442 protein-coding genes, 5 tRNA genes and 3 riboswitches (2 of these 450 only partly in view) are annotated in these 455684 nt (G+C 62.5%); of the genes, 226 read left to right on the top strand and 221 right to left on the bottom strand.

The features are described 5' to 3' along the window. Nucleotides 1-268: the beginning of a TetR/AcrR family transcriptional regulator gene (locus DBV08_RS13700; RefSeq protein WP_003940110.1), read on the bottom strand. It extends 290 nt beyond the left edge of the window; the window shows 268 of its 558 coding nt (coding positions 1-268); its start codon is at nt 266-268; its stop codon lies beyond the left edge, outside the window. 51 nt (nt 269-319) lie between these two features. On the opposite strand from DBV08_RS13700, the gene DBV08_RS13695 reads away from it, so the two are divergent. The 8 genes from DBV08_RS13695 to DBV08_RS13660 all read left to right on the top strand — a co-directional run bounded on the left by DBV08_RS13695 (nt 320) and on the right by DBV08_RS13660 (nt 8055). After that, entirely contained in the window at nt 320-1279 is a 960-nt protein-coding gene (locus tag DBV08_RS13695) for a DMT family transporter (RefSeq protein ID WP_124567754.1), read from the top strand. Next, a complete protein-coding gene (locus DBV08_RS13690) occupies nt 1276-2871 on the top strand; it encodes an amidohydrolase (protein ID WP_124567753.1) in 1596 nt (531 codons plus the stop codon). Before DBV08_RS13695 ends, DBV08_RS13690 begins: the two co-directional genes overlap by 4 nt. Nucleotides 2872-3387: 516 nt before the next feature. After that, nucleotides 3388-3924 carry an alternate-type signal peptide domain-containing protein gene (locus DBV08_RS13685; RefSeq protein WP_095968586.1) on the top strand — a complete coding sequence of 179 codons (537 nt, stop codon included), beginning with the start codon at nt 3388-3390 and terminating at the stop codon, nt 3922-3924. 3 nt (nt 3925-3927) lie between these two features. Further along, a complete protein-coding gene (locus DBV08_RS13680) occupies nt 3928-4482 on the top strand; it encodes a hypothetical protein (protein WP_124567752.1) in 555 nt (184 codons plus the stop codon). Then, a complete protein-coding gene (locus DBV08_RS13675; protein WP_095968588.1) occupies nt 4479-5114 on the top strand; it encodes a signal peptidase I in 636 nt (211 codons plus the stop codon). The genes DBV08_RS13680 and DBV08_RS13675 overlap by 4 nt, the downstream gene beginning before the upstream one ends. Then, on the top strand, nt 5107-5703 hold the full coding sequence (locus tag DBV08_RS13670; RefSeq protein WP_095968589.1) for a SipW-dependent-type signal peptide-containing protein: 597 nt from the start codon (nt 5107-5109) through the stop codon (nt 5701-5703). The genes DBV08_RS13675 and DBV08_RS13670 overlap by 8 nt, the downstream gene beginning before the upstream one ends. A gap of 7 nt (nt 5704-5710) precedes the next feature. Then, nucleotides 5711-7396, top strand: a complete 1686-nt coding sequence (locus DBV08_RS13665; RefSeq protein WP_124567751.1) for a signal peptidase I — start codon at nt 5711-5713, stop codon at nt 7394-7396. 41 nt (nt 7397-7437) lie between these two features. Continuing rightward, complete coding sequence (locus DBV08_RS13660; RefSeq protein ID WP_185564602.1) at nt 7438-8055, top strand: alternate-type signal peptide domain-containing protein; 618 nt, start codon at nt 7438-7440, stop codon at nt 8053-8055. Nucleotides 8056-8154: 99 nt separating this feature from the next. Here the strand turns inward: DBV08_RS13660 and DBV08_RS13655 are convergent, their stop codons facing one another. Next, entirely contained in the window at nt 8155-8877 is a 723-nt protein-coding gene (locus tag DBV08_RS13655) for a hypothetical protein (RefSeq protein WP_124567749.1), read from the bottom strand. A 358-nt stretch (nt 8878-9235) separates the two neighbouring features. On the opposite strand from DBV08_RS13655, the gene DBV08_RS13650 reads away from it, so the two are divergent. Further along, the gene (locus DBV08_RS13650) at nt 9236-10519 is read left to right on the top strand and encodes a hypothetical protein (RefSeq protein WP_124567748.1); all 1284 of its coding nucleotides are present in this window, start codon (nt 9236-9238) and stop codon (nt 10517-10519) included. Further along, entirely contained in the window at nt 10519-11904 is a 1386-nt protein-coding gene (locus DBV08_RS13645) for a lipase family protein (protein ID WP_397487326.1), read from the top strand. Before DBV08_RS13650 ends, DBV08_RS13645 begins: the two co-directional genes overlap by 1 nt. Before the next feature lie 5 nt (nt 11905-11909). Here DBV08_RS13645 and DBV08_RS13640 read toward each other — a convergent pair whose 3' ends face one another. Both DBV08_RS13640 and DBV08_RS13635 read right to left on the bottom strand, forming a co-directional pair. After that, nucleotides 11910-12278: a limonene-1,2-epoxide hydrolase family protein gene (locus tag DBV08_RS13640; protein WP_124567746.1), complete on the bottom strand. Its 369-nt coding sequence runs from the start codon at nt 12276-12278 to the stop codon at nt 11910-11912. Next, entirely contained in the window at nt 12275-13516 is a 1242-nt protein-coding gene (locus tag DBV08_RS13635; protein WP_124567745.1) for a cytochrome P450, read from the bottom strand. The genes DBV08_RS13640 and DBV08_RS13635 overlap by 4 nt, the downstream gene beginning before the upstream one ends. A 185-nt stretch (nt 13517-13701) precedes the next feature. Between DBV08_RS13635 and DBV08_RS13630 the strand changes: the two genes are divergently transcribed. Next, a complete protein-coding gene (locus tag DBV08_RS13630) occupies nt 13702-14256 on the top strand; it encodes a TetR/AcrR family transcriptional regulator (RefSeq protein ID WP_095968594.1) in 555 nt (184 codons plus the stop codon). A gap of 10 nt (nt 14257-14266) precedes the next feature. Here the strand turns inward: DBV08_RS13630 and DBV08_RS13625 are convergent, their stop codons facing one another. Beyond that, complete coding sequence (locus DBV08_RS13625) at nt 14267-15220, bottom strand: TauD/TfdA family dioxygenase (RefSeq protein WP_124567744.1); 954 nt, start codon at nt 15218-15220, stop codon at nt 14267-14269. Nucleotides 15221-15405: 185 nt separating this feature from the next. On the opposite strand from DBV08_RS13625, the gene DBV08_RS13620 reads away from it, so the two are divergent. Then, on the top strand, nt 15406-16851 hold the full coding sequence (locus DBV08_RS13620; protein WP_124567743.1) for an aldehyde dehydrogenase: 1446 nt from the start codon (nt 15406-15408) through the stop codon (nt 16849-16851). A gap of 90 nt (nt 16852-16941) precedes the next feature. Here DBV08_RS13620 and DBV08_RS13615 read toward each other — a convergent pair whose 3' ends face one another. Beyond that, entirely contained in the window at nt 16942-18099 is a 1158-nt protein-coding gene (locus tag DBV08_RS13615) for an acyl-CoA dehydrogenase family protein (protein WP_095968597.1), read from the bottom strand. Between the two features lie 202 nt (nt 18100-18301). Here DBV08_RS13615 and DBV08_RS13610 point away from each other — a divergent pair, with 202 nt between their 5' ends. From DBV08_RS13610 to DBV08_RS13590, 5 genes are all read left to right on the top strand, one after another. After that, complete coding sequence (locus DBV08_RS13610; protein ID WP_124567742.1) at nt 18302-19450, top strand: TetR/AcrR family transcriptional regulator; 1149 nt, start codon at nt 18302-18304, stop codon at nt 19448-19450. Between the two features lie 109 nt (nt 19451-19559). Next, nucleotides 19560-20687 carry an acyl-CoA dehydrogenase family protein gene (locus DBV08_RS13605; RefSeq protein ID WP_124567741.1) on the top strand — a complete coding sequence of 376 codons (1128 nt, stop codon included), beginning with the start codon at nt 19560-19562 and terminating at the stop codon, nt 20685-20687. Then, complete coding sequence (locus DBV08_RS13600) at nt 20684-21754, top strand: acyl-CoA dehydrogenase (protein ID WP_124567740.1); 1071 nt, start codon at nt 20684-20686, stop codon at nt 21752-21754. Before DBV08_RS13605 ends, DBV08_RS13600 begins: the two co-directional genes overlap by 4 nt. Continuing rightward, complete coding sequence (locus DBV08_RS13595; protein WP_124567739.1) at nt 21751-22518, top strand: enoyl-CoA hydratase/isomerase family protein; 768 nt, start codon at nt 21751-21753, stop codon at nt 22516-22518. Before DBV08_RS13600 ends, DBV08_RS13595 begins: the two co-directional genes overlap by 4 nt. Before the next feature lie 28 nt (nt 22519-22546). Then, nucleotides 22547-23194, top strand: a complete 648-nt coding sequence (locus tag DBV08_RS13590; RefSeq protein WP_124567738.1) for a GntR family transcriptional regulator — start codon at nt 22547-22549, stop codon at nt 23192-23194. An 83-nt stretch (nt 23195-23277) separates the two neighbouring features. Here the strand turns inward: DBV08_RS13590 and DBV08_RS13585 are convergent, their stop codons facing one another. The 11 genes from DBV08_RS13585 to DBV08_RS13535 form a co-directional block, all read right to left on the bottom strand. After that, nucleotides 23278-24978: a class I adenylate-forming enzyme family protein gene (locus DBV08_RS13585; protein WP_124567737.1), complete on the bottom strand. Its 1701-nt coding sequence runs from the start codon at nt 24976-24978 to the stop codon at nt 23278-23280. Between the two features lies 1 nt (nt 24979). Continuing rightward, complete coding sequence (locus tag DBV08_RS13580; RefSeq protein ID WP_095968603.1) at nt 24980-26146, bottom strand: thiolase family protein; 1167 nt, start codon at nt 26144-26146, stop codon at nt 24980-24982. 49 nt (nt 26147-26195) lie between these two features. Then, complete coding sequence (locus tag DBV08_RS13575; protein WP_124567736.1) at nt 26196-27353, bottom strand: acyl-CoA dehydrogenase family protein; 1158 nt, start codon at nt 27351-27353, stop codon at nt 26196-26198. Nucleotides 27354-27377: 24 nt separating this feature from the next. Next, nucleotides 27378-27758 carry a MaoC/PaaZ C-terminal domain-containing protein gene (locus tag DBV08_RS13570; protein ID WP_095968605.1) on the bottom strand — a complete coding sequence of 127 codons (381 nt, stop codon included), beginning with the start codon at nt 27756-27758 and terminating at the stop codon, nt 27378-27380. Nucleotide 27759: 1 nt separating this feature from the next. Further along, the gene (locus DBV08_RS13565) at nt 27760-28947 is read right to left on the bottom strand and encodes a lipid-transfer protein (RefSeq protein WP_124567735.1); all 1188 of its coding nucleotides are present in this window, start codon (nt 28945-28947) and stop codon (nt 27760-27762) included. A gap of 30 nt (nt 28948-28977) precedes the next feature. Then, nucleotides 28978-29781, bottom strand: a complete 804-nt coding sequence (locus DBV08_RS13560; RefSeq protein ID WP_095968607.1) for an SDR family NAD(P)-dependent oxidoreductase — start codon at nt 29779-29781, stop codon at nt 28978-28980. A 19-nt stretch (nt 29782-29800) separates the two neighbouring features. After that, complete coding sequence (locus tag DBV08_RS13555; RefSeq protein WP_260395566.1) at nt 29801-30928, bottom strand: CaiB/BaiF CoA-transferase family protein; 1128 nt, start codon at nt 30926-30928, stop codon at nt 29801-29803. 30 nt (nt 30929-30958) lie between these two features. Beyond that, entirely contained in the window at nt 30959-31762 is an 804-nt protein-coding gene (locus DBV08_RS13550; RefSeq protein WP_124567733.1) for an SDR family NAD(P)-dependent oxidoreductase, read from the bottom strand. Between the two features lie 37 nt (nt 31763-31799). Beyond that, the gene (locus DBV08_RS13545; RefSeq protein ID WP_124567732.1) at nt 31800-32252 is read right to left on the bottom strand and encodes a MaoC family dehydratase N-terminal domain-containing protein; all 453 of its coding nucleotides are present in this window, start codon (nt 32250-32252) and stop codon (nt 31800-31802) included. 164 nt (nt 32253-32416) lie between these two features. After that, nucleotides 32417-33949, bottom strand: coding sequence for a long-chain fatty acid--CoA ligase (locus tag DBV08_RS13540; RefSeq protein ID WP_124567731.1), 1533 nt, complete (start codon nt 33947-33949; stop codon nt 32417-32419). A 37-nt stretch (nt 33950-33986) separates the two neighbouring features. After that, entirely contained in the window at nt 33987-35153 is a 1167-nt protein-coding gene (locus DBV08_RS13535) for a thiolase family protein (RefSeq protein WP_124567730.1), read from the bottom strand. A gap of 296 nt (nt 35154-35449) precedes the next feature. Between DBV08_RS13535 and DBV08_RS13530 the strand changes: the two genes are divergently transcribed. From DBV08_RS13530 to DBV08_RS13510, 6 genes are all read left to right on the top strand, one after another. After that, on the top strand, nt 35450-36811 hold the full coding sequence (locus DBV08_RS13530; RefSeq protein WP_397487370.1) for an MFS transporter: 1362 nt from the start codon (nt 35450-35452) through the stop codon (nt 36809-36811). 10 nt (nt 36812-36821) lie between these two features. Then, nucleotides 36822-37703, top strand: coding sequence for an acyl-CoA thioesterase II (locus DBV08_RS13525; RefSeq protein ID WP_095968614.1), 882 nt, complete (start codon nt 36822-36824; stop codon nt 37701-37703). Between the two features lie 42 nt (nt 37704-37745). After that, a complete protein-coding gene (locus DBV08_RS32855) occupies nt 37746-38843 on the top strand; it encodes a class I adenylate-forming enzyme family protein (protein ID WP_260395565.1) in 1098 nt (365 codons plus the stop codon). Beyond that, nucleotides 38840-39439: a class I adenylate-forming enzyme family protein gene (locus DBV08_RS32850; protein ID WP_260395564.1), complete on the top strand. Its 600-nt coding sequence runs from the start codon at nt 38840-38842 to the stop codon at nt 39437-39439. Before DBV08_RS32855 ends, DBV08_RS32850 begins: the two co-directional genes overlap by 4 nt. A gap of 66 nt (nt 39440-39505) precedes the next feature. Then, nucleotides 39506-40552 carry a phosphatidylinositol-specific phospholipase C domain-containing protein gene (locus DBV08_RS13515; RefSeq protein WP_260395562.1) on the top strand — a complete coding sequence of 349 codons (1047 nt, stop codon included), beginning with the start codon at nt 39506-39508 and terminating at the stop codon, nt 40550-40552. Between the two features lie 59 nt (nt 40553-40611). Continuing rightward, entirely contained in the window at nt 40612-41388 is a 777-nt protein-coding gene (locus tag DBV08_RS13510; RefSeq protein WP_124567727.1) for a trans-aconitate 2-methyltransferase, read from the top strand. Here DBV08_RS13510 and DBV08_RS13505 read toward each other — a convergent pair whose 3' ends face one another. From DBV08_RS13505 to DBV08_RS13485, 5 genes are all read right to left on the bottom strand, one after another. After that, on the bottom strand, nt 41389-42384 hold the full coding sequence (locus DBV08_RS13505; RefSeq protein ID WP_095968617.1) for a glycine betaine ABC transporter substrate-binding protein: 996 nt from the start codon (nt 42382-42384) through the stop codon (nt 41389-41391). Next, nucleotides 42381-43160, bottom strand: a complete 780-nt coding sequence (locus DBV08_RS13500) for an ABC transporter permease (protein WP_095968866.1) — start codon at nt 43158-43160, stop codon at nt 42381-42383. Before DBV08_RS13500 ends, DBV08_RS13505 begins: the two co-directional genes overlap by 4 nt. 35 nt (nt 43161-43195) lie before the next feature. Beyond that, on the bottom strand, nt 43196-44416 hold the full coding sequence (locus DBV08_RS13495) for an ATP-binding cassette domain-containing protein (RefSeq protein ID WP_095968618.1): 1221 nt from the start codon (nt 44414-44416) through the stop codon (nt 43196-43198). Continuing rightward, nucleotides 44413-45060: an ABC transporter permease gene (locus DBV08_RS13490; protein ID WP_124567726.1), complete on the bottom strand. Its 648-nt coding sequence runs from the start codon at nt 45058-45060 to the stop codon at nt 44413-44415. The genes DBV08_RS13495 and DBV08_RS13490 overlap by 4 nt, the downstream gene beginning before the upstream one ends. A gap of 299 nt (nt 45061-45359) precedes the next feature. Then, nucleotides 45360-45980, bottom strand: coding sequence for a malonic semialdehyde reductase (locus tag DBV08_RS13485; protein ID WP_124567725.1), 621 nt, complete (start codon nt 45978-45980; stop codon nt 45360-45362). Nucleotides 45981-46089: 109 nt separating this feature from the next. On the opposite strand from DBV08_RS13485, the gene DBV08_RS13480 reads away from it, so the two are divergent. Then, a complete protein-coding gene (locus DBV08_RS13480) occupies nt 46090-46443 on the top strand; it encodes a helix-turn-helix domain-containing protein (RefSeq protein WP_095968621.1) in 354 nt (117 codons plus the stop codon). Nucleotide 46444: 1 nt separating this feature from the next. Here DBV08_RS13480 and DBV08_RS13475 read toward each other — a convergent pair whose 3' ends face one another. Next, complete coding sequence (locus DBV08_RS13475; protein ID WP_124567724.1) at nt 46445-46861, bottom strand: PPOX class F420-dependent oxidoreductase; 417 nt, start codon at nt 46859-46861, stop codon at nt 46445-46447. 262 nt (nt 46862-47123) lie between these two features. On the opposite strand from DBV08_RS13475, the gene DBV08_RS13470 reads away from it, so the two are divergent. Further along, nucleotides 47124-47978, top strand: a complete 855-nt coding sequence (locus tag DBV08_RS13470; protein ID WP_124567723.1) for an alpha/beta hydrolase — start codon at nt 47124-47126, stop codon at nt 47976-47978. Between the two features lie 183 nt (nt 47979-48161). After that, a complete protein-coding gene (locus DBV08_RS13465; protein WP_019745155.1) occupies nt 48162-48365 on the top strand; it encodes a PspC domain-containing protein in 204 nt (67 codons plus the stop codon). 9 nt (nt 48366-48374) lie between these two features. On the opposite strand, the gene DBV08_RS13460 is transcribed toward DBV08_RS13465, so the two are convergent. Further along, nucleotides 48375-49034, bottom strand: a complete 660-nt coding sequence (locus DBV08_RS13460; protein ID WP_095968624.1) for a TetR/AcrR family transcriptional regulator — start codon at nt 49032-49034, stop codon at nt 48375-48377. A gap of 99 nt (nt 49035-49133) precedes the next feature. Here DBV08_RS13460 and DBV08_RS13455 point away from each other — a divergent pair, with 99 nt between their 5' ends. Then, nucleotides 49134-50630 (top strand): MFS transporter, encoded by a 1497-nt coding sequence (locus DBV08_RS13455; protein WP_003940566.1) that lies wholly within the window; start codon nt 49134-49136, stop codon nt 50628-50630. A gap of 48 nt (nt 50631-50678) precedes the next feature. Here DBV08_RS13455 and DBV08_RS13450 read toward each other — a convergent pair whose 3' ends face one another. Next, nucleotides 50679-51386, bottom strand: a complete 708-nt coding sequence (locus tag DBV08_RS13450; protein ID WP_095968625.1) for a TetR/AcrR family transcriptional regulator — start codon at nt 51384-51386, stop codon at nt 50679-50681. 141 nt (nt 51387-51527) lie between these two features. On the opposite strand from DBV08_RS13450, the gene DBV08_RS13445 reads away from it, so the two are divergent. Together DBV08_RS13445 and DBV08_RS13440 are read left to right on the top strand one after the other, a co-directional pair. Next, nucleotides 51528-51965 (top strand): GtrA family protein, encoded by a 438-nt coding sequence (locus tag DBV08_RS13445; protein ID WP_020908979.1) that lies wholly within the window; start codon nt 51528-51530, stop codon nt 51963-51965. Between the two features lie 49 nt (nt 51966-52014). Continuing rightward, nucleotides 52015-52785 carry an ABC transporter permease gene (locus tag DBV08_RS13440; RefSeq protein ID WP_095968626.1) on the top strand — a complete coding sequence of 257 codons (771 nt, stop codon included), beginning with the start codon at nt 52015-52017 and terminating at the stop codon, nt 52783-52785. On the opposite strand, the gene DBV08_RS13435 is transcribed toward DBV08_RS13440, so the two are convergent. Beyond that, nucleotides 52763-53434, bottom strand: a complete 672-nt coding sequence (locus tag DBV08_RS13435) for an NAD(P)H-binding protein (protein ID WP_124567722.1) — start codon at nt 53432-53434, stop codon at nt 52763-52765. The two genes, DBV08_RS13440 and DBV08_RS13435, sit on opposite strands and share 23 nt — an antisense overlap. Before the next feature lie 171 nt (nt 53435-53605). On the opposite strand from DBV08_RS13435, the gene DBV08_RS13430 reads away from it, so the two are divergent. Then, nucleotides 53606-53857: a hypothetical protein gene (locus DBV08_RS13430; RefSeq protein ID WP_124567721.1), complete on the top strand. Its 252-nt coding sequence runs from the start codon at nt 53606-53608 to the stop codon at nt 53855-53857. On the opposite strand, the gene DBV08_RS13425 is transcribed toward DBV08_RS13430, so the two are convergent. Then, complete coding sequence (locus DBV08_RS13425; protein ID WP_124567720.1) at nt 53790-55271, bottom strand: NAD(P)/FAD-dependent oxidoreductase; 1482 nt, start codon at nt 55269-55271, stop codon at nt 53790-53792. The genes DBV08_RS13430 and DBV08_RS13425 overlap by 68 nt on opposite strands. 73 nt (nt 55272-55344) lie before the next feature. Beyond that, complete coding sequence (locus DBV08_RS13420; protein WP_124567719.1) at nt 55345-55803, bottom strand: DUF5990 family protein; 459 nt, start codon at nt 55801-55803, stop codon at nt 55345-55347. Nucleotides 55804-55844: 41 nt separating this feature from the next. Between DBV08_RS13420 and DBV08_RS13415 the strand changes: the two genes are divergently transcribed. Then, nucleotides 55845-56996: a lipase family protein gene (locus DBV08_RS13415; protein ID WP_260395561.1), complete on the top strand. Its 1152-nt coding sequence runs from the start codon at nt 55845-55847 to the stop codon at nt 56994-56996. A gap of 33 nt (nt 56997-57029) precedes the next feature. On the opposite strand, the gene DBV08_RS13410 is transcribed toward DBV08_RS13415, so the two are convergent. The 5 genes from DBV08_RS13410 to DBV08_RS13390 all read right to left on the bottom strand — a co-directional run bounded on the left by DBV08_RS13410 (nt 57030) and on the right by DBV08_RS13390 (nt 60107). Next, nucleotides 57030-57362 carry a CD225/dispanin family protein gene (locus DBV08_RS13410; RefSeq protein WP_095968630.1) on the bottom strand — a complete coding sequence of 111 codons (333 nt, stop codon included), beginning with the start codon at nt 57360-57362 and terminating at the stop codon, nt 57030-57032. 72 nt (nt 57363-57434) lie between these two features. Then, the gene (locus DBV08_RS13405) at nt 57435-57962 is read right to left on the bottom strand and encodes a hemerythrin domain-containing protein (protein WP_095968631.1); all 528 of its coding nucleotides are present in this window, start codon (nt 57960-57962) and stop codon (nt 57435-57437) included. After that, the gene (gene msuE / locus DBV08_RS13400) at nt 57959-58525 is read right to left on the bottom strand and encodes an FMN reductase (RefSeq protein ID WP_124567717.1); all 567 of its coding nucleotides are present in this window, start codon (nt 58523-58525) and stop codon (nt 57959-57961) included. The genes DBV08_RS13405 and msuE overlap by 4 nt, the downstream gene beginning before the upstream one ends. Nucleotides 58526-58533: 8 nt before the next feature. After that, on the bottom strand, nt 58534-59592 hold the full coding sequence (locus DBV08_RS13395) for an LLM class flavin-dependent oxidoreductase (RefSeq protein ID WP_095968633.1): 1059 nt from the start codon (nt 59590-59592) through the stop codon (nt 58534-58536). An 11-nt stretch (nt 59593-59603) separates the two neighbouring features. Beyond that, nucleotides 59604-60107 (bottom strand): MarR family winged helix-turn-helix transcriptional regulator, encoded by a 504-nt coding sequence (locus tag DBV08_RS13390; RefSeq protein WP_124567716.1) that lies wholly within the window; start codon nt 60105-60107, stop codon nt 59604-59606. Nucleotides 60108-60263: 156 nt separating this feature from the next. Between DBV08_RS13390 and DBV08_RS13385 the strand changes: the two genes are divergently transcribed. Next, nucleotides 60264-61559 carry an HNH endonuclease signature motif containing protein gene (locus DBV08_RS13385; RefSeq protein ID WP_124567715.1) on the top strand — a complete coding sequence of 432 codons (1296 nt, stop codon included), beginning with the start codon at nt 60264-60266 and terminating at the stop codon, nt 61557-61559. 87 nt (nt 61560-61646) lie between these two features. Here the strand turns inward: DBV08_RS13385 and DBV08_RS13380 are convergent, their stop codons facing one another. Then, entirely contained in the window at nt 61647-62624 is a 978-nt protein-coding gene (locus tag DBV08_RS13380) for a GGDEF domain-containing protein (protein WP_095968635.1), read from the bottom strand. Between the two features lie 172 nt (nt 62625-62796). Between DBV08_RS13380 and DBV08_RS13375 the strand changes: the two genes are divergently transcribed. Beyond that, the gene (locus DBV08_RS13375) at nt 62797-64065 is read left to right on the top strand and encodes a VWA domain-containing protein (protein ID WP_124567714.1); all 1269 of its coding nucleotides are present in this window, start codon (nt 62797-62799) and stop codon (nt 64063-64065) included. 1 nt (nt 64066) lies between these two features. On the opposite strand, the gene DBV08_RS13370 is transcribed toward DBV08_RS13375, so the two are convergent. From DBV08_RS13370 to DBV08_RS13355, 4 genes are all read right to left on the bottom strand, one after another. Further along, nucleotides 64067-65158 (bottom strand): alpha/beta fold hydrolase, encoded by a 1092-nt coding sequence (locus tag DBV08_RS13370; protein WP_095968637.1) that lies wholly within the window; start codon nt 65156-65158, stop codon nt 64067-64069. A gap of 213 nt (nt 65159-65371) precedes the next feature. After that, nucleotides 65372-65998 (bottom strand): superoxide dismutase, encoded by a 627-nt coding sequence (locus DBV08_RS13365; protein WP_095968638.1) that lies wholly within the window; start codon nt 65996-65998, stop codon nt 65372-65374. Then, nucleotides 65991-66563 (bottom strand): flavin reductase family protein, encoded by a 573-nt coding sequence (locus DBV08_RS13360; protein WP_095968639.1) that lies wholly within the window; start codon nt 66561-66563, stop codon nt 65991-65993. The genes DBV08_RS13365 and DBV08_RS13360 overlap by 8 nt, the downstream gene beginning before the upstream one ends. Before the next feature lie 104 nt (nt 66564-66667). Continuing rightward, nucleotides 66668-67513, bottom strand: coding sequence for an LLM class F420-dependent oxidoreductase (locus tag DBV08_RS13355; RefSeq protein WP_124567713.1), 846 nt, complete (start codon nt 67511-67513; stop codon nt 66668-66670). 231 nt (nt 67514-67744) lie between these two features. On the opposite strand from DBV08_RS13355, the gene DBV08_RS13350 reads away from it, so the two are divergent. From DBV08_RS13350 to DBV08_RS13330, 5 genes are all read left to right on the top strand, one after another. Further along, nucleotides 67745-68365, top strand: coding sequence for a hypothetical protein (locus tag DBV08_RS13350; RefSeq protein WP_260395560.1), 621 nt, complete (start codon nt 67745-67747; stop codon nt 68363-68365). 91 nt (nt 68366-68456) lie between these two features. Then, a complete protein-coding gene (locus DBV08_RS13345; protein ID WP_124567712.1) occupies nt 68457-69314 on the top strand; it encodes an ABC transporter permease in 858 nt (285 codons plus the stop codon). After that, a complete protein-coding gene (locus tag DBV08_RS13340) occupies nt 69311-70411 on the top strand; it encodes an aliphatic sulfonate ABC transporter substrate-binding protein (protein ID WP_124567711.1) in 1101 nt (366 codons plus the stop codon). Before DBV08_RS13345 ends, DBV08_RS13340 begins: the two co-directional genes overlap by 4 nt. Next, the gene (locus DBV08_RS13335) at nt 70395-71222 is read left to right on the top strand and encodes an ABC transporter ATP-binding protein (RefSeq protein WP_124567710.1); all 828 of its coding nucleotides are present in this window, start codon (nt 70395-70397) and stop codon (nt 71220-71222) included. Before DBV08_RS13340 ends, DBV08_RS13335 begins: the two co-directional genes overlap by 17 nt. A gap of 81 nt (nt 71223-71303) precedes the next feature. Further along, on the top strand, nt 71304-71531 hold the full coding sequence (locus tag DBV08_RS13330) for a hypothetical protein (protein WP_021345436.1): 228 nt from the start codon (nt 71304-71306) through the stop codon (nt 71529-71531). A 23-nt stretch (nt 71532-71554) separates the two neighbouring features. Here DBV08_RS13330 and DBV08_RS13325 read toward each other — a convergent pair whose 3' ends face one another. The 6 genes from DBV08_RS13325 to DBV08_RS13300 form a co-directional block, all read right to left on the bottom strand. Beyond that, nucleotides 71555-71743, bottom strand: a complete 189-nt coding sequence (locus DBV08_RS13325; RefSeq protein ID WP_003940277.1) for a helix-turn-helix transcriptional regulator — start codon at nt 71741-71743, stop codon at nt 71555-71557. Further along, complete coding sequence (locus DBV08_RS13320) at nt 71743-72153, bottom strand: hypothetical protein (protein WP_095968644.1); 411 nt, start codon at nt 72151-72153, stop codon at nt 71743-71745. Before DBV08_RS13320 ends, DBV08_RS13325 begins: the two co-directional genes overlap by 1 nt. Nucleotides 72154-72243: 90 nt before the next feature. Beyond that, entirely contained in the window at nt 72244-72762 is a 519-nt protein-coding gene (locus DBV08_RS13315) for a GNAT family N-acetyltransferase (RefSeq protein ID WP_124567834.1), read from the bottom strand. Between the two features lie 19 nt (nt 72763-72781). After that, the gene (locus DBV08_RS13310) at nt 72782-73660 is read right to left on the bottom strand and encodes an SDR family oxidoreductase (RefSeq protein WP_095968646.1); all 879 of its coding nucleotides are present in this window, start codon (nt 73658-73660) and stop codon (nt 72782-72784) included. Beyond that, nucleotides 73657-75189: an NAD(P)/FAD-dependent oxidoreductase gene (locus DBV08_RS13305; protein WP_124567709.1), complete on the bottom strand. Its 1533-nt coding sequence runs from the start codon at nt 75187-75189 to the stop codon at nt 73657-73659. Before DBV08_RS13305 ends, DBV08_RS13310 begins: the two co-directional genes overlap by 4 nt. A 13-nt stretch (nt 75190-75202) precedes the next feature. Next, nucleotides 75203-76207 (bottom strand): patatin-like phospholipase family protein, encoded by a 1005-nt coding sequence (locus tag DBV08_RS13300; RefSeq protein ID WP_124567708.1) that lies wholly within the window; start codon nt 76205-76207, stop codon nt 75203-75205. A gap of 130 nt (nt 76208-76337) precedes the next feature. Between DBV08_RS13300 and DBV08_RS13295 the strand changes: the two genes are divergently transcribed. Further along, nucleotides 76338-76928 carry a TetR/AcrR family transcriptional regulator gene (locus DBV08_RS13295; protein WP_124567707.1) on the top strand — a complete coding sequence of 197 codons (591 nt, stop codon included), beginning with the start codon at nt 76338-76340 and terminating at the stop codon, nt 76926-76928. On the opposite strand, the gene DBV08_RS13290 is transcribed toward DBV08_RS13295, so the two are convergent. Then, a complete protein-coding gene (locus tag DBV08_RS13290) occupies nt 76864-77988 on the bottom strand; it encodes an alpha/beta hydrolase (protein ID WP_260395558.1) in 1125 nt (374 codons plus the stop codon). The genes DBV08_RS13295 and DBV08_RS13290 overlap by 65 nt on opposite strands. 19 nt (nt 77989-78007) lie before the next feature. On the opposite strand from DBV08_RS13290, the gene DBV08_RS13285 reads away from it, so the two are divergent. From DBV08_RS13285 to DBV08_RS13275, 3 genes are read left to right on the top strand one after another with little or no spacing between them, the layout of a single operon-like run. Continuing rightward, nucleotides 78008-78772: an MBL fold metallo-hydrolase gene (locus DBV08_RS13285; protein WP_124567706.1), complete on the top strand. Its 765-nt coding sequence runs from the start codon at nt 78008-78010 to the stop codon at nt 78770-78772. After that, entirely contained in the window at nt 78769-79422 is a 654-nt protein-coding gene (locus DBV08_RS13280; protein ID WP_124567705.1) for an alpha/beta fold hydrolase, read from the top strand. Before DBV08_RS13285 ends, DBV08_RS13280 begins: the two co-directional genes overlap by 4 nt. A 43-nt stretch (nt 79423-79465) precedes the next feature. After that, on the top strand, nt 79466-80017 hold the full coding sequence (locus DBV08_RS13275; RefSeq protein ID WP_124567704.1) for an SRPBCC family protein: 552 nt from the start codon (nt 79466-79468) through the stop codon (nt 80015-80017). A gap of 39 nt (nt 80018-80056) precedes the next feature. On the opposite strand, the gene DBV08_RS13270 is transcribed toward DBV08_RS13275, so the two are convergent. Next, the gene (locus DBV08_RS13270) at nt 80057-81121 is read right to left on the bottom strand and encodes a LacI family DNA-binding transcriptional regulator (protein WP_095968653.1); all 1065 of its coding nucleotides are present in this window, start codon (nt 81119-81121) and stop codon (nt 80057-80059) included. Between the two features lie 125 nt (nt 81122-81246). Here DBV08_RS13270 and DBV08_RS13265 point away from each other — a divergent pair, with 125 nt between their 5' ends. Together DBV08_RS13265 and DBV08_RS13260 are read left to right on the top strand one after the other, a co-directional pair. Further along, on the top strand, nt 81247-82419 hold the full coding sequence (locus DBV08_RS13265; protein ID WP_124567703.1) for an acyl-CoA dehydrogenase family protein: 1173 nt from the start codon (nt 81247-81249) through the stop codon (nt 82417-82419). Then, entirely contained in the window at nt 82416-83564 is a 1149-nt protein-coding gene (locus tag DBV08_RS13260; protein WP_124567702.1) for a CaiB/BaiF CoA-transferase family protein, read from the top strand. Before DBV08_RS13265 ends, DBV08_RS13260 begins: the two co-directional genes overlap by 4 nt. A gap of 54 nt (nt 83565-83618) precedes the next feature. Here the strand turns inward: DBV08_RS13260 and DBV08_RS13255 are convergent, their stop codons facing one another. Next, a complete protein-coding gene (locus DBV08_RS13255) occupies nt 83619-84620 on the bottom strand; it encodes an NADP-dependent oxidoreductase (RefSeq protein WP_095968655.1) in 1002 nt (333 codons plus the stop codon). Nucleotides 84621-84731: 111 nt separating this feature from the next. Here DBV08_RS13255 and DBV08_RS13250 point away from each other — a divergent pair, with 111 nt between their 5' ends. Both DBV08_RS13250 and DBV08_RS13245 read left to right on the top strand, forming a co-directional pair. Next, nucleotides 84732-85655, top strand: coding sequence for an alpha/beta fold hydrolase (locus DBV08_RS13250; RefSeq protein ID WP_124567701.1), 924 nt, complete (start codon nt 84732-84734; stop codon nt 85653-85655). Then, a complete protein-coding gene (locus DBV08_RS13245) occupies nt 85652-86083 on the top strand; it encodes a nuclear transport factor 2 family protein (RefSeq protein WP_095968657.1) in 432 nt (143 codons plus the stop codon). The genes DBV08_RS13250 and DBV08_RS13245 overlap by 4 nt, the downstream gene beginning before the upstream one ends. A gap of 31 nt (nt 86084-86114) precedes the next feature. Here the strand turns inward: DBV08_RS13245 and DBV08_RS13240 are convergent, their stop codons facing one another. After that, complete coding sequence (locus DBV08_RS13240; protein ID WP_124567700.1) at nt 86115-86888, bottom strand: SDR family oxidoreductase; 774 nt, start codon at nt 86886-86888, stop codon at nt 86115-86117. Between the two features lie 247 nt (nt 86889-87135). Here DBV08_RS13240 and DBV08_RS13235 point away from each other — a divergent pair, with 247 nt between their 5' ends. Then, nucleotides 87136-88047 carry a hypothetical protein gene (locus DBV08_RS13235; protein ID WP_124567699.1) on the top strand — a complete coding sequence of 304 codons (912 nt, stop codon included), beginning with the start codon at nt 87136-87138 and terminating at the stop codon, nt 88045-88047. On the opposite strand, the gene DBV08_RS13230 is transcribed toward DBV08_RS13235, so the two are convergent. Then, a complete protein-coding gene (locus tag DBV08_RS13230) occupies nt 88035-88646 on the bottom strand; it encodes a phosphoribosylanthranilate isomerase (RefSeq protein WP_124567698.1) in 612 nt (203 codons plus the stop codon). The genes DBV08_RS13235 and DBV08_RS13230 overlap by 13 nt on opposite strands. 69 nt (nt 88647-88715) lie before the next feature. On the opposite strand from DBV08_RS13230, the gene DBV08_RS13225 reads away from it, so the two are divergent. The 3 genes from DBV08_RS13225 (at nt 88716) to DBV08_RS13215 (ending at nt 92122) form a co-directional block, all read left to right on the top strand. Beyond that, nucleotides 88716-90017: an esterase family protein gene (locus DBV08_RS13225; protein WP_124567697.1), complete on the top strand. Its 1302-nt coding sequence runs from the start codon at nt 88716-88718 to the stop codon at nt 90015-90017. A gap of 91 nt (nt 90018-90108) precedes the next feature. Next, nucleotides 90109-91338, top strand: a complete 1230-nt coding sequence (locus tag DBV08_RS13220) for an acyl-CoA dehydrogenase family protein (protein WP_007733810.1) — start codon at nt 90109-90111, stop codon at nt 91336-91338. Between the two features lie 187 nt (nt 91339-91525). Then, complete coding sequence (locus DBV08_RS13215; RefSeq protein ID WP_124567832.1) at nt 91526-92122, top strand: CatB-related O-acetyltransferase; 597 nt, start codon at nt 91526-91528, stop codon at nt 92120-92122. Between the two features lie 12 nt (nt 92123-92134). Here the strand turns inward: DBV08_RS13215 and DBV08_RS13210 are convergent, their stop codons facing one another. Then, on the bottom strand, nt 92135-92740 hold the full coding sequence (locus tag DBV08_RS13210; RefSeq protein ID WP_124567696.1) for a hypothetical protein: 606 nt from the start codon (nt 92738-92740) through the stop codon (nt 92135-92137). Nucleotides 92741-92807: 67 nt separating this feature from the next. On the opposite strand from DBV08_RS13210, the gene DBV08_RS13205 reads away from it, so the two are divergent. Both DBV08_RS13205 and DBV08_RS13200 read left to right on the top strand, forming a co-directional pair. After that, nucleotides 92808-93161: a VOC family protein gene (locus DBV08_RS13205; protein ID WP_095968663.1), complete on the top strand. Its 354-nt coding sequence runs from the start codon at nt 92808-92810 to the stop codon at nt 93159-93161. Between the two features lie 64 nt (nt 93162-93225). Then, nucleotides 93226-94557 carry a M18 family aminopeptidase gene (locus tag DBV08_RS13200; RefSeq protein WP_124567831.1) on the top strand — a complete coding sequence of 444 codons (1332 nt, stop codon included), beginning with the start codon at nt 93226-93228 and terminating at the stop codon, nt 94555-94557. A 10-nt stretch (nt 94558-94567) separates the two neighbouring features. On the opposite strand, the gene DBV08_RS13195 is transcribed toward DBV08_RS13200, so the two are convergent. Next, nucleotides 94568-95545, bottom strand: a complete 978-nt coding sequence (locus DBV08_RS13195) for a Dyp-type peroxidase (RefSeq protein WP_124567695.1) — start codon at nt 95543-95545, stop codon at nt 94568-94570. 250 nt (nt 95546-95795) lie between these two features. Between DBV08_RS13195 and purL the strand changes: the two genes are divergently transcribed. From purL to purM, 9 genes are all read left to right on the top strand, one after another. Continuing rightward, nucleotides 95796-98084 (top strand): phosphoribosylformylglycinamidine synthase subunit PurL, encoded by a 2289-nt coding sequence (gene purL, locus DBV08_RS13190; protein WP_124567694.1) that lies wholly within the window; start codon nt 95796-95798, stop codon nt 98082-98084. A gap of 3 nt (nt 98085-98087) precedes the next feature. Continuing rightward, a complete protein-coding gene (locus DBV08_RS13185) occupies nt 98088-99872 on the top strand; it encodes an alpha/beta-hydrolase family protein (protein ID WP_124567693.1) in 1785 nt (594 codons plus the stop codon). Further along, on the top strand, nt 99869-100525 hold the full coding sequence (locus DBV08_RS13180) for a CPBP family intramembrane glutamic endopeptidase (RefSeq protein WP_124567692.1): 657 nt from the start codon (nt 99869-99871) through the stop codon (nt 100523-100525). The genes DBV08_RS13185 and DBV08_RS13180 overlap by 4 nt, the downstream gene beginning before the upstream one ends. After that, entirely contained in the window at nt 100525-100917 is a 393-nt protein-coding gene (locus tag DBV08_RS13175) for a sterol carrier family protein (RefSeq protein WP_124567691.1), read from the top strand. The genes DBV08_RS13180 and DBV08_RS13175 overlap by 1 nt, the downstream gene beginning before the upstream one ends. Nucleotides 100918-101041: 124 nt before the next feature. Next, the gene (gene purF / locus DBV08_RS13170) at nt 101042-102619 is read left to right on the top strand and encodes an amidophosphoribosyltransferase (protein ID WP_003940541.1); all 1578 of its coding nucleotides are present in this window, start codon (nt 101042-101044) and stop codon (nt 102617-102619) included. Nucleotides 102620-102772: 153 nt separating this feature from the next. After that, entirely contained in the window at nt 102773-103381 is a 609-nt protein-coding gene (locus DBV08_RS13165) for an AIM24 family protein (RefSeq protein WP_003940441.1), read from the top strand. Nucleotides 103382-103384: 3 nt separating this feature from the next. Then, nucleotides 103385-104062 carry an AIM24 family protein gene (locus DBV08_RS13160; RefSeq protein WP_003939918.1) on the top strand — a complete coding sequence of 226 codons (678 nt, stop codon included), beginning with the start codon at nt 103385-103387 and terminating at the stop codon, nt 104060-104062. A 13-nt stretch (nt 104063-104075) separates the two neighbouring features. Further along, the gene (locus DBV08_RS13155; protein WP_003939813.1) at nt 104076-104822 is read left to right on the top strand and encodes an AIM24 family protein; all 747 of its coding nucleotides are present in this window, start codon (nt 104076-104078) and stop codon (nt 104820-104822) included. Nucleotides 104823-105029: 207 nt separating this feature from the next. Further along, complete coding sequence (gene purM, locus DBV08_RS13150; RefSeq protein WP_003940225.1) at nt 105030-106109, top strand: phosphoribosylformylglycinamidine cyclo-ligase; 1080 nt, start codon at nt 105030-105032, stop codon at nt 106107-106109. A 175-nt stretch (nt 106110-106284) separates the two neighbouring features. Here the strand turns inward: purM and DBV08_RS13145 are convergent, their stop codons facing one another. From DBV08_RS13145 to DBV08_RS13130, 4 genes are all read right to left on the bottom strand, one after another. Next, nucleotides 106285-106488, bottom strand: coding sequence for a DUF3073 domain-containing protein (locus tag DBV08_RS13145; RefSeq protein ID WP_003940337.1), 204 nt, complete (start codon nt 106486-106488; stop codon nt 106285-106287). 202 nt (nt 106489-106690) lie between these two features. After that, nucleotides 106691-107644, bottom strand: coding sequence for an asparaginase (locus DBV08_RS13140; protein ID WP_095968669.1), 954 nt, complete (start codon nt 107642-107644; stop codon nt 106691-106693). Then, a complete protein-coding gene (locus DBV08_RS13135; RefSeq protein WP_095968670.1) occupies nt 107641-108309 on the bottom strand; it encodes an MOSC domain-containing protein in 669 nt (222 codons plus the stop codon). The genes DBV08_RS13140 and DBV08_RS13135 overlap by 4 nt, the downstream gene beginning before the upstream one ends. Continuing rightward, the gene (locus tag DBV08_RS13130) at nt 108306-109427 is read right to left on the bottom strand and encodes a folate-binding protein YgfZ (protein ID WP_124567690.1); all 1122 of its coding nucleotides are present in this window, start codon (nt 109425-109427) and stop codon (nt 108306-108308) included. The genes DBV08_RS13135 and DBV08_RS13130 overlap by 4 nt, the downstream gene beginning before the upstream one ends. 79 nt (nt 109428-109506) lie before the next feature. Here DBV08_RS13130 and DBV08_RS13125 point away from each other — a divergent pair, with 79 nt between their 5' ends. The 5 genes from DBV08_RS13125 (at nt 109507) to cydC (ending at nt 116502) form a co-directional block, all read left to right on the top strand. Continuing rightward, nucleotides 109507-110370 (top strand): aminodeoxychorismate lyase, encoded by an 864-nt coding sequence (locus DBV08_RS13125; RefSeq protein ID WP_124567689.1) that lies wholly within the window; start codon nt 109507-109509, stop codon nt 110368-110370. A gap of 154 nt (nt 110371-110524) precedes the next feature. Then, complete coding sequence (locus DBV08_RS13120; RefSeq protein ID WP_042451401.1) at nt 110525-112024, top strand: cytochrome ubiquinol oxidase subunit I; 1500 nt, start codon at nt 110525-110527, stop codon at nt 112022-112024. 9 nt (nt 112025-112033) lie between these two features. Next, a complete protein-coding gene (cydB, locus tag DBV08_RS13115) occupies nt 112034-113077 on the top strand; it encodes a cytochrome d ubiquinol oxidase subunit II (protein ID WP_003939727.1) in 1044 nt (347 codons plus the stop codon). Between the two features lie 58 nt (nt 113078-113135). Next, nucleotides 113136-114824 (top strand): thiol reductant ABC exporter subunit CydD, encoded by a 1689-nt coding sequence (cydD, locus tag DBV08_RS13110; protein ID WP_124567688.1) that lies wholly within the window; start codon nt 113136-113138, stop codon nt 114822-114824. Beyond that, the gene (gene cydC, locus DBV08_RS13105) at nt 114814-116502 is read left to right on the top strand and encodes a thiol reductant ABC exporter subunit CydC (protein WP_124567687.1); all 1689 of its coding nucleotides are present in this window, start codon (nt 114814-114816) and stop codon (nt 116500-116502) included. Before cydD ends, cydC begins: the two co-directional genes overlap by 11 nt. Before the next feature lie 233 nt (nt 116503-116735). On the opposite strand, the gene DBV08_RS13100 is transcribed toward cydC, so the two are convergent. The 8 genes from DBV08_RS13100 to DBV08_RS13070 form a co-directional block, all read right to left on the bottom strand. After that, nucleotides 116736-117767, bottom strand: coding sequence for a type IV toxin-antitoxin system AbiEi family antitoxin domain-containing protein (locus tag DBV08_RS13100; RefSeq protein WP_124567686.1), 1032 nt, complete (start codon nt 117765-117767; stop codon nt 116736-116738). Between the two features lie 144 nt (nt 117768-117911). Then, the gene (locus DBV08_RS13095) at nt 117912-118550 is read right to left on the bottom strand and encodes an FABP family protein (RefSeq protein ID WP_185564620.1); all 639 of its coding nucleotides are present in this window, start codon (nt 118548-118550) and stop codon (nt 117912-117914) included. Nucleotides 118551-118808: 258 nt separating this feature from the next. Continuing rightward, nucleotides 118809-119114, bottom strand: coding sequence for a DUF1416 domain-containing protein (locus tag DBV08_RS13090; RefSeq protein WP_095968677.1), 306 nt, complete (start codon nt 119112-119114; stop codon nt 118809-118811). 2 nt (nt 119115-119116) lie between these two features. Next, nucleotides 119117-119950 carry a sulfurtransferase gene (locus DBV08_RS13085; RefSeq protein ID WP_003939859.1) on the bottom strand — a complete coding sequence of 278 codons (834 nt, stop codon included), beginning with the start codon at nt 119948-119950 and terminating at the stop codon, nt 119117-119119. A 74-nt stretch (nt 119951-120024) separates the two neighbouring features. Beyond that, entirely contained in the window at nt 120025-120495 is a 471-nt protein-coding gene (locus DBV08_RS13080; RefSeq protein ID WP_124567684.1) for a DUF4395 domain-containing protein, read from the bottom strand. A gap of 131 nt (nt 120496-120626) precedes the next feature. Then, nucleotides 120627-120713 carry a putative leader peptide gene (locus tag DBV08_RS33265; protein WP_350318872.1) on the bottom strand — a complete coding sequence of 29 codons (87 nt, stop codon included), beginning with the start codon at nt 120711-120713 and terminating at the stop codon, nt 120627-120629. Between the two features lie 10 nt (nt 120714-120723). After that, on the bottom strand, nt 120724-121200 hold the full coding sequence (locus tag DBV08_RS13075) for a thioredoxin family protein (protein WP_124567683.1): 477 nt from the start codon (nt 121198-121200) through the stop codon (nt 120724-120726). Then, on the bottom strand, nt 121197-121976 hold the full coding sequence (locus DBV08_RS13070; RefSeq protein WP_095968679.1) for an LmeA family phospholipid-binding protein: 780 nt from the start codon (nt 121974-121976) through the stop codon (nt 121197-121199). Before DBV08_RS13070 ends, DBV08_RS13075 begins: the two co-directional genes overlap by 4 nt. A 141-nt stretch (nt 121977-122117) precedes the next feature. On the opposite strand from DBV08_RS13070, the gene DBV08_RS13065 reads away from it, so the two are divergent. From DBV08_RS13065 to DBV08_RS13005, 13 genes are all read left to right on the top strand, one after another. Beyond that, entirely contained in the window at nt 122118-122870 is a 753-nt protein-coding gene (locus DBV08_RS13065) for a response regulator transcription factor (protein ID WP_003939728.1), read from the top strand. A gap of 1 nt (nt 122871) precedes the next feature. Beyond that, nucleotides 122872-123771, top strand: a complete 900-nt coding sequence (mshD, locus tag DBV08_RS13060) for a mycothiol synthase (protein ID WP_124567682.1) — start codon at nt 122872-122874, stop codon at nt 123769-123771. A 193-nt stretch (nt 123772-123964) separates the two neighbouring features. Then, nucleotides 123965-125083 (top strand): phosphate ABC transporter substrate-binding protein PstS, encoded by a 1119-nt coding sequence (gene pstS / locus DBV08_RS13055; RefSeq protein ID WP_095968875.1) that lies wholly within the window; start codon nt 123965-123967, stop codon nt 125081-125083. A 62-nt stretch (nt 125084-125145) separates the two neighbouring features. Then, entirely contained in the window at nt 125146-126237 is a 1092-nt protein-coding gene (gene pstC / locus DBV08_RS13050) for a phosphate ABC transporter permease subunit PstC (RefSeq protein WP_007733846.1), read from the top strand. 3 nt (nt 126238-126240) lie between these two features. Next, nucleotides 126241-127149: a phosphate ABC transporter permease PstA gene (gene pstA / locus DBV08_RS13045; RefSeq protein ID WP_124567681.1), complete on the top strand. Its 909-nt coding sequence runs from the start codon at nt 126241-126243 to the stop codon at nt 127147-127149. Between the two features lie 58 nt (nt 127150-127207). Further along, nucleotides 127208-127984 (top strand): phosphate ABC transporter ATP-binding protein PstB, encoded by a 777-nt coding sequence (gene pstB / locus DBV08_RS13040; RefSeq protein WP_003939968.1) that lies wholly within the window; start codon nt 127208-127210, stop codon nt 127982-127984. A 280-nt stretch (nt 127985-128264) separates the two neighbouring features. Then, nucleotides 128265-128567: an urease subunit gamma gene (gene ureA / locus DBV08_RS13035; RefSeq protein WP_003939800.1), complete on the top strand. Its 303-nt coding sequence runs from the start codon at nt 128265-128267 to the stop codon at nt 128565-128567. Continuing rightward, nucleotides 128564-129034, top strand: coding sequence for an urease subunit beta (ureB, locus tag DBV08_RS33140; protein WP_095968681.1), 471 nt, complete (start codon nt 128564-128566; stop codon nt 129032-129034). The genes ureA and ureB overlap by 4 nt, the downstream gene beginning before the upstream one ends. After that, nucleotides 129031-130740: an urease subunit alpha gene (locus DBV08_RS13025; RefSeq protein WP_030535249.1), complete on the top strand. Its 1710-nt coding sequence runs from the start codon at nt 129031-129033 to the stop codon at nt 130738-130740. The genes ureB and DBV08_RS13025 overlap by 4 nt, the downstream gene beginning before the upstream one ends. A 4-nt stretch (nt 130741-130744) precedes the next feature. Next, the gene (locus tag DBV08_RS13020; protein WP_124567680.1) at nt 130745-131434 is read left to right on the top strand and encodes an urease accessory protein UreF; all 690 of its coding nucleotides are present in this window, start codon (nt 130745-130747) and stop codon (nt 131432-131434) included. Next, nucleotides 131427-132170 carry an urease accessory protein UreG gene (gene ureG / locus DBV08_RS13015; RefSeq protein WP_095968683.1) on the top strand — a complete coding sequence of 248 codons (744 nt, stop codon included), beginning with the start codon at nt 131427-131429 and terminating at the stop codon, nt 132168-132170. The genes DBV08_RS13020 and ureG overlap by 8 nt, the downstream gene beginning before the upstream one ends. Continuing rightward, nucleotides 132170-132907, top strand: coding sequence for an urease accessory protein UreD (locus DBV08_RS13010; RefSeq protein WP_235170194.1), 738 nt, complete (start codon nt 132170-132172; stop codon nt 132905-132907). Before ureG ends, DBV08_RS13010 begins: the two co-directional genes overlap by 1 nt. A gap of 90 nt (nt 132908-132997) precedes the next feature. Then, nucleotides 132998-133744: an SDR family oxidoreductase gene (locus DBV08_RS13005; RefSeq protein ID WP_124567679.1), complete on the top strand. Its 747-nt coding sequence runs from the start codon at nt 132998-133000 to the stop codon at nt 133742-133744. 58 nt (nt 133745-133802) lie between these two features. On the opposite strand, the gene phoU is transcribed toward DBV08_RS13005, so the two are convergent. From phoU to DBV08_RS12980, 5 genes are all read right to left on the bottom strand, one after another. Then, on the bottom strand, nt 133803-134498 hold the full coding sequence (phoU, locus tag DBV08_RS13000) for a phosphate signaling complex protein PhoU (RefSeq protein ID WP_003940130.1): 696 nt from the start codon (nt 134496-134498) through the stop codon (nt 133803-133805). 72 nt (nt 134499-134570) lie between these two features. After that, entirely contained in the window at nt 134571-136634 is a 2064-nt protein-coding gene (locus DBV08_RS12995) for an LCP family protein (RefSeq protein ID WP_234036866.1), read from the bottom strand. Between the two features lie 150 nt (nt 136635-136784). Further along, nucleotides 136785-137927 carry a tRNA dihydrouridine synthase DusB gene (dusB, locus tag DBV08_RS12990; RefSeq protein ID WP_095968686.1) on the bottom strand — a complete coding sequence of 381 codons (1143 nt, stop codon included), beginning with the start codon at nt 137925-137927 and terminating at the stop codon, nt 136785-136787. A gap of 81 nt (nt 137928-138008) precedes the next feature. Then, the gene (locus DBV08_RS12985) at nt 138009-138968 is read right to left on the bottom strand and encodes an acyl-ACP desaturase (protein ID WP_003940492.1); all 960 of its coding nucleotides are present in this window, start codon (nt 138966-138968) and stop codon (nt 138009-138011) included. 128 nt (nt 138969-139096) lie between these two features. After that, nucleotides 139097-139975: a LysR family transcriptional regulator gene (locus DBV08_RS12980; protein WP_124567678.1), complete on the bottom strand. Its 879-nt coding sequence runs from the start codon at nt 139973-139975 to the stop codon at nt 139097-139099. A gap of 114 nt (nt 139976-140089) precedes the next feature. Between DBV08_RS12980 and DBV08_RS12975 the strand changes: the two genes are divergently transcribed. After that, nucleotides 140090-141307, top strand: a complete 1218-nt coding sequence (locus DBV08_RS12975) for an MFS transporter (RefSeq protein ID WP_124567677.1) — start codon at nt 140090-140092, stop codon at nt 141305-141307. An 82-nt stretch (nt 141308-141389) separates the two neighbouring features. Here DBV08_RS12975 and DBV08_RS12970 read toward each other — a convergent pair whose 3' ends face one another. Next, nucleotides 141390-141983 carry a DUF937 domain-containing protein gene (locus DBV08_RS12970; RefSeq protein ID WP_095968689.1) on the bottom strand — a complete coding sequence of 198 codons (594 nt, stop codon included), beginning with the start codon at nt 141981-141983 and terminating at the stop codon, nt 141390-141392. Between the two features lie 99 nt (nt 141984-142082). Continuing rightward, nucleotides 142083-142529, bottom strand: a complete 447-nt coding sequence (locus DBV08_RS12965) for a hypothetical protein (protein WP_124567676.1) — start codon at nt 142527-142529, stop codon at nt 142083-142085. A 99-nt stretch (nt 142530-142628) separates the two neighbouring features. Between DBV08_RS12965 and DBV08_RS12960 the strand changes: the two genes are divergently transcribed. After that, a complete protein-coding gene (locus DBV08_RS12960; RefSeq protein ID WP_124567675.1) occupies nt 142629-143006 on the top strand; it encodes an MmcQ/YjbR family DNA-binding protein in 378 nt (125 codons plus the stop codon). 45 nt (nt 143007-143051) lie between these two features. After that, complete coding sequence (locus DBV08_RS12955; RefSeq protein ID WP_003940111.1) at nt 143052-143636, top strand: hypothetical protein; 585 nt, start codon at nt 143052-143054, stop codon at nt 143634-143636. 1 nt (nt 143637) lies between these two features. Here DBV08_RS12955 and DBV08_RS12950 read toward each other — a convergent pair whose 3' ends face one another. The 3 genes from DBV08_RS12950 to DBV08_RS12940 all read right to left on the bottom strand — a co-directional run bounded on the left by DBV08_RS12950 (nt 143638) and on the right by DBV08_RS12940 (nt 146513). Beyond that, nucleotides 143638-144837: a low temperature requirement protein A gene (locus DBV08_RS12950; RefSeq protein ID WP_124567674.1), complete on the bottom strand. Its 1200-nt coding sequence runs from the start codon at nt 144835-144837 to the stop codon at nt 143638-143640. 84 nt (nt 144838-144921) lie between these two features. Further along, nucleotides 144922-146010 (bottom strand): NAD(P)-dependent alcohol dehydrogenase, encoded by a 1089-nt coding sequence (locus tag DBV08_RS12945; RefSeq protein WP_185564618.1) that lies wholly within the window; start codon nt 146008-146010, stop codon nt 144922-144924. Between the two features lie 29 nt (nt 146011-146039). Beyond that, complete coding sequence (locus DBV08_RS12940) at nt 146040-146513, bottom strand: DUF4334 domain-containing protein (protein WP_124567672.1); 474 nt, start codon at nt 146511-146513, stop codon at nt 146040-146042. Between the two features lie 121 nt (nt 146514-146634). Between DBV08_RS12940 and DBV08_RS12935 the strand changes: the two genes are divergently transcribed. Next, entirely contained in the window at nt 146635-147177 is a 543-nt protein-coding gene (locus tag DBV08_RS12935) for a TetR/AcrR family transcriptional regulator (RefSeq protein ID WP_095968694.1), read from the top strand. A 94-nt stretch (nt 147178-147271) separates the two neighbouring features. Here the strand turns inward: DBV08_RS12935 and DBV08_RS12930 are convergent, their stop codons facing one another. Both DBV08_RS12930 and DBV08_RS12925 read right to left on the bottom strand, forming a co-directional pair. Then, the gene (locus DBV08_RS12930) at nt 147272-148468 is read right to left on the bottom strand and encodes a PrsW family intramembrane metalloprotease (RefSeq protein ID WP_124567671.1); all 1197 of its coding nucleotides are present in this window, start codon (nt 148466-148468) and stop codon (nt 147272-147274) included. Next, a complete protein-coding gene (locus DBV08_RS12925) occupies nt 148468-149139 on the bottom strand; it encodes a hypothetical protein (RefSeq protein ID WP_124567670.1) in 672 nt (223 codons plus the stop codon). Before DBV08_RS12925 ends, DBV08_RS12930 begins: the two co-directional genes overlap by 1 nt. Before the next feature lie 446 nt (nt 149140-149585). Between DBV08_RS12925 and DBV08_RS12920 the strand changes: the two genes are divergently transcribed. Together DBV08_RS12920 and DBV08_RS12915 are read left to right on the top strand one after the other, a co-directional pair. Beyond that, nucleotides 149586-149840 carry a hypothetical protein gene (locus DBV08_RS12920; RefSeq protein ID WP_124567669.1) on the top strand — a complete coding sequence of 85 codons (255 nt, stop codon included), beginning with the start codon at nt 149586-149588 and terminating at the stop codon, nt 149838-149840. Nucleotides 149841-149902: 62 nt separating this feature from the next. Further along, on the top strand, nt 149903-150754 hold the full coding sequence (locus DBV08_RS12915) for an alpha/beta fold hydrolase (protein WP_124567668.1): 852 nt from the start codon (nt 149903-149905) through the stop codon (nt 150752-150754). A 104-nt stretch (nt 150755-150858) separates the two neighbouring features. On the opposite strand, the gene DBV08_RS12910 is transcribed toward DBV08_RS12915, so the two are convergent. The 3 genes from DBV08_RS12910 to DBV08_RS12900 form a co-directional block, all read right to left on the bottom strand. Beyond that, nucleotides 150859-150931: transfer RNA gene (locus DBV08_RS12910), tRNA-Lys, on the bottom strand. Between the two features lie 12 nt (nt 150932-150943). Continuing rightward, nucleotides 150944-152335, bottom strand: coding sequence for an MFS transporter (locus tag DBV08_RS12905; RefSeq protein WP_124567667.1), 1392 nt, complete (start codon nt 152333-152335; stop codon nt 150944-150946). Next, nucleotides 152332-152829, bottom strand: coding sequence for a MarR family winged helix-turn-helix transcriptional regulator (locus DBV08_RS12900; RefSeq protein ID WP_124567666.1), 498 nt, complete (start codon nt 152827-152829; stop codon nt 152332-152334). The genes DBV08_RS12905 and DBV08_RS12900 overlap by 4 nt, the downstream gene beginning before the upstream one ends. A gap of 404 nt (nt 152830-153233) precedes the next feature. On the opposite strand from DBV08_RS12900, the gene DBV08_RS12895 reads away from it, so the two are divergent. The 10 genes from DBV08_RS12895 (at nt 153234) to DBV08_RS12850 (ending at nt 162867) form a co-directional block, all read left to right on the top strand. After that, the gene (locus DBV08_RS12895; RefSeq protein WP_124567665.1) at nt 153234-153887 is read left to right on the top strand and encodes a TetR family transcriptional regulator; all 654 of its coding nucleotides are present in this window, start codon (nt 153234-153236) and stop codon (nt 153885-153887) included. A gap of 112 nt (nt 153888-153999) precedes the next feature. Beyond that, nucleotides 154000-154072: transfer RNA gene (locus tag DBV08_RS12890), tRNA-Glu, on the top strand. A 135-nt stretch (nt 154073-154207) separates the two neighbouring features. Continuing rightward, nucleotides 154208-154281: transfer RNA gene (locus DBV08_RS12885), tRNA-Asp, on the top strand. 70 nt (nt 154282-154351) lie between these two features. After that, a tRNA-Phe gene (locus DBV08_RS12880) sits at nt 154352-154425 on the top strand. 278 nt (nt 154426-154703) lie between these two features. Next, entirely contained in the window at nt 154704-156299 is a 1596-nt protein-coding gene (locus DBV08_RS12875; protein WP_234036865.1) for an ABC transporter substrate-binding protein, read from the top strand. 184 nt (nt 156300-156483) lie between these two features. Next, nucleotides 156484-156579, top strand: a riboswitch (SAM riboswitch). Between the two features lie 4 nt (nt 156580-156583). After that, nucleotides 156584-157663 carry an LLM class flavin-dependent oxidoreductase gene (locus DBV08_RS12870; protein ID WP_124567663.1) on the top strand — a complete coding sequence of 360 codons (1080 nt, stop codon included), beginning with the start codon at nt 156584-156586 and terminating at the stop codon, nt 157661-157663. A 29-nt stretch (nt 157664-157692) separates the two neighbouring features. Next, nucleotides 157693-159087, top strand: coding sequence for an NtaA/DmoA family FMN-dependent monooxygenase (locus DBV08_RS12865; RefSeq protein WP_124567662.1), 1395 nt, complete (start codon nt 157693-157695; stop codon nt 159085-159087). 69 nt (nt 159088-159156) lie between these two features. Beyond that, entirely contained in the window at nt 159157-160518 is a 1362-nt protein-coding gene (locus tag DBV08_RS12860) for an MFS transporter (RefSeq protein ID WP_124567661.1), read from the top strand. Between the two features lie 101 nt (nt 160519-160619). Next, nucleotides 160620-162119 (top strand): putative lipid II flippase FtsW, encoded by a 1500-nt coding sequence (gene ftsW, locus DBV08_RS12855; protein WP_260395554.1) that lies wholly within the window; start codon nt 160620-160622, stop codon nt 162117-162119. Nucleotides 162120-162234: 115 nt separating this feature from the next. Further along, entirely contained in the window at nt 162235-162867 is a 633-nt protein-coding gene (locus DBV08_RS12850) for a TetR family transcriptional regulator (protein WP_007733896.1), read from the top strand. Between the two features lie 3 nt (nt 162868-162870). Here the strand turns inward: DBV08_RS12850 and DBV08_RS12845 are convergent, their stop codons facing one another. Beyond that, nucleotides 162871-163629: an SDR family NAD(P)-dependent oxidoreductase gene (locus DBV08_RS12845; protein WP_124567660.1), complete on the bottom strand. Its 759-nt coding sequence runs from the start codon at nt 163627-163629 to the stop codon at nt 162871-162873. Nucleotides 163630-163760: 131 nt separating this feature from the next. Between DBV08_RS12845 and DBV08_RS12840 the strand changes: the two genes are divergently transcribed. Then, nucleotides 163761-164501 (top strand): VIT family protein, encoded by a 741-nt coding sequence (locus DBV08_RS12840; RefSeq protein ID WP_124567659.1) that lies wholly within the window; start codon nt 163761-163763, stop codon nt 164499-164501. Nucleotides 164502-164554: 53 nt separating this feature from the next. On the opposite strand, the gene DBV08_RS12835 is transcribed toward DBV08_RS12840, so the two are convergent. The 3 genes from DBV08_RS12835 to DBV08_RS12825 all read right to left on the bottom strand — a co-directional run bounded on the left by DBV08_RS12835 (nt 164555) and on the right by DBV08_RS12825 (nt 168077). After that, the gene (locus DBV08_RS12835; RefSeq protein ID WP_124567658.1) at nt 164555-165445 is read right to left on the bottom strand and encodes a universal stress protein; all 891 of its coding nucleotides are present in this window, start codon (nt 165443-165445) and stop codon (nt 164555-164557) included. A 49-nt stretch (nt 165446-165494) separates the two neighbouring features. After that, nucleotides 165495-167030, bottom strand: a complete 1536-nt coding sequence (locus tag DBV08_RS12830) for a CYTH and CHAD domain-containing protein (protein WP_095968709.1) — start codon at nt 167028-167030, stop codon at nt 165495-165497. A 75-nt stretch (nt 167031-167105) separates the two neighbouring features. Further along, nucleotides 167106-168077: a pseudouridine synthase gene (locus DBV08_RS12825; RefSeq protein WP_397487277.1), complete on the bottom strand. Its 972-nt coding sequence runs from the start codon at nt 168075-168077 to the stop codon at nt 167106-167108. A 92-nt stretch (nt 168078-168169) separates the two neighbouring features. On the opposite strand from DBV08_RS12825, the gene DBV08_RS12820 reads away from it, so the two are divergent. The 4 genes from DBV08_RS12820 to puuE all read left to right on the top strand — a co-directional run bounded on the left by DBV08_RS12820 (nt 168170) and on the right by puuE (nt 173439). Then, entirely contained in the window at nt 168170-170197 is a 2028-nt protein-coding gene (locus DBV08_RS12820; protein WP_124567656.1) for a CocE/NonD family hydrolase, read from the top strand. Between the two features lie 62 nt (nt 170198-170259). Next, entirely contained in the window at nt 170260-171504 is a 1245-nt protein-coding gene (locus DBV08_RS12815; RefSeq protein WP_124567655.1) for a DUF6986 family protein, read from the top strand. Between the two features lie 3 nt (nt 171505-171507). After that, nucleotides 171508-172494, top strand: a complete 987-nt coding sequence (alc, locus tag DBV08_RS12810) for an allantoicase (protein WP_124567654.1) — start codon at nt 171508-171510, stop codon at nt 172492-172494. Between the two features lie 15 nt (nt 172495-172509). Continuing rightward, entirely contained in the window at nt 172510-173439 is a 930-nt protein-coding gene (gene puuE / locus DBV08_RS12805) for an allantoinase PuuE (RefSeq protein ID WP_124567653.1), read from the top strand. A gap of 7 nt (nt 173440-173446) precedes the next feature. On the opposite strand, the gene DBV08_RS12800 is transcribed toward puuE, so the two are convergent. Both DBV08_RS12800 and DBV08_RS12795 read right to left on the bottom strand, forming a co-directional pair. Then, complete coding sequence (locus tag DBV08_RS12800) at nt 173447-174199, bottom strand: class I SAM-dependent methyltransferase (RefSeq protein ID WP_124567828.1); 753 nt, start codon at nt 174197-174199, stop codon at nt 173447-173449. 82 nt (nt 174200-174281) lie between these two features. After that, complete coding sequence (locus DBV08_RS12795) at nt 174282-175532, bottom strand: MCE family protein (protein ID WP_206028805.1); 1251 nt, start codon at nt 175530-175532, stop codon at nt 174282-174284. Between the two features lie 338 nt (nt 175533-175870). On the opposite strand from DBV08_RS12795, the gene DBV08_RS12790 reads away from it, so the two are divergent. Continuing rightward, nucleotides 175871-176182, top strand: coding sequence for a helix-turn-helix transcriptional regulator (locus DBV08_RS12790; RefSeq protein WP_124567652.1), 312 nt, complete (start codon nt 175871-175873; stop codon nt 176180-176182). A gap of 97 nt (nt 176183-176279) precedes the next feature. Beyond that, nucleotides 176280-177455 (top strand): MFS transporter, encoded by a 1176-nt coding sequence (locus DBV08_RS12785; protein WP_095968716.1) that lies wholly within the window; start codon nt 176280-176282, stop codon nt 177453-177455. Here the strand turns inward: DBV08_RS12785 and DBV08_RS12780 are convergent. The 3 genes from DBV08_RS12780 to DBV08_RS12770 form a co-directional block, all read right to left on the bottom strand. Beyond that, nucleotides 177422-178150, bottom strand: coding sequence for an aspartate/glutamate racemase family protein (locus tag DBV08_RS12780; protein ID WP_095968717.1), 729 nt, complete (start codon nt 178148-178150; stop codon nt 177422-177424). The genes DBV08_RS12785 and DBV08_RS12780 overlap by 34 nt on opposite strands. A 5-nt stretch (nt 178151-178155) precedes the next feature. After that, nucleotides 178156-179730 carry an NCS1 family nucleobase:cation symporter-1 gene (locus DBV08_RS12775; RefSeq protein WP_124567651.1) on the bottom strand — a complete coding sequence of 525 codons (1575 nt, stop codon included), beginning with the start codon at nt 179728-179730 and terminating at the stop codon, nt 178156-178158. A 107-nt stretch (nt 179731-179837) separates the two neighbouring features. Then, nucleotides 179838-180563, bottom strand: a complete 726-nt coding sequence (locus DBV08_RS12770; RefSeq protein WP_095968719.1) for a GntR family transcriptional regulator — start codon at nt 180561-180563, stop codon at nt 179838-179840. Nucleotides 180564-180760: 197 nt separating this feature from the next. Between DBV08_RS12770 and DBV08_RS12765 the strand changes: the two genes are divergently transcribed. Both DBV08_RS12765 and DBV08_RS12760 read left to right on the top strand, forming a co-directional pair. Continuing rightward, the gene (locus DBV08_RS12765; protein ID WP_124567650.1) at nt 180761-183094 is read left to right on the top strand and encodes a LuxR C-terminal-related transcriptional regulator; all 2334 of its coding nucleotides are present in this window, start codon (nt 180761-180763) and stop codon (nt 183092-183094) included. 86 nt (nt 183095-183180) lie between these two features. Continuing rightward, nucleotides 183181-185541: a LuxR C-terminal-related transcriptional regulator gene (locus tag DBV08_RS12760; protein ID WP_124567649.1), complete on the top strand. Its 2361-nt coding sequence runs from the start codon at nt 183181-183183 to the stop codon at nt 185539-185541. On the opposite strand, the gene DBV08_RS12755 is transcribed toward DBV08_RS12760, so the two are convergent. Together DBV08_RS12755 and DBV08_RS12750 are read right to left on the bottom strand one after the other, a co-directional pair. Then, the gene (locus DBV08_RS12755; RefSeq protein WP_095968722.1) at nt 185516-185752 is read right to left on the bottom strand and encodes a hypothetical protein; all 237 of its coding nucleotides are present in this window, start codon (nt 185750-185752) and stop codon (nt 185516-185518) included. The two genes, DBV08_RS12760 and DBV08_RS12755, sit on opposite strands and share 26 nt — an antisense overlap. Nucleotides 185753-185942: 190 nt before the next feature. Continuing rightward, entirely contained in the window at nt 185943-186419 is a 477-nt protein-coding gene (locus DBV08_RS12750) for a C40 family peptidase (protein WP_397487365.1), read from the bottom strand. A 68-nt stretch (nt 186420-186487) separates the two neighbouring features. On the opposite strand from DBV08_RS12750, the gene DBV08_RS33260 reads away from it, so the two are divergent. The 4 genes from DBV08_RS33260 (at nt 186488) to DBV08_RS12730 (ending at nt 189400) form a co-directional block, all read left to right on the top strand. After that, nucleotides 186488-187129, top strand: a complete 642-nt coding sequence (locus DBV08_RS33260) for an alpha/beta fold hydrolase (RefSeq protein ID WP_397487271.1) — start codon at nt 186488-186490, stop codon at nt 187127-187129. After that, nucleotides 187102-187407: a DUF6412 domain-containing protein gene (locus DBV08_RS12740; protein ID WP_260395552.1), complete on the top strand. Its 306-nt coding sequence runs from the start codon at nt 187102-187104 to the stop codon at nt 187405-187407. The genes DBV08_RS33260 and DBV08_RS12740 overlap by 28 nt, the downstream gene beginning before the upstream one ends. Nucleotides 187408-187519: 112 nt before the next feature. Continuing rightward, the gene (yidC, locus tag DBV08_RS12735) at nt 187520-188473 is read left to right on the top strand and encodes a membrane protein insertase YidC (protein ID WP_124567647.1); all 954 of its coding nucleotides are present in this window, start codon (nt 187520-187522) and stop codon (nt 188471-188473) included. Nucleotides 188474-188524: 51 nt separating this feature from the next. Continuing rightward, on the top strand, nt 188525-189400 hold the full coding sequence (locus DBV08_RS12730) for an oxidoreductase (RefSeq protein ID WP_095968726.1): 876 nt from the start codon (nt 188525-188527) through the stop codon (nt 189398-189400). Nucleotides 189401-189476: 76 nt separating this feature from the next. On the opposite strand, the gene DBV08_RS12725 is transcribed toward DBV08_RS12730, so the two are convergent. The 6 genes from DBV08_RS12725 to DBV08_RS12700 all read right to left on the bottom strand — a co-directional run bounded on the left by DBV08_RS12725 (nt 189477) and on the right by DBV08_RS12700 (nt 195715). Then, a complete protein-coding gene (locus DBV08_RS12725) occupies nt 189477-190484 on the bottom strand; it encodes an NADP-dependent oxidoreductase (RefSeq protein WP_095968727.1) in 1008 nt (335 codons plus the stop codon). Beyond that, entirely contained in the window at nt 190481-190909 is a 429-nt protein-coding gene (locus DBV08_RS12720) for an organic hydroperoxide resistance protein (protein ID WP_003939720.1), read from the bottom strand. Before DBV08_RS12720 ends, DBV08_RS12725 begins: the two co-directional genes overlap by 4 nt. Further along, a complete protein-coding gene (locus DBV08_RS12715) occupies nt 190906-191367 on the bottom strand; it encodes a MarR family winged helix-turn-helix transcriptional regulator (RefSeq protein ID WP_095968728.1) in 462 nt (153 codons plus the stop codon). The genes DBV08_RS12720 and DBV08_RS12715 overlap by 4 nt, the downstream gene beginning before the upstream one ends. A gap of 70 nt (nt 191368-191437) precedes the next feature. After that, nucleotides 191438-192820 carry a condensation domain-containing protein gene (locus tag DBV08_RS12710; protein ID WP_124567646.1) on the bottom strand — a complete coding sequence of 461 codons (1383 nt, stop codon included), beginning with the start codon at nt 192818-192820 and terminating at the stop codon, nt 191438-191440. Beyond that, a complete protein-coding gene (locus tag DBV08_RS12705; protein WP_124567645.1) occupies nt 192820-194286 on the bottom strand; it encodes a condensation domain-containing protein in 1467 nt (488 codons plus the stop codon). Before DBV08_RS12705 ends, DBV08_RS12710 begins: the two co-directional genes overlap by 1 nt. Then, nucleotides 194219-195715, bottom strand: coding sequence for a condensation domain-containing protein (locus tag DBV08_RS12700; RefSeq protein WP_124567644.1), 1497 nt, complete (start codon nt 195713-195715; stop codon nt 194219-194221). The genes DBV08_RS12705 and DBV08_RS12700 overlap by 68 nt, the downstream gene beginning before the upstream one ends. Nucleotides 195716-196185: 470 nt before the next feature. Here DBV08_RS12700 and sthA point away from each other — a divergent pair, with 470 nt between their 5' ends. The 3 genes from sthA to DBV08_RS12685 all read left to right on the top strand — a co-directional run bounded on the left by sthA (nt 196186) and on the right by DBV08_RS12685 (nt 199608). Continuing rightward, nucleotides 196186-197598 carry a Si-specific NAD(P)(+) transhydrogenase gene (gene sthA, locus DBV08_RS12695; protein ID WP_007733953.1) on the top strand — a complete coding sequence of 471 codons (1413 nt, stop codon included), beginning with the start codon at nt 196186-196188 and terminating at the stop codon, nt 197596-197598. Between the two features lie 151 nt (nt 197599-197749). Beyond that, a complete protein-coding gene (locus tag DBV08_RS12690; RefSeq protein WP_124567643.1) occupies nt 197750-198652 on the top strand; it encodes a hypothetical protein in 903 nt (300 codons plus the stop codon). A 92-nt stretch (nt 198653-198744) separates the two neighbouring features. Further along, nucleotides 198745-199608 carry a bifunctional 2-polyprenyl-6-hydroxyphenol methylase/3-demethylubiquinol 3-O-methyltransferase UbiG gene (locus tag DBV08_RS12685; RefSeq protein ID WP_260395551.1) on the top strand — a complete coding sequence of 288 codons (864 nt, stop codon included), beginning with the start codon at nt 198745-198747 and terminating at the stop codon, nt 199606-199608. A 528-nt stretch (nt 199609-200136) separates the two neighbouring features. On the opposite strand, the gene DBV08_RS12680 is transcribed toward DBV08_RS12685, so the two are convergent. Then, a complete protein-coding gene (locus DBV08_RS12680; RefSeq protein WP_124567642.1) occupies nt 200137-200361 on the bottom strand; it encodes a hypothetical protein in 225 nt (74 codons plus the stop codon). A 50-nt stretch (nt 200362-200411) separates the two neighbouring features. Further along, nucleotides 200412-201413: a helix-turn-helix domain-containing protein gene (locus DBV08_RS12675; protein WP_206028917.1), complete on the bottom strand. Its 1002-nt coding sequence runs from the start codon at nt 201411-201413 to the stop codon at nt 200412-200414. Between the two features lie 364 nt (nt 201414-201777). On the opposite strand from DBV08_RS12675, the gene DBV08_RS12670 reads away from it, so the two are divergent. Further along, nucleotides 201778-204297 carry a LuxR C-terminal-related transcriptional regulator gene (locus tag DBV08_RS12670; RefSeq protein WP_124567640.1) on the top strand — a complete coding sequence of 840 codons (2520 nt, stop codon included), beginning with the start codon at nt 201778-201780 and terminating at the stop codon, nt 204295-204297. Nucleotides 204298-204303: 6 nt separating this feature from the next. On the opposite strand, the gene DBV08_RS12665 is transcribed toward DBV08_RS12670, so the two are convergent. Further along, nucleotides 204304-205059 carry a MerR family transcriptional regulator gene (locus DBV08_RS12665; RefSeq protein WP_124567639.1) on the bottom strand — a complete coding sequence of 252 codons (756 nt, stop codon included), beginning with the start codon at nt 205057-205059 and terminating at the stop codon, nt 204304-204306. Between the two features lie 321 nt (nt 205060-205380). On the opposite strand from DBV08_RS12665, the gene DBV08_RS12660 reads away from it, so the two are divergent. Beyond that, on the top strand, nt 205381-208836 hold the full coding sequence (locus DBV08_RS12660; protein WP_124567638.1) for an indolepyruvate ferredoxin oxidoreductase family protein: 3456 nt from the start codon (nt 205381-205383) through the stop codon (nt 208834-208836). Nucleotides 208837-208928: 92 nt separating this feature from the next. Here DBV08_RS12660 and DBV08_RS12655 read toward each other — a convergent pair whose 3' ends face one another. The 3 genes from DBV08_RS12655 to DBV08_RS12645 form a co-directional block, all read right to left on the bottom strand. After that, nucleotides 208929-209579, bottom strand: a complete 651-nt coding sequence (locus DBV08_RS12655; RefSeq protein WP_124567637.1) for an LppP/LprE family lipoprotein — start codon at nt 209577-209579, stop codon at nt 208929-208931. Nucleotides 209580-209676: 97 nt separating this feature from the next. Then, nucleotides 209677-211371, bottom strand: coding sequence for an amidohydrolase (locus DBV08_RS12650; protein WP_124567636.1), 1695 nt, complete (start codon nt 211369-211371; stop codon nt 209677-209679). A gap of 16 nt (nt 211372-211387) precedes the next feature. After that, a complete protein-coding gene (locus tag DBV08_RS12645) occupies nt 211388-212638 on the bottom strand; it encodes an MFS transporter (protein ID WP_124567635.1) in 1251 nt (416 codons plus the stop codon). 216 nt (nt 212639-212854) lie between these two features. Here DBV08_RS12645 and DBV08_RS12640 point away from each other — a divergent pair, with 216 nt between their 5' ends. Beyond that, a complete protein-coding gene (locus tag DBV08_RS12640; RefSeq protein ID WP_124567634.1) occupies nt 212855-213484 on the top strand; it encodes a TMEM175 family protein in 630 nt (209 codons plus the stop codon). Here the strand turns inward: DBV08_RS12640 and DBV08_RS12635 are convergent. Continuing rightward, nucleotides 213481-214059, bottom strand: a complete 579-nt coding sequence (locus DBV08_RS12635) for an ABATE domain-containing protein (protein ID WP_095968751.1) — start codon at nt 214057-214059, stop codon at nt 213481-213483. The two genes, DBV08_RS12640 and DBV08_RS12635, sit on opposite strands and share 4 nt — an antisense overlap. Nucleotides 214060-214167: 108 nt before the next feature. Between DBV08_RS12635 and DBV08_RS12630 the strand changes: the two genes are divergently transcribed. From DBV08_RS12630 to DBV08_RS12615, 4 genes are all read left to right on the top strand, one after another. Beyond that, nucleotides 214168-215070, top strand: coding sequence for an NAD(P)-dependent oxidoreductase (locus DBV08_RS12630; RefSeq protein ID WP_095968752.1), 903 nt, complete (start codon nt 214168-214170; stop codon nt 215068-215070). Nucleotides 215071-215334: 264 nt separating this feature from the next. Next, nucleotides 215335-216243, top strand: coding sequence for an MFS transporter (locus tag DBV08_RS12625; RefSeq protein ID WP_260395550.1), 909 nt, complete (start codon nt 215335-215337; stop codon nt 216241-216243). Between the two features lie 12 nt (nt 216244-216255). Further along, a complete protein-coding gene (locus DBV08_RS12620; protein WP_095968754.1) occupies nt 216256-216771 on the top strand; it encodes a hypothetical protein in 516 nt (171 codons plus the stop codon). Nucleotides 216772-216885: 114 nt separating this feature from the next. Then, nucleotides 216886-219309: an ATP-dependent Clp protease ATP-binding subunit gene (locus tag DBV08_RS12615; RefSeq protein WP_124567633.1), complete on the top strand. Its 2424-nt coding sequence runs from the start codon at nt 216886-216888 to the stop codon at nt 219307-219309. Here the strand turns inward: DBV08_RS12615 and DBV08_RS12610 are convergent. From DBV08_RS12610 to DBV08_RS12590, 5 genes are all read right to left on the bottom strand, one after another. Next, complete coding sequence (locus DBV08_RS12610; protein ID WP_260395549.1) at nt 219306-221207, bottom strand: FAD/NAD(P)-binding domain-containing protein; 1902 nt, start codon at nt 221205-221207, stop codon at nt 219306-219308. The two genes, DBV08_RS12615 and DBV08_RS12610, sit on opposite strands and share 4 nt — an antisense overlap. Nucleotides 221208-221383: 176 nt before the next feature. Next, nucleotides 221384-222574 carry a fumarylacetoacetase gene (gene fahA / locus DBV08_RS12605; RefSeq protein WP_124567632.1) on the bottom strand — a complete coding sequence of 397 codons (1191 nt, stop codon included), beginning with the start codon at nt 222572-222574 and terminating at the stop codon, nt 221384-221386. After that, a complete protein-coding gene (locus tag DBV08_RS12600; protein ID WP_124567631.1) occupies nt 222571-223440 on the bottom strand; it encodes a hypothetical protein in 870 nt (289 codons plus the stop codon). The genes fahA and DBV08_RS12600 overlap by 4 nt, the downstream gene beginning before the upstream one ends. Then, nucleotides 223437-224636 (bottom strand): homogentisate 1,2-dioxygenase, encoded by a 1200-nt coding sequence (locus DBV08_RS12595; protein ID WP_124567630.1) that lies wholly within the window; start codon nt 224634-224636, stop codon nt 223437-223439. The genes DBV08_RS12600 and DBV08_RS12595 overlap by 4 nt, the downstream gene beginning before the upstream one ends. Nucleotides 224637-224745: 109 nt before the next feature. After that, nucleotides 224746-225297, bottom strand: coding sequence for a MarR family winged helix-turn-helix transcriptional regulator (locus DBV08_RS12590; protein ID WP_124567629.1), 552 nt, complete (start codon nt 225295-225297; stop codon nt 224746-224748). A 341-nt stretch (nt 225298-225638) separates the two neighbouring features. On the opposite strand from DBV08_RS12590, the gene DBV08_RS12585 reads away from it, so the two are divergent. Beyond that, complete coding sequence (locus DBV08_RS12585; RefSeq protein ID WP_124567628.1) at nt 225639-227237, top strand: ABC transporter substrate-binding protein; 1599 nt, start codon at nt 225639-225641, stop codon at nt 227235-227237. 60 nt (nt 227238-227297) lie between these two features. Here the strand turns inward: DBV08_RS12585 and DBV08_RS12580 are convergent, their stop codons facing one another. After that, the gene (locus tag DBV08_RS12580) at nt 227298-227984 is read right to left on the bottom strand and encodes a phosphatase PAP2 family protein (protein WP_166809291.1); all 687 of its coding nucleotides are present in this window, start codon (nt 227982-227984) and stop codon (nt 227298-227300) included. A 330-nt stretch (nt 227985-228314) separates the two neighbouring features. Next, nucleotides 228315-230429, bottom strand: a complete 2115-nt coding sequence (locus DBV08_RS12575; protein ID WP_185564599.1) for an ABC transporter permease — start codon at nt 230427-230429, stop codon at nt 228315-228317. Between the two features lie 236 nt (nt 230430-230665). On the opposite strand from DBV08_RS12575, the gene DBV08_RS12570 reads away from it, so the two are divergent. Then, nucleotides 230666-231322, top strand: coding sequence for a TetR/AcrR family transcriptional regulator (locus DBV08_RS12570; RefSeq protein ID WP_095968762.1), 657 nt, complete (start codon nt 230666-230668; stop codon nt 231320-231322). A gap of 37 nt (nt 231323-231359) precedes the next feature. On the opposite strand, the gene DBV08_RS12565 is transcribed toward DBV08_RS12570, so the two are convergent. The 9 genes from DBV08_RS12565 to DBV08_RS12525 all read right to left on the bottom strand — a co-directional run bounded on the left by DBV08_RS12565 (nt 231360) and on the right by DBV08_RS12525 (nt 241469). Further along, the gene (locus DBV08_RS12565) at nt 231360-232427 is read right to left on the bottom strand and encodes a quercetin 2,3-dioxygenase (protein ID WP_124567626.1); all 1068 of its coding nucleotides are present in this window, start codon (nt 232425-232427) and stop codon (nt 231360-231362) included. Continuing rightward, entirely contained in the window at nt 232424-233368 is a 945-nt protein-coding gene (locus DBV08_RS12560; protein ID WP_124567625.1) for an alpha/beta hydrolase, read from the bottom strand. Before DBV08_RS12560 ends, DBV08_RS12565 begins: the two co-directional genes overlap by 4 nt. Before the next feature lie 218 nt (nt 233369-233586). Then, a complete protein-coding gene (gene metE, locus DBV08_RS12555) occupies nt 233587-235851 on the bottom strand; it encodes a 5-methyltetrahydropteroyltriglutamate--homocysteine S-methyltransferase (RefSeq protein WP_124567624.1) in 2265 nt (754 codons plus the stop codon). 158 nt (nt 235852-236009) lie between these two features. Continuing rightward, nucleotides 236010-236211, bottom strand: a riboswitch (cobalamin riboswitch). A gap of 105 nt (nt 236212-236316) precedes the next feature. Beyond that, nucleotides 236317-236754 (bottom strand): helix-turn-helix domain-containing protein, encoded by a 438-nt coding sequence (locus DBV08_RS12550; protein ID WP_124567623.1) that lies wholly within the window; start codon nt 236752-236754, stop codon nt 236317-236319. 220 nt (nt 236755-236974) lie between these two features. After that, nucleotides 236975-237604 carry a response regulator transcription factor gene (locus DBV08_RS12545; RefSeq protein WP_095968766.1) on the bottom strand — a complete coding sequence of 210 codons (630 nt, stop codon included), beginning with the start codon at nt 237602-237604 and terminating at the stop codon, nt 236975-236977. Then, nucleotides 237601-238725: a sensor histidine kinase gene (locus tag DBV08_RS12540; RefSeq protein ID WP_124567622.1), complete on the bottom strand. Its 1125-nt coding sequence runs from the start codon at nt 238723-238725 to the stop codon at nt 237601-237603. The genes DBV08_RS12545 and DBV08_RS12540 overlap by 4 nt, the downstream gene beginning before the upstream one ends. Further along, the gene (locus tag DBV08_RS12535) at nt 238726-239520 is read right to left on the bottom strand and encodes an ABC transporter permease (protein WP_124567621.1); all 795 of its coding nucleotides are present in this window, start codon (nt 239518-239520) and stop codon (nt 238726-238728) included. Beyond that, nucleotides 239520-240476, bottom strand: a complete 957-nt coding sequence (locus DBV08_RS12530) for an ABC transporter ATP-binding protein (protein WP_124567620.1) — start codon at nt 240474-240476, stop codon at nt 239520-239522. Before DBV08_RS12530 ends, DBV08_RS12535 begins: the two co-directional genes overlap by 1 nt. Before the next feature lie 45 nt (nt 240477-240521). Next, complete coding sequence (locus DBV08_RS12525) at nt 240522-241469, bottom strand: DMT family transporter (protein ID WP_124567619.1); 948 nt, start codon at nt 241467-241469, stop codon at nt 240522-240524. Between the two features lie 67 nt (nt 241470-241536). Between DBV08_RS12525 and DBV08_RS12520 the strand changes: the two genes are divergently transcribed. Together DBV08_RS12520 and DBV08_RS12515 are read left to right on the top strand one after the other, a co-directional pair. Then, on the top strand, nt 241537-242082 hold the full coding sequence (locus tag DBV08_RS12520; protein ID WP_095968771.1) for a CGNR zinc finger domain-containing protein: 546 nt from the start codon (nt 241537-241539) through the stop codon (nt 242080-242082). A 113-nt stretch (nt 242083-242195) separates the two neighbouring features. Beyond that, nucleotides 242196-243494: an NtaA/DmoA family FMN-dependent monooxygenase gene (locus tag DBV08_RS12515; protein ID WP_124567618.1), complete on the top strand. Its 1299-nt coding sequence runs from the start codon at nt 242196-242198 to the stop codon at nt 243492-243494. Here the strand turns inward: DBV08_RS12515 and DBV08_RS12510 are convergent. Together DBV08_RS12510 and pruA are read right to left on the bottom strand one after the other, a co-directional pair. Then, nucleotides 243491-244456 carry a proline dehydrogenase family protein gene (locus tag DBV08_RS12510; RefSeq protein ID WP_124567617.1) on the bottom strand — a complete coding sequence of 322 codons (966 nt, stop codon included), beginning with the start codon at nt 244454-244456 and terminating at the stop codon, nt 243491-243493. The two genes, DBV08_RS12515 and DBV08_RS12510, sit on opposite strands and share 4 nt — an antisense overlap. Next, nucleotides 244456-246117: an L-glutamate gamma-semialdehyde dehydrogenase gene (pruA, locus tag DBV08_RS12505; protein ID WP_124567616.1), complete on the bottom strand. Its 1662-nt coding sequence runs from the start codon at nt 246115-246117 to the stop codon at nt 244456-244458. The genes DBV08_RS12510 and pruA overlap by 1 nt, the downstream gene beginning before the upstream one ends. A 195-nt stretch (nt 246118-246312) precedes the next feature. Here pruA and DBV08_RS12500 point away from each other — a divergent pair, with 195 nt between their 5' ends. The 3 genes from DBV08_RS12500 to DBV08_RS12490 are packed head-to-tail and all read left to right on the top strand — an operon-like array spanning nt 246313 to nt 249397. Next, nucleotides 246313-247983 (top strand): CdaR family transcriptional regulator, encoded by a 1671-nt coding sequence (locus tag DBV08_RS12500; RefSeq protein ID WP_124567615.1) that lies wholly within the window; start codon nt 246313-246315, stop codon nt 247981-247983. Further along, nucleotides 247980-248297: a nuclear transport factor 2 family protein gene (locus DBV08_RS12495; RefSeq protein ID WP_124567614.1), complete on the top strand. Its 318-nt coding sequence runs from the start codon at nt 247980-247982 to the stop codon at nt 248295-248297. Before DBV08_RS12500 ends, DBV08_RS12495 begins: the two co-directional genes overlap by 4 nt. Next, on the top strand, nt 248297-249397 hold the full coding sequence (locus DBV08_RS12490; protein ID WP_124567613.1) for a DNA alkylation repair protein: 1101 nt from the start codon (nt 248297-248299) through the stop codon (nt 249395-249397). Before DBV08_RS12495 ends, DBV08_RS12490 begins: the two co-directional genes overlap by 1 nt. 47 nt (nt 249398-249444) lie before the next feature. On the opposite strand, the gene DBV08_RS12485 is transcribed toward DBV08_RS12490, so the two are convergent. Beyond that, entirely contained in the window at nt 249445-250458 is a 1014-nt protein-coding gene (locus DBV08_RS12485; RefSeq protein ID WP_260395547.1) for an ABC transporter substrate-binding protein, read from the bottom strand. 373 nt (nt 250459-250831) lie between these two features. On the opposite strand from DBV08_RS12485, the gene DBV08_RS12480 reads away from it, so the two are divergent. Then, nucleotides 250832-251920: a 3-deoxy-7-phosphoheptulonate synthase gene (locus DBV08_RS12480; RefSeq protein ID WP_003940571.1), complete on the top strand. Its 1089-nt coding sequence runs from the start codon at nt 250832-250834 to the stop codon at nt 251918-251920. Nucleotides 251921-251974: 54 nt separating this feature from the next. On the opposite strand, the gene DBV08_RS12475 is transcribed toward DBV08_RS12480, so the two are convergent. From DBV08_RS12475 to DBV08_RS12440, 8 genes are all read right to left on the bottom strand, one after another. Next, nucleotides 251975-252778 (bottom strand): sugar phosphate isomerase/epimerase, encoded by an 804-nt coding sequence (locus DBV08_RS12475; protein WP_124567611.1) that lies wholly within the window; start codon nt 252776-252778, stop codon nt 251975-251977. Then, nucleotides 252775-254502: an FAD-dependent oxidoreductase gene (locus DBV08_RS12470; protein WP_124567610.1), complete on the bottom strand. Its 1728-nt coding sequence runs from the start codon at nt 254500-254502 to the stop codon at nt 252775-252777. The genes DBV08_RS12475 and DBV08_RS12470 overlap by 4 nt, the downstream gene beginning before the upstream one ends. Continuing rightward, nucleotides 254499-255593, bottom strand: a complete 1095-nt coding sequence (locus DBV08_RS12465) for a Gfo/Idh/MocA family protein (RefSeq protein ID WP_124567609.1) — start codon at nt 255591-255593, stop codon at nt 254499-254501. Before DBV08_RS12465 ends, DBV08_RS12470 begins: the two co-directional genes overlap by 4 nt. Beyond that, nucleotides 255593-256417, bottom strand: a complete 825-nt coding sequence (locus DBV08_RS12460; protein ID WP_124567608.1) for an aldo/keto reductase — start codon at nt 256415-256417, stop codon at nt 255593-255595. Before DBV08_RS12460 ends, DBV08_RS12465 begins: the two co-directional genes overlap by 1 nt. Next, nucleotides 256414-258366: an FAD-dependent oxidoreductase gene (locus DBV08_RS12455; RefSeq protein WP_185564597.1), complete on the bottom strand. Its 1953-nt coding sequence runs from the start codon at nt 258364-258366 to the stop codon at nt 256414-256416. The genes DBV08_RS12460 and DBV08_RS12455 overlap by 4 nt, the downstream gene beginning before the upstream one ends. A gap of 44 nt (nt 258367-258410) precedes the next feature. Beyond that, on the bottom strand, nt 258411-259292 hold the full coding sequence (locus tag DBV08_RS12450; protein ID WP_124567606.1) for a shikimate dehydrogenase: 882 nt from the start codon (nt 259290-259292) through the stop codon (nt 258411-258413). Between the two features lie 63 nt (nt 259293-259355). Beyond that, the gene (locus DBV08_RS12445; RefSeq protein WP_124567605.1) at nt 259356-260732 is read right to left on the bottom strand and encodes an MFS transporter; all 1377 of its coding nucleotides are present in this window, start codon (nt 260730-260732) and stop codon (nt 259356-259358) included. A 139-nt stretch (nt 260733-260871) separates the two neighbouring features. Then, nucleotides 260872-261789: a LysR family transcriptional regulator gene (locus DBV08_RS12440; protein ID WP_054831264.1), complete on the bottom strand. Its 918-nt coding sequence runs from the start codon at nt 261787-261789 to the stop codon at nt 260872-260874. A 134-nt stretch (nt 261790-261923) separates the two neighbouring features. On the opposite strand from DBV08_RS12440, the gene DBV08_RS12435 reads away from it, so the two are divergent. Then, complete coding sequence (locus DBV08_RS12435) at nt 261924-262616, top strand: SDR family NAD(P)-dependent oxidoreductase (RefSeq protein ID WP_124567604.1); 693 nt, start codon at nt 261924-261926, stop codon at nt 262614-262616. A gap of 22 nt (nt 262617-262638) precedes the next feature. Here DBV08_RS12435 and DBV08_RS12430 read toward each other — a convergent pair whose 3' ends face one another. Next, nucleotides 262639-263412, bottom strand: coding sequence for a hypothetical protein (locus DBV08_RS12430; protein ID WP_124567603.1), 774 nt, complete (start codon nt 263410-263412; stop codon nt 262639-262641). 105 nt (nt 263413-263517) lie between these two features. On the opposite strand from DBV08_RS12430, the gene DBV08_RS12425 reads away from it, so the two are divergent. Together DBV08_RS12425 and DBV08_RS12420 are read left to right on the top strand one after the other, a co-directional pair. After that, on the top strand, nt 263518-264345 hold the full coding sequence (locus DBV08_RS12425; RefSeq protein ID WP_124567602.1) for a crotonase/enoyl-CoA hydratase family protein: 828 nt from the start codon (nt 263518-263520) through the stop codon (nt 264343-264345). Continuing rightward, the gene (locus tag DBV08_RS12420) at nt 264342-265880 is read left to right on the top strand and encodes an AMP-binding protein (RefSeq protein ID WP_124567601.1); all 1539 of its coding nucleotides are present in this window, start codon (nt 264342-264344) and stop codon (nt 265878-265880) included. The genes DBV08_RS12425 and DBV08_RS12420 overlap by 4 nt, the downstream gene beginning before the upstream one ends. Here the strand turns inward: DBV08_RS12420 and DBV08_RS12415 are convergent. Beyond that, nucleotides 265873-266505 carry an alpha-ketoglutarate-dependent dioxygenase AlkB gene (locus DBV08_RS12415; RefSeq protein WP_095968790.1) on the bottom strand — a complete coding sequence of 211 codons (633 nt, stop codon included), beginning with the start codon at nt 266503-266505 and terminating at the stop codon, nt 265873-265875. The genes DBV08_RS12420 and DBV08_RS12415 overlap by 8 nt on opposite strands. Nucleotides 266506-266652: 147 nt before the next feature. Here DBV08_RS12415 and DBV08_RS12410 point away from each other — a divergent pair, with 147 nt between their 5' ends. Then, a complete protein-coding gene (locus tag DBV08_RS12410; protein WP_095968791.1) occupies nt 266653-267069 on the top strand; it encodes a hypothetical protein in 417 nt (138 codons plus the stop codon). A gap of 69 nt (nt 267070-267138) precedes the next feature. On the opposite strand, the gene DBV08_RS12405 is transcribed toward DBV08_RS12410, so the two are convergent. Next, nucleotides 267139-267366, bottom strand: a complete 228-nt coding sequence (locus DBV08_RS12405; protein WP_240951823.1) for a hypothetical protein — start codon at nt 267364-267366, stop codon at nt 267139-267141. A 247-nt stretch (nt 267367-267613) separates the two neighbouring features. Between DBV08_RS12405 and DBV08_RS12400 the strand changes: the two genes are divergently transcribed. Further along, nucleotides 267614-268405, top strand: coding sequence for a MerR family transcriptional regulator (locus DBV08_RS12400; protein ID WP_124567600.1), 792 nt, complete (start codon nt 267614-267616; stop codon nt 268403-268405). A 383-nt stretch (nt 268406-268788) separates the two neighbouring features. Here DBV08_RS12400 and DBV08_RS32570 read toward each other — a convergent pair whose 3' ends face one another. Then, nucleotides 268789-269691 carry a DedA family protein gene (locus DBV08_RS32570; RefSeq protein WP_221621596.1) on the bottom strand — a complete coding sequence of 301 codons (903 nt, stop codon included), beginning with the start codon at nt 269689-269691 and terminating at the stop codon, nt 268789-268791. Continuing rightward, a complete protein-coding gene (locus DBV08_RS12385; RefSeq protein WP_260395546.1) occupies nt 269688-270395 on the bottom strand; it encodes a class I SAM-dependent methyltransferase in 708 nt (235 codons plus the stop codon). The genes DBV08_RS32570 and DBV08_RS12385 overlap by 4 nt, the downstream gene beginning before the upstream one ends. Nucleotides 270396-270527: 132 nt before the next feature. Here DBV08_RS12385 and DBV08_RS12380 point away from each other — a divergent pair, with 132 nt between their 5' ends. Next, nucleotides 270528-271664 (top strand): sensor histidine kinase, encoded by a 1137-nt coding sequence (locus tag DBV08_RS12380; RefSeq protein ID WP_124567598.1) that lies wholly within the window; start codon nt 270528-270530, stop codon nt 271662-271664. Beyond that, the gene (locus DBV08_RS12375; RefSeq protein ID WP_029536917.1) at nt 271661-272305 is read left to right on the top strand and encodes a response regulator transcription factor; all 645 of its coding nucleotides are present in this window, start codon (nt 271661-271663) and stop codon (nt 272303-272305) included. The genes DBV08_RS12380 and DBV08_RS12375 overlap by 4 nt, the downstream gene beginning before the upstream one ends. Before the next feature lie 37 nt (nt 272306-272342). Here the strand turns inward: DBV08_RS12375 and DBV08_RS12370 are convergent, their stop codons facing one another. Then, nucleotides 272343-272528, bottom strand: coding sequence for a hypothetical protein (locus tag DBV08_RS12370; protein WP_240951824.1), 186 nt, complete (start codon nt 272526-272528; stop codon nt 272343-272345). A gap of 207 nt (nt 272529-272735) precedes the next feature. Between DBV08_RS12370 and DBV08_RS12365 the strand changes: the two genes are divergently transcribed. Beyond that, nucleotides 272736-273068, top strand: coding sequence for a hypothetical protein (locus DBV08_RS12365; RefSeq protein ID WP_260395545.1), 333 nt, complete (start codon nt 272736-272738; stop codon nt 273066-273068). Between the two features lie 23 nt (nt 273069-273091). On the opposite strand, the gene DBV08_RS12360 is transcribed toward DBV08_RS12365, so the two are convergent. The 3 genes from DBV08_RS12360 to DBV08_RS12350 all read right to left on the bottom strand — a co-directional run bounded on the left by DBV08_RS12360 (nt 273092) and on the right by DBV08_RS12350 (nt 275437). After that, nucleotides 273092-274237: a HoxN/HupN/NixA family nickel/cobalt transporter gene (locus tag DBV08_RS12360; RefSeq protein ID WP_124567596.1), complete on the bottom strand. Its 1146-nt coding sequence runs from the start codon at nt 274235-274237 to the stop codon at nt 273092-273094. A 140-nt stretch (nt 274238-274377) separates the two neighbouring features. Further along, a complete protein-coding gene (locus DBV08_RS12355; protein WP_095968798.1) occupies nt 274378-274707 on the bottom strand; it encodes a branched-chain amino acid transporter permease in 330 nt (109 codons plus the stop codon). Further along, nucleotides 274700-275437: an AzlC family ABC transporter permease gene (locus tag DBV08_RS12350; protein WP_095968799.1), complete on the bottom strand. Its 738-nt coding sequence runs from the start codon at nt 275435-275437 to the stop codon at nt 274700-274702. Before DBV08_RS12350 ends, DBV08_RS12355 begins: the two co-directional genes overlap by 8 nt. 79 nt (nt 275438-275516) lie before the next feature. Between DBV08_RS12350 and DBV08_RS12345 the strand changes: the two genes are divergently transcribed. Further along, a complete protein-coding gene (locus tag DBV08_RS12345; RefSeq protein WP_020970517.1) occupies nt 275517-275957 on the top strand; it encodes an Lrp/AsnC family transcriptional regulator in 441 nt (146 codons plus the stop codon). A gap of 57 nt (nt 275958-276014) precedes the next feature. Then, entirely contained in the window at nt 276015-276440 is a 426-nt protein-coding gene (locus DBV08_RS12340; protein WP_095968800.1) for a VOC family protein, read from the top strand. Here the strand turns inward: DBV08_RS12340 and DBV08_RS12335 are convergent. Continuing rightward, on the bottom strand, nt 276437-277447 hold the full coding sequence (locus tag DBV08_RS12335) for an AraC family transcriptional regulator (protein ID WP_095968801.1): 1011 nt from the start codon (nt 277445-277447) through the stop codon (nt 276437-276439). The genes DBV08_RS12340 and DBV08_RS12335 overlap by 4 nt on opposite strands. Next, nucleotides 277444-278634 (bottom strand): pyridoxal phosphate-dependent aminotransferase, encoded by a 1191-nt coding sequence (locus DBV08_RS12330; RefSeq protein ID WP_046379083.1) that lies wholly within the window; start codon nt 278632-278634, stop codon nt 277444-277446. Before DBV08_RS12330 ends, DBV08_RS12335 begins: the two co-directional genes overlap by 4 nt. Before the next feature lie 135 nt (nt 278635-278769). On the opposite strand from DBV08_RS12330, the gene DBV08_RS12325 reads away from it, so the two are divergent. The 5 genes from DBV08_RS12325 (at nt 278770) to DBV08_RS12305 (ending at nt 282641) form a co-directional block, all read left to right on the top strand. Further along, nucleotides 278770-279348 (top strand): carboxymuconolactone decarboxylase family protein, encoded by a 579-nt coding sequence (locus DBV08_RS12325; protein WP_124567595.1) that lies wholly within the window; start codon nt 278770-278772, stop codon nt 279346-279348. A gap of 125 nt (nt 279349-279473) precedes the next feature. Further along, the gene (locus DBV08_RS12320) at nt 279474-279869 is read left to right on the top strand and encodes a molybdopterin-binding protein (protein ID WP_003940157.1); all 396 of its coding nucleotides are present in this window, start codon (nt 279474-279476) and stop codon (nt 279867-279869) included. A gap of 74 nt (nt 279870-279943) precedes the next feature. After that, nucleotides 279944-280753, top strand: a complete 810-nt coding sequence (gene modA, locus DBV08_RS12315) for a molybdate ABC transporter substrate-binding protein (RefSeq protein WP_124567594.1) — start codon at nt 279944-279946, stop codon at nt 280751-280753. Further along, nucleotides 280750-281559, top strand: coding sequence for an ABC transporter permease (locus DBV08_RS12310; RefSeq protein ID WP_095968803.1), 810 nt, complete (start codon nt 280750-280752; stop codon nt 281557-281559). Before modA ends, DBV08_RS12310 begins: the two co-directional genes overlap by 4 nt. Further along, entirely contained in the window at nt 281556-282641 is a 1086-nt protein-coding gene (locus DBV08_RS12305; RefSeq protein ID WP_124567593.1) for an ATP-binding cassette domain-containing protein, read from the top strand. Before DBV08_RS12310 ends, DBV08_RS12305 begins: the two co-directional genes overlap by 4 nt. Here the strand turns inward: DBV08_RS12305 and fadD11 are convergent. Genes fadD11 through DBV08_RS12270 form a run of 7 tightly spaced genes read right to left on the bottom strand, consistent with a single transcriptional unit; the run spans nt 282617 to nt 290886 of the window. Beyond that, nucleotides 282617-284419 carry a fatty acid--CoA ligase FadD11 gene (gene fadD11, locus DBV08_RS12300; protein WP_124567592.1) on the bottom strand — a complete coding sequence of 601 codons (1803 nt, stop codon included), beginning with the start codon at nt 284417-284419 and terminating at the stop codon, nt 282617-282619. The two genes, DBV08_RS12305 and fadD11, sit on opposite strands and share 25 nt — an antisense overlap. Beyond that, nucleotides 284416-285378, bottom strand: coding sequence for an SDR family oxidoreductase (locus tag DBV08_RS12295; protein ID WP_124567591.1), 963 nt, complete (start codon nt 285376-285378; stop codon nt 284416-284418). Before DBV08_RS12295 ends, fadD11 begins: the two co-directional genes overlap by 4 nt. 4 nt (nt 285379-285382) lie before the next feature. Next, nucleotides 285383-286816: an aldehyde dehydrogenase family protein gene (locus DBV08_RS12290; protein WP_124567590.1), complete on the bottom strand. Its 1434-nt coding sequence runs from the start codon at nt 286814-286816 to the stop codon at nt 285383-285385. Beyond that, nucleotides 286813-287313, bottom strand: a complete 501-nt coding sequence (locus DBV08_RS12285; protein WP_124567589.1) for an SRPBCC family protein — start codon at nt 287311-287313, stop codon at nt 286813-286815. The genes DBV08_RS12290 and DBV08_RS12285 overlap by 4 nt, the downstream gene beginning before the upstream one ends. Continuing rightward, the gene (locus tag DBV08_RS12280) at nt 287310-288401 is read right to left on the bottom strand and encodes a PDR/VanB family oxidoreductase (protein WP_124567588.1); all 1092 of its coding nucleotides are present in this window, start codon (nt 288399-288401) and stop codon (nt 287310-287312) included. The genes DBV08_RS12285 and DBV08_RS12280 overlap by 4 nt, the downstream gene beginning before the upstream one ends. Further along, the gene (locus tag DBV08_RS12275) at nt 288398-289330 is read right to left on the bottom strand and encodes a metal-dependent hydrolase (protein WP_124567587.1); all 933 of its coding nucleotides are present in this window, start codon (nt 289328-289330) and stop codon (nt 288398-288400) included. Before DBV08_RS12275 ends, DBV08_RS12280 begins: the two co-directional genes overlap by 4 nt. Beyond that, nucleotides 289330-290886 carry an NAD(P)/FAD-dependent oxidoreductase gene (locus DBV08_RS12270; RefSeq protein ID WP_124567586.1) on the bottom strand — a complete coding sequence of 519 codons (1557 nt, stop codon included), beginning with the start codon at nt 290884-290886 and terminating at the stop codon, nt 289330-289332. The genes DBV08_RS12275 and DBV08_RS12270 overlap by 1 nt, the downstream gene beginning before the upstream one ends. Nucleotides 290887-291069: 183 nt before the next feature. On the opposite strand from DBV08_RS12270, the gene DBV08_RS12265 reads away from it, so the two are divergent. Continuing rightward, on the top strand, nt 291070-291726 hold the full coding sequence (locus DBV08_RS12265) for a TetR/AcrR family transcriptional regulator (protein ID WP_124567585.1): 657 nt from the start codon (nt 291070-291072) through the stop codon (nt 291724-291726). Between the two features lie 5 nt (nt 291727-291731). Beyond that, nucleotides 291732-292349: a TetR/AcrR family transcriptional regulator gene (locus DBV08_RS12260; RefSeq protein WP_234036857.1), complete on the top strand. Its 618-nt coding sequence runs from the start codon at nt 291732-291734 to the stop codon at nt 292347-292349. Nucleotides 292350-292353: 4 nt separating this feature from the next. Here the strand turns inward: DBV08_RS12260 and DBV08_RS12255 are convergent, their stop codons facing one another. Beyond that, entirely contained in the window at nt 292354-293481 is a 1128-nt protein-coding gene (locus tag DBV08_RS12255; RefSeq protein ID WP_234036943.1) for an acyl-CoA dehydrogenase family protein, read from the bottom strand. A gap of 248 nt (nt 293482-293729) precedes the next feature. Here DBV08_RS12255 and DBV08_RS12250 point away from each other — a divergent pair, with 248 nt between their 5' ends. Next, complete coding sequence (locus tag DBV08_RS12250) at nt 293730-295451, top strand: FUSC family protein (RefSeq protein WP_124567584.1); 1722 nt, start codon at nt 293730-293732, stop codon at nt 295449-295451. On the opposite strand, the gene DBV08_RS12245 is transcribed toward DBV08_RS12250, so the two are convergent. Then, nucleotides 295427-296389: a sigma-70 family RNA polymerase sigma factor gene (locus DBV08_RS12245; RefSeq protein ID WP_124567583.1), complete on the bottom strand. Its 963-nt coding sequence runs from the start codon at nt 296387-296389 to the stop codon at nt 295427-295429. The genes DBV08_RS12250 and DBV08_RS12245 overlap by 25 nt on opposite strands. Before the next feature lie 277 nt (nt 296390-296666). On the opposite strand from DBV08_RS12245, the gene DBV08_RS12240 reads away from it, so the two are divergent. Genes DBV08_RS12240 through DBV08_RS12215 form a run of 6 tightly spaced genes read left to right on the top strand, consistent with a single transcriptional unit; the run spans nt 296667 to nt 303036 of the window. Then, nucleotides 296667-297746, top strand: a complete 1080-nt coding sequence (locus tag DBV08_RS12240) for an ABC transporter substrate-binding protein (protein ID WP_095968817.1) — start codon at nt 296667-296669, stop codon at nt 297744-297746. Then, a complete protein-coding gene (locus DBV08_RS12235; RefSeq protein ID WP_003940477.1) occupies nt 297743-298564 on the top strand; it encodes an ABC transporter ATP-binding protein in 822 nt (273 codons plus the stop codon). The genes DBV08_RS12240 and DBV08_RS12235 overlap by 4 nt, the downstream gene beginning before the upstream one ends. Beyond that, nucleotides 298557-299429 (top strand): ABC transporter permease, encoded by an 873-nt coding sequence (locus DBV08_RS12230; RefSeq protein WP_095968818.1) that lies wholly within the window; start codon nt 298557-298559, stop codon nt 299427-299429. Before DBV08_RS12235 ends, DBV08_RS12230 begins: the two co-directional genes overlap by 8 nt. A 31-nt stretch (nt 299430-299460) precedes the next feature. After that, nucleotides 299461-300807 carry an LLM class flavin-dependent oxidoreductase gene (locus DBV08_RS12225; protein ID WP_124567582.1) on the top strand — a complete coding sequence of 449 codons (1347 nt, stop codon included), beginning with the start codon at nt 299461-299463 and terminating at the stop codon, nt 300805-300807. Then, a complete protein-coding gene (locus tag DBV08_RS12220; protein ID WP_124567581.1) occupies nt 300804-302036 on the top strand; it encodes an MFS transporter in 1233 nt (410 codons plus the stop codon). The genes DBV08_RS12225 and DBV08_RS12220 overlap by 4 nt, the downstream gene beginning before the upstream one ends. A 13-nt stretch (nt 302037-302049) precedes the next feature. Further along, a complete protein-coding gene (locus DBV08_RS12215) occupies nt 302050-303036 on the top strand; it encodes an LLM class F420-dependent oxidoreductase (protein ID WP_095968821.1) in 987 nt (328 codons plus the stop codon). 9 nt (nt 303037-303045) lie between these two features. Here the strand turns inward: DBV08_RS12215 and DBV08_RS12210 are convergent, their stop codons facing one another. The 5 genes from DBV08_RS12210 to DBV08_RS12190 all read right to left on the bottom strand — a co-directional run bounded on the left by DBV08_RS12210 (nt 303046) and on the right by DBV08_RS12190 (nt 310069). After that, nucleotides 303046-303708: a DUF3239 domain-containing protein gene (locus tag DBV08_RS12210; RefSeq protein WP_124567580.1), complete on the bottom strand. Its 663-nt coding sequence runs from the start codon at nt 303706-303708 to the stop codon at nt 303046-303048. A gap of 74 nt (nt 303709-303782) precedes the next feature. Beyond that, entirely contained in the window at nt 303783-305861 is a 2079-nt protein-coding gene (locus DBV08_RS12205) for a peptidase (RefSeq protein WP_124567579.1), read from the bottom strand. Nucleotides 305862-305963: 102 nt separating this feature from the next. After that, nucleotides 305964-307622, bottom strand: a complete 1659-nt coding sequence (locus DBV08_RS12200) for a DNA repair helicase XPB (protein ID WP_003940219.1) — start codon at nt 307620-307622, stop codon at nt 305964-305966. A gap of 180 nt (nt 307623-307802) precedes the next feature. Further along, entirely contained in the window at nt 307803-308879 is a 1077-nt protein-coding gene (locus DBV08_RS12195; RefSeq protein WP_124567578.1) for an alcohol dehydrogenase catalytic domain-containing protein, read from the bottom strand. Beyond that, the gene (locus tag DBV08_RS12190; RefSeq protein WP_124567577.1) at nt 308876-310069 is read right to left on the bottom strand and encodes an LLM class flavin-dependent oxidoreductase; all 1194 of its coding nucleotides are present in this window, start codon (nt 310067-310069) and stop codon (nt 308876-308878) included. Before DBV08_RS12190 ends, DBV08_RS12195 begins: the two co-directional genes overlap by 4 nt. A gap of 268 nt (nt 310070-310337) precedes the next feature. Between DBV08_RS12190 and DBV08_RS12185 the strand changes: the two genes are divergently transcribed. Next, entirely contained in the window at nt 310338-310988 is a 651-nt protein-coding gene (locus DBV08_RS12185) for a TetR/AcrR family transcriptional regulator (RefSeq protein ID WP_124567576.1), read from the top strand. Between the two features lie 425 nt (nt 310989-311413). Here the strand turns inward: DBV08_RS12185 and DBV08_RS32840 are convergent, their stop codons facing one another. Both DBV08_RS32840 and DBV08_RS12175 read right to left on the bottom strand, forming a co-directional pair. After that, nucleotides 311414-311539: a hypothetical protein gene (locus tag DBV08_RS32840; protein ID WP_007733507.1), complete on the bottom strand. Its 126-nt coding sequence runs from the start codon at nt 311537-311539 to the stop codon at nt 311414-311416. Nucleotides 311540-311626: 87 nt separating this feature from the next. Beyond that, nucleotides 311627-313951 (bottom strand): helicase-associated domain-containing protein, encoded by a 2325-nt coding sequence (locus DBV08_RS12175; RefSeq protein WP_124567575.1) that lies wholly within the window; start codon nt 313949-313951, stop codon nt 311627-311629. A gap of 60 nt (nt 313952-314011) precedes the next feature. On the opposite strand from DBV08_RS12175, the gene DBV08_RS12170 reads away from it, so the two are divergent. Next, nucleotides 314012-314200 carry a hypothetical protein gene (locus DBV08_RS12170; RefSeq protein ID WP_019744939.1) on the top strand — a complete coding sequence of 63 codons (189 nt, stop codon included), beginning with the start codon at nt 314012-314014 and terminating at the stop codon, nt 314198-314200. Nucleotides 314201-314283: 83 nt separating this feature from the next. On the opposite strand, the gene DBV08_RS12165 is transcribed toward DBV08_RS12170, so the two are convergent. Continuing rightward, entirely contained in the window at nt 314284-314847 is a 564-nt protein-coding gene (locus tag DBV08_RS12165; RefSeq protein ID WP_095968827.1) for a transglycosylase family protein, read from the bottom strand. A gap of 8 nt (nt 314848-314855) precedes the next feature. Then, a riboswitch (cyclic di-AMP (ydaO/yuaA leader) is annotated at nt 314856-315076 on the bottom strand. 381 nt (nt 315077-315457) lie between these two features. On the opposite strand from DBV08_RS12165, the gene DBV08_RS12160 reads away from it, so the two are divergent. Beyond that, the gene (locus DBV08_RS12160) at nt 315458-316855 is read left to right on the top strand and encodes a YncE family protein (protein WP_124567574.1); all 1398 of its coding nucleotides are present in this window, start codon (nt 315458-315460) and stop codon (nt 316853-316855) included. Between the two features lie 123 nt (nt 316856-316978). Here DBV08_RS12160 and DBV08_RS12155 read toward each other — a convergent pair whose 3' ends face one another. Together DBV08_RS12155 and DBV08_RS12150 are read right to left on the bottom strand one after the other, a co-directional pair. Next, a complete protein-coding gene (locus tag DBV08_RS12155) occupies nt 316979-317368 on the bottom strand; it encodes a YccF domain-containing protein (RefSeq protein ID WP_003939919.1) in 390 nt (129 codons plus the stop codon). 33 nt (nt 317369-317401) lie between these two features. Further along, on the bottom strand, nt 317402-317629 hold the full coding sequence (locus tag DBV08_RS12150) for a hypothetical protein (RefSeq protein WP_095968829.1): 228 nt from the start codon (nt 317627-317629) through the stop codon (nt 317402-317404). A gap of 215 nt (nt 317630-317844) precedes the next feature. Between DBV08_RS12150 and DBV08_RS12145 the strand changes: the two genes are divergently transcribed. After that, nucleotides 317845-318258, top strand: a complete 414-nt coding sequence (locus DBV08_RS12145) for a cold-shock protein (RefSeq protein ID WP_166809487.1) — start codon at nt 317845-317847, stop codon at nt 318256-318258. Between the two features lie 87 nt (nt 318259-318345). On the opposite strand, the gene DBV08_RS12140 is transcribed toward DBV08_RS12145, so the two are convergent. The 3 genes from DBV08_RS12140 to DBV08_RS12130 all read right to left on the bottom strand — a co-directional run bounded on the left by DBV08_RS12140 (nt 318346) and on the right by DBV08_RS12130 (nt 321434). Next, entirely contained in the window at nt 318346-318813 is a 468-nt protein-coding gene (locus DBV08_RS12140; protein ID WP_234036855.1) for a DUF2771 domain-containing protein, read from the bottom strand. A gap of 26 nt (nt 318814-318839) precedes the next feature. Continuing rightward, nucleotides 318840-320534: an MFS transporter gene (locus DBV08_RS12135; RefSeq protein ID WP_253252766.1), complete on the bottom strand. Its 1695-nt coding sequence runs from the start codon at nt 320532-320534 to the stop codon at nt 318840-318842. Between the two features lie 69 nt (nt 320535-320603). Beyond that, nucleotides 320604-321434, bottom strand: coding sequence for a glutaminyl-peptide cyclotransferase (locus DBV08_RS12130; protein ID WP_185564595.1), 831 nt, complete (start codon nt 321432-321434; stop codon nt 320604-320606). A 38-nt stretch (nt 321435-321472) separates the two neighbouring features. Between DBV08_RS12130 and DBV08_RS12125 the strand changes: the two genes are divergently transcribed. From DBV08_RS12125 to DBV08_RS12115, 3 genes are all read left to right on the top strand, one after another. Continuing rightward, complete coding sequence (locus DBV08_RS12125) at nt 321473-322294, top strand: DUF3027 domain-containing protein (RefSeq protein ID WP_095968833.1); 822 nt, start codon at nt 321473-321475, stop codon at nt 322292-322294. A gap of 68 nt (nt 322295-322362) precedes the next feature. Continuing rightward, on the top strand, nt 322363-325035 hold the full coding sequence (locus DBV08_RS12120) for a sacsin N-terminal ATP-binding-like domain-containing protein (protein WP_124567573.1): 2673 nt from the start codon (nt 322363-322365) through the stop codon (nt 325033-325035). Between the two features lie 6 nt (nt 325036-325041). Continuing rightward, a complete protein-coding gene (locus tag DBV08_RS12115; RefSeq protein WP_095968835.1) occupies nt 325042-325593 on the top strand; it encodes a phosphatase PAP2 family protein in 552 nt (183 codons plus the stop codon). On the opposite strand, the gene DBV08_RS12110 is transcribed toward DBV08_RS12115, so the two are convergent. Together DBV08_RS12110 and DBV08_RS12105 are read right to left on the bottom strand one after the other, a co-directional pair. After that, nucleotides 325583-326644 carry an iron-siderophore ABC transporter substrate-binding protein gene (locus DBV08_RS12110; protein WP_260395543.1) on the bottom strand — a complete coding sequence of 354 codons (1062 nt, stop codon included), beginning with the start codon at nt 326642-326644 and terminating at the stop codon, nt 325583-325585. The genes DBV08_RS12115 and DBV08_RS12110 overlap by 11 nt on opposite strands. A gap of 91 nt (nt 326645-326735) precedes the next feature. Continuing rightward, nucleotides 326736-326993, bottom strand: a complete 258-nt coding sequence (locus DBV08_RS12105) for a DUF2530 domain-containing protein (protein ID WP_124567572.1) — start codon at nt 326991-326993, stop codon at nt 326736-326738. 102 nt (nt 326994-327095) lie between these two features. On the opposite strand from DBV08_RS12105, the gene DBV08_RS12100 reads away from it, so the two are divergent. The 3 genes from DBV08_RS12100 (at nt 327096) to DBV08_RS12090 (ending at nt 330462) form a co-directional block, all read left to right on the top strand. Beyond that, the gene (locus DBV08_RS12100; RefSeq protein ID WP_095968837.1) at nt 327096-328550 is read left to right on the top strand and encodes an NCS2 family permease; all 1455 of its coding nucleotides are present in this window, start codon (nt 327096-327098) and stop codon (nt 328548-328550) included. A gap of 65 nt (nt 328551-328615) precedes the next feature. Further along, entirely contained in the window at nt 328616-329047 is a 432-nt protein-coding gene (locus tag DBV08_RS12095) for a MarR family winged helix-turn-helix transcriptional regulator (RefSeq protein WP_003939901.1), read from the top strand. A 107-nt stretch (nt 329048-329154) separates the two neighbouring features. Next, on the top strand, nt 329155-330462 hold the full coding sequence (locus DBV08_RS12090; RefSeq protein ID WP_095968888.1) for an MFS transporter: 1308 nt from the start codon (nt 329155-329157) through the stop codon (nt 330460-330462). Here DBV08_RS12090 and DBV08_RS12085 read toward each other — a convergent pair. Next, entirely contained in the window at nt 330446-330994 is a 549-nt protein-coding gene (locus DBV08_RS12085; RefSeq protein WP_124567571.1) for a hypothetical protein, read from the bottom strand. The genes DBV08_RS12090 and DBV08_RS12085 overlap by 17 nt on opposite strands. Nucleotides 330995-331064: 70 nt before the next feature. Between DBV08_RS12085 and DBV08_RS12080 the strand changes: the two genes are divergently transcribed. The 3 genes from DBV08_RS12080 to DBV08_RS12070 are packed head-to-tail and all read left to right on the top strand — an operon-like array spanning nt 331065 to nt 332768. Next, a complete protein-coding gene (locus DBV08_RS12080) occupies nt 331065-331655 on the top strand; it encodes a TetR/AcrR family transcriptional regulator (protein WP_253252768.1) in 591 nt (196 codons plus the stop codon). Nucleotides 331656-331704: 49 nt separating this feature from the next. Then, nucleotides 331705-332511, top strand: a complete 807-nt coding sequence (locus tag DBV08_RS12075) for an RNA methyltransferase (RefSeq protein WP_003939731.1) — start codon at nt 331705-331707, stop codon at nt 332509-332511. Next, nucleotides 332508-332768 (top strand): DUF2537 domain-containing protein, encoded by a 261-nt coding sequence (locus DBV08_RS12070; RefSeq protein ID WP_095968839.1) that lies wholly within the window; start codon nt 332508-332510, stop codon nt 332766-332768. The genes DBV08_RS12075 and DBV08_RS12070 overlap by 4 nt, the downstream gene beginning before the upstream one ends. Nucleotides 332769-332788: 20 nt before the next feature. Here the strand turns inward: DBV08_RS12070 and DBV08_RS12065 are convergent, their stop codons facing one another. The 4 genes from DBV08_RS12065 to DBV08_RS12050 form a co-directional block, all read right to left on the bottom strand. Continuing rightward, nucleotides 332789-333574 (bottom strand): DUF6928 family protein, encoded by a 786-nt coding sequence (locus DBV08_RS12065; protein WP_124567570.1) that lies wholly within the window; start codon nt 333572-333574, stop codon nt 332789-332791. A 52-nt stretch (nt 333575-333626) separates the two neighbouring features. Continuing rightward, nucleotides 333627-334532, bottom strand: coding sequence for a septation protein SepH (gene sepH / locus DBV08_RS12060; protein ID WP_124567569.1), 906 nt, complete (start codon nt 334530-334532; stop codon nt 333627-333629). 197 nt (nt 334533-334729) lie between these two features. Then, the gene (gene serC, locus DBV08_RS12055; RefSeq protein WP_007733484.1) at nt 334730-335851 is read right to left on the bottom strand and encodes a phosphoserine transaminase; all 1122 of its coding nucleotides are present in this window, start codon (nt 335849-335851) and stop codon (nt 334730-334732) included. A 63-nt stretch (nt 335852-335914) separates the two neighbouring features. Beyond that, nucleotides 335915-337042: a citrate synthase 2 gene (locus DBV08_RS12050; protein WP_003940025.1), complete on the bottom strand. Its 1128-nt coding sequence runs from the start codon at nt 337040-337042 to the stop codon at nt 335915-335917. A gap of 244 nt (nt 337043-337286) precedes the next feature. Here DBV08_RS12050 and pdxH point away from each other — a divergent pair, with 244 nt between their 5' ends. The 5 genes from pdxH to DBV08_RS12025 all read left to right on the top strand — a co-directional run bounded on the left by pdxH (nt 337287) and on the right by DBV08_RS12025 (nt 342318). After that, nucleotides 337287-338000: a pyridoxamine 5'-phosphate oxidase gene (gene pdxH / locus DBV08_RS12045; protein ID WP_095971282.1), complete on the top strand. Its 714-nt coding sequence runs from the start codon at nt 337287-337289 to the stop codon at nt 337998-338000. Further along, entirely contained in the window at nt 337997-339262 is a 1266-nt protein-coding gene (locus DBV08_RS12040; protein WP_095971281.1) for an MFS transporter, read from the top strand. The genes pdxH and DBV08_RS12040 overlap by 4 nt, the downstream gene beginning before the upstream one ends. Nucleotides 339263-339303: 41 nt before the next feature. Beyond that, nucleotides 339304-340251 carry an aldose 1-epimerase family protein gene (locus DBV08_RS12035; protein WP_124567568.1) on the top strand — a complete coding sequence of 316 codons (948 nt, stop codon included), beginning with the start codon at nt 339304-339306 and terminating at the stop codon, nt 340249-340251. Nucleotides 340252-340619: 368 nt separating this feature from the next. Continuing rightward, nucleotides 340620-341918, top strand: coding sequence for a citrate synthase (locus DBV08_RS12030; protein ID WP_020908786.1), 1299 nt, complete (start codon nt 340620-340622; stop codon nt 341916-341918). A gap of 37 nt (nt 341919-341955) precedes the next feature. Continuing rightward, on the top strand, nt 341956-342318 hold the full coding sequence (locus DBV08_RS12025; RefSeq protein WP_003940440.1) for an FKBP-type peptidyl-prolyl cis-trans isomerase: 363 nt from the start codon (nt 341956-341958) through the stop codon (nt 342316-342318). A 91-nt stretch (nt 342319-342409) separates the two neighbouring features. Here the strand turns inward: DBV08_RS12025 and DBV08_RS12020 are convergent, their stop codons facing one another. Next, nucleotides 342410-343171, bottom strand: coding sequence for an ABC transporter permease (locus DBV08_RS12020; protein ID WP_095971278.1), 762 nt, complete (start codon nt 343169-343171; stop codon nt 342410-342412). After that, nucleotides 343168-344121 (bottom strand): ATP-binding cassette domain-containing protein, encoded by a 954-nt coding sequence (locus DBV08_RS12015; protein WP_095971277.1) that lies wholly within the window; start codon nt 344119-344121, stop codon nt 343168-343170. Before DBV08_RS12015 ends, DBV08_RS12020 begins: the two co-directional genes overlap by 4 nt. Before the next feature lie 93 nt (nt 344122-344214). Here DBV08_RS12015 and DBV08_RS12010 point away from each other — a divergent pair, with 93 nt between their 5' ends. Beyond that, nucleotides 344215-345018 carry a TetR/AcrR family transcriptional regulator gene (locus DBV08_RS12010; protein ID WP_124567567.1) on the top strand — a complete coding sequence of 268 codons (804 nt, stop codon included), beginning with the start codon at nt 344215-344217 and terminating at the stop codon, nt 345016-345018. Here DBV08_RS12010 and DBV08_RS12005 read toward each other — a convergent pair. Then, entirely contained in the window at nt 344953-345936 is a 984-nt protein-coding gene (locus DBV08_RS12005; protein ID WP_095971275.1) for a sugar-binding transcriptional regulator, read from the bottom strand. The genes DBV08_RS12010 and DBV08_RS12005 overlap by 66 nt on opposite strands. A gap of 239 nt (nt 345937-346175) precedes the next feature. On the opposite strand from DBV08_RS12005, the gene DBV08_RS12000 reads away from it, so the two are divergent. From DBV08_RS12000 to DBV08_RS11990, 3 genes are all read left to right on the top strand, one after another. Further along, a complete protein-coding gene (locus DBV08_RS12000) occupies nt 346176-347003 on the top strand; it encodes an MIP/aquaporin family protein (RefSeq protein ID WP_124567820.1) in 828 nt (275 codons plus the stop codon). A 65-nt stretch (nt 347004-347068) separates the two neighbouring features. After that, nucleotides 347069-348577, top strand: a complete 1509-nt coding sequence (gene glpK, locus DBV08_RS11995; RefSeq protein ID WP_124567566.1) for a glycerol kinase GlpK — start codon at nt 347069-347071, stop codon at nt 348575-348577. A 48-nt stretch (nt 348578-348625) separates the two neighbouring features. Further along, nucleotides 348626-350341 (top strand): glycerol-3-phosphate dehydrogenase/oxidase, encoded by a 1716-nt coding sequence (locus tag DBV08_RS11990; protein ID WP_124567565.1) that lies wholly within the window; start codon nt 348626-348628, stop codon nt 350339-350341. A 64-nt stretch (nt 350342-350405) separates the two neighbouring features. Here DBV08_RS11990 and DBV08_RS11985 read toward each other — a convergent pair whose 3' ends face one another. The 4 genes from DBV08_RS11985 to DBV08_RS11970 are packed head-to-tail and all read right to left on the bottom strand — an operon-like array spanning nt 350406 to nt 353579. Continuing rightward, nucleotides 350406-351683 (bottom strand): HAMP domain-containing sensor histidine kinase, encoded by a 1278-nt coding sequence (locus DBV08_RS11985; protein ID WP_124567564.1) that lies wholly within the window; start codon nt 351681-351683, stop codon nt 350406-350408. After that, entirely contained in the window at nt 351680-352357 is a 678-nt protein-coding gene (locus tag DBV08_RS11980) for a response regulator transcription factor (RefSeq protein WP_095971270.1), read from the bottom strand. Before DBV08_RS11980 ends, DBV08_RS11985 begins: the two co-directional genes overlap by 4 nt. Before the next feature lie 12 nt (nt 352358-352369). Next, nucleotides 352370-352930, bottom strand: coding sequence for a hypothetical protein (locus DBV08_RS11975; RefSeq protein WP_124567563.1), 561 nt, complete (start codon nt 352928-352930; stop codon nt 352370-352372). Then, the gene (locus DBV08_RS11970) at nt 352923-353579 is read right to left on the bottom strand and encodes a hypothetical protein (protein WP_260395540.1); all 657 of its coding nucleotides are present in this window, start codon (nt 353577-353579) and stop codon (nt 352923-352925) included. The genes DBV08_RS11975 and DBV08_RS11970 overlap by 8 nt, the downstream gene beginning before the upstream one ends. A 253-nt stretch (nt 353580-353832) precedes the next feature. Between DBV08_RS11970 and DBV08_RS11965 the strand changes: the two genes are divergently transcribed. From DBV08_RS11965 to DBV08_RS11935, 7 genes are all read left to right on the top strand, one after another. Further along, complete coding sequence (locus DBV08_RS11965; protein ID WP_124567561.1) at nt 353833-354396, top strand: hypothetical protein; 564 nt, start codon at nt 353833-353835, stop codon at nt 354394-354396. Between the two features lie 63 nt (nt 354397-354459). Next, nucleotides 354460-354921: an RNA polymerase subunit sigma gene (locus DBV08_RS11960; protein ID WP_124567560.1), complete on the top strand. Its 462-nt coding sequence runs from the start codon at nt 354460-354462 to the stop codon at nt 354919-354921. A 235-nt stretch (nt 354922-355156) separates the two neighbouring features. Continuing rightward, nucleotides 355157-356080, top strand: coding sequence for a thiamine pyrophosphate-dependent dehydrogenase E1 component subunit alpha (locus DBV08_RS11955; RefSeq protein WP_124567819.1), 924 nt, complete (start codon nt 355157-355159; stop codon nt 356078-356080). Nucleotides 356081-356090: 10 nt separating this feature from the next. Beyond that, nucleotides 356091-357140 carry an alpha-ketoacid dehydrogenase subunit beta gene (locus DBV08_RS11950; RefSeq protein ID WP_070385568.1) on the top strand — a complete coding sequence of 350 codons (1050 nt, stop codon included), beginning with the start codon at nt 356091-356093 and terminating at the stop codon, nt 357138-357140. A gap of 2 nt (nt 357141-357142) precedes the next feature. Continuing rightward, on the top strand, nt 357143-358660 hold the full coding sequence (locus DBV08_RS11945; protein ID WP_124567559.1) for a 2-oxo acid dehydrogenase subunit E2: 1518 nt from the start codon (nt 357143-357145) through the stop codon (nt 358658-358660). A 6-nt stretch (nt 358661-358666) separates the two neighbouring features. Continuing rightward, nucleotides 358667-360064: a dihydrolipoyl dehydrogenase gene (gene lpdA, locus DBV08_RS11940; RefSeq protein ID WP_124567558.1), complete on the top strand. Its 1398-nt coding sequence runs from the start codon at nt 358667-358669 to the stop codon at nt 360062-360064. Between the two features lie 105 nt (nt 360065-360169). Further along, nucleotides 360170-361408, top strand: a complete 1239-nt coding sequence (locus DBV08_RS11935; protein ID WP_124567557.1) for a helix-turn-helix domain-containing protein — start codon at nt 360170-360172, stop codon at nt 361406-361408. Nucleotides 361409-361418: 10 nt separating this feature from the next. On the opposite strand, the gene DBV08_RS11930 is transcribed toward DBV08_RS11935, so the two are convergent. After that, nucleotides 361419-362630 carry a low temperature requirement protein A gene (locus DBV08_RS11930; protein ID WP_124567556.1) on the bottom strand — a complete coding sequence of 404 codons (1212 nt, stop codon included), beginning with the start codon at nt 362628-362630 and terminating at the stop codon, nt 361419-361421. Between the two features lie 85 nt (nt 362631-362715). On the opposite strand from DBV08_RS11930, the gene DBV08_RS11925 reads away from it, so the two are divergent. The 4 genes from DBV08_RS11925 (at nt 362716) to DBV08_RS11910 (ending at nt 365352) form a co-directional block, all read left to right on the top strand. Further along, nucleotides 362716-363525 carry a helix-turn-helix transcriptional regulator gene (locus DBV08_RS11925; protein ID WP_095971261.1) on the top strand — a complete coding sequence of 270 codons (810 nt, stop codon included), beginning with the start codon at nt 362716-362718 and terminating at the stop codon, nt 363523-363525. A 94-nt stretch (nt 363526-363619) separates the two neighbouring features. Further along, the gene (locus DBV08_RS11920; protein ID WP_124567555.1) at nt 363620-364786 is read left to right on the top strand and encodes an LLM class flavin-dependent oxidoreductase; all 1167 of its coding nucleotides are present in this window, start codon (nt 363620-363622) and stop codon (nt 364784-364786) included. 4 nt (nt 364787-364790) lie between these two features. Then, nucleotides 364791-364940, top strand: coding sequence for a hypothetical protein (locus DBV08_RS32295; RefSeq protein ID WP_185564593.1), 150 nt, complete (start codon nt 364791-364793; stop codon nt 364938-364940). Nucleotides 364941-365061: 121 nt separating this feature from the next. After that, a complete protein-coding gene (locus DBV08_RS11910) occupies nt 365062-365352 on the top strand; it encodes a hypothetical protein (RefSeq protein WP_124567554.1) in 291 nt (96 codons plus the stop codon). 10 nt (nt 365353-365362) lie between these two features. Here DBV08_RS11910 and DBV08_RS11905 read toward each other — a convergent pair whose 3' ends face one another. Continuing rightward, nucleotides 365363-367780 carry a lysylphosphatidylglycerol synthase transmembrane domain-containing protein gene (locus tag DBV08_RS11905; RefSeq protein ID WP_095971259.1) on the bottom strand — a complete coding sequence of 806 codons (2418 nt, stop codon included), beginning with the start codon at nt 367778-367780 and terminating at the stop codon, nt 365363-365365. Between the two features lie 210 nt (nt 367781-367990). On the opposite strand from DBV08_RS11905, the gene ppk2 reads away from it, so the two are divergent. Continuing rightward, nucleotides 367991-368956 carry a polyphosphate kinase 2 gene (ppk2, locus tag DBV08_RS11900; RefSeq protein WP_095971258.1) on the top strand — a complete coding sequence of 322 codons (966 nt, stop codon included), beginning with the start codon at nt 367991-367993 and terminating at the stop codon, nt 368954-368956. 13 nt (nt 368957-368969) lie between these two features. On the opposite strand, the gene mgrA is transcribed toward ppk2, so the two are convergent. Then, on the bottom strand, nt 368970-370001 hold the full coding sequence (gene mgrA / locus DBV08_RS11895; RefSeq protein ID WP_124567553.1) for an L-glyceraldehyde 3-phosphate reductase: 1032 nt from the start codon (nt 369999-370001) through the stop codon (nt 368970-368972). A 325-nt stretch (nt 370002-370326) separates the two neighbouring features. Between mgrA and DBV08_RS11890 the strand changes: the two genes are divergently transcribed. Further along, the gene (locus tag DBV08_RS11890) at nt 370327-372603 is read left to right on the top strand and encodes a bifunctional SulP family inorganic anion transporter/carbonic anhydrase (RefSeq protein ID WP_124567552.1); all 2277 of its coding nucleotides are present in this window, start codon (nt 370327-370329) and stop codon (nt 372601-372603) included. 5 nt (nt 372604-372608) lie between these two features. Here the strand turns inward: DBV08_RS11890 and DBV08_RS11885 are convergent, their stop codons facing one another. From DBV08_RS11885 to DBV08_RS11875, 3 genes are read right to left on the bottom strand one after another with little or no spacing between them, the layout of a single operon-like run. Next, the gene (locus DBV08_RS11885) at nt 372609-373952 is read right to left on the bottom strand and encodes a sensor histidine kinase KdpD (protein WP_124567551.1); all 1344 of its coding nucleotides are present in this window, start codon (nt 373950-373952) and stop codon (nt 372609-372611) included. Beyond that, the gene (locus DBV08_RS11880) at nt 373949-374653 is read right to left on the bottom strand and encodes a response regulator transcription factor (RefSeq protein ID WP_095971255.1); all 705 of its coding nucleotides are present in this window, start codon (nt 374651-374653) and stop codon (nt 373949-373951) included. Before DBV08_RS11880 ends, DBV08_RS11885 begins: the two co-directional genes overlap by 4 nt. A 40-nt stretch (nt 374654-374693) precedes the next feature. Then, nucleotides 374694-375269 carry a TetR/AcrR family transcriptional regulator gene (locus tag DBV08_RS11875; RefSeq protein WP_124567550.1) on the bottom strand — a complete coding sequence of 192 codons (576 nt, stop codon included), beginning with the start codon at nt 375267-375269 and terminating at the stop codon, nt 374694-374696. A gap of 89 nt (nt 375270-375358) precedes the next feature. On the opposite strand from DBV08_RS11875, the gene DBV08_RS11870 reads away from it, so the two are divergent. Next, nucleotides 375359-376348 carry an ABC transporter permease gene (locus DBV08_RS11870; protein ID WP_124567549.1) on the top strand — a complete coding sequence of 330 codons (990 nt, stop codon included), beginning with the start codon at nt 375359-375361 and terminating at the stop codon, nt 376346-376348. On the opposite strand, the gene DBV08_RS11865 is transcribed toward DBV08_RS11870, so the two are convergent. Next, on the bottom strand, nt 376345-376722 hold the full coding sequence (locus DBV08_RS11865) for a DUF952 domain-containing protein (RefSeq protein WP_124567548.1): 378 nt from the start codon (nt 376720-376722) through the stop codon (nt 376345-376347). The genes DBV08_RS11870 and DBV08_RS11865 overlap by 4 nt on opposite strands. 76 nt (nt 376723-376798) lie before the next feature. On the opposite strand from DBV08_RS11865, the gene DBV08_RS11860 reads away from it, so the two are divergent. Together DBV08_RS11860 and DBV08_RS11855 are read left to right on the top strand one after the other, a co-directional pair. Continuing rightward, nucleotides 376799-377386: a TetR/AcrR family transcriptional regulator gene (locus tag DBV08_RS11860; RefSeq protein ID WP_124567547.1), complete on the top strand. Its 588-nt coding sequence runs from the start codon at nt 376799-376801 to the stop codon at nt 377384-377386. Between the two features lie 10 nt (nt 377387-377396). Continuing rightward, the gene (locus DBV08_RS11855) at nt 377397-378743 is read left to right on the top strand and encodes a deoxyribodipyrimidine photo-lyase (protein WP_124567546.1); all 1347 of its coding nucleotides are present in this window, start codon (nt 377397-377399) and stop codon (nt 378741-378743) included. Nucleotides 378744-378747: 4 nt separating this feature from the next. Here the strand turns inward: DBV08_RS11855 and DBV08_RS11850 are convergent, their stop codons facing one another. From DBV08_RS11850 to DBV08_RS11840, 3 genes are all read right to left on the bottom strand, one after another. Then, the gene (locus DBV08_RS11850) at nt 378748-379116 is read right to left on the bottom strand and encodes a VOC family protein (RefSeq protein WP_124567545.1); all 369 of its coding nucleotides are present in this window, start codon (nt 379114-379116) and stop codon (nt 378748-378750) included. A gap of 163 nt (nt 379117-379279) precedes the next feature. Then, a complete protein-coding gene (locus DBV08_RS11845) occupies nt 379280-379726 on the bottom strand; it encodes a hypothetical protein (RefSeq protein ID WP_124567544.1) in 447 nt (148 codons plus the stop codon). Nucleotides 379727-379859: 133 nt separating this feature from the next. Then, nucleotides 379860-381098: an MFS transporter gene (locus DBV08_RS11840; protein WP_124567543.1), complete on the bottom strand. Its 1239-nt coding sequence runs from the start codon at nt 381096-381098 to the stop codon at nt 379860-379862. A 114-nt stretch (nt 381099-381212) separates the two neighbouring features. Between DBV08_RS11840 and DBV08_RS11835 the strand changes: the two genes are divergently transcribed. After that, complete coding sequence (locus tag DBV08_RS11835; protein ID WP_095971248.1) at nt 381213-381803, top strand: TetR/AcrR family transcriptional regulator; 591 nt, start codon at nt 381213-381215, stop codon at nt 381801-381803. Between the two features lie 158 nt (nt 381804-381961). On the opposite strand, the gene DBV08_RS11830 is transcribed toward DBV08_RS11835, so the two are convergent. Continuing rightward, nucleotides 381962-382555 (bottom strand): TetR/AcrR family transcriptional regulator, encoded by a 594-nt coding sequence (locus DBV08_RS11830; protein ID WP_095971247.1) that lies wholly within the window; start codon nt 382553-382555, stop codon nt 381962-381964. An 87-nt stretch (nt 382556-382642) separates the two neighbouring features. Here DBV08_RS11830 and DBV08_RS11825 point away from each other — a divergent pair, with 87 nt between their 5' ends. Continuing rightward, nucleotides 382643-383029, top strand: coding sequence for a DUF1304 domain-containing protein (locus DBV08_RS11825; protein ID WP_124567542.1), 387 nt, complete (start codon nt 382643-382645; stop codon nt 383027-383029). A gap of 9 nt (nt 383030-383038) precedes the next feature. Here DBV08_RS11825 and DBV08_RS11820 read toward each other — a convergent pair whose 3' ends face one another. From DBV08_RS11820 to DBV08_RS11810, 3 genes are all read right to left on the bottom strand, one after another. After that, the gene (locus DBV08_RS11820) at nt 383039-383548 is read right to left on the bottom strand and encodes a hypothetical protein (protein ID WP_234036847.1); all 510 of its coding nucleotides are present in this window, start codon (nt 383546-383548) and stop codon (nt 383039-383041) included. A 291-nt stretch (nt 383549-383839) separates the two neighbouring features. Then, nucleotides 383840-384685: a mycofactocin-coupled SDR family oxidoreductase gene (locus DBV08_RS11815; protein WP_020970454.1), complete on the bottom strand. Its 846-nt coding sequence runs from the start codon at nt 384683-384685 to the stop codon at nt 383840-383842. Nucleotides 384686-384778: 93 nt separating this feature from the next. Next, nucleotides 384779-386695, bottom strand: coding sequence for a propionyl-CoA synthetase (locus DBV08_RS11810; RefSeq protein WP_124567540.1), 1917 nt, complete (start codon nt 386693-386695; stop codon nt 384779-384781). Between the two features lie 170 nt (nt 386696-386865). Between DBV08_RS11810 and DBV08_RS11805 the strand changes: the two genes are divergently transcribed. Next, nucleotides 386866-388149: an MFS transporter gene (locus tag DBV08_RS11805; RefSeq protein WP_260395538.1), complete on the top strand. Its 1284-nt coding sequence runs from the start codon at nt 386866-386868 to the stop codon at nt 388147-388149. A 5-nt stretch (nt 388150-388154) separates the two neighbouring features. Here the strand turns inward: DBV08_RS11805 and DBV08_RS11800 are convergent, their stop codons facing one another. The 6 genes from DBV08_RS11800 to DBV08_RS11775 form a co-directional block, all read right to left on the bottom strand. Further along, nucleotides 388155-389192: a hypothetical protein gene (locus DBV08_RS11800; protein WP_124567538.1), complete on the bottom strand. Its 1038-nt coding sequence runs from the start codon at nt 389190-389192 to the stop codon at nt 388155-388157. Beyond that, nucleotides 389189-390676, bottom strand: coding sequence for a carboxyl transferase domain-containing protein (locus DBV08_RS11795; RefSeq protein ID WP_124567537.1), 1488 nt, complete (start codon nt 390674-390676; stop codon nt 389189-389191). The genes DBV08_RS11800 and DBV08_RS11795 overlap by 4 nt, the downstream gene beginning before the upstream one ends. Before the next feature lie 93 nt (nt 390677-390769). Continuing rightward, on the bottom strand, nt 390770-391963 hold the full coding sequence (locus DBV08_RS11790; RefSeq protein ID WP_095971239.1) for an ABC transporter permease: 1194 nt from the start codon (nt 391961-391963) through the stop codon (nt 390770-390772). After that, a complete protein-coding gene (locus DBV08_RS11785) occupies nt 391960-392856 on the bottom strand; it encodes an ABC transporter ATP-binding protein (RefSeq protein WP_019744869.1) in 897 nt (298 codons plus the stop codon). Before DBV08_RS11785 ends, DBV08_RS11790 begins: the two co-directional genes overlap by 4 nt. A 43-nt stretch (nt 392857-392899) precedes the next feature. Beyond that, nucleotides 392900-393445 (bottom strand): hypothetical protein, encoded by a 546-nt coding sequence (locus DBV08_RS11780; protein WP_095971238.1) that lies wholly within the window; start codon nt 393443-393445, stop codon nt 392900-392902. Next, nucleotides 393438-393761, bottom strand: a complete 324-nt coding sequence (locus DBV08_RS11775; RefSeq protein ID WP_124567536.1) for a helix-turn-helix transcriptional regulator — start codon at nt 393759-393761, stop codon at nt 393438-393440. The genes DBV08_RS11780 and DBV08_RS11775 overlap by 8 nt, the downstream gene beginning before the upstream one ends. A 106-nt stretch (nt 393762-393867) precedes the next feature. On the opposite strand from DBV08_RS11775, the gene DBV08_RS11770 reads away from it, so the two are divergent. The 3 genes from DBV08_RS11770 to DBV08_RS11760 all read left to right on the top strand — a co-directional run bounded on the left by DBV08_RS11770 (nt 393868) and on the right by DBV08_RS11760 (nt 395352). Continuing rightward, nucleotides 393868-394287, top strand: coding sequence for a hypothetical protein (locus DBV08_RS11770; RefSeq protein ID WP_124567535.1), 420 nt, complete (start codon nt 393868-393870; stop codon nt 394285-394287). Nucleotides 394288-394362: 75 nt separating this feature from the next. Continuing rightward, complete coding sequence (locus DBV08_RS11765) at nt 394363-394776, top strand: VOC family protein (RefSeq protein WP_095971235.1); 414 nt, start codon at nt 394363-394365, stop codon at nt 394774-394776. Continuing rightward, nucleotides 394777-395352 (top strand): TetR/AcrR family transcriptional regulator, encoded by a 576-nt coding sequence (locus DBV08_RS11760; protein ID WP_124567534.1) that lies wholly within the window; start codon nt 394777-394779, stop codon nt 395350-395352. Nucleotides 395353-395364: 12 nt separating this feature from the next. On the opposite strand, the gene DBV08_RS11755 is transcribed toward DBV08_RS11760, so the two are convergent. The 3 genes from DBV08_RS11755 to DBV08_RS11745 form a co-directional block, all read right to left on the bottom strand. Continuing rightward, nucleotides 395365-396204: an aldo/keto reductase gene (locus tag DBV08_RS11755; protein WP_020908738.1), complete on the bottom strand. Its 840-nt coding sequence runs from the start codon at nt 396202-396204 to the stop codon at nt 395365-395367. Between the two features lie 143 nt (nt 396205-396347). Then, complete coding sequence (locus tag DBV08_RS11750; protein ID WP_095971232.1) at nt 396348-397979, bottom strand: ABC-F family ATP-binding cassette domain-containing protein; 1632 nt, start codon at nt 397977-397979, stop codon at nt 396348-396350. Nucleotides 397980-398068: 89 nt separating this feature from the next. Next, a complete protein-coding gene (locus DBV08_RS11745; protein WP_124567533.1) occupies nt 398069-398665 on the bottom strand; it encodes a class I SAM-dependent methyltransferase in 597 nt (198 codons plus the stop codon). 130 nt (nt 398666-398795) lie between these two features. On the opposite strand from DBV08_RS11745, the gene DBV08_RS11740 reads away from it, so the two are divergent. Then, nucleotides 398796-399644, top strand: a complete 849-nt coding sequence (locus tag DBV08_RS11740) for an aldo/keto reductase (protein ID WP_095971230.1) — start codon at nt 398796-398798, stop codon at nt 399642-399644. Between the two features lie 64 nt (nt 399645-399708). On the opposite strand, the gene DBV08_RS11735 is transcribed toward DBV08_RS11740, so the two are convergent. After that, nucleotides 399709-400860 carry an NADH:flavin oxidoreductase gene (locus DBV08_RS11735; protein ID WP_124567532.1) on the bottom strand — a complete coding sequence of 384 codons (1152 nt, stop codon included), beginning with the start codon at nt 400858-400860 and terminating at the stop codon, nt 399709-399711. Between the two features lie 202 nt (nt 400861-401062). On the opposite strand from DBV08_RS11735, the gene ctaD reads away from it, so the two are divergent. The 3 genes from ctaD to DBV08_RS11720 are packed head-to-tail and all read left to right on the top strand — an operon-like array spanning nt 401063 to nt 403811. After that, nucleotides 401063-402817: a cytochrome c oxidase subunit I gene (gene ctaD / locus DBV08_RS11730; protein ID WP_095971300.1), complete on the top strand. Its 1755-nt coding sequence runs from the start codon at nt 401063-401065 to the stop codon at nt 402815-402817. Nucleotides 402818-402862: 45 nt separating this feature from the next. Continuing rightward, complete coding sequence (locus tag DBV08_RS11725) at nt 402863-403336, top strand: MarR family winged helix-turn-helix transcriptional regulator (RefSeq protein WP_019744857.1); 474 nt, start codon at nt 402863-402865, stop codon at nt 403334-403336. A 55-nt stretch (nt 403337-403391) separates the two neighbouring features. Continuing rightward, nucleotides 403392-403811, top strand: coding sequence for a DUF5313 family protein (locus DBV08_RS11720; RefSeq protein ID WP_042451127.1), 420 nt, complete (start codon nt 403392-403394; stop codon nt 403809-403811). Nucleotides 403812-403820: 9 nt separating this feature from the next. On the opposite strand, the gene DBV08_RS11715 is transcribed toward DBV08_RS11720, so the two are convergent. After that, a complete protein-coding gene (locus DBV08_RS11715; protein ID WP_124567531.1) occupies nt 403821-404849 on the bottom strand; it encodes an NAD(P)/FAD-dependent oxidoreductase in 1029 nt (342 codons plus the stop codon). A gap of 71 nt (nt 404850-404920) precedes the next feature. Here DBV08_RS11715 and DBV08_RS11710 point away from each other — a divergent pair, with 71 nt between their 5' ends. Continuing rightward, the gene (locus DBV08_RS11710) at nt 404921-405508 is read left to right on the top strand and encodes a helix-turn-helix domain-containing protein (RefSeq protein ID WP_124567530.1); all 588 of its coding nucleotides are present in this window, start codon (nt 404921-404923) and stop codon (nt 405506-405508) included. Nucleotides 405509-405564: 56 nt separating this feature from the next. Next, complete coding sequence (locus DBV08_RS11705; protein WP_124567529.1) at nt 405565-406023, top strand: GNAT family N-acetyltransferase; 459 nt, start codon at nt 405565-405567, stop codon at nt 406021-406023. Between the two features lie 12 nt (nt 406024-406035). Here the strand turns inward: DBV08_RS11705 and DBV08_RS11700 are convergent, their stop codons facing one another. From DBV08_RS11700 to DBV08_RS11675, 6 genes are read right to left on the bottom strand one after another with little or no spacing between them, the layout of a single operon-like run. Next, complete coding sequence (locus DBV08_RS11700) at nt 406036-406572, bottom strand: AAA family ATPase (RefSeq protein ID WP_124567528.1); 537 nt, start codon at nt 406570-406572, stop codon at nt 406036-406038. A gap of 53 nt (nt 406573-406625) precedes the next feature. Next, nucleotides 406626-407420, bottom strand: coding sequence for an MHYT domain-containing protein (locus tag DBV08_RS11695; RefSeq protein WP_095971225.1), 795 nt, complete (start codon nt 407418-407420; stop codon nt 406626-406628). Between the two features lie 40 nt (nt 407421-407460). Further along, nucleotides 407461-408048, bottom strand: coding sequence for an ATP/GTP-binding protein (locus DBV08_RS11690; RefSeq protein ID WP_003940118.1), 588 nt, complete (start codon nt 408046-408048; stop codon nt 407461-407463). Further along, nucleotides 408029-408403, bottom strand: coding sequence for a DUF742 domain-containing protein (locus tag DBV08_RS11685; protein WP_003939996.1), 375 nt, complete (start codon nt 408401-408403; stop codon nt 408029-408031). The genes DBV08_RS11690 and DBV08_RS11685 overlap by 20 nt, the downstream gene beginning before the upstream one ends. Nucleotides 408404-408408: 5 nt before the next feature. Continuing rightward, nucleotides 408409-408825 (bottom strand): roadblock/LC7 domain-containing protein, encoded by a 417-nt coding sequence (locus DBV08_RS11680; RefSeq protein ID WP_003940329.1) that lies wholly within the window; start codon nt 408823-408825, stop codon nt 408409-408411. Beyond that, nucleotides 408822-411665, bottom strand: a complete 2844-nt coding sequence (locus tag DBV08_RS11675) for an ATP-binding protein (RefSeq protein WP_240951825.1) — start codon at nt 411663-411665, stop codon at nt 408822-408824. The genes DBV08_RS11680 and DBV08_RS11675 overlap by 4 nt, the downstream gene beginning before the upstream one ends. A gap of 350 nt (nt 411666-412015) precedes the next feature. Here DBV08_RS11675 and DBV08_RS11670 point away from each other — a divergent pair, with 350 nt between their 5' ends. Then, nucleotides 412016-412558 carry a hypothetical protein gene (locus DBV08_RS11670; RefSeq protein ID WP_206028815.1) on the top strand — a complete coding sequence of 181 codons (543 nt, stop codon included), beginning with the start codon at nt 412016-412018 and terminating at the stop codon, nt 412556-412558. Nucleotides 412559-412562: 4 nt separating this feature from the next. Here DBV08_RS11670 and DBV08_RS11665 read toward each other — a convergent pair whose 3' ends face one another. Continuing rightward, complete coding sequence (locus DBV08_RS11665) at nt 412563-414005, bottom strand: phospholipase D-like domain-containing protein (protein WP_095971222.1); 1443 nt, start codon at nt 414003-414005, stop codon at nt 412563-412565. Next, nucleotides 414002-415105, bottom strand: a complete 1104-nt coding sequence (locus tag DBV08_RS11660) for an NAD(P)-binding domain-containing protein (RefSeq protein ID WP_124567526.1) — start codon at nt 415103-415105, stop codon at nt 414002-414004. The genes DBV08_RS11665 and DBV08_RS11660 overlap by 4 nt, the downstream gene beginning before the upstream one ends. Before the next feature lie 112 nt (nt 415106-415217). Between DBV08_RS11660 and DBV08_RS11655 the strand changes: the two genes are divergently transcribed. Together DBV08_RS11655 and DBV08_RS11650 are read left to right on the top strand one after the other, a co-directional pair. After that, the gene (locus DBV08_RS11655; protein ID WP_003940192.1) at nt 415218-415949 is read left to right on the top strand and encodes an enoyl-CoA hydratase; all 732 of its coding nucleotides are present in this window, start codon (nt 415218-415220) and stop codon (nt 415947-415949) included. 62 nt (nt 415950-416011) lie between these two features. Next, a complete protein-coding gene (locus tag DBV08_RS11650; RefSeq protein WP_124567525.1) occupies nt 416012-417127 on the top strand; it encodes an MBL fold metallo-hydrolase in 1116 nt (371 codons plus the stop codon). A gap of 36 nt (nt 417128-417163) precedes the next feature. Here the strand turns inward: DBV08_RS11650 and DBV08_RS11645 are convergent, their stop codons facing one another. Continuing rightward, entirely contained in the window at nt 417164-417751 is a 588-nt protein-coding gene (locus DBV08_RS11645; RefSeq protein WP_124567524.1) for a hypothetical protein, read from the bottom strand. 137 nt (nt 417752-417888) lie between these two features. Between DBV08_RS11645 and DBV08_RS11640 the strand changes: the two genes are divergently transcribed. After that, on the top strand, nt 417889-420393 hold the full coding sequence (locus tag DBV08_RS11640) for a cation-translocating P-type ATPase (RefSeq protein WP_124567523.1): 2505 nt from the start codon (nt 417889-417891) through the stop codon (nt 420391-420393). 6 nt (nt 420394-420399) lie between these two features. Here DBV08_RS11640 and DBV08_RS11635 read toward each other — a convergent pair whose 3' ends face one another. Then, nucleotides 420400-421533 carry a diguanylate cyclase gene (locus DBV08_RS11635; protein ID WP_240951826.1) on the bottom strand — a complete coding sequence of 378 codons (1134 nt, stop codon included), beginning with the start codon at nt 421531-421533 and terminating at the stop codon, nt 420400-420402. 190 nt (nt 421534-421723) lie between these two features. On the opposite strand from DBV08_RS11635, the gene DBV08_RS11630 reads away from it, so the two are divergent. The 12 genes from DBV08_RS11630 to DBV08_RS11575 all read left to right on the top strand — a co-directional run bounded on the left by DBV08_RS11630 (nt 421724) and on the right by DBV08_RS11575 (nt 433929). Beyond that, nucleotides 421724-421915: an antitoxin gene (locus DBV08_RS11630; protein WP_003940164.1), complete on the top strand. Its 192-nt coding sequence runs from the start codon at nt 421724-421726 to the stop codon at nt 421913-421915. A gap of 106 nt (nt 421916-422021) precedes the next feature. Next, complete coding sequence (locus DBV08_RS11625) at nt 422022-423668, top strand: Na+/H+ antiporter (RefSeq protein ID WP_124567522.1); 1647 nt, start codon at nt 422022-422024, stop codon at nt 423666-423668. A gap of 15 nt (nt 423669-423683) precedes the next feature. Continuing rightward, nucleotides 423684-424901 (top strand): lipase family protein, encoded by a 1218-nt coding sequence (locus DBV08_RS11620; RefSeq protein WP_124567521.1) that lies wholly within the window; start codon nt 423684-423686, stop codon nt 424899-424901. A 4-nt stretch (nt 424902-424905) separates the two neighbouring features. Then, nucleotides 424906-425292, top strand: a complete 387-nt coding sequence (locus DBV08_RS11615) for an MmcQ/YjbR family DNA-binding protein (RefSeq protein WP_124567520.1) — start codon at nt 424906-424908, stop codon at nt 425290-425292. Beyond that, on the top strand, nt 425289-426506 hold the full coding sequence (locus DBV08_RS11610; protein WP_095971215.1) for a sensor histidine kinase: 1218 nt from the start codon (nt 425289-425291) through the stop codon (nt 426504-426506). The genes DBV08_RS11615 and DBV08_RS11610 overlap by 4 nt, the downstream gene beginning before the upstream one ends. 51 nt (nt 426507-426557) lie before the next feature. Continuing rightward, nucleotides 426558-427349: a LytTR family DNA-binding domain-containing protein gene (locus DBV08_RS11605; RefSeq protein ID WP_124567519.1), complete on the top strand. Its 792-nt coding sequence runs from the start codon at nt 426558-426560 to the stop codon at nt 427347-427349. After that, the gene (locus DBV08_RS11600) at nt 427346-427717 is read left to right on the top strand and encodes a hypothetical protein (protein WP_124567518.1); all 372 of its coding nucleotides are present in this window, start codon (nt 427346-427348) and stop codon (nt 427715-427717) included. Before DBV08_RS11605 ends, DBV08_RS11600 begins: the two co-directional genes overlap by 4 nt. A gap of 10 nt (nt 427718-427727) precedes the next feature. Continuing rightward, nucleotides 427728-429479 (top strand): cation acetate symporter, encoded by a 1752-nt coding sequence (locus tag DBV08_RS11595; protein WP_124567517.1) that lies wholly within the window; start codon nt 427728-427730, stop codon nt 429477-429479. 172 nt (nt 429480-429651) lie between these two features. After that, complete coding sequence (locus DBV08_RS11590; protein WP_003939976.1) at nt 429652-430014, top strand: DUF485 domain-containing protein; 363 nt, start codon at nt 429652-429654, stop codon at nt 430012-430014. Further along, nucleotides 430011-431648: a cation acetate symporter gene (locus tag DBV08_RS11585; protein WP_007727752.1), complete on the top strand. Its 1638-nt coding sequence runs from the start codon at nt 430011-430013 to the stop codon at nt 431646-431648. The genes DBV08_RS11590 and DBV08_RS11585 overlap by 4 nt, the downstream gene beginning before the upstream one ends. A 73-nt stretch (nt 431649-431721) precedes the next feature. Continuing rightward, nucleotides 431722-432153, top strand: a complete 432-nt coding sequence (locus DBV08_RS11580) for an SRPBCC family protein (protein ID WP_003939735.1) — start codon at nt 431722-431724, stop codon at nt 432151-432153. Nucleotides 432154-432273: 120 nt separating this feature from the next. Beyond that, nucleotides 432274-433929, top strand: coding sequence for a substrate-binding domain-containing protein (locus tag DBV08_RS11575; RefSeq protein ID WP_124567516.1), 1656 nt, complete (start codon nt 432274-432276; stop codon nt 433927-433929). A gap of 1 nt (nt 433930) precedes the next feature. Here DBV08_RS11575 and DBV08_RS11570 read toward each other — a convergent pair whose 3' ends face one another. After that, nucleotides 433931-434836, bottom strand: a complete 906-nt coding sequence (locus DBV08_RS11570) for a transporter substrate-binding domain-containing protein (protein ID WP_124567515.1) — start codon at nt 434834-434836, stop codon at nt 433931-433933. Between the two features lie 116 nt (nt 434837-434952). Then, the gene (locus tag DBV08_RS11565; protein WP_260395536.1) at nt 434953-435174 is read right to left on the bottom strand and encodes a WhiB family transcriptional regulator; all 222 of its coding nucleotides are present in this window, start codon (nt 435172-435174) and stop codon (nt 434953-434955) included. Nucleotides 435175-435289: 115 nt separating this feature from the next. Here DBV08_RS11565 and DBV08_RS11560 point away from each other — a divergent pair, with 115 nt between their 5' ends. After that, nucleotides 435290-437569, top strand: a complete 2280-nt coding sequence (locus DBV08_RS11560) for an ATP-dependent DNA ligase (protein WP_124567514.1) — start codon at nt 435290-435292, stop codon at nt 437567-437569. Here DBV08_RS11560 and DBV08_RS11555 read toward each other — a convergent pair. After that, complete coding sequence (locus DBV08_RS11555) at nt 437472-439010, bottom strand: MFS transporter (RefSeq protein ID WP_260395535.1); 1539 nt, start codon at nt 439008-439010, stop codon at nt 437472-437474. The two genes, DBV08_RS11560 and DBV08_RS11555, sit on opposite strands and share 98 nt — an antisense overlap. 80 nt (nt 439011-439090) lie before the next feature. On the opposite strand from DBV08_RS11555, the gene DBV08_RS11550 reads away from it, so the two are divergent. Next, a complete protein-coding gene (locus tag DBV08_RS11550) occupies nt 439091-439738 on the top strand; it encodes a TetR/AcrR family transcriptional regulator (protein ID WP_095971207.1) in 648 nt (215 codons plus the stop codon). Here the strand turns inward: DBV08_RS11550 and DBV08_RS11545 are convergent. Next, the gene (locus DBV08_RS11545) at nt 439698-440465 is read right to left on the bottom strand and encodes a MerR family transcriptional regulator (protein ID WP_260395534.1); all 768 of its coding nucleotides are present in this window, start codon (nt 440463-440465) and stop codon (nt 439698-439700) included. The two genes, DBV08_RS11550 and DBV08_RS11545, sit on opposite strands and share 41 nt — an antisense overlap. Before the next feature lie 107 nt (nt 440466-440572). Between DBV08_RS11545 and DBV08_RS11540 the strand changes: the two genes are divergently transcribed. Continuing rightward, nucleotides 440573-441796: an erythromycin esterase family protein gene (locus DBV08_RS11540; protein ID WP_124567512.1), complete on the top strand. Its 1224-nt coding sequence runs from the start codon at nt 440573-440575 to the stop codon at nt 441794-441796. Between the two features lie 5 nt (nt 441797-441801). On the opposite strand, the gene DBV08_RS11535 is transcribed toward DBV08_RS11540, so the two are convergent. After that, the gene (locus DBV08_RS11535; protein ID WP_124567511.1) at nt 441802-442926 is read right to left on the bottom strand and encodes a serine hydrolase; all 1125 of its coding nucleotides are present in this window, start codon (nt 442924-442926) and stop codon (nt 441802-441804) included. A 250-nt stretch (nt 442927-443176) separates the two neighbouring features. On the opposite strand from DBV08_RS11535, the gene DBV08_RS11530 reads away from it, so the two are divergent. The 4 genes from DBV08_RS11530 (at nt 443177) to DBV08_RS11515 (ending at nt 447065) form a co-directional block, all read left to right on the top strand. Continuing rightward, a complete protein-coding gene (locus tag DBV08_RS11530) occupies nt 443177-443710 on the top strand; it encodes an NlpC/P60 family protein (RefSeq protein WP_124567510.1) in 534 nt (177 codons plus the stop codon). 65 nt (nt 443711-443775) lie between these two features. Next, nucleotides 443776-444462 (top strand): response regulator transcription factor, encoded by a 687-nt coding sequence (locus tag DBV08_RS11525; RefSeq protein ID WP_095971204.1) that lies wholly within the window; start codon nt 443776-443778, stop codon nt 444460-444462. Then, nucleotides 444459-445454, top strand: a complete 996-nt coding sequence (locus DBV08_RS11520; protein ID WP_124567509.1) for a HAMP domain-containing sensor histidine kinase — start codon at nt 444459-444461, stop codon at nt 445452-445454. The genes DBV08_RS11525 and DBV08_RS11520 overlap by 4 nt, the downstream gene beginning before the upstream one ends. A gap of 108 nt (nt 445455-445562) precedes the next feature. Then, entirely contained in the window at nt 445563-447065 is a 1503-nt protein-coding gene (locus tag DBV08_RS11515) for a DUF4173 domain-containing protein (protein WP_311714786.1), read from the top strand. A 73-nt stretch (nt 447066-447138) separates the two neighbouring features. Here DBV08_RS11515 and DBV08_RS11510 read toward each other — a convergent pair whose 3' ends face one another. After that, entirely contained in the window at nt 447139-449475 is a 2337-nt protein-coding gene (locus DBV08_RS11510) for an arylsulfatase (RefSeq protein ID WP_124567508.1), read from the bottom strand. A gap of 206 nt (nt 449476-449681) precedes the next feature. Here DBV08_RS11510 and DBV08_RS11505 point away from each other — a divergent pair, with 206 nt between their 5' ends. Beyond that, nucleotides 449682-450350, top strand: a complete 669-nt coding sequence (locus DBV08_RS11505; RefSeq protein ID WP_124567507.1) for a TetR family transcriptional regulator — start codon at nt 449682-449684, stop codon at nt 450348-450350. Nucleotides 450351-450382: 32 nt separating this feature from the next. Then, nucleotides 450383-451300, top strand: coding sequence for a TauD/TfdA family dioxygenase (locus tag DBV08_RS11500; protein ID WP_124567506.1), 918 nt, complete (start codon nt 450383-450385; stop codon nt 451298-451300). A 1-nt stretch (nt 451301) separates the two neighbouring features. On the opposite strand, the gene DBV08_RS11495 is transcribed toward DBV08_RS11500, so the two are convergent. After that, the gene (locus tag DBV08_RS11495) at nt 451302-452264 is read right to left on the bottom strand and encodes a formylglycine-generating enzyme family protein (RefSeq protein WP_124567505.1); all 963 of its coding nucleotides are present in this window, start codon (nt 452262-452264) and stop codon (nt 451302-451304) included. 50 nt (nt 452265-452314) lie between these two features. After that, nucleotides 452315-452390: transfer RNA gene (locus tag DBV08_RS11490), tRNA-Arg, on the bottom strand. 245 nt (nt 452391-452635) lie between these two features. Between DBV08_RS11490 and DBV08_RS11485 the strand changes: the two genes are divergently transcribed. Continuing rightward, nucleotides 452636-454015, top strand: a complete 1380-nt coding sequence (locus DBV08_RS11485) for an LLM class flavin-dependent oxidoreductase (RefSeq protein WP_124567504.1) — start codon at nt 452636-452638, stop codon at nt 454013-454015. A 9-nt stretch (nt 454016-454024) separates the two neighbouring features. Here the strand turns inward: DBV08_RS11485 and DBV08_RS11480 are convergent, their stop codons facing one another. Together DBV08_RS11480 and DBV08_RS11475 are read right to left on the bottom strand one after the other, a co-directional pair. Further along, a complete protein-coding gene (locus tag DBV08_RS11480) occupies nt 454025-455023 on the bottom strand; it encodes a helix-turn-helix domain-containing protein (RefSeq protein WP_124567503.1) in 999 nt (332 codons plus the stop codon). A gap of 81 nt (nt 455024-455104) precedes the next feature. Then, on the bottom strand, nt 455105-455684 hold the 3' portion of the coding sequence (locus tag DBV08_RS11475) for an acyl-CoA thioesterase II (protein WP_124567502.1). 287 nt of this gene lie beyond the right edge of the window; only the last 580 of its 867 coding nucleotides appear in the window; the start codon falls outside the window, past its right edge — the gene reads right to left on this strand; its stop codon occupies nt 455105-455107.

Here is a 455684-nt window from a genome sequence, read left to right as displayed (position 1 = left end):
CACGCCATGCGTCGGCGAGCGCCATGACGGCGTCGTCGCGCGAGAGACCGACCGCGGCGGCGCGCAGTTGTTCGGCGAGAAGGTTGCGTGCGAGGAGGCTGAGTTGATGGTGGACGTCGTCGACCCCGTCGACGTGTTTGTACAGGGCTGACTGCCGGACGTCGAGGGTCTCGGCGAGTTGACTCAGTACCAGAGCGTCGGCGCCTTTGCTGTCGACCAGGTCGGCTGCGGCAGCGATCACGCGTTCACGGGTCACCGGAGTTCTCATGCACGCATCTTCCCCGTATGACAGTCTCCGTGTGGGTGATACATTATCACCATGAGTGATGAGGTATCGCCGCGCGAGCTGTCCGGCGGTCAACTACGCCGTCGTGACCTGCGCGTAGTCGTCGCCGGAGCATGCATCCTCGGGTTGACCTCGGTGCTCTACGAACTCTCGGGAGTGTCTCCGTCGACGGGTGCATTCTTTCGGTGTCTCTATGCGCTCATCCCTCTCGGCGTGCTCGTGCTCGTCCAGCGCCGCCGGTCACCACGACCGTCGACGGCAACGCCCTGGATCGTGAAGTCTCTACTCGCCGGCGCTTTCCTCGGAATCGATCTGGTGCTCTGGCACGAGTCGATTCATTCGATCGGGGCCGGTCTTTCGACTGTGATACTGAACCTGCAGGTGCTGTTCGTCGCAATCCTCGGCTATGTTGTTCTGCGCCAACGGATCGGCCGAGAACTGGTCGCCAGCCTTCCGTTGCTCTTTGTCGGAGTTGCTCTGGTAGCCGGGACGAGCACGACGCTCACGGGATCGAATCCCGCTGTCGGAGTGTCGTTTGCCGTGATTGCCGCAGGTGCCTACGCGGTCTACATCTTCCTGATGGGTCTGGCTACTCGGGCGGCGGGTAGAACGGCTCTGCCGATGTTCGTCTCGACGGGAGCTACTGCCCTCACCGCAGGTGCATACGGCCTCGTGAGTGGAACCTTGGATCTGACGCCTTCGCTCGCAGCTCAAGGCTGGCTTGTGCTGCTCGCGTTGGTGTCTCAGGTGATCGGGTGGCTGCTGGTGGCCAGTGCCAGTCAGCGTCTGCCTGCCAGTGCAGTCGCCGCCAGCCTTGTGTTGCAATCTGCGTCGGCGATGGTGTTCGGCGCGGTGCTGCTCGCGCAGACCCCAACTCTCGTCCAACTCGCGGGTGCCGGAATGATTTTGGCCGGAGTGGTTGTGGCGACGCGGATGCCCGCGAAGAAGTCCTCGACGACTGTTGTCGGAAAACGAATGGAGACAAGCGTATGACTACGGCGGCTGACCACATCTACATCAACGGCGACTTCAGGCCCATGGACGGAGCGGTCGGCGAAAACCCGACCGCTGTGGCGGTCAAGGACGGCCGATTCGTTGCCCTCGGAACTGATGCCGAGATCTCGGCGCTGACCGATTCGGGCACTTCCGTTGTCGATCTCGCCGGCGCGGTGGTTGTGCCGGGGTTCATCGAGACTCATCTACATCCGATGATGTGGGGTTTGATGCTCAGTGGGGTCGACGCAACGACAAGTGCGTGCCCGACCGTCGAGAAGTTGATCACGGCGTTGGCTGCGCGGGCCGCGATCACACCAGTCGGTGAGCCGATCGAAGCGTGGGGCTTCGACGACAGCCTCGTGGCGGAAGATCGAGGTCTGACCGCGGCTGATCTGGACAAGGCTTCCACCGAGCATCCGATTCTGGTGCGGCACTTGTCTGCTCATGGGATCTACGTCAACTCGGTTGCACTGGAGAAGGCCGGGATCGATTCCGCAACGGTCGATCCGGAGGGCGGTGTCATCGTTCGCGACAGTGACGGTGTACCCACTGGTGAACTGTGCGAGGTTCCGGCAATGTCTCTGGTGCACGGCCTTGTTCCGGAGATGAACCCGGATGCGTCCAAGATCGCGATGCTGCGGGCCCAGGAAGTCATGGCGTCGGTGGGCGTGACGAGCTTCCACGACATGTATGTCACGGCCGAGATGTACGAGGCGTACCGGCAACTCGATGCCGATGGTGATCTGCGTCTGCGTGCGCGTCTCTATCTCGGTCACGGAGTGCACGATCAGTTGGGCGAACTCGCCGATCCGACGACCCGAGTCCAGGTGGGTGGCGTCAAACTCATTTCGGATGGGTCGATTCAGTTGCACACCGCTGCGCTGACCGAGCCGTACCACGATCTGGATGGATGCCACTGCGGCGGAATGGCAATCCCGGCAGGCGCACTCGGGGCGCTCGTCGAGGAGCATCACGCTGCCGGGCGACAGGTTGCGATTCATACCAATGGTGATCAGGCCATCGATTTCGCACTGGACGCAATTGCCGCGGCGCGGGCAGCACACCCGGGCGTCGAGGTCTCACATCGACTCGAGCACGTTCAGACGTTGCGGGAGGATCAGATCGCGCGGATGGTCGAACTCGGGGTGGTGGCGTCGATCTTCGTGAACCACGTCTACTACTGGGGAGACCGGCACCGTGATCGGTTCCTCGGACCGGGTCGCGGCGAGCGGATCAGCCCCGTGGCTTCGGTCGTGGCGGCCGGGCTTGCCTACGCGCTGCATTGCGACTGTCCTGTCACTCCCGTGAACCCGCTCTTCACGATGAACACCGCCGTACACCGTGTGACGAGAGAAGGTCATGTTCTGGGTGCAGATCAACGGGTGTCCACGTCCGACGCGCTGGCCGGCTACACAAGTGCTGCTGCTCGTCTCGCCGGTGAGTCATCGGACAAAGGTCGGATAGCGGTGGGACTTTTGGCGGATTTCGTTGTGCTCGACGGAGATCCGTTGCGCAGCGCTGCCGGGGAGTTGAATGAATTGTCGGTCCTGCGCACGGTTGTCGGCGGTGAGACCGTCTTCGAGGTGTAGGGCCTTCGCCTTAGTTGTTGCTCGATTGTCGCTGCTTTTGAAGCGGGGGCAATCGAGCGATTCCCAAAACAGACCAAAAATTTTGTAGAACCTGTTTCAGTTGATTCCCGGGCCGCGAGGACCGTCCGGGCGAAGGTTACTTCAGCAAACGGGTTGCAACAAAGCGCAGCGATTTTCCAATGGTCCAGGTGAGAGGCGATTCTGTAGTCAAGTTCAGGTTTCAACAATCTTCTGGACATTCGACCAGCTTTTCGCCAAAAATTCCTGATACGTGTGGTAAAAATCTAAACGACGCAAGCGGACGTCGACAGCACGAGAGAGGAATGGCCCGTTCGTGAGAACGGCTCGCAATCTTTCCGCAACACGCTCTCGCTCTGCACTTACCGCTACGACCCCTCACTGACCACGGATGAACGAAACCCTCTGCCCGTACCAGGGCGCACGTGACTGGATCCGACCAGCTTTCTCACCCTGCAAGCTCCCCGCCACGGGGACCAGACGAAATGAGTGTTCTCCATGAACAAGGCAACCAAGGGCGCAGTCGCGGCCGGTGCAGCAGCACTTCTCCTCGCCGGTGGCGCGGGAACCATGGCGGCGTGGAATGCAAACGCACCGATGATTGGCGGCACGATCAACTCAGGTCATTTGACGCTGACAGCGACGGGAACTCCTACCTGGTCAGTGAATGGCACGGCCCTCGCGCCAGGCGCAATCGACACCTACAAGGTCGTTCCGGGTGACAAGGTCGTGTACTCGGGCAAGGTCACCATTGGCGCTGTGGGTAACAACCTGAGTGCGACGTTGAAAGCCGACCTGTCCTCAATTGGAGGTACCACCAGCCTGCCGACCGAGATGGAGCCTGTCGTGACCGCCAACGTCGGTGCCACGACTCTCCCGACCAACGGAACGGGTGTTGCGATCACCTCCGCAAACGATGGTGATCTCGTCGATGTGAATGTCTCGTTCGACTTCACCAAGGCCTCTGCCACCAACAGTTCGCAGGATGGCTCGATCAGCTTGGCGAACTTCAACGTCACTCTCGATCAGGCCTAAGGCTTGCGTAAGCACTACCGTTGGTGGGCAACTGCCGCCGCGCTGGTCATCGGACTGATCTTCGTATCGGTGCAGCAGACCAGCGCGCGGTGGACGGCCGCTGAAACACTGTCCGGTGGCACGATCCAGTCCGGGATCCTCGACCTGACGGTGGGCAGTGCCGGTAGCGGCCAGAGCAGTTACGACTTCACTGCTCTGGGCGCTACCGGTATGTTCCCCAACGCATATGCACAGGCTCCGTTAACAGTTCACAACTCCGGTAGCGTTCCACTCATTTATCGGATCCAGAACGTCACGCAGTCTTCCGCTGATGTTCCGCTCTCACTCGCGGTGACGCCGGTGACTTCCGAAGCTGGCTGCCCTGCCCAAGGTGCAGCTTCCGGCACCGCGATCTACGACGGGCCCATGGTCGGTGCTCAGGTACCGACAGCTCCAGGATGGCGCACGGTCGCTGCCGGCGGTACCGATATCTTGTGCCTGCGTGGCACTGTCGGTCCTGACGTTGCTTCTGGTGTCTCCACGAGTGTGCACTTCTCATTCGAAGCGGAGTCGGTATGACGCACGCAGTGAAGGGTTCTGATCAGAGAACCGGCGCGTGGTGGTGGATCCGCAATATCGTCTCGTGGGCTCTGCTGCTGGGTGTTCTGGCGATTCTGGTGTCGACGGTCGTTGTTCCACGTTTGACGGGGTCGACGCCCTTCACTGTGTTGACCGGTTCGATGCAGCCCACCTATCCACCCGGCACCCTTATCGTGGTGAAACCGCAGGACGCTGCCCAATTGCAGGCAGGTGATGCGATCACCTACCAAATCGAGTCGGGGAAGCCCGATGTGGTTACGCACCGAATCACGATGGTGCGACTCAACTCCGCCGGTGATCTCACCTTCGTCACACAAGGCGATGCAAATCCGATAGCGGATCATAATCCCGTTGTACCGGAGCAGATTCGCGGCAAGGTGTGGTACAGCGTGCCGTATATCGGATACGTGTACAACGCCATCACAGGGCAGATGCGCTCGGTGATGCTGACGGTTGTCGTCGGCGGATTGTCGATCTATGCCGTGTTCATGTTCGTCGGATCGGTCCGTGACCGTACCCGGCGGCGATCTGCGTCTGCAGACCCCCAACCTTCCGAACCGAGTGCGTCGGCGCCTCGAGTTGAGCAGCAAGAAAGGCACAGCCATGTCTAAGCACGAGGAGCAGCAGGCGCCCGCCTCGCTCGGTACACGTCTGGTCCGGGGCGCAACCAGCGGTCGCGCACGCGCGATCATGTCCGTGGGAATTGTCCTGGGCCTCGGCGCCGTAGGCACTCTTGCTGCGTGGACTGACAACGCGACTGCGAATTCTGGCATTTTCAGCACCGGTTCGATCGAGATGAAGCTCAACGGTGATCCAGGAGATCCAACCGCCTATGGCTTCACGACTCTGACGAAGACGGGCATGATGCCAGGGGAAAGCGTCACGGCGACCCTCCCTGTGCAGAATACCGGTGCTGCGCAGTTCAAATACACCCTGGCAGCCACGGCAACTGGCGAGGCTGCACTTGCTCCGTTCATGAAGGTGACTGTTCTCGATCAGAGTTGCACGGCCGCCATTGCCGGGCCGTTGGGATTGTCGACCACGGCCTCGACCCCGATTATCACAGCGGGACGCCAACTGGCGGCAACGACCGGTTCAGAGACCCTGTGCTTCAAAGTGACACTCGATCCAGGAGTGACAACTGCGCTGCAGAGCAAGTCGCTCAATGTCTCCTTCCAGTTCGCGGCGACGACGGCCTGAGGTGACCATGTCTGATCACACAACCCCCCGCGGTTCGAGGTCGGCTCGTGCCGGTCGTGAATTGGCACTGACCGTAGGTGCGGTGGCAGGACTGATCTGTGTTGTGGCAGCTGCGGCCTCAATGCTGTTCGGCATCAAGCCGCTCGTGTTTCGGTCGGGTTCGATGTCTCCCGAAATCACCACTGGCTCACTGGCATTGGCCCGTACAGTGCCCGCCACCGATCTCGCAGTGGGCGACGTCGTAAGCGTCGTCAACGGCCAGGGAACGCGCATCACGCACCGCGTGTACGAACTTGACCAGCAGGCCGGCAACTCTGTCACAACGACTCTCAAGGGTGACGCAAATGCGAAGCCTGACGTGGAACCCTACTTCATCACCGAAGCCGACCGTATCTTCTTCAGCGTCGGGGGACTGGGATACGCAGTTGCCTGGCTCTCCAGTCCACTCGCGATCTTCCTCGGTGGTGCGCTGGTCGGCGGACTGGTGATCATTGCCTTCCGGCCCAACTCTCGCCGCAAGGATTCGGATGACGGTCCGAGCGGAGGAATTGGCAGCGTGGACAGCGAGGACGCTGAAACAATGGAGTATCCGATGGTTTCTTCGAGTAGCGGGTCAGGCGGACATCGCTCGGCGTTCTCATTCCGAAAGTTTGCGGTTCTCGGTGTTTCGGTGTTGGCGCTGATCGGTGCCACTCAGGTGAACGGCACGTCGGCAGCTTTCACGGATACGTCTGTAGCGAAGAGTGGATCGCTGGCAGTGAGTTCCAACGTCTTGCCAGCGATTGGATCGATCAATTGCACGACCAATGGTGGCACCACAATCGGAAACTCAGACGTTACGTGGCCCCATATCGGATACCCATTCCGGTATATGCCTCGTTACTACAATGGGAATACGTCACTGAACAAAGTTTGGCCACGTGATCCAGGCGAGAATGCAACACCTGGAACTAATGTAGCCATCAATATGGTCTGGAACGACGGTGGATCAGCAACGAGCTACACCTACACGCTCCGTATTTACACCGTCAATCGGCTGACCGGACAAGAGTCAACTGACTGGCGTGGATACAGGCTGAAGCGCACGCTGGCGAATCTCTCGCTCGTTTGTGTGGGCGAGGACAGCAGTATCAGTCCGTCTTCGTTTGCTGTGGATGAGCCGGAGTCGGTACCACTCGCACGTGGAGTGGTACCGACAACCACCACTGCTGTTGATTCGCCGGTCTCCACGGCTCCTGCGACCACCACGACTCCGTCGGTGTCGGCCTCGACCGCTGACCCGACAGTCACCACAAGTGCGACGAAAACGACGGAGCCTTCGACTAGTACGACGGTTGAGTCGCCGACTTCGACGACGACAACCGATACAACGACAATGACAACCACGGAGACCAGCGATGTTTCAGTACCGATCGCGGCCCCGGAGGCGTCGGCGTCGGGCGCATTTACTGCGGCACTGATGCAGACGAGTACGGGTGCGGCAGTAGTGATCACCGACAGCGTGGGGACACAAGTCTCAAGCATACCGGTGAGTGCTACCGCAACGGCGATGTGGCAGTCCGACGCAGATGAGCTGTGGATCGTGGACGGCGCCAACGTGTATCGAGTCAATGCCGTAACGGGTGTTTCGGAGAAGAACCCCTCCGGCGAAGCTCCCGCAGAGATCGCTGCCTGGATCGACGGGCAGAAGTGATGCATACAGAAGAGACGGAATTCGGGGACGGGAGAGTTCGGATGAATGACCGCATCGTTCCCGCAAGTCGATGGAATGCGCGACGTACCAGAATGATCGGCGTATCGCTGGTCATGCTCGGCGGAGCAGCCTTCTTGACTGGCTGTGCTGATACCGGCTCGTTGGGTTCGTCAGGCGGTGGCAAGCCCACCACGACTACGTCCGTTCCGGCTACAACTACCCCTGTCGTGACTACTCCGGTCGAATCCGGTTCGTTGGCGCTGAAAACCGTCGCCGCACCAACATGGACGGACCAGAACGGTCCGATCGACCTGTCGACCATGGTTGTCGTCCCGGGCGACATTCTGACCTATCACGCCAGTTTCGCGTTGGAGATCAAGGGAACTGAAATGAAGGCAAAGTTGTCGACCAGTGATCTGGGGGTCTCCGGGGGGGCTGCGCTGGTTGCCCAGCTGAAGCCGGTCACCGAAGTCAAGCTCGATGGGGTGCCAGTGCCTGTCGGTGCCGACGGAACTGTGGTCAGTACGTCGAAGGACGGCAAGATCGTCGACGTGACAATACGTTTCACCTTCGACAAGGATGCCGCGACAGCGTTGTCGATGGATCAGTCGTTGAACTTGGCGCGATTCGACGTGAACCTGGTGCAGATTCCTGCATGATGTAGGTGCGGGCAGCACGAGCGCTGTAGCTGTTCAGAAGTGAGGCCGGGTAGCAGATCTGCTACCCGGCCTCACTTTGTGAGTTGTTGTAGGGGTTGCTTATCCGATGTATGTGACCGGCTTGCCGAGCGACCCGACATCAAGCGATCCGGAGCTGACAGATCCAGTCTTCACTGATCCGGTGTCGAGTGAACCGAAGCTCGCCGAGCCGAAGTCAGCCGAACCGAAGCTCAGGGAACCGAAATCGAGTGATCCGGTTCCTCCCGGCGTGACAGGGGTATCGGTGGAATCGAGCGTGAGGTCCACGCTCCAATTCGGCGTGATACTGCCGTTCTGCGAGGAATTCCCTGCCTCGAAGGGCATTCCGATGACGAAGGCAACCTTGGCGCTTTCGCCCGGTGCTAGGCGGACAGAGTTCAACTGGGTCCCCGGTGCGGCGACATTGGCGGTGACGGTGAGCGGATTGCCGGCAACGCCGTTTACGTCGACACGAAGGAACGCTTCCATGCCGTCGCTGATGTCGTAATCTCCGACGTAGAAGTGTGCCTCACCTGCGCGGTCCGATGCGTTTCGGACGTGGAATGTGGTTGTGTTGGTCCCGCCGGGGATGAGTATGTCTGTGCTCCAAACGATTTTGGATGTATCCCCCCAGGTCGAGTTGTCGGTGGAGTACTCGAGGATTCCGCTCTCACCATCCGCTGCATGAGCGAGCGACGGCATCAGTGCTCCGCCCACTAGTGCAAGTACGAGGGCCGCGAGTATCCCCATGACTGCCTTCTGTAGTGCGCCAAGCTTTCCAGATGAGTAACTGATGGTTTTCATAATTCGAATTCTAGTCGGACATGCGTCCAGTCGAGACGGATTGTGGGGAGATATTTGCATGTTGTGCAGCTATTTTCGAAAACTTGATCATCCAACTGGGAGAATGCTGGAAATAAACTGTCATGGGAACTAAGGTGGCACGGAAATTGGTGTCGCGGATAGCCGATCGGTCGCTTGCCTTGCAGGTATTGATTCCTGTCAAGTGGGGCATCGGCTCCCTATCTGCAAAGACGAAATTCGACGCAGATCTTGATTGTGCCTATTCGCATTCCTCGCGGATTTCGGCTATCTTACTGCAAAGTAAATTTGGTATCGGCAATCGATCGGGGCGATTGCCGATCTGAGTACGGGGATCGATATGCGGTTAAACCTGGGGGCCGTAGTTCGGCGACGCCGTTGGGCGCGCGGCGTAGTGGTAGCAACGACGGCATGTGCGCTGACGATGTCCGCGTTGCTGTCGGTACAGACATCAGCGTCGGCGTCCGAACTGGACGAGTACGTGAATTTGCCTTTGGTGAATCGGAATGCCGAATACGGTCCGGGCGGTGTGCATCCGGCGTTGCCGACGGATCTTGGCATCCTGCAGGCTCTTGTCGAGGAAGCTCGCGCCAGTGGTCGCAATCCGGAATCCTATGCGGCCTTGCTGTTTCAGTATCGATTGGTCGTTGCCACGGAAGCTGCCGGGATCGACTTGGCGTCGTGGAACCCGCGCATCGGGGTGTCGGCCAATCGCTCGAACCTCGTGAAGTCGTATCGCTTCTACGAGGATCTGCAGCTCGGTCACTCGGAATTGCAGTGGGCAGGCATGGGGGGACAGGTCGGCGCGGATTTCGGCGGGGGATTGATCGACTTCGAGTTGATGGCAGACGTTTACTCGTTGCCCAATCTGCAGCAGCTCGCCAATGCGATAGTCTCTCAGGTCACGGATCGGGTGGGCGCGCAAGCGCTGGAACAACTCCCGGAAGGGTTGCGGGCACTCGCGTCGGTGGGACGGACCGTCACCGCTGACGATTTGGATTTTGCGCTGGGGATGATTCTGGTGATGCAGAAGAACATCTTTTCGGATCTGATGCCGATGCATCAGGCGTACGTGGATGAGGGACTTTCGGCGCTGGAGGAGATGCAGCGCGCGGGATTGTTCGGCCACGAAGTCATGGACGCCTGGCGCGATGTCGCGTCCGGCGATCCGGATCGAATTGCACTGGGGAACGCGGCGCTGCTCCAGCGAGAGCAAGGGGTGATCATCCGCGACCAGTGGGATCGGGTGCGCGCGTACAAAGGTGATGTGGGAGAGGCGATCACCTATGCATCGACGGTTGCAGGCTCACCTTCGGTTGCCGGCGTGGTCCCGCCTCGCTCGTTTCGGCCCCTCGAGTTCACGACGACACTCGCCGACGGACGCACCGCGAACGTGACGATGCCACTGCCGGATTGGAACTGGTCGGTGTACGAGGACCGGTGGGACTACATCACCTCACAGCTCTTGCCGAAGTACCGAGCGATGGTCGAAGAAGATTGGCCAAGGCTCGTAGCCACATTGAGCGTTCCCTACGAAATTCAATTGGAGAGCCACCGCCCGATGATGACCCTCCCACAAACTCTCGAATCGGCCCTCTCCAGTTTGAAAGTGACGGTTCAGTGATGTCGGCGGCCACGTTCCGAAGGTTTGCGCCTTTGGTAGCGCTGACCGTTACGCTGGTTCTGCCTGCAACTGCGGGGGCCGAGGTGCCGGGTAGCGGTGTTGCCGAAGACGCGGAAATCCCTGTCTCCGGAGAATTTCGGACCGACACCCCAACTCTGGGAGAGATATTCAACGGGTTCACAGTCGGTGCTCTCAGTTCGGGGGAGTTCGCATCCGAAGACGAGATCTTTACCGCACTCACCGCCGATGATCCGTTTTACGACGAGCCGGAGTTGACCGGCGACGAGCGTCCCGGTGACCTTCTGAAGTCGAAGAAGGTGGATGTACTGTTCACCGGATACAAACCGGGACAGCTCGATGCTTACAAGATCATGTACGTCACAACCGGAATCGACGGTTCGACGCCGGTAGTGAGCACTGGAATCATGATGATCCCGATCGACGGAACGCCGGCGTCGGAGAAGAAGATCATCAGCTATCAGGAGGCCAACGACAGCGTCGGCGGCTACTGTCATCCGAGTTCACACTGGACTGGCGGCGATCCGCTCGACGGCGCGTCCTGGTCTGCCTTGGGTCCGCTGGCACTGATGTTCGGAAAAGGTTATGCAGTAGTGATTTCCGACGTCGGTAACAACGGAGACCGCGACCCCCACGGTGTCTTCGCGGGTAGGTTTGCCGGGCACGCCCAGTTGGATGCGGTGCGCGCAGCATTTCAGGTGCAGGCTTCCGAATTGAATCCCGATACGGAGATTGCGTTGTTCGGAATCGCCGGTGGTGGAGTCGGCTCTGCATTTGCCGCCGAATCTGCGCCGTCTTACGCCCCGGAGCTCGAGATCGTCTCGACGGTCCTCGAAGGAATGGTGATCAAGCCCCGAACATTCATGGAGACAACAGATTCCTCTGTCGGCGCCGGTTTCGGATTTGCGACGCTTCTCGGCCTCGAACCCTGGTACCCCGAGATGAAATTGAACGACAAGCTCAATCCCGTGGGCAGAGCGATCGCCGACGCGTACCGGGGTGAGTGCCAGATGCCGGCGTACTTCACGCTTCCGTTCGTACCGCTGGCAAGCCTTTTCGAGCCGGGAATCGATCCGATCACAGAACCCAGCTTCCAGCGCGCGTACGACGACAACGTATTAGGTCACGGTGCTCCGGCGTCGAAGGTATTGATAGCTTCGTGTGCAAAGGACGACTCCCCGATGTCACTTGTACCGGCAGCCGATGCGCGTGAACTGGCGGACACGTACAGGAGTAGAGGGACGGACGTGAGCTATCAGCCCACCGACTGCAGTATGGATCGCGCATTCGCAGATCCCTACGGCTGGGGAACTGATCTGTTCGGAATGCAGACAGTCGACTGGATAGCGCATAACTTCGACAAGTGAGCGAATCACCCGGCCAACAGTTTGTTGATCGGCGCGAGATCGAAATAGTCACGCCATGCAACAATTTTCGAGTCCGCGATCTCGAAGATCCCCATGACCGGCAGGACTACGTGTTTGTCGCCGAGGTCGAAACGATCGGTCCGTTCGTTGAGTACAGTCGAACCGTTGGCGGACTGGTGATGAATCGTGAACTCGATCCCACCGAAGGCCGAAATGAACCCTTCCAGGAACTTCAGGATCTCGGTGCGTCCGACGATCGGGTCCATCGGAATATTATGGTAGACAGCATCTTCACCGAAGTACGACGCGATCGTCTCGGCACTACCGTTCTTCCACTCGGCGCAGAAAGCAGTGACCAGTTCTTCGGGACTCATGGTGTGACCTCTCGGTGTGGTGAGACGTTCAGATGCAAACTCTGATGGCGGCGCACGAACATGCTGGGGACCCAACGGGGTGGGGATTGGGAATCGACTGAGACGTGTGAACTGTTCTCGAGAAGGACTGCGATTGCGGTCTTAGCTTCCAGGCGAGCCAGCGCGGCCCCAACACAGAAATGTGCGCCTTTGCCGAAGGCGAAATGCGCTCGGAGATTGGCCCTGTCGAGGTTCATCACCTGTGGCTCGGCGAACGACTCCGGGTCGCGGTTCGCCGAGCCCCACAGCAGTATGAGATGACTTCCGGCGGGTAGCGCCACTCCGCCGAGTGTTGTGTCCGCATTGACATGTCGGTGGTGTCCGCGAAAAGGCGACTCGAGTCTGAGCGTCTCCTCCAGGAACGCGCCCAGGAGCATCGGGTCCTCGCGCAATTGGATCTGGATCTCAGGGCGCTCGGCGAGTAGCCGTGCAGAGTTGGCGATCAGTCCGGCGGTTGATTCGCCACCCGCACCGACGAGTTGCACCAGCATCAGCACGGCCACGTCTTCGCTGAGTTCGCCTGCGTCACAGCAGTGAACGAGGTCTCCGAGTAGATCGTCGACCGGGTTTGTCCGCGCCTCACGAAACTTGCCGTAGAGGTACCCGGTGAGTTCGGCAGCCGAGGTGACGACGTCTGTCAACCGTTCCGCCGTCACGATGCCGCTGAGAAGTTCGGTGCTGTCGTACGACCACTCCAGCAATTGGGGGACGTCGTGTGCCGGCAGGCCGATCAGTGTGGCAACCATCTGCAGCGGCAGTGTGTCCGCTACCGACGTGACCCATTCGATCTGTCGACCGTCGAAGCCGTTGTCCCACAACTGCTGCGTGTACTCGAGCATCGTCGGCTCGAGTGCTCGTATGCGTTTGGCGACCAGTGTCGGCAGGACAAGTTTGCGCTGGTGCTGATGGTCGGGCTCGTCGGCAGTCGCGAGAACGTGAACAGCTTGCCCGCCGCTGTCCATATCGAAGGTCAGGGCCGAACCGTCCGGTGTACGGACCAGCACGCCGGTGAGGTTGGAGGAGAAGTCCTCCGTACGGGAAACGGCCTCGGTGACCAGTTCCCACGTCGACACCAGATAGAAGTCGGTATCGGGAATTCGGTACACGGGGTGCTCGCGCCGGAGTACGTCGTAGAGCGGGTACGGGTCGTCGATGTTCGACGGGAGGAAGGGATTGATGTCGAGCGTCGATGGTGTCACGAAGGGAAGATTTCACGCCCCGGAAGGAGAAGTCAACAGGTAGAAAATGCCTCTGAACTGGCATTTTGAGAAAATCTCACGCACATTCTGACTTCCCTGCTTCTCCCAGGTCAAAGGCTCCCCGCCTTCCGGAACGTAGAGATTTCTGATTGAATCTGTCTCAGAGTGAGACGAGGTGACGGAGAGTGACCGGTGCGAACGAGCGCCACGCCGCCGATTGGCTGGCCGGCGGTAATCGTCGTGAACTCGCTACCGAGCGCATCTTCGCGGCTGCAGCAGAGCTGATTCGAGAACACGGATTCGATCGGTTCAATGCCGACGACGTCGCTTCGCGCGCAGGCTGTTCGCGGGCAACGCTCTACCGCTACGTGGGTGGCAAGTCCGCGATTCGCGAAGGGCTGTTGTCCCGAGGTGCGGCTTCCGTGGCGAGGCAGGTTGCGGCTGCCGTCGAATCACTGCACGGCGACGAGCGGATCGTGGAGTCGATTCTCGTCGCCGTCGACGCGATACGATCCGACGCTGCCATGAGCCACGGCCTTGCGGCAGCGCGGGCCAACGGGATCGACGAGTATCTCGTGTCTTCGCCGCTGCTGCCGCGTACTGCACTGGAACTTGCCGGATTGGATCCCGAAGGGCAGAAGTCGCAGTGGGTGGTTCGGATCGTGTTGATGCTGTTGGCATGGCCTCTCGCAGACGAGACCGACGAACGACGGATGGTCGAGTCGTTCGTCAGCTCCTGAGACTCCGGTGTCAGCGAGCGCCCACGGGCCTGTCGCCGACGATCGATATTCGATCCATCACTCTGCGAGCGGGAAAGTAGTCGCTGGCCGCGTAGTGCTGACAAGTTCGGTTGTCCCAGAACGCAATCGTATTCTTCCGCCATTTGAGGCGTACTTGGAACTCGGGACGATGTACGTGTCGGTAGAGCAGGGTGAGTAGTTCGTTGGACTCGGCTTCGGATACCCCGACGATCCTCTGAGTGAAGCTGAGATTGACGAAGAGGACCTTCCGCCCGGTCTCGGGGATCACCCGCACCACAGGATGTCGAACCGCAGGGAACTGTGGGCGCAACTTCGCCACCGTCGACGGCTCCATGTGCTTGCCGAACGAATTGATCCAATCATGCTCGGCAACAAGCCGATCAATGCGTTCTTTGATGTCCTGCGGGAGTAGTTCGTACGCCGCTCCGGTATCGGCCCACAAGGTATCGCCGCCGACCGGAGGAACCTCGACCGCACGCAGGACCGCTGCGAACGAGGGGAACTCGTGCCAACTGACGTCGTTGTGCCAGTTGTTCTCCACGCCGCCGGTCATCGCATCTTTGGCGAGAGTGACGATGTCGGCTTCGCTCTGGCCTGGTTGGGTGTACTTGAAAAACGGATGCTGTTCCAGTGAGCCCCATCGACTCGCGAAATCTCGGTGTTCGCTGCGGTCGATAGTTTGATCGCGGAAGAAGAGTACTTTCCATTCGAGTAGTGCTCGGCGAAGTTCCGACATCGTCTCGTCCGAGAGTTGCCCGCTCAGTTGGATTCCCGAGATTTCTGCACCGATGGTAGGCGTCGTCGGAGTGAGTGTGAAACGTGTGTAGGGCAACACGTCGAATCCCTCCGCGGTGCGCGACGCCACGAGTGGCCCGTAAGCAGCGAGTGGATCGGTTGCTACCGGGTAGATCTGTCCGTTCACGAATGCCGTCATGTCCGTCATCCTTACTCGTTCGGTTGGAGTCCTTCGCTACGGTAAGGCGCAATCCTTAACCGTGTCAAGAGCGGTGGGGTCGCTTGTTTGCATTATTGTCAATTAACTTTATGATCTGAAATATATGGTCTACGGCATACCGGCGAGATCTGAGTGCTGATCCGCTGAACACTAAACCTGAGGAGTGGGCGAGCATGGAAGCATGTGTCGAGTACACCGAACTATTCATCGGCGGCGAATGGGTTACACCATCCGACAGCGACGTCATCGAGGTGATATCGCCGCATACGGAGAGCGTGATCGGTTCGGTCCCAGCGGCGTCGACGGCAGATGTCGACCGCGCAGTGGAGATCGCCAGAGCGGCATGTGATTCCGGACAGTGGGCACAGACACCCCTTGCTGATCGCATCGCGGTCGTCACCCGCATCAAGGACGCGATTCTCGCCAGGAGTGAGGAATTCGCAGCGCTGATCTCGCGGCAGAACGGTGCTCCGTCCAGTTCGGCGATGCGCACGCAGGTGTTGGGAGCCGTTGCGGCATACGGCGCGGCGTGTGCCGTTGCGGCGCAGTTTCCGTTCGAAGAGTCGCGTGAGGGCGTCGGCGGCCCGATGTTGATCCGTCACGAACCCGTGGGTGTCGTGGCAGCAATAGTTCCGTGGAACGTGCCACAGTTGGTGATCGCTGCGAAACTTGCACCGGCACTTCTGAGCGGATGTGCGGTGATCTTGAAACCGGCTCCGGAGACGCCGCTCGATTCGAACTTGCTGGCCGAGATCTGTTCACAGGCAGGACTTCCGAAGGGAGTGCTCAGCGTCTTGCCAGCCGACCGGGACGTGAGCGCACATCTGGTGTCCCACCCCGGAATCGACAAGGTGGCCTTCACCGGTTCGGTGGCAGCAGGTAAGGCGATCATGGCGGCTGCGGCCGCCAATCTCACACGAGTGACACTCGAACTCGGTGGCAAGTCGGCTGCGATAGTCCTCGAAGACGCAGATATCGATCGGGCGCTGCCCAACATTCTGGCCGGATCCTTTGCCAACAGTGGTCAAGCCTGCGTCGCGTTGACGCGTATTCTGTTGCCAGTCAGCAGATATGACGAGATCGCAGAGAAGTGTGCTGCTGCGGTCGCCGCGATGAAAGTTGGCGATCCGAGCGATCCGGCGACTGTGATCGGCCCGATGACCAGTGCGGCGCAGCAGCAACGAGTGCTCGACTACGTCGAAATCGGTGGGGCAGAGGGTGCGAAGATATTGACGGGAGGGTCTGTTCCGGAGGGGCTTTCGACAGGCTGGTACGTCGAACCCACGGTCTTCGGCAACGTCGACAACTCCATGCGGATTGCTCGCGAGGAAATCTTCGGGCCGGTCGTCTGCCTGATCGCGTTCGAGGACGAAGCTCACGCGATCGCGATTGCCAACGATTCCGACCTCGGACTCTCGGGAGCGGTGTGGACCGCGGACACTGCTCGCGGCATCGAGGTGGCACGGCAGATTCGGACCGGTACCTTCTCGGTCAACTGCCAACGATTCGACGTCGTTGGTCCCTTCGGCGGTTACAAGAATTCGGGAGTGGGGCGCGAATTCGGCCCGGAAGGTCTGGCGGCGTACCTCGAAGCCAAGAGCATCTTCCTCCCTGCTTGATCAGGTGAAATCACAAAGATTCAGCCCCACCTCGATTGACGAGGTGGGGCTGAATCAGCTCGTGTCCGATGCCAATGTCCTTGACTGGCGTCAGATTCCGATGTCCTTGGCGATGATCGTCTTCATCACTTCACTCGAACCCGCATAGATTCGGTTGACCCGTGTGTCCGCATACAGACGAGAGATCGGGTACTCGCGCATGTAACCGTATCCACCGTGTAGTTGCAGGCATTTGTCGATGACGCGGCCGGCAGTCTCGGTGCAGAAGAGCTTGATCCTCGCCGCATCCGCGACGGTCAGCTCACGGATCTCGTCCAGATCGAGTGCGCGGTCGACCGCAGCTTGCGCGGCCGCAACCTCTGCCGAGCATTCTGCCAAGACGAATTTCGTGTTCTGGAACTGAGCCACAGGCGTGCCGAAGACCTCGCGCTCCTTGACGTAGGCGGTCGTGAACTCGATTGCTGCGCTTGCATTCGCGTACGACCCCACCGCGGCGCCGAGTCGCTCCCGGACGAGATTTCGGGTGAGGTAGCCGAACCCCGCACCCTCGTCGCCCAGGAGGTTCTCGATCGGCACGCGGACATCTGTGAACGACAGTTCTGCGGTGTCCTGCGCTCGTAGCCCCAGCTTCTCGAGCTTGCGGCCGACACTGAAGCCTTCCGACGTGGTGTCGACGCAGAGTATCGACAGACCAGCACGTCGGTCTGCATCGCTTGCCGGACTGGTGCGGGCGACCACGAGAATCAAGTCGGCCTGCACTCCGCCGGTGATGAACGTCTTGGATCCGTTGAGGATGTAGTGGCTGCCGTCGGCGGACAGTCTCGCCGTTGTCTTGATCCCGGCAAGGTCGGAACCGGCGCCCGGTTCCGTCATCGCGATGGCGGTCATCAGTTCACCGGAGAGGAATCCGGGAAGCCACCGCGCTTTCTGTTCGTCGTTGCCGTACTCGACCAGATAGGGCAGGACGAGGCACGTGTGGACGACGTCGGCGCCGAAAGTGACCCCTGCCCGTGCGGTCTCCTCACGGATCACGGCCTGATACTTGAAGCTCGTCTCGCCGCCGCCGCCATACTCCTCCGGTAGCTCGATTCCGAATATTCCGAGGTCACCCAACTGTCGATACAGTGACCGGGGAACCATGCCGGCTTCCTCCCATTCCGGGAAGTGTGGGACGACCTCACGGGCGATGAACGTCCGAATCATGTGACGGAACGTATCGTGATCGCTGTTGTAGACGGTTCGTTGCACGTGATTCTCCTTGGGCTCGGTACCCTGAAGCCAGGTGTCCGGTTCTGAGGTGAGGTAAGGTTCTCTAACCAGATGTTGAGAGAAAATTGCGGAATGAGCTGTTGTTTTCCGACAATAAGTGAATAATAACTCATAGATGTGTGTTTGACGATGCAACTTTGGTTGTTCGAGATTTCCAGTTGTCGCGAAGGAGAGAGTCACGATGGTCGTACGTCGGCCCCACGACCGCAAACAGCAGATTCTTGCTGCTGCAGGCGAACTTTTCCGTGAGCACGGCTATCACAACGTGTCCGTTGCACAGGTGGCTGCGGCAGTCGGAATCACGGCGCCTGCCCTGTATCGACACTTCAAGAACAAGCCGGATCTTCTCTACGCAGCGGTCAACGCGGGCATCGAGTCGCTCTACGACCGGGTCGCCGGGTCCGAGGATCTGAAATCGATGATCGCCGAGCTTGCGGCGTCGGTATCTCGTCGTCGAGGTTTGTCGCTCCTGTGGCAACGCGAAGCTCGCTACCTGCCCGACGAGCAACGGGAGGAAATGCGCGCGACGCTCAAGAGCGCTGCGGCCCGCGATGCTGCGCTGATCCGAACGGAACGCCCCGAACTCGACGAGGAAGACAGCTATCTGCTCGCCTGGGCTCTCATCGCTGTCTTCAACAGCGTGTCCTCGCATCGAGTGTCCCTGCCGAGACGTCAGATGGAACTCCTGTTGGCAGAGTTGGCGGAGCGGGCGGTGCACACGGAGCTCGGCCACTCCGAGGCGAAGGTGGACACGCCGACCGGTCACGTTCCGGTCGCGATGCCGAGGCGTGAACTCTTGTTGACCGAAGCCATTCGTCTGTTCGACGAGCGTGGGTATCAGGCGGTCAACACCGAGGACATCGGTGAGGCCGCCGGAACTACGGGCCCCAATGTGTACAACCACTTCGATGCCAAGATCGACCTGCTGATTGCGGCGGTCTCGAGGGGTGGTGAGCGGCGGCGGATCGGTGTCGCGCAGGCGCTCGCTGCGGCAACCGGGCCGGAGGACGCGTTAGCGGGATTGCTTGCGGCACACATCGATTTCGCAATCAACGAGCGTCATCTGATCGGTTTGTTGATCAGTGAGCTCGACCAATTGCCGGACAAGTTCCGCCGCACGTGTGAACAGAATCAGCGTGAGTACGTCGCGTTGTGGGTCAAGATGCTCGACGACGTTCGTCCGGGACTTGAACCCGCGACGGCCAGAATCACCGTCAATGCTGCTCTGACGGTTGTGGAGAACGCCGTGCGTATCGGCCGACTACGTCGTCGTGACGACCTGCCTGAGCGTCTGTTCGAGATCGGCTCCGCCGTCTTGCTGGCCAGGTAGTCGCGCGATCAGCCGGGTGCTGTTGGCAGACAGCCATATTCAAGATGGTATACATTTTTGTATACGTTGCAATGAACCCAGTCGATGAATCAACTGATCGGAGACGTCCATGCGTTTCGACGCAACAGAACTGACGATCGAGGAACTCGAACTTCAGGCAGAAGTACGGGAATACCTCGACAAGCGGCTGACCCCCGGTAGCTATCCACTCGGACTCGGGATGTCGGGGGCGGTGGACCCGGTGTTCTCGCGAGATCTCGGTAGCCGTGGGTGGCTCGGCATGTCGCTGCCGAAGGAATACGGCGGGGGCGGACGGTCAGCAGTGGATCGATTGGTCGTCGTGGAAGAACTTCTCGCGCGGGGAGCGCCGGTCGGGTATCACTGGATCGGAGACAGGCAGTCTGGTCCGAGCATCGCCGCCAACGGCACGGAGGAACAGAAGCGGTACTTCCTTCCCGGTATCGCCGGCGGTGAGTTCTCGTTCTCGATCGGGATGAGTGAGCCCGACTCGGGTTCGGACCTGGCATCGGTACGCACTCGCGCCGAACGTGTCGATGGTGGCTGGAAAGTCAACGGCACCAAGATCTGGACCACCGGCGCCTTCCATGCCACACACATACTCGCCCTGCTTCGAACCTCGGCAGACAAGCACAACGGACTCACTCAGCTGATCGTCGATCGTGACAGCGACGGCCTGACCGTCTCACCCATTCCGTTCATCGACGGTAGTGAGGACTTCTGCGAGGTGTCGTTCCAGGACGTTTTCGTGCCGGATTCGCGTCGCCTCGGCGACGTCGGAGCGGGCTGGGGACAAAACACCGGTGAACTGGCACTCGAGCGAGGTGGCGTCGACCGTTGGATGTCGCTGATGCCGGTCCTCGAGAACTGGGCAGCCAACCAAGCAGCGCAGGGCGGGCCGGCTGCCCTTGCCGATCTGGGCTCGATTGCCGCACGCTGCTGGGCTTTTCGCGGGATGTCGCTGTCCATTGCACGGATGGTCGACGCCGGTCGCTCGCCGGTCACGGAGGCCGCGCTGATCAAGGAGATGGCCACACGCTTCGAACAGGACTGTGTTGCGACCGTCGCGCGGCACCTCGGCCGGGCACCAGACCTTGCATCCGACGACCCGTACGAGTCACTGCTCGCCCGGGCCGTGCTGGTGGCGCCGTCGTGGTCGATTCGGGGCGGTACCAACGAAATTCTCCGCACTGTGATCGTGAAAGGGTTGAACCGATGAATTCGAGGTCAGAGATCAACGCGTACACATTCGACGCCGACCTCGAAGCGATGGTCGAGCAATTCTTCTCCGAGAAGTCCGGCACCGAGGTGGTAGCGCAGGCGGAGATCGACGGTCTGCCCACCGGATTGTGGTATGCGGCAGTGGAACTGGGGCTGCCGCTGGTCGGTCTTCCCGAATCTGCTGGTGGTTCCGGTGGCTCGCTCCTCGACGCCGTGACTGTCCAGCGCGCGGCGGCCAAGCACGCTGCGCCGTTGCCGCTCGCCGAGACCTACCTGGCCAGCAGGCTGGCAGCCGCGGCCGGGCTACCAGTTCCCTCCGGAATCGCAACCGTCGCACCGGGTTCACAGCGCGACGATGCGCGTCGGATCGGCGACGGTCTCGTATCCGGAACGTTTCACGATGTGCCGTGGGGGAGCGCCGCGTCAGTGCTGGCGGCAGTTCTCGGTGATCGAGTCGTACTCCTGAACATCTCCGACGCCGAGATCGGTTCCGGAACGGATCTTGCGGGGCAACCGCGTGAGAGTCTGACGTTCTCCGAAGCGCGTACCGTTGACGGTGAAAACCCGGTTGATCCCCGAATTCTCGGTAGACTCGGCGCATTCTTGCGTTCGGTGCAGATGGCGGGAGCCATGGAGGCGGTGTCGACGTTGACCCGGCGCTACGTGTCGGAGCGGGTGCAGTTCGGCAGGCCCGTCGCGCAATTTCAAGCCGTCCAGCAGCACGTCGTCACTCTCGCGCAGATGGCATCGATGTCGACGCTGGCTGTGGATCGCACTGCGCATGCGCTCGCCAGTCGTGACGCCGACTTCGAATTGTACGCAACCAAATTGGTGATTTCGCAGAATGCGCTAGCGAGCGTGCGCGCCGCCCACCAGGCGCACGGTGCGATCGGCATGACCCGCGAGTACCGCTTGCAACAACTCACCCGTCGACTGCATGCCTGGAGATCGGAGTTCGGCGACGAAATCGCACTGGCGACGCAGCTCGGAACTGCCGTCGCGGCGACGCCCTCCTTGCCCCGCTTGATCACCGACCCGCAACCGACCTTGGAGCTGAAATCATGACTGACGCCGTACACGTGGAAATCGACGGACACGTAGGAGCCATCGAGTTCTCACGCCCGCCCGCCAATTACTTCGATCAGGCACTCTTGCAGCAAATCGCCGATGCAGCAGCTGATCTCGTCGAGGGAGGAGACATTCGAGCGATCGTCCTCGCCTCGGCGGGCAAACACTTCTGCGCCGGCGCGAACTTCGGTGAGGGCGGACTTGGGCCCGATCGTGCCGACACGGTACGCGCGATCTACACCGAGGCGTTGCGGTTGTTCGAGATTCCGGTTCCCGTGATTGCGGCAGTGCAGGGATCCGCGGTGGGCGGTGGGCTCGGCCTCGCCTGCGCGGCGGACTTTCGCGTTGCCGGGCCGTCGACACGGTTGCACGCAAACTTCGCTGCGTTGGGGTTCCATCAGGGATTCGGGCTCAGCGTCACCTTGCCTCGAATCGTCTCGGCACAATGCGCAGCCGATCTGCTGTACACGGCGCGGCGGTTGACGGGCACACAGGCGCACGAACGCGGCTTGGTGGACCGTCTGGCCGAAGATTCGATCATTCGGCAGGAGGCGCTCGCGTATGCACACGAAATTGCCTCGAGTGCACCGTTGGCCGTCCGCTCCATGAAGGCGACGTTGCGCGCGGGGCTACGGGACGAGGTCGCCACTGTCCTCGAGCGCGAGTTGGCGGAGCAGGTAGTTCTGTGGGGGACCGAGGACTGCGTCGCCGGCATCGAGGCCAATCTTGCACGAGTGCAACCGCAGTTCAACGCGAGGTGAGGTCGGCGCGACCACTATCGTGTCCACTGTGAAGGAACCAACCGGTGCACAACGCTGCCTGCAACAGATCAGGCAGATGATCGTCTCGGGCGAGCTGCTGCCTGGACAGAAAGTCCACCAAAGCGAGCTCGCCGAGCGGTTGAACGTCAGCCGAATTCCGGTCCGTGAGGCACTGTCGACCTTGCAGGCAGAGGGCGTCCTCGAACACAAGTCGAACACCGGGTACACCGTCACCAGATTCAGCAGTGAAGATCTTTCCGAGCTCTACTTGATGCGACGTCTGCTCGAAACGGAGATCCTGGCGTCGATCGATCTCGGTGGCGTCGACGTCGCCGAGTTGGAACGAATTCAGGAGCAGGTCGACCAGGCCGAACCGAGCGAGGAGGGCCCCGAGTTTCAGGAAGCCAACCGTCAGTTCCACTTCCGCTTGTTCTCGTACTCGCCCCTGAAGCGTGTGCTGCAGGAAGTGGATCGGCTCTGGTACATGTCGGACTTCTATCGTGCCCTGTACATCCACGAACCGTCGTCGCGTCGGAAGGTTTCCGAGGACCACGGCCGGATTCTCAAGGCCGTTCGCGATCAGGATTCGGCCGAACTGATCCGGGCCAGCGACGAACACCGATCTGCTACCGAAGATCTGGTCGTGCGAAGGCTCGGCGGTGGTCGACCTCGCTGAGCGTTGACGAGGAGCGGACAGATGCGCGGTATCCGTGGAATTCTCGGATACCGCGCATCGGTATTCGTTGGACGGCCGAACGCTCAGGGCGCCAGACTGTCGCGAAGTTCGTTCTTACGGATCTTCCCGGTCTGCGTCGACGGCAACTCGTCGAGTACATACACCTCGCGTATCTTCTGGTACGGAGCAACCTGCGTGGCAACGTGATCCATGATCTCGGTCGCAATCTGCTCGATGCGATCGACCGACTCCGGGTCGACCACGACGAAGGCCACCGGAATCTCCCCGGCCAGTTGGTCGGGCGCGCCGACCACGGCCGCCTGCAGTACGTCGGGGTGGGTGCACACCAACTCTTCGAGCGGTTGCGGGTAGACGTTGTACCCCTTGTAGATGATCAAGTCCTTGGATCTGCCACCGATGAACAGATTGCCCTGCTCGTCACGCCAACCCATGTCCCCGGTATGAAGCCAACCGTCGATGAACTGACCGGCACTGAGTTCGGGTTCGTTGTGGTATCCGTCGGTGATCTGTGGCCCGCGGGCCCAGATCTGTCCGGTCTCGCCCGTCGCCAGGACAGCCTCGGTGACTTCGTCGCGGATCTGAATCTCGGTGTCGGGGAAGGGGAGCCCGACGCTCCCCAACGGGGTAGGGCGTTCTTCGCACGGAGAACCCATCGTCAGCCCCATTGTTGCTTCGCTGAGTCCGTAGCCTTCGGTGACGAGCGCGTTCGGAAAGACCTCGCGCAATGTGCGGATCGCTGTGGTGTCGAGTGGGGCCGCTCCGGATCCGAGAATCCGAACCGAACCCAGATCGTGCTCACGCAGAGTCCGTGCGCGTAGCAATGCGTAGTACATGGTGGGAGACCCGCCGATGTACGTCACCTGATACCTGTCGACGTCGGCGAGAAATCGGTCCGGATCGAAGCGCGTCCCGAGTACCACTGTGCCGCCGAGCAAGGTGGTGAAGTTGTGGCTGACCAGACCGAGACCGTGGAACAGAGGTGCGATCGAGATCGACGCACCCTCACCCGGAACGATGGAGTAACGCGTCACTGCCCCGTCGATCGGTCGGACGAGAAGTGCACCGTCGACGAGTTCGGTCCGATGACCGGAGCGCCAACAGGCGGATTGGAGCACGTTGGCCACGAGATTCCGATGGAGTACTCGTACGGCCTTGGACTTTCCGGTTGTGCCGCCGGTCAATTGCAGGTGAGCAACAAGTTCGGGATCCACCCGGTAGTCGGCCAGTGGTTTCGACGAGGCGAGGTCCGTGATGGAGGTGAGACCTCCGCAATGGCCGGACTGCGCGTCGGCTCCCGGAACCAGTACCAGGATGCGAGGCGGTGTGGACTGTGAGTTGACCTCGATTGCCGTTGCAGCACAGGACGGATGGGTGAACACGACCTTGGCGTCGACGTCGTCGAATTGGCGCTTCAATTCGGCCACAGGCTGCGCCGGATTTATCGGAGCCACTGCTGCTCCGGCGCACAGTGTGCCGTAGTACGCGACAATGAACCAGATAGAATTCGGCATGTGCAGTCCCACTGCATCACCCGGCTGGACACCGCGCTCCCGCAGACCCTGCGCTACGCGCAGCGCTTGATCATGCAATTGCGAGAAGGTCAGCGACGTGTCGCCGTCGACGAGCGCGAGGCGGTCCGGGTACGAGCGGGCCGCTCCCGCCAGGATCGCATCGGCACCACAGTCGGGATAGTCCAAGCTGCGGGGCAGCCCGATTGGCCAACTCGAACTCATGTCAGGGCTCTGGATCTCTGTAGCCGTCATCTCAGATCAGCTCGAGAATCGTGGCATTGGCCATTCCGCCGCCTTCACACATGGACTGCAATCCGTAGCGGATGCCGTTCTCTCGCATGTGATGTACCAGAGTGGTCATCAGACGTGCGCCAGAACCGCCGATCGGATGGCCCAGTGCCATCGCGCCACCGTTTGGGTTCATGCGTTCGTAGTCGGCGCCGGTCTCACGGAGCCACGCGAGCGACACCGAGGCAAAAGCCTCGTTGATCTCGAATGCGCCGATGTCACCGATCGAGAGACCGGACTTTGCAAGAGCTTTCGCCGTAGCCGGAATCGGACCCTCGAGCATGGTGACCGGATCCGTTCCGGTGACCACCGCGGTGTGAATACGCGCGATGGGCGTCCAACCCTGAGACTTCGCGAACTCGCTCGTGGTCACGAGCAGCGCGCCCGAACCGTCGGAGATCTGCGACGAATTACCAGCGGTGATCGAACCATCCTCGGAAAACGCAGGTTTGAGCGATCCGAGCTTTTCGAGGGTGCCACCGCGGCGCACACCCTCGTCCTTCTCGAAGACACTGCTGCGGCCGTCGGCATCGATCACCGTCACAGCAGTGATCTGATCCTTGAAGCGACCTTCGTCGACGGCGGCGGCGGCGCGCTCGTGCGAATCCAGTGCGTGCTGATCCAGTTCGGCTCGCGAGATGCCGTACTTTTCGGCAATCAACTGGGCGCCCACACCCTGGTTGAAACGAATGCCGTTGTAGCGCTCCCACACAAGTGGCCCGTGCGGCTCACCGAAACGCGCGTCCGCACGCGCGGAGCCCATCGGTACAGCGCTCATCATTTCGACGCCGCCCGCGATTGCGACGTCGTACTGGCCGGAGATCACGCCAGCGGCCGCCTGATGAACGGCCTGCTGAGACGATCCGCACTGGCGATCGACGGTAACCCCGGGTACATGTTCGGGCCAACCGGCCGCCAGGACCGAAGACCGGGCGATGCAACCGGACTGCATCCCGAGCGTGCCGACACAGCCCCAGATCACGTCGTCCACGAGCGCCGGATCGAGATCTACGCGATCGGCCAAGGACTCGAGAACATGTGCAGACAGCGAGACTGCATGCATTCGGGAAAGTGCACCGTTTCGTTTACCGACTGCGGTCCGGACGGCGTCGACGATGACTGCGTCACGCATGGGAACTCCTTCGATCGTTCGTGTGACTGGGAAGATCTAGCTCTGGTCTCTACAGACCCATGTCCTTGGCGATGATCGTCTTCATGACTTCGCTCGTACCGCCGTAGATGCGGCTCACACGAGTGTCCGCGTACAGGCGGGCGATCGGGTACTCGAGCATGTAGCCGTAGCCGCCATGCAATTGCAGGCACTTGTCGATGACGCGCGCGGCTACCTCGGTCCCGAACAGCTTGATGCGCGCGGCGTCCGCGGCGGTGAGTTCGCCCGAATCGTCGAGTTCGATGCCGCGATCGGCGAGTGCCTGCGCGGCCTCGACCTCGGCAGAGCACTCGGCGAGAACGAACTTGGTGTTCTGGAACGCCGCGACGGGCTTGCCGAACACCTGACGTTCCTGGACATAGGCCTTTGCGAATTCGATTGCAGCCCGGGCAGATGCCACGCCGCGACTACCGATCGAGAGGCGCTCGCGCGGCAGGTTCTGCCCCAGATACGAGAAGCCCTTGTCCTGCTCGCCGAGGAGATCGGCAACCGGAACCTTGACGTCGGTGAACGAAAGTTCGCTGGTGTCACTGGCGCGGAGGCCGAGCTTCTCGAGCTTGCGACCGTATTCGAATCCCGGCGCATCGGTGGGAACCACCATCAGGCTCAGCCCGAAGCGTCGATCGTCCTCTGCGGGCGCGGACGTGCGTGCAACCACCACGCACAGTTCGGAATTCACCGCTCCGGTGATGAAGGTCTTCGCTCCGTTGAGTACGTAGTGCGTGCCGTCGTCGGAGAGCTTGGCCGTGGTGCGGATGCCGGCCAGATCGGAACCGGTGCCGGGTTCGGTCATGGCGATGCACAGCGTCTTCTCACCGGTAGCGATCGACGGGAGCCAGCGCTGCTTCTGTTCTTCGTTCGCCAGACGCAGGAGGTACGGCAGGACGATTCCGGTACTGACCGTGTAATGGCCGAAGCTCACCGCCGCGCGCGAGGTTTCCTCGTCCATCACCGCCTGAAACTTGTAGCTGATCGTGCCGGTTCCGCCGTACTCCTCGGGGATGTCGAAACCCATGACACCGAGATCGCCGAGCTTGTTGAACAACTCACGTGGGACGCGGTTGTCACGTTCCCAGTCTGCGTAGTTCGGAGTGACCTCCTTGGCGATGAACGTGCGGATCGTTTCGCGGAAATCCTCGTGCTCTTGGGTGAAGAGGTTGCGCTTCATCTCGTTCTGCTTTCTCGTGGAGGGTTAGTTGACCGCGACGACTGCGGAACCGCGCAGTGTCACGGTGCCGTCGGGCAGCGTCATGGTGAGATCGAGGTGACCGAGGCCGTCTTCGACCTTGACGACCGTGCCGGTGCACTGCGGCGTCGAGTTCACCGGGGTGATTGCAGAAAACCGGACGGAGAAGGAATGGATGCGATCCTGCTCGTAGCGATCGGTGAGAAGTCGTCCGAGGTAAGCCATGGACAACATGCCGTGGGCGAAGACGTCGGGAATACCAACTGCTGCACAGGCATCCGTGTCGATGTGAACGGGATTGTGGTCACCCGAAGCCCCGGCGTACAGAGCAAGTGTGGTGCGAGTGATCTTCGGGACCGTCAGGTCCAAGGTGTCTCCGGTATTCATCTCAGCTCACCTTTTCGTAGAGGGTGACGACTCCGGCACCGCCGAGGCCGAGGTTGTGCTGCAGAGCGAGGGTTGCACCGTCCACCTGACGTGGGCCGGCGTCGCCACGAAGCTGCCATACCAACTCCGCACATTGGGCGAGGCCGGTGGCGCCGAGTGGGTGGCCCTTGGACAGAAGGCCGCCGGACGGGTTGACCACCACTCGTCCGCCGTAGGTGTTGTCGCCGTTCAGGATGAACTGCTCGGCGCCGCCCTCTTCCACGAGCCCGAGAGCCTCGTAGCAGAGCACCTCGTTCACCGTGAAGCAGTCGTGAAGTTCGACGACCCTGATGTCGCGGGGGTCGACGCCCGAGGCCTCGTAGACGTTGTGAGCCGCCGAAGCGGTGACGTCGTAGCCGACAGCCTTGATCATGCTTCCTTCGTTGAAGGTGCTGGGCAGATCCGACGTCATCGACTGGGCTTTGATCGCGACGTCTGTGCGAAGTCCGTTGGCGCGGGCGAATTCTTCGGTGCAGATGATCGCTGCCGCGGCGCCACACGTGGGTGGGCAGGCCTGATACCGCGTGACGGGTCCGAAGAGTGTCGGCGCTGCCATCACTTCGTCTTCGGTGAGTTGTGTGCGGAACACCGAGTACGGGTTGCCGGCCGAGTGCTTGCGTGCCTTGACCTGAACCTTGGCGAACGTTTCGGCCTTCATGCCGAACTTCTCCATGTATTCCATACCCGCTACACCGAAGTACTGCGCAGCCCGCGGAACTGATGCGTCGATCCCGGCGGCAGCCTCGAGAACCTCGTCGAAGCGACCGAGCGGCCGCGGGCGGTCAGTCCAGGCACCCTTGAGGGCTCCGGGCTGCATCTGCTCGAAGCCGAGCGCCAGAGCACATTCCACCGCGCCGCTCTCGACTGCCTGTCGAGCCAGCCAGAGCGCAGTCGAACCGGTGGCGCAGTTGTTGTTGACGTTGACCACCGGAATGCCGGTCTCGCCGAGGTTGTACAGCGCTCGCTGGCCACTGGTGGAATCGCCGTACACATACCCGACGTAGGCCTGCTGAACCTTCGAGTACTCGAGGTCCGCGTCCCTCAACGCTGCGGTGGCCGCTCTTGCACCCATGACGTCGTAGTCGTCACTCTTACCTGGTTTGGTGAACGGGATCATGCCGACCCCGACTACAAATGCCTTACGGCTCATCGTTTCTCCGAATGATCGAGGGGAGCGGTGTCAGACTCGTCCGCCGTCGACAACCAGGCATTGGCTGTTGACGTAGTCGGACTCCGGTATGCAGAGCAGGTACACGGCGCCTGCGGCTTCCACCGGAGTTGCTCCTCGGCCGAAGGGGATGGTGGTTGCCATGGCTGCCATGCGGTCGGGATTGACTCCGACACGAATGTCGCGGCCGTCGATCGTGATCTTGGTGTCGGAATCGGCTGTCACCTCGGTCATTCGGGTCACGACGAAGCCGAAGGCGACCGCGTTGACGTTGACCTTGTAACGGCCCCACTCCTTGGCCAGCGTTTTGGTGAGACCGACGATGCCGGCTTTCGCGCTGCCGTAATTGGATTGTCCTGCATTGCCGAAGACACCCGAGGTGGACGAGATGTTGACGACCTTGCGGTGGTAGTCGGTGGGATTGGCTTTGACGAACGGCTGAGCGGCACGCAGGATCCGGAACGGCGCCTTGAGGTTGACGTCGAGGATGGTGTCCCATTGCTCGTCGGTCATCTTCTGGATCACACTGTCCCAGGTGTATCCCGCGTTGTTGACGATGACGTCGAGTCCACCGAATGATTCGACGGCGGTGTCCACGAAGCGTTCGGCAAATCCGTCCTCGGCAACGGAACCGACGCACGAGACTGCCTGTCCACCTGCGGCTTTGATGTCGTGCTCAGTCTGAGCGGCGGGCTCGGGATCGAGGTCGTTGACCACTACCGAGGCTCCTTCGGAGGCGAGCTTGAGTGCGATTTCGCGGCCGATGCCGCGGCCCGAGCCCGAGACGATGGCAACCTTGCCGTCGAGTGTTCCCATGATGCGATCCTTTTCGGTTTCAGCGTGCGGCGGTGACTACGCCGATTTCGGCGAGCACTTCGTCGGTGTGTTGACCGATGACGGGTGCGGGACGCGGGTCATCGGCCGGTGTATCGGAGTAACGCGGAGCTGGATTCGGTTGGATGTGCCCGTTGCCGAACTTGCCGAACGTCGCACGGAAGGCGTTGTGCGGGTGTGCCGCTGCTTCGTCGAATTTCAATACCGGGGAGACGCAGGCGCCCTGCATGTCGAATGCAGCGTCCCATTCGTCGCGGGTACGGGTCGCGAACAATTCGGCAAGTCGGTCGGCCATCGCCGTCCACGCGTCTCTGTTGTGTTGCTGTGCGAACAGTGGATCTTCGGTCAGGCCGAGCACTCTCATGGTCGCGGTGTAGAACTGCGGCTCCACGCAACCAACAGCCATGAATCCGCCGTCGGCGCAACGATAGTTCCGGTAGAAGGGAGCGCCGCCGTCGAACATGTTGGATGCGCGCTCGTCCACCCAGCGATCTCGCGCGAGTAGTCCGTGGATCAATGCCAACTGGACGGCGGTGCCGTCGGTCATCGCCGCGTCGACCACTTGTCCGCGGCCGTCGATTCGTGCCCGGAGCATTGCGGTTGTGATGCCGAGTGCCAGCAACATTCCGCCACCGCCCATGTCTCCGACCAGATTCAGAGGAACCGGAGGGACCTCCCCCGGGGCTCCCATGGCTCCGAGTGCGCCGGTCAGGGCAATGTAGTTGAGGTCGTGGCCGGGTTCCTGCGCCAACGGCCCATCCTGGCCCCACCCGGTCATCCGGCCGTACACGAGCTTCGGGTTCCTGGACAGGCAGGTGTCCGGGCCGAGCCCCAGACGCTCGGTGACTCCCGGCCTGAAGCCCTCGATGACCGCGTCGGCGGTGTCGATGATCTTCAAGACGGTGTCGACGTCGTGCGGATCCTTGAGATCCAGTGCTACTGAACGCCGGTTACGATGCAGGACAGGATGTCCGGACTGGTTTCCGACCTCGGTGCTTCGGTCGATCCGAATCACGTCGGCGCCTTGATCGGCTAGTAGCATTCCGCAGAACGGGCCAGGTCCGATACCACCGAGCTCGACAATACGAAGGCCCGCGAGTGGACCATTGGGACTGGCGTCAGTCGTCATGGAAATAGACATCTTTCGCTGGTAGGGAGACTAGCGCGAGCCCGCATCGACGGTCAGGCACTGCCCGCTGACGTAGTCGGTGTCCTGCGTGCAGAGCACGTACACTGCTCCGGCAGCCTCGGCGGGAGTACCCGGGCGACCGAGTGGGTTGGACGTCTTGACTCGTTCCATGACAGCGGTGCTGACACCGGCCTTGATCTTGCGGCCGCCGATCTCGACGAACGAATCGTCGCCGGCAACCGCTTCGGTCATTCGGGTGAGGATGAACCCGTAGGCAACCGCATTGACATTGACCTTGTAGCGTCCCCACTCCTTGGCGAGAGTCTTTGTCAGTCCGACGATTCCAGCCTTTGCGGCTGCGTAGTTTGACTGTCCGGGGTTTCCGTAGAGGCCGGCCACCGAAGAGACGTTGACGACCTTGCGGTGGTAGGTGGTGGGGTTGGCCTTGATGTAGGGCTGTGCGGCCCGAAGAATGCGGAACGGTGCCTTCAGATGGACGTCGAGAATGGTGTCCCACTGCTCGTCGGTCATCTTCTGGATGACGGTGTCCCAGGTGAATCCGGCGTTGTTGACGATGATGTCGAGCCCGTCGAACGCATCGATCGCGGTACCGACGAAACGCTCCGCGAAATCGGTGTCCGTCACGGATCCGACACAGGCGATTGCGTGCCCGCCTGCAGCCTTGATGTCTTCGACCGTTTCGTGTGCCGGTTCGGGATCGAGGTCGTTGACCACCACGGATGCGCCTTCGGAAGCGAGGCGGAGTGCGATGTCGCGGCCGATCCCGCGGCCGGAACCGGAGACGATGGCGACCTTGCCGTCGAGAGTGCCCATGTTCGATGTCCTTGCAGTCTAGGTGGAATGAGTGTTTTCAAGCTCGAGGATCACGGATGACCGTGGTGGAGCGGAGGGTTGCAATCGCTTCACCCTCGCGGGTCACCTCGGTGGTGCGGACCAGGAACTGCAGTGCACCAGCCTTTTTCGCGTAGCAATCCGTGACCGCTGTGGAGAATTGGAGAGTGTCACCTGCGTACGCGGTCTGGAGGTAGGTGAACTCCTGCTCGCCGTGCAGGATCGTCCTGATGTCGATTCCGAGATCCGCGTAGAACGTGGACGGATTCGGCCGCTCCATGTCGAGGCAGAACAGGAATGTCGGTGGGACGGGGATGTCGCGGTGTCCGGCCTGCTCGGCGGCGCTCCGGTCGGTGTAGATCGGATCGTCCTGTCCGGTGGCGCGGGCGAAGAAGGCGAGTCGCCCACGCTCGACCTCCACCGAGTGCTCGGGAATTCGGGTGCCGATGACTCCGGCGTCGAGGCTGGTCATGACAAACTCCTCGGAATCTGGGCGAAAGTGTCCGCCAGCTGATGAGTGATCTTCGAATCGCGGTTAGCGTGTATTCACTTTGACTCAGATAGCTGCAGTTGTCAAGGAATTTCAGGACCTGATGCAAGTGATGGTTGATTCCCGAGTTCGGTGGGGGAGGCTGACTACTCAGACGCGGCGGCCAGGGCACGCAGATCGCGTTTGAGCACCTTTCCGGCGCCGTTGACCGGCAACGCATCGACGAACTGGAAGGAGCGAGGAACCTTGTACCCGGCGATGAGTGTCTTCACGTGCGCGCGCAAGGCGTCGGCGTCGATGCTCGAATCCGCTCGAAGAACAACCACGGCATGTACGCGTTCGCCCCACTGGGAATCGGGAAGGCCGATGACAGAGCACGCTGCCACGGATTCGTGGCGAGCCAAGGCGTTTTCGACCTCGGTGGAATAGACGTTCTCGCCTCCGGTGACGATCATGTCCTTGATTCGATCGACGATGAACAGGTAACCGCGCTCGTCGAGGTATCCCGCATCACCCGTGTGCATCCATCCGTCACGTAGTACCTCGGCGGTCTCGATCGGTTTGTTCCAGTACCCGAGCATGATGTGGCTGCCGAACGTGACGATTTCACCTACTTCACCCGGAGGCAGTTCCATGCCGGCCGGATCGACGATCCGGACCTCGCAGTGCGGGAGAATGCGACCGGCGCTACGGAGCAACTCGCCGCCTTCCAGATGATCGGCAGGGCTGAGAACACTGATGTGGGCGGTTTCCGTCATCCCGTAGCCCTGCGCGAAGGCACTGTTGGGGAACATCTGCATGACTTGCCCCAGAAGCGTCGGAGAAATGGGAGAGGCCCCATACCTCAGGACTCGAACACTGGTCAGATCGTAGGAAGCCGTGTCCTCGTGCGAGATCAGCATCTGAAGCATCGTCGGGACCAGGCCGACGGTTGTCGGCCGATGTCGGTCGACCGCCTCGAGGAATACGCCGGGATTGAATCTCGACAGGAAGACCTGAGTGCCGCCCATCAGCGACTGGGCCAGCCACCCGACTATCCCCGCGATGTGGAACAGAGGATTGACAGCGAGGTTCACTCCGCCGCTGACGGCGACATTTCCTGCGGCGAGTGTGCCCAAGGCCGAAGTGATCAGCGATCGATGGCTGACCATCACACCCTTCGGTACGCCCGTCGTACCACCGGTGTACAGCAGCAGCGCGAGGGTGTCGCCGCCGACGCGTAGATCGGCGACGGCCACCGATTCCGAGATCACCCGTTCGTAGTCGAGCATTCCCTCGGGAGCCTGTCCGTCGTCGCAGTAGATCACGGTCGCCAGACTCGGGCACGATTCGCGGAGGACGCCCACGGTGGAAGCGAAGTTGTCGTCGACCAGTAGGAAGGTCGAGCCGGAATCCTCGAGCGCATACGTGATTTCCGCTGGGCTCCAACGAGTATTGACGGGACTGGCCACCGCTCCCGACCACCAACAGGCGAGGAGTGCCTCGTGATACCAGTCCGAATTCAATGCCAGTATCGCGACGCGATCACCGGGTTGCAGGCCCATCGCCTGCAATCCGCCCGCCAGTTTCGTGATTCGTTCGACCGATTCCCGGCAGCTCCGGACTCGATCTCCGAACACCGTCATCGGGGTTTCCGGGGCCGCTCGCATGGATCGGTGAATGAATTGAGTCAGTTGCATGTGCTTCCTCCAAGGAGTCCGTGGCGCGTGGCCTGATTCAGATCAGTTCCAGGATCATGGCATTGGCCTGACCGCCAGCCTCGCACATCGACTGCAATCCGTACCGAATGCCGTTGTCGCGCATGTGGTGTACGAGGGTCGTCGTCAGACGTGCGCCCGAACCGCCGAGCGGATGACCGAGCGCCATCGCGCCGCCGAGAGGGTTGAGCTTGGCATAATCGGCGCCGGTCGCCTGCAGCCAAGCCAGAGTGACCGAAGCGAAAGCCTCGTTGATCTCGAATGCCCCGATGTCGGACAGCGACAGTCCCGAACGCTCGAGGGCCTTGGCGGTGGCCGGAATGGGACCGGTGGCCATGGTGATCGGGTCGACGCCTGCCAATGCCACGGTGTGGACCCTGGCGATGGGCTTCCACCCTCGGCGAGCCGCCAATTCGCTGCTGGTGACCAGTAGTGCAGCAGCGCCGTCGGAGATCTGTGATGAGTTGGCAGCCGTGATACGCCCGTCGTCCTTGAACGGGGTAGGCAGCGCGGCCAACCGCCCGAGAGTCGACCCGCGACGGACTCCCTCGTCGGTGTCGACGATGGACACGGTTCCGTCTTCTGCCGTCGTCTTCACGGGGCTGATCTGACTCGCGAATGCACCCGCGTCGATGGCCGCGGCTGCTCGCTCGTGAGAGTCGAGAGCGTGCTGATCCAGCTGCGTTCGGGTCAGTCCGAAGTTCTCGGCGATCATTTCCGCGCCCACGCCCTGGTTGAACTCCACGCCGTTGTATCGCTGCCGGACCAACGGGCCGAACGGCTTGCCGAATTGCGTGGCGCTGCGCGCGGAGCCGATGGGGACGCGGCTCATGCTCTCGACGCCACCGGCGACCGCGATGTCGTAGTGGCCGCTGATGATTCCGGCCGCGGCGAAATGCAAGGACTGCTGCGAGGACCCGCATGCCCGATCCACGGTCACACCGGTGACCGACTCGGGCCAACCTGCGGCGAGCACGGCGTATCGGCCGACGCCGCCGGCCTGCTCACCGACCTGGCTGACGCAACCCCACAAAACGTCGTCGACCGTGCTCGGATCGAGGTCGTTGCGTTCGGTGAGGGCGCGAAGAACGTGGGCGGACAGGTCGACCGGGTGGACCCCGGACAGTCCTCCGTTCCGCTTTCCGATCGGGGTGCGAACTGCGTCGACGATGACGGCGTCGTTCATGGCGGGCTCCTTCGTTGACGACCTGAGGGGTCGGCTCTTCGTAGACAAACAGTTAAGTGAACAGACGATAACTTGTTTCGCGGTTTGTATCTAGATTGATCTCGACCGTGCTTCAAGTTATGGCAAATTCACATTATCCGGCGAATTCCTTGCTAGGAAGCTCTTTTAGTGATTGAATTCTGCCCAGTCCACGATGTGACCCCCATCACCAGATTGGGAATGTCAGCGCCAAAGGCGAAGTCGTGGCGAATCTTCCCTTACCAGTCCAAGGAGATTTAGTGGTACTCGAACAGCAGGTGAGTCGGCCTCGGGCCAAGCTCGGAGAAGCAGGCGAATCCAGGACAGTCGCCTGGGGAATGACCAGTGTGCTGGTCGCCATGTACGTCATCAACTTTGCCGACAAAGCAGTCCTCGGCATCATCGCCCAGCCCTTGGCCAAGGAATTGGGGCTCTCCGCTTCCGACATCGGCCTGGCTGGAAGTGCGTTCTTTCTGATGCTCTCGCTCGGTGGTTTGTTCTCCGGTGCCCTCGACAAGTGGCTCGGACTGCGCTGGGCGCTCGTTCTGCTGGTCGTCCTGTGGTCCGTGGCGATGCTGCCGCTCATGCTCTCAGCCAGTTTCGTGACCCTGCTCGTGAGTCGGATGATTCTCGGTTTCGCCGAAGGTCCCAACTCGCCGCTACTGTTTTCCGCTGCGTACTCCTGGCATGCGCCGGCGCGCCGCGGCTTGCCCGGAGCCGTCCTGACCTGCTCGGCGTCGATCGCGAAGATTGCGATCGCGCCCATTCTCGCGTACGTCGCGGTCACCTGGGGCTGGCGCTCTGCGCTGGTCGCATTGGCGATCGCGGGGCTTTTGTGGGCGGTGCTGTGGCTGGCGGTGTGGAAGGAGGGTCCGTACGGACGAGCTGCCAACTCGGGTAAGGCAGATGATGCCGACTCGGGCCCTGACGGCTCGAACCCCAAAATGGTTGCGGCACCTGCGACTGACGCTGAGCCGGCCGTGCCTTGGTTGCACATCTTCCGCACCCGCACCTTCATCGGCGGTGTTCTGCTCATTGCAGCCGCCTATGCACTGGCAGCGGTAGTCCTCACCTGGTTGCCGTCGTACTTCGAACTGGGCCTTGGTTATTCGCGACTTCAGGCTGGATCGATGTTCTCCATCCCCAGCCTCATCGGTCTTGCGATCATGTTGAGCAGCACGTGGTTGAGCGACAAGCTCATCACCCGAGGCGTCGGTATGCGTGCTGCTCGGGTTGTCTTTCCGGCGGTCGGCATGCTGATCGGCGGCACGTTGTTGGTGTTCCTGCCGTTCGTCGATGCGCCTGTCATGGCTGTGTTCATGGTGTCGTTGGGCTACGCGATATGTACTCCGGTACTTCCGCTTCTCAATGCGTGTGTCAGCGAATTGTGTCCGCCGAAGCAAATTTCCGGGGTACTCGGGGTGTTCCTGTCGCTCATGGCGTTCGGCGGGTTCATCGCGCCGTACATGATGGGACGCATCGTCGACGCGGCCGGTGACGGAGGCGACGGCTACGCGACCGCCTTCCAGATCCTCGGTGGGGTAGCGCTCGTCGTGGCCGTCATCGGCATCGTCATCATCGATCCTGCCCGTGACAAGAACTCGGTGCGCCCCCACGCTCCCGTTGTCGCTGCCCGATAGGCCGATTTCGATGACCTCCATCCTCGATCATCATGTTTCGCCTGACTTCGAGAGTTTGCTGACCTTGGAAAAGCTGAGCAGCAAGGAGTTTCGCGGATACTGTCACGCCGGGCATCCGATGAGGGCGTTCGGTGGGCAGGTGGCAGCCCAGGCTCTGACCGCAGCGGGAAATTCCGTTCCATCGGAAAATCTCGCGCACTCTCTTCACGGCTACTTCCTCAGTGCAGGCGATCCCACCAAGCCGATCGTCTACGAGGTGGAACGACTCCGAGACGGGCGGTCGTATCGTTCCCGTCGGGTCACCGCGAGACAAGGCGGAGAACCGATCTTCACGTTGTCGGCCTCCTTCAAGTTGTCCGAAGACGGTGCGGATCGACAGTTGGTCATGCCTGAAGTGCCACCACCCGAGGACCTTCCGGATCCGTACGAGCACTGGGCGAAAGAGCGACCTGAGGAATATCAGGCCGCGACTACGGTTCGGGTGATGTCACTGCGCTTCGTACCGCAGGATCGGGTATCGGACTACCGTGCAGTACCGGGACTTTCGGAGCAGACAGTGTGGCTGAAACCTGCTCAGGCCTTGCCGGACAATCCATTGCTCCACGTCTGCGCGCTCACGTACGGCTCCGACATGACACTGGCGTCGACAGCGTCACTCGATATCCAGCCGCATCGTTCGATGCTCAAAGGAGAATCCAGGGCGATCGTGACCTCCCTCGATCACGCCGTGTGGTTCCACCGCCCGTTCCGGGCGGACGACTGGATGCTGTTCTCGCAAACCAGTCCGTCGTCCTGCGACGGGCGCGGTCTCTCGAGTGGGCATTTCTGGAGTAGGAAAGGAGATTTGGTAGCCACTGTGGTCCAAGAGTCGTTGGTCCGCCGGATCGACTAGAAGATTCATTCCATCCATTCCGAACAGCTGGAGGTTTTACTCATGACGCTCGCCTGGCCGGCCGATATGCCTCGGTGCCTCGACTATCCGACGACAGGAATCGACGCAGTTCTGGCAGGGGCTGCTCGCGCGTACCCTGACCGAATTGCGCTGCAAGACGGCGACCTTGAACTCACCTTCGCCGAGCTGTACGACCGTGCACAGCGAGCGGCCGGGGGATTGCGTGCACTCGGGGTCCAACCGGGGGACGTGGTGGCGCTCCATATGGCGAACAACCTGTGGTATGTCGTGGCGTACTACGGGGCGCTGTGTGCGGGTGCTGCTGTGGCGCCGGTCAATCCGACTCTCCCGCCGGCCGGTCTCCGCGATCAGTTGGACGATGTGGAGGCACGCGTGGTCATCTCGCACCCCGAATCCGTCGGAATCGTTCTGGCAGCGGCTGCGCAGTGCGTCGACGCTGTGGTGTGCGTATCCGCGACACCTTCGGCGCCGACGACCGAAACGGCTCTGCCGGAGGGCGTTCTTGCATTCGGGGATCTGTTGCAGGCGCATCCGCTGACGTCGTACAGTGTCGATCCGGAGCTCGTCGCTCATCTTCAGCTGACCGGCGGTACGACCGGACGCTCCAAAGCTGTTCGCGTACTGAACCGTAACCTGGTCTCGAATGTCATTCAGATGGCGTCCTGGCGATCTGGGCTTCTCACCGAACTCGACGAACTCGGCGGGCTTCGAATGCAGGCGACCGTCGATCGCGGTCCTCATGCGCTGGTTCCGGGCGAAGGTGTCAACATCGCGGTGGCGCCACTCTTTCACGGTCTGGGCTTGGTCGGACAGAACGTCAGTACTCTGCTCGGATCGACTGTTGTCTTCACCGGCCGCTTCGATCCGGACCGGATGTTGGCAGACATCGAGCGCCTCGGCGTCACCCACATCACCGGTTCGCCCGCGATGTACTACGCGTTGTTGGCGAGCAACAAGATCGGATCGCACGACTTGTCCTCTGTGCGTGCGATCAACTCCGGGGCAGCCCCGTTCGACACGACATCGCTGCGGCGCCTGCAAACGATCTTCGACAATGCCTGGGTCACGGAGGGATACGGCCTGAGCGAAGCGACGATGGGCCTGACGGGTCGCCTTTGAACTGTGACGTCGCGACGCCGCCGGACAGCGTCGGCGTCGCGATCTTCGACACCGAACTCGAGATCAGAGACGAGAATTCGGCAGTCCTCGGGGCCGGCGAGGTCGGTGAGGTCTGGGCCCGCGGGCCCCAGATCGCCGACGGGTACCAGAACCAGCCGGAACTGACTGCGGTTCAGTTCCGCGGTGGTTGGCTGGCGACCGGAGACATGGGGCGGCTGGACGAGGCGGGGCACCTGTTTCTGGTGGGGCGATCGAAGGACATGATCATCTACAAGGGTTACAACGTGTATCCGCAGCAGCTCGAAGAGATTCTGTGTTCACACGCCGCCGTTGCACAGGCAGCCGTCGTCGGCGAACAGGCGCCAGTGGTCGGTGAGCGCGTGACGGCATTCGTTCAGTTGAACCGCGACTTCGCGTCCGAGACTGCGTCGGCCTTGAAATTGTTGGAGCGGGAACTGACGGACTACGTGGCCGCGAAGGTTGCGCCGTATCAGAAGGTTCGTTCCATCAGGTTCGTCGACCAACTGCCTGTCACGGCAACGGGGAAGATACAGAAGAACGTATTGAGGAACAGCCTTGTCGCCGACGCAGTCTAGGACGATCGTCCAGTAACTCTCCCGATTCGGTCCTGCCGCGGCGTGATTTCTGCGAGAGTGTCGAACATGCGTGGATTCCTGGTAGCCGGTGTGAGTACGTTCGCGGCGGTTGTCTCGGTCGTCTCGGCGTCCTCCGCCGGTGCCGAGACGACCGCGGACCGAGCTCACTCGTTTTCCGAGACCACGTCCGTCGGCGTCCACAACTCCTACGAGAAGGCGACGTTCCCTTACTTCGCCGACGCTCTGGATTCAGGGGCGTCCCTGCTCGAGTTGGATCTGTGGACCAACGGCGGCGGTCCGGACTGGCGTGTGTCGCACATGAATCCGGTGGCGAGCGACAGCAATTGCGTCGGTGCGCAGGACGCTGCCGGATTGCGAAGCGGTCTGCGAGATCAGGGACTTCGCGGATGCCTGGCGGATATGCGCGCGTGGCACGAAGCCGATCCCGAGCATCCGCCGGTGATGGTCAAGTTGGAACTCAAGGACGGTTTCACGGCCGGCTACGGACGTGGACCCGCCGATCTCGACGCCTTGATTCTCGGGACCCTCGGGGACGCGGTTTTCACTCCGTCCGATCTGATGGGTGAGTCCTACTCGACCCCGGACGCCGCCGTCGCCGAGCGCGGATGGCCGAGTGTTTCCGAGATGACCGGCAAGTTTCTGTTCGAGCTGATTCCGGGAACGATCGAGGAGGGAAACCCTCTCGACACGGAGTGGACCGACCAGCAGTACGCGACGCACTTGCGAGATCTGTCCGCTGCCGGGCTCGTCCAACTCGGCGCGGCCTTTCCTGCTGTTCACCGGGCATCGCCGGGAGATCCACGTCTCGACCGCTACGCCGATCCGGGGATCCGACCGTGGTTCGTGATTTTCGACGGCGACGCGCTCGATTACACCTCGGGCGATGTGGATCCGCAGTGGTACCACGATCGTGGCTACCTGCTCGTCATGACCGACGCGCACAAGGTTGCTCCGCAGATCGACGGAACTCATGCCTCGGAAGCCGAAGCGAGCGAGCGACTCGACCGGCTGGCCGGTGAGCACGCGAGTTACATCACCGCGGACTGGTCGAGATTGCCGAACGTACTGTCCACCGTGGTGCCGCGTCGGTGATTTTTGCCGACAAGATCTGGCAGGCGGCAATTCTCAGGAACAGGGTGCAGGATGGGTTCATGCGCACTGTCACGTGGAATCCCGAAGTCTACGGCCGCTATTCGGGTGAGCGGTCACGCCCGTTCGTGGACCTGGTCTCGCGGGTGACCACCGAAGACCCGACGCGGGTAGCCGACCTCGGCTGCGGCTCAGGCAACCTGACCGCCATGCTCGGGGAACGATGGCCGGACGCCTCGGTATCCGGATTCGACTCGTCTCCCGACATGGTGGCGCAGGCCCCGACAGACCTGCCGGGAAACGTCACCGTCGAGTTGGGGGACATCATGTCCTTCGACGCCACCGGTTACGACGTGGTCGTCAGTAACGCTGCATTGCAGTGGGTTCCGAGCCACCGCGAGCTGATCGACCAGTGGGCGGACACCCTGGCATCCGGGTCGTGGCTGGCGTGGCAGGTTCCGGGAAACTTCGATGCGCCGTCACATGCGCTCATGCGAGGCCTCGCGGAGTCCGCGGAATGGAGCGAGCGACTGGGCGGCGTCCTACGCGGTCCGGAAGGTGTCGACAGTCCGGTGGCGTACGCGCAGCGGCTGCAGGAACACGGGTTCGACGTCGACGCATGGGAAACGACGTACGTACACGTGCTGGCAGGTGCCGATCCCGTGCTCGGATGGGTACGGGGTACTGGACTTCGGCCGGTCCTGGACGTTCTCGGCGAGGCCGACGCTCCGGAGTTCGAGCGTCAGTATTCCGACCTGCTGCGAGAGGCGTATCCCGCCACGGCCGCCGGAACGCTGTTTCCGTTCCGGCGGGTGTTCTGTGTGGGACGCAAGCGGTAACTACTCGGCTGTGACGAAGCCTTCCGAGACCAGCCAGTCGCGGGCCACGTCCGCCGGCTCCTTGCCGTCGACGTCGACCTGCCGGTTGAGCTCGGTCATCACCTCGTTGGTCAGTTTCTCCGAGATCGGCGCCATGACTTCGGCAACCTGCGGATGTGCCTCCGCGAAGTCCTTTTTCATCACCAGTGCCGGATTGTATTTCGGGAAGAACTGCAGATCGTCGTCGAGGAGAACCAGATCGAGTGCGATGATGCGACCGTCGGTGGTGAAGACTTCACCGAACTTGCATTGGTCGCTGTCGGCCGTCGCCTGGTAGATGATGCCCGTCTGCAGAATCTGCCGCTGGGCTCGCGAGGCGTCGAAGCCGTACTTGGCTGCCAGACCCGGATAGCCGTCCTGACGGACGTTGAACTCGGTCTCGACGCACGTCACTGCAGCACCGGGATCGGATTCGACCAACTTCGCGTAGTCGGAAACCGTCTTGACGCCGGTCTTCTCGGCGGTCTCCTTGCTCATCGCCAATGCATACGTATTGTTCATCGGCGCCGGATCAGTCCACACCATGTCGTTAGCGGCCAGATCCGCGTCGCGGACCGCCTCGAACTGCGCCTGCGAGTCGGGAAGTGGAGTTTCGTTTCCGAGATAGTTGATCCACCCGGTCCCGGTGTACTCGTACGCAAGGTCGATCTGCCCGTTCAACTGTGCGTCACGGGTGCTGTTCGAGCCCTGGATGTTCGTGAGATCTCGAACATCCGCGCCTGCCGCCGCCATAGCGAATTCGATGACGTACCCGAGCACGATCTGCTCGGTGAAGTCCTTGGAGCCGACGGTCATCTTCACACCCTCGAGCTCGGGAACGGGCTCGATGCTGCCGGGGCCGACTGCCAGCGGCAGTGCGCCACCGGATTCCAGGCCGCAGGACGCGACAAGGGTGAGGCCGAGCGTGGCAACTGCGAGTTTCCAGCCCCGCGTTCTGGTGATCGAAGTCTTGGTCATCGTAATCCCTTGGGCCCGAGATAAGTTTCGGCGAGCGCGCCGAGCCAGTCGATCAGCAAGGCCAATGACACCGCGAGTACGGCGCCGACCACGAGGGTGACGTTGTCGCGCAGTTTGTACCCGGTGTCGATCAGAATGCCCAGACCACCGGCACTGACCAGGAAGCACAGCGTTGCCGTGCCGACGGCCAGTACGAGCGAAGTGCGAAGGCCCGCAAGAATGTACGGGACAGCCATCGGGAATTCGAGCTGACGCAGTACGGTCAGAGAAGACATCCCCTGACCACGTCCGGCGTCGATCAGAGTCTTGTCCACTTGCTGATAACCCAGAATCGTGTTGCGTAGCACGGGAAGCAGTGAGTAGAACGCGATCGGAAACACGCCGATCCAGAAGCCCGTCGTTCTGGTCGCGAGATAGAACAGCACCAGGAGGCCGATAGCCGGTGCCGCGGCCCCGATGTTCGCGATGCCGACGAAGAACGGTGCCAAGCGGGTGAATTTCGGTCTGGTCAACAATGTTCCGAGCGGAACCGCGATGGCGACGACGATGATGACCACAGCGGCGGTGATCAGCACGTGTTGCCACGTCAGCGTGACGATGTTGTCGAGATTGATGCTGGCCTTCTGTGTCGCGTTCAGTTCGCGCGTGAACGCCCAGGTCAGCACGCCCGCGACAAGGATCAGAACAATGACGGGTTGAACGTACAGCCGCATCCGCTCAGCTCGGCGGGTGGCCGCATTCTCGGCGGCGCCGAGATCGGGAGCGTCCGGTTCCATCTCGGGCGCGGCGACGAGGTCTTCGGTCGTGGCACTCATATTCGACCCTCGACGTTCTCGGCGTCGGACTCGTCGTCGTCGTGATCGTGGGCATGCTCCTCGCGCATCTCGGAGAGATGGCTGACCAGCGTGTCGATCGTGATGAGGCCGACGTACTCGCCGCGCCGTCCGGTGACCACGGTGGATGCATTGCTCTCGGCGAGAAGAGCTTCCAACGCATCCTGCAGGGTGGACTGGATGGACACGGCCTCACCGATCTCGTTACCGACACCTCGAAGGGTCGACGCGTGAGCGAGGTGCCCGGGTGAGACCCAGCGAAGCGGCCGGCCACGCTGATCGAGAATCAAGGCCCATTTCCACTTGCGTGCTGCGAGTGCGGTTCTCAAGTCGTCGACCGAATCGGTTTCGCGCGCGGTGAGGCACTGCTTGAGTTTGATCTGACGCACACGGGTCAAGGTCAACTGCTTGAGTGATGCGTCGGCGCCGACGAAACCCGCGACCATGTCGTTGGCGGGATTGGCGAGGATCGCTTCGGGGGTGTCGTACTGCATGATGCTGGACTGGTTACCCAGCACGGCAATTCGATCCCCGAGCTTGACTGCCTCGTTGAAATCGTGGGTGACGAACACGATGGTCTTGCCCAACTCTGACTGCAGACGCATCAGTTCGTCCTGGAGGAGACCGCGAGTGATGGGATCGACGGCACCGAAAGGCTCGTCCATCAACAGAACCGGGGGATCGGCAGCGAGTGCCCGCGCCACGCCCACGCGCTGTTGCTGGCCACCGGAGAGCTGTCGTGGGTACCGGTCACGATAAGTGTCCGGGTCGAGGCCGACGAGGTCGAGCATCTCGTCGGTCCGTGCCGCGATTCGCTTCTTGTCCCAACCGATGAGGCCGGGCACCGTCGCGACGTTCTTCGCAATGGTGAAGTGCGGGAACAAGCCTGCTTGCTGAATCGAGTATCCGATGCCTCGGCGAAGCTTGTCCGGGTCGATGGACAGGGCGTCTTTGCCGTCGATGGTGATCTTGCCCGAGGTGGGTTCGATCAGACGGTTGATCATGCGCATCGTCGTCGTCTTGCCGCAACCCGAAGGTCCGACGAAAACCACGATCTCGCCGGCGGGAACAGTCAGCGAAACATTGTCCACCGCTGCAGCTTTCTGTCCCGGGTAACGCTTGGTCACGGATTCGAGAACGATCTCGACTCCGGATACCTTCTGATCAGCGGATACGTCGGACGGAATGGTTTCGGTCATTGCAGCCCCTTCGAAGTAGTGAGACGGCCGATGACGACGTAGATTCCGTCGAGGATCAGGGCCAGAATGACGATGAGTACGGTGCCGACCAGCGCTTGCGGAACAGCATTGGGGCTGCCTACCCGCGAGAGTCCGGAGAAGATCAGGTTTCCCAGACCTGGACCTTTGGCGTATGCGGCGATGGCCAGGATGCCCATGAGCATCTGCGTACTGACCCGCATGCCGGTGAGGATCGAGGGCCACGCGATCGGTAGCTCGATTCGACTCAGTACGTGCATGCGACTCATTCCGACGCCGCGCGCCGCGTCGGTGATGGCCGGGTTGACCGCATCCAGGCCGATGATCGTGTTCCGAATGATCGGGAGCAGGGCATACAGGATCAGTGCGGTGATCGTCGGGGCGACGCCGAGACCGAGAATCGGAATGAGCAGTCCGAGAAGAGCGAACGAAGGAACCGTCAAGATCGTGCTGGCCAAAGCTGTTGCCACGGACGAACCGACCGGGCTTCTGTAGACGAGAATTCCGATGATCACGGCGGCAATCGTCGCGATGATCACGGACTGGATAACTGCTGAAACATGTAGGTACGAGTCGGTCATCAATTGTTGTCGTCGTGCAACGACAAAATCCCATAGCGCGCCCATATTTCCGAACCCACTTTCTTCGGACTTCTGCTCGCAAACGTCTTCCCTCGACACCGACCGGCGCACAAGGGCTTTCCCCGCAGCCGTTTCCGGCCGAGGGGTTTGTCTCGACTGTCGTCCAAAAACTCCGATACTGCAACTAATTCCGATTGCAGCGTGTCGGATGTTGTTCTGGACGTGCGAGTTTGCGAGTCGCGTCTCTGTACCCAGCAGATAGCCATCTCAAACGTGCTGGAAACAGCAAAACGGGAGAGCTCCGAAGAACCCTCCCGCCTTGTACGAATCTTTCCGAATTGGGCTCAGGCCCAGCTGAGCGCGTCCTCGTCGGAGAGACGTGGGAGACGATCGAACCACGGGTTCTCGCCGGGGTGGCCGATGTTCACTACGAGGATCGTCTTGAAACGTCCGTCCGCGAAGAATTCGCCGTCGATGCCGGCCGCATCGAATCCGGCCATCGGGCCGGCGACCAGACCCTGTGCACGAATCGCGAGGATCACGTAGCCGGCCTGCAGTGCGGCGTTGAACCGACTGGTCGAACTGGCGGCAGCCTCGTCGGATTCGAAGTAGTCCTTCATCTCCGGGCGGACGGGGAACAGGGTGGGGATGTGCTTGTAGAACTCGGTATCCACTGCGAGAACCGCAACTACAGGAGCCGCTTCGGTCTTGGCCTTGTTTCCGTCGGCCATGTGCTCGACGAGGCGCGCTTTGCCCTCCTCGGTGCGAACGAACAACACGCGCAGTGGATTGGTGTTTGCCGCGGTCGGCGCCCACTTCGCGAGCTCCCAGATTGCGGTGAGCTGGTCGTCGGTCACGGGCTCGTTCGAGAAGGAATTGGCGGTGCGTGCCGCGGTGAAGAGGAGCTCGCGGCCGGCTTCGTCGAGTTGCTGGGCGGTGAATGGGGTGGCTGTGTCGAGAGACATCGGGGGATTCCGTTCCGTGGTAGCTCGACCGAGCGTTACCCGGTAAAGCTAGTTGCTAGTAAAAAAATAGTGCCTACGGATACGTTAGCACTGTGGCTAGGATGGTGGGGTGGCGAGTAAGAGCGAAGCGGAACACGAGCCCCGCGCATGTGACGGGGCGTTGGCCCGCGCGTTCGGCTTCCTGGGCAAACGGTGGAACGGCGTCATTCTCGGCACGCTGCTCAACGGGCCGGCGGGATTCTCCGAACTCAAGCGCGCAGTTGGCGGGATCAGTGATTCGGTACTCTCGGAACGCCTGACGGAGTTGGCGGGGGCAGGCTTGGTGACGAGGAGCGTCGATGCAGGTCCGCCCATTGCCGTGGAGTACGAACTCACGGCGTCGGGGCAAGCACTGCTTCCAGCCCTCAGCGAACTGACAACCTGGGCTGCCGAGAACTTGCCACCTGAGAATTGCTCGAACTGAGCTAACGCGTGTGAACGGTCCTGCGTGCCGTGTACCAGGTTTCACCAGCGGGTTCTCCGGCCAGGTTCCAACTCCACGAGACTGTCGGCGTGATGCGTGAATAGATTCCGGGGCCGACCATTCCTACCCTCTCGATCGGCCGTTCAGCGATTCCGTAGATTCTGATTCCGCGCGCGACGAATGGCTCGAACGACGGCATGTCATCGATGACCAGGGCGACTTCGAGTTGTCCTGACCCGATGTTGCGGAACTTCTTGGTCCGCAGGACCGCCTCGCCGACCCCGCCGATCCACAGGTGGGCCCCGTCGTACTCGAAGGCCAACGGAACGACGTCGGGTTGTCCGTTCGGTGAGACGGTCGCTACGCGCGCCAGCGGCTGCGACTGCAAGTAGGCGATCTCTTCGTCCGTGAATGACATGTGTTTCTCCTTCTGTAGCTTCTCCCGGGTAACAGCTTCTCCACGGCAATGACGAAACATGCACGCAACGTAGATGCAACGTATCCAAAACTAGTGTTCTGGATCACACAGTTTTGGTCGGGTTCAGATGTATCCGGACGTGAATCTGTGGGCAGAACGGGTCCTGTTCGCTACCGGTGGCGGATGAGGACAAGGTTCCGCGGGTTGAGCACACAGCCCGCGGAACCGCTCCCCATCAGGGCACCGGCCGACAGGAGTCCAGGTGTCCGTAGTTGCGGAAGTCTCTGCGATCGATTTTGCGGAAACCGAATTCGAGAGGGCTCGAGGATCGGCCCTGATTCGCGAAGTCGGCCCGCTCGTTCCTGGCCCACCGTCCTTGGCGATGTGTCTGAGCGAACCGACGCGCGGACTCGTCGACATCGCGTCGTTACTCGTAGCTGCGCCGTGGCTGCTTCGATCGCCGCGAGGGGACGGTCACCCGGTCCTGGTTCTTCCCGGTCTGTTGACGTCCGATGTGTCCACGTTCGCGTTGAGGGCGTATCTCGGATTCCTCGGATATCGTGTCCACGGCTGGAATCTGGGCATCAACACCGGTCCGACGGCGATGGTGGTCGACGGATTGCCTGCCGCATTGGCTGCAGTGTCCGATCGGTACCAGCAGAAGGTGTCGGTGATCGGCTGGAGTCTGGGCGGAATCTACGCTCGAAAGCTGGCGAGGGACCTACCGGACTCAGTACGTCAGGTGGTGACACTCGGTTCGCCTTTCGGTCTCACCAGTCTGGAGCAGACGCGAGTCGGATCGCTCTACGCTCGTTTGTCCGGCAACCATGCCATGATGCCTCCGGTCGACGGCATCGAATCCGAACAGGGACCGCCCATTTCGGTTCCTGCCACGTCGGTCTACTCCAGGCACGACGGCATCGTTCCGTGGCAAGCGTGCTGTGAAACCACGTCTGGACTATCGGAAAGCGTTGCGGTGCAAGGTAGTCACATGGGGCTGACTCACAACCCCTCTGCGTTGTGGACGGTTGCCGATCGTCTGGCGCAGGACGTCGACAACTGGCAACCCTTTGCGGCACCGAAAAGACTTCGACGGATGTTTCCCGCCGAGGTGTGAGGCTGAGGTGTGAGGCTGAGATGTGGGGGAGAACCCTGAGTCCGACGCGGGGACGGACCTGTACCTGAGTATGTACGGCACCGGAAAAGATGGGTCCATGGCCTGATGCGCGTGAGTGCCCCGGCGGCGGATAGTGGAAGTCGACGCGGACAGTCCGCGAGATCCACTGAAGGGACACCGAACATGACTTCGCCCATGAAGACCCGCAAACTCACTCGAGCTCGCTCCGGCGCGATGTTCGGCGGGGTGTGCGCCGGGATCGCTCGATACTTCGGGTGGAAGTCGTCGACCGTCCGCTTGCTGTTCGTGCTCTCGTGCTTGCTTCCCGGCCCGCAGTTTCTGATCTACATCGTGATGTGGATTTTCATTCCTCGTGAGCAAATCTGATCGAATCGCTCAGCGGCGCCGATTCTTCATGAGTTGTTTCGCTTCGTGCAGTTCTTCGGTGCTCAGGGGAGGGAGGGGAAGCGAGTCACGATGCAATCCCTCGGTGCGTAGTCCGTCGAGCATCACCGAAAGGTATCGGCGCCACACGGTCGGGTTGACCGGCTGAGCAAATTCGGTGACTGCTCCCACCATGAAGATGAGGCCGAACAGGTCCGTGGGGACGGCGTCGGGACGCAGCATTCCGGCGTCCTGGGCCCGGTAGAAGATCCTCTCGACCGACGGTTCGACGATGGATCGTTGGCATGCCAGCTGCTCGCAGCCCTCGTCGGTTCCGTTCAGGACGTCTTTGAGCCCACGATTGACCGACATACGGCTGCAGGCGAATTCGGCGAACGTGACGAGTCCGTCCCACGGATCCGGATTGTTCAGTGATGCCTCGGCAGTGGCGGCGATGTCGGCAAAGTTCTGTTCGAAGACTCCGTCGATCAATTCTTCCTTGCTGGCGAACCGCCGATAGACAGTTCCGACGCCGACACCCGCGCGCCGGGCAACGTCGTCGAGTGTGACGTCGATCCCTTCTTCGGCGAACAATTCACGTGCGGCATCGATGATCAACTGCCGGTTACGTGCAGCGTCGGCGCGAAGCGGGCGCCCCATTGCGGTACTCATGTCTCCACTCTACCCGCCAAGTGGAGACAGCCTCTCCGTTTTCGTGTAGCGTGTTTGCTAACCGGAGAAGCCATCTCCGCATAGGTTGGGCGAGGGACTATGTCAGACATTGCTGAACGGACTGAATTCGAGCAGTCCTCAGCGCCTTCAGGGGACAACCACGCAAAGCGGTGGCTGGTTCTCGCGGTTCTGGGAATTGCGCAGCTGATGGTGGTCTTGGATGCCACCATCGTCAACATCGCGCTGCCGGCTGCGCAGCGCTCACTGGAGTTCGGTGATTCCGACCGCCAGTGGATCATCACGGCATACGCGTTGGCGTTCGGCAGCCTGCTGTTGCTCGGCGGTCGATTGAGCGACTTGTTCGGGCGCAGGCGAACGTTCATCGTCGGCCTGATCGGCTTTGCGGTCGCTTCCGCCATCGGTGGCGCAGCCGTCAACTTCGAAATGCTTGTTGCCGCTCGCGCGGGCCAGGGCGTGTTCGGTGCGCTCCTTGCTCCGGCGGCACTGTCTCTGTTGTCCGTGACATTCACCGATCCGGGTGAGCGCGCCAAGGCTTTCGGCATCTTCGGTGCCGTGGCCGGCGGTGGTGGCGCCATCGGACTGTTGCTCGGCGGAGCGCTCACCGAGTGGGTCGACTGGCGCTGGTGCCTTTTCGTGAATCTCTTCTTCGCGGCGATCGCATTGGTCGGAGCGGTTCTGTTGCTCGCGCCGCACACCAGTGATTCGCGGCCCAAGCTCGACATCCCGGGAACGATCCTGGTCTCCATCAGCTTGTTCAGCATCGTCTTCGGATTCTCGAAGGCCGAATCTGATGGGTGGAGTGCAACTCCCACCATTTCGTGGCTCGTTGCCGGCGTAGTCTTCATGGCTGCATTCATCTACTGGCAGACCAAGTCCGAACACCCGCTCCTTCCGCTGCGGGTGGTGCTCGACCGGATCCGGGCGGGCTCGTATCTTGCGATCTTCCTTTCCGGCGCAGGCATGTTCGCTGTCTTCCTGTTCCTGACGTACTACATGCAACTGATCCTCGGGTACAGCCCGATCATGACCGGTCTCGCATTCATGCCGATGGTATTCGGAATTGTCACGGCGGCAACGCTTTCGACAGCAGTCTTGCTACCTCGGGTTGGTCCGCGAGTGCTGATCGTGAGCGGAATGGTCATCGCCGCGATCGGAATGACACTGCTCGCCCAGATCTCCGTGGACAGCACGTACGCCGTCCACATCCTGCCAGGCCTCGTGGTCACCGGACTCGGAATGGGCAGCATCTTCGCCCCGTCGATGCAGGGAGCAACTTCGGGCGTGCATCACGAAGACGCCGGCGTCGCATCTGCCACCGTCAACACGATGCAGCAGGTTGGTGGCTCGATCGGAACTGCACTGCTCAGCACGATTGCAGCCTCGGCTTCCACCAACTACCTGGTAGGGCGCGAGATGAATCCGCTGACCCAGGCGCAGGCCGCCGTCGAGAGTTACACCACGACGTTCTACTGGGCAGCAGGCATTTTCGCGGTCGGTGCGGTGTTGACCGGACTGGTTCTTCGGAGCGGACTGCTTCCGGACTCGCCGGAAGGTGAACCGGTAATCGCCCACTGACAGCAAATTTCGGGGTCGACGCCGCTACGGCGTCGACCCCGAAACGAGTCAGCAGTTCTTCCCGGGCGTTGTCTGGAACCGATGAAGGACGTGATCGAGTTGCTCGGAGGAGAGCGCAGGCACGGGCAGTTCCCGATGTCCAGTGCGGGAAGCGCACAGTCCGTCGATCATGAACCCGAGGGCGCGACGGTAAGCCTGAGGGGCCTCGTCGCCGCCGAACTTCTGAGCCATCTTGACGACCTGCATGAGAAGCGGAATGTCGTTGACTTCGAAGTCGCTACGCAGGGTGCCCTGTTCCTTCGCGTGATTGACGAGTGCCGCGGTGTGTCGAGCGATTCCCGCACGCGCGCGAGCGAAGGTGTCGGAAGTGAAGCGTCCGTCCATCAGTAGATCGCCGAATCCGCGGTTGTCCGCCATGCGCAGCGAGATGACGTCGAGGAAGTAGACGAGACCTTCCCAGGCGTCCGGCATCTCGCGCGCGGTGGCGGCGATCGATTCGATCTCGGAGCACCGCGTGTCGAACAGAGCCTGGATCAATTCGTCCTTGCTGGCGAATCGTCGATACACGGTTCCGACGCCGACGCCGGCGTGCTTCGCGACGTCGGCCAGCGTGGCGTCCAGTCCTTGGGCCGCGAACACCTCGCGAGCGGAGCAGAGAATCCGTTCGAGGTTGGCCTGGGCGTCGGACCGGAGGCGCGGCTGTGAGCAGTCGGCCGAGGTCCCCGCACGAGAAGCGTCGGGGTGGGTTGTCGGCATCCTCACAGTCTACGGCACTAAGCGGAATGATTGATTCCGTTAGTGCTATATTGCTAAGCGGAACGTGTGGTTCCGATTGTCCGTACGAGAGAAGCCGATATGAGCACGTCTGACATCTGGGTCGGGAGCAATCCGATCTCGATGGTGGGTACGCGGAGTGCAGGTTTCGCGGCAACGAGGCTTCGCGCCCTTGCCGGCGACGGCGCCTTTGCTCAGCTCGTTCGTTTTGCCCTTGTCGGCGGAGCCAGCAACATTCTCTACTTCGCAGCTTTCCTGGCGCTGCGCGGTGACGGAGCGCTGGTCGCCAATGCAGTCGGTGCGGTCTTGAGCACCATTTTGGCCAATGAGCTGCATCGCCGGCTCACCTTCCACGCCGCGGATCGCGTCAACTGGTTCACCGCGCAGTGGGAAGGCGGTGGTCTCGCACTGGTCGGGCTGATCGCCAGTTCCGCTGCCATCAGTGCGCTCGGTTTCCTGTTGCCCGGTGCGGATGGGCTACTTCAAGCGGGTCTTGTAATCGCAGTGAGCGGAATTGTCGGTGGCCTGCGATTTGTCGCGCTTCGTGGCTGGGTTTTCTGAGCGGTTCGCGAGTTCGGACCGGAACGGTTCGTAGGGAACACTGTGACCCATGAGCCTTTCGATAGCCGATTCCGGCGTCCATCTGGCTGTGCTCTGCATCGTCATGGCGCTTGTGGCCACACTGGTCTATCGATTCGCTCACCTCGGTAGCATTCGCGTAGTTCCCGGCGCGCTCGCGCGTGGCGCCCTCCAATTGGCTGCTGTTTCGTTGATTCTTGCCGCCGCCCTGGCTCACATCTGGTCAGCGCTCCTCGTGCTCGTCGGCATGTTCGCCGCAGCGTCGTTCACCGCTGCACGACGCTCCGGCGCAGGAACTTCCGGAGTGTGGCTGACCGTCGCGTTGGCGTCGGGGATCGGTGTTGTGCTGCCACTGATGCTGTTGTCCGGAGTGGTTCCCGTCGAGGGCGTCGCTCTGGTTCCGATCGGCGGAATCGTCATGGGCGGTGCCATGACAGCTACGTCGATGGCAGCCAAACGTGGACTCGACGCGGTTGACGATCGATACGGGGAAGTGGAAGCGGCACTGAGCCTGGGATTCTCGCAACGCGACGCACGGTGGGAAGTCGCCCGCACGGCTGCGTCCGACGCCCTCCTGCCCGGAGTCGACCAGACCCGCACCGTCGGTCTCGTGACATTGCCCGGAGCATTTGTCGGTGTGTTGCTCGCGACGGGGTCGGCTGTTCAGGCCGGTGCGGTACAGATTCTCGTCCTGGCAGGGCTGTTGTTGGCGCAAACTTGCTCGGTGGCTGTGGCTTTGGAGCTCGTCGCCCGCGGCTTCGTCTTTCGAGGTGAATCCGTCAGGCCTGCGCGAGTTCGTTGATCTTGTCGCTGCGAAGGACGCGGTCGGGCAGATCGGGCGCGTTCGCGGCGAGTGCGATCATTGCCTTGCCGATGTTCTCACTGGTGGTCACGCTGCTGGGCCAGACCTTTCGCAGGAGCGGGTACAGGGGCACGGAGACCTGATAGAACACCTTGTACCACCACGTCTTCGACGGTGATCCCGGCCGCGGACGGATGAATCCCGGCCTGAGGATGTAGGTCTCGAGGGGGAGAGCGAGCAACGCATTCTCGGTCGCGCCGCGTACCCGCTTCCACATGGTCTTGCTGGTTTCGGTGGAGTCGGCGCTTTCGCCGGATACGTAGACGAACACCATCTGCGGATTCACACGCGAGAGCGTTGTGGCGGCGGCGAGGGTGATGTCACGCGTGATGCGCGTGTAGTCGGCTTCGTTCATTCCGGCAGAGGACACACCGAGGCAGAAGAAGCACGCGTCGGCGCCGGACAGATCGGTTTCGATTGCCGAGAAGTCCAGTAGGTCACGGTGAACGATGTCGACGATCTTCGGGTCGGTTGTACCGGCGGGATTGCGGCCGACGGTCACGACCGTGCCGATTCGCGGATCGTCCCGGCATTCGCGCATGACGCTGTTGCCGACCATTCCTGTTGCCCCGAAAATAACGACCTTCATTGTGTTTCCCCCGGTGTCGGTTCTGCTCTTCCGTGATGCGCACACTACTGAAGGGTTTGGATCCCGAGAGTGGCCAACTGAACGCTTGACCTGCATTTATGGGTCCATTTTGAACCGACTCGTGACCAAAGTCCCTACAAACCGGCTGGACGGTTGGCTGAAAATAGTTTTATGAGCGAAGGAGTTGATGAAATACACGTGCTCGGGTCGGAGTCCGCCGGTCGGATGATCGAGGCGTCGACAATCATCGTCCTGGGTGCGCTCTGTGCCGTCGTCGCAGGTTCGGGCGTGTTTCTCGTCATCGGCTCGATCGGTGGATTTGCCCGCCTGCTCTATCTGGTCGTGCGGGCGTCGATCAACTCTTACTCGGCACCAGGTTCGAATCTCGAGCTGGCGCCTTCGAGAACGTCATGTGGTCGTTGATGCTTCCGAACGTCGAGTGAAGACGATCGAGGATGTAGTTCTGACGCATGTTCCACGGTGACTTCGATCCCTGCTTCGGGAACTGCTCCACCGCACGCATGACATATCCCGAGGCCAGGTCCAAGATCGGCCGCTGATCCATGTTTTCGGTCGCGTGTGGCACGCACTTGGAGTAGCCGCGTTTGTCCATCTCGGTCAGTAGTCGGCACACGTACATCGACGTGAGGTCGGCTCGCAGAGTCCACGAGGCATTGGTGTATCCGACGCACATTGCGAAGTTCGGGACGTCGCTGATCATCATGCCCTTGTAGACGTAATGATCGCCGAGGGTGACGGGTTCACCGTCCACGTCGATCGAGATCCCACCGCACGCTTCCATCTTCAATCCTGTTGCAGTGACGATGATGTCGGCTTCGATTTCGCGCCCTGACGCGAGACGAATCCCGTTCTCGGTAAAGGTGTCGATGTGATCGGTCTCGATCGAGGCCTTGCCGGATCGGAGGGCTTTGAACAAATCGCCGTCGGGTACGACGCACAAGCGCTGGTCCCACGGATCGTAGCTGGGTGTGAAGTGCGGATCGAGTGGGATCTCCTCCGGGAGTTGACGACTGATCGCGAGATTCAACAACCTCTTTGCCCGCGCTGGACTGCGTCGGCACAGTTGGTAGAAACTCAGGTTCACTACGATGCTCTTCCATCGAGCGATGCTGTGCGCGAGTTGATTCGGCAATACCGCGCGGATGGTGTCCGAGACTTTGTCGCTGGACGGCAGTGCCAGAATGTACGTCGGTGATCGCTGGAGCATCGTGACATGGCTTGCGTCCCGCGACATGGTGGGCACCAAAGTGACTGCGGTGGCGCCGCTTCCGATCACCACGACCTTCTTGTCGGAGTAATCGAGTTCGTCGGGCCAGAATTGCGGGTGCACTACCTCGCCGGCAAACGATTCGCGACCGGGGAAGTCGGGGGTGTATCCGCCGTCGTAGCTGTAGTAACCGCTGCAGAGATAGAGGAAGTTACAGGTCAGTGTTTCGTCTTCGTCATCGGTGGTGACGGTGACCGTCCACGTCGAGTCCGCTGACGACCATGATGCTGCCGTCACCTTCCGGTTGTACCGAATCTTCTTGTCGATTCCGTTCTCGCGAGCGGTGTCACGGACGTACCGGAGGATCGAATCACCGTCGGCGATGGCCTTGGCATCGGTCCACGGGCGAAACGGGTAGCCGAGCGTGAACATGTCGGAATCCGAACGGATGCCGGGGTACTTGAAGAGGTCCCAGGTTCCGCCGCTGTTCGCACGGGCCTCGAGGATTGCGTACGACTTTCCGGGGAGCTCGGTCTGAAGTCGATACGCAGCACCGATGCCGGACAAGCCGGCGCCGACGATCAGGACATCGAGGTGTTCGGTGCTCATCAGTTCGGGCTCCGTATCGATTGCGCGGTCACCGGCCGGGAAGGTGGTCGAACTCCACACTACTGAACGATGCTCAGTAAGGCGAGGATGTCCATGCGATCTTCGGCGGCCGGACCGCCGCGCACAGGGGTTTACCTGCGGCGTCAGTGAGGCCGAGGTTTCCGTGAAGCACGCCGGAACCGTCGGTCTCGGCAATGACGTGCTCGGGGATCGCGTCGAACATCAGCTTTGCGCGCCGAAACATCTCGAAGGTCTGGTCTTCGGACACCGTCACCCAGGACAGGTAGATGAAGCGTCCGCGCGGTGGGCCTTGGATGTACGGACCGAGAATGTCCCAGGCACCGGCCTTTTGCTCCAGGTTCGCGGTCAGTTCCCACCGCGCTGTCTCGGCGTTTCCTGGTACGAGCTCGAGAATTTCGTGTGGCTTGCCTCGACGCTGAATGCCGACGTGGATGTTGCTTCGCCCCTCGAAGGTTGCGGTTTCGGAACAATCACGCCCGGGCAGGCTGTGGCCGGTGATGATGATCTGCATATCGACATCATGCTCTGCACTGATCGGGAGGGATTGGCGTGGTGAGTCGTTCGGGTAGAACCTTTGTTGCCGCCGTGGTGGCGAGCATTCTGTTGTCGAGTCTTGGGTGGGGGACAGGTGCTGCCGCGGCGACGGCGGACGAACCGGTAGTCGCGGGCGCGTTGGAGTCTTATAGCGAACTCTCGGCTGCAGTGTTTCCGCTCGGCACCGGTGCGGCGCAGCGTGTCGTGTATCGAACTCTGCGTACCGCTGACAGGTGGGGAGACTCGTCGGGGTCGGTGTTTCTGCCGGAAGGCGAACCACCGGCGGGCGGTTGGCCCGTCATCTCCTACGCCCACGGGACTCTGGGTAGTGCGGATCAGTGTGCGCCCTCGTCGACCGGATTCGGTCCGGGCGAGATCGAACCGATCGAACGCTGGTTGCGTGAGGGGTACGCAGTAGTCGCCACCGACTACTCAGGTCTGGGTACAGACGGGGTACTCGCGTATCTCGACGGACATGCCGCCGGCGCAAATGCTGTCGACATCGTACGGGCCGCACATGAGTTGTACGGGAACGTGCTGAGCCCGCGGTGGATGGTGGCAGGTCTGTCCGAAGGTGGGCACGCGGCGTACTTCGCGGGACACGAGGCCTCCTCTCGTGCACCGGAATTGGATTTCCGTGGTTCGGTTGTCGTCGCAGGACCCACGCATATGGAAGGTCTCTTTCCGCTGGGCGGGCCGCTGTTTCCCGATATCGGCATCACGGGATTGGTGGGATACGCGCTGTATGTCCTGGCTGGGATCGACGACCAGCGGCCCGAGGAGAACATTCGCGAGGTTCTCTCGCCACTGGGAATCGAGTGGATGGAAAAGGCTCGAGGCTTGTGCGCCGGAGATCTCGGCCGACAGATTCGAGCTGAGCGAATCCAGTTGAGCCCGTTGTTTTCTCGATCGGTGTGGACGCCGCGTTTCCACGATCTGTTTCGCGATATGATGCAGGTGCTGGTGGACGGCTACGACCGTCCGCTGCGCGTGGTGCAGAGCGTGTCGGACACGACGGTCCCCGTCGCGCTCACCTGGGCGCAACTGGCCGACATGCGTACGCGAGGAACGCAATTCGACTATCAGGAGCTCAGTGGGATCAGCCACGGCCAAACGACGGTCGCGTCGATGGACCAGACCATGGAGGTCATCGATCGTTTGATGAGGTGATGTTTTGGTTGTGTGGTTGTTCAGTGTGGTCGTTCAGCGCATTCGTCGCGGGCCGTAGTCGTGGCCGCCGTTGGCGAACCACACGATTGCCGCAATCGCGTACAGGATGCAGACAAGGAGTAGTAGCCCGCCCGCGATCCACAGTGAGATCTGACCGAGTCGTTTCACTCGATCGGACGCATACCGCGATCCGGCGACATCGCCATCGGCCCACAAGGGATACACGTTGAAGGCATGAGTGAAGGCGGCGAAGGAGAGCGGCCAGAAGAACAGCAGCGATACCACTGCCCAACCGGCATTGACAGGTGGTCGAATCGGGTGCTGAGGAACGGATTGCTGAACGGTGGGTTGATCCGGGGTCGTCATGGGAGCTCCTGACATGAGATGGCCCTTACGACGCTACTGCGATGGAGCTGAAGAATCACTGAACGTACGTGATCAGCCGTAGTGCCAGTCGCGATCCATTTTCCGGAAGTACGGGAAGAGTGTGGCTTCCTCGAAATCGAGATGCGACTGCATATGGTCCGCCAACTCGGCTATTGCGGAGTGTGCCCGGCTGACCGTGGAGGACTCGGTGCTCAGTGCGAGTGTCGCGCGCTTGGCTTCCGACACGATCTCCCCGACGAGCTTGTGCTCGGCCTGCAATCGTTCGACCGCAGGTGTCAACTCGGGAAAGTTCTTGGTCATCACCGGGAACATCCGCTGATCCTCGATGGTGTGGTGCAGAGTCAGCGTGTTGCAGTAGAAGTCGCAGTTGACCCGCAATTGCCAAACGAAATCCGCGATCGTCAGATTGTCGATCATCTCGGGTATCCGAGTCAGGTCGGCGGTTTCGTCCGACAACAGTTGCAGGGCATTCTGGAGTACCTCGATATCGGCTCGCAGAGGTTCGTGAACTTGGCGTAACTGATCGATCATCCTCAGACCGGCGGATGTTGCCATGCTGTGCGAATCAGGGGCGCTCACGTCAGCACTGTTCGGTTCCGCTCCGCAAGCATCCGAGCTACGGGGAGAACGTCGTTTGCTGCCATCTCGATTCGCTCGAACACCTCGGGGTTGAGGATCGTGGTTCCGTCGAAATCACCTGAGCTGAGATAGATCCCGACAGGAGCGGTGAGCGCTTGAAAGAATGCAAACAAGGGCCGCAGGGCATGATCCAACACGAGAGCATGGCGGTCGCTGCCACCTGTCGCGGCAAGTATCACCGGGGTGTTGGCGAGCGCGTACTGATCGACGAGATCGAAGAAGTGCTTGAACAATCCCGTGTAAGAGCCGCGGAAAACCGGTGACGCGGCGATGACGATATCCGCGGACTCGACTGCAACCAGGGCTTCGGCAGTGACAGGGTCGACCTGATTGCGATCCAGAGCAGTTGCGAGCCCGGGAATCAGATCCACGATCTCGATGACCCGTGCGTCGATCCGCTCGAAGTCACTGAACGTTTCGACGATCAGATCGACGAGCGCGCGAGTCTTGGAAGGCTTCTGAAGGTTGCCGACAACGGCGACAACTTTGAGTGGTGTGGTCACCGAAACTCCTATTTCTCAGACGATTTCAACGATTCGATTTCCTTGCGCACAACGGGGGCTACCTCGGTGCCGAGGATTTCGATCGAGCGGAGCATGTCCTTCTGCGGAACATTGCCGAAACCCATCTGGATCATGATGCGGTCGTGGTGGAACAGCTCGTACTGCGCCATCGTCTTGTCGATGATTTCTTGCGGGCCACCGAGGAAGAAGGCACCCGCGGTGGTTGCCTGCGCTTCGTATGCCCTGCGCGGCATGGGAACTCCGTTTCCGCGCTGATGATGGTTCTGCATCCAGCCGGCCTGGAAGTACGGATAGGACGTATCGAGTGCTGTTTGCTTCGAGGTGTCGACAAACCCCGGCGAAGCAATAGAGACAGCGAGCTTCTTCGGATCATGTCCGAACTCTGCTGCAGCCCGGCGGTACAGATCGACGAACGGTTCGAACTGTTGGTAGCTCCCACCGATGATCGCAAGCGACAGAGGCAGGCCGAGTTTCGCCGCACGGACCACCGAGGCCGGGGTACCTCCGACCGCGATCCACACAGGAATCTGGCGATCCGGACGAGGTGTCACGTCACCGTCGATCAGTGGTGCGCGAAGTTGGCCCTCCCAGTTGATCGGGTTCTCGTCACGCAGTTTCAGTAGTAGGTCGAGCTTTTCGGCGAAGAGTTCGTTGTACTGGGAAAGGTCGTACCCGAAAAGCGGAAACGACTCCGTGTAGGAGCCTCGGCCGGCAATGATCTCGGCGCGACCTTCGGAAAGCAGATCGACCGTCGCGAACTGTTGGAACACGCGGACGGGATCGTCGGAACTGAGCACGGTGACCGCGCTCGACAGTTTGATGTTGTCGGTAGCCTGAGCCATTGCTGCAAGCACAACGGCAGGGGCCGAGACTGCGAAGTCGGTGCGATGATGCTCGCCGACGCCGAAGACATCGAGTCCTACCTGATCTGCAACGGTTGCCTGTTCGACCAAATGGCGAAGGTGCACACCGGGATTCATCATCGCACCGGTTGTGGGATCTGGCGTGAGTTCACCGAAATGGTAGACGCCCAATTCGAAAGCCATGTTGTTTCTCTCTATCTGTTCGTGGGGGTGATCGAAAGATGCTCGGCGTGCGCCTCGCATGCGCCACTGTGATTCGTGTGGCGAGTGACAAGACGGGAGAAGAAGCGGTCGAGTACCGGAAGCTCTTCAGGTTCGATGAGATCGGAAAAGTACTCGGCGATTCCACGCGTGTGTATGGCGGACGCAGTTCGAAGTGTCTTCTTGCCCGCAGGCGTCATCGATACCGTCACAACGCGTCGATCGTTGTCCGGTCGAATGCGCTCCACCAGTCCCGACTCGACCAATCGATCGACGACGCGCGTCACACCGCTGGTGGTGACCAGGACGAGCTCGGCCAGATCTCCCATTCGGATGGTGTTTCCGGGAGCTTCGTGCAGACGGAGCAGAACGTCGTACTGACCAAGGGTGAGCCCGGTGGTAGTCCGAAGATCTGCCTCCATCTTGCCGAGGATGACGCTGTGGGAGACGACGAGGTTGCGCCACACGCGACCACGTACGTGTTCATCAGTTGGCATCGGTGACGTCCTCCGTTTATTTGCGATCGCAAGTATTGCTTACTCAAATAATACGCTCGGAGAGATCGAACTATTCCCTGTCATCGTTTCTGCTGGTTGCGGGTATTGACTCGAACTGGTGTTCGAGTATTGTTGGGGTGGGGATCGGGGGATTCAATGAGTGTTCTGTTGTCGGATGTGGTGTCTGGTTCTGCGGTGGGGTTGCGCGGACGTTTGTGGCGGTTGTCGGCTGCTGAGTTGCGTGAGGCTGCGGTCGAGGCGAGTGCGGAGATTCTGCGTCTCGAGGCTGTGCGGGTGGCGGTGGTCGACGAACTCTCGATGCGTCCCGATGATCAGGTGATCGCCAGCCGCGGCGCGGGTTCCTGGTTGGCGGCGAACACAATGTTGCAGGTTCGGGACGGGAAGAAGATCGCCGCGTTGGGTGTTGCGCTGCGGCCGTTTCCGGCAGTGGCAACTCGGTTCGATTGCGGGGATTGTTCGTTCGAGCACGCCGTGTTGATCGTGGCGTTTTGTGAGTCGCCTCCGAAGGGGATGCCGGAGGAAGCGCTACCGAAGTGCATCGACTTGTTGTTGGCTGCCGCGTCGGGTGTGGAGGCGACGACCACGAAGGTGCGGAACGTCATCGCGACGTTGGAGCGAATCTTCGAATCCGATGAAATTCCACCCGCCGAAGATATCGACCGCAACGAACTCCGCATCGCGTCCACGTTGAACGGTCGGGTGGTGGTGCGAGGCGATTTCGACGCCCTCACCGGCGAAATGCTGCTCTCCGCCCTGTCGAATCTGACGATGCCCACCCCGGCACCGGATGGGACGCCGGATGCTCGGTCGGCGGCGAAGCGGACCGCGGACGGGTTCACCGAACTGATCCGCCGGTATCTGGACTGCGCCAACGCCGGTATGGATGGTGGTCAGCGGCCGCACGTGAACGTGCACATCAACGCCCGGGATCTGGCTGAGCACCGGGACTGCGCCACGACACCCACTGATGGTGGGTCTGTGTCGGATCTCGATGTCGGGCACATGCCCTGGCTCGGACCACTGTCGGTGTCGCAGACCAGGCTTCTCGGGTGTGATTGTTTCCTGTCCACTGTTCTGCTCGATGATCACGGGGCGCCGCTCGATGCGAAGCCCGGGAAACGGTTGGTCACCGCCGAACAGAGAGTGGCGTTGATCGCCCGCGACAAGGGCTGCGCGTTCCCCGGCTGTACGTGTGTTCCGGCGTGGACGGATGCGCACCATATTCGGCACTGGGCCAACGGCGGCCCGACGGTGATGAACAATCTTGTCTTGCTGTGCCGTTCGCATCATCGGTTGATGCACCGCAAATCCGGGTTCGTCGGAAAGTGGGAGATCCGGATCGGCGTGGACAACAAACCGTGGTTCATTCCGCCGCCGTCGATCGACCCGCAGCGGCACCCGCGGCCGGCGAACACCACCTTCAAAACCTGAGAAGAGTTCGGGCACAACAGAACATGGCCGAGCACCGCATCGAAGAGATCCTCCGATGCGGTGCTACAGACCGTGGGTGGAGTCGAATCAGCGATTCGAGTGTTTCTGTCGGTACATCTCTGCATCAGCCGCATCCCAAGTCTCGGAAAAACTCTGGGACATAGAAAAGTCCGCCCGCCCGACCGAACAGCGCACCTCGGCGCGCCGGAAGGACTGCTCCAAACGCTCGATCAGGTAGTCGACGGTGTGCGGTTGTGTGTCGGACAGAGCGATTCCGAACTCGTCTCCGCCCAACCGCGAAACTACGGCGCCTGGGTGCGCGCATGCTGCCAGGATTTCACCCGCCCGTTGGACGTACTCGTCACCGGCGGCGTGTCCGCGTTCGTCGTTGATGGTCTTCATGCCGTCGAGATCGATGATGATGATTGATCCAGGGTCGGCGAATTGGCGGTATCGCGTTTGCTCGGCTTCGAGGAAGCGGTCCCATCCACGACGGTTGAGAAGGCCGGTCAACGGGTCGGTCTCTGCATCGAGTTGCGCAGTTTCGGCGAGGCGAACCGACTGCGCTCGCTGATAGTCGATGTCGAGAATGGTTCCGAGAAGCCGGCACAGGAGTGTGAGTAGCGCTTCATTGTCCTCGAGACCGGAATCGCCGGTGGTCGGGTCGGCGCCGCACAGCGTTCCGAAGAGGCTGCCGTCGCTGTGCAGAATTGGAATGCTCACGTAGGCGCCAATCCCTTCCCATCTGTCATCTCGGGAAAGCGCGGGTACGAGTTCTCGGTTGGACGAGACCGGTGGCGCATTTCCGCAGACGACCTCACTACACATGGTGTTCTGCCACACTCGCGTCTCCCCGACTTCGATGTGAAGTGGGTTGGGAGAGACGGTCAGAAATATCTGGTTCGCGCCGTCGAACCGTGTGATCGACCACAGCGCGAAGGGGAGGTGGTCGTCGAGATAGGAGACGATCGAGCGACTTGCCTGGTCGAAATTAGTCAACGGCGGCAGGAGTGGCATGGATGGGAATGCCGATGACTGGATGGTGCGCGCCTGACCGTGCGACATTGTTTACCTCCTGATCGACAGTCCGATTCTGTCGACCTTTGGGTTCTTGGTCCCGTGTACGACATATCTCCCATGGACAGTCTGCCTCGAGAATCCTGCGATTGCTGAAAGTGTGCTGTGATTCTTCAGGCCGCGAGGACGGCAATCGAAAGCAGCCAGCTAATCTTCCGGTATGGAGCTGGCGCGGGGAGCGAACACGATCATTGACGGAACGTCGTTGAAAGTGGCGGTGAGCGGTAGCGCCCCGGGCACGGTGGATCTGATGGTGTTCCAACTCGATGATCGCAGCAAAGTGCGCGGTGACGCCGATTTCATCTTCTTCAATCAGCCGGTCTCGCCAGAAGGTGCGGTGCGGCTGGAGGCGGGCGGCGTCATCGAAATCGACACGACGAGGTTGCCCGCTGACATCCACCAGCTGAGTGTGGCCGTGGCGTTGGATTCGGCGGCAAGCGGGACACTTTCTGCAGTCCGTGACATGGGCGTCGTGGTGGAGCAGGCAGGTTCCACAGCCATTGTGGCTCCCGCTTTGGGGTTGACGACGGAGAGGGCGGCGGTCCTCGTCGAGATCTATCGCCGCGGCGCGAGCTGGAAACTGCGGAACGTGTCGGCGGGTTGGGACAGTGGATTGGCAGATCTGGTCACTGCCTTCGGCGTTTCTGTCGACGAGGAACCGCAGGCCCGACCGGCAGGCTCCGATGAATCGCCGGACGGAATTCGGAGCGTGCCTGACGAGGCAAAACTCTCGATGGTGAAGCGAGAGAAGCTGGACCTGCGAAAGCGTGAGGTGGCCAAGGTCCTGCTGACCAAGGGCGGCAACGGAATTCGCGCGCGAGTAATCCTGGTGATCGACAAAACGGGGAGTATGGCCAAGCAGTACCGCACCAGGGTGGTCCACCGCGTTGTGGAACGGATGGTCCCTGTTGCGATCCAACTCGACGACGACGGCAAACTCGAGCCGTACTTGTACGCGGTCAGCTTCGTCAAGCTTCCTGAGATCTCCGTGCATGACGCGGAAGCGTGGTCGGACACCTACCTGCACTTGCGCGGATCACACGGCGGTGTCAACTACGACAAGATCGGCGCGGTCAATCGTGAAGTGCCGATCATGACGGAGATAGTCTCCGGCCTGACACGTGGTTCGGCGCCCACGCTTGTCCTGTTCTTCACCGACGGCGGTTTCAGCGAGCGCAGGGAAATCACGAAGTTGATGCGCGAAGCGTCTGGGCTTCCCGCCTTTTGGCAGTTCGTCGGAATCGGCAAGGCCAACTACGGAGTGCTCGAGAAGCTCGACGACCTCGACGGCCGGGTGGTCGACAATGCCGGATTCTTCGCGCTGGACGACATAGACACCGTCGACGACGCCCAGTTGTACACCCGATTGCTGAGTGAATTCCCGGATTGGCACAAGGCGGCGGTTGCCGCGGGCATCACGACGCCGTGATTCAGTTGGTCGAAACCAGCTGCGGTGCATTCTCTTTCAAGAACTCGTCGATGAACGCCCAGGTGGAGTCTCTCGCGGTGGGGCCGGCAACGAGTCCGAGGTGACTACCCGGTGCCTTCTCGAACCGGACCGACTGCGCTCCGGTGAGGACCGACGTGATTGCTTCCACCGAAGCGATGGGTGCAATCACGTCAGTCGTGCCGCCGACCGCGAGAACGGGAACGCTCAGAGCTGACAGTTTGATCTCGCGTCCGGCGAGCGTGACGGCGTCGTGGAAGAGGTTGTTGCCGAGCATGAGTTGTTCGCAGATCTGCTGAAACGCCTTGCCCGGGTATCCAGGCATGGCCGCCATGAACTTGTCGATCGATTCCATGCGAGCCAGAGTCTCGGTGTTGTGGAGGTTGCGCACGATGAACCATGGCTTGAGCACTTCGCGTTGTAGCGCCGTCACCTTGTAACTCGCCTGAACGAGTGGGGCGGGCAGTCCGCCGACGAGATTGGTTGCGGAGGTGAGCGGGGTGTCGCCGGTGTATTTGCCGATCAGCCGCAACGGGCTGATAGCGGGAATCTTCGTGTAGTCGATGGGCGTTCCGATTGCCGTGATCGATGCGATCGGAAGGTCGGAGTGGGCGGAGCCCGTGAGCAGAGACATGGTCCCGCCGAGGCTCCATCCGATCAGCGAAACAGGTGCCCCGTCATGTAGGTCCGAGATGGTGCGGATCGCTTCGGGGATGATGTCGTCGACCCAGGCCTCGAAACCCATTCCGCGGTCGGAGTACCGCATTGTTCCGTAGTCGAGAAGATAAGGAGTGTTACCGCCGTCCAGTAGGTGTGCGGCGAGGCTCTGGCCTGCACGAAGGTCGTAGCAGTCAGCTGAAACTGCGAGCGGCGGTACGAGGAGAACAGGGTTGCCTTTGGGCGTCCACAAGGCGCCGAAACGATACAGGTCGCGGTGTGGACCTTCGCTGATCAGGACAGACGGGGTGCGTTCGGCCTTCTCGACACCGTCGCCGAACGAGAGTCCCCACGCGTTGCGCGCCGCGGTGTCCAGCGTCGGACGCCATGTCGCGATCAAACCACTGATATCCAGCACTGGTTGCCCCTCGGAGTCGGATCGGTGGACGGCTGAGTCAGCCGCGCCCGGTGTATGTTACCTGCCTTCACATACACCGACCCTGGGGGTGTAGAAACCCAGCTCGGCAACGGAGCCACCGTGCCGAGCTGGGCTGATCGGGGCTACGCAGCAATCAACAAGCAGCGATCACCAAGCAGCGATCACCAAGCAGCGATCACCAAGCAGCGACCATCAGGCCGGGACGATCAAGCCCGATGCCGTCGTGGCCGTTGCGTAACGCTGTGCAACGTCTTCCCAGTTGATGACGTTCCAGTAAGCCTTCACGTAGTCGGCCTTGACGTTCTTGTACTGCAGGTAGAAAGCGTGCTCCCACATGTCGAGCATGAGCAGAGGGACGATACCGATGCTGATGTTGCCTTGCTGATCGGTGAGCTGCTCGATGACCAATCGCTGCCCGATCGTGTCGTAGGCCAGTACTGCCCAGCCGGATCCCTGCAAAGTGGTTGCTACAGCGGAGAAGTGGTTGACGAATGCGTCGAAGGAGCCGAAGTGCTCGTCGATCGCGGCTGCCAACTCGCCCTCTGGTCGCTCACCGCCGTTGGGGGAGAGGTTCTTCCAGAAGATCGAGTGATTCGTGTGGCCGCCGAGATGGAAGGCGAGGTTCTTACTGAGCAGCGGCGCCTTCGTGGAGATCGTGCCGTCCTCACGCGCAGCAGCCAACTGCTCGATTGCGCTGTTGGCGCCCGCCACGTACGTGGCGTGGTGCTTGCTGTGGTGCAGTTCCATGATCTCGCCGGAGATGTGGGGCTCGAGCGCGGCGTAATCGTAATCCAGCTCGGGGAGAACGTATTCAGTCATGTGACATGCCTTCCTTTGAGGAGATATTGTGCGGGGACAGGTTTCGGTACGTTCGATCGTGATAGACCAGCGGCTCCAAGACCTGCTGAGGATCGATCACGTCGACTACGCGGGCGGTGACGATCACTGCGGAGTCACACTTGTTGGCAGTCAGAGGAACCGCGCGTAGAGCGTGGCCCGTGCCGTGCAGAAATGGTTCACCGGTCGGCAGAAACGACCAGGGCATGTCGTCCCCGAAGCGCACCGCGCCGCGCGTGGCAAACGTGGAAGCCAGTCGCTCGTTCGTCGAATTCGCCAGGTGAACAACAAAACTGCGGGCGGAAGCAATGACGCTGGCAGAACCTCGCAACGACTGCAGTGAGAATGCCAGAACTGCCGGATCGGCGCTGATCGAGATCACCGACGACGACGTGATGCCGGCCGGACCGTCATCGCCGGTTGCCGTGATGATCGAGACTCCGGCGGGATGGTTTCGGAACGCTTCTACGAAGGAGCTCCGTATGGACGGCTCCAAATCGACAGGGCGATCCGAAACAGATTGAGTGCCAACCAGTTTTGTGGTCACTCCTCGCACCTCTTTTGCATCGGGTTTGCTGTCGTTGCACTGTCTTGTGCAACACCGACGTTAAAACCTCGAGTGCAGTTGAGGTCAAGGCGCTGTGGCGGACCTCACCGTCCGAGCTTGGTTGCCAGACGTTCCATGTATCCGACAACCTCTTCGGGGCTCTTGTCCGGAGTGCCGAACATTGCCTCGGTGACACCGATGTCTGCCCAGTGGGCAAGCTTCTCCGGATCGGGTTTGCCTGCCAAGACCGTTATTTCAGGCTCGCCGACCCTACCTGCTTCGGCCCAGATCTTTCGAAGCAGTTCTACGTTTCCGTCGATCTCCTGCTCGATGGGTGTAGTGATCCAGCCGTCGGCAGACTTGGCGATCCACTTGAACGTCTTCTCGTTGCCGCCACCGCCCAGGAGGATCGGCGGGCGGGGTTTCTGAACTGGCTTGGGCCAGGCCCAACTCGGGCCGTACTTCACGAACTGGCCGTCGTACGACGCTTCTTCCTTCGACCACAGTTCGCCCATGGCTTCGAGGTATTCCCGGAGTGCGGTCCGGCGTTTGTTGGGCGGTACGCCGTGGTCTGCGAGTTCCTCTGCATTCCAGCCGAATCCGACACCGAAAACCACGCGACCGTCGGAAAGGTGATCCAGCGATGCGATGGTTTTCGCGAGAGTGATCGGATCGTGTTCGAGGGGCAGGGCCACCGAGGTGCCCAGTCGGATGGTGCTCGTGACCGAAGCCGCGGTACCCAGGGCGACCCAGGGGTCGAGTGTGCGCATATAGCGGTCGTCGGGTAATTCTGCCGACTGGGTTCCGGGGTGATCGGAGTCTCTCGAAACCGGGATGTGCGTGTGCTCCGGGACGTAGAAGGCGTCGAACCCGTTCGCCTCCGCAGCCTTCGCGGCATCGGCAGGGCGGATGCCGCGATCACTGGTGAACAGGCTGAGTCCGTAGCGCACTGGTTCTCCTTCGATGGTCCGTTCGAAAAACTGTAACCTGTTGCATCTGCGTTCGGATACGTTTCTCGCCCAGAAAATCGCTGCGACCGTCGCTCACGGCAGTCACAAAGGAGAGATCGGCGGCTCCTCGATTCTGCATCTGCAGTGCAATTCCGGTCAGTATCCGTTGTGGCTCCGTGATGCTGCCGCCGGCCGGAGAAAGTTCGACCGAGTCGTTCTTCGTACGGAACGGTGATCTGGCTACCTGATCACGACGAGTGGGCCGAGGGGATTGCCGCTGTTCTGGCGCCGAACGGTCGATTCGTTCTGGTGGAGTTCCATCCGTTTGCCATGCGTTTCGACGAGAAGTGGTTCCTGGCATTCCCGTACGGAGGCGGGACTCCCATGACCGAAGCCGGTGGCGTTGGCGACTACGTCGCAGATTCAGCCGACCTCGTCTTGCCGGGCGCTCCGGGAGGCGGAGTCGAGAACGCCGAAAATCCCTTCCCCTCATGTGAATTCAACTGGTCTATTGCCGAGGTGTTCGGCGCTGCGCGGCGTGCCGGATTGACGATCGAGTCATTCGACGAGTATCCGTACGCCAGCGGTCGGCAAGGATTCGAAGAGATGACCCAACTCGGCGACAAGCGTTGGGGAGTCCCGGCCGGACGTCCCGAGATCCCGCTGATGTATTCGCTGTCTGTTCGCTTGGCCGACTGGGGCCTATTTCCCCCGCATTTGCGGGTAATTGCCGACACAGGTACTAATTACCCCCATGCCCACGACGCCACTGACACGACGCATTGCCGTCGACCTGTGCCGTCTTGGTGCCAACTGCTGTTGCTGTTGATTCCTGCCGACTCTCCTGAGTGAGAATGGCGCCTCTCTGCGCGCCTTCGTCCTTGCATATGCGCTCGTAGCTGTATATGTGCCGGAATTTCCGTACGTCGAGGAAGAAACAGCGATGTCGACTTCTGTCGAAGCAATAGAACCAACACCGGTCCAGGAACCGGGTCGTGAGCCGCGCCGGCCGTGGACTTCGAGTGTGACCACCGTCGGACTGCCGGTGCTCTCGGTGATCGCATTCCTGGCTTTGTGGCAGGTCGCCGCTGCCAGCGGGACCTGGAGCGAGACCTTCGTTCCGTACCCGAGCACGGTCTGGCATGCCTTCGTCAACACGATGACCACGCACGACGGAGTGCGTGGCTACCAGGGGTATTTGCTCTGGGAGCACCTGTACATGACGCTGCGACGGGTGTTGGTCGGCGTCGTCATCGGCGTCGGCTTGGGTGTGATCCTCGGCTTGGCCATGGGATCGGTGACATGGTTGCGGAGCCTGCTCGAACCATGGTTGACGTTCCTGCGCGCATTGCCTCCCTTGGCGTACTTCTTCCTGCTGGTGATCTGGCTGGGAATCGACGAGGCACCGAAGATCACCCTTCTGGCGCTCGCTGCGCTCCCGCCGGCAGCAGTGGCCACCACAGCTGCTGTTGTCGCGGCGCCTGTCGGACTGGTCGAAGCGGCCAGGGCGTTGGGAGCCTCACGAACGCAAGTGATTCGAGACGTAGTCGTGCCGTCGGCGTTGCCGGAAACTTTCACGGGCATTCGGTTGTCGGTGGGTATGGCGTACTCGTCGGTGGTCGCGGCCGAACTGTTCAACGGCATTCCCGGAATCGGCGGAATGGTCAAGGATGCAAGCAATTACAACAACACTCCGGTAGTGCTGGTGGGGATCTTCGCCATCGGATTCTCCGGTTTGATCATCGACGGACTGTTGCGGGCTGCTGAGCGCCGCGCCGTTCCCTGGAGGGGAAAAGTATGACTGACAATCAGAAACACGCCAGCAGCAATCCGAAGCGCAGCAGTGACTTGACGCGTAATGAGGGAAGAGCTTCCCGGACGGCGTTCACCGTACTGATCGGTGTCCTCGCTCTCGTCCTCGGCGCGTGCTCGGTGGATCATTCCGGCCAGGATTCGTCCAAGGAGACGATACGCATTGCCTACCAGTCCTTCCCGAGCGGCGACTTGATCGTCAAGAACAATCGCTGGCTCGAAGACGCTCTGCCCGAGTACAACGTGAAGTGGACGAAGTTCGATTCGGGAGCCGACATCAACACCGCCTTCATAGCCGGTGAAATCGACTTCGGTGCAATCGGTTCGAGTCCGGTCGCTCGTGGACTCTCGGCGCCGCTGAACATCCCGTACCAGGTCGCGTTTGTTCTCGACGTGGCCGGTGACAACGAAGCCTTGGTGGCGCGCAACGCAACCGGAATCAAGACCGTGGCCGATCTGCGTGGCAAGAAGGTGGCAACGGCCTTCGCGTCGACCGCTCACTACAGTCTGCTGGCAGCTCTGAACCAGGCCGGACTCAGTGCCGATGACGTTCAGTTGGTGGATCTCCAGCCGCAAGCGTCACTGGCCGCTTGGCAGCGCGGTGACATCGATGCCGTCTACACCTGGTTGCCCACGCTCGACGAACTTCGCAAGGACGGAACACAGTTGATCGCCAGCCGCGAGCTGGCGACGGCAGGAAAACCGACACTGGATCTGGGTGTGGTGTCGACGTCGTTTGCGAAGGATCACCCCGAGATCGTCGACACCTGGCGCCAGGTTCAGGCCCGTGCGCTCACGACGATCGCCACTGATCCGAACGCGGCAGCGGAAGCTGTTGCCGCGCAATTGGGCGCATCCAAGGAAGACGCGGCAGCGCAGCTGAAGCAGGGTGTGTTCCTCACTCCTGAACAGATCTCGTCGCCGGAGTGGCTGGGTACCGAAGGCTCTCCCGGGAATCTGGCGGTGAACCTGCAGAGCGCAGCGCAATTTCTCGCCGAGCAGAAGCAGATCGACAGTGTGCCTGATCTGACGGTCTTTCAGAATGCTCTCTATGTGAAGGGGCTTCCCGATGTCCTTGACCAGTAGCGTGACCGCGCAGCAGGCCGCGGGAGAATTCGCTGCCGACCGCCCGGGTGCGATCCGAATCGACACTGTCTCACACCGATACGGCCACGGCCGAGAGTCCGTGACGGCACTGGGGCTGGTATCGATCGACGTCGCACCCGGTGAGTTCCTGGTCCTCGTCGGGGCGTCTGGTTGCGGCAAGAGCACATTGCTGCGGCTGATTGCGGGTTTCGAAAATCCTTCCAGTGGAACAGTTCAGGTATCAGGATCCGACCCGATTCCAGGGTCGAGTGCCGGCGTGGTGTTTCAGCAACCACGACTGTTTCCGTGGAAATCGGTGGGCGGCAACATCGATCTGGCACTCAAATATGCCGGGGTGACGAAGAGCGAACGCGGGCGAAGGCGCGACGAGCTTCTCGACCGCGTCGGTCTGGGCGGCACAGCGGACCGGCGTATCTGGGAAATATCCGGCGGGCAGCAGCAGCGGGTGGCAATTGCCCGGGCCTTGGCGGCCGAAACGTCGTTGCTGTTGCTGGACGAGCCCTTTGCCGCATTGGACGCCCTCACTCGCGAGCGTCTGCAGGAGGACCTCCGCAGTGTCAGTGCCGAATCGGGGCGAACAAGTGTCTTCGTCACTCACAGCGCCGACGAGGCGGCCTTTCTCGGCTCCCGCGTCGTAGTTCTGACAAGCCGGCCCGGCAAGGTGGCGCTGGACCTGAAAATCGATCTGCCACGAACCGGCGTCGATCCCGACGATCTCCGAGGCTCACCCGAATACGCGGCATTCCGAGCCGAAGTCGGCCATGCGGTCAAGGTTGCTGCTGCAGCGTAGGTACCCTGCGCGTCGACTACCAGGTGGCCGCGTCGATAATAGGAAGGAGAACGTGCAGGACACGACGAACAAGGAGTGGTCATGGCAACTGAGGTGGAGTCCGGTGACCTCGTGCAGGCAGCCGGCCATGCGGGTCCGTGGACGGTAGTCGAAGTTCGCCAGGGCATGGCGTTGCTCGAACACAGTGACGGGCACAGGTTGTCGCGTCGAACGACGACGTTGACCGTCGTCCGTAAGGGCTCGGGCAAGAAGACGACGGCGGTCGACGACGGGAAAGACGAAAACGGGTCGCCTACCCTGTTCGACTGACCTTCTGTCAGCCTGAGACGGCGTCAGCTGGAGAAAATGTCGTCGACGCGTTTGTCGAAATACTCGGCGATTCGGAATGCCAGTGACAGACGGGGGTCGAAGTGGCCCTTCTCGATCGAGATGACGGTCTGGCGGGTGATGCCGAGCGCGTCGGCACACGCTTGCTGTGACAATCCGGCTGCCGTCCGAAGTTCTTGGAGATTGTTGCGCATCAGATCTCGATTGTGGGGGTGCGGTCCCTCGACACTGCCCAGTACCGGATTCCGAAGTCTGCCAGACCGAGAGCGGTGAATATCAGGAGCGGTAGTTCGGGTGCTCCGAAGACGTTGTGCGCGATCAGTGCGATTCCCATAGCAGTGATCAAGTCGGTGAACGCGCCGAATCCGGCCTTGCGACTCCATTCTGTTTCGACGGTGTCCTCGGGGTAGGCGGGGGCCTTGTTGTTCTCCGAGGGGAAGAGAGCCCACACCGATCCGATGCAAGCCGGTGCCATGACTAGAGCGAAGACGATGAAGGTCAACGTCTTCCGGTCATCGGCGGTCAAGGCTGCGAGAAGACTGAAGGACAGCGTTACTGTGACGCCGATACCGATGATCAGGCTCCACCGTGCCGTGGTGCTCATGAAGCCTCCCGGATGTAAGAGTTCTTTGACATGGATGAGCGTAGATCCGCGTACGTCGCATGTCAAAGAACTCTTACACCACGCTGCGGGTCAAGCGATTCCGAAAGGCGCCGCGTATGAAAACTTCCCCGTCTGATCGGCGCGGTGCGCGGTGAGTGTCCTGACCTGAAAGTGAGCGCCCCACTCGGCTTCCGGAGACTCGATTCCGGCGTCCGTGCTGGTGACGAATCCGAACCGCGGGTAGTACTCGGTGCTGCCCAGAAGTGCGATCAGTGGCACGTCCAGAGCGTCGCACGCACCGATCACCGCGTGCATCAGTGCCGAACCGACGCCACTGCGCTGGTTGCCCGGTGTGACCGCCAACGGGCCGAGACCCACCGCTTCCACGTGGCCGACCCATCCTCGAGTTCCGATCACGAAACCGACGATCTCTTCGCCGGCCACGGCGACCAGTGACAGTGTTGGCAGGTAGTCGTCCGAGGCGAAGAGTTGACGTGTCAGTTCGATCTCGTAGGCAGGCTCGCCGGGCGCTGCCTGGTCGGCAAATGCCGCTCCGAGTAGTGAGTAGACGGCGTCACGGTCGGAAGAAGTTTCGCGGCGGATGTACATGGCCACGAAACTACCCGGTTCACTTCGGATTGCGCTCCCCGTTTTCGGCCTGCCTGGCCACGCGCTTTTCGTAATCCGCACGCCCGTTGGGATCTACCGACGTCAGTGCGCGACGATCGTCGACGACTCGGCGTCCGATGTTGATCATCCATTCGGGTACAACAGCATCGACGAGGTCCCAGCCGGCAAGGTAACGCGGCACAGTAGTTTCGGCTCGTCGATGAGCGACCGTGTCGACGACGGCTCTGGCCACGACTTCGGGTTCAACTGTCGGCATGCCCTTTCCGAGAGGCACACCGGAGGAGAGTCCGGTGCGCACCGCGCTGGGCAGGACAGCGCTGACGCTGACTCCGATATCTGCGAATTCGACACGGGCAGAGGCAGAAAGGCCCACCGCGCCGAACTTGCTTGCGTTGTACACCGCCATTCCCGGTACCGGTAGCTTGCCTGCCATGGATGCGATGTTGACGACGTGGCCTCGTCGTCGATCCACCATGCCGGGCAGCACGGCGCGCATCCCGTGAATCGGGCCCCAGACATTGACGTCGAGGGTGACTCGACTGGTGGCGTCGGACTCGTCGAGGAAGCCGCCGAGCGGCATCACGCCCGCATTGTTGACCAGAATGTCGATGTGACCGAATTCGCCGATCACTGTGGAGACGAACACATCCCAGGATTCGCGTGAGGTGACGTCCAGAGCGTAGCCGCGGGCCCGTGCGCCGATGGATGCGGCGGTGTCCACGGCTGTCTCCTCGTCGAGGTCGCCGACGCATACGAGTGCGCCGCGAGTTGCGAACAACTCGGCTGTGGCCCGGCCGATTCCGCGGCCACCGCCGGAGATGACGACGACTGCTCCGTCGAGATCGATCGGCGGGTAGGTGGTGCCGAAAAGACTCATGTCGTGTACTCCGGTTCGAGGGTGGTGGTGGGCTCAGTGGCCGTGTCGTCGGACGCAGGGTTGTCGGACAACGTGTGGTTGTAGGCATATGGATCGAAGGCCCGTAGCCGCCGACGCATGGCCCCTGACGACCACGGCCAGTTGAAGCTGTTGCGGCCGTTGACGTCGAAGAAATAGCTTTCGCAACCACCGGCGTTGTAGACCGTGGTTCCCAATGCCTCCTGAACTTGAGAGTTGAAGGCTGCCTGCACTTCCGGGCGCACGTCGATAGTTTTCCAGCCGTGCCGACGAGCGTGGCCGATCGCCTGCGCCACATAATTCAGTTGGGCTTCCAAGATCATGAAGGCCGACGTGTGTCCGGTGCCGAGGCTCGGGCCCAGCAGAATGAACGCGTTGGGGAATCCGCTGACGGCGGAACCGAAGTACGCCTGCGGGCTTCCCTGCCAATGATCGTCGAGGGATCGACCTTCTCCGTCGAATACCTTGGATGCGATGGGCATGTCGAGGATGTGGAATCCCGTGCCGAAGATGATGGCGTCCACTTCCGATTCCGCTCCGTCGGCGCCGATCACGGTGTTGCCGTGGATCTCTTCGACCGCGTTGGCATGAACGGTGACGTTGGGTCTGCCGAGGGCCGGGTAGTACGAGTTCGACATGAGCAGTCGCTTGCAACCGAGGGTGTAGTCGGGAGTCAGCGCCTTGCGCAGCTTCGGATCGCGCACCTGCAAGCGCAATTGGGCCGACCCGAGTTTCTGCACGATACGCAGGATCCACGGATTGCGGAACCCCAATCCCAGCGTCTCCATGATTCCGTACTCGATGCTGCGCAGGGCCTTGTGCGCTCCCGGTACGAACCGCATGACGGACCTTTCGATGCGCGGTACGTAGTGATCGGGTTTGGGAAGAACCCATTGAGCGGTTCGCTGGTAGAGGTGAAGTGTGGAGACCTCTGAGACGATTCGCGGAACGAATTGGACGGCGGAAGCGCCGGTACCCACGACAGCGACGCGTTTTCCGCTCAAGTCGTAGTCGTGATTCCACTGCGAGGAATGAAAAACTTCGCCCTCGAACGTTTCCAGTCCGGGAATCGCCGGCGTCAAGGGTTCGTTCCACGGACCAGCAGCGGCTACCACGAAGCGAGCAGTGAGTTCACCGCTGGAAGTTGTTATTTTCCACAATGATTGCGGCGCATCCCACTGTGCGGAGAGCATTTCGACCCCGAAGCGAACGTGTTTGTCGACGCCGTGGCGGACGGCCGTGTCCTCGATGTATTCGCGGATCTCCGGCTGCTCCGCGAACAATCGCGTCCAATCCGGATTGGCGGCAAAGGAGTACGAGTACAGCCCGGACGGAACATCGCACGCGCAACCGGGATACGTGTTGGCGCGCCAGGTGCCGCCGAGGGACTCGGCCTTTTCGAGCAGGACGAAATTGTCGATCCCGAGGCGCTGAAGATGGATGGCTGCGCCGATTCCGGAAATTCCGCCGCCGATGATCACGACCTCGAAGTGGTCAGATTCGTTGTTCACTGAGACTGCGCTTTCACTGGTGGGAGCGGGTGGTGTGGAACGGGTGCATATCGAGTTCGCGCTTCACGCTCGCACGTGTCGTACGCAGCGATGATTCGAAGGTCGCGAGCCGCCGTCGACTGTCCATGAAGTTGGCGCCCATGACGGCAAGATCGTCGTCGGTGGCATCGATTCGCAAGACCCTGGTGCCCGCAGCGCGCACCAGATCGATCTCGCGATCGAGACCTTCGGACATGGAGTTGCGGAGGGCGCCGCGTTCGATGCGGGCGGCACCCCGTGCGGGCTTCAGGGTTCGAGATGCCATGGGCGCCAGTACAACCAGCTCGTCCAGCTCGAGAGGGACCAGGAGGTCAACCGAAGCGGTGGATGCGGCGCCGCCGTCGATGTACCTGACGCCGCCGATGGTGACGGGTGGGAACCAGCCGGGAATCGCCCACGACGCTCGAAGCGCTTCACCGACGGTCGCTTTCGGGGCCCCCTGCGCTCCGAATGCGACTCTTCGCCCCGTTTTGTAGTCCATGGATACCATGTGCGCACACGGATGTGGGAGCCACGCATCGCCAGGGGCAAGAGATTCGGCGAGCGTGGTGAGCCAGGACGGGTCACCGCCACCCACCGGTGCAATGCCGCTCATCCGGCTCAGAAAGGGAAGATCTCGACGCGCCACCAGTCGTGGATTTCCGATCCCCAAGCGCGGTAGCGGTGGGACTTTCCCGGGTGCCGACGCTATGTGGGCGAGGAGTTCGGGACGGGCGGAGGGGTCTCCGAGTTGCATGGCTACCAGCTCGTCGACGCCGACTCCGCTGCCGAGCATCGTCACGAACTCGGCTCCGGCCGACGTTCCGATGATGGCTGTGGCTTCCCTGGGATCCCAGTCGAGTGCATCCCGAACCGAGGCTAGGGCAGCAACGGTCCAGGCGAAGCCGAGAGTGCCGCCGCATCCGATTGCCAAGCCGCGTTTCGGCGCGCTGTTTCGTCCGGACCCGGGTGCGGTGGTGCCGGTCACTTCTGAAGTCATATTTCGGAGACTATCAGTATCTGAATAACGTGGGTACCCCAAATCTGCTTGCCCGGAGTGCACGTGCGGCGAAACTTCGGTATTCGGCTACCGTTGGAATCTCGATACTCAGAACCATGAGGAGGTTCCGATGGCGCGATTGACCAGGCAGGAAGCGCAGGCGTTGACCCGCGAGACCTTGTTGGCTACGGCCGTCGAACATTTTCTCGACCGCGGGTACGCTGCCGCATCGCTCGATCAGATCGCCGAGGATGCCGGCTATTCCAAGGGTGCGGTGTACTCGAACTTCAAGAACAAAGACGAGTTGTGCGCCGAAGTGCTCGGCCGCATCCGGTTGACCAAGGTCGGTGAGATCACCTCACAACTCGGAGCGAACTCGACGCTCGACGACGCGGTGGCAGAGTTCGCGAGGTGGGCCGAGCGGACCATCGGGGACAAGAGATGGACGTTGCTCGAAGTCGAGTTCTCGGTGCGGTCGCGGCACAGCGAAGAGATCCGCGAGAAGATCGCGACAGGCGCCGATCAGGTGCGCGGATTGATCGGCGGAGTGGTGCAACATCTTGCCGAGTCCAACGGTGTGACGCCGACACTGGACCCGAACGCGGCGGCACTGCGCATACTCAGCGTCGGAATCGGTTTGGGGCTACAGCGTGCGATCAGTCCCGAGCTTCCTGTTGACCCACTGGTGGATACGTTGCGGGAGATTTTGCTGGGTGGGTGAGTAGAACGCGCAGCATCCCGCCGATCTCGGCGACGGCGGCGCGCGAACCGGCGCTCGGTCCCAGAACGTTGACGAAGCCGTGGATGAATCCGGGATAGCGTCGATCCGTCACGTGAACACCGTTGTCGCGCAATCGAGCTGCGTAGGCTTCGCCTTCGTCTCGGAGTGGATCGAATCCCGCCGTGATCACGATGGCCGGCGGCAGTCCGGCCACGTCGGGGGCGCGTAGCGGCGACACCATCGGATCGAGTCGATCGGCATCGGTGCCGAGGAAACTGGACTCGTAGAAGTTCATGTTGGCCTCGGTCAGGAAGAAGCCTTCGCCGAACGTCGTTCTCGACGGCGCCTTCTCGTGAAAGTCGGTAGCGGGGTAGATCAACAGCTGCGCTGCCGGTGAGGTCTTGCCGTCGTCGCGGGCACGCAGCGCCACCGTTGCCGACAGGTGCCCACCCGCGCTGTCGCCGCCGACAGCGATGCGCCTCGGGTCTGCGCCGAACTCGTCGGCGCGTTCGACGATGTCGAGGTATGCGGCATAGGCGTCGTGTACTGGTGTGGGGAAAGCGAATTCGGGTGAGAGCCGGTAGTCGACCGAGATGACCCGTGCGCCGGAGGTCTCGGCCAACAGGCGGCACGGAGCATCGTGGGATTCGATGCTGCCCTGTACCCAGCCGCCGCCGTGGAAGTAGACGAGCAGAGCGCCGGTGTCGGCGGTCGGAACGTAGAGCCGGGCGCGAAGCGGGCCGTCGGCGCCCGAAACGGAAATCTCTTCGGTGTGGACCGGAGCGGGTCGGCCACCCATCATGATCGCCGTTCGGGTGAGATTGGTGCGAGCAGCGGCGAGTGACCGGGGATCGGTTGAATGCGAGGGCAGCGGCCGCGTCTTCGCGAGCGTGAGCAGCAGGTGTGCGTCGGCGTCGAGCGTGTTGCCCTCGATGATGACGGGTGGTCCGGTGATTCGACGTTTCACCGCGCTGGGCAGCGCGAATGCGGCTGCCACCAAGGATGCTTCGGCGCGATCTCGAATGCTGCGGCTGCTGGCCTGCTTCACGGATTCCGACACGTGGCGCAGACTACCAAGCATGACTACTGCGGCACTGTCGATCACGCAGATCGAGAACACACATCTGGTTCGGTGCGGTCACGCCAATTGGGTACTGGTCGAAGAGGGGGCCGATCTGACGTTGATCGACGGCGGATACCCGGCCAACGGTGCCGACGTCGAACGCTCGATCGAGCAGATCGGTCACCAGCTCGGGGATGTGCGGGCAATCCTGGTCACTCACGCGCATGTCGATCACATCGGCGGAATCGCGGACATCGTGACCAGGCTCGAGGTTCCGGTTCTGATGGATCCGTCGGAAGTTCCTCATGCGAAGCGGGAGTATCTGCAACAGTTGTCGCCGGCCGGAGTTCCGTTGCTGTTGTGGCGGCGAGGTGCTCCGAAGTGGCTTCGCGACGTGATCGGAGTCGGCGCGTTGAAAGGTGCGGAACTGCCTCAGGCACAGGCCTTTGCGTCCGGTGGTGCTTTGGATGTTCCCGGACGGATCGTGCCGATTCCCACCCACGGGCATACCGACGGCCACAGCGCTTACCTTGTTCCTGACGCAGGCGTCATCGCGTCGGGTGACGCTCTGGTGACCGGACATGCGACGTCGAGCGTCGCCGGACCACAGTTTCTTGTGTGCCCCTTCAATCATGACCGTGAAGCGACCGACGAGGCGTTGGACAACATCGCCGCGGCACCTGCCGGTGCGCTGTTTCCCGGACACGGGCCGGTCTACGAGGGCAGCATGGCTGCCGCAGTCGAACAGGCCCGAGCGGGCCGGACAAGGATGCGTCCATGAGTACCGTCGAAACGGTCGACGAAGGTGCGGTGCACGGTTTCCTGCATCGGCCTGCTTCTGCGCCGATCGCCACGCTTGCACTGACTCACGGCGCGGGAAGTAACTGCGACACTGTGCTGTTGCGCGCTGTTGCCGACGGCTTTGCAGAGGCGGGAGTGCAAGTCCTGCGATTCGATCTCGCGTTTCGGGTGCGTCGAGCTTCGGGCCCGCCACACCCGTCGCGTGCTGCGGAGGATCGCGCGGGCATTGCCGAGGTGATTGCCGCTGTTCGCAAGGACGACTCGGTGCCTGGACCCGTTCTGCTCGGCGGACATTCGTACGGTGGGCGGCAGGCGTCGATGCTGGCGTCGGAGAATCCAGGACTTGTCGACGGCCTGGTGCTGTTGTCCTATCCGCTGCATCCTCCGAAGAAGCCCGAGAAGCTCAGAACCGAACACCTGCCCGACTTGAACACGCCGACCGTTGTCGTCCACGGATCGAAGGACGAGTTCGCGACGACTGAGGAGATGCGGGCAGCGCTCGACCTGATTCCCGCAGTGACGGCTCTGGTGGAGTTCGAGGGAGCTCGGCACGACCTGTCGGTGGTGAAGTTTCCGGTGGTTGAACAGACAGTCGCCGCAGCAACAGAACTGTTCACGCTCGGACGTTGACTCGCCGGTTGCCCGTGTCGGTGGTTCCTGGTGAGATCGAACCATGAGTGCCCAGCAGTATCAGCCAAGTGCCCTGTCCGACGTCACGGTGAGCATCGACGGCGACGACACAGTCGTCAGCTTTCCTCGGGTGCTGCCGTATCCCGTCGAGAAGGTGTGGGAGGCGATCACCGATCCGGAGATGTTGGCGCAGTGGACGCCGTACACCGCCGATCGGAATCTGAGCCGTACGGGCGACGCCGTGATCACCATGCTCACCGAGGACGGGGCTCCCGAGATGTCGCTGCCCGTCACCGTTCACGTCGTGGAGACCGCCCGGCGGCTCGAACACGAGTGGGGCCCGGACGAATTGGTGTGGGACCTGACCTCGGTCGAGGGCGGTACCCGCGTTGTACTGACGCAGAGGTCGCGGGCTGAGGGGATGGCATCGGCGCTCGCGGCGGGGTGGCATTTGTGCTTCGACGTACTCGATGCCTTTCTGGCAGGCGAGCCCTTCGGTCCGGTCGTGGGTGAACGGGCGCGCGAGTACGGTTGGGACGCGCTCAACTCGGGCTATGCGCGACGCTTGGGTATCGACGAATCTCAGGTCTGGTAGCTGCTCAGAGTTCTCGAGCGGCGGCCTCTCAACGGCAGGCTACCGAGCGGAGAGCTTTCTGGTGGAAGCTCGCACGATCAGTTCGACGGGCAGTTTGACGGATTCGACGTTCCTGCCGGCGATCAGTGCGAGCAGGTGTTCGAGCCCGGTCGCGCCGATCTTGTGGGCGGGGGACCTCACCGTCGTCAGTGGCACCGGGAGTTGGGAGACAACGGGAATGTCGTTGTAGCCGACCAGGGCAAGATCGTCGGGAATGCTCAACCCGAGATCACGGGCCACACCGAGTACGCCGATCGCGATGGTGTCGCTCACCGTGAAGACGGCGTCAGGGCGCGTGTTCCCGCTGAGCAGTGTGGCCGCCGCATCGACACCCCCTTGAACTTCGAACTCGGACGCCACTATTCGGTTCGGTGGCAGTTCCAGACCGGCTTCGGTCAGGGCGTCGCGGAAACCCGCGACGCGTTCCCGCGACGTGCTGGCGTGATCCGGCCCCGCGATCACTCCGAGGTCGCGATAGCCGCAGTCCAGCAGATGCTTCCCCGCGAGGTAGCCGCCGAGGCGGTCGTCGCCGCTGACAAAGGGAAGGCTGCTGTTCGGCGACGACGTCGCCGGGTCGATGTGCCGGTTCAGCAGCAGGATCGGCAGTGAGCGCAGGGGGAGCGAGTCGACGAAATCTGTACCCGGAAGGTGGATGCTGCTCAGCATGAGACCGTCGACCTGGCGGCTGACGAGGAACTCGACCGCTTTGCGCTGCGCGTCCAGATCGTCGGGTGGGCTGGAAAGCAGGACGGAGTACCCGGCTGCGGTGGCGGCTTCCTCGATGCCTTGGAACATGGTGGCCACAACGACGTCCGTCAGCCTCGGCATCACGACGCCGATGGTGGTGGTCTTGCGGGTACGCAGGCTGGCCGCCCACAGGTTCGGTTGGTAACCGAGCTCCTCGGCGACCTGACGAACTCGGAGTGCGGAGTCGGACCAACCGTCGGCGGGCTCGGGCTGACGGAGTACCCGCGACGCCGTCGAGATGTGGACCCCGGCCTGGTCGGCGATTTCGCGCAGCGTCGGCGGACGGCCGTTGCTGCGGTTCGACGGATCGGGCGTCATCTGCGTCGGGGCTCCTGGTGTGCGTCGGGGATTGACGGGTGTGCAACCGGGCTCTACTCTAGGCGATGCAAACGATTGCGCAATCGTTCTCGCAAAGGATTGCGCCCGAGAACACCGGAGGCCCCGTGACCACGCCGCAGTCCCTGTCCGAGCTTTTTGCCATCGACACCCTGCTGGACGCCGAAGAGATCGCGATCCGCGACACGGTCCGCAAAATGGTCGACGATCGCATTCGCCCGCACGTAGGCGAATGGTTCGAAGCGGCAGCACTGCCGGCTCGTGAGCTGGCCAAGGAACTGGGCGCGCTCGGCGTACTGGGCATGCACCTCGAGGGCTACGGCTGTGCCGGGATGAGCGCCACGGCGTACGGGTTGGCCTGCCAGGAACTGGAAGCTGTCGATTCGGGCATTCGCAGCCTCGTCTCGGTCCAGGGTTCGCTCGCCATGTTCGCGATCCACCACAACGGAAGTGAAGAGCAGAAGGAAGAATGGCTCCCGCGGATGGCGGCCGGTGAAGCCATCGGTTGCTTCGGTCTCACGGAACCCGATTTCGGATCCAACCCCGGCGGTATGCGAACCAACGCCAAGCGCGACGGCGACGACTGGGTCCTCAACGGCACCAAGATGTGGATCACCAACGGGTCCATCGCGGACGTCGCCGTGGTCTGGGCGCGAACAGACGACGGCGTACGCGGATTTGTCGTTCCCACCGACACTCCGGGCTTCTCCGCCCCCGAGATCAAGAACAAGATGTCGCTCCGGGCGTCGGTCACCTCGGAGCTGGTGCTCGAAGACGTGCGTCTGCCTGCCTCGGCGATGCTGCCCAAGGCTCGCGGACTGTCCGGCCCGCTCGGCTGCCTCAACGAGGCGCGCTTCGGCATCATCTTCGGGGCAATGGGTGCAGCACGTGACTGCCTCGAGACCGCGATCTCGTATGCACGTGATCGCAAGGTCTTCGACAAGTCGCTCGCCGCGTATCAGATCACCCAGGCCAAGATCGCCGACATGGCAGTCGAATTGGGCAAGGGGCAGCTGCTCGCCATCCACCTCGGACGTCTCAAGGACGCCGGGACGGTTCGCCCCGAGCAGGTCAGCACCGGCAAGCTCAACAATGTCCGCGAGGCCATCAAGATCGCCCGTGAATGCCGAACCATTCTGGGCGCCAACGGCATCACGCTCGAGTACCCCGTGATTCGGCACGCCAACAACCTCGAATCCGTTCTCACCTACGAGGGCACCTCCGAGGTTCACCAGCTCGTGATCGGTCGCGCTCTCACCGGTGAAGAAGCGTTCCGGTGACGGTAGACGCTGTCGGAGCGCTCGACGGGCTGGTGATCGCTGATTTCGGCCGCGTCCTCGCCGGCCCGTACGCCACGATGATTCTCGCCGACCTCGGTGCCGAGGTCGTCAAGATCGAGCGGCCGGGGGTCGGCGACGACACTCGCAGCTGGGGCCCGCCGTGGGTGGGGGACGAGTCGAGCTACTTCCTGTCGGTGAACCGCAACAAGAAGTCGGTCACTCTGGACCTGCGCGAGCGCGAGGATCTGGAGAGTGCACGCGAGCTGGTTCGCAGTGCGGACGTCGTGGTGCAGAACTTCCTGCCGGGAACGATGGACCGTCTGGGTCTGGGCTACGACGCTGTCCGAGAAATGAATCCGCGTGCGGTCTACTGCTCGATCAGCGGCTTCGGTGGCAATAATTCTCTGCCGGGTTACGACCTCTTGATTCAGGCGGTCGGCGGATTGATGAGTATCACCGGACCCGATTCCAAGACTCCGACCAAGGTCGGAGTCGCAGTGGTCGACGTCATCACCGGCTTGCATGCCAGCGTGGGAATCCTTGCAGCGCTGCGCCATCGCGATCGAACGGGCGAAGGGCAGCACGTCGAGGTCAACCTGTTGTCCTCGTTGCTGTCCGCACTTGCCAACCAGTCGTCCGGCTACGTGGCCGCGGGCGTGGTGCCCCAGGCAATGGGCAACCGGCATCCGAGCATCGCACCATACGAGGTGTTCGACACCGCGGACCGTCCGCTGGTCCTCGCTGTCGGTAACGATCGGCAATTCGGTTCGTTGACAGAGGTTCTCGGAGTTTCCGAACTTGCCGCTGATGCGCGTTTCTCGTCCAACAGCGACCGGGTTGCGCATCGAGAAGAACTGTTCGACGCTGTCACTGCTGCGTTGGCCAAGGGCACTGCAGACTCGTGGTTCGAGGCACTGACCGAGCGCGGTGTCCCGTGTGGGCCTCTCAACGACATCGCCGACGCGATAGAGCTGGCAGAACGGCTGAATCTCGATCCGGTGGTATCCATCGACGATCCGCGGCGCGAGGCACCGACTCGGCAGGTAGCCAATCCGATTCGGATGAGCGGCACGCCGGCAACCTATCGGTCCGCCCCACCGCGGTTGGGTGAGGACAGCGTTCCCACTCCGTCCGGAGTCGGTTGACACACGTAGATCGGTCACCGGAATACCGGTGGCCGATCTGCGTGTGTGGCTGACTCAGCTGACCTTCAGGACCAGCTTTCCGGTGTTCGCGCCGGCGAAGAGAAGATTGAGGCTGTCACCGAACGCGTCGATACCGCCGTCGACGACGTGCTCGCGAGCAGTCAATTCGCCACTCTTGATCCACTTTCCGATCTGCTCCTGCGCTTCTGCGTAGCGATCGAGGTAATCGAAGACCACGAAGCCGGCCATCGTGGCGCGGTTGACGAGAAGTGACAGGTAGTGCGCGGGGCCTGGCTGAGGTTCGGTGGCGTTGTAGCCCGCGATGGCGCCGCAGATGACCACCCGAGCGCCGAGACGCAGACGGGAGAGAGCGGCGTCGAGAATTTCTCCGCCGACGTTGTCGAAGTACACGTCGATACCGTCGGGAGCATTGGACTTGAGCGCCTTGTAGACGGATTCGTTCTTGTAGTCGATGGCGACGTCGAAGCCGAGGTCCTCGGTGAGCCACGCGCACTTTTCCGGACCGCCGGCGATACCGATGACCTTGCACCCGTGGATCTTTGCGATCTGGCCGACGAGACTGCCGACTGCACCCGCGGCGCCGGACACGACTACGGTGTCACCGTCTTTCAGCTTTCCGACGTCGAGCAATCCGAAATATGCAGTGACGCCGGGGAATCCGAGAGCTCCGAGCCACGTCGGCAGGGGAGCGATGGATTCGTCGACCCGAGTGACATCTGTGCCGTCGGACACTCCGTACTCGGAGGCGCCGAACGATCCGGCCACGATGTCCCCGACCTGGTAATCGGGGTGCTGTGATTCGGTGATGCGTCCGACGCCGTGGGCGCGCATGACGGAACCGAGCTTGACCGGCGGAACGTACGACTTGACGTCGTTGAGCCAACCGCGCATCGCGGGGTCCAGGGAGAGGTATTCGACCTTGACGACAAACTCGCCCGGTCCGGCGGACGGGATCTCGGCATCGACGTATTCCCAGGTGGAAGCGTCGGGAAGTCCTGTCGGGCGGGCGGCGAGGCGTACTTGGCGGTTGGTCATCTCTCCCCTTCGGCGAAACGAATTGAACTTGAGGCCGGATTCAATATAGGTGATGGATCACGAACTGGGAAGAGTTGGATGAACCGATTGACGACTATGTATGTTCGATCGATGAGCAATGTGGTCGAAGACGCGCCTGGTTGGTTCACTCGGGCGCTGGAAGCGCCGGTCGAGACGGGGTCGGTGGAGGTCGAGGGCGCTTCGGTGCACTTTCGGGCGTGGGGGTCGGCGGGGCCGGGGATCGTGTTGATTCACGGCGGCGCAGCCCACAGTCGCTGGTGGGATCACATCGCGCCGCAGTTCGCCGAGGGGCGCCGCGTTGTCGCTCTCGACTTGACTGGACACGGCGACAGTGACACTCGCGACGCCTATGCGATGTCCCAGTGGGCTCGCGAGGTGCTGGCGGCGGCCGAGGCCGGGGGAATCGACGGCAAGCCGATTCTGGTGGGGCACAGTATGGGTGGGATTGTTTCTTTCGTGGCCTCGCATCTGCACGGCGAACTGTTGGACGGGGTTGTCATCATCGATTCTCCGCTCAAGGCGCGTACGCCCGAAGAGGAGGCGGCTCGACGCCAGAATGCCTTCGGCCCCAAGAAGGTTTATCCCACCAGGGAAGACGCGATGGGTCGATTCCGCTTCGTTCCGCCGCAGGATTCGGGACTGCCGGCGGTGCGTGACCATGTGGCAGCTACGTCGATGGAGGAAGTCGAGGGCGGTTGGTCGTGGAAGTTCGATCCGAACTTCTTTCTCCGAGTGGGTGCCGAAGATGTTCTCGACAGTGAACCACGTTGCCGCGTAGCCTATTTCCGAGCCGAGAACGGTATCGTGTCCGATCGACTCATGGAGCACATGCGCGGATTGTTCGGGCCGGAGGCCATCGTGGCGGAGATACCGGAAGCCGGCCATCACGTCATGATCGATCAGCCGTTGCAACTCGTGACCGGGGTGCGAACTGTGTTGAGTGCGTGGGCCGTTGCAAGTCGAGTGCCGGTAAATCAAGCGGTAGGTAACGTTGAGGAAAGGGTGGAAGCATGAGCACGGAATTGACGCTCGAACCGAAAGTCGAAGCTGCACTGAAGTTGTGGCACACCATGATCGACACCGGTGATCTGTCGGCGCTGCCTACCATCGTCGCGCCCGACGCACAGTTCCGATCGCCCACGGGATTCAAGCCGTACCAGTCCGCGGACGCCGTTGTGCTCATTCTCAATACGGTGATCCAGGTGTTCGAGAACTTCGAGTACCACCGACAGTTCGCCGGAGCCAACGGGCGGCAGGTCGTGCTCGAATTCAGCGCGAACATCGGAGACAAGAGCCTCAAGGGGATCGACATGGTCGAATTCGACGAGGACGGCAAGATCGTCGATTTCGAGGTCATGGTGCGTCCGGCCAGCGGGCTCGCCGCATTGGCTGCCGAGATGGGCCGCAGGCTCGGGCAGACGTTACCGAACTACAAGGCCTGACCTGAGTCCGGCGCGGGCCGGGTCTGCCTGCTCAACTCGTGCTGAATCCGCCGTTGGAGTGAAGGAGTTGTCCTGTTATCCAGCCTCCGGCGTCGGACATCAGAAATCGGACGAGGTCTGCAGTGTCGCCGGGTGTACCCAGCCGGCCGGCAGGGGTGTGGAGGGTTGTGGCCTGTTTGATCTCCGGTGTCATCCATCCTGTGTCGATCGGTCCTGGGTTGATGACGTTTGCCCTTACGCCGCGTGATCCCAGTTCGACTGCGGCGGCGATGACGATGCGGTCGAGAGCGCCCTTGCTGGCGCCGTACGGAAGATTATGGGCCGCATGGTCGCTGGTGAGTGCGATGATCCGCCCGGTCACCTGACCGACGTCGCGCTGCTCCGGAAGGTGTTCGGCGAACGCTTTGATCAGAAGCCAGGAGGCGCGGGCATTGACGGCGAAATGCCGTTCCCAGCTCTCGATGGTCGTATCGAGGATCGAGCTGTCGACGCTTTCGCAATGCGAGAGCACCAGTCCACGAAGGTTATTTCGCGATGCGGCAGCGTCAACGAGCTGACCGGCCACGTCCGGCGAGGCCAGATCTCCGGGAACCAGGTCGACACGGCTCCCGAGTGCGCGACACTTCTCGGCAATGTCCTGTGGATCGTGCGCTCCGCGAACGAACCCGACGCGTTCGTCATACGGCGCCCAGTAGCCGATCGTCAGATCCCAACCATCTTCGGCGAGACCCACTGCGAGGCTTGCTCCGATCGACTTGCTCCGGCCGACGCCGGTGATCAACACGGTCCCGCGCTTGTCAGACACTGCTCGCCTCCAGAGACTTTCTGTAGCTGTCGCGGGACTTCCTGCACCTGACGCGCACAGCTCGAGCGGTCAACCGCGGGTGGGATCACTTCAGTTGGAAGGACCGTTGGAAGGACCACTGTATCGGGAGAGCGTGTGCCGTCGGCCCCTCGACCTGGCACGTGTCTTGACACGGCGCTGGTCACAGCGTTTGACTGAGATACAAGCTCGAGTTGATTCACCCGACTGTGTCCCGGGAGGTTGACCTATGCGCGGCAAGGGGATTGCAGGCAGGGAGTTCTCAGGTCACGGCTGTCGACGCGGGGCACGGTTGCCTCGGGGTGCCCTCACGGTACTGGCTTTGGTTGGGGTGTGCGTACTTTCGTTTGGCACCACTCGGATGGCCGGCGCTCAACCGGTCGCAGAGACGGTCGATACCGGGTTCGTGATCCCCTTTGCGGGGGCGCCGGGCTACGAGAGCGTCGCGCCCACACAGATGACCAGTCCGGATCAGCTCAACCAGCCGCTGGGTCAGCAGGTGGCGCACGAGATTGCCGCGCAGATCGGACTCGACAGTTCCGACGCTTTGACCGAGGAGCAGTATCGCGATCTCATCACCGGCGGTGGGATCGGCGGCAATCGCGAGGATGCCGAGGTGATCGACGAATGCGCTCGGATTCTCACCAATACGAACGGGCGGCCCCTCTATTCGGGCACTACGTCGTCGGTTCTGGCCAGTTACGGGTTGTATGTGAATCCCGACGGATTGCTGGAGAGTCCGGCCAACGCGGATGCGCCGACGCGACAGGTGAATACGCTGATCGCCCCTGGTGGTTTCGTGGGCACCTGGTTACGCAACAACGGTGCGACGCACACTCTGATTGCGCTCTATCAGTCGGCATACACGGTGCAAGCGATCTACGGATTTGCAGCGCAACAGATCTCGGGACAGGCGCAGCTGGTGACCAACACCAAAGGCGATGTGAGTTCGGAGGTCGGCATGTCGATGGCGCCGCCGCTCTGGATAGTGAACTTCGCTCTGCTCTACATCTTGAAGCCGTCACTGGCAGCGGCGATGCCTGCACACTGGGCTCCCATTCCGTCGGCCGTTGCCGACGCCGTGAAGGCGAGCCCCACCGGCCAGATCGCGTTCGCTGACTACGCGTCCTACTTCGAGTGATCGGCCTGCCTGACAGCGCTGACGAACTTCTCGATCAAAGCGTGGTCCTTGATGCCGCGAGACGATTCGACGCCGCTGGAGACGTCGACGCCCCAGGCGCCGGTGGCGTCCAGTGCGTCGCGCACGTTGTCCGGGGACAGGCCGCCTGCCAGGATCCACTGGCCGTGGGGACGCGATTGCTGTTGGGCCCAGTTCCACGGCACCCCGGATCCGGCGTCGGCGCCGTCGATCAAGAGTTCATCCTCACCGAGGTCGAGGTTGTAGCCGTCGCGGACCTTGCTGGAGACGACAGCGCGGATGACGGTGAGTCCGGCGTCGTGCAGTCGCTGCACTTGCTCGGCGTCGACAAGATCGTGAACCTGTACGGTACGTAGCCCGGTGATCTGGGCGATCTCGAGGATCTGATCGATCGGGTTGCCGAGAAAGACTCCGATTGCCCGGATGTGATCGGGAATTCGGGCGATCAGTTCGACGGCGAGCGCGGGGTCGACTTTGCGGACGCTCTCGGCGAAGACGAAACCGACGGCATCGACGCCCAGGCCCACCGTGAGGTCGACCGTGTCAACGTCGCGCAGGCCACAGACCTTGATGAATGTCACCTGATACAGAGTACTAGCGTCGTCGTCTAGCCTCGTGCGTGCGACATTTCTACGCGCGAGAGGCTTGACGTGGACTGGCTCTACCGAATCAGTTTGATCTCGGGACCGCTGCCGGTGATCCTGACTGTCCTTGGGGTCCTGGGTGGTGTGTGGCTGCTCGGTTCGAGCGTGCGCTGGTACTACCGCAGAGCGGTGCCGATCGCGGGGCTGATCGCACTGGTGATCATGATCGCCGTGTGGATCACCGTCGAAAAGGTGATCGTGCCGTTCCCTGACCCCATCGAGATGTCGATCTACGTGTGGATCGGTCTCGGTATCTACGCGCTGCTACTTCTCGGGCCGCGAATCAAGGCGGGCGGAACGATCGCGAAGGCGGTGTTGTCCGTCGTTGCGACCGTTCTGGTCATCGTTACCGCCGCGACGCAGATCAATCTGGTCTTCGCGGCCTACCCGACTGTGGGAATTGCGTTCGGACACGACGATTTCGACCGCATTTCACTCAGCGAAGTTCCGGGTCCGACGGATCCTGTCGTCACCGGCGATCCTACGGACACTGTGTGGAAAGCGCCGGAAGGCATGCCGATTCGCGGACGCGTCACGACTTTGCCTGTCCCCGGAACGATTTCGGGATTCTCCGCACGCGATGCCCAGGTGTATCTGCCGCCGTCGTACTTCACCAATCCGCGTCCGCTACTTCCCGTGCTCGTGCTCATGGCAGGTCAGCCCGGCAAGCCCGAGGACTGGCTTCAGGGCGGAAAGCTCACCGCGACAATGGATGCTTTCGCCCGGGATCACGAGGGGTTGGCTCCGGTCGTAGTCATCGCCGACGGAACAGGATCGCAGATGGCCAATCCGCTGTGCACCGACTCGTCGCAGGGCAAGGTCGGCACGTATCTGGCAAAGGACTTGCCCGCTGCGGTGGCGAATGCGTTCCAGATCGACACGAACCCGAGGGCGTGGGCCATCGGCGGGCTCTCTTACGGCGGTACCTGCTCACTGCAGATGGCCACCAACTACCCCGACGTGTATCCGACCTTCCTCGATCTTTCCGGTCAGGTGGAGCCCTCACTCGGTGACCGACAGCGAACCGTCGACGAGATATTCGGGGGTGACGAAGCGGCATTCGTGAAGGTGAATCCGATGGACCTGCTGGCGACCCGGAAGTTCCCGAACTCGGGCGGAGTGTTCGTCGTCGGAACAGATGACAACGAGTTCAAGCCCGGTCAGCAAAAGGTGTACGAAGCGGCCAAAGCGGCCGGAATGGACGCCAGGTATCTCGAGCTTCCCGGTGGTCACAGCTTTTCGGTGTGGTCGGCCGGCGTCGAGCAGGAGTTGGCGTGGATCTCACAGCGGATGGGACTGATCAGCTGAATCCTGTTCCGGTTTTGGAACGTGTTCTATATTCGGTGTGTGGCTGCCGTTCGGCAGTCTCTCGATCGTTCACCGACTGGAGTTCAGGCACATGTACGAATGGTCCGACACCGACCTGATGTTCCGCGACGCCTTGCGCGGCTTTATCGACAAAGAGGTGCGACCTCACGTCGACGAGCTCGAAAGTGGTGCGCTGCCGCCGTTCGACATCATTCGCAAGCTGTACTCGACCTTCGGTCTGGCCGACATGGCACGCGAGGGCCTCGAGAAGTCGTTGGCACGCGAGCGCGGCGATGCGCCCTCCGGTGACGGTGAGAAGTCGAGCGCCTTCAGCGGCGCAGGCAGCATGGGCGTCGTGCTCAACAGCGAGTTGGCCGGAGTCAGTCTCGGCCTCGTCGCGTCGTTGGGCGTCAGCCTCGGATTGGCCGCTGGAACGATCCGCAGTCGCGGCACACTCGCGCAGAAGGAACGCTGGCTCCCCGGCCTGGTGACATTCGAAACCGTCGGCGCCTGGGCGATCACCGAACCGGACTCCGGCTCGGATGCCTTCGGCGGCATGAAGTCCTACGTACGCCGCGACGGCGACGACTACATTCTCAACGGCAACAAGACCTTCATCACCAACGGTCCGTATGCCGACGTGATGATCGTCTACGCAAAGCTCGACGAGGGCGACGCGTCGGTTGATCGTCGTGACCGCAAGGTGCTCGCCTTCATTCTCGACAAAGGCATGGAGGGGCTCACGCAGAGCCCGCCGTTCAAGAAGATGGGAATGAACTCCTCACCCACCGGTGAATTGTTCTTCGACAACGTCCGCATCACCAAGGATCGTCTGCTCGGCGAGACCGAGGACAGCGGAAAGTCGGACGGAAAGTCCAGCGCCAAGGAGAGTTTTGCCGCCGAGCGCATCGGCATCGCGTCCCTGTCTCTCGGCATCATCAACGAATGCCACCGCCTGAGTATCGAATACGCGAAGTCCCGCAAACTGTGGGGACGTGAGATCGGGCAGTTCCAGCTCATCCAGCTCAAGCTGGCCGAGATGGAGGTCGCTCGAATCAACGTGCAGAACATGGTCTTCAACGCGATCGAACGTACCGCGGCCGGAGACAAGGTGAGCCTGGCGGAGGCATCGGCGATGAAGCTGTACTCCTCGCGCGCAGCGACCGAGGTCGCGATGGAAGCCGTGCAACTGTTCGGAGGAAATGGTTACATGGCCGAGTACCGAGTGGAGCAGTTGGCGCGTGATGCCAAGTCGCTCATGATCTATGCGGGCAGCAACGAAATTCAGGTCACCCATATCGCCAAGGGGCTTCTGGGCTGAAACCCGGGACGTCGCCGCGTGGCGTCCGACCGCAGCAGGAACCAGATAGTCTTGCTGCGGTCGGCGACACCGCGCCGACGGATCGGAGTCGGTAATGAATGCGTCAGATCCCACCGCGTCAGATCCCACTGCGTCGGATCCCACTGCGCAGGATCAGGCTGCGCCGGATCCCACAAATGTTCATCCGATGGCCGGGCAGCCGCGAGTGGTGTTGCTGAAGCCGTTGATCGACAACCCGTTGATCGAGGTAGGGGAGTACACCTACTACGACGATCCGGAGTTCGCCGAAGAGTTCGAGACTCGAAACGTGTTGCATCACTACGGTCCCGACAAACTGGTGATCGGCAAGTTCTGCGCCCTCGCCACTGGTGTCACCTTCATCATGAACGGCGCGAACCATCGTATGAACGGTGTCTCCACCTACCCGTTCCCGATCATGGGCGGTGATTGGGCCAGGCACATGGACCTGGTGCAGGATCTGCCGTCTCGAGGTGACACCGTCGTCGGGAACGACGTGTGGTTCGGCGGGAACGTGACAGTCATGCCCGGCGTCCGGATCGGGCATGGGGCGATCGTGTCCACTGGCGCAGTCGTCACGCGCGACGTCCCGGACTACGCCATCGTCGGCGGCAACCCGGCCACGGAGATCAAGCGCCGCTTCAGTGCTGAAGACATCGAGAAGCTGGTGCGAATTGCATGGTGGGACTGGCCGATCGAGAAGATCACCCGCCACGTCCGGGTGATCTCGGACGGGAGTGTCGCGGAACTCGAAGCGGTCGAGTGATCTCCTCGCCCGCTAGTTCGTTCGTGTGAGCGAGTAGTTCCGGACGTGAAGCAGTGCGGCCGCGACAAGGCCGACAGCAAGACCTGTGGCAGTGAACGTGATCAGGTTCGGTTCGAGGTCGAAGTGGATGATGGACGATTCGGGGTAGGGGTTCTGCGGGTCACGAGGTTCGGGAAGGACCACCGAATAGAAGGTGGGCGGCCAGATTCGTCCGACGACGGCGACCGTGAGTCCGTAGGCTGTGCCGAAAGCTGAAAGTGCAAGCGGAAGAGTAAATTTTCTACCGCGTGCGTCACGGGCCAGCCGCCATCCCGTCGCGTTCAGTGTCGCCGAGACGGCAATGGCGACAGCGGTTCCGACTATCAGGAACCACGTAGTTGCGGGGAACCAATGTGGTGCGTCGGAGTAGCTGTATCCCTCGATCACCCACATGTATCCGGTCTTGCCGTCCTCCATCGGCGGCGGTGGAGGGGGTTGGATTCCGACATGTTCTGTTCGCGTGGACGGCGTGGCGAATCTCCAGGCGAGCACTCCGAGGACGCTCAGGAGCAATCCGGTCGCGATGAACACTGCGAAGAGTGGTTCTGCAACGCGGTCGCGAAGCGTCGTGAATCGCATTCGAAGATCGTCTCATCTCAGCCCGAGATCGAGAGTCTTTGTCGGTGGCTTCCATTAGCGTGTGCGCATGACTCTCACACTCGGCATGATCACCTTCGACAGTCTCGATCCCGGTCCCCTCGCAACGTGGTGGGCAGCGCAATTGGGCGGAAACATCGTCGAGGAAAACGACGGTTGGTTCTACATCGTCTCGGTCCCTGACAGCGCCACCAACTTCGCTTTCCAGAAGGTCCCGGACCCCACCGCCGGGAAGAACCGCATCCATCTCGATCTGGGGAGTCCGGATCTCGACGCCGAGGTGGAGCGCCTCGTCGAGGCCGGGGCAACTGAGCACCACCGCGAGAACATGGACGGTTTCCGCTGGGTGACGCTCCTCGATCCTGACGGGAATCAGTTCTGCGTGTCCGGTCCGCATGCCTGAGCCGACCGGTCCTGTGCCCACCTGATTCGCGCCCACTGATTTCGGAGACAGTGATTCGGGCATGATGAGGGGCATGACTTCTCAGACTTCTCGGACCGGGGCGGCTTCTCTGACCGGGGCCGACGCAGACGGCTTGTGCAGCTTCGTCGATTCGTCACCGTCGCCGTTCCATGTGTGCGCGACGGTGGCGTCCGAGCTGACGGCCGGCGGGTTCGTCGAAGTCCACGAAACGCAGTCGTGGGCCGCCGAGCCCGGACGGTACTTTCTCGTGCGCGGTGGTTCGCTGATCGCCTGGAGCACCGAGGGCCTGGGAAATACAGTGGGAAACACCGCTCCGTTCCGGATCGTCGGAGGTCACACCGACAGCCCGAATCTGCGGGTCAAACAGCATCCAGACCTCACTTCGGCGGGGTGGCAGATGGTGGGTCTCGAACCGTACGGCGGTGCGTGGCTGAACTCCTGGCTCGACCGCGATCTCGGAATCTGCGGCCGAGTGAGTGTTCGGGTGGGAAACACTGTGGAGCAGAAGCTGGTTCGCATCGACGACCCGATTCTTCGTGTTCCGCAGCTGGCTATCCACCTGTCCGAAGATCGCAAGGGCGTGACGCTGGATCCGCAGCGGCATGTCAACGGAATCTGGGGAGTGGGTTCGAAACCCAAGTCGTTCATCGGTTTTGTCGCCGAGCGTGCGGACGTGGCCGCGTCGTCCGTTCTCGGCTGGGAATTGATGACACACGACCTTGCACCCAGCGCAGTGGTGGGGGTGGACAAGGAATTGGTCAGCGCCCCCAGGCTCGACAATCAGGGCACGTGTTATGCAGGGACACAAGCACTTCTGGCCGCGACCGATTCGCCGGGAGAGCAGATTCCGGTGCTTGCGCTCTTCGATCACGAAGAGGTCGGCAGCATGTCCGATCGCGGAGCTTTCTCGGACCTGCTGAACACCGTTCTCGAGCGGATCGTGTTGGGGCGCGGTGGTGGCCGCGAAGAATTCCTGCAGGCGATGGCAGGCTCGGTGTGCGCATCTGGCGACATGGCGCACGCGACGCACCCCAACTACCCGGACCGCCACGAGCCCGCCCATCGGATCGAGATCAACGGTGGGCCGGTACTCAAGGTCAACCAGAACCTGCGATACGCCACCGATGCTGCCGGTGCAGGCGAATTCGCGCTCGCCTGCGACCAGGCGGGGGTGCCGATGCAGCGCTACGTCCACCGCGCCGATCTGCCGTGCGGCTCCACCATCGGCCCCATCACGGCATCGCGCACCGGGCTGTCCACCGTCGACGTCGGCGCGCCTCAACTCGCGATGCACTCGGCCCGCGAGCTGATGGGCGCGGCAGACGTCCGCATGTATGCCGACGCGCTCGGTGCCTTCCTCACGCCGCGAAGTTAAGAGCTGGGAGTCAGAGAGCAGGGAGCCCAGTGGGTGCAGCCGGTAGATCCTCGAAGAAGTCGGCGCTCGGTGTGAAGAACATCGAGCCCGTCACGGCCGTCGAGAAGTCGAGCAGTCGGTCGTAGTTGCCGCGAGGGTTGCCGAGAAACATGTTCTCGAGCATCCGTTCCGTGATCGCCGGCGTGCGGCAGTAGCCGATGAAAAAGGTGCCGATCTCGTCGTCACCGAGGCGCCCGTACGGCATGTTGGCGCGCAGGATCTCGAGAGCCTTGCCGTTCTCGTCCTTGATCGCGTTGAGGGCGACGTGCGAGTTGGCCGGCTTCACGTCGGACGTCATCTCGATGTCCTCGAGCTTGCTGCGTCCGATCACACGCTCCTGCTCGTCGACGGTGATTGCTTCCCAGTCCCGCATCTTGTGGATGTAGCGCTGGATGTGGACGTAGCTGCCGCCGGCGAACTCGGGATCCTCGTCGCCGACCGTCACCGCGGCGACGGCGTCGCGGCCCACCGGATTCTCGGTGCCGTCGACGAAGCCGATGAGGTCGCGGTTCTCGAAGTACTGGAAGCCGTGAACCTCGTCGACGACCGTGGCCGCGCCGTGCAGTCGCTTCGTGATCTGCCGAGCCACCTCGAAACACGCGTCCATGCTCATCGCGCGGATGTGGAAGAGCAGATCACCGGGAGTAGACGGCGCCGAGTGAACATCACCCTGCAAAGCGGTGAACGGGTGCAGCAGCGCAGGGCGCGGACCGGCGAACAGTCGATCCCAAGCCAGGGAACCGATGCTCGTCACGACGTCCAGGCCTGATCCGGGGACACGCAGCCCCACGGCCCGTTGCAGTCCCGCGACATCGGCGAGCAGTCCTCGTGTGGTCTTCTCGCCACCCGGATTCACGGTCGCGACCAGGAAAATTGCAGCCGGAGTGAGGGGAGTGGTCACCGACTGGGACTGTGCCGTGAGGTCGGACTGACGAACATCCTGGGGCATGCGAGACCTTTCGAGGAAAACAATGAACCGGCCTGACCTTAAGAAAACCGACCGGATTACCCAAACCGGGGCGGGTGTGACCGGCGATACTTCGCAGGCCCGGCCGTGTCGCGGGTGCTGCCGTCTGCGGAAGTCGTCGGCCCACACCGATAGACTGTCCCCCGGCACGTTCTTTCGTTGGGCACATTCGTGGTGTCCCGCTCCGCGCCGGCTTGCCTCTTGACTCCCGTAGGGAAGGGACCACTCTCCAGTGTCTGCTCACCAGGTCGATACCGTCACGCACGCATCGGCTGATCCCGATGCCGCTCAGCCGTTCAAGGAGCTCGGTCTCAAGGACGACGAATACGCACGAATCAAGGAGATCCTGGGCCGCCGTCCCACGGACGCCGAACTGGCGATGTACTCGGTGATGTGGAGCGAGCACTGCTCGTACAAGTCCTCGAAGGTCCACCTCGGATACTTCGGCAAGACCACCACCGACGAGATGCGCGCCAACATGCTGGCCGGTATCGGTGAGAACGCCGGCGTCGTCGACATCGGCGACGGCTGGGCAGTCACGTTCAAGGTCGAGAGCCACAACCACCCGTCGTACGTCGAGCCCTACCAGGGTGCGGCAACCGGTGTCGGTGGCATCGTCCGCGACATCATGGCCATGGGTGCTCGTCCGATCGCCGTCATGGATCAGCTTCGATTCGGTGCTGCTGACGCCCCCGATACCCGTCGCGTCGTCGACGGTGTCGTGCGTGGTGTCGGTGGATACGGAAACTCCCTCGGCCTGCCGAACATCGGCGGCGAGACGGTCTTCGACGAGTCCTATGCCGGTAACCCGCTGGTCAACGCCCTCGCTGCCGGCGTCATGCGCGTCGAGGATCTGCATCTGGCCTTTGCTTCGGGTGCAGGCAACAAGATCATCCTGTTCGGCGCACGCACCGGTCTCGACGGCATCGGCGGCGTCTCGGTCCTCGCGTCGGCAACCTTCGACGACGAGGGTGGAGACACCGGCGGACGTAAGAAGCTCCCTGCGGTTCAGGTTGGCGACCCCTTCACCGAGAAGGTGCTCATCGAGTGCTGTCTCGACCTCTACAAGGCCGGCCTCGTTGTCGGTATCCAGGACCTCGGCGGCGCCGGGCTGTCCTGCGCCACCTCCGAGTTGGCTGCAGCCGGTGACGGCGGCATGCACATCAACCTCGAGAAGGTTCCGATGCGCGCCACCGGCATGACCCCGGCCGAGGTGCTCTCGAGCGAATCACAGGAGCGCATGTGCGCCGTGGTCACGCCCGAGAACGTCGATGCGTTCATGGAGGTCTGCAAGAAGTGGGACGTCCTGGCCACCGACATCGGCGAGGTCACCGACGGTGAGCACCTCACCATCTCCTGGCACGGCGAGACCGTCGTCGACGTTCCCCCGCGCACCGTCGCTCACGAAGGCCCGGTCTACCACCGTCCCGTCGAGCGCCCGGCAAGCCAGGACGCGTTGATCGAGAACACGACCGCCGGACTGAAGCGTCCCGAAACCGACGCCGAGCTCGAAGCGACCCTGCTGAAGATGATCGCCTCGCCTGCCCTGTGCAGCCGCAAGTGGATCACCGAGCAGTACGACCGCTACGTCCGCGGCAACACCGTCCTGGCCGAGAACGCCGACGGTGGCGTCATCCGCATCGACGAGAAGACCGGACGCGGAATCGCACTGTCCACCGACGCTTCGGGCCGCTACACCGCTCTCGACCCGTACACCGGTGCGCAGCTCGCATTGGCCGAGGCTTTCCGCAACGTGGCAGTCACGGGCGCAACGCCCAAGGCCGTCTCCAACTGCCTCAACTTCGGTTCGCCCGAGGACCCGGGTGTCATGTGGCAGTTCCAGCAGGCTGTTCGCGGCCTCGCCGACGGTTGCGCCACCCTCGGCATCCCCGTCACCGGCGGCAACGTCAGCTTCTACAACCAGACCGGATCCACAGCCATCTTGCCGACGCCGGTGGTTGCCGTCCTCGGTGTGATCGACGACGTTCACCGCCGTATCCCGACGGGCCTCGGACTCGAGCCCGGCGAGACGCTGATCCTGCTCGGCGATACCCACGACGAGTTCGACGGTTCCATCTGGTCGCAGGTCGAGCACGGTCATCTCGGTGGCGTGCCGCCGAAGGTCGACCTCGCTCGTGAGCAGCTGCTTGCGGACATCCTGCTCGCCTCTTCGCGTGACGGACTGGTCACCGCAGCTCACGACCTCTCCGAGGGTGGACTGGCCCAGGCTGTCGTCGAAGCTGCGCTGGCCGGCGAAACCGGTTGCCGCATCCTGATTCCCGAGGGTGCCGATCCGTTCGTGACCCTGTTCTCGGAATCGTCCGGACGCGTCCTGGTGGCAGTGCCGCGCACCGAGGAGACCCGCTTCACCGGTATGTGCACCGCTCGCGGCTTGCCGTGGACGCGTATCGGGGTCGTCGACGAGGGCAGCGACTCCGTCGAGGTCCAGGGACACTTCTCCGTCACGATGGCCAAGCTCCGTGAGGCCTTCGAGGGAACGCTGCCCGCACTGTTCGGGTGATAGATGGTCGATTCCGGAGAACTGACTACTTCTGACAGCCAGCCGCAGGAACACCACCTGCGGCTGGCTGTTCCCGCATCTCTCGAGAAGTTCGACAACCGCTTCACCGAGTGGGCGTGGGGGCTCCTCAAACTCGACTTCACCGGCATCGCGTTTGCCGCGTTCTTCTTCTGCTGGTCGTTGACTCCTTCGCTGTTACCTCGAGATTGGCTGTTCCAAGGTCTGATCGGCGGCATCAACTCTGCCATCGGTTACGGCGTCGGTACCGCGATCGGTTGGGCTGTCGAGCGATACCTGCTCAGCGGTCGACGGTGGTGGCCCCTGCCTGAGCCGGTGCCATCCGCGATCAAGGTCTTCGTTCCGGTCGCATCCATCGTCGCGGCGATCATCATGCTGGTCTACGCGGCCGGGTGGCAACGCGAAATCGCGGCGCTGACCGACGCCGAAGGTACGACCACCTCGGGCTACATCCGAACCCTCGGACTGAGCCTGCTCGTGGGTGGTCTGCTCATCTCGATCTGGCGGGTCCTTCACGATCTGGTGAAACTGATTGCCCGACAGTTGATGCGGCGGTTCCACTGGTCGCGGTCGGTCGCCAATGGTGTCGGCGTCCTGGTCGTCACTGTTCTGTTCTTCATGCTGGTCGACGGCGTCCTCGTCCGTGGAATCTACGCCGCGACCAACTCGATCTTCAGTCTGCAGAACTCGACCACTCGCGACGGCGTCGTCGAACCGCAGGATCCGATGAAATCGGGTAGCCCCGAATCTGCGGCTCCCTGGGACACATTGGGGTTCGAGGGGCGCAACTTCGTCTCGCGTGGACTCGATGCCCAGGAACTCGAGGCGGCAACCGGTAAGCCTGCGATGGATCCGATTCGCGTCTATGCCGGGCTCGAAAGTGCCGAAGATCCCGAAGAACGCATGGATCTGGTCATCAAAGAACTGGAGAGGACCGGTGCCTTCCAGCGCAAGGTTCTCGTGGTCATTCCGACGACAGGTACGGGGTGGGTCAATCCCACTGCGGCACAGGCAATCGAGCTTGTACATGGCGGCGACACTGCTCTTGTCGCCAGCCAGTACTCGTACCTGCCGAGTTGGATCTCGTTCCTCGCCGACCAGGAGAAGGCGCAAGCTGCCGGTCGCCTGTTGATCGAGCGGGTACACGAAAGATGGCTCCAGGAACCGGAAGCCACCAGACCGAAGTTCATGGTCTACGGCGAGAGCCTCGGCGTCATGGCCGGCGCCGGAGCCTTCGACACCCTGCAAGCGGCGCGCGATACCGCCGACGGAATTCTGTGGGTAGGTCCACCGAACGCGACGCAGTTGTGGCGTTCGATCGAGAAGAGGCGCGATCCAGGCACTCCCGAAGTGGCGCCCGTGTACGCGGACGGTCTGGCCGGAGTCCGGTTCGCGGATCGCTCCGAAGACATTCCGGCCGACGGGATGACGTGGCCGCAGCCGCGGGTTCTGTTTGTCCAGCACCCTTCCGATCCGGTGGTGTGGTGGTCGCCCGACCTCATGTTCAACCGGCCCGAGTGGCTCAAGGAAGTACCGGGATTCGACCGCTCACCGTCGATGAAGTGGTTCCCGGTCGTGACGTTCTGGCAGGTGTCCGCCGACCTCGGTAACGCCGCGGGAGTTCCGGACGGTCACGGTCACAATTACGGAACCTCCGTTCTGGACGCCTGGATCAGCGTTGCCCAGCCCGAGGGATGGACGGCCGCAGAAACCGAGCGGGTTCGGTCGGCATTGGTCGTCGCCGTGAAATCCGAGGGCCCCGAGAAGTGAGGGGAGTCGCTTCGATCGGGCTTTCCGCCGCCGCGATCACCTGGAGCAACGTCGTGCTTCCGGCATTCGGTCTTTCGCCTCGCGCTCGCGCAGTGGTCAACACCGCGGCGGGTCTGTCCGCCATCGGGGTCTTACTCGCACGTGGTTACACCCGTGAGGAACTCGGTCTGGCGCACACCGGAATTCGTGGTGGTGCTCAGTTCGGCGGAGCCGCGGCCGGGGCGGTCCTCACCGGTTACAGCGTCGCTTTGGTTGTTCCCTCCTTGCGTGCGACTCTCGCTGCCGACGAGCGAGCCGACGGCCGCGAAGACTTCCTCGAATGGATCATCCTGCACATCCCGTTCGGCACGGTCCTTTCCGAGGAACTGTTGTTCCGCAGCGCGATGTCCGCAGTCTGGAACCGCGAACTGAACAGACCGACCGCGCAGGCTGTTCACGCACTGACTTTCGGGTTGTGGCACGTCGCCCCCGCCCGCGGTGCCGGCGACAACGTTCCCGCTGCAGTGGCATTCACCGGGGCCTCCGCAGTGCTGTTCGAGTGGCTGCATCGCAGAGGCGGCAGCGTGCTTGCCCCCGCCCTGCTGCACCTGGCCACCAATGCCGGTGGCGCACTGGCCGTTCGTATCGCTACTCGCAGACAGGGAGTGAACTGATGCCGCCCCGCCGCGCCGTCGACCCCGCCGAATTTCGTGCCGCCGTCCTGGCAGTCGGCCCGTGGCTTCGAGATCCGGATCTTCCGAAGCCGTCTCGCAGTGAACTCGGCGCCGCAGTGAAGATGAGTGCGCGCACTCTCGAGCAGATCGCCCCCGGATCGAGCGTCGAGGTGCGGGTCCCGCCGTTTGTTGCGGTGCAGTGCATCGAAGGACCGCGGCACACCCGCGGAACTCCACCCAACGTCGTCGAGACGGACGCTCGTACCTGGTTGCAGATGGTCACCGGACTCCTGGAGTTCTCCGAGGCCGCAGGTGACGGACGAGTCGACGCGTCAGGTAGCCGCGCCCCCGAAATAGCGCACTGGCTCCCACTGCTCCGATTGGCGCAGTAAACAGAGACCACCCGGTTCGCTTCAGGGTGATCTGCGACCCAAGGCTGCCCTCAGGGGAACTGGGTCCCAAAATGGCCGTAGACTGTGGATGCCCCCCAACCCCTGCCCACAAAGGGAGCGCCCGGTGACTCGTGCCGATCTGTCGGTCAACAGTCCAAATCTCCTCGCTTCGAACCCGTCCGACGAGGACGAGAACGAGCCCCGCGAAGAATGCGGTGTATTCGGCGTCTGGGCGCCGGGAGAGGATGTGGCGAAGCTCACTTATTACGGCCTGTACGCACTTCAGCACCGTGGTCAAGAAGCTGCCGGCATTGCGGTAGCCGACGGCTCCCAGGTGTTGGTGTTCAAGGATCTCGGCCTGGTCAGCCAGGTATTCGACGAGCAGACCCTCGCAGCGATGCCAGGACATGTCGCCGTCGGACATTGCCGTTATTCGACGACCGGTTCCACGACGTGGGAGAACGCGCAGCCCATCTTCCGTACCACCACTGCCGGTACCGGAATCGCGCTCGGCCACAACGGCAACCTGGTCAACACCGCTGAACTCGCGAGCCGCACCCGTGCAGCCGGCCTGGTCAACGACAAGCGCCCCAATGCCGCGACGTCCGACTCCGACCTCATCGGTGGTCTCCTGGCACACGCTGCCGGCGACAGCACCATCGAGCAGGCCGCGATGGAATTGCTGCCCACGTTGGAGGGCGCGTTCTGCCTCACCTTCATGGACGAGCACACGCTGTACGCAGCTCGTGACCCGCACGGCATCCGCCCGCTCTGCCTGGGCCGGCTCGACCGCGGTTGGGTGGTCGCCAGCGAGACTGCAGCCCTCGACATCGTCGGTGCATCGTTCGTCCGCGACATCGAACCCGGCGAGCTTCTCGCGATCGACGCCGACGGCGTCCGCTCCTCGCGTTTCGCGAACCCGACGCCCAAGGGCTGTGTCTTCGAGTACGTCTACCTCGCGCGTCCCGACAGCGTCATCGGTGGCCGTTCGGTTCACTCGACCCGAGTCGAGATCGGCCGCCTGCTCGCCAGCGAGCACCCCGCCGAAGGTGACCTGGTCATCCCCGTTCCCGAGTCCGGCACCCCCGCCGCCGTCGGTTACGCACAGGGCTCAGGCATCCCCTACGGCCAGGGTTTGATGAAGAACGCCTACGTCGGCCGTACCTTCATCCAGCCGTCGCAGACGATCCGTCAGCTCGGCATCAGGCTCAAGCTCAACCCGCTCAAGGAAGTCATCCGCGGCAAGCGCCTTGTGGTGGTGGACGATTCGATCGTCCGCGGCAACACCCAGCGTGCGCTCATCCGGATGCTCCGCGAAGCCGGCGCCCTCGAAATTCACGTCCGTATCGCCTCGCCGCCGGTCAAGTGGCCCTGCTTCTACGGCATCGACTTCGCCTCGCCGGCCGAATTGATTGCCAACGGCGCAGGCGGACAGGATGCGACGTTCGAGGAAATGCTCGACGGTGTGCGTCGTTCCATCGGAGCGGACACGCTCGGATACATCTCCACCGAAGGCATGATCGCCGCGACCGAGCAGCCGGCCAGCCGCCTGTGCGCCGCCTGCTTCGACGGGACCTACCCGATCGCGCTTCCCAAGGAAACGTCGATCGGCAAGAACGTCCTCGAGGGGATGCTCGAGAGCACCGCAGGTTCGACGGCCACTCGCGACAACGACAACGCGAGCGCGCTCAGCCGCCCCTGAACACCGAAAGCTGCAAAGCACCGAAAATCGATAGCCGAGAATCTGCCGTCCACAACTTGTGGGCGGCAGATTTTCTGTTCCACGACTTTCCGTTCGACGACACGGCATACGTCGTGAGCATCTGGCATAGTGCCCTCCGTGGCGCAACTGAGAATGGACGGGCACCGGGTACTGGTCGCAGACCTGGTGGGGGACACCATCAAAGCGATCAACGGTTCTATGGTGGCGTACGAGGGTGCGATCACCTTCAAGAATGCCGGTATGGGCGGTGGCGGAGGGTTACGTGCCGCGCTGAAACAGAAGGCGGCAGGTGAATCGCTGTCCCTGATGGAAGTCAGCGGACAAGGCACCGTCTACTTCGCGGTCGACGCCCAGGACATCACGATCATCGAACTCAACAATGACGCTCTGCACGTGGAAGCGTCACAGTTGCTCGCACTGGTGGGACAACTGCGAACCGACGTGAAATTTGCCGGACTCCGCGGCGCAGGTTCCGGACAGGGCTTGTTCACGACGGTCGTCAGCGGCACCGGTCTGGTGGCCGTGCTGTCGAAGGGTGGACCGATCATCGCGCTCGAAGTCAGCCCGCAGTATCCGCTGGTTGCCGATCCCGACGCCTTCGTCGCTCACCGCGGCCAGCTCAACCAGAGCTTCGTCACCGACGTCACCTGGCGCTCCGCGATCGGCGGTGGCAGCGGTGAAGCGTTCTCGCTGCGATTCGACGGATCCGGAGTCGTCTACATCCAGCCCGAGGAGCGCTGAACCATGCCGTTGGAATTGGTGAACAGCAAGGTCGTCAAGTCGACCCTCGCACCGGGACAGAACGTGCTCGCCCGCACCGGGTCGATGCTTTACTACACCGGCGACGTCCGCTTCATCCCGCACAGCATGGGCGGTGGGCCGGGCGCCATGCCGAACATGGGCGGTATCGCCGGGATGGCCGGTCGCATGATGTCCGGCGAGCATGCACGCATGATGGCGGCCGAGGGAAACGGTGAGGTCTTCTACGGCCACGCCGGTTTGTACGTCGAGGTGATCCACCTCGACGGTTCGTCGATGCTCACGGTCGAAGCCGACCGGCTCCTCGCACACGACGGGTACCTCCAGAGCTCGATAGTCGCACTCACGTCCCAGGGCGGTGTGCGCGGAGCAGTACGAGGCGCCATGACCGGTCAAGGACTGTTCACGACGCAATTGCACGGACAGGGAAGCGTCGCGGTCCTCTCGCACGGGGGTGCGATTCCGTTGCAGGTCGGTCCCAACAACCCTCAGGTCGTCGTCGACCCGCAGGCATACGTGTGCCACATCGGTCAGATAAACGTCGACATCTCCGCGAACGTCGGCTGGCGCGAGGCCGTCGGCAAGGGCTCGGGGGAGTCCATCCAGCTGAAGATGACCGGCGCCGGCACCGTCTGGGTCCAGGCGTCCGAGCAGAAGTTCTGAGAGGGCAAAGAGCATGGGTATCGAAATTCACAATCCGGCGACTCTGCCCGCCAACGACAACGTCCCGGGCAACGACTACGCCTTCTGCGTCGAGATGGCCGGACAACCGTGGTTCACGTCCAAGGGCGCAATGATCGCGTACTACGGAAACATCAACTTCGAGCCGCTCGGGCGCACGAGCATGACGGCGATCGTCGCGGCCAGGTTCTCTTCGCCGCTCTACGCGGACGACTGGGTGCTCGCTCAGGGGCAGGGCAAGTTGATCCTCGGCGACCGCGGATTCAACATCAATTCCTACGACCTCGACGACGGCAACCTCACGATTCGCGCGGCCAATCTCCTCGCCTTCGAGACGAGCCTGGACCTCAAACAGTCCATCGTCCCAGGCTTTTTGACGCTGCTGGGGACGGGTAAGTTCCTGGCGTCGTCCAACGGCCCGGTCATGTTCGCGGAGCCGCCGCTGCGCATCGACCCGCAGGCGTTGGTGGGTTGGGCCGACTGCCCGTCGCCGTCCCATCACTTCGATGCCGACTGGATGCAGAGCTTCCTGGGCGCGGTTCGCGGAAGCATGTTCGGCGCGAACACCGGTGAAGAACGCCAGTTCGATTTCACCGGAGCCGGGACGGTACTGATCCAGTCGAGCGAGAAGGTCGTCCACGACGGACACCTCCTCAAACACATCGAATCCGAGACCGTCGCACTCGGGCAGAACAGTCTGCGCGCACTGCACGCCTCGATCGGCGCGCGGCTGCAGAACTGACGTCTCGGGGTACGCGAGGTCTCACCGAGGGGGCCGGTCCGGTAGCGTATGGGCGTAATCGTCGGTATTTGTGTGCGCGCTCTGGGTCTCGAGTCGAACGGTCCCTCTCGCGTCACGAGGATTGCAAACACTTCACATTGCAAGACCACTTACCTGTGCACGAGCAATACGTGCTCGCGAGAAATACAAGGCTGGAGTAGTAACCCGATGACCGAGGACAGTCACCGCACCGCAGGCGCCTCCTACGCGGCAGCAGGAGTCGATATCGCCGCAGGCGACCGGGCGGTGGAACTCTTCGCCCCTCTGGCCAAGAAGGCCAGCCGCCCCGAGGTCATGGGCGGCCTCGGTGGTTTCGCCGGCTTGTTCTCCCTCAAGGGTGACTACAAGGAGCCGCTGCTCGCCGCATCGACCGACGGCGTCGGAACCAAGCTCGCTGTCGCCCAGGCGATGGACAAGCACGACACGGTCGGACTCGACCTCGTCGCCATGGTCGTCGACGACCTCGTCGTCTGTGGCGCTGAGCCACTGTTCCTCCAGGACTACATCGCTGTCGGCCGGGTCATCCCCGAGCGCGTCGCGGAATTGGTCAGCGGAATCGCCGAGGGCTGCATCCAGGCCGGCTGCGCTCTCCTCGGTGGCGAGACCGCCGAGCACCCCGGCATCATGGCCGACGGTGACTACGACCTCTCCGCCACCGGCGTCGGCGTCGTGGAGGCCGAGAAGCTGCTCGGACCGGACCGCGTTCGCCCCGGCGACGTCGTCATCGCCATGGGTTCGTCGGGACTACACTCCAACGGTTACTCACTGGCCCGCAAGGTCCTCCTCGAGATCGACCGGATGAACCTGAGCGCACACGTCGACGAGTTCGGCCGCACGCTCGGTGAAGAACTGCTCGAGCCCACCAAGATCTACGCCAAGGACTGCCTGGCGCTCGCTGCCGAGACCGACGTGCGCACCTTCTGCCACGTCACCGGTGGCGGCCTCGCCAACAACCTCGCTCGCGTCATGCCCAAGGGCTTGGTCGCCGAACTCGATCGCGGAACCTGGAGCCCCGCTCCGGTCTTCGCGATGATCGCGCAGCGCGGACGCGTCGAGCGCGCCGAGATGGAGCAGACCTTCAACATGGGCGTCGGCATGGTGGCCGTCGTAGCTCCCGAAGACGTCGACCGTGCGCTTGCAGTTCTGACTGCACGCCACATCGACTGCTGGACGCTCGGTAGCGTCAAGAAGGCGTCGGACGCCGCTGCAGAGCGTGCGTTCCTGGCCGGAGACCACCCGCGCTTCTAAGCCGCAACGTCACCTCTAGACCACAACTGCCCCATCGGAGAAATCCGGTGGGGCAGTTTTGTTTCCATCTGCGTTTCGATCGAAGCGCAGGCGTGAGGCGGAAAATGGAACGCAAAAATGAGGAAGAGCGATCAGCTCTTCCTCATTTCACAGTCTGCGCGGTGGCAGTGCGCGGTCAACGCCGCCAGTCGTCGTAGTCGTCCTCTCGCGCATGCCCTTCCCTATCGGAAGTCTGGTCCGATCGGACACTGCTCCGATGCGAGTTGGTCGATCCACCTGCGAGCTCTCGTTGCAGGCTGTCGAAATCCGTGGTCGGTACGCTGTATTTCAATTCGCGTGCAACCTTGGTCTGCTTTGCCTTAGCCCGGCCGCGGCCCATGGCTGACCCCCTCGCGCTTTCGCGGGGCGGCCTGGGGAATTTGGCGGCCCCGTTTGAGTGTGTAAGTTTCCTGACACACACTCTAGCGTGGAAAAGTCGCTTCCGCTTCCACGAACGCCTCACCGCCGTGTCTGATTGCTCTCACTATGGCCGCGAGCTGCCAGGATGCTGAAAGAACTCGTCAGAACTTTGTGAGAACTGCTCAGAAGTTTCCCGGAATTGCGCGAATCGTCCCCACTCGGGCGTCACCGCCGAAGACGGGAGCCGACGCGAGAGCCGCCAGTTCCTCGGTCCACTCGGTGTTCATTCGCTTGAGCAGAGCTGCCGCCAACGGAAGGAGCGCCCGCTCGTGGCCGTCGTCGATCTTGAGGGCGAAAGCGGAACCGTCGGGAAGCGCTCCGGCGTAGATGCCGTCGTATCCGGTCTTGGAGAACAGACCCGGCACGGCTGACATCAGGCGCTGATCGTTGCGGCCCGTGCCCGAGACGAGGAAGGGGTTCTCGCGGACCGCGTCGGCCACGGCTCGTTCAGGGGAGTCCGGCTCAGCCGAGGGCAGGCGTCCGAATGCCCGAGCCAGGTTCGTGAGCGAGAGCGGCACGATCGGGAGGCCGCAACCGTCGATGCCGAGTTCCTGCTCCTCCTCACCGCTGAGATCGAAGATCGTCTCCTGGATCGCGAGCTGGAGGGGATGAGACGGCTCCATGTACGTCTCGAGCGGCCAGTCGTTCACGACGCACGTCGCGAGCATCGCGGAGTGCTTGCCCGAGCAGGTCATGTAGATCGGGCTGGGAAGCTCGCCCGCCGCGATCAGTTCGGCTCGGGCCAGTTCGTTGCCCGGCAGATCTGAGGGGCACTGCAGCTGGTCGACACCGAGTTGGTAGCGAGCGAGAAGCGCGGCGACCAGTTCGATGTGATCGGCCTCGCCCGCGTGTGAGGACGACGCGACGGCCAACTCTTCCGGACTGGTGGGTGCAAAGCCGTTACGGAGCGCTGCGACGGCTTGCAGCGGCTTGTTCGCCGAGCGCGGGTAGATGGGTGTGTGAATTTCCCCGAGTCCGACCACGACCTCGCCGTCGGCGCCGAGAATGACGGCCGATCCGCGATGCACGCATTCGCGGAATCCGGAGCGGACCACTTCCACCAATTCGATACTCACGAGTGCACCTGCGCTTCTGCTTGTTCGATGAACCTCTGGACGCGCGCGGTGACGTTCGGTGCAAGATCGGTGTGTTCTGCGAGGAGCCGTCGAAGTCGCTCGGGGTCGGTTCCGGCGAAGACCTCTCGAACCGTCACCCCGTGCTCCGGGACGTGGACTCGGGTCACCGAGTCGCCCGCGGCGATCGTGCCGGTCCGGTTGACGCGAAGGTAGGCGCCCACGTCGGTCCGTTCGGTGAATCTCTTGACCCAGCCCTTTTCCGCGGCCCAGATGCCGAACGTGCCGCACGGGACGCGGGGAGCGGTTACCTCGAGTTCGAGAACGTCCGACGCCTCGGCTCCGGTGATGTGCCAGCGCTCGCCGATCACGGCGTCTGTGACGAGCATGCCGCTGATGTGGAGATTCTCGCCGAACCATCCGGGGCCGAGCGGTCGGCCCAACTCGTCCGACCAACGCTGAGCTTCGTCACGCTGATACGCGTAGACGGCTTGGAACGCGCCGCCGTGGAACTCGGTGTCGCAGACGTAGTCGCCGCCGAGTCCGAGTCGTCCTACCGCGACACGGCCGTCGACGGGACGCTTGTCGATCGCGGTACGTGGGACTCGCCTGACGCCACTGTCACGTTCGGTGTGGACGACGCAGACCGCGTCGACGATGCCCGTCACTTGCCGCGCAATCGGTTGACAGCCTCACGTCCGGCCTGGGGTGCGTCGTCCGCGACGATCGAATCCGGATCGATGGACGCGGCACTGGGGCCGGCCATGAGTTCGGTGTCGACCGGGATGTTGCGCTTGATCAGAGCGAGTGCAATGGGGCCGAGTTCGTGATGATTGACGACGGTCCCGACGCGTCCGACGGCCCGTCCACCCGCGGTGATCGGGTCACCCGGTTCCGGGACCGCTTCGGCGCTCCCGTCGAGGTGCAGCATGACGAGGTGGCGCGGGGGCTTGCCGAGATTGTGAACCCGGGCGACTGTTTCCTGACCGCGGTAGCAGCCCTTGTCGAGGTGGACGGCGCCGTGCTCGGCCGGACCACCGATCCAGTGGACCTCGTGCGGGATCGTGCGGTCGTCGGTGTCCAGTCCGAGGCGAGGCCTCGTCGCTTCGACGCGCAGTGCCTCGAAGGCCCAACTTCCGGCGGGCTTGGCGCCGGCATCGGTCAGCTTGGTCCACCACGCTGACAATTGCTCACGTGGGACGAGCAGATCGAACGAGTCCTCGGTTGGCCACGGCATGCGGCGGACGAACCCGCCGTCGGCCAGCGCGAGGGCGTCGTAGGCATCGGTGGGTGTCTGCACGCCGATCGAGGAGAGGACCGCCGGGGATTCGGGACCGATCAGGCTCAGGACCGCAAGCTCGTTGCCGTCTCGAGGCTCGGCTTTGGACCAGAACACCATCTTCTTCAAGAAGGAGAGAAGGTCAGGTCCGCGGTCGGCCTCGGTGTCGATCCAGGTGACACCGGCCAGGTCCGTCTGCACGAAGTGGTGCTCGACGCGGCCGTTGACGTCCAGGCTCAGGTTTTCGGCGCTCTTGCCGTCGGGGAGCGCGGCGATGTGCTGACTGGAGATCGTGTGCAGCCACGTGAGGCGTTCGTCGCCGGGGATGGCGATCACGAATCTGTGACTGCGGTCGACCACCACTGCTGCGCGCTGCGCGGTTCGCTGTTCACCGAGGGGATCGCCGTAGTGCCATGCGACACCGATGTCGGCCGAACCGTCCGGTGCGGTGACCGCGCCGGGGGAAGTCAGAAGTGGGCTGTTGGGCACAAGAGCGTTGTCGACCACAAGACCAGTCTAGGAGTGTGGGCGGGATCGCGGTTACAGGGCGGCCCCGGCGGCTTGGCGGATCGTTAGGGTTGATGGCATGCCTGATCGCGTATTGGTGACTCTCGACCATGAGGTGCTCGATGCTGACGCACCGTTTCTGCACGCCGACGACCTGGCGGTGGTGCGCGGCGACGGAGTCTTCGAGACGCTGTTGGTACGCGACGGCCGCGCCCGGGTGGTCGAGGGACACCTGAGTCGACTGGTTCTGAGCGCGCGGGCACTCGGCCTGCCCGCTCCCGTTCTCGACGACTGGCGTCTGGCGATCGAGATGGCTGCAGAGGAGTGGGGGACCGAGGAGGAAGGCGCTCTTCGTCTCGTTCTGACCCGCGGCCGTGAGAGTGGCGACAAGCCGACAGCCTTCGTGATGGTCGGTCCGGTGGCCGATCGGGTCAGGCAGGTCCGGGAATCGGGGCTGTCGGTGATGACGCTCGAGCGAGGTTTCTCCGTCGATCTCTCTGCCCGGGCGCCCTGGCAGCTGCTGGGCGCGAAGACGTTGTCCTACGCAACCAACATGGCAGCGCTCCGATATGCGGCGAATTTGGGTGCCGACGATGTGATCTTCGTCAGTTCCGAGGGCAATGTGTTGGAGGGGCCACGCTCGACGGTGGTGATCGTTCGGGACAGGACTTTGATCACACCGCCTCCCGCACAGGGCATTTTGATGGGTACGACGCAGCGTGCCCTGTTCGACGTTGCCGGCAGCGCTCGCTTCGATTGCCGATACGAAACCCTCCGACCTGCGGATTTGATTGCGGCCGACGGAGTGTGGATGGTTTCGAGCGTCACACTGGCCGCGCGCGTCCATACACTCGACGGGCTCGCATTGCCAGAGCCGAAGGTCTCCGAGGAATTCGCGGAATTGGTTGAACGTGCAATTGATTCGGATTCAGCAGGGCGATAGGCGAATAGGAATCGCGACAGGTCTCTACTACATTTGGTAGTAGCAAAGTCCTGCGGTCCAAACCGGACAGCAGTACCGTGTCCGCAGGGGCCGAGCGACTGCCCGCGTCTCGAACCCCGAAGCCTGTCCCAGGGCCCTACTCTCGGAGTAGCCAATGGATACTTTGGACGTCTCCAGGTGGCAGTTCGGTATCACTACCGTCTACCACTTCATCCTTGTTCCGCTGACCATCGGACTTGCGCCGATGATCGCGATCATGCAGACGATGTGGGTGGTCACCAAAAAGGACCACTGGTATCGGCTCACCAAGTTTTTCGGCAAGCTCTTCCTCATCAACTTCGCACTCGGTGTAGCCACCGGCATCGTGCAGGAGTTCCAGTTCGGTATGAACTGGAGCGAGTACTCGCGATTCGTCGGTGACGTCTTCGGAGCTCCGCTCGCGTTGGAAGGCCTCGTCGCCTTCTTCATGGAGTCCGTCTTCATCGGACTGTGGATCTTCGGTTGGGGCAGGCTGCCCAAACTTGTACACCTGGCGTGTATTTGGCTCGTGGCGATCGGCGTCAATGCGTCGGCGTTCTTCATCATCGCGGCCAACTCGTTCATGCAGCATCCGGTCGGTGCGACGTACAACCCTGAAACGGGCCGTGCCGAGCTCACCAGCATCTGGGAGCTGTTGACCAACAACACCGCTCTTGCTGCCTTCCCGCACGCGGTAGCGGGCGCCTTCCTGACGGCGGCGACGTTTGTTGCCGGCATCAGTGGTTGGTGGATGGTGCGGAACATGCGCCGCGCCAAGCAAGCTGAGGCCGCCGAAGCCGAACGTCTCGAATCCGATGCGCGCACGATGTACCGCCCGGCAACACGATTCGCCTTGCTCGTCATGATCGTGGCCGGAATCGGCATCATCTACACCGGTGACGTCCAAGGCAAGCTCATGTTCCAGCAGCAGCCGATGAAGATGGCGTCGGCAGAATCGCTGTGCGACACCGAGATGGATCCGGACTTCTCGATTCTCACCATCGGTACGCACAACAACTGTGACAGCGTGACGCACGTTCTGAAGGTGCCGTTCGTTCTGCCGTGGTTGGCCGAAGGCAAGTTCACCGGTGTCGAACTGCAAGGTGTGAACCAGCTGCAGGAGCAGGCGGAGCAGGACTTCGGACCGGGCAACTACCGACCGAATCTCTTTGTCACGTACTGGTCCTTCCGCGCAATGATCGGCCTTGCCGCCGGTTCGGCAGCGCTGGCCCTCGCGGGACTGTGGGTCACACGCAAGGGACGGGTCCCGGACCAGAAGTGGTTCGGAATCCTCAGTCTCGTCGCGATTCCCACTCCCTTCATGGCGAACAGCGCCGGCTGGATCTTCACCGAGATGGGCCGTCAGCCCTGGGTGGTGCATCCCAATCCGACCGGCGTCGACATGATCAGACTGACTGTCGACCAAGGTGTTTCGGACCACGCGTCGGCTACCGTCTGGGCCTCGCTGATCACCTTCACTCTCTTGTACGGAGCACTGGGTGTGGTCTGGTTCAAGCTGATCGTGCGGTACGCGAAGGAAGGTCCGCTGGAGCACGACATGCATCCGCCGGGCGATACAGATCATGACGAGCCGGAAGATCCGGACAAGCCCAAACAACTGTCGTTCGCGTACTAGGAGGCGATCATGGGACTTCAAGAAGTATGGTTCGTGCTCGTCGCAGTACTGTTCATCGGTTACTTCGTCCTCGAAGGGTTCGACTTCGGTGTCGGAATGCTCATGCCGATCGTCGGCAGAGGCAGTGACCTCCCGGCAGATACGCGTCGACGCGTGGCGCTCAACACGATCGGCCCGGTGTGGGACGGCAACGAGGTGTGGCTGATCACGGCCGGTGGCGCGATGTTCGCGGCATTCCCGGAGTGGTACGCGACGTTGTTCTCCGGGTTCTATCTACCGTTGCTGATCATCCTGGTGGCCTTGATCGTTCGAATCTGTGCCATCGAATGGCGAAGCAAGATCGACGACGACAAATGGCGTCAGCGCTGCGACTGGGGCATCATCTTCGGCTCCTGGGTCCCGGCAGTTCTCTGGGGCGTGGCTTTCGCGAACATCGTTCGGGGCGTGGCGATCAACGCCGACAAGCAGGTCGAGTCGGGATTCTTCGATCTGCTCAATCCGTACGCACTTCTCGGCGGTCTGACCACCGCGCTGGTGTTCGCCCTCCACGGCGCTGTGTTCCTGGCACTCAAGAGTGCCGACGAGGTTCGTGAAGACGCAGTGAAAATTGCTGCACGACTGGCAATTCCGGCGATCCCGGTCGCCGGTGGATTCGTGCTGTGGACACAACTCGCCTACGGCAAGGGATGGACGTGGATTCTGGTAGCCGCCGCTGCTGCGGCACTGATCGGCGTCGTCTTCCTGACGCGGGCCGAGCGTGAAGGCTGGGCTTTCGTTCTCACCTGTGTGGCAGTCATCGCCACCGTCGTACTGTTGTTCGCCTCGCTGTTCCCGAACGTCATGCCGTCGACGCTCGATCCGGCGTACAGCCTGACCATCGAGAACGCGTCGTCGAGTCCGTACACGCTCAAGGTGATGACGTGGGCCGCGGCATTCATGACGCCGGTGGTGATCATCTACCAGGGATGGACGTACTGGGTGTTCCGACAGCGCATCTCCTCCAAGCAGATTCCGGCGTCGATCGGTCTGCGATTCAAGGAGAAGACGTGGTAGTCACCAACCTTGATTCACAAAAGAATCGGATCACGAAAGAACTGACGGTCGAATTCACGTGACTATCGAAGTAGGCGACGCTCCCACCACTCGGGAGCGTCGCCGGGGGCCGATCGACCCGCGACTGTGGCGCCATTCCGCTTCTGCGCGCGGCTATCTGATCCTGACGGTCGCTCTGTCGATGGTGAACGTCGTGATGGTCATCGTCGCGGCGCTCATGATCGGCCGGGTGCTGGCCGGAGTGATCACCACTCGAACTGTGGATGTTTCTTCGTGGACAACCGAATTGGTTGTTCTGGCCGCAGCTGTGGCGGTCCGAGTTCTGGGGACCTGGCTGCAGACCAGGTATGCACACCGGGCGTCGACTCGCGTCGTTGCCGAGATCAAGAACGGCGTGCTGACGTCGGCGACGGCAATGAGCCCGCGCGATCTGGATCCTCGGCGTGACGAAATCGCGACCGTGGTCACCCGCGGTGTCGACGGCCTCGGTCCGTACCTGACGGGATACCTTCCGGCTCTGGTCCTGTCGGTGACACTGACGCCCATCACCCTGATAGTCATTGCGGTGCAGGACATGACGTCTGCGGTCATCATTTTCGTGACGCTGCCGCTGATTCCGATCTTCATGATTCTGATCGGCTTGCTGACAAAGGGTAAATCGGAGAAGACGCTGGCAGCGATGACCACGTTGTCTTCACAACTGCTCGATCTACTTGCCGGTTTGCCGACGCTGCGAGCGCTCGGTCGTCAGCAAGGTCCTGCCGAGCGGGTACGTGAACTCGGTGACGCCCATCGGCGAACGACGATGTCTGCTCTGCGCGTCGCGTTCCTGTCCTCGATGGTGCTGGAACTGCTCGCTACACTCTGCGTCGCGTTGGTGGCCGTGAGCATCGGCTTGCGACTGGTGTACGGGGACATGTCGCTCGAGCCGGGGATCGTCGCGTTGATCCTCGCGCCCGAGGTGTACCTGCCGCTTCGGATGGTGGGAACCCAGTTCCATGCCGCCGAGGACGGAATGGCAGCAGCAGACAAGGCGTTCGAGGTGATCGAAGCGGATTCTGCTGCGCCGGAGGGCGGTTGGACGACGGTGGTCGCGCGCGGCGCCGACATCGTCTTCGACGGACTCGGCGTGACCTCTCGTGGGGGAGTCGCACCGTCTCAACTTTCCGCCGTGGCGTCGCCAGGGAAGATCACCGTGCTCACCGGGCCCAACGGCTGCGGCAAGTCGACGGCAGTGCACGCGCTACTCGGGTTGATCGAACCGAGCAGTGGGCGTGTGACGGTTGCCGGCGTCGATGTTCGAGAGCTGGACGAGAACGCGTGGTGGAGTCAATTGGCTTGGCTGCCCCAGCATCCGGTCCTCCTACCGGGCACTGTTCGCGAGAATCTCGATCTCACCGGGGTCGTTGATGCACAGGCGTTGACTCGTGCCGCCGCTGCGACGGGATTCGAGGCCGTGCTGGCCGAGCTTCCTGCGGGTGTCGAGACAGTCATCGGTGCCGGCGGCACAGGTCTGTCGCTGGGGCAGCGTCAACGTCTGGCGCTGACACGCGTGCTCGCTTCCGACCGTGCTGTTCTCATCCTGGACGAGCCCACCGCTCACCTCGACTCCGATTCGGAAGGGACAGTGTTGGCTTCTCTGAGAGCACGGGCGGAGCGTGGTGACACCGTCGTCGTGATCGGCCACCGTCCGAGTGTGCTTGCCGCAGCTGACCAGATCGTCGAGGTTCGTGCCCATGAGAAGTGACACTCACGATCCGCTCCTGCGTGCTCTGCAACTACTCGAACTTCGACCACGACGCGTACTGACTGCGGTGGCCGCCGGTGTGGCAACACTCGGCAGTGCCCTCGCCTTGGCCGCGCTGTCCGCGTGGTTGATCACGCGTGCTTGGGAGATGCCTCCCGTTCTCGATCTCAGCGTTGCGGTGGTTGCCGTGCGCGCGTTGGGAATCTCGCGTGGTGTCTTCCGCTACCTCGAGCGATTGACGACGCACGACGTCGCGTTGCGCGGCACCACTGCAGCGCGGTCGAGGATCTACCAGCAGTTGGCAGCGGGAGATCCCGCGGCCGCCGCCGGACTACGACGCGGTGACCTGCTCGCACGTACCGGCGCCGATGTGGACGCGCTGGGCGACGTAGTCGTCAAAGCGCTGATCCCGATCGCTGTTTCGGTTGTCCTCGCGTTCGCTGCGGTGGGCATCTTGTTGTTCATCTCGGTTCCGGCTGCGCTCATTCTGGCTGTTGCGCTGGCCGTGTCCGGGATCGCGGCACCCTGGCTTTCGGCGCGTGCAGCTCGACTCGCCGAGGCCGACAGTTCAGCTGCCGCAGCGCGATTCAGTGAGTCCGCTGTGACGGCGCTCGATCATTCCGCTGAGCTTCGGGTATCAGGTCGCTTGGATCAGGCCGTGAGCGAGGCGGTGTCCGCCGAAAACGAGGTGGTCGACGCAACCGATCGCGCGGCGGTCCCGAGTGCCTTTGCCGCCGCCGCGACACCTCTCGCAATCGGTGTGAGCGTTCTCGGGGCGTTGCTGATCGGAATCACGCTGTACGGAACCACCGACATGTCACCGATGTCCATGGGAATCCTTGTACTGCTTCCCCTGTCGGCATTCGAGGGAACCGCGATCCTGCCCAGCGCGGCGGTGGCATTGACCAAGGCGCGACTGGCGTCGGCTCGCATCATGGCGGTCCTCGATCGAGCAGCCGAGGAACACGTCGAAGGTGATCGTGCGTGGCCCGAGAACGGGGCTCTCAGCGTGCACGCGTTGCAGGCAGGTTGGCCCGGTGGGAAGGTGACCGAACCGCTGTCTGTGGATCTTCCTCGCGGTGCTCGTGTTGCCGTGGTCGGTGAGAGCGGATCGGGAAAGACCACCGCGCTGATGACGATGGCGGGACTGCTACCACCCGTCGCGGGAACGGTTCGCGTCGGCGGAGTGGATGTTTCGGATATCGATCCGGCCGAACTGCGTCGGCACGTCGGATACTTCGCCGAAGACGCACACCTTTTCGAGACGTCGGTACTCGAGAACCTGCGCGTCGCGCGGGGTGACCTCACCGCCGAGGACGCGGAGAAGGCACTTGCCGCCGTTGGTCTCGGAGAGTGGCTGTCGGAACTGCCGGACGGACTCGACACCTACCTGGTCGGCGGTATGCGAGCGGTTTCGGGCGGTGAGCGTCGTCGGTTGCTGTTGGCACGCGCGATCGTCTCGCCCGCGGAGGTATTGCTGCTCGACGAGCCGACCGAGCACATGGACGCGGAGGCCGGCGCTCAGTTGCTCCGCGAGTTGCTCGGTCGCGACGCAACGCTGGTCGATTCTTCGCGAACCGTGGTTGTCGTCACCCACCAACTTCCGGACGGCACAGCAACTGACCAGGTGATATGCGTCGGAAAAGTTTCTGTGGAAAATACGTTGCCGTCGTCGTGAAGTGGGCGTACTTTCTCCTGTACACAAGGAAGGAGGTGGTCTGAAATTGAAGTACAGACGGACGCGTGAGGTGGCTGCCAGCTAGCCGCAATCGCTGATGGAATTCACTTACCGCGTGAGCGGCCGGCGAATCCCAGGCAGCCACCCGACCCCCGAGCCCCCGATCAGTCCGACCGGGACCCGTGCGAAAGCGCGGGTGTGGCTCGGGGGTCGCTTCGTGCTGTGCGCCTTTATTANNTTAATAAAGGCGCACAGCGTGGACAAGGATTGGGTCCCCACCATCCACCGCGCTCGAGGATCGCTCTGACCTCGGCTGCAGTTCGGCACGAGGCTCCTTCCACTTCTTCCCAACCGAAGACCAGCGTGGCATTGCCTGACAGTTCGGATGCGTTTCCTCTCCGACGATCCCGCAGCGCAGTCGCCCGAGATGAGTGGAAGGCGAATCCGTCGAGTCGAACGATCAGTGCGACACCGCAATTGCGGTAGTCGACGTCCTCGTAGAGAGTTCTCCCATCGACGAGGACCGGCGATTGCCGTCGTGCTTCCGGCAGACCGTGTGCTCGCTCGACTTCGATTGCATAGCGATGCTCGAGTACCGACTGGACGCCGCGATCCAGGAGGTCCAATGTCGAGGACAGCGCTTTGACATATCGCCTCGGCCGGCGGTACTCCATTCGGGTGCGTAGTTCCATCCGCGACACCTTGCAGGCCGTGGCGGAGCGGACCAGAGAACGAGCGGCGTCGCGAGCCGACGGCTCTGCAACCGCCAGGTCAATTGCGGTGTCAGCCAGCGAAGTACGAGCAGGCTGAGTGGCAACGCCGATGTGGGCCTGAGCGCGTGAACGATGAACGATCACTCCGGGATGGGCAGTGGACCACCCCAACGGAACGGGGCGCGCCGGGGAGCGTTCGGGTCTGACCGTCGGACTCTGGCAGCGCGAGGATCTGCCGTATCGGACCGTGATGTGGACCGGCAGATCGGACTCGATGTGCGTGAGTCCCCACTCTTCAGCTGCAGTCCGGTGACTCAGATAAGTCTCTCCGCCGCCGAACAGCAGTGCGGCCTCGAGAATCATTGCTCGGTTGAGTGGGCCGTTGGTGCTGGATTGAACGCCGTGGAGGACGGAAGTCCATTGGCCCGATTCGACCAGATGCTGGATTCGCCGCGGCGAATAGCCGAAAGGGCGCAACTGTTTATTGGTCGCGAGTCCGTGTTGGAAGTCGAGAATTCTTCGGAGATCAGGATCGATGTAGTCGCAGTTCATGCGAATACCGTGAGATCCCGGTCCGACAGGAATCGGTCGAAGATGCCGCTCCAGAGCCCACCTGTGGAATTTGTCGGTGGCTGTGGATGGATCTGCTGTGCGCCTTTATTAACCGCCGGGGGTTAATAAAGGCGCACAGCAGAGCTAGCCGATGTAGCGGGTCAGCCGCGCCGAGAGGCGCGGCTCCAGGCCACCGTCAGACATGATGCGCTCTTCGACGTACGCGAGGTCGCCGCCTTCGACGATGCCGTACAGGCGCTTCGCGCCGCCGTACAGTGCACCGGACTGGCTGCGGATCACCACGTCGGTGGCAAGTTCCCACGACGCCTGGGTGAGTGCGCGCCCGTAGTACATTTCGACGACGCCGGAGCTGTGGCTGAGCAGGAGTTCGACGACTTCCTGATTGACGCTGCCGGGGATGCCGTCGCCGCCCATGCGCCAGTAACCGCTCTCGCGCAGATCGGGGCTCACGTAGTTGCCCTCGGCGTCGAGGCGCCAGGACCGGGACTCCCAATTGAGGTAGGGGCCGCCGTCGTGAGAGATGACGATCTGCTGACCGAAGGCGTAGTCGCCGGTCTCGTCGTGCCCTTCACCTTCGCCGCGCCAGACGCCGACGAGGGGGAGCAGTGCGAGGAGTTCGGGATTGATGTCCGGGCCGAGGCGCAGGTTTGCGGTGTCCTCTGGCAACGGAAGGTCCGGCAGGGTCGGGATGTTGAGTGACGCCGTCGACTTGGAACGCTCGACGGCGATGGCGACAGCTTCGTCCCCGCTGCCGCGCCTCACGGCACCTGCAGCGGCGGAATCGTCAGCGGTCGCGTCGGACCCTGAATCCGGAGCCTGACTCACGACTCGTCGGTGACCAAGCGGTACACGACGTACACGGAGAACCAAGCGATCATGACGGATGCGAGTGCGAGGAGTACCTCGAAGAAAATGACCACGGGTACATCTTAGACCGCGGCGACCGACCGGAAAAATCGGGAGCCGGAATGCAGAAGGCCCCGCACCGAAGGGGTGCGGGGCCGCCTGAAAAAGCAGGAATTACTTGCTGACGGTCACGTCCACGTTGTGCACGCCCGAGCCTTCGGGAGTGACGGTGGAGGTGCCGTTGCCCGAGCTGGACAGTGCACGCACGGTCCACTCGCCCGGAGCGGCGAAGAAGCGGAAATCGCCGGTTCCCGATGCCACGACCTCGGCCGTGAACTCTCCGGAGCCGTCGAGCAGGCGCACGAATGCGCCACCGATGGGCTGGCCGTCAGCGGCGAGAACACGGCCGGTGATGACCGTTTCCTTCTCGACGTCGACGCCGGCAGGCAGGGTCTGGCCCTGGGTAGGTGCTCCACACATGATCAGGCTCCCAATTCGATCGGTGCGCCGACGAGTGAGCCGTATTCGACCCAGCTGCCGTCGTAGTTCTTGACGTTGTTCTTGCCGAGGATCTCCTGCAGCACGAACCAGGTGTGGCTCGAGCGCTCGCCGATGCGGCAGTAGGCGATCGTTTCCTTGGTGTCGTCGAAGCCCTTCTCCGCGTACAGCTTGGCGAGGTCGTCGTCCGACTTGAACGTGCCGTCCTCGTTGGCGGTGGTGCTCCACGGGATGTTGATGGCTCCGGGGACGTGGCCGCGCTGCTGCGCCTGCTCCTGCGGAAGGTGCGCGGGAGCGAGGATCTTGCCGGAGAACTCGTCAGGGCTACGAACGTCGACGAGGTTCTTGCTGCCGATGGCGTCGATGACCTCGTCGCGGAATGCGCGGATCGAGAAATCGGGGGTCTCGGCCTTGTACTGCGTGGCTTCGCGGTTGACTGCGTCCTTGGAGAGCGGGCGTCCGTCGAGTTCCCACTTCTTACGGCCGCCGTCGATCAGCTTGATGTCCTGGTGGCCGTACAGCTTGAAGTACCAGTACGCGTACGCGGCGAACCAGTTGTTGTTGCCACCGTAGAGAACAACGGTGTCGTCGTTCGCAATGCCCTTGGCGGAGAGCAGGTCCGAGAACTGCTCCTGGTTCAGGAAGTCACGTCGGACGCCGTCCTGGAGGTCCTTGCGCCAGTCGAGCTTGACTGCACCCTCGATGTGGCCGCCGTCGTATGCGCTGGTGTCCTCGTCCACCTCGACAAAAACGGTCTTTGGGGTGTTGAGGTTCTGCTCAGCCCAGTCAGCGGAGACTAGGACGTCGGAGCGAGCCATGGTGTTCCTTTCGATGTGGTCTTGCGTCGGTCGATATCCAGCAGGGGTTCAGTGGGGTTGTGTGTCAAGCGCTTTCACGCGGTGGTAGCGCGGCCGGTATTTCGCAGCCTGGCGACCAGTGGGTAGATCTGGCAGCCGAGGCAGATGCCGAACGCGGCGTTGAGCAGGGCCGCGAACAGGGCGAAGCCCGTGGCAACGGTGCCGACGATCGTCGACCCGGCCAGGAAACCGACCGTGCCTGCCAATGCGAAGACGAAGCCGACGAACTGAGCGAAGCGAAGTGGCGCTACGGGTTCTCGTTCGCTGACCGGCGAGATTCGCGGGGCGACGAGCTTGCCGAAGATCTGGCCGTACGGGCTGCGCTTGGGGCCGAGTACGGCTCCGACCGCGAAGACGATGGCCTGCAGTGCGAGAAGCACAGTGGCAGCCGGCAGTGAGAAGGTCGAGAGGATGAGCGTGAGTACGAGAACGCCGGTGGTGACCCACGCGGCGAATCGAGGTCCGCGGACGTCGACCTGCTCGAGTTGGGGTGTGGTTGTGGACATCGGGAGTGCTCCTGCGCTGGGTTGCATGATGCTGTGCGTGGACCGAGAAAACGGGACGCAAAAGTCCCACTCGGTGGATTGATCACGAGAGCGAAAGCTCGAAGGTCAGAGAGTTCTGACGGATGTGGTGATCAGCAACAGGTACAGCAACAGCCCCCGAGGCGGCACAGGTCTACTGCGCGGCGTCGGGTGAGCATCAGCTCGTGGCGGGTTTGCACGTCGGCGAGTTTACCCCGAATTCTCGGATTTTGGCTCGTGGGGTCCGGATAGTGGTACGAGCGCAGCTTTCAGATCGCCTGCGGACGGCACTCCGGACACCCGGAACTGTTCCTCGAGGCCACCGTCGAGGATGAAGGTGGTGGGTAGCGACAGGACGCTCATTTCGCGTGCGAGAGCCGGTTCCTTGTCGATGTCGAGTTCGATCTCGACCGGCGGACGGGGAGCGTCGGCCATCGACACCACGACCTGACCGACGACGCGGCGTACTGCCGCGCACGGTCCGCACCAGTCGGCGGAGAAATGCAGTACGACGGGCCCACCGTTCGCCGACACGACTCCAGCCGCGCGGAGCAGTTCGAGGCGACTGTCAGCGGTGCCGGTCGCGGCCGGCGGGGTGACTCGAACCTTTCCGTTGCGCGACTTGAGAATGAGCCCGACAGCGACGACGGCGACAAGCGCGACCAGCAGAATTGTGATCCCGGTCATCGGTTCTGCAGCTCTGCGAGGTCGATCGTCGTGTTCTCGGCGCTGCCTTCGATCACGATTCTTCCGCCTTCCGCGTAGACCAGGCTCGGCTGGATTCCGTAGGGGAGTGCCTGTGGATCGATCGTGTAGCTGAACAATCCGAGGACGACGGGTTCGAGTGCTGCGGGGATCGAGAAATCGGCTTTGCCCTCCGGACCGAAGTACAGGTTGCTGGCGACGATCTTGACCTGCCCACCTTCCAGAACCAGGTTGGCCTGCACGCTCACTGCAGTCTCGATCGGGCCGACGGCAACCGTTCCGGTCAGCACGACAGCGCCCGCGGTGCTCGCACCTGTTCCACCGCTACCGCCGGTGCCATCCGACTTGTTGGCCGGAGGTGAAGATACCTGCAGGTCAGGGATGTTGAGCAGCTTTCCGAGGTCGGTGGCGTTGATTCCCATCCGGCCGTCGAGTTTGTCGACGGGGAGCTGGGTGACGTTGCCGTTCACGATGTCGGAGAAAGGAACGGTGACCCCGCGCAGATCTGCCTCGACGGTCACTTCGCCGACCACGTCGCTCTGGACGCCGGTAGCTCTGACGTAGACGTCCTTGTATTTCCCGCCGAGAGCTTGGGTGAGGAAGGGGAATCCGTTGAAGGTGACCTCCGGGTCCGCCTCGAGTGATGCGCCGGTTCGGAGCTCGCGGGAAACCCGGTACTCGGCGTACGCGGCAGCGCCGAAATCGGCCACCAGTCCGAGGCCGAGGAGGAAGACGATGCCGATGATCAGTTTGCGCACCGCACCATTGTGACCGACTCCGGTCGGGGTTCGATGCGACGGCCCCGGTACCAGGCACGCTAATGTAGTGACCGACCAAAAGCGTCGAACTACTCGAGCGTTGCCCTCGCGGGTTGCGCGGGCTACTAGATAGGAGGCCGTGTGGAACTGCTCCTCCTCACCTCCGACCCCAACCCGGAAGCTGTACTACCGGCGTTGGCGTTGCTGGCGCACTCGGTTCGGCCTGCCCCCACAGAGGTTTCCTCGCTACTCGAGGCAAGTTCCGCGGACGTGGCATTGGTGGATGCGCGCACTGATCTAGCTGCCGCACGCGGGTTGTGTCGATTGCTCGGAAGCACAGGATCCGCAGTACCTGTGGTCGCCGTCCTCACCGAAGGCGGACTCGTTGCCGTCAACGCCGACTGGGGGCTGGACGACATCCTGCTTCCCGGTACCGGTCCGGCTGAGGTGGACGCCCGATTGCGGTTGTTGGTCGCCCGCAGCGGCGGTGTGGCCAGTCCGGAAGCGTCGGGAAAGATCACGCTGGGCGAACTGGTTATCGACGAGGGGACGTACACGGCACGATTGCGTGGACGGCCCCTTGATTTGACTTACAAGGAATTCGAGCTGCTCAAGTACCTCGCGCAGCACGCCGGCCGGGTTTTCACCCGTGCGCAGCTGCTGCAGGAGGTGTGGGGCTACGACTTCTTCGGTGGCACCAGAACGGTCGACGTCCATGTGCGTCGTCTGCGGGCGAAACTCGGCACCGAATACGAGTCCTTGATCGGTACAGTCCGAAATGTCGGATACAAGGCAGTGCGGCCGACCAGGGCCAAGGGCGGCGCAGCGGCTCCCGTTCAGTTCGAGGACGACGAAGACGTCGACTACGACGCGGCCGACGGATCGGTGGTCTGAGATGGGTTGGAGCGATTCGCTGGCGGACGGATCCGCTGAGCAGGTTTCCGCGCTGCTCGATCGCGCGACCGACTTCGACGGCAAGGCGCCGGTGTCGGAGCAGGGGCGCCATGCCGTTGCCGGGCGCGGCGCAGCACGGCATCTTCTCGAACTCGACGGCGATACGGTCGTCGGTTATGCACAGCTGCAAGCCGGTTCGGACGAGCATCCCGACATGGCCGAGTTGGTGGTCGACCCGCAGTCCCGGCGCCGCGGTATCGGAACCAGGCTTGCCGCAGCGGTATTCGACGAGGGGCGTCCGGGCACGCGAGTGTGGGCGCACGGAAACATCGACGCCGCAGTGGAATTCGCCAAGAGTCTCGATCTGGTGAGCGTTCGTGAACTCCTCCAGCTGCGTCGACCGCTCGATGCTCCGCAACTTCCGGAAATCGTTGTGCCCGAAGGCATAACGATGCGGACGTATCGTGGGTCCGAAGACGATTCCGAGATTCTTCGCGTCAACAACGCGGCCTTCTCCTGGCATCCCGAGCAGGGTGGCTGGACCCAGGCGGAGATCGACGAGAGAACGGCCGAAGGTTGGTTCGATCCCGCCGGTCTGTTCCTGGCGTTCGCGGACACCGATCCCGATACCCTTCTCGGCTTTCACTGGACGAAGGTGCACGCACCCGAAGGTGACGATCCGGAGCTGGGGGAGGTGTACGTCGTGGGGATCGATCCTGCTGCACAGGGACGCGGTCTCGGCCGAGTACTGACTCTTGCGGGCATGCATTACCTGCGTGATCGCGGCCTCGGAACCGTCCTTCTGTACGTCGAAGGCGACAACACCGCAGCCCTTCACACGTACGAGCGACTCGGCTTCGATCGGTTCCACGTGGACATGGCTTACGCTCGCGCGCTCTGACGTCACAGTCGAACACGCAGAAATGTCCAGTCTGTTCATTCTCCGTTAACCATGTGTGGTCCAACCGGACACCGCGCCCGCCTACTTTTCTCTGTGGGCAGCGCCGTGTTGCCTGATGCAGATTTCAATCATTCTGCGTCTCATGTCGCCGCCCGATCGTGGGCGTGGCGGTAGCGATTTCCGGAGGATCTTGGTGAATCTCAAGCGCAGTGGTGCCCTGCTCGGTGTAGTGGCCGTGGGCGCCATGACCTTGGCCGCATGTGGCAGCGACAACAACTCGTCGTCGACGGGTGTGGACGCGTCCGCATCGAACGCAACGTGCGAAGGCAAGAGCAACCTCTCTGCCGCTGGTTCCTCGGCACAGAAGAACGCCATGGACCAGTTCGTCGCCACCTACATCTCCGTATGCCAGGAAAAGGGCAAGACGGTCAACGTCGCTTACAACCCCAGCGGTTCGGGCGACGGTCGCACCCAGTTCATCGCCGGCCAGATCGACTTCGCCGGCTCCGACTCGGCCATCAAGGACGAGCAGGCCGACAAGGCCAAGGAGCGTTGCGTCGGCGGCGAAGCCTGGAACCTTCCCCTCGTCTTCGGCCCGATCGCGGTTGCATACAACCTCGACGGCGTCGACAAGCTCGTGCTCAACGCAGAGGTTCTCGCGAAGATCTTCAACGGTGGCATCACCAAGTGGAACGATCCGGCAATCGCCGCGCTCAACTCCGGTGCTTCGCTTCCCGACGAGAAGATCACCACCGTGATCCGCTCCGATTCCTCGGGCACCACCGACAACTTCCAGAAGTACCTCGACGCGGCATCGAACGGTGCTTGGACGTCGGGCGCAGGGTCCGACTTCACCGGTGGCGTCGGTGAGGGCGCCAAGGGTTCGGCGGGCGTTGCACAGGCAGTTGCTACTGCACCGGGTTCGATCACCTACGTCGAGAAGTCGTTCGCCGATCAGAACAAGCTCTCGGTTGCCGAGATCAACACCGGCTCCGAAGCAGTCGCACTGACCAACGACTCGGCCGCCAAGTCGATCGCAGGCGCGAAGTTCAAGTCCGACGCGACCGGCGACCTGACGCTCGACCTCGCGTCGATCTTCAAGACCAACGAATCCGGCGCGTACCCGCTGGTTCTCGCGACGTACTCGATCGTCTGCTCCAAGGGCTACGACGCGGACACCTCCGCAGCAGTGAAGTCGTTCCTGACGAGCGCGGCCAACGAGGGTCAGGCCAACCTGGCCGAGCAGGGTTACGTTCCGCTGCCGGCCAACGTCCAGGATCGCCTCAACGCGTCCATCACGGCAATCAGCTGACCTAGAGACTCGTGCGGACAAGCTCATGGATCTACATTCAGACGTGAAGGAAGTGAGCGCGCATGAGTGACGCGCCCATCACCTCGACATCTCGTTCTCCCGGCCCCGCAACCAGCGGGGCCGGGGTGGGCGGTCCGAACGGCACCACGGAGGACACGATTACTTCCACCAAGGCTCCAGAAACCGAGCATCCTCCGAAGGGTGACGGTCCGGGCAGCGGCAACAGCAAGACGGTGACCCGTCCGGGTGACCGCATCTTCAGCTCGCTTGCATCCGGTTCGGCAATCTTCATCACGGTTGTCATCGCGGCGATCGGCGCGTTCCTGATCTGGCGTGCTGTTCCTGCCTTGAGCCGGAACCAGGTCAACTTCCTGACCAGCCGTGAATGGGTGACGCAGAACATCAACGCGATGGCGTTCGGTGTCCTCGATCTCTTCCAGGTCACGGTGTTGGTCTCGCTGTTCGCCCTGGTGCTCGCGATGCCGATCGCACTGGGCATCGCGATCTTCCTGACTTCGTACTCTCCCAAGTGGCTCACGCGGCCACTGTCGTACACGATCGACCTTCTCGCGGCCGTGCCGTCCATCGTCTACGGCCTGTGGGGACTGCTCGTCTTCGCCCCGGCGATCACCCCGGTCGCGGTGTGGCTCAACGACACTCTCGGCTGGTTCCCGCTCTTCGCCGACGGCAGCGGATCGATCACCGGCGGCGGCACCATCTTCACCGCAGGCATCGTCCTTGCCGTGATGATCCTTCCGGTCATCACCGCTGTGACCCGCGAGGTGTTCATCCAGACCCCGCGATCACAGATCGAAGCCGCACTCGCCCTCGGCGCCACGCGCTGGGAAGTTGTGCGCACCACGGTCATCCCGTTCGGTAAGTCCGGCTACATCAGCGGATCGATGCTCGGTCTCGGACGCGCACTCGGCGAGACGATGGCCCTGTACCTGATCCTGCGCACCACCTCTCAGGCCTTCGGCTGGTCGCTGTTCGACGGCGGCTCGACCATTGCCTCCAAGATCGCCCTCGGCTACGCGGAGTTCAACAACGACATCCAGGCAGGCGCGTACATCGCGGCTGGACTGGTGCTGTTCGTGCTGACCTTCGTCGTCAACGCGGCTGCCCGCGCAGTGATCGCCGGAAAGAAGGACTGACCCATGACCTCCACTCTGGACCGGCCGGTCAAGGCCCCCACTTTCCAAGGCGTCGGCGCCCGTCGTCGTGCCAAGGACGTCTTCGCGACCATCCTGGTGAGCCTGGCAGTCGTCATCGCGCTCATCCCGTTGGTCTGGGTGCTCTTCACGGTCGTCGCCAAGGGCCTGCCCGCTCTGACGTCGCCGACGTGGTTCACCAATTCGCTGAGCGGATTGACGGCATCGGCCGACGGCGGCGGTATCTATCACGCATTGATCGGCACCTTGCTGCAAGGCATCGTGTGTGCGGTCTTCTCCATCCCGCTCGGCATCTTCGTCGCGATCTACCTGGTGGAGTACGCCGACCGGAAGTCGAAGCTGGGCAAGCTCACCACGTTCATGGTGGACATCCTCAGCGGTGTTCCGTCGATCGTGGCCGCGCTGTTCATCTACGCACTGTGGATCGCGACCTTCGGCTTCCCCAAGTCCGCGTTCGCTGTATCTCTGGCTCTGGTCCTCCTGATGGTCCCGGTCGTCATTCGCTCCACCGAGGAAATGCTGCGCATCGTCCCGATGGACTTGCGAGAGGCGTCGTACGCGCTCGGTGTGCCGAAGTGGAAGACCATCTCGAAAATCGTTCTGCCGACGGCACTTCCCGGCATCATCACCGGTGTCATGCTGGCCCTGGCCCGCGTGCTCGGTGAGACCGCGCCGCTGCTGATCCTCGTCGGCTACGCACCGTTCATCAACTTCGACCTGTTCAACGGCGAGATGGGCACTCTGCCTTCCGTCATGGTCGCCGAGATGAACAACCCCACCGACGCCGGCACCAACCGCATCTGGGGCGCAGCACTGACCTTGATCCTGCTGATCGCGATCCTCAACATCGTCGCGAAGCTGATCGGTCACTTCTCGCAGGTGAGAAGCAAGTGATGCGGCCTCGGAACATGTTCGTACTCAACAGCGTCAACAACTCAGTAGGGAGCCGGTAATGGCCAAGCGTCTGGATCTCAAGGACGTCAACATCTACTACGGCAAGTTCCACGCCGTCGCCGATGTGGGCCTGTCCGTCCCGCCCCGGAGCGTCACCGCCTTCATCGGCCCGTCCGGTTGCGGCAAGTCCACCGTTCTTCGTTCACTCAACCGCATGCACGAAGTGATTCCCGGTGCGCGCGTCGAGGGTTCGGTCTTGCTCGACGGCGAGGACATCTACGGTTCGAACGTCGATCCCGTCGGTGTTCGCAAGACGATCGGCATGGTCTTCCAGCGGCCCAACCCCTTCCCGACCATGTCCATCAAGGACAACGTCGTCGCAGGCTTGAAGCTGCAGGGCGAGCGCAGCAAGAAGAAGCTCGACGAGGTGGCCGAGCGTTCGTTGCGTGGCGCCAACCTGTGGAACGAGGTCAAGGATCGCCTCGACAAGCCCGGTGGCGGCCTCTCAGGCGGTCAGCAGCAGCGTCTGTGCATCGCGCGTGCCATTGCGGTCTCGCCCGACGTTCTGCTCATGGACGAGCCGTGCTCCGCGCTCGACCCGATCTCGACTCTCGCGATCGAAGACCTGATCACCGAGTTGAAGAAGGACTTCACGATCGTCATCGTCACGCACAACATGCAGCAGGCTGCGCGTGTGAGTGACCAGACTGCATTCTTCAACCTCGAGGCAACCGGTAAGCCCGGTCAGCTCGTCGAGATCGACGACACCGAGAAGATCTTCTCCAACCCGACGCAGAAGGCCACCGAGGACTACATCTCCGGCCGCTTCGGATAGGTCCTGGGACAAACCCTGCACGATCATGTTTCACCCCCGTTTCCAACAGGAGACGGGGGTGAAACTTTTTGGTTGTGGTGATAGTTCCCACTCCGGTGCGCAGAGCTGAGCGTCGTTGGGCGCCCGAATAATTCGATGAGCAGCGCAAGTGCGCCGAGTGGGCGCTGAAGTAGCCGACGATGTGAATCTCGTGGATACTGACGACGCTTCGGACAATGCTAATCTCGGCCCGACAGCACGCTGTCGATCGATGTCGTTTCACAACCGGAAGGGCTTGTCAGTGCACCTCACCCCTTCAGATACCGAAAAGCTGCTCCTGAGCGTTGCGGGCATGGTCGCCCGCGACCGCCGCGAGCGCGGGGTACTGCTGAACTACCCCGAAGCGATGGCCCTGATCTCGTGTTGGATTCTCGAGCGCGCGCGTGACGGAATGACGGTTGCGGAACTGATGAACGCCGGTCGGCAAGTGCTCACCCGCGACGACGTGATGGAAGGGGTACCCGAGATGATTGCAAACGTCCAGGTGGAGGCCACTTTCCCGGACGGTCGCAAGCTGGTCACCGTGACGGAGCCCATTCGATGATTCCCGGCGAGGTACGTGTGTCCACCGAACCGCTCGAGTTCGGCACTGACGCGGAAAAGATCACGATGGTCGTCGTCAACGACGGCGATCGCCCCATTCAGATCGGTTCGCATCTTCATCTTCCCGCGGCCAATCCGGCGCTGACCTTCGATCGCGAAGCGGCAGACGGTTTCCGGCTCGACATCCCCTCGGGAACGTCGGTTCGGTTCGAACCGGGGGTCAGCCGAACGGTGACACTGATCGCGCTCGGCGGACTCAAAAGGGTTCCGGGCCTGCAGATCGTGCCGGACGAGGACCTACCGACTCACGCACGTGAGCCCAAGACCGTCATGCCGTTCGGCACGCCCGGTGTCGAGGTCGAAGAACCCTTGCGTGCGTCCTCGGTGAACGTTCGCGTGAGTGATGTTCCGGTCGAGGCGGATTCACCGGAAGACGCCGCGACGACAGTTGAGAGGACAGCCGAATGAGCAGGATCGATCGACGCGGTTACGCCTCCCTGTACGGCCCTACTGCAGGCGACCAGATCCGTTTGGCCGACACAGATCTGTGGATCGAGATCGAGCACGACTACACCGCGACCGGCGACGAGATGGTCTTCGGTGGCGGCAAGAGCATCCGCGAGTCGATGGGCCAGGGCCTGACCACTCGCGACCAGGGTGCTCTCGACGTCGTCATCACCAATACGGTGATTCTCGATCACTGGGGAATTGTCCGGGCAGACGTCGGAATTCGCGACGGACGCATCGTCGCGATCGGCAAGTCCGGTAACCCCGACATCATGGATGGCGTGCACCCCAAGTTGCTCATCGGGCCGAGCACCGACGTGATCGCCGGCGAGGGAAAGATCCTCACCGCGGGTGCGATCGACACTCACGTGCACTTCCTCAGTGAAATCGAGATGATGGAAGCGCTCGCGACCGGTACGACGACAGTGGCGGGCGGCGGAACGGGCCCCACGGAGGGAAGCAAGGCAACCACCGTCACGCCCGGTGCCTGGTCCCTGACGATGATGCACCGGGCCCTCGACCACATCCCGCTCAACGTTCTTCTCCTCGGCAAGGGCAGCACCGTCAGCCATGAGGCCATGCGTCAGGAAGCTCTCGCCGGCGCAGGTGGATTCAAGGTTCACGAGGACTGGGGTTCCACTCCGGCCGCGATCGACGCAGCTCTACGCGCAGCCGACGAGTTCGGCCTCCAGGTGGCGCTGCATGCCGACAGCCTCAACGAAACCGGATACGTACAGCACACTTTGGATGCGATCGCCGGACGCGGGATCCACGTGTTCCATGCGGAAGGTGCCGGCGGCGGGCACGCTCCGGACATCATCGTGACGGCAGGTGAGCCGAACGTTCTTCCGGCATCGACCAATCCGACGTTGCCGCATACCGTCAACACGGTGGCCGAGCACCTCGACATGCTCATCGTGTGTCATGCGCTCAATCCCCGGGTTCCGGAGGATCTTGCCTTTGCCGAATCCCGGATCCGGCCGACAACGATTGCGGCGGAGGACTTTCTGCACGACATCGGAGCCATCTCCATCACCTCGTCCGACGCCCAGGCAATGGGGCGTATCGGTGAGGTGACCCTGCGGACGTGGCAGGTTGCCCACGTCATGAAGGCCCAGTACGGCAAGCTGGGGACCAGCATGCCGGCCGACAACGAGCGTGCGCGGCGCTACGTCGCCAAGTACACGATCTGCCCTGCGGTGGCGCACGGTATCGATCACGAGATCGGATCGGTCGAGGCGGGGAAGATGGCGGACCTGGTGCTGTGGGATCCCGCATTCTTCGGTGTCCGTCCTTCTGCCGTGATCAAGGGCGGGGCGATAGTTGCTGCGCCGCTGGGTGATCCGAACGCTGCAATCCCGACCCCGCAGCCGGTGTTCGTACGTCCGGCCATCGCGGCAACTCCGGGATCGGCGCCGCACCTGTCCACGACGTTCGTCTCTCCGATGGCCATCGAGGACGGTCTGGCCGATCGTCTCGGTCTCACGCGCACCCTCACCGGTGTTCGTCCGACGAGGCACCTCACCAAGGCGGATATGCCGAACAACACGGCACTGCCGTCCATCGACGTCGATCCGGAGACGTTTGCCATCAAGGTCAACGGCGACCTGATCGCGCCCAACCCCGTTGACGTAGTGCCGATGGCTCAGCGCTACATGCTGTTCTGAAACCATGTCAATCGAGATGACGTCTGCCGACATAGCGTCGATGCTCTTGGCGGACGGGCGTCTGCCTACCGGCGGTCACGCGCACTCGTCGGGGTTGGAACCGGCACTGGCGGGCGGACTCCTGCAGAGCCAGGTCCCTGACTTCATTCGCGGTCGACTCGAAACAGTGGGACTGGTCGAGGCCGCTGCAACGGTAATCACGCGACGCTGGGCCGTAAGTGAGGGTAGTGCAGGCGAACTCGAGGACATCTCGAGGGAACTGCTCGCTCGGACTCCCAGCGCACCGCTGCGTGAGGCGTCGATTCAGCTCGGACGTGGGCTGGCAAGACTGGCGTCGCGATTGTGGCCGCAGCACCCCGCGGTGCAGATGCTCATGGCGCTGCCCGGGCATCCGATGCGGCCGCTCGCGTTGGGCGTCTTCACGGCGATCTCCGGGATGGACGACCTACAGGCAGCCAGATCCTGTTTGTACGACGACGCTCAAACGGTGGCGTCGGCGGCATTGAAGCTACTGCCGGTGGATCCGGCAGAACCGGTCGAATGGCTGCTCCGAGCAGCCTCGACCATCGAAACCGTCGCCAAGGCTGCCGTGGCAGTCGAAGGCGTCACAGATATACCCGCAACAACAGGACCGTTGGTCGAACAATGGTCACTCGAACACCACGCTCGATCCAGGAGGATTTTCCGTGCTTGACAACCTGAACAACACCACCACTGCTGCAAGAGGTTTGAGGCTCGGCGTTGCCGGCCCCGTCGGCACCGGCAAAAGCACTCTCATCGCCACCATCTGCCGCGAACTCGCGTCGGAGTACGAGATCGCGGTGGTCACCAACGACATCTACACCGACGAGGACGCGCGACTGTTGCGCGCGGCCAACGTTCTTCCGATCGAGCGCATCGTCGCAGTCGAGACCGGAGCGTGCCCGCACACGGCCATCCGTGACGACGTGACACCGAACCTCATTGCGGTCGAAGACCTCGAGCGTCAGTTCCATCCCCTCGACATGGTGATCGTGGAAAGCGGCGGTGACAACCTGACCGCCACGTTCAGCCCGGCACTGGTCGACGCCCAGATCTTCTGCATCGACGTCGCCGGCGGCGGAGACGTCGCACGTAAGGGTGGTCCGGGAATCGAGCGGGCAGATCTGTTGGTGGTCAACAAGATCGACCTGGCCCCGTACGTCGACGTCGACGCAGTCCAGATGGTTGCCGATGCCACGGCCGCGCGAGACGGACTTCCCGTTCTCGCGCTCAGCCAGAAGGATCACGCCACGATCGACCAGCTCAGTGCCTGGCTTCGCCAGGTCATCGCATCTCATCGCGCAGGTAGTCACACTCCGCAGGATCCGGGACCGATGGCACCGCACTTCCATGCCGATGAAGAAGACCACGGACACGGTCACGGGCACAGCCACTCTCACGCTCACTGATGCGCACTGGAGCTACGCGGGTCGTCGTCGAGAGAGTGGGTGACACCGCTGTTGCGCGAGAGCTGATCTCGGGCGACTTCCTGGCCCCGCGATTCGTCGACGCTCGCGGGCTCACCGTGCGAATTGCCTTGGTAGGGCACAGCGCAACGCTGCTGGCCGGTGACGACCTGCGTATCGAGTTCGTGGTCGCGCCGGGTACGTGTCTCGAGGTGATCGAGCCGTCAGGGACCGTCGCGTACAACGCACGCGGCGGCCGGGCGGCGTGGTCGGCCTCGGCGAGCGTCGGCGCCGGTGCGGCGCTGATCTGGCGAGCGGCACCGTTTGTCGTCGCCGGGGGCGCGGATGTGACCAGGCGCGTGGATATTTCACTGGAATCCGATGCGGTGGCGCTGCTCGACGAGATGATCGTGTTCGGGCGGACCGGCGAAACCGGCGGTGCGCTTCGCTCGGATCAACGCATCACCGTCGGCGGGAAAGCGCTCCTCGTGGAAACTCTCGACCTGCGTAGCGTTCCGGACCGTTCGTTGCCGGGAGTACTGGGTGGTCGTCGTGTGCTGGGCACGACCATGCTTTTGGGGATGAAGATTTCCGACGACGTCGAGGGACATGTGACGCCGCTGGCGGGGCCGGGGATGCTTGCGCGGGCCGTGGCCGATCACGCACATGAGGCGAGCGCAGCATTGGATCCGATCTGGTCGCAGTGGCGGGCGCATGTGTCGGAGAGGTACACCGACTGATCTCCCAGAGCGTCACACTTCGGGCGGCTGCGTCGTCCACCATGTGACCAGGCCGAAGAGAGCCGGGCGCACAGGTTTGACGGAGGCATCATGCGAATTGTTGTTCTGGGCGGAACCGGCCAGATGGGAAAGCTGGTCGTAGAGCAGGCGAAGGCAGCGAGCCATGACGTCGTCGCCGCCGCTCGATCGACGGGAGTCGACATCTCCACGGGTGCGGGGTTGGACGAAGCATTTGTCGGTGCCGACGTTGTCATCGACGTGAGCGATCACGTCACCAACAGCGCCAAGAAGGCGATCGAGTTCTTCGAGACGGCAGCGAGGAACATCGCCGCGGCCGAAACCAAGGCAGGCGTGAAGCATCACGTGCTGCTTTCGATCGTGAACTGCGACGATCCGCGGTTGAAGTCCTTCGGGTACTACCAGGGAAAGGCTGCGCAGGAACGCGCGGTGGAAGCGTCGGGCATTCCGTTCACAATTCTGCGATCGACCCAGTGGTTCGAGTTCGGCGAGAAAACCATCGCGCTGTTCGGATTGGGGCCGGTCGCGATGGTTCCCCGGATGCGGTCCCAACCGGTGGCGGCGAAGACCGTCGCCGAGGCTCTGGTGGCGTGCGCTCAGAACGGTCCGAGCGGGAGGGCTCCAGATCTCGCCGGCCCGGAGGTCCTCGAGATCCCGGCGATGACGCGCGAGATCTTGCAATACCGTGGCCGACGCACGTGGCTGATCCCGATCTCGATGCCGGGAGCGGGTAAGGCGATGAAGGGTGGGGCGCTGCTGCCCGGGCCTGGATCGACAACTGCAGGACCCACGTTGAAGACCTGGTTGCACGAGAACTGAATAGGTAAGGCGGCCGCGCAAGTGCGCGGCCGCCTTTTACTCACGTGGACGGTTGGGTTCAGAGATCCGGGTACGAGGTGAGGTTGTCGACCTTCTCGGTGGTTTCCGGCTCTTCGGGCAGCTTGCCGGTCACCAGGAAGATGACGCGTCGGCCGACCTCGACGGCGTGGTCGGCGAATCGCTCGTAGAAGCGGCCGAGCAGCGTGACGTCGACTGCAGCGGCAACGCCGTGCTTCCACTCACGGTCCATGAGGACGGTGAACAGGTGGCGGTGGAGGTCGTCCATCGCTTCGTCTTCTTCGCGCAGGCGGGCAGCGCGCTCGGGGTCGCGGGTCTCGAGTACGACCTTGGCGGCCGCACCGATGGAGACAGCGATGCGTCCCATCTCCGCGAAGTAGCCGTTGACCTCTTCGGGAAGCACGTGGTTGGGATGTCGGCGGCGCGCGATCTTGGCGACGTGCAGGGCGAGCGCACCCATGCGGTCGATGTCGGCGACGATCTGGATTCCGCTGACCACCGAGCGCAGATCTCCGGCAACGGGAGCCTGCAAGGCGAGCAACGCAAACGCGCGCTCCTCGCAAATGGTGCTGAGTTCGGTGATCTTGTCGTGTTCGCCGATTACTTGTTCTGCCAGGGACAGGTCTGCCTGGAGCAGGGACTGGGTGGCGCGCTCCATAGCGGCACCTGCCAGTCCTGCCATCTCGCCGAGCGTGTCTGCAAGCTCGGTCATCTGTTCGTTGTAAGCCACGCGCATGAGGTCAGAGCCTACGTGCCGTGAAAGACCAAGTCACAAGCACCAGGTGAACGCAAGGTGAATGAACGTGTGTCAGTCGCAGGTGGTGTCGCCGGCATTGACGCTCGCGATGTCGGCGGGCAGAGCGGTCGAGGTGCTGGTGTCGACCGACGTCGGATTTGCCGCCAGGATGGTCCCCGGGTCCGCGGGGGCGACGACGGTGCCGGAGAAATTGCTTCCGACGACGACCTCGATCATGTCTCCCATACTCGGCGCGAGCACGAGAACCGCGCCGGGAATCGACGACGCGACAGTGACGGCTTCAGCCTCGTAACCTGCGGCGTAGCGCACGACGGTGGTCGACGCTTGAGCATTCGCCAGGCCGGTGGCCGCGCTGAAGTTACCGACCGTGGAGATCTGGAATCCGTAAGCAGCGAGGCTGTCGGCGATCGTCGCGGCCTGCCCGGCAATTCCCGACGCGTTGGAGACGTCGACCGAGATGTTGTACGCGCTCATCGCTTCGACGGAAGTGGCGGCGGGCGGCGTGCTGGACGTAGGAGCCGTCGTCGTGGAACTGGTCGACGACGGTGTGGTGTCCTCGCGCTCTTCGCCCGGAAGCGGATCGTCGTCGATGATCGCTTGGAAGAGCGACTTGATCTCGTCGGTGCGAGGAATCTCGTTGCCCCAGTCGTTGGTGCCGTCCGTGGGGACCGTCAAGAACGTGACCGCGCCCGCGTCGACGTTCTGCAGCGAACGGCCGAGGGTGACCAGCGACTTCGTGTCGATGTTCTCGACGAACGTGTCGCTGGTGAAGGCATTGATGAATCCGTTGAGCTTGCCCGGATTCAGGAGGACCTGGTTGGACAGGGCCGAGCGGAGCAGTGCCGACAGGAATTTCTGCTGACGGGTGATGCGTCCGTAGTCGCCGTTGCCCTCGGCTTCGACGTGGCGCGCACGCACATAGTTGAGGGCAGTGCGGCCGTCGAGCATCTGCGTCCCGCCGGACGCGAGGACGGTTCCGAGGATGCCGTCTTCGATCGGTCCGGGGGAGCAGACGTTCACGCCACCGACGGTGTCGACCATGCGCTCGAAACCGGCGAAGTCCATTCCGACGAAGTGCCCGATTTTCAGGCCGGACATCTTCTGGATGACCTTGACCAGGCACTTGGGACCACCGAGTGCGTACGTCGCATTGAGCTTGTCGCCGCTGGCGGCCGGGAAGGTTTCGCTGGTGTACTTGCCGGCGTCGTTGTCCCAGCCCTGGCAGATCGGACGTTCGACGTCGAGGTCACGCGGGAAGGAGACGGCGACGACGCGGCTTCTGTCAGCAGGAATGTTCACCAGCATGACCGTGTCGGCTCGGGCGCCTTCGGCGTCTTCGACGGTTCCGGCGCCGATCTCACCGCTCGCACCGGCTCGGGTATCGGTGCCGATGATCAGGTAGGTCTCGTCGCCGAGCTGGCCGCCGGCGTCGATGATGTCGTCGGACTCGGTGTCGAGTGCCGCAATCTGATCGAATCCGCCTTCGACCGACCGCAGATAACCCCAGACGACGCCGGTCAATGCGAGAGACATGACGGCCAGGAACGCTACTGCCGATCGGCCGATCACTTTTGCGCGATGGCGGCGGCGAATCTTGCTTTGCGCCAGGCGCGTGGCGCCGGTGTCACCGACTACACGCGGCACTGCGGAGGTGACGGGATGTTCTTCGGTGATCCAGTCCGCCGCGGCAGGCGGGACGGTCGGACGCGCGGGAATCGGTCGGGCAGGGGGCGGCGCCGACGCTGCTGAAGATTGGGTCTCGGGTGGTACGGATTTGGTCGGCGCCGGCTTGGGCGGCGCAGCCGGGGCGGGTGGTGGTTTTTTGTCGCCTACTCGACGGACCAACTCGGCGACCGACACGGAGTCGTCGGTCGGAGGCGAATCCCGTCGCCCGGTACGTCCACTGTTACGACGCTCCGGGGGGCTGGGTGGTTGCGGCGCTGGTCGCTGGGGTGTCGAAGGGCGGGGTGTTGAAGGGCGCTGGGGTGTTGCCGGGCGCTGGGGAGCGGCCGGTTGGTCCGGGCGGGCGTTGCGGAAGCGCTTGTCTGCGAGCGGACGTTCCCAGGGAGCGCGGCTCTCGGGCGGAGGTGGGCCCGAATCGTGATCATCACCCACCGATGCAACCTGTCCCGTCGTCGACTGTCAGTAACTCGTCATTCAAGTGCCGGCGTCAACCGGTTGTCGACGAAGCTGGAGCCATATTACTGGTGAATCCTGAGTGCTTCACTCAGAAAGTGATGAGAGTAATCCGACGGCGTGTTCTCGCTAGCCGCCGGAGTGCATCATGTCAGCTCCCACCGGCACAAGGTCGTCCTCGGGATCGTCGAGCCAACCCTCCGGTAGTGCTACCTGACCGGGCGAGCCTTGGCGACCCCGCGGGCCTTCGGCGTCCTTGGGGAACGGGACGTTGTGATCGAGCTGTCCGAGCAGGTCGTCCAGTTCGGACAACGTGCTGACCAACGCCATCGAGACCCGCAGATCCGATCCGACCGGGAACCCACGCATGTACCAGGAGACGTGCTTGCGAAGTTCGCGCAAGCCCTTCATCTCGCCGTGGTGTGCGGCGAGCAGCTGGGCGTGACGAGCGATGATCTTGGTGACTTCGCCGAGCGTCGGCGGCGTGGCGATCTGTTGTCCGTTGAGAGCTGCGCTGAGTTCCGCGAACAGCCATGGCCGTCCGAGGCAGCCACGTCCGACGACGACGCCGTCGCAGCCGGTCTCGTTCATCATCCGTGCAGCATCCGACGCGTCGAAGATGTCGCCGTTGCCGAGGATCGGAACGTCGGTGACGTGTTCCTTGAGGCGCGTGATCTCGTTCCAGTCAGCGGTACCGGAGTAGCGCTGCGACGCGGTACGTGCGTGGAGTGCGACGGCGGCAGCGCCTTCGGCTGCGGCGATCCGGCCGGCGTCGAGGTGCGTGTGATGTTCGGGGTCGATACCGACACGCATCTTGACGGTGACCGGAATGTCGGTGCCCTCGGTTGCGCGCACTGCGGCTGCGACGATCTGTCCGAACAGTCGACGCTTGTACGGCAGCGCCGAGCCACCGCCCTTGCGGGTCACCTTCGGGACGGGGCAGCCGAAGTTCATGTCGATGTGATCTGCCATGTTCTCGTCGACGATCATCTTGGCCGCGGCGTAGGTCGTATCCGGGTCGACGGTGTACAGCTGCAGGGACCTGGGTGTTTCGGTCGGGCCGAACGTGGTCATGTGCATCGTGGCCGGTTGGCGTTCGACGAGCGCACGTGCGGTGACCATCTCGCAGACGTAGAGCCCGGACGTGCTGCCTGCACGTTCGAGTTCGAGTTCACGGCACAGCGTGCGGAAGGCGACGTTGGTGACGCCCGCCATGGGTGCGAGGACCACGGGGCTGTGCAGCTCGAGTGAACCGATGCGAAGGGATGACATGACTACCTCTGAACAAATACTTGTGACAATTGGAAGTGCCCGGTACCGAATCCGGTACCGGGCACAGAATAGCCGGTGAAACTAAGAAGCCTGCTGTTCGCGCTTGGCGGCCTCGCGTGCGAGCATGCGATCGCGCTGTTCTTCGAACTTCGTCGCGTTCGCGGCGAGGGTCTCGAGGAAAGCTGCCAACTCTTCGCGCGTGTTCTCGCCTTCGGCACTGAAATCATTGCGCTCGAAGATGTTCCACTTGCGCAGGACCGGCCAGACGACCTCGTCGAGGTGCTGGCGAAGGTCGTAGATACCGTGCTTGGCCATGAGAGCGCCGTTGCGGCGGAAGTTCGGCATGCCGGCGCCGGGCATCTGGAAGTTCTGGACGATGTTCGCCACAGCTTTGAGAGCCTGATCGGGCGCAAGATCGAGCGCGGCGGCGCAGATGTTGCGGTAGAAGATCATGTGCAGGTTCTCGTCGGCCGCGATGCGCTGAAGCATCTTGTCGGCGATCGGTTCGTCACAGGCCTTACCGGTATTGCGGTGGCTGACGCGCGTCGCGAGTTCCTGGAAGGTCACGTAGGCGACCGAGTGCAGCAGGCCGGCGTCGCCCTCGTCGATGGGTGCGCTGTAACCGTTCGTCATGTGTTCCATGCGGAAACGCTCGAGCTCGACGGGGTCGACTGCGCGAGTGACGACGAGGTAGTCACGCATCACGATGCCGTGACGGTTCTCCTCGGCGGTCCACCGGCCGACCCACGTACCCCAGGCGCCGTCCTGCGAAAAGTTCTCGGCGATCTCACGGTGGTACGACGGCAGGTTGTCCTCGGTGAGCAGGTTGGTGATCATCGCGGCGCGGGCGACCTCGCCGAGTTGTGACTGCTCGAGGCTCCAGTCCTCGCCGCCCATGGCTGCGAAGTTACGGCCCTCGTCCCACGGGACGTAATCGTGTGGATGCCATTCCTTGGCCATGGAGATGTGGCGGTTGACGTTCTCCTCGGCAACCGGCTGCAGCTCTTGTAGCAGCTCCAGCTGCGTCAGAATCCTCGTCATTTCTTGCCTCCATGTTGAGTGAATGCGCGACTTCGCCCCAGCCTACGGCACCGTAGGTTTGAAAAGAATGGCATGAATATTGCTCCCCTCGGGCGATGTTACCGATCCGTAGTTATCCGGGGGCACTTTCACGACCAAGTCGTTCTTTCGACGTAGTCGCGGAACGTCCGGGCAGGATCGGACAGTTCGCGGCTCTTCGACCAGATCAGTCCTATTTTCCGCTGGGCACCTTCGATCGGTACGTAGACGACTCCTTCGGCCCAGATCGGTGGATTTTGCACCGGCATGACCGATACACCGAAGGATGCGGAGACCAGTCCGCCGACCGTTGCCAGCTCGCTGCTCTCGAAGACGAAATTCGGAGTGAAACCTGCGGCCGCGCACAGTTCATCGAGAATTCTTCGCATCCCGAAGTTCGGATGCATACCGATGAACGGTTCGTCGGCCGCGTCCGCGAGCTCGACCGAACGCAACTGTGCGAAGCGATGATCAGCTGGAACAGCCAACGCCAGTGACTGCTGAGCGATCTGCATCCACGCGACCTGCGGATCGCGCGGCTGCGGCGAGACGACGGCCAGGTCGGACGCACCCGCGGCAATCCGGTCGACCAGGAACTGCGCGCTGTCCTGATGCAGTTCGAATCGCACTCCGGGATGCTCGACGCGGTATCCCCGCAGCATGTGCGGTACCAGCCAGGTGCCGAACGAGTGGAGGAAGTCGAGTCGGACGGTGCCGCTCTCGGGGCTCGCCAGCGACCGGATTTCGGTCTGCGCCGCGTCGAGTGCGTCAAGCGCGGTCCGAGCGTGCTCGTAGAGGATCTCGCCGTACCGGTTCAGTTCGAGTCGGCGTCCTTGACGGTCGAAGAGCCTCACGCCGATCTGTCCTTCGAGGCGTGCGAGTTTGCGCGAGAGGGTCGGCTGCGACAGGTGGGTCAGGTCGGCAGTGGCGGTGACCTGTTGGGTTTCGGCGAGCACGACAAACCATTCGAGGTCTTCGGTCAGCATCACGACGTCAATCTATATGTGCTCAAGACATAAAGAACTCCACAACTATGCATTTTCTTTTGTCGAAGCTCAGCGAGAGGATTCTTACCGGAGGTAAGTGATGTCTGGAGGTACGTGGTGACTGTCGAGAAGGTGATCGAATCCGATCTGGCGCCGCTTCGGCGGGGATCTACCGGATACCGCACGGTGACCGTTGCGTTGTTCGCGGCCGGGCTGTCGACGTTCATCTCTATGTACGCGGCTCAGGCACTGCTGCCCGCGTTTGCCGAAGGCTTCGACGTCTCGCCTGCTGTGTCTGCACTTTCCGTCTCGGCGACGACGGGCATGTTGGCGCTGGCGATCATTCCGGCCAGCGCGCTCTCCGAGCGGTTCGGTCGCACACGGGTGATGATCGCGTCGGCGTCGGCGTCCTGTGTGATCGGTTTGCTCCTGCCGCTCAGTCCGACGATCGAGGTTCTGCTGATCGGACGCGCGGCGCAAGGCTTGGCTCTGGCCGGGGTCCCGGCGGTGGCGATGGCCTATCTGGCCGAGGAGGTCGATCGGAAGAACCTCGGTGCGGCGATGGGAAGGTACGTTGCCGGCACGACGATCGGTGGGCTGATCGGGCGGCTCGTTCCCTCGGCGGTGGTCGATTTCAGTACGTGGCGCTGGGCACTGTCGACTGCGGCCGTGCTGTCAGCGTTGTTCGCGCTCAACATGATCCGGAAGATTCCCGCGTCGAAGTTCTTTCACCCACAACCGGTATCGGTGCGTGCGATAGCGTCGAATCTACGTCGCCACCTTGCGAACCCGTCGCTGCGCACGCTTTTCGCCTTGGGGTTCATCCTGATGGGCGGATTCGTCTCGATCTACAACTTCCTCGGGTTTAGGCTCACAGCAGCACCTTTCGGTCTTCCCGAAGCGCTTGTGGGTCTGGTGTTCCTCTTCTACCTCGCCGGCACTTTCACCTCGGCGGTAGCCGGCGGGGCCTCGGACCGGCTGGGCAGGCGCAGTGTTCTGCTCGGCTCGGTGGTCGTCGTAGTGATCGGGCTGGCACTGACCGTTCCGGACAACCTGGCCCTGACACTCGTAGGGATGCTGCTCTTCACCGGAGGATTCTTCGCGGCACATTCTGTGGCCAGCGGTTGGGTGGGCCTGATCGCGACCGATCACCGGGCCGAGGCGTCGGCGTTGTATCTGTTTGCCTACTACGCGGGTTCGTCCGTGGCGGGTGCCCTCGCCGGCGTCGCGTACGCGGGCGGCGGTTGGGGTGGAGTCAGTGCCTTTGTCGGCGCGCTGCTGTTGGTTGCGTTCGCATTGTCGCTGAGGATGTTTCGATCTACGGCGGTTGACTGACAGGGTTGACTGACAGGGTTGGCTGACAGGGCACTGCGGCGACCCCGAACGGGATCGCCGCAGTGCGAATCTGTTCAGCGTCCTACTTCTTGCCGCCGCCGAGGAGGCCACCGAGAAGGTCGCCGAGGCCACCGCCGCCGCCGGATCCGCCCAGGATGCCGCCGAGTGCGCCGCCGATGCCGCCGCCGGAATTGCCGCCACCGCCGAGAATTCCGCCGAGGAGATCCCCGAGTCCGCCGCCGCCGGAGGCCTGGGTCTGCGCGCCGGCTCCGCCACCGGTGAACTGCTTGGCGAGGTAAGCCAGGACGATGGGAGCGAGGATCGGCAGCAACTGCTTCACCAGATCGTTTCCACCGCCGCCACCGACACCGCCGAGTGCGCTGGCGACCTGATCGGTGTTGCCGCCGAAGATGTTCGAGACGATCTTCTGACCGTCCGCGGTGTCGACTTTGCTGATGTCGACGCCGTCGTCGAGAAGGCTGGTGTCGGCGTGCGACTGCAACGCGCTTTCCAGCGAGGCTGCGCCTGCGGGATCCTGCGCGTTGGCGCCGAGGCCGCCGACGAGGGTCGGAAGTGCAGTCTTGACCGCCGATTCGGCAGTTGCCTGGTCCACGCCGAGTTGCTGCGCGATCTGGTCGATGGGGATCTGGGATAGAAGGTCGTCAAGCGATGCCATTGATGCCCTACCTCTTCTGGGGTACTACTCGTCAGTACCCGGCTGTTGCAGACACTAGTGAATGTCGGCGTCGACGGTAACCCTCCGGTTGCCGAGCGGTCAGGCTCGGGTCTTCTCGCGGGGGACCAGACACGCTAGGAGTGCGAGAATCAGTCCGCCGGCCGTCAAGATGAATCCTGTCTGATTTGTCAGGATCGTGGAGTAGTTTTCCCTGATGACATTGTCGAATTGGTCGTTCACTCGGTAGTAGAACGTGCCCAGAGTTCCCAATCCCACGATGATTCCGATCCACGCCGCAATACGAGAACCGAACAGTGCGGCGATCAGAATCAATACGGCTGAAGCGAGCAGAAGTATCGCCATCGACCGGTAGAAGGTCACGGACTGATCGCCGAGTTGCTCGATTGCCCACCCGGCCGGAAAGCCGTCCCTCAGGTCCTCGAGGCGAACATTGTTGGGTTTGACCCCGGCCAGTACGTACATGAACGAGCCGACGGCAACGGCGATTCCACAAATGAGCAGAACCAGATGAACTAACGTGCGCATGCCAGTCTCCCTGTGTTCGGAGTTCGGTGACGCGGTCGTCGCCGAGCCTAGCTGTGTCGCGGGTGTCAAGCTCGGTATCGAGCGTGCAGAATCGTCTCCATGCCCGACAACATGCGTCGACTCGAAGAGATCTCGTTGTCCCTGCCGGAGGCGGAGCGCGTCGACATCGAAGCCTGGGACGGCCACCCGACCTTCCGGGTCCGGGGCAAGAACTTCGTGTTCTGCAATCTCGAAGCCACCTCCTTGACCGTCAAGTTGAGCAAGGAGGAAGCCGAAGCGGTGGTGGCCACCGAACCAGGCGCAAGTGCTGCCGGCTATGGCCTCGGTCGCCACGGGTGGGTTGCACTCGACATCGGCCCAGACGTTTCCGAGGAGAAATGGTCGCAACTGGAGGAGTGGATCTACACCTCGTTCACCCTCGTTGCGCCGAAGCGGCTTGCCCGGATCGTTCTCGATGCGGATGAGGAACGCCCGTAACGGATAGATTCGTCAGTACAGACGCCGACTAGACGAGGATTTGTCGTGACGACACCGGAAACTTCACCGGCCACCGCAAAACCGGGCATGCCGCCGTGGGCGAAGAAGGCCATCGGGATCGCAGTGATGGCGGTGGTCCTGGTCATTGCGTACTTCATCCTCGCCGCTTTCCTTCCGCGTTGGTGGGCGCAGCGTATTGCGTCGCTCGCAAACGGCAGTTTCAGCGCCGGTATCGCGTGGGGACTTCTGTTCGGTCTCGTGTGCACGCTGGTCCCGCTGATCTTCTTCCGCGCGGTCTGGCAGGTGCGCAAGCGTAAGCACGCGCGGATCATGCAGATCACCGCCCTCGCGTTGGGAGTGATCTTCGCGCTGCCGAACCTGCTCTCTCTGACAGTCGTCCTCGGCAACAACAACGCGGCGCATGCGGGCGAGCGGATCCTCGACGTCGACGGCCCAGGCTTCCGCGGAGCCTCGGTTGTCGGTGCCGTCCTCGGCGTTGCGTTGTTCCTGGGACTTGTGGCGCTCGGCTACATGTACAAAAAGCGTGGCAAGGATCTCGACAAGATGCGCGGTGAACTCAAGCAGCACGAGCCGCAGAGCAAGGGCGAGGCACCGGCTCCCGAAATCTGAGTCAGCTCTTCGACCGAGTACTCAGGCCGACACCGACTCCGACGGTTCCCGCCGCCACCAGTCCGGCGAGCGGGACCGCCCAGTGGCCGGCGAACGTGCAGGCGAGAACCAGGATGGCACTCACCGGTAGTACAGCCTGCTCGATCCTGTCGCGCTTGAAGTGGCGTGAGTGCATGAGCCACACGAAGATCAGGAACATCGCGGCCGGGATCGTGACCGCGGCAGATGCAGCGAACGTCGAAATGTGCGCTTCGCCCACTGCTTCCTCGACGGCTACGTCGATGCCGGCGCCGATGGCCGCAGCGGATCCGAATACGAAGTAGTGCCCGTATCCCCACAGCAGGACGGCGCGATTGCCTTGGTCTGCGAGGTACTCGTGGATCGGGACGGCAAAGTAGATCCACAACGCGGAGAACACGATCAGAACTCCGCCGACGGCAATCGGTATCAGGAGGTCGGCGGCGTCGAAATCACGAATGCCGGATTGGACTGCGATTGTGGCGGCAGCAATGGTTTCGCCGAGCATGATGATGGTGAAGAGGCCGTAGCGTTCGGCGATGTGTTGCGGGTGCCACGGCGTCTGGTGGTTGCGTTCGGCTATTGCCGGCACCGCGAGTTCGGCGATCATGAGAACGAAGAATCCGGGTATCCACGCCGACGCAGGCATCAGAAGCAGCACGATCCAGCCGGCCTGGACGATCACGAGCCCGGCGGCGTATTGCAGTGCAGTGGTTCGCGCTGCACCGGTTTCACCGCTGGCGGCTCGAAGCCATTGGCAGGTGAGCGCAATTCGCATGATGAGGTAGCCGACGATGGCCTTCGTACGGTCGGTCCCGTCGAATGCGTCGGGGATTCCGGCGGCGAAGACGAGCACGCCACAAATCTGTACGAAGGTCGCGATCCGGTAGGGGACGTCGTCCGTGTCGTAGGCAGATGCGAACCAGGTGAAGTTCACCCACGCCCACCACAGTGCGAAGAAGACGAACATGTAACCGGCGATGCCGTCGGCGTAGTGGCCCTCGGCAACTGCGTGCACCAGTTGGACTCCGGCTTGCGCGGCTGCCACCACGAAACACAGGTCGAAGAACAATTCGAGTGGAGTCGACGCGCGATGGTTCTCGTCGCGGCTGCGTGCGCGCATCCGGATTATCGGCATAACCGCGCGGCCGTGGCCGGCCCCCGTACTGGTGTGTTCTGTCATCGTCCCCACCTTGCTCCGCCGAGTAGTGCAGGAGCGCAGTCTAGGACGAATCCCGTCGGGTCGACGAATGAGACATTTCGACCTTCACCACACGAGAACGGGCTTGATGACGCGGCCCGACGCCTGATCTTCCACGGCTTTGTTGATGTCGGAGAACGCGTACCGCGTCACCAAACGGTCGATCGGAAACCTGCCCTCGGTGAAGAGTTCGACGAGTTCGGGAATGAAGGTCGTGATCTCGGATTCGCCCTCGATGCATCCTCGAATCGTCTTTCCGTTCAACATGATGTCGGCCATGTTCACCTCGAGTGCGGACGCTCCGAGTCCGACCACTGCAAGTGTTCCCCGCGCACGAAGCGAGGCAATTCCCTGGTAGATCACGGCGCCGATGCCGGTGGTGTCGAGGGAATGCGTCGAACCCCCGTCGGTGGCGGCTCGCACCGCTTCGACCGCGTCCTCGGTGGTCGGATCGACGGTCACGGCGCCGAATTCCTCGGCGAGGCTTCGTCGCTGCGCAACCGGGTCCACCGCGACCAGGGTGGAAACCCCGGCAGCTCTCGCTGCCAGCAGCGCCGCGAATCCGACGCTGCCCGCTCCGAAGACGACAACCGTCGAGTCGGGCTCGGGGCGAAGCAGATTCAGTACCGCGCCGGCGCCGGTTTGAAACCCGCAGCCGAGCGGAGCTGCGACGGTCAGGTCCACCGCAGGATCGACGACGACGGTGTTGTCGGCAGAGGTGATGACGTATTCCGCGAAGCTGGACTGGCCGAAGAAGGCGGACCGTAGCGGGGTTCCGTCTCGCCGGATCGGCGTCGAGCCGTCGGTGCGTGCGCCAGAGCTGTTGAGCGCGTGTGAGCTTTCGCAGTACGCCCGATGACCGCTGAGACATTGCCTGCACGCACCGCAACTGCGATAGCTCAACAACACGTGATCGCCGGGCACGACCTTGTCGATCGACGAGCCGACGGCCTCGACCACCCCCGCTCCTTCGTGCCCGAACACGCAGGGGCCGAGCCTTTCCGGTAGCACCGACTTCGTGAACAAATCTGTGTGGCACAGGCCGGTAGCGACGATGCGAACAAGGATCTCGTCTGCGCGGGGTTCGTCGATTTCAACGGTGTCGAGTGTGAAGGGGGAGTGTGGGCCGTGTGAGAGCGCCGCTGTCATCTGCATGGAGGACATCGAATTCTGTTCGGCGCGAATCACGCTCGCTCGAGCAGGAAGTAGTAATGCTGCCTACCGTCGAGAACCAGCGCCGACTTTCCGTTCATGATGCCCATCAGTGTCGAGTCGTCGACCTTCTTGAAGTGGTCGAAGATCGGCGCACCGTCGTAGACCATCGTTGCCGTGACTTCGCCACGAAACTCGATGTTCCACAGGCTTGCTTCGCCATTGCCGCCCTTGACGTCGGAATAGAGGTTGCCGTCTTCGTCTCGGCAGATCAACGGCTTTGCGTCCTCGACCGAGTTGAAGGTCTTGCCGTACCAACGGCTCGCGAACAGCTTTTCGTGAAGCCGGTGACCGGTGGCGAAGTCGTCACCTTTCCATTCGCCGAGGATGTCTTCTGCGGCGACGGTGTCCAGAGCGGCCCAAACGTCATCGAGTTCTGCAGGAGATACACCACTTTCCGCTGCACGGAGCCGAGCGAAAGTGGTTCGGGCCTCGTCGAGATTCATGTCTCTCCCTGCATCGGCGGATAAGCGTCAAGTGAGTTCGCGAACCAAACTGTTCGTCAACTCCGCACGCTACGCCGAACCGGACGGTTCGGCAACGGTCGATTCGTTCTAGGCTGTCGACATGCGCTCAGCAGGGGAAGCCACGAGGGACCGCATCCTGGCGGCCGCAAAGGACGAGTTCGCCACGCACGGTCTGGCCGGCGCGCGGATCAATCGGATCGCCGCGCAGGCGCGTGCCAGCAAAGACCGTCTCTATGCGTACTTCGCAAGCAAGGAAGAGTTGTTCGCTGCCGTCACCGAACAGTGGACGTCCGAAACCACAGCGGAGACAGCGCTTCGTGGCGACGATCTGCCGGGCTATGCCGCTCGACTTTTCGACAACTACGTTGCGCATCCCGAGAACGCACGGTTGCAGCAATGGGCGGATCTCGAAGCACCGGACGTCATGAGTGAGGACGACATACGAAGCAAGACGTTCCGGCCCAAAGTAGCCGAGATCCGCAAGGGCCAACTCGAGGGTCACATCGACCCCGAGTGGAATCCTACGGAGTTGATTCTGTTGATCACCGATATCGTCCGAATGCTTGCGCTCAAGTCGTCTCGTTCGGTCCCTCGACGTCGGGAGGCGGCGGTCGAGGCGGTTCGGCGGTTGATCGCGACGTGACGAACCGGATGTGCAACGTGATCAATGGCCAACGCCGCGTTCCCTTGTGTTCTCGCACGAGGGGACGCGGCGTTGAATTCCAGTTCGGAGCGGGTCAGAGCTTGACCGAGGGCTGACCACTCCTGATTCGGTTCACCTCGGACCGGGCGAATTCGACTCGGTCGCTTTCTGTTCCGCGGGCCTGGGCCAGTGCGTCGGCTAGATCCGCGGCGGCCTCGAGTACGTACCCGTTGCGTCTGCGATCTGCGTGGCTTGCCGCTGACTTCCGGAATGTCTTGCGTGCCTTCCGGTCGCCGCACAGAGCCGTCAGTTCGTCGACGGTGATGACGCCGCGCTCGACCTCCGGGATGAGGACGTCTCGAAGGAACTGGCGTTCGCGGGGAACCGTCATTCGGAACACTCGGAAAACGAGGACCAACGCCGCGGTGATCATGACGACGAAGAGTGGGAAGAGAAGAATGGCCTTGCCCTGGGACAGAGCAGCGGCCGAATCCCACAGGCCGTGCAGCAACATCGCAGATGCCATCAAGATGAGGCCCCGCCCCACTCGTCGTGGTTCGGCGGGGCGCCCCAAGAGATAGACCAGTCCCGCACAGAAGATTGCACTGTAGAGAGTGTGCGCCGCGACTCCGAAGACCATACGGAGCATGATCGTGGACATCGCTGCACCGACCGGATCGGCCCCGAACTGCGACGCGGCCGAGTTCAGTGCGTAGAGAACGTCTTCGAAGATCTGGAAGCCGAGTCCGATGAATGCGCCGAGTATGAAGCCGTCGAAGGCGGTGCGCACCAAGCGAGATGCCAGCGCGACGAGTAGGAGCAGTCCGACACCTTTGGCGATTTCTTCGGTGAACGGCGCTGTCAACCCCGCGCCCCAGTCCTTCGCCCACGCTTGTCCGAACGTCTTGGCATACAAGGCGAGTATCGCGTCGTTGGCGTTCGCTGCCATGACCCACGTCGCAGCGAAGCTCCCCCAGAGGAAGGCCACCACGATCAACTTCACCGGCTGGCGTGCATAGCGGTCGATGTGATGGGTGAACCACCAGAAGACTGCGCCGTAGACGCCGAAGAGCACGATCGACAGTGCTATGGCGTCGCCGTAGGCGGGTGCTGAGGCCGAGAGCATCGAGAAAAGCTTGAAAGCACCGGTCACCACCAGCATGAGGTAGACCCAGAAGGCTGCGTTGCGCGGCTGGTAGAAGGTGAAAGACCGTCCCCAGCCCGAGTTTTCGATTGCATCGACTCTAGCGGTGATCAGGTTGTCGGTCGTCTGAGTGGCGGGAGCGGTCATCACTTTCCCTCTCCGGTTCGGTGGCCGATGCTCACGATCATGCGAGCGATGTCGTCGGTGATCGCGGGAGCCACGTCGCTCGGACCGGTGGAGACCACCTCGATGCCCTTGCCGTCGACGACGAATGCGGCGATCACTCCGTCCGTAGACGAATTCGAGTAGCTGGTCAGGACGCCACGGATGCCGCTCTCGGTCGTGATCGCCGAGGAATCGTCGCTCACGCGCAGTGATTTCTCGGTAGCGAGAGCATCCGAAGTCTTCTTGATCTGTTCCAGGAGAGCCTGTGCGTCTCCGGTGAAAGGCGCTGTGTACACGGTGAACATCGCTCCGCCGTTCACGAGCGCGGCGCGAGGGGGGAACGAACCGGTCACCGGTGTATCGGCCTCGCGGACGCCGTCGGTGATTCCCCAGCCTGGAGCGGGAACGAAGGTGATGCCGTACTGGAGTTCCATGACGTCGCCCGCGACGACCGGGTCGTCGTAGGAGACGGCGTCGTTGATCTGCGGGATGACGATGCTCATCACGATTGCGACGGCCAGCACGATGGCAGCCGGAAGGATGGTCGTGCGATCGAGGCCGAACCACCGCCGGTCAACCGGAACCCAGCGGTCGTCGGGTTCGTACCGGGCAGGTGGCGGTCCTTCCCGTTCCGTAACGTTCGCGTGTGTCATTTATGCCTCGGTTTCCGTGACTTTGTGGGTTGAAGAGTTTGCGCACAACAGTTTCCGATGCCTGTGTGCCGGAGAAGATCGGCAGGCCCCGAGAATCCGAGGAGTGAGCTTGTCTGTGAAGAAATTATCAAACCGAATATTTCGGGCTGCGGACTGAACTCGTTGTTTCTTTCCGAACTTGCGTTGGTGCAGCTCGACCGTCAGCTGAGGAGGTCGCCTGGATTTACGGATTTCTCAGTAATGGTGCGTACGTTGGGCGTCGGCTCGTTGACGCCCTAGGGATGTTGACGTGCCGCCAAACTTTTTGTCGTCGACTGTTCAGATGCTGGTGAGCAAAAGGATCGCGGACGGCCACCCGAAGTGAATATCGTCGACTCCCAGCGTGTTCCTTCGGTGCGCGCACCTGTTCAGCATCTGGAGTGGCCCGTGTCGAAGTGGCAGTACACATGAAGATCTCGAAGAAGACGGCGCTGGTTGTCATGGCTGCATTCGCCCTGACGTTGGGATCGGCGCAAGTCGGGACCGCCCGCGCGGACACACCGGTCAAGGTCAGTGTGGCCGGTCATGTGGTGAACGCTGGGCACTTCGAGCAGGTGCGGCGCCCGAATCGCTGCGTGAAGGCATCGCCGGCAAAGCCGAAGCCGAGCGAGTGGAAGACCACGAATCGCAGCGGGCGTCGTGGTAGCGGGGGATGCTTCTGAGCTCGCCGGCCGCCTTCGTTGTTTCCTGCTCCGGAAACTGCAACACGTTCTAGTATCGGGTCATGGACGTTACCTATGACGGGACCAAACGCGAAGTCGCCACCGGCAAAGGCACCTTGCGTTATCACGAGGCCGGGGATGGTCCGCCGTTGATCCTGTTGCACGGCTCGGGGATCGGCGTGAGTGGGTGGCGGAACTATCGGGGGAACCTCGAGGTGTTCGCGAAGCATTTCCACTGCTACATCCTCGAGTTCCCGGGTTTCGGCGTGAGCGATCCCGTCGACGGGCATCCGGTTCTCACGGCAGCTTCGGCGGTGATCCGATTCATGGACGCGCTGGGAATCGAATCGGCTGCGATGATCGGCAATTCGATGGGTGGAGTTGTCGGCGTCAACGTCGCGATGAGGTTCCCCGACCGCGTCCGCAAACTGGTCACCATCGGCGGAGTGGGCCCGAACATCTTCAGTCAGAACCCGAGCGAAGGCACGCGGCTCCTGCAGGACTTCGCCGACGCTCCCAGTCGCGACAAGTTGGTTCGCTGGCTCGAATGCATGGTGTACGACAGGGCTGTGATCACCGAGGAACGGATCGCGGAGCGGTGGGAAACTGCCAACGACCCGGCATCGCATCAGGCATTGTCTGCGATGTACGGGTCCAAAGCCTTTGCTGCTCAGCAACAGATGATGGCCAACGCGGACGCACCGCCCTACTGGTCGATGATGCACAAGGTGCAGTGCCCGACCTTGCTGACCTGGGGGCTCGACGATCGGCAGTGCCCACCCGACATGCCGATGATTCCGATGCGACTGATTCCGAACGCCGAACTGCACGTCTTCCCGAACTGCGGGCACTGGGTGATGGTCGAAGCCAAGCAGGCATTCGAGCGGGTGACCCTCGAGTTTCTGCTTCGATGAGCTGTTCGGCAATTCATGTGGCGCCCGTTCATGTGGCGCCCGTTCATGTGGCACGAATGCAGAAGACCCGGCGCTCCGTGTGAGGAGTGCCGGGTCTGCGTTTGTGCCCCCAGTAGGACTCGAACCTACGACCTGCGGATTAAAAGTCCGTAGCTCTACCAACTGAGCTATAGGGGCGCGGCGCAGAGTCTAACGGGACCGCAGAGTACGTGAAAACACCACCCCCACCAGAAGTGCAATTCCGATGACGGCGATGGTTCCACCGGTGCGGTGCAGACCCGCGTCGTCGATGGTTCCGCGCATGGTCAACTCGATGACGACGGCAGCAAGGTTGGCGCCGATGTACTGGATTGTTCGGTACAGGCCGATCGCGGTCCCGACGTCGGCGGAGGTGGTCACCGAGTTGATCAGGTTCTGGTTTCCCATGTTGTTGAAGCCGTTGGGAATGCCCAGGATCGCCGCTATCAGCAGGAGCGCCACCAGCGGCGTCGAACTCGATTCGACGAAGGCGATCAGAATCCCGCCGACAGCCAACGCGGCTGTGCCGATCAGCAGGGTGATCCGTGCGCCGAATTTCCCGTACACCTTCGACGCGGACATGGTCGCGAAGATCCCGATCGCAGCGACGGGGAGCATGAAGAGCCCCGCGCTGATCGGCGACATTCCGCGGGCTACCTGTAGCCACTGGGGGAGTCCGAAGAATATGCAGTAGAACGCTGTGTAGGTCAGCAGGGTCCGGCCGAGTGTCATGCTCAGTGCACGGTTTCGCGCGACGGCACGGACGTCGATGAATGCCGAGGCCGTTCGACGTTCCCACCAGACGAAGAGGAACGCGAAGAATGCCGTCGATGGCAGGAGGTACCACTTCGCATGCTCGGCGAGGGAGAGGAGAAAGAGCATCGTCGACGTCGTCAGGGCCAGAAACAGGCCGATGCCGAGTGGATCGAGAGACTTGAACAACGCAGCGGCACCGGCGCGGTCGGGCAGAGCTGAGTCGCTCGGAGCGGCGAAGAAGACCCATACGGCGGTGACGACGACGAGCGGGAGGTTCACCCACATGATCGACTGCCAACCGAGTGTGCCGACCAACAATCCGCCGAGGGTCGGGCCCAGCGCGACGACCGACTGAGCGCAAATGGTGAGTGTTGCTATCGCTGAACGGGTTTGAGTCCGGTGGCGATCGGCGTATTCACGGATGACGGTCATCGCATTCGGATACTGTGTCGCCGTGCCGATTCCGAGCAGGATTCGTGCCGCGATGAGCCAACCCAGCGACGGAGCGAGCGAGCCGAGGATCGATCCGGCAGCGATCAGTCCCAACCCTGCGAGATAGACGCGTTTGGCGCCGAGAATCGATCCGAGTCGCCCGGCCGCAGGGGCCGTGACCGCGGTCGCGATGTAGAGGGCCGAGATCACCCAGGCCGTACCGGAACTCGAACCGAAGTAGGTGGCGATCGGGACGATTGCCACCGCAATCATCGACGAGTTCAGTGCTTGAAGAACGGTTCCCGAGCCGAGAGCAAGACTCAGTTTCAGTGGAACGGAAGTGTGGGGCGTCGGCGTTTCGACGACGGCGGTCACGGGTTCATCAGTGACTCCTCTGATGTCGATGTCGATGCTGATGCCGGGGAAGCATCCTGGCCGAGTCTGCGCAGGATGCGGCCGGCGATCAGCAGCAGATCGCGCTCGGCTTCGGTGCACTCGGTATCGATCACCTCGGCCAGCCACTCAGTGCGTTTCTTTCGGTCTTCGTCCAGGGTCGAGATCCCGAGTTCGGTCATCGTGACCAGGACCGCGCGCCCATCCGACGGATCCGAACTGCGTGTGACCATCCCCTGCTCTTCGAGTGCGGCCACGGTCTTGGCGATCGATTGCGGTGTGACGCGCTCGAATTTGGCCAACTCTTTTGCGGTCAACGGACCTTGTCGGTCGAGGTGGCCGAGGGCCTGGATTTGGCTCGGGGTGAGTTTGTGGTCGTTGCGTTTGGTGCGCAGCCGCCGAACGAAGGCACCCAGATCGTCCCAAAGTACGTCGATGTCGTCTCGTGCCTTACTTCGAGCCCCACGTTCGTCCATTTAGACAGTCTAACTGTGTTGTTTCAGCGTTTCCAGTCCGATTTTCGCGAAAAAGTGGGAATAAATGATTGCTTTGGTTGTTTAAAACTCTGGGACTGCCGTGCATCGGCAGGCGGACTGATTCCGTCCACGGGTCGGATTGCCGAAGTCTCCGACAGTAGAAAGCTCGGATGCGCACCCCCTGCGGCGCACCCGAGCGGCCAAAACCATACCACTTGGTGTCTTTTGGGCATAAAGTCGGTTGTTGTCCCCCGAACGGCCGATTGAGACTAGTACTTTTGGCGGGTATGGCTCTAGTCCTTACGTAGGGTGTGTTGGAGGGGATATTGTGAAGTTTCGGGGGATGACAGGCGCCGATCACGGCGATTCTGCGTACCAACTCTGCGAGAGGCACAACACCGTCAATGGCACGTCAACAAGAGCGTGCGCGGCGTACCCGCGCCGCCCTGGTCGAAGCGGCTGCAGTCGAATTCGCCAAGCGCGGCTATGCAGCTGCGTCGGTGAACACGATCCTCGAGGGCTCCCGCGCCACCAAAGGCGCCATGTATTTTCATTTCCAGTCCAAGGAGGAGTTGGCGCGAGCAGTTCTGACCTCGGCTATCGAAACCTTCACTGGAATCACTGATCGTTGGGCCAAGAGAACAGACCTCGATCCATTCGTCGCCTTGCACGGGCTCGTGCTCGACATTGCCGAGGTCTTCCGTACCGAGGTAATCGTGCAGGCGGAATTCCGGCTGATCATCGAGCCGGAGTTCTACAAGGATGTGCAATCGGGTGGCGGGCAGGTCTGGGGAAAGACCGCCTACGAGTTGGCATTGCGCGCCAAGGACGACGGTTTGCTCCGCGACGACGTCGACCCGGAGAAATTCACGCGTGTCCTGGCAGCGAGCCTTGCCGGCCAGCGGTACATGGCGGACCTGATTGCCTCGAGTGGCGATCTGGGCGTGTGGTTCGAGGAGTCCCTCGAAGTGGTGCTCGAAGCGATGGCCACGCCGGAGTGGTTGGAGAAGTTCCATCGTGACGGGTGGCCGCAAGTGGAGTTCCCCGACGCGGAATAGTCCACTTTTTTGGCCATGACCAGGCGATTTGTGATTTCCGAATGCCGTGCCATAAGCTATCCAAGCTCCCAACGGAACGCCGTTGGGGTACTAGTTCGGAGAGATCCGGCGGGCCCCCTTCGTCTAGCGGCCTAGGACGCCGCCCTTTCAAGGCGGTAGCGCGGGTTCGAATCCCGTAGGGGGTACGTTTTGCGAAAGCGAAACGATGCAGTATGGTTTGACCCGCACGACACGCTTTGAGATGCACAAATGCCAGGCCAGGACAGTGGTTTGGGAGCGGCTCGAAGATGTAGTACGGTTTCACAGCAAGGAAAAAGCAAGGCCCTGTGGCGCAGTTGGTTAGCGCGCCGCCCTGTCACGGCGGAGGTCGCGGGTTCGAGTCCCGTCAGGGTCGCAAAGCGTTGTTCTCAGTCTCTTGATTGAGAACAACGCAATGCGATAGGCATTCGGTTCGGGTGCCGTCCGGCCAGGTAGCTCAGTTGGTACGAGCGTCCGCCTGAAAAGCGGAAGGTCGCCGGTTCGATCCCGGCCCTGGCCACAACAATTCTTTTGAGCAAGCTCCAACATCGATGTTCTTCGAACATGAGGTTGGAGCTTTTTCGTGTTCCGATGCCAATCGCCATCTTCATTTCGGCGCGACCATCTGGGCAAGTACGCGCCCATCCCTTCGTGAATGTTTCCGGTCACCGGGAACGTGCTGTGCGTCACTCCGCCGCGAACTTCACTATTAGCCGGTTGCGGCCGATCCCTGGTCGCGTCTACTGGAAGTGAGGTGGAATACCTGTGTCGCACTCGAGATCTTGGCGTATCGGGAAAGTGAGCCGTGCCGCCGTCGCGGTGCTCGGTGCCGGCGTCTTGTTGGTGGGCTGCGCGAGTAGCAACGACGACAGCGGAACCGACACACCGACTGCGTCGGGTGACGTCGTGACCGGCATGGTCAACGAGCAACCAGATCCGGGGAGTGCAGTCGCCGGCGGGACCATGACGTACGGCGTGCAGGTACTCGTTCCCTCACTCGACCCGACCAAGACTGCCGCCCGCGGCGGTTCCGGTGGAGAGGCGTTCGCAGCTGTCTACGACGTCTTGATGAGCTACGACACTGCCAGCGGAGAATTCGAGCCCAAGCTTGCCGAATCGCTCGCGACCGCTGACGACGGAGCCACCTGGACTCTGAAACTTCGCGACGGTGTGAAGTTCAGCGACGGCACCACCCTGGACGCCAACGCGGTGATCGCGAGTATCGATCGGTACAACGCAGGCAAGGGCAACGGCGCCGAGCTCTGGCTGGCTTCAGTGGAATCGGCGCAGGCAAGCGATCCGACGACGGTCGTGTTCAAGCTGAAGACGCCGTGGATGCGCTTTCCGTCGATGCTCGCTCTCGGTCACGGGATGATCGTCGCCCCGAGTTCGCAGCAAGGCGACAAGTTCACGGCTGTCGGAGCCGGGCCTTTCACCGAAGATCTCTTCACTCCGAGCGTCGAGCGAGTTTTCAAGGCCAACCCGTCCTACTACGGCGGGGCTCCGAAGCTGGACAAGTTGCGAATGGTCGCCCTCAACGGTCCGCAGGCCAATCTCGAATCGTTGAACAGCGGTCAGCTCGATGTCGCGTACATTCGTGGCCTCACGTCGGCGATCAATTCCGCCAAGTCCGCTGGTTACCCCGGCTACATCGACGTGCTCAATGCCGGTAGTGCCGAGATCGTCAACAACCGTGAAGGCCGACCGGGCTCGGATGTTCGCGTCCGCCAGGCTATCGGCTACGCGCTCGACACCACGTTGATCGATCAGCGCGTGGAAAATGGTGAGGGACTGCCGGGCTCGGAGTTGTTCGGTCCGACGTCCCAATGGCATGTAGACACACCGGGTATCGCCTACGACCCCGAGAAGGCGAAGGAACTACTGAATCAGGCAAAGGCCGACGGGTACGACGGCACTCTCGACTACACCGTCCTGAGTGAGCCCAAGGATCATGCGATCGGTCTCGCCGTGCAGTCACTGTTGCAGGCCGTCGGGTTCGATGTGAACTTGATCTTGGCCAACAATGCCGGCGACATCGTGCAGAACGTCTACGTCAAGCACGATTTCGACCTCGCGCACGCGGGCATCGGAATGTACGAGTCGATTCTCGATCTCGGATTGTTCTCCACGACCAACAGCACCTCGATGGCGAACACTGCTGGATACGCGAACCCCGCGATGGACCAGCTGATCGCAGATCTACAACAGGCCAAGGACAATTCGTCGACTCTGGCGGTCATCGGCAAGATCCAGACACTGTGGAACGAGACGGTTCCGTCCGCACCGATCGGCGGGCTGACATCGTTCTGGGCCTGGCAGAAGTACGTTCACGGTGTCGTTCCCACAGCTACCGGAATCATGCTGTTCGACCAGGCCTGGCTGGGCGCGAAGTAGATCAACTGCTGCCCTCCAGGCGAGCCCCGTCCGACGCGAGTCGGGCGGGGCTCGTTCTCTTTCGACGTCCAGCGTCAACGATGCAACCCTTTCGATCAGTGTGATTCAATTGAAATAGGTTGTAGGTCAATAGGATTCGTCAAGCGTGATTTGACTTGTCCAGTGTGGCCCGCATAGATTGCATCCACCATCCAGAGTGGCTGAGAGACCTGGCTCGATGATGCCGCAGCAACCCGCTACCTAACCGCAGTGTGGGTGCTACCGCCAGGACCGATGGAGGACACATGACTGTATTTGCCGTGGGTATCGAACTGGACGGCGAGGGCACTCACCCCGCCGCCTGGCGCCGAAGTTCGCACCGCCCGGATCAGCTGCTCACGGGTAAGACCGTGCGCGATCGCGTCGCGGCTGCCGAGAATGCGGGCTTCACCTTCGCGACGTTCGACGATTCCATCCTTCCACCGAGTGGCGACGTCGTCGGCCGGATCGACGCCGTCTCGCGGGCGTCGTACGTGGCGGCGACGACCAGCACGATCGGGTTGGTCCCCGTCGTCGGGACCACGTACGCCGAACCATTCGACACGTCTTCGCAATTGGCGACGCTCGACTACTCCTCCCGTGGGCGCGGTGGCTGGCTGGCTGTTCCGGTCGAAGACGAAGCTGCGGCGAAGGCGTGGGGGAGAGCTCCGGTGGCAACGGAGTCGGCGCGTCAGCAGGAGCAGCGGGATTCGGTCACGGTCGTGACCGATCTCTGGGATTCGTGGGAGGACGACGCCGTCGTCCGTGACTATCTCAGCGGACGGTTCCTCGAGCGTGATCGTCTGCATTACGTCAATTTCGAGGGCGACACGTTCTCGGTGAAGGGGCCCGCAATCGTTCCGCGACCGCCGCAAGGTCAGTTGGTGGTGTTCGGACGCTACGGAGAAATCGATCCACGCCAGGCGGATGTCGTTCTCGTTTCCGGTGATTCGGTGGAGGCTGTTACACAGTCGGCCGCCAAGGCGCGCGATGAGGGCGCGTCATTGGTGGTCGCCGAGGTCGATGTGGCATTCGATACGCCCAATCTGTCTGCGGCGCAGCGGTTGATCGAGCTGAACTCGCACGGGAAAGCCGTCGACAGTGGACGACTGCTCCTCGCTGCGGATCCAGGGGAGGCGGCCGTAGTTCTGAGGGAGTTGGCCGGGCACCTCGACGGGGTTCATGTCCACGCTCTCGTGATCGACGAGGACCTTCCGGTGCTGGCCAAATTCGTTCTTCCGGCGCTGTCCAAGGCCGGGCTGACGCGACGCCCGGTTCCGGGATCGACCCTGAGGGGCAACCTCGGTCTGCAGCGGCCCGCAAATCGATTTGCCCACTCCTCCTGACTTGACTTCGCGCTAAGGATATTTCGGCCATGACTGCATCACGCTCCGCCGTACCTCGACCCGACGCTCACGTTCACTTCGGCGTCTTCTTCCAAGGGGTCAACCACACCACCATCTGGTCCGATTCCGCCAGTGGTTCCCAGATCGACTTCGAGACGTTTCGGCGGTTGGTACTCACCGCCGAGCGAGGTCTGTTCGACGCCTTCTTCCTCGGTGAGGGCCTTCGCCTCCGCGAGCAGAACGGCAAGATTCTCGACCTCGATATAGCCGGCCGCCCCGACGCCATCGCGCAGTTGGCCGCACTCGCCGGTATCACCGACAAGATCGGGTTGGTCGCGACGCAGAACACCACGTACAACGAACCGGCCGACCTCGCACGTCGACTCTCCGGTCTCGATCTGCTTTCCGGTGGACGGGCCGGCTGGAACGCGGTGACCACCGACAACGCGTGGACTGGAGAGAACTTCCGTCGCGGTGGCTTCCTCGATCACGCCCTACGCTACGAGCGTGCCGGGCAGTTCATCGAAACCGCGCGGGCACTGTGGGATTCGTGGGCCGACGACGCGATCTCGGACTCTCGCACGTCCGAGCACTGGTCGACTCCGGGAGCCGTCGGCGACGTACGCAAGCAGACTTCGCAGTTCGACATCTCCGTGACGCCGACCCTTCCCCGAAGCCGCCAGGGGCATCCGGTCATCTTCCAAGCGGGCGATTCGCCGAGTGGACGCGATTTCGCGGCGACACATGCAGATGTCATATTCTCCCGACACGGGACGCATTTCGACGGCGCACTCGACTTCGCGGAGGACATTCGGGCTCGGTTGCGTAGAGCCGGACGACCGGAAGACGACGTCAAGATCTTGCCCAGTACACAGATCGTGTTGGCGGAGAACGAGTCCGAGGTCGAGGAGAAAGCGCGGTGGGTCCTCGAAGGCCAGTTCACCGGTCAGACTGCCCTGTCTCTGGTCGGACTGGTGTGGGGGAAGGATCTGTCCGATCGAGACCCGGACGGTCCACTGCCCGAGGAAGATCCGGTTGCCCGCCCCGTTTCCGAGACACGCGGTTCAGCGCGGGACGGCAACGACCCCATTGCGATCGCGCGTGAATGGCGGGCGCTCGCGGAGGCAAAGAACCTGTCCCTGCGTCAGGTCGCCATCGAGACCTCGCAGCGTTCGGGTTTTGCGGGCACTCCCGGCCAGGTGGCCGACCAGTTGGTGCATTGGGTGCGCAACGGAGCGTCGGACGGCTTCAACATTTCGCCGTACCTGGTGCCGACCGGGTTGGACGAGATCGTCGACTGGTTGATCCCGGAGTTGCAGGAGCGTGGGGCGTATCGCACCGAGTACTCCACGTCGACGCTGCGAGGGCACCTGGGTCTGCGGCCGCCGCTCACGCGTCGGGCTCCGTCCGAAGCTGCGGGGTAACGGGTCCTGTCGCACACGGTCACAGCGACGGCCGAATCCACCAAGCTCGATTCGGCCGTCCGCTGGGAGATTGTCGTCTGCGTCGCCGCGGGTTTCACCACTCTTCTCGATTCGGCGGTGCTCGGAATCGGAGTTCCGTCCATCCGTGCGTCACTGGGCGCGTCGACCTCCGAAGTGCAGTGGATCCTCGCGAGCTATTCGCTTACTTTCGGCTTGGCCCTGGTGCCGGCGGGCCGACTCGGTGACGTCGTCGGGCGTCGACGCTTGTTCTTGTCGGGGCTGAGCATTTTCGCGGTGATGGGAATCCTCGGAGCGTGTGCGTCGGACCCGTCGATGATCGTGTCGGCCCGGCTGGGGCAAGGGATCGGCGCAGGCACCATCAGTTCGCAGGTGCTCGGCATCATCACCGACCGGGTGTCCGGAAAGGCTCGGGCGAAGGCGTTGGGCGCGTACAGCACCGCGGGTGGGCTGGCCGGCGTTTCCGGACCGATCCTCGGTGGCGTTCTGCTGAAGTATTCCGACGCCGACTTCGGATGGCGGTTGCTTCTCGTTCTCAATGTGCCGTTTGCCGTGATCACTCTGATGTTGGCATTTCGCTTTCTGCGCCGTGATCGGACCACCCGATCAGGCGCGTCGATCGATCCGGTCGGGCTGTGTCTGCTGGCGACTACGACCGGGCTCCTGTTGTGGCCCATCGTGACCCGAACCAGTGTCACTGTCGCCGCGGTTTTCCTGATCGGCGCGTTCGGCGCTGCCGTTGCCTTCTGGTTCTGGGAGCGGCGGTACGCCGACCGCGGCGGAACGCCGGTACTGCTTCCGTCGTTGATCGCCTCACGGGGCTTCCGACTGGGTACAACGGTTGCACTCTTCTGGTTCGGATCCATCCTCGCCGTCAACGCGGTGCTCAGCCTCTATCTGATCGAAGGTTTGGGCTTCGCGCCGCTGAGTGCGGCGTTGATCATGACCGGTAGCTCACTCGCGATGGCACTGACGTCGGCTTTCGGATGGCGGTTGGTCGCCAGGTTCGGTCGAAGTGCGGTGGTTTTTGCGATAGTCGGCGAGATCCTCGTCATCCTCGGCTACGTCGTGGCGGTCAATGTGATTCCGCGGGAACATCTGATCCCGGTGCTGGTAGTCCTGGCGGTGCTGTCGGGAGTTGCCAGCGGCTTGGTCGACGCGCCCAATCGGGTTCTGACTCTCGAATATGCACCGGCGGGCGGGAACGGAGTTGCAGCGGGTTTCCTGCAACTGTCGCAGCGCCTGTCCGCGACCATCTCGCTGGCCGCGGTATCGGGGTTGTATCTCGGTGTACTCGGATCGTTGACCGACGGATACGGACGTGCGCTCGGTATAGCGCTGGCCGTTTGTGTGGTCATGTTGACGCTCTCGTTGGCAGCAGCGGTAGCAGACAGACGTCGGCGAAGGGTGTGAACAGGCATTTCGTAGGTTGTCGAGTCCGTTCGAAGGCCGAGCCCGTGTGACTCATGGGACTTGTGTTACCCATGGGTTAGGAGTCGTGGGACGATACTTGTGTGGTGACCGGTCGCAGTGAAGACAAGCCCAACGGTCGCGGGAGTGGAGAGCCAGTTAACTCGCCCCGTGGATCGTCGGACAAACGTGACCGCACATCGACGCCCTTCCGTGCTCGAACGGCGCTCTGGACGAATCGGCCGCTGTTCGATTTCCACATGATCGTCGGTCTGGTCGTGCTGATCGTCGCGTTCGGACTACTCATGGTGCTCTCGTCCTCGGGCGTCGAGTCCTATGTTCTGTCCGGGACGTCCTATGCCAGATTCTGGCCCCAGTGCATGTTCGCGGCGATCGGTTTGGTGATGTTCGTGGCGGTCGTGCGCTTACCGACCGAAACGATGCGTAGAGCGTCGCCGTGGCTGCTGATCCTGTGTCTTGTTCTTCTTGTCCTGGTGCTGATTCCAGGTATCGGTTCGGAACAGATGGGTGCGCGCAGCTGGTTTGTGATCGCGGGCATTTCCTTCCAGCCGTCGGAGCTGGCCAAACTTTCTCTGGCGATCTGGTCCGCAGCGACGGTTGCGTCGTTCATGAAGGCGCGGATGGACGTCAATCGCGCGCTGCCGGTGATCGGCGGTACGACCCTGCTGGTTCTGGTCCTGGTGGTGTTCGAGAAAGACCTCGGAACCACCATCACGATCGGCATCATCTTCATGTCGGTGCTGTGGTTCGGGCTGTTCCGGATGAAGACGTTCATCAGCCTCACACTCGGTTCCGCAGTCGCGTTTCTCGTGCTCGGGCTTACTGCTGGTTACCGCTCGGATCGCATCAAAGCCTTCCTCAATCCTGATCTCGACCCGCAAGGCCTGAACTTCCAGAGCACCCAGGCGAAGTACGCATTGGCGAACGGCGGCATCTTCGGTCGTGGTCTGGGACAGTCCGACGCCAAATGGAGCTACCTCCCGCAGGCACACAACGACTTCATTTTTGCCGTGATCGGTGAAGAGTTGGGTCTGGTCGGCGCGCTGATCGTCGTTGCTCTCTTTGCTGCGGTACTGATCGTCGGGCTGCGGATTGCCAAGCGGTCCACCGATCCGTTCCTCAAAGTCATGACGGCGACGGCAACGACGTTGATCGTCGTACAGGCGTTCATCAACATCGCGTACGTGGTGGGCTTGATTCCGGTGACCGGTCTGCAATTGCCGCTCATCTCGGCGGGCGGAACGTCGATGATCACCACCCTGCTGATGTTCGGGCTGATCGCTCACGCCGCCTTCCGCGAGCCGGAGGCCGTCGCCTCGTCCGAGAGCAGCGGTCGCGGTTGGATTCCGTTGGTCTTCGGCAAGCCGCGGTTCGGCCTTGCCAAGAAACCGCAGACTGATCGGCGTCGGCCGCCTGCTCGCCGCGCTCAGCCTGTCCCAACTGGTCAACGCAGGCCGGAGCGACGTGCGCCACAACCCGACCGGCGCCGGACTCCAGCGCCGGGCCGACGCGCACCATCGCGTGACTGGTCGGAAGATCCACGTAGACGCGGCCGATCCGATCGGCCCCGGCGCGCTTCCTGATCTCGGCCGGTTCCACTGGCGGGCACTTCGGAAGCGGGCAGTCGTGCACCCGACAATTGCGTTGGGCGGCTACATTAGGAGTCGGTATTGACGACGTCTAATAAGGGTTGTGGACATGGCAGGTGGCGACAAGGCAGACCAGTCGGTGGTCGAACGTAGCTCGGTGACCGGACGTCGTACGACGCCGTCGCAGCGAGCGCGTTTTCGCCGGATTGTCGACGCTGCAATGGAATCCGCCTCCGAAGGTGGCTACGACGCGGTGCAGATGCGATCGGTCGCCGATCGTGCCGGCGTCGCGATCGGGACTGTTTACCGCTATTTCCCGTCCAAGAACCACATGCTCGTCGTCGCATTGTTGTGGATGTTCGAGGGTTTGCGTGACAGATTCCAGGACTTTGTAATCCCCGGCGAGACTCCGTCGGACCGGATTCTGTTTGTGCTGCGCAAGAATACGGAGGTCCTCGAGACCGATCACCTCCGCTACGAAGCGTTGGTTCGGGCGTACATGTTCGCAGACGCATCGGCGACTCCGGAACTCAACGCACTCGGTGGGGTCGTGACCGAGATGTTCGCGAAGGCTATCGGCGTCGAGGAAGTCTCGCAGCAGCAACTGGACGCGGTGAAGGTCATCGACGACGTCTGGATGTCGAGTCTCGTCTCGTGGGTAGCCGGCCGGATGACGACAGACGAAGTGATGGCGCATCTCGAACTTGCCGTGCGCCTGGTCTTTCGCAAGTTGGGCGGATAGAACTCACACGGTGTATCCGCCGTCGACGTTGAGCTTCTGGCCGCTGATGAATCCGGCGGCGTCGCTCGCGAGGAAACATACGGCTTCGGCGATGTCGGTGGCCGATCCGAAGCGCTTCAACGGGATTCGGCTCATGGTCACGTCGAGCGCGCCCTGATCGAGTTCGGCGGAGTTGATCAGACGCTCGGCCATTCCGTCCGTCAACATGCCTGGTCCTACGGCGTTGAACCGGACGCCGTAGCGTCCTTCCTCTGCGGCGAATCCGCGAACCAGTTGTTCGACAGCCCCTTTGGTGCCTGCGGAGAGTCCGTCGCGCACGGGAAAACGATCCGTAGCCGCGGTCGTCACCGCTACCACCGAACCCGAGGATGCACGCAGCGCAGGCAGGGCGGTGTGGACGAGCGTGAAGAACGCCGCGGCTTCCTGGTTCAGTTGTTCGGTGAAGAACGCCGGAGTCACGCGTGAGAGGTGCGTCATCGGGACGTGCGGTCCGGCAGCGTGGACGAGGGTCGTCAGCCCACCCAGATCACTGACCGCATCTCTGACGGCGGCGTTGATCGACGATTCGTCGGTGAGGTCGAGAGGGTACGAGTGGGCGCGTACGCCATGCGCGCGAATCTGCTCGCTCAGCTGCTCGGCGGCGTCCTTGTTGTTTCGGTAGGTGAAGGCGACGTCGTGTCCGCGTTCGGCGAGAGTCAAGGCGATCGCCGACCCGATTCCGCCGGTTCCTCCGCTGACAAAAGCGGTGCGTGCTGTGCTCACAATGCCTCCAGGTGTCTGCCGATTCTCAACCTAACAAATGCTTGGTTGGGGTGCTGGTCGGAATATATCAGTGCGCGAAGGACAGGCTCAGATTGCTATCGCAACCGGACTGATCGTCCTAATCTGTTGCCATGTCAGGAGACAGTGTGCAGTTGACCGACGGGGCGCCCGGTGGGGAATCCGAACCTCACGCACCGAGTTTGAACAATCGCCTCAATTGGCTGCGTGCAGGTGTTCTGGGTGCAAACGACGGAATCGTCTCGACCGCAGGCCTCGTGGTCGGTGTTGCGGCAGCCACAACCGAGCGCTCCGCGATCTTCACCGCCGGTTTCGCTGGTCTGGTTGCCGGCGCTGTGTCCATGGCGTTGGGTGAGTACGTTTCGGTCAGCGCTCAGCGAGACACCGAACGCGCACTCCTGCAGAAGGAGAAGAAGGAACTCCTCGAAACACCGGAGGCGGAACTTCAGGAACTGACCGAGATCTACGAGAACAAGGGATTGAGCCAGGAGACGGCTCGACGAGTCGCCGAAGAATTGACCGCGCACGATGCTTTCGCGGCACACGTCGAAGTCGAATTGGGCATCGACCCGGACGATCTTACCAATCCATGGCATGCGGCGATCTCGTCGGCAATCTCGTTCACGATCGGCGCGGCGATCCCGTTGGTCGCGATTCTGTTGCCGCCGACGGGTATCCGCGTGCCCATCGCCTTCTTCGCGGTGCTGATCGCACTTGCACTGACCGGGACGATCAGCGCGACGCTGGGCGGAGCCCGCAAGACCAGAGCCGTGCTACGAGTGGTGATCGGCGGCGCGCTGGCGATGGCTGTGACGTACGGAGTAGGTCAGCTGGTGGGCACGGGTCTCGGCTGACCCTGCTGTGCGCCTTTATTAACCCCCCGCGGTTAATAAAGGCGCACAGCAATTCAGGCGCGACAGATCATGACCGGTCCCGGCGCATGGTGCAGCAGATTCTGGCTCGTCGAGCCCATCACGGCACCGGCCATCGCACTGCGCCCGTGACTTCCGACAACTATCAACTGCGCATCGCCCGCGTACTTGAGCATGACGGGAGCAGCGGCGCCGGGTTCACTGATGCGGGTGACCGGCACGTCCGGGTACTGGTCGGCCATACCGGCCAGGTTTTCCGCCAGTAGCGCCGACTCCTCCTGCTCGACGGCCTCCCAGTCGATGAGGATTCCCGCTCCGCCCTCGCGGAAGGTGGACGAGCCCTGCCAGGTGTGGACGGCGATGAGCGGCGCGTCGAACTGATCGGCATAACGAAACGCGTACTCGACGGCCTTCTTGCTCAACGCACTTCCGTCGACTCCGACGATGACGGGACGTTGATCCGGACCGGGATTCTGCGCCGAACCACGCCACACCGTGACCGGACAGGTGGCGTGATTTGCCACCTTCAGTGCAGTCGAACCCAGCAGCCTCGAACGCAGTGCACCCGATCCGGTCGACCCCATCACGATCAGGCGTGCGGTACCCGAAGATTCGAGTATGTGCGTCGACGCCGGGCCTGGTGCGATCTCGGATTCGACGGTCAGTTCCGGGAATTCAGCCGAAATCACCGCTGCAGCGGCGTCGACGATCGCTTCGCCGTCTTCGCGGATCTGGCTGAGGAACTGCGACTGCAACATCACTGCAGCGGGACTGTAGATCGGACCCTCCTGGGGGAGGGCGTGCGCCAGAATCAGTCGTGAGTTCACCGCATTCGCAACCGAGGCGGCCCACCGGGCCGCAGCCGTGGACGCCTCGGATCCGTCGATGCCGGCGACGACATCCTGGTGTCCTGCAAGTGTGTTCATGTCTACTCCCTCTGAAATGATCGAGATCGGTCGACTGGTTGCGGCGAAGTCACCAGAGTGACGACGCCGACTTCACGGCTTCCTTCCACGTCTTGCGGAGCAGGGTTGACTGCCCGTCGGCTATTTCCAGTTCTCGCCGATAGGCCATGCCCAATCCGAAGCTGGTCAAAGACGTGTGTTCCTGCTCCGCCGCGATTTCGAGCAGATGATGTTGGGCGACAACGGAATCCTGATGTTCGCCGAGAACGTCCTGGAAGTGGCTGAAATGCTTCAAGGCGCGCTTGGCTCGGCTCTTCGACACCGGTTCCATGACCTCGATCGCGTACTTCATCCGCTTGGCACCCTTGCGTGCGCGGTGCATTCGCTCGTCACGCTCGGCGCGGGTATCGGCATCGAAGACGTGATCGACTCGCTTGCCGACCTTGTGAGCCAGATGACGCAGGGTATGAGCCAACTCTCGTGCCGACGCCTTCTTTCCCACACGGTGGGCGACGGTGTCGAACTCGAGGTCGCCGACGTACTCGTCGAGACGATCGAGCAGCGTGGTGTAGCGCTCGGAATCGAGCGCTTCGAGGGCTGTTTCCTGCGCGGTTTCACCGCGGGCCGAGAAGAACTCGTCGATTCGAGCACGCACAGCTTCTCGTTCGGGCATCTCGTCGATTTCGCCGAGGCGTTCGACCAGACGTTCCCATTGGACCTCGACGTCGCGGGCGTCACCGAACTTTCCACCGATCCACCGCAGGTCGGTGATCAGATCGTCGGTCTTGGGGGAGTGGCCCGCGTAGGACTGAAGAGCGCTGCGGATGCGACGAGCTGCAACCCGGAAGTCGTGAACGGCTTCGTCGTCGGCCCGACGCGTTCCGAGGTCCGCTGCGACCAGTGCGCGTAGTTGTTCGATGAGGTAATTGCGCAACAGAATCCGCGGATTCGACGCTTTGCCCGTGGTGATCTCGGGACCGACGTACGGGGTCACCGAAGTACCCAGTGCTCGTTTGAGTTTGGACGGACTTGCAGAACGCTCCAGCCCGGCGTCCAGTAGAACCGTCTCGATTGCGTCGGCCAGATCTTGTCCGCCTGCGCCTTGTTCGACCTCGACTTCCTGCCACGTCGATTCACCGGAACCGTCTGCCTTGCAGGCGATGACGGTGTCGGAGACCACTTCGGCGAGCAGAACACCGTTTTCGCCGTTGAGTCGGGTGCGCTCCCGGTCGGTGATGATCAGGGCGACCGGAACCAGGTCGTGACCGCGAATGATCGCCCGGATCAGACTCGACAGCGGCGAGGGGACATCGGTGCTCTCGTCCGGCGGAAGCTGGATCTCGGTTCGAGTGTCCTGGCCTGCGGGAAGTTTCATGTGCCACCCCGCATCATCGCCGCCCTCGCGCTTGCGCAGCGTGATCTTCTCGGCGAGCAACCGGTAGTCGGCGGTGTCGAAGTAGGTGGCAGAGAGCTGTATCGAGTCGTGAACCGGCTCACCGACAACACCGGGAAGTCCACCCAAGGCGGGGACTTCCTGCTCGGCCGGCGCCTCGTACTTGCGCTCGATCTCCCGTACGGCTTCGGGTACGACAGCGGTCTTGCTCATCTGGTCTCCTCTTGCGGTGCGGTCTGCGCTTCCATCCTCCCGGTATCGGTGGCGCAGTGGAAGGGTCCGGGGTCCCTACGGCGAGTCGCCACCGCCTGATTCGTCCGGCCAGGACAGGGTTCGTCGACTTTCGAACCGTCGCAGCCGGCCGGTCATCGGATCCTCGAACTCGAGAACCTTCGACAGCAGGCGCAGCGGGTTCGAATAATCCTCTGCGGCAACGTCGTAGAAGTCGGGATAGAAGTTGTCGCCGTGGATCGGGAGCCCGACGGAGGTCATGTGCAGGCGCAGTTGATGGGTCTTGCCGGTATGGGGGATCAACCGGTACCGCGCGAAGCCGTCCCGCGTCTCGATCAGTTCGATCCGCGACTCGCTGTTGGGTTCGCCCTCGATCTCCTCGGCTTTGAGCACCCCGCGTTCTTTGACGATGCGACTGCGCACGACTACGGGAGTGCTCACCTGCGCGTCGTAACGCGCGATGGCCTCGTATTCCTTGGTGACGCGGCGCTCGGCGAACATGGTCTGGTAGCCGCGCCTGGCCGCCTGATGCACGGTGAACAGCAGTAGTCCCGCTGTGACGCGGTCGAGGCGATGAGCGGGACTCAACTCCGGCAGGTCGAGGTCCCGACGCAATCTGACCAGTGCCGATTCGGCGATGTATCGCCCTCGCGGGGTGCTCGCCAGGAAATGCGGCTTGTCCACGACCAGGATGTTCTCGTCCCGGTGCAGGACGTCGATCTCGAACGGTACCCGCGACTCGACGGGTGGGTCTCGGTACAGGTAGACGAACCGCCGCGGAGCGTAAGCACTCGCCTCGGTGATTCCGACGCCCTTCTCGTCGACGACTTCCCCGGCTGCGACTTTCTCCCGCAAGCGGACGGCATCCTGGGGAAACCGTTCGAGCAGGTAGTCGAGCGTCGTCGCCCACATGCCGTCTTCGGGCTGACGGATGCGACTGGGGTTCAGGCCGTCGCGGACGGGAAGGGGAGATCGTGACACATCTTCAAAGCTAGCCGTCCGGCCGGCATTCAGACCTATTGACGACATATGGGACGGAAGTTACTATCCGGTAAGTTCGTGACGCCGGTCACTGTCGTGGGGGCAGGGCTGGGTCATCACAACAGAAAATTGGGGTTTTCGTGAAGACACGACTTCTACGTCGAAGGTCGACAACGATTGCGGTGGGACTGTGCGTCGTGGGCCTGACGGTGCCGAGTGCCGTCGCTTCTGCGGATCCGACGGGCGGGTCGGACGGACAAGCCTGGCTCGCGGCTACGGAGGCGGCGCCACAGTATCCGGGGGTCTCCATCGAGTGGGACGTGCCCATCACGATGAGTGACGGCACCGTTCTACAAGCGAATGTGTACCGCCCGGCAGATGCGTCCGGGCGCGCCGTGGAATCGAAGACACCTTCGGTTCTCAACATCACGCCGTACACGAAACTGCTGGATACGTTGGTGGATTCAGCTCTGTCGATCCCGCAGGTGGGTGAGACGTTGATGGACGTGGCGAACTCGCTCGACCTCGCTGCGCCGTTCGACGGAGTGTCGGAGTTGACGGGCGTCATCGCCGGCGGAGGCGCACGGGTTCTCGGCGTCAACCGCGACCTGGTCAAGAACGGATACACCCAGGTCGTGGTCGACGCGCGTGGAACCGGCTTCTCCCAAGGTAATTGGGATGTCCTCGGCAAGCGCGAGCAACAGGATTCGATCGAGGTCATCGACTGGATGAGCAAGCAAGGGTGGTCGGACGGAAAAGTAGGGATGGCGGGTATCTCGTACTCCGCGATCAATTCGGTGCAGGCGGCGAGCAACAACCCCCCTGCGCTGAAGGCGATCTTCCCGGTCGAACCAGGCAACGATCTGCTGCGCGACATCGTCGGGACCGGTGGTGGCCTCGGAGTGGGGTTCATGCCGTTGTGGTTGACCGCGGTCAACGGACTCAAGCTCATCCCGAACGTTCAGGACATCCTGCAAGGAAATTTCGATCCACTGTGGTTGGCGAGCCGCCTCGAGGATCCGGGAACACTGATTCCCGAACTGGTACAAGCGATGACGGCCCAGAGAATCGAAGACGTGTCACCGTCGACTCTCCAAGTCGCGCAAGACGGTCAGTTCTATCAGGACCGATCCGCTGACGTCGGCAACATCACCGCTGCGACGATGGTCTACGGCGGTTGGCACGACATCTTCGCCAACAGCGAGCCGCGGATCTACAACGGAATCGATCTGCCACCCGGCCAGAAGCAGTTGATCATGGGGGACGGCTATCACGTCACTCCCGGTGGAGGATTCGGCAAGGACGGTGCGCCGCCGCGCCTCGACGTACTCGAACGTGCGTGGTTCGACAAGTGGCTCAAGGGCATCGACAACGGAATCGATCGCTACGGCCCGGTGACGATGTTGCAGCAAGGCGGCGGATGGATCACCGATGATCAGTTCCCGCGAGCGGGTGCGACGTACGAACGTATGTATCTGAACTCCGCGCCCAGCGGAACTGCCGCCCACGCGGCGTACGACGGTTCGCTGACAAATGACCCGTCCAGTGCCGCAGCGCGATTGACGGTCGCACCAGGACTGCGAGGCTTTTGTTCCGGCGACGGAACACAGGGAACTGCCGGGATCTCCGTGGTGCTCGGTGCGTCGTGTTCCAAGGATTCCCGATTCCAGGAAGCGGAGGGTCTGACGTTCACCGGTGAGGCGGTGACGGAGCCGACCTCACTCTCGGGCCCGATCAACGTCCATCTCGAGACAGTCCTGGACGCGACGGACGGATTCTGGGCAGCGACTGTCAACGACGTAGCGCCGGACGGAACCTCGACACCGATCACGAACGGCGCTCTGACTGCGTCGCTCCGGGCGGTCGACGATTCCAAGAGCACTCGCTCGGCCAACGGTGACTACAGTGAACCGCACCACTATCTGACGATCGACACCCGTCAGCCGGTGGTTCCCGGTGAAGTCACCGCCGTCGACATCAACATGCTCCCGACGGACGCGGTGCTACAACCCGGACACCGACTCCGCGTCGACGTCTACGCTGCCAGCGTGCCGCGTTACCTGGCACTCGGGCCGATGCTCGCCGACAGCCAACTGAAGCCGCAGCACATCGAGTTGGCTGCGGACCGGCCGAGCTTCGTCAACGTTCCGTTCGTCGGAGGTCGCTGACCCGGACTGGATCGGCGGCGTGAGAACCTGCGGGCTCGCGGACGTTCTGCGAAGATCGTCCGATGACAGAATCCCGACTCTCCGCCGCCGTCCACGATCGTCTGGACGGACTTCTGGACCCGGTGGACGAGCGGCTCGCGGCGCAGTACCCGGGAAACCGTGACGAGATCCAGCCTGTGCACACGATTTACGTCAGTGCTGCAGACGCAACTGTCGACACCCCTCGTCTCTGGGGTGAGCAGGCGATCGCGCTTCTCGATTCTCATGCGCATGTGTTCGCCGATCTCGACACCGAGAATGCGCTCGCAGATGTGCGAGTTCAGCTCGGCCGCAAGCCGGTCCAGGACTTTCGAATAGATTTCGAGGACGGGTACGGACGTCGCAGCGACGAGGAAGAAGACGCGGCAGCGACGTCGGCCGGCCGGACACTCGCAGCGCTCAGCACTGATTCTGCGGGTCCGAGCTGGGGTGGCATCAGGTTCAAGGGGTTACCGGCCGGCGAGCGTCGGCGCTCGATCAGGACTCTCGAGCTGGTGCTCGACGCCGCCGGCGGAGTGCCGAACGGATTTGTCTTCACCGTTCCCAAACTGCGCGCGGTGGAGCAGGTCACGGCGACGGTGTTGCTCTGCGAAGAACTGGAGAATGCCCATGGACTCGAGACCGGTTCGCTTCGGTTCGAGTTGCAGATCGAGAGCCCGCAGGCGGTCATCGCTGCCGACGGAACGGTGGCAGTTGCTCCGGCCATCCATCGCGGAGCCGGCCGTCTGACGGGATTGCATTACGGCACTTACGATTACAGCGCGGCATGTGGAATTGCATCACGTCATCAGTCGCTCGAACATCCGGTGGCAGACCACGCAAAGGCTGTCATGTTGGCTGCTGCCGCTCAGACCGGCGTCTGGGTGTGCGACGGGTCCACTCAGGTTGCGCCCGTCGGGAGTGCCACGGCGATTCGCGACGCGATCACGCGGCACCATCGCCTCGTCACACGGTCCCTGGAACGCGGTTACTACCAGGGGTGGGACATGCACCCCGGGCATCTGGTCACCCGCTGGCTCGCCACGTTCGGCTTCTACCGCAACGCGCTCGGCGCCGCTGCTCCGCGCATCCAGTCGTACCTGGGGCGCCAAGGTGGCGACGTGATCGACGAACCCGCAACTGCCCAGGCGCTGGCAGCGGTGGTTCTGCGCGGGCTCGACGCGGGGGCCTATCCGGAATCCGAAGTGCTCAGGCTCGCCCCGAGTGCCGACACCGACGCACTCCGCCACCTCGTAGGACGCACCACACCGATCACAGGAGAACACTGACCGATGAGCACCACCGAATTCACCTTGCTGCCCGACCTGGCACTGCGCACCCTCGGCGGAGCCGTCATCTGGGCGAACGACGAGGCATTCGCCGAGCGTGAGGCCCTGATCCGACCGGGCAAAGCTGGATACCAGCCGGCAACGTTCGGTCACAAGGGTCAGGTGTACGACGGTTGGGAGACCCGTCGTCGCCGGGTGGCAGGTCATGACGAGGCGATCGTGCGCCTCGGTGTTCCCGGAGTGGTGCGAGGCGTCGTCGTCGACACGGCCTGGTTCAAGGGCAATTACCCGCCCGAGATCTCGGTGGAAGCAATCTCCGTGGACGGGTATCCGGATCCACTCGACCTGGCCGGTTCCGACGAGTGGACAACCATCGTCGAGCGCTCGCCCGTTCAAGGCGACTCCGAGAATCCGTTCTCGGTGTCTTCGGAGGAGCGGTGGACACACGTCAAGCTGACCATCTACCCGGACGGCGGTGTTGCCAGGTTCCGTGTTCACGGTGAAGCACGGCCAGACCCGCGGTTCCTCGACGCCGGGCCCTTGGACCTCGCAGCACTCGAAAACGGTGGCCGCGTAACCGATTGCTCCAACATGTTCTACAGCTCGCCGCAGAACATTCTGTTTCCCGGACGCGCTGCCTCGATGGGTGACGGGTGGGAGACGGCCAGGCGCCGCGACGACGGAAACGACTGGGTACAAGTACAACTCGCAGGTGAAGGCGTGCTGAGCTTTGTCGAGATCGACACCTCGTATTTCCTCGGAAACAGTCCGGGTGAGGGCGCTCTGACCGGCCGGACGTCTGGAGGGGAGTGGATCGAACTCTTGCCTCGAACCACTCTGCGTCCGGACACCCGCCATCGCTTCCCGGTTGAATCCGAAGTCCCGGTCACCGATGTTCGTCTGGACATCTTCCCCGACGGTGGCCTCGCGCGGCTGAGAGTCTTCGGCGTACTGACAGATGCTGCTCGCGCTGTGATCTCGGAGCGCTGACGGTAAGTTGTTGGCATGAGCGACTATCCGCGCGACGACTATCCCCGGGACATGGTGGGGTACGGTCCTCATCCGCCGCACCCCCACTGGCCCGACGACGCGCGGATAGCTGTTCAGTTCGTGCTCAACTACGAAGAGGGTGCCGAGAACAGCGTTCTGGACGGCGACGCGGCTTCGGAAACGTTCTTGTCGGAAATGACTCCGGCAGAACCATTTCCGGATCGACACATGAGTATGGAATCGCTGTACGAATACGGCTCTCGGGCCGGATTGTGGCGTGTCCTGCGGACTTTCGAGCGGCGGAACCTGCCTCTCACCATCTTCGCGGTGGCGCGCGCGATGCAACGTAACCCGGAAGCGGTCAGTGCTTTTCAGGAATTGGGTCACGAGATCGCATGTCACGGATTGCGATGGAAGTCGTACCAATCCGTGGACATCGAGCGAGAACGTGCAGACATGGCCGAGGCGGTCCAGATCCTGCAGGATCTGACGGGTTCGGCGCCTCTCGGTTGGTACACCGGACGCGATTCACCGAACACCCGTGAATTGGTGGTCGAGCACGGCGGCTTCGTCTACGACTCCGATTCGTACGCCGACGATCTGCCGTACTGGGTGGACGTCCCCCGTGGAACAGAGTCGGCGAAGCACCTGGTGGTTCCGTACACCCTTGACACCAACGACATGCGGTTTGCTTCTCCCGCAGGATTTCCCAGCGGTGATCAGTTCTTTGCGCACCTACGCGACGCCTTCGACGTGCTGTATGCGGAGGGAACGGCCGGATCGCCGAAGATGCTGTCGGTCGGGTTGCACTGCCGCATTGTCGGCCGCCCCGCCCGTGTCGCTGCCCTCGAGCGCTTCCTGGATCACGTGCAGTCGCACGAGAAGGTCTGGATTGCGCGGCGAATCGACATCGCCGAACATTGGAAAGCTGTTCACCCGGCGTAATGCGGGTTCACCTGCGCGCCTCGATCAGGAATCGACTCGAGTACGCGACAAATGATCCATCGCGACGGATCTGCTCGTCGAGCTCGCGGAGTCGGTCTCGATACTGCGCCACGGTGAATCCCGGAACCATCCAGATCACCTTGCGTAAGAAGTAGATGACGGCGCCGATGTCGAAGAATTCCATGCGCAGACGCTCGAAACGAAGATCGACAACGGTGAGCCCAGCGGCAACCGCGTCGGCACTTTCGTCCTCGTAGTGCCGTCCGCGACGAGCCTGCGGCTGAGGACCGAGAAAGTACTCGACGAGTTCGAACACGCTCGCGTGACCCACATGTTGAGCGAAGTACGTTCCCCCCGGTTCGAGTACCCGAGCGATCTCGGCCCACCACACCGTCGCAGGGTGCCGACTGGTCACCAGATCGAAAGCCGAATCGGCGAACGGTAGCGGTGGCTCGTCCGGATCCGCGACCACCACCACACCTCGGGGACGCAGAAGGGCGGTGGCCTTGATGACGTTCGGTGGCCAGGATTCGGTTGCTGCCATCACAGGCGGGAGTGCTGGTGCAGCGGCGAGGACTTCGCCGCCACCGGTCTGGATGTCCAACGCGGCGCCGGCGCGGCCGAGACGCTCACCCATGAGGTTCTGATACCCCCACGACGGACGCTGCTCCGTGGCCCGGCCGTCGAGCCACGAGAAATCCCACCCGTCGACGGAGGCGGACTCGGCCTCGGCGACAAGTTCTTCGAAACTTCGCGACATCCCCTGTGAAATCCCCTCAGGCGTTCCTTCCGGCATCACATCATCATCGTCGCCGAGCGTCGACGGTGCCAGTCGTTTTCACCTACTTCGGGGTGGCGCCGAGCATCGGAGCCAGTTGAGTGGCGATCGGGTTGAGATCGAGCTTGTCGGGGTCCACCTTGGGCTTGCTGTCCCACGGCTGGGAGGTGTTCGGATCGGCGAAGGCGATGCGGTTGGCGCTCCGGACACCCGTTTCGCTGCCCTGAGGTGCCTGGCAGTTGGCAGCGGTGTTCAGAGGGAAGTTCTGCGTCGTGTCGTCGAAGTTCGGGTCTTTGCGCTTCATCTCGTCGAGAATTGCCATCGTCCCTTCGTATCCGACGGTGCACGAGAGCGGGTTGTTGGTCTCGAGTACCAAGCCCAGGTGTACGGTTCCATCGCCTGGTGCCACGGTGGGCGCTGCCCCGGCGAGCGCAGGCAGAAAGAGTAAGAAGGGCTGCAGGGTGGGCACTGTCGGTGCTGCTGCCGACGCAACTGCAGCGAGGTTCGAGAGATTGGTCGTGAGCGCGGGGCCGGCTTCGGTGACGAGAGAGCCGACTTGTTCGCTGGCCGGTATGCCGTTGTCGATCACCCGTCGAATGTCGGGGTCGCTGGTGCGCAGCTGCGCGGTCAGTGCGTCGAGATCGGTGCTGAACTGCTTGATCGCCGACGATTGATCGGACTGGGTCGTGAGTACGGTCTGGCTGTCACGGATCAGTCCGAGGGTCTGTGGAAGGGCGTCGAGGCCTGACTGGGAAATCCCCGACAGCGAGTCGGCAAGTACCTGTAGATCTTCGCCCTTGCCGTTGAATGCCGCGCCGAGTTCCTTCGCGACGGTGTGGAGCGCGTCGACGGGAACGGAGTGCACCAGACCGTCGGCGCTGGTCAATACGTTCTCGATCGGAATCGGCGTGGTGGTATCGGCCACTGCGATCACCGAGCCGTCTTCGAGAAAAGGGCCCTGGTCGGTATCGGGCTGAAGGTCGACGTACTGCTCGCCGATGGCAGAGCGGTTGGCCACTACGGCCCGCGCGGATGCGGGGATCTGCGGAGCACTGCTGTCGATCAGCAGGTCGACTTCGATTCCCTCGGTCGTGAGCGACATGTCGCCGACGCGTCCGACGGGCACACCGCGGTATGTCACTTCGGCGTTGGTGAAGATGCCACCGGACGTCGCCAGTTCGGTTTTGACCGTGTACTGGCCGAATCCCAGAAGATTGTCCAGCCGTACGTATTTCGCTCCGACGTAGATCAAACCCAGGAGTGCAACCACTACGAGGGCGACCAGCTGCCATTTGGCGAGCTTCGACATCACCATCGGAGATCGAGCCCGAACTGACGTGGTGTGCTCATGGTTCGACTCCCGAATGACAAGCCGGGTACGGCTGATGGTGAGCGAATTGTGTTCACCCGCGGATGTTCTCGGGCGAACGGGAAAGTTCCGACAATTCGTTGTTGGCGATAACTATAAACAAGTCGTCACAGATAGAAAGTCGGGGCATCTGTTTCCGCAGGTCGTCGAAGTGCAAGTGGCACAGCTCACTTCGGGCGTGGGAGTGTGATGCACGCCCCCATCTGCCTTTTGCGGGCTTGACTTCGCGAGTCGTATCTACAAAAGTAGATGCGTTCTGGTCGGCGAAGGGCGGGGTGTGATCGATGGAAGCGTTGGCGATCTTCAAGGCGTTGTCCAACCCCACGCGTCTGCAGATCATGGAGTGGCTCGCGCACCCGGCGAAGTATTTCGACGAAGACTCGTACACCCAACAAGATCTCGGTTTCCATATCGGGGTCTGTGTTGGTGACATCCAGTCGCGTTCGGGGCTTGCCCAGTCGGTGATCTCGGGTTATCTGCAGGGCATGAAAGATGTGGGTCTGCTCAAGTCCGAGCGCATCGGGAAGTGGACGTACTACCGACGAAACGAAGCTGTGATCGGCGAGTTCAGGGAATTCGTTCGCGAAAAGCTGTAGCGGTCGGGTTGTCCTCGTCGACCGGTTTGCTTCACCAAATATATCTACATATCTAGATATGTATCTGTCTCATGTTGCGTAGTAGGAGGAGTGTGTCGTGAAGTCGAAATTGTTGATACCGGTTCTGGCGTTGGGCGTATTCGGGATCATCACCACAGAGATGGGGATTATCGGGGTTCTGCCCCAGGTCAGCGACAAGTTCGGCATCAGCACTTCTGATGCAGGATGGTTGGTGGGTGTGTTTGCGCTCGTCGTGGCGGTCACCGGTCCGTTCACGACGCTCTTCACCTCGGGAATCAACAGAAAAACCGTTCTGTTGGTGGCGATTGCAGTCTTTGCGGTCTCGAACGTGGTGTACGCGAGTACATCGAGTTTCGAGGTGATGTTCGCTTTCCGGATCATTCCCGCCGTCGTTCATCCGGTCTTCTTCGCGGTCGCGTTGGCGAGTGCGGTTCGTCTGGTGCCACCGGAGGAGGCCACTTCTGCTGTGACGAAGGTATTCGCCGGTGTCACGGTCGGTTTTGCCTTCGGTGTGCCGTTGACGTCGTATCTGGCCGAGAACTTGTCGGTTTCGACGGCATTCGTTTTCGGTGCCGTGGTCAATGCGCTCGCGTTTGTCGGAATTCTTGTACTTCTGCCCTCGGCCCCGGTCGCACAACGTGTGTCGTACGGTGCGCAGGTCGGGATACTTCGCCGACCCGGCGTGTGGTTGACCATTCTTTCCGTCACGTTCGTTTTTGCGGCGATGTTCTCGGTGTACGGATACTTCGCCGAATATCTCGGCGAGGTGACGGGTATGAGCGGATCGTGGATCAGTGCGATGCTCTTGGCATTCGGTGTCGTGATGATCTTCGGAAACTTCGTCTTCGGGGCCCTGCTCGGCAAGAGTGTGGTGCGAACAGTCGTGGCGTTTCCGTTGCTGTACATACTCGTGTACGTGGTGATCTATCTGGTGGGTCCGTACTTCGCTGCGATGACTGTTGCCGTGTTGGTGTGGGGCGTGGTGCATTCCGGTGGACTGGTCATTTCCCAGAGTTGGATGGGGCGAGATTCGGTCGATGCACCCGAATTCGGTAACAGCCTGTTCATTTCGTTCTCCAATCTGGGGATCACGCTCGGAACAGCGACAGGTGGTTTGTTTCTCACACACCTCGGAACACGTCAATTGGTGTGGGCCGGCGTCTTGTTCGCCGCTCTGGCCCTGGCAATGATCGGCGCTCGATTGTCGCTCGGGCGGGTTCACAAAGAAAACGGTGCCAAAGTTCCGGTGTAGTTCTTGGGTAGGGGCCGCGCGAACTCACCGCGCGTACTGGTCGACAATCCTAGCGTGATCAAGGATTGAACCATGGTGACGGCAGCGGCAACACCGTCGACTACCGGCACTCCCAGTTCGTCGGACAGATCCTGGCACAGGTCCGCCATCCCGGCGCACCCCAGAACGAGGACATCCGAGCCGTCTCGTTCCAAGGCGTCGAAACAGGCTTCCAGGATCACCTTTCGTGCATCGGGATCGCGATCGAGTGCGAGAACCGGAATCTCGCAGGAGTGGATACCGCGGCACCGGGCCGCCATTCCGTAACGGTCCACCAGATCGGCAGCCCGGCCACGAGTCCGACCGAGGGTGGTGACGACACTGAATCCGCGTCCGAGGAAACCGGCGTAGTGCACAGCTGCCTCGGCGATCGCGACCACGGGACCCCTGGCCAGCTCGCGAGCTGCATCCAGGCCTGGATCACCGAAGCAGGCAATGACATATCCGTCGACGCCGTTCTTCTCTCCGGACGCGATCTCGGTCAGAATCCCTGGGACGCTGAGCGCTTCGTCGTAGTGGCTCTCGATCGACGCAGGACCCATGGCAGGACTGACGGCCTCGACGAATGTGCCCGAGCCGGCGACGGCCCAGGCACATTCCTCGATCTTGGCGGTCATCGCCCACGTGGTGTTGGGATTGATCACCTTGATTCTCATGAGGATCAGTCGACCGTCACAGTGTCGGCAGAAGAAGCATTCCGAACAGCCAGAGGGGTGCGCGTGGCGAGAAGGTAGTAGACGGCAAATCCGAGCCCACAACCGATGAACCAGCTGTACTGCGCTGCGGTGTACATCCCGGTGAGGTCCTTACCCAGGACCGGGACCATCGCGACGACGGCTCCCACTACGGTGGCAATCACTGCAGCAGGGTTGTATCCCTTGCTGTACCAGTAGGTTCCGGTCGGCGACATGCTGAACAGGTCGTCGACGATCACTTTCTGCTTGCGCACGAGGTAGTAGTCGGCGATCAGGATTCCGAACAGTGGCCCGATGAAAGCTCCGAGGGTCTCCAGGGTGTAGTGGATGACGTCGGGATTGTTGTACAGGTTCCACGGGGTGATGAGGATGGATCCGATTGCCGCGATCATTCCACCGGCGCGCCAGCTGATCTTCTGCGGGCTGACGTTCGAGAAGTCGAAGGCCGGGGAAATGAAGTTGGCGACGATGTTGATGCCGATCGTGGCGATGGTGAAGGTGAGGGCGCCGAGGACGATGGCGAAGGTACTGTCGATACGTGCCACGGTTGCAACGGGATCGGTGATCAGCTCGCCGTACACCGGCAGTGTCAACGATGCGGTGACGACGACGAGTACCGAGAACACGAGGAAGTTGACCGGCAACCCCAGGAAGTTACCCTTCTTGACGGCTGCGAACGACTTCCCGTAGCGAGAGAAGTCGCCGAAGTTGAGCATCGGCCCGGAGAAGTACGAGACGACCAGGGCGATCGCACCGAGCATGACCGGTACGGCGTCGAAACCGGAATATTTCACGTCACCGAGCGTGAGATCGATTGCGCTCCAGCCTGCTTTGTAGACGAGATATCCGCACAGCATGAACATCACGACGTACACGGCGGGGCCACAGAAGTCGATGAAGCGGCGGATCGATTCCATGCCTCGCCAGAACACACAGGCCTGAAGTACCCACAGGAGCATGAAACTTCCCCAGCCCAGTGCGGAGAGCCCGGCGAAGCCGTAATTCTCGACCACGGCGTACGGTGCAAGTGACGGAAAGAGCTTGATGAGTACGACATCGAGTGCTGCCGAGGCGAGAAAAGTTTGAATTCCGTACCAAGCCACGGCAATCAGGCCGCGAATGATTGCCGGAATGTTCGCTCCGAGGACACCGAACACGCTGCGGCAGATCACCGGATAGGGCACACCGGTGGCCTGGCTGGGTTTGGCCACCAGATTGCAGAAGAAATAGACGATCGTGATGCCGACCAGCAATGCGACGAGTACCTGCCAACTGGCCAGGCCGAGGGCGAAAAGACTACCGGCCGTGACGTATCCACCAACGCTGTGTACGTCGGACATCCAGAACGCGAAGATGTTGTACGACGACCAGGTCTGCTTGCGTAGCGGTGCCAGATCCTCGTTGGTCAAACGTGGGTCGTAACCCGCCTTGATCAATCCGCTGCCCACCGGGTGGCCGGCGGCCTCGACGAGATCACCTGGACCGGTTTCCGTTGTGGGAGTGGTGGAAGAAGTGGTTCGAGACGGAAGAATGTCGGTCATGACAGCTCCTGTGCTTGTGTGCAAGGAATCAGCGGACAGAGCACAAGCTCTCAGCGACGGTGGTGAAAACTGTGTTGAGAGAAAGGTATCGAGGCCGTGTTGCGCGACTATTGCGCAATCGGTATATCTTTTTCGGCAAGCAGGCCGGTGTCGGTCGGCAGAGTGGCGATCACGGTATCGAGTCGGCGATGATGGATTTCGGATGCAGTCAGGAGCGCGGTCGCGTCCCGACGCAGGAATGCGTCCAGCATCGCTGTGTGATCGGAGTGCAGTACCTGCCGGTCGACGCCGGCAACATGGACCATCGGCTGAACCGGTTCGGTGATGTTCCAGGCAGCTTCGAACATGTGCAGAAGTCGAAGCATCTGCGACGGTCGGGTCAGTGCGAGGTGAAAGTTGCGGCTCTCGCAGTGATAGGACTGAGAGTCGTCGTAGCGCAACGCGATCTCCAGACGGGAGTTCACCTCGACGGCGTGTTCGTGATCCTCTTCGGTGGCCTGCTCGACGGCGACGGCCAATGCAGCTGATTCGAGGGTTTCGCGGACGATGTACATCTCATGTAGCTCCGCCGGCGTCAACTGCGCGACGGTGTAGCCGAATTGGTGGCGATGGTCGACCAACGACTCTCCGACCAGGGTTTTCAGCGATTCCCGCACAGGTATTCGACTGACACCGAACACATCAGCCACCTCGCCGAGAGGAATCGGGGTACCCGGAGGCGCCGAACCCGACAGAATTACTCGCCGCAGTTCGTCGAGGATCGCTTGTTGTGGACTACCGGGAGCATCGATTACCAGTTGCGTCAGCAGTACCGATCTACGGCGCGGCGGCATGTCGGTCTCCCTTCTCCTCGCTGCCAGGGTAGGAATCCGTTGTTTCGGGCGCATGACACCGGCATGGCCGTCGTGAATCGCATCCGTGAGGTGCGGGCAGTTCGACTGCGACAACGACGCTCGAGTGAGCACTGCTCAGGTCGACGAACGCGGGGGTAGCGTTGATTTGTAGTGGTTGGCAGAAAGCGAGTCGGTCGATGGCATCCGTTGTGCGCGCAGAAGCCGACCAGAGAGTTGTCGGCAACTTGCCCTTGGAGCTGACAAGTTTCGTCGGCCGACGGCGTGAGTTGGCCGAAGCCAGAAGATTGTTCGAGTCGTCCCGTTTATTGACGCTCACCGGCATCGGCGGTGTGGGCAAGACGCGTCTCGCGATCCGACTTGCGAGTGCGCTCCAGCGGGTGTTCCGGGACGGCGCGTGGTTGGTGGAGTTGGGCGACCAGACGGATCCCGAACTTCTCGAGGATCATGTCGCCGTGATTTTGGGTGTGAGGCCGGTGTCCTCATCGGACCCGCTGCACACTGTGACCGACTATTGCGCCGATCGCAGTCTGCTGTTGGTACTCGACAACTGCGAACATCTTGTCGATGCCGTCGCTTCGTTCGTCGGTGCGATCCTACGGCGATGTGCCGGCGTCAAGATCTTGGCGACGAGCCGAGAATCGCTGGGTATAGGTGGTGAGGTGACGATGCGCGTTCCCTCGCTCACCACACCGCAGCAACAGCCGCGCGAATTCGAGGGACTTGCCCAGTACGAATCCGTGTCGCTGTTCACCGAGCGTGCGGCTTCTGTCGTGCCAGGTTTCACCCTCACCGAGGAGAACAAGCGCGCCGTTGCTCATATCTGTCACGACCTGGATGGACTCCCACTCCCGATCGAGTTGGCGGCCGCTCGTCTGCGCGGAATGTCGGCGGAGCAGATCATGGATCGGCTCTCGGATCGTTACCGCCTTTTGACTTCCGGTGGACGTGGTGTACCGAGTCGCCAGCAGACCCTCCGATTGTCGATCGATTGGAGCTACGACTTGTGCTCACCTCCGGAGCAGCAGTTGTGGGGTCGGCTGACCGTATTTTCCGGCGGGTTCGAACTGGACGCGGCCGAAGGCGTATGCGGGCAGGATTCGAGTTCGACCGAGGTGCTCGATCTCGTCACTGCGTTGGTCGAGAAGTCCATCCTCATTCGTGAGGAGGTCGACGGCACTGTTCGCTATCACCTGCTAGACCTCCTGCGGGAGTACGGACGCGAGAAGGCCGAGATCTCGAGTGATTTCGTGGAACTTCGACGGCGTCACCGTGATTGGTTCGAAGCGCTGGTCGTTCGTGCGGAAGCCGAGTGGATCAGTGACCGGCAAGCGGCGTGGATTGCAAGGCTGGGTCGTGAACAGCGCAACGTCAACGACGCGTTGGAATTCTCGATCTCCACTGCGGGAGAGGCGCGATCTGCAACGCGAATGGTCGGTGCGTTGTACAGATTCTGGCTTGCAAGTGGATTGCTTGTGCAGGCGCGCTATTGGACGGATCGAGCCCTGAATACAGCGGATCGGGAGCTGGACCCGTTCCGAGTGGATGTCTTGGCCATCGACGCCGTGAATCACGCGATGCAGGGTGAGCTCGAACGGGCAGAAGAGCTGGTCGACGAGAGTTGGCGCCTGGCGAACGCCTTGGCGGACGTACGCTCACGCGGTCTGGCGGCATGGGGTGACGGATACGTCGATACATTCGGGGGCAACTTCGATACCGCTACAGCCAAGCTGGAATCCGCGTTGACGCTGTTTCGACTCGACGAAAATCTGCTGCATGTGGTGATCGGCCTGGACACTCTGGGGATCGCATACTTCCTTTCGGGGGCCCTCGATCGCTCTGTGGAGTGCAACGAAGAGACTCTCGCGATCACCGTGCCCGCCCACGAAGTGATGTTCCAGGCTTTTGCGCTGGGAACTCTCGGGATCGTCGGCTGGCTCCGAGGTGAATTAGAAGGCGCACGTGACTATTTGACTCGAAGTCTGAGAATTCTCGATGCCCCGATGAACTCGGCGTGGTGTATCGAACCGTTGGCCTGGATTGCTGCAGCGCAACGTGATTGGAAGCATGCAGCGGTTCTGCTCGGCGCGGCGTCCATGTATTGGCAGAAGCTCGGGGGACGGCTGGCGGGCCTGCCGGGTTTGTCAACTCATCACGACAGCGCGGCAGACGCTGCACGCAAGGCTATGGGTGATGATGCTTTCGACACCTCGTTTCGCAACGGGTTTGCGATGTCCGAAGGTGAAGCTGTCGCGTATGCGCTCGACAAGCGTTCCAGTGCGACGACTGCATCGTCGACAGAAGGACCTCACCTCACTCGCCGTGAGCAGCAAGTTGCGGAACTGGTTGCTCAGGGACTGACCAACCGCGCCATCGCGGAGCACTTGGTCATCTCGCTGCGGACCGCTCAGGGGCATGTGGAACATGTGCTGACAAAACTGGGATTCACTTCCAGAGCACAGATCGCGGCGTGGTTCGTCTCGACCGCGCAGGAGACCGACTCCCGAGGCTGAGACCGTGGGCAGCGGTGCGCTTCTCCGGGTGCAGTTCGCGGGGGTAGCGTTGGTGTGGAGTGGAATCGCAGAAAGCGAGTCGGTCGATGGCATCCGCTGTGCGTGCAGAAGCCGATCATCGGATTGTCGGCAACTTGCCGTTGGAGCTGACGAGTTTCGTCGGCCGACGGCGTGAGTTGGCCGATGCCAGAAGATTGTTCGAGTCGTCCCGTTTGTTGACGCTGACCGGCGTTGGGGGAGTGGGTAAGACACGCCTTGCGATCAGACTCGCGGGTGCGCTGCAACGCGTGTTCAGCGGCGGAACCTGGTTGGTGGAGTTGGGCGAGCTGTCGGATCCGGACCTGCTCGAGGACCATGTCGCCCTGACGTTGGGGGTGCGGCCGGTCTCGTCGTCGGATTCGCTGCACGCCGTGATCGACTACTGCGCCGATCGGAGTCTGCTGTTGGTGCTCGACAACTGTGAGCACTTGGTGGATTCGGTTGCCCGCTTGTGCGGGGCGATCTTGCGTCGCTGCGCCGGGGTGAAAATCTTGGCGACGAGCCGCGAGTCGCTGGGGATGGGCGGTGAGGTGACGATGCGTGTTCCCTCGCTCACGACGCCGGCTCTTCGGGGCCCGAACGGGTCCACCGGGCTGGCCCAGTACGAATCCGTTCTGTTGTTCACAGAACGAGCCGCAGCGGTGGTACCAGGATTTGCGCTGACCGAGGAGAACAGGCATACCGTTGCCCGCATCTGCCAAGACCTGGACGGACTGCCGTTGCCGATCGAACTGGCAGCTGCCCGTCTGCGGGGTATGTCTGCGGAGCAGATCATGAACCGGCTCTCGGATCGGTACCGTCTCCTCACCAATGGCGGACGAGACGTGCCCAGTCGTCAGCAGACCCTTCGATTGTCGATCGATTGGAGCTATGACCTCTGTTCGCTACCGGAGCAGCGGTTGTGGGGGAGGTTGTCGGTCTTTTCGGGTGGGTTCGATCTCGACGCGGCGGAGGGGGTGTGCGGGCAGGATTCGAGTTCGACGGAAACACTCGATCTCGTCACTGGTTTGGTCGAGAAGTCCATCCTCATTCGTGAGGAGATCGACGGCTCCGTTCGATACCACCTTCTCGATCTGCTCCGGGAGTACGGGCGTGAAAAGTTGGATTCAACGGGGGAGCAGCTCGATCTGCTTCGCCGACACCGTGATTGGTTCGAAGGCCTTGTCATCCGTGCAGAATCCGACTGGATCAGTAGCGGGCAGGCGTCGTGGGCAGCGCGGCTCGGTCGAGAACAACACAATCTGTACGATGCGCTGGAATATTCGATTTCCACCGTTGGTGAGGCGCGGTCTGCGACTCGTATGTTCACCGCGTGGTACAGATTCTTGTTGTCCGACGGATTGATCGGCCAGTTGCGATATTGGGCTGATCGAACACTGAACGCCGCGGACTCCGAGCCTGACATGTTTCGGGTGGATGTCCTGTGCGTGGACGCCGCGGCGCATGCGATGCAGGGCGATCTCGTTCGCGCCCGCGAACTGATCGACGAGGGACGGCGACTTGCCGAGGCTCTGGGAGATGTGCGCTCGCGAGCTCTGACGGAGTGGGCGGGCGGGTACGTCGACACATGCGCGGGTGAATTGGACAATGCCACAGCGAAGTTGGAATCTGCCGTGACGTTGTTTCGGCTCGACGAAAATCTGCAGTACGTTGTGATCAGTTTGGATACCCTCGGCCTCGCCTACATTCTTACGGGCGCGCTGGAGCGGTCGGCGGAGTGTTTCGACGAGTGTCTCGAGATTACCGAGCCACTGCGCGAAGTGACGTATCAGGCCCACGCGTTGGGGTTTCTCGGACTCATTGCTTGGCTTCGGGGCGACTTCGCGCGCACGAGTGAGTATTTGACGCGAAGTTTGCGAATTGACAGCTCGTCGATGAACGCGGCGTGGTGCATCGAACCGCTTGCATGGACGGCTGTGGCACAACGTGATTGGAAGCATGGAGCGGTTCTTCTCGGTGCCGCAGCGATGTACTGGCAGAAGATCGGGCAACCTCTCACCGGATTCTCGCGGTTGTCGAGCTACCGCGAGAATGCCATGGATAGTTCTCGAAAGGCTTTGGGTGACAGCGCCTTCGATAGAGAGTTTCACCGAGGAATCGTCATGACCGAGGGTGAAGCCGTCGCCTATGCGCTCGACGAGCGTCGCAGTGCTTCAGCTTCACTGTCGACGGAGGCGATCCGACTGACCCGTCGTGAGCAGCAAGTTGCGGAACTGGTGGCTCAGGGCCTCACCAACCGCGCTATCGCCGAGCATCTCGTCATTTCGCCACGGACGGCGCAGGGGCATGTGGAGAACGTGCTGACGAAATTGGGATTCACCTCCAGAGCGCAGATCGCGGCGTGGGTGGTATCGGCTGCGCAGGAAGATGATTCGCAGCAGATCAAAGCTTCAGAAGGCCGGAGTTGACGTCCGATTGCACTGCGCCTCGGTCGTCGCCGCACAGGCAGAACACCGGATAGCGCTTACCCACTTCTCGCCGTTGAAACGACACTCGCAGCGGTCCGGGCGCATCCGTGCGTGGGGATTGCGTGAGTAACGTGTACAGCCACGGTCCCTCGTCCAATTCGACGATGGCGAGAACCGTCGTCGGATCGCCCTGAACCGTTCGCCAGGACACGACAGTGCCGTCTCCGCAGCACCGCGCTACGTCCAATCGCACCCCGCGGCATCTGGTGCAGACGGCACTGGCGGGGGAGAGGATGGCGTCGCATTCCGCGCAATGGGGGAGCGTCAAGCATTCGGATAGTGACGAGCGGGCCGAATGTCGTTGCGATCCAGGCCGTTTTGTCAAGCTGACGTGAAACATGTCAGTAACGGCGGGCGAGGTAGTACGGCATCGAGTCCACGGGTGCGCGTTTGACCGACTCGCCCGATGTCGGGGCGTGAACGACGTCACCGCCGCCGGCATAGATCCCGACATGTTCCCCGCCGTAGTACAGGACCACGTCACCGGGCTGGAGTTCGTCCCGGGAAACCGGAGCTCCGCCGACGGCCTGGTCGTAGGTAGTTCGTGGAATCGAAACGCCCGCTTGTGCATAGGCCCACTGCACGAGGCCGGAGCAGTCGAACGAGTCCGGTCCGGTTGCGCCCCAGACGTACGGGGCGCCGATCTTGGACTGTGCGACTGCCAATGCGCGGCCTCCGTCCGAGGAAACGAAACCCGACACCTTTGCCGGATTCGTGGCGACGGAAACTTCGCCTGTGTTCCAGTCCGGAAGCAAGGGGGTCTGAGCGTTTGCGGTGTCGATGCTCACGGCAAGGGTTGTGAGCGAAAGAGCGCCGATGACAAGCGCCCTTCCGAGTGCGTTCTTCGTCGTGCGGGGGCTGGTGAATCGGTGGTGCGACATTTCTCGTGTTGCCTTCGCGTCGGTGCGTCCCGAAGCAGGTATCGGCTGAGCGTGATCGGGCTTCGGCTTGTGACACACAGCCTGGTGTCGCCTCGACGTGTTCGCGCCGGTCAGGTGGACGGGGTGCATACCTGTTTTCGAATGGCGTGTCGGCAGGTGTGACGTCTCGAGAAAGGGCAGAAGTAAGAAGTAGGTATCGGTGCAGGTACTACGGTCGTCGCCGCACCGCGGGCGCACGGCAATATCGAGTTCGGTACTTCACCCGAGGAAAAACCACCTCTGAACTGGACCGAGCCGATCGACACTTCGAAGGTTATGCGGCGTGGATGACGCGGTTTCTGGACGCCGCCGGAGTTACCGGCCCGGTGACCGTCGTCGGGCATTCGTTCGGCGGCGGTGTGGCGACAGCACTCGCGCGGGACTTCCCCGTGCGATTTGCGCGCTTGGTTCTGGTGAACTCGGTTGGTGGCGTTCTGTTCGACCATGCGGATTGCGCAGTGACCAGGCGGCCGGCGATCGTGTGCGGCGTGGCGACCTCGCCGGTACGCAGCGGGTCGGGAAATGCGCTCACGAAACGGTGCCTAGCTGGATTCGGCGGTCGTTCTGTACTCTCGCAGTCATGCAACAGCGGAGCACGGGAACGGTGACACGGTCACTGTTGCTGCTTCTGCTGCCGTTCATCGCGCTTCTCGCAGTGCCTCCGCTTGGATCGTCGGGCAGCGCCGCGGTGCTGGGAACTGCGATTGCCGTCTTCGTGGTCGCGGCGCTCGCCACCTCGTCGAGGTACGAACTTCTGCAAGTGTGTGCGGTTGCGGCCACCGGACCGTCGGATGACGAGCGCTGCCTGCGTGGTGCCTTCCGTAGGCAGAGCAGTCCGGACGCGCCCGGTCGTCCGCAACCTCGAGCACCCGGAATCGGTCTGTAGATCGGCCGTCGGCGGGAGTGAACTCGCCGTAGGTCGGTCAGACGTCTTGCGTCCACGACCATTCCCGCGCTCTCGATTGCCGGAGCGTGCCTCTCGGTGAGGTTTTTTCGTCATGCTCGATTTTGTCTACTACCCCGTGTCCGGAATCCTCTGGTTCTGGCACAAGGTCTTCTCACTGATCTCCGGATCACCCGACAACGGCGTCGTATGGGCGCTGTCGGTCGTGTTTCTGGTCTTCACGCTCAAGGCCTTGCTGTTCAAACCATTCGTCAAGCAAGTCCGCACCCAACTCGTGATGCAGAAACTGCAACCGCAGATCAAGGCATTGCAGAAGAAGTATTCGGGCGACCGGCAGAAGCTCACTGTCGAGATGGCAAAGCTGCAGAAGGAACACAACTACAGCCCGTTGCTCGGATGCCTGCCGATGCTCGTTCAGGCACCGGTGTTCATTGGTCTCTATCACGTCCTGCGATCATTCAATCGAACCGGAGCGGCATCCCACGTCCCGTTTCTGAGCCCGACCGAGCCCATGTCGGTGGCGGACAACGCGAACACTGCCAACTACTTCTTCAGCGCCTCGGACGTGCAGACGTTTCTCGACGCCAAACTGTTCGGCGCGCCGTTGTCCGCCATGATTTCGAGTCCGGCAGCACAACTGGAGGCGTTCGGCGACGTCAGCCGAATCTCCATCATTCTGGTTGCCGTACCGCTGATGATCTTCGCGGCCGTCGCTACGCATTTCACGTCGCGGGCGTCCATCGCACGTCAGGTGGACACCGGAACCGTCAACCCCCAGACGGCAATCATGAACAAGCTTGCGCTGTGGGTATTTCCGATCGGTGTGATTGCGTTCGGCGCTTTCGCCCCTGTTGCGATCCTGCTCTATTTCGTGAGCAACAACTGCTGGACGTTGGGACAACAGCATTTTGTCTACGGACGCATCGCGGCGGAGCAGAAGGAGGCCGAATTGTCGCCGACATCCTCGACGGCCGCGACGCAGGCGCCCCGAAGGGCCGCCGCACCGTTGCCGGGAGCAAAGCCGATCCGGACCAAGCGCAAGCGATGACCGGAAAATCGCCCCTCCCTACCGACGAGTAAGGCACGTACGCTGGAAAGCATGACCAAATGGACCGCAGAAGACGTAGTCGATCAGACCGGCCGCACATTTGTCGTCACGGGGGCGAACAGCGGACTGGGTGAGGTAGTCGCACGAGCGCTGGGCAAAGCCGGGGCAGACGTGGTCCTCGCCTGTCGGGACACCACGAAGGCCGACGTCGTAGCCGCCGAGATCGGGTCAAACGCGGTAGTGCGTAAGTTGGACCTGTCCGATCTGTCGTCGGTACGAGCTTTCGCCGACGCAACGGACAAGGTCGACGTCCTGGTGAACAACGCCGGCGTTATGGCCGTTCCGTTCCGCCGGACGGTCGACGGTTTCGAAATGCAGATCGGCACAAATCATCTCGGGCACTTCGCCTTGACCGGTCTGTTGAAGGACAAACTCACCGACCGGGTCGTGACCATGTCCAGTGCCCTGCATCAGCTTGGAACTGTCGATCTCGACGATCTCAATTTCGAACGTCGGAAGTACAACCGCTGGTTGGCCTACGGGCAGTCCAAGCTCGCCAATCTGTTGTTCACGTACGAACTTCAGCGCAGGCTTGCAGCTTCGGGATCTCCGCTCAAAGCGCTCGCTTCGCATCCGGGATATGCGTCGACGAACCTGCAGGGGCATACCGAGTCGATCCAGGACAAGCTGATGGGGATAGGTAATTCGATCTTCGCTCAGTCCGCGGAGATGGGGGCGCTTCCCGAACTGTGGGCGGCCACTGCGCCGGATGCTTTCGGCGGCAGTTACATCGGACCGGACGGTCCGTTCGAGCAGCGCGGGTATCCGAAGGTCGTGGGGTCGAACAAGAAGTCTCACGATACGAGGACCGCCGCGGGCTTGTGGAATTTGTCGGAGAAGTTGACCGGAGTCTCGTACGGGATCTGATTCGGATATGAAGGTGGCCGCGAACTTNNAAGTTCGCGGCCACCTTCACATCTGTTCGAGCTACATGCTGTTCGGGTTACAGCGTGACAACCATCTTGCCGGTGTTCGCACCGCGCATCAGGTCGATGAAGGCTTGTGGTGCATTCTCCAGGCCTTCGACGATGGTCTCGTCCCACTGAATCTTGTTGTCGGCGAGCCACCCTGCCATGTGGGTGCGGAATTCGCCGCCGAGGTGGCGGTAGCCGCCCACGAGGAATCCGCGCAGCGTGAGCTGCTTGCCGATCACCAATGCCAGATTGTGGGGAGCGGTGGGCTTGTCAGTGGTGTTGTACTGAGCGATGGCCCCACACAAGGCAATCCGACCACCCTGGTTCATGGCGTCGATGGCGGCTTCGAGGTGCTCGCCACCGACGTTGTCGAAGTACACGTCGATGCCGTCAGGCGCCGCGGCGGCCAGAAGTTCGGTGATCGGGCCGTCGTGATAGTCGAACGCCGCGTCGAATCCGAGTTCGAGAAGTCGGGCAACCTTCGCCGGTGAACCGGCGCTGCCGATCACTCGCTTCGCGCCGAGCAACTTGGCGATCTGACCGACGAGCGATCCGACGGCACCTGCTGCGCCGGAGACGAATACGGTGTCGCCTTCCTTGAATTCCGCGACTGCGGTGAGGCCGGCATACGCAGTGAGGCCGGTCATGCCGAGGGCGCCCAGGTAGGCCGTCGCCGGTGCGATGGACGTGTCGGCCGGAGTCACTGCGGATCCGTCGAGAATGGCGTATTCACGCCACCCCAGGCCGTGGACGACAACGTCGCCCACGGCGCGATCAGCCGACTTGGATTCGACGACCTCGCCGACAGCGCCACCGTCGAGTGCCGCGCCGACCTGGAACGGCGGAAGGTAGGACTTCACGTCGTTCATCCGGCCGCGCATGTACGGGTCGACGGAGATGGCGATGTTGCGAACCAGGATCTGGCCGTCTTCGAGTTCGGGGAGTTCGACTTCGGCGGTGGCGAAGTTCTCCGAGGTGGGCCAACCGCTCGGGCGTGATGCGAGGCGGATTTCCCGGCTTACAGTGGTGGTGCTCATTCGTCGTCCTTACTTACTTCGAGGGTGACCTCGATGTTGCCGCGAGTTGCGTTGGAGTACGGGCACACCTGGTGTGCCTTCTCCGTCAGCTCGACGGCCTGGTCATGGGGCAGATGGGGGAGTGAAACCTCCAGCGTCACAGCAAGTCCGAAACCGCCTGCGCCGTTCGGGCCGATGCCGACCCGCGCGCCGACTGCGGAATCAGCCACGTTGGCCTTCTCGGCGCGGGCGACCATCTGCAGAGCGGAGTGGAAGCACGCTGCGTATCCGGCGGCAAAGAGCTGCTCGGGGTTGGTGCCCTCGCCGCTGCCACCCATTTCCTTGGGAATGGCGAGGCCGAGGTCGAGGCGTCCGTCCGAGGTGCGAGCGTGACCGTTGCGGCCTTCGCCGGTGGCAAGTGCTTCTGCGGTGTAGACGATGTTCATGACTTCTTCTTTCCGTCGGAGTGGGCATTGGATGCTTGAAGTGACTCGCCGAGGCGGGTGAGAACGTCTCGGAGTTCGGTCAGTTCGTCGTTACTCAGACCAGTGGCGCCCGCGAGCTTGGCCGGGATGTCCTCGGCCTTGCTGCGCAGGGTGGAACCGGACTCGGTCAGGTGGATCTCGACGCGACGCTCGTCGGTGGTGAGGCGTCGACGTTCGATGAAACCCAGACCCTCCAACCGTTTGAGCAGCGGCGACAGGGTTCCGGTATCCAGATCGAGGGCCTCACAGATTTCGCGCACCCCGCGGCCGTCTCGTTCCCAGAGTGTCAACAAGACGAGGTACTGGGGATACGTGATCCCCAGGTCGTCGAGCATCGCTCGGTACGCAGCCGTGGTGGCCCGCGACGCCGAATAGAGGGCGAAGCAGACCTGGCGTTCGAGGGCGAGTGGGTTGGTCACGAGAACAACTGTAGCGCACAGTTAAGTTGTGCACAACAAAAAAGTGTCAAATATATATGCAGCTGTAGCTCTACGGAGCCGACAGAATCTCGGAGACACTCGCGAGGAAGGTGTGCACCGTCCGAGCCGCGGGCGCGGGAAAGCGGGTGCGAAGTGCCAGACCGTCGTGGGTGCGCGAGAACCAGAACTGAACATCGTCGGCATTCGACACGCGACTGAGTTGCTGCGGATTGATCGGCGCAGGCTGTGATTCGCGGGACTCTGATTTACGGGGGCGAGATCCACCGGGCATGGTTCGGTAGTCGGCGTAGGACACCGAGAAGATGTCTCGGCGAGTGGGCGAAACCTCGGGCCCCAAGCTCCGCAACACCTGTCGCGAGGACACGGACGACAGTGAAAGTGACTCGTGGAAAGCGAGATTGACTGCCCGAGCAGTGCTGTGAAGATTATCCATGCTCGTCACGGTGATGGGCGCATTGGCCACCAGCCATCCGAAGGTGTGGTTGTGCCGCGGTTCCCGACGGGTGTGGACCGGAAACAGCAGGTGTGTGTCCCTCTTGCCGGTCAATTGTGTTGTGGCCAAACCGATCGACGCAAGAATGGCGCCGAAAGGCGAGTGTCGATGATCGGCGCAGTTCTGGTCGAAGAGCTCTGCTTCGTCGGCGTCGAGGAGCATTCGGGTGTCGGTGCCCTGGGGTGACATCGTTCCGGCGGGTAGTCCCAGATCTACGGGAAAATGGGGAGTGTCACCTCCGCATGATCGAAGGAAGGACCGCCAACCCGCAATGCGGTGGTCGCCGGGATCTGGATCCGCTGTTGCCGATTCGCGGAAGCAGTAGTTGAGGAAACTTCCGGGCTCCGGCAATAGATCCGACGCGATCGGAACACGTTCCGCCCGAGTGTATTCGCGATACAGAGTGCTGATCTCGGTGATGGCGATGCTCATGGACCAGCCGTCGCAGATGGCATGGTCGAACCCGCAGATCACTGTCGACTGGTCGTCGCGGGTGATGGCACCGAGAAAGTACGCGGGAAACGCAAAAGGATTGCACCATCGATCCAGGCGCTCGCCCAAGAGTTCTCGCACCTGTTCCGGCGTTCGGGCGTCCGCCACGGTTTCCTCACGGAGGCGCAGGTCGCCGATATCGGCGACGTCGACGAACAGTGCCGAGGATTCACCCGGTACTTCGGCCTGGGAGAACGAGCACGACAGGGCGTCGTGGCGGGACGTCCATTCCTCGAAGCTGGCTCTGAGTGCGTCCGTGTCGATGGGGCCGGGGACGTCGAAAGTGGCAGCGAGCCACGTCGTATCGCCGCGGCTCCCGGCAAGATGCAGCTGCTGATTCGAGGTCGGAGGAACCGGATACGTCGATCCGGTGGAGATTTCGCTCGGAGTCCACTGCAGGATGCGCCCCGGCCGTGCCTCGAACCTGTCGAGAAAGGTTATGTGCATCAGGCGGTCTCCACTTCCTGACGTGCATCCGCCTGACGAACGACACGGTAGTCGCCGGTATCGGCGACCGTTCTCAGGACGTTGCGGAGGTGTCGAAGGTACCGATCCACCGATGTGTGTGCTTGCTCGGTATCGGGAAAACTGACCATCACGTACGTACGGTCTTCCTTCCTGTTGATCCACATCGACAGATCACCCGTCGTTCCTGGCCCACCCAGTGCGCGCGCGTCGAGTTCGTCGTGGTGCTCGGCACCTGGAATCAGGCGCATGTCGATGTACGACACCATCGGCGGGACCGAGGTTCCGCCGATGTCGGATCCGGTCAACTTCGACACCTGGGCGATCACCGAGTGAATGGACACGTCCGCGAGTCCCTTCACTGCTGCGCGAGCAGCGTGGGCAAGGGGGAGTGCATCGGTGAAGCTCGTGACATCACTCAGCGTGAACGAGACCGGGACGAGGTTGATGAACCAGCCTTGCGCGTAGCGGTATCTCGGATCGGAGCGGGTACCGACTGCGTTGAGCGCGAAGTAGTTCGCTCTGTCGGCAACTTCGATCTCGGTGAGGGCGAGGGCTGCGAAGATCCCCGTGGAGAAGCCGACACCATGGGACTTGCACAGTGCTGCGAACGCCGCTGACTCGTCGCTGTCGAGAACGTCGATGTGTGTGCGGGTCGACCGGGTCAGTTCGCCCCGCGCGACGCCGAGGTCGAGGGGGAACGTCGGGAGTTGTCCGGCATTGGCCGCGAGAATCGAAATCCACTGCTGCACAGGGGCTGCAGCCAGATCAAGGCTTCCTGCCGACGCCCGCTCTTCGCCGCTGTACTCGACGTAGCTGCCGGGAGAGGGAAGTTGAGCGTCGATGCCGGCGCTTTCGGCGATGTACAACGCACGAAGTTCTTCGACGCCCAGCATCAGCGACAGGCCGTCGGTGTGCGAGTGATCGACGCCGTAGTAGACGGTGAAGCCGGCGCCGTGCTCGACGGCGCCACTGATGAACGAGGGCCACTGCAGTGGGCTGGTATCGCCGGCGAAACTTCGGCTGACATGCTCGCGAACCGCATCGGTCGTGTGCAGAGAACCGACGCTGTGCGGCGTGAGTTCGATCGTCGATGCATCCACCACGTGACGGTCGATGACCCCGCTCCCGTCGGGATCTTCGGATGGTCTGACCTCGAACCAACTGTGCAGTGTGTTGTGCCGCAGGACAAACGCCTGGACCGCCCGACGCAGTGCTTCCCGATCGAGATCACCGGGCAGAGTGAACGTGAATCCGATCCACGGTGACCAGTCGACGCCTTGTGCACGCTTGTGATCGGCGGTTCGAATGTGTCCTTCTTGTAGGAACGAGAGCGGTTGGTCGCTCCGCGGTGCCCCGGATGCCGCCGCCAGGGACTGTTCAGTAGGCCTGAACTCGGTGAGCGTCCCGGCTTTCGGTGCCCAGAGATCGATGGGTGTCATTTCCATGAGAGTTCTCCTCGATCGGTGCAGCGGTGTTGGTCGGAGGTGCGAATGTGTCGGTCGAGAAGGCAAAGTCCTCCATTTCGCGGCGTAGGAGTCCCGCGAAGTGATGGATGTGGCGGCTCGTGCGCGCATTGCCCGGGTGGCGTATGGCCAGATTGAGCCCTTCGGGAGTCCGTGTGAGCCAGATGTAGACGTCGGTTCCCGAATGATCGCGACTACGAAGGCCTCTGGTCTGCCAGCTCGTCCATTGCTCGGCACCAGGAACGTGACGAACGTCCATGTAGGAGAGCACGAACGGCAGGTGATGCGGGGAGTCGATCAGCTCGCACACTCTCGAATACGGCAGGGCCGCCGCGGGTCGGACGCGTCGTATCTCCACACCGGCAAGCTGGGCCAGATCGTTCACCGTTGCGGCGGGGGCAATCGGAATCCTCACCGGCACAACACCGATGAACCATCCCAGCGACGCAGCCCATCGAAGCTCCGAACGCGTGTGTTGCGGCACGACGACGCGGAATTCGTCTGCGCCGGTGAGATCTCCGGTCACCTTGGCTGCGCACGCGAGTATCGCGGCAAGGAGACCTTGGTTGCTGCGCTTGCTCGCTTCTGCCAGGCGTTCGGCGCCCCGGGCGCTCAGAAGCCAAGCGGACAGGCTCTGTTGAGGGACGCGGCGTCCGACGACCGGTTCGGGTAGCGATGGAAAGTACGGAGCCTCGCCCTGCGCGTAGAACTCGCGCCACGTCTGCACCGCCGGGTGAGAGCAGTCCGCGTGTTCCACGAGATCTCGTTCCCTGGTGCCGAAGTCGATGTAGCTTCCGGTCTCCGGCGGTGAGGGATGACTTCCCTCGCTCAGCGAACGGTAGATCGTCTGCAGTTCGTGCGCGGTCAACGCCACCGAGTATCCGTCCAGCAGGGCATGATCAGCGGCAAAAACCACGGTGAAGTGGTTGGGACCTTCAATCGTCGCGAACTGATACGCAGGCCAGACAAGTGGATCGGTCGATCGGTCGAGCAGTTGCTGCAGATGTGTGAAGACGGACATCGAGGACGCAAGATGTCCGACGTCGTTACCCAAAATCCGGACGTCCCCACGCCCCGCGGTGCGTCGGACTATCGCCTCGTCCTCCACGGCGACGTGTGTTCGGAGCACTTCGTGGCGATCGATCCAGTGATCGAGAGCGGCTGCCCAGATCCTTCGGTCGAGTCTGTCGTGGATGCGAAACGAGGTACCCAGCCACGAAGGAGCGCACCCGTCGATCTTGTAGCGCTCCTGCCGTTTCATCTGCTCGGCATGTTTCAGATGTGCTTCGTGGATGTAGCTGGCGGGGCGCTGGTCGACAGGCCACTGCGAGGGCGGATTCACCGCGCCGGGAGTCCACTCGGTGACGGTCCCGGGTGGTAGGGGATAGTCGGCAAGTTCCGTGAATTCCATTGGGAAACCTGATCTCTCGAGATGGCGAAAGGTGGGGATCGTGAACGGGGCGGATGTTTGTAACCGAGAGTGACAGATGATTAGTCAAGGCAAGTAGAACGCGACCTGAGACTCCGCGCAACTGCTTCGAGGCGAGATGTGACGAGGAACATTCCGCTCGTTATTTCGGACAATTCGAATACTGGACATCCGGTTTACGGCCTTGGTCACCTGTCAGTTGATCGATCAATCACTCTGTGGTGAAACAAATTTCAATAGATCGTTGTGAATTCCGCCGGATGGCGAAGAATGTGCGTATGCGAATACCGGAATATGTTTGTGTGTAGCAATTTTCGTAGTGATTCGGCTGTATCTCTTTCAATGACAACAGGGTTCGTGTACGGCCATCGTGCCCTTCGGTGCGCGGATTGTTCACCGAGTATTGACATGCTCGGCATCTGCCGGTCGTATGCGGACGGTAGTTGTAAGCGATGACTGATCCGATGGAATACGACCTGGTTGTGATCGGCTCCGGCCCGGGCGGGCAGAAGGCTGCCATCGCGGCCGCCAAGCTGGGTAAACGGGTGGCGATGGTCGAGAAAGGCAACATGCTCGGGGGAGTGTGCGTCAACACCGGCACCATTCCGTCGAAGACGTTGCGCGAGGCGGTTCTCTACCTCACCGGGATGAACCAACGCGAACTGTACGGCGCGAGTTACCGCGTCAAGGAGAACATCACTCCGGCCGACCTACTGGCGCGAACCCAGCATGTCATCACCAAGGAAATCGAAGTCGTGCGATCTCAACTCCTGCGCAACCGTGTCGAATTGTTGGTAGGGGTCGGCTCGTTCGTCGACGAGCACACCATCCTCGTCGAGGACGCCTCGCGCGGAGACAAGATGACGATCACGGCGAAATTCGTGGTGATCGCGACCGGAACGTTGCCTGCCCGCCCGGCGGGGGTGTCCTTCGACAGCCACCGTGTGCTCGACTCCGACGGAATCCTCGATCTGACCTCCATCCCGACCACCATGGTCGTGGTGGGCGCGGGAGTGATCGGTATCGAGTACGCGTCGATGTTCGCGGCACTCGGCACCAAGGTCACCGTCGTCGAGAAGAGAACGTCGATGCTGGACTTCTGCGACCCCGAGGTCATCGAATCGCTTCGGTTCCATCTGCGCGATCTGGCGGTCACTTTCCGATTCGGTGAGGAAGTGACGGCCGTCGACGTCGGAGCGAATGGGACGCTTACGACGCTGCGCAGCGGCAAGCAGATTCCAGCCGAGACCGTGATGTACTCGGCTGGACGGCAAGGCCTCACGGCGCCGCTCGCGCTGGAGAACGCGGGGCTCGAAGCCGACGAACGCGGCCGTATCTACGTCGACGACAATTTCCGCACCAAGGTCGAACACATCTACGCCGTCGGTGACGTCATCGGCTTCCCGGCGTTGGCGGCGACGTCGATGGATCAAGGTCGACTCGCGGCCTACCATGCCTTCGACGAACCAGGCGCGAAGCTGATGGATCTGCAGCCGATCGGCATCTACTCGATTCCCGAGGTGTCGTACGTAGGCGCCACCGAGGTCGATCTGACCAAGGAATCGGTGCCGTACGAGGTCGGGGTTTCCCGATACCGTGAACTCGCGCGCGGGCAGATCGCAGGCGACACCTACGGGATGCTCAAGATCCTGGTGTCGACGGATGACCTGAAACTGCTCGGTGTTCATATCTTCGGCTCGGGTGCAACGGATCTCGTGCACATCGGCCAAGCGGTGATGGGGTGCGGCGGGACTGTCGAATACCTTGTCGACGCCGTCTTCAACTATCCGACACTGTCCGAGGCGTACAAGGTGGCGGCGCTCGACGTGATGAACAAGATCAGGGCTCTCAAGCAATTCCACTAGGGGTCGGTGTGTCCCCAGGTACCGGTCAGGGTCGGTCGGTGTACTTCTCGGGTAGCACTTGTTCGAATACCTGAGGGTGATGTCAGGCCTGAGGAAATAGGGCAGGGTCTATCTCTATGACCATTGCCCTGGAACTTCGTGTGGAATTTCGATGCTGATCGGACTGATTGCCGCGATCGTGGCATGCGTCGGATACGGCGTTGCATCGGTGCTGCAGGCGTACGGTGCGCGCAAGTCGGCAGCTGCCGCCGAGCAGCGAGGCGAGGCCGGACACGTGACGGCGTCGGGTGGCCCGACCCTGCGTTCGACGTTCGCGGCCGCGCTGACTGCGTCGTTCATCCTGGGCACCGTGCTCGATGCGGTCGGATTCGCCGGTAGTGCCATCTCCGCGCGGCTCATTCCACTGTTCTTGTCGCAGACTGTGGTCAGCGCCAATCTCGTCATCACGGCAGTGCTGGGGACCGTGGTCCTGGGCATCCAGTTGCGTCGTCGTGACTGGTTCGCGATCGCCGCGGTGATCGGATCGCTCCTGCTGCTCGGATTGTCGTCGGGTCACGCGGGCGGCGGGAGTTCCAACGACGCCGTCCACTGGGGTGTCCTCGTGGGCTCGGCGTTGATCTTGTCGATCGGCATCGGCTTGATCCGATGGTTGGGCTCACGGGCAGCAGTTGTCGCCGGGTTGATCTCGGGTGTGCTGTTCGGCTGTCTGGCCATTGCCGTACGCGTGGTCTACGGAATCGATCCGTTCGAAATCGGCACGATGCTCCGCGATCCGGCCGGCTGGGCAATCCTCGTCTCGGGTCTGGGCGGTTTCTATCTGCACACGGTCGCGTTGCAACTGGGATCCGTCAACGGCGCGACAGCGGCTCTGGTTGTCGGCGAGACGGTGGTTCCGGGAATCGTCGGCGTCGTGGTGCTCGGCGACGCGTCGCGACCGGGCCTGGAATGGCTTGCCGTTGTCGGCTTCATCGGAGCGATCGCTGGCGCCGTCGCCGTGGCTGTCTTCGGCGCGGCGAGCCACGAGGAAAAACCCGCCGAAGAAGTGAGCGTCTGATGCGGTAACGAAAGTGTCTGCGAGAACACGACCGCGAGCAGAACCACAGACGTGTTAGAAAGGCGGTTCAGGCCGAACTCGGAGGGGCAGCGATGCGCGGGAGAGAAGCGATGCACGAGGACGAAGCCATCGCAGGCAACAAAGCGAATTGGGATGATCGCGCCGAGGTGCATGTGCGCTCCGAAATGTATGACGTCGGAGGGTTTCTCGCCAACAGAGCGGCCATTTCCACCGTCGTGAAGAACGATCTGTCGAGTCTGGCTCCGCATCTGCCTGCGTCAGGAATGCGGGATCGCTCGCTCCTGCACTTGCAGTGTCACATTGGTATCGACACCATCTCCTGGGCGCGACTTGGTGCTGTGGACGTGCACGGGCTCGATCTTTCGCCCAACTCTCTGCACCACGCAACTCGTATCGCACAGGCGGACAACCGCCGGATCACCTGGGTGGAAGGTGATGCGCGATTCGCTTCGACGCTGATCGACCGACGTTTCGACACGATTGTCACCAGCGCCGGGACCATCGTCTGGTTGCCGGAACTCGCCTCTTGGGCTAAGTCGATCCACGACCTGCTCGAGCCGGGTGGAGTGTTTCAGATCCGAGACGACCATCCGATCCTCGGCGCAATGGCATTCGAACCATGGACGATCACCGACGACTACCTCTCCGGAGGCGGCGTGCGTTCGTACGAAGACTCTGCGACCTACACCGAGGACTCCGACGGACAGATAGCGCACGTCACCAACCATGAATGGCGTCACGACCTAGGCGAGGTCATTGGTTCCTTGCTGGATGCGGGTCTTCATATCGAATCAGTTTCGGAACTTCCCTACATGGACTGGCCGGCCTTCCCCGAACTCGTTCCATGCCCCAACGGATGGACTCTGCCGAGCCGCTATCCGCGGATCCCCTTGAACTTCGCCATCGTCGCCAGACGAAATCAGCGAAATGAGTGAGCAGATCCGATCCGATCCGCTGGGAGTCTTCGAATGATTCCTGGAGTGGCGTGGACGTATTTCGCGCGTGATCGTCGGATGGCTTTGTCCCGGTTGCTGCCTGCCGGATCGTAGTTCTTTCGAGCTAATACTTTTGGCGGATACTGTTTTTCGTTCGAACTCTGCTCGGCATTTTTTCAACCGTTCGACGAATCTGCAACAGCAGGTTCGACTGAACCTGCGTCGCTGTTCGGTCGGTCCAGCGGTAACGGAAACCGCATTTTCGCAGATAGTTCTCATGCGCGACCGATGCCTCGCATACGGTGTGCGGTCACAGTCACCGGGTCGTAGACCGGAGGAAAGTAATGAGCAGCTTGGACATTCGACGTTGGTCGAACGACTTCACAGCCCTCACCAAGCTCATTTCGGAAGGTATCGAGAAGTTTGTTCTTCAATTCCTTTCCAGCTGAAGTGATCTGAGCTCGTGCCTGGTGTGGAGTTTTGATCTCTACCGCGGTTCGGGGCGGAATCGTGATGAAGGCGAGGTCCTTACCGGGGCCAGGAGGGCCGGTCCGGGCCGAGCACGTAGGCGAACACGTACGTAACTGCGGCGATTACCGCCAGTACGGCCACAGACGTCGGGAACCCTGCGTCATCTCGCACCGGGTCACCTGAAGCGATGACGGGCGCCATGAATAGCGGGATCATCACGGCGACGCCTGTGACCGCGCCGGTAAGCGCAGCCACGCACAGTTCCTTGTCGATCCAGCTCATGAATCAACTAGAACACAGGCCCACTCTCAAGACCCTCGAGCAAAGAGAATTCAGGGGTTGAAGAACTGGAGTCGGCGTTGCAGGCGAGCTATCGACGGGTCCCCGATCGTGCGCCGGCCATGGGTACGGGCTTGGCTCGGGGTCATCCCGTAGAAGTCTTTGAACGCGCGCGCCAATTGGGATGTCGACGTGAAGCCGCATCGCCGGGCCAACGCTTCGATCGTTTCGTTCGGTGTTTCGGCTTTGGTCAACTCGCGGTAGACGAGTTCGAGGCGCTTCCGTCGTATGACAAGAGCGATCCCGCCGTCGGATGCGAATGCGCGGTAGAGCTGTGCTCGCGAGACCGACAGGGCCCCACACATCGATGTCGGGCCGAGCCAGCTCTCCGAGAGATGTTCGGCGATGTAGGTGTAGGCGCGATCTCGGAGGGAGCGATCGGGCCGCGGCGACAGGTCAGGCTCGGCGATACCCAGACTGACACGAAGCAGGGACGCCACGACGTCCTCGTAACCGGTTGCTGCGCCGGGATCGAGATGCGGTAGCGCGAGTACGACCGATTGCATGCACTGAGCGAGTACCACGGCAGGAACTCCGCGCAGTACCGTCCCGTGGAGAGAGCGACCCTTCGACTCCGCCTCGACGAGGGAGCGCGGTGCGAGAAGCGTGATGGTGCGCCCTGTCGATTCGGCCTCCGCGTCGGCGGTCCATGTACGCCCGAGGTCGAAGAATGTGACATCTCCTGGACGTGCGACGAAATCGACTCCGTCGGCGTTGCCGCTCAGCTGCCCGTCGAGGACGACCTGGACCATGTATTGATCGTCGAGTCCGCTCTCGGCGATCAGCCGGTTGTTTCGGGTGTACTTCTGCGCGTTGAAGGTTGTTCGACCGATCAACGAGGACCCAATGGGAAGTGCTGAGATCGAGCCTTCGAGAGGCGTGTCGGGGTCAATCCGGTCGGTGACGAAGAAAGGACGTGTCGCGCTGCGCCAGAAGTCGTCGGCGTCCTCCGGATCAACCGATCGAGTCGACACGCGGATGCGGGCGGAATTCATCGACACGCGGGCATGATATGTCAGATCCCGCAGGTCGCAGTCACTCTTCCGCAAATAGTCGTCAATAGTGACCGAGCCCACATAATGAGACAAATCGGGCGTATTTGTGAGACGGCCGGTGCTCGCGCGTCGCGGCGATTCTGTCTATGTTGTTCGTTATGGGTGGACGGGTTGGGAGTTCGATGCTCGAACGAAATCTCGAGTTCGGCGGGGATCGACTGCTCGTTTGTCGGCCGTCATGACGTCCCCTTCGAATCGATCGCAGCTATCTCGAGCAAAGCGAAATCCTCGAGGGCGGGGCACGCTGCAAAGGCGGCTCGCTGGGCGCGGAGCCACGGCGATTCGTCCTCGCCTGCTCGGATTGATGGAACGCTCGGCGGGATTGACGGTCATCGATTCGCCTCGTGGGTTCGGCAAGACGGAACTCGCCGCGCTGTGGCTCACGACTCTCGGGCAGGTGCCGAACAGGCCGGTTGTCTGGGTGCCGGCGCCGTCGACTCGGATGACTCCCCTCGAGTACTGGAACACCGCGCTCGCGGTGATTCGGGATTCGCTGGAATCACTCGAGGCCCCGCCACGAATGCACGAGGATCCGGTGGGGGCAATCGAATCACTACTCGATTCGTCGCCCGCTCCATTCGTGTTGGTGTTCAACCGCATCGACCTGGTCGAGGGTGACGAGGTGGGACGCCGAATCGTGGATCTGATCGTACGGCTTACCGGGTTGAAAGTGATTGTCACACTGCAGGATCGATCTGCGACGGACTTGCTCGAGGACGTCCGCGTGGACGAGTACCTGTGCGCGAACGACCTCAGGTACACGCTCGACGAGTCCACAGTTCTGTTCGCGGAGGCAGGGATCCACCTTCCTTCGGGCATCGTCCATTCGATCTGTGAACGCGTTGCCGGCGTTCCCGTGCTGATGAAGGTTGCTCTGAGTGCGGTTGCGGGGCTGAGTGAACCGAGCCGTGGACGTGAACGCGTTCAGCAGCGAGTGGACCAGGCGATCCACGCGTACGTCAGTCGGACCGCTCCTCGATCGGGCAAGTCGCTCGAGTTGTTCGACTTCGCGACTACGATCGCCGCTGCCCGCACGGTGACGCCGGAGATCGCTCGTGTCCTGTCCGACGATCTGGACGTGGCAGGCAAATTGGACTTGCTCGAGTCTTTCGGTCTGATCTTCCGGAATGGTCTCGAGGGGGAACCGTCCTGGTACTTTGCGCCGTCAGTTCGCCTGGCATTCATGCAGATACGGACCGAACAAGGGGATGGATTCGAAGATCCCTTCCAGGTTCTCGTCGATCACGCTCTCGGGACTTCGGATATAGCCGGTGCCGTTCACTACGCCTTGGACGGACGCAAGTGGACCAGGGTGCTCGACATACTCGAGCGTCACTGGGCCGATCTTCTGGTCGATCACACCGGGTTGGTCCGGACTGCGTTGCAATCGATACCCGGCGACGTACTGAGTTCGAACTCTTCGATTCTGGTGGGGCGTGACCTGCTCGAATCACGTCTGAGGCCGCAGTTGATCAACGGCGATTCGTTGCCGACGGAACCGGCGGAATTGCGTGCGATAGGTGGTAGTCCGCATGCGCACAGCTTGTTGAACGTCGGGACCGTCCAATCCGTCGTGCTGAGAACATCCGGTAAGTACCAACGCTCTACCGAGATCACACGCAGGTTGGCACACGTCGTGTACGGACTCGGCGACGAGTCGTTGGGCACGTTGGGGTCTCAGCTTCCAGCACTGCGGCTCATCTGGGGAGTCTCACATCAATTGACCGGCGACCTCGGTGACGCCGCAGTGGAATTACGTCTCGCGTATCAAGGTGCCGTGGAGCATGGCCCGGCGTTCGTCCTGCGGCACGCAGCAGGCAACGCAGCACTCAACTCCGCGTTGATCGGGGACGTCGCGCACACGACCGAGTGGCTTCGCCTCGAACGTACACATCCAGATGTTTCGGGATGGTTGGGACCGCCTTCGCACATGGGCGGAGCGATCGCACGTGCGTTGGTGGCGTACGACCGCCTGGACAGAGATGCGGGCGCTGCGGCGATGGACGCGCTCGCCGAGATCACCCCGCCAGGTGACCTGTGGGCATTCGCGGCCTACGCCTACACCAGATTTTCTCTGCTGCAATCCGACCCGTTCTCGGGCTTGATCTCTCTGCAGCGCGCGGTGGCAACTGACGGTCACGTGAATCCATGCGACAGATCGTTCGGTGACGCCCTTCTCACCGCCTCGCGGATCGATCTCCTGTTGGCGTCGGGAGAGGGGACGAAGGCGCTGGAAGAATCAGTTGCCGCCGCGCACGCGTTCGCTGTCGTCGCGGTCTCGTCCGCTCGCGCGCATCTCTTGACGGGATCCCCGTCGCAGGCCTTGGAAATGTGTCGCGGAATCGACTGGAGTGGGCAGTATCTCGCACGGTATCGCCTCGAATCCCTGCTGATCGAATGCGCGGCGCTCCGTGAACTGGGCAGCATCGCCGCGGCTGCGAGCCAGTGGGAGGAGGCTTGCGGAATACTTGAAACCTCGGGTGTCCTGTCGGCGTTGGCGACTGTTCCGCGTGATCTGATCAGGCAACTCGAGGAGCGGGCCGACGGCCCGAGCGGTGCCGTCACAGCTTTTCTCGAATCCGAAGCGCCGCAGTTTTATCCGGCGGCCATCGTTCGGGTCCAACTGACAAAACGGGAGATGGACGTTCTCGTGGAACTGGACCTCGGTATTCCGATCGGTGAGATCGCACGAAAGTTGTTCGTATCCAACAACACGTTGAAGAGTCACCTCCGAGCCTTGTATCGCAAACTCGGTGCGCACTCCCGGGAAGAGGCCGTCGCGGCAGCGCACCGACACAACCTCCTCGGCAGTGGGCAGGACTGAGCGACGTCAGTGCAGGTTGCGCTCGGCGTAGACCTTCATCGCGTCACGGACCAGCGAAGCGGTGCCCTCTCCGTACTTGTCGTAGTTTGCGGTGAAGCGGGGATCGTCGACGTACATCTGGCCGAGTCCGGTGAAGGCGTCGGCGCTGGGAGTTCTTCCCTGCCAACCGATCTTTATCCACTCGAACTGTCTGCGGGTAATCGTCTGGACGTCGTCGCTGTCCGCGGACAGGCCCGCTGTCAGGGCATTTCCGAATGCCGCTGCGATGTCGGCTTGAGCTTGCAGGTGCGCTGTCCGGTCCTCCTCCGACATCGACCGCCACCAAGTGTCGCCGCTGCTGTAGGCGTCCTTACCCCAACGCTCGATGACCTCTTCCTTGTATCGGGTGTGGTCGAACCCGTCGAAAACATCTTCCGGCATGAGTGATTCACCTTTCTTCGTCTTGTTCAAGGTCCTGTTGACCGATTCGATCTGTCTCGAGATCCGCGTGCGCTCTTGCTCGAGGAGTTCGAGGTGGGTACGCAGCGCGGCGGCCGTGTCGCGTTCACCGGTGAGGACTTCGGCAATGGCCGGCAATCCGAGTCCGAGTTCCCGAAGCAGCAGGATGCGTTGCAGTCGCACCAGGGCGTCTTCGTCGTAGAAGCGGTAGCCGTTGGCGCCGATGCGGCTCGGTTCCAGGAGTCCGAGATCGCCGTAATGACGCAGCGTTCTGCTGGTGGTACCGGCGGATTTGGCGAGTTCTTGGATGGACCATTCGCTCACGTGAAGTTCCTACTCTCGGATCGGTTTCGCTCATTCAGCATGCAAGTTGACGTTGCGTCAATGTCAAGGCTGTTCTCGGTTTGTATTGTCAGGAACGTTTTATGTCCGTTTCGCCGTATCGCCACGAACGGGTCTCCAACTGATTTATTCGATGACCTAGGTCACGTGATTTGGCTCACAAACTGTCAATTTGAATAGTTGAACAAGCCTCTGTTGACGCTTTCACATACCTCGACCACGATCATCTGAACAGATCGAGTTACGCGGTTGTTGAAAATGCACGGTAGTTGAAATGCACTGCAGACGGAACGGTGGTCCACGATGACTGAACTGGTGTCGGGCGTAGCCCAGGCCAAGCCCTATGACCTCGATGATCGGTACCGGTCGGGATCGGGACCGGTGTTGCTGACCGGTGTTCAGGCAATTGCACGCGGCTTCGTCGAGCAGCATGTTCGCGACATCCGGGCAGGTAAGCGTATTGCCACTTTCGTCTCCGGTTACCAGGGCAGCCCACTGGGCGGCGTCGACAAGATGCTTCACGGCATGCCCAAGGTGCTCGCAGAACACGACATCACCTTCATTCCCGGCTTCAACGAGGAACTTGCTGCCACCGCGGTGTGGGGAAGCCAGACGGACCTCCCCGCAGGAACCGCGACCCACGACGGCGTGACCGGCGTCTGGTACGGCAAGGGCCCCGGCGTCGACCGCGCTACCGACACCATTCGCCACGCCAACATGTACGGCGTGAACCCCAAGGGCGGCGTAGTCCTGCTGGTGGGCGACGACCCGGCGTCGAAGTCCTCCACGGTTCCGGCCGTCAGTGAGCGCTCGCTTGCCGCGATGGGTGTGCCGGTTCTGTTCCCGCGCAATGCCGAAGAGATCATCACGATGGGTATGCACGCTGTTGCGCTCTCGCGTGTCTCCGGTTGTGTCGTAGCGCTCAAGATCGTCGCCGACGTCGCCGACGGCGCCTGGACGATCGACGGCAGCATCGCGGACTTCGACATCGTGGTTCCGGAAGTGCAGTTCGAGGGCAAGCCCTTCGTCTACAAGCAGCGTCAGATGGCCGCGCCGCCGGACAGTGTCATCGCCGAGGCCGATCTGTACGGCCCGCGATGGGATCTCGTGCACGCGTACGGAACTGCCAACAACCTCGATGTGATCGAGGTAAACCCCTCCGGTGCGAAGATCGGTATCGCCGCCACCGGTACAACTTTCGACTCCGTCCGACAAGCTCTGGCAGACCTCGGTGTCGACGACGCCGCGCTGCACCGCGCCGGGATCCGTCTCCTTCGCATCGGAATGTGCTACCCCGTCGTGGGCGAGAAGATCAAGGAGTTCGCCGAAGGCCTCGAGCAGATCGTCGTGGTCGAGGACAAGACCGCGTTCATCGAAGCGCAGATCCGGGAAGTCCTGTACGGCACCGACGATGCCCCTCGCATCATCGGCAAGCGTGACGGCCAGGGCCGTCTGCTCATGCCTGCCAGTGGTGAACTGACCGCAGGCCGGCTGCTCGCCCCGTTGCGGCGCGTACTGAAGCCGCACGTCGAACTCAAGCGCACCCTCCCGGCCCCGCTGTCGCTGAACGTGCTCTCCGCCAAGCGAACCGCGTACTTCTGCAGCGGGTGCCCCCACAACCGTTCCACCGCTATCCCCGAGGGTTCCATCGGTGGCGGCGGAATCGGTTGCCACACACTCGTCACCATGTCCGGCCGTGAGGACAGCGCTGTCACGGGCCTGACACAGATGGGTGGCGAGGGCAGCCAGTGGATCGGGCAGGCACCGTTCACCGACGTGCCTCACCTGTTCCAGAACATCGGCGACGGCACCTTCTTCCACTCCGGTCAGTTGGCTGTCCAGGCATGCATCGCCGCAGACGTGAACATCACCTACAAGTTGCTCTACAACGAGGTAGTGGCGATGACCGGTGCACAGGACGCGGAAGGTGCCCTCTCCGTTGCTCAACTCAGCCACAAGCTGACCACCGAGGGCGTCAAGCAGATCATCATCTGCGCCGACGAGCCTTCGCGTCACAACAAGCGCGCTCTGGCCAAGGGCACCAAGCTCTGGCACCGCGATCGCCTCGACGAGGCCCAGAAGGAGCTTCGCGAGATCAAGGGCGTCACAGTGTTGATCTACGACCAGCACTGTGCGGCCGACGCACGTCGCCAGCGCAAGCGTGGCACGCTGCCCACTCGCAACACTCGCGTCGTCATCAACGAGGCAGTGTGCGAAGGCTGCGGTGACTGCGGTGTGAAGTCGAACTGCCTCTCGGTCCAGCCCGTGGACACCGAGTACGGCCGCAAGACGAAGATCGACCAGACGTCCTGCAACACCGACTACACCTGCATGGACGGCGATTGCCCGTCGTTCGTGACCGTCGAACTGGTGCCGGGCAAGAAGGCTCCCAAGGCCGCACGTCCCGTCCCGCCCGTCGTCGCAGATCCTGATTTCGGACCGCTCACCAGCACGCAGAACGTTTTCCTCGCGGGCATCGGTGGCACCGGCATCGTGACCGTCAACCAGGTGCTCGCAACGGCGGCACTGCGCGCCGGCCTCGAGGTGGAGAGCCTTGACCAGATCGGACTGAGCCAGAAGGCCGGACCTGTTGTCTCGCACCTGCGTTTCAGCTCCAGCGCGCTCGAGCCGTCCAACCGCCTCACCCCGGGCAGTGCCGATTGCATCGTCGCCTTCGACCTGCTGACCGCGACGGACAACAAGAACCTCGACTACGGCAATGCCGAGAAGACTGTCTCCATCGCCTCGACGTCGCAGACGCCGACCGGCGACATGGTCTACGACAAGGCTGTTCGCTACCCCGAGGAGACGTCACTCCTCGCCCGTCTCGACAAGGTGTCGCGCACCCTGCGTTCGTTCGACGCACTCGCCGCGGCACAGGAGTTGTTCGGTAACACCGCAGCCGCCAACTTCCTGCTGATCGGTGCGGCCTACCAGAGCGGCGGACTCCGTCTGCCGGCCGAGGCCATCGAAGAAGCGATCGGCATCAACGGCGTTGCCGTGGACGCGAACATCGCGGCATTCCGTTGGGGTCGTGCAGCAATTGCCGACACCGCAGCGTTCTCGGCCGTCACCACGCCGGCCAAGTCCGTCCGCGAACCCGTAGTCGCACCGGCTCACATGTTCGCCGGAACCACCTTCACCGGTGAAACCCTGCGACTGGTGGAACTGCGTGCGGCGCAGCTCATCGAGTTCCAGTCCGTCAAGATCGCGCAGCGTTACATCGATCAGGTTCAGGCAGTCTGGACCGCCGAACGTGCCGCAACCGAGCGGACCGACTTCAGCGAGGCTGTTGCCCGCGGCCTGTTCAAGTTCACCGCGTACAAGGACGAGTACGAGGTTGCTCGCATGCTGGTCGATCCTGCCTTCATCGAAGACGTCAAGTCGCAGGTGCCGGCCGGGGAGAACCTGACCTACAAGCTCCACCCCCCGATCCTCCGAGTGATGGGCCGCAAGAAGAAGATCGGTCTCGGGCCCAAGTCGCATGTTGCACTGAAGGTTTTGGCCAAGGGCAAGAAGCTTCGCGGTACCAAGCTCGATCCCTTCGGTTACATGCACGTTCGCAAGGTCGAGCGTGAACTGCTCGCCGAGTACGAGGCCATGATCGCTGATCTCTCTCGTACGCTCGCAACCGACGGATACGATCGCGCCGTCGAGATCGCGGCACTGCCGGACGTGGTTCGCGGCTACGAGGACATCAAGCTCGGCAACATCGAGCTGTACAAGACTCGCCTGCGCGAACTCGGTGTCGGTGAGTAGGATCGCCGGCGATTAGATCGAAGAAGACTGTGCCCCAGTGACCTTGTCGCTGGGGCCCAGTTGTATTCAGGCCTACTCGGACCCGGGCAGGTTCAGGAGGGCGGGAACTGGCCGTCGGCAACCACGGCGCTGCCGTTCCACGTGAAGTTCACTATGTTCGGTCCGCCTTGGGGGCAGCAGAATGCATCGTCGTCCAGCAGCCAACGGTATTGGACGGATACCGAATCCTTGTTGCTGTCGATGACGTGTGTGTACGAGTACGGCTCGCTGGTAGCGGTGCCCAGGTATGTTCCGTCGTGGAAGAACAGGACGTGTGACTGATACGTCGCATCGCCCACGCCGTCACCATCGACCGAAACCCAGAGCAGGTCAGGACAATTACCGATCTGCTCCTCGCTCGCGGATCTCGGTATCCACTTGCCTCCGTTGATGTCGGTGCCCAGCGTGCCGATCGCGTCGGTGACGAGCGAGGAGTCGACGTCGAGACAGGGACCCGAGGCCGGGATTGCAGTCGTCGCTGACGAGCTTGTGCGGGTGTTCGATTGTGGCGGGGGAGAGCTCGTTACCGTCGTCTCGGGCTCGTTTGCCGTCGAGGTCGCCGACTCCGTTGAACTGGCTGCCGTGGAACTCGCCGCCGCTTCAGGTGTTCCTTCGGTCGACCCGCAACCGGCGACGATCAGGGCAGCGGTGGTTGCCAGGGCAGAGACAGTGACGGCGGCCGAAATCGGAGCTTTCCTGCGCATGTGTCCTCCAGAGTGTATGGGTTCACGAGTTCACGTCCCTCCTTCGTTCTGTCGCCGGGCCGCATGCGCGCGTTATCGAACAACTGGTAACGATCAGCTATCGGGTTTCGGTGTGCTGTGCTTCGGTGTGCTGTGCTTCGGTGTGCTGTGCTTCGGTCTTCTTTGCCCGGGTGGCGTCGTATCGCACGGATCCGGCAACCACGGTCATCGCGATTTCCGTGGTCAGAAGAGAATCGACCCCTTCGGTGAACGGATCTTGTTTCAATACGACGAAATCGGCAGCTTTTCCCCGAACCAGTTGGCCGGTCACATCTTCCCACCTGCACGAGTATGCAGCGTCGCGGGTTGCGTGAGCCAGCGCGTCCGCGAGGGGGAGAGCGTACCCCGGCAGGTTGGGTGCCAGCGACGGATCGATTGCGGATCGACGGGTGGTGGCGATGAACATGTTCGGCAGCGGCGGATGGGGCGCCGTCGGAGCGTCCGAACCCAACGCCAGAACCGCTCCGGCTTCGGTGAATTCAGGCCACGGGTACGCGCGATTCACCCGGTAGTCGCCGAGCATTGCCTGCCAGTTCTCTTGGATCGCAGGGTCAGCGTGAACCGGTTGCATCGACGCGATGATGCCAAGGCGGGCAAGCCTTTCGACGTTGTCCCGGGTGATCGACTCCAAGTGTTCCATTCGGTGCCTGCGGGGAATGTCTCCGTTGGCAGCGATCGCGTACTCGAGTGCCGTCAATCCGATCTCCGACGCCTCGTCGCCGATCGCGTGCATCGCGATCTGCAGGCCTGCGGCGTCTGCGGCCGTCACGACGGGGATCAACGACTCGAGATCCCAGATGGGCTCGGCGTTGGTGCCGTCCGAGTACGGCTCTTTCATTGCGGCCGTGCAGCTGTCGATCACACCGTCGATGATGATCTTGATTCCGGCGATACGGAGCCACGGACCTTGGACGCGCTCGTGAAGCTCGATCACGTCGTGAACTTGTCGGACGTTGTCGGCCTCGTTGTCCTCGCGGGTCATCAGCCAGTGAGCCGCGACGCGCAGTGGCAATGTGCCGTCTCCGGCGTCCAATGCTCTTTCCAGCGAGGCTAATTCGTCCGCGCCGAGAGCCATGTCGACCGCACCGGTCACGCCGTCCTCGAGATAGTGGCGGAACGCGAGCGCGAGGGCGGCGTCCCGGTCCTCGTCGGACGCGAGCTCCGCCAGTTTCGGCCAGACATAGAGCATCATGGCGGTCTCGTACAGCATTCCGGTGGCTTCTCCGGTGACCGGATCCCGGCCGATGCGACCTCCGATCGGGTCGGGAGTGTCCGCGTCGATGCCGAGTTCACGCAGTGCTGCAGTGTTCACCCAGACCGAATGTACGTCGTTGGCGTCGAGGTACACCGGACGATCGGGCACTACGGCGTCGATCATCTCTCGCGTCGGGTGTCCTCCATCCAGTGCGGAGAACAACCAACTGCGACCCAACAGGCGTGGTGCGTCCGGGTTCGATTCCGCGAATTGCTTGATGCTGGACTGAATGTCGGCGAGATCTGTGGCATCACGCAGATCCAACTTCTGCAGGGCGAATCCCATCATGACCAAATGTGTATGTGCGTCGACGAAACCGGGTAGCACGACGGCACCTTCGAGGTCGATCACCTCGGCGTCGGGAGCCAGGATTTCGGCATAGACGGTTTCGCCCACGAATCTGAGTTTGTGGTCCTCGACGACTATTGATTCGGCCCATCCGTCGTCGGCAGCCGTGAAGATCTTTCCGTTGCGGTAGTGAGTGATGCTGTCATTCATGACTTCTACGTGATCCTTACGCGATGACGGTAGTAGTGATGGCGGCGCTGTGGTGACGATACGCACCCTCGGTGCGTGCGGAGAGTCGGGAAACCAAGGCGAACGGGACCAAGAGAACGAAGCTGATCCCCGAGATGATGACTCCGAAGGTCGGATACCCGAGGCTCGCCGTCACCGAAGTTCCGAACAGCGGCGCGAACGCGGAGCCGATGAGGTAGGTGCCCAGTAGTGGGGCCGACCATCGGCCGGCCGCGTCGAGAGCGGCCGAGATGGCAACCAAGACGATGAACGTGGCCGCGTAGATAGTGTTCCATGCGATGACCAGTGCGAGGTAGATCGTGGGATCGGTGGTGAGGCCGGCAGACAGCTTCAGAATTGCCCCGAGTATCAGCAGCACGGAGATCGATATTGTCCGACTGACCCGAGAACCCAACGCGGTCAAGGTAACAGCCGCGAGCACACCACCTGCCGTCGATGCGCTCAGTGCGAGACTCATTTGTTGATCCGAGAGCCCGGCGTGCTCGGAACCCATGATGCCGAGTACTGCCCACAGCGAGTCCTCACTGATCGCCCAGACTGCAAGCATTGCGAGAAATGCGGTTCCGGCAAAAGTGAGTCGTTTTGCGCTGACCCCGGCGGGGAGAGTTGTGGTCGTCTTGGCGGACTTCGCCGTCTCCGGCGACTCTCTCACCGGGGACGACGGCAACCAGGTGACCGTTGCGGCGGTTGCCAGTGCCAGGACTGCGACGATGCCGAATGCGTTGGTCATGTGTGTGCCGAGGATGGGGATGAGGGCGAGGACGGCTGTGACGACGAGACGGTTCACGAGCCCGCTGATGCTCGATGCCCGGTCTGGGTTCGTGAGCGCGGCCAGTGCCGCTCCGCCAACGGACGCGGATCCACCAGCGCCGATGCCGCCGATGATGATCGCGGCGCACGCGATGACAGTGGACGGCGCGATGGCCGCAATGCCGAATGCGGCCGCCATCGCGATCAGGCTGACGCGGCCGAGGAGATGACGATGCCGACCCGATGCGATACGAGTGGTGGCGAGGCAGGTGAATGCGCAGACCAGCAGCGATGCGGTCAGGACGGCGCCGGCGGCGGATTCGGTGACACCGAGGTCCTCGACCATTGCCACGATCATCAGGGGGATGAGGTTCGCGGTGATGAACCCCATGACGCCGATGCTGAAGACAGCAATACCGCGGTTGGCGGTGAGCGGAACCCGGTCGGACTGCGTATTCGTCGAAGCGTTGATCGGCACTAGGGCAACCCCATGTCCTGAAGGGGGTGGCAGTACCGACCCCTGGTGGCGTGATGCGAGTCACTTAATGAATGTGATTCGTTAAGTATGGGGATGGGTTCCGTCAGGGTCAAGGGATCTAACGAATTTGATTCGTTAATTGTATGTTTCCGGATACCCGCTCCCGCAAAGTGGCGTCGCCGGTCTGTTTCCTGTTGTGAGGCTTATGCTTCCGCAATGGCTGAGATTGCGGAACGAACCCGCTACTTCGAGCGCTACGTCACTTTCGTCGACGCGATTGTCGCCATCGCGATCACGCTGCTCGTGCTTCCGCTGGTCGAGTTGACCAGCGACCACCACGGCACCACGTCGGAACTGCTGGGCGATCATGCTGCGCAGTTCTACTCGTTCGCTCTGAGCTTTCTGGTGATCTTCCGTCTTTGGTGGTCGCAGCATCGACTGCTTCGTTTTGTGATCGACGGAGACAAGGTGGTCGTGCGCGGACTGGGGTTGTGGGTGATGACCATCGTGTTCTTGCCCTTCCCTACGGCGCTGGTTGCAGCGCCGTCACAAGATCTCGGAACCAGGGCTCTCTACATCGGGACAATGGCAGCCAGTGCTGCGTGCCTCGCGGTGGTCGCGTGGGGTCTGGTTCGCAACCCGTCGTTGAGTGAAGAGAATGCGAAGCCGCATTTCACCGCTGAAATCGTCACTTTCCTGATCATGGTGGTGGCACTGCTCGTCAGTGTGCTCGTTCCGGTGACGTCGTACTTCCCGCTGCTTCTTCTCCTGCTGTCGACGCCCATCGAGAAGCTGTGGGATCGGGCGGCGGCGAAATGGAGTGGCCGTGAAGGTGAGATGAGCTAGTCGGCGCGAGCGGTCATCGCGGATTTCTTGGCTTTGTTTCCGCAGATGTTCATCGAGCACCAGCGTCGGTTGTTGCCACGACTGGTGTCGACGTAGAGGCCGGTGCACCCGTCGCCCTGGCAGGCTTTGACGCGGTCGCGGTCGGGTCCACCGAGTACCGCGATTGCGTCGGCAGCCACTATCGACAAACCGTCGCGGATCGGATTGTCTCCGGCTGATTTCCAGAGGGCTCGGCCACTCTCGAGGACGAGGTGGGCATCACCGAGTTCGGATGCGGTGTTGACGATCCCGACATCTGCGCGTGAGGCGCGGCGGTCCTCGCACACGGCGGTTCCGATGCGATGAATGGCCTCGCGTAAATCCCGTGCGCCGCGGAGGTCGTCTTCTGTCGCGGTTGCTGGGGTGTCCATCAGATCGTTGGCGCGTAACCATAATTCGAGTCGCTGCGGGCTCGTGAGTCGTTCGAACCTCGAGCCGTTCCGGTTGGTGAGGGTGGCGGTGAAGCGGAAGGCGAGCGTGTCGTTGTCGAGTCGAAACACGTCCCGAGCGGATTGATCAGCTCCTGCTTCGTTCACTTTCGTCCTCCTTTGTGGCGAACCATCTCAACCGGTTCGACAGCAACTGTACCCGTGTGAGAGTGTTGAACCGTCTTAGGTGGTTCAACATTTTCGAGAGGGAAATCCATGACTTCTGTTTCCGTGGTCGGTCTGGGTGCGATGGGTCGTCCCATCGCTCGAAATCTGATGGGTGCAGGCTTCGACGTGACGGTGTGGAATCGCAGCCCTGAAGCGGTAGCCGAACTGGTCGCGGAAGGGGCGACCGGCGCGAAAACCGTTGCCGAGGCATTCCAGTCCGGCGTTGTACTGTCGATGTTGGCGGATGATTCGGCCGTGTCTGCGGCCATTCTGGATCCCGCCGTACTCACATCCGTTCCGAGTGGAACCGTGCACGTCAACATGGCCACCGTCAGCGTCGGCCTTGCCAAGCGCGCCGCCGCACTGCACGCCGAGTACGGCATCGGGTACATCGCGGCGCCGGTATTCGGACGCGTTTCTGTTGCTCAGGCTGGCCAGTTGAACATCATCGCCGGCGGCGACAGTTCCCTCCTCGAGCGAGTGCAGCCCTTCCTCGACGTCATCGGGGCTCGCACGTGGCCACAAGGTGAGCGTCCGGAGCAGGCCAACATCGTCAAGATCATCGGTAACTACCTCATCCTCTCCGCGATTCAATCCTTGGGTGAGGCAATCACATTGGGGGAGAGGTCAGGTGTGGACGGAAGCCAACTCGTAGAACTGCTGACCTCGACGATCTTCCCCGGGCCGGTCTACTCCAGCTACGGAAACCTCGTCGCGACGCGTCAGTACGAGCCGGCAGGATTCACCACCGCTCTTGGCCTCAAGGATTTGAGGCTTGCGCTCGACGCCGCCGACAGCGTCGATCTGGACTTGCCGTTCGGTGGCGTACTTCGGGGCGTGCTTGCTCAGGCTCTGGCGAACGGTCAGGGCGAGATGGACTGGGCGTCGATTGCAGAACTGGTCCGTTCCGGCCAGTCGGGTGAAGGCAGTCCCGAAACACCGACGAGGTGAGCGCAAACTCGGACGGGACTGCGACTTCGGCACTGGCGGAGACCGATTCCGTCCGAGCGCTACCGTTGGCCGGGTTGTCGGCACTCGCGATGGCAGGTTTCATCGCGATCACAACCGAAACCATGCCGGCCGGACTACTGGTGCAGATCGGGTCAGGACTGTCCGTATCTGTCTCCGGCGCCGGGCAATTGGTCACTGCATACGCGTTGGGCTCCGTCGTCGGGGCGGTACCACTGATCGCATTGACCCGAGGATTGCGACGACGTGCTGTCCTGGTGTCGGCGACTGTTGGATTCGCTGTCGTCGAATCTTGTTCTCACCTTGGGTGTTCGGTTTCTGGCGGGCATGGCAGCAGGTGTGGTGTGGGGGTTGCTTGCCGGGTACGCACGCAGGATGGCGCCCCCTCGTCTGCAGGGGCGGGCCGTTGCGGTTGCCTCCGTCGGACAGCCGATCGCGCTGGCTATCGGCGTTCCGATGGGGGCATGGCTCGGGACCTTGGCCGATTGGCGTGTCGTCTTCGCCGTGATGTCGGTTGCTGCGCTACTTCTGGTCGTGTGGATACTCACGGTGATGCCGGACTTTCCCGGGCAACACGCGGATCGACAGCTGTCGGTGCGGAAAGTCCTGGTCCTGCCAGGCGTACGACCGATTCTGCTTGTCGCGTTCTTGTGGATCCTCGCGCACAACATCGTGTACACGTATCTGGCGGCGTTTCTGGATCGCATCGGTTTCGGCGATCGGTTGGGGACCGTGTTGTTCGTGTTCGGACTTTTCGCCTTCGCGGGCATCGGTGTGGTCGGGGTGTTCGTCGACCGGGCGCTTCGAAGGCTCACCGTCCTGAGCTTGGTGGTCTTTGCAGCAGCTTTGACCGGCTTGGGCGTCGGCGGTGACAGCTTCGCAGTGATCGCACTCAGCGTCGCGGTGTGGGGCGTGGCATTCGGAGGTGCTCCCACTCTCCTTCAGACTGCGCTCGCGGATACGACGGGCGACGCTGTGGACACTGCGCAATCGGTATTCGTGACGATCTTCAATTCGGCGATCGCAGCGGGCGGCGTCGTGGGCGGGCTGATCTTGGCGGACAGAGATGCGGGAGCGTTGCCGTTGGTGGCGCTGGTGCTGATCGTCGTCGGTGTTCTTGTGGTCAGTATCCGACAATTCGGACATAGCTTGTGATTCACTTCACGCATGCGAAAGTCATTGCTGGTGGTTGCTCTCGTTGCTACGTGGTTTGTCGCCGGGGCGATGCCCGCGGGGGCTGCGGATGCGAATTGGTCCGGTGATTACTCGCTCAAGCGCTTCGCCGCGACCAAGACGGGTACGAGTCTGGCCGCCAGCCAGTGGGAGCCGGATTTCTCCGATACATACACGTTCGAGACGGACTGCTCGGGCGGAGTTTGTGTTGCCACCGTGGTCGGCGGGCCGGCTCCCGCCAATCCGACTTTGCCGCAGCCGGCTCGATACACCTGGGACGGAACCAGTTGGGTGCATCCGTATGACTGGGAGTGGGATTGCTACCAGGGTGAGGGAATGCCGAAGGTGTGGGCGCCGGCGCACTCGGACGCGTACTACACACCGCAGCCCGATGGCAGTCTGAAAGGTTCGTGGCGGACCGACATCAAGAGTGGTCCCTGCGAGGGATCGGTGATCATGCACATCGAGGCGTACCCGGTAGGTCGTTCTACCGGATCTTTCGGTAGTTGAGAACGATCGTCCGTCTGAAGGCGTTGAAACAAATCTGAGCCCTCGGGAATTGATCGGGCCCCATGCACGTTAATTGAGTCAGTAACGCTCAACTTTCTGCAAGGAGGCTTCGGAATGCCAGCATTCTTCGGGCCCGAGGGTCCCGGTCGCATCGATATTTCCCGGCTCATGAGCAGGGCCACCCAGCAACTCATGGCTGACGCTGCACGCGTAGCGGCTGCTCGCGGTGATTCGGATCTCGATGCACTGCACGTTCTCCGCGTCATGGCGGAGCAGGATCCGGTCCGCACGCTCATGCAGCGCGCCGGAGCCGACCCGAAATCCGTGGTCGACGCCGTCGACCTGCGGCTACCACAGGGCCGTGAGCAGGGCGCATACTCCGCTCCCGCGCTCAGCAGCGCCGTCAAAACGGCTCTCCTCGAGGCGCATCAACTGGCCCGAGCCCTGGGATCGACGTACATCGACCCCGAACATCTCTTCATCGCACTAGCCGGTGACCCCGATCATGTTCCGGGTCGTCTGCTCGCTTCGGCCGGTATCACGCCGGAGAAGCTGCAGGCCGCGGTTCAGAATCCCGCGTCCGGTCCAGTCGAAGACGAGTCCAGCACCCCGACGCTCGACAAGTACGGCGTCGATCTGACCGATCGTGCCCGCAACGGCGGCGTCGATCCGGTGATCGGCCGTGCCGACGAGATCGAACAGACCATCGAGATCCTCTCCCGCCGCACCAAGAACAACCCGGTCCTGGTGGGTGAGGCCGGCGTCGGCAAAACTGCCATCGTCGAAGGATTGGCGCAGCGCATCGTCGACGGGGACGTGCCGGAATCGTTGGTGGGTAAGAAGATCGTCCAGCTCGAACTCTCGAGCATGGTCTCGGGTACCCGCTACCGCGGCGACTTCGAGGAACGGCTCACCAAGGTGATCGACGAGATCACCGCACACAAGGACGAGCTGATCGTCTTCATCGACGAGATGCACACCATCGCAGGTGCCGGCGGCGGAGCCGAAGGCGCGATGGATGCCGGAAACATCCTCAAGCCCAAGCTCGCTCGCGGTGAACTGCACATCGTCGGTGCCACCACGCTCGACGAATACCGCAAGAACATCGAGAAGGATCCCGCGCTCGAACGGCGCTTCCAGCCGGTACAGGTCGGTGAGCCGTCGATCGAGGACGCGATCGCCATCTTGAGTGGATTGCGCAGTCGCTACGAGGATCACCACAAGGTCCACTACACCGACGAGGCGATCACCGCTGCGGTGGAGCTGTCGGCACGTTACATCGGCGACAGGTTCCTGCCGGACAAGGCAATCGACCTGATCGACCAGGCCGGTGCCAGGCTCCGTCTGAAGACGGCCACGGTAGACACCGCTGCCCTGCAGCAGCGTCTCGAGCAGCTCGAGAGCGACAAGGAAAAAGCCGTCGCCGACGAGTTGTACGAGAAGGCGTCGACCTTGCGTGACGAGATCAACGGCGTCGCAAAGCGTCTCGAGAAGGCAGGATCCTCTGTTCCTTCCGAGGAAACTCCGGACGTGACCGCTGAACAGATCGCCGACGTTGTCGCTCGTGCAACGGGTATTCCGGCCAGCCAGATGACTCAGGCAGAGAAAGATCGTCTGCGCCGTCTGGAAGAGGAACTGCACGGTCGTGTCATCGGACAGGACGACGCCGTCCGCGCCATCGCGCGCGCCGTGCGTCGTAGTCGGACCGGAATGAGTGATCCGGATCGTCCCGTCGGCAGCTTCCTGTTCCTCGGGCCTACCGGTGTCGGCAAGACGGAGCTCGCAAAAGCTCTGGCTGCCACACTCTTCGGTGACGAGAACAAGATGCTGCGTTTCGACATGAGTGAGTTCGGGGAACGCCACACGGTCAGCCGACTGGTCGGTGCCCCTCCCGGATACGTCGGCTACGGCGAGGCGGGACAGCTCACGGAGCAGGTGCGTCGTAACCCGTACTCGGTGATCCTTCTCGACGAGATCGAAAAGGCACACCCGGACGTGTTCAACACCTTGCTCCAGGTGCTCGACGACGGGCGTCTGACCGACGGCCAGGGGCGCACGGTGGACTTCAAGAACACCGTCGTGATCATGACCAGCAACCTCGGCTCCGACATCATCTCGAGCAAGTCCGGTGGACTCGGCTTCACCACAGGCGATGCAGAGTCGGCGGAGAAGCCGCTGCGCGACCGCGTGATGGCCAGGTTGCGCGAATCGATGCGGCCGGAGTTCCTCAACCGTATCGACGAGATCGTGATCTTCCGCAAGCTCGACACCGAGCAACTGCACCGGATCACTGATCTGCTGCTCGACGACAGTCGGAAGCGGTTGCAGTCCAAGGGCATCGACATCGAGTTCACCGCCGACGCAGTGGACTGGATCGCCGAGCACGGGCATCAACCCGAGTTCGGGGCTCGCCCGTTGCGTCGTTCGATCCAGCGTGTGGTCGACGACAAGATCGCCGACATGCTGCTCGACGATCTCCTCGAAGAGGGCGGCAGCATCACCGTCGCGGTTGACGAGGGTGAGTTGGTGTTCAGCTAAGAGGGGCACAGGCGCGCAGCGCCCAAAATCTCCGCCGCCAAGGCGTCGTTGTGCCGGAAAAACCCCGCATTGGTGCGCGGGCGAGGGAACGCCGCCGACCAGTTGTGGCCCGCAACCCACGGCCCGGCAGCAAAACGGCGAGGATGACTGGTGTTGTCCTGATGCAGAATTCGCGATGTGCCGTCGACCGCGAGCTTCGCAGAACTGTCGGCGGTGGCACGAAGTTCGACTGCCTCGCCCCGGCCGTGAAGTGTCCGCAGGAGCGCGTCGCCGCTCGCACTGATGGAAGCGACCGGCAATCGTGCCTCGACGAGGGTGTTCGCGGCCACGATATCGGTGTGAGACGCACTGCGGGCTACAAAGATCCCGACTCCCGTTGCCGGATCGATCTCGGTGGAGAACACTGAATCCGGCCCCAGGAATTGCACGATGCCGGCCTCGTTGAGGGCGGTCAACTGTTCCAGACGCTCGGGTGGCGGACCACTGGCAATGAAGCTGAAGAACGAATGCAGCCAACCCTCGACGTCCTTGGCGACGGATTCGGCCGGGATTCTGCCGCGCCGCAACAATTCTCCGACGGTCATGTACGTCGACAGCAACGCTGAGAAGACAGCTGCGTCGGCACTGAAATACGGGTCCGACCGGCGTGCGACGTCTGCCGAGATGTATTCGGTGATCCTGAGTTGGACGTCGGCGAGTCCGTCGTAGCGCTCACCGCCGAGCGGGCGGTTCAGTCGCTCGAGATCGATACGGTCTTCCGGTTTCGGAACTGCGTTCTCGACCAGTTCCTGCAATCGAGGCGATCCCCAAGCCAGCGAGGCGAATTCGGCGTCGAACTCCTCCCAGGTACCCACCGTTCGATCCGGGTGCGACGCGAACAGTTCGTGATAGTGGGCGCCTGCCAGTTCTTTCGACGCCAAGGGCCAGATGTCGTTTCGGAAATCCAACGGTCCGTCGCCGGGCACAAGATCAGCAGTGAAGAACCGCGGTAGCGGTGGCCGCGCGTCAGCGATCGAGTACGAAATCTTGGAGTGATACGGCACGCCGCGACGAGATCCGGCATACAACAGGGGTTCTCGACCCGAGGGAGCGTAAGTCAGGACGCCGTCTTCACCGCGTTCGAAGATGCCGCCACGGCTCTCGGCGAGGAGAACCATCCAGTCGATGAAAGCCAGCCCGAGTCCGGCGATCAGAACCGGTTCGCGTTCGGGAATGACATCGGCGTCGAGGTCGGCGGTGTATCCCGGACCTACGTAGGTCAACCCGTGGTCGGACGCAAAGCTGCTCAGCGCGGTTTCACGCGGAGCAGCCAACGCATCGGGGTGCCCCTGTGCGAGGAGGACGGCCGTCGCGTCGATGACAACTCCGTCGTCCAGATGAACCTTCTGCATCTTGCCGACGTTCACGATGTCGACCACGGATCGTCGATGAACCTGAACGTCGACGTGCGCTGGCGCAGAGTCGACTGCAGTCTCGAACACCCAGTTCAGGTATCGGCTCTGCAATGACCTCGATGCGAACGACGACGGCGTGACAGTCGGAACTTCTGCCGCGATCTCGGGCAATTCGGCAAGCTCAGCCGCGTTCTCGGCGACCCATTCCGCGAGCGTCGGGCCGGGTACTACCGGACCGGTGACCGCGGTGGTGTCGTCGGTGAACATCGTGACGTCAGCGGTTGTCGAATTCATCCACAGGAGCGGCGCCTGGCTGCCTCGCCAAATGCGGCCGGCGCCTGCCGGATACGGGTCGACGACGTGAATGTCGATCGGTGCGGGGTCAGTGTTCACCGATTCGTGAGCGAGGATCCGTTCGAGTACACCGGTACCACGGGGACCACCGCCCACGATCACGATGACAGCAGGTGTCCCCACCGAGGTACGGGGTCGATCGCCTGGCACGAGTCCTCCATCGGACCTGGCGGAAAGCACCCGCACCTCAGTAGAGGGGGTTGCTGCGACGTCAGGGAGCCAGGACTCTCGATCGCTCTGGATGGTTAGTCCAGCTTATCTTCGGAGAATCGTGAGGCAAGGAATTCCGGACATCAGATCAGCGTGAATCAAACAGTTGTCAATCGTTATCTTCCAGTTTGCGTTGCCGGCAGGATCCGCGCGTGAACATTGCCGAAGCCGATGCGTGAACCGCCGACCCCGGGAGCGGTGGCCGAGATGGAGATGGTGTCGCCGTCCTCGAGGAACGTGCGAGTCTCGGAGCCAACTGCAACGGGTTCTTTTCCGCCCCAGGTCAGTTCGATGAAGGCGCCGCGCTGATCCTTGTCCGGCCCGGAAATGGTTCCGGACGCAAAGAGATCGCCCGTGCTCGCCGCTGCGCCGTTGATGGTGGTGTGCGCGAGCATCTGCGCGGGCGACCAGTACATCTGGGCGTACGGAGGTCGCGAAACGACGTGGCCGTTCCACTCCACGGCCAGATCTATGTCCAGGCCCCACTTCTCTTCACCGCGCAGGTAGGAAAGCGGTTCGGGATCCTGCACTGGAGTGTCGATTCGGGCTGCTTCGAGCGCGAGCAACGGAACAACCCACGGAGAGATGGACGTCGCGAAACTCTTCCCCAGATTCGGACCGAGGGGCACGTACTCCCACGCCTGGATGTCTCGGGCAGACCAGTCGTTCACGACGACGGCGCCGAAGACGTGCTCGGCAAATTCGTCCGGGGTGATGGAATCGCCCATCTTCGAGGGAGTTCCGACGATGAATCCCATCTCGGCTTCGATGTCGAGGCGACGCGAAGGTCCGAAGTCCGGGCTTTCCTGATCGGGTGCCTTCCGCTGTCCGCAGGGGCGAACGATACCGGTGCCGGAGACGACGATGGTGCTCGACCGTCCGTGGTATCCGACGGGAAGGTGCTTCCAATTCGGCATCAAGGGGGCGGCGTCCGGGCGGAACAACCGTCCGAGGTTGGTTGCGTGATTCTCCGAGGCGTAGAAGTCGACGTAGTCGGCCACCGCGATCGGCAAGTGCAGGGTCACCGAGTCGACGGAAAACACGGCATCCGAGTCTATTTCGCCGGTCACGAGCTCCGTGATCCGGTTCCGCACCGAAACCCACTGATCTCGGCCCTGAGCCATGAATGCATTCAGGGTTGGTTCGGCGAAGACGGAATCACCCAGTGTCGCTGCGAGATCGACGACCGAGTCGGCGACCCGCACGCCGACGCGTGGTGACCCGCCTGCGGGGGAGAAGACCCCGTACGGCAGATTGTCGAGACCGAACAGTGAGTCGGCGGGAATGTCGATGGTCGTGACGGTCATACGAGAGTTCCTTCGGTTTTGTCGGAGCGGACGATCAATCCGAGGCCTTCCAGCTCGGTCAGAGGGTCCGAGATGCTGCAGGTACCGAACGAGAGGAATCGGCGACGCACCTCGCCTGCCTCGTCTTCGGTCAGGTCGGCCAGTGCCCGTGCGATCGACTCGCCATCGCGCTGCGCCAGTGCAGCAACAACTTCAGAACGATCGGCGCCCCGCCTCGCAGCGTCGACGGCCACCATGATGTTGAGGAAGCCGTGCTGTTCGAAGCCTGTCTCGGGATCGGTGTTGCGCACACCGTGGTGCAGTCCCGCAGTCGCCTTGAACGGGATATTCGCTCGGACGACGGAAATCAGCGCATCGGCGAGTTCGTCCTCGTTCGGGTACGCCTCGGCGACAATGCCTCCGGTGCGAAACTTCGCGGAATACCCTGCGGTTTCGAGAGCCGTGAGATAGTCGGCGCGCCGGCCGCCTCGGGGCACCTCGACAAAAATAGCGACGTCGGGATGAGCGGCATGGACACGGGCGAGCTCCGCGAACGCGGCATCGGTCTCCAGCCCGTCAGGAATTCCCACTTCGACGGCGGTGACGCGAACGCCGGGGATGGCGAGCGCGTTCGACAGCGCGGCCGCGGTATCGGCTGGACCGGCCGGCACGGTCAGGCTCAGCGTCACTGGGCTGTCCGCTGAGACGTACTCAGCCAGTTCGCTCAGTCGAGGCGCGGGGAATACGAAGGGCCCCACCAGTGCGTCGTAATCTGCCTGCAGGTAGGCGGCGTGGGCCGGAACTGCCTCGGCCAGAGGGGCATTGCCGGGTGGGAAGAGTGCTGCGTCGTCGCACAGGCCGCTCAGGAGGGCAGAGACGATTGTCATTGCTGCGGCCCCCGCCCCGCCCAACTCCACGCGTAGGCTTCGTCTTCGCACGCCAAGGCTCCCTCACCCAATTCGAGCGGCCGGAACGTATCGACCATCACGGCCAACTCGTCGAAGAACTCGGCGCCGATGCTTCGCTCGTACGCTCCGGGTTGTGGGCCGTGGGCGTGGCCACCGGGATGAATCGAAATCGAACCCTGTCCGATGCCGGAACCCTTACGGGCCTCGTAATCACCGCCGCAGTAGAACATGATCTCGTCGGAGTCGACGTTGGAGTGGTAGTACGGCACCGGGATCGACAGGGGGTGGTAGTCGACCTTGCGAGGCACGAAGTTGCAGATCACGAAGTTGTTCCCCTCGAAGGCCTGGTGCGCCGGCGGCGGCTGGTGAACACGGCCCGTGATCGGCTCGTAGTCGGAGATGTTGAAGGTGTACGGGTACAGGCATCCGTCCCAACCGACGACATCGAAAGGGTGCGTGGGATAAACCATTCGGGTGCCGACGATGCCCGCCGACGTACGGTGCTTGACCAGTACCTCGATGTCGGTGCCTTCGGCGATCATGGGCGCGGTCGGTCCGTGCAGGTCTCGTTCACAGAACGGTGCGTTCTCGAGTAGCTGGCCGAAGCGGGACAGATAGCGCTTGGGCGGGACGATGTGACTGTTCGCTTCGATGGTGTAGCCGCGAAGTGGTTTGTCACCCTTGGGGATCCATCGATGCGTTGTGGACATCGGGATCAGGACGTAGTCACCTTCACGGGCCTCGAGTGTGCCGAAGACAGTTTCGACGGTCGCCTCGCCAGATTCGATGTAGACCATCTCGTCGCCGATTGCGTTGCGGTACAGGGGAGATGGCGCTGCCGCAACGACGTAGGACAGGCGCACGTCGGCATTGCCGAGGACGAGACGACGGCCCGTTACCACGTCGGTCTCGTTCCAGGTGCTTTCGGGAAACAGTGTGTGGAGTTTCAGATGGCGCGGTTTGAGGGGATGGTTGGGGGTTGTGCTCTGATCGCGCAGTTCCCAGACTGTTGCGTCGACGATGGCCGACGGGATCTCGCGGTGGTAGAGCAACGAAGAATCCGAGGAGAAACCTTCCTCGCCCATCAGCTCTTCGTAGTAGAGGTTGCCGGACTCGTCACGGTGTTGGGTGTGACGCTTCGGTGGGATGTTGCCGAGTTGTCGATAGAACGCCATGACGGGGCTCCTTCTGTGCTGTTCTGCCTGGCTCACCTCCACCAGATAGTAAATACATTAACTAAAATGATGTGATGGGCGCAACCCTCCAGGGGGGTTCGGGTCTATGTCAGTTACGTCCGCGCACGTCGAACTGGCTGCGGTTGGTGATCAGTTTGTCCAGGAGCATGACAAGGATGCGCTGTTCGGCCTCGCTCAGGACGCTGACCCAGGCGTGTTCGCGTTCGTTCTGCTCGCGAAACGCTTCGACCATGGCTTCTCGGCCTTTGTCGGTCAGGTACAGCTGGACTGAGCGTCCGTCGTTCTCGGTGGGGCGGCGATCGATCAGCCCATCTGCCAGTAGCGACTTGGACAGATTGGAGACGGCGGCCCGGCTCATCCCGGTGAGTTCGGCGGCAGCCTTCGGCTCGATCGGACCGGCCAGCCAGGTGACGAACAACAGTCGGAACGACGACCATGACCAGCCGCGAGGACGGTGGATCGACGACTCGAGATCGTAGGTGACCACGTTCGAGGCCCGATTGAGCGTCAAGAGCACCTCGGTGGCCAGCTGGTCGCGAAAGCCGTGTTCGGTGGCCAGTCGTTTGTTGGCCAGTTCGATGAACGACCAGAAGTTGAGCTCGCCGACGGTTGGTTGGTCATCGGTTGTTCGCTCATTCATGGCCTAACCCTAGCGTGGCTCACGGTTGATAAATGTGTGTACTAGATTGTGGATGTTCTCGCGAAACTTGGAAACCCGGCAATTCGGCGACAGCCCTGAGCCGTCGTGGCGCAAGTGGCGACGAGTTTCCTCTGGGTGCGGCGCATGTCGAGATGTCGGCGGATCCGATTCAGAAGGTTCTAGAATTCGTGTCTTGTTTCTGTCGCCCCAGATTCGAATTGTCGCTTCAGCTTTACGAAAACAAGGACGCAGGATTGGTCCTTACCTAGAATTCACTTACAAATCTGTCGGGTGTCGGTTTCAAGGATCGACGCGTCCGTGAACTGTGAAAGTGAGTCACAATGAAGCGCTCGTGCCGAGCTCGCGCTCGAATCTGGATGGTTGTCCTGGCGTCGGCGACACTGGTGGTGACCGGGTGCGCGGGTAGCAGCCAAGGTACGACGACGGATGCATCGGACGTGACAGTCGGAGTTGTCGGTGACCAGAACGACGGGGGAGAGCCACGCTCGGGTGGCACGGTGTCGTTTGCCACGTACAACGGGATCAGCAGTCTCGATCCGGCTGACCGTCAGGACGGCGGCGCTACCGGTGGTAGCGAAATGGCAGCCATATACGACCTTCTGATGCGATTCGATACCGCGGCGGGCGAATATGTTCCGCACTTGGCACAGTCCTTGTCGGCCAATGACGACAACACGGTGTGGACATTGAAGTTGCGTGACGGTGTCACCTTCAGTGACGGCACGCCGATGGACAGCGCTGCAGTCGTGTGGAGCATCGATCACTATCTGCAGAAGAAGGGTACTCACGCGCTGGTGTGGAAGACCGCTGTGCGTGAGATGAATTCATCGGATCCGAGTACGGTTGTCTTCACATTGGCTCAGCCGTGGGACGAGTTCCCGATCATGTTCACCACCGGTCCCGGCATGATCGTCGCACCCTCGTCGATGGCTACCGGTACGTTCACCCCGGTCGGAGCGGGTCCGTTCACAGTCGAGAAGTTCGCTTCCCAGGACGAATTGGTGCTCACGGCCCGTCCGACGTACTGGGACGGTGCGCCGTACCTCGAGAAGTTGCGCTTTCCCGCAATCGTCAACGAAAAGAGCAAACTCGAGGGCTTGCACACCGACGGAATTCAGGTTGCTTATTTGAAGTCACCCGATTTCATTCACGAGGCTTTCGAAGCCGGCGATCCCGGATTCGTGTACTCGGCCAGCATGGCCGGAGTGCTGGCAATCAATCAGCGCGACGATCGGGCAGCGAAAGACGAGCGTGTGCGTAAGGCGATTGTCGCTGCGGTGGACCCGACTACGTTCAACGAGCGAGTTCAAGGCGGCTTCGGTGAACCCGGCACCGACATGTTCGCGTCGTGGTCGCAGTGGCACGGTTCGGTGGCCGGAAACGGCTTCGATCCCGAGGCCGCGAAGAAGTATCTGGCCGAGGCGAAGGCCGACGGCTACGACGGAAAACTGACATACGTCGGAATGAACGATCCGGCGACGCAACGCAGCGCGCTGACGTTTCAGTCGCTCTTGCAGGCAGTGGGTTTCACGGTCGACATCACCTACGCGACCAGCATCAACGATTTGATTTCCATGCTGTATGCAAAACACGACTACGACGTGTCCTACTTCGCGTTCAACGTGCTGGAAGAGTCACCCTTCGTGCGCATGTACGGCAATCTGTTCAGCGAATCTCCGTCGAACATCCTCGGCTACAAGAACGCTCGGATGGACGAGTTGCTCGGCAAGCTGCAAACAGCGTCGGGCGAGGATGAACGGCGAGCCGTCATCGACGATATTCAGACAGTGGTCAACGAGACGGCGCCGATGGCCGTGGTCAACTCCGGCAAGGTCTTCATCCCGTGGCGCGAGAACGTCCACGGAGTGACCCCGAGTGCGGACGGGATTCTGCTCTTCGGCAATACGTGGTTGAGCTGACCACTGTTCCCCTTCTGTTGTCGCTGTGAACAGCACTGTGTGACAGCAAATTCAGTGGCGTCATCTCCCTCCCGTGGTATCGGCTCTGTTGCGACGAGGAAAGGTGGAAGTCAGGAAAGCCATCGCTATGACCATGATGAGGGTCGCGACCAATCCGTCCAACCAATAGTGATTTGCGGTGGCGATCACCACAAATGTAGTCACAACCGGGTGGGCGAGAACGGCCCAACGCCATCGAGACCGTATTGCCAGGAACAGTGCGATGGACAGCAACAGCGCCCATCCAATGTGCAGCGACGGCATCGCGGCGAACTGGTTCGAGAGGGTATCTGTGTCTGGAGGTCCGTAGACCGATTGCCCGTATCGGGTGGCGAGGTCGACGAAACCGAGATCGGGCAGCATTCGCGGGGGTGCAAGCGGGACCAGCACGTGGATCACAACCGCCGTTGCGGTCAAGGCAGCCATGACATTTCGGACCCATGTGTAGTACTGCGCGCGATATACCCACAACCACAGCAGTGTGGCAATTGCAAAAGGGAAATGCACGCTCGCGTAGTATCCGTTCGCAAATCTCGCGAGGGTATCGGAATGCGTGAGGAAGGCATTCAGTGACGCTTCGTTCGGTAAATGCATTCCGCGCTCGAAGTCCACGAGAGCGTGGGCGTTGGAGAATGCTCGTGATTCCTGGCCGGCGGCAAAGATCCGTCCGGCGCGATAGCCCAGGTAGAGCACCGTAATCAGCGCCAACTGTGTTGTCGCTTCTCGTCCGCGCCCTCGAACTTGCTCCTGCAGAGATCGAAACCACAAGGGTCCCAGCAGTTGTCGAGGAGTAGATATTCCGGTAACACCCATTACCCGCCCTCACATCCAGGCGAAGTCACCGAAGGCCACTTCGACGGCTCGGCTGCCTGCGATCGTTGCAGCATTTGTTCCGCGGCATTCGCTGGTGGTCCGATCTTTTGTTTCTCGCTCCTGTCGAGGACCTGGTCGGAGCGCGCAGTCCAGATCCCCGACAGTCGCAGCGTTCTTGCTCGCGCTATCAGTCGTGAATCCCTGTCCTTCAGGGAGTTCTGGCTCTCACGCCGTGGCGAATTCGGAATCCGACGGACGTTCCGTTGCCTCTGCGGGGCGAGCCTTGTCGGCGCGAGCTTTGTCGATGAGCAACACGCACAGCAGGGAGATGGCTCCCCAGATTCCGAAGGTCATCAGCTGACTACCGACCGTGTCCGCACCGAAGTACAGGATCGATCGGACGGACTCCACAGCTGCGGGCATCGGCAGTACGTCGTGTAGGACGCGGAAGATCCCGGGTTCCATGTAGATCGACATCGCGGCACCCGAAGCCGGTATTCCGAGAAACATGAGAACTCCGACGGCCGGGATGACTGCGAGGAGTCCGAGTAGTCGAACCAGCACGGTGGTGAACAACGCGGTACTGAAGATCGCGATGATGCCGGTGCCGAAAAGCTGCCAGAAGTGACCGTCGATCGTGCCGACGAGGGGACCGGCGATCAGCCAGATCACGGCCGACATGAACACCGACCATCCTGCGAGAACGGGAACAAGCGTCCGCAATTTCATCACTGCCGGCGCTGCGCTGCTGCCGACGACGATGATCATGAAGCCGGACATGATCCAGCCCATCGCCAAGTACATGCTGACCGTGCCGCTGGAATCCGAGTCGGCGAGCGGTGCGAGATCTTCTGTCGTCATTTGTACGTGCTGGCCGGCAGAAACCTGTTTGAAGACCGATTGCACTGCTTGCTGTTGGCTCGTTCCGGCGGCTTGACTGGTGATCAGTGTCGCGGTGGGCGACTCTGCCGAAGGTAGGACGTAGGCGGCGGTGACTGTGCGGTCCTGAACGAGGCTGCGGGCTTCGTCCACTGATCCGACTGCCTGCAGATCGAACAGTCCGCCCAAGTTCTGTTCGAGGCCGGCGACAGCTTGTTCTGCCTGTTCCGTGGTGGCCGCGACCACCGAGACCGGCATGTCCCGGGGAGCAGGCTGGTACATCGAACCGAGCATGACCGAAAGCATGAGCGTGACCATGGCGAAGGGGAAGAACGCCAAGGTGGCGTAGCGAACCTTGTTGCTGGCGGGTCGCGGCCGTGCGGTCAGCGATGCCATCGAGATCTCGGGAGTACCAGCCTCGGGATTGCGGCGTCGTTTCAGCGCGTCGACGCCCAGTGTTGCGAGTAGTGCAATCGCTGCGCCGAGGGCCAGGACCAGCAGATGGGAGCCGAGTCCGTCGCCGCCGAAGTAGAGCACCGAGCGCAGGGCCTCGCCGGCGGCTGCGGTAGGCAGGAAGCTGTGCAACGTTGCGTAGATCGACGGCATCGTGAACACCGACATGCCCATGTTGGATGCCGGGACGCCGAGCACCATCACGAACAACATGCCGACCAGCACTGCCAACGGGCCGAATATCCGGGTGAGGAGCAACTGCACGGAACCGACAGCGAATACGGCGAGCCACGAGATCCCGAGGATTGCTGCTGTATGCCCCTCGACCGCGCCGAGGATCGGACCCGCGACCAACCACACCAGTGCTGCGATCAGCGCTGACCATCCGGCGAGAAGTGGTACGACTCGGCGGAATCGCAACAGCTCGGGCGAGTTGGACAGCGTAATACTCAGGGGCATGTAACCGGCAAGCATCAGAGCGGTGGCCATGAACATCGCGGCCAAGCCCGCAGGGTCGTGGGCCGGCAGTGGTGCGAGATCTTCGACGGTCAGATCGCCGCCTTGCGCAAGGACCTGGGGAGCGAGCAGTCCGGTGACCGTGGAAACCTGAGCAGCTCCGGCCGCACTTGCGGTGTACACCGTCGCGTTGGGGTCCGTAGCGTGCAGCGATACGACGCCGGACACCTCGCGGTCGAGGAGGAGTTGGCGGGCCTCCTCGTCAGTGGCGACGATCCGGACGTCCACGGCCGACGGATCGGACGCTTCGAGTGCTGCCGCAAATTGTTCGGCCTGCTGTGTCTGTCCGGCAACTGCGACAGGCATGTTGTTCGGGGCAGGTGCGTGCATCGCAACCAAGTAGCCGGTGATCATCATTCCGACCATCAAGAAGGGCAGCAAGATCATCGCCATGTACCGGCCGATCTGCTCCTTTCGGGCGCGAGCGGCGGCTTCGGCCACGGCGTTCCCCTCTGGCGGACTTTCGGCATCGGGAGAAGCAGTGGTGGGCATTGTGGAACTCCTCGAACTCTGGGCAGGTGTTGCTCGATCCAGTCGCGACAGGCAGGGCGGATCCACGGTTGGGTCGATGGGACACGCCCACGTCGTCCAACAGAATTACGCGTCCTGTCTTAAATAAAGTTACGCCGCATGTCTTAAAATTCAAACAGGCAGGGTAGTGATGTCTGCCCTATCGGTGAGAAGGCGTATCGAACGACCCCGGCAGACGAAGTCGACGAGGAGTAGGCATGGGACAACATGGTGACCGGGTGAAGAAAGCCTTGCTGGACGCAGCTGAGGAGCTCTTTGCCAGGGAAGGGGTTGATGCAGTCTCCAACCGGCACATCGCCGAGCGCACTGGTAGTGCCAATCACTCCGCTGTGACCTATCACTTCGGCGGACGTGACGAGCTCATTCGGGCGTTGATCGAGCGTCATACCGACGACACCCGTCGCCGACGCCGTGAACTCGCCGATCTACTCGGCGAAGACCCGGATCTCCGAGATCTGTTGGGCTGCCTCATACTCCCGTGGACCGACCAACTGGCGTCCTTGCCTCGTCCGAGCTGGCGTGCACGGCTCGTACAACAACTGAAGGCGGCGCCGTCGGGCATCGAACTCATTGCCATGCTGTCGGATCCGCTGGTCGACGAAGTGTTTCAGCGGGCGATGGGTCTCCTCTCGGATATTCCTGCGCCCGTGCTCGTCGGTCGATCTTGGATCATGGGACGAATGGTCACCGACGTCTGCGCCGAATACGAGGCACGCCTCGAGCAGGACACCATCGAGCCCAACTGGACCGGGTTGGCCTACTTCCTCATCGATGCTTGCGCGGGGATGCTCAGAGCGCCGGTGACCACCGTCGGCGACTTTCTCAGCTCTCGTTCGGCAGGCACGCTCTCTTAGTTCAGGGAATGGTCATCGGAGGTGAGCGCACATCGCTTCATCCGCCGGGAGTTGGGGGCGGCCCGACGACCTCCAGGTCCAGTTCGGCACGAGCGCGCCCGAATCCTTCACCAGGGAAGGTCATGTCGCCTCCTTCGACGTGGATGTGAGCCTCGGTCGGGCGGTTCATGTATTCGAAGAACTTCTCGAACACACCGGTGGTCAGCAGTCCGAGCATCTGGGTGCTGTGGCCGGCGAACGAGAAACTGTGCACGGTGCCTGCAGGTGCGTGAAGGAAGTCGCCTTTGGTCAGAAGGATTTCCTTACCGTTCGCGTGCAACAGAATCCGGCCCTCGAGGCAGAAGAAGTTCTCGGTGTGCTGACGGTGGAAATGCAACGGAATGTATGGACTCTTGCCGCCGCTGGTGTGCATCGCGAAGTACGTCGAATCCGTGTTTCGGGAGCGTGCGAGATAAGTGTTGAGTTGGTCCATGCTCGCCCATCGGTCACCTTCGCCGGCTCGCAGGACGTAGGCCGAATTGGACTGAGGCAAAATCGATCCCGACGACGAGGGAAGATCCTTCTTCTCCAGGTCGAGAACTCGAATTCCGTACTGCGCTGCAAGTTCGGACTGACGCGCGTCTGAAACATTCTGGTCAGCGCTGATGTCGAAGACGTGCGACTGCGTGGCGGTGCCCGATTCTGCGCCCCAACTGTGTCCGTCACCGACAGTGAGCCAACTCAGGAATCGCGTGCGATGCGCGAGCATGCGGTACGCGTACGGCGTGCCGGGTGGGATCGACACGGCGTCTCCCGCTACGAGGATGTTGGTTTCGCCCGGAAGCCAGACTTGGAGTCGACCGTCGGTGACGTACAGGAAACGGAATTCGTCGGAGTGCTGGACGAACGGCGTCTCGACACCTGCGCCGCCGTAGACGTAGGCGGCGCCGAACTGTCCACCGGTATCTTGCGGGCGGGCGATGACTGTGAGGAGTTGACCGCCTAGTTGGTATCGCTCGCCTTCACCGGCGGACAGGTGGTAAGGCACGCAACGCCCTGGTAGAGAATCCGATTCGGGAACGGTGGAGTGGACCTCGTCCAAACTCGGAATGTCGAATGTGGTCATGAGAGGGACGCACCTGCTTTCAGCGTTCGAGAGAAAAAGGCTTCGATAGTCGCGAACGACGCGCATGGGTGGCGTTCGACGAACCGTCTCCCGCGGTCGGTGGAGGCTCGGACTGTTGCGGACGCGGACGGATCACGCTCGAGGTGCCCCTGATCGAGACTGAGCCCAGGACCCAGCTCCAGCACGTTGCCAGGGTTGAAGAAGCCGTGGCCGAAACCGTCCACGAGATAAAGGATCACGTCGTTTCCGTAGGCGGCGAGCGAGTCGTACAGGCTGACGCTTTGGTGGTGTGGAACCATCGTGTCCTCGATCCCGTGCATGACCAGGAACGGGGGCGTGCCGCCCTTGGCTACGAGTGCCGGACTCGCGTCGCGTGCGGCGGCGAGGTTGTCTCGAATCGGTCCACCCAACAGTGATGCCTCGGGCGATACTTGTTCGGCTTCGGAGATCGGCGACGAAAGATTCACCAGGGCAGGAAGATCTGCTGGGCCGTAACCGTCGACGACGGCCTGGACTGCTGAGCTGACGGATGAGGCCTCTTCGTGGTCCAGCCGAAGGGTCGAGGAATGGATGCCGGCAAGCGCCGCGAGGTGCCCTCCTGCCGACGATCCCCAGAGTCCAATTCGATCCGGATCCACGCGATGTTCGGCGGCATTGCTTCGCAGCCAGCGCACTGCGCGCCGAACGTCGAGCAATTGACCGGGGTGAACGATGTCCGGTGCCAACCGGTAGTCGATGCTGACCATCACGTATCCCTCGGCAGCGAAATGCTTCGCGAGGTCTGGGCAGGCCGTGCGGTCTTGTAGCCGCCATCCACCGCCGTGGATCCACACGATCGCAGGCAACGGCTGCGGTGGGTCCTTCGGACGGACTATGTCGAGGTGTAAGCCAGGGGCGTACTCGACCGTGGAATGGCGGACATCGGTCGAAACCGTGTCCACGTGGGTGAACTCCTTCGACGTGAACCCGGGCCTGGGTCGTCGCTTTCGCGGTTGTAAGGCCTCTCCTTAGGTCACTGTCTAGTAAGGCAAGGTAGCAGGAAAGGGAGAGATCCGGAAGCCTACGTTTCGATGCTTCGAGACCGATCGGCCATACGGCATGACCCCCTGTGTGCCTTTCCGATAGTGCCACCACCAGAAAGGCGCACAGGGGCTTGCCCCTAAAGCTCCGCTCGTACCACCTTCGCGGCTTCGACGAGGTTACGCAGCGACGCTTCGACCTCGATCGGCCCCCGTGTCTTCAATCCGCAGTCCGGATTGACCCACAATCGTTCGACCGGAACAGCTTTGAGTGCTTCGCGTAGCGACTCCGCGATCTCGTCGACGCTCGGCACGCGTGGCGAGTGGATGTCGTAGACACCCGGACCGACGCCGAGGTCGAACCCGACCGAACTGAGATCGTCGAGCACCTCCATGTGTGATCGCGCAGCCTCGATGGACGTGACGTCCGCGTCGAGACCGGCGATGGCACCGATCACCGCTCCGAACTCGGAGTAGCACAGGTGGGTGTGGATGGCGGTGGAATCCGCGACGCCCGAGGTGGCCAGCCGGAAGGCGCCGACCGACCAGTCCAGGTAGGCGGGCTGCTCCGCAGCACGCAGTGGAAGTAGCTCACGCAGTGCCGGTTCGTCGACCTGAATGATTCCGATACCGGCGGCCTGCAGATCGACCGTCTCGTCTCGAATGGCCAGTGCGACTTGATTTGCCGAGTCGGCGAGCGGTTGGTCGTCGCGGACGAACGACCAGGCCAGAATGGTGACGGGCCCGGTGAGCATGCCCTTGACCGGCTTGTCTGTCAGCGACTGTGCGTACGTGATCCAGTCGACGGTCATCTGTTTCGGACGTGAGACGTCGCCGTACAGAATCGGCGGACGCACGCAGCGGGTACCGTACGACTGGACCCATCCGTTGGCGGTGGCGAAGAACCCGTCCAACTGCTCCGCGAAGTACTGCACCATGTCGTTGCGTTCCGGTTCGCCGTGAACGAGTACATCGAGGTCCAATTTTTCCTGGAGTGCAACAACTTCGGCGATCTCGGCGCGCATGCGGTCGACGTACTCGGCTTCGTCGATCTCGCCCTTGCGCAGCGCCGCGCGAGCGATACGGATCTTCGACGTTTGTGGGTACGAGCCGATAGTCGTCGTGGGCAGCGGTGGCAGAGACAGCAACTCGTCCTGGGCAGCGCGGCGCTCGGCGGCGGGCGCGCGACCGGTCGCCGAGCTCAGTACGGCGTCCAGCCGGCCTCGAATGCTCGCGTCATTGAGTCTGCGATCGTCCTTGCGGGTCGACGCGGCAGCTCGTGCCAGCGCGAACTCGTCCTCCACCGACTCTCGTCCCTGCGTGAGAGCGGTTGCGAGAGTGACCACTTCCTTGACCTTCTCGGTGCCGAACGCGAGCCACGAGCGCAGGGCCTTGTCGACATCGGCTTCTGCGTCGAGAGAGTACGGAACGTGCAGCAGGGAGCACGATGTGGAGACGGCAAGAGTATCCACGCTGCCCAACAGAGCACCCAACGTGCTCAGTGCCGAATCCAGATCCGACCGCCAGATGTTTCGTCCGTCGACCACACCGGCGACGACCAGTTTGCGGGCGAGTTCGGGGACGGAGCCGATCGAATCCTGACCGGCCACGAGATCGACGGCAAATCCTTCGACACCGGTGGACGCGAGTGCGGGCAGCGCGTCACGCAGCGAGCCGAAGTACGACGCCAACAGGATCGACGGCCGCTCGGTCAGTGCCGAAAGCTGTTCGTACGCAGCGCGTGCCGCTTCGATTTCCTCGTCGGTGCGATCACCTACGAGAGCCGGTTCGTCGAGTTGAATCCACTCCGCGCCGGCCTTCGCGAGCCGACCGAGTAGATCCGCGTAGAGGGGGAGCAGTTCGTCAAGCCGCGAGAGCAGAGGCTCGTCAGTGCCGACAGGCTTCGAAAGCAACAGGAAGGTGACCGGTCCGATGACGACCGGGCGGGCTGCAATGCCGTCGGAAAGTGCTTCTGCGAGTTCGGACAAGACCTTGGACGGGTCGAGTGCGAACGTGGTGGACGGCGAGATCTCCGGCACCAGGTAGTGGTAATTGGTGTCGAACCACTTCGTCATTTCGAGCGGCGCGATGGTGTCCGTCCCACGGGCAGCTGCAAAGTAGCGGTCCAACGGATCGGCGACCGATGCGACGCGATCGGGAAGTGCGCCGAGAAGAACTGCGGTGTCGAGCATTTGATCGTAGAAGGAGAAGGTGTTGACCGGGATCGAGTCGAGGCCCAGGTCACGGAGGTCGGCCAAGCCCTGCCGACGGAGGTCACGGGCGACGCTCTGCAAGGCGTCGGCGTCGATGCGCCCCGCCCAGTAGCTTTCGGTTGCCCGCTTGAGTTCTCGATGAGGACCGATGCGCGGTGAGCCCAGCACGGTCGAAGTGAATGTCGTTGTCACGGAGTTTCTCCAGATTGCCAATGCACTGATGGCCACTGCCGGCAGACGGGTACACCTCACAAGACCCCGAGCTGCGGCGGGCAGCACTGCCCGAACCACGCACGAGGTCCGATGGAGATCTACACGCCCATTCCACGAGGCGGTGGACCGTCGGGCACGGCGTGCCCGACACAGTCGGCAGGTCTTCGGACTCGCGGGCACTCGATCGAGTTGGATCGAACCTACTGGCCGTCGCTTCCCAGGCGGATGCCCAGTGCACATGAACGGCGGTCGTTCCTGCTTACCGCTGCGGGACAGTCCCGGATTTTCACCGGGTTCCCTCTCACTCCGTCAGCTTGCGCTGACGGGGCTTCGACGCCGGGAACGGTCTTCGGGGCTCCTCATGACCGTGCCGGGCGAACCAGCTGCATCGATCAGCATAAGGCCAACCCTCCCTGCGCAGTCAAGGAGAGTCGGCGAAGGGCGCTACGCGCGTGACATGTAGGAATTCGAGTCCGGTGGTACGCGCGGAAGATTCTCGGAGGAACGTAGATTCTCCGCCATTTCCACAAGCAGATCCTGCGAAGACGGTGAGAGATCGACGACCCGAGCAGTGAGGTTTCGCAGGCGCACGTTGTGCAGCTGTTCGAGAAGTGAGAGGTCTGCCTCGCCACCGGAGATGGTCGGTGGAGTGTGGTCGGACGGGGCGTAGAAGTAGTCCGGATGGACGTTGAAGAAGTGGGCGAGGGCAGCGACCACTTCGGGTGACGGGTTGGTTCGGACGCCGGTGCGTAGTTGCGACAGGTACGGCGTCGAGATGCGGCAACCGAACTCGGTCATGCCGCGAACGACCATCGCGTTGGTGACGTGAAAGTCGGCAGTCTCGAACAGCGAGTTCAAGCGATCGTTGAACTGGTTCGACATGAGACGTCCCTTCCCCCGTTACGCACAGGCTCCGTCGATTCAATTAACTGCATCATAGCCAGTTATCGAACGATTAGCTGTTTTGGATTCCCACGAAGGGGGCCGTTTGCAGGGAAAATCCCTAGGGTAGAAGGTCCCTACTTTGAGTGATCTGGACAATTCGTCGTCAAGAATCGAAGGGCGGACTATTTGCCGGCGGAGCGGATTCCGGCATCGCGGATCAGAGCCAGCCGTTCGACTCGGCAATTCTCACGGCTTCGGCGCGGGTCGTGGCACCCGTCTTACCCATTGCGGACGACAGGTGATTTCGAACTGTCCCTGCGGACAAGAACAGCGCCCCTGCGATGGCCGCCACGGGTGCGCCGTCGTGAGCAGCGCGCAGTACTTGGGTCTCACGCTCCGTCAGGGGCGACTCGCCGCTGACGAGGCTGTCAGCCGCAAGGGTGGGATCGACGACGCGCAGTCCGGCATGAACACGCCTGACCGCGTCGGCAAGCTGCCTGGCGGGTGTGTCCTTGACGACGAACCCGCCGGCCCCGGCGTGCAGGGCTTTGCGAAGAAATCCGGGACGTCCGAACGTGGTGACGATCAGAACCCGGGTCTCGGGTGCTGCCTCGCGAAGGGCCGCCGTCGCGGCGATTCCGTCCATGCCGGGCATCTCGACGTCCAGAAGCGCGACATCCGGGCGGTGTTCGAGAACAGCGGCCACAACCTCGTCGCCGCGGCCGACCTCGGCCACCACGGACAGATCGGATTCCAGATCGAGTAGCGCGGCCAAAGCTCCTCGCACGAGCGCCTGGTCGTCCGCCAAGAGCAGCCGTATGGTTGCTCGATCGCCCTGGTTGCTCACACTTTCTCCTGTTCGACGACCTGAAGTGCAAACCCTTGCGGTTCGGGATGAGTGATGATCACTCGTGCGCCCGACGCGCCGGCCCGCTCACGCAATCCGATCAGACCGTTGCCGGAAGACGTCGACCCGGCCCCTCGTCCGTCGTCGACGACAGATGCGCTTCTTTCGTCGACCGTGATCCGACAGTGTGTTGCTCCGCTGTGCCGAACCACGTTGGTGACACCCTCACGGATCGTCCATGCGAAGAGTTCTCGGAGGCGAGTGGGGACCATGTCGGTACTGCTCGGCACGTCGTCCTCGATACCTGCCGCACGCAATGCCTCTCGCGCACGGGCTATCTCGACGGGAAGTGAAATTCCACGAAATCCTTCGACGGCCGAGCGCACGTCCGCAAGCGCGTCTCGAGAGAGTCTTTCGAGATCGTCGAGTTCGCTGCGCGCACGTTCTATATCGACGTCCAGTAGGCGGTTGGCCAGTTCGGCTTTGATCGTGATGACGGTCAGCGAGTGCCCGAGGATGTCGTGCAGATCGCGCGCCATCCTCGTTCGCTCTTCCATGATTGCCCGCTGCTCCTGCTCTTCGCGTTCATGGAGCATGGCGAAGTTGCGGCTGATCAGGGACATGATGCCCCAGGTCGCGAATGCGGCCGCGCAGACTCCGAGGGAGAGCCCGGAGTAATTACCCCACCCAGACGAGAGGCTGACTATCTCCACGGAGGCTGCAAACACCAAGGCGAGAATGCCGCCCGCGACGGTCGGTAGCAGCGTCACCGCTGTCACCGCGAGATACGGTGCGGCTGCCAAACCCGTCGGCCCGACGCTGACGATCATCACGGCGGCCAACACGGTCAGAGCGGCCAGAGCCAGTGCAGCTTCGCGAATTTTCGGCCGAGTCATTGTCATTCGGCGCCGCTGTTGAGTTGTGGCGAACGTGTACAGGTAGAGCGCACTGAAGGTGATCGTCGCGAGAATCCCTGTCCAGCCGCGCACTTCGTCGCGCAGATTCCATCCCTCGATCAGCGGTCCGCCGAGAAATACCATCCAGACCGCCGCGAAGAGAACACCGAAACGATTCCGCCGCGGTAGCGCGACGGAATCGTTTCGGTCAGTCGTTTGCGACAACTACACACGCTCCGTATCTCGTTGGAACCGCCAGATCGCTCCGCCGGCGAAGATGGCGAACCACACCAGGATATTGACGATCCAGGTCCAGTGAATGCTATTGCCGGTCAACGGTGCGTGGGCGAGGGCATTGATGCCGAACATCGGCGTGAACTGTGCGATGGTCGCCCACACGGAACCGTCGGTGAGAGGTACGAAGAGTCCGCCGCCGAAGGCGAGCAAGGCCAGTCCAGGGCCGAGCAACTGCATGACGTTCTCACTGGGGAGCAGATACCCCATGAACAGGCCGAAGGCCGCGAAGATCGGCGACCCCAGCCAGGCGATCAATGCTGTTGTGAACCAGAGCGATCCGTCCATCTGCGCAGACGTGAACGCGCCGACGGCGTAGACGACAAGGATCGAGACGAGACCGAGCAGCATCGCCATGATCAGTTTGACGGCGATGTAGGCGACCGGCGTCAGTGGAGTCAGGCGCAGTTGCCGGCTCCATCCCGACGCTCGTTCGATCGAGACCATCGCTCCGCCACTCGTAGTGGCCAGCATCGCGCCGTACAGGGCCATGCTGATCATGATGTACGCGGCGACATTGCCGTGCCCGATCCCGTGGTCGTCGTCGCCTTGACCGAGCCCGAAGACGAGGAAGAAGACGACCGGCATGACGAGTGTGAAGATCATCGTGCGCCGATTGCGGGTCAGACGACGAAATTCCAGTCGCAACAAGGTCGTGTTGAATCCGCCCAGTGGTACGACGGTTCGCTCGGCTCCGTAGGTGTTCGCTTCGATTGCAGTGGTCATCACTTCTGTCCTTCGGAGTTGTTCGACGTGAGTGCGATGAATGCGTCTTCGAGGCCACGCGAGACGATTTCGAGATCGCGAGCCTGCGTGTTGGTCAGCAGGAACCGTGCAACGGCATCGGTGTCGCCCGAGTGCACGAGCAATGACTCACCACGCACCTCGACGGCGTCCGAGTTCGGTATGGCTCGGAGCAGTTCGTCGGTGATACCGGGGACTCGTGCGCGCAGGGTGCGCCCGGACGCCATCGCCTTGACCTCGGCGGTGGTTCCGTCGGCGACGACTGTGCCCTGCCGGACCAGGATGATGCGGTCGGCGTAGACATCGGCCTCTTCGAGGTAGTGCGTCGCAAAAAGCACAGTGCGACCGTGATCTGCGTCGGCGCGGATGGCGGACCAAAAGTCCCGACGCCCTTCGACGTCCATACCGGTGGTCGGCTCGTCGAGAATGAGCAATTGGGGGTTCGACAGCAACGCCATCGCAAACCGCAGGCGCTGTTGTTGTCCGCCTGAGCATTTGCTGACGAGGCGATCGGAGATGTCGAGGATTCCGGCTCGCCCCAGCACTTCGTCGACCGGACGGGATTGGGCGTACAGGCTGGCGGTCAGCTGCACGGTCTCGGCCACCGTCAGTTCTTTGAGCAGCCCGCCGGTCTGCATGACTGCAGACACGAGTCCGCGGGCGATCGCCGATCGGGGTGACATTCCGAAGACACTCACGTCGCCCGACGTCGGTCGGGACAGTCCGAGGATCATGTCGATGGTTGTCGTCTTGCCTGCGCCGTTCGGGGCGAGAAACGCGACGATCTCGCCGGGGCGGATGCTCAGGTCGATGCCCTTGACGGCGAGGACGGTTCCGAAACTCTTGCGAAGTCCGGTCAACCGGACGGCGTCGTGTGCCGATCCTTCAGTGAGTGTGTGCGGTGCCTGTGGTGAATGCCGTGCCTGTGCTGAGGTCATACATAGAATCTGCTCGCTTCGAGGACATGAGCCCTCGTCCGTCCGTCATTCTTCTGCCATGACATTTGTCATCGGGTCGGCCGGTATCTGTTTCGGTGCACTCTGGCCGAGCCGGGCGAGGACCAACCCCGCGATGATTGCTGCGCCACCCACGGCTTGGAGTGTGGTGACGGATTCCCTGACCAGGATCCACGCGGCGACGACCGCGCACAGCACTTCGGTCAGTGCTACCAGAGATCCTATGGTCGGTCCCAGCAGCGTGATCGCGGCGATGCCGGTGAGGTAGGCGATGACAGTGCTGACCAGGACCAGGACCGCCACGGGCAGCCACACGCTCACCGAGTGTTCTGCCACGACTGCGTTCGAGGCCGAGAACTCGAGGGGGAGGATGCCGACGAGCCCGAGTGCGCCGATGACCAGTGCGCTGACCGTGAGCCCCGAAGCCGCGAGCACAACAGGCTGGAGATCGCCGTCCGCACGTTCGGAAATGACGAAATAGACTGCAAGGCATGCCGCTGCGGCCAGTCCCCACGCAACTCCGACGGCACTGATCTCTGCCGATCCGAAGACGTCGATCACCACTGCGGCGCCGATCAAGGCAACCGCCGCACCGAGAAGTGTCTGCACGCTCGGCCGCGCGCCTTTGGTGATCCACACCCATCCGATGACGATGATCGGTGCAAGGTACTCGAGGAGTAATGCGACTCCGACCGAAAGATGTTGCACAGCATTGAAGAAGCACAGTTGAACGCCGGAAATCGCGAACACTCCGTACAGCAGTACGGTTCGCGTGTGGGCGCCGACCTGTCGTAGGCGAGGCCATTGGGTGGCTACCGCGATCACCATCATCACCAGTGCGCCGCCGGCCACGCGCGCGAACACCGCGCCGCCGGGGGACCACCCTGATTCGATGAGAGATTTCGCGAACGGGCCCGAGACGCCGAACGTTGCCGCGGACAGCAGAGCGAAGATCAAACCGTTGCGAGAGTTCACGGGGCACCTGTCAGGAGTAAAAGCGATTATGATGCTGACATTAGGTTGACAAGGCTCAGGAGTCAAAGTGCATTTTGCTGGTGACACGGAATCGGCGCTCGTCTTCGCCGCGTCGTTGGTCAACACGGCTCGCGGTGGCGAGGAACTGTTGCCGGATTCAGAGGAACTGACCAGGTTCCTCGACGCCGATCGTTGGACCGGCCGGCGGGACGGCACTCTGGAGGAATTGGCGTCGGTTCGTGCACTGCGTCCACGACTGCGAAAGTTCTGGGAAGTCACGGGAGTGGACGACGCCGTCGAGGTGGTGAACTCACTGCTTCTCGAATCGGGTGCGAGGCCGCGGCTCACCAGGCACGATGATCTCGGCTGGCATCTGCACGTCACCGCTGACGATTCGCCCCTCGTGGACCGGATGGCTGCAGAAGCGGCAATGGGTGTGCTCGATCTGATCCGAACCGACGAATTCTCGAGGTTGCGATGGTGCGAGGCTCCCGACTGCGAAGCGGTATTCGTGGACTTGTCGCGCAATCGGTCGAAGCGATACTGCGACACCGGAAACTGTGGGAACAGGGCGCACGTCGCCGCCTATCGTGCCCGTAAATCCGGGGCGTGACCAAGCGGTGTTCGCAGGGATAGAACCAGGCTGAGCGAATACCTTGTCGGGAGCCAGGATCGGTCTAGCGTTGTGAATTCGGAACAGATTTCGCGAAGCTAGGAGGACGGTCGGTGGCCGATCGTAGGCGTCCGCTCAAGACGGTGACCGGTGTCAGCGGGGCGGTGAGCATCTACGACGCCGCGATCGACCCGTCGACTTCGACGGTCGCGTCCGCGATCGAAGTCGCAAAGACGGCCGAGGCGAACAAGATCGACGGACTGTTTGCCGCCGATCTCCTGAGCTTCGGTGCGCAGGGTGCGATCGGCGCGCAGGAGCCGTTGATCTTCCTTGCTGCGCTGAGTGCGGTCACCACTCATGTGGGGCTCATCGCGACAGTCACGACGACGTTTCATCACCCGTTCAACCTCGCACGGTTGTTCGGCACCCTGGACCACGTCAGCAATGGTCGAGCCGCATGGAATGCCGTCACTTCCTCACTCGGAGAAGAGAACTACAGCGACCTGGACCTGCCGAGCCCGGAGGAGCGCTACGCCCGAGCGGCCGAATCGCTCGAAGTCGTCAACGCGCTCTTCGACAGCTGGAAGCCCGGCGCCTTGATTCAAGGAGAGGGCTCTGCGGTGCTCGATCCGTCGAGGGTGGTCCCCATCGAGCACCGAGGTAAGTACTTCACCGTGCAGGGACCGTTGAACATACCCTCTCTGCCGCAGCGTCGCCCGGTCCAATTCCAGGCAGGCCAGTCTGCCGGAGGTATCGAACTGGGCGCTCGCTTCGCGGAGGTCGTATTCACCTCTCTCGCAACCTTCGAGGACGCGGTCACCTACACGAAGACGATCCGCGCCCGGGCGGCAGAGTTGGGGCGCGGAGACGAACTACCACTGATATTCAGCTCGTTCCACGCAACGTACGGCGCCACCGAAGCCGAAGTCGAACGATTGGTCAGAGAGGCCGAGGAATCAACGGACTTCGACGCCGGACGCACCAGGCTTGCCGACATGTTCGGCGGTGAAGTGGATTTCTCGGAATTGCCGCTCGACCGGCCGATCCCGGAGTCGTTGTTACCGGACCCGTCGTCGGTGAATCGACGACGGGGCCGGGTCGAGATCTTCGGCAAGCTCGCGTCACAGGGAAAGACGTTGCGTGAGTTGATCATCGCGTCCAAGGATACGGGCCACTGGGCAGCGGCAGGCACCCCGGAACAGCTCGCGGACGCAATCGAGGAACGATACGACGCAGGTGTCCTCGACGTCATCACGCTCGGTGACCTTGCGGATCCGCGTACACGCGATTTCGTCACGAACGGACTGCTGCCGGAACTGCGCAAGCGCGCAATCGTGGGATCCGACTACGTCGGAGGTACCTTCCGTGAGAACCTCGAATTGCCTCCGCTGCCAACAGTTTCCGGCGCCTAGTTGTTGGAGGCGAGTGAGCGCATGAAGAACATGAGGTTGGCCGGTCGTTCCGCGAGGCGACGCATGAAGTAGCCGTACCACTGGCTGCCGTAGGGAACGTAGACCCGCAGGTGATTGCCTTCGGCTACCAATCTGCGTTGTTCGCCGTCGCGGATGCCGTAGAGCATCTGGAATTCGAAGCTCTCGGTTGTCCGCTCGGTCAGTGAGGCGAGTTCGAGGGCGGCGTCGATCATCGTGGGATCGTGGGAGGCGACCATCGGGTATCCGTCGCCTTCCATCAAGACCTTCAGGCAACGCAGGTACGACGCATCGACTTCGGCGGGCTTTTGGAACGCGACGCCGGCCGGTTCCTGGTATGCGCCCTTGCACAGCCGGATTCGTGAACCTGGTCCGGAGAAGTGCCGGCAGTCGGCCTCGGTGCGGTGTAGATACGCCTGCAGGACCGTGCCGAGCGTCGGGAAGTCACGGCGCAACTCCTCGACGATGGACAGTGTCGAGTCGGTGGTGGTGTGATCCTCCGCGTCGACGGTGACCCATGCGCCCACTTCGTTTGCCGCTGTGACGATTCGGTGTGCATTCGCCAGGGCGATCTTCTCGCCGTCACCGGGAAGTGCCTGCCCTAACGCCGAGAGCTTGAGCGAAACCTCGAGGGAGCGGTGCGTCCCCGCCGCTTCGGAAAGCGTTGCGTACGAGCGGAGAAGGGAGAGATAGGCATCGACGGTAGCTGTTGCCTGAGCTGGATCGGTAGTGTCCTCGCCGAGGTAGTCGACCGTCGCGAACCGGCCACTGGTCAGGATGTCGCGTACGGCCGAGACCGCTGCGGGTTCCGCGTCCCCGGCGACGAACCTGTCTACCAGCTTGCGGGTCAAGGACATCCCGGAGACTGTCTTCTCCAGCCGCGACGAGCGTGCCGCCGCCAGCAGTACCGGCCGCAACGGGTTGCTCAGAGAGACGGTACTCATCAACGGTTCTCGCTCTCGGCTGGATCGACGTCCTGGTGTGGGTAACGATGATCGGTGGGAGGAACGAAGGTCTCCTTGACGGTACGCGTCGACGTCCAACGGAGCAGGTTCTGCGGTGAACCGGCCTTGTCGTTGGTGCCCGAAGCCCGCGCGCCCCCGAAGGGCTGTTGCCCGACAACCGCGCCCGTCGGTTTGTCGTTGACGTAGAAGTTTCCGGCGGCGAACCGCAGACCGTGGTGAGCTTGATCGACGGCCGCACGGTCGGTGGCGATCACGGCACCGGTCAGGGCGTAAGCGGATCCGCTGTCGACGCGAGCGAGGATGTCGGCGTAGGCATTCGGTGCGGAGTCGTCGTAGACGTGCAGGGAGAGTATAGGGCCGAAGTACTCGGTGCTGAAGGCCTCGTCACTGGGGTCGTCACCGAGCAGGACCGTCGGCGAGATGAAGAATCCTTCGCGGTCGTCGTAGTCGCCGCCTGCTGCGATGGTGAGGCTGCTGGTCGACTTGGCGCGGACGATCGCGGCGGCGTTTCGGTCGAACGAACGCTGGTCGATGACGGCGCCGCCGAAGTTCTGCAGGTCGGTGACGTCTCCGTACTTCAGCGACGACACAGTGTCGATGAACGTGTCGCCCATCTTGGCCCACACCGACTTCGGGATGAACGCGCGTGATGCGGCCGAACACTTCTGTCCCTGGTAGTCGAAGGCCCCGCGAATCAATGCCGTCGTGAGTACGTCCGGGTCTGCGGAACTGTGTGCGAGTACGAAGTCTTTGCCGCCGGTTTCGCCGACAAGACGTGGGTACGTCCGGTAGTTCGAGATGTTGGCTCCGACTTCACGCCACAAGCGCTGGAACGTTGCGGTCGATCCGGTGAAGTGGATGCCCGCCAGGCGGGGGTCGGCCAGCGCGACCTCGGACACCGTGGGGCCGTCGCCGAGAACAAGATTGATCACCCCGGGCGGAAGACCGGCGGCTTCGAGTAGTTGCATCGTCAGGTACGCCGCGACGGCCTGCGTCGGTGACGGCTTCCAGATCACGGTGTTGCCCATCAGGGCCGGTGCGGTGGGTAGATTTCCGGCGATGGCGGTGAAATTGAAGGGCGTGATCGCGTAGACGAAGCCTTCGAGTGGTCGATATTCGACGCGATTCCACACTCCCGGAGCGGAAACGGGTTGGTCGGCGAGTATCTGGCGAGCGAACGCTACGTTGAAACGCCAGAAGTCGACGAGTTCGCAGGGGGCGTCGATCTCGGCCTGATATGCGGTCTTCGACTGGCCGAGCATTGTTGCAGCGGCGATAGTTTCGCGCCACGGGCCGGAGAGAAGATCGGCGGCGCGGAGGAAGACCGCAGCGCGGTCGTCGAACGAGAGGTCGCGCCAGGCGGGGGCGGCGAGGGTTGCGGCGTCGATGGCATCACGAACGTCCGAGTGCGTTGCGCCCGCATACGATCCGATGACTGAACTGTGACGGTGTGGTTGAACGACGTTCTCCCGCTTGCCTTCCGCAGTTCGGTGGAAACCCCCGATGACCTGCCTGATGTCGGTCGGTGTTTCGGCCAGTTCGGTCAGTTTCGTACGTAGGCGTGATCGTTCCGGGCTTCCCGGTGCGTAATTGTTCACCGGTTCGTTGGCGGGGTGGGGGACATTGGTAACGGCGTCCATGACGATCCTTCGGCAGACTCAGGAGTGGGCAGTTGTCGTGTCGTGAATCAGTCAAGTCGAAAAACGTCGGCGAGTAATCCGCTGAGCGGCCAAACATCGGTGTCCGTGTTTGTCCGATCGTCTGAACCGTTTTCGCAGGAAAATGCACTATTCTCGAAATTGAGGTGTTGCGACGGTCCGGAGAGTGGGTGGTACGTGTCTATCCGTGGTGTCAGGCTCGACGCGGTCCTTCGGGCGCTGGGCGGAGCTTTTGTCGAGCTCGTCCTCGCGCCGTCGGACGCTGACGTCTTCGTCGACTCCGTGGTGTTCGCAGAGGCCGGGGACCTCACGCGCCCCGGAACCGCGGGCGTCGAATCCTCTGAACTCTGGCTCGCTGTCGGTATCGACGCAGCCGAACTGGCGGCGTGGCTGAACCGTCTCGATCAGAAGGGATCAGCGCCACGGGCTGTCATGTCGAAGGAGGTCGCGGGCACGTCGGTGCAGGTCGCGGCACAGCGCGCCGGAATCGCCTTGATAGCTGTCCACCCGGATGCTCGTTGGGATCGATTGTTCACAACGATCCGGGGCGTGCTCGATCATTCGGTGTCCCGACAGGATTCGGACGACATCGTATTCGGTAGTGACACAGACTTGTTCGAGCTGGCGCAAAACGTTGCCGCAATCACGCGGGGGATGGTCAGCATCGAGGACGAGCGTTCCCACGTCTTGGCCTATTCGGCATCGGGAGATGCTGCGGACGAACTACGCCGGCAATCGATCCTCGGTCGCGAAGGCCCTCGCGAATACCTCCGAAAGCTGCAGGAGTGGGGCGTCTTCGAAAGCCTGCGGCGAAGCGACGACGTAGTCGAGGTGCCTGCTCACGAAGACCTCGCGATCAGGCGACGGTTGGTGGTCCCGATACGCAGGATCTCCGAGAACAGCAAGGGGGAGAGCGGTTTCAGTTTCGATCTTCTCGGCACGATCTGGGTTCAGGAAGGCCCGGTACCCATCGCCGGCGATGCCGACAGTGTGCTTCGCGGTGCCGCAGCCGTTGCTGCTCGGCTGATTTCGCGCATCCGAGACGCGCCGAGTAACGAGGCGATACAAATTCAGCGGTTGCTCGGGGTTCGCGGCGGCGGTGTCGATGTTCCTTCGCTCGCGGCCTCGTTGACCATCCCGATGTCCGGACCGGCGATGGTGGTCGGCGTGGCGAGTATCGGCGACGGTGGGCTGCCGTCTTCGGGCGAACTCGTGTCGTCTTTGCGACTGCACGCCAGCGCCTTTCAGCGTGAATCGCTGGTGAGTGCCGTCGGGGCCCGGATCTATGTGCTGTTTCCGCGAACCCAATCCGTGAAATCCACAGTCTCGTGGACCCGTGAAGTTGTCGCGCGTTTGGACAAGGTGTCGTCTTCGGGTTTACGGGCCGCGGTCTCTTCGCCCGTTTCGACGCTTGCCGAGGTGGCCCAGGCTCGGGCCGAAGTGGATCGGGTCTTGGACGGAACGTCCGGGGATATTCGAGTGACCACTCTCGCGGACTCGCGCACGCCGGTGCTGCTGGGCGAAATCATGGACACGATTGCGGCCGACGAGCAACTGCACGATCCGAGAGTCGACGCCCTGGACGTCTACGACAGACGCAACGGGTCGAACATGCGCGAAAGCATCTCCGTTTACCTCGCACATTCGGGCGATGTCCGACGCGCATCCGAGCAGCTTCGGATTCACCCGAACACACTCAGGTATCGGATCAAGAGGGTCGAGGAGATCACGGATACCGACCTGTCCGAGCCGTCGGCCAGGCTGTTGATGGAGATTCAGTTGGCGGCGTCCGCTCGGGCAGTGAGTTCGCCGAACCTGTCGGACCCCAGCAGTACTCTTCGCGAATGATCGACTCAACGAAGATGCCAGGCGCAGCGCGCGCGTACTTCGACGGCGGCGACGCCCGCGACGTGTTCACCGAAGACGCCGTGGTGCGCGACGACGGCCGGATGTACGTCGGCATCGGAGAAATCGTGGCATGGAAATCCGCGGTGTCGACCGCGTTCACCTTCACCCAGAAAATCGAGTCGGTGCACACCCCTGGCTCAGCTGTTGTCGTGTCGGTGAACGTCGAGGGGGATTTTCCCGGAAGTCCCATCCGGTTGCACCATCACTTCACTCTCGACGGTGATCGGATTTCCGCTCTCACGGTGTGCCCCTGATGCCCACCGCCGACGAACTGCTCGGTAAATCCGTCGTCGCCGATCTGGCGGGCTGCCTCGAGCGAGCCTCCGGTCACACACGCCTCGCCCTCGTTCGGGGCAGTGCATCCGAATTCGACGGAATGAGTCTCGGGGAACGCACCCGCGTCGTACGGGACGCGATGACTGCCGAACTGCCTCAGGATCTTCCGGTCTTCGCCGAGGTCATCCGCCGTGCGCTTTCAGAGGTGACCTTCACTGGTTGGATGATCTGGCCGGTCACCGAAGCCGTCGCCGTCACGGCGACACGAAGTGGCTCCGAGTCGGATTTCGACGAGGGAATGGCTCTCCTTGCTGAGCTGACGTCGCGTCTGACCGCCGAATTCGCGATTCGCACATTTCTCGAAACGAACCTCGACCGTTCGCTGGCGATCGCACTCACCTGGACCGGCCACGAAGACGAACACGTCCGGCGCTTGGCGACCGAAGGCACTCGTACTCGTTTGCCCTGGGGACGACGGGTGAAAGAATTGACGGCGCGTCCCGAGTCGACAATCGTCATTCTCGACCAGCTGTATCGGGATGATTCGGAATATGTACGACGTTCAGTCGCAAACCATCTCAACGATCTCAGTCGTGCTGACTCAGCGCTCGCCGTGTCGACTGCGAAGCGTTGGTTGCAGACACCGGATTCCAACACACTGAAAATCGTCAAACATGCATTGCGGACGTTGATCAAGGCCGGCGACCCAGATGCTCTGTCTCTCTTGGGTTTCGCGCCGCCCACCGACGTCGTGGTCGAAGGTTTCGTCATCGACCGAGAAGTAGTCGATGCGGGTGGAGAACTCACCTTCGATTTCGCTGTCACGAACAACAGCAGCGAGTCCGTCACCGTCGTGATCGATTACATCGTCCACCACGTGAAGGCCAACGGGACGACGACGCCCAAGGTCTTCAAACTGACAACACGAACACTGGAACCCGGGGTGCCGGCCCGCATCGCGAAGAGGCATTCCTTCAAACCGATCAGTACCCGGAAGTACTACGCGGGCGACCATGCCGTCGAAGTGCAGATCAACGGCGTACGTCAGGTACGAGGCGAGTTCCGCTTGGACGCGTGAGTGACCCCACCCGTCACTCACGCGCTGATCAAATGCCCGCACTGACGTCAGCGCATGACCTGTACCTGTTCGGCGATGTCGGCAGCCAGGGCCATCGCAGTCAGAGCGAGGCCGTTGTTGAGGTCGTATCGCAGTTGCCCGACATTGCCGTCCTGGACAGCGCGGACTCGTTTCCACGTCGGCGACTCGGCTTCGACGGCGTCGGGGTTCTGTAGTAGTACGAAGTCGGCCTGGTCGAAGATGGCGAGCTCCTCGAGGCTGTAGAAAGTCGAGTCCTTCCGATCGGGCGCGGCATGGGCGGCGTCGGTCAAGACGTTCAGGCCGAGGTCCTGTGCAACCGATACGGCGAACGTGTTGTTCTGAAGCCAGATCTGGCCGTTGTCTGCGCCGGCTATCGCGATCGACTTTCCTTCGAGCAGTCCACCGATCTTGGCCCGCGCTTGTGCAAGTTCGGCGTTGTAGCGGGCGATGACGCGTTCGGCGACTTCGCGGCGATCGAGAGCCGTGAGTTGCGCGGTCATGGCCTGCTTCCAGGACGAGCCCGTCGTGCCCTCGTCGACGACGAGCACCGGAGCGATGTCAGTGCCGAGCAGGCCTTTGTCCTGGTAGTAGTCCCACCAGCCTTTACCGACGACCAACAGATCGGGGTCGAAGCTCAGTATCGATTCGGCGTTCGGTTCGTTGTTCGTCCCACCGAGGCGAGCTGCGCCGGCGGGTACCTGCTGCATGAGTTGCGACTTCGGATCCCAATTGGTCGCGACGATCGGGTACTCGGCCAGTAGCGCAAAATCGAGGGCTCCTCGCGCTTCGAGCACCACCACACGCTTGGGGTCCCGCGGGAGGCGGTAGGCCTGGTCCGCGACGACGATGTCGACCCATTCGTCCGAGGCTTCGGTGCCGCTGGATTCGCTCGAACATGCAGACAGTGCGCCCAGTGCACCGAGCGCCGCTGCACCGGTCAGGAACCCGCGTCGTGTCAAGGAATCGATCAGACGGGTGAATTCGCCGTCCACATCTTTTGTCGACTGCAAGGGGGTTTCTGTCGATTCGATCACAGGCATGAGAAGGCACAGCTCCATCTGGTGTTCTGGGCATTTGAGGGTGCCTTTTCAACCTATTCGACCGTGACCGCCGACGCCTTGCTCGAAAACGCCAACCGCTCACCAGATGTGGCCAGTCCGCGTTGGCGGGTGTCGCAGAGCTCCCTCCTCGGATTCGGCTCGTTGTGGAGGGGCGCGCCCATCCGATCCGAACTCGAGGTATCGTGACCGACATGCAGCGCGTCTATTTCTGGTTTAGCAGGCCGGCCCCGGGTGGGCCTGCCGGCGTAACCACGCGCTGACAACCTCCACCCAAGAGCCGGACTACAGACCGGCTCGCTGGAGTTTCTCTTCATCTCTGGGGTCGGCCTGAGAACAGGAAACCGAAAACCCCATGACTGTCACCATCGACACCACCGCAGCTTCGGACAGCCTCGACGATCAGCGGACTGTGAGTATCAGTCCGCTCGTGTCACCGGCGACTGTTCGGGCCCAGCACGCTCCGGACGAGGTCGCGGCCGCAACCGTGCGCACCGGGCGTGCTGACACCATCAACATCCTCAACGGTGACGACGACCGTTTGATCGTCGTCGTCGGTCCGTGCTCCGTGCACGATCCGGAAGCGGCGATGGACTACGCCCGCCGGTTGGCTGCCAAGGCAGAGGAGTTGCGGGACGATCTGCACATCGTCATGCGCGTCTACTTCGAGAAGCCGCGCACCACTCTCGGGTGGAAGGGCCTACTCAACGACCCCCACCTCGACGGCACGTTCGACATCAACACCGGGCTCGGAATCGGCCGCAAGTTGCTGCTCGACGTGTCGAGTCTGGGCCTGCCGGTCGGCTGCGAGTTCCTCGACCCGATAATGCCTCAGTACATCGCCGATCTGGTCAGTTACGGTGCGATCGGCGCACGGACCGCCGCCAGTCAGGTTCACCGTCAGCTGTGCAGCGCGCTGTCCATGCCCGTCGGCATCAAGAATTCCACCGAAGGTGATGTGCAGGTAGCCGTCGACGGTACCCGCGCGGCGGCAGCGAGCCACGTGTTCCCCGGAACGGATCTCGACGGCCAGGCTGCCTTGATTCGTACCGCGGGCAACCCCGACTGCCATGTCATTCTTCGTGGCGGCAGCGACGGACCGAACTACGACGCCGAGACCGTCGCGGACACCCTTGCCCGCCTGCGTAAGTCGAACCTGCCCGAGCGCGTGGTCATCGACGCGAGCCACGGTAACAGCAGCAAGGATCACGAGCGTCAGGTCATCGTGCTGGACGACATCGCCCGACGTCTGACCGAGGGTGAGCAGGGCATCGCCGGCGTCATGTTGGAGAGTTTCATCGAGGCCGGCCGTCAGGACCTGACCTTGGGCAAGGCGGACGAGCTCACCTACGGTCAGTCGATCACCGACGCATGCATCGACTGGTCCACCACGGCAGCACAGTTGGACCGTCTGGCGCAGGCCGTTGCGGCTCGGAGGGGCTGACGCCCCCGTGCGCGTTTAGGGAGTGCCTGGACTCGCTAAACGCGCACAGGGCCGCTAGGCCAATACTTCTCGCGTGGCCTCGACCAGGCGCTCCAGCCAGGCGTCCGTGCCGACGGCCTGACGAAGTGGCTCGTTGGGCAATTCGATGCTGACCGGCAACCCGGCAGGCAAACTCGACCAGATGTCGGCCAGGGCGATGCCGCCGGTGCCGGGCACCAGACGCTCCTCGCGGGCCTGACGGATCAGCTCTGCGTCCTCCGTGGGAGCAGGGATCGAACCGTCACACATCTGGGCGTAGTGCAGCCACTCGCGCGGGATGGACGCAAGATCCTCCAGCGTGGTCGCCGAGCGGTCGGTGTGGAGTGCGTCGACGAGAACGCTCCGAGCCGGACCGTCTGCCGCCGAGACGATCTCGATGGCGGCACGCGCATCGGGGACCGCGGTCCACGGCATGAACTCGAGGGAAGCGACGATGCCGTAGTTCGCGCACAGTTCCGCGAGGCGGGCATAGGAGTCCGTGAGCCGGTCGCGGTCGCGGTCGTCACCGCCAACCAGAACGGCTTTGGCTCCGAGCTGTGCTCCGGCTTCGAGCAGCGGAACGTAGTCGGCGGGGTCGAAGTCGGCCGCAAGACGGATGATTTCGAGGTCGAATACCTCGACCGGTGAATCGTCCAGTCGACGAACCAGTTCGTTCAACCCCTGCTTGTCCTCGTGCAGAGGATAGGCCGTCGTGCCTGGTGCCGCGGGCATCAGACGAATGCCGATGGTGTCGAAGCCGTGTTTTTCGGCCAGGTCGACGTGTTGCATCGGAGCCGTGTCCAGCACCGTGAGGGCGGCAAGCCCCAGTGAGGGTGTCATGCGTGCGCTCCAACTGTCGTGGCGGCGGCCAGTTCCCGACCTGCCAGATAACCGAACGTCATAGCCGGGCCGAGGTTGATGCCGCCCGACGGGTAATGCCCGCCCATCACGCTCGCCTGATCGACGCCGACGGCGAGCAATCCCTCGATGGGGCGGTCGTTGTCGTCGAGCACATGCGACGACGAGTCCGTCACCAGGCCGGCGAAGGTGCCGAAACTCCCTGGCACCACTTTTACCGCGTAGTACGGACCTTTCTGCAAGGGTGCGAGCGACGGGTTCGGCCAGGGGTTGGCTGCATCTCCGGACCCTCGGTTGAATGGTGTTGTACCGCGACCGAACTCGGGGTCGTCACCGGCCACAGCCCCGATGTTGAAGGCTGCGACGGTTTTCTCCAACTGCACGGGGTCGACGCCGATCTTCTCGGCCAAGTCCCGAAGAGTGCGCCCACGCGTGAGGTATCCGGAGCGCAGGTACGGCTGGATCGGGATCGGCAGGGGCTTGGCCATGCCCAGCGGGAGGTATCGCACATACTGTTGATCGGCGATCAACCACGAACACACTTCTTCTCCCTCGGGAACCTGCTCGACCATCGCGAGTGTGTAGTCGTGGTACCCGAGTGCCTCGTTGACAAAACGCTTACCATTCGCGAGAACTCCGATGACACCGGGCTTTCCGCGGTCGAGGATGTGCGGAAATACCCCTTCCTTGCCGTTGCGGTAGCGAACGATCGAGACGGGGCAGTACGCGACAGGGGATGCGAGTGTGCGGTCCAGGCGGCCACCCACGGATTCACCGAGGGTGATGCCGTCACCGGTGGTTGTCTTCGGGGTGAGCGACCAATGCTCGTTTCCGGTGGGGGTCCGGGGGAACAATTCGCGTCGTCGGTCGATGTCCTGCGCAAAGCCACCGGTGGCCAGTACGACACCGCGTCGGGCACTTACCGAGTAGGCACCGTCCGGGCCTTCCAGGCGGACGCCGACAACGCGGCCGTCGTCATCGGTCTGGAGCGACGTTGCCGACGTCTTCACCCGAATCTCCACCCCCAGATCGAGTGCAGACCGCAGCATCATGCCGACCAACGCGGTGCCGTTGACGAGTTGCTGACCACGGCGCTTGGTGGCGAGGTCGAACATGTGCCTGGTGACTCGAACACCGCAGTGCACAAATGCTTTCGGCGAGCGTGTCGAGTGCAGGAAAGCCTGCAGATCAGGGCCGGCCATGATGCCCATGCCGAGGAACGACGTCTCGTACAGTTGTCGACGAAGCAGCGCCGCGACATCGGGGCCGAGCTTTCGCAAGCTCACCGGTGTCGGTCCGACGGAACGGTGGCCCGTGCCGGCTCCCGGTGTGTCGCCGTGTATGTCGGCGATCTTGGCTCCGGGAACGAACTTCAGCGCGGTCTTGCGTTCGAAGAACTCGACCATCTCGGGTGCTCCGTCGAGGAGTGCATCGACCTTGGCGGCGTCGAAATTGTCGCCGAGTCGGTTCTCCAGATATGTCCGCGGCGCCGAACGGTCCTCGACAACTCCGTCGGCGATGGCAAACATGTTGCGCGGGGTCCACATCCACCCACCAGACCATGCCGTTGCACCGCCGCAGGTGTCGGCCTTCTCGACAACGAGTACCGACGCGCCGCCATGTGCTGCGGCAATTGCCGTGGAAAGCCCGCCTGCGCCGGAGCCCACGACAACCACGTCATAGGTGAGGGGGGTACTGCTACTCATTTCTGCTCCTTGGCAGTTGTTGCGAGGGTCGGTGTCGACGACAGTTCGACAACCTTCCCGGTTCGTGACGATTCGTAGATTGCGGCGATGATGGCAAGTGACGCGCGGGCGTCGCGGCCGGTGACGGCGGGTTCGCGCCCGGTCAGGACGGCATCGGCGAAGTCCTGTACCTGCAGGGTATGGAAGTCGGTCAGTGCCGCATTGACGGCTCCCACATCGAGATTGGCGTCGACGTCGGCGGAGTACGGCGACTGGAACTCCACTTCGCCCGGCACGGTCCAGATTTCGTTGACACCCTCGTGCCCTTCGGGAAACTCGAGGACGCTGGCCATGGCACCGGTGCGCCCGATCACTGTCACACGGTTGCCCAGATTGTGATTGGCACCGGTAGTCGCGGTGACGGTGGCGGTGCCGCCCGAGGCAAAGGAGATCACAGCTGACGCGCTGTCCTCGGTCTCGATGTGCTCACCGTGTGTATGGGTGCGGATGAAGCCGCTGACCGAGACGGCCTCGCCCATGAACCAGGCCAGCATGTCGATCTGGTGCACCGCCTGCGTCATGAGCACGCCGCCGCCATCGGTATCCCAGCGTCCGCGCCACGCGTCGGCCGAGTAGTAACTCGACGGGCGGTGCAGGATGACCGACGCCTCGCCGAGCGTGGGCAGTCCGATCCGGCCGTCGTCGATGGCGTCCCGGATCCGACGCGCTGCAGGCCAGAATCGGCGTTGGAAGAGCACCCCGAACGTGATCCCGGCGCGGTCGGCGGCCTCGATCATGCGGTCGGCGGCAGCAACATCGACTGCGATGGGTTTCTCGCACAACACATGTACACCAGCCTCGGCAGCCGCAACGACCACCTCTTCGTGTACCGGATGGGGCGTGCAGACGGTACAGGCGTCGAGTCCGAGGGCCAGAAGTTGTTCCACGGAACTCACGGCTGCGGGAATGCCGTGGAGTGCCGCGAATTCCTGGGCGCGTCCGAGATCGGGGTCGCAGCAGCCGATTACCTCGACACCGGGTACTTGTTGCAGGGCGCGGGCATGGTTGCCGGCAATCTTGCCGCAGCCGACGATTCCGACTTTCAGCGTCATCAGAAATGTTCCTCTGCCTCGACGTCCCGTGCCGCAGACTCGCCGCGGTCGAGACTGTTCAGTGCTTCGATGTCCTCGCCGGTGAGGGTCACGTCGAGTGCTGCCAGGTTCTCGGCCTGGCGCGTCGGATTCGCGGACCGCGCGACCGGAACCACGCCCTGCGCGACATGCCAAGCAAGAACCACCTGCGCAGGGGTGCAACCCATTCGATCGGCGATCTGGCTTACAACGGCATTGCCGAGCACGTCGCCCCGGCCGAGCGGACTCCAAGACTGAGTGAAGATGCCAAGTTCGTCGTTTGCGCGGCGAACCGGGATTCGAGCGAGCGACGGGTCCATCTGAATCTGGTTGACTGCCGGTGCCTCGCCGGTTTCAGCGACGACGCGGCGCAGGTGGTGCTCGAGGAAGTTCGACACTCCAACGTACCGAACCAGCCCGGCGTCGCGGCAGGCCAGCATCGCCTCGAATGACGAGACGTAACGATCGATCCGCGGGAGCGGCCAGTGGATCAGGAACAGATCGAGTTGATCCAGTCCCAGTCGTTCCAAGCTCTGCTCGAGCGCTCCGCGGATGTCACCGGAAACCTGGTCGTTTCCACGAAGTTTGGTGGTGACGAAGAGTCCTTCTCGCGGTAGACCCGATGTCGCCAGCGCTACGCCGACGGCGTCCTCGTTGCCGTAGATCGCGGCGGTGTCGATGAGGCGGTACCCGGCCTCGATTCCGGAGAGCACCGAGTTCGTGGCGTCGGCACCGACCAGTGGCCAGGTTCCGAGTCCGATGGGTGGCAACGCAGTTGCCACCGGTGCGGCTGTCTGTGCGCTCATGCGTGAACCTCCTGACGGGCCGCAGCAGCGGCGGTGATGGTGACGGCAACGTCGGCTGCGGTCACGAGTGCGGCATGGATGGACCCGCCGTCACCGCTCGCGTCGCCGACGGTATGGACGCCGAGTCGTGGTGCCAGTGAACGGAGTTCGGTCAGAAGCTCCGAGCGCGGCTCGACGCCTTGCGAGATCAGCAGCTCGCCGGGGGCGTCGACTTCGCTCAGTACACCGCCTGTCGAGATCGTGACCGACTCGGCGTCGACTTTCGTGACGATCGAGCTCAGGTAGGTCGTGAGGTTCTCACTTGCGGCCAGGCGCGGCAGCAGCACGATCTTGCCGCGTCGGCCGACGTCGTCTGCGATGGTTTCCTGCGGGCCGATCATGACGACCTGTGTGCCCTTCTGAAGCAGATCGTCTGCGACGGCAGCAGCCTCGCGGTCGGCGCCGAAGATGGTGATTGCTTCGGGGGCAGGATCGCCGGAGACGAGGAATTCGCGGACGTCGCGAACGGTACGGGTTGCTGCTCCGGGGAGATCGACCACGGGGCCGACGCCGCCGGCGGCAAGAACTATCGCGTCGAAATCGCCACCAGAGAGCAAAGCGGCATCTGCTCTGGTCGAGGTGTGGCACTGCACCCCGAGTTCGGCCAGTTCCGCGAGGTACCAGTCCACTATCCGCCCGTATTCGGGATACTCGTGCAGCGTCGATGCCAGAGCGAAATCCCCACCGAGACTGGGGCGTTCGTCGTACACGTCGACGCGATGACCGGCAAGTGCGAGGTCGCGGGCAGCGGCCATTCCGGACGGACCGGCACCGATGACGGCGACCCGCACGGTGGCATCAGCCGGCTGTGTGGGCTGATCCAGTTCACGTCCGACCCACGGGTTGACGGAGCAGGGAATGGGGCCGGCGGCCAGGCTGTCGATGCAGTAGTTGCAGGCGATGCAGGGGCGGTACCGGCCACCGTCGATGGCGCGATTCGGGAAGTCCGGATCAGCGTGCAACGTACGAGCCATGCTGACGAAGTTGGCTTGCCCGGATTCGATGATCCGCGCGGCGGTCTCCGGCGACGTGATGCGTCCGGCCACACCCACCGGGATGTCGAAGTCGCGCTGGTACTGCTCGGAGTACGGCGCGAGGAGACCGCGCGACCATTCGCCGGGCTGGATGATCCATTGTCCCGCTTCGTAGTTGCCTGCCGAGACGTCGAGGAAATCGAGTCGGTTGGTGTCGATGGCGTCGATGTGGGCGCGGGTTGTCTCGGCGTCGAGTCCGCCGTCGACACCTTCGAAAGCTGAGAACCGAAGTCCCAGAGTAATTCCCGGAGCATGCTCGTGTACCGCAGCGATGACTCTGTTGACGAAGAGGGTCGGCTCCGCCCACTCGTCGTCTCGGTGATTGTAAGCAGGGGAGAGGAACTGGTGGATCAAGTACCCGTGGCCGCCGTGTAGGGAGATGACGTCGACGCCGGCCTTCTGGCAGCGCGCCGCGGCTTCACCGAAACACTCGATGATGTGTTCGATGTCGTCGCCGTCGAGTTGTTCGGGCATCTCGCCGCCGACGACCATGCACGGAATCGGTGTCGGCGCAACGGGAACAAATCCGCTGACCGACCCCTGCGCCGTGCGTCCACCGTGGTTGAGTTCGACTCCGACGAGGGCGCCGTGTGCGTGGATCGCCTCGACCATCTTCTTGATGCCGGGAATCCGTTCGTCGACGTCGACACCCATCTGCCGGATGCGACCCTTGCCGTCGGCGCGCACGTAGCTCGCTTCGGTGAAGATCAGTGCCGCACCACCTTCGGCGCGGCGGGCGAGGTAGGCGATGTACTCGTCCGTCATGGTGCCGTCGACTTCGCAGTAGTTGCGTTCCATCGGAGCGGACACGAACCGGTTCCGCAGGCGGACGGTGCCCATGTCGAGCGGTTCGGCGAACGGTGCAGTCACGTTCATCGGTGCTCCCGGTACTTCTCGAGAAAGTAGACGTTCGGTTGTGCTCATGCGCGTGCCGTCTCGGAGAGCATTTCGCTCAGATGGCTGCGCATGCGATCCGTATCGGCTTCGATACCGGTCAGGAGTGTGAAGGTGTCAGAGGCTTGAGCCACGAGCATCTGCCCACCGTCGAGGACCGAGCATCCGAGAGCAAGTGCAGCATCGAGTAATTCGGTGCGCATCGGTCGGTAGACGATGTCGGCAACCCACAAGTCCGAATGGAGCGCAGCGGGATCGAAGGGAGTTCCGGGATGGCCGACCATCCCGATCGGAGACGCATTGACGACGCCGTCGCACGTAGTCAGGTTGGCGGCGATCTCACCGATCACTAAAGCCGTTGTGCGCGTGGCAGGGAAGGCCGAGGCGACGCGAGAACACACATCGGCAGCGCGATCGGGATCAATATCTGCGATGCGAAGATCCGTGGTGCCGGCGGCGGCGAGGGCGTAGGCCACAGCGGAACCCGCCCCTCCTGCCCCTGCGAGCACCACTCGGTCCAAGGCGGCGTCGGGCAAACTGCGTTGCAGTGCGGTGAGGAATCCGCTGTGGTCTGTGTTGTGGCCGATCAAACGGCCGTTGTCGACGACAACCGTGTTGACGGCACCGAGCAACCGCGCGTTGTCGGACAGCTCGTCGAGCGCGTCCACGACAACCTGCTTGCACGGGTGGGTGATGTTCAGTCCGGTGAAATCGCCCCCGACGGCGCCACGCACCACCTCACCGGTTTTCTCGACCGGGATGTTCAGGTTCTCGAGATCGATCAGTTCGTAGCTGTAATCGTCGAGTCCGAGTGCTGATGCTTCGTGTGCGTGCAACGCGGGCGAGAGTGAGGTGGCGATACCCGACCCGACAAGGCCGATACGGTGACGTGTGTATTCGGTAGTCATGACATTCTCCTGCATAAGTGGGGACGGCCCCTCGCGGAGATTCAGCGCGAGGGGCCGGTCCGGTCAAGCGTTGTTGCTGGTGAGCTCTGAGTCCTGCTTGCTCGGCAGGCTCGGCTTCGATAGGCCCAGTTCTGCTGTGGGCGTGCGGTACGTTTCCGGTCCGGTCATTGCCGCGATGGCGGAGACGACGGCGAAGCCCAGGCACATCCATGCAACTGGTGTCCAGTTGCTCTTGTCTCCGGCCGAAATGGCCTGGGCGATAGCCGGTGTGAAGCCGGCAACAAGGAGTCCGAGCATGAGGCTGACGGCCATTCCGGTGTACCGGACCTTCGCGGGGAACTGCTCGGGGAAGTACGCCGGGTACGTGCCGTTGGGCATCGCGTAGAAGATTCCGATCATGACGATTCCGGAAGCGAAGACCATGGGGACGCTTTGGGTTCCGATCGAATGGAAGAACACGAAGATCATCAGGCCGGCTCCGATCGCGCCGACGACGAAGATGGGCTTACGTCCGTAGCGATCCGAGAGAATGCCGAACAGCGGCTGAGTCAGTACGGCAACAAAATTGGCGGTCGCGATTGCCCACAGCATGGTTGAGCGTTCGAATCCCGATTCGACGGCGTACGCCAGGGCGAAGACGTTGACGATGGTGTTGATCATCGCGAAGGTCGAGCTCATGCTGATACGGATCACGGTGCGCCAGTGCGAGCGGAACATCTCGACGACGGGAATTCCGGCCGTCTCATCCTGTTCCTTGAGTTCTTCGAACACCTCGGGCTCATCCAGGGCGCGACGTAGCCACAGGGCAACGACGGTCACGATGATGCTGAGCCAGAAGGGAACTCGCCAGCCCCACGAGTAGAGGTCTTCGTCGGGCAGGCTCGCCACTGGGATGAAGACCAGGCTGGAGACGACGATACCGAACATGATCCCGCTCATGGTGAACGAGGTGAAGAACGAGCGACGGTGATCCGGTGCGTGTTCGAGTGTCAGTGCCGAAGAGCCGGGTGATTCACCGCCGGCGGAGAGCCCCTGAAGTAGGCGAAGCAAGACGAGAATGATCGGCGCGGCGATGCCGATCTGGTCGTAGGTCGGCAGGCAACCGACGATGACTGTCGCAACACCCATGAGGAGCAGGCAGGCGAGAAGCGCGTTTTTGCGTCCGTACCGATCGCCGAGGTGTCCCCACAGCACTGCGCCGAGTGGGCGGGCGACGTAGGCCACGCCCAGGGTGCTGATCGAGAGCAGCGTTGCCGTCGAGCCGCCGCCAGGAAAGAAGATCTTGGGGAATACGAGCGCGGCCGCGGAGCCGTAGATGAAGAAGTCGTAGTACTCGAGGGTGCTGCCGAGGAAGCCTGAAACGGCGGCGCGGCGCGCGTTCGAATTCGGATGTTCTTCGGTGGAGTGCGTGGAACCGGTGGAGGTGATCGGTGGTGCCATGTGAAGTCCTTTCGTCCCGATGGGCCGGCCGTGGCGGCACGTTTGGTGATGCACCACGTATCGGTGACGTCCCTCACCTTTCGGCGGCTGAGACGACAGTGCCACGAAGGACTATGGCGCGTCCAACACTAAATGAGTCTCAGATAATGACGTTTTTGGTCTCAATATCGGGCGTAGGCAGAATCTCCTCGGACGTCTCCAGTGCGACGGCGAGCGCATCGGTCATGTGCCGGGGTGACCAGGCAATTCCGTGATTCATGAACGTCGGCTCGCCGGTGAGCGGGACGAACACACTGCCAGGTGGGGTGATCGCAGCCATCCCGGACGTCATCAGCGCTACGCCGACGCCCGCGGCAACGAGCATGAGGATCATGTACGGATCGGTGATCTCCTGGACGACGCGAGGTCTGAAGTCTGCGTTCATGCAGGCGCGCATCGCGGTTTCCTGGAGGGCAGAGCCGGCCGAGAGCGGGGTGGTCACGAATCCGTCGTCGGCCAATTCACGGAGGTCGATCGCGTCCCTCTCGGCGAGGGGATGGTCGATCGGAAGCACGGCGCCGAATGCCTCCCGTCGAATCAGCCGGGTAGACAGTGACGCGGATTCCACCGGCAGTCCCACGAAGGCCAGATCGAGGGCGCCGCTCTCGAGTTGAATGACCGCGTCGCGAGTCATGATCCGGCCGAGGAGTGTCAGTTCGACTTCCGGATAGCGCTGACGCAACGCGCGGGTCAATGGCGGAAGTGCCTGATAATTGAGCACTCCGGTGAAACCGATCGTGACCCGTCCGTAGACGCCCCCCGACGACGCGCGCGTAGCGTGTCGTGCCGTCTCCATGTTCTCGATGACGCGATAGGCGTGGGGGAGAAATGCGTGTCCGCCGGATGTGAGTGCGACGCTGCGAGTGCTTCGCTCGAACAGCTTGACGCCGATGTCCTTTTCGAGCTTTCGGATCATCTGGCTGAGCGGAGACTGGGCCATCTGGAGCCGTGATGCGGCCCGCCCGAAGTGAAGTTCTTCCGCAACCGCGACAAACGCGTGCAACCAGCGGGTTTCCATCGGCAAGGCCTCCAGGTATTTGACGTTGACGACAAACGCCATATATTCAGAATTTCTACACAGTGTGACGGCAATTATGCCTATTTGCAACATAAATTGAGTGCGTATCGCACAGAAACTCAGGAGTGAAGACGATGCAGAGTTATCCCGAGGGTGTTACCGCGCTCATCACCGGTGGTGCGAGCGGAATCGGTGCCGCCAGTGCAAAGCTGTTGACGGAGAATGGCGTTCGGATCATTACTGCCGACCTTGCCAAGGGTGCGGATGAACAACTCGACGTGAGTGATCCGGTCGCAGTCGACGCGCTTCGTGCTCGAATCGGCAGGGTCGACATCTTGATCAACAGTGCGGGGATCGTCGGGCCGTCGGCGCCACTCGTCGACGTCGATCTTGCGGGCTGGCAGCGTACGTTCCGCATCAACGTCGAGGGAACGTTTCTCATGTGCCGGGCATTCGTGCCGGGGATGGTCGCGTCGGGGTGGGGGCGAGTCGTAAACCTTGCGAGCATTGCGGCCAAGGACGGAAACCCGAATCAGAGTGCGTATTCGGCGTCCAAGGCGGCCGTCGTCGCGCTGACGAAATCGCTCGGAAAAGAGATCGCCACCACCGGTGTGCTGGTCAACGCGATAGCTCCCGCGGCGGTGGAAAGTCCGATGAATGCCGGCACCGATCCGGCCATCCTCGCCCGTTCGCAGTCTTTGACGCCGATGGCGCGAATGGGGAAGGCGGACGAAATTGCCGAACTGATCTCCTGGCTGTCGTCGTCTGCGGTGAGTTACTCGACCGGTGCTGTGTACGACGCCAGTGGTGGCCGCGCCACGTACTGAATTATCTTCTGGGAGAAGTCGATCAGAATTGGAGCAGTGACTGCCACAGTTCACGAGATGCATCTTGGTACTCGAGCATGTGCGAGATCAGGTCTCGCAGTGGCTGCGTCGGTTCGAGTTCTTCCGGAAGAAGTGGATTGCGCACGATGACCGAGATCACCGCGCTGCCCAAAGCAAGTGATTCGCGGGCCGCCTCCTCGCGACTGATTGTCGCCAGGCGTGTTTGCGCCTGTGTGAGTGCTTCACGGGCCCCGGCGATGTCGGCCAACAGTGCTTCCGAGTTCCAGAGTGTGCGAATTGTCGAATCATCCTCGGGGGCAAGGTGATCGATCTCCATGACTGTAGATTCGGGGGCGGTGCCGAGTCGGCGGAGAGTGTGGCGGGCGCTGTCGGTGCCGCCGGCGAGATTGTTCGGTCGGACTGCGAGTGTGGGCTTCCAGTCCTCGTAGCCCGCCAGGCGCAACGCCTGATCGTGCCGGCGAGCGGCAGTGCGGTCGCTTCGCTTGAGACCTGAGTGTTCGACGGCGATCCAGGTGCCGTCCCAGGGGCGTATGCGATCGGTGCGTGTTCGCCACCCCTCGACCTCGCCGTAGGTGGGGATGCCGTCCGGGTTGAGGACATACGTTCCGCGAGCGGTACGACGCAGTTTGTCCTCGCGGCACAGACGGCCTGCTGCCACGCGAATGCTCGAGGCGCTGACGCCGACGATCTCGCCGGCCCGGGTCAGCACGGCGGTGCTGAACTCGGTGTCCGGACTGGCCGTCGCGAGGTCCAGTACGACTCGGGTTGCGGACATTCCTCGATCATTTTGTAACAACTTTTGAACAACTCCTGACAAATTCTGTTACAAGTGGCATGGTGGGTACCGGGAAACCATATCCGCGAGCAGTGAGGAATTATCGTGACCGACTCCGATCGACCAGGTGGCGATGTCTATGTGGAGCGTGACGGCGGCGTCACCGTCATCGTGATGAATCGCCCCGATCGCAAGAATGCGGTGGACGGACCGATGGCGGTGCAGTTGCGTTATGCGTTCTTGGATTTCGAGTCGGACGAGAGTCAGAAGGTCGCGATTCTGTGGGGTGCGGGCGGCACATTTTGTGCCGGTGCGGATTTGACCGCAGTCTCCGACCCCGCCCGAGTGCACGAGTTGCATCCCGAAGGTGGCGGCACCGGGCCGATGGGGCCGAGTCGGTTGGTGTTGTCCAAACCGTTGATCGCTGCGGTCAGCGGATACGCGGTGGCCGGAGGGCTCGAGCTTTCCTTGCTCGCGGATCTGAGAATTTGCGAGGAAGATTCCGTTTTCGGAGTCTTCTGCCGACGCTGGGGAGTTCCCCTCATCGACGGTGGGACCGTGCGTCTGCCGCGAATCGTCGGGCAGGGGCGAGCGCTCGACATGATCTTGACCGGTCGCCCGGTCGACGCTCCGGAGGCGCTGTCCTTCGGACTTGCCAATCGTGTTGTTCCCGTGGGGCAATCACTTCAGGCTGCCAAGGAGCTTGCACACCAGCTGACCGCTTTCCCTCAACTCTGCATGCTCGCGGATCGCGCGTCGGCCTATCGATCTTTTGATCTACCACTTGCCGAAGCACTGCGCGCCGAGGGCGTTGCAGGAAATCCCATTGTCATCGCTGAAGGTGTGCGCGGCGCTGCTGCGTTCGCCGCGGGCGCCGGCCGGCACGGCCGATTCGAGAACAACCGGAATTCGAACGAGGAAACTGAACCATGATGCCCATAACCAGAGACCTGATCGTCCGTGGCGCGCGACAGCACGGCCCGCGAACGGCCGTCGTCTTCGGCGATCGATCGATGACGTTCACGGAAGTGGACGAACTCAGCAGCCGATTGGCACACGCATTCATTGCGCTCGGTATCGGGCGCGGCGCGCGGGTTGCGTTGCTGGTCAACAACTCTCTAGCCAGCGTGCCTGTCGATTTTGCCTGTGTGAAAGCCGGCGTCAACCGGGTTCCACTCAATTCGCGACTGTCGCTCGACGAGCATGCGCGGATGCTCGAGGACACCGACAGCTCGCACGTCGTCTTCGGTCGTGACCTCGCAGACCGGGCCGCGGAACTGTCCGCCCGGTTCCCCGATCGGACATTCATCGGTCTGGAAACGGATGCGGCGGGACAGAGCTCCTTGCTCGACCAGGCGCAGAGCATGCCTTCGGACACCCCGGACGTCGAGGTGGCTCCTGACGACGTGATCCTGACTTTGTTCACCTCGGGGACTACCGGAACGCTGAAGGCTGCGCAGCACACTCAACGTAGTTACGCCGGTATCTGCCGCAACGTACTGCTCAATCTGCTTCCTGCAACTCGAGACGACACGATGCTGCACGCGGCGTCGCTGATCCATGCCAGCGGTGTTTTCGTGCTTCCGTTCTGGCTCCGCGGCGGTAAGACCGTCATTCTTCCTGGATTCGATCCCTCGACGTTCTTGAGCTCGATAACCGAGCATCGTGCCACCGCAATCAATCTGGTGCCGACGATGATTCAGATGCTTCTCGAACGCCCTGATTTCGCGACCGCAGACATCTCGAGTCTGAAATCCGTGATCTACGGTGCGTCGCCGATGCCGCTGGCCACCATCGAACGTGCAATGCAGGCTTGGGGGCAACACCGTTTTCTGCAGTACTACGGGCAGACCGAGGCACCGCTGTGTATCGCCGTTCTACGGCCCGAAGATCACACGGAAGATCGCCTGCTGTCCTGTGGTCAGCCGGCCATCGAAGTCGAGATCAGGCTGCTCGACGGTGAGGGAAACGAAGTGCCGCAGGGAGAACCGGGCGAAATCGTGATTCGCTCGCCATCTGCGATCGCCGGATACTTCAATGCACCGGAACTGAATGCTGACACCTTCACCGAAGACGGTTGGGTCCACACACGTGACATCGGCCAGTTCGATGCCGAGGGATTCCTGTTCTTGAAGGACCGAGCGTCGGACATGATCATCAGCGGCGGATACAACGTCTATCCCCGTGAAGTCGAGGACGCACTCCTGACGCATCCTGCTGTTCGTGAGGTTGCCGTGGTGGGCACCGCAGACGCCAAGTGGGTGGAGGCCGTCACGGCGGTGGTCGTCCTCAAGGACGGGACCGTCGAAAACGACTCACTCCAAGCCTCATTGGTGGCGCACGTCGGCGAGCGACTGGCGTCGTACAAGAAACCGCGTCGGGTAGTTTTCGCCGAATCGGTTCCGAAGACCGCCGTCGGCAAGCTCAATCGGAAGGCGCTTCGAGACGAGCTTCGCGACGCTATCTGACTCCGCGAGTGCGGAATTGAACGCTGATTCTCGGCCCGAGGGCTCTCGCACTCTTGGGGACGCAGTGTTCCCAGGTTCGTTGGCAAGATCCGCCCATCACGAGTAGATCGCCGTGACCGAGATTGAACCGGATCGATTCGCCACCCCCGCGGGGGCGCAGAAGGAGCGGGCGAGCGGCCCCGAGAGACAGGATGGCAACCATTGTGTCCTCGGTGCGGCTTCGTCCCGTGTCGTCCCCGTGCCAGGCAACGCTGTCGGAACCGTCACGATAGAAACACAGCCCCGACGTGGCGAAGGGCTCGCCGAGTTCGTTGAAGTAGTGCCTGCTCAGCGCATCCTTGGCTTCGGCGAGAAGTGCGTCCGGCAGCGGTTCGTTTTCTGCATAGAAGCACACCAGCCGAGGTACGTCGACAACGCGGTCGTACATCTGACGCCGTTCGGAGCGCCACGGGACCGTGGCCTCCAGGTTGTCGAACACGGCCGCGGACCCGGTCAACCAGGCAGGGCGATGGTCGACCCAGGCGCCGGCGGTGAGAATGCGTCGCTGCACGGTGCCGTCGAGTTCGGCCAAAGAAACGCCGAGGTCACCGTTGTCGAACAGAGACGGTTGCATCGTGGCGGTCATGGACACCACAGTACACCGTAATCGAACATATGTTCCCATGAATTTCAATTGCGGTGCTGGACGGCTGTTCATCCTTGCTGGGTGATGTCCGTCGGCGTGAACCTTTGAATACTGTTCTCACGCTATTTCGCCGATGAAGGGGACGCCATGACTGCTCCGCGCCAATCACATGCGAACCATCCTGTCCGACAAGGCTTTGCCATCGGGACGACGGTGGCGGCCGCCTGCCTGCTCTTCGTTGCCGGCGTAGTCGCATTACTGCAAGGCATCGCGGCTCTCGCAGACAACGATCTCCTCGTCGTCGGAGTCAACTACACCTTCGAATTCGACGTCACGACGTGGGGTTGGATCCACATCGTGCTCGGAATCATCGGCATCGCGGTCTCCCTGGGGTTGTTCGTGGGGATGACCTGGGCTCGCGGGATGGCATTCGTGATCGCAGCCCTCTCGATCGTGGCCAATTTCTTGTGGTTGCCGTACTACCCGCTGTGGTCGATCGTGATCATCGCTCTCGACGTCGCTGTGATCTGGGCCGTCGCGACGTGGCGACCCGACGAGGTCTGATCCCTGACCGGAGTGAGTGGTTCACCTGCGACAGGTGAACCACTCACTGCTCGGTGCGGGGGGCCGGAGTCATCTCCGCTTCGGAGAATCGCGTTCCGGGTCGTCGTTCGGATGCAAGTGCTTGGACGATCGTTGAGGGAAGCCGTGGATCATCGAGCACGAGATCCAGCAGATGACGACGGTAGCCAGGCCGAGCCCGATCGAAGCGATCGGTTGCCGGGTGGCCAACCATACGATCAGTCCGATGGCCGTCCCGACGATCAGAATCAGGATGGTGTCGATTCGTGTCGTTTGCATCGAAATCATCGCCTGGCACAGATTGTTTCGCCGGCCCCGCTGGTTTTGGCGGCCCGCCGCCCGGCGAGTGACAGCCGGGGGCAGACCTTGCGCGGCTGACCCCTCGCTCTGGAAATCGCCGCCGCAAGGGATCAATACCCGCGAAATTCGTCCGCGAAACTCCTGGCCGCTAGAACAGGACCTTGGGCCCGTGGCCCGGCGTGCCGAATATTGACTATGACGTAGCGTCATAGTTGATGCTGTTCGTATGCGAATCAGCGACGTGGCCAGGGCGGCAGGCACCACCCCACGGACCGTTCGGCACTATCACCGCCTGGGCCTGCTGGCTGAGCCGAGACGGCTGTCCAACGGATACCGAACGTACGAACTACCCGATCTGGTCAGGCTGATGCGCATTCGTTGGCTCTCTGCCGCCGGCATTCCACTCGGCTCCATTGCCGCAATGATCGAGCCGGAACCGATCGATGCCCGAGAACCGGATGACTTCGCCGAAGATCTTTCTTCCCTGATCGCGGAGATAGACCGGAAGCAGCGCGTCCTCGCAGACCAGCGAGTGCGCCTCGAGGAAATGCTCTCGGCGCGACGTGCCGGCCGGGTGGTTTCGCCGCTTCCGGTGGAGTTGCTGTCTGCGTTCGACGAGTTGATCGCGTCGTCCCCGACGGATTCGGTTCGGCATGTCTTCGAGCGTGAACGCGACATGTGGGAATTGGTGGCGATCTCGGGAACTGCGCCGCATGAACTGTTCTCCACGGCTACGCGATTGCTGTCCGACGAGAGTGACCGGAAGCGAATCGTCGATCTGTACCGCCGTTTCGCCGCACTGGCTGGGCGCGAGGTTACCGAGGCCGCATACGAGATCGCGAACTTGTCGTGCGAGTTGGAGGAATCGCTGGCCGAAGTCCTCGGCGACGTGCCCACGGACGGAGAATCTGCAGGTGTGGGCGTCTCGGTCGGGATCGCAGATCTGGTGCCTGATCCGGCGCAACGGGAAGTGGTCGTGCGCGTCGCAGCACGTCTCATGTCTGGAGGAAGTTCATGATCCGAACATTGTGGTTACTCGCGAGAGGTCGGGTTGACGGAGGTTCCAGCGATACAGCGACTTTCGGCTACGCGAGGGGGACCATGTCGATACCGGTGGCATTTGCAGCGGCGAGTGTGATCGAGGCCGTAGCGATTCATTTCCTGGTTCCATGGCCTTGGCTCCGCATCGTGCTGCTCATCGCAACGGTGTTGTCGCTGATCGCGATCGGTGGGTGGCTTGCCGGACGCGTCGTGCGCCCGCATCTCGTGTCACCTCGAACAGCGGTGTTTCGATCAGGCGCAGGTATACGCGTCGAGGTGGACCGATCACGGATTTCGCGGGTGAGCATGGTCCGAAGGTTCGGTGAGACGGCAAATGCAATTGTCGACGACTGCCTGGTTCTACCGGGGCCCGACGGCACTGTCGTTGACGTCGGCTTCGACCGACCCGTCTCGGTCACGCTCCCGAAACGGCTGTCGAAGGGATCTGGCTCCACTCTGATCGATGGGTTGCGGTTGCATGTCGACCAACCCGGAGAGTTCTGTGCAGCGTTGTCGCGGAACTGAACTCACATCACATCGTCTGCGATCCGAATGATCGATGTCCTCCTGCATGCGGTGGCGCCCAGCCTGCGCCGAGCGCTCGCAGAAGGTGCTTCCGCAAGAGTACGCACGGGACCAAGCAGGTAACACCCGCGCTCTTGATCTGCTGCGAAGGGTCACCCATCTTGCTCCGACCACCGCAGCGGCCGTCAGTGCGGCAATTGAGAAAAGAAACGGGGCCCCGAACGTCGTGATCTGATGGAGGGATGCGGCGGTCATGTACCCGAGGGTTGTCTCGGCTGTCGCCCACACGAGGGCACCGACCGTGCTGTACGGAGCCATCTTGCGGTACGACAGATCAGACATCCCGGCGAGGTGGGGAGTCAGTGTTCGCACGACCGGGATGAATCGACTTGCCAACACAGCAGGGCCGCCGTGTCGAAGGATCAGTGCCTCGGCTCGTCGCAGTAACCGAGTGGGGACGCGGCGAAAGAGCCTCTCGCTGAGGGGACGCCGGTGAAGCGAGCGCCCGGTGCGGTGGGCGAGGAAGTCACCGACCACGACTGCCATGGCGGCGATTGCGATGAGAACCGCCAGATTGACGTGCCCGTACCGGGCCATTGCGCCACCTGTCACCAGAAGTGTGAACGTGGGGACAAGAGCGCCGACAAGAAGAACGGACTCGGCCAGGACCGCAGTGCCGACCAGCGCGTAGGCACCATAAGCGGGTACATGTCCCAGCAGCCCAACCAGATCGATCACGCGTTCACCTGGGGATCAGTCGGGGCGGGGTTCGGTAGGACTTCACGAGACAGTTCCCACACCAGGGCGGGCGGAAGGTTCGCCCAGATTGTCTTGCAGTCCACGGTGAATCGTTGTCGGTATTCGGTGAGAAGCTCCTCGACCTGGCGGTGGCGACGCACTGATTCCCGTGAAGCGGTCACCGAACGCAGTCGACGAGTGCCCCGGTAGGCGAAGTACGTCAAACACCCTCCACCTGTGAGAAGTTCGTCGTAGCGCGTGAGAATGTCCCTCACCGTGCCTGGCGCAAAATTGGTGAACGGTAGTCCGGAAACGATCGCGTCGTAGCGAATGTCATTTTTCATCAATTCAATTCGTGATTCGTGGACATGCGTGCGCGGCCCACCGAATCTATGGGCGTCGCGAGTGAGCTCGCGCAATCGAGCTGCGAAGCGCGGATTCGTCTCGACGACATCGAGTCTGTCGGTCGGAGAGAGCCGGTCGAGCAGCGCCGTTGTGATGGGGCCCGTCCCTGCTCCGACCTCGAGGACAGTGCGCGGACCGTCGAATCGGGTAACCGGTGCAGTCATCGCCCGGGCAAGTGAGATGCTGCTCGGAGCGACGGCGCCGACGTCGCGGAAACCGTCGAACGCCTCGCGTAGGAACATGGCGGAAGAATTGACTCCGGGGCGGACAGATCGAGTGGAGCGGGGTTTGTCATTCACGGATTCGACGCTACGAATATCGGTGAGCAGGAGAATCGGCCGATCGACGACGGTATACCCCGACGAAAGTCGGGGGTCGTGGGCTCCCATCGTCGGGGTCAATCGGGAGCTGTGACAACTACTGTCATTGGCATGACCTGGGCTGAGAACTCGACCGTCCGTGCAACGGGGCGTCTCGTCATCGTCGCGGTGTTCACCGCGACCGCTATCCAGAACTGTGCGTCATCTCTCGACAGCGGATATCGGGTTCCCGGGATCGTCGTCGCGGCAGTTGCCGGGGCATTGATCGCTTGGCAGAGAGTCCCCTGGTACGTCGCCCCAGTGGTGATTACGGCTGCAACCGGCATTTTCGGCTGGGTTCTTCTGCCGCTGCTGGCGTTGGTCCTGTTCGATCTAACAGTCCAGCGGCGCACGAACATCGCCCTGCTCTTCAGTGCAATCGCGATCGCGGTGACAGCATTCGCGCCTGCTCAGGCCACTCCACAGGCAATCGAGATATCCGCGATGATCATCATTCTCGCGTTGCCGATGCTGGCGGGAATGTGGGTCGGACACCGCCGGAAAAGGATCGCGGTGCTCAACGACGAAGTCGCGCGTCTCAAGCACGAACGGAGTCTGGGGGAGGACCGGGCGCGCGCCAAGGAACGGGCCCGGATCGCAGCGGAGATGCACGACGTTCTCGCGCATCGTCTGAGCATCATCGCTCTGCACTCCGGTGTTCTGGAGGCTAAATCGGCGACCCTCCCCGCTCCGATCGGTGATCGACTTAATCTGTTACGCAACGCATCCACGCAAGCATTGTCCGATCTGCGAGACCTTCTCGGGGCCCTTCACGAATCTCCTGAAGATCTGCCGACTCGACCGGTTCTCGTAGATGTCGACGACCTGACCGAACAAGCACGCGCGGCCGGGCAAGATGTCACGCTCGTAGTCGATGGCACTTCAACTGACGCCCCTGTCGCCCATCAGCTCGCTGTACAGCGCATCGTCTTGGAGTCGATGACCAATGCGCGTAAACATGCGGTAGGCGGTTCGGTAACCGTCCGCCTCGCCTACGGACCACCTGTGACTACCGTGTCGGTCGACAACACGCTCGGGTCGGCATCCTCGGATGCAGCCCCCTCCGGCTACGGATTGGTCGGACTCCGTGAGCGAGTGCTCGCGCTGGGAGGTGAATTCGAAGCGGGCCCCACCGACGAAGGCGGGTGGCGAGTCTCAGCTCGAATTCCACACCCCCATCCGGTCGAACAAGATTGGCAGGAAAAATGATCCGCGTAATGATCGTCGACGACGACGCACTTGTTCGACTCGGCCTCACGGACTTACTTGTCGACGACCCCGACATCGAGGTCGCTGCGCAAGCATCCGACGGCATCGAAGCAATCGAGAAGGCTACCGCTCACCGGATCGACGTTGCGTTGGTCGATATCCGTATGCCGAGAATGGACGGCATCGCGGCGATCTCGAGGCTCCGCGCTCTGCCGCATCCGCCGAAAATTATCACTCTGACCACCTTCGATCTCGACGAATACGTCTACGAAGCAGTGGCTGCGGGCGCCGATGGGTTCCTGCTCAAGGACGCTGCTCCCGGCGAAATAGTGCGCGCGGTCCACACTGTGGCTGCGGGATCGGCCATCTTGCACCCCAACGCCGCCAGGCGACTTATCGACCGCTACCACCGCACCGATACGAAGGCGGCAACAAATGCCCGCCAACGCATCGAGTCTTTGACGCCCCGCGAACGGGACGTCCTCGACCTCCTCGCTCGCGGGGATACCAACGCAGAGATTGCGCAGGAGCTCGGTATGCGGGAGAGCACGGTCAAAGCTCACGTCAGTCGCATCTTGGCCGCGTTGCAGACCACAAACCGCGTGCAAGCCGCGCTGCTTGTGCGTGACGCCCAGCAATGACGCCGAGCCACGGTGCTCTACGGCCCTGCTCGCGTATTCACCGAAGCGGATCGACAACCAGCCACTCCACCGTGCCACCGACATTCCACAGTGCGGCGGGGTTGTCGAGCGAGGCTGAGTACGTAGCCGCAGCTTGGTTGCCGACGATTTCACCGCTCTCGCCCGACGGCGGGTTGGGCCGCAGGAATTCGGTGGGGTGCGGACCCGGCCATGCAGGCTCCACTATTGCATCTCACCAACTCCGCAGGATGCGCCTTCCGATAAGTAAGTGTAAGCCGCTGAACATGCCCGACAAGTGAATTGGATTGCGAATCACGTGGGCAGTCGAGTCTGCGACCTCTGCCCATTTCGGTTGATCGACCAGGGGGCAATTCCGCCCGTTGTACTGTGAGCCATGCCGACCCCGCTCCGACGTGCATTCAATATTGGCGTGTTAGCGCTGGCAACGATTGTGGTGGCGGCCTATCTGTATTTGGCCTTCACTTATCGCAGCGCTGATGTCTTTGCGCCGCCGGGACGCATAGAGTCTCTCGGACGGACCTATCTGATCAGCAATTTCCCGCCGCACACTCGTCAAGATATCGAAGAGCGATACGCGCAAGGCCACAGTGAGCAGTACACCTTGGAACGAGGGAGTTCCGTATTTCCGTGGCGCGCTGTCTACCAGTGGCAGAACGACCAGATCCGCGGCCAGGCGACGTCGAGTGCGTACCTGAAATGGGGCGAGACGTACATCAGCTATTCGCTTTCGGGTGGCCCATGATTCCCGCGTAGACCGAGTCGGACTCACATCGCTTCGTCCGCTGCCGCTCGTCGTGCTACTGCTACACCGGACTGCGCCTGCCACCGTTCCTCGATGCGGCCGTACCGCCACACGAGTAGAGCAATCAGCCAGGTGGCGACAAAGAGTCCGACGATGATGAAGCCCATTGCGCCGAGATCCAGGTTTCCGATTGCGCCGAGAATGCCGTCGTGGATGTCGAGTTTGTCGGTGAAGATCGAGATGATTTCCTGGGTCCCGATCAACAGGGCTACTGCCACCGAGAGCCCCGTGATCACCATGTTGTAGTAGATCTTTCGCACCGGTTGGGCAAACGCCCAACCGTAGGCGAAGTTCATGAACGATCCGTCGATGGAGTCGAAAAGCGACATCCCGGCGCAGAAGAGTATCGGTAGGACGAGGATCGAATACCACGGGAGCCCCGTCGCCGCCGCGCCGCCGGCGATCACCAGAAGTCCGACTTCGGTGACGGTGTCGAATCCCAATCCGAACAGTAGGCCGACCGGGTACATGTGCCAGGGCTTGCGGACCATCTTCATGACCGGGCCGAGGATCTTGTTCAGGGCACCGCGGTTGTCGAGTTCCTTTTCGAGTTGTTCCTCGTCAAAGGTTCCGGCCTTGTACTTGGTGTACACCCGATGAATCCCGATGAGAGAGACGAGGTTCAGGATTCCGATCAAGATCAGGAACGTGCCGGAAATGGTGGTGCCGAACAAGCCGGTCCACTTCTCCAGATCGGAGTTGTCGTCGGAAAGGCTGGTGGCCAGTTGCCGCACACCCAAAGCCAACAGGGCGACGAGAACGAAGACGATGGTCGAATGTCCGAGCGAAAACCAGAACCCGACGGACATCGGTTTCTTGCCGTCCGCCACCAACTTCCGAGTGGTGTTGTCGATAGCGGCGATGTGATCGGCGTCGAACGCATGGCGCATGCCGAGCGTGTACGCCGTGACACCGAGTCCGATGCCGAAGACACTGCCTTCGATCGTGTAGTGGCCGGGCACGACCAGACCGAGAAGAACTGCCCACCCGACGACGTTGAGTGCAACGACGGTGACGGTCATCCCGATGATGCTTCGACGCTGGCCTCGATCCAGACTGTGCCAGGCACCGGCGATTCGAGTGCCCGTCGTGGTCATTGTCGTGGACATCGAACCTCACCGATCTTTCAGTCGCGGCCGGCGGCCACACTACTGAAATCGTATAAGTGTTCAACTGTTCAGATAAGCGCCTGGAGGTTACAAATTGCCCATTCGGGAGTAAAGATATTTTGCTCGTCGATGGGAAATGCTCAGGCGAACACGGTGTTGACCAGCGCGACGTAGATCGTCGTTCCGACGACGATGCTCAGGACGGCATTCTTTCGCCACAGGTGCGCGGCGATCGTGGCGCACACTGCAATCAGTTCGGGTAGGCCGTGAGAAGGGGCGGTGATCGACACCCCTTTGAGCGAATACATGACGAGGATCAACATGATGCCTGCCGGCATGTAGATGCCGAGGTAGCCGACCAAGGCGGAGGAGCGCAGTGGCATGAGCGCGGCAAACGGTATCGCCCGCAGTGCGAAGGTGACCACGGCCATGACGGCGACGGCGGCAAAGATGTACGAGGTGTCAGGCATCGATCTTCGCCTTTCGTGAGTCGTAGACGAAGCGGCCGATCAGGAAGAGCACGAAGGCGCCCATCGCAATTGGCAGCATGTGCTCCGGCGCTGCTAGCCGGGCGACCAGAGCGCAGGTGACCGCGGCGACCGGCACCGCGAATCCGTTCTGTGCACGAATCGCTTCGATCGAGAGGACGACGAACAGCGCGGTCAGGGCGAAGTCGAGACCGACGATCGAGTCCGGAATCCACTGCCCTGCAGTCGCGCCCAGGATCGCACCACCGATCCAGTAGGCGTGCAGGTACAGCTGCGAGTAGACGATGGTGCGACCGGTGAGCGTCCGGGGATCGGCAGTCACCGACATCGCGTAGGCCTCGTCGGTCAGTGCGAACATGCTGTAGAAGCGAGCGAAGGGATTTCGAATCTTTTCCAGCGGAAAACTCAAGGCGTAGAAGACATGTCGAAAGTTGACCAGCAGTGCGGTCAGTGCGACGTACGGCAGTGGTGTCATGGCCGCGACCATTCCGACGGCGAGAAACTCCAGCGATCCTGCGTAGATCAGCGAGGTGAAAGCGACTGCCCACCAAGGACTGAGGCCCTGTTGGACCACAAGAACACCGAGCGCGATCCCGAGTGGGAGCAGGCCGAATCCGACCGGCAGCGACAGCTGGAAGGCATGCCGCCACGCCGGGGTTCGCGGCGGGAGTTCGACGGCAGTTGCGGCCGTCGACGATGCTGGTTCGATCACGACGCAAATCTATAACAAAGATCGAGGTGATCGATTGCTCATAATGCCCACATAGTGAACAGTGCGCAATAATAGTGCGATGGATGCCATGGATGACGCAATTTTGTTTCACCTTCGTCAGGACTCTAGTTTGACCAACACCGAATTGGCCGATCTGGTGGGTCTGACGCCCTCGCCTTGCCTGCGCCGCGTGAAAAAGCTCGAAGCCGACGGAATCATCACCGGATACCGGGCGATCGTCAGTCAGGAAGCGCTCGGTCGAGGATTTCAGGTGATCGTCACCGCCGAGATCGGAGTCAATGACCAGGCCACCATCGAAGACTTCGAATCCCAGGTCGCGGCGTTCGACGAAGTGATCGAATGTCGGCGACTGTTCGGAATTCCCGACTATTTCATCCGCGTCGCGGTGAAGGATCTCGCGACGTACGAGAACTTCATGGTCACCAAGCTCAGCGGGCTTCCGGCTGTCTCGAGGGTGACGTCGCTGATCACCATGAAGACCATCAAGAGCGTCGACTGACGCCCGGGCTCACCCGAACCTGCGCCACGTGTCGGTGGTCGGCGTTAACGTCGGAACATGGGATACGAATTTCAAGTCACAGTAGATTCGGCGCACCCGCACGAACAAGCGAAGTGGTGGGCCGCAGCACTCGGGTGGGCAGCGGAGCCTAGCGACGAAGACTTCATCAGGGGCCTCGTTGCCGCTGGTCACGCCAAGGAATCCGACACCACGACCTTCGAGGGAGTCCTCGTCTGGCGCGAAGGCGCGGCCATCAGCGATCCGGAGCATCCTGAACGTCCCCGCGTTCTCTTCCAACTGGTTCCGGAATCGAAGACGGTGAAGAACCGACTCCATTTCGACATACGAGTGGGGGACAAGCGCGAGGATGTCGCAGCGCAACTCGAGAAGGTCGGAGCGACGATCCTGCATCGAGGAGCACAGGGGCCGAGTGTGTGGATCACGATGACCGATCCCGAGGGAAACGAGTTCTGTGTCAGCTAGCGGTACGAACTCGGAGTGTCGCCGGTCCATCGTTTGAAGGCCCGACGGAAGGCGCTGGGTTCGGAGAATCCCAATCGCGCCGAGAGTACTTCGACGGATTCTCCGCGTCGCAGACCGGCGATGGCTACGTCGCGGAGTACTTCCTCGCGCAGCTGATTCAGTGATGTTCCGTCGCGTCGCAGTAGTCGACGCAGGTGGGGAACACTGATCGAGAGCATCTCGGCGATCTCCTCGGCGGTGGAGGTTCGACCCTTCACCCCGAGTTCCAGGACCCGTCGCACCTGCGCCGACGCAGTGCTGTCGTAATCGCGTTCGGACATGAGCTGAATCGGAGATTCTCGGAGGTACTCCTCCAATGTCTCCTCGGTTTGGATGATCGGTGCACGCATTGCCGAGTTGTCGAACTCCAGTGCCGCTCGCTGCGCGCCGAAGGTGACGGGTGCTCCGAAGATGTAGTCGTAGTCTTGCGCCAACCGCGCATCCGGTGCCGAGTAAGGAAATTCGACGGCCCGCAGGCGGACGCGTTTCCCGATCAGCCACGCGGAAAAGCGGTGCAGCAATATCAGGACGAAATCGGTGGTAACACGTTCTGCTACATCAGGTTCGGCGATACCTTCGCGAGCTCGGACGGCAAAACTCACCCGAGTGCTTTCCTCGCCCTTCTCGATTGACAGTGGGGCGAGCGCCGGCAGTGCGCGGATCACGTCGGACATTCGATCGAAGGCCGATCCGAGATCTGGGCAGTGGATCAGCGTCAGGCAGATCAATCGGAAAGTGCCGCGGGGGACCGGAGCTGATCCGAGGCCGAACAATTCGTCGTCGGTGATCTGCCAAGTGGATTGGATGAAGGTGGTGACTTGTGTCGGGGTGAGTCGGGCGCGAGGGTCGGACAAAGTCTCGAGGTCGATCCCGGCAGTTCGCAGTGCACCCGACAAATCGACGTGATTGTCCGGCGAGAACGCGAGGTAGCGGTGGACGAATGCGGTCGGGATTGTCCGCGCTGTCATGGGTGTGCTGCTCCTTGGAGCAGGTGGAGACGGCGCGCTGCTTCGGACAGAATGTGATCCTGTTTGCAGAAGGCGAAGCGCACCAGGTGCTTCCAATCGTCGCGGTTGTCCGCGAACACGTCGACCGGTACGGCTGCGACGCCGATACGCTCGGGAAGCGCGCGGCAGAAATCTCCCGCGTCGGTCTCACCCAACGGCCTGATGTCTGCGAGAAGGAAGTACGTGCCGCCGCCGGAATGCACGGTGAAACCGGCTTCGGTCAGTGCTTTGCCGAGTACGTCCCGTTTGCCTTGCAAGCTTTGCCGAAGCTCGACCACCCACGGTTGTTCGTTGGTCAGCGCATACGCAACGGCAGGTTGAAATGGTGCACCGGCGACAAACGACATGAACTGCTTGGCTGCGCGAACACCGTCGATGAGTTCGCGGGGGCCGATCGCCCAGCCGGTTTTCCAGCCGGTGACATTGAAAGTCTTTGCGGCACTGGACACCGTGACGGTGCGCTCACGCATGCCCGGGAGCGACGCCATCGGTGTGTGGGTGAGGCCGTCGAAGACCAAGTGCTCGTAGACCTCGTCACTCAACACGATCAGGTCGCGTTCGCACGCGAGTTCGGCGATCGCTCGAAGTTCGTGATCGGTGAACACGGTGCCGGTGGGGTTGTGAGGACTGTTGACGATCAACATCTTCGTCTTGGCGGTGATCGCGCCGCGCAATGCATCGAGATCGACCGCGAATCCGTCTCCCGCGGCTACCAACGGAACTGTGCGACGCACAGCGCCTGCCAATGCGACAGATGCTGCATAGGAGTCGTAGTACGGCTCGATCAGCACTACTTCTTCGCCGGGTTCGACCAGTCCGAGAATCGCAGCACTGATCGCCTCGGTGGCGCCGACGGTGACCAGAACTTCGGAGTCGGGGTCACTGTCGAGTCCGTAGCGGACGCGCCGATCCTCAGCAATGGCCTGCCGCAGCACGGGCATGCCCGGGCCGGGTGGGTATTGGTTGACGCCCTCGGCGATGGCTCGCCGCGCTACTTCGAGCATGGCCGCAGGACCGTCGGTATCCGGAAAGCCCTGACCGAGGTTGACCGCGTCGTGAAGGGTGGCCAACGCTGTCATCTCGGCGAAGATCGTGGATGCGAACGGCTGCAGACGCGAGACGGTGCGGTTGCGGGGCGTCGAAGGCATCTTTGCAGCTTAGTCGGCTGAGACCGCATCCTCACATCCGCTCGGGCGCGGTGCTTGTCACGTTTGAATCGCCGCCGTCGTCCAACTCTGTAGAGAGCATCGAATCCGGTGCCCCAGAACAAACGGAGGCTTGCCATGACTCGCATTCCCGCAGTGACACCGTCAGAAGCCAGTCCGTTGATCAAAGTGGCATACAGATTTGCCGCCAGGCAGTACGACGAAGTCCCCGAGCCCTTCGCCGTCCTGGCCAATCACCGCAAACTGTTCGTCGCCGCTGCCCGTCACGAAATGGCCGTGCAGAAGGCGTCGAAGGTGTTGCCGTCGAACATTCGTGAACTGGCCGTCTATCGCGTCGCCTGGACCGTCGGCTGCTCGTGGTGTGTCGACTTCGGGACGATGCTCTCGCGCCTGGACGGTTTGGACATCGACAAGCTGAAAGGGATCGCGAATTACCGCGATTCACCGAAGTACAGCGAGGACGAGCGGGCCGCGATCGCCTACGCCGATGCCATGACCGGCGACCCCCACGGGGAGAACGGAGTGACGGACGAGCAGGTCGCGGATCTCGAGCGCAGGTTCGGGCGGGCGGGCGTCGTGGAACTGACCTATCAGATCGGGCTCGAAAACATGCGCGCCCGGATGTATTCGGCGTTGGGGATCACCGAGCAAGGGTTCAGCACCGACTCCTGCCGCGTGCCCTGGGCCGAAGAATGATGCGCTGACTCGTCTACGGCAACTATCGACAATGCTCCGCAGATACGTGATCAGGATTGACTAGTTCACGCATCTGCGGATCATTTCGGCTTGTTAGGTCCGCACTTGCGACCTACGATCACCTGGTGCCCAACATTCGAATCCGCGAAGCTGCCGGTCTGCTCGGTGTCAGTGACGACACCGTTCGACGGTGGGTCGACGGTGGGCTTCTCACCGCGACGACGGACGACTCCGGCCGCAAGGTCATCGACGGCGCCGAGTTGGCGGGCTTCGCCCGGTCCAACGCCGGACCCGCTCCGGCCGATCCGCTGACGGGCGCGAGTTCGGCCCGCAACCGGTTTGCCGGTCTCGTCACCAAGGTCGTCACCGACAAGGTGATGGCACAGGTCGAAATGCAGTGTGGGCCCTTCACCGTCGTCTCGTTGATGAGTACCGACGCGGTTCGGGAGCTCGGACTCGAGGTCGGGAGTATCGGCGTCGCAATCGTGAAGGCCACCACGGTCATTGTTGAAACGCCGTAACCCTGAAACGCCGTAACTCTGAAAACCTGGCAACTCTGCAAACACCGTAGTACTGAACATACTGGAGGAAATCCGTGAAGCGTGTAGTCGGACTTGTTGCAGCAGGCGCTTTTTCGCTTGCTCTGGTGACTGGTTGTAGTTCCTCCGACAATTCGTCGTCGGAGACGTCGTCGGCCGCTCCGACCACAACAAACTCGAGCGAGAGTGCCACGGGAAGCATCACCGTCTTCGCGGCGGCGTCACTGAAGAACAGCTTCACCGAACTCGGTACTGAGTTCGAGTCCGAGAACCCCGGTTCCAAGGTCACTTTCAGCTTTGCCGGGTCATCGGATCTCGTCGCCCAGATCACGCAGGGTGCACCGGCTGACGTGTTCGCCTCGGCCGATGCCGCCAACATGACCAAGGCCACCGATGCCGGCGTCGTCGCGGGGTCGCCGTCGGATTTCGCGAGCAATACCTTGACGATCGTTGTGCCGCCCGGCAACCCGAAGGGCATCGCGTCCTTCGCCGACCTGACGAAGGACGGGACGCAACTGGTGATCTGCGCTCCGCAGGTCCCTTGTGGTGCGGCTACGAAGAAGGTCGAGACGGCCACCGGTGAGACCCTCTCGCCCGTCAGTGAGGAATCCTCGGTGACGGACGTTCTCAACAAGGTGACGTCCGGGCAGGCCGATGCCGGCATCGTCTACGTCACCGACGCGAAGTCCGCCGGCGACAAGGTGCAGACCGTAGCGTTCCCGGAAGCCACCACGGTGGTCAACCTGTACCAGATCGCGGTGCTGAAGGATTCGAAGAATTCGGAAACGGCAACGAAGTTCGTCGACCTTGTGAAGGGGCCCAAGGGCCTGGCAGTTCTGAGTGACGCGGGATTCGCTGCTCCGTGACACGCCTACGACCGGCAGTCCGCGCCCCGCTCGGGCTGCCGGTATGGATTTACCTCCCCGCGCTGATCGGCGGGGCGTTTGTCATCGCTCCCTTGGCCGCGATGCTTGCCACCGTGCAGTGGTCGCAGTTCTGGGAACTCGTGACTTCCGAATCGTCGGTTGCCGCGCTGAAACTGAGTTTGAAGACAGCGGCGATGAGCACGCTGTTGTGCATTCTGTTCGGGGTACCGATGGCGGCGGTGTTGGCACGCAGCCGCTTTCGGGGACTGTCAGTTCTTCGATCGTTGATTCTGCTCCCGCTGGTTCTGCCGCCCGTGGTGGGCGGTATCGCTTTGCTGTACACGTTCGGCCGCAAAGGGTTGATCGGTGAGCAGTTGGAAGTGCTCGGCATCCAGATAGCATTCTCGACAACCGCGGTGGTTCTGGCGCAGACGTTTGTGGCGCTGCCGTTCCTCGTCGTCAGTCTCGAAGGTGCGTTACGCACTGCGGGAACGCGATACGAGGCCGTAGCCTCGACGCTCGGAGCCCGCCCCACCACGGTGCTTCGTCGGGTGACTCTGCCGCTGGTGCTTCCCGGTCTGGTGTCAGGGGCAGTGCTGGCTTTCGCGCGCGCTTTGGGGGAGTTCGGTGCAACGCTGACGTTCGCGGGAAGTCTGCAAGGGGTCACGCGTACTCTGCCCCTGGAAATCTATCTCCAGCGTGAGACCGATCCTGATGCAGCGGTGGCGCTTTCGCTGGTGCTGGTCGTGGTCGCGGTGGTGATCGTGGTTGCGGTGCGTGGACGCGGATCGGCGGGTTCGTTATGAGTGGCCTCCACGTCGACATCGAGATTCCGGAGCGCGATGTCGTCGCGGCGTTCGACGTCGCGGCCGGTGAGGTGACCGCCATCCTCGGACCGAACGGCGCAGGCAAGTCGACGGTACTGGCGGCGGTTGCCGGACTACATCATCCGCGGCGTGGGTTGATCGAACTCAATTCCCGTGTTCTCACCGATACCGGTAGGGGAGTCGCGTTGGCGCCGCATCGGCGCGGCACTGCTCTACTCGCGCAAGAGGCACTTCTCTTTCCCCATCTCAGTGCGGCTGCGAACGTGGCGTTCGCGCCGCGCAGTGCAGGGCGGTCGCGTCGCGATTCCGCCGAGTCTGCGCGCCATTGGCTGGACGCAGTCGACGCCGGCGATTTGGCTGACCGCAGGCCTTCACAGCTGTCCGGCGGCCAAGCGCAACGGGTCGCAGTGGCGAGGGCATTGGCTGCTGAACCCGAACTGCTTCTACTCGACGAACCGATGTCCGCGCTCGATGTCGCCTCTGCTCCCGCGCTGCGGTCGTTGCTGCGCCGAGTGCTCCGGACCGGGGATCGTACGGCCGTGCTCGTCACGCACGACGCTCTGGACGCACTGGCGCTGGCCGACACGGTCGTCGTCGTGGACGGTGGCCGGGTCGTCGAACGTGGTGACGTACGAACGGTTCTGACCCGCCCGCGTAGTGCCTTCGCCGCACGCATCGCCGGGATCAATTTGCGTAGCGGCACGATGACCGGAGACGGAGTGCTCAGAAGTCCGACCGGGGTGGATATTGCGGGCCGGACGGAGACCGACCTACCGGTGGGCAGTGCCGCCGTGGCGGTCTTCGAGCCGCGAGCAGTTTCGGTCTACCTGGATCCGCCGCACGGCAGCCCCCGAAACGCATTTGCAGTCACGATCGCGGAGATCGAAAACCGAGGCGATGTCGTCAGAGTCCGAGCCGAGGACGACGCGGGCCAGCCGGGCTTGTCTGCCGACATCACGGCGAGCGCAGCGGCCGAGCTCGATCTGGTTCCGGGATCGGCCGCTACGTTTGTGGTCAAGGCCACCGAGACACTGATCTATGCGCAGGGCGCCGGCTCGTAAACGTCCTCTGCAATCGAATCCGCATAGAGTGACGCGATTTCGGGCGCGTACTTCTCGGCTATCGGCTTGCGCCTGAGCTTCATCGTCGGTGTCAGCTCGTCGCCACCAGGTTCCCAGAACGTGGTGAGTACGCGAAATCGCTTGATCTGCTCCGCCCTCGACAGGCGCGAGTTTCCCTCGGCGACAGCAGTTGCGACGATGTCGACGACCCGAGCGTCCTTGGCTAGTACTGCGGCGTCGACCGCAAGTCCCAGTGCGCGCGCCGCCTCGACCGCGGCGTCGGCGCTGAGCGTGATCAATGCGGTGTTGAACTTCCGTCCGTCGCCGATCGCCACGACCTCACCGATCAACGACGACGACGTCTTCACCGCTGTCTCGATGGCGGCGGGTGACATGTTCTTTCCCGACGCATTGATGATCAGCTCCTTCTTCCGATCGATCACGGTGAGGTATCCGTCTGCGTCGGCCGTGACGATGTCTCCGGTCGAGAGCCAACCGTCTGCGCTTATCGCTTCGGCCGTCTTCGTCGGTTCGCCGCGGTACCCCTTCATGACCAGCGGGCCTCGAACCAGCAGCTCGCCGTCCGCCTCGATGCGCATTTCCATGCCTGGGAGCAGCTTTCCGACGGTTCCGAGCTTGGTCGGCTCGGCCGGAGCGGTGCTCGCGATGCATGTCAGCTCGGACATTCCCCAGATCTCCGAGATCGGAACTCCCAAGGACGAAAAGAACGCCAAGGTCTCCGGCGGAATCGGCGCTGCACCGGAAATTGCCCACTTCAGGTCGGCAAAGCCGAGTTTCGCACGCAGAGCGGAGAGAACCATCGCATCGGCTCGGGAGTACTCCGCTTCCAGTTCGGCGGGGACGGATTCATCAGCCCGCAGGTGTGCGAGACGAGTGCGGCCGACGTCGAGTGCCCACTTCAACGCAGCCCGACGCGCATCGTCCGGTTCGTTGGCGACGGCCGATTCGACGGCAACTTTCAGCTTTTCCCACACGCGGGGGACGCTGCCCCAGATTGTGGGGCGACAATCGGGGAGCGCGGCAGCCACCTGGCCGGGATCCGGTACGACGGTGATCTGGGTGCCGAACACCATCTGCATGTACAGGCAGGTGAGTCGATCCGCGATGTGCGCCGACGGCATGTACGACGTTATGCGGTCACCGAATTCGACTGGGAGGACTGCGCTGACGGCGTTGGTTTCGAACAACAGACACGCATGAGTCGTCTCGACGCCCTTGGGGTTGCCCGTCGTGCCGGAGGTGTAGATCAACGTGGCGACGTCGTTCGGTTTCACCGCACGCCAGGTGCCGTCGAAGTCGAAATCTGATGCGGCAGAAGCCTTCATCTGCTCCAAGGTCACGGTACCGGGCTGGGGGACATGCTCTTGCGCGTCGACTACCACGATCGTGTCGAGTGTGGCTCCGGATCGGCGAACGGTATCCACGTACTGGGCTTCGCAGACGAGAACTCGCGCACCGGAATTGGCAAGGATGTAGTGGATGGCTTCGGGTGCCGACGTGTTGTAGACGGAGAAGGACGTCGCGCCGAGGTGTTGGGCGCCGACGTCGATCGGGTAGAACTCGATCCGGTTGCTCATCATCAATGCAACCGTATCGCCATGTCCCACACCGATTCCGGCCAATCCCGCGGCAACCTCGCGTACCTGTTCGGCGTACTCGCGCCACGTCAGTGTTCGCGCGTCGCCGATGTCACGTAAGGCCACCGCGTCGGGCGCTACAGCCGACACTCGCTGGAAGGCTGCACACAACGTGGTCATGATGATCTCCTGGATGCCTTTGTCAGGGCTGATGCATTCGTCGGGGCCGCAGCGGTGGTTCTGGCTTCGAGTTCGCGGATCAGTTCATGTGCTTGCTTGTCCCCGGCCAGGTAGCCGTCGGCCAGGACGTTGACGAATCCGCGTCCCCACGCCCAGGGTTCCCAGGCTGCCGGTGCAAGGGTCCGCGCGGCGCGGCGCGCGATCGCGTCTGCGATCACCGTGGCGGCACGGTCCGGGGAGATTCGATGACGGAGGGGACCGGGTAGTCGAGCGTCGAGTTTGCGCCCGATCTCGTCGTCGTCGAGTGTGGCGCGTGCAAGTTGTGTATCCACCATCCCGAAGTACGCGATGCCGGCAGTGGCGCCGTAGCCGGCAACCTCGAGACGCAGCGCCCGGCCGAGCGCTTCGACCCCAGCCTTGCTGATCATGTACGAAGCGCCGCCCAAACCGGGGGCGAACGACGCCGCCGATGACACGACGACGATGTGCCCACTGTTGCGGATCACCTCGTCGATGGTCGGATGCACGGTGTTGAAGACGCCGGTGAGATTGACGTCGATTACTCGATCGAAGGCGTCGGGATCGATCTGGCGCAACGTTGCCGGGGGAGGGGTGATTCCGGCGTTGGCGACCACGACGTCGATTCTGCCCAGTTGCTCGATGATCGTTTGCACGGCTGCTGTCATGCGGTCCCGATCGCGGACATCGGCCGTCACCGTCACTACTCGCTGTGACTCGAATGCGCGCTCCGCTGCTGCCAGCGAATTCCGGTTGACGTCGACCAGCGCCACGGTGGCCCCCCGTCGGTGAAGAGTGCGCGCCAGTGCCGCACCGATACCGTCCCCTCCGCCGGTGATCAGCACGACCTTTCCGGCGACGTCGTAGTCGATTCGGCGTCCGGGCAGTGGAATGCCCAGATCGCGGACTGTTCCCGCAATTGCGGACATGCGTCTCGTCATTGCTTCAGTGCCTTCCGTGTAGAGCGCGGATGAGAACCTTGACCAGCCAGTCGATTCGGGCGGTCCGTCGAAACGTCGTCAGTGGTAGGGGCGAACGGAATCGTTGCCTGGTCGTCGACCGGGCATAGGTGAACTCCTTCAGTCCGTCTGGGCCGTGCACGCGCCCGAAACCGGATGCTCCGACCCCACCCAGCGGCAGGTTGGGGACTGCGGCATACATCACGTAAGAGTTCACGGACGCTCCTCCGGATCGGAGTCGTTCGGCAACGGCGGCTCCGCCCTTGCCGAACACGCTTGCTCCCAACGCGTATGGCGACGCATTGACCAACTCCACCGCCTCGTCCATCGAGGCGACCTTGGTGATCGTCATCGTCGGGCCGAAAGTTTCTTCCGTGACGGCGAGGCTGTCTTCGGGGACGTCGACCATGATGGTCGGTTGCACGTACTGGCCGGAGATCGAGCCGAGCCCTCCGAGAACGACACGTCCACCCCGCGACATCGCGTCGTCGATGTGGCGCCGGATTACAGCCACTTGCGAGGGCATGGTGATCGGACCGATCTTGTCTTCGGCACCCGGACCCGCGTGAACTCGGGCAGCCAAAGTGATTGTCTTGTCGATAAACTCGTCGTAGACGTGTTCGTGCACGTATACACGCTCGACGCCCAGACAGGTTTGACCGGAGTTGGACAACGCACCCCACACTGCAGCGTCCGCGGCGGCGCCGACATCTCCGTCCGCATCCAGGACGAGTGCGTCCTTGCCGCCGCATTCCATCAACACCGGGGTGAGGGTCTCGGCGCACGCTGCCATGACTTTCTTGCCCGTCGCGGTCGATCCGGTGAACCCGATCTTGTCGACACCGGCCAGGCACAGTGCCGCGCCGACCGAACCGTCGCCTGTGACAACTTGCAGCACAGGATGTTCAGGGACGACCTCGGCAAACGCTCGGACCAACCATTGCCCGACTGCCGGCGCGAACTCACTCGGCTTGTAGACCACCGCGTTGCCTGCAGCCAGCGAGAACGAGAGCGAACCGAGTGGGGTGAAGACCGGATAGTTCCACGGACCGATCACACCGATCACCCCGAGAGGTCGATACTCCACCGAGGCGGCCTGATTGACCGTCAACAAACTGGATCGGACGCTGCGCCTGCCCAGTACCTTTCGGGCATTCTTCGACGCCCACGCGAGATGTTCGAGTGCCATGGCTATTTCGAGCATCGCGTCGGGGTGCGGCTTGCCCATGTCCCGATGCACGACGTCGGCGAGTTCGGATGCTCGACGCGCGATGATTCCTCGCCACCGATCCAGGCGACGAGCGCGTTGCTCGAATGTCAGTTCTGCCCACCACGCGGAAGCAGCACGCGCGTCGCGCACTGCCTGCGTCACCGTGTCGTCGTTCGCCTGTGTGGTCGTGTCGATCTCGGTCGTCGTCATCGCGGACTTCCCTGAAGTGAGTGGCGTACGGCGCCGTCGGCCCAGCGGCGGGTCACGCGGTCGAGGATCGGTCTGGCCAGTAACAGAATCGGGGCGAACCACGGCTGCGCTTGCACCGCGAACGTCCAGATGAGGCGGCTTCCAGCCGAAGTCGGTTCCAGGACCAGATCTTCGGCGAAGCGTTTGAACCCCGGGAGTGACGCCGACTCCACGTAGAACGTCATTCGGTGCCCCTCGTCCCAGCGGAAGAATCTCTCGTTCAGTGCAGCAAAAGCGCCGGCGCGCACGGTTCGGGTAGTCCCGATGCCGAATGGTCTGGCCGAGGTCCAGTCGGCTCCGGTGATCCCGCGCGCCCAGGACGCGAGCGCTCCATCCGAGGTCAACGTCTGCCACACGCTTTCGCACGTCGCTTCGGATTCGATCCGGTGAGTGATCCGCACCGGCGCGGATCGGATGAAGTCTTCGTCGGCCGCAGCGAGGGAGAATCTTCCCATCACAGGTCCACCACCAGGGATCCACCGGTGGAACGTGATCGACAGGTCAACATCGAATCGGCACGTTCGGATTTGGTGAGCAAGGTGTCTCGATGATCGACGGACCCGGAGAGCACCCGAACCTTGCACGTACCGCAGAAGCCCTGTTGGCAGGAATACGCGACTCCGGGAAGTGCACGTCGTATCGCAGCCAAAGCACTTTCGGACTCGCCCACATCGACGGTGAGACCGGTGCGCGCCAGATGCACCGTGAACTCCTTGCCGTCGACTACCGGAAGCGGCGAGAAACGCTCACTGTGCACCGATCCGGTCGGATTGCCGGCGAAGGTCGCCGCGCGCACCATGTTCATCAGCGGCGCCGGTCCGCACGTGTACACCGCGGCACCGGGATCCGCAGCAGCGACCAGTGTTTCGATATCCGTCGGGCCCGACTCGTCGTCCGGTCGGATGGTAACCCGGCCGCTGGAGTATTCCTCGATCTCGTCGAGAAATGGCATGGCCGTCCGAGTTCGTCCGAGATAATCCAAACGCCAGGGGATTCCGCGGCGGTGACAACGTTGCACCATGGGAAGTAGTGGAGTGATCCCGATTCCGCCCGCAACGAAGAGGTACGACGGAGCAGCGACGAACGGAAAAGCATTCCGCGGCCCTCGTACGTCCACGACCATTCCGGGTTTCAGCGACTCGTGGATCTCGCGCGAGCCGCCCCCACCCTCGTCGATCCTGCGGACGGCGATCCGATACGAGGTCAAGTCGTCGGGGTCGCCGCACAGCGAATACTGTCGTTGCCTTCCCGAGGGGAGAAAGACGTCGAGGTGAGCGCCGGGGATCCACGACGGCAGGGTGATGTCTTCCCTCGGGGTCAAGGTGACACTCAGGACGTCGTCGCATTCGAACCGGACGGACTTCACGTCCAGAGTCATGTCGAACCCGCTGTAGCGGACCGGGCTGGGGCGCGAAAGTATCTGCGCTGCAGGGCTCGACGCAAAGATCCGACGGTATGCGCCCGTAGCCTGCGCGGCAAACCTCAACGACCGAGTCGGTGTGAAGTCGGGTGCGTCGTGAGGACGGTCGGCAGTCGTCTTGTTCATCCTTCACCCTCTCCGGAAGAACGATTGGCGGCAGGTGAGCGAGCGAGGTAACGCATGGCGACGTCCATGTCCCCGATCTGGGACGGATGGAAGCTCGGCCGCAGATACGGGGGGATCTCGGTGACCAGGAATTTCATGTTCGGAACCAGGCCGCGACGAGTGGCGCTGATCAGCTGCAGAGGCCACAGGCGTCCCTTCGCCTTCGACGGGTCCTGTCGGAAAAGGTAATTCATCGAGGCGATGAACAACACGACGAGCGTGAAGCTGGCCAGCAGCGCCGTGCGAACGCGTCTGGCATAGCTACCGTCCACGTACATGTAGGCGTCGAAAGCCACGTTGCGGTGTTCGACTTCCTCGGCGCCGTGCCACTTGACCATGTCGAGCATCATCGGGTGCATACCGGCATCTTCGAGCGCGGGATCGGTGAGCAGCCATTCCCCGACCACTGCTGTGTAGTGCTCCATGGCAGCAAACAGGCCGAGACGTTCACAGAGCCAGGCGTGCTTGGCTTTTCCGGTCAATCCTTTGTCGCCCAGTATCTTGTCCACGAGCCAGTCCATCCGGCGTGACATCGGTTTCATGTCCATGCCGAGGTCCGCAAGATGTTCGCGTGCACCCTTGTGAGACGACGCATGTGTTGCTTCCTGGCCGACGAACCCCACCACCTCCTCGTGCAGGCGGGTGTCCTCGATGAGAGGGAGTGCTTCGGCGAGTGTCGCGGACATGGCCCGCTCTCCCTCCGGTAACACGAGATGCATGAAGTTGATGACGTGGGTGACCATCGGTTCGTTCGGCACGTAGTGCAGTGGTACACCGTCCCAGTCGAATTCGACGTCGCGGGCAGCGATCGCGTGTGCCTCGTCGGTGTAGCGGCGGGCGCCGGACGGTGCGATGACGGGTGTGCCTCGGAAGGCGTTGATGCCGAGCATTATCGGCTCCTCACGGTTTCTCGAGCAGTGGCGAGTGCTGTGGGCGAGACGGGTTCTACGTGCGAATAGTGAGCGAGGTCGGCCCGCTTGGTCCTGGCACGGAAGGATCGGTTGAATCCGGGATAGAAGGTGTAGTTGCGGCCACCGTCGACGAGGTAGTAACTACTGCACCCGCCTGCGTTCCACACACTGGTGGTGAGTCGGCGATCGGTCGCGCGCACGAACTCGCGCTGCACCTCGGCGCGGACGTCGATGCTGCCGATACCGCGTTGGTCCATTTGGAGAATGCAACTCACGATGTACTCGACCTGCGCTTCGATCGTGACGACCTGTGAGGTGTAGACCACCGAATTGGGGCCGAGAATCATGAAGAAGTTCGGAAACCCGCTGATGGTGGTACCGAGGAAGGCCTCGGCGCTGCCGTTCCACGTTTGCGCGAGGCTACGGCCGTCCTTGCCTCGGATGATGTCGAACGACGGGTTGTCTCCCATGCGAAAGCCGGTACCCATGACTATGGTGTCGACTTCGCGGAAAGTGCCGTCCGCGGTGAGTACTCCCCGCTCCTGTACCTCGACGATTCCGTCCGTCACGACCTCCACATTGGATGACGCCAGCGCAGGATAGTAGGTGTTCGAGAACGTCGGACGCTTGCATCCGAATGCGTAGTGGGGGAGCAGCTTTGCGCGAAGTTCGCGGTCGCGTACCTGCCGGCGAAGGTGAGCTCGGCCGAGCGCGGCCAAGCCTTCGAGCAGTGACGGCTTGTACACGAATCCGGGTACCAGGGCTTCTTGAAGGAGGTCGAGCCCCTTGCGTGCGAGTCGTTGGACGAGCGGTACCCGCTCGAAGAGGGTGCTCGGCCAGCCGGTCATCGGCTGATCCGGGTGCGGCAGAATCCACGTCGGTGTCCGCTGGAACACGGTCAACGTGTCTGCGAGCGGTTGCAGTCTGGGGATGATCTGCACCGCTGAGGCGCCGGTGCCGACGACTGCGATCCGTTCGCCGCGAAGGTCGTGATCGTGGTTCCAGGCGGCGGTGTGGAACATCTGACCACGGAACGATTCGAGTCCGGGGAGGTCAGGAGTGGCCGGGGCGCTGAACGGGCCGGTGGCCGCAACGAGGAACTGTGCTTCCCACACGGTTTCCGAGGTGTGTACCCGCCAGATCTGGGCATGCTCGTCCCACGATGCCTCTGTCACGTCCTGGTTGCAGTGGAAATGACCGGTGAGTCCGAAGCGGTGGACACAGTCGCGGAGATAGTCGTAGATCTCCGGCTGCAGCGGATACAGCCGCGTCCAGTTCGGATTGGGCGCGAACGAGAACGAATACAGGATCGAGGGGATGTCGCACTGTGCGCCGGGGTAGGTATTGACCTGCCAGGTCCCCCCGGGTTCCGCAGCGCGTTCGAGAACGACGAAGTCGTCGATTCCGGATTGCTTCAAGCGGACGGCAGTTCCGATGCCGCCGAAACCGGCTCCGATGACGACGACTCGTGTTCGGCGAGTTGGAGTTTCCTCTTCACTGGCCGATGGCCCCGAGGGTGGGTCGATGTCGACCATGTGTGACGCCTCCTGATTGGTGCGTGAACAACTGAACGAAGAGTAAGTCTGACATCATGTGATGTCAACAGCGGTTGATGTCAGAATTTGTTCGACTGACATCAATCGCTGTCAATTCGCTCTCGAGCGTCACCACGATCACCTGAGGTCGAGAGCACTGCCGGTCAGTGAGAACATGGGGGCATGACGGATATCGAGGCTCGGCGCACCGGCCCGCGCAGGTGGCGTGGGCAGGAACCGGAAGACCGCCGCGCCGCGCGCCGGGCGCAGCTGATCGAAGCCGGATTGCAGATCATGGGCACCGAGGGCGCGGCTGCCGCGACCATGCGTGCGACCTGCCGCGAGGCCGCGCTGACCGAACGGTACTTCTACGAGAGCTTCACCAACCGTGACGAACTGTTGGTCGCCGTGCTCGACGAAGTCGTCCTCGGCGCTCGTGACACCATTCTGGACGCTCTCGGAGCCGCGCCTTCCGAACCGTCGGCCCTGATCCGTCACGTGGTGAAGGCCTTCACCAACTACGTATTCAAAGATCCGCGCCGTGGACGCATCATGTTCGTCGAATCCCAGGCGGAACCTGCCCTGTGGGACCGGGGGCGAGAACTGATGGCGGAGTTCACCAATCCGATTTCCGCGTCGCTGGAGCTGATGTACGGCGGCGAGACGGCCGACTCCGCCAACTCCGAACTCAACTCGGTGGGGCTGTTCGGCGCCCTCGCGTTCATCTATCAGGCGCACACCCCGTCCTCCAAGATCTCTCGAAAGCGGTTGGTGGAACACATTTCGCTCATGGTCGAGGCCCAGGCGACCGTCAACAGCACGCCGGCGAGAAAAGAATGAACTCGGTGCCGGTCGCCAGTGGAAAGCGTCTCGGACCCGAAGACCGCCGTGAACAGATCATTGTCAGCGCGGCAAAGGTTTTCGAGGAGAAGCCCTATGCCGACGTCTCGATGACCGAGTTGGCCAAGGCCGCTGGGGTCGGTCGTCCGCTGCTCAATCATTACTTCGGCTCCAAGCGCGAGTTGTATCTCGACGTCGTACGGCGATTCGTCTTCATCCCCGAAGTGGCGGTGGACCGCATTCCGCGATCGGCGAGCCAGGAGAAGCGGATCGCCGCCGTGATCGATCGGTGGCTCGACGTCGCCTGGCGTCATCGAGACATGTGGATCTCGACAGTCATGTCCGACGACCTCCGCCGTGATCCCGAGATGGATCGGATCCTGCAGGACGCGGACGACGTTGCCGCGCGACGCATGATGGATGCGCTCGAGATTCAACCGACTGAAGGCAGCAAGGCCGCTGTTCATTCGGTGATCGTGGCGTACGGAGGATTGGCGAAGGCCGCCAGTAAGCAGTGGTTGGTGACCGGGTCGCTGGACCGCGAACAGGTGCACCTTCTGCTGGTACGCAGCTTGCTGGCAATCGTGCGTGAAGTGCTGCCGGCCTGCGAGGCGGACTCCTGATGGCTCAGAGAGATCTCGCGACGAGGTCTTTCATGACCTCGTTCGATCCGGCGTAGATGCGCTGAATGCGAGCGTCGGCGTACATCTGGGCGATGGGATATTCGAGGACGTAGCCGTACCCGCCGTGCAGTTGTACGCACCGGTCGATCACGGCGCACTGCTGATCGGTGAGCCAGTACTTGGCCATCGCGGCGGTAGTCGCATCGAGCTGCCCGGCAAGGTATCTGACGATGCAGTCGTCGATGAACGTTCGTGAGATACGAGCGATGGACGCGCACTCGGCAAGTTCGAAGCGGGTGTTCTGCAGATCGAAGAGCGTTTGCCCGAACATGTTTCGCGATTTGGTGTACTCGACGGTGATGGCGACTGCACGCTCCATTGCCGCAGTGGCAGCAACCCCACAGATCAATCGTTCGGGCAGTAGCTGTTGCATCAGCTGGGCAAATCCTGTGCCTTCGCGGTCCCCGAGCAGGTTTGTCACCGGCACGCGCAAGCCGTCGAAGAACAACTCGGTGGTGTCCTGGCCCTTCTGTCCGACCTTCTCGAGTATTCGCCCGCGCTCGAAACCCGGTGTGTTGTCGTCGACCTCGGCCACGATGAGCGACACTCCTCGCGCTCCGAGGCTGGGATCGGTTTTGGCGGCAATGATCACCAGATCACAATTGCGGCCGTTGGAGATGAATGTCTTTGCGCCACTGATCAGATAGTCGTCACCGTCACGGACGGCGCGGGTGGTGATGTTCTGTAGGTCGGACCCGGTGCCGGGCTCGGTCATGGCGATTGCGCCCACCCATTCGCCGCTCACCAACTTCGGTAACCAGCGCAGTTTGTGCTCGTGATCGGCGTAGGCATTGAGGTAGTGCGGCACGATTCCCGAGTGCACACCGAGTTGGAGTGAATGATCACCTGCCATCACCTGCTCGTGAAACAGGACGGCGTCGTGTGCGAAAGTTCCTCCTCCGCCGCCGTACTCGGTGGGGATCGACATGCCGGCGAGCCCGAGTGTCCCGAGTTCCCGATATGCAGACTTGTCGGGAAAACCCTGGTCCGCGAAGCGTTTCTGGTGCGGTGTCACGTGTTTGGCGAAGAAGTTCCTCGCCAGGTCGCCAACGGACTCCAATTCGTCGTCCATCCACGGGGACCGTCGTTCTGTGGTCCGGGTTGCAGCGACTGCGGTTGATCCTTGCGTCATCGTGATTTCTCCCGATCGATGAAGTGCGACCCGCGAGCGGATCTGACCTCACCTATCATCCACACTGTTGACGGTGTGTCAATAAGGGAGTGGTCGAATCGACCTCCAGACCCGCCTCGAATGCCACGTCGCCCGCCCGCAAGAATGGGACGACACAGACACGAACAGGCCGGCGCGAAGGATGGGCAGTGGACCCCGAAGAAACATCAGCGGGTCACGAGTCCAGCCTCCCGGCACCGCGGCCGGCGCGCAGCGTCCTGTTCGGATTGCCGCCGGTGGGAAACCGGTATCCAGGAGCTGTTCGGGTCGCACTCGCCCTGGCGATTCCGGCGTCCATCGCCACGCTGCTCGGATTCGGACCTTCTTCACTCCTGGTCGGCCTCGGCGCATTCGCATCGATCTACGGTGAGGGGCGCCCGTACCGGAGCAGATGGAAGGCAGTCGGTATCGCCGCGACGGTGCTGACGATCCTGTCCTTCATCGGGGCGTCGGTCGGGGAGCCGGTCCACCGAGCCATCGCCGAGGGCGCGCCGACGGTTCTCCTGGTCTTCGTCGTACTGATCATGGCGGTCGTGGTCGCGACGTGCGCCTTTACCGTCGACGCACTTCGATTGGGCCCACCGGGCGCGTTCTTCCTACTGCTCACCACCGAGATCAGCTCCGTGATCGCCACTCCCGGCCAGCCGCCGGTCGAGGTCGCGACGTGGACGGCTGTCGGCGGGATCAGCGCGGTGGTCGTCTCGATGACGGGCATCCTGTGGGCACCGAGAGCGATAGAGCGCAGCGCGGTACAGGCAGCCGTTTCGGCCGTTGCGGAGTACACGGAAGCACAGGCGACGTACGCCCCGCCGGAGTTGGCGCGAGACAAGCGCCACGCTGCCGCGCTTCGCCTGCACGACGCGTGGCAGTGCCTGTACCGCGGCGCAATCGTCGGGAAGGACCACCCGTTGACCCGCGAACTCCAACGAGCGCAGATCTCGATGGCAAGGGCGATCTCCGACGACCACGATCCCGAACTCATGGCGGACCCCGCATTCGACGTCGACGAGGTCGGTGCTCATCCACCTCTGCCGGATCCGACGATCCGGTATCGGTTCCTCCGCGCCTGCAATCCGTCCAGCCGAGCGTCGATCACGGCCCTTCGGCTGTCAGTGGCCTGTATGGCGGCGGGAACCCTCACTGTTCTGCTCGGCATCGATCGCCCGGACTGGGCGGTGATCGCCGCTGCGATGGTCCTTCACCAGGGGCCGGATCGGATACTGGGCACCTATCGCGGCATCCATCGCATCGGCGGAACCGTTCTCGGGTTGATTCTGTTGGGCGTCGTCTATGCATGCGGTCCGACCGGTCTGTGGATGGTGGCGGTGCTTGCCGTCCTGATGGCGGGGATCGAGCTGTTCCTGGTGCGGAACTACGGGATCGCCGTCATCTTCATCACCGCCCTGGCCATCCTCCTCGGCGCTGCCGGTGGTGCGCACGGGACCGTCCAGCATCTGATTCTCAGCCGCATGCTCGAGACGGCAATCGGAGTCGTGGTGGCGTTGATCGTCCTGTGGACGGTCGGACGCGGGGCACATCGACGGACTTTGGTCTGGGTGGACGAACGCGCCGGCAGTGTCCTGTTCAAGCTGCTGACCGAAATCCGCGCAAGGCACTATGCACCACAGGCGAATTGGTCCGAGCTTTCCGAGCTTCGTCGCGACCTGGACTTCGAACTGCGCGGCAGCACGATGGCCGGGATCGACGCCGCCCACAACGAACCCGAATGGGCGTCGCAGCGGTGGGGAACGCACACCGCACTACATCACCTGGGATCGGATGTGCTGCACCGGCTGTGGTTCGGAACGCAGGTGTCCAGGTCTCACCTCGAAGAATGGGAGTCTCGCTACTTGCGCTCGGGTTCGGTGTGATCGAGCATCGGCACAGCGCTGAACTTGGCTGGATTCGCGATGTCATAGGCCGCGCGCACAACTCCGTCGCGAACGGTGAAGCCGGCGACTCGCGCGGCGAACTGTGGGTACTGGTCGTCCCCGGGTGAGCCGGCGAATACACCGCCGAGCTGTCCATTGACGAGAACCGGTGACATCGAGAACACCGCAGCGGGTCCGTACTTGCGCGCCAACCCCAGGTAGAACCGCGCCACGCGATCACTGCCACGGACGATGTTGACCGCCGTGCGGGTGGTTCCGCCTGCGTCACCGATCAGCACGGCATCGGGATCGAGTGCATCGATCACGGCGTTCAGATCTCCACTCGCGATAGCCGTCACCAATCGTTCGACTGCGGCGGAATGCTCCTCGCTGCTGACCGGTACCGGCGCCGATGCTGCGGCTTTCCGAGCCCGTGAAGCCAACTGTCGGGCGGCGGCGACTTCGATGTCGAGGATGCGGGCCACCTCGGCGAACGGTACGTCGAAGCCGTCGTGCAGGACGAAGGCGACTCGTTGAGCGGGCGTGAGGGTGTCCAGGACGACGAGGGCAGCAAAGCGATTCTGTTCCTGAGCCACCACGTACGCGAGCGGATCGGGTGTCGCTGAGGGTGTGCTCGCGGTGGCGTCGACGGCCGTGACGATCGGCTCCGGAAGCCACTGTCCTACATAGCTTTCTCTGCGCACCGCGGCCGACTTGAGATGATCGAGACAGATCCGCCCGACAACGGTGGTGAGCCATCCGCGCAGTTCGCGGATCTCGAGGTCGGCACCTTCTCGTGATTGCGCGACTTGTAAGCGTATCCATGTTTCCTGCACCGCGTCCTGGGCGTCACTGAAACTGCCGGTGAGCCGGTAGGCCACCGACGTCAGATGGCCACGGTGTTGCTCGAAGTCCTGCGCAGTCGTCGGCGAAAGCATGCCATCATGATACGGACCTGACACTTTAAATCCGGCATGAATGTAACCGTTGACCCAGGTAGTGGGTGCCGACGTATGGTTTCGGCACTGCTTACGGCTCGATTCCGTCGTCACATTCATTGGAGTCCCACGTGTTTCGGTCTTTCCCGCTCATGTCGCTCAACTGTTGTCGTTGAACTGACATTCCCCACACCTGCCTGTGCCGAGCGCCGCACACGGCGCTCCGGACAGGTGTAGCCGAGAACTGAACCAATCATCTTCTACAGGAAGCCACTTCATGATTCGCCCTCGTTTCGCGCGCTCGGTAGCCGCGGTCGTCGCTCTTGTCACTCTGTCCAGCTTCGCCGTTGCCTGCTCGGGCTCCTCCGACGAAGTGGTCAAGACCGCCGACGGCAAGACCGTCCTGCGGTACGAAGGCAGCACCGGACAGGTCATCTACCCCGAGTTGGCCGCCGACCTCGGCTACTTCAACGACGTGGAGCTCAACTGGATCGGTGACACGACCAGCGGCCCTCAGAGCATTCAGAACGCGGCGACCGGTCAAACCGAGTTCGGTGGAGCGTTCAACGGTGCCGTGGTGAAGTTGGCTTCCGCAGGTTCACCGATCACCTCGGTCATCGGGTACTACGGCTCGGACAAGGAGAGCTTCAACGGGTACTACGTGCTCGACGACAGTCCGATCAAGTCTGCGAAGGACTTGATCGGCAAGAAGGTCGGGATGAATACCCTCGGCGCACACCACGAGTTCGTCGTGCGTGAATGGCTTGCGCGACAGGGGCTTACGCCGGACGAGATCAAGCAGGTGGAATTGATCGTGGTGCCGCCGGTCAACACGGAACAAGCGCTGCGGCAGGGACAGATCGACGTCGCCACTCTCGGCTCGGTCTTCCGTGACTCCGCGCTCGAACGTGGTGGTCTTCGTGAGCTGTTCACGGACGAGTCGCTGTTCGGCTCGTTCACCTACGGCACGTTGGTGTTCCGTGACGACTACATCGCGCAGAACAAGGAGGCGGTCGCCGATTTCGTTCAGGGAACAGCGCGAGCCATCCGGTGGACTCAGACGCACCCACGTGAGGAAGTGATCGCGAAGCTGACCTCGATCATCAACAACCGAGGACGCAACGAGGACACCAAGCTCATCAGCTACTGGAAGAGTCCGGGAGTCGCCGGCCCTGGCGGAACGATCACCGATACCGAGATCAGCACGTGGATCGACTGGCTCACCCGAAACGGCGAACTCGAAGAGGGGAAGTTGAAGCCGTCGGACATCTACACCAACGAGTTCAATCCATACGCCAACGGAACGTATTCACCCGACAGCGGCGCTGACGGACAGGCACTGGAGGCAGCAAAATGAGCACAGAACCGAAACTACGGCTCGAGCACGTCACCAAACAGTTCGACATTCGTGGGACCGACGAGGTTTTCACCGCAGTCGAGGACATCAACATCGACGTGGCGCCGGGGGAGTTCCTGGTACTCGTAGGGCCGAGTGGTTGCGGCAAGTCAACTCTCCTTGACCTTCTCGGTGGACTCAGTTCACCCACTTCCGGTCGAATCCTTCTGGACGGCAAGCAGATCACCGGCCCCGGCTTGGACAGGGGCATCGTCTTCCAGCAGTACGCACTGCTTCCGTGGCGCACTGCACGTCACAACATCGAGTTCGGCCTCGAGGCGAAGGGCGTCAAGAAAAGCGAGCGACGCGAACTCGCCGAGCACTACCTCGAACTGGTCGGTCTGCAAGGCTTCGCGGATCGCTATCCGCACGAGTTGTCCGGCGGAATGAAGCAGCGAGTTGCGATTGCTCGCAGCCTGGCCTTCGATCCCGAGGTGTTGCTGATGGACGAACCGTTTGCAGCCCTGGACGCACAGACACGGGAGTCGCTGCAGGATGAGCTTCTGCGCATCTGGAAGGCCACCGGCAAGACGATCCTGTTCATCACCCACGGAATCGACGAGGCCATCTACCTCGGACAACGTGTTGCCGTGCTGACCTCGAGGCCGGGGCGCGTCAAGACGATCGTCGACATCGACATCGACAGGTCCGGCGACGACGTGCGATCCGGTGAGGAGTTCCGAGTGTTCCGGCACCGGATCTGGACACTGCTGCACGGTGAAGTCGAGCGCGCCCGCGCCGGCGAACTCGATCCCGCCAAGGAGGTTGCACATGTCTAGCGCATTGGCAACACCGGACGTGGTTGTCGACCCGAAACCGTTGCCCGACAAAACACCTGACATTGCGCAGCGGAGCCAGGCCGGCGGCAAGGCGGCGCGTTACGTCGGTTCCGCCGCGTGGCGGATCGCCAAGCCGTCGATTGCGATCGCGATTTTCCTCGGGATCTGGGAAGCGGCACCTCGGCTCGGGCTGGTGGACAAGGTTTTCCTCCCACCCTTCACCGAAGTCGTGTCCGCATTCTTCACCCTCGCCGAGAACGGGCAACTGCAAGAACATGTTTCAGCCAGCCTGACGCGTGCACTGACCGGATTCTTCGTGGCCATCGCGATCGCGATCCCGTTGGGAATTGCGATCGCCTGGTACCGCCCGGTCTCCGACTTCCTCAACCCGATTCTCGAATTGTTCCGTAACACTGCAGCCTTGGCGCTGCTTCCCGTCTTCGTGCTGATTCTGGGAATCGGTGAGGAATCGAAGATCGCCCTGGTGATCTACGCCTGCACCTTCCCGATTCTGCTCAACACCATTTCCGGTGTCCGCACGGTCGATCCGCTGCTGATCAAGTCCGCTGCCTCGCTGGGGTTCTCCTCGATTCGGCTGTTCCAGAAGGTGGTTCTACCCGCTGCGGTGCCCACGATCTTCACCGGAATTCGCATGGCCGCCGCATCGTCGATTCTCGTACTGATCGCCGCCGAAATGGTCGGGGCCAAAGCCGGTCTCGGGTATCTGATCACCGCCTCACAACTCAACTTCCAGATCCCGAACATGTACGCGGGTATCGTCGCGATCTCGTTGCTGGGTCTGACGATCAACGCGATTCTGGTCCTGATCGAACGTCGGCTCTCGCGCTGGCGCGTCACGACCTGACCACACTTTCACGGAAAGATTCTGCGAACTCATGTCCGAACGACAATTTCATCTGAACGCCTTCCTGATGGGCGTCGGCCATCACGAGGCGGCGTGGCGCCACCCACACACAAATGCGGCCAACCTTCTGGACGTCAAGCACTTCCAGGATTTGGGAAGGATCGCCGAACGAGGAAAGCTGGACTCGGTGTTCTTCGCCGACGGACTGGCAGTCGGCCCGCGGGTCAAGCACAACACGCAGGCGATCTTCGAACCCGTGACCCTGCTCTCGGCGATCGCTGCAGCCACCGACAAGGTGGGTCTGATTGCGACGGCGTCGACCAGTTACAGCGATCCGTACACTCTCGCAAGAAAGTTCGCTTCCCTCGACCACATCAGCGGGGGACGCGGCGGATGGAATATCGTCACGTCGGCCGGCGCCGACGAGGCGGCCAACTTCGGCCTCGATGCAGTACCGGCGCACAGCGGTCGTTACGAGCGTGCCGAGGAGTTTCTGGACGTGACGCTCGGACTCTGGGACAGTTGGGAAGAGGGAGCCGTTGTCCTGGACGAAGAGACCGGAATCTTCGCCGATCCTGATCGTGTCCATCGGATCGACCACGACGGTGAACGATTCACGGTCGCCGGTCCGCTTAATTCGCCGAGGTCTCCGCAGGGACGTCCGCTGCTGGTGCAGGCCGGTTCCTCCGAGAGCGGTAAGGATTTCGCGGCGAGATATGCCGAAGCCGTGTTCACCGCTCAACGGACTCTCGAGCAGGGGCAGGATTTCTACAACGATCTCAAAGCTCGGCTGATCAAGTACGGGCGTAGTCCCGACGAGATCAAGGTGCTGCCGGGCATCGTTCCCTTCATCGCGGATACGGAAGAAGAAGCCAAGGCCCTGGAGCAGTCGTTCACGGACCTGATCTCTCCGGAGTATTCACTGCGCCAACTCTCGAACATGGTGGGCGTCGATCTCACCGAACATTCCCTGGACGCCCCGCTGCCGCCACTGCCGGACATCGATCGGATTCAGGGAAACAAGAGTCGATACCAACTCGTCAAAGACCTTGCAGAGAGCGAAAAGCTGACCGTTCGAGAGTTGATCGGCAAACTCGGTGGTGGCCGAGGACATCGGACGTTCGCCGGGACACCGGAGCAGGTGGCCGACGAGTTGACCGAATGGTTCGACAAGGGCGCCGCGGACGGCTTCAACATCATGCCGCCGTACCTGCCGGGTGGGCTCGAGGTCTTTGTCGACCGGGTCGTGCCGATTCTGCAGGCGCGTGGGCTCTTCCGAACCGAGTACACCGAATCCACCCTGCGGGGCCACTACGGCCTCGATCGTCCGGCGAACCGGTTTTCGCGGGCCGCTGACGCGGCAGAAGTGAGCGCGTGACGGAAACTCTACCCAAGGAACAGCCGGCGATTGCCGGGCTCAAGCCGCTGGTGACAACGGTTTTCGTGCCGGCGGCCATCTTCGGGATCGGTCAGGGTGCGGCTGCCCCCATCATGGCCGTGACCGCCCGGGATCTGGGTGCGTCGGTCGCCGTCGCCGGCCTGATCGTTGCCCTCGGTGGTTTGGGCGCCGTACTCGGTGACCTCCCGGCCGGACGGATAGTGTCGCGTTTCGGTGAGCGAAGATCGATCATCGGCGGAAGTACCTTGGGTGCAACAGGAGTGGTGATCTGCCTGCTTGCGCAGACTCCGTGGATGCTGGGAGTCGGAGCACTGCTGACCGGACTGGCGAATGCGGTGTGGGGCCTCGCGAGGCAGAGCTACCTCGCCGAGACCGTGCCACTCGGCCTACGAGCCCGAGCGATGTCGTCGTTCGCGGCGATGTGGCGGTTGGGTTTCTTCCTGGGACCGCTCATCGGTGCGGGCGTGATTCTCCTGGTGGGAGCGCGCGGAGGATTCCTGGTCCAGTTGGTGGGCGTCGTACTCGCCGGGGCACTGATGGCTCGCGTTCCCGACCCGCCGCGAAAGGCGCAGGCGGGCATCGGCGATCACGGGCACGTCACCCTCCCGGACATCCTTCGCCGTCATCGTGCCGCCCTGTCGACGCTCGGGACAGGCTCCCTTCTGATGGGCGCGGCCCGTGCTTCGCGGGAGGCGGTTCTGCCACTGTGGGCATTGCACCTCGGGTTGGATGCAGCCCAGGTGAGTGTGATCTTCGGTATCGGCGCGGCCGTGGACCTGCTGTGCTCGTACCCGGCCGGACACATCATGGACCGGTACGGCCGCAGGCTGGTCGCGGTGCCTTCGCTGACGGTGATCGGTGTGTCGTACCTGATGCTGCCGTTCTCGACGGGTGCACTGGGGCTGACCGTGGTCGCCGTCGTGATGGGGATCGGCAACGGATTGGGCAACGGCGTGATCATGACTCTCGGTGCCGATATCGCTCCGCCCGAGGAGCGCGCCGAGTTCCTCGCTGCATGGCGATTGACCCACGACACGGGCATGTTCGGTGGGCCGCTCGCGATCGGTCTTCTCGCCGCGGTGTTCCCGCTCGGGTGGGCATTCGCTGCCCTGGGCGCGACTTCGTTCGCCGGCGCAGCAATGATGTTCCGCTTCATTCCGGTCTACTCGCCGCGGGTGTCACCCCGCTCGCGCGTCGGGAAACGGTAGGTACGCTCGCTACATGCGATTCGGACTGTTCGTACCTCAAGGCTGGCGTCTGGACCTGGTCGGCATCGACCCCGCGAAGCAGTGGGAGGTGATGCGAGACTTCACGCTGCGCGCGGAGGCAGGGCCGTGGGAATCGGTGTGGGTCTACGACCACTTCCACACCGTTCCCCAGCCGACGGAAGAAGCGACTCACGAGGCGTGGACATTGATGGCCGCACTCGGTGCGTCGACGTCGCGTATCCGACTCGGCCAGATGTGTACCGCCATGAGCTACCGCAACCCGGCGTACCTCGCCAAGGTCGCTGCAACCACCGACCTCATCACGGGTGGACGCGTCGAGATGGGAATCGGCGGTGGATGGTACGAGCAGGAGTGGCGCGCATACGGCTACGGCTTCCCCTCTGCCGGTGAGCGACTGGGCCGACTCGACGAAGGAATCCAGATCATGCAGCAGGCGTGGTCGACCGGCAGCGCCACGCTCGACGGCAAGTACTACCAGGTCGACGGAGCGCTGTGCCGCCCACTTCCGTTGCAAGAGGGCGGAATTCCCATCTGGGTTGCCGGCGGCGGCGAGAAGGTCACACTCAAGATCGCGGCCAAGTACGCGCAGTACACCAACTTCGACGGCACCCCGGAGGGCTTCGTACACAAGTCGGAGATCCTGAAGAAGCACTGCGACACCGTCGGTACCGACTTCGACGCCATCGTCCGTTCGGCCAACTACAACGTGGCCATCGGCGCGACGGAAGCCGAGGTGGCTCAGCGGTTGGAGACACTGAAAGCCAGACTGACGCCGCTGGTCGGCGAAGCTGCCGCCGATGCGTCGCTCGACGCCTTCCGCGGAATGCCTGCCGTGGGTACACCCGAGCAGATCATCGAGAACCTGTCGGCGCTCAAGGCGCAGGGACTCGAGTACGGAATCTTCTACTTCCCCGAGGCCGCGTACGACACGTCGGGAATCGAGATGTTCGAGAAGGAAGTGCTTCCCGCGCTCGCGTAACCGTTGGGGCTAGCGCAGGGAGTCGGGAAGATCGGCCGGTTTGATCAGAACCCGGCGATCGGGGTGAGTGCGAACTTCTTCGGAGTCGGGAATCCGGCTCTGCAGGAAGTTCCACTCGCTCGCGCTGACAGCGGCGATCGCTCGTGCCAGGACGGCCGAGTCCTTGGTTCCCCATTCGATCGGCATGGGACTGACCATCTGCCAGGTGTCTGCCTTGCTTCGGGTGGAACGATCCGAACGCAGCGCCACCGACGGAATGCGGTCGCCGACTCGCCACTTCGGATTGAGTCGAACGTTGCGGCTGACGAGCGCGTACTTCGGCGCCCCGGCGGCCGGCTTCGCGATGTCGATCAGCGCGGTCAGCGTCGCCGCACGCGGGTGGACCTCGGTGACGATCGCAGGGACCAGTGGGTTGTTCGCATACAGAGATTCGACGCTTCCCACCTTGCGGGGCGCCCACACCGCCACCCACAGTGAACTGGCCGCACCGATGGCGAGGACCGCGCCGATAATGATGGACCACACCTCGCCCATGCTGATCAGCCAGGCCCCGACGGCGGCGAGGACGATCGCGAAGATCACCGCAGAAATCTGCAGGCGGCGTACGTCGGCCAGTGTGTCGTTGACCGACTTGGCGTGAGTCTTGTCGACGGTGAACTGGAAGTCAGCCACGAAAAGTTCCTTCGGGTGGTGCCGGACGATCTAGGACCGGCCCCCGATCGCGCGGGGACCGTCCACCAGCGTAGCTAGTTTCGCGCGCGCTCCCACATCTGCAGGTAAGCCTCGGCGCCTCGGCTCATGTCCTCGATGATGGTGTCGCCGTCGGCTCCCGCAGCGATGCGCATGTCCGCGATCCAGTCGGGAATCATCCCGTACTGCGCCACACCGTCGGTGTTCACGTCGAAAACTCGGGTGCCGGCGCGCTGCTGGTCCATGACCGTGCCGTCGAAGGCGGTGTACGGATACTGCAGCGGATTTTCGGCGGCGTCACCGCGCGGTGCGGCCTGCGGCCCGAAGCCGTTGGTGTCGGCGCCGTAGCCGAAACCGAAGTAGTAGTTCTCGCTTCGCATCGCCCGCGCGTCGCGCCATTGGTCGATGAATCCACGCTCTTCGGGCTTCTCGTCCGACGCGTCCAGTTGCCCGGCGTACAGGGCGACGAAACCGCCGAGCGCGTAGATCCGCTTGTACAGGCTCGGGTCGCTCCAGCTGTGACTCGAGACGACACCGGAGTAATTCGCGGCTTCGAGAATATCGAGGGCTGCTTCGGCGGTCTTGACGCTCATGTGGTCGATGTCCACGATCATCCCTCGGTCCATCAAACCTCGGATCGTGTACGCGCCGAGGTCGGTCAGGCCGTGCGAATTACATTGCGGACCAGCGGGGTACACCGGAAGCGTCACCCCGGGTGGGAGTACTGCGAGAAGATTCTGGGCGCCGTCGACCTTGGTGGGCAGCACGTTGTCCTCGGCGACGCCGGTGCATGATTCCGATTGCCAGAACTCCCCGGTGCCCAGGTAGTTGCCGATGTTGACGGCGACGCCGGTGACGCCGCCGTCGAAACGGGCACCGCCCAGAGCATTGTCGAACTTGTGCGTGACGATCATCTGCCGGACACCCAGGTCGTACAACTCGTCCAGGCCGCGGTCGATGTCGTCCTCGGTGCACTGCGGAATCCCGTTACGCACAGAGCAACCGAAAGGTTCGGATACCTCCACTCCGAGGGTGACGGCGAGCTTTCCGTCGGCGGCCACCTGCCTGGCTTGTTCGGGGGAGCTCACGATGCGGAACCATCCGCGGCCGGGTCCGCCGTACTGGGCGTCGATGTAGTCCTGGAGTTCGCGTGTCTGCTGCGCCTGGATTCGGACGGTCTCCATCTCGTCGCAGGGATTCCGTTTGCTCGGATACAGCTCGCACAGGACCCGATTGGCGACAAAGAGATTGGTGAAGATGCGTAGTCCGCCGCGCCAGGCCCGTTCGACCCATTTGTAGTACGTCTGCTCGTGTGTCAGGGAATCGTGCGCCGGCCAGTCGGCGAAGCTGGGCCAGCCGGTGGTGTCGTGAGTTTCGAAGGGATTTCCGTACGACAGAACGTTTTCGAGGAGGGCCGGTATCCCGTCGGGTTGATGGTCCGGGCAGTCGACGAGCGCTGCGGTGACGCCCTGTGGATCGAAAGGTCGGCCGCAGTGCAGGTTTCCGCCCATGAACTCGGAAGCATTCATGTGCACGTGTGTGTCGATGAATCCGGTGACTTCACCGTTCGGCCCGATTTCTCCCGGAACACCGCTTGCACCCACTTCTGCTTCGGGGAAATCGGCGCAGCCGTCGCGGGGGATCAGAGTGAACGCCGATTCGGGAACGTCACCGGGATCGGACATCGTGAGCATCAAGTCTCGCGAGATCAGTTGGCGGCCGTTCGAGGTCGCGGTCAGAACGAAGGACTCGCCGGTGGACATCACGGTCCAGTCGGTGGACGGAGCTGCTTCGGAGGTGGCGAGAACGGAGTCTGCGCCGTCGTGCGAGAGCATCGACCCGTCCGGGCCGTACAGCATGAAACGGCCCAACTGGGCCGCGTGTAGGCGGAACGGTTCGGCGTCGGCGGCTTTCGTGGAATCGGTGAGGTACGCGGTTCCGTCACGGCGCACGAAATCACCGGACTCCGTGCGAAGTGCGTAGCAACCGTTCGCAAGTGCGTACACCGAGTTCTGCGCGCTAGGAGCTGGACTCGGTGCCGCAGCACTGACGCCGGTCGTGGCGACGACGACGGCGGCAGTCAGCAGCGAGATGGTTCCGGCGAGCCGACCCCGTAGATGTGGAACTGAGCGCATGGTGCTGGTGACCCCCGGCCGATGGACACGACTGTGACAGGGGACACTCTACAGATAACTGGACGTATGTCCATTTGGTTCTGCAACGTGTTGCAGAAATGGTCAGCCGATTGCAGGTCCGAGCAGGTCGTCGGCGTCGGTGATCCGGTAGGCGTAGCCCTGTTCGGCGAGGAATCGCTGACGATGGGCCGCGTACTCCGCATCGAGAGTGTCGCGGGAAACCACCGAATAGAAGTGAGCCTGACCGCCGTCGTGCTTGGGCCGCAGGAGGCGCCCGAGTCGCTGAGCCTCTTCCTGCCTCGACCCGAACGTTCCCGAAACCTGCACGGCGACAGACGCCTCCGGAAGGTCGATCGAGAAGTTCGCGACCTTGCTCACCACGAGCGTCTGGATCTCGCCGTTACGGAACTGATCGAACAGGATCTCGCGTTCCTTGTTCTTGGTGGATCCCTTGATCACCGGAGCGTTCAGAGCCTCGCCGAGTTCGTCGAGTTGATCGAGATAGGCACCGATCACCAAGGTCGGGGAATCGGGGTGCTTGGCCAGAATCGATTTCACGACAGCAATTTTGGTGTGCGCCGTCGAGCACAGCTTGTAGCGCTCCTCGGGTTCGGCGACGGCATAGGACATGCGTTCGGCGTCCGTCATCGTCACTCGCACCTCGACGCAGTCGGCCGGCGCGATCCAGCCCTGCGCTTCGATGTCCTTCCACGGAGCGTCGTAGCGCTTGGGGCCGATGAGCGAGAAGACGTCGCCTTCGCGGCCGTCTTCACGCACCAGCGTCGCAGTCAGGCCGAGACGGCGGCGAGACTGCAGGTCTGCCGTCATCCGGAAGACGGGCGCGGGCAGCAGGTGCACCTCGTCGTAGATCACCAGTCCCCAGTCGCGGGAATCGAACAGCTCGAGATGCTTGTATTCGCCCTTCGTACGACGCGTGATGACCTGGTACGTGGCGATCGTGACCGGCCGAATCTCCTTGCGCTCGCCGGAGTATTCGCCGATCTCTTCCTCGGTCAACGACGTGCGGGCGATGAGCTCACGCTTCCACTGCCGGCCGGCGACGGTGTTGGTCACCAGAATGAGGGTGGTGGCCTTTGCCTTCGCCATGGCGGCTGCGCCCACCATCGTCTTCCCGGCGCCACACGGCAGCACGACGACGCCCGAGCCACCGGCCCAGAACGAATCCGCTGCCATCTGCTGGTAGTCACGCAGTTCCCAGTGGCCCTCTTCGAAGGCGAGGTCGATGGGATGCGCTTCGCCGTCCACGTAGCCGGCGAGGTCCTCGGCGGGCCAGCCGACCTTGAGCAGCATCTGCTTGAGGCGGCCGCGTTCGCTCGGGTGGACGATCACGGTGTCGTCGTCGACCTTCTCACCGAGCATCGGCGAGATCTTCTTGTGTCGCATCACCTCGGTGAGGACTGCGCGGTCGAGGCTGACCAGTATGAGGCCGTGCACCGGGCTCTTGACCAACTGCAAACGTCCGTACCTGGCCATCGTGTCGACGATGTCGACCAGCAGTGGCTGGGGGACCGCGAACCGCGAGTACGACACGAGCGCGTCGACAACCTGCTCGGCGTCGTGTCCGGCGGCGCGGGCATTCCACAAGGCCAGGGGAGTGATGCGATACGTGTGGACGTGTTCCGGGGCCCGTTCGAGTTCCGCGAAAGGGGCGATTGCCTGTCTGGCATCGCCGGCGCGCTCGTGGTCGACCTCCAACAGCAGCGTCTTGTCGGATTGGACGATCAACGGTCCGTCGGTCACGGAAGCCTCCTAGTGAAACAAACGCAGCAGCCACAAAGCGTTGCACCGCGCTGTCGGCTGACGCCAACCCTGCCATTGTCCTGGTATCGGAGCGCATACGCCAACAGGCGACGCTTGCACACCCCGAAGTAGAGGTGCCCGAGTGCGGGCACCCCTACGTCAACAGGGCAGGGTCGACCGCTATTCCGGGAGGCCGGCGGGTAGAACGATGATCTTCACGTGTTCGTCGGGTGCGCGCAGAGCTTCGAAAGCGTCCGAGACTCCGTCCAGACCGACCCGGCCGGTGATGATTGCTTCGGCGTCGATCTCGCCGTCGGCGAGCCTCTGCAGGGTGATGTCGTAGGCATTCTCGTAAGGACCGTGACCGAAGTTGATCGAGATCCTCCGGAACTGCCCGACGACGGGAATGATCGTCTCGTCGCCGAACGGCGCAGCCAGAACCTGAATCCGCGAGTTGAACGGCAGCGTGTGCATCAGTTCTCCGATGACTCCCGCCCGGCCGCTGCATTCGTAGGCGATCAGAACTCCGTTCGCGGCCTGACCGACAAGCTGGTTGCCCTCGGCGATCATCCGATTCCACAGTTCGATCGGATCCTGCTCGGCCGGATCGACGACGATGTCCGCGCCCATCCTCTCGGCGAGCTCGCGCCTTTTCGGGGAGGGCTCCGAAGCGATGACGATCTGCGCTCCGCGCGCTTTGGCGGCGACGATGGCGCCCAGTCCGATCGTTCCGCAGCCGATGACGAGCGCCGAATCGGCCGAGGTGAGGCCGGACTGTTGCAGGTGCATCTCGCCCACGTGGAGCGGTTCGGCAAGTGTGGCGTGCTCGAGTGACAGGTGATCGGGAACTTTGCGGACCCAGAACGCATCGACGACGATGTGATCGCCGAACGCGCCGTGATAGTCGTTCGAGTAGCCGATGATCGTCGGGATCCCGGTAGCCGTGTCGGTGGCCAACCCGATGCCGGCCACCCGATCGCCGATCGTGAAATCTTCTACTGCAGAACCGGTCTCGGAGACGATACCCGCGTATTCGTGCCCCAGGACCACTGGCGCGTCTGGATCGAAGGTGGCGAGCGGGTAGCCCCCGTCGTGCGCGACCTGAACGAACCGGCACGGGTCCTTCGACATGCTCAGGTCACTGCCGCAGATCCCGCAGGCGACGACGTCGATGCGGATCTGATGGGGCGCCAACGGCGGCGCGTCGGTCACCTCGGCAACGGCGAATTCTCCCTGCTGGAATCGGACGGCCCTCATGCGCGCACGGCTCCCGTCTCGGCCGGCCGGCCGTAGTAGTCGGTATGGGCTTTGGTGATCGCTCCGACCAGCCCGCCGATCAGGTATTCGCGGTTGTCCTCGGCGAACTGCATGCTCGCCTGACGCCCGACATTGCGCTTCCGGAAGTGCGGGACCACCTCCGAGGCGAACAATTCGTAGCTGCGTTTGGTGTCCTCCCAGCTCGCCATGTCGACGTGAAGGATCAGGAACGTGCCGAACCCTCCCGTCTTCTCGATCAGACGCTCGATCTGCGCGATCGCATCTTCGGGGGTACCGATGATCGCCTGACCGAACTCGCCGAGCGTGTCGTTGCGCCACTGATCGATGATTCCGGCAGGGGTATCTGCCCAGGCCGGGTTCTGGCCGGTCTGTCGATTCACGTAGGAGGCCATCGATCCGATCCGTCGGCTCACGGCGCGCTCAGCCTCGGCTCGGGTCTCGGCGAGGAACATCGGATTGACCACACGCCACGTCGCTCGGTCGGCGCGGTGGCCGTGTTCGGCCGAGACCTTCTCGTACACATCCCAGTTGCGATCCAGTGCGTCGAAGCCGCTGGGTGAACTCGCCGCCAACGAGAGCAGGGAGAGGCTGTTCTTGCCTGCGAGTACCGAACCGTTGGGGGAAATGGTCGACGCTGTCACGGTCTCGATGCCGTCCGCTCGGTAGGTGGGCAGCTGTGCACGCGCGTCACGCAACGTGAACCAGTCGGTTTCCATAGTGACGACCTCGCCGCGGAGCAACGCGAGAATGGCTTCGAGTGCTTCGCCCTGGCGCCGACGCTGGTCCGACGGGTTGATGCCCATCATGTGCGCATCGAGGGGGATCTTGCCCGGACCGGTGCCGAAGATGAGTCGTCCGCGGGTCTGGAGATCGAGCTGAGTGATGCGGTCGGCGGTGATCAGCGGGTGGTGATAGGGCAGAGACGTCACACCCGTGCCGAACTGGATGCGCTCGGTCCGCTCGGCGGCTGCGGCGATGAAGATGTCCGGGGCAGGCACGATCTCGGCGCCGGTCGAATGATGCTCACCCATCCAGGCTTCCTCGAATCCGAGGTGGTCCAAGTGCGTCATGAGGTCGATATCGCGTCTGAGTTGCAAGGCGGGATCGGCGTCGAGCGGATGGTACGGGGCGAGGAATGCTCCGAAGCGGATGGACGATGCGGACCACACGATGACATCTCCTGTCGACAGGGAAGTGATTTGGCTCACTCGCTCTGATCGAGATGTCTAACATGGATCAAGTGATCCAATAAGTTGAATTTCCCGCACAGTGGGAGGTTTGTAATCATCTGCAATACAACAACTTATGCGTCGATGTTGCAGGATAGTGTTTCTTCAAGTCGATCATGTGAATCAGGAAAGAGCAGGCTGTGAATCACTCTGACTCCGCGTTCGCCACTGTGGAGACGTTTGTCGAGCCCGTGCGAAGCTCGTTCGTATGACCGACTCCAGGCAGAACCGTCAAGGCGACGCGACGCGCACACGCTTGCTCAAAACTGCCGAGCGCCTTTTTGCGACAGAGGGATTGGACGCCGTGTCCCTGCGCGCGGTGAACGCCGCAGCCGGTCTCGGGCCGTCGTCCGTCCACTACCACTTCGGCACCAAGGACGATCTGGTCGCCGCGGTGCTGCTGGACATGGGGACGTCGGTGCGAGATCAGATCAGCGCGAACGTGGACGCCCTCGCCGCCGACAGGACACCGCCGACGGTCGAGGCGCTGGTACGGGCCGTCACCGCGCCCTACAAGGCATTGCTCGTTCGCCATCGCACGCGGGGAATGCGATGGATCAGAATCGTCACGCAGATCTCGCAGCCGCGGATGTCGCGAGCCGGCCATCCAGCCCTCGAGGCGACAGAGCTGCACCTCCGCGATCACCTGCTCGACCAGGTCCGTCGTACCTTTCCCGCTACCGATCCGGACAGAATGGAGACTCGCTGGGCTATCGCCTTGATGGGCTTCCTCCACGCGTTGAGCCGGGCGGACGATTGGAGTGGAAGTGGCAAGCCGCTCGCGCCGGAGCGGCTCGCCGACTTCTACGAGGACCAGGTCGTCTTTCTTATCGGTGGTGTGCGGCAGTTATTGGGGTGAGTACCTAATCGATCCGCCTCCTATTTCTGCGCGACCACTGACTTCCGCATTTCCATTACATGAGTAATAGCTTCGGAAATCCCGGATCGATAACCGATATTCTTTTCGGAATCACCCGGAGTGGAATCAAGCTCCGATTCAAGCCTCGTTTGAATACGGTCCAGGGTGTGGATTGTTCTTTTCACGATGGTTGATTCTCTTTCTGCGGTAAATCCGAAAGTAGTATTCCGGATTGCCGAGCGTGTTCGTCGAGGACGCAGAGTGAAGCGAGGGTCATGCCCGCTGCGTAGCCGCGCGAGCGCGCGTCAGTTCCTCGACTACGTGACTTGAACAGGTTGAATGTCTCGTGCAGGTGCACGAGGGTGTCGGTGGAGGCAGGCATGGGTCAGCTTCGCAGTCAGCTCGTCTTCTTCTGGACTGTGCTGTCAGCTCCGCTTCCGCTTACGAATGAACTCGGAAGACTCCGCAGTTTTCGCCCGCTTTTCCGCGCGGCGTTCCTTGATCGACTGGGCGGGTTTCTTCATGTTCTTACCCGGCGCCTTGTCAGCCATTGTCGCTCCTCATTTTTCGAAGTGGCAATCACAAACTGACCTCGACCATACTTCATTTACAGAAAAAAGCCAGTTGCTTGTTTTCTGCTACTTTTTTCCGGAGTCGACGGGGCTGACGGAAGTAATGCGGTGCAACGTGAAACGGCGTACGGCACCACTAGCCGGGTCGAAGGCGTCCAACTGTCCGCCGCCCACGCTGACGGGGTCGACGATGCGATGCGTCGCCACCCCCTGAGCGTCGACGTAGCCGATGTTGACGCTGGAATTGTCTCGGGCCGCCGTGGCCAGCAAGGCGATGGTGGCGGCGTTGTTCTCCCTCGAACCGTCCGTCCGGACACCACCACGGCCCGGGGCGGAAGCGCGGTCACCTGCCCGCATCGTGCGTACCAACGACGCCAGCTGATCCGCCGAGGGGCTCGCCGGCATTCTCGACGCCGGTCGGCTGCGTCGGTTAGGTACACGTGCCCCACGTGGGCGGAGATCGACCAACGTGCCCGAGGAGTCCTCACCTGCCGGCGCGAATCCGGCGGCTCGCAGCTCGGCCAGGACTTCGCGGAGCGGGGCCTGCGAAATCGCGACCGTAGGAGCCAATGCGCGCAGAGCCAACGGCTCGGCCACCGCGGATGCAAGTACCTCCGCCAAAAGCGATGCGTCCTCGCACCGAATGAACGACGCCGCAACCCCGGCACGCAGTCGCCCGTGTCGACGGGCGACATCGTCGATCAGATACGAAAGTGATTGGGGAACAGGCGTCTTCGATTTCGAAGCGAACATCGCATGCAGTTCGGTGGCCGTCAGACCGGCGTCGAGTGCACGACGCACGCTGTCCTCACTGATGCGGTACATCGACGCCGATCCTGCCGACTCGATGTCCGCGACCAGGCTCACCTGCTCGAGCAGGTCCGGTACCAGCGGGCCGGGAGCAACCAACGTCAGATCTGCCTGGACCAGGATGTAGTCGATGGGCTCGGGTAGCGCGGACTGCATTTCGGCTTCGGCGTCCCCACCGTGCAGCAATGCTCGTCCCGGCGACGACAAAGCACCGCGGGCCACCAGTCCGAGCGCGGCGGCCTCGTCCAGAGTCCGCTCGATCGCGAACGTCCGCAGGCGCCCGCTCCATCGCGGGCGTCGCCACGCGAGGAGCCGACTCACCTCGACGGCCGATGCAGTCTGGCCACTGTCGAGTTCGGCGAGCAGCCCCAGAATGGCCTGGCGATCGCGAGGCGCCGCCGGGGCTCGGCCCTCCTCGGACAATGCGGCGATCGGCTTGTCGGTGGAATCGCGCAGCCCGATCATCCACGGAACTCGCGGTACGTCGACCCAGGCGGATGCCAGGACCTCCCACCGACGCGCTGTGGACGCGTTGAGCCAGCCGTCGACGGCGAGTGTGGGCGTCCAGTATTCGTCCGCGTTGTCCGAGACCGGCGCCGGGTCGGGCGTTCCACTGGCGATGAGGCCGGCTGCCGAGAGCAATTCGACGAGCAGGCTCACGCGCGCTTCGTCGAGATCGGCCGTCTTGGCCACGCGTCGTAGTTCTCGAACACCGAGACCACCGGCTCGCAGTGCAGGGGCCGGTGCTGCGCCCAGAACGGCGATCACGTTCTCGCATTGGCGTACCAACTCGAGCGCTTCGCCCGCTGCTGCGGCGTTCACGTCCGCGGGCTTGAGTTTGTCGCCCCCGATGACGGGTGCGGTCAGCGTCGTCGGATCGAAAACCGGCTCGCCGCGGATGACCTGACGAACCGTCGCCGGGAGTTCGACGGTCTGCTCGTCGAGCCACCGCAGCAGGCCGGCCGCCAGCAGTCGTTGAACCGGGCGCTCCGGCGGCGTTCCGGGGGCGGCGTCGCGGGTGCGGCCGATCGGGCTCGAGTTGGCGAGAGTCTCGAGGAGATCCCGCTCGCGGGTGTCCAGAGCGTCGAGGGCTGCCGAGATCTCGGTCTCGGTCATCGCCTCGGCAGGCTCGAGGGCTCGCCCCACACGCCACGGAATCATCCCGATGACCGCCGGGACGACGCTTATGGGATCGACACCCCAGATGAGGGCGGACTCGCGCATCTTCGACAGTGACTTGTCGACGGCCTTCTTGGTGACCTTGCCCTTGCCGGTCAGGGCGCGTTCGGCGATCGCACTGTTGAGCTCCGCCCGCGTCATCGGGGTTTCCTCGGCGCCAGCCAGTGCCAACAATTCGAGAAGACCGAAATCGAGGGTGTCGAGTTCGTCCGCAGCTCGGCTGACCGACGCGCGTTGCTGTGCCCGACCGCTGAGAACCACCATCGTGCTCGGCGGCGGTACGGCCAGATCGGGGCGCAGACGCAGCAACTCCGTCAACTCGGCGTCACTGCGCGCCGAGAGCCAATCGGTCAGACTTTCGGCTGCGGAACTGCCCGCCGGGGTGCCACGTGTTTCGGTCATCAGGTATCAGATTAGAGACCTGGTCTGTACGGCGTAACGGCGTCCTGTCAAAATGACTTCGTGGCCAACAATTCGAAGCAACACTATGTAGATCCAGGATGGCCGGAAACTGCAGACGGAGATCACGCAGTGACCGAATTGTCATCGACCCGCGCAGGTGGACTTTCACCCTTCGGCGAGGACACCACCTTTCCGGTTCCGGTGGAGTCACTTCCCTACGTACACCCGCACACCGTCATCAACCGATAACAACTCGACACGAAGAAGGCCCGCACCGAATCGGTGCGGGCCTTCTTGATGTTCGAGCGTCCGAGCGGACAGTCTTACCGGTGTTACTTGAGGAACGTCTTCGCGGTGTCGGCGACTGCGAGGATCTGCGGGTCGACCGGGATGCCGTTGGCCTTGGCGAACGCGATTGCCTGATCGATGGCGTCAGCGACCGGGTGTGCAACGGTCTGAGCGACCTGCTGAGCCGGAGCCGGAGCTGCCTGAGGAGCCGTGGTGGCCGGAGCGGAACGCTCGGTGGCGCCGCTGCTCAGTCCGAGGCTGGAGGAGCAGGACGGCCATGCGCCCCAACCCTGGTTTGCGAGAACACGCTCGGCAACAACGATCTGCTGCTCGCGAGTGGCCTGGTTTGCGGTGGCTGCATACTGTCCGCCGCCGTGTGCGTTCCACGTGCTGGGGGAGAACTGCAGTCCGCCCTGGTAACCGTTGCCGGTGTTGATGGCCCAGTTTCCGCCGGCCTCACACTGGGCGAGACGATCCCAGTCGGAGTCGGGGGCAGCGTTTGCGGTTCCGGTGGCTGCAATTCCTGCTACGCCCATGATGGCGCCGGTGACGGCGACCTTGGCGACAGTGCGGCCGGTGGTGGTGGGCTTGCGATGGCGTCCGCTCATGATGGTCGAAATCCTCTCCACACGCGCCTGCGAGGTCAGCTGTCGGGTTCGGGCTGAGAGGTCGCCCGGCCTCGCCTTTCCTGGCTGGAAAGGGTCTGGCTTCACCCCAAGATTCGGTCTTGCGATCGAACCGGTGTCCACTGGAGAACTTTTCTGTTCTCACAGAGGACTTTGGGTCCCCCGTCCTCGTCCCTGGAATGCTCTGTCGGAAGTCCGGTACCCGCGGGACAAGGCTTGGCGCGGCGGGCCGGAGGTGGCCGAGTTTCCCGGCCGAAAACGACGGTAACGGCTCGAGTCTCTCGTGTCACCATTTGATAACGCGGCGTGGCGAAGGACGTACAACGCGTCACACAAAGCGCAGGAGACTCTTCCCAGGTAGGTGGGGGTGCCTGAGTGAATGTCCGGTTGTGTCCGTTCCGTTATCCATCCGTAATGTGAGCAAGGTCACACGTTATATGGAAATGGAATGGCGGGTGATTGAGAGGCGCGTCGATTCCGGCCGAAGATGTGGCCTGCGTCTCAACATCGAAATTGAAACTTAGGTTAGGTTTGCCTCATCTGCCCGAAGGGCAGAATCCTCAGAGTCTTCCAAAGCATTAAGGCACCCCTCATGAATCTGCACTACCGTCGGCGCGCGGTCACCGCGTCCCTCGCCGTCGCCGCTGCTGCTGTCGGCCTGGCCGTCACTGCTCCCGCTGCACACGCCTCACCCGAGGATCCGACACACGGCGTTGTCGGAAGTTATTCCGCAACGCAGCCTGGCGACATCGTCGTCGACTCGGCAACCCACCGCGGATACATCACGCAGTACGGCGGACCGACCAGCTCGTTGTCCGTCGTCGACACGAACACCGGCGAGTCCGTCGGCAACATCGACGGTGTCGTCGGTTACCCGTCGGCACTTGCCGTGGACTCGGGCCTCGGACGCGCATACGTGTCCTCCTCCTACGGCGGCGCGATCTCGATTGTCGACACCAAGACCGGCAAGGTCGAAAAGACGGTCACGCTGAGCGAGAAGAACCCTGACGGCTCGCGGCCGCAGATCAACGATGTCGTCGTCGACCCCACAACGCACCGCGCGTACTTCTCGGACTACAAGTCCGGCAACATCCGAGTCGTCGACCCCAACGCCGCCGACGCCGTGTCGAGCATTCTGGTCGACAAGTCGGCAACGCCGACCAAGCTCGCCTTCGACGGCGACCGCGGCTTCCTCTACATCGCAGACACCAACTTCTTCGACGAGAACTACGGACGCACGCTGTGGCAGGCGGACGTACGCAAGGGTGGAGCGCTCAAGTCGATCGTGCGTGCCGACAACCTCTACCCGGTCGACGTCGATGTCGACACGAACACCGGAAACGTCTACATGACCGACACCAGGGCGACCAACCTGTGGACGATCACGCCAGCCGGCGCAGTCCTGTCGAAGACCACGCTGTCTCCGACTGCGATTCCCAACGGCGTGAGCGTCGACTCGACTGCAGGCATTGCATATGTCGCGGACATCATGAACGGACACTTGTGGTCGGTCGACCTGACGACCCGCGCCACCACCGCTCTGACCGATACCAAGGTTCCCGCACTGGAGAAGGTCAAAAACCTCGCACTCGATACCTCGACCGGCGCCATCGCGTCGACGACCAACGGGGGCAAGGTGACGGTAGTTGCTGCGTACCCGCTGCCCGCGACCGTCGAACTGCCTGCTGGTCAGGTCGGCAAGGCGTATTCGCAGAAGCTTGCTTCCGCTGACTCCCGCGCAACCTTTGCACTCACCAACGGCACTCTGCCCGGTGGACTGTCACTTGCACAGGACGGCACCATCTCGGGAACCCCCACCGCTGTCGGCAGCGTCACCGTCGAGATCACTGCGAAGAGCGTGCTCTCGCGCGCGTCGAGCGTGACCATCGTGGTCTCCGAGGGGCCGGTCGGCCCCGTAGATCCGGGCAACCCGGGAACGGGTACCGGTTCGCTCGGCAATCTCCCCGGACTCGGTAGCCTCGGCCGCTGATCCGACCTGATACGAGAGAACCCGACCACAGCGCCTGCCGTGGTCGGGTTCTTCTGGCTGTGCTGCCGGCTACGCGCAATGGACGCGCGATCCACGGCTACGCGTAATTGACGCGGTCCACGGCTACGCGTAATTGACGCGGTCCACGTCGACGATCTCCTTGCCGAGCGGCATCAGCGAGATCGGAATCATCTTCAGATTCGCGACCGCGAGCGGAATGCCGATGATCGTGATTGCCATCGCGACGGCGGTGACGATGTGTCCGATCGCCAACCAGATACCGGCGATGATCACCCAGATGACATTGCCGATCATCGAACCGACGCCAGCGGTCGGCTTGTCGACGACGGTCTTACCGAACGGCCAGAGTGCGTAGATGCCGATGCGGAATGCTGCGATTCCGAAGGGAATCGTGATGATGAGGATGCAGCAGATGATGCCTGCGGCGAAGTAACCCAACGCCAGCCAGAAGCCGCCGAACACCAGCCAGATCACGTTCAGGAGGATTCTCATGGTCAGTGACCTTTCGGTTGGAGGCGGGAGTGATCAGCGCACGCGTCGACCGGATCTGAGCGTGTAGACGATGGCCAGAATGAAGCCGATCGGGCACGCAAGTGCCACCAGGTACAAGGCCAGGCCGGGTGGGGTGTCGCTGAAGATATGGACTGCGAAGATGGCCACGATCGCCAGGAATCCGACAATGAAGAGTGCCATCGCCGTACGGAACAGACCGTTTCCGGTGCCGGAAGTGCGCGGGTTCGGTTGAGGGTCCACACCCACGAGGATAGTGCCTGTAAACCTGGGTGCCGACACGGGTTGGTCACAGGTAGACTGGTAACAGACTGCGCGCCCCGCTGAAGCAAGTGTGGGGCGCGTTCTTTTGCATTCTTCCACCGGAAGCAATGCGAGCAAGGCCATGAGGCTCTTCCGGGAGCCTCCCGAGCACATTGGGGCAGATGCCCCAGTCGAGTGATGAGCAGGTGAACGCGGTGCCGACCGGCAAGGTGAAGTGGTACGACGTCGAAAAAGGTTTCGGCTTTCTGTCGCAGGAAGAGGGCGAGGACGTCTACGTCCGTGCTTCCGCCCTCCCCGAGGGTGTCGAAGGCTTGAAGGCCGGCCAGCGCGTCGAGTTCGGCATGGCTGCAGGCCGCCGCGGTCCGCAGGCGCTGAGCCTGAAGGTGCTCGAGCCGGCGCCGTCGTTGCGCGGTGCTACGGCGTCGCGTCGCGAGCCCGTCGAGCGCAAGCACACCCCTGACCAGCTGCACGGCATGGTCGAGGACATGATCACGTTGCTCGAGGCGAAGGTCCAGCCGGATCTGCGCAACGGCAAGTACCCGGACCGCAAGACCGCTCAGCGGATCTCCGAGGTCGTCCGGGCAGTCGCTCGCGAGCTCGACACCTGATCGCTCGATGCGAGCTGCCGTACACGGCTTCGAAACAAAATGCCCTGCACACCAATCGGTGTGCAGGGCATTTTCATGTTCAGAGGATCAGGCGGTCTTGATCGACCAGATCAGCAGTCCCTGTTCGCTTCCCTCACCGACCGCGAGGTGAATTTCGACGCCGACGAGTTGTTTGACGGGATCGCTCGAAGACTCGACCGTCACGGCCAAGGCCTCGCCGGGCTCGAAGACTCGGGGCTCACCGGTCTGGTTGCCGTCGGCGTCCTCGTAGACGGCGAGCAGTGCCCACTGCGCATCCGAGACGTCCGTCGACAACGACAGCTGCAGCGGGTAGCCCGCGGGAACATCGAGGGCGTAGATGTCGCCCACCTGGGCGCACTGGGACAGATCGATGGTGCAGAACCCGGCAGGGTTGGTCTCGATCGTCGTGCCGTGTGCGTATGCAGTGATGACCGGCAGCTTGTCGGGGTCGTCGTTGATGTTCTTGATGATCACGAAAAGAACGGAGACGTAAGCAACCAGTGCCACCACCATCAGGACACTGATCGCTGCCACGATCTTCTTTGTTCTCGAGCGCATCATCACTGCGGAGTACTTCCTTGTCCTCGGTTGGATTTACCGGTGTAAATCACTTCGGTCACTTCTTGTTCGGCCAGATCGGGGCGCTTCCCGCCGAGGCCGGGCAGGAGGCTGCTTCCTCGGTAGCTCAGGAAGGTCTGCAGGAGCCCGATCGTCAGGAACACCGATACAACAGTGAACCCGATCCAGTATTCGGTCGGAAGCAGAACCCCCAATGCGCCGCCGAGTACCCAGCTCAACTGCAGAACCGTCTCGGATCTACCGAATCCGGACGCGATCGATTCCTCGGGCAGGTCGTGCTGGAGTGACGCGTCGAGGGAGACCTTGGCGAGTGCGCTGGCGGCCGAGGCGATGAGTGTGGCAAGGGCGGCGGTCATCAGGTTGTCCGTCAGAGCTGCGATCACCGCGATGACCCATACCGACGCCGTGCACCGGAGCACGATCAATGCGGGCCGGCCGAGCTTGAGGCGCGCACCCGTGGCATTTCCGGCGAAGTTACCCAGACCGGCTGCCGCGCCGACCAGGCCGAGCATCATGGCCTGCTGGAGTGGCTCGTGATCGGTACGCGATTTGGCGACGAACGCGATGTAGAGCGTCAGGAAGCCGGTGAGTACGCGAATGGTCCCGTTGCCCCAGAGTCCGATGATCACGGCGCGTCCGAGAGGCTGTCGGACCTTGGCCGGTTTCGCGTTCGGTTGTGGCGGGGCGTTGCCGGCGTGGTGTGCCTCGTCCGGGTGGTAGGTGATGGTCGCGGGAACCTCACCCTCGGTGACCTCGACCCACGACGGGATTCGCATGCTCAGATATGCGCCGAAGACGGTGACGGCGACTGCGAACCACAAGGCTCCGGTGGAACCGAAAGCGAGCGCGAGCGCACCTGCGACAGCACCGGCCCCGATGGTTCCACCGATCAAACCGAAGACCGTCAGACGCGAATTGACGCGCACCAGGTCTATTTCCGGTGGTAGGACGCGTGGTGTCACAGCACTCTTGAGCACCGAGAACGATTTACTGAGCACCATCATTCCGAGCGCGGCCGGATAGAGGATCCAACTGTCGAAGTTGAAGACCAGGATCACCGCGAGGAGCGTCCGGATTCCGAACGACGACGCGAGTGCGATGCGGCGGCCGCGCTGCAAGCGGTCGAGCATCGGACCGATCAGCGGTGCGATCACGGCGAACGGAGCGATCGTGATCAGGAGATAGAGCGCGACCTTGGTCTTGTCCTCACCCGTCGCAGCCGAGAAGAACAGCGTGTTGGCGAGAGCGACGGAGATCGCCGCGTCGGTCGCGTTGTTCGTCATCACCGCGTAGGTGAGAGCAGTCAGACCGGACTTGTCCGCGCCGTCGGCCTTCGCTGCGCGCTGGAAGGTCGCGATGCCCTTGTTCGTCAGTTCGCGGCTGCGCATCGCTGCGACGCGAGTGACGGTGAGCTTGCGAGGCATCGGGGGAGCCTTGGGAGCGTCCGCACCCGGCGCCTTCGAACCGGCCGCGGAATCGGAGTCTGCCCGCGATTCGGGAATCGGATGCAGCGGCGGCAACGGCGTGCGACGGGCAGCGGGACGGGCCGAGGGCGGGTAATTGTCCGGGCGGGCCGCAGGTGGGTAATTGTCGTAACCGGGGTGCACCTGTTGCCCCTCCGGCTCGTCGTGGATTCGCCGAGTTTCGGGGTCGTAGGGTTCGCGCGGTCCGGTCACCACTCAATTCTGTCCTAGTGTCGGCGCGGCTACCACGCACACCCCTGCGAGTCCTGTGTCATGTCGGACTCAGTTAACAAAACGGACTTCGAACATCTGCGGCCAATACTTGCCGGTGAGCAGGAATCGATCGGTACGGGGAATCTGCGCGATGCCGTTGAGAACGTCGACGGTGCTGGTCGATCCATCCGTGACGAGTTCTTCGCGTAGCGGCGAAGCGTCGTACACGTTGGTGACGCGCCCGTCCGCCGGATCGATTCGGACGACGGTGTCCGTGGTCCAGACATTGGCGTAGACGAAGCCGTCTTCGGCGCATTCCAGTTCGTTCAGTTTGCCGACGGACTCCGAGGCTCTGGTGACGTCGATCGTGGAGATCGACGCGAAGGTTTCGGGATCGCGAAAGGTCAACCTGGCCGAACCGTCGCTGGAGACCAGCCGATCCCCGAGTGAACAGATTCCCCATCCCTCGGTGTCGAGGGGGAACCGTTCACGTTCGCTCAGAGTGTTCTTGTCCCGGGCGATTGCGACGCCGTCCTTCCAGGTGAGTTGCCACAGTGTGTCTCCGGCGATCGTGATGCCCTCACCGAACAACGGCGGGTCGAGATCGGCACGTGCAATCTCCGGTCCCGAAGCGGGGGACTGCTCGTCCGAGATCTCGCTCGAGCGGACCCAGGACTGCCCGACGCGCCCGGTACTTTCGTAGAGGCGATTTCCGTCGATCTCGAGGCCTTGCGTGAACGCGCCGGGATCGTGCGCGGACACTCGGACGATCTCGACGGAGCCGGTTTCGGTCGTGAGGTTGTCGGGGGTACCGGGGGAATCGGAGCACCCCACCAAGGCCGACGCGATCACGGCGACCACTGCGAAAGTACGCACGGAATTGGCGTGTGACCTACTCATCTGCCCAGCATGGCAGCCCAGTGCGTTGCGGACTTGCGGTGGTGCGGCAAACTGGAGGAGTGAGTGTTGCTACTTCTCCAGAGCGTGCAGTGCCGCGCCCAGTACTGGCCGATGCGGTCGAGCTTGCCCGAACGGCAGTCGTCGACCTGCATGAAGGCGGTGTGGGGGCATACCTCGGCGTGACGTCGGAGGACGAATTTGCCGCCACCCATCGATTTGCAGCAGACATTCCGGGATACCGCGGTTGGCAGTGGGCGGTCGTCGTCGCTGCCGGACCGGAGGACACCCACGCAACGGTCAGTGAGTTGGCGCTGCTGCCAGGTCCCGACGCGTTGGTTGCGCCGGAATGGCTGCCATGGGATCAGCGGATCCGTCCCGGCGATCTCTCCGTCGGTGACCTACTGGCTCCGCCGGCCGAGGATCCTCGGCTCGTTCCCGGCTACGTCGCCACCGGTGACCCGGAAGTCGACGAGGTAGCTCTCGAAATCGGGCTCGGCCGCAAACAGGTCATGAGCCTCGAGGGTCGACTCGATGCCGCGCAGCGTTGGTTCGACGGTGACTTCGGCCCGGAGTCGGAGATGGCGAAGGCTGCTCCGTCGACGTGTGGGCTGTGTGGTTTCTTCCTGCCGCTCGCCGGTTCGTTGCACGCAGCGTTCGGCGTGTGCGGAAACGAACTCTCCGCAGACGGCCGTGTGGTCAGCGCGTCCTACGGTTGTGGCGCGCACTCGGACACCAGCCTGCCGCTCGGTGCGGGATCGCCGCAGTTCGACGCATTCGACGACGGAGCAGTCGAGCTGATTGCGGTGCCCGCTCGCCCGTCGAGCGTTGTTGCAGTTGAGGATTCGGTATCCACCGAGTAGAAGATCCGTTCGGCACGGACGCACTCCGCGAGGCGACGCTGCGCGCGTGGTCGGAATCTCCGACGCGATTGCGTGAAGACGCGGCTGCGGAATCCGACCTCGCGAAGGCCGGGTACCGCGACCGTCTGCTCACCGAGTTGGCGCAGAACGCTGCCGATGCGGCGGCGCGCGAGGGCATCGAGGGCTCTCTGTGGGTGGACCTGGACGGTCGGACTCTGACGGTGGCGAACACCGGCCGTCCGCTGGACGAATCCGGCGTCCACGCACTCACCGCGCTGCGAGCGTCGAACAAGGTCGACACCGACGAAGGTGTGACGGGCCGGTTCGGAGTCGGATTCTCGGCAGTTCTCTCGGTCGGTGACGAGGTGGAGCTGCGATCGTCGACGGGATCGATTCGGTTCTCCGCGTCACACACGCTGCGCGAGATCGAGTCACGCGAGCTCCCCGTGCCGGAAACCGGTGTCCCCGTACTTCGTTTGGTGTGGCCCTCGGGCGAATTACCTAGCGACGGTGCCGATTCGGAAGTGGTGCTGACGCTTCGGCCGGAAGTCGATGCCGCAGCGCTGCTTTCGCAGATGACGCGCGAGGCCGTCGACCTGCTTCTCGAACTTCCGGCTCTCGGATCTATTCGTTTGGGCGAGAAGATCTTTCAGCGATCGGAACGAGTGTTGGAATCCGGTCTCGTCGAGATCTCCATCGGTGATCGCACGTGGTGGCAGTACACGGCGGCTGACGCACGATGGTTGGTTCCGGTCCGCGACGGGGTCGTCGAGCCGGTCGCAGGCGACGTCCTGCGGGCGCCGACGCGATCCGACGAGGAACTGTCGATCCCTGCGATCGTCATTGCCGACATTGCAATGCAACCCGATCGGCGACGCCTCATGCCCGGTGCACCGATCGCTCCGCTTGCCGAGGGGTATGCGAAGTTCCTTGCGGCTCTCCCTCCTCGGCAGCGAACGGCGCTCGTCCCGATTCCGGCCTTCGCCCGCAGTGAGACGGATTCGCTTCTGCGCGAAGCGCTTCTGAAGGAGCTGCAGGAAAACGAGTGGCTTCCGGTGGTCGGAGAACCTGACCGCGCGCCGCAGCGAGCGTCCGTGGTGCCCGGGCTCAGTGACGAACTCGCCGAGTTGCTCACCGACATCATCGGCGGACTGGTCGTCCCCGAACTCTCCGGGCCCAAGCACGAGCGAGCGCTCGCGGCGGTCTCGACGCACCGCATCGGGCTCGCGCGTATCGCCGAACTGCTCAGCGGCGTGGAACGTGAACCGAAGTGGTGGAATCGACTCTATTCGGCTCTCGAGCCCTTGGTGATCGACACTCTCGCGGTGGAAGAGCTTGGAACACTGCCGGTTCCGCTTTCCGACGGACGAACGGTGACCGGTCCGCGGACCGTCGTCGTCGGCGTCGAACTGGGCGAAGACGCACCGTCGGTGCAGTGGACGAGGTTGGTTCATCCTGTCGCAGCGCACTCGTTGCTGTCCCGATTGGGAGCGCAGACCGCCAGTGCCACCGACCTGCTGTCCGATCCGGCACTGCGAGCATTGATCGAAGATGCTGCGGATCAGGATGATTCGGTAGCGGCGGACTTGGCGCAGGTGGTGCTCGGACTGGCGGCCCATGTGGCGCCAGGAGCGCTGCCGTCGTGGATCGGTGAAGTGCTGCTTCCTGATTCGGATGGCGAATTGCGGTCCGCCGACCAACTTCTGCTTCCGGGAGCTCCCCTCGCAAGCGTCCTGGTCGAGGATTCTCCCTTCGGCATCGTCGACGCCGATTTCGTTCAACAGGTGGGGGAGCAGGCGTTACGGGTAGTCGGTGTCGGGTGGAGCTTCACGGTGGTCCGTGAGGAATTGCCGTCCGGCCCCGATCACGATCTCGACGCCGAAGACGCATGGTGGGACACCCTCGACGAGGACCCCGAATACGTCGAAGCCGTGCGCGATCTCGATCTCGTGGACGAAGACCGCTGGCCGCAGGCGTTGTCGCTGCTGGTCGAGTCACCGGCGACACGGGCGCTGCTCACCGACCGTCGTGGATATACGGCGTGGTGGTTGCGTTCGAATGCGGAACTGAGCGGTGAGGTGCTGGGCTTGCTGCGCGCTCCGGGAGATCGCACCTTCGAGGGATTGCTCGATGCCGCCGAACACCCCGACGCCGGATTCTTCTCCGGATTGCTGGCATCGGATACCGTCGACGATCCGGAACTGGCTCAGCTGCTACTCGATCGGCTTGCCGACCCACTGCGGATGCCGGCCTCCGCGGTCGTCGCTCGGACACACCGACTGCTGGGTGAGGCAGCGCAGCGACGGGTTCTCGACCTGGAGGAACTGCACCTGCCGCCGTTCGTGCGCGGGCTTTCCGGCGATCTGGTCGATCCCGGCGACGCTCTTGTCCTCGACCGACCGTGGCTGGGGGCGGCACTACCTGCACAACGAGTGGTGCTCGGCAGTTTCGATACGGCTGACGCATTGGCGGATCTGCTCGACGTCGCGACGGCGTCGACGTCCGTTCACGGTCGAGTGAGCAGCACCGGCATCGTGACTACGTGGGCGAACGAACCACAGGCAGTTCTCGGCTTCGCAGCCCTCGGCCGTGAGGTTCCCGGCGGCGAGGTAGTGATTCATCACGAACTGACAGTGGAACTGACGGGAGCGGTGGAGGCGACGGTGACCGTGCCGTGGTGGGTGGACTCGGACGACGTTCATCACGTGATGCGCACGTGGACCCTGCCGCAAGGGATGTGAGGGCAGATGTCTTTCGACCAGTGGGTGCTCGACAGCGCGGTGAGTCAGCGGACGGAGTGGCTCGTCGACGTAGTCGACGTCATCACCGACAGCGGCGGAACACTCGCGTCGTGGCTGATCGCGACGCTGCTCACCATCGTGCTTCTGGTTCGGGGACTACGCACCGAAGCTCTGCTGATCGCCGGGTCGATGTTGACCGGTCTGCTCGTGATGAGCGGATTGAAGCGCATCTTCACCCGGACCCGTCCACCCGTTCCGGAGCGTTTGATCGAAATCGATTCGTATTCGTTCCCGTCGGGCCACGCGATGATGAGTGCAATCCTCGCGACTTCGGTTGCCGCCGTGATCCTTCGGCTTGCCTTGCCGAGGCTCGCGAAGATGGCAATGCTCGCGAGCCTCGGCCTGTACACGGTCGCCGTCGGATTCTCCCGCGTCTATCTTGCTGCCCATTGGATGACCGATGTGCTGGCAGGCTGGGCGTTCGGGATGGTGTGGGCCGGCGTATGGATTTGGGGGACCGCGCAGATCAGGAAGCGCCGGGCGCTGGTTACTTCGTGAGTTCGGCGAGTAGTTGGCTCGTGGCCCACGGCAAGCTCAGCGCCGAGCTCGCGGTCAGGGCCGCGCCGACCTGCGGGGCCTGATCGTCGTTGACGTAGACGACGCGGTTGTTCTTGACCACGTCGAGTTGCTGGAAGCCGGGATTGTTTCGGACTGCCTGGGCGGCATCGGGATTGCCGATGACAACGAGACGGTCCACGTCGAGGAGATCGAGTCGTTCGGTGGAGATCGGCGCGTAGAACTCACCGTTCATCAAGGCCTCGACCGCCGGAGCAGGTTTGAAACCGAGACTGCCGAGGACCCGTCCGCGGGCGTCCTCGGACGAGAAGGCGTAGAACTCCGGGGTCGCGTCGACGCTGATGATCACCGCGGTCTGGTCTGCAAATTCCGGGTGTGCGCTTCTGGCGTCGGCGAACTGCTTGTCGATATCGGCGACCAACTTCTCGCCGTCGGCTTCGCGACCCACTGCCTTCGCCGCGGTCTTCGTCGTGATCTGCCACGGAGTTGCGTAGTCGCCGTAAGCCGGGTCCTTCGCGACGGTGGGGGCGATCGCGGAAAGTGTGCTGTACAGGTCTGTGTCGATGCTCGAGTAGAGAGCGAGGATCAGGTCGGGCTCGAGCGCGGCGATCTTTTCGACGCTGATCGTGGTTTCGGGATTGCTGCCGACGACGGTCGGTTCGGTTCCGCCCCAAGGGCCGGTGACCCACGGCCACGTGCGGTTGACGTCCGGTTCGCCCGGGTACTGGTTGACCATTCCCACGGGCTTGATGCCCAAGGCCAGTAGAGCCTGCTCGTCGTTGTAGCCGACGGTGACGATCCGTTGTGGTTCGGAATCGATCGTGGTGCTACCGAAGGCGTGATCGATCGTGACGGGGAAGGCGCCGCCACCGGAACCCGACGAACCACTCGAAGTGTCGTCCTCGTCCGAACTGCAGGAGACGAGTGCTGTGCCGACCAGCACGACCAGAGCAACGGATGTCAGTTTCGTCCAACGTGCTCGACTTTTCGAACGGTTGCTGCTTTTCCATCGGTCTCGGTAGGGGGTCTTCACGGTGACGTGGTTCCTTTCAGCGTCGGCAAGCCAGGATCGGCACAGAGTGCAGGGTAGGCTTACCATACTGAAGAGCGTTGAATCGACCCGTTCAGTCGACCAGACCAGCGCCCTGTTGTGCGCCCTTGTTTCCGCGCACAGCTGCGCGTCGTTGAATCGAGAACAGAGCGAAGCCGAGGAAGCCGACTCCGATACCCGCGTAACAGATCGGGAGGGCGTCCGACCAACGATCCCCGCTCACCGCGACCACGATCGTGGCGATCACCCACAACGCGGTGCCGATGATCAGTGCCGGCGCGGGTGCGGACAATTTGCCGATCAGGCTGGTTGTGTTGCGAGTCTCCGTCACAAAATTAACGCTACCCGTACCCCGGTGGCCTACTCTCCCTAGTGCGACCGGCTTCATGTGCGCCGGCACACGGCGACCTACAGCGATGGGGAAAGAACAAACATGGCGGCACCCGGCAAGATCCTCGACACCTATTTCAAGATCAGCGAACGAGGGTCGACGATCTCGACCGAGATTCGCGGCGGTGTCGTCACCTTCGTGGCGATGGCCTACATCGTGGTCCTCAACCCCCTCATCCTCGGCAGTTTCTCGGCTGAAGACGCTGCGGCGAAGACCGACGTTCTCGGCAACATCCTTCCGGTCAACCAGGTGGCTGCGGTCACCGCTCTGGTGGCCGGCCTGATGAGCATCGTCTTCGGTGTCGTTGCCAACTATCCGTTTGCGATCGCCGCGGGTCTCGGCATCAACAGCCTGCTCGCGGTCACCATCGCACCGCAGGTCACCTGGCCCGAGGCGATGGGCCTGGTGGTCATCGACGGTGTGATCATCGTTCTGTTGGCGCTCACGGGTTTCCGGACTGCGGTGTTCAACGCGATTCCCTCGGCTTTGAAGTCCGCGATCGCGGCCGGTATCGGCATGTTCATCGCCTTCATCGGGCTCGTCGACGCCGGGTTCGTCCGCCGCATCCCCGATGCTGCCGGTACGACGGTTCCCGTCGGACTCGGAATCAACGGCTCCATCGCGTCGTGGCCGACCGTGGTGTTCATCTTCGGTGTGCTGCTCATGGGTGTTCTGGTCGTGCGCAAGGTTCGTGGTGGACTGCTGATCGGCATCGTCGTCACGACGATCCTCGCTGCGATCATCGAGGCAGTGGCCGACGTCGGACCCTCGCTCGGCACCAACCCCAAGGGCTGGAACCTCAGCATTCCCGCGATCCCGGACATGCTCGGCGGTATGCCTGATCTGAGCCTGGTCGGCGACGTCAGCATCTTCGGCGCATTCACACGCATCGGTGTTCTGGCCGCCAGCCTGTTGGTCTTCACCCTCGTACTCGCGAACTTCTTCGACGCCATGGGCACGATGACCGGTCTCGGTAAGGAAGCCGGCCTGACCGACAAGGACGGAAACCTCCCCAACGTCGGCCGCGCGCTTGTCGTCGAAGGCGCGGGCGCGATCGTCGGCGGTGGCGCTTCGGCGTCGTCGAACACCGTGTTCGTGGAATCCGCGTCGGGTATCGCCGAAGGCGCCCGCACGGGCCTGGCAAACGTCGTCACCGGACTGCTCTTCCTCGTCGCGATGTTCCTGACGCCGCTCTACTCCGTCGTGCCGATCGAGGCAGCTGCACCCGCTCTGGTCGTCGTCGGTGCGCTGATGATCGGACAGGTCCGAGACATCGATTTCACCAAGTTCTCGGTGGCGCTCCCGGCGTTCTTGACCATGATCGTCATGCCGTTCACCTACTCGATCGCCAACGGCATCGGCGTCGGCTTCATTTCATGGGTGGTCCTGCACGCTGCCAGCGGTGGTATCAAGAAGATCCACCCGTTGCTCTGGATCGTGGCGGCACTTTTTGTGGCCTACTTCACTGTCGGACCCATTACCGACGCCCTTACGTGAAATCAGGGTTGACCGGTATTCGATTACGTGAGCTACCGGCCAGCTCTTGACGTATTGTCTGACGCGTGACCACCGAAACTCGTGCGCTGGCCAGCGATCTTTCCCTGGCTGTAGTGCGTCTCACCAGGCATCTGCGCGGCCGCAGAGTCGACGCTCAGGTATCGCTGACGCAACTGTCGGCTTTGGCCAGCCTGGATCAGTACGGCCCGATGACTCCTGGCGTACTCGCAGCACGTGAGAAAGTTCAGCCGCCGTCGATGACGCGTGTTGTTGCTTCTCTCGCCGAGCTCGGTCTGGTCGAGCGGTCGCCGCATCCCACGGACGGTCGTCAGATCATCGTGAATCTCTCCGACGCCGGGCAGGCGTTGCTCGCGGACGAGACCCATGCGCGTGAGGCGTGGATGAACGAGCAGTTGGCCGGGCTGGGCGGCGAAGAACTCGCGACGCTGCGCGGGGCCGTCGAGATCATCACGGAGATGGTCAACAAGACGGAGTAGCTCCGCGACCGAGTAGTTGTTGCGTAGCTCCGCTACACAGAGGTCGTTGCCCGAACGAATTACTCGAGGGGCAAGATGGTGGGGTGCCCCGAGACCCCGATTCCGGCATGTTTGCCGCGCTCCACAACCGTAACTATCGCCTTTGGGCTTCCGGACAGATCGTTTCTCTGGTCGGCACGTGGATGCAACGTATCGCCCAGGACTGGCTGGTACTGACGCTCTCGGACGGCAACGCGCTGGCGGTGGGCATCGTCATGGCCTTGCAGTTCGGCCCGACGCTGTTCCTGTCGGTGTGGGGCGGTGTGCTGGCCGATCGGTACGACAAGCGTCGCATCCTGATCTTCACCCAATGGGCGAGTGCGGTGTGCGCGCTGGTGTTGGGTGTGTTGGACGTCGGTGGGCTCGTCGCGTTGTGGCACGTCTTCCTGATTGCCTTTGCCCTCGGCTGTGTCTCGGCGCTCGACGCTCCGGTGCGTCAGTCGTTCACTATCGAAATGGTGGGCAAGGAACACCTGTCCAACGCCATCGCGCTCAACTCCATGACGTTCAACACGGCCCGCATCGTCGGACCGGCCATCTCGGGTGTTTTGATCAACCTGATCGGTACCGGGTGGGTGTTCCTGCTCAACGTCGCGACGTTCGGTGGGGTCCTCATCGCGCTGTACCTGATGAACAAGAAGGAGCTGATCCCGTCCGAACCGGCCCCGCGTACCAAGGGACAGGTGCGCGACGGGTTCCGATACGTGTGGGGCCGCAAGGACCTTCGCGTGATCATGGTGTCCGTCTTCATGGTCTCGACGTTCGGTTTGAACTTCGCGATCAGCCTTGCGGTGATGGCGCGCAACACGTTCGGTCTCGAGGCCGACGGTTACGGACTGCTGTCCACGACGCTTGCCGTGGGAACCCTCGCCGGCGCTGCGTATGCCGCAAGACGGAAGGAAGCGCCGCGACTGCGGACGTTCCTCGGTGCCGCCGTGGCTTTCGGTGTGTTCGAGGTCGCGGTGGGATTGATGCCCACCTACGCGCTGGTGGCGCTGATGTTGATTCCCACGGGCGCACTGACGTTGACGTTCACGACGTCCGCGATGAACATCCTGCAGATGTCGGTGCCTTCCGAGATGCGTGGGCGCGTGATGGGTATCTACATGCTCAGTTTCCTCGGTGGCACACCGCTGGGAAGTCCGCTGCTGGGCTGGCTGGCCGACTCCGTGGATCCCCGTGCGCCTTTGATCGTGGGTGGAGTGATCTCGCTCGTCTCGGGCACAGCGGCCGGGGTGTATCTGTTACGTAGCGAAGGACTGAAACTTCGTCTTGCGCGACCGGAAGACGGTGGCAGATTGCCGGTTTTCGTCCTGCGTCCGGTGATCGTGTGCGACGCGACCGAACAGGCGGTCGAGGCTAGCCGCGCGCCGTGACCTTCTCGCGCTTGGGAAACACCGTGTAGCTCAGGGCGATTGCTCCCCAGATCGCGAGCACCACTGTCAGCTTGCTGATCCATCCGTCGAGCGCACCCGTACGGGCGGGGTCGTCGACGAGGAAGATGGCCGCGCCGAGAAGTCCGCACGCGATGGCCCAGGCGATCGCAGCTTTGCCGAACTCGCGCCATTCGCGCAGTGCTCGCGCGCTCCCGTACTTTGGTGGCGCCACCGGTGCCGGGCCGCCGGCGAATCGGTAGGCGAACCTGGCGTCGGCCCAGGAGATGAGGCTGTGTCCGAATGCTACGGAGAAGCCTATGTAGGCCGCAGCAAGTCCGTGGGTGAAGTTCGCCTCGCCGCCGCCCCGGAGATCGAGGGCCGTGGCGACGAGCAGCACGACGTCGACCAGGGGTGCGCAGATGAGCAGTGCGGCGCCCAGAGTCTTGCGGCGCAGCAGATAGCGGGCGGCGAGACCTGCGGCGATGAACACCCAGAACATGATTTCGCACGCGATGATCAGGTGGACGATCATGACATCAGCTCATTTCTAGTACGACTGTGTTAGTGCTTGAAAACTAGCACAGCTGTGTTAGTTTTGTGAAGTGGTGAAACGTAGCAGTCCGGATGAGCGGCGTGAAGAGATCGCCGAGGCCGTGTGGCGTGTGATCCGACGCGACGGTGTCGCAAGCGCCAGCGTCCGCGCCGTGGCCGACGAGGCACAGATGTCGACGGGGTCGCTACGTCACTTCTTCGCGACGCAGTCCGAACTCTTGCTGTTCGCGATGACGCTCGTGACCGTCCGGGTGGAGGAAAGGATTGCCGGCATCGACTTCGATCCCGACATCCGCCGCGCCATCCGTCAGTTCACCGATCAGTTCGTTCCCCTCGACGAAGACCGGCGAGAAGAAATGCAGGTCTGGGAGGCTTTTGCTGCTGCCGCTCAAACCGATTCGGCGTTGACGGCAGTGCGTGACGAGACGGATCGGACCTTGTTCGGGCACTTTCGTTCGTTCGTCGACGCAGCGTTTGAAGCGGGATTTCTACGGCCGGGTGCCTCGGTCGACATCGAGGCGATGAGATTGCATGCGCTCGCCGACGGGCTCGCGTCGCACGGCGTCGACAATCCCGAGCGAACCAATCCAGAGGTGATCAGCCAGGTGCTCGACGCGCATTTCGTCACGCTGTTGCGCTAGGTCGGGAGTAGTGGTGGGGGGCTCGCGGTGCGTACGGCACGATAGACCCGTGGTTCACGTCATCGACATCTCAGATCCCGCCGACCCCCGGCTGGATGACTTTCGCGATCTCAACTCCTCGGATCGGCGCCCTGACCTGCCGGAGGGCAAGGGGCTGGTCATCGCCGAGGGAGTATTCGTCACTCAGCGACTGCTGACCTCGCGGTTCGAGCCGATCAGTCTCCTCGGCGTCGAACGACGGCTCCTGGAGCTCGCTGACGATCTCGACGGTGTGGACGTGCCGTTCTACCGTACGAGCGCGGAAGTGATGGCCGAGGTCGTCGGATTTCACCTCAACCGTGGCGTCCTCGCTGCAGCAGCACGCCCGGCGCCGCTCGCAGTTTCGGACGTGTTGAAGGACGCGAAGACCGTAGTGGTCCTCGAAGGCGTCAACGATCACGAGAATCTCGGTTCGATGTTCCGCAACGCGGCGGGGCTCGGTGTCGATGCAGTTCTGTTCGGGAAGGGTTGTGCCGACCCGCTGTACCGGCGGTCGGTCCGTGTGTCGATGGGGCACGTGCTGCGAGTGCCATTCGCGCATGTGGCAAAGTGGCCACACGATTTGGATGAGTTGCGTGGCAACGGTTTTCAGCTCATCTCCTTGACTCCGAATCCGGAAGCGGTCACTTTGGCCGAAGCGATGACCGGGGAGAAGGTGGCGCTACTGCTGGGCGCCGAGGGGCCAGGTCTGACCGAACATGCGATGCGGGCCACCGACATTCGCGCCAAGATACCGATGGCGCCAGGCACCGATTCACTCAATGTCGCGACCGCAGCGGCGATGGCCTTCTACGAACGTGTCAGGACCGGCCGGTGACTTCTGACCGCACGCCCTGGTTTACCGGAATCGCGGTGTCGGTATTCGCCGCGATGCTCTCGACCAGCGCCGTCGCGGCGTTCTGCATCGCGCTCGGCGACGTGAACGTGCTCCTGGCAGTCGTCGTCAATCTCATTGCGGTAGGCGGACTTGCGCCGACCGTGTGGCGCTGGCGAGCGATTCCCGTCTGGCGATGGGTGGTCTTCGGGGCAGCGGCCGGAGTTCCGCTCGGATGGATCGCAGCGATAGCCGCGTGACCGTGTGACGCCGGTTCGCGCTACTTGAACCCGAAGTACCGAGCGAGGCGGCCGCGCGGCTTGGCCACCGGTGCGTCGTGGATCGGCGGCAGGTTCTCGGGCATGGGCACCTCTGTCGGCGCCTGCTCGGGTACCGGTGCGGGAGCTGGGGGCGCAGGTTTGGGTGCCTCGCCGGGGCGATGAATCTTGAAGCCCCACAGGAGAATCTGCGTCGTGTCGAGTTCGTGTTCTCGCGGCGCGCCGGTGTATCGAAATCCCAGCCACTCGAGGTTGGCAGACTCCGCGAACTGTTGTGGGTGGAACGGAAGTGACTGCGGATCGGGCAGGATCCCGGGCGGGTAACGCAGGGGATGGTTGCCGGCCCAGAATTCCCGTTCCCAGGTCTGTGGGATCCCCAGATTTTCGACGATGTCGATCGGGATGGCACTGAACGAGCGTCGTAGCTCGCCGTCCTCCCACAGCGCAAACGAACCCTGCGCGGTTTCGGGGACGGAGCTGATCAACAGCGTCGAGCCACCCTCGGCTGAAAGGTGCCAGGACTCAGGCAGTTTCGAGGGGACGAAGGTGCTGAGTTCGGAGCTGCAGACGACACTCACTCGGCCGTACGCGCCGACGAAGACGTACCCGGGGCTCACCGTCGCGGCGATGGACAGCGGCTGAGGCCCGAGCGACTCGAACTCCTTGTCCGGGTACAGCGACATGGCGATTTTCAGCGCCTCGGTCTGATCAGGCTGTGGGTACTTGCTCAATTCGGTGCGAGCGTCTGCGCCGCCCAGAAACCAGATCGTCGATACCCGTGCAGCCACCGGCAGCCCTCTCTCCTCAGCCTCGCTCGAAAGAAGAATACTTTCCTTCGGGTCAGCGACCGCTGCTGCGGACCCCGAGGAGTACGTCGTCCCACGAGGGCAGAGCAGGCCGTCCGCGCTTGTCCTTGGTCTGCGTCTGCTGCGGAGCGGTTTTCGGGGTCACATCCGGTGCAGGCTCGGGAACCTCTTCGGCGACGACGGTTTCCGGCTCGACAGCAATCGTTTCGGGCGCCACGATCCGTTCCGCCACTACCGTCCGCTCGGGGACCACTGCGGGCTCGGGCTCGATCTCCGCCACCGGTTCGACGTCGAATCGGGACAGTTCGAGTTGTTCGGGCTCGCTCGATGCCACCGGTACCAGGCCGCGGAGCGGGCGACCGAAGTCGGGATCGATCAAGTCGAATGCCGCGTCGTCGAGTGCGACGATCGTTCCGCCGTGCGCGTCGGGCTGGTAGCGCCAGTGCGCGGCGTTGGTGGTGCGGCCGGCCTGCCACTGCAATTGGGCGACCCACTGATTGTCCTCGTCGCGCCAGGCATCCCAGGTGGCCTCGTCGATGCTGTGGCCGCGGGCGCGGAATGCGTGAGTCACGATTTCGGAGAGGGTGGGGACCGTCGGACCGTTGTCGCGGACCGGGTGTCCGCCCTGGGCCATCTCCGCGGCGCGGGAACGCTCGAGAAGGACGGGGTACGCAAAGCGCTCGACCTTGCTGATGGGGATCTTCGCTTCTTCGGCGACCTGCTCTACGGAAGCACCGGAACGGATGCGCGCCTGAATTTCGCGGGGACGGAGTTGGCTTTCCATTTCGATCTCAATCTGGCCGAGTCGAGCCACGTCTCCGCGGGAAGCTGCACGAAGTTTGTCATCGGCGGGAAGCCGGAATTTCTGGCCGGTTTCAGCATCTGCGCACACCACATGCGATCCATCGGGTTCAAGTCCGATCACTCGAAGCTCTCGCACATTGACCTCCTTATCGCGCCGGCTCGCGACTTTGCGCCGCGCTCAACTGTAATTCATTCGTGACCATGGACTCGGCAGGACACGCAGGGCGAGATGACCTCGGATCCGACCACCGGTGTGGTAGCTCACAAGTCCTGGCAAACGACGCTCGGCCCCCGACGTCATGTCGGGGGCCGAGCGGTGAAGCACTGCGAAAATCAGCCGAGCTGAGAAACGACCCAGTCGATGCTCTTGGTGAGAGCGGTGACGTCATCGGGATCGATTGCGGGGAACATGCCGACGCGCAGCTGGTTGCGGCCGAGCTTGCGGTACGGCTCGGTATCGACGATTCCGTTGGCGCGCAGGATCTTTGCCACCTCGGCAGCGTCGACGTCGTCGTTGAAGTCGATGGTGCCGACAACCTGCGAGCGGTGTGCCGGATCAGCGACGAACGGCGTGGCGAACTCGCTGGCCTCGGCCCAGTTGTACAGGCGCGAGGACGAATCCGCGGTGCGAGCGGTGGTCCAGTCGAGGCCGCCGTTGCTGTTCATCCATTCGATCTGGTTGGCGAAGAGCAGCAGGGTGGCCAAGGCCGGGGTGTTGTACGTCTGGTCCTTGGAGCTGTTGTCCACGGCGATGGGCAGCGAGAGGAAGTCAGGCGTCCAGCGACCCGAATCCTTGATCTCCGCGACGCGCTCGAGGGCGGCCGGGCTCATCAGTGCGATCCACAGTCCGCCGTCAGCAGCGAAGCACTTCTGCGGAGCGAAGTAGTAGACGTCGGAATCTGCGACGTTGACCGGAAGTCCACCGGCGCCCGAGGTGGCGTCGATGGCGATCAGGGCGTTCTCCGAACCCGCGGGGCGCGAGACAGGAATCGACACACCGGTGGAGGTCTCGTTGTGCGCCCAGCCGATGAGATCGACGGACGGGTCGGAGACCGGCACCGGCGCGCTGCCCGGATCGGCGGAAACGACGATCGGGTCACCGATGAACGGGTTGGCCTTGGCCACCGAAGCGAACTTGGAGCTGAATTCGCCGTTGGTCAGGTGCAGCGACTTCTCGCGGATGAGGCCGAATGCAGCCGCATCCCAGAACGCAGTGGTTCCGCCGTTACCGAGGACGACCTCGTAGCCCTCGGGCAGTGAGAACAGATCGGCGAGGCCGGACCGAATGCTGGCAACAACGTTCTTGACCGGCTTCTGGCGATGGCTGGTGCCGAACACCGAAGCGCCCACCTCGACCAGGGACTGCAGCTGCTCGGGGCGAACCTTGGAAGGACCGCAGCCGAAGCGTCCGTCGGCGGGCTTGAGGTCGGCGGGGATGATCGGTGTGGAGGTCATCGCTTCTTTCTGTTCCTTCACTTGTGTTCTGTACTACCGTGATTGGCGAATTCGAGCGGGGTACTACGCGTGGCTGATCTGGTCCCAGCCCTCGACCGACTCCGGAGTACGGGGCGCCGGGCCGGTGTAGATGGCGGCCGGGCGTACCAGTTTACCGAGACGCTTTTGCTCGAGGATGTGTGCACACCAGCCGGCGGTGCGACCACAGGTGAACATGGCGGGCATCATGTGCGCGGGAACCTCGGCGAAGTCGAGGATGACGGCGGCCCAGAACTCGACGTTGGTCTCGATCGCGCGATCGGGACGACGCTCACGCAGTTCTGCCAGTGCAGCCTGCTCGAGAGCTGCGGCTGCCTCGTAGCGAGGAGCGTTGAGGCGCTTCGCGGTGGCGCGGAGCACGCGTGCACGGGGATCTTCGGCGCGGTAGACGCGGTGTCCGAAGCCCATGAGCTTTTCCTTGCGGTCGAGGATTCCCTTGACCAGTGCGCGGGCGTCGCCGGTCTTCTCGGTCTCTTCGATCATCGGAAGAACGCGGGCCGGTGCGCCGCCGTGCAGCGGGCCGGACATCGCGCCGATGGCGCCGGAAAGCGAAGCCGCGACGTCGGCGCCGGTGGAGGCGATGACGCGGGCCGTGAAGGTGGAGGCGTTCATGCCGTGTTCGGCTGCCGAGACCCAGTACGCGTCGATTGCCTCGACGTGTGCCGGATCGGGCTCACCCTTCCAGCGCACCATGAAGCGCTCGGTGACCGTCTTGGCCTCGTCGATGCGGCTCTGGGGGACTGCAGGCTGGTAGATGCCGCGAGCGGACTGCGCGACGTACGACAGTGCCATGACGGATGCGCGGGCGAGCTGGTCGCGGGCGGTCTCGTCATCGATGTCGAGGAGCGGCTGGTAACCCCAGATGGGGGCAAGCATCGCCAGTCCGGCCTGGACGTCGACACGGACGTCGCCGGTGTGAATGGGGAGGGGGAACGGCTCGGCCGGCGGGAGGCCGGGGCCGAAGCGGCCGTCGACGAGAAGGGCCCATACGTTGCCGAAGGTGACCCTCTGGCCGACCAGGTCTTCGATGTCGACTCCGCGGTAGCGCAGTGCGCCGCCGTCCTTGTCGGGTTCTGCGATATCGCTGGTGAAGGCGACGACGCCTTCGAGTCCGCTCACAAAATCGTCCGGTATTGCTGCGCTCGCTGCCATTCTCGTGGACTCTCCTCGTTCGAGTGCGCCAGGTCTACAGTCGCACTGCCTCAGCTTCAGTGACTGCGCCTCGGTGCTCGCAGGGATGAGCACGCACCGTGTTTTGTACTGCGCAATCGTCTCGTCCCGATTCGGTGCTGTCGCTGGTGCGGCTCGCGGTCCGGGTCGGGTCTAGCCACGGCAAACTTTAGCGCGTGCCGCGTAGCCGTTGGCCAGTGAGTACCCGGGAGTAGCGTTCTCGGCTGTGTCGAATGAACGTCAGGACCCGCAGGCGGTGGACAACGAACTCGCGGCCATGCGTGTGGGCTATCCGCAAGCAGGCAGCGAATCGGAGTCCGTCGAGGACCGCATGAGTGCGGAATTGGATACTTCGGTCGTCGAGACCGGTTGGCTGCCCCTCATGCGTCAATGGCTCGTGGACGCCGTCGAAGCGGACGCTCCGGAGCCCAACGCCATGACTCTGTCGACGGTGGACGAGGGTGGCCGTCCGGCGTCGCGGACCGTGCTCTGCAAAGGGCTCAGCGAGGACGGCGTCCTCTTCTTCACCAACTACGGATCCGACAAGGCTCGTCACCTCGCCGCCCACCCGTACGCGTCGGCCAACTTCACGTGGCTGACCCTTGCCAGGCAGGTGATCGTCCGCGGCACCACCGAGCGGGTGAGTGCTCAACTGACGCAAGAGTATTGGCGAACCCGGCCTCGAGGTTCGCAGCTCGGCGCATGGGCGTCGTCTCAGTCTCGTCCGATCGACTCGCGTGCCGATCTCGACGAGCAACTGCGTGAGGTCGCTGCCCGATTCGGCGTGGACGGCGAGATTCCGGTGCCACCGAACTGGGGCGGGATCCTGATCCGGCCCGAGTCCGTCGAGTTCTGGCAAGGACGCGCGAACCGCATGCACAATCGAGTTCGCACGAGCCTGGTCGACGGACAGTGGTCCGCCGTCCGTCTCCAGCCGTGAGCCGGCTACTTGCGGACACGACTCCGCTCGAGAATCGCGACTATCGACGGCTGTGGACGGCCGGCATCGTCACCGTTATCGGCGCTCAACTCAGCGTGGTCGCCGTACCGCAACAGGTGTACGAGATCACCCGAAGCTCGGCCTACGTCGGTCTGACGGGAATCTTTGGTCTGGTCCCGCTGGTCGTTTTCGGTCTGTGGGGCGGCGCACTGGCCGACGTCATGGATCGACGACGGCTGTTGATGATCACCTCGATCGGACTCGGTGTCACGTCGGTGCTGTTCTGGATCCAGGCCGCCTTGAACGTGAACAACGTGTGGTTGGTGCTCGGCCTGTTCTCGGTTCAACAGGCGTTCTTCGCGGTGAACCAGCCGACGCGAGCGGCGATCATCCCTCGGTTGATTCCGGGCAGGCAGTTGCCTGCCGCGAACTCGCTGAACATGACTGTCGTGCAGTTCGGTGCGATAGCCGGCCCGCTACTGGCTGGTGTCCTCATACCGTCGGCCGGTCTGCAACTGCTGTACCTGCTCGACTCGATCTTTCTTCTCGCCACGCTGTGGGCGGTATGGAAGCTCCCGGCGATTCCGCCGACCGGCACGTCTCGACGGGCAGGATTGAGCGAGGTCCTGGGCGGTTTCACGTATCTCGCGACGCAGAAGGTTCTGCTCGCGTCGTTCGTGGTGGACATCATCGCGATGGTGTTCGGGATGTCGCGAGCACTGTTCCCGGAGATCGCACACGAATCCTTCGGCGACCCCGCCAGCGGTGGTTTTGCGCTCGGACTGCTGTTCGCGGCGATGTCCGTGGGAGCCGTTCTGGGCGGAGTCTTCTCGGGCTGGTTGCCGCGGGTTCAGTACCAGGGGCGGGCCGTGCTGGTCTGCATCGCGCTGTGGGGGCTGTCGATGGTCGGCTTCGGCGTTGCCGTGTACTTCGCGAGCCCTGGTTCCAGTGTGATTCTGCTGTGGATCGCTGTTGCGTTCCTGGCATTCGGCGGCGCGGTCGACATGGTCTCGGCCGCATTCCGCAGCACGATGCTTCAGCAAGTGGCAACCGACGACATGCGCGGACGACTGCAGGGCGTGTTCATCGTGGTCGTGGCAGGTGGTCCGCGTATCGGTGACGTACTGCACGGCGGTGCGGCCTTCTTGTTCGGGACCGGTGTCGCGGCAGCGGGCGGCGGCTTCCTGGTGATCGTCGGTGTAGTCCTTTCTGCCCTCGCATTTCCCGCGTTCGTTCGCTACAAGGTGGGACGCGCCGTCTGACGTCCTGGTTAACCGGTCGCTCGTGGTGGAAACTGGTACGTATGACTGCGCCGCACAGCACGGGTAGGGGAGGGTTCGAGATCCGGGGTGGCGGCTATCGCGCCGAGATCGCCGCGGCCGGTGCCGGGTTGAGGCTTCTCGATCACGAGGGTCCCCACGGTCGGCGTGCGCTGACCGAGACCTGGGCACTCGGATCGAAGCCACCACTGTCGGCCGGATTGGTTCTCGCGCCGTGGCCCAACCGAATTCGCGACGGGCACTTCATGTTCGACGGGATCGAGCATCAACTCGAGATCACCGAACCTGCGCTGGGGAACGCGAGCCACGGGTTCGTCCGGCGTCGCAATTGGAGCCTTGTGGACCACACGTACGAGCGCGTCGAACTGTCGGTGGACGTGGGACTTCACAAGGGTTGGCCCTATCCGTTGCAGCTGACGATCGCCTATGAGGTCGGTGCCGACGGATTGACCGTCACTCACACGGCCACCAACAAGGGGGCGACCTCGTCGCCGTTCGGGCTCGGAATGCACACCTTCATTCGCGCCGGCGACTTTCCGCTCGACGAATGTGCTCTGCATCTGGCAGCGGGCACGCGGTTGCCGATCGATCCGGCGAGGATGCTGCCGAACGCCTATTCGCAGGCAGTCGCCGGTACGGACTACGACTTCCGGACACCGAGACTGCTTGCCGGGGTTCAGTTGGACACTCCGTACAGCGCATTGGACGTCGTCGACGGCAGTGGTCGCACGCAGCACGAATTGCTCGCGCCGGATGGAACGGGCACTGCCCTGTGGACCAACCGCGAGTTCCCATGGATTCAGGCTTTCATCGCAGATCCCGCCAACGACAAGGGGTATCCCGACCGCGGCCGCGCATTGGCTTTGGAGCCGATGACCTGCCCGCCTGACGCCTTCAATTCGGGCATCGATCTCCTGGTGCTCCATCCGGGGCAGACGTGGACGGGTAGCTGGGGTATCAAAGCGCTGTGATCCGGCTCTCATAGTGTGAGATCGTGTAACGCCCAGTAGGTATCGATCGATACCCACCTGTTTTTCGTATCGTGTGTCACTGACGCAGGAGGCGGCGAAAGGGCGGGCATTCGCCATTGTTGCGGATCTGGGCCGAAGCCTGCAGATCAGCGCGGTCGATCGGCGATTCCGTAGACTGAATCTTCTAGTCACACAAGCGAGAAAACTCGAGCTGAAACGTGTTTCAGTTTAGGTGGGTATGTCGGGTTCCTGAGTGCCCGAAAAATAGCCGTGGGGCGACCCTCCTTCGGCACGATCTCTCCCGTGCGACTAGTTTCTAGTTGATCGCATGTAGTTACTCGTTGGTTCGAGCTTGAGAGGGATCCTTCGTGCCCGCTGACAATGACACAAAGCCCACGCTTACTTACCCCGGTGGTGAGTACACGATGTCCATTGCCAGGGCAACAGAGGGCAATGACGGCATCGAGCTGGGAAAGCTGCTGGCCACAACGGGGTACACCACCCTTGACCCCGGTTTTGTGAACACTGCATCCACCAGTTCTGCAATCACTTACATCGACGGTGAGAAGGGAATCCTGCGTTACCGCGGATACCCCATCGAGCAGTTGGCAGGTAAGTCGACGTTCATCGAGGTCAGCTACCTGCTGATCTACGGCGAACTGCCGACCGACGCCCAGCTCGAGTCCTTCACGGACCGCATCCGACGACACACCCTGCTCCACGAGGACCTCAAGCGGTTCTTCGACGGGTTCCCGCGCAACGCTCACCCGATGCCGGTTCTCTCGTCCGCAGTGAACGCACTGTCGGCGTACTACCAGGATTCGCTCGATCCCGAGGACCCGGAGCAGGTGGAGCTGTCCACCATCCGTCTTCTCGCGAAGCTGCCGACCATCGCGGCGTACGCGTACAAGAAGTCCGTGGGTCAGCCGTTCCTGTACCCGGACAACTCCTTGAACCTGGTCGAGAACTTCATGCGTATGACGTTCGGCTTCCCGGCCGAGCCTTACCAGGGTGATCCCGAGGTCGCCAAGGCACTCGACATGTTGCTGATCCTGCACGCCGACCACGAGCAGAACTGCTCCACGTCGACCGTGCGTATGGTCGGCTCGTCGGACGCCAACCTGTTCACCTCCGTCTCTGCTGGCATCAACGCACTGTGGGGCCCGCTGCACGGCGGCGCGAACCAGGCAGTGCTCGAGATGCTCGACGAGATCAAGGCCAGCGGCAGCACCGCGGCCGAGTTCGTCCGCAAGGTCAAGAACAAGGAAGACGGCGTGAAGCTCATGGGCTTCGGGCACCGCGTCTACCGCAACTACGATCCGCGCGCTGCGCTGGTCCGCGAAACCGCGCACACCATCCTCGCCAAGCTCGGCGGCGACGACGAACTGCTCAACATCGCAATGCAACTCGAAGAGGCCGCCCTCACGGACGACTACTTCATCGAGCGCAAGCTCTACCCGAACGTCGACTTCTACACCGGCCTCATCTACCGCGCGATGGGCTTCCCGCCGCGCATGTTCACCGTGCTGTTCGCCATGGGCCGTCTGCCAGGCTGGATTGCGCACTGGCGTGAAATGCACGAGGATCCGGCTACGAAGATCGGCCGCCCGCGCCAGATCTACACCGGCTACACCGAGCGTGACTACCGGGATATCACCACCCGCTAGCCCCTGCCCACAATTTTCGCCTCAACGAGGAGGACCCATGAGTAGCAAGCCCGTAATCGAGTTCCAGGAAGGCCCCGCGCCGACCGATCTGGTCATCAAGGACCTGGTCGTCGGAGAAGGCGCCGAAGCCGTTCCCGGTGGCACCGTCGACGTTCACTACGTCGGTGTCGAGTTCGAGTCCGGTGAAGAGTTCGACTCTTCCTGGAGCCGCGGCGAGTCCATTCAGTTCCCGCTTCGTGGCCTGATCAAGGGTTGGCAGGACGGCATTCCCGGCATGAAGGTCGGCGGACGTCGCCAGCTCACCATTCCGCCGGAGCTGGCTTACGGCCCCGCCGGTGCAGGGCACCAGCTTTCCGGCAAGACCTTGGTCTTCGTGATCGATCTGCTGGACGCCAAGTAATTCACTGTGCGCCTTTATTAACCCCCCGCGGTTAATAAAGGCGCACAGCAAAAGAGCCCCGCACCGTCAGGTGTGGGGCTTTCTTGTGTGGTCAGCTAGCGGTCTTTCGTCGGTAGAGCCAGTTCGACCACACGAATCCCACGGCGGCGATGCCCAGGCACCACGCGAGCGCGGTGACGGCACTGTTTCCGATCGGCGTGCCCATCAGGAGTCCGCGCACTGTCTCGATGATCGGGGTCACGGGTTGGTGCCGGGCAAACCCCTGCAGCCAGGACGGCATGGTCTCGGCCGGCACGAAGGCAGTGCTGACGTAGGGCAGGAACATGATGGCGAAGGTGAATCCGCTTGCAGCCTCCGGGTTCTGGGCCAAGAGTCCCAAAGCCGTCGAGAGGTATGACATGGCAAAGACGAAGGCGACGATCACAGCGGTGACGCCGAGCCAGCGCAGCGGATCGCTTGTCGGGCGAAATCCCATGATCAGCGCAACGACGACCACGATCGCCGTAGTCAGTACGTTGCGGACGACGCTGGCCAGTACATGACCTGTCAGGACCGACGACGGAGAGATCGCCAGGGTCCGGAAACGGTCGATGATCCCGTCCTTCATGTCGCTCGAGACGCTGACCGCGGTGGTCGAGGCACCGAAACCGGCGCACAGAAGGATGATTCCGGGCACGACGTAGTCGATGTACTCGCTACCGGTGTTGATGGCGCCGCCGAATACGTAGACGAACAGCAGCATGAGCATGACCGGAAGGGCTATCGCGGTGATCATCGAATCTGGACTGCGCAGAACGTGTTTGAGATTCCGGCGAAGCATCACCGCGGAATCGACTGCAATGGTGGAGGTCATCGAACGCTCGCAATCTCAGGCTGGCCTGATCCGGTGAGCGCGAAGAACACGTCGTCCAGGTCTGGGGTGTGAACAGAGAACTTCTCGACGGTGATCGACGGATCGTCAATCGAGTCGAGGATGGCTTTGATCGACGGAACCGCGCCGTCGGAAGGTATGTGCAAGGTCAAGGTCTCGGCATTCGCGTGTGCCTTCGGTAGTGATGCCGCGGCGAGGTCGAGTTGGGTCAGATTCTCGAATTGCAGCGCGACGTGGCCACCGGGAACAAGACGTTTGAGCTCGTCCGGTGTTCCCTCGGCGACCAGACGCCCATCGCTGAGAACGCCTACGGTGTCGGCCAGTTCGTCCGCCTCGTCGAGGTATTGGGTGGTGAGGAAGATCGTGACACCCGACGCCGTGAGGTCACGAACTATCGACCACATTTCGTGGCGGCTTCGCGGGTCCAAGCCGGTGGTGGGTTCGTCGAGAAACACGATGTCCGGTTTCGCGACGAGGCTCATCGCGATGTCGAGTCGTCTGAGCATGCCGCCCGAATAGTCGCCCGCTCGCTTGTCGCCGAAGTCCGTCAGGTGGAACTGGTCGAGAAGTTCGTCGGCACGTCGTCGAGACCTCCTCCGGCCCAGGTGATTCAGCTCGCCCAGGAGAGTCAGGTTCTCGGAGCCGGTCAACAGTGTGTCGACGGCCGCGTATTGCCCGGTGACGCTGATGCGTCGGCGGACGTTCTGTGGATCGCCAGGGAGCGAATGCCCCGCGACCGTGACCTCGCCGGCATCGAAGGGGATGAGGGTCGTGAGAATTCTTACGGCCGTGGTCTTTCCGGCGCCGTTCGCGCCGAGGAGGGCGTATACCGATCCGGCCGGGACGGACAGATCAAGTCCGTCCAGTACCTGTTGATCGCCGTATCGCTTACGAAGTCCGCGGACCGAGATTGCGGGGATCGTTCCTGACATCGAGACCTCCAAGGAAGAACTGTGTATGGCATAAACGGGTGTTTATAGCGTACACAGTTCTAGGATGATGGCAAGAGTGAAGAGTGGGAGCTTATGGATCGCGGAGCGCTACCGAGAGCAGTCGAGCTGGCCTGGGGACTGGACCAGCCGGGAACGCGGGGTCCCAAGAAGGGGCTCAGTCTCGAGCACATTCTCGACACCGCGATCGAGTTGGCCGACGCGGAAGGTGTGACGGCTCTGTCGATGGGCCGCGTGGCCAAAGCGCTCGGGTTCACGACGATGTCGCTCTACCGCTACGTGGCGAGCAAAGACGAACTGATCGAACTGATTTCGGATCGGGTGATCGGTCCACCGCCGGTAATTCCCGACGGAGTGTCATGGCGCGTCAAGCTCGAAGCGTGGGCAAATCACGAATACGCCACGATGCTGAGTCGGCCGTGGTGGCTCAAGCTACCCATTACCGCTCCGCCGACCGGACCCAACAACATGGCGTGGCTCGACGCGGGTCTGAGCGCGCTTGACGGTGTCGCGCTGAGCGCCGCGTCGAAGTTCCAAGTGGTGACCAACGTGTCGTTGTTCGTGATCGGTCGTGCTCGATTCTCGGCCGACCTTGCGTCGCGATCGGCACAGTCGGCAGACGACGACGTGGCTTACGGCGCCCTCATCGCACGAGTGATCAATCGCGAGGACTTTCCCTACCTCAGTGCTGCAATTGACGAGGGCGGCTTCGAGGACGGCAGTCCGGAGGGCGAGGCCGCCGGCGACGACGCTTTCGATTTCGGTTTCTCGCTCGGCCTGCTGCTCGACGGAGTCGAGAAGTTGGTGCAGCGGTCAGGACACCAGCGCGGTGGCACTGACGTCGTCGATGATCAGGTCGGTGATCAACCCACCCCGTAGGGCTCCCTCCAACGCGGGCAGTTTTGCTGTTCCGGCGACGATGCACACGCGCCTGGCGACCTTCTCGAAAAGGTCCAGTCGCGGGCCGCTCGCGCGCTCGTTGAGTTCGATTCCGCGGTAGCTCCCGTCCGACCGGAAGAACACGGTTGCGATGTCCCCGACCACTCCGTCGCGTCGAAGTGCCTCTGCTTCATCGGGTTCGAGGTAGCCGGCGGTGTAGACGTGACTCGGCACATTGCCGCCCGGGACGCCGATACTGAAGACTGCCAGATCCATTCGCTTCTGCATGTCCAGTACGCGTTTGATGCTGCGTTCGCGCCACAGCTGCTCTCGGGTTTCCGGGTAGTCGAAGAAGGCGGGCACCGGAAATCCTTGTGGCAGAGCACCGTAGGCGTCGGCGATCGTTCTGATGATGTCGCTGGCATAGGAGATTCCCGTGGTACGAGTATTCGCGGCGCCGTTGAGTTGCACGACGTACGAGTTGTACGTGCGTTTGGGGGCAAGGTGCTTGCTGACTTCGCTGAGAGTGGTTCCCCAGGCGATCCCCATCACCATGTCGCTGTCGAAGAACGATGCCAACAGGCGCCCGGCGAAAGTCGCGACCTTCTCGAGTCGCTCGAGATCTCCCACCAGTTCCGGGACGGTCACCACGTGGGCGCGCACTCCGTACCTTTCCGAGAACTCGCGTTCGATGCGTGGAGCCTGGCCGTGCGGGGTGCTGATCTTGATCTCGACGAGACCTGAGGTGCGTGCGTAGGTGATCAATCGGGAGACGGTGGATCGGGACACTCCCATGTCGCGGCCGATGGCAGCCATCGTCTGATCTTGGAAGTAGTAGAGACGCGCGGCCTGAACTGCGTCGGAGATGCGCGGGTCCGCCGGATCGGAGGTAACGGAGTCGGAAGTGGGAGTTTCCATGGGTTCGTCCTGTCTGCACGTACGTGCAAGAGCGCTGAACCGAATCTTATCCGAGTAGAACCAGGTGGAGGCGCTCGATCACGCAAAGTCCCAGAAGTCTGTCTGTTACCCGCGTTACGGTGCACAAATGGGGCATTTGCACATATGTGCACGAGCTATGCGTGAATGTGCAAAGGGAATTACGCTACGGGTGCAGCAATCCAAACTATGACATGCATCACAACGAAGTGAGGGTGGGGATGGAGAAAGCCAAGCGATTAGGGCTCCCAGGCGAGTTGGCAGCCGAGTTCGCCGGAACGATGATCCTGATCTTGTTCGGCGTCGGAGTTGTAGCGCAGGTTGTGTCCGGCGGGAGCGGTGGGGGTCTCGGCGGACACGACAGTATCGCGTGGGCCTGGGGACTCGGCGTCATGTTCGGCATCTATGTCGCAGGCCGGGCGACGGGTGCTCATCTGAACCCCGCAGTGACCTTTGCCTTCGCGATCTTCCGTGACTTCTCCTGGCGCAAGGTATTGCCTTACACGCTGGCACAGACCGCTGGAGCCTTTGTCGCGGCCCTGATCGTCCGGTGGAATTACAACGACATGCTCAATGCCATCGATCCCGGACACACCACGGCGACTCAGACGATCTTCTCGACGATGCCCGGAAACGGAACGCTCCCGGTCAGCCTCGGCTCGGCACTGATCGATCAGATCATCGGCACGGCGATCCTGCTGTTCCTCATCGTTGCCGTGACGGATTCTCGCGGCACTCCGCCGCTCGCGAATCTCGCACCGTTTGTCGTCGGACTGATCGTGGTGGGAATCGGATTCGCCTGGGCGACCAACGCGGGTTACGCCATCAATCCGGCCCGTGACTTCGGTCCGCGACTGGCGTCGTATCTCACCGGCTACGGCAGCGCCTGGCGGGATCAGTACGGGAGTTTGTATTTCTGGGTGCCTATCGTGGGACCGCTGATCGGCGCTCCGATCGGGGTGTTCCTCTACGACAAGCTGGTAGGACGATTCCTGCCTGACGACTCGGTGGAGAAGGCGCCCGAGGAACAAGCCACTATCGCGGCGTGATGGCGAATCATCATCTCTGACAGTAAATCTCTCGCACTTTCTTCGACACCAAAAGGGGTAGCACGATGGCGCAATTCGTAGCCGCGATAGACCAGGGAACCACCTCCACTCGATGCATGATCTTCGATCACAGTGGGCACGTAGTTGCCGTCGAACAGCATGAGCACTCGCAGATCTTCCCGCAAGCGGGTTGGGTCGAACACGATCCGATCGAGATCTGGGACAACGTCCGCAACGTCACGGCCGGCGCGCTGGCGAATGCCGACCTGACCGCAGCCGACATCGCGTCCGTCGGAATCACCAATCAGCGTGAGACGGCAGTGGTCTGGGAGCGCGCTACGGGGAAGCCCGTTTACAACGCGATCGTCTGGCAGGACACACGCACCGATCGAATCTGTACTGCACTCGCCGGCGAGGACGGGCCGAAGAAGTACACCGAAGTCACCGGATTGCCGTTGGCGACGTACTTCTCGGGTCCCAAGGTCAAATGGATTCTCGACAACGTCGAGGGCGCTCGCGACAAGGCCGAAGCTGGCGAGTTGTGCTTCGGCACGATGGATACCTGGGTGTTGTGGAACATGACCGGCGGTGTCCAAGGCGGAGTGCATGCCACCGATCCGACCAACGCCTCACGTACTCTGCTGATGGATCTCGACACTCTCGCTTGGGATTCGGAGATCTGCGCCGACATGGGGATTCCGGAGTCCATGCTTCCCGAGATCCGCAGCTCCTCCGAGGTCTTCGGATTCGTTCGTGAACGTGGCACCCTGTCCGGCGTACCGATCGCCGGAATCCTCGGCGATCAGCAGGCGGCAACCTTCGGCCAGGCCTGCCTCTCTCCAGGCGAAGCGAAGAACACCTACGGAACCGGCAACTTCGTCCTGCTCAACACCGGCACCGAGAAGGTGATGAGCAAGAACGGATTGTTGACGACCGTCTGTTACAAGATCGGCGAACAGCCAACGGTGTACGCGTTGGAAGGATCGATCGCCGTGACCGGTTCGCTGGTCCAGTGGCTTCGGGACAACCTCGGCATGATCGACAACGCGGCCGACATCGAGGTGAACGCACGCTCCGTGGAGGACAACGGCGGCGCGTACTTCGTGCCCGCGTTCTCGGGTCTGTTCGCACCGCACTGGCGTGCGGATGCACGCGGGGCGATCGTCGGCCTGACCCGGTTCGTGAACAAGGGGCACCTTGCCCGGGCGGTGCTCGAAGCCACTGCCTACCAGAGCCGTGAGGTGATCGAGGCGATGAACCTCGACTCGGGTGTCGACCTGAAAGTACTCAAGGTCGACGGCGGAATGGTAGCGAACGAACTCCTCATGCAGTTCCAGGCCGATCTGCTCGACGTCGAGGTGATCCGCCCTGTCGTGGCCGAGACCACGGCTTTGGGTGCTGCGTACGCCGCTGGTCTGGCCGTGGGGTACTGGGAGAGCGAGGACGACATCCGCAGCAACTGGGCGAAGGACAAGAGCTGGACGCCGTCGATGGATTCGACCGAGCGCGAGCGGTTGTACGCCGGCTGGCAGAAAGCGGTCACTCGAACACTCGACTGGGTAGACGCAGACTGATCGCGGCGCCCGCATTTCTACCTATTTTCAAGTGAAGGAACAGTTTTCATGAGCACAGCACAAGCATTGAGTCCGTCTTCGCGGGCGGAGTCGCTGAAGAAGTTGGAAGAAACCGAACTCGACGTCCTGGTCATCGGCGGTGGCGTGGTCGGCGCGGGTAGCGCACTCGACGCCGCAACTCGCGGTCTGAAGGTGGGCTTGGTGGAGGCTCGCGATTTCGCGTCCGGAACCTCGAGCAGGTCGAGCAAGTTGTTCCACGGTGGACTTCGTTACCTCGAGCAGTTCAATTTTGCGCTCGTTTTCGAGGCACTGCGTGAGCGGTCGCTGGTTCTGAACTCGCTGTGCCCGCATCTCGCGAAGCCGGTGCCGTTCATCTACCCGCTCGAGAAGTTGATCGACCGACCGTACGTCGGTCTGGGCATCGGCGTCTACGACGTGATGGGCGCCGGCCGCGGGGTTCCCTCACACCACAAGCATGTGGGCAAGAAGAAGACACTCGAATCGTTCCCGTCCGGAAAGCGTTCTGCTATCCGGGGTTCGGTCAAGTTCTACGAGGGTCAGGTAGATGACGCCCGCCACACGATGATGCTGGCGCGCACGGCCGCCGAGTACGGCGCGCTGTGCGTCAACAGCACCCGCGTAATCGGCTTTCTCCGCGAGGAGGACCGCGTCGTCGGAGTGAAGGCAGTGGATCTGGAAACGGGGCGTGCCTTCGAGATCCGTGCTCGCCAGGTCATCAACGCCGCCGGTGTGTGGACTGACGAGATTCAGGAAATGGTCGGTGGGCGAGGGCAATTCCAGGTCCGTGCCTCCAAGGGTGTGCACCTGGTCGTCCCGCGCAACCGGATCAATTCCTCGACCGGGATCATCACGCGCACCGAGAAGAGCCTGCTCTTCGTGATCCCGTGGGGAAGCCACTGGATCATCGGTACCACGGACACCGACTGGAATCTCGACCTCGCGCATCCGGCAGCGAGCCGTAGCGATATCGACTACATCCTCGGTCATGTCAACAAGCTGCTCCAGGACGAGTTGACGCACGACGACGTCGTCGGTGTGTACGCGGGACTGCGTCCGTTGCTGTTCGGCGAATCGGACTCGACCAGCACTCTCTCCCGTGAACACGCGGTGTCCAGTCCGGTGCGAGGTTTGACGGTGGTTGCCGGTGGCAAGTACACGACCTACCGCGTGATGGCCAAGGACGCAGTCGATTCCGCGGTGCACGGACTCGAGCAGAAGGTGCCGAAGTCCTGCACCGAGCGTATCCAACTGGTGGGCGCCGACGGTTACTTTGCCGCGCACAACAATCGGCACCTCACAGCTGAGCGCACCGGGCTCCACGTCTCGACGATCGAGCACCTACTCGGTCGGTACGGCACTTTGGCTGACGAGTTGTTCGAACTCATCGAGGCGAGGCCGGAACTGGGGCAGCCGTTGGACTCCGCCCCCGAGTACCTCAAGGCGGAGATTCACTACGCCGCGAGCCACGAGGGTGCTCAGCATCTCGACGACATCCTCACCCGTCGTACCCGCATCTCCATCGAGGTGAACGACCGCGGCGACGCCGCAGCCGCGGAAGTAGCCGAACTGGTTGCACCGGTGCTGGGTTGGACTCCCGAGCACATCGCGGAGGAGATCGAGCACTACCGGTTGCGTGTGGCCGCCGAGCGGGAATCGCAGGAGCAACCCGACGACCTGACGGCTGATGCGGCACGCCTGGGTGCGCCGGACGTCCGCACCGGAGTCACTGTCGGACAGGTTTGAGTTCGAGACACCACTGATCGGCCGGGACGCTGCGTCCCGGCCGATCGGCCGAGCTGTCTCGGTGTCAATCGAACTCGTCTGACGAGCACTCCGGGAGGTCGACCGTCACCACAGCGCCGCCGTTCGGATGGTTCGAGAAGTCGATTCGAGCGCCGATGACCGCGGCTTGCCCGACTACGATCGTCAAGCCGAGGCCCAAGCCCGAATTCGAGCCACGTTCGACGCAATCGGTCTGAAACCTCCTCGGCCCCTGACGAAGCCATTCCTGGGTGAACCCGTTGCCCTGGTCTCGCACCGTGATACGGGAGTGGTCGACGTCGACTCCGATCGGAGACTTTCCGTGATTGCGAGCATTCAAGATCAGGTTGGCGATGATCCGCTCGAGCCGACGTGCGTCTGTGTAGGACACAGGGGTGCCGTGAACACTCACTTCACACTCGACCTCGGTGATGGAGATCGCGTGACGCACCACCTGTGCGAGTTCCACCGATTGGATGTCTGCCTGTTCGGACGTGGTGTCGAGACGAGCCACCTCGATGACATCCTCGGCGAGCCTTCTGAGTTTGTGGACGCCGTCGCGCACCAATTCGGTAGGCCTACCTGGCGGCAGAAGCTCGGCGGCGCCGACCAGTCCGGAGATGGGCGTCCTGAGATCGTGTGCGATGTTGGCTGTCACGCGCTTTTCGGCGTCGAGTTGTCCTCGCAACGCATCCGACATCGCGTCGACCGCGTCTGCCAGCTCTGTGATCTCGTCGTCGAAGAGTGACCAAGTGACCGAGCGGACGCGGATGTCCGCTCCGGTGGACACTTTGCGGGCCGCGCGGGCGGCCGAGCGCAGTCGATACGACATCGCGAGCCCAAGCAGTACGCCCAGGACGGCGCCCGCTGCGATCACCGCGACGGTGGCGTTGCGGAGAGTTCGATCGACGCTGGCGATCGATTCGCGCTGCGCGGTGTACGGGACGCGAATCGCAACCACCTGGGTGTTGACGTCGGCTGCAGCCCAGACAAATGGTTGGTCACCGCTGTCGACAAGGTAGGTGGCACGTTTGCCGCCGGCCACGGCCTGACGCAACTCTTCCGGAACGTCGAGACCGTCGGTGGTGGCGCGGAACAGCGCACGCATGCTGCCGGTTTCGTCCTGCAGCACCAGTTGGAGATTGCGATCAGCTGCTGCCCGCGCTGCGTCCTCCTGGTTGTGTGAAAAGGTTTGATGCATCACGGTACTGAGCGTGATCGACGCGACGGCGATCACGAACGTGATAGCTGCAGCGATCTTCCACTGAAACGACAACCGTCTGCCGGTGGACGGGAGCTTGGCTGCGAGGTCCTGCGATCTCACCGATGGTTGTCCATCGTGTACCCGAATCCCCGGACGGTTCGGATCTGTTCGGAGCCGATCTTCGTGCGCAATCGCTGAACGTGCACGTCGACGATGCGGGTGTCGCCGCCCCAGTCGTAATCCCAGACGTCCGAGAGCAGTTCGGAGCGGGACCAGACTTTGCGCGGCACACTCACCATGACGAGGAGCAGTTTCATCTCGGTGGGGGTCAGTGCCACTTCGGCGCCCGAACGCGTGACCGTCACCAACTCGCGATCGATCTCCAGATCACCGAGAGTCACGATGTCCTTCTCCACACCGGAATGAGTGTCGACCCGCCTGAGGACACTTCGGATACGAGCCACCAGGACTCCACTGTCGAACGGTTTGGTGACGTAGTCGTCGGCACCGGCTTCCAATCCGAGAACGATGTCGATCGGGTCGTCGCGCGCGGAAAGCATGATGACCGGCACCGAGAGTTCCTCACGAATACGACGGCACAGGCTGATTCCGTTCAGGTCGGGAAGCATCACGTCCAGGACGGCGATATCCGGCTTGGCGTCGACCGCCAGCTCCATTCCGGTCAACCCCCCGGACGCGGTGATCACCCGAAAACCGTTGCGTTCGAGATTCAATTGAGTGGCTTCTCGAATGACGGCGTCGTCTTCGACCAGCAGAATCAACGGATCGGTCATCGGCCTTCGCTTTCATGGGAACGGAACACTCTCAAACCCTTCACCGGTCCACTTGTATGCAGTCGACGATTGACAGAACTCCGGAATGCCGGGGTCTTTGCACAGGTCGACCATGACCGACAATCCTCCGGTTGAGCCGACGACGTAGCGTCCTGGGTCTTGCACTCCGAAGACTTTGTGAGCGCCCGATTCGTCGATCTGGTAGACGAATCCGGCGACCATGAAGCTGACCGGTGGGGCCGGTCGTCCCCAGATACCGGCAGCGTCGCAGGTGAAGACGTTGACGACGGCATCCTGCCATACGGCATCCGTCACGTGGGAGTACCGGATTTCGTACGGGAAGTTCGCATCACCGCACAGTCGGAGGCTGTCTTTGACCGCATCGGACACCTCCGGGTCTGCTCTGATGAGGGCAACAGGATCGATGCTCAAGCCCTGCGAGAGATCCGAAGGGTCGAGTGATGCAGCGATATTCGGAGCAGGTTCGGATTCGGGTTCGGTGGAACAGGAGGCGAGAGCAATCACGAGCGGTACGCAAACACCGGCGAGCAGCGCGCGACGAGAATCAATCACGGACGAACTCCATCCCGTTCCAATGGAACTCGGTCCGCAGCGGCGGACGCGGGCAACATTCGAACTCGGGTGGCCGCGGATCCGTTTCCAGGACCGACAAACTCGCGGCGCGTTGACCGCTGACGATGAACTTTCCGCGCTCTTCGACCGAGAACAGACGCTCACCCAGCTCAGGATTGTCTTCACTCGAACCGGCCTTGCCGCTGCGGTACACATAGCCGGCAAGGTTGACGGAAATCGACACTCCGGTACCGGGCTGGTGGGCCGGTTGGCACGGATAGACGTTCATGACGACGAGCTCGGTCTCCGGCACGATACGAGGTGCGCCTGGGTCGAGAAGGATGGATCCGACCGAGATCGGATACCAGTCAGGGCACGATCGGAGTTCTGTCTTCACACCCTCCGACACCCCAGGATCGTCGAGAAGCGCACGGCCCAACCTCGAATTCTCGGCAACCCGTCTGGCCAGGTCGGCGGGCTGCGTGACGGGCAACCCGGTGGAAGCGACGTCGCCTTCGATCACAACGCCCTGGGTGGACCCGCATCCGGCGAGCACTGAAGTTCCGAGGGCCGCTGTCGCGAGCGCCGTACCGAACAGCCTGCGAGTGCGGCCTGCTCGACCGCCGCAGATCTTATTCCGATACAACACTTTCCCCTCCCCGACCGCTGCGAACTGTCTCATCGGCATATGCGCTTTTCATACGATCACACGTGATCTCGATATCGAGGGTTCACCACCCACCGTTACGTAATCGTATGAATGTCGGGACCGTCGAGAGTTGGTACCCGACCGCCGGATTTCTGTTACGAAACCGATGGAATCAGGCTTCTAGAGTGAGTCAGGTCGATGTTCACCGCTGGGTGGGACGACCTGATTCGCGTATCGAGGAGGGTGAGAGCAAATGCCTGAAGTATTGCTGACCAACAGGACTCGGCGTCTGAGAGTGCTGCTCGCGGTACTGACGATCGGAGTGGTGTGCGCGATGACGGCATGTTCGAGTGAAGACACCACGGCACCCGAACGCGCGACGACTACGGCGGTGGTCGCGGCGTCGACGACCCCATCGCCACTGACCGCAGCGACCACTTCGGAGACAGTCGAAAGCTCGAACTCGGTGGGCGGCGGTACGGACACATCTGCCCCTGGAGTCCCGGAGGGCGGAGCAGCACCGGCCTGGACCCCGGTCTCTACCAGCGCGGTTGCACCAGCGGCGCCCGGTCAAGGTACCGGGTCGACCAAGTGCACCGATCAGATCAACTACGTCGGCGATCCTCGATCGAATGCGGAGATCAACAGCATCGGAGAGCGGATGGGTTCGTGCCCGGCACCGCTCCCGCCCGGTGCGATCGAGCCCCCCGAGAAGTGCACCGACCAGATCAACTACGGCGCCGACCCGCGTTCCAATGCCGAGATCAACATCATCGGGGAACAAACCGGAGTCTGCCCCGAACCGATCCGCCCTTAGCGAGTTCGAAACCGAAGCAGTAGTCGGGAATTCGTCCGAAGGCCTAACCAGGGGGAGATCCGAATGGCAAGCAGGGCAGGTGGGCGTTCGATCGACAGTGTTGCCGACGATGCGTCTCGCGGGGATCGGGGAGCGATCGCGGAACTCCTTCAACGCGTCGTGCCTGTGGTGACGCGACGTTGTCGTGCCGAACTGCGACCTGTCGATGCTGACCGTATTGCCGCCGGGATCTGCCGGTCGATTCTGGCCGAGTTCCAGCGACGAAGACGAGGCGGCGAAGCATTCCTCGCATTTCTGCACGACGCGGTCAGTCGTGAAATCGACTCACTACCTGCATCCAGTCGAATCGCTCTGCCGTTCGGCGACCTGTCGGCCGTCGAACGCAATGTTCTCGTAGCTCGCATCGTTGTCGGATTCGACGTGAGCGAGACGGCGCTGTCGTTGAGAACGACAACGAGCGCCGTGGAACTCGTCCAACACCGTGCGTTGGTCAAGATCAGACGCGGCAGCCTCAGCGGCGCCTGAGTCAACCTCGAAAGTCAACAGCTGCAACCCTTCGCAACTCCTGGCAACCTCACGCAACTCTTTCCCTTCGCCCGTGACCTACACGACACTGCATGGCGACGAGTGATCGAGAACGAGGAGTGTGACGGTGGTTCAACGGACGGCGCAGAGGCCGACAACGCCAGGATCGAAAAAGACCGGGGCCAAGCCTCATTCAGGGTTGGACCGGGATGCATTGCTGAAGGCGTACGAGAAGATGTCGCGCATCCGTGCGTTCGAGGATCGATTGCACGAAGAGAATGCAACCGGCGACATCCCCGGCTTCATTCACCTGTACTCGGGCCAGGAAGCCATCGCGGTGGGAGTGTGCGAGAACCTGAGCGACGCCGACTACATCGGGTCCACGCACCGCGGTCACGGGCACTGCATTGCCAAGGGGTGCGATCTGAACGGCATGATGGCCGAGATCTTCGGCAAGGACGACGGCCTGTGTCGCGGCAAGGGCGGTTCGATGCACATCGCCGACTTGTCCGTGGGAATGCTCGGCGCCAATGCAATCGTCGGTGGCGCGCCGTCGTTGGCGATCGGTGCAGCACTGAGTGGCAAGACACTCCGAAACGGCGTCATCGCTGCTTCGTTCACGGGAGACGGCGGATCCAACCAGGGAACCGTCTTCGAGGCGATGAACATGGCTGTGGTGCTTGATCTTCCGATCGTCTTCGTGATCGAGAACAACGGATTCGGTGAAGCAACAGGAACCGACTACGCGGTGGGTGCGCCCGACATCGCCGCCCGCGCTGCATCCTTCGGAATGCCTGCCGTCAAGGTGGACGGCACCGACTTCTTCGCGGTTTACGACGCGATGGCGGAAGCTTCGGAGCGCGCCAGGTCTGGCGGCGGACCCACCACGATCGAGGCGGCGGCATTCCGTTGGCACGGTCACTTCGAAGGTGACGCACAGCTTTACCGCACGGCGGAACAGGTTGCGCACCTGCGGGAAACCAAGGATCCGCTCCAGAATTTCCGTAGCAGTGTCGATACGAAGAAGGTCAGTGCCGCTGATCTGGACGCGGTGGACGAGCAGTCGCGAGTGTTGGTGCACGAGGCGGTAGCGAAGGCGCGCGCCGCGGCGTACCCGCCCGTCGAGAATCTGCTGACCGATGTCTACGTGTCGTACTGAGGAGCCCGAGATGACAAGCGTGGAAGCCGAGAACGTGTCGAAGAAGACCTACCGCGAGGCCGTCAAAGAGGCCATCGCCCAAGAAATGCAACGGGACCCGAGCGTCGTTCTCATCGGTGAGGACGTACGGGGCGGGCATGCCGGTACCAATCCCGATCTGGAAACGAAGAAGATCGAGGCGTTCGGCGGTGTCCTCGGTGTCACCAAGGGCCTGTGGACGGAATTCGGATCGGAACGTGTGATCGACACTCCGATCACCGAGTCCGCGATCATCGGAATGGCTGCGGGAGCAGCACTGACCGGGCTGCGGCCGGTCGCCGAACTGATGTTCATGGACTTCTTCGGAGTTTCCTACGACGCGCTCTACAACCAGGCCGCCAAGTTCCGTTACATGTTCGGAGGCAAGGCCAGAACCCCGTTGGTGGTGCGAGGCATGATCGGCGCCGGCTTCTCCGCCGCTGCGCAGCACTCTCAGTCTCCGTACAACGTGTTCGCCGCGGTGCCCGGCCTGAAGGTGGTCGCCCCGTCCAACGCCTACGACGCCAAAGGCCTACTCATCCAGGCTATCCGGGACGACGATCCCGTTGTGTTCTGTGAGCACAAGGTGCTCTACGACCTCAAAGGCGAAGTGCCGGACGAGCCCTACGCGATTCCGTTCGGCGTCGCCAACTACACCAGGCAGGGCGACGACGTCACGATCATTGCGTTGTCCGCAATGGTGAACCGCGCCAACGACGTAGCGGACAAGCTGGCAGCTGAGGGTATTTCGGTCGAGGTTGTCGATCCTCGTACCGTCTCGCCATTGGACGAGGACGGCATCCTCGAATCCGTTGCGTCGACCGGACGCGTGGTGATCGTCGACGAATCTGCCGCACGCTGCGGTTTCGGGCACGATGTGGCCGCACTGATCGCCACCAAGGGATTCAACTATCTGAAGGCGCCGATCGAACTGATCACGCCGCCGCACACGCCGGTTCCGTTCTCACCGACTCTCGAAACAGCCTGGCTGCCTGACGCGGCGCGCATCGAAGAGTCGGTTCGCAAGCTGGTGAGAGCCTGATCATGGCCGATATCAAAGCTATCGACATCCCCAAGTGGGGGCTCTCCATGGAGGAGGGGCTGGTCAACGCATGGCTCATCGAGGAAGGTGACTCGTTCACCAAGGGCCAGTTGATCTGTGAGATCGAGACCAGCAAGATCACCAACGAGCTGGAGGCACCGTTCGACGGTGTTCTCCGCAAGATCGTCGGCACGCCGGGGCAGACTCTGCCCGTCGGCGCCGTGATCGGTGTGTCCGCCGATGCGTCTGCGACAGATGCGGAGATCGAGCAGTTCCTCGCCGCCCGCGGCGCAACAGCGCCGGCGGAAGAGCCGTCACCGTCACCAGCTGCCGAACCGGCGGCACCCGCGACACCTACGGCTACGCCGGCTGCGAAGGTGGTTGCTGTGGCAAAGCCTGCACCAACCGGTTCCACCGTCGTACCGAGCGTTCTGCAGGGCACGACGCAGGACGATGTGTTTGCGAGTCCTCGCGCACTCCGACGTGCCGAATCGCTCGGAATCGATCTCGCCGCCGTAGTGGGCACCGGCCCACTCGGGCGGATCAGCGTCCGAGACATCGACGACGCGATTCGTGACGCCGGTGGCACTGTTGCGCCGGTGGCGCCGGCCACGAGATCCGGCCTTCCGCTGCGATCGACCGCCGACGACAGTGCCGTGCCTGCCACTCCGGTCGCACGCAGAACTGCCCGATCGCTGGGCGTCAATCTGCACGACTGTCGTCCGACGGGTTCGAGGGGGCGCGTCTGCGTGGCCGACGTGCACGACGCCGCCCGTTCCGCGCAGCTCCTACCTGATGCGGCGGCCGAGCCGGGAACCGTTGCTGTCGAACCGGAATACACCACAATTCCGTTCACACCCATGCGATCGGCAATCGCTGGTAGGTTGCAGGCGTCCAAGCAGCAGGCACCCCATTTCCGGCTCACGGCGGATCTCGAGCTCGATGCGCTCCTCGCTCTGCGCAAGGAGATCAATGCGAGTGTTCCGGCAGTCAAGCTGTCGGTCAACGACTTCATCGTGAAGGCCTGCGCCGCTGCGCTGACGAAGGTGCCGGACGTGAACGTCCAGTACGATGCCGCGAACGAAGCGGTCCTTCGATTCGCGTCGGCGGATGTCTCGGTGGCAGTTGCACTTCCGACCGGGCTGATCACGCCCATCGTGCGCAACGCGAATACCAAGTCGTTGGCGGACATCTCCGGTGAGGTGCTCTCGTTGGCCACCAAGGCGAAGACCGGCAAGCTCCGTCCCGAAGAATTCCAGGGCGGAACTTTCACAGTGTCCAATCTCGGTATGTTCGGGATCAAGGCGTTCGACGCGATCATCAATCCGCCCCAGGGAGCGATCCTCGCCGTGGGTGCGGGGGAGAAGCGGGCCGTGGTGGTCGGCGACACGGTTTCGGTTCGGACGGTGATGACCGTGACCCTCTCGTGCGATCACCGGGTGATCGACGGAGCGTTGGGTGCGACCTTCCTTCGGGAACTCCAGCGGTTTGTCTCTTCTCCCGCGCTGATGTTGGTGTAAGGGGCTGTGGTGGAAAGCAATACGTCGAAGAAATACGACGTTCTTGTCGTCGGTGGTGGCCCCGGTGGTTACGTGGCGGCGATCCGGGCCGCCCAGTTGGGGTTGAACGTAGCGCTGGTAGAACGTGATCGCCTGGGGGGCATCTGCCTCAACTGGGGTTGTATCCCCACCAAAGCGATGCTTCACGGCGCGGACGTCGCGCATACCTTGAGCGAACTCGACAAATACGGATTCAGTTCGGCGTCTGTCCAGTTCGACATCTCGAAGTTGGTGTCGTTCAGCCGAGGGGTTTCGGAGAGATTGTCCGGCGGTGTTGCCTATCTGATGAAGAAGAACGGCGTCGACGTCATCTCAGGCACCGCGAAGTTGGTGGACAAGGGCGTCGTGTCCGTGGAAGGTCAGACGTATCGAGCCGACCACGTGATCATTGCAACCGGCGCCCGTCCGCGTTCGATTCCCGGGGTTGTCCCCGACGGTGATCGGGTGTGGACCTACTTCGAGGCGCTCGTCCCGAAGGAACTGCCGAAGTCGATGCTCGTGATCGGGTCCGGCGCGATCGGAGTCGAATTCGCCAGCCTGTACCGCGATCTCGGCACCGAGGTGACCATTGTCGAGATGGCACCACACATCATGCCGGTCGAGGACGAAGAGATTTCGGTGTTCGTTCGCAGGCAGTTCGAGAAGCGTGGCATCACGATTCACACCGGAGCCTCGGTGTCGGCCGTGACTGTCGGAGCCGATGCCGTCGAGGTGAGCGTGCAGACGAGCGACGGTGTCCAGACGTTGACCGTGGACCGGGTGTTGGTGGCGGCCGGGATCACCGGCAACGTCGAGGATCTGGGGTTGGAGGCTCTGGGCGTCGAGATCGAGCGCGGTGCGATCGTCACGGACCAGTGGTGCCGTACCAGTGCTTTCGGGATCTACGCCATCGGTGACGTTGCGGGCGCTCCATGTCTGGCGCACAAGGCGAGTCACGAAGCTGTCCTGTGCGTCGAGAAGCTCGCGGGCGTGACCGATGTTCATCCTCTCGATCGTGACTTCGTTCCGGGATGCACGTATGCCCGCCCACAGGTGGCGAGTCTGGGTCTGACGGAGAAGCAGTGCGCCGGTACGGGTCGCACGCTGCGGGTCGGACACTTCGACCTTCAGGCGAACGGCAAGGCATTGGCGATCGGCGAGGCCGAAGGCTTCGTCAAGACGATTTTCGACGCCGATACCGGGGAACTGCTCGGCGCGCACATGGTCGGTCCGGATGTGACCGAGCAGATTCAGGGTTTCGGTATCGCTCGATCCCTCGAAGCCACCGGTGAGGATCTCGCCGAGGTCGTGTTTGCTCATCCGACGCTCTCGGAGGCAATGCACGAGTCTGTGCTCTCGGCGTTGGGGAGACCCCTCAACGCGTGAGCACAGTTCGCGTGCGTGAACGTCGTCCTACGTTCACGCACGCGGACAACTCTGCAACCGGGTGCAACGCTCGCTTTCGGTGACCCCATCACATAGGACTGGAGTGTGATCGGCGCAACGAATCGACTCGAACCGGCCCTGGGTAGTGGTGAAGACGCGGCGCAGTACGCACGTGTTCTCGAATCCGTGTACGAAGCAACGATGTCGGGGCGCAAACCGCCCGCACGCCCGCGCTCCGTGATCGCCGATTCGTGGTCGCGGCTGCGCGCACTCGGACTCGATCCGGAGCGGTGCTCGATCACCAGGACCGGACGCGAATCCGAGATCGAAGAGAGCCGGCGCGCCGCCGGAATGACGGAGATATTGGACGAGGCGGTACAAGGCCTGGCACCGCTCGTCGGCCCGGACGACGCGAATCTGATCGTGGTGGCGGACCGCCACGGACGCATCCTCTGGCGCCGCGGGCCCAGTCGAATGCTGGATCGGGCCGAACGCCTCGGAATGATCGAGGGCGCGTCGTGGACCGAGGAAGCTGTAGGTACCAACGGAATCGGTACCTCGTTGGCTTCGGGTTCGGCAGTGCAGGTGTTCTCGGCCGAGCACTACTCGCGCTCGCAGCATCCGTGGACCTGCTCGGGGGCGACGGTTCGGGATCCGCGTAGTCGCCGGGCCATCGCCGTCGTCAACGTCGCCGGCGCAGCAGACACAGTCCACCCGTCGACTCTCGCACTGGTGGACAGCGTGGCCAGGCTGGCGGAATCCGCACTGCGGGAGAAACATCGAATCGGACTGGATCAGCTCCGGATGATCTCGGCGTCGACACTGGCTCGTGCGAGCCAGCCGACCGTGGTCGTGGACCGTAACGGCTGGGTCGCGGCGGTGGACTCGATGGCGCCGATCTACCGAATCGCACTGCCGAAAGTGATGAGCAGCGGCGAGCATTGGCTCCCGACGCTCGGATTGTGTATGTGCGAGCCGCTTCCGGGTGGGTGGCTCATCCGCCCTCGAGTGAACCCGGCGTCCGGAACGGTGTGTGCCGAAGTCGAATTGGATTTGCGAGATCAGAACGCGATGGAACTGCGGTACTCCTCGGCAATGGGGAGTTGGAGTATCGACCTCAGTCCGCGCCATTCGCAGATCCTCGTGGCTCTGACACAGGCGGACGAGGGCCTCACGGCCTCGCAGCTCGCCTCGCAGTTGTTCGGCGATCCGCGCAAGACGGTGACCGTCCGGGCCGAGATGTCGAGGTTGCGTAAGCGATTGGCCGGAATTCTGTTGGCGCAGCCCTATCGCTTCGACCCGGCAGTGAGGGTAAAGACTGTCCCTGCTGTGCGCCTTTATTAACCGCGGGGGGTTAATAAAGGCGCACAGCAGAGCGGCGCGACCGCCGCACCTGCGCGTACTCGTAGCCGTTCTGCCAGGTGACGGTGGCGACCAGTACCCAGATGATCCACGTCGCGCTCATGTGCGTGCCGACGATGCCCATGACGACGGGGATGGCTGTGCAGGGGAGTGCCCAGCCGAGCAGCCACCGTCGGTCCGATCGCGCAAACAGACCCGCCACCATGCTGATTCCGAAATAGACTGCGATGCTTCCGCACAACAGCCACCGCAGGTTCGCGGGCGTGTGTTCCGCGCCGTGTTCGGTCGCCGCTCCGAGTCCTGCGACCAGAACCGCGATAGCCCCGGTGGTGAAACAGTGCAGGGCCATGTCGATGCGAGCGGGAAACTTCTCGGGCTGCAGGTGCGGAACACCGGCGTGACCGTAGAGAAGCGAGAGCGCCCACATGCCGGACAGCAGAACGAACGACCCGACGGCGAGGCTGACCACGGTCGAGTCCCAGGTGAGCTTCGAGGCCGCCGAGATCACGAGGATCACACCCTCGCCCAATACGATGATGACGTACAGCCCCAGCCGCTCGGCAAGATGCGCCCGATCGGAGTGCAGGGCTTCGAGTTCGGGCATCCGGTCGTCCTTGAACCCGCGCACCTTGATGATGCGGTCGAGCTTTTCCTGCGCGTCTTCCATGATCGCGCTGCCGGAGACGACGAACATGATCAGCAGGTCGATGGTGACGCCGGCAGTCCAGAGCCAGAAGCGGGTGTCGCCTTCGAACCAGAACGAGACGATCCACGGAATCACACCGAGCGACATCTGGGCGATCGGCCAGTCCACGACGATCTGGCCGTTGTGCCACACCCGACTCGCCAGCAGACGCACGGCTACGTAGGCGACAGCGAAGGCCAGCGCATGGTTGTCGTGGATACCGGCCACTGCCGCCATCATGACGGCGAGCCCGAACATGGCGATCAGCATGCTCGGAATGCGGACGCGATCGCCGGCTACGTTGCCGTACATCGTGAACGTCGCCCACGCGGTCCAGAACGCGAGATAGAGCAAGGCGTAGAGCGCGACATCCGACCACGACGGCGAACCGTGGAGCAGGTGAGCAAGCTGACCGATACCGGCAACCACGACGAGGTCGAAGAACAATTCGATCCACGACGCGTGCCGCTCCAGCACTGCCTTCTGCTTCTCGTCTGGTTCTTTTCCGAGTTCCGACATAGGGGTCAGTATCCGGTATCGACCCCAACAGTGCAGGTAGGCGACGAACTTGTCCGTTTCACGAGCGCAGTGCCTATGCTGTTCGATGAGTGATCTGGATCATAGTTCCGGCGAGGTGGTAGGCGTGCGTGGTGGCGGTGACGTGGCTTTGTCTGCGGCGGACTACGACCGTGTCTTCGCCATCCTCGACTACTGCTCGGCGGCGAGAACGCTCGATCAGCTCAAGAACCTCCTCATGGTGGCGTTGCACGATCACTACGGCTGCCCCAACACCACGTTCCTTTCCGGCCCGACCTTCACGACGGCCTTCGCCGATCCGAATCCGGTGACGACCGGGCGGATCACGCCGATCCTCGACGAGTACCAAGCGCATTGGTACCTCGACGACGTCTTTGCGACGGCACAATCACGGGCGACGCTGTTGGCCTCCCCGGCCATCACGCACACGCAGTTGGCTGATGTCCCTTCGCAGTCGGCGACCTACCTACGAGATTTTCTCTATCGCAAGCGACTGCACAGTGCGTCGGTGATGCATCTCGAGCTCGCCCACGGTGGTCACGGTTTGGTGGGAATCTTCGATTCCGAAGGCAAGGATCTGTCAGGGCGCGACATCGCGGGTTTGGGCATCTTGGGCAGGCAGTTGTCGCTGTTGTGTCAGACGCTTCCCGGTCAACGTGAGCCGGGCTGGCGAGAGAAGCTGACGCCCAGGCAGATCGATCTCGCGGAGTTGTTGGCGGATGGTCACACCAACGACGAAATTGCGGCGATCTTGTCGCTGAGTCCGGACACGGTGAAGAAGTACGTCAGCCGCATCCTCGCCGTTCTGCACGTGCGCAACCGTGCCGAGTTCGTGAAGTTGGTCTACGAGCAGAAACTTGCCGACCAACGCGGCTGAGATTGTCCACTTTCGTGCACTGTGACCACGGTCACGTCGCGGATAGCGTTTTCGGTGCACGGCCAGGAGTTGGCCCAGAGCACTAGGAGAACTCATGAGCAGGCTTCGTTTCGGGTATTTCATGGCCCCGTTCCACGTCCCCGGACGCAATCCCACCGCTGCACTGCAGCGCGATCTCGAACTGGTCGAACACCTCGATCGGTTGGGCTACGACGAGGCGTGGTTCGGTGAGCATCACTCTGCCGGAAGCGAGATCATCGCGTCGCCGGAAATCATGATCGCCGCAGCCTCGCAGCGTGCGCCGCGGATTCGTTTCGGCACGGGCGTGACATCCCTGTCGTATCACAACCCGCTGTGGGCCGCGGATCGAATCATGCAGTTGGACCACCTCACTCAGGGGCGCACCATCTTCGGAGTCGGGCCCGGTTCGTTGCCCACCGACTCGGCGATGATCGGTCTGAACCCGACGGACACCCGAGAGTTGTTGCAGGAGAACCTCGACATCGTCGTGCGCCTTCTTCGTGGCGAGACGGTGTCCGCGAAGACCCGAACTCACGAGTTGTACGACGCCAAGCTGCAGCTCGCTCCGTACTCGGAGAACGGCATCGAAATCACCGTGGCCGCAGTGGCTTCCCCGACCGGTCCTCGCCTGGCCGGTACGCACGGTCTCGGCCTGCTCTCCATCGGAGCAACGTTGTCCGCCGACGGTTTCGACGCCTTGGCGCACCACTGGAATGTGATGGAGGAGCGCGCGGAGGTCAACGGGACGACGGTGGATCGTCGGCAGTGGTCTCTTGCCGGGCCTTTCCATATCGCCGAAACCGAGGCGGAAGCACGCAAGCAGGTCGAATACGGCATCGAGGAGTGGTTCGACTATTTCCAGCACGTGGCGGCCTTCCCCCAGATGGCCGTATCCGGTGCGCGCCTGAGCGAGATGATCGACTTCATCAACGAAGCCGGCATCGGTGTCATCGGCACACCGGAGCAGGCCAGGCGCCAGGTGCAACGGCTGTGGGACCAGTCCGGTGGTTTCGGCTGCATGCTGCAGATGGGCCACGATTGGGCGAACCCGCAGGACACACGACGTTCGGCAGAGTTGTTCGCGCAGGAGGTTTTTCCGCATTTCCAAGGACAGGCGCAGGCGACGCTCGACGCGGCAGCTCATGCGCGCGCCGTCCGGGAAGGGCATGCCCAGGCACAACTCGACGCCGTCGACCACATGACGAAGAAGTACGCACAAGAGTTGGCAGACAAGGGCTGACCTCGTGAACGATCCTCAGGGCAACCATGTCGTTGTCGATGGATACGCCGATGACCGCGGTGGCACTGGATCGGCAGTCGGAGTTCTCGGCCTGATCGAAGGAATGCGGAAGTTCGCGATCAACATTCTCGGACGCCGTAGTCGACGGTGGTGACCACAAGATCGTGACAGGATCGGTGGACGACGCCTGGCACTGCGAGTCGGATCCACAGACCTGTCGCCGGCGTGTAATCGGTACGCACTCATCGTCGTGGATGATCCAGGAAAGGAAAGCCATGTTTGTACTGGTGGACAACGGCCGCGTCAGCGTCCGCGATGTGGATAACCTGAAGGCTTTTCACGTCGAGGTGACTGCCGACATCTCCGATTCCGAACTGGACGAGCTCTTGCGCGCTCGAGATTACGGATACGTCAGCGGTGGTAGTGCCTTCATCTCGGTGGCCCGTGTTCGCGAGAGCACCACGGACGTCGAAGGTGTTGCCGCGATGGTCGACTACGCGCAGAGCAAGGGCTGGGTCGACGAGGACGGTGAAGCACTGCAGGCGCACGTCGTTCGCCAGAAGTAACGGGAACAGCTCAGACCATGTCGTTCTTCTGCAGCCATCGCAGGGTCGGCCAACCGCAGAACACCGGGAGCCAGCAGGTCAGGACTCGGTAGAGCAGGACTGACGGGACCGCGATGCTTGCCGGCAGTCCGAACGCGGACAGACCGCCGATGAGGGCGGCCTCGACGGCTCCGACGCCACCCGGTGTCGGAGCCGCCGAGGCGAGCGTCCCACCGATCATCGTCACGATGGTGACGGTGATGAACGTCGTTCCTCCGCCGAATGCCTCGACGCTTGCCCACAGAGCCAGGGCGGCACCCAGAGTTGTTGCGGCGCTGCCGCCCACGATGATGAGGAAACGCGTGGGGTTTCGCGCGAGTTGGCTCAGTTCACCCAACACTTCGGTGATCTGAGGACGCAGATCGTCGCGTAGCCACCCACGGAGCTTCGGGATGAACATGAATGCACCGAGAACTCCGAGCGCGACGCCGCCCGCCAGATACAGAACGGTGGATCCCGGGATGAAGTGTGAAAGGTTCGTATCGCGTCCGGCGACGATCGAGAAGAAGATCAGCAAGCCGACGTGGGTGACCACCTGAACCGTCTGTTGCAACGCGACTGCGGCCGTTGCACGGACGGTACCGAGCCCGCCCTTCTGCAGGAACCGCACACTCAGCGCGAGTCCGCCGACTCCGGCCGGTGTTGTGGTCGCCGCAAAGGTGTTGGCCACCTGCATGATCAGGAGGTTGCGGTAACTGACCATCGACGACGCACAGGCCCACAGGGCCGCTGCCGCGCCGACGTATGTCAGTGCGGAGACGCCGAGGCCGAGCAGCGCCCACCACCAGTTGGCCGTCTTCAGTTCGGTGATGAACGCGGGGACCTGGCTGATGAAGGGGTAGGCGACGTAGACCAGACCGATGAGCAGAACGAGCTGGATCAGTTGGTTGCGACTGAACCGGGTGACCTGTGCGGGAGCGACCTTTTCGATCCCGTTCTTGGCACCGACCTCGTCCCGGATCTCGGTCATCAGTTTCGCGGAATCCGTGACGGTCCGCCGAATGCGGTTGGGCAATGCAGCGGTGGTCAATCGGCCGGAGGCGGCGAGAATCGTGTCTGCGCCTTGCGCTCGAATCGCGGCGTCCACCGCTGCATCGACCCCGAACAGTGATGCGGTGGCGAAGAGAAGTTGTGCGTTGTCGGACTGCATCTGAACTTCGGTGGCGCCGAATTCGGAGTACGCGTACCCGCCGAAGAGGATGGTTCCGCCTTCGACACGAATCTCCGAAGCGCGCAGGTCGCCGTGCGCCATCTGGTGCACGTGAGCGGTGTGCAGTGTTTGCCACAGCGCGTCGATCAGTTTGGTGGATTCTTCCTCGCCCGCTTGGTTCTCGACGGCGACGGCAAGGGGGATGCCGCGAGGACTCGGGCGCGCGTACATCTCCCACCCGCGGTCGAGTACCGAGATGGCGACGGCCTTGGAGCTGGCCAAACCGATGTCGGCGAAAGCGATACCCATGAGCGCTCGGTGTTCGACGGCGCGACGAAGCGATCCGTAGGGCGGCGGAGTTTCACGGTTCCGGAACGAGATCCAGCGGAACGTCTGTCGAATTGCTCCGCTGCTTCGCTGGTTCTGTCCGTACAACTCGACGACGAGTTCGTCGAAAGGTTCATCGTCCGGTGCCTTGTCGATGGCTGCGGACATGACAAGAGGCCCGATTCCCGAGGGACTCACGACGCGGAAAGCGGTGACGCGGTAACCGCGCCGCGCGAGTACGCGTACTGCCGAGTCCAACGGCACTTCGAGGGCAGGGGTGCCGACGGCGAGAACGATCACCGCGCCGATCAGATATCCGACGGCGAGACCCAGCATCGATCGTGCGGGAACGATCGAGCTGACGATCAGATGAATAGGAGCGAAGAGCAGAAGCAGCGTCCACCAGGCTCGTCGCCACTTCTTCGGAAGCCACGGGCCCGAGACGGTGAGCACCGCCGCGAGCATTGCGATCCATCGCGGATCGTCGAGGAATTGAGACAGGAAGGTGGCGTCGAGTCGGTCCGGCACGTCGAGATGCCATTTCGGTGCGGCCAGTCCTGTTCCGGTGAAGGACAACGCGACACCGGCGCACAGACCGGCAGCGGCGTATCCGGCCAGCAACTTCCACCGGCGCCCGACGATCAGGCCGATCAGGATGGCGAACGGTAGCGCCAGAATTGCGATGCCGTAGAGCAGGTACACGGTGTCGGACAGGCTCGGTGACAGAACTCCGACGATGTTGGACACCGACGTTTCGAGGGCGTCCCACTGGCTTCGCGTGATCAGGGATCCCGCGATCACGCCGCCGAGCAGCACAGCAGCGATCGCAACCCGCATGATGTCGCTCGTACGGCGGTGCAGTGGTGGCAGGAGGCTTCCCGTTACCGGGATCTCCCGTCCGTCTACTCGCATCTCGCCAGAACTCTCTTCTCTCGGGGTTACCGACCGTCTCAGTTACCTCGATCAAGGTACCGCGTGAGGGTTCGGCGACTGGGAAGCCGGACCTGTCGTTACCTCCTCGATGCCAAGCAACATTCTCTTCGGACCCGCGGGAGCGGGCTTCGGCGCGTAAAATTCACTTTCCGGACGTTCGTTCATTTCGACGACAGGGAGTGCGTATTCATGAGCCCCGACGCCAGCGGTGTGGACGGTCGGGTTCCTGACCTGCCGACCCCGTCGACCAGAATTTCCGTCACCGAGGACTACGCAGCCGAGATCGACGAGCTCTCGAGCCTCAAGCACAAGCTCGGCGGGCTGGAGCCTTCAGAGTTCTCGGATGCCTGGAAGCAGGGTTACCCCTACGAGAAGAAGATGTCGCGCCGCGAGTACGAGCGGAAGAAGCGGCGTCTGCAGATCGAGCTGCTCAAGCTGCAGTTGTGGGTCAAGGAAACCGGTCAGAAAGTGCTCATCATCTTCGAAGGTCGCGATGCTGCCGGTAAGGGCGGGTCGATCAAGAGATTCACCGAGCATCTCAATCCCCGTGGCGCCCGCGTAGTCGCGCTCGAGAAGCCCACGGACATCGAGCGGACGCAGTGGTATTTCCAACGCTATGTCGCACACCTGCCCAGCGGCGGCGAGATAGTGATGATGGACCGGTCCTGGTACAACCGCGCCGGCGTCGAACGAGTGATGGGTTACTGCACGCCGACGCAATATCTCGAGTTCATGAGAGAGACCCCGGACTTCGAGCGGATGCTCGTCAACTCCGGGATTCATCTGCACAAGCTGTGGTTCTCGGTCAGCCGCGAAGAGCAGTTGGCGCGGTTCGCGGCCCGCCGAACGGACCCGGTGCGTCAGTGGAAGCTCTCACCGACCGATCTGGCGTCGCTCGACAAGTGGGACGACTACACCCAGGCCAAGGAAGCGATGTTCTTCTACACCGATACCGGAGACGCGCCCTGGACGGTGATCAAGAGCAACGACAAGAAGCGCGCTCGCCTCGAGGCGATGCGTCACGTGCTCGCCAGCTTCGACTATCCCAACAAGGATCACCGGGCTGTCGGTACTCCGGATCCCTTGATCGTCGGGCCGGCGTCGGCCGTGTTCGAAGAGGGCGAGCACGTGAACGTGGAGTTGCCTCAGCTCTAGCTGAAGTTCTCACTCAGATCGAACTGGCCTCTGCCCACAGATTGATGCCGCTGTCCTTGGCGTGCTGATCGATGGAGGCCAGTTCGTCTGTACTGAATTCGAGATTGTCGAGCGCGCCGACATTGGCTTCGAGTTGCGCGACACTGGACGCACCGATCAGTACCGAGGTGACCCGCGAATCGCGAAGTGCCCAGCTCAGTGCCAGCTGGGCCAGCGACTGGCCGCGAGCTGACGCTATGTCGTCGAGCGCGCGAATGTGGGTGAGGGCGTCGTCGGTCAGCCACGACGGATCCAGTGACTTACCTTGAGCTGCACGGGAATCCTCGGGGACACCATTCAGATAGCGATCGGTGAGCATGCCTTGAGCGAGTGGTGAGAACGCGATCACGCCCACTCCGAGATCGTCGACAGCCGATAGCAGATCCTGCTCGATCCAGCGATTCAGCATCGAATAGCTCGGCTGGTGGATCAAGAGCGGAACCCCCGCAGCGGTGAGCAGTGCGGCGATTTCGCGGGTGCGCTCCGGCGAGTACGAACTGATACCCGCGTACAGGGCCTTGCCCTGCTGGACAGCGCTGATCAGGGCGCCTGCGGTCTCGTCGATCGGAGTTTCGGCGTCAGGGCGATGGCTGTAGAAGATGTCGACGTAGTCGACGCCGAGTCGGCCGAGCGACTGATCGAGGGACGACAACAAGTACTTGCGGGAACCGCCGAATCCGTAGGGGCCGGGCCACATGTCCCAGCCGGCTTTGGACGAGATGACCAATTCCTCGCGGTACGAAGAGAAATCCTCACGCAGGATCCTGCCGAAGTTCGTCTCGGCGCTTCCGTACGGGGGCCCGTAGTTGTTGGCCAGATCGAAGTGGGTGATTCCGAGATCGAATGCCCGCCGAAGAACTGAGCGCTGGTTCTCGATCGGTACGTCGTCGCCGAAGTTGTGCCAGAGGCCCAGCGAGATGGCTGGGAGTTTGAGACCGCTCCGACCGGTTCGGCGGTACGGCATGGCTTCGTAACGGTCCTGCGCGGCGACGTACTGATCGGACATGGTGCCTGCCTTCACATCGTTGTGTTTGCGGTTGAGCGTTCACTCCCGACCATTATCGCCGATGGCGCTCGGGTGTGCTGGTCGCTGGGAGGTGTCTCAGTCAAAATGCTTGCGGTTTAAAGCAATTCGATCGATCTTTTGGACCGATGTTCAGGTTCGAGTCACAGTGCCGGGCGGCGGTGACGTCGACCACGTCCGGGCTCGCATCTAAGGGAACGGTAAGGAATCGCGGTTACCATGGTCACAGTCGATCGGCGATACCGATCGCCGATTCGCTTCGAACATGTTGCCCAGCAGCCGGATCCGGGGTCCGGCGAGGAGATCTATGTCGACGCAGTCCGTAGTGCACGCACAATCATCCGCAGACGAGAGCGTCCTGGGGGATTCGTCTCCGCCGGGTGGTGGAAGCCGGCGGTATCTCGAGCAACTGATCAGATACGACGTGCCGGCGTCGTTGGTCGTCTTCCTGGTGGCACTTCCCCTGTCCTTGGGAATTGCGATCGCCTCCGGGGCGCCGATCATGGCAGGTCTGATCGCCGCGATCGTCGGCGGCGTGGTGGCCGGAGCTGTAGGAGGTTCTCCGCTGCAAGTCAGTGGTCCCGCAGCCGGTCTGACCGTGGTGGTCGCCGAACTGATCGGCAAGTTCGGGTGGAAGGTCACCTGTTTGATCACCGTCGGCGCCGGTCTTCTGCAGATCGTGTTCGGGCTCAGTCGAATTGCCCGTGCAGCACTGGCTATTGCGCCGGTGGTCGTGCATGCGATGCTCGCCGGAATCGGCATCACCATTGCGCTGCAACAGGTTCACGTGTTGTTGGGCGGAAGCTCGGCCAGCTCGGCGCTGGACAATCTACGGCAGTTGCCCGCTCAGATCGGTGCCTTGCACGTCGAGGACTTGATGATCGGACTCGTCGTCATCGCCACTCTTCTCGGGTGGCGCTATCTCCCCGCGGGCGTCCGAAAAGTTCCGGCCGCGTTGGTCGGCATCGTATTGGCAACTCTCGCTTCGCTCGTGCTGCCGATCGACGTCGAGCGTATTGCACTCGACGGGTCCCTGCTGGACTCGATCGGACTGCCTGCGCTGCCGGACGGACAGTGGCTCGGGGTCGCAACCGGCATCCTGACCATCGCACTGATCGCCAGTGTGGAGAGTCTGCTCTCGGCTGTGGCCGTGGACAAGATGCATTCGGGCCCGCGTTCGAACTTCGACCGCGAGATGCTCGGCCAAGGTACTGCGAACATGGTGTCAGGGGCGATCGGAGGTCTGCCCGTCACGGGTGTGATCGTACGCAGCGCCACCAACGTCGAAGCCGGTGCGAAGTCACGAGCGTCGTCGATCATGCACGGCCTGTGGATCCTGCTGTTCTCGGCTGCGCTGGCCGGGTTGGTGCAGCAGATTCCGAAGTCTGCGCTGGCCGGACTGTTGATCGTCATCGGTATTCAACTGGTCAAGCTGGCGCACATTCGGTTGGCGCGACGGACCGGTGATCTATGGGTGTACGGCATCACGGTTGTCGGCGTCGTGTTCTTGAATCTGCTCGAGGGTGTGCTGATCGGATTGGCGCTGGCCATCGCCCTCTTGGTGTGGCGAGTCATCCGTGCAACTGTCACCGCAGAAGAATTGGGTGACAACGATTCCGGGAAGTGGCGCGTCCTGGTCGAGGGCTCGTGCACCTTCCTGGTGCTGCCCAAGCTCACGTCGGTGCTCGCCGGAATCCCACCACGGTCCGACGTCACAGTGGAGTTGTCCGTCGACTTCCTCGACCATGCCGTCTTCGACGTCATCGAAGAGTGGGCGAGGCAGTACGAGTTGGCAGGTGGTTCGGTGATCATCGACGAAGTCGGCTCGGTGAGTATGGAGAGCGCGACCACCGGTCCGCCGAAGCGCGGCGCCGCAGTCACCGACCTGCGCGGATTGCTCGCTCCGTGGGGTAGTTGGCAACCACAGGCTTCGGGAAGGAATCTGAGCAGCCCGCCAGCCTTGCGGCCCATTCTCGACGGGGTGTCCAACTATCATCGCCATCACGCCGAAGCGATACGGCCGCACATGGATCAGTTGCGCGACGGGCAGAATCCGGACTCTCTTTTCCTTACCTGCGCAGATTCGCGAGTGGTGCCGAACATCATCACGAGCAGTGGCCCTGGCGACCTGTTCACCGTGCGCAACGTCGGAAACCTGGTTCCTGCCGGCGGCCGCGATACGTCGGTGGAAGCGGCGCTGGCCTTCGGGATCGACGAGTTGGGTGTCAGTTCGGTGATCGTGTGCGGACATTCGGGCTGCGGCGCGATGCAGGCACTCCTGACGAACAGTTCGTCGGAATCGGGAGTTGTCGGTGAATGGCTGAGGCATGCGGAGACGAGCTTGCAGGCATATACGAGTGGCCATCCGGTGGCGCGTGCTGCGGCCGAGGCGGGTTTCTCGGAGGTCGATCAGCTCGGAATGGTCAACGTTGCAGTCCAATTGCAGACTCTCGAACGCCATCCTCTGGTCGGTCAGGCCCGTGTGGATGGTCGCCTGCGTATCGCCGGACTGTTCTTCGACATCGGCTCGGCTCGGGTCATCGAAGTGACAGCGTCAGGGATCGGCGAGTTGATCGAGACCTGAAGGGGCTATTCGGGTCCGGGCTGATCCCTGAGTTCGACCAGCAGGCGAGCCCCGCCGAGCGGACTGTCGTGAAATGTCGTATGTCCGCCGTGCAGGGCCGCCTGCTGCGCCACCAGTGCCAGGCCCAAACCGGAACCCGTCTTGCCTGCCGTCGATCCGCGAGTGAAGCGCTCGAAGACGCTCGAGCGTTCCTCGGCCGGTATTCCGCAACCGTTGTCGTCGATCGTGATCGTGACGGTGTCCGGTGAATCGACCGGCCGCGCGAGAGTGATGCGCACCGTGCTCGCGCCGCCGTGGCGGACTGCGTTGGTGATCGCGTTGTCGAGGATCAACCGGATTCCGCCAGGAAGTGCCCGGATGCAATAGGGGAGTGGGGAATCCACCGTGACTACGCTGACGTCGAGCCCAGGATGATGTCGGCGTGCGTCGTCGGCAGCGATGTCGCAGACCTCGGTCAGGTCCGTGTCCTTGAAATCCTCGGCCGTCGAGAGTTCACCCTTTGCAAGGCGCTCGAGGTCTCGCAGAGTTGATTCGACACGGCCCTGCGCGCGGGCGAGATCGGTGAGGATCTCACGTCGCTGCTCGTGGTCGAGGTCGTGAATGGACAACACTTCGATGTCGGTTCGCATCGCCGTCAACGGAGTTCGGAGTTCGTGAGCCGAAGCGGAAGCAAAGTCCCGAGCGGCAGCAAGGGCCGAGTTGGTCGCGGCCTGTGCCCGGGCGACGTCGCTGAGCATCGACTCTGCTGCTGCGGCAAGCTCGTCCGCTTCACGGATGCCGGAAACCTCGGTGGCGAGATCGGGATCTCGCCGGGCGATCCGACGGGTCAATTCCACGAGAGGGCGCACCGCCGGGCCACCGAACAACCATCCCAACGCAGCTGCGGCCGCCACGGCCCCGACGCCGAAGAACGCAACCTGACGCTGTTGATCGACCGTGATGTCCCGCGCCTCGGCATAGGGAACCGCCAGCGAGACAAGGGCGTTGATCCCGTCGGCCTCGGCGGTATATGCCCTGTACTTCGTACCGTCCACGTCGACGGTCGCCGAGCCGACCGGCAGTTCGGGCAGTCGCGTCGGGGTACTGGATTTGACGGTTCCGTCGGTGTCGGAGCGGATGGTCACGGAAAATGCGCCGCCGTCTCCGAACGCGCCGAGAAAAGGTCCCGCTGTTGCTGCATTGGCCACGATGACCGTCGACGCCGTCTCGAGTCGACGGTCCAACTGAGCCAAATTGTTTCGTGCGATGGCCAGTGCAACGACCACACCGAGTGCGATGACGATGAACGTCGCCCCCAGTGCCGCGGCCGCGGCAACGCGAGTTCGTAGTGAGAAGCGGCGACGCTTCACGGGTTCTCCCGAAGCACGAACCCGACGCCGCGAACGGTGTGCAGAAGACGAGGTGAACCGCCGGATTCGAACTTTCGACGCAGATAGCCGATGAAGACGTCCACGACGTTCGTGTCGGCGACGAAGTCGTAGCCCCAGACCAGTTCGAGGAGACGTTCGCGAGTGAGCACGATGCCGGAATTGTGTGCGAGCACTTCGAGTAGCTCGAATTCGCGCTTGGTGAGCGGTACTTCCTTGCCGTCGACACGAACTCGGCGGCCGGAAAGATCGATGTCGAGGTTTCCGACGCGCAGGGTGTTCGTACCTTCCGCGTGATCGCCGGCCGGAGTGTTGCTGCGCCGGAGCATCGCGCGGATCCGGGCGACCAGTTCGGCGAGGACGAACGGTTTGACCATGTAGTCGTCTGCACCGGATTCGAGCCCGGCGATGCGATCGTCGACCGAGTTGCGTGCGCTGAGCACGCAGATCGGGATTTCGTTGCCGGCGGCACGAAGCGCCGTCACCACTCCGGTGCCGTCGAGAACCGGCATGTTGATGTCGAGGACCACCGCGTCCGGGCGCTTGTCGGAGATCACTCGGAGCGCGTCGGCTCCGTCCACCGCCGTCAGTACGGTGAATCCCGAGAGCCGCAATCCGCGTTCGAGTGAGGTCAGGACGTCTGCGTCGTCGTCGACTACGAGGATTTTCGGTATCTCGGTCACAGCCCCATTGTGCCTTGCCTGGTACGTCGGGTTTCGCCGATCAGACCGGCAAGTCGGTACCGTCCGGACGCAGACCGGCCATGAACACCGCGACCAACCGCGGGACCAGGTTCGGCATGGCCTCGTCCGACAATTCGATTTGCGGGCGCGTCAGTTTGGCCAGAGCCATGACAAATTCGAGGGGTTGCAGATCGGGGCGGACCAGCCCGGCGCTCTGAGCGGCGCCGATCGTCGCGGTCATCTTCGCTTTCGTCACCTCGCGCACGGCCAGAACTTCAGGCGCCAACTCGGTGAATCTACGTTCCACCAGCGCGGGAATGAGTGCGCCCAGGCGCAGTTCCACGAGTCGGTCCACCAGCGTGTGCCACGCACTCGTCGGATCGGTGGGCATCGCCGTGAGTGCGACGTCGGCAGCCTCGCGGACATCGGTCAGTGTTGCGACGGCGACGGCGGTCACGAGGTCCTCGCGGGTCGGAAAGTTCCGATAGAGCGTGGCGATGCCCACTTTCGCGAGGTCTGCGACCGCGTCGAGGGGCGCGTCGTGCCCACGCTCGGTGAACACCGCGCGTGCGGCGTCGACTATTGCGTTCCTGCGTTCACGTGCATCGGCTCGCACATTCACCTCCGGTGTTGACAGTTCATCATAACCGGAGGAATATCTTCCACAAATAGTGGAGGAAAACCTTCCACTTAGGGAGGTGGGTTATGAACGTCGAAGCGCAGGACCGGAAGAAGTTGGTGGCTGTGGTGTTGGGCTTGTCCGCTGTGATCGGGTTGATGCTGCTCGCCTTCGTGTTGCCCTCGATCAACGGTGGCCCGCACGAACTGAAGTTGGGCATCGCCGGTCCGGTTCAGGCCACTACCCAGATCAGTGCCTCGCTCGAGGCGAGTAAACCGGGCGCCTTCGATACTCGAGACTTCGCCGACGCGGATGCCCTACGTGATGCGATTCGGAATCGCGACGTGGTCGGCGGAATCGCCGTTGATGCCACCGGCCCTCACGTGTTGATCGCGACCGCCGGCGGAACCCCGATCGCTCAAACCTTGACCGGTGTGGCCAGTGGGCTCGCGGAGCGTTCAGGGGCGAAGGTGCCCGTCGAAGACGTTGTGCCGCTGACGGCGGACGACCCGGCCGGTGCGGGACTCACGGCATTGGCATTGCCTCTGGTGTTCGGTGGAATCATGCCTGCTGTTGTTCTCGTGCAACTGTTTCCGCGCAGCATCGTCAAGCGAGTGCTCGGTGCAGGCGGCGTCGCGGTTGTCGCGGGTTTTGCACTGACTGCCATTCTGCAGTTCGGCACCAACAGTCTCGACGGAAACTACCTGCTCACCGCGCTCGCGCTCACCCTGGGCATGTCGGCCATCTCACTTCCCATTCTGGGGCTCGAATCCCTGCTCGGGATGAAGGGATTCGCGTTGGGAGCGGTCACGATGATGTTCATCGGAAACCCGCTCTCGGGGATGGCGACAACTGCGGCGTGGTTGCCTGCAGGTTGGGGTGCGTTGGGGCAGTTGCTCCCACCTGGCGCCGCAGGGGCATCCGTCCGTTCGACGGCGTTCTTCGACGGCCATGGCGCCGCCACGCCACTTCTGGTGTTGGCGTGCTGGATTGCGGTCGGGATCGCGCTGTGTGTCGCCGCCGGCCGGAAGAAGGCGTCGACTCCCGTGGTCGAACCCGAGGCTGCGCTGGTCTAGCCGGCGTGGTTTGCGTACGGGGTCAGGTCGGGAATCGGCCAGGCCCCGTCAACGCGTTCCACGGCCAGTTCGGCGACCACTGTTTCCTCGTCCATCGGTAGTGGTCGGAGGATTCGGGGCTTTCCTGCCTCCCATTCGACGTCGATGCCTGCGGCGGTCAGAGCGTCCTCGTCGATGACGGCGACGATCAGCGGCAAGGTGAGGTCGCCGAACACCAGATCGAGCACCGAAGGGAGTGCGTCGGGCTTGGTTGCGCGAATGAATCCAGCCTCGTCGTAACTGATTCCGCGCGTCGAGACCTCGTACTCACCGAAACGCTTGCACGCTTCCCAGTCGTCGGCGATGGCGACGTGGACGAGCCGTTGTCCGGTCATGCAGTGCTCCTGTAGTGTTCGAAATAATGAAACGTCAACGTAGCATTAATTTGCCGGCACGGTAACAGGGGACTTGATGGAGCAACCGCGCAGACGTGGGAGAACCAGCGACGCCGAGCGAGCTGATCGACGCAACGAGATTCTCGACGTCGCGGTCGACTCGTTTCGGGAAGTCGGGTTCGCGCGAACGACCATCGACGCCATTGCCACGGCGGCAGGCGTCGCCAAGCGCACCGTGTACAGCTATTTCGGCGACAAATCCGCGGTCTTCGCTGCTGCTGTTGCGCGTCAGCACGCGTATGTCGAGAACGCCGGTGGCGACCAGTCGGACCTGCTCGCCGCTGCAACGGACATCGTGATCGCCCTGCACAGCGACAACTCGATTGCGCTGCACCGCATGATGATCGGCGAGGCTCTACAGTTCCCTGAACTGGCCGCCGCGTTCTACGAATCCGGCCCGGCGAAGTCGATTGCCTTTCTGGAGAAGATATTGCTCGATCGGCACGGCCGGAAGGCTGCGCTGTGCGCGGATCAGCTGTACACATTGCTGCTCGGGGAGGAGCACCGACGGCGCCTGCTCGGGCTCGCCTGCGCACCGACACCCGAAAGAGCTGCGCAACTTGCGGCTCGTGCGGTGGGGTGCGTTCTCGGATCTGATCGGTAGGCTCGACGGGGTGAGCAACTCTGTGGTCTGGTTTCGACGCGATCTGAGGGTAGGTGACCTTCCCACGCTGAGTGCAGCGTCGGATGGCGGCGGACAGGCGTTGGGTTTGTTCGTTCTCGACGACAAACTGCTCGGACCGGCAGGCTCACCGCGCCAGGATCAATTGTTCGCGAACTTGACGGCGCTCGATCACCAACTCGACGGAAACCTGATGGTTGTTCGAGGTGATCCGGCAGACGTGGTGCCCCGTGTGGCGAAATCCGTTGGCGCCGAAGAAGTTCACATCAGTGCCGACTACGGACCCTACGGCCGACGGCGAGACGCGGCGGTGGCCGAGAAGGTGGAGTTGATCGCCACGGGATCTCCGTATGCCGTAGCGCCCGGGCGTGTCACCAAGGCCGATGGTGATCCGTACAAGGTATTCACGCCGTACTTCCGTCAGTGGATGGAACACGGATGGCGAGGCCCCGCGTCGACCGACGCGCAGACCGTCCGTTGGTTCGATCCGAGCGACAAGGACGGTGGCCCGCGCCGGGTGAGCATCCCCGCGCCATCCGCGACCGTGTGCGATTTCGTCGGTGAGGCCGGTGCCCTCGAGCAGTGGAAAGAATACTGCGAGAACGATCTTGACCGGTACGACGACGAACGAAATCGACCCGACCTCGACACCACGAGCCGGATGTCGATTCCGCTCAAGTACGGCACGATCCATCCGCGAACGATGTTGGCAGATCTCTCCCAGCGGCTCGGCGACGGTGCGCAGGCTTACCGTCGCCAACTGGCTTGGCGAGACTTCTACGCAGACATCCTGTTTCAACGACCGGACAGCGCCCGGAAAAACTATGACGACAAGTTCGACCGCATACGTCACGATGGCGGAGCCGACGCAGACTCCGCTTTCAAAGCCTGGTGTGAGGGCAGGACCGGCTTCCCGATCGTCGATGCCGGCATGCGGCAACTCGCAGCCGAGAACTGGATGCATAATCGGGTGCGAATGATCGTCGCGTCTTTCCTGGTGAAGGACCTGCACATTCCGTGGTGGCGCGGCGCACGGTTCTTCATGTCGCAACTGGTGGACGGTGACTTGGCCTCCAATCAGCACGGATGGCAGTGGACTGCCGGGTCTGGCACGGACGCTTCGCCGTTCTTCCGCGTCTTCAACCCGATCATGCAGGGGGAGAAGTTCGATCCCGACGGCACATACGTCCGCCGGTGGGTTCCCGAACTCCGCGATGTTCCCGGGAAAGCGGTCCACTCGCTGAAGGCGATGCGCCCGGTCGACTACCCGGATCCGATCGTCGACCATGCGCAGGAGCGTGAGGAAGCCCTCCGTAGATACGGCGAGATCAAGGGTTGAGTGCTCAGTGATCTGCGGGCGCTACGCGGAGGCGGTTCCCGTCCAGATCTGAAATGACGAATGTCAGACCGAAGACATCTTCGTTCGGCTCCTCGACGACCTCGACGCCCTTGGCTACCCACTCGTCGTGGATCGCGCGTATTTCGCTGCTCCCGCCGTCGACCAATAGGCCGACTTCGAAATTGCGCGGTGTCGCGGGATCGAGGTCGCGTGACTTGCCGCTCCACAGTGCAAGGACCACTCCGCCGCCGAGGTCGAATGTCATGTACCGAGGGCTGAGGACCTCAGGCTTCGCGTCGAACAATTCGCCGTAGAACGCTGCTGCGGAGGCGGCATCGCTGACGTAGATCAGAAACTGGTTGGGTAGTCGCACTGTGGTTTTCCCTCTCCCGTTGATTTTCGGGCCACCGGCAGCGGGGCGTGTGCCTGGTCGTGCGGGGCTGCGTTCAACAATCCCCGCGCGCCGGACGAATGTCCAAGAACGAATGCGTCTGAGAGGCAGACGGATTTCTTATGACGACGCACCTTCGCTGCAGTCACACCGCACCGAGGTGGTACCCGACGCTCAGGTTCGGGTAGAAGCCGTCGATGTAGCTCGAGATGAAGTAGCGATCAGCGTCCGTGGTTCGAGTTCCGTCGGTGTCGAACTGCGGATAGTCGTTGGCCATGAAGACGGCTTGTCCGCCGCCGGGAGTGGAATAGACGACGTCGACCGTCAGGCCTCGCGGATCCTCGTTGTACGCGGTGACGATCTCGGTCTCGTGGGGTGCGAGCGACTGGCGTGGGCTCTGCATCCACTGTCCGTCTGGATTGTCGGCACCTTCGAGACGAATCGTCTGTTCGGTGTCGTTGCTGATCGTCATCGTGATGGTGTTGCCCGTTGTGGGAAGAGTTCCGGCACTGGCGATTCCGCTCAATCCCAAGGTGAGGGCGCCGGCGGCCAGAGCTGTGATTGCGGCAACTACGTAGCGGGGGTTCGTCATCGTCGGTGTCCTTGTCCGGGTGGGCGTTCGGTTGTCTGTCTCGAAGACAACTATGTCGGAGCAGATCGATGCCGTCTGTCCACTCTCCGGACCCTGTGCAGGACGAACGGTGTGTCCACCGATCGGGGGACACCTACTCCGGCACGGAGGTAGTCGTACCCTTCCGCTCGCCGGTGACCAGCAATCCGATCAGCGCGGCGGCCGCGAGCACCATGACGAGTGCGCCGTAGCCACGCGTCGTATCCACCAGTCCGACCTTGCCGACCAGGTAGCCGGCCAGCAGTGCCGGAAGGCTGTTGGCCAAGTATGCGATGACGTAAACGGTGGACAACAATCCTGCGCGTTCGTGGTTGGCGGCTAGTGGCATGACGGTGAGGATGGTTCCCTGGAATCCCGCTCCGAAGCCGATACCGGCAATTGCCGTGCCGGCCAGAATGAAGACTGCAGAGGATATTTCAGCCCCGACGAGTGTGACGGCCACCCCGAGTACCAAGGCTGTGGTTCCGATCAGCATCACGGTTCGGCCACCGAGTTTACGGAAGGTGAGCACCGCTGCGGCGCCGAATCCCGTCAGTGTTGCGACCATGACGGCGCCGATGAGCGAGCTGTGAACCTCAAGTGCGTTGCGTGCCAATGCAGGTCCGAGTGAGAGGTAGAACCCGCCCAGTGCCCACACCGCGATCAGGCACGGCGCGGTCAGGGCAATCATCGTGCGCGCCTGGCGAGGAACGGCCAGTGTGGGGCGCAGGGACTGCCAGGCTCCGGGCCGACCACCCGACGTCTCGGGAGCTGCCCATACTCCGAAGATCTCGAGAATGACAAGCATGAGAAGGACCAGGTAGACAGTGCTGGTGGGTCGGGGCAGGTGCTCGCTGATGAGACTCGAACCCACGGCTCCGACGGCAAGCCCCACCGTCGGAGCAACGCTGTTGATGATCGATCCGCGGCCCGGAGTGCGTTCGAGGTCGATCAACGCAGAACCCAAAGCACTGATTGCAGCGCCGGTGGCAACACCCTGCACGACGCGGGCGATCAGCAGAACGGTCAAACCGTCGGCCGAGGCGAACAGGGCGAGCGAGACCGCCTCCAAAGCGAGCGCTCCGAGCAGGACCGGGCGCCTGCCGATGTGATCGGACAAGGATCCGGCGGTCAAGAGCGTGGCGAGTAATGCGAGAGCGTAGATGCCGAACACGAGCGTCGACGCGAGCGAGGAGAATCCCCACAACTGTTGATAGTGCTCGTACAGCGGCGTCGGGGTCGCGGAGGCGCCCAGGAACGTGGCGATGATGACGGCGATGAGAGTGAAAGCGACGCCTCGCCCCAAGCGTGGGCGCGAAGTGCTCTCGGTCGGTGGTGAAACGGTCGTTGTCATTGTCGTAGGCGCTTCCCGTGCGGGTGGTGAAGACTTCAAACGCAAATACTTTGCGTTTGGGACGCTACGCCTGGCCGTAGCCTAATGCAACATCTTTGCGTTAGTATTGGTTTCATGAGTCCGTCCGCAGGTCCGCGTCCCGGTGGCCGCAGTGCGCGCATCCAACAGGCAGTGCATGCGTCGGCGCGCAAGTTGTTGGAACAGCGTGATCGAGCAGAGATCACGGTGCCGATGATCGCGACCGATGCGGGCGTGACCCCGTCGACCATCTATCGGCGGTGGGGGGACATCAACGAAGTTTTTGCCGACGTCTCGATCGAGAGATTGCGCCCGGACGCGGACCCGCGTGAAACGGGTTCGCTCCGAGGGGATCTGACGGTTTGGGCGCAAGAGTATCTCGAGGAGATGTCTGCGCCTGTCGGTCGCGCGTCACTGCGAGATGTGTTGATGAGCGACGATCAGACGCATGCACCGGACGGTACGAAGAAGTTCAAGTGTGCCTTCTTCTGTCGGACGCAGATCGACGTGATCCTCGCGCGTTGGCCGGAAGCGGCTGGCGTGGATGGTGATTCGGTAGTGGACCACGTGGTGGCGCCGATCGTCTACCGAATTCTGTTCGACCTCGAACCGGTCGCGCCGCAGCGCGTTGCGGAATTGGTGGATCAGACACTTGCTCTCGCGGCGCGGGTCGTTGCCGAAGGTTGATCGCTGCGTAGGTCCACGGCCGGAGAATCGCCGAAGTCCCGACGTGGATCGAGGGTTGGCCCATCCCTCCGAGGTAGCCACTGGCGATCGCGGGCGTAGTCAACGTGGGCATGTGAAGCATCATTGCCTACCCGTTCGATTGTGGGTGACGACGCGAGCTACATGTTCCGGCTCTGCCACTCTGCGTTCAGTCGATGCGCAGATTCCAGGGTTGCGATCGCCTCGTCGGTGTCAACTCGCGCGAGGACCAGTGCGCTTACCGTGCAGGAGAGAAGGATTCGAGTGCGATCCTCCAGTGCGGCGTCCGTCTCGTTCGGAAAGGCGGCTTGTAGGCCACTGCGAATCGCAACGGCAAGTTCTTGCCGATACGCGCGAATCACGGCTGCCACCGCATCGTCGTGCGCGCCGAGTCCGGCAGCCGTATTGAGAAGTAGGCAACCGCGCCGAGGTGAGTCGGCGGTCATGGTGCCGATCGCGTGCGCAAGCGAGGAAAGGTAGTCGTCGACGGCGTCTGCCCCGGGATTTGTCGTGAGGCTGCGCAGACGTGGCCGGATGACATGTTCGAGGTACATCTGCACGGCGGCGTCGAACAATCCGCGCTTGTTGGTGAACGAGTTGTAGAGACTTGACCGACTCAGGCCCGTCGCGGATTCGAGGTCGCCGAGGGATGCGCCTTCGTACCCTCGTGCCCAGAACACGTCCAAGGCGGCAGCGACCACGGCTGTTGTGTCGAATTCTTGTGATCTGCCCATCAAAGCCTCGCTCTTTCTGTATCGTTCGGTCCAGTATATATTGGACCGAACGATACAGAATTCACTCGAAGCAACAGGAGCTCACCGATGAACGTCGCCGGCTACATCTTCGCGGGACTTGCCGCAGCAGTGCACGTATACATTTTCGTCCTCGAATCGATCCTCTGGACGGCCCCGAAGACCCGCGCCACGTTCGGCGTGAAGTCCGAGGAAGAGGCGATCACCACGCAGCCGCTCGCCTTCAACCAGGGCTTTTACAACCTTTTCCTGGCGATCGTGTCGGCGGTCGGCATCGTGATTGCGGCGACCGGTTCCGCGTCGGTCGGAATTGCCCTCGTACTGGCAGGCACAGGATCGATGGTTGCCGCGGGGTTGGTGCTGATTCTCTCGTCTCCCGACAAAGCCCGCGCAGCCGTCGTGCAGATGCTTTTCCCAGCTATTGCCGTAGTTCTGCTGGTAGTCCACCTGCTCTGAGCGGGGCCTCTATCCGCCGCCGAGTACCAGTGATTCGATCAGAGCGAAAGCTCCGTTGAGTGCTCCGCAATCGAAGGCCTCGGCCAGGGCGTAACCGATGACGAGTTCGTCTGTGCTCGGAGTGCTCGACCAGACTGCGTCGGTCTGTCTGGGATCGGATTCCTCGTTCTTGGAGAAGTGCCCGATCCGTACACCGTTGCGGGTGAAGGCACTGTTCGCGTCGTCGACTGGAGCGAAGTTCAAACTCACGCCGTCGACGAGTGCCGAGACGGAGTACGAGCGACGGGACAGAAACCCTTTGCCGACAGTGAGTTCGACTTCGTCACCACCGACTGTGAAGAACAAGTCTGCGGCGGCGCGCGTTCCGATGGGTGTGCCTTCGCGGCGCGGGGAATCGACTCGACGCGTCAACAGAGCATGTGAGTTGCCGTTTCGGACGTCGACGACCCCCGTGTCGACGTCGAACGAGATCTCGACTTTTCCGTGAATCGGGTCCGTTGCGGCGTATTTGACCGTCACTGTGCCTACCCCCTGTAAGTGTGAACTCGGGTCCATAATACGTGGTGGGAGCGTTGTCCAGTATGCCCGAATCCAAAAAAATAGTGCGGAATGACGCGCGTTTGCGGCGAAATGCTTCTACGCTGGGTCTTGGGTTTGTTGCGCATCCCACAACGGTTTTTCCCACGCCAGACGAGGAGCGCCTATGAGGTTGTCGACTACTTGTTCTGTTGCTACGAAGGCTTGATCAAGCCGGAATTGCCTCTGCCGGATGNNCATCCGGCAGAGGCAATTCTGCATCAGTTCGGGCCTTCAGCCGCCGGCGAATTTTTCCGAGGTGCCGAGATCGATCGGCAACGCAATGCCGGTGATCCCGCGCCCGGCCGGCCCCACCAGATAGAACACCGCATCCGCAATCACTTCGGGGTCGACCCACGGGTGGGGCAGCAGATTCAGCTTCGACATGATCGGAGCGGTATCGGCGAGGACAGGATTCTCCAAGTCCGGACGGAACGCACGAACCATCGGTTCGTTGTCGATCATCGTCGTTCGCACATTGCCCGGGTGTACAGAGTTGACCCGAATGTCCGCCCAGCCGAGTTCGTTGGCCAGAGACTTCGCCAACCCCCGAACGGCGTGCTTCGACGCGGAATAGTGTGCGATACCCGGCACGCCTCGAAGCCCGGCCATCGAGCTGATCAACACGATGGATCCACCTCGATTGCCGTTCATGATGTGCGGAATCGACACCTTGGTCGTCAACCACACGCCGGTGACGTTGATGTCCATCAGCTCGCGGAACTCTTCGGCGCTCAGGTCCCAGGACAATTTCGCCGACGCCGCGATTCCCGCGTTGGCGATCACGATGTCCAGTCGGCCGAGCTTCTCGACTCCGGCGTCGACCGCTGATTTCAGGGCATCGAGGTCGCGAGTGTCCGCGACGGACGCGACGATGCGCCGGCCCTGAGCTTCGACCAGGGCGACGGTCTGGGCGAGGTCGGCTTCGGTGGCCATGTCGTACCCCGCTGTTGCGACCGGCGCGCACAGATCCACCGCGATGATGTCCGCGCCCTCGGACGCGAGCTTGACGGCATGTGCGCGCCCTTGACCGCGCGCCGCTCCGGTGATGAATGCGACCTGACCGTCCAAATTGCCCATCGAACTTCCCCTGCCCGTCTGAATCGTTGAAAACTGGAACGTGTTCATACTGCTACGTTCGATGCGAGCCAGGCAGGGGAATTCTCTGAATCCTTATCCGCGAAGGAGTTTGGACAACTCGTCCAGTACGCTCGCGTCCTCGATGGTCGACGGGACCGTGTACTCCTCGTTGTCGGCAATCTGCCGCATGGTCTTGCGGAGGATCTTGCCGGAACGAGTCTTCGGTAGTGCAGCGACGACGGTGACGTCCCGGAACGTGGCGACGGCACCGATCTGGTCTCGCACCCGGGCGACCAGTTCCTGTCGGAGTGTTTCGGGATCGATGTCGACGCCGGACTTGAGCACGACGTAGCCGCTGGGGCGTTGCCCCTTGAGTTCGTCGTGAATGCCGATGACCGCGCATTCGGCGACAGCCGGGTGGCCGGCGACGACGGCCTCCATGCTTCCGGTCGAAAGGCGATGTCCGGCAACGTTGATCACGTCGTCACTTCGTCCGAGCACGAAGACGTAGTTGTCCTCGTCGATGTATCCGGAGTCGCCGGTGAGGTAATAGCCGTCGAAAGTCGACAGGTAGGACTTCACGTACCGGTCCTCGTCACGCCACAGTCCGGCGAGTGTTCCGGGAGGAAGCGGCAGGCCGATCACGATGTTGCCCTCGGTGCCCGGACCCACGAGTTCGCCCTTGCCGTCGACGATTTCGACGCGGTATCCGGGGCAGGCGACGGTGGGTGAGCCTGCTTTGATCTCCATCGGTTCGAGGCCGCGCAGGTTCGCGCAGATGGCCCAACCGGTTTCGGTCTGCCACCAGTGATCGACCACCGGGCGATCGAGAATCCGAGTAGCCCACTCGTAGGTGTCGGGATCCAAGCGCTCGCCGGCCGCGAACAGTGTGTCGAGCGACGAGATGTCGTACTTGGCAAGCTCTTTTGCATCCGGGTCGGCCTTGCGGACCGCGCGGATCGCTGTCGGAGCGGTGAAGAGTGCCGACACTTTGTATTCGGAAATCATGCGCCAGAATGCACCTGCATCGGGGGTTCCGACGGGCTTGCCTTCGTACATGACCGTCGTGGCTCCGGCGAGCAGAGGTCCGTAGACGATGTAGGAGTGGCCGACCACCCAGCCGACGTCGGAGGCGGTCCACCAGACCTGGCCGGGGCTGATGTCGTAAAGGTTCTTCATCGTCCACGTCAGGGCAACGGCATGGCCACCGTTGTCCCGGACGACGCCCTTGGGCTTACCGGTCGTTCCCGAGGTGTAGAGGATGTAGAGCGGATCCGTTGCGGCGACCGACACCGGGTCGGCCGCGGTGGCGTCGGCGATCAGCTCGTCCCAGTCGAACCAGGCTGCGGCACTTGACTTGTAGTCGGCAGCGGCACCGGGAATCTGCTCGCGATTCTTCACGATCACGGTGTGTGCGGGCGTGGCCGACAGTTGCAGAGCCTTTTCGACCATCGGCAGGTACTCGATGGTTCGTCCCGGCTCGAGGCCACCGGAGGCCGTCACGAGCACGACCGGGCCGGCGTCGTCGATACGGGTTGCGAGTTCCTTGGCCGCAAAGCCGCCGAACACCACAGAATGCACAGCGCCGATACGCGCACACGCGAGCATCGCGATCGCGGCTTCGGGGATCATCGGCATGTAGATGATGACGCGGTCACCTGCCACGACGCCCTGATCTTTCAAGACACCGGCGAAGAGCGAGACCTGCTCGAGAAGTTCGGCGTAGGTGTACGTGGCCTTGGTGGGGACCATCGCCGAGTCGAAGATCAACGCAGTCTGATCGCCGCGGCCGTCGCGCACATGCCGATCGAGTGCATTGAAACTGGTGTTCAGCGAAGCATCCGGGAACCAGCGATAGATCGGTGCGGCGGAATCGTCGAGAGCCCTCGTTGGGGCGACATCCCAGTCGACGGCACGCGCAGCGTCGAGCCAGAACTTCTCCGGCTGATCCATGCTCTCGCGGTATGCGTCGGCATACGTGGTGTGGGACGCCTGCTCGGAAGAGCTCATCGACGTGTGTCCTCTCGTGAACTTCGCTTACCGGTGACCTGAAACACCTTAGGTCACCGTCAGTGTGGTGCGCCTCAGTAGCGGTGCGGGTACCGTCCCTTTGCGCCGGGCGGGCCTGTCCCGTCGGTCAGTGGTGTGTGCGGGTGGGGTGGGATGGGCCAGGGATTGGAATGGGGTTCGACGTGACAGGTGCAGCGCAACGCGCAGGCTTCTGGGGAGTCCTCGCTCAGCGTGACTTCCGACTTCTGTGGACCGGCGACGCAGTCAGCGGAATCGGTAACGGTGTGACGACCGTCGTGCTGCCGTTGATCGCGCTTCGCGAGTTGGAAGCGAGTAACTTCCAGATCGGTGTGCTGGCCTCGGCGGTCTGGTTGCCGTGGTTGATCGTCGGACTACCTGCCGGTGCCTGGATCGACCGGCTGCGCCGCCGTCCGATCATGATGATCGCGAACGCTGCGTGCGCGGTGCTCTTTGCGAGCGTCGCGATTGCGGGCCTCATGGGGGCGGTGACGTATAGCCACCTGCTTCTGGTTGCGCTGCTCACCGGTACCGCCACCGTTTTCTTCCAGGCGGCCTACCACGCGTATCTCCCCACGGTGCTCGCCGAAGCGGATCTTGTCGAAGGGAACTCGAAGATTCAGGGCGCCGAGGCCGCAACCCGGGTGATCGGCCCCAGTTTCGGCGGACTGTTGGTAGCGACGGTCGGGCTCGCTGCCGGTCTGCTGGTCGATGCGTTCACCTTCGTCTTCTGCTTCGTGTGCATCTGCTTGATTCGTGCGCAGGAAACGGTTGATCGCGGACTCGGCGCCCGAGAGCCGTTGCGGCGCCAGATAGCGCTCGGACTGCGATTCGTCGCAGTCGATCCGTATCTGCGGCCCATCGTCGTCTACGGGACTCTTCTCAATTTCGGTCTTGCCGGGTACACCACGATCCAGATCGTGTTCCTGGAGAAGACGGTTGGTGTGGGGGAGTTCGGGCTAGGGCTGTTGTTGGCGATTGCGGGGGTGGGCGGAATTGTCGGGTCGATGATCGCGCGCCCGCTCGGGCGCCGATTCGGCACTGCCCGAAGCGTTCTCATCTGTCAGTTGGTCACGGGACCGTTCGTCCTGTTGGCGCCCCTGACGACGTACGGCGCCGGCCTGCTCTGGTTCTGTGCCGGAGGAATGGTGATGATTGCCGGCGTCGTGTCCTGCAATGTAGTGCTCGGCAGCTTCCGTCAGAGTTACTGTCCGCCGGACCGTCTCGGTCGAGTAGTGGCGACGAGTATGTTCCTGTTGCACAGCACTATTCCGCTGGGTGCGCTGCTGGCGGGCTTCCTCGGTGACCTCGTGGGGCTGCGCGGGACAATGTGGATCATGGCCGGACTGATTGCGCCGTGCGGATTGGTCTTGCTCTTGAGCCCGCTCCGCGGCGTCCGCGATCTACCGAGTCGGCCTGCGATCTCGCTGCGGTAGAGAAGTCACTGCGGTAGAGCTGCTGCCTCTTCGCTTCGAATCGCGATGCGAAGAGTCGCGAGCATGAACAGTGAGACTGCGAATCCGAACAGCGCGCCGAACTGGTCCTGCGTGAACAGATACACCTGGGTCACCAGAAGGCTCACGATGAGAGATGCGCGCAGGAGTCTCAGAGCTCGCAGGTAGGGACCGCGGAAGAGGAACCACACTCCCAGAACCACAAGAATTCCGGTTGCGACGGTGGAGATCTGGACTACGAGGTCGGAGACGTCGTCGGCCTCGACGACGTTCTCGGAAACCAGCGCGTAAATCACCTGGACTATCGCCAGAACAGCCTGCAGCACGAACAGGGTGAGTACCAGTCGGCGGACGACACGGTGTCGGAGCAGTTCCTCGGCGCGGTGGAAGAAGGCATTGCGGCTACGAGTGATTTTCGATTCGATACCGCCGACCGGCGGAGTCTGTGAATGCAGGCCGGCCTTGATCGAATCGACGAGGTCGGTGAGGCTGCGGTCTTCGACGCCGTCGAGTACGCGGAGGGCGTGGTTGTACTGGATCTCGTCGAGCTGACCGAGAGCGAGGTCCGAGAGCGCCCGCGCGCCGATGGCGAGCCGATGACGATCATTCATTCCGCGCCGAATCACCACCTCGCGCGCGGCGAGATAGAAGAGAACGAAGACGACGTACATGATCGCGATGGCAGGCTGGTAGAAGTAATCGACGTCGGAGGTGACGAATTTTCCGACCTCGTCGATGAAGAGACCGAACCCGATTCCGCCGACGAGCGTGGCCAGGTCACGCGTGCGAGAGCCCTCGGTGATGGCGGTAGCGACGATGGCGACGGCCATCAGCAATCCGCCCCACAAAACGTGTGCGATGTGCAGGGCGCCGCCCCCGATCTGGGGATAGCCCGTTGCTGCCAGATAGGCGCGGGTGATCAGCACGGTCGCGACGCCGGCGAACAGGAACAATTCGAAACGAGCCAGCGCCGCGCGGTCGTAACTGTGCGGCAGAGTCAGCGCATTCCGGTCCTTCGTCGTCATTGCGGAACTCCCAGGTTTCGATATCGCGCGATACGGGAGGACTGGCGATCGGTGTCCGACTCTTCGGCAAGCACGAAGAGTTCGTGCGCTATCGCAGCCCCTACCCTCTTGGAGAATTCCACGGGTTCGTCCGCCGCGTCAGGCGTTTCGGGAATGATCACGTCGATCACGCCGTCTCGAAGCAGATCCAGCGAACGAATGCCCTGCGCGGCGGCCATCTCCGGTGCGTGACTGATGTCGCGATGGACGATCGCGCTGGCGCCTTCCGGCGGCAGGGGAGCGAGCCACCCGTTCTGTGCCGCGAGTACCCGATCGGCGGGCAGCAGCGCGAGAGCCCCGCCGCCTGTTCCCTGGCCGAGCAACACCGACACTGTCGGGGTCTTCAGCGTCACGAGATCGGCGATGCAGCGGGCGATCTCAGGGGCCAGTCCACGTTCCTCGGCTTCCTTGGACAGCGACGCGCCCAAAGTGTCGATCACGAGGACAAGCGGGAGGTGTAGTTCTTCGGCAAGTTTCATGCCCCGTCTGGCTTCACGAAGCGCGGCCGGTCCCATCGTGGTGAGCGCGGATTGGCCACTGCGGTCCTGGCCGAGCAGGATGCACGGAAAGCCTCGGAAGCGGGCGAGTGAGAGCAAGATCGTCTTGTCGGTTTCACCCTGCCCGGTGCCGCTGAGCGGTACCTGTTCGGTCGCGGCATGGCGGAGCAACTGCCGAATGCCGGGTCGATCGGCCCGGCGCGAGAGCATCACCGACTGCCAGGCGGGAACATCGGGAATCTCGGGTGAGGGAATCGGGTCCGCGGCCGCCGGAGCCGGGGGATCGGTGAGCACGCACAACGCTCGATTGACCAGCAGACGGAGGCGGTCGACGGGTACGACGCCGTCGATAACGCCGTTGCGATACAAGTTTTCGGACGTCTGGATTCCGTCGGGAAACTTTTCGCCGTAGAGCGATTCGTAGACACGGGGTCCGAGGAATCCCACCAGAGCACCGGGTTCCGCGACGGTGATGTGACCGAGGGATCCCCACGAGGCAAATACCCCGCCGGTTGTGGGATTGCGCAGGTAAACCAGGTAGGGCAGGTGTGCCGCTTTGTGAACAGCCACTGCCGCAGCGATCTTCACCATCTGAACGAAGGCGACGGTGCCCTCCTGCATCCGCGTTCCGCCGGAGGTGGGCGAGGCGAGCAGCGGGAGTTGTTCTGCCGTAGCACGTTCGACGGCGGTCACGATCCGCTCGGCCGCGGCGACTCCGATGGAACCGGCGAGAAAGCTGAATTCACAGGCAATTACCGCGACCCGACGTCCCCGAACGGTACCGACACCGGTGACGACCGACTCGTCCACTCCGCTCTTCTCGCGGGCCTTCGCCAGGTCTTCCGCGTATTTCGGGCCGGGCCCGACGTCGACCGGCGGGGAGTCCCAGGAGACGAAGCTCTCGGGATCGAGTACCGCAGTGAGTAGTTCTTCGGCCGAGATTCGCACAACGTCCTCCAAGTAAGCAGCACCCCGTCCAGGATGAACCTACCTGGACGGGGTGCCGCCGGGGTCGCGCGGCGCCAGTTGTGCGCCGGAGAATCAGCGTCCGAACGCCTCTTTCCATGAAACGACCTTGCCGATACGAAGGATGGAGCGCTGGTAGATCTTTGCCGCGATCATCGACAGCGCAGCAGTCACCACCAGCATCAGCAGAATGGTTCCCACGATCTGGAACGGAGAAGCAACACCGGCGGAGATGCGCAGGGGCATGAGGATTGCCGAGAACGGCGGAATCCAACTCAACACGTTGCTCAGGGTTCCTTCTGGATTGCTCACCGAAACGAAAGCCACGCTGACCATTGCCATGACGAGCAGCGCGAGAGGCATCGCGGTGGCGTTGACGTCCTCCTGCCGCGAGACCATGGACCCGGCGGCGGCGTACAGCACGGCGAAGAAGAGGAAGCCGAGAATGAACCACCCGAGAGTGCCGAACAGAACGCCGATTGCCGTGCCCGTCACGGTCAGGACGCCCGTCGCCAATCCGGTGGCGACACCCGCGACAGCGTAAGCGGCCATCTGCATCAGGCCGACAGCACCGATTCCGAGAACCTTGCCCCACAACAACTGCAGCGGACGAAGCGTGGAGAGCAGCAACTCGACGACACGGCTGGACTTCTCCTCGACGACGCCCATCGCCACGTACGTTCCGAACAGCAGGATCTGCATGTACAGGAGCACCACAGCCGCGATCGACATCGCAATGCGTTGGCCCTGTTCGGGATCCGGCGGATCGATGGCATCGATGGTGACCACTGCCGTGGACGTGGCTTCGGCGAGCTGAGCCGGATCGATTCCCGCGGCGGCCAGCGCATTCGATTGTGCCTGCTGTGCAACGGAACTCTCGATGACGGCCCGCAGATTCGTGGCTACTTCCTTCTTGGTCACGACAGTGACGCCGCCGCCCGATCCGGCAATCACGGCCACGTCGAGGTCGCCGTCCTTGACCTGATCACGCGCGGTTCCGTCGTCGGAAACCTCCGTCACCGTCACCGGATTTCCGAGTGTGTCGCCGATAGACACCATCGTGGCACTGAGCGACTGGTTGCCGACCAGGCCGATCTTCGACTTGTCCTCGTCGCCGCCGGAGAAGAGTGAGAAGGCGATGATGCCGCCGATGATCGCGACCAGAATGATGACGTTGCTGATCACAAAACTCTTCTTCGAGATCTGCGTCATGAATTCGCGTCGGGCGACCAACCCGATGGCTCGACCTCCGCTCAACTGGTTGCTCATGCGGCTACTACCTCTCGGAACAGGTCGGTCAGTGACGGACGTCGAAGCGTGAACTCGTGTACCGGTCCGGTTTTCAACGCGGCGTGCAGGATCTGCTGATCGTCGGCTGTGCCGTCGACGCTCAGGAGCGTTCGACCGTCGAGGTGGCTCAGCGTGGTGACACCGATCAGATGGTGTGCCCAGCCGACCGGTGCGTCAGGAGCGAAGACCTCGATTCGGCCGTCCCCCTTGCCTCGTAGTTCGTCGACAGTTCCGATCTCTCGCATGCTGCCGCGACTGATGATGCCGACGCGATCACACAGGCGCTCCACCAGATCCAGCTGATGGCTGGAGAAGATCACCGGAACGCCGGTGCGAGCCTTCTCGACCAACACGTCACTCATGACGTCGACCGCTACCGGGTCCAAGCCCGAAAACGGTTCGTCCAGAACGAGTACCGCTGGATCGTGAACAAGCGCGGCCGCAAGCTGCACACGTTGCTGATTACCGAGGGAGAGTGAATCGACGGTGTCCTTGACGCGTTCGGCGATGCCCAGACGTTCGGTCCACCGCTCCGTGGCCGCGTGCGCGTCGGCCTTCGAGAGTCCATGTAGCTCGGCCAGATAGGAAAGTTGCGCTCCCACCTTCATCTTGGGGTAGAGGCCGCGTTCCTCCGGCATGTATCCGATAGTGCGACGCACGTCGAGGTCGACGGGTTTGCCGCCGAGTCGAACTTCCCCCGAATCTGCTCCGAGTACACCCAGCGCAATGCGCATCGTGGTCGTCTTGCCGGCGCCGTTGCTGCCGACGAATCCGAAGATCTCGCCTGGGCGCACTTCGAAACTCAGGTTGTCGAGTGCAACGACGTCGCCGTAGCGTTTCGAGATGCCGTCGATCGTGAGGGTGGCTGACATGGGTCCTTCCCATCGGTCGAGTGGTGCGCTTCGGTAATACGGGTCAGAGGTCGAACTCTTCGGAATCAATCGGATCCGGGTCTGGATTGGTCCACGCGAGAATCATCGCGGGCGTGCACGCGCCGATCAGCATTGCAGTCAGTGCCAATAAACCTCCTGTGTAAGGCAGTCTCTCTACATTCCACTGCACCGACGAGGTGAAAATGAGGAAAATGGCGACAATGAAGACCAACGTTTGGGTCACGCTCAACCCGACGGAGCGGGCGTCGTTGCGTTGCTGGATCTCCCATTCGTCCAGAGCGTGCCGCGGCGCATCCCCCTGCCGGCCCGACACGATTTGAAGTGAGGACCACGTCGGCAGGAACAACACCGTGATGATCGGCCATGCCACCGCGAACAGTGGGTTGAACAGGCACGCGATCCCGATGGCAACCATCGTGGTGAACAGGACTCCGAGGGCGACGACGAGCACGCGCCGCCGTCGACGGGTTCGCCAATTCGGGAGCCAATGTCGGAATGTCTCCTCGTTCTGCAGGAACCGCCGAGTGCGGTGGGCCTGGTAGCGGTCGATCAGATTCGATTCAGGCACTGGGCTTTTCACTCCCCTCGGTAGTGCGGTGACTCCGGTTGATCTCCGTCGACTGTGCATTCCGGTAGACCTCCGTCGACAGCGGCCCGAACTCCGTCCGAGAGAACACCGCCTCCACCGGGAGGTCGAACACCCAGCAGATTCGGAATGCAAGATCCAGGCTGGGGTAGTGGTCACCGCGTTCGAGTGCCCCCACAGTCTGCGGATTGACGTCGACGAGTTGCGCGAGTTGGGCCCGGCTCATCTTCCGCTCGGCGCGAAGCACTCCGATGCGATTGAAGATGGGGAGCGCGTCTCCCCGCCGGACTGGGCTCATGCATCAAAGTGTTGTAAAAACCCAACAGTTTGTCAATTGGAACCGAGATTGTTCTGCTGCTGGGCCGTGCCGACGGATAAGGTTCGGGCAACGGAAGGGGCTTGACATGGTGGTCGAACAGTTGATGCTCGAGAAGTCCCGCCTGGTCGTGCAGGTGCGCGAGGACGGCAACTACAGCGTGGGATCACAAGGGCTCGAAGCGATCTGGCGCGATCCGATGGACAAGGGTGCCGTCATCGGTATCGGTCAGCACACTCCGGGGGATGTGGAAGGAGAATCGTGGTGGGTCGTGTACGGCCAGTCCGACACCACAGCCGACGTCACCGTTCGGCTCGAGGATGGATCGCACGTGAAGGTGGGCCGTATCGGTGAGATCTTCGCCGCCGAATGGGTGAGTACCCCGCAGCAGGCGTTGCTGTACCGGTCCGATCGCCCGGTGGAGTCGCAGCCCACCAAACTGTCGGTGCTGTTCGCCCGGCCGAAGTTCATGCCCAAGGCCGCATTTCCGGAGAACGATCGCTTGTAGTCCTGGCGAGGTCGGCCGCGGAGGACGGTCCGACTCGTTCTCGATTTGTTACGGTACGTACTGTACTGTTTGGATATGACAACGTGGCCGAACGACCTCGAAGTAGTCCAAGTGCGAGTAGCGCGACCCACCGACCGGCTCGACGACGTGATTGCGTTCTATCGCGACTGCGTGGGATTGCCGGAGCTCTACCGGTTCTCCGGACATGCCGGCTACGACGGAATCATGCTGGGTTTGCCGGATGCGAACTATCACCTCGAATTCACGACCCACGAAGACGGAAGCCCGTGCCCGGCTCCGACGCAGGACAATTTGTTGGTGCTCTACTTCACCGGCGAGTCGGCGATGTACGAGGTGGTGCAGCGGCTGGGTGCGGCGGGACACGAACCCGTCGAGGCCGAGAATCCGTACTGGGAGGAGAATGCGGGAATGACCTTCGAAGATCCTGACGGCTGGCGTCTGGTGCTCATGCCCCGGCCGGTGCTGTAGATGGTGCGCGCCCGCGACGAACGGATCGACGACGCCGTACTGTCCGCGACCCTGGAACTGTTGGGGGAGAACGGGTATGCGGAGCTCTCGATCGGTTCGGTGGCGACGAAAGCGGGCGTACATCGACCCGCCATCTACCGGAGATGGCCGTCGAAACGGCATCTGGTGGTAGACGTCGTCGTGGGGCATATCGGCACCGATCCGACGCCGGACACCGGCGATCTCAGGGCAGACCTGGTCGCCGGCATCACGACATTGGTTGTGGGACTGAGCGAATCGGTGGTTGGTCGGATACTGCCCGCGTTGGTCGCGGACCTGGCCTCCGACCCGGAGTTGGCGCGGGAGTTCCAGTCGGCGTTCTTTCAGCCCCGACGCGATTCCACTGCGGCAGTGCTGGAATCGGCGCGGCTACGCGGCGACATTCGCGATGATTTCGACCTGGACTTCGTCCTGGACGCGCTGGCGTCCCCGATCTACTACCGAGCGTTGTTTCGTCACCTACCGCTGGACGCGCTCCTTGCCGAGCAGTCCGTCGATTCCGTGCTGCTGACGTTGACTCCCCACGAAAATTCCTGAAGCCGTTTCGATTCAGTTCAATTCGACTGGATCGGGTCCGACACGGCTGTCGGTGTTCAGCGCTGCGATGGCAGCTGACTCGTCGGTATCGAGTGCGAAGTCGAAGATTGCGGCGTTGTCGCGCATGCGGGCAGGTGTCACCGACTTCGACAGAACGGTGTGTCCCTGTTCGAGATGCCAGCGGAGAATGATCTGCGCTGGGCTCTTTCCGTGTGCTGCAGCGATTTTCCCGATGGTCGGGTCGTCGAGGATAGTTCCCTGTCCCAGTGGGCTCCATGCCTCGATTTCGATGCCGCGACTTCGCGCGTATTCCCGTGACGCGTGCTGTTGCAGTCTGGGGTGCAATTCGATCTGGTTGACGGCCGGGGTGATCGAGCTGTGCTCGGCCAGCAGTTCGAGGTGCTCGGGCAGGAAGTTGGACACGCCGATCGCACGGGCACGGCCGGAGGCGAGGATCTCCTCGAAAGCGGCCCACGTCTCCACGAACAGGCCCTTTGCCGGTGCCGGCCAGTGGATCAGATACAGGTCGACGAAGTCGAGGCCGAGCTTGTCGAGGCTCGTGTCGAACGCGGCGAGCGCTCGGTCGTGGCCCTGATCGTCATTCCACAACTTGGTGGTGACAAAAAGCTCTGACCTCGGAACACCCGAACTAGCGATGGCGCGGCCGACACCGGCTTCGTTTCCGTAGATTGCGGCCGTGTCGATGTGGCGGTAGCCGATCTCGAGAGCGGTGGCAGTGACCTCTTCGGTCTGTGCGTCCGGTACCTGGAAAACGCCGTACCCGAGTTGCGGGATGGTGATCGGTTCGCCGGTGGTTCCGTGAGTCAGTGTGCGGTCGGGGATCGACAACATTGAAGAGCGCCTTTCAAGACTGGGTGTGGCGGTTCGACGGGCGATCGTGTCGCCCGTGCCCACCTATGCCGCGCATGCAACTATTGCGTGCGCCTGATAAATAGTTGCACACGCGGGTTGTCTGCGCAAGCAGAGTCGGTTGGCTACTCCTCGAAGAGCTGTCCGTTCTCCATTCGCCACCGGCGCGTGCTTCGGGTGGACTGCAGCATGCGTCGATCGTGAGTGACTAGGAGGAGGGTCCCTTCGAAGGATTCCATCGCCTGCTCGAGCTGTTCGATCGCCGGAAGGTCGAGATGGTTCGTCGGCTCGTCCAGTACCAGTAGGTTCACGCCGCGAGCTTGGAGCAAAGCAAGTGCAGCCCTTGTTCTTTCGCCGGGGGACAATGAAGCGGCAGATCGGAGTACGTGGTGTCCGCGCAGGCCGAACTTGGCGAGCAGAGTGCGGACATCGGCATCGGGCCAGTCCGGAACCTGTGCACCGAAGGCCTCGACGACTGGCTGATCGCCTTCGAACAATCCGCGCGCCTGGTCGATCTCACCGATCGCGACACCGGAACCCAGCGACGCGATGCCCTCGTCGGGGACGAGTTTGCCGAGTAGGACGTTCAGGAGGGTGGTCTTGCCTGCTCCGTTCGCGCCCGTGACGAGGATCCGATCACCCCAGTCGATCTGCGTCGTGACCGGACCGAACGTGAACTGACCGCGAGTTACCTTGGCGCCGTTCGTGGTCGCGACAACGGATCCGGATCGCGGCGCCGCCGCGATCTCCATGCGAAGTTCCCACTCCTTGCGCGGTTCCTCGACGACTTCGAGTCGCTCGATGCGGCGTTGAGTCTGGCGGGCTTTCGCGGCTTGCTTCTCCGTCGACTCGGTCCGCAATCCGCGTCCGATCTTGTCGTTGTCCTTGGCCTTACGGCGCGCGTTGCGGACGCCGTGTTCCATCCAGTTGCGCTGCATCTGCGCGCGATCTTCGAGATCGGAGCGGGTGCCTGCGTATTCCTCGAAGGCCTCGCGTGCGTGCTGGCGGGCGATCTCGCGTTCGGCGAGGTACGACTCGTAGCCGCCGTCGTAAACGGCGATATCCTGCTGCGCCAGGTCGAGTTCCACGATTCCGGTGACGGTGCGCGAGAGGAATTCGCGATCATGGCTCACGACAACCAGCGCCGCTCGGGTCTCGGCGACAAATCGCTCCAACTGCTCGAGACCGCGCAGGTCGAGATCGTTGGTGGGCTCGTCCAACAGGAGAATGTCGTAGCGCGAGAGCAACAGTGACGCGAGGCCGGCGCGCGCGGCCTGACCGCCGGACAACGCCGTCATGTGCGCATCGAGCGGAACTCCGAGCCCGAGTTCTTCGACCACCTTCTCAGCGCGCTCGAACAGATCGGCGCCGCCGAGAGCGAGCCAGCGTTCCAGTGCCGGGGAGTACAGATCCTCTTCGGCTTCGGCCAGGGTTTCGGCCGCGGCGTTCATGACTTCCTCGGCATGCGCGACGCCGGTGCGGCGGCCGAGGAACTCGAGGACGGTCTCACCCTCGATGCGGTCGGGTTCCTGCGCGAGGTAACCGACCGCAGCATCTGGTGGGCTGAGAATGATCGAACCCTCGACGTCAGCGGTGCCGATTCCGGCCAGTGCGGTGAGAAGCGTCGACTTGCCGGCGCCGTTCGCGCCGACGAGGCCGATGACGTCGCCAGGCGCGACGGTGAGATCGAGGTCGGAGAACAGGGTGCGTTCTCCCCGGGAGGCAGAGAGGCCGCTGATGCGCAGTGTTGCAGTCACCTGAGAAGTATCCCCGGCGCTGTGCGCCAGTGTTAATCGGTGCTGTGCGCCTTTATTAACCGCGGGCGGTTAATAAAGGCGCACAGCAGTCAGCCGCGGACCAGGTGATACCAGCACGGATGTGCCGCACGGACCGGAAGTGGCGATTCACTCACATCGGCGGCCGTACTCGAGGCCATCGACCAACCGTCGAATGCTCGCGTGACGTCCTCCTCGGAGACACCATGTGGCATCGGCCAGCGGTGACCTGGCCCGAACGCGAACATCACCAGGGACGCTCCCGGTGCGGTGATCGCGTTGACCGACCTCCCGTAGTCCCGTCGTTGGTGATCGGTGAGCCCGTGAAAGCAGCCGATGTCGAGTACCAGCATGTGCCCACCGTCGACGGCTATGTGCAGGTCTGCCGCGTCCTCATGGAGGAACCGGACGTCGACGTGTGCTTCACGTGCATGTATCCGCGCTTTGTCCAGGGGCTCCTGCTCGGCGTCGACGCCGGTGACGTGCCAACCGCGTTGCGCCAGCTCGATGGAATGGCGTCCGGTGCCGCAGCCGATGTCGAGTGCACGGCCACCTTCCGGGGCGGGGATCGCATCCAGAAGGCCGGACAGTTGAGCGTCGAAGCCGTGACCGGTGTGCTCCCACGGAGTGACGCCGACCTTGTAGGCGAGACGATATCCGAGATTCATCGCTCTCTCTTTTCTCGAGGCGATTCCAATACTTGTCTTCCAAGGTAGACCGGCATTTCGGGCGGTACAAGGGCACCGCGCGGAGGTTCGGCGGGGAATGCCTCCCGGCCCGCGCGCGTTGGATTCACTTATGACCGAGACCAATGATGTGACCGATGTACCGACAATTGTTCTGAACGACGGTAAGACGATCCCCGCACTCGGATTCGGTGTGTTCCAGGTTCCGGACGACGAGACGCAGGAAGCTGTCTCCACCGCCCTGAAGACCGGCTACCGCAGTATCGACACCGCCAAGATCTACGGCAACGAGGTGGGCGTCGGCCGCGCGATCGCCGAATCCGGCATCGCACGCGAAGACCTCTACATCACGACGAAGTTGTGGAACGACGATCAGGGCTACGACTCGACGCTTGCCGCATTCGACGCCAGCCTCGACAAGTTGGGTCTCGACTACCTCGATCTGTACCTGATCCACTGGCCGGTACCGTCCAAGGACCTGTACGTCGAGACCTTCAAGGCATTCCAGAAGCTCAAGGCCGACGGACGGGTTCGATCCATCGGCGTCTCCAACTTCACCATCGAGAACCTCGAGCGTGTCATCGGTGAAACCGGTGAGGTACCGGTCCTCAACCAGATCGAGCTTCACCCCAAGTTCAACCAGGCCGAACTGCGCGCCTTCCACACCGGCAAGGGAATCGCGACGGAAGCATGGAGCCCGCTCGGCCAGGGAACCGTTCTCGGTGACCCCGTCATCACCGCTGTCGCCGACGCTCATGGCGTCACTGCGGCTCAGGTGATCATTCGCTGGCACCTGCAGATCGGCAACGTGGTGATCCCGAAGTCGGTGACCCCCGAACGTATCGCCGCCAACTTCGATGTCTTCGGCTTCGAACTGACGCCGGAACAGATCAACGCGATCGGTGCTCTCGACGACCCGGCCGGCCGTATCGGCCCCGACCCGGTCACGCTCGGCAGCTAGAACTTCCGGTAGACCCACGAACGGCACTCCCGCGATCGCGGGAGTGCCGTTTTGTCGTGTGAGGTCAGTTCAGGTGCGTGCGATGTTCTGCAGTGAATGCGATGTGCTCGTCCGCGCGTCCGGTGCGGAGCTTCTCGACCCACTCGGGATCGGCGAGCAGCGCGCGCCCGATGGCAACCATGTCGAATTCGCCGTTCTCGTACTGAGCTTCGAGACGCTCCAGTCCCGTGACAGCCGATGCAGCGTCGCCGGTGAATGCCGTCGTGAACACCGAGTCGAGTCCGACCGAGCCGACGGTGATGGTCGGCAACCCGGTCAGCTTCTTCGTCCAGCCTGCGAGGCCGAGCTTGCCGTCTTCGCCGTCGAGTTCAGCGAACGCCGGTTCCCAATGACGCCTCGTCGACGGATGCAGAACGTCGACACCGGCGTCGACCAGGGGAGTGAGGATGCGGCCGAGTTCTGCCGGGCTCTGGGCGATACGAGCGTCGTAGTGGCCGGACTTCCACTGCGAGAAGCGGTAGACGATCGCGAACTCGTTTCCGACTGCCTCCCGGATCGCGGCGACGACCTCGGCCGGGAAACGGGTGCGGGCTTCGAGTGATCCGCCGTATCCATCGGTGCGGACATTGGTTCCTGCCCAGAGGAACTCGTCGAGCAGGTAGCCATGCGCCCCATGCAACTCGAGACCGTCGAAACCGGTGTTCTTCGCGTTGAGTGCCGCGTCGACCCACGACTGCTTCAAGTCGTCGAGATCCGAGGTGGTGAATTCTCGTCCCAGACGGGTGCCGTCCAGCGCCAGGCCGGAAGGGCTGACGGTTTCGACCTCTGGGTTCAGGCGCGAATTCTCGCCGCGCTCGACTCCGAGGTGCCACAGCTGGGGAATTATCGATCCGCCCTCGGCGTGGACGGCGTCGACTACCGACTTCCAGCCGCCCAGGCTCGAATCGCCGTAGATGCGCGGTACGCGGGTGTGCGGGCCGGCCGCCGGGTCCGGGATGTACGTGCCTTCGGTGATGATCAAGCCGACACCACCTGCTGCGCGACGACGGTAGTACTCGGCCACGTCGGCGCCGGGGATTCCGTCCGGCGAGAAGGCGCGCGTCATCGGGGCCATGGCGAAACGGTTACGCAACGAGAGTGATTTGACCTCGAAAGGCTCGAAGAGGCCGCGCAACGCGGAGGCCTCGGGTGCTGTCGATGTGTCGGGAAGAGTCACGGGTTTGTTCAACGCGGCCGGCTCTCGACCTATTCCGCTGCATGAGTTCATCTCGCTGAAATGTGCAAAAGGTTGCGTACGTTCGGTTTTCATCGGTGCATCGGTCGTCGAAACTTAGTTTGTGCATTAACTATTAACATGCGATATGGTCGTGCAGAAAGTTCTTGAGGGCGGTATCGAGCACGAAAGAGGACGCGCGAGCATGACAACAACGGTGCCGGACGAGCGGACCGGAGACTTGGAGCCGATTCCGGAGCGGCCGTACCCGAAGCGTCGTGATCCCAAGGGGTCGTGGATGCTCGAGATGATCAAGACCACCGATCACAAGAAGATCGGGATCATGTACCTGATCACTGCGTTCGCGTTCTTCCTGATCGGCGGCCTGATGGCGCTGTTCATGCGCGCCGAACTGGCTGTCCCCGGAATGCAGTTCCTCTCCAATGAGCAGTTCAACCAGCTGTTCACCATGCACGGCACGATCATGCTGCTGCTGTACGCGACCCCCGTCGTCTTCGGCTTCGCGAACTACATGCTTCCGTTGCAGATCGGAGCACCCGACGTCGCCTTTCCTCGGCTGAACTCATTCGGGTTCTGGCTCTTCACTTTTGGTGGCCTCATCGTTCTCGGCGGCTTCCTCACGCCGGGCGGCGCTGCCGACTTCGGTTGGACGGCGTACACCCCGCTCTCCGGCGCGGTTCACAGCCCCGGCGTCGGGGCCGACCTGTGGGTCTTCGGTCTGACGGTCGGTGGGCTCGGCACGATTCTCGGTGCGGTCAACATGATCACCACCGTGATCTGCCTGCGCGCGCCCGGCATGACCATGTTCCGCATGTCGATCTTCACCTGGAATATCTTCATCACCAGCATCTTGATCTTGATGGCGTTCCCGCTCCTGACCGCCGCGTTCATGGGGCTGTTCGTCGACCGGCACCTCGGTGGTCACATCTTCGATCCGGCGTCGGGCGGAGTTCTGTTGTGGCAGCACCTGTTCTGGTTCTTCGGTCATCCCGAGGTGTACATCATCGCGCTGCCGTTCTTCGGCATCGTCTCGGAGATCTTCCCGGTCTTCAGCCGTAAGCCGATCTTCGGTTACACGGGATTGGTCTATGCGACACTCGCGATTGCCGCTCTCTCGATCGCTGTGTGGGCTCACCACATGTATGCGACGGGTGCTGTTCTCCTGCCGTATTTCTCGTTCATGACGTTCCTGATCGCCGTGCCGACAGGCGTGAAGATCTTCAACTGGATCGGAACGATGTGGAAGGGGCAGTTGACTTTCGAGTCGCCGATGCTGTTCTCGGTGGGCTTTTTGATCACCTTCCTCTTCGGTGGTCTGTCGGGTGTCATCCTCGCGAGCCCGCCGCTCGACTTCCACGTCACCGACACGTATTTTGTCGTGGCCCACTTCCACTACGTGGTCTTCGGTACGGTCGTGTTCGCCACGTATGCCGGTATCTACTTCTGGTTCCCGAAGATGACGGGACGTCTGCTCGACGAACGGTTGGGCAAGTGGCACTTCTGGACCACGTTCGTCGGTTTCCACGGCACGTTCCTCGTTCAGCACTGGCTCGGCGGTGAGGGCATGCCGCGTCGATACGCCGACTACCTGCCTTCGGACGGGTTCACCGTGCTCAACTCGGTCTCGACCATTTTCGCCTTCGTGCTCGGTGCCTCGACGCTGCCCTTCCTGTGGAACGTCTTCAAGAGTTACCGCTACGGCGAAGTGGTCACCGTCGACGATCCGTGGGGTTACGGAAACTCGCTGGAGTGGGCGACCACCTGCCCGCCGCCGCGTCACAACTTCACCGAGTTGCCGCGCATCCGTAGCGAGCGTCCGGCGTTCGAGCTGCACTACCCGCACATGGTCGAGCGAATGAGGGCGGAAGCGCACGTGGGTCTGACCGGGCAACCCACGTCGACGTTGGAGAAGAGTGACGATCATCGTCAGATTGATTAGTGCAATAATAGTTACTGCACTAATTAATCTGATAACATCGGATTCATGACGACGAAGGCTCCGCAGACGCAGATGGACGATCCGCTGGCTCTCGACCGGCAGGTGTGCTTCGCACTTGCGGTCGCGAACCGGGCAGTGCTCTCCGTCTACCGGCCCCTGCTCGAGCCGATGGGCCTCACGCATCCCCAGTATCTGGTGATGCTGGCACTGTGGGGAAAGTCGCCGATGGCGGTCAAGGAAATCGGGCAGGCGCTTCAGCTCGATTCGCCGACTTTGTCGCCGCTCCTCAAACGACTCGAGGCGTCCGGGTTGATCACGCGAACCCGTAGCCGCGCCGACGAGCGTCAACTCGACGTCGACCTCACCGAAGCGGGTGTGGCGCTGCGCGACGAGGCGGAGAAGATCCCGCCGGCGGTTGTCGCGAAGCTCGGCGTGAGCCTCGCCGAACTCGAAGAACTCCACAACGTTCTGACGCGGGTCAACGAGGCCGCGCTCCGCGCCGGAGCCTTGGACCAATGAGAGAAATGTGATGACTGCATCCGAAAGAAACGTGATGACTGCGTCAGTACCGTCGATGCGTACCGAACAGGTGACTTCCGTGACTTCCAAAAAGCAACGTACGAGCCCGAATCCCCTTCAGTGGTTGGGCTATTCAGTGGGCCGTAAGCTGCCCGACTCCATGCAGGACTGGGTGCGAAACGACCTGATCGGTGATTGGGCTGTGCCGCGTCACCTGATCCGAAGCATGGTGCCGTTCATTCCAGTCTTCGCTGCCTTCATGCTCTTTCCGGGGCCGTGGGCTCTGCGGGCATCGATGGTGCTGCTCGGAGTGCTCCTGGCACTGTTCTATTCGGTTTCCTACATGGCTCAGAACAGGTCGCGTCGCCTCGAGCGTCACGGTTTGCCTTCCGACCTCGAGAACCCGAAGAAGATCTCGCGCCACGACGCCGAGAAGGCCGCCTACGAGAAGTTGCACGGCGGCCCCGCGACGTAGACTCTTCTCTCAGAAGCCGTGGAGGGCGCTGCCGCCGTTCATCTCGCAGACGCGTTGCTCCACGGTGGCCGAGAAATCAACCTCTGGCGCGGTCGTAAGCAGGGCCGATTCGACGTCTTGCTCGACCAGGTATCCGTTGATCGCGATTGCCGCTGTCGAACCGGCAGCGGCAGCGCCTATCACCTGAGCGCGAGGGTCGACGACATTGCCGGCGCCCCAAATGCCAGGAACGCTGGTGGCGCCGGAAGGATCGACAGTCACGAATCCGTTTGTGCCCACGTGGCAACCGAGTTGTGACAAGGCCCCGTCGTTCGGGACGAGGCGAGGTGCGACGAACAGCGCTGAACGAGGAACCAATTGACCGTTGTCCAATTCGATTGCCTTCAGTTCGCCGTGCTCGGAGGTCACTCCGGTGACCTGCCCGTCGACTACCTCGACACCGCGCGCCGCAAGTCGCCTGCGTTCTTCCGGTGTGAGCGAGATGTGATGAGGAAAGAACGTCACATCCGACGACCACTGCCGGAGTAGGAGCGCCTGGTGAAGTGACATTTCGCGAACGTCGCCGCCGAGAACGCCGATCGGTTGATCGCTGATCTCGTACGCATGGCAGTAGGGGCAATGGAGCACGCTCTGTCCCCAAAGTTCTTGGATGCCTGGTATTTCCGGAAGTGAATCCCGTAGGCCGGTGGCAACCAGCACGGTGCGAGCGGTGAGCGTCGTGCCGCCTGAAAGCTCGACGACAAAGCCGGGTTCGATACCGCGCCACGAGATGTCGACAACGTCATCCTGTGTGAATTCCACTCCGTACGTCTGTAATTCGCTGCGTCCGACGGTGAGTAACTCGCCTGGCGCCATGCCGTCGCGCGAGAGGAAGCCGTGCATGTGTGCCGCGGGTGCGTTGCGGGGAGTGCCGGAATCGATGACGGCGACGCTGCGCCGAGCGCGCCCCAACACCAGGGCTGCGCTGAGTCCGGCGGCTCCACCACCGACGATCACGGTGTCGAGGACCTGTGTTTCAGTGTGTGTTCGCATGAGCACAGGTTGCCCGCGGACGAGACAGTTCAGCAACTATTGTTGCCATTTCTGGGAATCGTCGTCAGACTCGGACCATGAATGTCAACGGCCCGCACATCGATGCCGCCATCTCGCAGATAGGCGCGCGCCTCAAACGCATTCGTACACAGCGCAATGTCACGCTCACGGCGCTGTCCGAGTCGACCGGTATCTCGAAGAGCACCCTGTCGAGGCTCGAAGCGGGGGAGCGTCGCCCGAGTTTGGAGTTGCTGCTTCCGATCGCGCTCGCCCACCAAGTTCCGTTGGACCAGTTGGTGGCGGCGCCACAGGTCGCCGATCCGCGTATCCAGAGTGCGCCTCGAAGCGCCAGTGGGCGAACGGTCTTGCCGCTGACTCGGCAACCGGGTGGGCTGCAGGCATTCAAGATGACCATCCCGGCAAACCAGACCGAGCCGAACCCGCAGGTGCATGACGGCTATGAATGGCTGTACGTGTTGTCGGGGAGGCTGAGATTGGTGTTGGCCGATCACGACATCGTGATGGGAACGGGTGAAGCTGCTGAATTCGACACCCGAAATCCGCATTGGTTCGGCAGTGACGGCAAAGGCCCGGTCGAAGTGCTGAGTCTGTTCGGCCCACAAGGAGAACGCATTCACGTTCGGGCCAAGCCTTCGGCGAATTGACGGACAGTCATACTTCATTCGATGCTGCCGGAGGCGACGTGAACAGTGAGGGATCTGTGCGAATCGAAACTGACGACCTGAGCCGGGACGCGGTCCGGGCTCTCCTGGCCGAGCACCTCGCGGACATGCACGCGACCTCCCCTGCGGACAGCGTTCACGCGCTGGACGTCACGGGGCTGACGGATAGCTCTGTGACCATGTGGACGCTGTGGAGCGACGGTGACGAGCTACTCGGTTGCGTAGCACTCAAGGAACGGTCGTCGACCGGCGGCGAGATCAAGTCGATGCGGACTTCATCGGCAGCTCGCGGGCGTGGCGTGGGTACGCGACTTCTTCAACACGTCGTGGACGAGTCGAGACAACGAGGTTACCGTCAACTCGAATTGGAGACCGGCACACAGGACTTCTTCGATCCAGCTCGCCGGTTGTACGCGAGATTCGGGTTCGTGCCCTGTCCACCGTTCGGGAACTACCGCGAAGATCCGAACAGTGCATTCTTCGTTCTCGCCCTGTGAGCAGCTCGCACGCTACGGCATCGTGGCGGTGATGCGTCGTACTGCGCTGTCGGAGTCCATGATTGCGGTGTCGAGCACCAGCCGTTCCGTGGTCCACGGCTCGTAGTCCCGATCCAGAATTTCCTGCCACGTCGGTAGTACAAGATCCGGGATGTCGACGACTCGCTGTTCAGCGCGTCTGCGATGCTCGTCGGGATCCGAACAGACTACTTCGACATTGAGCAAGTACGCCGAATTGTGTTGTGCGGTAGCGGACCAGGCGCTTCGCGTCACCTCGATCGGGTTGACACACTCGACCACGACCGAGAGTCCCAGCCGCAATTGTTCGGCGGCGAGCGCATAGGCGGTGATGTATCCAGCGGTCCCGGATGCGTCAGCGATACCGCTGTGGGTCAGTGCCTGTTCGATGGTATCGATCCGCACGAAAGGGATTCGGTGATGCTGGGCAAGCGCTCGCGCGATCGTCGACTTGCCGGTGGCCGGCAAACCTCCGATCACGACCAGTGTCGCGCGGGCCGACGGCTGGGGGTTGTGTCCGGCATCCACCATCCTCGAAATGTACGGGGCGTCGTCGATTCACACTGACTCGCCTCGTACTTCGCTCAGTTCGAGATCGCGAACTCGCGTGCTTCGAACGCCAGGTCGTCGGCGGCGGACTCCATTCGTGCCGTCGCACGGTTGGGCGCTGTCAGCACTGCAACGATCGGAACCGCCAACGCCAACAAGCCGAGAACGAAGACGGGGAAGAGGAAGGAGAACACTTCGAGTCCCTGCGGCGCTGGGGCTGCTGCGTCGTGAACGACCTCGACCGCGGCCATTCCGGTGTAATGCATTCCGACGACGGCGATACCCATGATGATTCCGGCGACAAAACGAAGAATCGTGGACTCGAGCACCATGGTGAACCACAGTGCGGCCGTTCCGGCGACGACTGCGATGAGAACCGACAGTGCGACGAAGAGCAGGTCGTAGTGGATCTCACCCTGAAAGCGTAAGGCGCGCATACCGGTGTAGTGCATGATGTTCACGGCAAGACCGGTCACCAGGCCGCCGATCAGAAGTCGAGTCCAGCGGAATTCGGTCCCGATGATCAGCAGGCCGACAAACACGGCCCCTACCGAGATGATCGCCGAGATCACGGTCCATCCGAGGTTGTATCGAATGGGACTGCCGGGGACTGCGAAGCCGAGCATGGCGATGAAATGCATCAGCCAGATGGCGACGCCACCGATCGACAGGGCGGCCATGGCGAGCCAGCGCATGCGTGTGGCGGTTGTCGTCGCCGACGCTGAATGCCTGGTGCACGCCAGGCCGACTACCGAGCCGACCACGGACACGACGTAGGCGAGCCCGAGCAGCCAGATTCCCATCGAGAAATGGTGCATTTCATCCGACATGCCAGTTCCTTTCGGTGACGATTCGCATCTGGTGATTCATCTAGACGACTGCTTCAGCTGCAAGTCGTTCGAGGGAGTATTCGGTGACGGCGATCAGCGCGCGTTTGGCCGATTCGCGGTTTCGGGCGTCGATCTCGATCATGGGAACACGGTTGGGTAGAGCCAACGCCTGGCGGAGATCGCTCGCCGAATGGATGGGTGCGCCGTCGAAACGGTTGACCGCCACGATGAACGGGAGGCCTCGCGCCTCGAAGAAGTCGACTGCGGCGAAGCTGTCTTCCAAGCGACGCGTGTCGACCAGAATGACCGCACCGATCGCACCGGTGATCAGGTCGTCCCACATGAACCAGAAGCGGCGCTGTCCCGGGGTTCCGAACAGATAGAGAACCAGGTCGTCGGCGAGCGTGATGCGCCCGAAGTCCATCGCGACCGTCGTGGTGCTCTTGTCGGGAGTGGAACCGAGATTGTCGATACCGTCGCTGGCGTCGGTGACCATGGCCTCCGTGCGAAGGGGGACGATTTCGGAGACGGTCCCCACAAGCGTTGTCTTGCCAACACCGAAACCCCCGGCGATCACGATTTTCGTCGATTTCACGCGAGACGATGAGTCAGAGTGCCCGAAGTCCACTGAGGGTCCTTTCGATCAGTTCGCGTCGCTCGACTCGAGATGCGTCGCTTCGCAGAGTGGCATGTATTTCCAGTGATCCGGCTACTACGAGGTCGGCGACCAGTACCCGCACGACTCCGATCGGAACACCCAGGTGGGCGGCGATCTCGGCAACCGAGATCCGCTGCTCGCAGAGTGCGACGATCGAGGCACGAATATCTTGCGGTGCAAGATTGTTCGAGACCACGTCTTCGATCGTCGCGATGATCGCTTCGAGCGGGAGGTCGATGGACGGCAGGGTCCGACCTTCGGTGAGCGCGTACGGCCGGACCAAGCTCGGTTCGGCGTCGTCGTACTCGGATTGATGGTGAGGCATCGAACTCAAATACCCTGCGATGTTCGCGGGGCAATGTCCATGGTGGTCCCGACGCGATCGACGAGAGTCGCCATTTCGTACCCGATCTGGCCGATGTCGCATCCGGCGACAGCGAGTGCGGCGAGGTAGGCGCCACTACCGACGCCCATGAGAAGCAGGTAGCCGTTCTCCATCTCGACGACGGACTGCATGACGGCCCCACCGTCGAAGAGGCGTGACGCCCCCGCGGACAGGCTGGCGAGTCCGGAAGTGACAGCGGCTAATTGATCCGCCCGGTCGAGCGGAAGGTGTGTGCTCGAGGCCGTCAACAACCCGTCGGCTGAGACGATGATCGCGTGACTCACACCCGGCACGTCTCGGGCAAAAGCCGAAACCAGCCAGTCGAGTGCGCGGGGAGTCTCTTGGGCTCCGACAGTGTTCACTGTTCTCCTTCATCGTTGTGCAACATCGTGGACGATTCGAAAGACTGTCCGCCGTCGGACTGGTGGACGGCAGCATGCCGACGCCCACGTTGCACGCCGGATTGGTAACTGCTCCAACCACGTTGAACGTCGGCGGGATTGGATGCTTGACGTTGGGCTGTACCACCTCCTCCGACGGCGCCAGGAACCAAGCGAGCTCCTCGATCCCGAATAGGCAATCCGGAATCGGCGATCTTGGTGACCGGCATCTCGAACGACGTCCGGGCAGCCAGCCAGCCTTGATCTGCGTCCGTGGTCCAGGAACCACCGGTGGAAGCCGTTGACGACTCCGCCGTCGGATCCACCAGCCACTCCGACACCATCCGAGCAAAGATCGGCATCGTCGACGGGGCAGACGTTCCACCGTTCGCGCCGCCGTTGTTGTTGCTGCTGCTGTCAGTACGCGCAGACGTGCGAGCCGACATCCCGTCACGGGTACGAGAGGAGAAGAAGGCCGCAGTATTTGTCGGCGTCGGTGCCGAGAGTCGGTGCCGCGGCGCCGGAGTTGTCGACGGCTGTGGACCCACCGGGATCTCGGGACCCTGTGCAGACGAGTTGGATTCCGGCGACGGAGTACGGACGGAAAGCGACGTCGATGCGTTCGCGCCCGCGGGATCGAGTTGGGGAGCGAAGGTTGACACCGGCGCAGCTGGTGCCGGAGTGGTCGAGGTACTGACCTGCGGCACTCCACTCGTGCCCGGGGTGCGGCGAGGTAGTCCCGAGGGTGTTGCCGTCGGTGTCGACTCCGGCGTGATCGGGGCGAACGTCTCGGTCCGATCGGTGCTGATGCCGGGCGTTCGGCGGGGGAGGTCGGCGAAGCTTCTGGTCGCAGGCTGTGGGGGTGCGGAAGCGGTCGGGACCGGCTGTGACCATACCGGGGCAGGTGGTGCGGGCGGCGGTGTCCGCTCGACTGTGGCAACGGGTCCTGTTCGCGGCGTGCGGATTTCGGGAGCCCGCGAGGAATCGAGAATCGAGGTCGGTAGGAGCACCGTTGCGGTGATGCCGCTGTGTGTCGACGACGTTGCCGTCGGGCGCAGGCGCACAGAGATGTTGTAGCGACGGCTGATTCGGCTCACGACGAACAAACCCATGCGACGCGCTGTGTCCGCGCTCATCTCGCCGCCGGCCGCGAGGCGCTCGTTGGCATCGAGGATGTCGGCAGGCGACATACCGATACCGAGATCTGCGATCTCGACGATCATGGAGCCGTCGATGGTGCGGGCAGCGTTGATGGAGACGGTGGTCTCCGGTGGGGAGTACCGCAGCGAATTGTCGAGCAGTTCGGCAATGAGGTGAACGACGTCCGGCGCAGCGTGACCGGTGACGACTCCGGGCGGGATCTGCCCGAGTTCGACGCGTCGATACTCCTCGACACCCGATACCGCGGCGCGAAGGGTATCGCCGAGAGCGACGGGTGCAGTCCTGGCGCGGCGCACATCGGTTCCGGCGAGAACCAACAAGTTGTCGCCGTTTCGACGCATTCTCGCGGCGATGTGGTCGAGCCGGAACAGATTCTCGAGGCGACGCGGGTCGTCCTCGTCCTGCTCGAGCTGTTCGATCAAACCGAGTTGCTGGTCGACGAGGGACTTGTTCCGCCTCGACAGCGTTTCGAACATGTCGTTGACCTGGCGCCGCAGGGTCGCCTGCTCGCCGGCAAGCGTGATGGCCTGACCGTGCATGTCGTCCACCGCGCGTGCAAGCTCGCCGATTTCCTCGTGGGTGCGGATCGGGACACGGGCGAAGTCGAGTTCGTCGGTACTGGCACCTGCGCGGATTCGTTCGATCGCGTCGGGAAGTCCGCGTCTCGCGGCCTGCAGAGCGGCGAACCGCAACCGGCGGATCGGATCGATGAGCGATCGGCTGATGACGAGGGCGATCGCCAGTGCCAGCAGGACCGCGCCGAGCACGATGGCAGTGTCACGAAGTGCTGCGGTTCGTGCTGCATTGGATTCAGCGGTGACGGTGTCGCCGAACTCGGTGACGGTGGTATCGGTCAAGCTGTTGTACTGGTCGCTGCCGGATTTCAGGTCTGCGCCGACGCGGCTTCCCAGAGGAGAGGTCGACGGAGTTGATCCGAGGGCGTTGATCCGGTTCTGAGCTGAGTTGCTGAGGGTCTGGACGGTGTCGTTACTCCCGTCGATGGCGAGAATGTTGTTCAGAGCGACCAGTTCGGCACCGGCGGCACTGACCATCGAGGTACGAGCTTGCTGGTCCGGATCACCTGAGCCGAAGAGAATTCGTTGTTCGGCCAGTGCTCGTCGCGCATCCCAGAGTGCGGCGAGTCGGCCACCCTCTTCGCGCAGCGCCGGCCGCTGAGAATGCTCGACGACGCTGGTGAAGGTGCTCGAGAGTGCGCGCGAGACTTCACCGACCCGCGAAACCAAGCGTGCGGGAGCCACCGCGCCGGCGGAAATCTCCTCAGTGATGGAACGGCTCTCGGCAAGTGCCGAAGTCACTTGGTCGTTGAGGGCGTCATCGGACTGGAACGCGCGCGCCGCGTCGACCAGTTGGTCCATTGCGTCCGAAACCGCTTGTGTGGCCGGGCCGGTGTCAGTGCGTGCCGAGGCCGCTTCGGCGAGTTCGTACAGCGCGGATTCGAGGTTGATCGCGGTGGGCACAGCGAGGGCGCGTTCGGACGAGGAACTCAGCTGCGCGGCTTCTTCGAGTTCGGTCTGAACGCGAAGGGCTCCGAGGACGACGGCGACGATCATCGGCAATGCGAGAACGGCGATGACCTTCCAACCCAGGCGCCACTCGCCGATCGACCACCAAGAGGTTGTCGTGTGTGAATCGTGTTTCATGCGGAACATGGCCCCTTCACGTCAACCCCCCGTGGGTCATTGCCCGAACCCCTTCGATCCGGTTTGACCAGAAGGAGTAGTTAGCTGAACGGTAACAGACTGTTCGCTGGCTCGCTACATCCCAGTTGACTTCTCGGATCGACGATGACTATATCCGGATTGTAAGACCAGGTGAAAGGGTAAACGGACAAGTGCGGCGAATGGGATAGCCGGATAGTCCAATTTGGTAGCTCGACACCGGCGCTGCTCGGGAATCGGTGGAACTCGGGGTAAGCATCCGGCTCGTGTCCCGACATCGAGACATATCCGAAGAAGGCGCACTCGCATGTCAGACTGTGGGAACCGCACCGATGACCGAATCGAACCTTGGAGCCGTAGTGGGTGGACCTGCTCGCGACGCGTTGCGTGCGATCGCCGAACTGCTCGCCTCTGACAGCCCCGCAGTCAGCGATCGTGTGACTCTCGCGATCGACTACCCGGAACGGTATGTCGAGGTACAGAACGATCTGTACTCACAGACGCTCGAGAAGCCGCACCCGGAAATGGCGTGGTTTGCTCTCGTCGACGCATTGCACGAACAAGAACTCCTGGCCTGGGTGGACTGGAACGAGGACGCCGCCGAGGTTCTCGGTCGACTGCGGCAGCTGGAGTCTGCACCCGGAGCGGCCCACTCATGGAAATGGGCGGACGAGCTTGCCGCAGGCTATGACCGCACCGCTGGCCTCGAAACGCTTCTTGCCGGCGTCGGCGCCAACATCGCCGGGTCAGGAGTTTCCGTTGCCTGGCTCGACAGCGACAGCGATACGTTTCTCATCGTGTTCGTCCCGAGTGTTCAAAGTGCAACTCTCGTCGAACTCGCGCCGGCAACCGGTCACTGTGTGCGCGTGTTCTAGAGTCTCAGCGTTTGCCGAGCAGGCGGCGTAATCCTTCGATTCGATCGCTCAGTCTGGGCGGCGTGCGCTCGGGATCCATCAGTGCATTTTCGGCGAGCACGTGGTCTTCGCCGTCGACTGTGTTGCGGTCGAATTCGCGCAGACTGCGAGCGTCGGAGGTCGAGAGAGCGCGAACCGTCGACAACAGTGACTGCTCACCCAACGCGTCGTCGACTTCTTCCTCGGTGACGTCGAGGTGCTCGCCGAGTAGCCGCCGCCTCAATCCGATGATCGACGCGCGCAGCTCGACATCTGCGTCGTCGACGGATTCGACGGCGATGTCGCACTCGGTGTCGAAGCCCATCGATCGATTGTTGAGGTTCGACGACCCGATTCGCAAGAGTCGATCGTCCATCACGAGGACCTTGGCGTGCACGTAAATGGGTGCGCCAGAAGAGGTCACGGGATAGAACGCACCGAACCGGCCATGGATGTCGGCGCTCCACAACAGATGCAAGAGGTCGTGGCGTGCCCCGTCCATCGCCTTTTGTTCCAGCCATCCATCGGCATTGCGGGGGATGACCAGAACGATCTCCGGCCCGTCGGCCTCACGTAGACGCGCGGCAATTGCCTCGGCCAGAGTGCGGGAGGCGAGGTATTGGCTCTCGATGTACAGCGTCCGCTCCGCCCCGGCGATGGCCGCGAGATAGAGCGCCTCGATCTCACGTACCTCCGTGCGTTCGCCGAGTTCCGGCAGTGTTCTGGCTACGGCTACGTCGACGACCCGCAACGTGGGAGCCAGATTGACCGGCCATGGCGTCGCTGTGCTCTGAACCGGTACCAGATCCTCGCCGGTTGCGGATTTCCAGCGTGCCCGCGCCAATTCGCCGATTGCCGCGGCCGCATCGCCGTCGATAGCTGTGGTGGCGTCATGCCAAGGGCCGTAACGTCTTCCGCTCGGTGTGATCCGGTAGTCGTTGCGGTCGACGTGATCCGAGGTGTCCCAGCGGTCCACCGTCATGTCGATGCCGCCGCAGAAGGCCAGGGCGTCGTCGATGACGATGATCTTCTGATGGTGCGCCGCGCCCACTGGATGTGCGCCGTCGATCTCGAACCGAAGACGCTCGTCGGTCAACCAGTTGGACACGAAGACGGGGGTCATCCCGCGCCCGATTGCGGTGAAGGCGCCGATGTTCCATTTGAGTACGAGGATTTCGAGATCAGGTTTCTCGCGGACGAGCCAGCGGAGGAACATCCCCAATCGGTTGGGGCCGTCGAGCGTCTGCTTGCCTGGCTCGAGTTTGATGCGCGTGTCGAAATCCCAGCCGATCAACATGATTCGCTTCTCGGCTTGCAGCATTGCGGACTTCGCGTGATGAAAGTAGTCAGCGGCGTCGACGATGCAGGCCAGATTGTCGGCCGGTTCGATGCGCCAGCAGGTTTCTCCCGGGACAAGAATTCTGTTCATTCGCCGATTCCCAGGTAAGACGTCAGTTCGCGGGCGGCCGCTTGGCCGGCGCGGTTGGCTCCGATCGTCGACGACGACGGCCCGTATCCCACCAGATGTACGCGAGGGTCGGCTTCGACCTGCGTGGCGAGGCGTCCGGTCATCGGTATTCCGCCACCTGGTCCTCGCAGGTGCAGAGGTGCCAGGTGATCGAGTGAGCTGCGAAAACCGGTGCACCACAGGATCACTTCGGCATCGATGACAGTACCGTCGGCCCACTTCACGCCGTTCGGAAGGATTTCGGAGAACATCGGGAGTCGATTCATGACACCGCGCTCTCGCGCTGCCCGGATGGCCGGTGTCACCGGGAGGCCGGTCACCGAAACAACGGATCCCGGTGGCAGACCGCGTCGTACACGATCCTCGACCATGGCAACCGCGGCGCGGCCGATGTCCGGAGTGAACGGCTCGTCGCGGAACTCCGGTTCACGACGCGTCACCCAGGTAGTCGTCGTGACGCGTGAGATCTCGTCGAGCAGTTGGACGGCCGAGATACCGCCGCCGACCACGACCACATGTTTGCCCTCGAACTCCGCGGCGGTTCGATAGTCCTTCGTGTGGAGCTGTCGCCCACGAAATGAGTCGGCCCCGCGATAGTGGGGGATGAAGGGACGCTCCCAGGTTCCTGTCGCATTGATCAAGCCTCGCGCCGCGAACACTCCGTGGTCGGTCTCGATCCGCAGTCGCTCTTCCCGAGGACACACCACTCGGGTGTGCACCGGGCGGTGGACGGGAAGTTCGAACTGCTTTTCGTACAGTTCGAAGTAATGGGAGACCGCGACGGATGCAGGCACCTGTTCGGCGTCGGTGCCGGTGGTTTCCGCGAAGGACATTCCCGGGAGATCATGCACACCGTTGACGGTGCTCAGTGTCAGGCTCGGCCAGCGAAACTGCCACGCCCCGCCCGGCCCGGACGCATGATCGAGCACCACGAAACCCGATTCGGGTTCGATTCCGAACTTGCGCAGGTAGTACGCGGCGGAGAGTCCGGCCTGTCCGGCGCCGATCACCACCACGTCAACCGGGTGCGGTTCCGGTGAGGCAAGGTCGTCTGTACTCATCGGTAATCTAACCTCCTGATGTACAGAACTTAGCTGCAGAGAAGTATGCGGACGGTATCGGCGCCTCGGAACGTCCCTGCGTCGAGCCTTCCAGAAACGAAAGTGAGCGGACATGATCGGGTTCTCCCGTGACGGCAACGTCGTGACCATCGAGTTGCAGCGTCACGAGCGTCGCAATGCACTCAGCGCGGAACTCTGCATTGCGATTCGGGACGCGATGAACGCGGCAGTCGCCGAGCATGCGCACGTCGTCGTCATCACCGGTGAAGGATCGGCATTCTGCGCAGGGGCAGATCTCTCCGGCGACGTCTACATGGAGGGCTTCACCGATCGCCTGTTCGAGATGCTTCGGTCTATCGACACGGCGCCCATCCCGGTCATCGCTGCCGTCAACGGTCCGGCCATCGGCGCGGGCACGCAGCTGGCCATCGCGTCGGATCTGCGCGTCGTGGCGCCGAGCGCTCGTTTCGGAATCCCGGCAGCCACCCTCGGTGTCTCGGTGGACAAGTGGACGATGCGTCGGCTCGCGTCGCTGGTCGGCGGCGGTCCCGCGCGCACCATTCTGCTCGGTATCGAACAGATCGGCGCTGAGGAAGCCTTCACTCGGGGCCTCGCCAACAAAATCGGCACCCTCGACGACGCCCAGGAATGGGCACACCGCATCGCCAATCTCGCACCGCTGTCGTTGCGGCACATGAAGATGGTTCTCAACGACGACGGCACCATGGAGGAGCAGTCTCCCGAGCAACTCGACGCTCTTCACGCCGCCTGGCTCAGCGAGGACGTCCAGGAAGCCCGCGCGGCCCGCATCGAGAACCGCCCTCCCGTATTCAAGGGCAAGTAAAGCCGGTTGCAGGGTAAACAGGCGCCGGGCACGCAGGGCGGATAGTGGCTACGCTCGTCTGAATGAAGAAGACGACGGTTCTCGGAGTTGCTGCTGTTGCCGCGGCGACGGGGTGGGTGGCGCGAGCCGCATGGGGAATCCCGACGCAGATCGGGGCATCGCGAAACAGGGTGCAACCGTATGCGGCGATGTCTCCGCGATATCGGGACCGCCAGTTCCACAACTCGGAGCCCAGCAGCACACTGGTGCCGGGCACTGATGCCGGAATGTTCAAGTCGATGGCAACGCGAGGGTCGACGGGTCGGCCGCGTCAGCCGATTCCGTTGGCCACTCCGCTGGCACCGGCGGTAGCCGGCGACGCAGCGGTGACGTGGTACGGCCATTCGAGTGTTCTCGTCGAGGTCGACGGTTACCGTGTTCTCGCAGATCCGGTGTGGAGCGAGCGCGTATCACCCTCGGCCACAGTAGGTCCCGCACGGATGCACCCCACTCCGGTGGCATTGACCGAACTGCCTGCAGTAGATGCGATAGTCATCTCTCACGATCACTACGACCATCTCGACATGGCTACGGTCAAGACGCTGACTCGTACTCAGACCGCTCCGTTTGTCGTGCCGATCGGTATCGGGGCTCACCTGCGGCACTGGAAGGTGCCCGAGAACCGGATCGTGGAATTGGACTGGGACGAGTCGACAAAAATCGGCGACCTGGTCCTCACGTGCACCGAGGCTCGTCACTTCTCCGGTCGTGGTCTTGTCCGGAACACGACTCAGTGGGCGTCGTGGGTGTTCGCCGGTCCGGAGCACCGGGTGTTCTTCGGCGGCGACAGCGGATACACGCAGCGCTTCGAACAATTGGGTGAAACGTACGGGCCGTTCGATCTGACGCTTCTCCCCGTCGGTGCCTACGACGTGCGCTGGCCGGACATTCACATGAACCCCGAAGAGGCAGTGCAGACGCACATCGACCTCAACAAGGGCGACGGGTCTCGCGGTGTCTTCGTCCCGATCCACTGGGCGACGTTCAACCTCGCGTTTCATTCATGGTCGGAGCCGATCATTCGCCTCAACGAGGCCGCGGCGGAGGCGGGCACCAGCGTGTCGGTGCCGATGCCGGGCGGCCGGATCGACGCGTTGTCGACGACACCGCCGTCGAAGTGGTGGATACCGCTGGGCTGACTGCGGCCCTAGCCCAAAAGTCGCCGGGGATCTTCCTCAATCCAGTCGGATTCCGAACCAACCCCCACGTTGGTACTGCGGTTGGTGCGTCACCTGCTCAGTGGTGAGGCCGGGTTTGGGCTGATGAGTCGGTTCCCATAGTTGCGTGACACGGTCGGATGCGGACGCGATGACTGCTCCGTCGAGGGCGACAACCTTCTCGTCCATCCCCAGCTGAGGCCATGCTGTCGCGACTTCGATCGGCCCGGCAGGCGGTATCGGAGCCAGCAAATACTCACCGTGCACCGAGCCCGAGCGGCTCTCAGTCGAGCGCAATTCCAGCAGAGGGCCCCGCGATTTCTGCACAGTGGTCGCAGATGTTCCGTCGGCGAAACCGAGACCGACGAGTAGCGGAGCGCTGAAATGTGTGAACGTGGGACGCCCGTCGAAAGAACCGAGACTCAGCGAGAGCGCCGGATCTTCGTAGCGGGCATCAATCGCGAACATCATCCCGAACGAGTAGACCCGTACCGCCGACAACCAGACAACCAAGTTGTCGGTCCTGTTGAGGTCGAGAGAAATCGGCAGGTCGACGGGCCGTTCGCACCGAAGCGCCTCATCGAGACCTTTGTAGGCGTATTTCATTCCGTTCCTCGCTGGTCTTCTCCGCTCGTGCCAACCACCATCGCAGAAGTGCGGCCCACGGGTGTGATCTTCGTGTAGCCGTCATTGCCACACGAGTCCGACCCTGATTAGTTGCTCCGGGTGCGTAATCTTTGACCATGGCTCACGAGCACACCGGTTCAGAAGAGACAGCAGTGGCGGTAGCCACTGAGCGATTGCCGGACGACGTCGACGTCGCCCGCGGTTTGACCGCCGATCAGGTTGCGGCCCGGATCGCGTCGGGGCAAACCAACGACGTGCCGGATCGGGCGTCCCGCTCGGTCAAGGACATCATTCGCGGCAACGTCTTCACTCGCATCAACGCGATCCTGACGGTGTTGTTGGTGATCGTGCTCGCGACGGGCTCGATCATCGACGGCATGTTCGGATTGTTGATCATCGCGAACAGCGGTATCGGCATCATCCAAGAGATTCGCGCCAAGCGCACGCTCGATGCACTGGCCATCGTGAGTCAGGCAAAGCCCATGGTCAGGCGTGACGGCGTCGCCGTGGCGATGGCGCCCAAAGACGTTGTGCTCGACGACATTATCGAACTCGGCTCCGGTGACCAGATAGTCGTCGACGGCGAGGTGGTCAGTTCCGCTGCACTCGAGGTCGACGAATCGCTCCTCACCGGTGAAGCCGATCCGGTTCACAAGGCGAGTGGCCAGCAAGTGTTGTCGGGGAGTTTCGTTGCCGCCGGCAGCGGCGCGTACCGCGCCACCAAGGTCGGTGGCGATGCATACGCGGCCAAGCTTGCCGAAGAGGCGAGCAAGTTCACTCTCGTGCACTCGGAACTGCGCAGCGGTATCGACAAGATCCTGAAATTCATCACCTACCTGATGATTCCCGCGGGTGCGCTGATCATCTTCAATCAGCTCTTCACCATCGGCCTGCCGATCCGACCCGCCCTCAACGGAATGGTGGCAGCGCTGGTTCCGATGGTTCCCGAAGGCCTTGTGCTGATGACCTCCATTGCATTTGCTGTCGGCGTCATCCGATTGGGCAAGCGCCAGTGCCTCGTTCAGGAGTTGCCGGCGATCGAAGGCTTGGCCCGTGTCGACGTGGTGTGCGCGGACAAGACCGGAACCCTGACCGAGAACGGCATGCGCCTGTCCGAGGTCGACGTCGCACCGGGTGGTTCGGGGGAGTCTGCGGTCACGTCCGCGTTGAGCGCGATGGCTGCGTCCGACCCTCGCCCCAACGCGAGTGTGCTGGCGATTCGCGAGTCGCTCTCCGACGATCCAGGCTGGGGCGAAGCCACCGCGGTGGCGCCGTTCTCCTCGGCGAAGAAGTGGAGCGGCCAGTCGTACGGCAGTAACGGCAACTGGGTGCTCGGTGCCCCGGACGTGCTGCTCGACCCGGACTCGGAGATGGCCCGCAAGGCGGAAGAAGTGGGATCGAGCGGGCTTCGTGTCCTCATGCTCGGCAGCAGCGACCTCCCCGTCGACGACGCCGACGCACCGGGCACCGTCACCCCCGAAGCTCTGGTCGTGCTCGAGCAAAAGGTGCGTCCCGACGCCCAGGAGACGCTGGAGTACTTCGCCAGCCAGAAGGTCGCAGTCAAGGTCATTTCCGGCGACAACGCGGTTTCCGTCGGCGCCGTTGCCGGGTCCCTCGGGCTCGAGGGCGGCGACCGCCCCATCGACGCGCGGGAGTTGCCCAGCGATCAGGAAAAGCTGGCGGACACTCTCGACGGAGCCACGACGTTCGGGCGAGTGCGACCGGATCAGAAGCGGGAAATGGTCGCGGCCTTGCAGTCTCGCGGGCACACCGTCGCGATGACCGGTGACGGCGTCAACGACGTACTCGCACTCAAGGACGCCGACATCGGAGTCTCGATGGGTTCGGGTAGCCCGGCTACGCGAGCCGTGGCCCAGATCGTGCTGCTGGACAACAAGTTCGCGACGCTCCCGTACGTCGTCGCGGAAGGCCGCCGAGTGATCGGCAACATCGAGCGCGTGTCGAATCTGTTCCTGACCAAGACCGTCTACTCGGTGGTGCTCGCGTTCCTGATCGGCATCACCGGCGTCCTGTCCCAGGTCTTCGACTTCGAGCCGCTGCCGTACCCGTTTCTGCCCCGCCACGTCACGATCGCAGCGTGGTTCACGATCGGTATCCCGGCCTTCATCTTGTCTCTGGCACCGAACAACGAGCGCGCACGAACCGGTTTCGTCTCTCGCGTGATGCGCTTGGCGCTGCCGTCCGGTCTGATCATCGGCATCACCACGTTCATCTCCTACGTGTTGGCCTATCAAGGCCCCGACCAGACGGAGACCCAGAAGATCCAGGCCGGAACCAGCGCTCTCATCACGTTGATCATGATCGCCGTGTGGGTCCTGGCCGTCGTCGCCCGGCCGTATGTGTGGTGGAAGCTCGTTCTGATCGGCGGATCGGTGGCCGGCTACCTCATCCTGTTCGCGCTGCCGTTCACCCGCGAGTTCTTCAAGCTGGATCCGAGCAACGTCGCTGCCACGACGCTCGCGATCACCCTCGGCGCTATCGGCGTCGTACTCGTGGAACTCTCGTGGTGGATCAGCGCGCGCCTGCACGGGGAAAAGCGGAAGATGTTCGCGACGCCCGACGATCTGCCCGGTGAGCATCACCATGCTCACAGCGAGTAAGTAGTTTCAGCGCCTGAACATCTGCACCCAGGCAATGCGATCGCCGCCGCGCTTCTTGGCCCGGTACATCGCATTGTCTGCGTGCTCGATCAGTTCGTTGACAGCCCGATCCGGTAAGTCCGTCTCGGGACTCAGATAGACACTGACGCCGGTACTGGCGGATACGGGATAGGGATCGGAGTCGGACGAGACCGCCGAATGTATCTCGGTGGCGACCTGTTCGATTTCTCCTCGATCGACTCCGCGCAGGACGACGAACTCGTCGCCGCCGATTCGCGCCACCACCGCGTCGGGCCCGGCGGCAGCGATGAGGCGGTCGGCGACGGCGGTCAACGCGTCGTCACCCGCGACGTGCCCGTGCGTGTCGTTGAGGATCTTGAACGAGTCGACGTCGATGAGTAGCGCGATCAGCGCTTGCGTTCGATCGCTGCGCAGCAGATGCTGAGCCTCGTCCTGGAGTCCACGGCGATTGAGCGTCGCGGTGAGGTAGTCCCGGTGGGCGTTGCGTGCGTCGTCGGTCAGTCGGAGCCAGACGATCTGCAGAATCCACGCCGTGGAGAACACCACGCCGGCCACCATCAGATAGAGGTTCAGGACCACCCAGTTGTCGTTGACCGGTTCGGACATCGCCATGGCGGCCAGCGCCGTACAGACAGCAAGAGCCCAGCCGATGTGGGTGATGGCAACGCGTGGGCTGTGAACGATCGCCGCGTAGAAACCGATCATGATGAACAGGATGCAGCCGATGGTCCCGACGAAAGCGGTGCGTACGGCGAAGAAAAGAGTGACGGCGAGCCATAGGTCGGCCCAGACGACGAAAGCCACGGATTGTCGCCAGGTGGGCCACGATTCATTACGCGCCCAGCGGTAGCCCGCATAGGCGCCACTGATCGTTCCGAGGGCGAAGATCGACCGCGCCAGAGCAGTGTCGGAACCGAACCGGCTCAACTGCATCGTCACCGCGATCAGGGCGAAGAGGAAACACCAGACCGCGACCAATTTGCGTCCGGGAACGGTCAACCCGCGAGCGTCGAGGAATCGGGGGAGCCAGGTGTAATCCGTGTGATCTGACCACCACCGTGACAGCAGTTCACGCGTCGGGTGGGGGTCGCTCCCCGTCCCGCGCAGTCCTGCATTCAAACCGGGTACCTGTCGATGTCGATGGATGGGCAATCAGCTATTGGCGGGTTAACGCTACCTCGAGTTGGTGCGTGGCCCGGACGCACGGACCTGCTTTCTGGCGCAGAGGCCCTCGACCTGTGAGAATCGAAGGGCGCGGAGGAACGATTCCGCCGAAGGACGTGCGTCAGCACCGGGAGAGGACACGGACATGGGTTTCTTGGACAACGTCAAGGGATTGGTCGAAAAGGGCCAGGAGCTCGCAGCGGAGAACTCCGACAAGGTTCACGACGCGATCGACAAGGTCGCCGACATCGCCGACGACAAGACCGGCAACAAGTACGGCGATCAGATCGACAAGGCAGCCGAGGCTGCCAAGAAGGCCGTTCCCGAAAAGCAGTAATACCGGATTCGGCAATACCGTTGCTCAGGAGCCCGTAACCGAAATGGTTGCGGGCTTCTGTGCGTCCGCTGGGTGAACTCCCAGGGTCGGCGGGCAGAATGAACGCGTGAACTTCACCTGGATTCTGCTGGTCGTCATTGCCGCCATCGCAGTCACCGGGCTGTCCAATCGGCGAAACCTGCAGGCCCCGCTGGTTTTGGTGACGGTGGGCTCGGTCGCCTCGTTCATACCCGGCATGCCGCGGCCGGAACTGGATCCCCACGTCATTCTCGGTGTGGTCCTGCCGCCGCTTCTCTACTCGGCGGCTCTCAAATTCTCGGTGGCGACCTTCAAACGCAACCTTGCACCGATCCTGCGCCTCGGCGTCGGAATGGTGTTGGTGACGGCGTTCGTGGTGGCCTTCTTCGCCGAATGGATGGTTCCCGAGTTCACGATCGGCGCCGCCCTCGTGCTCGGAGCCGTGATCGCGCCGACCGACGCCGTCAGCGCGGTAGCGGTCGGTCAGAAACTCGGACTCCCGAAACGGGTCATCGCCATCCTCACGGGCGAAGGGCTCGTCAACGACGCCACCGCGCTCACGCTCTTCACCGTTGCCGTCGCAGCAGTGACCGGAACCCGAATTGCCACCGATTCGCCCCTGTTGTTCTTCGCGTACGAAGTGGTCGGTGGCGTCGTCGTCGGTTTGGTGCTCGCGTTCGTCGTCAAGTTCGTTCGTGCACGCATGTACGACTCTCCACTCGAAACCGGCCTGGGGTTGGTGCTTCCGTTCGCCGCCTACCTGGCCGCTGAGGAACTGCACGCGTCCGGTGTCCTGGCCGTCGTGGTTGCAGGGTTGGTGATCGGGCACTATTCGACGGACGCGTCGATCATGACGAGACTGCAGGAGCGCTCGGTGTGGTCGAGCCTGGACACCCTTCTCGAGATGTTCGTCTTCGCGTACATGGGGCTGCAGCTGAGTTTCGTGATCGACGATGTTGTCGCCGACGGGCTTCCGGTGCTTCACGTGTTCGCGTACGGTCTCGCAGTCCTGGCCGTGGTCATCGTGATTCGGCCGCTGTGGCTGTTCCTGAGTTACTCGCGTGTGCGATTCGGTGTGACCCTGCGCCGTGACCGCGAGAATCAACTGACGTGGAAACAGAATCTGGTGGTCTCGTGGGCGGGAATGCGCGGCGTCGTCACTCTTGCTGCGGCCGGCGGTATCCCGTTCGCGCTCTCGTCCGGCGAGCCGTTCCCCGGTCGCGGCGTCATTCAGGCGATCGCGTTCATCGTCGCTGTCGGGACTCTGCTCATCCAGGGATCGACCTTGCCGTTCATGATCCGTCGCCTCGACGTCGCGGATCCTTACGAGCAGTTGCGGACACAGGAGCAGATGGAGTTGGCCCGCAACATTTCTCGCAAGGCAGGCGAGAAGGCGCTGGCAGACGCAGCCGCGCACCCTCCGCCGGGGATCGACGGAAAGGAATTGCAGGCAATCGTCGAGCGCGTACGACGCTCGATGCAGGCGAGGCTTCAACTCCAGGAGGTCGACGAGGACGCCGATCGCGAGGCCGCTTTGTGGAATGCGGGAGCATTGTTCGACAAGTTCCGGCATCAGTCACTGCGCTCGCAACGAGTTGCCTTGATCGCCGCACGTGACGACGGCGATCTCGACGACGAGGTATTGCGTACCGTATTGGAAGGACTCGACATCGAAGAGGCCGCAGCCGAGGAACGTGTCAGGCGTCGCCGAGCCGGTAGCGGCGCGGGCAAATAGAGGGGAACACTGCGTATGACGGTTCGGAGTTCGAGAGTTCGCGCAGGCTGGGGAATCATGGTGGCGAGCGCACTTCTCGTCAGCGTGGGCTGCGGATCGGATGCGTCGCCGGACATCTCTGTCACCGACACCGCAACCACGACGACTCCACCGGTCGTGAGCAGTGCTCAACGCGGCGTCGTCTTCGCCAGTGAACCTTTCACCAGCACAGCCGAAGTGGCGGCGTCCGGAGCGAGCGCAACGAAGATCCTGTACGGCTCCACCTCCGGCATCGACGGCCGGGAGACTCAGGTGTCGGGAACGGTGTTCACGCCGGCTGGAACTCCGCCCGAGGGTGGTTGGCCGATCGTCTCCATCGGCCATGGCACGACGGGTATTTCGGACGACTGCGCGCCGTCGGCCTCGCCGACCCTCTTCGGCACGATCGGTCTGGTCGCGCCGTTCCTCGACTCGGGATACGTGGTCGCTGTCTCCGACTTCGAGGGCCTCGGCACTCCGGACCCGCATCCGTACCTGCAACCGGACACTGCGGCGTTCAACGTCATCGACGCTGTTCGAGCGGCGCGCAACGTCGTTCCGGACACCTCGACTCGCTGGGCAACACTGGGACTTTCCCAAGGCGGGCAGGCGTCCTGGGCAGCAGCCGAGGAAGCCGATTCCTACGGGGACGGACTCGAATTCGTAGGTGCGGCAAACCTGTCCCCGGCAGCGGACATCTCACCGATCATCTCGAGTGATTCCGAGGTGAATCTGTCACTGCCTCAGCAACTGCTGCTGCCCTATGTGCTCGAAGGGCTGTCCCTCACCCATCCGGACCTCGAACGAACCGACTACGTGCGCGGCGCATTCGAGCAGAACTACGACCTGCTCACCTCGTGCCTGACCTCCCGTGCGACCGAGAAGTTGGGTCTTGTCGGAAAGGTGACGCCAGCCGACACCCGGCCCGCCACCGCCGAGGATGCGGACCGAATTCACGCGTGGCTCAGCGACGTTGCGCTCCCACGTCAACGCGCGAGCGGTCCCATGTACGTGGTCGTCGGTACCAACGACAACCTCATCCGTCCGGAATGGACCGAGGCAGCGGTCGAACGTGCCTGCGCCGACGGCGACGTCATCCAATTCCAGGCACGGCCGGGCGAAGGTCACGCGGACGGTGCCGCGGTGCCCGGAGCTGTTGCGTGGGTGAAGGATCGATTTGCAGGTGTGCCGGCGCCGAATACCTGCGGGTCGTGAATCGGTGACGCCGCTGGAACGAATCCGCGCGCTTGCACTGGCACTGCCGGAGGCGACCGAGCGGGTCAGCCACGGTGAACCGTCGTGGTTCGTGCGTAAGGCGCCGCAGTTCGTCTCCATGGCAGATCACCACCACGACGATCGTGTCGCGATCTGGGCCGCAGCACCGCCTGGGGCGCAGGCAGATTGGGTCGGCCGTGATCCGTCACGGTTCTTCGTGCCGCCGTACGTGGGCGGCCGGGGATGGATCGGCGTGTACCTCGACGTTCCGAGTGCCGACGACACCGAGGACGGGAAATTCTGGAACGACGTCGCCGACATCGTCGAAGAGGCGTACCGCACGGTGGCTCCGAGAACACTGATCCGGAAACTGGACGAGGATTCGCGTTGAGCCCGGCCGTGGTCGCACTTCTCAGCGTGCTGATCCTCGCAGTGGCCGGGGCGCTGACAGTGGTGTGGATGCGCACCAGACGCGAGGTGACCACGCCCACCGAACGAGCCGTCCATGCCGCGCTCCACACGGCTTCGCTTGCCGCACGGCCGCTTCGGCGCGGGCTCGACAAGAATTCGGCCGCCGAGGCAGCGCCTCACCTGCGCGAGCTGACCGGCGGCGCCGGTTTCGGCCTGGCCGATGCGTCGGGAAATCTGCTGGCGTGGGACGGTCGTCACGAGGCATTGGCCGATCAATTCCACGACGCCGCCATTCGCGCGATCGAAGGTGAGCGCCGGGTGCTCGTCTCCCAAGCGGACTTGGTACGCGGGTCGAGCGATCACAGCGTGCGCGCGCTGATCGCTCAACCACTGCTGATCGAGGACATCGGCGTCGTCGGGGTGATGGGAATCGTCACCAGCGAGGACCCGTGGCCGGGAATGCTCGGAGCTGTCACCGAGGTCGCCCGGTACGCCTGCAGTCAGATCGAACTCGCCGACCTCGACGCGTCCCGGGCCCTGCTGGATCGAGCGGAAGTGCGGGCTCTGCGCGCTCAGATCAGTCCCCACTTCATCTACAACGCCCTCAACACCGTCGCGTCTTTCGTACGGACCGACCCGGCGCGGGCCAGGGAACTGATTCTCGAGTTCGCGGACTTCACCCGGTACTCGTTTCGATCTGCGGGTGAGTTCACTCTGCTCGCCGACGAGCTACGCAACATCGATCGGTATCTGACTCTCGAACGCGCGCGCTTCGGGGACGCTCTGAACGTCCGACTTCAAGTCGCACCCGAAGTGCTCAACGTGGTCCTTCCCTTCCTGGCGCTCCAGCCTCTGGTCGAGAACGCGGTTCGTCACGGCATTTCGAGTAAGCCGGAGGGCGGCACGGTCAGCATCGTTGCCGCGGACGAGGGACCGGACTGCATCATCAGCGTCGAAGACGACGGTGTGGGGATGGATCCCGAACTGCTGCGGTCCGGTTCGCTCGACGCCATCGAGTCGGGGTCGGGACGACCCAGCGCTCGGGAAGCCGCTCACGTCGGTTTGGCCAACGTCGACGACAGGCTTCGTGCCGCATTCGGAAACGACTACGGACTCGTGGTGGAGACAGCGCCGGGCGCCGGAACGAAGGTCAGTATGCGTGTTCCCAAGTTCAAGCAGGGGATTCACGTCTGATTCTCGCCTTCGATGATCAGGCCGAAACGGTCGTGGGAACATGGACCTGTTGTGAACGAGACTGACACTGATGCCCAGCTGACCGTCCTGGCCGTCGACGACGAGAAACCAGCCCTCGACGAGCTGGCATTCTTGCTGCGCGCAGAGGGCGCGGTCGCGCACGTTCACACGGCGTCGGATGCGACGACCGCGCTGAGAATCCTGCGCGGTGGAAGCATCGACGCGGTATTTCTCGACATCAACATGCCAGGCCTCGACGGTCTCGAACTGGCCGGCATTCTCTCCAACTTCGCGACTCCACCACCCGTGGTGTTCGTGACGGCGCACGACGATCGAGCGGTTGCGGCTTTCGATCTCGGTGCCGTCGATTATCTGCTCAAGCCGCTTCGAGAGGAGCGCCTCGCTCAGGCCGTTCAACGGATCGTGGGGTTGGCCGGGCGAACCAAGAGCGAGAGCAAGCCCGAAACTGCGTCGACCGACGAGGTGATCCCGGTGGAACTGGGCGGCGTCACGACGCTCGTTCAGCGTTCCTCGGTGGAGTGGGTGGAAGCCGACGGGGACTACGCGCGTCTGCACACCGCCGGGAAGTCACACCTGGTGCGCATCCCGATCTCGACGCTCGAATCACGCTGGGCCGACGCGGGGTTCCTGCGCGTGCATCGTTCATATCTGGTGTCTCTGGCCCTGGTCACCGGCATCCGCACGGTTGGAAGCGGGTTGGTGGTCTGTCTGCGCCCGCACGGCGACAAGCCGCCCGTCGAGCTTCCGGTCAGCCGCAGACACACGCGTGAACTCAAGGATCGACTGGTTCGTGCGCCCAAACAGAGTTGGTTGTCGCGGTGACGTCGCAGTCCGACCCCCCGCAGCGTGAGCGCGTTGTGTTGGCGCAACGCAGTGGCGCTCGGATCGTGCGTACCCGGGTGGAGGTGCAGGAACAGACCGAAGTCGGTGACGCCATGATTCGCGGTCTCGTTCGCGCGCAGTTGGGACTGGCGATCCGCCTTGCCGTCGTCGCAGCCGGACTCCTGTGTGCGGTGCCGCTTCTGACCCATCTCTTCCCGACGCTGTCGGGGGTCGCAGTGCTGGGCATCCGCTTGCCGTGGCTCGTGATGGGCGGCGCCGTGTATCCCTTGCTGCTGATCACCGGCTGGGTGTTCGTGCGTCGGGCGGAACGAAACGAGCAGGACTTCACCGACATCGTGGACGACTGAGCGCGGCGCTGTGGGCGGACAACCAATCCCGGTGTTGACGGTGCTCGGCATCGTGGCGGCGGCTGTGGCGACAGTGGCGATCGGTATCTACGGAGTTCGGCTGGCTCGTACCACCTCCGACTTTCTCGTCGCGTCCAGAACCGTCAGCGCGCGGTGGAATGCGACGGCCATCTCCGGCGAGTATCTCTCTGCTGCTTCGTTTCTCGGTGTCGCCGGACTGGTCGCGAAATACGGGGCAGACGCTCTCTGGTATCCCATCGGATTCACCGCCGGATACCTCGCACTGTTGCTTTTCGTCGCGGCGCCGCTTCGACGTTCCGGCGCTTACACCGTCCCCGATTTCGCCGAATTCCGTCTCGGCTCACCGCGATTGCGCAAGCTCGCGATGCTCGTGGTCGCGATGGTGTGCATCCTGTATCTGATTCCGCAGTTCCAAGGCGCGGGGCTGACGCTCAACATCCTGCTCGGTGTTCCCAGCTGGATCGGGGGCGTTGCGGTCGGAGTCATCGTCATCGCCAACGTCGTCGGCGGTGGGATGCGCTCGATCACCTTCGTCCAGGCCTTCCAGTACTGGCTGAAACTGACTGCCGTCGCGATTCCCGCTGTGGCACTGACCTTCTATTTCTTCGGCGATCACCACGACGTCGGCGCGTCGATGCCGCCGACGGTCACCACTGCGACGACCGTCGATATCACCACCGACGTCGTCGTCCAGGTGTCCGAGCCGGTGACGGTCAGCGGCGGCACAGTCGACGGGCAAGCAGTAGAAGGTACCGTCACGCTGGGTCCGGGGGAGCACACCCTCGGTGAAGGCATGTCGATGGTTCTCGACGCGGGAGCGGCGGTCCCCGTCGTCGCCGGAGCGCCTGCGCAGAACTCGGACTGGATCACTCCGGGTTGGGGGTTCGGCGGGCCCCATCCGATGTATCAGGTGTACTCGCTGATGCTCGCCACCTTCCTCGGAACGCTCGGCCTGCCGCACGTCCTCGTCCGGTTCTACACCAACCCCGACGGACGGGCCGCCCGTCTGACCTCGCTCGCCGTTGTCGCTCTGGTCAGCGTCTTCTACCTGTTCCCGACACTCCTCGGTGTCTTCGCTCGCCTCTACGTTCCGCAACTTCTGATCACGGGCACCTCCGATGCCGCGGTGCTGCTGCTGCCGGGCTCGGTGTTCTCGGGGTGGGGCGGACAGTTGCTGGCAGCCCTCGTGGCGTCCGGTGCCATTGCGGCCTTCCTGTCGACGTCGTCCGGATTGCTCGTGAGCATCGCGGGTGTCGTCAGTACCGATGTTCTCCGCGGGCGAGTCCGAGACTTCCGCATTGCCGCACTCCTGGCCGGTGTCGTCCCGCTCGTACTGTCGCTGGCGGTGGTGTCGGTCGACCTCTCGCGAACCGTCGGGTTGGTGTTCGCGGTTGCCGCGTCGACGCTCTGCCCACTGCTCGTGTTGGGCATCTGGTGGCGCGGTCTGACTGCTGTCGGCGCTGGGGCGGGGATGGTGGTAGGCGGGTTCGTCGCGGGAACCGCTGCGACTGTCGCGGTCCTGGGGGGCTTGTCGGAGAGCGTCCTCGGTGGCTGGCCGGCGGCCATTTTCGCGTTCCCGGCCGCGGTGAGCGTGCCGCTGGCGTTCCTCACGATGATCGTCGTCAGCAAGGCGTCGTCGAAGCAGGTACCGGCAGATATTGCGCGAATCTTCACGCGGATGCACGCCCCGGAACGGCTCGGAATGGGCTCCGATCGCGAAGACGATCTCCGCCAACCCTGACAGTCACCGCCTGAAGTCGCCCGAAGTCTCTGCCGTTGGTCGCGCCTGCCTGACCGTTCGGCGCAGCGCGCGACTGCTCAGCGTGTGACTGGCACCACAGCATCTTCATGTGACTCCGATCTCACTAACGTCTGTGCGTAGTTCACTTCACACGCGAGGCGAGGAGCCGGCAGTGTCCACAGCAGAAATCAGTGAGGGGTCGCCGCAAGAGCGACGCACCCCGGATGCCCAGGCATTCATAGACATGCAAGCGAGTCCCGAATTCCAGGAGCTCCGAACGCGTCTGCGCAAGTTCGTTTTCCCCATCACTGCATTCTTCCTGCTCTGGTATGCGGTGTACGTCGTCCTGGCTACCTATGCCCACGACTTCATGGCCACCAAGGTCCTCGGCAACATCAATCTCGGCATCATCCTCGGCCTCGGGCAATTCGTCACGACCTTCGCCATCACCGCGTGGTACGTGAAGTTCGCCGGGCGTGAGCTCGATCCCCGCTCCGCTGCCATCCGTGAAGAACTGGAAGGTCCCGCACAGTGATCACCACACTCGCCGCGTCCGGAACGGACGTAGGAAACCCCGCCTTCAACATCGCGATCTTCCTCGCGTTTGTCGTCGTGACCATGACGCTGGTCATCCGCGCCAGCCGGACCACCAAGAAGGCGTCCGACTTCTACACCGGCGGTGGGCAGTTCACCGGCCCGCAGAACGGGTTCGCCATCGCCGGCGACTACCTCTCGGCGGCATCGTTCCTCGGTATCGCAGGTGCGATCGCCGTGTACGGCTACGACGGTTTCCTGTACTCCATCGGATTCCTTGTCGCCTGGTTGGTTGCGCTGCTTCTGGTGGCCGAATTGCTCAGGAACACCGGCAGATTCACGATGGCCGACGTGCTGAGCTTCAGGCTCAAGCAGCGTCCGGTGCGCATGGCTGCAGCCCTGTCCACGCTTGCCGTTTCCCTCTTCTATCTTCTTGCTCAGATGGCCGGCGCCGGCGGGCTGGTCGCGCTGCTGCTCAACATCGACGGCAAGGTGGGACAGTCGATCGTGGTCGCGATCGTGGGTGTGCTGATGATCGTGTACGTCTTGGTCGGCGGTATGAAGGGCACCACCTACGTGCAGATGGTCAAGGCGGTTCTGCTGGTTGCCGGAGCCGGAATCATGTTCGTGCTCGTTCTGTGGGCAGTACGCGGCAACTTCTCCCAGTTGCTGGCCAATGCGCAGGACATGGTCAACAGTTCCACCACCAAGGGTGTGCAGGGACGCGACATCCTCGGGCCGGGTGCGAAGTACGGACTCTCCGGCATGACCAAGCTCGACTTCATCTCTCTCGGAATCGCTTTGGTGCTCGGCACCGCCGGCCTGCCACACGTGCTGATGCGCTTCTACACGGTACCCACCGCCAAGGAAGCTCGCCGCTCGGTGACCTGGGCGATCGCGCTGATCGGTGCCTTCTACCTGTTCACGCTGGTTCTCGGCTACGGCGCGGCCAGCATGGTCGGACCGGACAAGATCTTGGCAGCACCAGGTAAGGAGAACGCGGCGGCCCCGCTGCTCGCCTTCGAACTCGGTGGCACCATCTTCCTGGGCATCATCTCGGCGGTGGCGTTCGCGACCATCCTCGCCGTCGTGGCCGGCCTCGCGATCACTGCTTCGGCGTCGTTCGCTCACGACATCTACGCCAGTGTCATCAAGCGCGGCAACGCAACCGAGGAGCAGCAGGTGCGAGTTTCTCGAATCACCGTCGTGGTCATCGGACTCGTCTCCATCGTTCTCGGCATCATGGCGATGGGACAGAACATCGCCTTCCTGGTGGCTCTCGCCTTCGCCGTGGCGGCCTCGGCGAACCTGCCCACCCTGCTGTACTCGCTGTTCTGGAAGAAGTTCAACACCACCGGAGCGCTGTTCAGCATCTACGGCGGATTGATCAGCTGCTTGACGCTGATCGTGTTCTCCCCGGCAGTCTCGGGTAAGCCGTCGTCGATGTTCCCGAACTCCGACTTCGCCTGGTTCCCGCTCTCGAACCCCGGCATCGTCTCGATCCCGCTGGCATTCGTCCTCGGCATCGTCGGTACGTACATCGGACGCAACAAGATCGAAGATCCGGCAAAGCAGGCGGAGATGGAAGTTCGCTCCCTCACCGGCGTCGGCGTCGAAAAGGCTGTCAGCCACTAGTACGGGCAAAGCCCCGTGCGTCTTTCTGGTACCTCCGGTTACGGAAAAGGCGCACGGGGCTTATTGTTCTGCCATGGCAAAGCTCACAGTGAAAATCGATGTTCCGCTTCCTCCCCAAGAAGTGTGGGACAAGGCGTCCGATCTCAGTGGATACGAGAACTGGCTCGTGGTTCACGACGGATGGCGCAGTGAACTTCCCGAGCAGTTGGGTGTGGGCACCGAGATCAGCTCGGTCGTGACCGTGAAGGGCCTGCGCAACCGCGTTCGGTGGACCATCAAGAAGTACGACGTCCCGAAGGCGATCTCGCTCAAGGGAGACGGCAAGGGTGGGGTCAAGCTCGGTCTCGAACTCGACGTGAAGGCAAAGGGCGACGGGTCGGAACTCGCGCTGACAGTCGAGTTGGGCGGCGCTCCGTTGTTCGGCCCGATCGGTTCGAGCGTGGCGCGGGCGCTCAAGGGCGATGTGGAGAAGTCACTGGCCCAGTTTGTCCAGATCTACACCTAGTTTGTCGAGATCTACACATTGAGCTACTTCACCGCTAACATGGGTTAGGATTCTTTTCGGCGGGATAAACCGGGCATCGGTTGGTTATTGGTGCGGGTCCCGCCGGAAAGGATTCGATCAATGTCGTCTCGTCATGGGTACGGCGCACCACCTGCGTCCATGCCTCGATCCGTGCAGGTTCTGATCGGACTCTTGGCGGTAGTTGCAGTCGGTGGAACCGCGGCATTCGCCGTGACGTTCAAAAGCGTCAGCGACAAGGGAGAACTCGGTGCGGGCGCCGCTGCAGCTGCTACGGCAACCAATTGTGACAACCCTGAAACCGTGACCGTGGCGGCCGATCCGTCGATCGCCTCGGGACTCGAAGCTGTCGCCGCTGCCATCCCCGCTACGGAACTCGGGTGCATCTCGCTCAGCGTGACGCCGCAAGATCCCGTGCTCACTGTCGCGGCGATCGCCGACGGTACGGCGCCCGCCCTGTGGATACCTGATTCGGGCGAATGGCTGGACAAGGTTTCCGCAAGCGGGCAGGAGGTTCGCCGGATCAGCAACTCGGTCGCGTCCACCCCGGTTGTCGCCGTCTCGGCGCCAGGCACCGAGGCACCCGGCGCATGGACGGACGTCCTCGGCGCTCCAGCACTGCACATCGGCGATCCCCTGACCAGTGCCGTCTCCAGCGCACCGATCGTGGCAGCCTTTGCCGAGACCCAGTCGCGGGGCGGGGACCTCACGTCCATATCGGCAGCCTTGGTCCCGGTGGCGCAAGCGCAGTACGGAAATCTGAAGGAAACCGGTTCGACCGGACGCATCCAAACCGTGGACGCGGACGGCGGGACCGCGGTGACTACCGAGCAGACCTTCGAGGCCTATCTCGCCGCACATGCGGACAGTCGACTCACCGCGTCGGTACCGTCGTCCGGTTCGGTCTTCATGGACTACCCGATGGCACGTGTGGGTGCAGCCTCGTCAGCGGCGGACGGCGCCGGCAAACTGCTGGCGGCAGCGCTGACATCGGACACCGGGCGCTCGGTACTTGCCGGCCTCGGGTTCCGCGGCGCGGATCAGGCCCCACCGGTCGCCGGTGGAGTGGGAAAGGTCGTGTCACTGGTGCCGTCCGATCCGACTGTGGTCACCAAAGCGCTTGCGCGGTACGAGATTCTGTCCAGGCCTTCCCGTGCGTTGGCAGTTGTCGACGTCTCGGGGTCCATGGACTACATGCAGGACGGGGTCACTCGAATGGCCGCGACGGCGCAGGCCGGTGACATCGCGATCCGAATGTTTCCTGCCAACGCACAATTGGGTCTCTGGGCATTTTCCGTAGATCTCGGTGAGGGGACGGACTACCGCGAACTCGAACCCGTCGCCCGGATGGATGCAACTGAAGGCGACACGGATCATCGGAACAAACTCCTGTCTCGGATCGACGATCTCTCTTCGATCGTCGGCGGCGGAACAGGTTTGTACGACAGCGTTCTCGCCGCGTATCGGTCCATGCAACAGTCCTACGATCCGGCCTCGATCAATTCGGTGATTCTGCTTACCGACGGTGCGAACGACGACCCGTCGGGTATCTCGCTGCAGGAACTTCTCGACACCCTGACTCGCGAGCAGGACCCGGCGCGGCCGGTACCGATCATCACCATCGGTGTCACCGATGACGCCGATACCGATGTGCTCGAGCAGATTTCGGCTCTCACCGGCGGTAACAGTCACTTCGCTCCGGCACCGGCAGACATCCCGAAGGTCTTCGTCGGCGCGATCAGTGGGCGCGCCGGCTGAGCTACTCGAGAACGGGTGCGTCGGCGCTGTCCGTGATCCATTCGGTAGCGAGCTTCTCGAGGGTGCCGTCGGCGTAGAGCGCATCCACGGCGGCAGAGACGCACGCGGTCAGTGGACTGTTCTTCTCCAGCACCAACCCGAAGAATTCGGTGACCGCGTTGGGGCGCGGAAACTGACCCACGATGACCGACCCGGGCAGTTCGTTCTCGGTGATGTGGAATCCGGTCGGAATGTCGACGACCAGTGCGTCGATCTCGCCCGCGGCCAGCGCAGCTTTCGCGTCGTCCGTGGTCGCGAACTCGCGGGGCGCAGTGGTCGGAACAATCGTGTCGGTGATTGCCGCGAGGCTGGTGGAACCGGTTTGAGCGCCCAAGCGGTAGCCGGCGAGATCCGCAAGATTCTTTGCACCGGCTGCTTTGCTTCCGTCAGAGGCGATCACCGACTGCGCGACTGCGTAATACGGCGAGCTGAAGTCGACGTTCGCGCGGCGATCTTCGGAAATCGTGAATTGATTGACGTCGAAGTCGAAATCCTTGGGGCCAGGTTTCAGTGCGTCGTTGAAGGCGACCGTGGTGAAGCGAACCTGGTCGGTGTTGTATCCGAGCTTGTCGACGACGGCCCGGGCCACCGCACCTTCGAAGCCCTTGCCATTCGACGGAGTGTTGTCGACGAACCACGGCGCGTACGCCGGTGAATCGGTGGCGATGGTCAAGAAACCGTCCTCGAGGGTGGTCCCGCTCTGGGGTCCGCACTTGTCCACGGCGGTGGTCGAGGGCAGTTTGGTGAACGCCTCGGGAACCGTGGTGGTGGTGTCTGCTGCCGCAGGGGCCTCCCGCTGCGGCGAACATGAGCCCAACAAGATCGAGGAAGCGAAGATCGCGGTCACGGCAACTGCGCGTCGTGTCATAGGCACAAGGCCATCTTGCCTGTTTGTCCGGTATCGACGTGACGGGGGTCTCGTATGAGCGGAGTTCACGCAGCTGAGCGTCGTAGTGCAAGGCGCTCCGACGGTGTCGTCCCACCCTATACTCCGTGTGGTTCAGCGGTGTCGAGTGCAAAGGTCAGGCAGTCTCGAATGACCGGGCAGCGGAAGCACACCTGCTTCGCCGAACTTTCCCGTGCAGCCCGATTGCGTCCGCGTTCTTCACCCGGCGAATAGAACACCGCCGGGTCCACTGTTTTACAGGTGGCGAACATCCGCCAATTGTTGTCGACCAACGGCTCCACGGAACTGCGAACTGTCATCGTGGTCTCCTCTCCCATCGAGAAACCAGTCTTGCCCGTGGCCTGGTGCAGCGGCAGGTTTCCGATCCGTCAGATTTCTACTGCCAGACACAGCGCTATCCAGCACAATGAGAAAATGGCAACGACGGATCGGGGTCAGATCACACTCGACGGCACAACCGTGTCCGTGACCAATCTGGGCAAGATCCTTTACCCCGAGAGCGGCACCACGAAGGCCGAAGTCATCGACTACTACACCCGTATCGCCGCAGTCATGCTTCCGCATGTAGTCGGTAGGCCGGGCACTCGTAAGCGTTGGCCCAACGGTGTGGACGGTCAGTCCTTCTTCGAGAAGAACCTTGCATCGTCTGCCCCGCAGTGGCTCACGCGTGCGTCGCTGCAACATTCTGATCGTGTCGTCACCTACCCGATCTTCGATTCCGTTGCATCCCTGGCGTGGCTGGGTCAGCAGGCCGCACTCGAATTGCACGTTCCCCAATGGCGATTCGACGGTTCCGAGCGTGGTCCGGCGACACGACTGGTATTCGACCTCGACCCGGGCGAAGGCGTCGGGTTGACCCAGTGCGCCGAGGTGGCGAGGTTGATTCGCGATCTGGTCGCAACTCTGGGGTGGACTGCCTATCCGGTAACCAGTGGTAGCAAGGGAATTCACCTCTACGTTCCACTGGATCGAGCCTTGGACGGCAGTGGTGCGTCGACTGTCGCCAAGCAGATCGCCACCGGGCTCGAGAAGCTTCACCCGGATCTCGTCACCGCGACGATGGCTCGAAATGTCCGGGCAGGCAAGATTTTCGTGGACTGGAGTCAGAACAACGCAGCCAAGACAACCATTGCGCCGTATTCGATGCGCGGTCGCGATCAACCCTATGTTGCCGCGCCGCGCAGTTGGGATGAACTCGACGATCCGAAACTACGGCATCTGTTGTTCGACGAGGTTCTGGAGCGCGTCGAATCCGACGGTGATCTGCTGAGCGATCTGGATCCGCCGGTCTCGGCGGCTGTAGCCGACACGTTGACTCACTATCGCAACAAGCGGTCGGCCGACCGGACACCGGAGCCGATCCCTGCTGCGGTGACCAAGGAGAGCGCGGGCAATACCTTTGTGATCCAGGAACATCACGCCAGAAGATTGCATTACGACGTTCGCCTCGAGCGGGACGGTGTGCTCGTGTCCTGGGCTGTTCCGAAGGGCGTGCCGACCAGTGCCGGAGAGAATCGGTTGGCCGTGCACACCGAGGATCACCCGCTCGAATACGCCACGTTCTCGGGCACGATTCCGAAGGGGGAGTACGGCGGCGGTTCGATGACGATCTGGGATTCCGGGACGTACGAGACCGAGAAGTGGCGTGAAGACGAAGTGATTGTGCGCCTCAGCGGCGAACGGGTGCAGGGACGATTCGCGCTGATCCGGACAAAGGGCGACCAGTGGCTGATGCATCTGATGAAGGATCAGAACGCGAGTTTCGGAACTGAGTTTCCCAAGAATCTCGAGCCGATGCTTGCCACCGCTGGAACGCTCGAAGGTCTCGACCCGCAGGAGTGGGCCTTCGAAGGCAAGTGGGACGGGATTCGAGTGATCCTCGAATATCATTCGGGCGCAATGTCGCTTCGCAGTCGCGCGGGTAACGACAAGACCGGGGACTATCCAGCCCTTGCCGGGTTGGCCGAGGTGCTGGACGGTCATGACGTGATTCTCGACGGTGAAGTGGTGGCGTACAACGACGCGGGAGTTACAGATTTCGGCCTCCTCCAACGAGGTGGGGAACCGGTATTCCTGGCCTTCGATCTTCTGTACCTCGACGGAGTGTCTTTGCTGCGGAAATCCTATTCGGATCGCCGCACCGTGTTGAATGCGTTGGCGGGCAAGGTCGGTGAGCTCGAGGTGCCCCCACAGATCGAGGGTACGGCGGAGAACGCGTTGGAGGTGAGTACCGATGCCGGGTGGGAAGGGATCGTCGCCAAACGTCGTGCATCGGTCTACCTTCCGGGACGGCGTGGGTCGAGTTGGATCAAGGTGAAGAACTGGCGCACTCAAGAGGTGGTGATCGGTGGGTGGCGCACCGGACAGGGCAATCGAGCGCAGGGGATCGGGGCGCTGCTCATGGGAATTCCGGGTGAGGACGGGTTGACCTACGTGGGCCGCGTCGGTACCGGATTCAGTGATCGTGATTTGGAGTCACTGCTTGCGGTGCTGGAACCGTTGCGTCAGAAGGAAAGTCCGTTCGAGGAGGAACTTCCAGCAGATGACCGAAAGGGGGCGGTCTGGGTGAGGCCTGAACTCGTCGGTGAGGTGCGGTTCATGGATTGGACGGCGACCGGACGCCTTCGCCATCCGAGTTGGCGGGGTCTGCGGGAGGACAAGAAGCCAGGCGACGTGGTGCGGGAAACAACGTAATGATGGTCAACGCACCGAGGAACGCGACTGCGGCACAGATCTGGATTCCGATGCACATCGCCGAGCTGTAAGCCTGGTTCGCTGCGTCGGCCACAGCGCTCACCGTGGGAGCGTCGGCGTGGATCTGCGCCAGATCGACTGTGGAAGTGCCGACTCCTGGTTCGAAACGGGACCGGAAAACCGTTGCTACGACCGTCCCGACGACGGCGACGCCCAGAACTCCACCCAATTCCCGTACGACACTGTTGATCGAACTTGCCATCGGAGCCTGTTGAGGCGCAACCGACGACATGGATGCAGTTGTGGCTGGAGCCATGACCAGCCCCATCCCGGCGCCGACCAGTGCCATGATCGCAGCGAGGATCCCGAACGGTGCGTACCTACCTGCGGCGATCGACAAGACCAACAGTCCCACGGACATGAGCGTGAGGCCGCCCGCGATCGAACTGTGCACCCCGAGTCGGCCGACCACACGATCGCTGCTCGACGCTACAGCTGCCATCACCAGTGCAAACGGAACTGCACCGACGCCGGCAATCAATGGACCGTACCCGCGAACGAATTGAAGGTATTGCGTGTACGTGAAGAGAACTCCGAACAAGGCGAAGAACGTGGCCGCCAAGATGGCATTGGAGATGCTGAACACTCGGCTGGTGAAGATGCGCACATCTGTCATCGGCGCCGGGGCCCGCAGCTCCCACCAGACGAATCCGGCGAGAAGTGCTGTTGCGCTGACGATCTCCAGCAGCGTGATGGGCGAAGACCATCCGCGAAGGCTTGCTTGAGTGAGGGCATCCACGATCAAAGCCAATCCGCCGGCGGACAACAGGAGTCCGGGGATGTCGAAGGAACCCTTTCCCATTCCTTCAACTGAGGGCACAAGAGAAACCGTCGCGGCTATCACAACGGCGACCAATGGGACGTTGATCCAGAAGACGCTTCCCCAACTGAAATGTTCGAGTAGTACGCCACCGGCTACAGGGCCGATCGCGATTCCGAGTCCGGCGGTTGCAGACCAGATGCCTATCGCCCGGCCTCTCTCGTGCGGAACGAACATCGAGACGACAAGTGACAGCGTGGCCGGCATGACCAGTGCGGCGGCTGCCCCCATCACTGTTCGCCAGCCGATCAGCTGCAACGACGTCTGCGAGAGGGCTGCGAAGGCTGACCCGAGGGTGAACAAGGTGAGGCCGGTCAGAAGTATCCGACGGTGACCGAATCTCGCGCCGAGTCCACCTGCCGTGATGAGCAAGGCGGCGAACGCCAATGTGTATGCGTTGTTGATCCATTGCAGGTCGACGGTGGTCGCCGGCAGTTCGCGGGCAAGGGTCGGGATGGCGGTGTTGAGGATGGTGTTGTCGATCGTGACTACGACGAGGGAAGTGCAGAGGGCGCCCAGCGCCGCCCATCGTCGCCGGTCAGTGAGGTGGAGAGAATTCATGATGTCCTTACGAATGTAACCTTACGGATGTTTAGTGATGAGAACGTACCCCGTCGCCTTACATGTGTAAAGTTTGTCGGGTGAGTGATGTTTCCGAGGATGCCGATGAAACTGGGACGAATGGTTCTCGGAGTACTCGCGCCCGAAATCCAAGAGGAAGCGGCACACGGCTCCGTGGAGAGATTGTCGCCGCAGCGGCGACGCTCATCGCCCGCACCGGATCGGATCAAGCGGTGACGCTTCGGTCGGTCGCTCGCGAGGTCGGGATATCCGCACCATCTATCTACGGACACTTTTCCGATCGCGACGCCATTGTCGAAGCGGTGGTCTCCGAATCGCTGGAGCAGTTGCATCTCGCCGTGGCCGACGCCGTTGCCGCGCACGCCGACCCTGTCGAGGGTTTGTATGCTGGTTGCTCGGCATACGTCGAGTTCGGCATCTCAGAGCCTGCTCGGTATCGGGTCTTGTTCGGGTGGTCGCGGCCGAAAGGTCAGTCGCCACAATCGGATACGCGAGGATTGGCCGCATTCAACACGCTGGTGACCAATCTCGACGCGTGTGTCGATGCTGGGAAATCGACCAGCACAGATACTTTCGTCGATGCGGTGTCGATCTGGACCTCGCTCCACGGACAGGTGATGTTGCGTGCGGATCTCCCAGAGTTTCCGTGGCCGTCGACGGACACCGTCAGCGAGATGGTGAGGAGCCTTGCGCGGCTTGTGAACTGACTTCTTGATCGTTCGGTGATCGACGACGCAGCCAGGTCTGATCCAGCATCGTGAGATAGGCATCGAGTTGGGCCGCGCCGGCGAGAATGTTGCGGCTGCGTGTGGTCAGCCGGTCTTGCCAGGAGTCGAGGAACGCTGCCAACGCGTCCGCTCCGCCTGCCTCGCGCAGCGAGTCGAGAAACTGGGCGACTTGCGACAGTCGGTAGCCGCCGCGCCGCAGTTGCCGTGCGATCTCGGCGTCGCGCACACACTCGGGACCGTATTCGCGATAACCCGTTGCCTGTTCGCGTTCGGGACGCAGGATGCCGTGCTCTTCCCATGTGCGCAGTGTCGCCGGATGAACGCCGAGACGGCGCGCGAGCTCACCCACCGTCAGCGCTGGACCGTGTACCTGTGCCGGTGCTGTGGTGGACAGAGTCCCCAGCGCAGTGGCTACCTCGGTGCGAGTTCCTCGCTCGGCGAGCAGCGTTACGTGCGCACTGTCGATCAGGCGGTAGGCGGACTCGGTGTCGCCCTGGTTGGTCGCACGCATGATTTCCGTGGCCCGCCGGTGCCCGTGACCGCCGCGCAATGCGAGGAAAGTACGCAGGGCTTGTGCGTGCACTGGGGTGTATCGCCGGTAGCCGTGGTTGCTGCGCTCGGATAAAGGAAGGACGCCGGCATCGTCGTAGTTGCGGATCGCCTGCGCGGACAACCCGTGTTCACGGGCAAGGTCGATGGGCCGCACTGATCACCTCCGATTGAGGCTTTTCACGGTATACCCCAGGTAATTATCGTCAAAGTTTCACTCGAACCTTCAACGATACTGTCGAAGGCAGTCCACCTTCGAAAGGGATGATCATGTCCACTGCCCCAGCGCTGAGTGAGTTCGGCCGCCAACTCGAAGACGCGGCAAGTCTTGGTCGTGCCGTCGACGAACTGCTCGCAACGCGAACCACGGGGCCGGCACTACTCGCCCTCGGAGAGCCGACCCACGGAATCAAGGCATTTCCTTTGCTGCGCAACGAACTTCTCGGCCAACTCGTCGAACGAGGATATCGGTCGATCGTGCTCGAAACAGATGCCTTAGCGGCGTTGCTCGTCGACGACTACGTGAACGGGGGAGAGGTGGACATCGAGAAGGTGCTCGCCACCGGCTTCAGCCACGGATTCGGGGCGGTACCGGGTAACCGCGAACTCGTCGAATGGCTACGCGATTACAACGACGGTCGCGCTCCGGCTGACCGAGTTCGCTTCTACGGCTTCGACGCTCCGGTGGAGTATTCCGGCGCGCCGAGCCCACGTGGCGCGCTGTCTGCGGCAGGTGACTTCCTGCCCGCTGCGATGCGGCCGCACTCTTTCGACGACATCGACCTTCTGCTCGGGCAGGACACCGACTGGAGCAACCCGGCGGCGATGTTCGATCCGGCTGCGTCTATCGGCAACTCCGATCATGCTCGCGCCCTGCGCATCATTGCGGACGACCTCGGCAGCGTCCTGCGGCGCGCCGCACCGGTGCTGCGGTCCGCCGACCCGGGCAGGTACGACCTGGCCCTCGCACACGCACGCACCGCTGTAGGTCTTCTGCGATACCACGCCGCGATGGCGAGTTCCGCTCCTGATCGCATCGGCACTCTGCTCAGCCTGCGTGCCGAGATGATGGCCGAGAACCTGCTGGCCGTCGTCGCCCAGGAGCAGCGACGCGGGCCGGGCCTGCTGTTCGCACACAATGCCCATCTCTTGCGAGTGCAGTCCGACATGCCGGTCAACGGCGACGTGGTCAGTTGGGGAAGCGCCGGTTCACTCGTCGGACTTGCCCTCGGAGAGCGTTACGTAGTCGTGGCGACCGACGCCAACCCAGACAGTGATCCGGGCACTCTGCAGGGTGCGTTGGCCGAAGTGACCACTCGGCGTGCCCTGTTCTCGACTCCGGCCCTGCGCGCGGTGCTCGGCACGTCGGTTACTGCGGGCGAACCCATCCTGCCCGGCCATCTGCCGCTGACCCCTTCGGCGTTGAACGGAGCCGACGCGGTCATCTTCGTCGCGGATACTGATGGAAAACGTAATCAGTACTGGTAAGAGCGTCAGGGGCAGAGCGCGTGCGAGAGCATCGCGATGGTGTCCGGTTGGTCCTTCGGCGTCGACGTCAGCGTCACGGTGAACGCACGATCGGGCGTCGCACCGGACAGCGTGTAGTACCCGTAGATCCCGCCGCTGTGGCCGATATAGGTGACGCCGCAGGGAAGTTCGGTGGCGCCGACGCCCAATCCGTACCCGGATCCCTCGGCTTCGGTGGCGGCGACCTGAGGGGTGGTCATCTCGGCAAGCTGCTCGGCCGGCACCACCTGCCCGTCGAGTAGTGCTCGCCAGAAGACGTTCAGGTCTGTGCCCGTCGAGACCATCGCTCCGGCAGACCATGGGATCGACGGTTCGGTGCGGGAAACATCGGTCAGACCACCGTCGAGATCTTGATAGCCCGTCAGGTGGTCGCCCCTGATGTCGCGCTCGCCGGCCGGCGGGAGGTACGTGTCTTCCAGGTCCAGCGGATCGAGTATTCGAGACTGGAGTTCATCGGCGTAGCTGCGGCCGGTCACGGATTCGACGAGCATTCCGAGAACGATGTAGTTGGTGTTGGTGTAGACGAACGACGTTCCGGGGACGAATTGCGCCGGTTTACCGAGGGCGATGGCGACCGCGGCGGACGGCGTCAGCGTACGGTCCTCGTTTGCGGCAATCCATTCGTCGGCGCCGGGTTCTCCGGCGAATTCGGGAAGGCCGCTGCGATGTTGTAGCAGTTGTCGCACGGTGATTGCGCTGCCGTCGATGCCGCTGCCGTCTATTCCACTGCCGTCGATGCCCCTGCCGTGCAGTAGGCCCGGGAGGTACTGCTCGATCGGTGCGTCGAGGCCGATCTTGCCCTCGGCGACCAACTGCAGAACGAGGGAAGCGGTGAATGTCTTTGTCACACTACCGATCCGGACGCGGTCGTTCTTGCCGATCGAATCGCCGTTGGTCCGGTTGGGCACGCCGCTCGTCATCACAGCCGTTGTGGTGCCGTCGTCGAGTGTTGCGATCGACCCGACGACACCCGACCTGGTGAGTCCGTCGAGATCCGATTGAATCTCCACTGCGCGCTGGAGCGTCGAGCAACCGATCAGCGCCGTGGTGGCTCCGATGATGACCGCGGCGACGAGCAGGTATGAGCGCATGAGTCGAATCTATGGACTTCGTCGCTGGATCGGATCCAGGAAATCCCCCATCATTCCCTGATCTTCTGCCAGGCCGGGACGTAAGGCCTGTTTGTTGAAAACCGACAAATCGGATCAATCATTCCTGTCCGAACACCACGTCCACGCCGTTAACATCCGAACGAAGTGTTTGTTTTCACGTGTCTTACCAGTTCACGGCTATCGAGGTGCGCTGCCGCGCGCCGAAACGACTCCCACGAAGGACGGATGCATGAAGAAGTCGACACTCCGCACGGGAACGGTCGCGGCTCTGCTGACCGGAAGTGTCCTGTTGTTCTCCGCTGCCCCTGCCTCGGCCGATCCGGGAAGCCTCGGCAGTGGCGGCAGTAGCGGGAGCTCCGGCAGCCTGGGAAGCGCGGGCAGCATCAGCAGTGGATCAGCCGCCCTGCCCATCCCGAGTCCGGCAGGCCTGATCGCGCTGGCAGCAGCGAGCACTCAGACCGGAAAGCCCTACCAGTGGGGCGGCGTCGGTCCGAACTCGTGGGACTGCTCCGGGCTGGTGCAGTGGGCGTTTCGGCAGGCCGGAGTGAATCTGCCACGGACCAGTCAGCAGCAGGCCAACGTCGGACAGCCGGTTCCGCGGTGGGCCCTGGCGCCCGGCGACGTCATCACCTTCTACCCCGGTGCGACCCATGTCGGCATCTACGCTGGGTTCGGAATGGTGTTCAACGCCTATGGAGTTGGTGTTCCGACCGGACTGACGCCGCTGGCGGATCTGCCGATCAACAACATCCGCAGGTTCTAGAACCTGCACAGAACCTTCACAAGTCCTCCCAGGTTCATCCACGACGGCCGAATACAGTCAGTTCCATGAGTCAGCGAAGAGTGCTCGTGGTCGACGACGAGGTCAGTATCTGCGAGTCCATCGCGGCGAGGCTGCGTGCCGAGGGCTACGACGTCGAGCTGGCGTTCGACGGTCCCAGCGCGGTGACCCGCTGCGAGGAGATGGACGCCGACCTGGTGGTGCTCGACGTGATGATGCCGGGATTCGACGGACTCGAGGTCTGCCGCCGCATTCAGTCCGTGCGCCCGGTGCCGGTGCTGATGCTGACCGCCCGTGCCGACGAAACCGACATGCTGATCGGTCTCGGTGTCGGGGCCGACGATTATCTGAGCAAGCCGTTCAGCATGCGTGTCCTCGTCGCCCGTGTTCAGGCATTGCTTCGGCGCGCTGATCGTGCGGAGCACGCTGCTCGCCCGGTGACCGACCTCCTCGAGTTCGGCGATGTCGTGATCGACCTGACCGAGCGTCGAGTACGCCGTGATGCCCAAGAAGTCCACCTGACCCGCACCGAGTTCGATCTCATCGCCTACCTGGCGGAGCGGCCGCGAGCTGCGATCCCGCGGGAGTCGCTGCTCGAGGAAATCTGGGGCTGGGGAGAGGGAGCGGGTAGTCGGACCGTCGACAGCCACGTCAAGGCGCTACGACGCAAGCTCGGACCTTCCGTGATCCGGACCGTTCACGGCGTCGGGTACGCCTGGGACGTGCCGCGATGAGCGTCGTCGACCGGCTTTTCGCACGATGGCCACGGCCGCTGGACCCGATGCGGTCTTTCAAAGTGAAGGTCGGCCTCCTGGTTGTCGCAGCGCTGTTGTTCGCCGCGGGTGGTTTCTGGTTGACCTCGCAACAACCGTTTCGTTTCGCCCTTCTGACGGCGTTGGTTGTCGCACTCGGAGTTACGCAGGTGCTCGCACACGGAATGACGTCACCGCTTCGCGAGATGACGGCCGCAGCGAAGGCGATGGCGCGCGGTGACTACTCGCGGCGAGTGCGAGCGACTTCCCGCGACGAGGTAGGCGAGCTCGCCCATGCGTTCAATCGGATGGCCGAGGACCTCGGTGCAGACGACCGGTACCGCCGCGAACTGATCGGCAACGTCTCCCACGAATTACGGACGCCCATCACCGCTTTGCAAGCCATGCTCGAAAACGTCGTCGACGGTGTCGAAGAACCGGATCCGGCGATGATGAAATCGGCGCTGCGGCAGACGGAACGACTGGGCGCGCTGGTGGCCGATCTTCTCGACCTCTCGAAACTCGAGGGTGGCGCGATGCCGTTGAAGCGGCGCCGATTCGAGGTCGAGCCGTTCCTCCGCGAGCTGTCGAGTGTGAGCGCGGGCGACATCGAGATCGACGTGAAGCCTCCGCAATTGTCCGTCGTAGCCGATCCGGATCGCCTCCATCAGGTGGTGACCAACCTGGTGGGCAACGCAGTTCAGCACGGGAACGTCAACACGAAAGTGGTCATCCGAGTACGTACCGGCAGTGCAGGGGAGTTGGTGCTCGACGTCCACGACGACGGCCCCGGCATCGAACCACAAGCCCGCGAGCGAGTGTTCGACCGCTTCATACGAGGCGGATCGACAGACGGTGGCACCGGGCTCGGCCTCGCGATCGCGAAGTGGGCCGTCGAATTGCATGACGGCAGGATCGCCGTCGTCGACGCCCCGTCGGGCTGCTGCATTCGAGTAGTGCTGCCGCAGAACTGAATCGAAGTCTCTGACGAGATCGAGAGATCTCGCGATGGCGCATGCCTACATCAGGCATTCGTCTGTACTTCCGACCCTGAAATCTGAACAAGAAACATAGGAGATCACATGAGCGCTCCGATAGTCATTCCACCGAAAGCGCCGATGCCGGCCGTGAAACCCAAGCGTCCCAACCGATTCTGGCGTCCCGATCGCACGTCGATGGCCACCCGCTCGATGCTCGTCGGCGCGGCCGCAGTAGGGGTGCTTGCGGCTCTGATCCTTGATCCAGGGTTCGTGAGTGTCGCGTACGTGATCGTCGGTGTCGGCGTGGTGACCGTGTTCGGGATTCTGACGCCGCCGCGGATGACCGTGACGCAGTGGGTCGCCGCCATCGGGATGCTCGCACTACTGGGCGTTGCCGCCGTTCGCGGTGCAGAGTGGTTGGTGTTCCTCTGCGTCGTAGCCGCGTGGGTTCTGTTCACGTGGACTCTGATCGGCGGGCGGACGTGGACCGGAATACTTCTCGGAACGGTCGCTCCCTGGCGGGCGCCCCACAGGACGGTCAACTTCGTTCGTCGTCGCAAACTTTCGACCCGCTCTGCTCCGCGGGTGCCGGCCGTGCGAGTTGTCGTCGTCAGCGCAGTATCGGTTGTCCTCCTGCTGATCTTCGGATCTTTGTTCGTGAGCGCGGATCCGGAGTTCGCGAAGATCTTCGGCGGCTTCGCTCCTGCCATCTCGGTGTCGAACCCGGGGGCACGGATCTTCGCCGGTGTCGTGATGGCGTTCGGCACGCTGGTTGCGGTGTATCTGCGTCGGAGAACGCCGACGGTGGACGCATTTGCGCCTGCACCGGCGACGCCGTTGCCGATGTGGGAGTGGGCGGTCCCGCTCGGAGTGCTCAACGTGCTGTTTCTCGGTTTTGTTGCAGTGCAGACGAAAACGCTGTTCGGGGGAGACGAGCACGTACAGGTGACCGACGGACTGACCTATGCGGACTACGCGCGTGAGGGTTTCTGGCAGCTCATGGCGGTCACCGTGCTGACGCTGCTCGTCATCGCCGTCGCAGTGCGGTTCATCGACCGCCGCGACGCCGGATCGAAGCGTCTTGCCCGCGGACTGTTGGGTGCACTGTGTCTCTTCAGCCTGGTGATCGTGGCGTCCGCAGTACACCGGATGTGGTTGTACGAGAATCAGTACGGTTTCACGGTGCTCCGGGTCAGCGTCTTCGCCACAGAGTTACTTCTGGGATTCGTGTTCGTATTGTTGCTCGTCGCGGGTATCCGGATGTCCGGGAAGTGGCTGCCCACAGCCGTTCTCGCCACTTCAGCCGTCGCGCTGCTGGCCTTCGCGGTGTTCAACCCTGACGCGTACATCGCGCAAAAGAACGTGGAGCGGTTCGAGGGCGGCAAGAGCATCGACGTTTCCTACTTACACGGGCTCTCCATCGACGCGGTGCCTGCCTTGGATCGTCTACCGGAACCGCAGCGTTCATGTGCCTTGAGCAGATATCGATTCGGAGTGCCGGGCACCACTGCGCCCTGGGAGTTCAACGCAGCGCGTGAGAAGGCCCGCGACATCCTGGACGCTCGCCCGGTCGGGCCGTGCCTGCAGATGTACACGGTCGGATAGACGCAGGGCGATTGTGCAGCCGCGCGCCCGATTTGGCGCGCGGCTGCACAATAGGCGAGCGTCACCTGGTCGATCAGTGCACGGCGAGTGAGATCTTCTCCCTCTCCTGCGCCGACACCACGTCGCGCGTGGAGCGCAAGTCGATGGTCACGCTGTTGAGTTTGCCGCCGTAGCGGAAGGTGCCGTGCTCGGCGAACTCCTCCGCCACCGGACTGCCCCGATTGATGCCGACGTCGAGCTGTTCGTTCATGCTGAAGATCGCCCGTGTGGTCTTCTCGACCCGGCGCTCGGCGACCACCTCGCCGTCGACGCTCAGGGTGGCGGTTCCGCCCTTGCCGATTCCGCCGCCGTCGTACTCGAAGTGGACGGAGACTTCACGCGTATCGGGTGTCAGCGGGTTGCGCCCACGCACGAAGGTCCGGCCGCCGCCGCTGAAGTTGTAGCAGTAGACCGGAACGGAATCGAGTATGTACAAAGCGAATCCGCCGAACCGGCCACCGAGGCTGACCAGCATGCCGTCGGCGACGCTACCCAGACTCGCGGTGAGTGTGTACGAGCGGTTGAAGAACGTCGGCGCAGCCTTCTCGACCAGTCCGTTCATGTGTGGGTACAGAGTGAGGGTTGTGCGTCCCATCATCGGATGCGGTGGTCGTGATTCCGCGGTGGCGTGGCGGCCGACCGTTCTGTCGTCCAGTGGCAGTACCTGATACTTGGCGGCCTCGACGAGGAATTTTTCCTTGAGCCGGGCCAGGATCTCGGGATGCTCGTCCGCGAGATCGCGGGCCTGCGACCAGTCGACCGAGGTGTCGTACAACTCCCAACGATCTTCGCTCATCGGTGTGAGCTCGAGGCCGTGAGTGGCCATCAGCCAGGGGGCGCGGTGCGCCGTGACTGCCGTCCAGCCGTGATCGTAGATTCCGCGGTTGCCGAAAATTTCGAAATACTGTGTGGTGTGGCGCTCTTCGGCTTCGGGCTCGGCGAAGGTGTAGTTCATCGCCACGCCCTCCATCGGTTTCTGGGTGACCCCGTCGACGCTGGTCGGCGCCGGAATACCTGCAGCTTCCAGGATTGTCGGCGTGATGTCGACGCAATGATGCCACTGCTCTCTGATGCCTGGCTTGTCGATCCCCTTGGGCCAGTGGGCGATCAGGCCGTTACGGGTGCCGCCGTAATGAGACGCGACCTGCTTGGCCCACTGGTACGGGGTGTCGAGAGCCAGAGCCCACGACGCCGGATAGTGCGGGTAGCTGGTTTCGGTTCCCAATTCGTCGTAGCGCGCCAGCACGTCGGATGTCGCACTCTTGTAACCGTTGAGGCCGGCGAGGTAGTTGAACGAGCCCTCCATACCGCCCTCGGCGGAAGCGCCGTTGTCACCCATCATGTAGAGCACCAGCGTGTTGTCGAGGACGCCCATGTCCTGCAACCGGTCGACGAGCCTGCCTACCTCGTCGTCGGTGTGCTCGAGAAATGCCGCGTACAACTCCATCAAACGGGCCGAGACCTTCTTCTGGTCGTCGTCGAGTTCGTCCCAGTGTGGGAGTCCCGGAGCCCACGGGGCCAGCTCGGTATCTGGAGCGACGACGCCCAGTTCCTTCTGCTTTTCGAGGGTGATCTCGCGTTGACGATCCCACCCGTGATCGAATTCGCCGACGTACTTGTCCAGGTAGCGGTCCGGAACCTGTAGTGGGGCATGGCAGGCGCCGAAGGGGAGGTAGCAGAACCACGGCTTGTCCGGGTCCATCGTGTTGACACCCTCTACCCATTCGATCGCGTGGTCGACCAAATCCTCGGAGAGGTGGTAGCCCTCCCGTGGCGTCTTGGGTAAGTCCACCATCGTGAAGTCCTCGTAGAGAACCGGGGTGAACTGGTCGGACTCGGCGCCGAGAAAACCGTAGAACTTGTCGAAGCCCTCACGGACCGGCCATCGATCGAACGGCCCGGCGGCGGTGGTCTCCCACGTCGGGGTCTGGTGCATCTTGCCGAAAGCGCCCGTCGCATAACCGTTTCCCTGCAGGACGCGGGCAACAGTCGCCGCGGAAGCTGGACGCGTCCCGTTGTATCCCGGTGCAGCATTCGCCATTTCGGAGATGACACCCATGCCGACGCTGTGGTGGTTGCGTCCGGTCAGAGTGGCGGCACGCGTCGGTGAGCACAGAGCCGTGGTGTGGAATCGGCTGTACTTCACACCGGTCTCGGCCAAACGCTCGGCCGTGGGTGTGCGGCACGGGCCACCGAACGCCGAAGGTGCGCCGAATCCGACGTCGTCGATCATGATCAGCAGCACGTTCGGTGCCCCGGCAGGCGGCCGAAGCGGTTCCGGGCGGGTGTACGGGGGATTCTGATCGGGGTAGTACACGGCGGCCGCGACGTTCGGCGTCTCGGGAATGATCGGGATGGAATGGCGATTCACCAGCAGGCTCCTTGGCGTGTGCAAAACCGGGTCGATTAAGCAGTCGTCTTAAATTGGAGCGTAACGGTCACGGCTTCGCTAGCAGCCTCGGTCTCGCTGACTGGGACACCCACCCCCTGTGAGCGGTTAAGGAGTCCCTGCACTCCCTAACCGCGCACAGGGGGTGGGTGTTGCAGAATTAAGGCAGTGACTTATATGGTCGGTGCATGCCCGCCTCGTTGGATGCCAAGAACGCCATGATCGCCGTCGCCGAGCGTATGTTCGCCGAGCACGGTATTCACGAAGTGTCCATGAGGGACGTGGCAACGGCGGCGGGGCAGCGCAACAACTCTGCAGTTCAGTATCACTTCGGTGGGCGAGACGGTCTGGTATTGGCCGTATTCCGGCATCGGATGGATCAGATCAATGCAGCACGACTGACATATCTCGACGACATCGACGCCAGTGGGCGGACCGACTTGGTCCGCGCCTTGGTCGAAGCCTTTCTGTACCCGTTGGCCGATTTCATGGCGACAGTCGACGGGTCCAACTACGCGCGTTTCATTGCGAGAATTTCACCGTCTGTGGATACACAGAGTGCTGAGTTTCGTGAGGTCAGTGAAGGAATCAACGAGGTAGTCGGCAGGTTGACGAGGGCCTTGCCGCATCTGCCCCGCCGCGTCGCGGTTGAACGGATCGATCTGACGTTCAACATGAGCGTCTCCGCTCTGGCCATCTTCGAGCAGCGCCGCGAAGACGAAAACCCGGTTGTGCAGCCAGATTTCGATACGACGGTGGATCATCTGGTTGATCTCGCGGTAGGAGCACTGATCGCACCCCAAAGCGCACACAAACGCACACGAGCAAAGCGGGTGCACGCGTCGACTGACGTGTGACCCCTTCAGACCCGACAGGACGGAGTCATCCCATGGCTATCCTTACATCATCACGCACAGTTCAAATCGGCAATCACACAATCGAATTCGGACCACGTGGCATGCGCCGCAATCCGGAAGGCGTTGAATCGATGCCGTACGAGCGGTTCACTCTGACGCCCGTCACACCGTTCATCGGTGCGGAGATCACCGACATCGACTTGCGTGATCCGTCGGAGGAGCAGATCGAGGATCTACGTCGGGCCCTCCTCGAATGGAAGGTCGTGTTCTTTCGGGACCAGCCGATTTCGAGCTTGAATCATCGTGACTTCGCGGCCCATTGGGGTGAACTCGAGGTTCATCCACTTCTCCCGCAAGGAGACGTTCCGGCCGTCGTCAGATTCGAACGCGGAGAAGACAGTCCAGGAACCGAAAACATCTGGCACGTCGACGTCACGTGGACCAAGACACCGCCCCTCGGTTCGGTCCTTCGGGCGATCGACGTACCGCCCGCCGGTGGTGACACCCTCTGGGCCGATATGGGTAACGCCTTCGACTGCCTCCCCGACGAGATCAAGGACTTGATCGACGGCAAGGACGCCATCCACGATTTTGTGCCGTCCTTCGGACGCGGCATGAGCCCGGAGAAGTTGGAACAGATGAAGGAGCAGTACCCGCCGGTCCTGCATCCGATGGTTCGTAAGCATCCGGAAACCGGGCGAAAGACGCTGTTCGTCAACAGCCTCTTCACCACCCACATTCCGGACATGGATCCTGCCGAAGGCAACGATCTGCTCAACCTGTTGTTCGCACAGGTCAAGGTCCCGGACTTCCAGTGCCGCTTCAAGTGGGCGCCGAATTCCATTGCCTTCTGGGACAACCGGGCCACCCAGCACTACGCGGCGAGTGATTACTTCCCCCATCGCCGCGTGATGGAGCGCGTGGCGATCCTCGGAGACGTGCCCTTCTGATCTACGTCTGCGGAATGCGGATGATGCACCGGAAGCCGACGTGGCAGGTCGAGGACTCCTCGGATTCGGCCTGCCGTGCGGCAGGGCGGTAGCGCAAGCAGTAGTTCGGTGCGCACAGATGTGAGCCGCCCTTGATCACCCGTCGTGCGTAGGGTTCGCCCGCCAAGGCCTCCGTGGCGAACTCCGCTCGGGGATTACGAGGAATGCAGCACGACGAGGTCGGCGCGACGTTCTTGGAACTGTGGGCGTGGTCGGACGTGTAGTGATCGGCTGTCCACTCCCACACGTTCCCGGCCATGTCGAGCAGTCCGTAGCCGTTGGGCCGGAACTTTCCGACCGGCGCTGTGCGCTCGTACCCGTCCTCGAGCAGGTTCTCCCAGGGGAACTGTCCCTGCCACACATTGCCGCCAGGCCGCCCGCCCGGAGAGTCGTGATCGCCCCACACATAGGCCTGGCGATCGAGTCCACCGCGGGCGGCGAACTCCCACTCGGCCTCGGTCGGGAGTTCCTTGCCGGCCCACGCGGCGTAGGCCTGAGCGTCGAAATACGACACGTGGGTGACCGGGTGCCGTTCACGTCCCCCGATGTTGCTGTCGGCTCCCTCGGGATGGCGCCAGTCGGCGCCGGGAGTGAACGACCACCACTGGGTGTAGTCGTCGAGTGAGACCGGACCGGGTGGTGAAGTGAAGACCAACGAGCCCGGAACGAGGAGGGCAGGATCGGCGTCGGGATAGTCGGCGGCATCCGGGGCGATTTCCGCAGTGGTGACGTGGCCGGTTGCCTTCACGAAGCGTCGGAACTCGGCGACCGTCACCGCCGTCGTGTCCATCCAGAATCCGTCGACGGTGACCTGATGAACTGGGCGTTCTTCCGGATAGAAGTCTTCGGAGCCCATCCAGTACGTCCCACCCGGGATCAAAGACATGTTCTTCGGGGGAGTTGCCGTGGAGTGAGGCGTCGTCATGAATTCAAGAATGGCACGTCGGTCGCGCCGATGTGGGGGAGAGCCCCACCTGGTGCCCTCGGCAGGATTCGAACCTGCGACCCTTCCTTTAGGAGAGGAATGCTCTATCCCCTGAGCTACGAGGGCGGGGAGCGTTACCGACAAGCGCTGAAAACCCTGTGCTGCCGGGGGTTTTCGCTTCTCGGTGCTGCTGTTGCATCCGCTCTGCCTGTCGGCACGAAGCCTCAGGCGTCACAGCTGCGCTAGTCAGTGTAGCGGCCCGCCGACGAGGTCGCGAAGTCGACGGTGTTATCGCGTGCAAGCTGCCGGCCGAACCGATCGCACTGATCGCAATGGTGGTCACCGCGGAGCACGCGCGGCATGGTGCGGGAATGACCCGCAGAATCCGCTTCAACGCCTTTGCCATGAACTGCGTCGCCCACCAATCGCCTGGTCTGTGGCGCCACCCGGAAGACCAGTCGTCCAGGTACACGGATCTGAGGTACTGGACGGAATTGGCGAAGCTCCTCGAGCGTGGACGATTCGACGGGTTGTTTCTGGCCGATGTGTTGGGAACATACGACGTGTACGGCGGTAATCACGACGCAGCGCTGCGGCAGGGCGCGCAGGTTCCGGTCTCGGACCCGCTGCTACTGGCATCGGCTATGGCTGCCGTGACCGAGCACTTGGGCTTCGGTATCACCGCAGGTACAGCCTTCGAGCATCCGTACCCGTTCGCTCGGCGCTTGAGCACCCTCGATCATCTGACGAACGGGCGAATCGGGTGGAACGTGGTCACCGGATACCTCCCGTCGGCCGCACGGAACATGGGCGAGGACGACCAACTCCAGCACGACGATCGCTACGACCACGCGGACGAGTACCTCGAAGTTCTCTACAAGTTGTGGGAAACGTCGTGGGAAGACGACGCGGTGGTGCGTGACAGAAGCACCGGGGTCTACACGGACCCCGCCAAAGTTCATCCGATCGAGCACGAAGGCAAGCACTTCACGGTTCCGGGCATCCACATCTCCGAACCTTCTCCGCAGCGGACGCCGGTCATCTTCCAGGCGGGCGCGTCGCCTCGCGGAGTTCGGTTCGCCGCCGAGAATGCCGAGGCGATCTTTGTCGGTGCACCGACAAAAGCGATTCTCAAAGACACCGTTGCGCGCATCCGGAACGAGCTGACCAAGGTCGGACGAGATCCGTACTCGGCCCGCATCTACGCACTGTTGACGATCATCACCGACCGAACCCCCGAGTTGGCGCAGGCGAAGCTCGAGGACTACCGCAGTTACGCCAGTAGTGAAGGCGCGTTCGTTTTCACCTCGGGGTGGATGGGAATCGACCTCTCCGGATACCGAGCGGACGAGCCGATCGGGAACGTCGAGAGCAACGCCATTCAATCCGCGGTCGCATCGTTTCGTCAGGCCGACGAGAAGGGTGGCGAGTGGACGGTGGGAGACATCGCGGAGTGGGCGGGCATCGGAGGGCTGGGCCCGATCGTCGTCGGTTCCGGCGCGGAGGTCGCCGACGAGTTGCAGGAATGGGTCGCCGAGACCGACGTCGACGGGTTCAATCTGGCGTACGCGGTGACTCCGGGAACCTTCGAAGACATTGTGGAGCATGTGATTCCGGAGCTGACCAGACGGGGCGCTTACCAGAGCGACTACGAAGCAGGGACGCTGCGCAACAAATTGTTCGGGCGAGGGGACCGGCTGCCGCTCGAACACCGAGGTCGGAGCTTCGACCGGATCCGCACGACCGGCTGAGCGGGGACCTCAGGACCAGCCGGACCCGGGTACGTGAACCGAGGTGGTGAGGTCGATCGCCTCAATGTCCGAAGACCTCAATTCTTCACCACACACACTGCAACCCAAGCGTGCTTCGAATCGCTTACCGCAGGTCTTGTGATGGAGAACGATGTCGGGGCCGTCCGCGGATCTGAACCAACGCTGACCCCAGGAGATCATGCACATCACGACGGGGAAGTACGCCGTGCCCTTGGGGGTGAGTCGATACTCCGACCACTGTGGGCGATCCGGAAGCGGACGCGTTTCCATCACACCGATCTCGGTGAGGTGCTTCAAGCGATCCGCGACTATCGCCGGTGGTGCCCCGGTGATCTCGGCGAACTCTCCGTAGCGGCGAGCGCCTCGGAAAGCTGCACCGACGATCGCGGCTGACCAGCGATTGCCGACGAGTTCCATCGTGTGAGCCAGAATTTCCGGACGGCGTTCGGACTTGGTGGAGCGTCGTCGCGATGTTGCTTCGGGGACACTGCGTGAGAAGTCGCCACTCGGGCCCATTTCGGAGTCCAGGGACCGTACGTCCACGTCCTCGCCGCACTCCTTGCAGCGCAGGATCGGGGTGAAGTCGTGTCCGCAGGTGCTGTGCCGCAGTGGTGGAAGCGGCTGGGTTTCGTTGGGCGCCCACTGCTTCTCCCACGACCACATGGTGATGAGGACGGGCCAGATCGACTGCCCTTTGCGGGTGACCGAGTATTCGTGCCTGGGCGGGTTCTGCTGATACTCACGACGCTCGAGCATCCCGCCGGCCGTCAGGACCGCCAACCGTGAGGACAATACGGAGTTGGAGATTCCCCCGAGAGCCAGCCAGTCGTTGTATCGTCGCGACCCCAACAGGGCGAATCGCAGAATCCAGAGGTTCCACTCGTCGCCCAACAGTCCGAGCGTGACGGCCAGTGCGTTGGGACCACCGGCAGGCAACTCGGTGACGCCCGCCGACGCGGTGGGTGTCGAAGATCCGGCTGCATTCACTCGTACCACCCCGAAATCATAGGCCGCGCATCCTGGGGCACCGGGAGACCGTACCGAGTGGTCTGCAGAAAGAGTCGGGAATCACTCGACACGGGCAATGAGTAACGCTTCCTGAGTGATCTGGCAGATCTGGAGTCCGGATCGATCGAAGACCGCGGCATTCACGACTGCTCTGCCGGCGTGAGCTGTGGGTGTCGAGTGCTCGAAGAGCAGCCACTCGTCCGCTCGTACCGGACGCTGAAACCACATCGTGTGATCGAGGGACACACCCGTCCAGTCCGTGTCGAGCGAGTGCTCCTGCCCGATGTCGTAGCCGTGCGGAGTCAGCGCGGTTGCCATCAGCATCAGATCGCTGGCATAGGCGAGAGCAGCGACGTGAATCAGCGGACCGTTGCTCAGGGGCTGCGCCGACCGCATCCAGATGTTGCGCGGAGGCGCCGCCGAATGCGTCGTAGGGGACTGCAAATCGAGTGGAGACACACGAATCTCGATGGCGGAGAACTCTTCCCACACTTCGCCCAGTCCGCCGTCAGCCTCGGCCAACTCTTGCAGGGTCACGCACTCTTCGGGTGGGAGCGCTGCGGGGGTTGCCCGACTGTGAGTGATGCCCTCGTCGATCGAGGAGGCCGAGACCGTCGAGCGGCAGACGAGTCGTCCGTCC

This window comes from Rhodococcus sp. KBW08 (assembly GCF_003852455.1).
GTDB lineage: Bacteria > Actinomycetota > Actinomycetes > Mycobacteriales > Mycobacteriaceae > Rhodococcus_F > Rhodococcus_F baikonurensis.
The sequence above is the reverse complement of the archived record's forward strand: the minus strand, read 5'-3'. Positions and strand labels throughout refer to the sequence as shown.

What these genes read in the sequence shown, in the direction of transcription:
- DBV08_RS13695 (WP_124567754.1), top strand. Translation starts at nt 320, where the DNA reads ATGAGTGATGAGGTATCGCCGCGCGAGCTGTCCGGCGGTCAACTACGC.
- DBV08_RS13690 (WP_124567753.1), top strand. Translation starts at nt 1,276, where the DNA reads ATGACTACGGCGGCTGACCACATCTACATCAACGGCGACTTCAGGCCC.
- DBV08_RS13685 (WP_095968586.1), top strand. Translation starts at nt 3,388, where the DNA reads ATGAACAAGGCAACCAAGGGCGCAGTCGCGGCCGGTGCAGCAGCACTT.
- DBV08_RS13675 (WP_095968588.1), top strand. Translation starts at nt 4,479, where the DNA reads ATGACGCACGCAGTGAAGGGTTCTGATCAGAGAACCGGCGCGTGGTGG.
- DBV08_RS13670 (WP_095968589.1), top strand. Translation starts at nt 5,107, where the DNA reads ATGTCTAAGCACGAGGAGCAGCAGGCGCCCGCCTCGCTCGGTACACGT.
- DBV08_RS13665 (WP_124567751.1), top strand. Translation starts at nt 5,711, where the DNA reads ATGTCTGATCACACAACCCCCCGCGGTTCGAGGTCGGCTCGTGCCGGT.
- DBV08_RS13660 (WP_185564602.1), top strand. Translation starts at nt 7,438, where the DNA reads ATGAATGACCGCATCGTTCCCGCAAGTCGATGGAATGCGCGACGTACC.
- DBV08_RS13655 (WP_124567749.1), bottom strand. Translation starts at nt 8,877, where the DNA reads ATGAAAACCATCAGTTACTCATCTGGAAAGCTTGGCGCACTACAGAAG.
- DBV08_RS13650 (WP_124567748.1), top strand. Translation starts at nt 9,236, where the DNA reads ATGCGGTTAAACCTGGGGGCCGTAGTTCGGCGACGCCGTTGGGCGCGC.
- DBV08_RS13645 (WP_397487326.1), top strand. Translation starts at nt 10,519, where the DNA reads ATGTCGGCGGCCACGTTCCGAAGGTTTGCGCCTTTGGTAGCGCTGACC.
- DBV08_RS13640 (WP_124567746.1), bottom strand. Translation starts at nt 12,278, where the DNA reads ATGAGTCCCGAAGAACTGGTCACTGCTTTCTGCGCCGAGTGGAAGAAC.
- DBV08_RS13625 (WP_124567744.1), bottom strand. Translation starts at nt 15,220, where the DNA reads ATGACGGACATGACGGCATTCGTGAACGGACAGATCTACCCGGTAGCA.
- DBV08_RS13620 (WP_124567743.1), top strand. Translation starts at nt 15,406, where the DNA reads ATGGAAGCATGTGTCGAGTACACCGAACTATTCATCGGCGGCGAATGG.
- DBV08_RS13610 (WP_124567742.1), top strand. Translation starts at nt 18,302, where the DNA reads ATGGTCGTACGTCGGCCCCACGACCGCAAACAGCAGATTCTTGCTGCT.
- DBV08_RS13605 (WP_124567741.1), top strand. Translation starts at nt 19,560, where the DNA reads ATGCGTTTCGACGCAACAGAACTGACGATCGAGGAACTCGAACTTCAG.
- DBV08_RS13600 (WP_124567740.1), top strand. Translation starts at nt 20,684, where the DNA reads ATGAATTCGAGGTCAGAGATCAACGCGTACACATTCGACGCCGACCTC.
- DBV08_RS13595 (WP_124567739.1), top strand. Translation starts at nt 21,751, where the DNA reads ATGACTGACGCCGTACACGTGGAAATCGACGGACACGTAGGAGCCATC.
- DBV08_RS13585 (WP_124567737.1), bottom strand. Translation starts at nt 24,978, where the DNA reads ATGACGGCTACAGAGATCCAGAGCCCTGACATGAGTTCGAGTTGGCCA.
- DBV08_RS13580 (WP_095968603.1), bottom strand. Translation starts at nt 26,146, where the DNA reads ATGCGTGACGCAGTCATCGTCGACGCCGTCCGGACCGCAGTCGGTAAA.
- DBV08_RS13575 (WP_124567736.1), bottom strand. Translation starts at nt 27,353, where the DNA reads ATGAAGCGCAACCTCTTCACCCAAGAGCACGAGGATTTCCGCGAAACG.
- DBV08_RS13570 (WP_095968605.1), bottom strand. Translation starts at nt 27,758, where the DNA reads ATGAATACCGGAGACACCTTGGACCTGACGGTCCCGAAGATCACTCGC.
- DBV08_RS13565 (WP_124567735.1), bottom strand. Translation starts at nt 28,947, where the DNA reads ATGAGCCGTAAGGCATTTGTAGTCGGGGTCGGCATGATCCCGTTCACC.
- DBV08_RS13560 (WP_095968607.1), bottom strand. Translation starts at nt 29,781, where the DNA reads ATGGGAACACTCGACGGCAAGGTTGCCATCGTCTCGGGCTCGGGCCGC.
- DBV08_RS13555 (WP_260395566.1), bottom strand. Translation starts at nt 30,928, where the DNA reads ATGACGACTGACGCCAGTCCCAATGGTCCACTCGCGGGCCTTCGTATT.
- DBV08_RS13550 (WP_124567733.1), bottom strand. Translation starts at nt 31,762, where the DNA reads ATGGGCACTCTCGACGGCAAGGTCGCCATCGTCTCCGGTTCCGGCCGC.
- DBV08_RS13545 (WP_124567732.1), bottom strand. Translation starts at nt 32,252, where the DNA reads ATGACCAGCCTCGACGCCGGAGTCATCGGCACCCGAATTCCCGAGCAC.
- DBV08_RS13540 (WP_124567731.1), bottom strand. Translation starts at nt 33,949, where the DNA reads ATGCAACTGACTCAATTCATTCACCGATCCATGCGAGCGGCCCCGGAA.
- DBV08_RS13535 (WP_124567730.1), bottom strand. Translation starts at nt 35,153, where the DNA reads ATGAACGACGCCGTCATCGTCGACGCAGTTCGCACCCCGATCGGAAAG.
- DBV08_RS13525 (WP_095968614.1), top strand. Translation starts at nt 36,822, where the DNA reads ATGACCTCCATCCTCGATCATCATGTTTCGCCTGACTTCGAGAGTTTG.
- DBV08_RS32855 (WP_260395565.1), top strand. Translation starts at nt 37,746, where the DNA reads ATGACGCTCGCCTGGCCGGCCGATATGCCTCGGTGCCTCGACTATCCG.
- DBV08_RS13515 (WP_260395562.1), top strand. Translation starts at nt 39,506, where the DNA reads ATGCGTGGATTCCTGGTAGCCGGTGTGAGTACGTTCGCGGCGGTTGTC.
- DBV08_RS13510 (WP_124567727.1), top strand. Translation starts at nt 40,612, where the DNA reads ATGCGCACTGTCACGTGGAATCCCGAAGTCTACGGCCGCTATTCGGGT.
- DBV08_RS13505 (WP_095968617.1), bottom strand. Translation starts at nt 42,384, where the DNA reads ATGACCAAGACTTCGATCACCAGAACGCGGGGCTGGAAACTCGCAGTT.
- DBV08_RS13500 (WP_095968866.1), bottom strand. Translation starts at nt 43,160, where the DNA reads ATGGAACCGGACGCTCCCGATCTCGGCGCCGCCGAGAATGCGGCCACC.
- DBV08_RS13495 (WP_095968618.1), bottom strand. Translation starts at nt 44,416, where the DNA reads ATGACCGAAACCATTCCGTCCGACGTATCCGCTGATCAGAAGGTATCC.
- DBV08_RS13490 (WP_124567726.1), bottom strand. Translation starts at nt 45,060, where the DNA reads ATGGGCGCGCTATGGGATTTTGTCGTTGCACGACGACAACAATTGATG.
- DBV08_RS13485 (WP_124567725.1), bottom strand. Translation starts at nt 45,980, where the DNA reads ATGTCTCTCGACACAGCCACCCCATTCACCGCCCAGCAACTCGACGAA.
- DBV08_RS13475 (WP_124567724.1), bottom strand. Translation starts at nt 46,861, where the DNA reads ATGTCATTCACGGACGAAGAGATCGCCTACTTGCAGTCGCAGCCGCTG.
- DBV08_RS13465 (WP_019745155.1), top strand. Translation starts at nt 48,162, where the DNA reads ATGACTTCGCCCATGAAGACCCGCAAACTCACTCGAGCTCGCTCCGGC.
- DBV08_RS13460 (WP_095968624.1), bottom strand. Translation starts at nt 49,034, where the DNA reads ATGAGTACCGCAATGGGGCGCCCGCTTCGCGCCGACGCTGCACGTAAC.
- DBV08_RS13455 (WP_003940566.1), top strand. Translation starts at nt 49,134, where the DNA reads ATGTCAGACATTGCTGAACGGACTGAATTCGAGCAGTCCTCAGCGCCT.
- DBV08_RS13450 (WP_095968625.1), bottom strand. Translation starts at nt 51,386, where the DNA reads ATGCCGACAACCCACCCCGACGCTTCTCGTGCGGGGACCTCGGCCGAC.
- DBV08_RS13445 (WP_020908979.1), top strand. Translation starts at nt 51,528, where the DNA reads ATGGTGGGTACGCGGAGTGCAGGTTTCGCGGCAACGAGGCTTCGCGCC.
- DBV08_RS13440 (WP_095968626.1), top strand. Translation starts at nt 52,015, where the DNA reads ATGAGCCTTTCGATAGCCGATTCCGGCGTCCATCTGGCTGTGCTCTGC.
- DBV08_RS13435 (WP_124567722.1), bottom strand. Translation starts at nt 53,434, where the DNA reads ATGAAGGTCGTTATTTTCGGGGCAACAGGAATGGTCGGCAACAGCGTC.
- DBV08_RS13430 (WP_124567721.1), top strand. Translation starts at nt 53,606, where the DNA reads ATGAGCGAAGGAGTTGATGAAATACACGTGCTCGGGTCGGAGTCCGCC.
- DBV08_RS13425 (WP_124567720.1), bottom strand. Translation starts at nt 55,271, where the DNA reads ATGAGCACCGAACACCTCGATGTCCTGATCGTCGGCGCCGGCTTGTCC.
- DBV08_RS13420 (WP_124567719.1), bottom strand. Translation starts at nt 55,803, where the DNA reads ATGCAGATCATCATCACCGGCCACAGCCTGCCCGGGCGTGATTGTTCC.
- DBV08_RS13410 (WP_095968630.1), bottom strand. Translation starts at nt 57,362, where the DNA reads ATGACGACCCCGGATCAACCCACCGTTCAGCAATCCGTTCCTCAGCAC.
- DBV08_RS13395 (WP_095968633.1), bottom strand. Translation starts at nt 59,592, where the DNA reads ATGGCTTTCGAATTGGGCGTCTACCATTTCGGTGAACTCACGCCAGAT.
- DBV08_RS13390 (WP_124567716.1), bottom strand. Translation starts at nt 60,107, where the DNA reads ATGCCAACTGATGAACACGTACGTGGTCGCGTGTGGCGCAACCTCGTC.
- DBV08_RS13385 (WP_124567715.1), top strand. Translation starts at nt 60,264, where the DNA reads ATGAGTGTTCTGTTGTCGGATGTGGTGTCTGGTTCTGCGGTGGGGTTG.
- DBV08_RS13380 (WP_095968635.1), bottom strand. Translation starts at nt 62,624, where the DNA reads ATGTCGCACGGTCAGGCGCGCACCATCCAGTCATCGGCATTCCCATCC.
- DBV08_RS13375 (WP_124567714.1), top strand. Translation starts at nt 62,797, where the DNA reads ATGGAGCTGGCGCGGGGAGCGAACACGATCATTGACGGAACGTCGTTG.
- DBV08_RS13365 (WP_095968638.1), bottom strand. Translation starts at nt 65,998, where the DNA reads ATGACTGAATACGTTCTCCCCGAGCTGGATTACGATTACGCCGCGCTC.
- DBV08_RS13345 (WP_124567712.1), top strand. Translation starts at nt 68,457, where the DNA reads ATGTCGACTTCTGTCGAAGCAATAGAACCAACACCGGTCCAGGAACCG.
- DBV08_RS13340 (WP_124567711.1), top strand. Translation starts at nt 69,311, where the DNA reads ATGACTGACAATCAGAAACACGCCAGCAGCAATCCGAAGCGCAGCAGT.
- DBV08_RS13335 (WP_124567710.1), top strand. Translation starts at nt 70,395, where the DNA reads ATGTCCTTGACCAGTAGCGTGACCGCGCAGCAGGCCGCGGGAGAATTC.
- DBV08_RS13330 (WP_021345436.1), top strand. Translation starts at nt 71,304, where the DNA reads ATGGCAACTGAGGTGGAGTCCGGTGACCTCGTGCAGGCAGCCGGCCAT.
- DBV08_RS13325 (WP_003940277.1), bottom strand. Translation starts at nt 71,743, where the DNA reads ATGCGCAACAATCTCCAAGAACTTCGGACGGCAGCCGGATTGTCACAG.
- DBV08_RS13320 (WP_095968644.1), bottom strand. Translation starts at nt 72,153, where the DNA reads ATGAGCACCACGGCACGGTGGAGCCTGATCATCGGTATCGGCGTCACA.
- DBV08_RS13315 (WP_124567834.1), bottom strand. Translation starts at nt 72,762, where the DNA reads ATGTACATCCGCCGCGAAACTTCTTCCGACCGTGACGCCGTCTACTCA.
- DBV08_RS13310 (WP_095968646.1), bottom strand. Translation starts at nt 73,660, where the DNA reads ATGAGTCTTTTCGGCACCACCTACCCGCCGATCGATCTCGACGGAGCA.
- DBV08_RS13300 (WP_124567708.1), bottom strand. Translation starts at nt 76,207, where the DNA reads ATGACTTCAGAAGTGACCGGCACCACCGCACCCGGGTCCGGACGAAAC.
- DBV08_RS13295 (WP_124567707.1), top strand. Translation starts at nt 76,338, where the DNA reads ATGGCGCGATTGACCAGGCAGGAAGCGCAGGCGTTGACCCGCGAGACC.
- DBV08_RS13285 (WP_124567706.1), top strand. Translation starts at nt 78,008, where the DNA reads ATGACTACTGCGGCACTGTCGATCACGCAGATCGAGAACACACATCTG.
- DBV08_RS13280 (WP_124567705.1), top strand. Translation starts at nt 78,769, where the DNA reads ATGAGTACCGTCGAAACGGTCGACGAAGGTGCGGTGCACGGTTTCCTG.
- DBV08_RS13275 (WP_124567704.1), top strand. Translation starts at nt 79,466, where the DNA reads ATGAGTGCCCAGCAGTATCAGCCAAGTGCCCTGTCCGACGTCACGGTG.
- DBV08_RS13270 (WP_095968653.1), bottom strand. Translation starts at nt 81,121, where the DNA reads ATGACGCCCGATCCGTCGAACCGCAGCAACGGCCGTCCGCCGACGCTG.
- DBV08_RS13255 (WP_095968655.1), bottom strand. Translation starts at nt 84,620, where the DNA reads ATGACCAACCGCCAAGTACGCCTCGCCGCCCGCCCGACAGGACTTCCC.
- DBV08_RS13250 (WP_124567701.1), top strand. Translation starts at nt 84,732, where the DNA reads ATGAGCAATGTGGTCGAAGACGCGCCTGGTTGGTTCACTCGGGCGCTG.
- DBV08_RS13245 (WP_095968657.1), top strand. Translation starts at nt 85,652, where the DNA reads ATGAGCACGGAATTGACGCTCGAACCGAAAGTCGAAGCTGCACTGAAG.
- DBV08_RS13235 (WP_124567699.1), top strand. Translation starts at nt 87,136, where the DNA reads ATGCGCGGCAAGGGGATTGCAGGCAGGGAGTTCTCAGGTCACGGCTGT.
- DBV08_RS13220 (WP_007733810.1), top strand. Translation starts at nt 90,109, where the DNA reads ATGTACGAATGGTCCGACACCGACCTGATGTTCCGCGACGCCTTGCGC.
- DBV08_RS13215 (WP_124567832.1), top strand. Translation starts at nt 91,526, where the DNA reads ATGGCCGGGCAGCCGCGAGTGGTGTTGCTGAAGCCGTTGATCGACAAC.
- DBV08_RS13210 (WP_124567696.1), bottom strand. Translation starts at nt 92,740, where the DNA reads ATGCGATTCACGACGCTTCGCGACCGCGTTGCAGAACCACTCTTCGCA.
- DBV08_RS13205 (WP_095968663.1), top strand. Translation starts at nt 92,808, where the DNA reads ATGACTCTCACACTCGGCATGATCACCTTCGACAGTCTCGATCCCGGT.
- DBV08_RS13200 (WP_124567831.1), top strand. Translation starts at nt 93,226, where the DNA reads ATGAGGGGCATGACTTCTCAGACTTCTCGGACCGGGGCGGCTTCTCTG.
- DBV08_RS13195 (WP_124567695.1), bottom strand. Translation starts at nt 95,545, where the DNA reads ATGCCCCAGGATGTTCGTCAGTCCGACCTCACGGCACAGTCCCAGTCG.
- DBV08_RS13185 (WP_124567693.1), top strand. Translation starts at nt 98,088, where the DNA reads ATGGTCGATTCCGGAGAACTGACTACTTCTGACAGCCAGCCGCAGGAA.
- DBV08_RS13175 (WP_124567691.1), top strand. Translation starts at nt 100,525, where the DNA reads ATGCCGCCCCGCCGCGCCGTCGACCCCGCCGAATTTCGTGCCGCCGTC.
- DBV08_RS13165 (WP_003940441.1), top strand. Translation starts at nt 102,773, where the DNA reads ATGGACGGGCACCGGGTACTGGTCGCAGACCTGGTGGGGGACACCATC.
- DBV08_RS13160 (WP_003939918.1), top strand. Translation starts at nt 103,385, where the DNA reads ATGCCGTTGGAATTGGTGAACAGCAAGGTCGTCAAGTCGACCCTCGCA.
- DBV08_RS13155 (WP_003939813.1), top strand. Translation starts at nt 104,076, where the DNA reads ATGGGTATCGAAATTCACAATCCGGCGACTCTGCCCGCCAACGACAAC.
- purM (WP_003940225.1), top strand. Translation starts at nt 105,030, where the DNA reads ATGACCGAGGACAGTCACCGCACCGCAGGCGCCTCCTACGCGGCAGCA.
- DBV08_RS13145 (WP_003940337.1), bottom strand. Translation starts at nt 106,488, where the DNA reads ATGGGCCGCGGCCGGGCTAAGGCAAAGCAGACCAAGGTTGCACGCGAA.
- DBV08_RS13125 (WP_124567689.1), top strand. Translation starts at nt 109,507, where the DNA reads ATGCCTGATCGCGTATTGGTGACTCTCGACCATGAGGTGCTCGATGCT.
- DBV08_RS13120 (WP_042451401.1), top strand. Translation starts at nt 110,525, where the DNA reads ATGGATACTTTGGACGTCTCCAGGTGGCAGTTCGGTATCACTACCGTC.
- cydB (WP_003939727.1), top strand. Translation starts at nt 112,034, where the DNA reads ATGGGACTTCAAGAAGTATGGTTCGTGCTCGTCGCAGTACTGTTCATC.
- cydC (WP_124567687.1), top strand. Translation starts at nt 114,814, where the DNA reads ATGAGAAGTGACACTCACGATCCGCTCCTGCGTGCTCTGCAACTACTC.
- DBV08_RS13090 (WP_095968677.1), bottom strand. Translation starts at nt 119,114, where the DNA reads ATGTGTGGAGCACCTACCCAGGGCCAGACCCTGCCTGCCGGCGTCGAC.
- DBV08_RS13085 (WP_003939859.1), bottom strand. Translation starts at nt 119,950, where the DNA reads ATGGCTCGCTCCGACGTCCTAGTCTCCGCTGACTGGGCTGAGCAGAAC.
- DBV08_RS13080 (WP_124567684.1), bottom strand. Translation starts at nt 120,495, where the DNA reads ATGTCCACAACCACACCCCAACTCGAGCAGGTCGACGTCCGCGGACCT.
- DBV08_RS13075 (WP_124567683.1), bottom strand. Translation starts at nt 121,200, where the DNA reads ATGACCGGGATCACAATTCTGCTGGTCGCGCTTGTCGCCGTCGTCGCT.
- mshD (WP_124567682.1), top strand. Translation starts at nt 122,872, where the DNA reads ATGGGTTGGAGCGATTCGCTGGCGGACGGATCCGCTGAGCAGGTTTCC.
- pstC (WP_007733846.1), top strand. Translation starts at nt 125,146, where the DNA reads ATGAGTGACGCGCCCATCACCTCGACATCTCGTTCTCCCGGCCCCGCA.
- pstA (WP_124567681.1), top strand. Translation starts at nt 126,241, where the DNA reads ATGACCTCCACTCTGGACCGGCCGGTCAAGGCCCCCACTTTCCAAGGC.
- pstB (WP_003939968.1), top strand. Translation starts at nt 127,208, where the DNA reads ATGGCCAAGCGTCTGGATCTCAAGGACGTCAACATCTACTACGGCAAG.
- ureB (WP_095968681.1), top strand. Translation starts at nt 128,564, where the DNA reads ATGATTCCCGGCGAGGTACGTGTGTCCACCGAACCGCTCGAGTTCGGC.
- DBV08_RS13025 (WP_030535249.1), top strand. Translation starts at nt 129,031, where the DNA reads ATGAGCAGGATCGATCGACGCGGTTACGCCTCCCTGTACGGCCCTACT.
- DBV08_RS13020 (WP_124567680.1), top strand. Translation starts at nt 130,745, where the DNA reads ATGTCAATCGAGATGACGTCTGCCGACATAGCGTCGATGCTCTTGGCG.
- DBV08_RS13010 (WP_235170194.1), top strand. Translation starts at nt 132,170, where the DNA reads ATGCGCACTGGAGCTACGCGGGTCGTCGTCGAGAGAGTGGGTGACACC.
- DBV08_RS13005 (WP_124567679.1), top strand. Translation starts at nt 132,998, where the DNA reads ATGCGAATTGTTGTTCTGGGCGGAACCGGCCAGATGGGAAAGCTGGTC.
- phoU (WP_003940130.1), bottom strand. Translation starts at nt 134,498, where the DNA reads ATGCGCGTGGCTTACAACGAACAGATGACCGAGCTTGCAGACACGCTC.
- dusB (WP_095968686.1), bottom strand. Translation starts at nt 137,927, where the DNA reads ATGTCATCCCTTCGCATCGGTTCACTCGAGCTGCACAGCCCCGTGGTC.
- DBV08_RS12985 (WP_003940492.1), bottom strand. Translation starts at nt 138,968, where the DNA reads ATGACGAGGATTCTGACGCAGCTGGAGCTGCTACAAGAGCTGCAGCCG.
- DBV08_RS12970 (WP_095968689.1), bottom strand. Translation starts at nt 141,983, where the DNA reads ATGGCATCGCTTGACGACCTTCTATCCCAGATCCCCATCGACCAGATC.
- DBV08_RS12965 (WP_124567676.1), bottom strand. Translation starts at nt 142,529, where the DNA reads ATGCGCACGTTAGTTCATCTGGTTCTGCTCATTTGTGGAATCGCCGTT.
- DBV08_RS12960 (WP_124567675.1), top strand. Translation starts at nt 142,629, where the DNA reads ATGCCCGACAACATGCGTCGACTCGAAGAGATCTCGTTGTCCCTGCCG.
- DBV08_RS12950 (WP_124567674.1), bottom strand. Translation starts at nt 144,837, where the DNA reads ATGACAGAACACACCAGTACGGGGGCCGGCCACGGCCGCGCGGTTATG.
- DBV08_RS12945 (WP_185564618.1), bottom strand. Translation starts at nt 146,010, where the DNA reads ATGCAGATGACAGCGGCGCTCTCACACGGCCCACACTCCCCCTTCACA.
- DBV08_RS12940 (WP_124567672.1), bottom strand. Translation starts at nt 146,513, where the DNA reads ATGAATCTCGACGAGGCCCGAACCACTTTCGCTCGGCTCCGTGCAGCG.
- DBV08_RS12935 (WP_095968694.1), top strand. Translation starts at nt 146,635, where the DNA reads ATGCGCTCAGCAGGGGAAGCCACGAGGGACCGCATCCTGGCGGCCGCA.
- DBV08_RS12930 (WP_124567671.1), bottom strand. Translation starts at nt 148,468, where the DNA reads ATGACCGCTCCCGCCACTCAGACGACCGACAACCTGATCACCGCTAGA.
- DBV08_RS12925 (WP_124567670.1), bottom strand. Translation starts at nt 149,139, where the DNA reads ATGACACACGCGAACGTTACGGAACGGGAAGGACCGCCACCTGCCCGG.
- DBV08_RS12920 (WP_124567669.1), top strand. Translation starts at nt 149,586, where the DNA reads ATGAAGATCTCGAAGAAGACGGCGCTGGTTGTCATGGCTGCATTCGCC.
- DBV08_RS12915 (WP_124567668.1), top strand. Translation starts at nt 149,903, where the DNA reads ATGGACGTTACCTATGACGGGACCAAACGCGAAGTCGCCACCGGCAAA.
- DBV08_RS12900 (WP_124567666.1), bottom strand. Translation starts at nt 152,829, where the DNA reads ATGGACGAACGTGGGGCTCGAAGTAAGGCACGAGACGACATCGACGTA.
- DBV08_RS12895 (WP_124567665.1), top strand. Translation starts at nt 153,234, where the DNA reads ATGGCACGTCAACAAGAGCGTGCGCGGCGTACCCGCGCCGCCCTGGTC.
- DBV08_RS12870 (WP_124567663.1), top strand. Translation starts at nt 156,584, where the DNA reads ATGACTGTATTTGCCGTGGGTATCGAACTGGACGGCGAGGGCACTCAC.
- DBV08_RS12865 (WP_124567662.1), top strand. Translation starts at nt 157,693, where the DNA reads ATGACTGCATCACGCTCCGCCGTACCTCGACCCGACGCTCACGTTCAC.
- DBV08_RS12850 (WP_007733896.1), top strand. Translation starts at nt 162,235, where the DNA reads ATGGCAGGTGGCGACAAGGCAGACCAGTCGGTGGTCGAACGTAGCTCG.
- DBV08_RS12840 (WP_124567659.1), top strand. Translation starts at nt 163,761, where the DNA reads ATGTCAGGAGACAGTGTGCAGTTGACCGACGGGGCGCCCGGTGGGGAA.
- DBV08_RS12835 (WP_124567658.1), bottom strand. Translation starts at nt 165,445, where the DNA reads ATGAACACACTTGCAGGACACCAGGATGTCGTCGCCGGCATCGACGGA.
- DBV08_RS12830 (WP_095968709.1), bottom strand. Translation starts at nt 167,030, where the DNA reads ATGAGCAAGACCGCTGTCGTACCCGAAGCCGTACGGGAGATCGAGCGC.
- DBV08_RS12825 (WP_397487277.1), bottom strand. Translation starts at nt 168,077, where the DNA reads ATGTCGTCAATAGGTCTGAATGCCGGCCGGACGGCTAGCTTTGAAGAT.
- DBV08_RS12815 (WP_124567655.1), top strand. Translation starts at nt 170,260, where the DNA reads ATGACAGAATCCCGACTCTCCGCCGCCGTCCACGATCGTCTGGACGGA.
- alc (WP_124567654.1), top strand. Translation starts at nt 171,508, where the DNA reads ATGAGCACCACCGAATTCACCTTGCTGCCCGACCTGGCACTGCGCACC.
- puuE (WP_124567653.1), top strand. Translation starts at nt 172,510, where the DNA reads ATGAGCGACTATCCGCGCGACGACTATCCCCGGGACATGGTGGGGTAC.
- DBV08_RS12800 (WP_124567828.1), bottom strand. Translation starts at nt 174,199, where the DNA reads ATGTCGCGAAGTTTCGAAGAACTTGTCGCCGAGGCCGAGTCCGCCTCC.
- DBV08_RS12795 (WP_206028805.1), bottom strand. Translation starts at nt 175,532, where the DNA reads ATGGTGATGTCGAAGCTCGCCAAATGGCAGCTGGTCGCCCTCGTAGTG.
- DBV08_RS12790 (WP_124567652.1), top strand. Translation starts at nt 175,871, where the DNA reads ATGGAAGCGTTGGCGATCTTCAAGGCGTTGTCCAACCCCACGCGTCTG.
- DBV08_RS12780 (WP_095968717.1), bottom strand. Translation starts at nt 178,150, where the DNA reads ATGAGAATCAAGGTGATCAATCCCAACACCACGTGGGCGATGACCGCC.
- DBV08_RS12775 (WP_124567651.1), bottom strand. Translation starts at nt 179,730, where the DNA reads ATGACCGACATTCTTCCGTCTCGAACCACTTCTTCCACCACTCCCACA.
- DBV08_RS12770 (WP_095968719.1), bottom strand. Translation starts at nt 180,563, where the DNA reads ATGCCGCCGCGCCGTAGATCGGTACTGCTGACGCAACTGGTAATCGAT.
- DBV08_RS12765 (WP_124567650.1), top strand. Translation starts at nt 180,761, where the DNA reads ATGGCATCCGTTGTGCGCGCAGAAGCCGACCAGAGAGTTGTCGGCAAC.
- DBV08_RS12760 (WP_124567649.1), top strand. Translation starts at nt 183,181, where the DNA reads ATGGCATCCGCTGTGCGTGCAGAAGCCGATCATCGGATTGTCGGCAAC.
- DBV08_RS12740 (WP_260395552.1), top strand. Translation starts at nt 187,102, where the DNA reads ATGCAACAGCGGAGCACGGGAACGGTGACACGGTCACTGTTGCTGCTT.
- yidC (WP_124567647.1), top strand. Translation starts at nt 187,520, where the DNA reads ATGCTCGATTTTGTCTACTACCCCGTGTCCGGAATCCTCTGGTTCTGG.
- DBV08_RS12730 (WP_095968726.1), top strand. Translation starts at nt 188,525, where the DNA reads ATGACCAAATGGACCGCAGAAGACGTAGTCGATCAGACCGGCCGCACA.
- DBV08_RS12725 (WP_095968727.1), bottom strand. Translation starts at nt 190,484, where the DNA reads ATGAGCACCACCACTGTAAGCCGGGAAATCCGCCTCGCATCACGCCCG.
- DBV08_RS12720 (WP_003939720.1), bottom strand. Translation starts at nt 190,909, where the DNA reads ATGAACATCGTCTACACCGCAGAAGCACTTGCCACCGGCGAAGGCCGC.
- DBV08_RS12710 (WP_124567646.1), bottom strand. Translation starts at nt 192,820, where the DNA reads ATGCACATAACCTTTCTCGACAGGTTCGAGGCACGGCCGGGGCGCATC.
- DBV08_RS12705 (WP_124567645.1), bottom strand. Translation starts at nt 194,286, where the DNA reads ATGGAAATGACACCCATCGATCTCTGGGCACCGAAAGCCGGGACGCTC.
- DBV08_RS12700 (WP_124567644.1), bottom strand. Translation starts at nt 195,715, where the DNA reads ATGGAATTCACGGAACTTGCCGACTATCCCCTACCACCCGGGACCGTC.
- sthA (WP_007733953.1), top strand. Translation starts at nt 196,186, where the DNA reads ATGACTGATCCGATGGAATACGACCTGGTTGTGATCGGCTCCGGCCCG.
- DBV08_RS12690 (WP_124567643.1), top strand. Translation starts at nt 197,750, where the DNA reads ATGCTGATCGGACTGATTGCCGCGATCGTGGCATGCGTCGGATACGGC.
- DBV08_RS12685 (WP_260395551.1), top strand. Translation starts at nt 198,745, where the DNA reads ATGCGCGGGAGAGAAGCGATGCACGAGGACGAAGCCATCGCAGGCAAC.
- DBV08_RS12680 (WP_124567642.1), bottom strand. Translation starts at nt 200,361, where the DNA reads ATGAGCTGGATCGACAAGGAACTGTGCGTGGCTGCGCTTACCGGCGCG.
- DBV08_RS12675 (WP_206028917.1), bottom strand. Translation starts at nt 201,413, where the DNA reads ATGAATTCCGCCCGCATCCGCGTGTCGACTCGATCGGTTGATCCGGAG.
- DBV08_RS12670 (WP_124567640.1), top strand. Translation starts at nt 201,778, where the DNA reads ATGGAACGCTCGGCGGGATTGACGGTCATCGATTCGCCTCGTGGGTTC.
- DBV08_RS12660 (WP_124567638.1), top strand. Translation starts at nt 205,381, where the DNA reads ATGACTGAACTGGTGTCGGGCGTAGCCCAGGCCAAGCCCTATGACCTC.
- DBV08_RS12655 (WP_124567637.1), bottom strand. Translation starts at nt 209,579, where the DNA reads ATGCGCAGGAAAGCTCCGATTTCGGCCGCCGTCACTGTCTCTGCCCTG.
- DBV08_RS12650 (WP_124567636.1), bottom strand. Translation starts at nt 211,371, where the DNA reads ATGAATGACAGCATCACTCACTACCGCAACGGAAAGATCTTCACGGCT.
- DBV08_RS12640 (WP_124567634.1), top strand. Translation starts at nt 212,855, where the DNA reads ATGGCTGAGATTGCGGAACGAACCCGCTACTTCGAGCGCTACGTCACT.
- DBV08_RS12630 (WP_095968752.1), top strand. Translation starts at nt 214,168, where the DNA reads ATGACTTCTGTTTCCGTGGTCGGTCTGGGTGCGATGGGTCGTCCCATC.
- DBV08_RS12620 (WP_095968754.1), top strand. Translation starts at nt 216,256, where the DNA reads ATGCGAAAGTCATTGCTGGTGGTTGCTCTCGTTGCTACGTGGTTTGTC.
- DBV08_RS12615 (WP_124567633.1), top strand. Translation starts at nt 216,886, where the DNA reads ATGCCAGCATTCTTCGGGCCCGAGGGTCCCGGTCGCATCGATATTTCC.
- fahA (WP_124567632.1), bottom strand. Translation starts at nt 222,574, where the DNA reads ATGACCGTCACGACCATCGACATTCCCGCCGACTCACTGTTCGGTCTC.
- DBV08_RS12600 (WP_124567631.1), bottom strand. Translation starts at nt 223,440, where the DNA reads ATGACAATCGTCTCTGCCCTCCTGAGCGGCCTGTGCGACGACGCAGCA.
- DBV08_RS12595 (WP_124567630.1), bottom strand. Translation starts at nt 224,636, where the DNA reads ATGGCGTTCTATCGACAACTCGGCAACATCCCACCGAAGCGTCACACC.
- DBV08_RS12590 (WP_124567629.1), bottom strand. Translation starts at nt 225,297, where the DNA reads ATGAATGAGCGAACAACCGATGACCAACCAACCGTCGGCGAGCTCAAC.
- DBV08_RS12585 (WP_124567628.1), top strand. Translation starts at nt 225,639, where the DNA reads ATGAAGCGCTCGTGCCGAGCTCGCGCTCGAATCTGGATGGTTGTCCTG.
- DBV08_RS12575 (WP_185564599.1), bottom strand. Translation starts at nt 230,429, where the DNA reads ATGCCCACCACTGCTTCTCCCGATGCCGAAAGTCCGCCAGAGGGGAAC.
- DBV08_RS12570 (WP_095968762.1), top strand. Translation starts at nt 230,666, where the DNA reads ATGGGACAACATGGTGACCGGGTGAAGAAAGCCTTGCTGGACGCAGCT.
- DBV08_RS12565 (WP_124567626.1), bottom strand. Translation starts at nt 232,427, where the DNA reads ATGACCACATTCGACATTCCGAGTTTGGACGAGGTCCACTCCACCGTT.
- DBV08_RS12550 (WP_124567623.1), bottom strand. Translation starts at nt 236,754, where the DNA reads ATGTCGAACCAGTTCAACGATCGCTTGAACTCGCTGTTCGAGACTGCC.
- DBV08_RS12535 (WP_124567621.1), bottom strand. Translation starts at nt 239,520, where the DNA reads ATGACCACTGCAATCGAAGCGAACACCTACGGAGCCGAGCGAACCGTC.
- DBV08_RS12530 (WP_124567620.1), bottom strand. Translation starts at nt 240,476, where the DNA reads ATGACCTCAGCACAGGCACGGCATTCACCACAGGCACCGCACACACTC.
- DBV08_RS12510 (WP_124567617.1), bottom strand. Translation starts at nt 244,456, where the DNA reads ATGAGTACCGTCTCTCTGAGCAACCCGTTGCGGCCGGTACTGCTGGCG.
- pruA (WP_124567616.1), bottom strand. Translation starts at nt 246,117, where the DNA reads ATGGACGCCGTTACCAATGTCCCCCACCCCGCCAACGAACCGGTGAAC.
- DBV08_RS12495 (WP_124567614.1), top strand. Translation starts at nt 247,980, where the DNA reads ATGATCGACTCAACGAAGATGCCAGGCGCAGCGCGCGCGTACTTCGAC.
- DBV08_RS12490 (WP_124567613.1), top strand. Translation starts at nt 248,297, where the DNA reads ATGCCCACCGCCGACGAACTGCTCGGTAAATCCGTCGTCGCCGATCTG.
- DBV08_RS12485 (WP_260395547.1), bottom strand. Translation starts at nt 250,458, where the DNA reads ATGCCTGTGATCGAATCGACAGAAACCCCCTTGCAGTCGACAAAAGAT.
- DBV08_RS12480 (WP_003940571.1), top strand. Translation starts at nt 250,832, where the DNA reads ATGACTGTCACCATCGACACCACCGCAGCTTCGGACAGCCTCGACGAT.
- DBV08_RS12475 (WP_124567611.1), bottom strand. Translation starts at nt 252,778, where the DNA reads ATGACACCCTCACTGGGGCTTGCCGCCCTCACGGTGCTGGACACGGCT.
- DBV08_RS12470 (WP_124567610.1), bottom strand. Translation starts at nt 254,502, where the DNA reads ATGAGTAGCAGTACCCCCCTCACCTATGACGTGGTTGTCGTGGGCTCC.
- DBV08_RS12465 (WP_124567609.1), bottom strand. Translation starts at nt 255,593, where the DNA reads ATGACGCTGAAAGTCGGAATCGTCGGCTGCGGCAAGATTGCCGGCAAC.
- DBV08_RS12460 (WP_124567608.1), bottom strand. Translation starts at nt 256,417, where the DNA reads ATGAGCGCACAGACAGCCGCACCGGTGGCAACTGCGTTGCCACCCATC.
- DBV08_RS12455 (WP_185564597.1), bottom strand. Translation starts at nt 258,366, where the DNA reads ATGAACGTGACTGCACCGTTCGCCGAACCGCTCGACATGGGCACCGTC.
- DBV08_RS12450 (WP_124567606.1), bottom strand. Translation starts at nt 259,292, where the DNA reads ATGACTACCGAATACACACGTCACCGTATCGGCCTTGTCGGGTCGGGT.
- DBV08_RS12445 (WP_124567605.1), bottom strand. Translation starts at nt 260,732, where the DNA reads ATGGCACCACCGATCACCTCCACCGGTTCCACGCACTCCACCGAAGAA.
- DBV08_RS12440 (WP_054831264.1), bottom strand. Translation starts at nt 261,789, where the DNA reads ATGGAAACCCGCTGGTTGCACGCGTTTGTCGCGGTTGCGGAAGAACTT.
- DBV08_RS12435 (WP_124567604.1), top strand. Translation starts at nt 261,924, where the DNA reads ATGCAGAGTTATCCCGAGGGTGTTACCGCGCTCATCACCGGTGGTGCG.
- DBV08_RS12430 (WP_124567603.1), bottom strand. Translation starts at nt 263,412, where the DNA reads ATGTCCGCAACCCGAGTCGTACTGGACCTCGCGACGGCCAGTCCGGAC.
- DBV08_RS12420 (WP_124567601.1), top strand. Translation starts at nt 264,342, where the DNA reads ATGATGCCCATAACCAGAGACCTGATCGTCCGTGGCGCGCGACAGCAC.
- DBV08_RS12415 (WP_095968790.1), bottom strand. Translation starts at nt 266,505, where the DNA reads ATGACCGCCACGATGCAACCGTCTCTGTTCGACAACGGTGACCTCGGC.
- DBV08_RS12410 (WP_095968791.1), top strand. Translation starts at nt 266,653, where the DNA reads ATGACTGCTCCGCGCCAATCACATGCGAACCATCCTGTCCGACAAGGC.
- DBV08_RS12405 (WP_240951823.1), bottom strand. Translation starts at nt 267,366, where the DNA reads ATGCAAACGACACGAATCGACACCATCCTGATTCTGATCGTCGGGACG.
- DBV08_RS12400 (WP_124567600.1), top strand. Translation starts at nt 267,614, where the DNA reads ATGCGAATCAGCGACGTGGCCAGGGCGGCAGGCACCACCCCACGGACC.
- DBV08_RS12380 (WP_124567598.1), top strand. Translation starts at nt 270,528, where the DNA reads ATGACCTGGGCTGAGAACTCGACCGTCCGTGCAACGGGGCGTCTCGTC.
- DBV08_RS12375 (WP_029536917.1), top strand. Translation starts at nt 271,661, where the DNA reads ATGATCCGCGTAATGATCGTCGACGACGACGCACTTGTTCGACTCGGC.
- DBV08_RS12360 (WP_124567596.1), bottom strand. Translation starts at nt 274,237, where the DNA reads ATGTCCACGACAATGACCACGACGGGCACTCGAATCGCCGGTGCCTGG.
- DBV08_RS12355 (WP_095968798.1), bottom strand. Translation starts at nt 274,707, where the DNA reads ATGCCTGACACCTCGTACATCTTTGCCGCCGTCGCCGTCATGGCCGTG.
- DBV08_RS12345 (WP_020970517.1), top strand. Translation starts at nt 275,517, where the DNA reads ATGGATGCCATGGATGACGCAATTTTGTTTCACCTTCGTCAGGACTCT.
- DBV08_RS12340 (WP_095968800.1), top strand. Translation starts at nt 276,015, where the DNA reads ATGGGATACGAATTTCAAGTCACAGTAGATTCGGCGCACCCGCACGAA.
- DBV08_RS12335 (WP_095968801.1), bottom strand. Translation starts at nt 277,447, where the DNA reads ATGACAGCGCGGACAATCCCGACCGCATTCGTCCACCGCTACCTCGCG.
- DBV08_RS12330 (WP_046379083.1), bottom strand. Translation starts at nt 278,634, where the DNA reads ATGCCTTCGACGCCCCGCAACCGCACCGTCTCGCGTCTGCAGCCGTTC.
- DBV08_RS12325 (WP_124567595.1), top strand. Translation starts at nt 278,770, where the DNA reads ATGACTCGCATTCCCGCAGTGACACCGTCAGAAGCCAGTCCGTTGATC.
- DBV08_RS12305 (WP_124567593.1), top strand. Translation starts at nt 281,556, where the DNA reads ATGAGTGGCCTCCACGTCGACATCGAGATTCCGGAGCGCGATGTCGTC.
- fadD11 (WP_124567592.1), bottom strand. Translation starts at nt 284,419, where the DNA reads ATGACCACGTTGTGTGCAGCCTTCCAGCGAGTGTCGGCTGTAGCGCCC.
- DBV08_RS12295 (WP_124567591.1), bottom strand. Translation starts at nt 285,378, where the DNA reads ATGACGAGACGCATGTCCGCAATTGCGGGAACAGTCCGCGATCTGGGC.
- DBV08_RS12290 (WP_124567590.1), bottom strand. Translation starts at nt 286,816, where the DNA reads ATGACGACGACCGAGATCGACACGACCACACAGGCGAACGACGACACG.
- DBV08_RS12280 (WP_124567588.1), bottom strand. Translation starts at nt 288,401, where the DNA reads ATGAACAAGACGACTGCCGACCGTCCTCACGACGCACCCGACTTCACA.
- DBV08_RS12275 (WP_124567587.1), bottom strand. Translation starts at nt 289,330, where the DNA reads ATGCTCGGCATCAACGCCTTCCGAGGCACACCCGTCATCGCACCGTCC.
- DBV08_RS12270 (WP_124567586.1), bottom strand. Translation starts at nt 290,886, where the DNA reads ATGGTCGACATCGACCCACCCTCGGGGCCATCGGCCAGTGAAGAGGAA.
- DBV08_RS12265 (WP_124567585.1), top strand. Translation starts at nt 291,070, where the DNA reads ATGACGGATATCGAGGCTCGGCGCACCGGCCCGCGCAGGTGGCGTGGG.
- DBV08_RS12255 (WP_234036943.1), bottom strand. Translation starts at nt 293,481, where the DNA reads ATGGACGACGAATTGGAGTCCGTTGGCGACCTGGCGAGGAACTTCTTC.
- DBV08_RS12245 (WP_124567583.1), bottom strand. Translation starts at nt 296,389, where the DNA reads ATGCTTTCGCCGACGACTGCGCAGGACTTCGAGCAACACCGTGGCCAT.
- DBV08_RS12240 (WP_095968817.1), top strand. Translation starts at nt 296,667, where the DNA reads ATGATTCGCCCTCGTTTCGCGCGCTCGGTAGCCGCGGTCGTCGCTCTT.
- DBV08_RS12235 (WP_003940477.1), top strand. Translation starts at nt 297,743, where the DNA reads ATGAGCACAGAACCGAAACTACGGCTCGAGCACGTCACCAAACAGTTC.
- DBV08_RS12230 (WP_095968818.1), top strand. Translation starts at nt 298,557, where the DNA reads ATGTCTAGCGCATTGGCAACACCGGACGTGGTTGTCGACCCGAAACCG.
- DBV08_RS12225 (WP_124567582.1), top strand. Translation starts at nt 299,461, where the DNA reads ATGTCCGAACGACAATTTCATCTGAACGCCTTCCTGATGGGCGTCGGC.
- DBV08_RS12215 (WP_095968821.1), top strand. Translation starts at nt 302,050, where the DNA reads ATGCGATTCGGACTGTTCGTACCTCAAGGCTGGCGTCTGGACCTGGTC.
- DBV08_RS12205 (WP_124567579.1), bottom strand. Translation starts at nt 305,861, where the DNA reads ATGCGCTCAGTTCCACATCTACGGGGTCGGCTCGCCGGAACCATCTCG.
- DBV08_RS12195 (WP_124567578.1), bottom strand. Translation starts at nt 308,879, where the DNA reads ATGAGGGCCGTCCGATTCCAGCAGGGAGAATTCGCCGTTGCCGAGGTG.
- DBV08_RS12185 (WP_124567576.1), top strand. Translation starts at nt 310,338, where the DNA reads ATGACCGACTCCAGGCAGAACCGTCAAGGCGACGCGACGCGCACACGC.
- DBV08_RS32840 (WP_007733507.1), bottom strand. Translation starts at nt 311,539, where the DNA reads ATGGCTGACAAGGCGCCGGGTAAGAACATGAAGAAACCCGCCCAGTCG.
- DBV08_RS12175 (WP_124567575.1), bottom strand. Translation starts at nt 313,951, where the DNA reads ATGACCGAAACACGTGGCACCCCGGCGGGCAGTTCCGCAGCCGAAAGT.
- DBV08_RS12165 (WP_095968827.1), bottom strand. Translation starts at nt 314,847, where the DNA reads ATGAGCGGACGCCATCGCAAGCCCACCACCACCGGCCGCACTGTCGCC.
- DBV08_RS12160 (WP_124567574.1), top strand. Translation starts at nt 315,458, where the DNA reads ATGAATCTGCACTACCGTCGGCGCGCGGTCACCGCGTCCCTCGCCGTC.
- DBV08_RS12155 (WP_003939919.1), bottom strand. Translation starts at nt 317,368, where the DNA reads ATGAGAATCCTCCTGAACGTGATCTGGCTGGTGTTCGGCGGCTTCTGG.
- DBV08_RS12130 (WP_185564595.1), bottom strand. Translation starts at nt 321,434, where the DNA reads ATGAGTAGGTCACACGCCAATTCCGTGCGTACTTTCGCAGTGGTCGCC.
- DBV08_RS12115 (WP_095968835.1), top strand. Translation starts at nt 325,042, where the DNA reads ATGTCTTTCGACCAGTGGGTGCTCGACAGCGCGGTGAGTCAGCGGACG.
- DBV08_RS12100 (WP_095968837.1), top strand. Translation starts at nt 327,096, where the DNA reads ATGGCGGCACCCGGCAAGATCCTCGACACCTATTTCAAGATCAGCGAA.
- DBV08_RS12090 (WP_095968888.1), top strand. Translation starts at nt 329,155, where the DNA reads ATGTTTGCCGCGCTCCACAACCGTAACTATCGCCTTTGGGCTTCCGGA.
- DBV08_RS12085 (WP_124567571.1), bottom strand. Translation starts at nt 330,994, where the DNA reads ATGATCGTCCACCTGATCATCGCGTGCGAAATCATGTTCTGGGTGTTC.
- serC (WP_007733484.1), bottom strand. Translation starts at nt 335,851, where the DNA reads ATGACCTCCACACCGATCATCCCCGCCGACCTCAAGCCCGCCGACGGA.
- DBV08_RS12050 (WP_003940025.1), bottom strand. Translation starts at nt 337,042, where the DNA reads ATGGCAGCGAGCGCAGCAATACCGGACGATTTTGTGAGCGGACTCGAA.
- DBV08_RS12035 (WP_124567568.1), top strand. Translation starts at nt 339,304, where the DNA reads ATGACTGCGCCGCACAGCACGGGTAGGGGAGGGTTCGAGATCCGGGGT.
- DBV08_RS12025 (WP_003940440.1), top strand. Translation starts at nt 341,956, where the DNA reads ATGAGTAGCAAGCCCGTAATCGAGTTCCAGGAAGGCCCCGCGCCGACC.
- DBV08_RS12020 (WP_095971278.1), bottom strand. Translation starts at nt 343,171, where the DNA reads ATGACCTCCACCATTGCAGTCGATTCCGCGGTGATGCTTCGCCGGAAT.
- DBV08_RS12015 (WP_095971277.1), bottom strand. Translation starts at nt 344,121, where the DNA reads ATGTCAGGAACGATCCCCGCAATCTCGGTCCGCGGACTTCGTAAGCGA.
- DBV08_RS12010 (WP_124567567.1), top strand. Translation starts at nt 344,215, where the DNA reads ATGGATCGCGGAGCGCTACCGAGAGCAGTCGAGCTGGCCTGGGGACTG.
- DBV08_RS12005 (WP_095971275.1), bottom strand. Translation starts at nt 345,936, where the DNA reads ATGGAAACTCCCACTTCCGACTCCGTTACCTCCGATCCGGCGGACCCG.
- DBV08_RS12000 (WP_124567820.1), top strand. Translation starts at nt 346,176, where the DNA reads ATGGAGAAAGCCAAGCGATTAGGGCTCCCAGGCGAGTTGGCAGCCGAG.
- glpK (WP_124567566.1), top strand. Translation starts at nt 347,069, where the DNA reads ATGGCGCAATTCGTAGCCGCGATAGACCAGGGAACCACCTCCACTCGA.
- DBV08_RS11990 (WP_124567565.1), top strand. Translation starts at nt 348,626, where the DNA reads ATGAGCACAGCACAAGCATTGAGTCCGTCTTCGCGGGCGGAGTCGCTG.
- DBV08_RS11980 (WP_095971270.1), bottom strand. Translation starts at nt 352,357, where the DNA reads ATGACCGATCCGTTGATTCTGCTGGTCGAAGACGACGCCGTCATTCGA.
- DBV08_RS11965 (WP_124567561.1), top strand. Translation starts at nt 353,833, where the DNA reads ATGCCTGAAGTATTGCTGACCAACAGGACTCGGCGTCTGAGAGTGCTG.
- DBV08_RS11960 (WP_124567560.1), top strand. Translation starts at nt 354,460, where the DNA reads ATGGCAAGCAGGGCAGGTGGGCGTTCGATCGACAGTGTTGCCGACGAT.
- DBV08_RS11955 (WP_124567819.1), top strand. Translation starts at nt 355,157, where the DNA reads ATGTCGCGCATCCGTGCGTTCGAGGATCGATTGCACGAAGAGAATGCA.
- DBV08_RS11950 (WP_070385568.1), top strand. Translation starts at nt 356,091, where the DNA reads ATGACAAGCGTGGAAGCCGAGAACGTGTCGAAGAAGACCTACCGCGAG.
- DBV08_RS11945 (WP_124567559.1), top strand. Translation starts at nt 357,143, where the DNA reads ATGGCCGATATCAAAGCTATCGACATCCCCAAGTGGGGGCTCTCCATG.
- DBV08_RS11930 (WP_124567556.1), bottom strand. Translation starts at nt 362,630, where the DNA reads ATGTCGGAACTCGGAAAAGAACCAGACGAGAAGCAGAAGGCAGTGCTG.
- DBV08_RS11925 (WP_095971261.1), top strand. Translation starts at nt 362,716, where the DNA reads ATGAGTGATCTGGATCATAGTTCCGGCGAGGTGGTAGGCGTGCGTGGT.
- DBV08_RS11920 (WP_124567555.1), top strand. Translation starts at nt 363,620, where the DNA reads ATGAGCAGGCTTCGTTTCGGGTATTTCATGGCCCCGTTCCACGTCCCC.
- DBV08_RS11910 (WP_124567554.1), top strand. Translation starts at nt 365,062, where the DNA reads ATGTTTGTACTGGTGGACAACGGCCGCGTCAGCGTCCGCGATGTGGAT.
- DBV08_RS11905 (WP_095971259.1), bottom strand. Translation starts at nt 367,780, where the DNA reads ATGCGAGTAGACGGACGGGAGATCCCGGTAACGGGAAGCCTCCTGCCA.
- ppk2 (WP_095971258.1), top strand. Translation starts at nt 367,991, where the DNA reads ATGAGCCCCGACGCCAGCGGTGTGGACGGTCGGGTTCCTGACCTGCCG.
- mgrA (WP_124567553.1), bottom strand. Translation starts at nt 370,001, where the DNA reads ATGTCCGATCAGTACGTCGCCGCGCAGGACCGTTACGAAGCCATGCCG.
- DBV08_RS11890 (WP_124567552.1), top strand. Translation starts at nt 370,327, where the DNA reads ATGTCGACGCAGTCCGTAGTGCACGCACAATCATCCGCAGACGAGAGC.
- DBV08_RS11870 (WP_124567549.1), top strand. Translation starts at nt 375,359, where the DNA reads ATGAACGTCGAAGCGCAGGACCGGAAGAAGTTGGTGGCTGTGGTGTTG.
- DBV08_RS11865 (WP_124567548.1), bottom strand. Translation starts at nt 376,722, where the DNA reads ATGACCGGACAACGGCTCGTCCACGTCGCCATCGCCGACGACTGGGAA.
- DBV08_RS11860 (WP_124567547.1), top strand. Translation starts at nt 376,799, where the DNA reads ATGGAGCAACCGCGCAGACGTGGGAGAACCAGCGACGCCGAGCGAGCT.
- DBV08_RS11845 (WP_124567544.1), bottom strand. Translation starts at nt 379,726, where the DNA reads ATGACGAACCCCCGCTACGTAGTTGCCGCAATCACAGCTCTGGCCGCC.
- DBV08_RS11840 (WP_124567543.1), bottom strand. Translation starts at nt 381,098, where the DNA reads ATGACAACGACCGTTTCACCACCGACCGAGAGCACTTCGCGCCCACGC.
- DBV08_RS11835 (WP_095971248.1), top strand. Translation starts at nt 381,213, where the DNA reads ATGAGTCCGTCCGCAGGTCCGCGTCCCGGTGGCCGCAGTGCGCGCATC.
- DBV08_RS11830 (WP_095971247.1), bottom strand. Translation starts at nt 382,555, where the DNA reads ATGGGCAGATCACAAGAATTCGACACAACAGCCGTGGTCGCTGCCGCC.
- DBV08_RS11825 (WP_124567542.1), top strand. Translation starts at nt 382,643, where the DNA reads ATGAACGTCGCCGGCTACATCTTCGCGGGACTTGCCGCAGCAGTGCAC.
- DBV08_RS11815 (WP_020970454.1), bottom strand. Translation starts at nt 384,685, where the DNA reads ATGGGCAATTTGGACGGTCAGGTCGCATTCATCACCGGAGCGGCGCGC.
- DBV08_RS11810 (WP_124567540.1), bottom strand. Translation starts at nt 386,695, where the DNA reads ATGAGCTCTTCCGAGCAGGCGTCCCACACCACGTATGCCGACGCATAC.
- DBV08_RS11805 (WP_260395538.1), top strand. Translation starts at nt 386,866, where the DNA reads ATGGGGTTCGACGTGACAGGTGCAGCGCAACGCGCAGGCTTCTGGGGA.
- DBV08_RS11800 (WP_124567538.1), bottom strand. Translation starts at nt 389,192, where the DNA reads ATGACGACGAAGGACCGGAATGCGCTGACTCTGCCGCACAGTTACGAC.
- DBV08_RS11790 (WP_095971239.1), bottom strand. Translation starts at nt 391,963, where the DNA reads ATGAGCAACCAGTTGAGCGGAGGTCGAGCCATCGGGTTGGTCGCCCGA.
- DBV08_RS11785 (WP_019744869.1), bottom strand. Translation starts at nt 392,856, where the DNA reads ATGTCAGCCACCCTCACGATCGACGGCATCTCGAAACGCTACGGCGAC.
- DBV08_RS11775 (WP_124567536.1), bottom strand. Translation starts at nt 393,761, where the DNA reads ATGAGCCCAGTCCGGCGGGGAGACGCGCTCCCCATCTTCAATCGCATC.
- DBV08_RS11770 (WP_124567535.1), top strand. Translation starts at nt 393,868, where the DNA reads ATGGTGGTCGAACAGTTGATGCTCGAGAAGTCCCGCCTGGTCGTGCAG.
- DBV08_RS11765 (WP_095971235.1), top strand. Translation starts at nt 394,363, where the DNA reads ATGACAACGTGGCCGAACGACCTCGAAGTAGTCCAAGTGCGAGTAGCG.
- DBV08_RS11760 (WP_124567534.1), top strand. Translation starts at nt 394,777, where the DNA reads ATGGTGCGCGCCCGCGACGAACGGATCGACGACGCCGTACTGTCCGCG.
- DBV08_RS11755 (WP_020908738.1), bottom strand. Translation starts at nt 396,204, where the DNA reads ATGTTGTCGATCCCCGACCGCACACTGACTCACGGAACCACCGGCGAA.
- DBV08_RS11745 (WP_124567533.1), bottom strand. Translation starts at nt 398,665, where the DNA reads ATGAATCTCGGATATCGTCTCGCCTACAAGGTCGGCGTCACTCCGTGG.
- DBV08_RS11740 (WP_095971230.1), top strand. Translation starts at nt 398,796, where the DNA reads ATGACCGAGACCAATGATGTGACCGATGTACCGACAATTGTTCTGAAC.
- ctaD (WP_095971300.1), top strand. Translation starts at nt 401,063, where the DNA reads ATGACAACAACGGTGCCGGACGAGCGGACCGGAGACTTGGAGCCGATT.
- DBV08_RS11725 (WP_019744857.1), top strand. Translation starts at nt 402,863, where the DNA reads ATGACGACGAAGGCTCCGCAGACGCAGATGGACGATCCGCTGGCTCTC.
- DBV08_RS11720 (WP_042451127.1), top strand. Translation starts at nt 403,392, where the DNA reads ATGCGTACCGAACAGGTGACTTCCGTGACTTCCAAAAAGCAACGTACG.
- DBV08_RS11710 (WP_124567530.1), top strand. Translation starts at nt 404,921, where the DNA reads ATGAATGTCAACGGCCCGCACATCGATGCCGCCATCTCGCAGATAGGC.
- DBV08_RS11700 (WP_124567528.1), bottom strand. Translation starts at nt 406,572, where the DNA reads ATGGTGGATGCCGGACACAACCCCCAGCCGTCGGCCCGCGCGACACTG.
- DBV08_RS11695 (WP_095971225.1), bottom strand. Translation starts at nt 407,420, where the DNA reads ATGTCGGATGAAATGCACCATTTCTCGATGGGAATCTGGCTGCTCGGG.
- DBV08_RS11685 (WP_003939996.1), bottom strand. Translation starts at nt 408,403, where the DNA reads ATGCCTCACCATCAATCCGAGTACGACGACGCCGAACCGAGCTTGGTC.
- DBV08_RS11675 (WP_240951825.1), bottom strand. Translation starts at nt 411,665, where the DNA reads ATGAAACACGATTCACACACGACAACCTCTTGGTGGTCGATCGGCGAG.
- DBV08_RS11670 (WP_206028815.1), top strand. Translation starts at nt 412,016, where the DNA reads ATGACCGAATCGAACCTTGGAGCCGTAGTGGGTGGACCTGCTCGCGAC.
- DBV08_RS11665 (WP_095971222.1), bottom strand. Translation starts at nt 414,005, where the DNA reads ATGAACAGAATTCTTGTCCCGGGAGAAACCTGCTGGCGCATCGAACCG.
- DBV08_RS11660 (WP_124567526.1), bottom strand. Translation starts at nt 415,105, where the DNA reads ATGAGTACAGACGACCTTGCCTCACCGGAACCGCACCCGGTTGACGTG.
- DBV08_RS11655 (WP_003940192.1), top strand. Translation starts at nt 415,218, where the DNA reads ATGATCGGGTTCTCCCGTGACGGCAACGTCGTGACCATCGAGTTGCAG.
- DBV08_RS11650 (WP_124567525.1), top strand. Translation starts at nt 416,012, where the DNA reads ATGAAGAAGACGACGGTTCTCGGAGTTGCTGCTGTTGCCGCGGCGACG.
- DBV08_RS11645 (WP_124567524.1), bottom strand. Translation starts at nt 417,751, where the DNA reads ATGAAATACGCCTACAAAGGTCTCGATGAGGCGCTTCGGTGCGAACGG.
- DBV08_RS11640 (WP_124567523.1), top strand. Translation starts at nt 417,889, where the DNA reads ATGGCTCACGAGCACACCGGTTCAGAAGAGACAGCAGTGGCGGTAGCC.
- DBV08_RS11630 (WP_003940164.1), top strand. Translation starts at nt 421,724, where the DNA reads ATGGGTTTCTTGGACAACGTCAAGGGATTGGTCGAAAAGGGCCAGGAG.
- DBV08_RS11620 (WP_124567521.1), top strand. Translation starts at nt 423,684, where the DNA reads ATGACGGTTCGGAGTTCGAGAGTTCGCGCAGGCTGGGGAATCATGGTG.
- DBV08_RS11580 (WP_003939735.1), top strand. Translation starts at nt 431,722, where the DNA reads ATGGCAAAGCTCACAGTGAAAATCGATGTTCCGCTTCCTCCCCAAGAA.
- DBV08_RS11575 (WP_124567516.1), top strand. Translation starts at nt 432,274, where the DNA reads ATGTCGTCTCGTCATGGGTACGGCGCACCACCTGCGTCCATGCCTCGA.
- DBV08_RS11570 (WP_124567515.1), bottom strand. Translation starts at nt 434,836, where the DNA reads ATGACACGACGCGCAGTTGCCGTGACCGCGATCTTCGCTTCCTCGATC.
- DBV08_RS11565 (WP_260395536.1), bottom strand. Translation starts at nt 435,174, where the DNA reads ATGACAGTTCGCAGTTCCGTGGAGCCGTTGGTCGACAACAATTGGCGG.
- DBV08_RS11560 (WP_124567514.1), top strand. Translation starts at nt 435,290, where the DNA reads ATGGCAACGACGGATCGGGGTCAGATCACACTCGACGGCACAACCGTG.
- DBV08_RS11555 (WP_260395535.1), bottom strand. Translation starts at nt 439,010, where the DNA reads ATGAATTCTCTCCACCTCACTGACCGGCGACGATGGGCGGCGCTGGGC.
- DBV08_RS11540 (WP_124567512.1), top strand. Translation starts at nt 440,573, where the DNA reads ATGATCATGTCCACTGCCCCAGCGCTGAGTGAGTTCGGCCGCCAACTC.
- DBV08_RS11535 (WP_124567511.1), bottom strand. Translation starts at nt 442,926, where the DNA reads ATGCGCTCATACCTGCTCGTCGCCGCGGTCATCATCGGAGCCACCACG.
- DBV08_RS11530 (WP_124567510.1), top strand. Translation starts at nt 443,177, where the DNA reads ATGAAGAAGTCGACACTCCGCACGGGAACGGTCGCGGCTCTGCTGACC.
- DBV08_RS11525 (WP_095971204.1), top strand. Translation starts at nt 443,776, where the DNA reads ATGAGTCAGCGAAGAGTGCTCGTGGTCGACGACGAGGTCAGTATCTGC.
- DBV08_RS11520 (WP_124567509.1), top strand. Translation starts at nt 444,459, where the DNA reads ATGAGCGTCGTCGACCGGCTTTTCGCACGATGGCCACGGCCGCTGGAC.
- DBV08_RS11515 (WP_311714786.1), top strand. Translation starts at nt 445,563, where the DNA reads ATGAGCGCTCCGATAGTCATTCCACCGAAAGCGCCGATGCCGGCCGTG.
- DBV08_RS11505 (WP_124567507.1), top strand. Translation starts at nt 449,682, where the DNA reads ATGCCCGCCTCGTTGGATGCCAAGAACGCCATGATCGCCGTCGCCGAG.
- DBV08_RS11500 (WP_124567506.1), top strand. Translation starts at nt 450,383, where the DNA reads ATGGCTATCCTTACATCATCACGCACAGTTCAAATCGGCAATCACACA.
- DBV08_RS11495 (WP_124567505.1), bottom strand. Translation starts at nt 452,264, where the DNA reads ATGACGACGCCTCACTCCACGGCAACTCCCCCGAAGAACATGTCTTTG.
- DBV08_RS11485 (WP_124567504.1), top strand. Translation starts at nt 452,636, where the DNA reads ATGACCCGCAGAATCCGCTTCAACGCCTTTGCCATGAACTGCGTCGCC.